Source organism: Bartonella taylorii (assembly GCF_023920105.1).
Lineage (GTDB): Bacteria > Pseudomonadota > Alphaproteobacteria > Rhizobiales > Rhizobiaceae > Bartonella > Bartonella taylorii.
This window is the reverse complement of sequence record NZ_CP083693.1, coordinates 784,043-1,245,415: the sequence shown is the minus strand read 5'-3', so window position 1 is coordinate 1,245,415 and position 461,373 is coordinate 784,043. Positions and strand designations below refer to the sequence as shown.

Sequence of the window (461,373 nt, the reverse complement as noted above, 5' to 3'; positions counted from 1 at the left end):
TTTGCATAAAATCATCGTCTGTTTGTATTTTATTGCTCATAGGATCTCCAAATGTCAGTGAGTATGAATGAGAAACTCTTTAACTTACTTTGTCATTAAGGAATAAAGCGCTGTTTTTCTCTTATTTCAAAAAGCCAATGCTGTTATATACTATGTATGGTTCCTTAATCATTTTTGTTTTTAGCGTAGAATACAATGCACTATATTAAATAAAATATTTATTTTATCTGGTATTTTGGTTTCTTTGTAGACATATAAAGAGAGAAAAAATCATTCTTTAGAAGAGACTGGTGAAGCTGTGAGGGATATTGAAAAACATATTAGTTGATATTTTGAAAACACAAAAATTGAAAAGAGGGCAATATGCGTGATCCGTACACGATTCTGGGTGTGGCACGTACCGCGAAACCACAAGAGATTAAGTCGGCATTCAGAAGATTAGCGAAGAAATATCATCCAGACCACAATATGGATGATGCAAAGGCTAAAGAAAAGTTTTCTGAAATTAATCAAGCCTATGAAATTATAGGTGATAAAGACAAAAAAGCACAATTTGACCGTGGTGAAATTGATATGGAGGGAAAACCACTTTACCAAGCCTATGGCACTGGTGAAAACTTTAGAAATAGTCATAATCCCTTTTCAGGAGGAGCGAAAGGTTTTGATTTTGGTTCTTCAGGTGGTGCAGGTTTTGATGCGGGTGATATTTTTCGCGATCTATTTGGAAGAGGAGGAGGTTTTTCGAATTCTGCTCAATATAGTAGACCTCAACAAGGGGCGCATGTTCGTGCCAATCTTTCCGTCACATTGGAGCAGATGGTTGGTGCAGAAAAGGTGGAAGCTGTTTTTCCTAATGGGAAAAAGTTAAAAATTAAACTTCCAGATTATGTTGAAGATGGTCAAATTATTCGCTTAAAAGGCCAAGGAGAAGAGGTGGCTTATGGACAAGCAGGAGATGCGTTGGTAACTATACATATTCAAAAACATCCTCGTTTACGGGTTGAAGGAAGGGCACTCCATCTTGACTTACCAGTTCCCCTTACACATGCTGTTTTGGGAGCAAAAGAAGAAGTTGAGACTTTGGAAGGGCGCGTGGTTTTAACTATTCCAGCTTGGTCAAGCTCTGATCGTGTTTTACGGTTGAAAGGAAAAGGACTTCGTTTAAAAAACGGCAAAAGAGATGATCTTTATGTGCATGTTCGTGTTATGTTGCCGGAAGGTGGAGATGCAGCATTAGAACAGTTTCTGCAGATGCGACAAGGTTAATTTTTGAATTATATACAAGCATAGTTTTTTTTGATTTTAAACCAATTGCTTGAAGAAAAAGTTGACCTATGCCATAGGCAGATAAATAATATTAATTTTAAGTAACAATGGGACAGTGCTGATGGCTAAGGGTAATGGTTTATTGTACGGTAAGCGTGGTTTAATTTTAGGATTGGCCAATAATCGCTCAATCGCTTGGGGAATAGCTAAAGCGGCGAGTGCAGCAGGAGCAGAGCTTGCTTTTACCTATCAGGGAGAAGCAATGAGGAAACGTGTTGAGCCTTTGGCTGAGGAAGTAAAAGGATTAGTTTGCGGGCATTGTGATGTCTCTGATAGTGCATCTATTGATGCGGTCTTTAAAGTAATAGAGAGGAAATGGGGCAAACTCGATTTTTTAGTTCATGCTATTGGTTTTTCTGATAAAGATGAATTAAGTGGTCGTTATATTGATATTAGCGAATCGAATTTTATGATGACCATGAATATTTCCGTTTATTCCTTAACAGCTTTGGTGAAGCGTGCAGAGAAATTAATGTCGGACGGTGGTTCAATTTTAACACTGAGCTATTATGGTGCAGAAAAAGTTGTTCCTAATTATAATGTAATGGGAGTAGCAAAAGCAGCTCTTGAAGCGAGCGTAAAATATCTAGCAGTGGATTTAGGTCCTCAGCATATTCGTGTTAATGCTCTATCTGCTGGACCAATCAAAACGTTAGCTGCTTCGGGCATTGGTGATTTTCGTTATATCTTGAAATGGAATGAATATAATGCTCCTTTACGTCGTACGGTGACAATTGAAGAGGTAGGTGATTCTGCGCTTTACTTTCTTTCAGATTTGTCTCGTTCTGTTACGGGTGAAGTGCATCATGTGGATTCAGGTTATAATATCATAGGTATGAAAGCTGTCGATGCACCAGACATTTCTGTCGTTAAAGAATAAAGTTTGGTTTATAAAACCTTCTTTGACAACGGTGATTTAACTGAATTTAAACGGCCATGATGTTCTTTAAAAAAGGCTGTAGTTGCTTATATTTGACGGAGAAGCGGATCATTTTTTATGTCGCATAATACATTTGGTCATTTGTTTCGTGTAACGACATGGGGTGAAAGTCATGGCGCTGCTCTTGGATGTGTTATCGATGGTTGTCCTCCGGGAATTACTTTTACTCTTTCAGAAATTCAAGTCTATCTTGATAAACGTAGACCAGGACAATCCCAATATACAACGCAGCGGCGAGAACTGGACCAAGTAGAAGTACTGTCAGGGATTATTGTTCAAGACGATGGGATGACATTGGTGACAACGGGTACGCCAATTTCTCTCTTGATTCGAAATACAGATCAGCGTTCTAAGGATTATGGCTCAATTGCCCATCAGTACCGTCCTGGTCATGCAGATTATACTTACGATATTAAATATGGTATCCGTGATTTTCGGGGTGGTGGACGGGCTTCAGCGCGTGAGACGGCAGCACGTGTTGCGGCAGGTGCTGTTGCTCGTAAAATTGTTCCTGGTTTGATAATACGGGGAGCAGTGGTAGCAATTGGTCCTCATAATATTAATCGCGATCGTTGGGATTGGTTAGAAGTTGATAACAATCCTTTTTTTACACCTGATGCAGAAATAGTGCATGTTTTTAGTGATTATATCGATAAATTACGGAAAGCTGGTTCATCTGTTGGTGCTCTTATTGAGATTATTGCAGAAAATGTTCCAGCGGGGTTAGGGGCACCTATTTACGCAAAGCTTGACCAAGATATTGCATCATTACTCATGTCAATTAATGCGGTGAAGGGTGTTGAAATAGGGGATGGTTTTGCAGTAGCTCGCCTGAGAGGAGAAGAAAATGCAGATGAAATGCGTATGGAAAGTGATGGGAAACCACTTTTTTTATCTAATCATGCTGGCGGCATTTTAGGTGGAATATCGACTGGACAGCCAATTGTTGTACGTTTTGCTGTGAAGCCTACGTCATCAATTTTAACGCCTCGTTGTTCAATTGATATTGATGGTAATAATGTAGATGTTATAACGAAAGGGCGTCATGATCCGTGTGTGGGGATTCGTGCTGTTCCTGTTGGGGAAGCGATGGTTGCTTGTGCGATTGCTGATCATTATTTAAGGCATCGTGGTCAGGTTGGTTGTGGTTGAAAGGAACGTAATGACGTATGATCAGAAAAAAATTGTTTCTGCCATTAGGGCTTTTGAACGCGGTGAAATTGTTGTGGTTACAGATGATTATGGCCGCGAAAACGAAGGTGATTTAACAGTTGCAGCTGTTCATTGTACAGAAGAAAAGATGGCATTTATCATTCGTCACACAACGGGGATTGTTTGTGCACCTATGCCAAAAGAAGAAGCACAACGGTTTAATCTTGCACCTATGGTACCAGATAATAATTCAGCGCACCGCACCCAATTTACTGTTACTGTTGATTTTAAACATGGAATAACGACAGGTATTTCAGCACACGATCGCGCATTAGCGGTCCGTAATCTTGCGAACTCAAATGCTGGTGCGAGCGATTTTATTCGTCCAGGACATATTTTTCCTTTGATTGCGCATGAAGGAGGGGTCCTTATGCGTTCAGGCCACACGGAGGCCGCGGTTGATTTATGTAAATTAGCTAGTTTGCCACAAGTTGGCGTGATCGGTGAATTGGTTAATGACGATGGCAGTGTTAAACATGGAGATGAGGTTACAAAATTTGCGCAAGATCACAAATTGCATATGATTACGGTTGCTGATCTTATTGCCTACCGCCAACGTAAAGAGATGTTGATTAGGCATGTTGGAGAAATGCCTATTGAAACATTGGCAGGGACAGCTGTTCTTCAAAGTTATCAACTTCCTTGGGAGAATGTTCAGCATATTGCAATCGTTTTTGGTGATATTCGTGATGGTGAAGATATTCCTGTGCGTTTGCATCGCGAAAACATTATAAACGATGTTTTTGGTCAATCTTCAGAGATTGCAGTTATCATGCGGCGTATGGTGAAAGAAGAGAAACGTGGTGTGTTTGTTTATTTGCGTGAAGGATCCATTGGTGTGCAATCAGTTATTGACAGTCAGGCAATGGCAATGAGAGGTTTAGAGGACCATGTGCAGGCGATTGAACGCGAAGAAGAATGGCGCCAAATTGGTTTAGGAGCGCAAATTCTAAAACATTTAGGGATTAGTTCCGTTATTGTTTATGCTTCTAAAGAACGTCATTATGTTGGTTTAGAGGGTTTTGGAATTCGCATATCCAGAACAGATATCTTATGAGGTTTATATGAAAAAAGAGATACAAAAGGGAGATGTTACTGCATTAAGTTTTGAGGAAGCACTCAAGCAGCTTGAGGTTATAGTTGAGAATTTGGAACGTGGGGATGTTCCTTTAGAACAATCAATTGATATTTATGAGCGTGGTGAAGCTCTTAAAAAACATTGTGAGAAACTCTTGAAAGTGGCTGAGGCAAAAGTTGAGAAGATTCAGCTTTCAGATAAAGGTATTCCGGAAGGTGTAGAGCCTCTAGATTCTGAATGAGATTCAGTAATTTTTCTGTATTTGTTGGGTTATAAGGGGGAAAACTTCATTTACAAAGAACAGGTTTTAGGAGTTTCTTTTTTATGAAATGGGTTAGAAACGGGAAAATCTGTAGATAATTTCAAACAGATAAAGTATTTCAGTAAAAATAGAACACACTATGAATAAAGTAAGGAAAGGTGTGTAACTTCATCTCGCTCTCTTGATAAAATAGATATAAGGAGTTTCTTTTGTCTAGGCCATTAACGCCATTGCTTGACTATATTTGTGTACCACAAGATTTGCGGGCATTACCTGAGTCTGATTTGGTACAATTAGCTAATGAGTTGCGGGCAGAAACAATTAATGCGGTTTCCGTAACAGGTGGTCATCTTGGTGCAGGGCTCGGTGTTATTGAGCTCACTGTTGCGTTGCATTATGTCTTTAATACACCTGAGGATAGGATTATTTGGGATGTTGGTCATCAAGCCTATCCCCATAAGATTTTGACGGGGCGTAGAGATAAAATTCGCACATTGCGTCAAGAGGGTGGATTATCAGGTTTTACGAAGCGTTCAGAAAGTGTGTATGATCCATTTGGGGCTGGTCATTCTTCTACTTCTATTTCAGCTGGCCTTGGGATGTCGGTGGCAAGTGCTTTGAAGGTGGAGACAAGACGGAATATTATTTCTGTAATTGGTGATGGTGCTATGTCTGCTGGTATGGCTTATGAAGCTATGAATAATGCTGGTGCTTTGGATGCACGCTTAATTGTTATCCTTAATGATAATGATATGTCTATTGCGCCTCCTACGGGTGCTATGAGTGCTCATCTTGCACGGTTGGTTTCTCGTCCCGCTTACCGTAGTTTGCGTGAACGGGTAAAAGTGCTCAGCAAAAAATTGCCAAAGTTTTTTGGGGAGAAGGCGCGCCGTTCAGAGGAGTTTGCCCGTGGTTTTTTGGTCGGAGGAACTTTATTTGATGAACTTGGCTTTTACTATGTTGGACCAATAGATGGTCATAATTTAGAGCATCTGTTGCCTGTTTTGAAAAATGTTCGTGAATATCCTTATGGTCCTGTTTTGGTGCATGTAGTAACTCATAAGGGTAAGGGTTATGCACCTGCGGAAGCATCATCGGATAAATATCATGGTGTTAATAGTTTTGATGTTGTTACAGGCAAACAGATCAATACACAAAGTAATTCTCTTTCCTATACCAAGGTGTTTTCTAAGGCTTTAATAGAGGAAGCCAGTCATGATGATAAGATTATAGGTATAACGGCGGCAATGCCTACTGGAACGGGCCTTGATGCTTTTGCTGAAAAATTTCCTGAAAGAATGTTTGATGTTGGTATTGCTGAGCAGCATGCCGTAACTTTTGCTGCTGGCATTGCTTGCGAAGGATATAAGCCTTTTGTCGCGATTTATTCTACTTTTTTACAGCGTGCTTATGATCAGATTATCCACGATGTATCGATTCAAAAATTACCGGTGCGTTTTGCGATTGATCGAGCAGGTTTTGTAGGGGCAGACGGTGCGACACATGCTGGCAGTTTTGATATTGTTTTTTTGTCCACTCTTCCTGAATTTGTTGTTATGGCGCCTTCTGATGAAGTTGAATTGATGCATATGGTACGTACTGCTGCAGCTTATGATCAGGGGCCACTTTCTTTTCGTTATCCGCGTGGTGAAGGTGTTGGCATCGATTTACCTGAGCGTGGTGAGTTATTAGAGATTGGAAAAGGGCGTATTTTGCGTGAAGGAAGCAGGATAGCTTTGGTTTGTTTTGGAACGCGGATGTCGGAAGTGTTGATGGCTGCTGGTATGTTGGAAGAAGAAGGGTTGTCTACGACGGTTGCAGATGCGCGGTTTGCAAAACCTTTGGATAAGGATTTGATGCGTCGTTTGGCACGTGAACATGAAGTATTAGTGACAATTGAAGAAGGCGCAATGGGTGGATTTGGAGCGCACTTATTGCAGTTTTTGGCACAAGAAGGGCTCTTAGAGCATGGTTTGAAAGTTCGTACATTAAAACTTCCTGACGAATATTTAAATCATGGTTCACCAGAGAAAGTTCTTTCACGTATAGGACTTGATGCTGTTGGTATTATCAACACGGTTTTTACTGCTTTGGGACGCAAAATTCGGACAGTGCAGAAAAGTCGAGTATGAGATGTCTGTCAGAAAAAGGCTTGATGTTCTCTTAGTTGAAAAAAACTTTTTTACGACGCGCTCACGAGCACGTGATGCTATCATGCGCCAAACAGTTAGGGTTAATGGCGAAATAATTATTAAAGCTGGGCAAATTATTTCTAACGATGCAGAAATTGTAGTTTGCGATCCGGCACAGAACTATGTCTCGCGTGCAGCGTTAAAATTGATCAGTGCACTTGATGCATTTCCGATTGTCACCGATAAAGTGACTGCCATTGATATTGGTGCATCAACAGGTGGTTTTACGCAAGTTCTTTTAGAACGTGGAGTGATTCATATTATTGCTGTTGATGTTGGTCATAATCAATTCGATGTGCGTTTATCAGGCAATAGTGCTATAACCTTACTAGAAGGTTTGAATGTGAGAGATTTGAAACAAGAACATTTAGGCAGCCGAGAAATTAATCTCATAGTATCGGATGTTAGTTTTATTTCTCTCAAGCTTGCATTACCTCCTGTTTTATCTTTGGCCAAAAAGGGAGCACAAGCTGTTTTATTGGTAAAACCTCAATTTGAGGTTGGCCGCAAGCATCTTGGTAAGGGGGGAGTATTAAAAGATCCATCAATGGCTAAACAAACTGCTGAAGAACTTTTTAATTGGCTGAATATGCAAAGTGGATGGAGTGCAAAAGGTTTGCTGCCCTCACCCATTGCGGGTGGTAATGGTAATCTAGAATATTTATTATTCGGGGAAAAAAAGAGTGAATGACAATGTCATAATAGACCATATTGGAACGAACGGTCATGGTGTTTTCAATACACCTCATGGGTTTGTTTATGTTCCTTTTACTTTACCAAGAGAATTTGCTGAAATCGCTGTTCATGGAAAATACGCTACACTCATAGCATTAAAGGAAAAATCACCAGAACGCATTGATGCCCTTTGTCCGCATTTTGGGGAATGTGGAGGATGTGCACTTCAGCATTGGCGTACCGATGTTTATAGCGTATGGAAACGACAGTTAGTTGTTGATGCGCTCAAAGAATATGGGCTTGATGTTGCCATTTCACCTTTAATCGAGTGTAAACCCTATAGTCGCCGGCGAATTACTTTAACAGCATCTATGACACTACAAGGTCAGAGAGTCGGTTTTAATCGTCATTTTTCTCATGATATTGTGGCTCTTAAAGAATGTCCAGTGAGTCGTCCAGAGCTCATATCTAAGCTGGGTGATGTGAGGATGCTATGTGCTTTTCTAAGCAATCATGTAAAACGGTTTCACATCACGATAACACACGTTGAAAATGGGTTTGATGTTGCGTTAAGTGGTTGTGTTATACGCCATGAGTCTGTTCGCCAGAAAATGGTGCGTGCAGCCCTTTTGTCTGGGATTACGCGTTTGTCTGTCGAAGGGGAAGTTTTGGTTGAACAAGAAAAACCATTGATTTACTTTGGAGATGTGTGTGTTGAATTTCCGGCTGGCGGGTTTCTTCAAGCAACTTTGGAAGCAGAAAATACTATAAGCAATATTATTTTGACTCATTTTAAAAAAGCAAAGAATGTTGCCGATTTGTTTTCAGGGATTGGAACCTTCGCATTGCGTATGGCTAAGAAAATGAATGTTCATGCGGTGGAAAATGATGAAGTAGCGTTGGCAAATTTAGATTCAGCAGCACGTTTTGCGACTGGTTTAAAAACAGTAACCTGTGAAAAACGCGATCTTTTTCGCTGCCCACTTTCTGTGAACGAACTTGAGTGTTTTGAGAGTGTTGTTTTTGATCCTCCACGCGCTGGAGCAGAAGAGCAAGCACGTGAATTGGCTAAGGCAACAATACCACGTGTTATAGCTATTTCGTGCAATCCTATTACATTTGCTCGTGATTTATCTCTTCTTGTTGATGGTGGTTATACAGTAGAACAAATCATACCGATTGATCAATTTTTATGGTCACCACATGTTGAAATTGTTGCTGTTTTGAGCAAGCGCAAAGTAAAGAGAGGTTGGAAGCTTTAGTCTAAATTGAAAAGCTTTTCTGAATTTCTTTGAGAAATTTTAAAATCAAGTTCATTTGGTATATTTTATGAAAAAGCTGTTCCTCCAATTGTCATATTATTGATTCGCAAGTGAGGCTGTCCAACGCCAACAGGAACGTTTTGTCCGGCTTTTCCGCACATACCGATACCATTATCAAGTTTGCTATCATTCCCAATCATTGTAATACGTTTCATAGCATCCGGCCCATTTCCGATGAGTGTCGCACCTTTGATTGGGGCTACAATTTTGCCATTTTCCACTCTGTAAGCTTCAGTACATTCAAAGACGAATTTTCCAGAGGTGATATCAACTTGTCCACCACCAAATGAAACAGCATAGATACCACTTTTGAGTGAGGATAGAATTTCTTCAGGTGTTTTGTCCCCCCCTAACATGATCGTATTCGTCATTCTTGGCATTGGTGCATATGCATAGGATTCACGCCGTCCGTTTCCGGTTGGATTAACCCCCATAAGTCGAGCATTGAGTCTGTCTTGCATGTAACCAACAAGCTTTCCATCTTCAATAAGGACATTATATCCTGAAGGGGTGCCTTCATCGTCGATTGTGAGTGAACCACGGCACTGGGGAATTGTACCATCATCAACAACTGTAACACCTTTTGCGGCAATTTGTTGGCCCAAAAGTCCGGCAAAAGCAGAAGTTTTTTTGCGGTTAAAATCCCCTTCCAAACCATGGCCTACTGCTTCATGAAGCATAACACCAGGCCATCCATTGGCTAAAACAACATCAAATGTCCCTGCTGGCGCTGCTTCTGCTTCTAAGTTTATGAGAGCCATACGCAAGGCTTCATCAGCAGCCATTTTCCAATTTTCTTCATGAATGAATTGGTCAAATGCTTGCCGCCCACCACATCCATAGAAGCCATTTTCACGCCGATTACCCTCAGCAGCAACCACAGATATAGAAAGTCGTACAAGAGGACGAATATCACGAACCAGATGCTCATCTGCACGTAAAACTTCTATATGCTGTAGTGAACCAGAAAGAGAAACTGTAACTTGATGTAATTTATTATTTTTTGCCCGTAAATAGGCATCAATTTTTTGCAAAAGTGTACTTTTTTCCTCAAATGATGGAGCATCAAGCGGGCTATGTGGTTGATAAAGTCTTTTGTTTGTTTTTTGAGGTGCTGCGTTATAAGGACCTGCATGATTATTATAAGTAACAGCTTTTGCTGCGTCACTAGCACGTTTGAGTGCAGCAGCTGATAATTCACTAGAGTGTGCATATCCAGTAGCTTCTCCAGCAACAACACGCAGACCAAACCCCATGTCCTGATGAAATGAGCCGTTTTTAAGCTGTCCATTATCAAATAAAAGCGTTTCGCTTTCTGTATATTCTAGGTAAAGTTCACCATCATCAGCGTGATGAAGCGTTTCTTTTACAAGTGATTGCACCTTAGACGAGGCAATATCAAAATGGTCAATCAGCGATTTCATAGTGGTTACCTTATTTTATGAGAACTTGGAAAATCCCCATTTGTCTTGTTTAAGAAGCTGTGAAATGTGCTATAAGATTTTAATCATTTAATGTACGTAAATTCTATTATGTTGGTAAAGTTGCATAGGCATCACTAAGACCATTGAGATCAACGAGGCCTCCAACTGCTTGCTCGGGAGTTGTAAAAATAAAGTAAGTTGCCATTTTACCTTTAAAAAAGAGTTGTAGTATGTCTTCCTTAAGGACAGCTTCAGCAACACAATTATCGCCAAGACAACGGCGATATTCTACTCTTCCCATATTTTTATCATCAATTTTAAGGCCAACACCAGGGCGCAATTCAACGCGAATTGGAACAAAAACACGCATCAAAGCTCCTTGATTTTTAGGGAGTTTATAAAACGTAACACGGAGAGTAATGTCATGGCGATTTTGTGTATGTACATTTTGTACAACTTCACATTGCATATTAGGTGTACCTGGAGGCAGAGAACAAACTTTTGTCCATGCACCGTAGTTTTGTGGAGCAGGGACATTTTGCTCATGAGATGTTTGTGCAAGTGCATGATTGTTAGAAGCACTATAGAGTGTGTAAATAACAACACAAACAAAGAAAGTTTTTTTTAGCAATTTATAAAGTATCACAGAAAGCCCTAACAACATCAACACTGCATTATTATGCGTAGCTCTACATAAAAAACAAATTCTCAAGCCGAGATTATAACACAAAACCATTATCTACCCAAACATATTAATCCATATGCACGAAATAAAAAAGTAGAAAAAATATCATAGAAAAAAGGCTATTAGCCTTGCTTTATGATGTTTGGTATGATTATTTTTATGGTACGTTTATAAATCTAATAAATAATGTACATCGAAAAAATGTATTTTTGTTGCAAATATTTCCATCTGTTTTTAGGGGATACGTATAAGAAAGATATCCTATATGTTCTCAAAACACTATGATATTAATTAATCATTCCCATATGCCAGACAATATTTGTTTGTGGATGATAGAAATGGAAAAGGTTTTTGAGTGGAATGTCTGTTTTAAGAGAATTATCGGCGGCAAATGATAAATCAACTCCACCAAAATCCAGCATTGGTGATTATATCACGTTATTAAAACCACGGGTTATGTCACTTGTTGTATTTACAGCTTTGGTTGGACTTGTGATGTCACCTGTTTCTATGAATCCATTTTATGGTTTTTTAGCAATATTGTGTATTGCTATAGGTGGTGGTGGTGCAGGAGCACTTAATATGTGGTATGATGCTGACATTGATGCAGTGATGGAACGTACCAAACATCGCCCCATTCCTACTGGCAAAATCAGCCCTAGGAAGGCATTTATTTTTGGCATGATTCTTTCTGTACTTTCTGTATTAATTATGGGGAGCTTCATTAATTGGTTTTCAGCAATTTTTCTTGCATTTACAATCTTTTTTTATGTCGTTATCTATACAATTTGGTTAAAGCGTAGAACGCCACAAAATATTGTTATTGGCGGTGCATCTGGGGCTTTCCCACCAATGATTGGATGGGCTGCGGCAACGGGGACAGTGAGTATTGAGAGCTTTTTGTTATTTTTAATCATTTTTATGTGGACTCCTCCGCATTTTTGGTCTCTTTCTTTGTTTTCTTCTCTTGATTATGACGCAGCGGGCATTCCTATGATGCCTAATGTACGGGGCGAAACTTCAGCAAAAAAACAGATTTTATTTTATACTGTGCTTATGGCAATATGTGCAGCAGGACCTTATATTACCGGTTTTGGAGGAATTTTTTATGGTATTTTTTCGACAGTTTTGGGCATTATCTTTATACATTTTTCTTATCGTTTGTGGAAAGCTGATACGCGTGACACAACTATTTTGATGGCGAAAAAAACATTTTTCTTTTCGTTATTTTATTTGGCTGCTCTCTTTGGAGTTCTTTTGATTGAATCCCTTGTATGGTGTTTTATTATCCGCTAGTACAGTGAAATGAAAATGCAAACTTAAAAGAGACGTTTTTCTATAGGAAAATGCTCTAGGAATACACTATATGGTGTACTATTATGGAAGAGGGTGATATTGCCAATTCTTTCTTTTTATACTGTTTATGTAGTGTATAAAGATAGTCTTTTTTGAACATATGATCAAAGTGAAAGATATTAAGGATGATTTATGACTATACTTCCTCCTTTAACAATGCGTCTTTGCGGTCCGCGTGGATTTTGTGCGGGGGTTGATCGTGCTATTCAGATTGTCCTTCTTGCATTAAAAAAATATGGTGCTCCAGTCTATGTTCGTCATGAAATTGTGCACAACCGCTATGTGGTTGAAGGGTTGCAGCAACATGGTGCTGTTTTTGTTGAAGAGCTTGATGAGATTCCAGAAAAACACCGCTGTCAACCTGTTGTATTTTCTGCCCACGGTGTACCGAAGTCTGTACCAGAAGAAGCGCGCTGCTATAATTTGTTTTATCTTGATGCAACATGTCCGTTGGTCTCTAAAGTTCATAAACAAGCGATACGGCATCAACGTCATGGACGTCATGTTATATTGATTGGTCATTCTGGTCATCCTGAGGTGATAGGAACAATGGGACAGCTTGAAAAAGGAGCTGTGACATTAATTGAAACGATTGAAGATGCTTTACATTATCAACCAAATGATCCAGATAAATTAGGATTTGTTACACAAACGACACTTTCTGTTGAAGATACAGCAGAGGTTCTCGATGTGCTACAACGGCGTTTTCCTATGTTAGAAGCTCCAGCTGCTGAATCAATTTGCTATGCTACCACGAACAGGCAAGATGCTGTTAAGGCAGCAGCGTTGGGAAGTGATTTGTTTTTGATTGTTGGAGCGCCGAATTCCTCTAATTCGCGACGTTTGGTGGAAGTTGCTGAAAGGTTTGGTGCGCAACGGGCTGTTTTAGTTCAGCGTGCTGATGAAATTGATTTTAATCGTCTGGGAGCTCTTTCCGTTGTAAGTCTGTCAGCAGGGGCTTCTGCTCCCGAAATTATTATTGATGAAATCATCTCAGCTTTTCGCGAGCGTTATGATGTTACAATAGAATTGGCTGAAACAGTGGTAGAAACGGAAACATTTTTGGTGAGTCGCGAATTACGTGACGTTACTTTGACACCTCAAGATATGGCTTTCGTTAATGGTCGAGTTAAGACGCTGAAAAATGAAAATCAGAATACACGCATGCCTATAACGAAAGCAAAATAATGGCCGTTTATACAAATATTCATCCAAATGATTTGAAGGTATTTTTGAAACGTTATTCGATAGGTTCGCTTTTGTCTTATCAAGGCATAGAAGAGGGAATAGAAAATTCTAATTTCATACTGTATACAACAGAAGGGAAGTTTGTTCTAACACTTTATGAAAAACGTATTTCAAAAGATGATTTGCCCTTTTTTTGTAGCTTGATGCAGCATTTAAGCCAGCGTGGAATTCCTTGTCCTCAACCAGTAGTACAAAGTGATGGGACAACGATTGGTGAACTAGCAGGACGCCCTGCTGCTATTATTACGTTTCTGGAAGGGATGTGGATTCGTCAGCCCAATATATGCCACTGTGGCGAAGTGGGAACGAGTTTAGCGCAGTTGCATTTAGCAGGACGGGATTTTACACTCAGCCGTAAAAATACCCTTTCTATTATGGACTGGAAGTTATTGTGGAAACATTGCCAAATGAGCAAAGATGCGTTGTTAAAAGAGTTTAGGCAAAGAATTAATATGGAATTGGTTTTTTTACAAGAAAATTGGCCGTCAAATTTGCCAACAGGCATTATTCATGCTGATTTATTTAATGATAACGTGTTTTTTTTGAATCATCGTCTTTCTGGTATTATAGACTTTTATTTTGCTTGTAATGATTTCTTAGCTTATGATTTAGCTATCTGCTTGAATGCTTGGTGTTTTGAACAAGATTATTCCTATAGTCTCGCCAAAGCACGTAAGTTATTGGAAAATTATCAAAAAATAAGGCCATTGCTCCCCTTAGAATTAAAGGCAATTATTTTATTAGCGCGTGGTGCGTCTTTACGTTTTCTTCTCACGCGCCTTTATGATTGGTTTAATACACCGCCGGATAGTTTTGTGGTTAAGAAAGATCCACGCGAATATTGGCACAAGCTTTGTTTTTTCAGTAATATAGATTCACTTAGTGAATTGGGTTTTTGAATTTTATGTTAAATCAACAAAAAGTCGTTGAAATTTATACAGATGGTGCATGCTCTGGTAATCCTGGAGTTGGAGGATGGGGAGCAGTTTTACGCTGGAATGGTCATGAACGTGAACTTTATGGTGGACAAGAGCACACGACTAACAATCAAATGGAATTAATAGCAGCGATTCATGCATTGAAGGCGCTTAAAGAACCCTGTTCTGTCGATCTTTATACGGACTCTGTGTATGTCCGCAATGGTATCTCTATGTGGCTTGAAGTTTGGAAGAAAAATCATTGGCGTACGGCGTCAAATAGTCCTGTGAAAAATATGGAGTTATGGCAAGCTCTTGAAGATGCTTGTTCTCATCATACTATCAGATGGCATTGGGTAAAAGGGCATGCGGGACATCCAGATAATGAGCGTGCAGACGCACTTGCTCGGAAAGCAATTACCAAGTATCGCGAAAATGGATACTTTCCAGCATAGTCCTTTTGGGATATTTTGCTTTTATCACGGAGTATCAAGAGAGTTTTATTGTGTATGGAGTATGAATGTTCCACTTAAGGCATAATTTTTAAAGGCAACTGTATAAAAAACTTTTTGATTTGTTTCCTTTGGTATAAAGTAGATGGGAGCACTGAAGAGTGTATATTCTGTATTTTCACGCACTTTTTTTGCTGGTCCAATTTGCATTTCTCCTCCATCTAAAAAGAGAGAAGAAGGTATGATTTTGTTGTTATTTTGTATTTTGATAAAGAGAGTGTTTATCTCTTTTTTAGCGCTTATTTGAAATTCAGGATGCGTTGTACGAGGTAAGGCATCTTGAGCCTTCTTTAACAGGGATAAAGGAAGGTGTTTGTTTTTTTGAACGGATAGAGAAAAATCAAAGTTAACAGTAAACGGAAGACAGATTTTATTACATAATCCAAGAGTTAAAGTGCCACTTAAATTTTTGCTTGAACCGGAAATATTAAAAGGCAATACTACTTTATCTTTATAGCCTAATGACCAGTCATTTTCTGTTTCATAAAGCTGTGGTGTGGGATAAAAGATTTCATAAGAGACTTGTTGGTTGAAGTTAAAAAATGGTGCAAAACCTGAATTCCCTGGATTGCGCCAGTATGTTTTCCATCCTGGTTTAAGAAGAATTTCAATAATGCCGTCTCTTCTTCCAGAAAAAGAGGGTTCGGTAATAGCTAGTCTGATACAACCACCATCTGATTCATACCAAGATGTTGGAAAAAGATATGCGTTTTGTTTCGTTTGAGCACTAACAGGGATGTTAATAAATTCTAAAAATATGAATGTTAAGCTTAAAGTAACTAAAAGTTTTTTATAAAAGAAAGTCGCGTTATTTTGTAAGTTTATAAGTATTTGAATTTTTTTCATTAGAGCTTTATTTTCCTTTTGTACGAACTGAGTTAAATTTTATTATGTAAATTGTGGAGAATAACAGATTGATGAAGCAGTGTAATGGCTTTTTGGGTGGACAGTTGCTCATAGCAATGCCAGGAATGAATGACAAACGCTTTATTCGTTCTGTTATTTATGTTTGCGCGCATTCTGATGCTGGTGCTATGGGGATTATTCTCAATCAGTTGCACCATATTGATTTTCCGGAGCTTTTGCTTCATCTTGGAGTCATAAACAGTGGACAAAAAAAAGGTCTTTCTGAACCAATAAAAAAATTTCCAGTACGCTATGGTGGACCTGTTGATCCTTCACGTGGTTTTGTACTGCATTCGGACGATTATGCTTGTAAAGAAACTGTTTCTATTGCAGATAAGATCTGTTTTACTGCAACGATTGATATATTAAAAGCGATCAGTTGTGAGCAAGGTCCACAACATGCATTGATAGCATTAGGTTATGCTGGATGGAAAGCCGGACAGCTCGAGGCAGAAATTTATACGAATGGTTGGCTGATTAGCTCCACATCGCCTAGTTTTCTTTTTGAAAGTAATTTAAATCGCAAATACGATGAAAGTTTGATCCGCATGGGGATCAACCCGACCTATCTCGTTTCTGAAATGGGGCACGCGTAGAGTGTCATTTTCCGAGTTTTTGATTTTATACAATGCCCTATACATTATGCTTTGATTGTATAAGGGAAATGATTTTGAACGAGAGTGATTAATTCTTCAATGGCAATTGGCTTAGTAACAAATGTGCTTTGAACATATTTACAGCCTTCTTGGCGTAAAAAGAGTGCTTCTTTTTCATTTTCAACACCTTCTGCGATAATTTGCAAATTAAGATCAGTTGCCATATTAATTATGGATTTGAGAACAAGCTTTTTCTTGCGAGAGTCTATTGAGATAAGTGAACGATCCAATTTAACCATGTCGAATGGATAACGTACGAGATAAGTAAGTGATGAATAACCTGTTCCAAAATTATCTAAAGCAAGATTCATTCCAAGAGCTTTAATTTGTTCAAGAAAGTGCGCTGATTGTTCAGGGTTTTTTCTTAAGACAAACTCGGATATTTCTATCATCAAGCTCCCTTTGTTGAGTGGGTAGCGAAGCAGGGCAGAGCGCAATTGACTGATAAAGCGAGAATGAACCATTTCTGTGCTTGGTAAATTAATTGAAATAAAGAAAGATTGTTTGGAAAATTTTTCTTGTACATTTGTAAGATCAATAACAGCATTATCGATGATAAATTCTGCCAAATCCATAACGATTTTTTCATTTTCTACGATCTTGATAAAGTCAGAGACATTTAAATTTCCATAACTTGGATGATGCCATTCTACAATTGTTTCAAAACCAATAATATGCCCATCTGATAAATTAAGGATAGGATGATAGAGAATTTTTATTTCATTACGCTTTATGGCAGCATGAATGTCTTTCCCCATAGTGTTATGCTCAATGCCTAACGTACGAAAATTTGGGCGAAAAGGTTCAATATGATTGCCACCCATTTGTTTTGCACGGATCATCGCCAGTTCGCTATCATTTAAAATATCTTTAGCGGTCGATCTACTTTCACTCCATGTAACCAGTCCAATTGAAGTTGAAAGTGTTATTTTTTTTTCTGTAAGTGAAATAGGTGCTGAGATTGTTTTGTGCAGGTGATCTGCAAATGCTGCAATTTTTTGTGGTTCAGTCTCACTGAGTAAAATGATTGCAAAACGGTCTGCGGAAAGACGTGATAAGGTATCTTGAAAGTTAATAAGACGGCTCAAACGGCGTGCAATGATAAGTAGTACAGTATCACCAACAGCTATGCCTAATTTACGATTAATTTGACGGAAATTATCAAAGTCAATCATAAAGACAGTTGGTTTAATTTTGATATTTGCTTTAGCCAAAGAGGTATAATTTTGCAGCCTATCAAAGAAGATTTGTTGGTTAGGAAGGCCCGTTAAGCTGTCGTGAATTGCATCATACAATAAGCGTTCTTCGGATTTTTTATGGTTGGTAATATTTACAATGGTTCCAATGACACGGGTAATTTTTCCATCTTTTTGCATAGCTGGGCGTGCGCGAAGGGAAAACCAATGATAATAACCACCACCAGAAGAGAGTCGAAAAATTTGATCGATACGTCCTTTTTTCTTTTTAAGAATGATGTCCAATATGGCTTGAAAGCGTTCACGATCCTCATAGTGCAAGGCTGAAATCCAGTTGCTCATAGGTCCATTGAGTTTGTGGGTTTCAGTACCAAAGAGGGTTGCCATGTTTGGGTGTACAACAATTCGGTCACGTTCAACATTCCAGTCCCAAATAATATTTCCAGCTCCCTTTGCTGCAAGTACTTGTTGTTCAAGATCAGAAAATATTCCTTCATGGAAAGCGTCATTGGAAAAAGTTTGTTGCATGACAGTAAAGCTTATAAGAAGAACAATGAGCACTAATCCTCCTGCTAATGCTGGTTGGATAATATCATTGTTTAAATACCCTGCTATGCAGGCATAAGCTCCAACACACCAAAAGCTAATGAGCAACCATGTTGGTATAAGCATGATTGCGCGGTCATAGCTTCGGAGTGAAAAATAGCTGATTAAAATTATACCAAGCACAGCGGTGAGGCCAAATGACATACGAGCGATACCAGCGGCTCTGGTCGGGTCATAAATAGCAAATGCTCCCAAACCACAAAAAGCGATGGTCCAGACAATTGCACCATAACTGAAGTGATAGTGCCAACGGTTAAGGCATAGATAAGTAAAAAGGAAAATGAAGAGGGTAGCGGCAAGTGCTACTTCTGTACTGGCACGCCAGATCGGTTGCGTTGTTAACGTCACTGCAAAGAATTTATTTAAAAAGTTAAAGTCGATGCCAATATAAAAGAGTACTGCCCAAGCGATAGCGGCTGTTGCAGGAAAGAGACCTGTTCCACGGACGACGAAGAGAACAGTTAATAAGAGTGCTAAAAGACCTGATATACCAAGCAGAATACCATGATAAAGCGTATAAGAATTGATTGCATCCTTATAGGCTTCAGGTTGCCATAAATAAATTTGTGGTAGATTTGCAGAGTTAAGTTCAGCTACAAACGTAACGACAGCGCCAGGGTTAAGTGTAATACGAAAAATATCAGAGTTCGCACTGGCTTGGCGATCGAGAGAAAAACCTTCGCTTGGAGTTATGGATTGAATTCGCGCTGATCCGAGGTCTGGCCAAAGAAAGCCTGAATGAGCTATGCGATAATGGGGTGCAACGATAAGACGATCGATTTGTTCATCTGTTGGGTTTGCAAGAGAAAATACTGCCCAGTTTCCGGAAAACTTTTCACTTTTTGCTTGCACTTCAATGCGCCATACAATGCCATCTGGTCCTGGTGCTGTACTTGTTTGAAAGATAGAGCTGTTTGTATGATGAATTTCAATCGCTTTTGAGAGGTCAAGAGCAGCATCTTGAGAAGAAATTTTAACGGGCTCAATTGCCTGTGCTGACGTAGGGTGGACAAAAGAACTAATGACTACAATGAAAATGATGTCAATGATTTTACGCAAACTCTTCACAATGTCCCACTCTCAATATTTTATGATGTTTAATTTTAACTTAGATTTTCTAGAAAAAACGTCTACCTTTTATAATTTTACCTGCATAACAAGCAGTTATTATTTTCTTTTGAAAAGTTGTACGATTTTATACAAAAATAAAGAAACATCTATTTGCCTCAATAAAGTTTGAAGCTGATAGAGTTTTATATTTTCGTAGGGCAAAATTAAACCATGAGTTTTTAGATTTCATAGATATACCTTCGCTTGCAAAACACTTTATCACATGAAGTCAAAATAGGGTAGTTTTGTACGCCTCTTTGATGAATATTTCCCAAACTTATTTAGTAAGAGAAACTTTTGCAGTAAATTTTATCATAAAATCTGTGCATGGTATTAAGTCACTGCTTTTAAAAACAATTTTCTATATCTCCAATATATATGAAAGCATTTGGAAAAAACTCTATTAAATCTTACTTGATTTTGTATGAAAGAATTGATGTTAAATCATCAAAATTCATGAGGGGGCCAACAGGTCCAACAGCGGCCAATGTTGGAGTAGAATTTATAAAAAGACGATGCGCTAAATCAGTTAATCTTGCAGGAGTAATGAGATCTAAGCGTTCAATTGTTTCAGATATTGGAATTGGTCGACCGTAAAGAAGCATTTGGCGGGCAATGAGATGTGCTTGACTAGATGGGTTTTCTTGTGACATTGTAAGGTTGGCGCGATATTGTGCTTGTGCGCGTTGAAGTTCATTGGCATGAATATTTTTGCTTGTCTTAGAAAGCTCATCAAGAATCACGGGAAGCAGTTCTTTTAGCCCCTCTTGTCCAGTAGCGGCATGAACTCCAAAAAGTCCGGTATCTGAAAAGCCCCAATGAAAAGCATAAATAGAATAGCATAATCCACGCTTTTCTCTTACTGCTTGAAAGAGACGCGATGACATGCCTCCGCCAAGAATAATGGAAAGAATCTGGGTAGCATAAAAATCTCGTGCATGATAAGCACGCCCTTCAAACCCGAGAACAACTTGTGTGTCCATGAGATCGCGATATTCGCGAAAATCGCCGCCGACATAATTTGCAAGGTTGGTGAGAGGCGCTGTTGAGTGAGGGCGAAAAGTGCTAAGACGGCTTTCGACCTCTTGCAGAAAATTTTCATGCTGTACAGCTCCTGCTGCAACCACGATCATACGGTCTGCACTGTATTGTTGATGCATAAAATTATGAAGGTCAGCAGATGTAAATGATTGGATTGTTTTTTGGGTACCTAAAATGGAGCGACCAAGGGATTGGTGACGAAATGCTGTTTCAGTAAAGTGATCAAAAACAATATCATCAGGAACATCCTGAGCGGCACAGATTTCCTGAAAAACCACTTGTTTTTCTCGTTCTAATTCATTGTCATCAAATTTTGAATGCATCAAAATATCGGCTAGAATGTCAATAGCAAGCGGGATATCGCTTTTGAGAACGCGCGCAAAATAGGCAGTTGTTTCAGTGCTGGTCGTGGCATTGATTTCACCGCCAACATCTTCAATATCGCTTGCAATTTGAAAGGCTGTACGGTTTTCTGTTCCTTTAAAGGCCATATGTTCAAGAAGATGGGCTATACCATGTTGTGTGAAGGTTTCATTACGTGAGCCAACTTTTACCCATATTCCAAGTGCTACACTGTCAATTTGTTGCATTGTGTGTGTGGCGATAGTCAAACCATTACTAAGGCGACTGATATCTACACGCATGTGTTTACGACTCCATTAAACAAGCCAATTGCCTCGTTATCAGGGCAATTGGAATATTCTTGATGTGAATTAATGCAACTAACTTCAATAAGATGCACGTGATTTTAAAGAAATATAATCTTTTACTATTTTTTCATCATTAGCAATACTTATAAAGCGTTCTTCGCGTTCCATTAAATCATTGAGACAAGATGGACATGGGGCATTAATCCCACAGGCATTTTTGATGGCATCAGGAAATTTAGCAGGATGAGCGGTGGCAAGGACGATCATTGGAATATATGGTTGCTTGTTTTCGCGCGCTACTTTAAGCGCAACAGCTGTATGTGGATCAACAAGATAGCCGTTTTCTTTATAAACACGGTCAATCATTTGCGCCGTTTCAGCCACGTTACTTTTCCCAGCAGAAAACAGAGAACGAATATTTTTGAGCTGCTTTTCACTAAGATTAAAACATCCTGATTTTTTCAAGTTTTCCATCGCATTGCGAATCCATACAGGATCACGTTCGCCACTTTCAAACAGTAGGCGTTCAAAATTAGAAGAAACTTGAATATCCATCGAAGGTGATGTTGTATGGGTGATCGGTCGTGTTTCATAAGTACCGCTGGTTAATGTGCGTGGGAGGATATCATTATCATTTGTTGCAATAACCAATTGGGCAAGGGGTAATCCCATACGGGCAGCAACATAACCTGCAAAAATATCACCAAAATTTCCAGTAGGAACAGTAAATGAGACAGCTCTATCAGGAGCACCTAAGGAAAGAGCAGATGAAAAATAATAAACAATTTGGGCCATGATACGTGCCCAGTTTATAGAATTAACTCCCGAAAGCGCTTTTTTTTGTCGAAAATTATGATCGTTAAACATTGCTTTGACGAGTGCTTGGCAATCATCAAAATTTCCTTCAATGGCTATAGCATGAACATTTGTGCTGTGGTTGGTAGTCATTTGTCGCTGCTGAACGGGTGATACGCGCCCTTTAGGAAACAAAATAAAAATGTCTGAGTGTTCTCTTCCAGCGAAAGCTTGTATTGCAGCTCCCCCAGTATCTCCTGATGTGGCAGCAATAATTGTTGCGCGTCTATTTTTTTTAGTGAGAACGTAATCCATCAGTCTAGAAAGAAACTGCATTGCGACATCTTTGAATGCCAAAGTAGGACCATGAAAAAGTTCAAGAATAAATTCATCTGTTCCAGTTTGCAATAATGGACAGGTTACTGGATGACGAAAGGTGGCATAAGATTCGGCAATCATATTTTCAAAAGATTTATATTCGATTTCGTTATTCATAAAGGGCCAAAGAATGGTTTTAGCAATTGTAGTATAGGATTGTCCGCGGAGCGCTCGTAATGCATTGGGTGATAATTGAGGAAATTTTTCTGGAAGATAAAGGCCACCATCACTAGCTAGCCCAGTCATGATCGTTTCAGTAAAGCCTAGAGCAGGGGCTTCACCTCTTGTGCTGATATATTTCATGAATCTTTACTTTCATTTATTTTCAGTGAACTAATGGAATTTTATATTTCATGTTTTTAACAATATTAAAATTATTAAATGAATAAAAGTTTGTTTGCTTATGCTTATAAATAATGGAGTGTCAATGACATTGGTACTTTAGACGTTTTGATACAGCACTTTGAATATTCAAGAACTTTTTCATCTGAAAAATTTAACTCTGTTATTCGTTAGTTTATTTTATAATTTGTGTTGCTTTCTGAATATTTGGATTAATGTACAGGATGGTATGGCTTGAAGACTTTTTTATAGAAACTTAATTTGTTAGTATCTATCTTTTGCTTTTAACTTTGCATAGCCAAAAATGCATATTACAATTAGGCTCTGCAAAATAACATATTATGAACATGTTGGAGGATTTACGAGGTAATTTCATGGTATTTTGTGCGTAAACTGTGTATTTTAAGAGGTCTTCATTCAGTTTAACTTATCTGTTTTCACGCTAAGAGGTATTATATTTATTCTATGCCGTATTCTTAGTAATGAACAAATCTTCCACAAAAAGCACAAAAAAATCCTACCCCAATTATTTGAGGCAGGTTACAATATAAACATGGCTTTTTTAATAAAAGAAAAAACAATCGGATAACTTTAAATTATTTAGAAATTATCTGGTTTTTTAGTTTTACTTTTTTGTTTTACCTATTCCTATACCGATTATTGCGCTGAATATAGCCATAACAAACCCAGTAAAGAAACCGAAAACCATGGATCCTATTGTGGTAAAAGTTCCTAGTCTAATGGGTTCAAATACGTGCTCAATTCTTGCTTCAATGGTATTTTCATTTCCCATTCCATAATTTAAACTCGGAATAGAAAGAGCAGCCATACGGATTGCTTCTTTTTTTCCTTGTTCTATTACAAAAAGGGAAACATCTTTTTGTTGTGGGGTGTTTGTCAAATGATTTGCATTAACATTCACAACTTGTGAAAGAAAAAAAGCAATCGCTATAAAAATACTTAACACATAATTTTTAAGTACTTTGTTCATAATTTCACCTCAAATACTTTCTAATTTCAGCGTAGATAATCTAACGCATAGATGGAGCCAGTGAACACATTAAAAGAGATGTGCAAGTGTCCGTGGTTCTTACTGGTTGTGATGAGGGTTATTGTTTTTGTTCAATAATGAACAGATAATGTGGCTACGCTTGAGAAATATTTTAAAGAGTTCCATCTTTATCAGCTCACAAATGTTTAGGTGAGGATTTGATGAGTGCTGTTATACAATTTATTACCCACCCTATGACCATACCTACTATAGCTGTTCCGTACCCAGATAACATCGCAACACCGAAAGTCCCTAGTGTGATAGGTTCAAGTACCTTCTCAATCTTTCCTTCAATGGTAGCTTTGTTTTCTACTCCATAATTTAAATCTGGAACATAGAGAGTAGCCATACTGATTACCTTTTTTCTTCCCTGCTTTTCTAAGGAAATAGAAATATTCTCTTTTTGAGAGTTATTTCTCAAATGATTTGCATTAACATTCACAATTTGTGAAAGAAAAAAAACGATCATTATAAAAATATTTAATACGTATTTTTTAGACATTTTTGTCATAATTTTACCTCAGATACTTTAGTGTATAAATAAACATAAGGGATAGAGCGTGTTGCCTATATTTACTATTTAAGGCAACAAAAATTCGCTCTGTTATGTACTCCAATAATGATTTTTTTTAACACATAATGAATCTATCTTTATGATTTAATAGTGAACAGCTTCATTTGAACATTAACACTATGTCTTTTATCCATCCTATGATTGAACTTATGAAACTTACTGCATATCCAGCAATCATTATCCCCATTCCTACCGTGAGGGGTTCGACCACCTTTTCAACTTTTCCTTCAAAGGTAGTTTTATTTCCCACTTCATAATTTAAGCTTGGAATATAGAGAGTAGCCATACTGATTGCTTTTTGTTTCGCTGCAAACACAGAGGAAGCCTCTTGTTGAGAGCTGTTTTTCAAGTAATTTGCATTAACATTCGCAACTTGCGAAAGAGAAAAAGCGGTTGCTATAAGAATACTTAACACATAATTTTTAAACACCTTTACCATAATTTTACCTCAAGTACTTTCTGTTATTAACATTGATATATTGACATACTTACAAAGAGGATAAGTTCACTTAAAAATATCAAGTTCAACTATCATTTGTCTTTCAAAGAAAAATATAAATCATTATGTATTTTCTTGTCAACAAGAAAAATACTATTTGTTGTAATATGATGCATAATATAGTTATATTATGTATTTCATATTCTGAAAAAAATATTTTAAAAATTTATAAAATAAGAAAATTGTTGTGATAATATGATGATTTTGTAAGAAATAATTATTTTTTTGTCGTTTAATACATATTTTAAAATGCTTTGTTTACATATCACATATAAGTATGTTGTATATTATTTTGAAGATAATTTATATTTAAATAATAATATGAACGCGTAATTAGAAAATTTTAATTATAGAGAGAATAATAAAAATAGTTCAGTTTATCTATGTTAAAGGAATTAAATATATTATATAGAAGAGATCGAATTACATTACATTTTTTTGAAATATGTTCAGATATAAGTTTTGATTTAAAACTTTAAAGAGAGTAAATTTAGTGAATTCTTGAGTTAGCTCTCAATGTGCATGTAATAAACAGCCTAAAAGTTTTGATTTTCGATTCATTAATGAATTCTCTGTATATATCAATACCAAGTTTATTGATAGAATATTATTTGTGACAAGAGTTGCTATGACTTATATCTAGAGAGCACGGTTTAAGAGTTATCCGTTATGACGTTTATCTACGTTGTTATAAACACATGAATGGATGTATATGTCTATGATTATAATAATTTAATTCTATATTATAGAGACAAAACAAATTGATACTTTTCTCACAAGAAGTAGAGCTTAAATTGTATAAGAATAAAGTAGTTTACTGATTATAAAAATGGTAGAGGCGCATACGAGCTATTTGTTATATACAGCCAATGCAGTTATGTATTAGTTCTTATAAGCACATTGTAATTGAGAGAAGAATAGCTTGGCAACAATATTACTTGAGAGAATTTATGAGCTTATATATGTTCAAGGAACTTTTTTATGATACGTCTTGCCATACTGCCATTGCTTCTAAGACTTCTCCTAAATAAGCATGTTTGGCGATAGTCGTGTCGGCACCAGCATCTGCAAGCGCATTAGAGTGGCCAAGGTAACTATGCGATCCTCCAGTAAAACCAATGGTGCGCATGCCCGCTGCTATTGCAGCATGTACGCCATGAAGTGAATCTTCTATGACAATAGTATTTTGGGGCTTGGCATGTAATTGTTGTGCAGCAAAAAGAAAAACATCAGGAGCAGGTTTAGTTTTTTTCGTTCCAACTTCAGGTGCAGAAAATATTTTATCTTCAAAAAGATCATAGAGATCAACGGCAGTGAGCATTTCTTTTATATCTATGCTTTTTGCATTAGAGCAGATACAGTAAGGGTAGCGAGATTTAACATTTTCTATAGCTTCTCTTATCCCATCGATAGCACGTAATTCAGTTTTTATTTGTGTCCGAAAAATATTTGACATTTGACCGATAAGATGAGCAGAAATTGGCTTTCCTGTTTCTTGTTCAACTTGTTTAAGAATATCGTAAAAGATAAGTCCTGCATAACGCTTACTTAATTCTTCAGGTGTTATTTCATATCCTATTTGTTTCAGTAATTGAGATCCAATTTTTGCTGCGAGATATTCAGAGTCTACCAGTACTCCATCACAATCAAAAATAATGAGATCTATCTGAGGCATGAGATATTCCTTTACATAATTATTTATAGCTTGAAAACTTTCATGAAAATGCCATTGAAACGATTTTATTTCATAAAAATACGCTTTGAAAGTGATTCTTATCCGTTTGACGAAATAAAAGATATGGGGACAGTGTGTTGAAGGGAAGAAAAATAAGGATTTGTCAGTGTGAAATTCTCTTATTTTTCTTGAAAAAATAAAAATGAATATCAATTTTGTAGGAATTTAACGATACGTTTACTCTATTTTGTAAATATAGATCAATAATGCGGGCCTATAAGCCATTCTGATTGATTATAGGATAAATTCAGTTCACGTTGTTGGGTTTTTCATGACAGTTATTCAGCTTCAAAAAGATTTCGTTCGTACTCCTTCACAGACTCTATGGCGCAATAAAATTTTCAAAGGGGATTGTGTTGCAGTACTAGAAAAACTTCCAAAACATTCAGTTGATATGATTTTTGCCGACCCTCCTTATAATTTGCAATTGGATGGTGCTTTATATCGTCCAGACCATTCGCTTGTTGATGCGGTTGATGATGAGTGGGATCAGTTTGAGAGTTTTGCTGCTTATGACGCTTTTACACGTGCATGGTTGCTTGCTTGTCGTCGTGTGTTGAAACCAAATGGGACGCTTTGGGTTATCGGATCCTATCATAATATTTTTCGGGTTGGTACGGCATTACAAGATTTAGGTTTTTGGATGCTTAATGATATCATTTGGCGCAAAAATAATCCCATGCCTAATTTTAGAGGACGTCGCTTTCAAAATGCACACGAGACACTTATTTGGGCTGTTCGAGATCAAAAGGATAAAAAGTATACGTTTAATTATGACGCCTTAAAAGCTGCGAATGAAGATTTACAAATGCGTTCAGATTGGCTTTTCCCTCTCTGTACCGGTGCTGAACGTTTAAAAGATGAGGCAGGGCGTAAATTACATCCAACACAAAAACCACAGGCGTTATTAGCACGTATTATTATGGCTTCTAGTAAGCCAGGTGATGTCATTCTTGACCCATTTTTTGGTTCAGGAACGACAGGTGCTGTTGCCAAACTTTTGGGGCGTGATTTTGTGGGTATTGAACGCGAACAAGATTACATAGATGCAGCTTGTGAGAGGATTGCTGCGGTTAAACCTTTAGACAAACCAGAATTGGCAATTTTGGATAGAAAAAAAGCAGAACCGCGTGTAGCATTCAATAGCTTACTTGAAGCCGGTTTGCTTTATCCTGGAGAAGTTCTTTATGATAGGAAGAAGCAAGTATCTGCTATTGTAAGAGCTGATGGTACGATCATGCATGGTGGTGAAGCTGGTTCTATTCATGCAATGGGAAGGAAGGCTCAAGATTCACAAAGCTGTAATGGTTGGACTTTTTGGTATTATGAGGAAAACGGACGGTTGAAGCCCATAGATAATTTAAGAATGATAATACGTTCACAGATGTTAAAAACTGGTGTTCTATGAAGTAGCAAGTTGGCATCATCACTATATTTACCAGCTCCCAATATTGTTCTTGTATTTAAACGTTTCATAAGAAGAATATTGTCTCTTTTCTTGAATGTCTTTATCCACATACCAATTCTGCTTGTTATGTGTAAGCGAACGTTTTTTATGGCTCATCATAAGAGGTTTTCATTCAATCAACAAAACAATAAATTATCATTATAAATCAATGTATTTTATAAAAATGAAACATTGCATATTGAATTTAAAAATTCGTTTCTCCGGTGAAGAGAATTATTTTAATTTAAAGGAATTTGGAATTGCTACGGAAATGGCTTTTTTCATAACAGTAGGAAGTGCTTCCTCGGCAAGATACTGAATGTCGCACCACCAGCCATTTTCATGATTCATTTCGTAAACACTATTAGTGTAGTAAACGTCGAGTTTCAGAGAAAAGTGAGTAAAAATATGCGTAATTTGTCCTTTGAATTGCCAATTGGCTCTAAATGGCGCATTTTGGAGTCCGTTTTCGTTGTCTATCCCAATATTGTTAGGAATTTGAGTCATTCCACCTAGAAGTTTTTTACCCTGTCGTTTTTCTAAATAAATTTGTCTATTTTCATTTAGGATAACAAAAGCAACACCAGTTTTTGAAGGGCGTTCTTTTTTAGGAGCTTTGACTGGAAAGGACTCTGTCATTTGCATTTTTGCTGCTCTGCACAGGCTTTGCAAAGGGCAGAGGTAACAAGATGGTTTACGTGGTGTACAAATGGTTGCTCCGAGATCCATCATTGCTTGAGCAAAGTCACCAGGGCGTTTTAAAGCAGTAATTTTTTGTGTTTTTTCCTTAATTTCAGTTTTTGCTTTTGGCAATATTGAAGCGATAGCAAATAAGCGGGCGACCACGCGTTCCACATTACTATCAACAACCGCTACAGGGTGGTTAAAAGCAATTGCAGCAATGGCTGCTGCAGTGTAGTCTCCAATACCCGAGAGAGTTCGCAATGCTTTTACGGATTGGGGGAATTGCCCTCCATAATTGTCGATAAGCTGCTTAGCACAATTCTTAAGATTACGTGCACGTGAATAATAGCCAAGACCAGCCCAAGCTTTCATGATATCATCTTGTGAAGCTGTCGCTAAAGAGGAGAGATCAGGCCAAAGTTTTAAAAATTTTTGAAAATAAGGCTTTACAGCTTCGACAGTTGTTTGTTGAAGCATGATTTCAGAAAGCCAAACCCGATAAGGATCAGGGCGGATGCCTTGTGCTTGTTCTTCAGGAGTAATCCGCCATGGTAAACGTCGATGTTTCTGATCGTACCAAGAAAGGAGGTGCGAAGAGATTTCATGCATAGTTGTTTTCAACCATAAAGAGATGTAAAATGCAAAAGAAAAAAGCATTTATTTTGCAACTTATGGTTTGTCCTTGGCCATTTATTATAGGACTTCTGGTTAGATGAATATGGGAATTTAGCGGTATTTGATTAGTTTTTAGAGAAATAGCACTTAGATGAAAGAGAAAATTATTATAGATTTAGTAAATGATTTTATGATGATTTAGAAAAATGAGCAAGCAATTTCAAGAACGTCATTTTTATACTCTTTCTGAGACGGTGTTCAAAGTGCTTGATCCGGTTTTACGCAAGCGGACAGGGATTAATATTGCACTTATAGAACATTGGTCACAGATTGTAGGCTGTGATATCAGTGAACATACAATGCCGTTAAAAATTGTTTGGAAACATCGTGTGCATCAAGAAGAAATTTTCCAACCTGCAACACTTGTTGTGGCGTGTGAAGGAGGAGCTGTCTTAAAATTGATGCATGAAAAAGATGAATTGCTCCATAGAATTAATGTTTTTTTTGGATATGTTGCTATTGATCGTATAAAGATTGAGCAAAGCTTTGTATCTACTCTAATAAATCACTTACCGATAAAGCTAGGTCCAAATGAAAAAGACAAAAAACGTATAGAAAAAATGCTTGAGGAAGTTGAAAATGAAAATTTACGTCAATCACTTTATAAACTTGGTTGTTGCATTTTCGCAGAAAAAAATAAATAAATAGCAAGGTATTTTATATATTTTCCTTTAAGTATATGAGAAAGCGTTGGATTCTTATTCGTTTAATAACAACAGAAAAGTATTATTTATGGTAAAGTGTCGTTCTTTTTTGTCTTTCGGGATGATTTTTCTCTTTATAACAGCTGTACACATCAGTGCAACTATCGCTTTAGCTAATGGAGTTAAATCAGTTTCAACTGTTGATATGGCTGAACTTCTTCAATCAGGTAAGGTTAAGGATAGGTTTGAGGGAGAAGAAAATGCACCAGTAACAATTGTTGAGTATGCTTCATTGACATGTGTTCATTGTGCACATTTTTATAATGATGTACTTCCTCAAATTCGTAAAAAATATATCAAAACAGGAAAAGTAAAACTTATTTTCCGAGAGTATGCTTTTGATCCTCGGGCAACAGCAGGTTTTATGTTGGCACGCTGTGCATCAGAAGATCGCTATTTTCCTTTGATAGAAGTTTTATTTCAGAAACAGCAAGAGTGGGCTTGGGTGCAAGATGCTGTAACACCATTGAAGAAAATTAGCTTAATGGCGGGTTTTACGGATGAAAGTTTTAAGGCATGTCTAAAAAATCAGATCATTTTAGATGAAGTAAATGCATCTTTTGAACGTGGTAAAGAGCTTGGTGTTACAGCGACACCTACTTTCTTTATCAATGGTAATAAGTATGAAGGTGCTATGACGGCAGAATCTTTCTTTTCGGTGATTGATAGTTTCCTTAAAAACTAATTTTTTTTACAGAAAACGGGATTTGATATTTATGGTTATTTCCTTTTTAGAGGGTTAGTTTTGTGCATTTATGAAGCAATATTTTCTTTGGTTTAGCTAATTTGAATCGAAACATTGCTTTTGATGATGAGCTTAGATCAAATGGCGTTTTGGTGCTGATATGAGAGGACTTGTGCAATGGTAAAATGGGTTTATAGTTTTGGCGATGGCAGTGCGGAGGGAAATGCAAGCAAGCGCAATCTTCTTGGTGGCAAAGGGGCAAATTTGGCGGAAATGAGCAATCTTGGTTTGCCTGTACCTCCTGGATTTACCCTTACAACGGAAGTTTGTAATTTTTATTATGCACATGATAAATCATATCCAGAAGAATTACGAGAAGTTATTAAGCAAGCACTTAAGCGCGTTGGTGAACAAACAGGGCGTGAATTTGGTAATGAAAAAAGGCCCCTTTTACTCTCTGTTCGCTCAGGAGCTAGGGCTTCTATGCCAGGGATGATGGATACAGTACTTAACCTTGGTATGAATGATGAGACTGTAAAAGCAATAGCTCTACAAGCTAATAATGAACGTTTTGCTTATGACAGTTATCGCCGTTTTATCCAAATGTATTCTAATGTTGTTTTGGGATTGGACCATTCGTATTTTGAAGAGATTCTTGATGAGTCAAAAGCACGCCATGGCTATGCCTTCGATACAGAAATGACAGCGGATAATTGGAAAGATGTTATTATTTCTTATAAAGCATATGTTGAAGAAAAGTTAGGGAAGTCTTTTCCGCAAGATCCTGAACAACAGTTGTGGGGAGCGATTGGAGCAGTTTTTTCCAGTTGGATGACAGCCCGTGCAATTACTTATCGGCGTTTACATAATATTCCTGAAAGTTGGGGAACGGCAGTTAATGTGCAAGCGATGGTTTTTGGTAATATGGGTGAAGATTCAGCAACGGGTGTTGCTTTTACACGAAATCCATCGACAGGGCAAAAAGAGCTTTACGGTGAGTTTTTAGTGAATGCGCAGGGTGAAGATGTTGTAGCAGGCATTCGGACCCCCCAAAATATCACTGAAAATGCACGTGTTATTGCGGGTTCAAATAAGCCATCTTTAGAAGAGATTATGCCAGAAGCTTTTTTAAAATTGTGTCAGATTGCGCAAAAGCTTGAACAGCATTATCGAGATATGCAAGACCTCGAGTTTACGATTGAAAAAGGTAAATTGTGGATGTTGCAAACTCGTTCAGGAAAACGAACGGCTCGTGCGGCTTTAAAAATGGCAATTGAAATGGTTGAGGAGGGCTTGATAAGCCGTGAAGAAGCGGTGATGCGGATTGATGCAAAATCGCTTGACCAACTTTTACATCCAACACTTGATCCCAAAGCAACACGTTTTGTTGTTGCACGTGGTTTACCTGCTTCTCCAGGGGCGGCAACAGGTGAAATTGTTTTTACTTCGGAAGAGGCAGAAAGTGCATCAACAGAAGGTCGCAAAGTTATTTTGGTACGCGTAGAAACAAGTCCCGAAGATATCCATGGTATGCATGCTGCAGAAGGAATTTTAACAACGCGCGGTGGTATGACAAGTCATGCTGCTGTTGTGGCGCGTGGCATGGGAAAACCGTGTATTTCTGGTGCAGGTAGTGTGCAGATTGATTATAAAACAAACACAATGATTGCTTCAGCGCAGAGCTTTAAAAAGGGCGATGTCATTACGATTGATGGTGGAAGTGGAGAAATTTTCAAAGGGAAGGTTGCAATGTTACAACCTGAGCTTTGTGGAGATTTTGCAAAATTAATGGAGTGGGCTGATGGGATGCGGCGGATAAAAGTTCGAGCCAATGCTGAAACACCATCTGATGCGCGTATGGGACGTTCCTTTGGGGCTGAAGGGATTGGACTTTGCCGTACGGAACATATGTTTTTTTCTGGTGAACGTATTGTTGCCATGCGTGAAATGATTCTAAGTAATGATGAAAGTGGTCGTCGTAAAGCACTGGATAAACTTTTGCCAATGCAGCGCTCAGATTTTGCTGAATTGTTTGATATTATGCGTGGTTTGCCTGTTACTATTCGCTTACTAGATCCACCCCTCCATGAATTTTTGCCAAAAACGGATACGGAAATTCTTGATGTTGCAACGGCTATGGGAGTTTCTACTGAAGTGCTTGCTGAACGCGCACAGCAGTTGCACGAATTTAACCCTATGCTTGGATTACGAGGATGCCGTTTGGCTATTACTTATCCCGAAATTGCGGAAATGCAGGCGCGGGCCATTTTTGAAGCAGCAGCAGACGCTGCTCAAAAATCTGGATCTCCTGTTATGCTTGAAATTATGGTGCCGCTTGTTGCGCTAAAATCTGAACTTGATTTTGTAAAAGCTCGTATTGATCAGGTAGCTGATGAAGTAATAAAGAAAAAGGGAAGCGATATTCAGTACATGGTTGGGACTATGATTGAGCTTCCAAGGGCAGCTCTTCGAGCAGATGAAATTGCAGAAACTGCTGAATTTTTTTCATTTGGAACAAACGATCTAACGCAAACAACTTTTGGAATTTCACGTGATGATGCTGCTCCTTTTTTGGCAACATATTTTCAAAAAGGACTTTTAGAACAAGATCCTTTCGTATCCATTGACCGCAATGGAGTAGGGGAGCTTATTTCTATTGCCGCACAGCGTGGTCGTTCACAGCGTAGAAACATTAAACTGGGAATTTGTGGTGAACACGGAGGTGATCCTGCGTCTATTGCTTTATGTGAAGAAAATGATCTAGATTATGTTTCATGTTCTCCGTTTCGGGTTCCAATTGCGCGTTTAGCAGCAGCACAGTCAGCCATTGCAAAAAAGACATAAAGATTTCGAGTTTTTTACTGTGTGGCAGCAATTGTTGTATTTAGGTAGTTCATAAGAAGTGAGTGTATTTATTCTTTTCTTAAATATTTTTTATCCACAAGCTACTCTCTCTTGTAACATGCAAGCGAAGTTCCTTTATAAAAGAGTTTGAAATGAGGAAGTATTTCTGTATTCGGAATTTTCATTCAAGCTGTAAAAACGCTTAATTATTATAAACCAATATATTGTTTGAAGTGCGTAGAATAAATTGTATGTACTCTTCATTTCCTTCACTAAAATTAAAATTTCCAAGACACACTTTTAGTTGTATGTGTGGGAGAGAGAAAAGCCTGCCTTTGATGTATTTATGAAAAAAACATAAGGTAGAAGAGGATATTGTTGCTATGTTTTCAGTGTTTGCTTTATAAGGTGGATGCTTTCCTTCAATTCAACAAACCAACTTCACGCATTTTCATCAAAATTATGTGATCAATCTTACCTGTTATGGGAAGATCAAACATTTTCTGAAACTGTTTTAAGGCTTCGGTTGTTTTTTGATCTTCTTTACCTGTAACAAGAACTTCCTTGTTACCAAAAATACGTAAAGCTTTTTGTACTTGTATAATATCTGTAACAGGAGGCTCTAAAACAGCTTCTTTTGAGCGTGGCATATCGCTTGTTTTTGTTGTCTCATTTTCTATTTCCATTTCGTTTTGCTTAATTAATACTGCAATTTCATCTGTCGTGGAGTTGGGTAAAGCATTGTTTTGCATTCTGTGAACAGCTTGCTGTTTCCATAGTGCTATGGCTCGACGCATTTTAGGTCCTTCTACCCCATCTAAAGGACCATCATAAAGTCCTAGTTTTGCCAACTTTTTTTGCATTTCTAATGTGTTTTCTGACAGAGCGGGTGAAGATGAATTTTTGCTTAGAGGGTTTGAAAAAGGTACAGAAGCAACGCGAGAAACTGCGCGAAATTTTGCTTCTTTTTTGGACAAAGTAGAATTTTGCTCTATATGCGGAGTGAATGTGAACTTCATTTTAGTAAAAACATTTTGTTGCATTTTCATTTGCGAAAATAAGGCATTAAATGCGACAAATCCAAAGCTAATAGTAAAGAGAAGAGCTCCAATGAAAAAAAAGGCATTTTTACGTGTATAGAAATAAAATGTTTTTGCAATCCAAAAAAGAAAATGACCACTTATGAGAATAAGTGTTATAATAATACTACTATAGTGTTTACGCTGTTTTATGGTTTTTGTTCTGCGTGTCTTTCGTTTTTTTATCATTATTTTTATTTTTTATTTCCAATTACAGTTATTTCTACATAGAAACGAAAATAAATTACTCTCACTTCCAACAACAAGAGGGAGGTGCATCTATTATTATTGTTCTCTCCTCCCAAACTGTCAAAATGAATGATCTCATTACATAAATGTATAAGCTGATAAATCAATAATAACCTTCATCCAATTTTTTCAGTTTTATATTTTACAGCATTTTTAAGAGCTTTCATCTATGCGATAGCATTTTTACGCTTGTAAGTCACATTATCACATATACCATCATCTAAATTGAAAGTGCTACGTCATTTTCTTATTTTTCTTGCGTATATATTTGGTAGTATTTGAAATAAAGTTGTAACACATTTGCTTATCATGCTGTAGAGTTAATAGCGGTGTGTATTTCTTCCAAATATCTCACATGTACACGGAATCACATTCCCATACAATGGTGTGATGAGCATAATTACCTCTCAATATCATATATGTTCTCATATAAATTCACTCTACTAATATTCAATAAATACCAATGAAAGTGATTTTTAAAATATCTGCAGGAAAATAGGCTATCTGCTTAATCCTTATAATTTTTTATATCTATCCTTTTTTATGAAACAGAAAATTGCAATGTCTGTTGTACAGTATCGTAACTCTCACGCAATACTATGGTTATTACGCATAATTTTTTCTGTCGCATTACATTTGCTTCCATCATATGTAGTGAAAGTGCAAGCTTACATATTTGTAACGCCCGCATTTTTTATTGTACAATTAATTTTGACGTTAATTTTTTAACGAAAAGATAATGCATCTCGTTTTTGTACAGCTGCATCACCTAATTATTATAACATAATGAACGGTATAAATTTGATAAACAAATACTCAGTTTTATAAAATACGCATTTTATAAATTTTTTATAAAGAAGAAGAGTATAAATTGCTGTTTTGTTTCATTTACAACTGCGGTACATTGGCTGCCCATGATACGTTTTTTGATTAAATTATTCTTATTTTTGTTTTTTGTTTTTGTCATCATTTCATTTTTTGTAGCAAAACCGAGCAATCATCATCCCTCTACCCAAACAAATAGTGAGGCAACAACGAGTGATGTGATTATTGCTTTTAAGGAAGCTTTAAATGATTTAGGAGCATTCTGTGACCGTAATATAGAAGTTTGCAAAGTTGGAAAATCCTTTTTAAGTTCACTTGGAGAACGCGCACGTTATGGTGCAAGAGCAGCTTACGAATATTTGGGACGAATATTGGAAAACAAGAATATGGCAGCTCCTCCAGATGTTACTCCCAATGTAGGGACACAGGATTCCACACAAAAACAGAAACATACCACATTACCTTAAAATAACAATTTTTTAACGTTTGCCATTGGTATTATGCTAAGAAGCACAAGAGCTTATCTTTCAACCAATAGTATTCAACATAATCATCAAAACAGGACTGAGATTATGGCAGAAACAATCAATGATATTATAGAAAACTTTTCTCTTTTGGATAATTGGGAAGACCGTTATCGTTATGTGATTGAACTTGGCCACGAATTACCGCCTTTTCCCGAAAGTGCTCGAAATGATGCTAACAAAGTGCCTGGATGTGTTAGCCAAGTATGGCTTTTATCTTCACGTAATAATGCAGAAAATCCAACGTTAACATTTCAAGGTGATTCTGATGCCCATATTGTGCGTGGGCTTATCTATATTCTTCTTGCCTTCTATTCAGGAAAAAAAGCTTCTGAAATTCGCAATGCGGATGCCGAAGGACTCTTTAAAATACTTGGTTTAAACGAAAATCTCACGCCACAACGATCAAATGGTCTTAAATCAATGATTGAACGAATTCGTAGCGAGAGTTATGTATAAAATTAACCCCACGTAGCAAAAGCCATAGAAAACTTCCATAGAAATATGTCTGATAAAAAGCATTTTTATATATCACAGACGCCCACTTTTTCAAAAACATGATTACTTGGTTTTCTTCCGTTTGCTTTTGCGCCCAAGTCCCATTTCCTTTGCCAAAGCTGAGCGTGCTTTTGCATAATTAGGTGCCACCATAGGATAAGAACTGTCCAGTTGCCACTTTTCACGATATTCTTCAGGCAACATTCCATAATGGGTCATGAGATGACGTTTTAAAGATTTAAACTTTTTCCCATCTTCAAGGCAGATAAGATAATCAGGAAAGATTGAGCGTTTTGGGTTAACGGCTGGCCTTTGCTTCTCAACTTCGACTTCTGTTAATTCTACATTCCCCGCTTTACGAAAAGCGGCATGGACATCAGCAATCAAACTTGGCACTTCAGTCGGTCGGATAGAATTATTACTCACGTAGGCAGCAACAATATCAGCAACCAATGTAATAACTAAATTGCTTTCAGTCTCTAAGACTGGACGATGTTCCATTCTAGTTTCCTTTAATTTAAAATCGAGTAATTTAAAATCGAGATACGGCACACATACTCATGATACAAAGATCTCATGCACATAGGTTTCATATTGTACAAAAATCTTTTTTGTCAATTCAATTATTCTATAAAATTGCCAAAACACAAAAAAATCAAATAAATACCTCTTTTTTGTCATAATATATATTAAGAAGAAATAGTTTCTTACCTATTAGAATATATTTTTGTTCTATAAAATATCGTGCATGGAATAAAATATATCATAAATATAAAAAATGATATAGCACAAAGTTATTTATTTTTTTAGCGTACATAGAAATAAAAATATTAAATATAACACTATAATATATAAATTAAGATTTTTATTTTATATATTTATGAATTAATTTTCATCTTTCTGAATTTAAAATTTGTCCTCATGAAAGAGATTTCTTGAATATAAAAAGTAGTTTAAACAATTTTTTTAAACTAGAAAAATACGGTAAATAAATTAAAAATCACTTATCTATATGATCATGATAAGGTAATTTTTTTCTTCTAGCCAGTAATATCAATATTCTAAATATATTCCTAAAATAAATTTTATTGTGTATATATAGAATTCAGTTTTATTGTTTTAAAAAGTCTAATTCCACTACTAAATAGCCTTATTTTCTTAGCCTGTCACTCTTATAAAAGTAGCATTATGCTTATAGAAGATGATACCTATGATATGTGATAAACAGAAGTACATAGTATCATTGTAGAAACTATCACAGCTACATTTTTGCAAAGGAGCGGGATCTATAGATTTATGCACTTGCATAAATGATATGATTCTAACATATAAACGAAACCATTAACATTTTTCATATAGGATCGTGTATGACTTGCTCTTCTGTAATTCCGCCTAAAGCATCCAAAATCATTCATAAAGAAATGTATCACGGTATTTGTCGTGATGATCCTTATCATTGGCTACGTGCATCTAATTGGCAAGAGGTTTTTAAGAATCCTAACTGTCTTAACGAAAATATTAGACATCATCTCGAAAAGGAAAATGCTTATCAGGCTGATCAAATGGCTGATACAAAGCCATTACAAGATTTGCTTTTTGCCGAAATGAAAAGCCGCATCCAAGAGAATGATAGTTCCGTTCCTATAAAGCATGGCTCTTTTGCTTACGGTTTCTCTTATGTTACCGGAGGTCAACAACCACATTATTTTCGTACACTAAGGAATGGCGGAGAAAAAAACATTTACCTTAATGGTGATGCTTTGGCTGAAGGCAAAGAATATTTCAATTTTGGTTCAGTTCAAGAATCTCCTGATCATACACATGTTGTATGGACCTACGATGACAAAGGATCAGAATTCTACAAAGCTAAAATTCGTAATTTGGAAACATTATCTGACTGTGTAGATACAATTACCGATACGTCCGGACAGATTGTGTGGGATGCTAATTCTGAAGGTTTTTTCTATACTAAGATGGATGAGAACCACCGGCCTTCTGAGCTTTATTATCACCGATTAAACACCGATCAATCGCAAGATAAGCTTATTTTTCGTGAAGATAATCCAGGATTTTTTTTACACGTAAGTGGTTCTAAGCTTAATGATGTGGTTTATATTAATATTCATGATCATGAAACGTCAGAGATTTGGTTGATCCCTGCTGAAGCGCCTCTCAGTGTCCCCCAATGTATACGAAAGCGACAAAAAGGTATTGAGTATTCACTTACAGAAGGTGGTGATGTTTTTTATATTCTGACCAATCTAGATAACGCAAAAGATTTCAAGATTATGGTAGCGCCTTACACATCTCCACAATCAGAAAACTGGTCTGAACTTGTGTCGCATCAGCTTGGACGTTTGATATTATCCCATGATGCATATCAAGATTTTCTTATCTGGCTCGAACGTTTTGAGGGGCTTCCTCGTATAAAAGTAATGGAGCGTACCACTAAACAGATTCATTCCATTGCTTTTACAGAAGATGCTTATTCTTTAGGTCTACAAGGTGCTGCAGAATATAATAGCCAAACCATTCGTTTTTCCTATTCATCTATGACAACCCCTGATCAAGTGTTTGACTATGAGATGAAAAGTCGCAAACGAGTGCTTTTAAAAACGCAAATAATTCCTTCTGGGCATAATAAAGATGAGTATGTAACACGACGTATTACAGCAAGTGCAGACGATGGCGAAAAAATCCCTATTTCGCTTTTTTATCACAAAACTACTGTTCTTGATGGTAGTGCACCTTGTTTGCTTTACGGTTATGGCGCTTATGGAATCTCCATTCCAGCCAGTTTCAATAGCAATGCACTTTCTTTGGTTAACAGAGGTTTTATTTATGCCATTGCCCATATTCGTGGGGGAAAAGAAAAGGGAGTTGAATGGTATGAGAAAGGAAAACACCTCTTTAAATACAATACATTTACAGATTTTATTGCTTGTGGGCGCTACCTTGTAAACAATAAATTCACGTCCCATGACCGACTCATTGCTCATGGTGGTTCAGCAGGAGGGATGTTGATGGGAGCTATTGCCAATATAGCTCCACAGGATTTTTCTGGAATCGTAGCAAATGTGCCTTTTGTGGATGTTTTAACTACCATGTTAGATGCTTCACTGCCATTAACGCCTCCAGAATGGCCGGAATGGGGGAACCCTCTTGAATCAGAAGAAGATTATAATCTTATCGCATCTTATTCGCCCTATGATAACGTCAAAGCTCAAAAATATCCCCCTATGCTTGTGATCGCAGGATTAACAGATCCTCGTGTAACTTACTGGGAGCCTGCGAAATGGGTGGCAAAATTACGAGACCTAAAGACAGACGATAATGCGATTTTATTGCGCATTAATATGGGCTCAGGTCATGCCGGCGCGGCTGGACGTTTTTCAAAGCTAGAAGAAGTTGCATATATCTATGCATATATCCTAAAAATAGTGGGAAAAAACTGCTGTTAATTTAAACATCTTTTCTTCTTTTTGAAAGGCTCTATAACTCATGAGATCATAGAGCCTTTAATACGGTATAAAAAGCTACCCAGACAGTTTAAAATCCACAATCTTCATAAAGTTTCAAAACATAGTCCCAATTAATTAAATGATCTACGAAAGATTCGAGATATTTGGGGCGTGCATTACGATAATCGATGTAATAGGAATGCTCCCACACATCAACACCGAGAATAGGATGAGCATCGTGAACTAAAGGATTTTCACCATTAGGCGTTTTCATAATTTTAAGCTTGCCATCTTTAACAGCAACCCATGCCCATCCAGAGCCAAATTGGGTACTGGCAGCAGCAATAAAGTCAGCGCGGAATTTATCATAACCACCTAGATCAGCTTCAATAGCTTTTGCTAATTTTTCAGGTAGTCTTTGACCACCACCGCCTTTTTTCATCCAAAGCCAAAAATGGTTATGATTGTAGTATTGTGCTGCGTTATTAAACAAACCAATATTGGTTCCAAAACTTTTTTTTACAATAGTTTCAAGGCTTTCATTTTCTAAGCCTAAATCTTTCACAAAATTATTGGTATTGGTAAGATAAGCGAGGTGATGCTTATCATGATGATATTCAAGTGTTTCACGTGACATATAAGGTGAAAGGGCATCATAATCATAAGGCAACGGGGCCAATTCAAAAGCCATTTAAAAATCTCCTCGATTCTAATTGTTAAGCTCACTCCACAAACCTAATTTGCCATTTACAGCATATAAAAGCAAATGCTGAATACCTATTTGTATTAAATAAATTTTTATGATTATCTCTTCGTGAAGGTGCTTTTGGGGGATGTATGCGCTTAAGCAATTAAAATATCATTAGGTTATATAACTACTGCTTTTGAAGAATTTTCTACATATGTAGACTAACAAAAAATACGATTATCTTTTTTAAAGAATGAAAAGTAAATTTAAACAGTTGTGAGCCTTTGTTTTTATTACCTAAAATATTTCTTTAAATATCTCACAAAATGCTTTCAATTTTTGCTAAGTCTTTTCTGGCTTATTCAGATGAGTGTTCCCTAGTTTTTATCACAGTATTTGCAACGAAATGCTAGCAGTTATCTTTTGCAGATACTATGGATTTTTGCCCTGACTTTAAAAGCATTTTATAAATCAAATTACAACTGTAAGTTTGCACATATTGATCAAAATGGGATTTTCCATGATAGGCTAATTATATTCATTACGCATTATTGGTCTAATCTATATGTAGGGGAAGATGACTTGTTTTTAAACTGAAGAATGAAAAATCATCAACACATAAATTTCTTTTGTTCTCCTGTTTCATGTAAAGAGTTTCGAGTTTGAATGAATCAGAAAAAATGCAACCCATGATAATCTATTAAATCTATTGATACAGTACAAAATTTGCATTTTTTCTACCATGAAATGAATGAATAAAATAACCAAATACGAATAATGCGAAATAACTGATAGTTAAATTTGTTTGTGTTCGCGTTATAAATTTGCGTTATAAACAAGTACAAGTTTCCGTTACAAATTTTGCATCAGCGCAGTATTAATAAGACTTCAAAACTTTATGATAAAAAAGTAAAAGCTTTGATTTTCAGATATTGCGCACATTCACAGGAATCGCTATAAGGTGCAGAAGTGGCTGTGAGCATATTTTTCTTTTGGGGTATAGCCAAGCGGTAAGGCACCGGTTTTTGGTACCGGCATTCCCTGGTTCGAATCCAGGTACCCCAGCCAATGTTTAATCAAATCATAGGTTGTATAAAAGTTCGGGAATTTTAAAACTTGAAAATCTTGAATCTTTTGGTCTATTCATTTGTTGTTTCCTATTCTGAGCTTTGTATAGTTTTTTGATTGATTCTATCATTAGCTGCTTTTTACTAGCTGAGCTAAACAACGTGACAGAAATTATAAGCACAACATAGAATAAAGGTTTTCCGCGTGTTGTAAGGAGAGAATACGGTCGATAATTATCTAAAAATAAATAGCTTTCCTAGTCCGTGCGCACAAAACAATAGCAATAAGGAGACTAAGTTTAGTGATATAATAAATCTCTCTCTTTATAGTTCTATGAACTAAGAGAGAACCCCAGTTTTTTGGGTGAGTGATTTATTTGATATTTATCTAAAGCGCGTGATAGTCACCGATGCGTATCATAATGGTTCTATTTTTATAAATAGAAATAATAAATGGGTAGTTCAAGCTCATCGAGAGATTCACACGGTCATTCACATCCATCAAGTTGGTTTCACTCTGACAGTTGTGATGTGGATGGTTATGCTTATGACGTGGCTGCAAATGGTATTAAAGGTGCAGTAGTAGGAGGGCTACTTGGTATCCCTAAAGGGCTATCTGGCATTGGCCATGGAATGGCAATAGGTGCTGCACAGCAAGGTGGTAACGCCTTGATCAATAAGATAGAAATAATGCTTTCACTGGTAAAGTGAAAGAATGCTGAATATCTCTGAGGCCAGTGATATTGTAACATAATTTAAAAGCATTTCACGACTGATTTTGGAGATATCTATTATTTCTGATAAATAGATATCTGGGGGATTTTTGTTATGGATATTATTCATAAACTTATAAAATTATTTCTTCCACTAATTATGGGTATTTGGGTAGGTATGTTGTGCTATAGATTTAACAGTTATAGTTGGAAGCATGCTGCAAAAGAGGCATTGCCAATAGGAATTATATTATTTATAGTAATAAATGCTGTTGATTATATTATTAAATATATTGTTTTATAGAAAGTAATAATAATTATATTCTATTTTTGATTTTTTTATGGATAGTTTTATTCAATAATTATTGACAACAATCATGTTAGGATTTTTAGTTGTTTTTACTTATATGTTCAAAGTTAAGGTAATTATTAGAAAAAAATTAAATAAAGAAATGAAATTGATTATATTTTTTATATTATATTATTAGTTTTTTAAATTAATATATTATTTTTTAGAAACATATTAACTTCTCCGATACGTGTGAACAATTCTTTCACTTGCCAAGTACGTAAAACGGGTAAGGAGAGGCTTAATACATGTGTATAAATGCGACATCCAAATTCTAAGAGTAAGATGATTGGCTAAATAAGCTCCTAAATATCCTGATAGAGTGCTAAGAGCAATGCTAAACAGCATGATAGCAATCATAAGGACAACAATAGCATAAAGGCTTTCCGCGTGCTGGGAGGGTAAGATGCGGTCAATAATTGCCTGAAAAATAAAAGGATTGACCAAGCCAAGTAAGCGCAAAACAATGGCGACAAAACAAAGTTCGATGACATAATGAATATATTTCTTGGTGGTTTGAGTAAACCAAGAGAAGGATACTAGCTTTTCGGGTGAATTGCTCATTTGAATTTATAATTTTGTTTAAGAAAAAGAGCGATTAATGTCGCATATTTAAACAGTATTGTAAATAGTATTATTACTAAATAAAAAATACATTTTTTATTAATACAATGTAAACATAATGTATTTATATTTTATAAATAATTTTATCACTATTTTAAAATTATGTTTGACATTTGTCTAAAACGCATGATAGCCACTTAAAACGTATCATGTTGATACGTTATTTTAAATAAAATAAGGAGAATTTTTATGTTTGGTTGGCTTAGTGGTTGGTCTAATACTGGTTTGTCTCATAGTTCGTCTAATGCTTGGTCTGATATTTCATCAATTAATTTTTCAAGTAGTGGATCACAGCCTGGGTGTACTGTCGGCGATTATCTCTCTACAGCAAATTCATACGGAGGGGTGGGAAGAGATATAGGAACAACTGATGGAGTATTTGTAGGCGGTATAGTTGGAGGTCTTACATCAGGCGGATGGGGTATAATTCCAGGTGCAGGAGTCGGTGTAGGTCTTGGCTATGGGGCAGGAGTAGGTGTAGGTTTAAATGCTCAGTATAACGCGTGCTATTATTAATTTATAAAGTATTTAGAAATATATCTCTGAGTTTATAATAATTTTATAGACATGTTTTTTATTAACTTATCTATATATCTTGATAAAATGGCTTTTAGTTATATACTAACTCTATATTTTAATTTGGAAATTTTATACGTTATGGGTGTTTTTCATATTATTAATGAATTAATTGAATTATTTACGTCGATATCTATTTTAATAATATTTATATCTTTATTTGAATTATATTACAAACATAAAAATTGTCTTAAAAAAGATATTAGAAAAAGTTCAATTATAAGAATAGGTTTATTTTTTGTATTTTTCTTTTTATTATTTTCTTTAGTTAATTTTTATATAACTTAATATATTTAAGTTGGAGTTTGTTATGATTGACATTATATTTAATATTAAAAATGCGTTACTTGCAACAAATATTTTTTTAATTTTAAGTATATTTTTTTCTAAATTACAATTTCCTACTTGGAAAAAGTCTATTAAATTAGGATTAATTACAATTATTATATACTTTATAATATATTTTGGACTTTATTATTTCATAAACTAATATTATATAAAATATCTATGTATTTTATAAGTGGTTATCTTGCTTACGTACAAATATAATCTTATATAAATGAAATTAACTTTATATAATTATATTATTTATAATGATTTATATTTTTTTATTAACTATTTTGGTGGTTGTTATTAATGTGGATGAATTTTATTAGCTTTGTTGTAAATATGTTATTTTCAATAATAAGTGTAATTACAATTATATATTATTTATTGTTACTAAATAAATATAAAAATTATAATACAAAAGAATACAAAAAAAATATATTATTGTTAGTGATAGGTTTAATTTTTGCAATTGTTTTTATAATAATTTTTATGAATATATACTATAAATTTAATTTATTTAATAACATATTAAATGTATAAAATAAATCATAATATTAGTTTTATATCTTATTAATAAATAATAAAAACTTATTTTTTATTATTGAGATATATTTGTTGTAATAATTTCATAGTTATTATTTTTATATACTATTTATCTTTAAAAAATGTTTACTGATTACAGTGAGACAGTGTCTTTAATATCAAGCATTATCATCAAGAGTTCTGTTTTTTATTTCCTATTTTTGAATCTTTTTAATTATTTCAAGAATGGGTTGTTTTGAGATTATTGTCTTTTGTATAAGAATTGTCAGTCTATAGTTTTTGAAAAGTGATTCTCTTCTTATGGATCATATTTATTGAAAAATAAGCAATTTTTATGAAATAAAGTGCCTTATCTCTCTTGATTTTTATCCATCATCTTGTGGGAGAGGAAGTGAAGCGATTTCTGTATCAAGGACATCCATAAAATCGATAATAAAAGCAGCATTAGTACCCAAATCTCTTGGCATATAACGTGAAGCAGAACGCATATCAACAAAGGTTGTATCTCCTTCATTGGTTAAACGTATCATAATGTCCGAAATGAAACCAAGATAAAAAGTTTTGGCTATCGTTTCAATATAAATCTAATTTTCTTCACCTTTAAACTCTCGTTGAGCCACAACAGGCCAACCGTAGGCTGCTAAAACATTGAGGACGGATTTACGAATACGATCAGGTGAACCATCATAACGACGTCCTGACATTTCCGGCCACACAGATATTTGTAATGCTTCATGTCTCATATTTCAACAGTATTGTAAATAGAATTATTATTTAATTAAATTATACATTATGTACACGAATAATATATACATAATGTATTTATGATTTTATAATTATTTTTAAAAATATGTTTTACATTAATCTAAAACGTGTGATAACCACTTAAAACGTATCATATAGATACATTATTTTAAGAAATAATGAGAAATTAAAGGAGAATAAAATGGGTAGTTCAAGCTCATCGAGAGATTCACACAGTAGCTCACATTCAACTACAGCGTGTGGTATTAAAGATTATTATCATGCCGCGATGAAAGATAAGACTGAGGTAGGACTCCTCGGAGGAGCTGTGGGAGCTGTGTATGGAGGAGTACGGGGTTCGCGAGGTGGTCCATGGGGTGCGGCTGTAGGCGCTGTAGCGGGTGGATTTACAGGTTATAAATTTGGCAGCAATGCAGGGCTTATTATAGGACCTATAAGCAAGTTTCAGGATTGTGGTGGTCGCGTTCACATTTTTTGATTTGTAGATAATTCTTAATAATATATTTTAAAATCAATTTTTTAGACATATATTTATAAATATATGTCTAATTTTATTTATTTTATAGATATATATCATTATAATATTTTATGTAAAAAATTTCATTTCGGATGTTTATTATGTATATTGGTAATAATGTTATTTCACTATTAATTGATAATGTTTTTGATATTTTATTTTCAATATTTATTTTTATATTTTCATTTTCATTAATTTATAGATGCAGTGGTGACAGTTGGAAAAATAGTATAAAGGAAGCGATTAAGACATTTTGGTGGTTATTTTTGTTATTTTTGGCGTTTTGTTTTATTTATGTTGCTTTTAAATATATTAGATATTAGTATTTATATTTAAATTATGTTTTATAAAAAATGATTTTCATTTAAGTAAGTTACTATTATTTGTAACTATATATAATTTTTGTTTTATTATTATGAATTTTCTTTATGAAATTGCAATAATCATTTATTGTAAAACACAGATGAATTTATGTGTATTTTATTGTTTCGAATATTTAATGATTTAAGTTTAAAATAATCTGTAAAACTTTATCATCGATAATAAGTGTGTTTTTATTGTTGATTTTTTCTGTAAATATATTACCTTATATTATATTTTATGATAATATATGTCACGCGCTAAAAAGAAGCCATAAGTTACTTTTAGGGGGGCAAAGAACTTGTCAGTATGCTTAAGCTGTTGAGAGGCAGTAACTGATTTGTTCGTTTTTGCGTGTCTCAAAATTTATTTTTGAGATAAGCTGATTTACTAATATAACTTACTATACTTCTAGCTTCTATTCATCATCTTGAGAAAGAGGGAGAGAAGCGATTTCTGTATCAAGTGCATCCATAAAATCGATAATAAAAGCAGCATTGGTACCCAAATCTCTCGGCATATACCGCGAAGCAGAACGCATATCAACAAAAGTTGTATCCCCTTCATCGGTTAAACGTATCATGATGTCCGAAATAAAGCCTAGGTAAAAAGTTTTTGCCATTGTTTCAATATAAAGCGCATCTTCTTCGCCTTTAAACTCTCGTTGAGCCACAACAGGCCAATCATAGGCTGCTAAAACATTGAGAACGGATTTACGAATACGATCAGGTGAACCATCATAACGACGTCCTGACATTTCCGGCCACACAGATATTTGTAATGCTGCTTGTTCAGTTAAAACACTTTTAAGCGGCAAAGCATCACTGGGGCGTGTCGTGCGAAAAAAGGCTGGGGGTCTTCGTGTATCAGTAGAAACATCATGAAGAGCCGGTAAGGTAAACCAAAGTCCAAAAAATAACACCAATGGTGTAGCTGTTATTAATGAATAAATGATTCCTTTTAAAGCTTTCATTCCCCCCAGAGCACCATACTCCCATAAACTGTAAAATGCTTTGAGTGCAAGAAAAAGAGAAACAGCAACACAGCAGGCAGAAATTACAATTAAAATGATGAAATCAACGACATTAATCACAGAAAAGCGCTGTAAAAGGATTGAAAATAACAAAATAAAGAACGCTAATCCGCCAAAACGAGGGGACCATACCGCTGCTCTTGAAATTAACCGCACATATTTTTTTTGCATGAAGTTTTCTTTCCCTCAATTGTAAACCCTAAGCAAATTTTTTCCTAGGTTTCATATCTTAAAAGCTTCTGGTCATACAACAAAAGTAAAGCACTTGTTTTTGAGGTCAAGGATGCGTGATGTTCATCAAGTTGCCAGCAATTATTTTAACGCATTCATTAAGGGCAATAATCATTCTTTCTATAGCTTATCATGGTGTCGGTCCAATTTTATGAGAATAATTTGTCGTCACATAACAATAAGCTTAGAGGGCAAGCTGTAAGGTTTCTACAAGTTTGTTTGTACAGAGTTTTCAGCTATCTCTATTATGTTTTGGTCAAAGGCATGTTATTCCTATCGAATAAGCTATGATTATTTGCAACAGAGGTCGTATTCTCTTCATATTTATAATCAATATATCGTTCTTTAGGTATTTGTGTGCAAGATTTATATTTCAATGGAAGACGATTGTGGGGATCATGGAATGGTTTTTGGGCCCCAATAAAAAATTCAGTTGTTTGAAAGTTAGAATGAAAATTCCATTTTAATTCTGATGTTCGACTAATTGAGATTAAAAATAACCATTTTGCGTATATTTTGTTTACTCTTATAGAAAAAAGCATTTGTCTATTGTTCTTTTATCCATTGAATATGTGACAGGTGGCAGATGAAAGGAAGGATTCACCTTCTTTTTTTTCAAGTGCAGAAGGAGCAAAGGTACGTAAAACGACAAAACCTTTATTTACATTTTTAGCGATGAAAACTGAATTGGCATTGTCTTTGGGTTTTGGCTTTTTAAGTTCTATTATTTGTAACGGTTTGCCAATGATAAGATCTAGCTTAGCATCAGGGGATGTTCGGTCATTAAGGCTGTAGAAAATCATTCCGTCGTATGTGTAGGCTGCTAGTGTCCAAAATTGTATTGTCTTTAAAGTTTTTAAATGAACAGGGCCATTTTCGAGATCAAATCTGCAGACTTTAAGAAGAAAGAGCGGATCAGCGGACTGTTGAATAGGATTACGAGCATCCAAGTCAATGAATTGATAAGGAGCTCCCGATTTTTTAAGCTCTATCCATATATTATCTCGTATCCAATAGGGGATCAGAAATAAAATGCAAATATGAACAATAACAGCACCAATGCTTGCAAGAAGCGCGGCATGAATAAATCTAGTCACAGCTTTTTTGTCCTGATGGGATTTGTTCTACAGAGGGCATTGTAAGCTTTTGTAATGCCGTTGCGGAGATGATTGAGGTATCGTATAAAGTAAGAATAAGTCCAAATTCTTTTTGACTAACCGTTGCAAGCCAATTTCCAGTTTGTGGTGTTGGTGCGATGTTGATACGCAAAGAGCCATCACTTTCATAGGTAACATTGTTGGTATAGAGTTCGAAAGGTATTTCTTTAGATGAAGTGTACGGTTTGAGTGATCTGTCAGCTGTATAAAGTGTAAAGAGGCGGGTTTCAGGGATGTGACCTTTGAGCAAATAATGGCAATGGGGGCGTAGCGGATGTCCGTGGTTGTCTTTCCACAGTTGGAAAGTAAGCCCTTCTGTATATCCGAGTGAAATGTCACCTCGTTTGGCAGTGCGCGCACGGGTATAGGGATCAGTGTTGGTTGTTCCTACTTCTGGGTAAGCACTCCATTCGCCAATTGTAAAACGTCCGAAATTATTGAAGGAATTGAGCATATAATTGACGCTAAACGTTCCACACAAAATGGAAAAAGTAGAAATGAAAAAAAGCACAGCAATATTAACAAACATTGTAGAATATTTCGAATTCAATTCGTTAAAGCTCCAAGTGTTTCCAGTTTCAAAGAGATTGCAGATGGCTTTTTCAGATCTTTGTTAATCAGTCGCACAATATTCAATGTTGCAGGGGAGAGTGTATAAGATATTTTAGGTGAAAACTCAGAAACATTGCGGGAATCGGGGAGTGGCTGATAAGGGAGAAGCGAATCTTTGACACCATAGAGTTGTTTGAGCATGATATTTTGGTGTGCATAGAGCATGATGCTATGCCATATCATGGCAGGAACACCACCACCAAAAGCGCGATTCATCGGTGAAAAATTATCATTACCCATCCATACAGCCCCAGTATAATTACCAGTAAAGCCAACAAACCACGCATCGCGATAGGATTGTGATGTTCCAGTTTTTCCAGCAACAAGGGTCATGGGGAGAGCAGCACGTTTACCGGATCCTCGTGTTGTGACACCAACCATCATTTGGTTCATATAAGCTGCTGATTGTCCACTGAGGACTCGATGTGGTTTATTACCATTATGTTCGAAGTCCCACACTACATGTCCATCTGTTGTCTTGATTTGTGTGAAACCATGGTGATTTCCGGCTATGCCACCATTAGCAAAAACATTAAAACCAATTGCTTGATCCATTGGCGTCATATTGGATGTGCCTAGAACCATAGTTTTGTGTGATAAAATATGTGCATGAATTCCCATACTTTTGATCAGATCTATGATAGGTTGGGTATCGCGGTTAAGATATTGATAGGTAAGATAGACAGGCACTGTATTGATAGAAAAAGCTAAAGCGGTTGCTAAATCGATTTTACCAAGATAACGACCCGAGTTATTTTTGGGTGACCAACCTCCCCAATTTATAGGAGCATCTGAGACTATTGTAGAGGGAGACAAACCATGTTCCATTGCGGCTGCGTAAACATAAGGCTTAAATGAAGAACCAGGTTGCCGACCGCCTTGTGTTGCTCTGTTAAATTGACTTTTACTATAATCAAGTCCTCCAACAATTGCACAGATAGCTCCGTTATTATCAAGTATTACGGTGGCTGCTTGTGTTACGCGATATTGTTGACCATACTGGTGTAAATGATAGGCGATTGCTTCTTCTGCTGCTTTTTGAATATCCGGATCGAGAGTAGTTTGAACGATTAAAGTATGGCTTGGAAGTTGGTCATCCATTTTTTTGACTTCGTCGAATGCCCAGTCAAGAAAATAATCAGGTTGAGTATTATTTATTTTTGTAAGTGCTCTGGCAGGATGACGATGGGCATTGATAATTTGGCTCTCAGTCATGAAACCGCTATTAACAAGATTAGCAAGTACTACATTGGCACGTGTTTGAGCAGCAAAAAGGTGGCTATGAGGAGCATATTTAGTTGGGGCCTTGAAGAGACCTGCTAACATAGCGGATTCGCTAAGAGATATATTGCGTATATTTTTCCCAAAATAAAATTTGGCTGCTGCTGCAATACCAAAATTGTTTCCTCCCATATATGCACGGTCAAGATAAAGTTGCAAAATCTGCTTTTTGCTGAAGTTTGCTTCTAACCAAAGGGCGAGATAGGCTTCTTTGATTTTGCGTGTTATGGTTCTTTCATTTGTTAAGAATAAATTTTTAGCCAGTTGTTGTGTAAGGGTTGAGCCACCTTGAACTACACTTTTAGCCTGCATATTTTGTGAGATTGCTCGGGTGAGACCTTGCAAATCAATACCCCAGTGATCAAAAAAACGGCGATCCTCTGTCGCAAGAACCGCTTTAATAACAGAATTGGGCATTTCTTCAACGGGGACGGATACAGCCGGTAATGCACCACGGTGACCGATAGGATTTCCATAGCGATCTAGAAAAAGAATAGAAAAATTCTTAAGAGAATACCAATCTTTTTTGGTTAATTCGAAAATGGAAATACCAAAAATCGTAAAAAGAGTAAAACCAATCAATCCTAATGTCAGTGCTTCATTGAGAATTTCTACTATAAAGCGTTTCCATCCTCGGAGATGAAAATATTGTGATATGATTTGTGTTTTATTCCAGAAGGAACTATGAGCAGAACTGATGCGATAAAGTGCTGTATCAAACAATGCATCCAATTCAATAAGTGCAGGACTGTGGAATGGCTTATTGTATTGTGCTTTCTTTTTTTTAAAAAAGTCAAACATTTAAAGAGAGCCTATAACAAAGTAATGCAACAAAAAAGCTATAATGATTATATGGAGTAGCAGTAATTTTTTGCTATAGTGCAAACAGAAAAAGAGGTTACTTATTTTAGGATTACGGTAAATTAGTTATAATATATTGCGTATTCAGCTTTGATATTTTTTTAATTCTCTATCTCAATTATTTTTATAATCTTTGAAAATATTTTATTTTAAAATTACTAAATTTGAGAATAGTATCTACCTATTATTCTCTTACAAGGGAGGTTATGTTATTCTCGATGGATAACTTTTGAATAAACGAAAGAAATCACTATTCATTTTACATTCAAGAGTAGATTATGAAAATATATGTAGTGGAAAAATTTTGCTTTTTTGTGATGGTAGCAGTTCTTCTGGGGGGGAATTCTGTTTTTGCTGCTGGTTGTACTGAAGTGGGTAGGAATGTTGCTACCCAAGAGAAGGGAGTATTGGTACGTTCAAAGCCGGTTATTCAGGATGGAAAAGATATGTGTATGGTTGTGGTTATTGTGCCCGCCCGTGATGGTGAAAAGCTGCGTCGTGTTGAGGTTTTCGTCTCCGCCGATTAGTGTTTGGCAGATGTTGTGATGCGTATTTTAATTGTCGAAGATGATCGGAATCTCAACCATCAATTAGCAGAAGCTGTAAGGAGGGCGGGGATATGTTTCAGATAGTGCTTTCGATGGTGAAGAGGCTTATTTTTTAGGAAGTACAGAGTCTTATGATGCTGTAATTCTCGATATCAGTCTACCGCGTAGAGATGGAATTTGTGTTGTTGAAAAATGGCGCCAAGAAGGATATCTCATGCCTGTTTTAATGCTAACAGCACGAGATCGCTGGTCTGATAAGGTGCTTGGCATTGATGCAGGTGCTGACGATTATGTTGTTAAGCCATTTCATATGGAGGAAGTGATGGCACGGTTGCGGGCGTTAATTCGTCGAGCTACTGGGCATGCGACAAGCACATTATGCTTTGGTCAGGTTTTATTAGATACCAAAACTTCTCGTGTTTTTGTTGATAGTCAGTTGATTAAATTAACATCCTATGAATTTAGACTTCTTTCGTATCTCATGCATCATTGTGATAGAGTGATTTCAAGGACGGAGCTTATCGAGCACCTTTATGATCAAGATTTTGACAAGGATTCAAACACGGTTGAAGTTTTTGTGGGGCGGTTACGTAAAAAGCTTGGAGTGGATTTGATTGAGACTGTTCGAGGAATGGGCTATTGCGTGAGAACACTAGGTGATTAATGAATGTTTTAAAAAATAATACTCGTCTTAGGAGGCTATTTTTTTTCGTTAGTAGATCTCTCAGTTTACGCGTTATGATATTATCAACATTATGGATCATTATTTCGCTTTCATCGATTTCTGCAGTTAGTATTTTATTTTATAGGCGCTCAAGTGAACAAAGCTTAGAGCGTGTGCTTTATGCTCAGCTTTATAGTCTCATTGCAACAGTGACGGTTTCACCAGAAGGGAATTTGAGAGGAAGTGTTGGGATTGATGATATTCGTTATTCCGATCCAACAACAGGATGGTATTGGGAAGTCGTTGCTATATCACATAATCTAAAAGGGAGATTGACATCTCCATCATTAGGAACAGGCAGCATATTTGCACCGAGCGATATCGATATACCTTTTGACAACAAATTTTTTCGGTCTTATCGGATAAAGGGGAACAAAAATCAGAAGTTACAAGTCATTGAGAGTGATGTTGTTCTTGATAATCAGAATCACATTGCGCGTTTTCGTCTCGTTGGGAATATCGATGGGGCACATGCACAAGTATGGGAATTTGAGCGGACTTTGCAGGTTTTCCTTTGGAGTTTTGGTATAGGCAGTGTTCTTATCAATATTGCTATTATTTTCTTTAGCTTTCAACCTTTGAAACTTATTCGACGTGCATTGAATGATATCCGCGAGGGTAGAGTTTATCATGTGAGTACGGATTTAGTAAGCGAAGTTATGCCACTAGCACGAGAGATGAATGCTCTCATCAAGAATAATCAGCGTATTATTGAACGGTTTCGCACACAGGTTGGTAATCTTGCTCATTCATTGAAGACGCCTTTATCAGTGATTATGAATGAGGTTGATAAGATGTATGGAGAACAAGCCATTTTATTGAGAGAGCAAACTAAAATAATGCAGGCTCAAATAAATCATTATCTCCAGCGTGCACGGATTGCAGCACAATGCGATAGTATCGTTTATCATACATCTGTTCGCAGAGTGGTAGATCGTTTAGTGCGGGTTATGGAAAAGCTTACCCCTGAAAAAAAGTTTCAATTTGTCATGGAGGTTGATGATATTGTTTTTTCTGGTGAGAGAGAAGATTTAGAGGAAATTGTAGGGAATTTGATTGAAAATGCTGCTCAGTGGTCTAGCACAAAAGTTCTTATCTCCTGTCGTTTAGAAAAAAATATTGAAGAAACAGAATGCTTTAGCATTCTCGTAGAAGATGATGGATCTGGTTTAACAGAAGATAAAATTGATGAAGCGTTAAAAGAGGACGGCGATTTGATGAAAGCAAGCCTGGGACAGGTTTAGGGTTAGCGATTGTTTCAGATATGGTCAATGAATATGGTGGAAGTCTTTTTTTATCGCGTTCTGACTTGGGTGGGTTATGTGCAAAAGTTTTATTACCAAGCAGGAGGTAAATATCTTTTCTCTAGAGCATTTGTAAGCAGGCAGTAGTATTTTTGTGAATAAGAGGGGAAGGAGAGGATAAATTGATTATACTTTTTGATTTTCCTATTGGTACAACAATGATATGCTATTACTAGTTTCGAAAGTACTCTTGCTTATCTTTTGGGTGTGTATTCTTTTTATTTCGCTACATAACTATGGGGCTGGGAAAAAGCGAAGAGTTCAAGCCATTGATAGTTATAGAAGTCGTATGTATTCGGTTATATCTTACAGGGCTTCCATGCATCATAAAAATAGATATACTTTTAAAGCGTTGAGTATTTTGTTTGTTCTTTTTATGACATGGAACATTTACGCTCTGACAGGTAATCCAGAAGTTAAAAGTTATTTTTTTAGCGAGTTAATGGATAAGAATCCAAAGACACTCAGTAAGCGTGAACAGCTCGTTCGTTTACAAGTACTTTTTTTTCGTGCACCTCATGATGGAAAGCTAGCAGATGCATTAGCCGTAGGATACCTCGAGGAAGGTCGTTTTCAGGATGCAGTGAACATTTATTTAGATGCGCTTCGCTTGAATGGAGAATCAGCTCCAAGACTTGTTGGATATGGGTTGGCATTAGTTGGTTATGAGGGCGGAATGATTACGCAAGAAGCACAAAATGTTTTTCAAAAAGCAGCCGATTTAGCGCCAAATGATTTTTATCCTCGTTTATTACTAGCTGAAGCGCTTCATCAGGCTGGGAAGTCTTTGCAAGCAGTGCAGTTTTTACAAAATTTTCTTGATACAATGCCTAAGGATTTCACAGGGCGATCACGTATTGAAGCCATGATAGTTCAATTACGTGATTTATCTAATTAGAATATTCAGGAAGTGATTATCGACAGTTTAAGACTATAAAACCAGAGAGTATATTCGAGAGAAGTGAAGATATTGGATAAAAGTTGCACCCGTAGGTAAGATGTGCCAAGCTCTTTTAAAAGATAAGCCATATGAATTAATGTTTATATAACGTGTTTATAAAAAGAGTTTTCGTAGAGTGCCTATGAACAATCAATCTTTAAAAAGTTTTCCTTCACTAAAAGCCATTTTAAAGCAGCGAAAAAGAAAGCGATTGCTTATAGTCTTATTGTATTGTTTGATTGTGGCAATTGCGACAAGCCTTCTCATATATGCAATGCGTAATACGGTAAGTTTTTTTCGAATGCCCTCTGAAATTACAAGAGAAGATATTTTAACGGGACGCCCTTTGCGCTTAGGAGGTTTTGTTGAAAAGGGAACTGTTGAATATTTTGGAGAGATGGGCATTGTTTTTTTTGTAACGGATAACACAGAACATGAAAAAGTGATTTTCAATGGTGTCTTACCGGATCTTTTTCGTGAAGGACAGGGTGTTATCGTAGAAGGATATTTTGATAAACAGGGTGTTTTTAAAGGTACGCGTATTTTGGCGAAACATGATGAGACTTATATGTCTAAAGAAACAGCTGATCGCTTGAATAAACATCACAGTGTGGAGAAATAATTCAATTGTGTTTGTTGAACTGGGTCATATTTTTTTATCTGCAGCATTTGCAGTGAGTTTATTAGGAGCTTTCTTGCCTGCTTTGGGTTTTTTGTGGAGAGAGCGTTCGTTAATGCAAACAGCTGTTCCCCTGACATATATTACTTTTACATTATTGTTCTTATCTTTTTTGATTATTATTCATGCTCATATTGTATCTGATTTTTCTGTTTTGAATGTTGTTGAGAATTCTCATTCAGAAAAACCAATGCTGTATAAAATTACCGGTGTTTGGGGAAATCACGAAGGATCTATGTTATTATGGGTTGTAAGCCTTGTTTTTTTTAGTACATTGATGGCGTTCTTTAGCCAACATTTGCCAGAACAGTTTAAGGCACTAATTTTAATATGCCAAAGTTGGATTACAAGCACTTTTCTTTTATTTATTCTTTTTATGTCTAACCCATTTTTACGTGTTCACCCACCAGCATTGCAGGGAAAAGATCTCAATCCTCTTTTACAAGATATCGCGTTAGCAATTCATCCACCTCTTCTTTATTTAGGCTATGTTGGTTTTTCACTTTGTTTTTCTTTTGCAGTAGCTGCATTGATTATAGGGCATGTCGATAGGCTTTGGGCGCGTTGGGTTCGTCCTTGGCTTCTACTTTCTTGGTGTTTTTTGACATTGGGTATTATGGTTGGGTCTTATTGGGCTTATTATGAGCTAGGATGGGGCGGTTATTGGTTTTGGGATCCAGTTGAAAACGTTTCGTTTATGCCCTGGCTTTCAGGAACAGCTTTTTTGCATTCTGCTCTTGTTCTTGAAAAGCGGGAGACATTAAAAAGTTGGACTTTATTTTTAGCTCTTCTTACTTTTTCCCTTTCTCTTATGGGAACTTTTCTTGTCCGTTCCGGTCTTTTAACGTCTGTTCATAGTTTTGCTGTTGATCCAGAACGTGGGCGAGCAATTCTTGCACTTTTATTCTTTTTTACGGGAGGGGCACTGCTTCTTTTTGCTTTGCGTGTTCCTGTTTTAAAAACAGGAAAATTCTTTCAGCCAATTTCGCGTGAAGGTTTTATTGTTTTAAATAATTTGTTACTTACAACAATTATAGCAACAGTATTGATTGGTACGCTCTATCCTTATTTTGTTGACGCATTAACAGGGCAAAGAATTTCTGTTGGTGCAGCTTTTTTTAACCTCACCTGTGGGCCTTTAATGGTGTTATTGTTATTATTGGCTCCATTTGGATCAATGATGGCGTGGAAACGTGGTGATTTTCATGCAGTTTTTGAACGGCTATGGCTTGTTTTTGCATTAGTTTGCGCAGTTTGTTTTATAACATTTTATGCGAAATCTTTGCGTGATATTTTTGCTGCTCTAGGGATTGGACTTTCAGCTTTTGTTTTCTTAGGCAGTTTAGCTGATCTTTGGGGAAAGAGTGGACATCGCAAGCTATCTTTGTTGATACGGGTTAAGAGACTTATTGGATTACCATGGTCCGTTTTTGGTGCGGCAATGGCGCACATGGGGTTAGGCGTTACATTGTTTGGTATTATCTGTGTTGCGTCTTTTGGGCAAGAGCGTATTCTAACCATGCACATAGGAGATAAGGTGGCGATAGCAGGTAAAACCCTTCATTTTGATGAAGTGCGCAATGGCGCTGGTCCGAATTATTCTGCAATAGAGTTTAATTTTACAATATATGAAAATGAAGATGCTGTGCGCAATGTAACCGCATCAAAGCGATTTTATTCTAGTCAAAATATATCAACAACGGAAGTTGGTATTCAGCGTCATGGCTTATCCCAGTTATATATTGTACCGGGACGTATAGATGATCGAGGACTTGTTTTGCATATATGGTGGAAGCCTTACATAATGTGTGTTTGGTTAGGAGCATTAATGATGGCAATGGGTGGTTGTCTTTCACTTTTTTATTGGTTCCACATTGGGACGCACAAACAGGGTGATTCTTGCTTGAAATTTTCTGGAAAGATTTTGAGATGAAAAATGTATTGCTTTGGATTTTGCTTTTTTTAATCGTTATTTTTCCTTTGCGGTTAGTGATAGCAGTGGAGCCGGATGAAATTTTAAACGATCGAGCTCTTGAATTGCGTGCAAGAGATATTTCATCACATTTGCGCTGTCCGGTTTGCCAAAATCAATCAATTGATGATTCAGATACTTCCCTAGCGCGTGATTTACGGATTTTGATTCGGGAGCGATTAAAAATGGGTTATACCAATCAGCAAGTCATTGATTTTCTTGTTGAGCGATATGGTGAGTTTATTCTTTTGAAACCGCCATTTAATAAAACAACTTGGTTTTTATGGTTGTCGCCTTTGATAATTATCATCATTGGTGCAAGCGCTATATTTTTTCGGATAAAACGATGTAAACATAAGAAAAAATGATTATATTTCAATCTGTCATACAGCTTTATTGATAATTATGTGTTGTTGTGACCTTAAACCTTACAAAACTTTAACAATTTAGACAGAAAACGGTAAGGTCTACTATTTTATAAGAGATCGAAATTGGAATAAAAATATGATTAAATTAGGAGCATATACCAAATGATTAAAAAAACTTTCTTTAAAACATTAGCCGCAGTGAGTTTTTCTGCGATGTTAGAAAGTGCACTGTTTTTTAGTGGATGTGGATCGAGCTTATGGACGACAGCGGTTCATGCAAATTCTGTATTTACTTCGTTAATACAACAGCAGGGATTTGCAGATATTGTTTCTCAAGTGAAACCTGCAGTTGTTGCAGTGCAAGTTAAGAGCAATAAAAAGAAAGAAGAGTGGTTCTTTAACAATTTTTTTAATGGTCCAGGTATTGACCAATTACCAGATCAACATCCCTTGAAAAGGTTTTTTAAAGAGTTTTATGATTTGGACAAGCCTAAAAATAAGTTTCCATCGCGTTCACATAAACTCCGCCCTATAGCTTTTGGATCAGGTTTTTTTATTTCGTCTGATGGCTATATTGTAACTAATGATCACGTAATTTCTGACGGTACAAGTTATTCTGTTGTTCTTGATGATGGTACAGAGTTGAATGCAAAACTCATTGGGACAGATCCGCGCACCGACCTTGCAGTACTAAAAGTAAATGACAAAAGAAAATTTTCGTATGTTGATTTTGGTGATGATTCAAAGCTTCGCATTGGTGATTGGGTTGTTGCTATCGGTAATCCATTTGGTCTTGGCGGAACTGTGACAGCAGGTATTGTTTCGGCACGGGGACGTGATATTGGCGCTGGTGTTTATGATGATTTTATTCAGATTGATGCTGCTGTTAATAGGGGGAACTCAGGTGGTCCAACTTTTGATCTGAATGGCAAGGTTGTTGGAGTTAATACGGCAATTTTTTCTCCTTCTGGAGGGAATGTTGGGATTGCTTTTGCGATTCCGGCAGCGACAGCAAAACAGGTTGTGCAACAACTTATAGAAAAAGGTTCAGTCCAGCGTGGTTGGCTTGGGGTTCAGATTCAGCCTGTAACGAAGGAGATTTCTGATTCAATAGGTTTGAAAGAGTCCAAAGGTGCTTTGGTTACTGATCCATTAAAAGGGCCAGCAGCAAAGGCTGGTATCAAGGCAGGTGATGTCATTATCTCAGTGAATAGTGAAAAGATTGCTGATGCTCGTGAATTGGCGAAGCGTATTGCAAATATTAGACCGGGAGAAACAGTAACTTTGGGTGTTTTGAGATCTGGTAAGGAAAGTAGTATCAAGGTTAAGCTTGATGCAATGCCTGAAGGTGAAGGTAAGAAAGAGGGTTCAAAATATTCAAATGAACGCAGTAATTCATCGGATGAAACGTTGGAAGATTATGGTTTGATTGTAGCGCCTTCTGATGATGGTTTAGGATTGGTCGTAACGGATGTAGATTCAGATTCAGATGCTGCGGATAAAGGAATAAAACCTGGGGATGTGATTGTGACAGTGAATAATCAGCCTGTTAAAAAAGCTTCTGATATTACTGATACAATCAAAAATGCGCAAAAGTTAGGACGACCCGCCATACTCTTACAAGTGCGAACAAATGGTCAAAATCGCTTTATTCCCCTTCCAATTTTCAAAAAATAACACTTTGTTGATGTAGGACAGAAATTTTGTAGATTTCTGTTCTACAAAGCAATTTGATAAAATAATGGAGATGCGTTGTATGAAGATACTCGTTATCGAAGATGATCGTGAGACGGGGCGTTATCTCGAAAAAGCTTTTTGGGAAGCAGGACATTCAGTTGATGTTGCGTATGATGGGGATACTGGATATGCCTTAGCTGAAACAGAGAATTATGATGTGATGGTTGTTGATCGAATGCTTTTGCATCGTGATGGGCTTTCTATTATTACTGAATTACGCGCTAAAGGCAATGAAACACCAGTTCTCATTCTTTCGGCTTTAGGGCAAGTAAATGATCGTGTAACGGGTTTGCGTGCAGGGGGTGATGATTATTTGACAAAGCCTTATGCTTTTTCTGAGCTTCTTGCTCGTGTTGAAGTGCTACAACGTCGGAAAAATCCTAAAGAGGCAGAAACAGTTTATTGCGTGGGCAATCTTGAGCTTGATCGGTTAGCACATACGGTAAAACGGGGTGATAGAAATATTGTATTACAACCACGAGAGTTTCGTTTACTTGAATATTTAATGCGATATGCTGGTCAGGTTGTTACACGCACAATGCTTTTGGAAAATGTTTGGGATTACCATTTTGATCCACAAACAAATGTCATTGATGTTCATATATCCCGTTTAAGAGCAAAAATTGAAAAAGATTTTGATATCCCACTGCTCCATACAGTGCGTGGAGCTGGATATATGCTGAAAGCGTCAGATAACAAAATATGAATCGTTTGATCAATATAATGCGCACAACTGCGCTAAGGCTTTCAGCACTTTATATTTTATTATTTGGGTTAGTTGCAACAGGACTCTCTATTTATATGACGGCATTTTCTGCTTCGTTGTTAACAGAGCAAACGGAACAGGCTTTAAATGAAGAATTAAAGTATATAGAAAATGCTTATCATTATGGTGGGCTGCCTTTATTAATGCGTACTATTGATTATCGTTCACGACAACCGGGAGCTTTTCTATATCTGGTTACTGACCCTATGGGGCGCGTTTTAGCAGGTAATGTTGCGCGTATTGAGTTAGGTCTTTTGAATCATAGTGGCTTTATTGCAAATTCTTTTTTGTATTCACGTTTTGGAGAACATGGCAAAACAAGTGAACATCGCGCTTTGGCAATAGTTGTTGATTTGCCTAATGCTATGAAGATTCTTATAGGTCGGGATTTGGATGAACCAGAACGTTTTGCAGCGCTTATTCGTAAAGCAGTCATGATTGCTCTTGCGACAATGGTTGGAGGTGCTTTACTCATATGGTTTTTTGTTGGTAGGCGAGCATTGCAAAGGATTGATCATGTTACAGCGGCATCAAAACGCTTGATGAATGGTGATTTCAGTGGCCGTTTGCCTGTTTCTGGGGTAGGTGATGAGTTTGATCGATTGTCTGCTAATCTTAATGTTATGTTAGACCGCATTGAAGAATTAAATATTGGTTTGCGTCAAGTATCGGATAATATTGCTCATGATCTTAAGACACCGCTGACACGTCTTAGAAATCGCGCTGAAGAAGCGCTTTCAGGGCAAAAGACAAAGCTTGAATATCGCCAAGTACTTGATGCTGTCATTGCTGAATCAGATCAACTTATTCGTACTTTTAATGCGATTTTAATGATTTCACGCATTGAAGCCAGCAGTGCAATTGAGCATCTTGAGATTATGAATATGAAATTGATCCTTGAAGATGCTGTTGAACTTTATGAGCCTTTTGCTGAAGAGTCGGGTGTTCTTTTGCGGTTAGGGGATACATTTGATAAAGAGCTTAAATTGAATCGTGAGCTTGTTGCGCAATCAATTTTTAATCTTATAGATAATGCCATTAAATACGCGTCTAAGGATGGAAGAAAGGCGAAGGTTTGCTTATCGATGGAATATCGTGGTGAACATGTGTTGGTTGTTGTGAGTGATAATGGTCCAGGAATTGCAGCGGATAAACGTGAAAAAGTAACAGAACGTTTTTTTCGCCTTGAAGAAAGTCGTACACAGCCGGGTTTTGGTATTGGTTTAAGTATAGCAAAAGCTGTTATGAAACTTCATGGAGGTGAGTTGTTACTCGAAGATGCAAATCCAGGGTTTAGGGCTGTTTTATTATTTCCTTAAAAAATGTTTTTGTTTCATTGTTTGAATACCTGTGACTATTTTTCCTTAGATTATAACGCAATAGAAAAAAGATGAAATACTTTTCTAGAGAGTATAGATGAAAAATGCTTTTTTAAAAACACAGCTTCTCTCTTTATGTTCGCTTGATGAGAGAGGTTTTCAATGGCTGAAAGAGCTTGCAGAACAAGCGAGAAAAGAAAATTTAGAATCGCTTGTTTCCTTTATTTCTGACAGGGGAAAGCAGATTGAATTTATAAGCGCGGTTATGACCTTATCTCCTTTTTTGCGTGAGGTTTTGATCGCCAATCCATCGTATCTTACTCCCTTATTGAATGTTGATATAGAAACAAGGTTGAGCGAAATTATAGCTGATATTGCAGCCATTGATAAGAATGAATCTATACATGAAACTTCATTGATGGTTGCTTTAAGGAAAAAAAAACGCGAAGCACATGTTCTCATTGCTTTAGCTGATTTAAGTGGTGTTTTTACTTATGAAATTTCATGCGCTTGGATGACACGTTTGGGAGAAGTTGCATTAGGTGTTGCTCTACGTTTTCTTTTAAGAGAGGCTCACGATCATGGTAAGATAAATTTGTCGAATCGTGATGATCCAGAAAAAGATTGTGGTTTAATCATTTTAGGGATGGGAAAATTGGGGGCAGGAGAACTTAATTATTCTTCTGATATTGATCTTATTGTTTTCATTGATGAAATGTCACCTCATATTGGTAAACTTTCTGAGAGTATCGATGTATTCTCCAAAATGGTACGCAGATTGATCCGTATCATTCAAGAACGTACTGCGGAAGGATATGTTTTTCGTCTTGATTTTCGGCTTCGACCAGATCCAAGTTCAACCCCTTTGGCTTTACCAGTAAGAACTGCGTTGCGTTATTACGAGGGGCGAGGACAAAATTGGGAGCGGGCTGCTATGATTAAAGCACGTCCAGTCGCTGGCGATAAAAGGGCAGGATTTAACTTTCTCAAAGAGCTTTTTCCTTATGTGTGGCGGAAATATTTAGATTATGCTGCTATTGCTGATATCCATTCGATCAAGCGTCAAATCCATGCGTATAAAAATTATGGTCAAATTGCTGCTTATGGCCATAATGTAAAATTGGGGCGTGGGGGTATTCGTGAGATTGAGTTTTTTGTCCAGACACAACAGCTCATTGCTGGTGGGCGTTTTCCTCAATTACGCGGACGTCAGACAGTTGCAATGTTAACAGAACTTCAAAGGCTTGGTTGGATTAGTGAGAAAACGAGAGATAGCCTTGTGAAAAGTTATGTTTTTTTGCGAAATGTAGAACACCGTATTCAGATGCTTGCAGATGAACAAACGCATCTTCTCCCAAATGATGTTTCTCAATTCACAAGTGTTGCATATTTGATGGGCTATCAAGAGAAGAGCAGCTTTATCCGTGATTTATTAAAAACGCTTCGGGTTGTTGAAAAGCATTATGCGGCGTTGTTTGAGAACGAGCAAGAACTTGGTTTAGAAATTGGCAATTTAGTTTTTACGGGGGAAGAGGATGATCCGGAGACATTAATAACGTTAAATCGCCTAGGTTTTGAAAGAGCGAGTGATATTTGTCGTATTATGCGTACACTCCATTGTGGGCGTTATAAAGCTACTCAATCTGCTGAAGCGCGTGAAAGATTAACGGAATTAACCCCAGCGCTTTTAAAAGCTTTTGGTGCGACAAAACGGGCTGATGAAGCAATGTTGTGTTTTGATAGTTTTCTACAGGGTTTGCCTTCAGGAATTCAGCTTTTTAGTCTTTTGCAGTCGAATCCCTCTCTTTTGGAGATGTTAGTGCTTATTATGGGAGCCGCTCCACGTCTTGCGGAAATTATTACACGTAAACCACATGTTTTTGATGGAATGTTAGATCCAACCATTTTTTCAGAATTGCCGACAAAAACGTATCTAGAAAAACGGCTTGAATGTTTTCTTGAAGGTGTTCTTTCTTATGAAGAAATTCTTGACAACTTAAGGATTTTTGCTGATGAGCAACGTTTTTTGATTGGTATTAGAATTTTAAATGGTGCCATTACAGGAGAGAGAGCAGGTTTTGCGTTTACTGCGCTTGCTGATCTTATGATCGCAAAAACGTTTTCTGCTGTTCGAAAGGAATTTTCGCGTCTTCATGGTAATGTTAAAGGAGGGCGTGTTGGTATACTGGGGATGGGTAAGCTTGGAAGTCGTGAATTAACTGCTGGTTCAGATGTGGACCTTATTTTACTTTATGAACATGATGAGGATACGGAAATATCTGATGGAGAAAAGCCTCTCTATATCCCTCAGTATTATACCCGTTTGACACAGCGCTTGGTCGCAGCTTTATCTACTCTCACAAGCCAAGGAGTTCTTTATACTGTTGATTTAAGATTGCGTCCGTTAGGCAATAAGGGGCCTGTTGCTGTTTCTTTTCAATTTTTTAAGAAATATTATCGCAAGGAAGCATGGATATGGGAACATCTTGCTTTGACTCGGGCACGAGGTATTGCGGGGGATCATGATTTTTTACAAAAGTTAGAAAATGAAGTTTGTGCAATTATTTCTTTTTCTCGTAATAAGAAGGATGTAGCAAAAGCAGTATGCGAAATGCGTACTTTGATTGAAAAAGAAAAACCGCCAGAGAATCGATGGGATTTGAAAACAATGCCTGGTGGTATCATGGATCTGGAGTTTATTGCTCAATTTGCTCTTATTACGCATGTGATTGCATTTCAAATTGGAGCGACTACAGTAGATACTTTGTCTCTGTTACCAAACAGTTTTCTTAATCAGACGTTTATTTCTGATTTACGCTATGCCTATGGCCTTTATACGAATTTGAGTCAAATTATACGACTTTGCTTGAATGCTTCTTTCGATCCTAATGATATGCCACTTGGATTAAGCGATCTTTTGTTAAATAGTGTTGGAGAACCTGATTTACTTCGTGTTGAAAAATTAATCGAGGAAACTGGGCAATCGGTATATTCAATTTTTACACAATTAATAAAATATTGAATATATTTTATAATATTTAAATAAATTAATATAGTTTTTATCTAAAATACATAAAATAATATTTACTAATTAAATAATAAATATAATTATTATTTTTATTAAGGTGTTTAAAAAGAATTTTTATTGATAAATCCTTAATTTTACATATTCTTATTAATGATTATTGTTTGTCATCTTCTTTTTCATTAATGCAATGCGTATTACAACAACATTGCTCATTTATAGAGATAAGCATGTTAAATGAGACACTTTCATGCGTTAAGCGATATTACACAGTTTTTTATAAAAAAACAATAGCGTTTTTATTATATAAGTTGAGGAAAAATCTTACAGAAGTTGTAAGCTATGTATTGTTTTTATTATACCGACAAGGACGTAAGCAAATTTAACAAAGTAAGATAATAATCTTTATTGACGACGTTAACAAATCTCATTTTCTTTTTAAGAATTTATATTACGACTACGTGTATAACATTTGGTAATAATAAGACATATGATTTTAATTAAATATTATAAGAATGATATTTAAGAAAATGTTATATAAATTTTAAATATTAAGATAAATTTTTTAAATGTTTATTCCGTTTTTTCAAGAGATAGGTTATTTTTTCATAAATGTATCATTTTTACTACAGATTTTTTGAAAAAAATATGAAACTATTCACATATTGTTTTGTCAATAGCTTTTAGGGGAGCAATTATGACTACAAAATATTTAATCACAACATCTATTTTTTCTTTAACTTTAGTTTCTGCAGTACAAGCAGCGGATGTTACTATACCAGAACAGCCAGTACCTGTTATTACATCTCCTGCTTTTTCTTGGACAGGGTTTTATTTGGGAGGCCAAATTGGTAGTTTTTCCGGTAAAACTACTTTAAGTTATTTAAAAGATAAGGATACAGGGAAATGGACTCCGATTGACAAGGGACTTTTGCCTAAACTTTCCGGTTTCATAGGTGGTATTTATGCTGGCTCCAATATTGATATCGATAATGGCTTTATTATAGGTGTTGATACGGATATGATTTGGTCTGATAAAAAGGATACGAAAGATATCGAACCACCGAAGGAAAAGAAAAGCAGAATAGCGTCAGAAGATTCAGAGGAAGAGACGAGTAGATCAATAGCTCGAGAGGATCCAGCGGCAGCAGTTAAGGAAAGTGTGCAACATGTTTTAAAGCAAAAATGGTCTGGTGCTACGCGGGTGCGAGTTGGTTTTGCTATTGATCGTGTGATGCCTTATATTTCTGGAGGGATTGCTTATACGCAGCTTCAAAATACTTTTAAGCTCAAGGTAGCTGATACAACAAGTAGGGCAATTGATTTTTCTGATTTTTTGCATGATGAAAAAAAGACGATGGTTGGCTATACCTTTGGAGGTGGTGTTGATTTTGCAATGGCTGATAATGTCATTGTGCGTGCAGAATATCGTTATTCAGATTTTGGTAAAAAGAAATTTGCACATGAAATGCTTGAAATGGGTTACAAGACGAATGATTTCCGTGTTGGTGTAGCGTACAAATTCTAATTTGTTGAAAGATAAACATTAAAAAGCCCCATTTTCGAATGGGGCTTTTATTTTTTTGTTATTATAAAATATTTTATTTAGATAACAAAACAAAGAGCACAAATATAGATAGTTCTTAGATAATAAGATCACTTTTGCAATATGCTTCAACAAATATGATAGCATTTAAATAAATTATATAAATAGTCTTATGACGTGATTAACAGGAAAAAAGTAATATAGTTATCAAAGAGATGATATAATAAGAGAAAGAATTATTATATAATTCTATATTAAAATAAAAAATATTAAATGCACATTAATAACAATAATTAATTATTTCATAATTTTATATATTTTGTATGATTGTAAAATATAATATATTTGCTTGTTTTAACTATTATTAAGAATAAAAATCAGCTACTTTTGATTCAAAATTCGTAGAGCAACATTGGGAAATGGGAAAATACAATGATGGCGCTGTTTTGTTATTCCACGAAAGTAAGGGATAGTTGTATAAGTAAATCTTATATGTAGCATTATAGGTGATGCTAGGGAAGGAATTGGGAGAAAGATGAAAGGATTTCTTTCACACATGCTGTTGCATAAGGAGAGACTGATTGGCGGGATAGCGTACGAAACTTATGAGAAAACAATGCTATAGGACGCAAAATATACCAGTTATTGATTGAAAAGATGTCACAGCTTTCTATAAAGCACTTAGCGGAACAACAATATACTTTTGGCTTTATGTTTGCTTATTCTTATAGATATTTGCATACGTTTCTTGCAAACATATTCATGAAGATCGGATTGTGAGGGATGTATTGACTACTCTAATAGAAGGTATGAAAAGAAGGTATTATAGCATAATACTTTTTTTGAGTGAATTTAAATGAAAATTCTGGAGCACATGCAGCTTTGCTATCTAGCAATGATCTTCTTTTTTCTATCTATAATTGTTCTCTCATTTTAGCGGATGGCATGGAATAATATCAAAACATATTAACTTCTATTTAGTATAAAGGCTGATAAAGTGGGTAAAGTGCTCAATCGTTTCATTCTCTGTTTCAGATAAAATTAAGTCTCTTAAACTTAATTTCTCTATGGCTTTTATAAAAAAGAGCAGTTGAAAGCATTAAGTATAATATCAGCAAACCAGTAAGATGTGGCCTATAGAAAGGCATTCTAGGAATTTTTCATTCTTTCAGAAAATCTTTTCTGTTCTCTATATAAAGTGGATTGATATTTCTTCTCAAGAGATAAACAATTGTTAGAGCCTTAGGTAAAAGTGTTTACTGCATGTATTCTAGTATGCTAAAATTTTATAGTTTAAAGATTATCATCATTTGGCTTCATATAGTTATGAGAATTCAGACATAAAGGATAGTTTAGCTTCTCTTTATTTCATTTGTGGTATTCATAATCTTTAAAAAATATAACAAAGTCAAAATGCTGAACATTCCCCAAAAGAAAATATTTTGTCTGCAAAACGTTTCAATAGGAGGGCTTTTGGTGGCCAAATCTCATAAAGGGATTTGTGATATAATGTTGGGAGATACTACAGAACAATTATTACAAGAATTCACGGTATGCTTTGATGATGCACAACAAGTGGATGATGACAACATATTTAAGAAAGAAGTTGCACATATTGTCACAATGATAGAAAATCCCGAGTTGGTAAAACGACATGATTTTCCCTTAGATATAAAAGGCACGATCTTTCAGCAGAAAGTATGGACAGCATTATGTGAAGTGCCATGTGGTGAAACAATTTCATATGAGGCGTTAGCGAAACGTATTAGTATGCCAAATGCTTTTCGTGCGGTTGCTAATGCATGTGCACGTAATAAATTGGCATTAATCATTCCTTGCCATCGTGTGGTACGCAAGAATGGTTTTATCTCTGGATATCGTTGGGGTTTTAGGTGGAAACAGATTTTGCTACAACGGGAACAAGGGAAAAAAATTAAAAACGAATTTAACTCTGCTTGATAGGCATTGTAATGGTTACAGTTGTACCTTTCATTTCTTTAGAGATAATTTCAAGTTTTCCTTTGTGTAGTTCTAGCAAGGAGCGTGAAATGGCTAACCCAAGACCTGAGCCAGCATGGGTTTTCGTGAGTTGATTTTCAACTTGTTCAAAAGGTTGTCCGAGTTTTTTGATGGCTGATTGGGGAATGCCAACTCCTGTATCTTTAATTTTACAAACAAGGTTATTTTTTTTCTTAAAAGCGCAAACATTAATACTGCCGCCAGAAGGTGTAAATTTAACAGCATTAGAGATGAGATTAAGGAAAATCTGTTTCATGGCACGGATATCAACTTCTGCATGGAGTTCTGGAGCAATATTTGTTGTAACAGAAATATTTTTTTCGTGAGCCTGTGGTGTGAGTGTGCGTGCCGCTTCACTGATAATGGGTTCAAGATCGGTATTTTTACAATCAAGGGTAAATTTTCCAGCTTCGATTTTGGACATATCAAGGATATCATTGATAAGTGTTAGAAGATGGGTTCCTGAATTGTAAATATCATGCATATATTCTTTGTAGCGTTGCGATCCAAGAGGGCCAAAGGTCGATTGCAACATGATATCTGAAAAGCCGAGAATGGCGTTAAGTGGGGTGCGCAATTCATGGGACATATTGGCTAAAAATTCTGATTTAGCTTTGTTAGCACTTTCAGCGCGCTCTTTTTCTGCCTTGAGACTTTTATTAAGTTTTTCAACTTCTGTGGCACGTTGTTGAGCATTTCCTCGAGCACGTTTGAGTTCTTGAATGAAAGAAAAGAGACGTCTTTCACTGTCTTCAAATTTTTCTTGTTGTTGTTTAAGTTCAGAAATATCTGTACCAATGCAAACAAGTCCTCCATCTTGGGTACGTCGTTCATTAATTTTGAGCCAACATCCATCTGCAGTTTGGCGAATACTGGTTAAGTTACCAGAACCATCATCTTTGAGGGGATATTCACTGATTGCAGGGCGGGATATTGCTTCAACGGTTGCACGCTGGATTCCTGATTGTAGAACCTGTTTAGGAATAGCTGCATATTCGCAAAACTTGCTGTTTGACATAACTAAACGCCCTTCTGAATCCCATAAAACAAAAGATTCTGAAATATTTTCAATCGCATCACGGATACGAAGGTCCGCTTGCGCTGTTTCTTCTGCGAGTTGACGCTGTTCACTAATATCGAAGGCAATACCAACCAAATGAGGTTCTTCTTCATCTGTAATTTCAGCACGAATGCGCATCCATACATGATGACCATCAGCATGACGCATGGGGACATTAATATCGATATGCTTTTTTTTACCACTCATTAATTCCTGAGCAAGATCGAAAAAATTAGCATCGTTTGGGTTAATAATAGCGGTAATTTGAGAAATTGAGAGCAGCGCGTCTTGGGGGACATAACCGAGCATTTCATACATTGCTCGTGACCAGTAAACACGTCCGCTTGCCATATTCCAATCCCACAGTCCACAGCGTCCACGCATCATTGCCATATCAATACGGTTTTGAATTTTTTCTGAAATCAAATCTGTATTGCGTGCTCGTACAATTTGATTGTAATAAGCATAGAGGAGAGTTAAAACAACACTGGAAGTTCCTATAAACAGGACCATATTTAACAAGAAAAATTTGCGCCATCCCATGTAGGTATGTTGTATTTTTTCGCTGATGAAGACACCATATTGTCCATTTTCTGTTTGGTGAAATGAAGCGAGAGCTGGTTCATCTCTCCCTATTGTGATTTGCATTGTACCGGCGTGTTGTCCAAGAGACTGTAAAGCAATGCTCTCAGGGGTAAAATCTTGTAAGGGTTTTCCTAAAATTATCTCTGAACTTGATGAAGCTAAGACATTGCCTTTTTGATCTACTATGGCGATAACAGTGTTGGTATTGATAAGACCTTTATTGCGAAAATTGGCAAGGATATTTTGCAGATGTTGATGAGAAAAAACAGAAGCTTTTTTTTGCTGAGTGGCGGCAAGTAAGTCACGATCAATGATATTGCTGACATGAGAAGCTAAGAGAGTTATGGTAGAACGTGTACTTTTATCAATTGTATGGCGCCAATCATAGATTGATGTGAAGCGAATTACTGCAAGCACAACAAGAAATATACTAATAATAAATGGAAGCGAACGCCGCAGCCAAGGCTCAATAAAGAGAAATTTTTGATAGACTGAACTAGAAAACAGATTGATATACACTGTTCGCACTTTGTGATTTTGTGCGCTCGGTTTTGCAGCGGCGTGCATTTCTGATGGCGCATTATATGCGTCCAATTTAGCCATTTTAAGTTCCTCTAATTATGGAATAATATGACTGAAAAACTGCTTGGGTATTCATAATAAAACTCCATGGCTGCAATGAATCAAAACAGGAGTCTTCTGTCCAGTCTTTTTTTTAGAAAAAGTAATTTTACTGCTTCTACGCACGGAGTATGGAAATGAAAAGAAAAACTGACATTATCCATAAACAGGCTAAATTACCTGTTTATGGTGTTATTGTTACTGAAAAACTACTTTATGTTATTTCATCAATGAGAGTATAATGTATTGATTATAAATATTTTTTCTTTTAAGCGAGTATGCGAGTGATGATATCTGCTACATCGCTTGACAATTGAGGAGCTACTGCAATTGTTTTTAATGCAGCTTCAAGTTTTTGTTGTCGAATAGGCTCTAATTGTCGCCAAGAACGCATTATTGTGAGTAATCGCGAAGCAAGCTGTGGATTTTTTTTGTCAATTTCCAAAATAATTTGGCAAAGAAAGTGATAAGCTGCACCATCAACTCTATTAAAACCCGTTAGGTTATTAGAAGCAAAAACACCAATTAGGGCTCGTACACGATTGGGATTATCTTGTGAAAAGAGCGGATGCTGCATGAGTTTTTGAATATGGGCAAGTGTTGATGCTCCCGCAACCATTGCTTGAATGGAAAACCATTTATCCATAACCAAAGGATCATGCCGATATCGGTTTTCAAAATCATTTAAGGCATTTTGTGCCTGCTCACTTTTGTTAAAATGCCGCACTAAAATGGTTATACTGGCCATGCGGTCAGTCATATTATCAGCTGTTACATATTGCGTGACAGCACGATTTGGTTGCGCTTCAGCAATGGAAAGATAATCTAGGATAATATTCCGTAATGCTCGTTTTCCAGCTTGCGTAGTGTTTGGTGAATAGGGCTCATTAGTTTCCATTTGCATATAAACTTTTGTGAAGAGCTCTTGATGTGTATGCGCGAGTGAAGCTAAAAACTGATTACGCACAGAGTGGATACGATTTGGATCAACATTTTTACCGATTTTATGGGCAAGTTCAATTTCGCTAGGTAAATTTAAACAAAATGCGCGAAACTCTGGTTCAAGACTTTCATCTTTAAGGATGTTTTCAATCAATTTTAGCAAAGAAGAAGGCATACTCTCTTTTGCTTGTGTTTTATCGTGAATAGCTTGAATTAGAGCTTGCATCATTAAATGATTAAACGACTGCCAACGGTTGAGTTGATTGCTATCATTTTGTGCAAGAAATATAAGCTCGTTTTCATTAAACGGAGTTTGTAAATTGATAGGTGCAGAGAAGTCTCTAAGCAGAGATAAAACAGGTTTTTCACTTAGTCCCTTTAATGTGAACGTTTGGCTTTCTTTAGACAGAAGCATAACATCTGATTGAATATCCGCATCAGTCTCATAGGTAAGAGATTCTCCATTTTGTCCTAAGAGACCAAAAACGATAGGGATAAGCATAGGTTTTTTTATTTTTTGTTGCGGTGTTGCCGGAATATGTTGTTTTGCATGAATTGTTAAAATACCATTGTTATAATGGTGGTCGATTTCCACATGAGGCGTTCCTGCTTGTTCATACCACAGCATGAATTGTGAAAAGTCTCTACCCGAGACTTCAGCAAAACAGGTGACAAAATCTTCGATTGTGCAAGCTTGCCCATCATGACGTTGAAAATAGAGATCCATTCCTTTACGAAAAAGAGTAGAACCTAAAATAGTATGCATCATGCGAACAACTTCAGCGCCTTTCTCATAAACGGTTGTGGTGTAAAAGTTGTTGATTTCACTATATTGACGAGGCCGTACAGGATGAGCAAGTGGACCAGAATCTTCAGTAAATTGCATAGCTTTTAATGTTTTTATATTTTCAATTCTCTGTAGAGTACGTACATTTTGATCTGAGGAAAATTCTTGATCTCGGTAAACTGTTAGTCCTTCTTTTAAACAAAGTTGAAACCAATCACGGCAAGTAATACGATTACCGGTCCAATTATGGAAATATTCATGAGCAATGATACGTTCGACATTTCTATAATCATGATCGGTTGCTGTTTCAGGATCTGCAAGAACATATTTATCATTAAAGATATTAAGCCCTTTGTTTTCCATTGCACCCATGTTAAAGTCAGAAACAGCAACAATATTGAAAACATCAAGGTCATATTCGCGTCCAAAACATTGCTCATCCCAACGCATGGAGCGTTTGAGGGCATCCATTGCATAGGTTGCACGTTTGGTTTTTCCTTTTTCCACATAGATACCAAGTTTGATACGTCGACCAGATACAGTAGTAAAATGGTCTTCTAACTTATCAAGATCACCACCAACTAAAGCAAAGAGATAAGATGGTTTGGGATATGGATCTTCCCAAAGAGCAAAATGACGATTATTTTCAAGAGTTCCTGTTTCCACGAGATTACCATTGGAAAGTAAGATAGGGATTGTTTGAGAATCCGCTTCGATTTTGACCGTATAGGTAGAAAGAATATCTGGGCGGTCGTAAAAATAAGTAATACGACGAAAACCTTCTGCTTCGCATTGTGTGCAATAAACACCATTTGAAAGATAAAGTCCCATGAGTTGGCGGTTGCTTTCAGGGTTTAGTTCCGTGACCAATTGCAATGTAAAAGGAGTCGCTGGTGGAGTTGTAATTTCTAAACGTGAAGGCGTGCTTTTATAAGCGTTTGCAGACAATGCCTCACCATTAATAGCAACAGAAATGAGTGTAAGATCATCACCAGAAAGCACAAGAGGCCTTCTTTCTTTCGTATTTTGACGCGCTTCAATTAATAATATTGCCGTAACAAGGGTTTTTGTTGGTTTCAAACAGAAGTGAAGTTGTGTTTGGGGGATAGCATAAGGGGTTGGTTGGTAGTCTTCCAGACGATAAATGGGCACTGCTGATTGTTGCATAATTTTTTCCTGATTGTATTTTAAAAGTTACGGAATTGAAAAAGTGTTTATGTTTTAAGATAAGGGGTAAGATTAAGGAGTCACAAAAGGCTATCTAAGCGTTTTTTTACTTCTAAGAAGTCTATCCATGTAAGCTTTTTTTGACTGGGCGTTCGGAGAAGATAAGCAGGGTGAAAGGTTGGCATAACAGGTATTTTTATGTTGTCTTCACCTTCATAGGTGAGCCATTTCCCCCGAGACCGGATAATTCCATTTTGAGCCCCTGTAAGGAACTGTGTAGCAACTCCTCCTAGTGCTATAAGAATACGAGGTTTAGCTAAATGAATTTGTCGTTCAATGAAAGGGCGGCATAATGCGACTTCTCTTGGTGTCGGTGTACGATTTCCTGGTGGGCGCCAAGGAATAGTATTGGTTATGTAAACATTGTTTCTTGTCAAGCCAATTGATGCGAGGATTTTGTTCAATAATCTTCCGGCTTTTCCTACAAATGGAATCCCTTGTATATCTTCCTCTCGTCCTGGTGCTTCTCCTATGAGCATAAGCGGGCTTCCCGCTGTTCCATCTGAAAAACAGGTATTTTTTGCTGTCAATTTTAATGAACAGCCATTAAACGCGAGGAGAGCAGATTTTAATTCATCAAGTGTATTCACACTTTTTGCACTCTCTATAGCTGAAGGCTCACCTTGTATAATGTTAGGGGTAGGCAGTGGATTATTGGGTGACTTTATGGTTGGTGATATCTGTTGATTATGAGAAATGTTTATTGTTTGTATTGATTTTTTCTCTAAGGAGGCAGATTGATTAAAGTGATCAACAGGTGAATCTGTTAGAACAGCATCCACACCACTTTCTTTATAAAAGTTCAAGAGTTCTTCATATGAGATTGAGCAAGTTGTTTGATTTAACATTTTACTTTTTCTGGTGATCTATCTCCTAGGAATAGAGCAGACAACATTATCCTTCAAGCTTTATGATGTGTTTTTTAGTAATTTATGTGTGAAAAAACGATAAGCCTTTTTATCTTAACAAAAAACATTGAGAAGTATTCGCAGTTATACGCATTTTTCAATACGTTACCTTATCCATTAATATGATATACAGAATCATTCTACAATAAAAATTTTTTTATCAAATGCAAGTTGTATAATATGACAATTATATTATAGATTTATAATATTATATTTATACATATGCATTCATTTTGAGAAAAAATAAACATATAAACTGAAAAATAGAGCCAGAATAGTTAATCAGATTATGACATAATATTAAGATTCTAATAACCTTTTCGGTTGTGATTTAACAGTAATGTGTGAATATATGCTTTTGCATTTTTTATGGCTTGAGGCATAGATTCATTTAATGCCAAATTGGCTGCAATAGCGCTTGAAAGGATGCAACCTGTTCCACGCATTGTTCCCGTTAAGCGGGGAGTAGAAATATTTATGATTTCAGTTTTATCAATGAAGCTATCCGTTGCAAGGGGACCGTTTGCATGACCGCCTTTTATCAAGATAGAGCGTGGACCAAATGACAGCAGTTTTCTTGCTTGCTGTATTGCTTGCTTATGATGAGATGCCAATGGATTTTGACTGAGAAGAGCAAGTTCTTCTCTATTGGGTGTTAAAAGGTCAACGTGAGGGAGAAGTTTATTGATCATAATTTTTGTGATTTTTTCTGTTGTTAGTTTTCCTCCTGATGAGGCGACAAGTACAGGATCAAGAATAACTGGAATATGAGGATAGTCTTCTAATACATTACAGATTGCTGTTATAATTGCTTGGGTCCCTGTCATACCGATTTTTATTGCGCTTATTGGATTGGCTTCTAAGGCACTGCGCATTTGCGCGGCGATGAATTTTTCATGCATTGGAACAATTTCAGCAACGTGATTATCATCTTGTACGTTAACGCAGGTGATAGCTAAATTTGCTTTTATTTGAAAATGTGCTGTTGTTTCTATATCACGGACAATACCAGCACCTCCTGTTGGATCAGTTCCCGCAACAATAAGAATAGAGGGTGTCAACGCCATGCTTCTGTTACCTTTAACCACTGCTGGACACGCTGTTCAGGTTTTTTATGGAGGATGATATCGGTTACAACAGCAGTACTATTGGCTCCTGCTTTTAAAACATCAATAGCGCGTTCTGGTGTTAAGCCACCAATGCCCACTAAAGGTAAAGTACCAATCCGTTTTCTCCAGGGTTTGATTTTTTCTAGTCCTTGAGGTTTCCATTTCATTTTTTTTAAGATTGTTGGATAAATAGGACCAAGTGCAACATAGGCAGAATTAACAGAAAGTGCGATATCTAATTCCTGTTCATCATGTGTGCTAAGACCAAATCTTATACCATTTTTACGAATTGCAGGAAGATCAGCATTGCTTAAGTCTTCTTGCCCAAGATGAATAAAATTGCATTTTTCATCAATTGCTACTTCCCAATGATCATTAATGATTAATTGCACTCCCAATTTATCGCATATATTTTTTGCATGCTTAATATGTTGACGGATTATTTTTAAATTTTTATTTTTCATACGCAGTTGTACAAGTTTGACTCCAAAAGGAATCAAACGCTCAACCCAATCAGCATTATCAACAATGAGGTAGAATGGGTCCAGTTTCATGAAAATAAACCGTATTGTACATAAAAACATAACAAATTCAGTATGTTATGTGCAGTTATTTTATATGAATCCACTTAAGAATCCATCCTTTTATACGTGATTCATTTGACCATTTTTTATATAAGATTGCCATGTATGAATAGACCATAAAAAGCAAATCATGATGTAAATATTATAACGCATGTGTGTATTCAAATGAAATGAAAAGCAGCTATCATTCATAACAGTTCATAAATTTTATGATACGTTTTTATCACTCAAAAATCGCATTGTTTTAAAGTTCAGTCGTTTGAAATTATCGATAACATATGTTTAAAGATCATACCTTGTTTAAAGATTGGTTTGTTAATCGCATGATAAAAACAAAATTAATGGTTCCCAAAATTGGGGAGCGCAAAATCTAAAGATGTTATAGTATCCTAAGAGGGTAGTCGTTTGAAACTGTTATAAGCTTATAGGTTTAATTTATAAGATTGCATAAAAGGATTTAAAGACAAAATCGTTTTTAAAAACGCTTTCTAAAAATTTAGAAGATGATAGGCAGCCATTATACAGGACATTATCATCATAACAGATATGAAAATCACAATGTTATGTCATAAAATTTGAAATACTTTTTATGACATATGCAAGCAAGTGAGCGAAAAACGTTTTAAAAGTTGTCGTTTAAAAATACGAAGCCAAATAGGGTCGATCCAAATTTGGATTGAGAGATTTTAGTCACCCAAAATTTGGGGCACCTATTGAGACAAAGATAAGCAAGCAAAATTCAAAACCGTTGTATCTCAATACATGGGGTTTTGCTAAATTTTTAGACAAAAGAGACAATGTTTTAAGAATGTTTTATTCTAAAGTTAGCGAGCGCGAGTTTGAGCTGGTTGATTTTAACGAGCCCAAAAATGGACCGGCTAATTTATAAAGAAGCTACGTTTGAGTGCAAAGAGAAAAGGCATTTATGAGAACCTTTCTGAATGAACGTTTAAACGTTTGAAACTGATGTTTATAACAGTTTTTAAAGCTTTGCGTTTGATAAAAGCGTTTGTTTATTTATCTTATGAAAAGCTGTTTTAAAAAACCAACGCTCGTAAATGTAAAAACGGATTTTGTTACAAACTATTCACTTAATACATATTTCTTTTGATTGGATTGATAAATCTATAAAGCGTTTATAGTTTCTCTTATTCAAATGAATGCTATCAAGATCATACCTATCATTTACGTTCCTTTTGATAAGTTTTCATATCTCTCATAGAGCGCTTGCAATATGATATGTTTTGTATACAGGCATTACCATTTATTGGTAAACTCATATTTATGATTCATTCGTTATATCTTCATTCATAAGCCGCGTCACGTAAATGGCACGGCTTTCTTTTTTCTCTCTTTTATGATGCGTTTATATCCATAAGAAAAGCGCCCCCACGCTTGTTTTTTTACTCTTCTGTATCAACAATCTTGACAACATTATCGCTTTCATAAACCTCACAATTTTTGGGTACCACCCTTAGCTTACTTTGTCTGTTTAATTTTGCCTTGCCATAAGCTTTACCCCAGACCTTTGCATAATATGAGATCTTTGCATTGCCATAAACAGAACCATAAACCTCAGCATTGCCCCCCACGCTAGCATTGCCATAAACCTTGCCATAAATTTTTGCACGGCTATTAACAACAGCATAATTATAAATCTTAGCATGGCTGTAAACACAGACAGAGCCCGAAACCTGAGCATGCCCATAACCCCTTGCATAATTATAAATCCACGCATTATGAGAAAGGAGAGCATTGTCATAAATATGTGCTTCTGTATAAATACGGGCGCTCCCTCCCACATGGGCATTGCCATAAACATAACCAGCCACATGGGCAATTCCATAGACACAAGCATTGTCATAAATTTTTGCATATTGAGAGATAAAAGCCTTGCCATAAATCTCAGCATTGCCATAGACATGACCACAGATTTGAGAGTTATGACGTATTTTTGCATTGTCACAAATACGGGCATGCCCATAAACCCATGCATCATCATAAACCCAGCAATTGCCCTCATGAGAGAGATTGGCTTCCTTTTCAATAAAGCCGCCTAGATCGCCAGCTTTGACATCATCAAAATCTTTTAGAGCTTTAATGCGATAAAGGTTTGTAATCTGTTTAGTCATCCGATCTTTAATTTGTTTGCTTTCATTTGTTATAATGTATTTTTTGCACATAAGAACACCTTCACAATCTAATGTGATAAAGATTTGCTAAAATTTGGAATGGGAATATTTGGTTGAAAAGGGGGCGCCCCCGCACCACCCGTGCGTTCAATTATGCTGCTTTATTTTTGGTGAGACATAGACAATCTCTAATTCACCATAAGGGGAGAGCCGTTCAATATAGGTTTTAATCTCAGTAGACCCACCAACATTTTCACGAATAACAGCAATGCCATGGATATGAGCATTTTCACAAACATGCACGTTATTTGCTATACGGGCGTTTTCATAAACCCTAGCATTGTCATATACATAGGCATTATCATAAATAATAGCCTTGCCATAAACATGAGCATTGCCATAGACACGGGAATTATCAGAAATAACAGCATTGTCATAAACCCGCGCATGACCATAGATATGACCACAAGTGATAGCATTGTCAAAAACCCTTGCATTTTCATAAACCCGACCATTTTTAAACACAAGAGCTTCATTATACACCCAGCAATTGCCCTCATGAGAGAGGTTATCTTCCTTTTCTATAAAGCCACCAAGGTCACCAGCCTTAACATCAGCAAAGTCTTTTAATGCTTTAATACGGTAAAGAACATATTCACCAAATACACGTGTCTCTTTTGTGAGTGCAAACTTCTTTTGCATAGCACAATTCCTTTATAAGAGATTAAATTTTTGCATGAAAGAATTTGAAAGGAGGGCGCCCCCGCACCACCCGTGCGTTCAATTACGCAGCGTCACTTTCATATTGGCTGTCATTATCATCGTCATAATAGCCCTCACAATCAGCATAATATTCATGACGATAATAATCATCTTCGCTACCAAACTCAGGATATGCATCATCACAGATATCTTCATTAGCGGTTAGAGAGACATTGCTGTGAATATAAGAATTGCCAGAGATAAGAGCATCACAAATAACGGCATCATCAAAAACACGCGATTCATCACAAATATAAGCAGAGCCACTTATTTTTGCATTGCCTCCGACATGGGCATCATCACAAATGACAGCATTATCAGAAATATGAGCATGATCAGTTACCCGGGCGTTATCATAAATTTGTGCATTTCCTTCAATTACAACGGCGTTGCTAGCATGTGCATTGCCCGACAGCTTCGCATTGTCTTTTAATGTCATGCCTTCAAAAATAGCATTTCCATAAATTTGAGCATTGCCATAGACGTCGACAAAAAAGCTTTTTACTTTAGCATTTCCAAAGACGCGTGCATTTTCAAAGACCCGCGCTTTATTATAAACCCAGCAATTACCCTCATGAGAGAGGTTGTTTTCATTTTCAATATACCCCCCTAAATCGCCTTTTTTGACATCATCAAAATCTCTTAAAGCACGAATGCGAGTTAAGAAATGACCATCTATATATTCACAGTCATCAATAAATTCGTATTTTTTAAATACGTTGTGTATTGATATTGTCGTATGATTATCAATTGCTTCTTTTATATTTATGTGCTTTTAAAGCTATATTATGGGCTTTATAAAATGATTGCGTTATTTTTTGAATCTATACATTTATAATATTTAAAAACGCTCTTATTATGCGTATTTTTATATTTATAACCTATCAGTTTTTTTTACTAAATGAATTTTAAGATTTCTGTTAATTTCTTTTATAACGCATTTGCAACTTAACAGCCTTTTATAGCTATTGTCTTTATAACCAAAGCTTTCATTTTCATAAGAGAAATGATAAAGATGATAATGTGATTTATTTGTTATAAAACATCTAAAGAGAGATTGATAATTATAGAGATTATTGAACTCTCTTTAAACAGAGCTTTCGAAAAGTATACATCTATCATTTTAGATTACGATATAGTCTTTTAAAAGCAATCCAAAGTAGAGTGTTTAAAAGTGCAAGTTTCTTCTTTTTAGAATAACGCATATAAACACTCCTTTTAAGATTGTATGTAAGTAATTTAACAAGAGAGGTATAGATTATGGTTATAAGACTCTATACCCCTTGTGAGTTTAGCAAGCCTATAATGTGAGCATGCTTTATAAGTTTATTCAGTTTCTCTAATTTCTAATTTTGGTAAATTCTTAACAATCTTCATTGTTTCTAAACTTATGGTAATAACTCTTTGAAATAACTCTAATGGATAAGCAGGGTTGCCAATGGTTTCAACAGCATAGTGATTGGCATCATTCACAATGCCGCTCTTTTTATCTGTCTTTACACATTGACGTTCCATAACCCATTCAAGAGCAGGCTTGCCATTAATGATATACTCATAAGCTTCAAGAGGAATGTTTGTTATTGTGATATTGCTATTATAAAAAACAATAGATTTATCTTTTATCTTATTTTTGCTAAAGAATTGCATTTCAGTCACGTAATAAAATTCCTCAGGATTAGAAATATCAGTCTGTTTTGGATTGCCTTTTTTAAAAGTGACTGGATAAGGCTCTACATCTTCATAGTTTACATGCAAATGACCCAATTTACGCCCTGCTGTAACAAATATCCAAAAATCTTCAGCGCTTTTTACACAAGGGATATGAGGCAATTCTTTAGAGAGGTTATCAGCATAACGAGCGCGATAATCTTCTGAATGTAAAAGACCATAAACGTAATAGAATAAATCATCTTTAGTGATAATCTCATTAGGATAAGCCGTTTTAAAATGTGCTAGCCCTTCATTCGTAATGGCATCACGCCTCTGTAAACCAGATGTTGTGTTTTCTTCTGTAGAAATTAAAAATAAATGAGATTGTTTCTCACTTTTATTTTTTGAAACCGGAGTGTCTTCATAAATATACCTTGGAAAACATTGACTAGTATCCATTGCATGAAAATCAGGTACTGTCTTAATCATGATGACAGAAAAATCTTTCGTTGCTCCTATGCCGGTAACTTGTATCACTCTATTTTCAACCGCTTCTCCTATCGGAAATATGCGCGGCATTTGATAAACTCTCTCATTGAAAGTACGATTATAATAAAGCCATTGTTGTGTAAAAGGACGATACAGACTTTGTGTAAGGCATGTATCTTCAAGTTCAAAAACTTTTCCTTTTACTAGTTCTTGCTTAACATTATGACTCCAACTGATTTTACTTCCATCAGAATTTACAAAATTGTTTATAGCATTTTTACGTATCCTGCGATCAACATGTCCATAAGCATCATTAAAACGTTCTACTTCACTATTATAGAAAGTAATCATATTGTGCATGTTTTTTGTGAGAGATACGCGGCTTGAATTATAGGTCCAAGCATCACGACTTGTTACTATACCACAAGAAAACGTTTCAAAGAGCTTTTTATTATGCCCCTTTTTATCACCTAAGGTTAGGAATGTTTCAAAATTGTTAGCACGTTGACCAAGCCAATCACCATGTCTGTCTGGTGTAATTATTTGCCAACTGTTTTCACGTGTAATACCGTTAATACTACCAAAATCCTTAATTGTCTTAAGCTTTTTTTCTCTTGTGCAGTAATCTTCCACAGCATGGAAATATATTTTCCCACGCTGTTGAGATTCTGGATTTTTTACAAGAATAGAGATAGCTATAGGCGCTCGAGATCCCTCACCAAAAATTCCACCACTTTCTTTCTTACGTTGTTCTCCAGAAGTCCGAGCATCCCCCCGCAAATGGAAAATATAAAGGCTATTAAATTCTTCAACGAGGCATTTTCGTAAGCCAGCCATAGCATTTGCATCTACAAAGCTTGCATTTGTGACAAAACCAATAACACCACAATCTTTTATACGGTCGCTTGCCCAACGAATAGCACGAATATAACTATCATACAGATTTCGTAGAAGACTTGCATTTGACCGAGCAGCATAAGTTTCACGAATACGGTCATTCAATATGGGATAGGGAGTGTTCTTTGCATTATCATTTTCACTTTTTTGCCCAGTTGAATAAGGAGGATTGCCAAAGATAATTTTGATATTTAGATTTTTCTGATGTTCTAAATATTCACTGTTTTCTTTAAATAACTCTTGCAACAAATCTTTCCTTTCAAGCATTTGGAATGTATCGGTTAAACCAATATGCTTGAAAGGAATATACTTTCCTTTCACCAAACTATGATAAGTCGATTCAATGTTGATCGCTGCTATGTAATAGGCAAGTAAGACAATCTCATTGGCATGGATATCATGACGGAACTTATATTCCATATCCTCTGGTTTTATGAGCTTTGATTGTAAAAGCCTTGTGATAAAGGTACCCGTTCCAGTAAAAGGATCAAGAATAGAGACACCACGTGACCCCAAGCTTTTTCCAAATTCATTGCGCAACACATCATCAACAGAATGAATGATAAAATCGACAACCTCTATGGGCGTATAAACAATCCCAAGCCTATCCGTTGTTTTCTTAAATGCCTTGGCAAAAAAATCTTCGTAAAGCTTGATAATAAGATTCTGTCTTGCCTGCGGTTCGGTAATGCCAGAGGCACGGAACTTTACGCTGTCATAAAACTCTTGTAATTCTTTGGATTCTTCCTCAATATTTGTTTTATCTAGTTCTCTTAAGATCTTTTCCATCGCTTGAGAGATAGCATTGTTTTGTACAAATTCATTGCCTTCAAACAAAGCTTCAAACACAGGACGCGTCACAAGATGTTGCGCTAACATCTCAATCGCTTCTTCTTGCTTTATCTCACTGTTTAAGTTGTTTTTTAATTCCTTATAAAACGCATCAAAGGCATGATAAGCTTCGCTTGTCTGATCAGAAAGCATAGTTTGAAGGCGTGTGATATGGTTTTGTGCAATCTCAGCAACATTGTTCGCCCAAATGCCCCAATAATCACTCATGGTAGATTTTTTAACAATCAGTGTTTTGAGAGCATTGGGAAACTCAACAAAAAAGGGTAATCTTCCTGTTACGCTATGACTATGTTGCGGTTCATGAGCTTGTGTCCCAATTTGAAGTCCGGATTGTTCCGATTTTTCGTGTAGCGGGATTTCGTCAATAACCGTGGTGACATTTTCTAATTCGGTCTTTTTAGAAACTGTAACAATGTCGATGATAGAGCTCACGTCTTGTCCTAAGACCATCTGGTTAAGGGTTTTGCTAAAATTCTCATCATGAGAATGTAAAGCATGCAAAACTTGCCAAACAACACGGTATCTCTTATTGTTTCGTAAAGCTTTTTTGGCTTCTAAGTGTGAAGGAATGATAATGGGTAAAATAATATAGCCCGTTTTCTTATTTGGAGCACGACGCATCACACGCCCCACCGCCTGGATTACATCCACTTGGCTATTGCGCGGGTGTAAAAACATGATTGCATCAAGAGCAGGAACATCAATCCCTTCTGAAAGACATCGAACATTGCTTAAGATCCGACAAACATTGTTCCCAGCATCTTGTTTCAACCAATCCAGTTCTTCATTGCGTTTTTTGACACTTTGTGTTCCGTCAATATGTCTTACTTCACAGTTCAGAAAGGGAACTGTTTGAAGAAAATCATTGATATGAGATTTGATAATTCTATTGAAGAGCTTTGTGATATATTGAGAGGTGTTGATGTCTTTGCAAAAAGCTAAAGCACTACGCATAGGCTCTGTATCATCATCGACAGCAGCTTCTTTATCTATTTTGGTCAGGGCTCTATAACAGCCAATAATTTTTGCCGCATCATCTAAATCAATTTCACGGTTTTCATTGGCAATAATCTCCTGTATGGCTGGTGTGATATAGGTTTCATCAATCCCCAAAACCACAATCTTGTAAGGGGTTAAAAGTTCATTATCGACAGCTTCTGCGAAGGTATAATGATGGAGTTGTTTGCCATAAAGCGTTTCATCATCCATAGAAGCTAGAACGGCATTGATCTCATCCGCACGCCTTTTAGCAGTGTCACTAAAAATCTTTGGCGTTGCTGTCATATACAGACGTTTTTTGCCTCGAATAATGCTGTTATCGTGAACCTTGATAAATTCAGATTCATTGTCGTCAGTTCCCAATGAAGCACCAGTGGTTCTATGCGCTTCATCACAGATGATCAGATCAAATTCAGGTAAACCATGGTCTTTTTGTGCATCCGAAATCACTTGAATGGAATGATAGGTTGAAAAGACCACCGTCATTGCCTCTGCGAGGTTTTCACAAGCTTCTTTGGCAAGTGCTTTCGCATCTGTTGTAGCAGGGAGCACAAGATCTGATGTTTCCATACCAACAATATCATCTTGGTTTTTACGACGCTTGCCTACTTTTGTATCCGAACACACAGCAAAAGAACGCAAGGGGACTTGTGCATCTGCTGTCCATTCTCGTATCGTTTGCGAGACTAAAGCAAGAGAAGGCACCAGAAACAAAACACGCTTGCCTTTTCCAGCTATGGTTTCTGCTATCTTAAGACTGGTGAAAGTCTTGCCCGTACCACATGCCATAATAAGCTTGCCACGGTCTGCTTCTTTTAAACCTTCACAGACTTTTCTCAAGAGCTTCTTTCTGATGAGGACGAGGCTCTTTTGTCGATTTCAGAACAACTTCTTTTTTCGTTGCAAATATTTGCCAATCTATACGACTGTTTTCCATATGACGAAGGTCAATGCGATAAACGGGTATCGCTTGTCCTTTGATCATAGCATTCACATTGTCACTTAATTCCACTTCCGTGGTATCGACAAGAAGGCGATATTTAAAGATGTCTTTTCCAGAGGCAGCGATAAAGCTATCAATATCTTTTTTACTGATCTGATGGTCTGCTTTATAAAACTTACATTGAATAGCCACATACCCCTCTTGATGACGAAGCTTTGCCACCAGATCAATGCCGATATCATTTTTATTCCAACCTTCACGCTCTTTAGCCCATTCAAAATAGCTTTCAACTTTTTCATATCGTCCATAATGGAGAGGGTCATGCATAAGATAAGCCTTCACAAGGTTTTCAAACAATGTTCCCAATTCACGGGGTGATGTTGCTCGTTGACGATAATATTCTAAGAGAGAGCGTAAAGTGACATGTTTATTATCAGAATGATGAGGGTGAAGTATATTATAACAGGGCTCCGTTTTCGTATGAGAGGGTTAATTCTTATCAAAAGAATCAAAACGAAGCTTATTAAATCCATTTTGAACGAATTGAGAAAAAATGCAGAAAAATGCTAAAAAAGCGGATAATTTTTTTCAAAAGAGTTTTTAAAGGCTGTTTATCCACAGCCCATGAGAGAGATCAGATCAGCAAAATAGTGGAATTTGCTGTTTATTTTATGGAAAAAAGACAAATGTAGCATGTGCTTTAAAATATCAGAATGAGTATTTTGAAGCATTTTGTTACTTTCTAAAATATAATTTTGTTTGTTAAAAGAACTGACAAAAGTGACAAAACTCTTTTTCTGAAGCAATTCAGATCATTTTCTTTGGAGAAAAGTTCCCTAATGCTCTGTAAAAGAGTTTTTTGTGGTTGTTTTGAAAGGTTCTCAAAAGAGATTTCTTTATTGTTTGCTAGCATGATTTTTTACCAAAGGATGAGATTGGTAGGACGATGTATCGTTTATTTAGCATGTCATGTTGAGTAGCTTAGAGAGGTTGAAGAGCGAGTTTATGGTCTTTTATTGATAAGGATATTGAGGCGTTAGGCATTGACTTTCCAAACAATTTTGGTTACAACTTTAATGGTGTAAATATGGGGGGAGAGATCTTCACACAATTACAATCAAGTTATTTTTGGGTGCCATTTGTCTTTGGTTACAGGGGTATGCGCTTTTGCTAAAAGCGTCATAGGGCCGTGGGTTTTGAGTGGTATTGTTAGAGATTTATGAAGCATTTTTAAATAATGCTTTTTGAATGATGCAAAGTGGGGGGCAATCTGTATTGTTTTCTGTATTTTTACGCCGAAGTTCTCTTTTAAGAATTTTTCTAGCCATTTTAGTGTTGTTTGGCATGTTTTCTGGCGTCACTGTTTATGCGCGTTCTTCGGCATTTTTATATCCACAAATACCAACAGATAATTTTGCCCGTGAGCACACTGAGCAGCAAAGATTAAAAAGGATTGAGCATTTACGCGCTTTAACGCCCAAAGGAATGGACACTTCTCCTGAAAGGGATCAAGGGGCGCATCTTGGTGGTGGATATTGCTTCAACATTGACCATATTACTGTTGATGGGGTTTATCATATCAACAAGCGGACTATAGCAAAAGTTACGGATGCTTATGTTGGGAGATGTATAGGTCTTTCTGAGATACAGATATTAATAAAACAATTAACCAAAGTTTATTTGGATCAAGGTTATGTGACGGCGCGTTTTTATATTCCAGACCAAGATATCAAAAGCAATAAAGAACTGAAGTTAGTTGTTGTTGAGGGGAAGCTTTCAGATATTTACTATAATGGTTCTCCAGCATCTCGTTATAATCAGATTGTGTGGAGTGCTTTTCCAGGGCTTAAAGGTCATGTTCTTAACATGCGCGATATTGAACAGGGGCTTGATCAGATCAACCGTTTGAGTTCAGCGCATGCAAAAAGCGAACTACTCCCAGGCGGTGAAGATGGAAGTACCATTGTTAATATTAGCAATCATCCTGATAAGGCATTTAGTGTTACGCTTACGCATGACAATATGGGGCAAGCCTCCACGGGTTATGCGCGTTATAGTACGGGTTTAAAGGTAGAAAATATTTTAGGGCTCAATGATTTATGGGACTTTGGCTATCAACGCAGTGGACGAGATTATTGGGGTGGGAGTAAGCAAGAAGGGCATAGCAATAATATTTCAGCGAGTGTGAGTATTCCTTACGGTTATTGGACATTTTCGTTAAATGGCTATCTTTATGATTATCAGAGCATTATTAAGGGCAACTTTACAGATATAGAAACGACAGGCAATTCCAGTGAATTGCATGCCAGCACCAGCCGGGTTCTCCATCGCGATAGTGTTTCACTTACCACGCTGAATTTGGGTCTTTCCTATAAAAAGACCAACAATTATCTTCTAGGCAATAAGATTGAGGTTGGCAGTCGTCAATATAGCGTTGCCAATTTTGGGATTTCGCATTCCCGTCAGATGCTGGGTGGAACATGGACCTTTGATGTCAGTTATTTGCAAGGTCTTCCCTTGTTTCATTCTGTCAAGAAGCACGATCCAGGAGCAGGGGATGCGGAGCCGCAATTTGCTAAATTTACCGGTACGATTAGTGCCATGACGCCTTTTAAGGTAGGGCGCTTGGACTTTATACTGAGCAATCTTTTGAGTGGGCAATATTCTCCGCATAATTTATTGGGTGCTGAGCAGATTTCGTTGGGGGGCGCTTCTAATGTGCGTGGAACGCGCGAGAGTTTGCTTTTTGGCAATAACGGTTTTTTTATTCGTAATGATTTGTCTTTGCGCACACTACCGTGGAGCAACAACGCTTCTCTGAAAAAAGTTTTGGGTGAATTGCGTCCCTTTATTGGTTTGGACTATGGGCGTGTTTTTTCGCAGCCCCTGTATGGATTTACGCATGAACAGCTTGCCGGTTGGACAGCAGGGTTCAAGCTTGCGGGGGGGATGGTTTCCCTTGATGCAAGCTATTCCAGTGTTTTGTGGAGCACAGTTAAGCACAAGAACCCTGGAACATTTTTAATGACATTAACAATGAATCTTTAAGCATATTATTGGGGAATACAAGCATGAGATATGAGCAGAGAGCAAAAAGAGCAACATGGTTTGAAGTTTTAGTCTCCAGTACGATGCTCAAAAAGGTTTTGCTAGGTGGGATTGGTTTACCTTTTCTTTTACAACCAGCAACACTACAGGCACAAATTGCTGTTGACCCTAACGCAAGTGTCGCTCATCGCCCAGATATTGTGGCAGCACCCAATGGGGTTCCCTCGATTGATATTGTTACACCCAATGGCAAGGGCTTATCACATAATAAATATTACGATTTCAATATTGGCAATCCAGGTGTCATTTTAAACAATCACGCGCAAGAAGTAGGACAATCGCAGTTGGGTGGCATTATGCCGGGCAATCCGCATTTGCGCTACTCTGGTTCGGCGAAAGTAATTTTAAATGAAGTCACCAGCAGCAAGCGCAGTGCGCTTCATGGTCCAGCGGAGGTTTTTGGGCATCAAGCCGATGTGATTATAGCCAATCCCAATGGGATAAGTTGTGATGGTTGTGGCTTTATCAATACGCCCCATGCGACCTTAACCACGGGTGTACCAGAAATTGATGGGAGTGGTTTTCTGAAAGGGTTTGAGGTTCAAGGTGGGGATATCACCTTTGGACCCCAGGGTGCGAATTTTTTCTCAAGCCAAGGGGCTGTTGATATTGTCGATATTGTCTCACGCACAGTGCATTTTGAAGGAGCTGTTGCGGGGAGGACAATTGGAGTGACAGCAGGGACCGGTCACTTTGATTATGCTTCTGGGCAGATGAAGGAGTTGACCGATATTACCGGCAAGCCGGAATATGCGATAGACGGTTCTGCGTTAGGGGCTCTACAAGCGGACAGAATAAAACTTGTGGCAACGGAAAAAGGTGTTGGGGTTCGCATGCGCCATGATATGGCAGCCAATGCGGGGCAGTTGCATCTTTCTGCTGATGGAAAAATCTCGTTGAAGGATGTTTTTGGTCATGATGGTGTTGTTCTTCAATCAAAAAGCGATACCCTTCATGCAAAGCACATTACGTCGAAAAAGCATGTTGAGATTGCAGCAAAAAAAGGTGTCACGTTAGAGACAGTTGGCGCGGATGGTCATTTGAGCGTAGATGCGCAGGATGGGCTTTTAACGATTAGCGGAAAAGCCACCTCTGGGAGCAATCTGGAGCTTTCTTCGCGCCATGCTCTGCAAGTTTCAGGGCTTGGCGCTGGCGCTGATGTGACCCTTGAATCTGGTGGCGCACTGAATATTGGTGGTACGGTTTTAGCGGGGGGCAATTTAAGGGCGCATGCCGGTGGTGATATACAAGCCTATTTTTTAGCTGGTGGGGTTGATATGGCAGCAACACAAGCTGCTGGTAGCCTTGTTTTGGGCAGCCATGGGGATGTTGATCTCCAAAGTGGAGGCGGGATCATTAATGCCGCAAATATTTATGGAGCAGGGAATGTCACACTTGTTGCATATCATGGGCTTTCTGTTTCTCAAACGATCCTATCGCATCACAATGTTGCCATTCATGTTGAACCTCATGCCGGCATTCATTTTGGGCAAGTTTTAGCCCATGGCAGAGCAGATATTCATGGTGGGGCGGTTGATTTTTCTACCATGATGACAGGTGATGATGCGGTTTTAAAGGTGGGAAGCCTTGATGCAGGCACATTGATGACAGGTTTAGATTTTGTTCACTCTCAGGTGAGCCCTTCGAACCCTACAGGTGATCTTGTTTTTCATGATAAAGGTTCTCTTTCTATTACAGCACAAAGGGGCGTAAAGGTTGGACATATTATCAGTGGTGGCAATATTGACCTTTTTGCTGGCAACGACATTTATTATGATCAGATCATAGGCTATGGCACAGCCACATTGACATCGGTATCAGGAGGGATCAGTGTTGAGAATGTGCTGTCTGCTAAGGGGGATGTGAGATTGACAGCCAACACTCTCGATTTGAGCAATAATCGTTCTCATATTTATACGCCGCAAACGCTATATTTAACTGCGGATCATATTTATGTTTCGGGCAGTACGCTGATTTATGGCGGTTTAGATTTTCAAAGCACCAATGTTCTTGATATTCACCATGCACGGCTACAAGCCGTTACCGATGAAGGCGGGACAGGAGATATTCTCTTTGTTGCTCCAGGCGTTATGGTGGATGAGGCCACATCGGTTTTAGCGGCACGAGATTTTGTCATCAAAACAGGGGAGCTTAAAAATAGCGGTCAATTGGCAGCAGGGCATAATTTAGCCTTTAGCGTGAGGGGTGATGCGAGGAACAGCAAAACGGGTTTAATTTATGTGAAGGGCAATGGTGCTTTACAAGTTGATGGGGCTTTGCGCAATGATTTTGGCGCCATTGTTGCAGAGGGTGATTTATCTTTCACCAATGCAGAAGGTACTGGAAAAAGCCTTTCCCTTGTCAATAAAGCGGGCTTTATTCAAGTTGGTGGAAACTTAAATATCCAAACCAACAGTCTGAAAAACGAAGCCGATAGCACACCCGTTATCACGGAAAAAACGGAAGAAGTCGCCATCGCATTCGAAAAACCAGAGGGTTTTGATTCAATTAAAAATGCGATTTTGTATCATACAACAAGTATAGCAAATGAGTTGGGGATGGAACTATGGGGCGTTTCCTATAAGGAAGCTGAATGTTCAGGAAACACATGTAATCTTCACATTAAAAATTCTTTGGCCAACAAAGAGGCAACTTATGGTAAGATAACTTTAGAAGATGGGATAGTATACAAGGCGTTTACTTGGAAGGAAGAGAATAAAAGTTGGCTTTTTTTTCAAGGGTACCGATGGAATAATTTATCTCACATGATACAGAAAACTGTCACGCAAGAATTTTCGCCTACTCGTCAAGGAATGATACAGTCTCACGGCAATCTCATCATTAACGCTGATACCATTGACAACCATTATAGCTCTATAGAAGCAGGGGGAAATGCCGATATCCACGCCAATGTGCTGACCAATTTGGGGGCAACAGCTTATAAAAATACCTATATGGGTTGTCAGGCTAATACGGATGCTTATTGTTATGCTTATAACGCTGATGGAAGCCGAAATGTTGCTTTAGATATAATAAATAATGATGGTTTTCGCCAAACTGGTTCAAAAGTTCTTGATAGCGTTTCTGGTCTTGTCCAAGCGGGTGGCACGTTGAATTTGGTGGTCGATCAACTCAATAACACGGCAGCGAAAGGTTCCATTACAGGAGATGCGCATTTTGAAGCAAAAACCGTTGAAGGTAATCCACTGGAGGACTTAAGTGGTTTAACTGGGGCTGGTGCTCTCTTTACACCAAAAGTAGATCTCAATAATGCAGGAGAACTTTCTGATGGGCTTCCTTTACCAAAGCCCCAATCGGGTGGGGTTGGGGGCACGCTGCCCAAGCAGAATTTTATTTATGAAACGCGGGCAGAATTCCTTGATGTTGGCAAGTTTTATGGTTCAGCCTATTTTTTGAATAGAATTGGTTACAATCCTGACAGAGAGATTTTTTTCTTAGGGGATGCTTATTTTGAAAAGCAACTGATTGAAAAACAAATGCGTGATCTTGTGGGGCAAGGTTTGGGCAAGGGCTCTTTCATTCCTGGAAGTGATGCCATTGAACAAGTCAAAAACTTGCTGGATGTGGGGGCAGATTATGCAAAAACACACAATTTGACTTTTGGTGAGCCTTTAAGTGAAGAACAACTTGCTTCTCTAGAAGCTCCGATGGTGATTTATGTACGCCAACAGGTCAAGGGCATGGATGTTTATGCGCCGGTGCTTTACATCCCCGAAAAGGAGAGAGCCTCCTTTGTTTCTGCTGGTGCCTTGATCATGGGGGATGATGTCAATATCACCAGCCAAAATACCAGCAATTCCACAATAACCAATTCAGGGCGGATTGCGGCAAACCACCAATTGCATGTGCATGGTGGGGATATCCTCAGTCAAGGAGGGCATTTTGCGGCGGGTGGTGATGCTTTTTTAGTTGCACAGAAGAATATTCGTTTAGATGCAGGGCGCACAACGGTTGACGGCGTGGAGACCGTATTAAACACCGATGCGCTTTCTGCTGGTGGCAATGCGAGCGTGATTGCCAAACAAGATCTCACAGCTTCAGGGGTGAGGATCACCACGAAGGGTGATCTTGCCATGGCCACAGAGCAGGGCAATTTAACAATAGGTTCAGCGCAAACACATTACCACAGCGAACAGGGTGATGCCACCATGCATCATAAATCGGAAGTCAATTCTGGGGGCTCAACGACACTTGCTTCTGGAAAGGATCTCAATGTTCTAGGCTCTGATGTTCAAACAAAGGATAAACTTCTCTTACAAGCTGAGGGCAATGTTTCGATTGATGCCACGCGCAACAGCATGGACAATCATACGCAGGATGGGCAAACCTCCCATGTCACCTTACACAATGGCTCTCATTTAAGTTCTGGAAAAGATACCACGGTCCTATCCGGTCAAGATATCCATATTGCTGCTTCTGATATAGATGCGAAGGGCAATGTTGCTCTTGGCGCACAAAGGGAGATAACAATAGGGGTGAGAAACGATGAAAGAGATTATCATTTTCAGGGCAGCGACTTTAGTATTGACAGGCAAGAGTCTATTTCTCTGGGCTCTTCGATAAAATCAGGGGGTGATACCACGGTTGTTGCGGGGCAGGATGGAAAGGCGCATGACCTTAGCATCACGGGCAGTTCTATTGCTGCTGAGGGCAAGGTGGGGTTGAAAGCCAGCAACGATATTCTCATCAACAATGCAGAGGATAGCTCACACCGTGAGATATCTAGCTACACAGATGGCGGTTTTTTTGGGGGAAGCTCATCCTATCATGAAACTTTTGGAGCTACCCAAGTGGTAGGTTCAAGTATAGCAGGAGAAAAAGGTGTTGCTCTTGAATCTGGAAACAATACGCAGATTGTAGCGTCGATGCTCACAGCAGGCAAGCCAGGGGAAATAACCGATCAGGCAAAAGCGGATATTACCATTCACTCTGGGGGAAAGATTACTATCAAAGGTATTCAAGAACACTACGACCAGCAAGAACAATCCTCAGAAAGTAGTTTTTTGCATGAGGAATCCTCCAATAGCTCTCAATCGCATAGCACAACGGTCTCCTCTATCCTTGGGGCAACGGGCAACATTATCACGCAATCAGACAAAGAGACTACAATCACAGCTTCTCATATGTTTGCAAATGAAGGTATTCATGTGACGGGAGAAAATGTGACGATTGATGGCATGACAGATCATCATAAGAGCCATTCAGAAACCCATGAAACAGGTTTTGGTGTGGGTTCAGGCAAGGGCTTTGTATCGGTATACGGAAGTGAGTCAAAGACAGAAAATGAAGAAAGTTTTGAACATCAAGGCTCTTCTCTCAATGGGAAAAATATCACCATCACCGCCACCAAAAAAGATGTGAACGTGGTGGGCTCTGATTTTACTGCGCAAGAAAATATTCATGTTTCGGCAGTCCATGATATCAATGTTTCACCTGGTCACAATCGTCATAGCGCAAGCTCAAAGGAAGAACGCACAGGTTTTGGGTTTCAGTTTGAAAAGAACCCTAGCGGTGCTTCCGTGGGTGTTGGAATTGCAAGCGCTAAAGATACGGGCGATCAATGGGAAAATACCAATACGCCATCTCATTTCAAGGCGGGCAAAGATGTGCAGATCAATGGTGGCAATGATGTGAATTTACAAGAAACCATTGTTTCGGCGGATCGTGATGTCAACATTGATGCTGGCAATAATATCACCCTATCAGAAAGCTATGATACCTCTAACGCAAAAGAAAAGCATGAAAAGTCCTTTGCTGGTGTGACAGGATCTGTCAATGTGGGCATTCTTGGTGCCGTACAAGATGTAAGGGATGCAGCCAAACGTTTTGGTCATGGGGATACAAAACACAAAATCGGCAATGGTCTTATTGCTGGTCTAAAAGGCTATGATCTCTATAGCAAAGGCAAAGGTCTTTACAATGGGATGAAGGATGGAAAACTTAAACAATCGGTTCGTGATATTGCTGATGTTTCTGCTAGCGTAACCGTGGGCTTTAAGACAGAGAAGGAGGAGGCATCTGTTCAGACATCTACTGCGGTAACAGATAGCATAGAAGGAGGGCGTTCTATTAATATCCATGCCCATGAAGGCAGCATCCATAGTATTGGCGCTGATATTATCGCTGGTACCAATCCAGTCTATGCAAATGATGAGCAGAGCGGGAATATCACCTTGGATGCAAGACAACATATCCTCTTTGAAAGTGCGCAAAACACGCAAAGCACACAAAACAGAAGTGAAAGCGCTTCAATGAATATTGGGTATAGTTATGGTACTGGTGGTACAGGGTGGATGGGTAACGCCTCTTTTGGTAAAGGCAAGGGCTCCAGTGAGGAGGTTCAGCAAAAGAACAGCCATATTATAGGCACCGGCACTGTTCATAGCACAAGTGGAGGCAACACCACACTGGAAGGTGCAGTGCTTTCTGGAAACCGTGTAGAGATGGATGTTGGTGGTGATTTTACTGTTATAAGCCGCAGTGATACGGGACACAGTTCCAGCAAGCAAAACTCTCTTTCTATTGGGTTTAATGGTGGAAAAAAGAATGATGCAGCTACAACCAATATATCCTTGAACAAGGATAAATCCTCTAGTGATTATCATAGTGTTGTGGAACAATCAGGCATCAAAGCGGGTGATGGCGGTTTTAAAATCAACGTTAAAGATAAAACGACCCTAACTGGAGGTATTATTGAAAGCACCGCGCCGGCAGATAAAAACAGCCTGACCACAGGAAGCATTAGCACCAGTGATATAAGCAACAGTGCGCATGCGCAAGCCAGCAGCGATGGGATCAGCATTTCTGCGGGTGGTCCGATGTATCAGGGCAAATATGGTGTTGGGAAAAACATTGCTAAAAATGTCTTAGATCATTCAAAAGCTAAAGATTCAGAGGAAGGATACACCAAATCTGCTATTAGCGATGGCACCATCGTCATTACTGATGAAGCAGGGCAGAAGGCATTGACAGGGCAAGATGTTGAGCAAGCCATAGCCTCCCTTAATCGTGATACTGCCACCGCCCATAAGGGTGTACAACAACTCGATGTAGGCAAGCTGGAACAAATCGTCCATGAAAACCGTGAAATGGTAACGCAACTCTTAGAAGAAGGGTTTAAATACAGCGATGATTCCTATAAAACCATGTTTATCAAAGAGCACCCCATCGCCGTTGTCGACCGTGATGAAAAGGGTAATATAATCTATGAAATAGATGCAAATGGAGAGCCTATAGAAGACGCTCGTGGACAACCTATCCCTAAGTTTCATTATTTAACGGATGAAGAAAAGCAGCATTTGCAAGCCGGCTCTGATGGCAAGGTGCATGTGTCCCTCAATGGCATTTTTACCCCACCCTATGAGGCTGCTGTTTATGCAGAGCAACATGCGAAGGATAAAAATGTACCGCTTTATTTTGTTGTGTTCCCAGAAGCGGATTCTGCTATTTCAGAACTTTTGGTCGCGGGCTATCAGAAGTTTATGGAAAATAACTTTTGGGGTTTGACCAATTCCACACAAGAAGCAAAAGATCTAACGTCTCGCTATGGTAACACAGGATTGCATTTTGATGCCCATAGTCGAGGCAGTTTGACAGGCTTTAATATGATGAATTCTTTCAAACAAGAAGGTGTAAATGATGTAGCAGGCAATACAACGATCAGTTTCTTTGGACCAGCGGCTAATGTTTTGGCTGCATCCGGTCTGTTAGGTTATGTGAGTGGTGGCAAACAAACCACTATTGGCTTTGATGGGAATAGATATGACTTTGTGAGCCGATGGATTGGCGGTAATGGCTATACCTACGAGACAATACCTGCTGGTAGTAACTGGTGGACAGAATGGTGGAGAGTGATCATGAATCCCGTAAGCTCCCATACCTGTCTTGGAGATGCGAGTTATAAATGTAGATATAATTATGGCACATCTCATCTAGAACAAAAACCTTGAATTAGATTATGGAGTAAAAAATGAAACAAACCTTAAAATTATTAAGTGCGATAACTTTATTGAGTATAGCTGGGTGCCAGTTTAATAAAACTCCCACATCTTCTATAGGGGCATGGGAAAAGCCAGGAGCAGATTTTACGGAGATAGGAAAAGCATTGTTAGAATGTGGAATGCCAGCTCCTTATGATGTATTTCCAGAAAGTAGAAAGCTCAGTAATAATGCAATAGCAACAATTCATGCTTGCATGGTTCAATCAGGATTCCGCTATGAAGAAAGGGGGGGGGGATGGTGTGTAAATCATAAAGCCGAAAACTTGCCCATTTGTCGTCCAGGCGCTGTCATTCCGCAACGAAGTGTCAAGAAGCGCTTAAACAGCCCGTTTTGTAAAAAATATAAAAATAGTCGCAAATGCCAGCCTTAAGTCTTGCTGTTTGTGATGATCAACAATCCGCCATCCTTGCCTTCGCTTGGAATGGCGGGATTGTTTCCTCAATCCACCATCTCAATTTAGTTCTAACCTGTCTTGAACACAGTATGAACAGAAAATATCAACAAGCTTCCGAGCTTTTTTATTGTAAATAAATCCATTGAAAGAGGGAAAAATGAAGAAAATCTTAAAACTATTGAGTTGCATGACTCTGTTAAGTATCACTGGATGTGTTAACCAACCTCCTCCATCAACTTTAGCATTATGGGAAAAACCAGGTGTCGATAAAGCGATGATCCAACAATCCTTATCAAAATGTGGTTGGAAACCAGTCTATGCTTCTTCTAGTGATATGAATTCGTATGCAAATGAATTTGCCTCAGTTTATGAGTGCATGAAAAAAGCAGGTTTCCGGTATAAATTGCAAGATTCAAAAGGGCTCTATTTTGTACAACCTCTGAAAAGTGACTCGTTTTTAGCTAATTTGATGCTAGCTGGATATCAGCAATTTATGGACAATGACACCTTTGGTGTGACCAACAAAACGAAACAGGAACGCGCTTTACTAACGCATTTTGAGGATGAAAGAAAACGTCAGCAAAAGCAAAAAGCTTTACAAAAGCGATCACCAAAGCGTCCTCCCCATCGTTAAAAAGGTTGTTGGATAAAATCACGAATGAAGTAGAGGATCAAAGCCATCTCCTTCTTTATCCACGCGGGTGGCAGTTTAAATCTGTTGGTCGATCAACTCCACAACACGGCAGGTGAAGGTTCAATACATTAGGAGGGTTGGGGGGCTCTACCAAGGATGCTCTTGCCAATATGGCTGGTGCTTCTGGCAGTGTAACCGTGGGCTTTAAGACTGAGAAAGCGGAGGCATCTGCTCAGACATCTACTGCTGTAACCAATAGCATAGAAGCAGGGCGCGCTGTCAACATGCAAGCCCACAAAGGCAGCATCCATGGTGTTGGAGCCGATATTATCGCTGGTAGCAATCCTGTCTATGCACTGGGCAATGATGCGCAGAGCGGGAATATCACCTTGGAAGCGGGTAAAGATATCACCTTTGAAAGTGCGCAAAATGTGCAAAGCACACAAAACAGTAGTGAAAGTACTTCAATGAGTGTTGGCACCGGTTATGGCACGGGTAGCGCAGGGGCAACGGGCAATGCCGCTTTTAGTCAAGGAGAAGGCTCGAGCGAGGCGGTTCAACAAAAGAACGCCCATATTATTGGTACCAATACGGTTCATACCACAAGTGGAGGCAATACCGCACTGGAAGGTGCCGTGGTTTCTGGAGAGCGTGTAGAAATGGAAGTAGGGGGTGCTCTCACCATTACCAGCCGCAGTGATACGGGACAAACTTCCAGCAAGCAGAAATCGGTTTCTGTTGGCTTTGGTGCTGGACAAACGGGTGGTGGAGGCTCTATGAGCGCCTCTTTCCAAAAGGATCAATCCTCTAGCGATTATCACAGTGTTGTGGAACAATCAGGCATCAAAGCGGGTGATGGTGGTTTTAAGATCAACGTTAAAGACAAAACAACGTTAACCGGAGGCATCATTGCCAGCACCGCGCCGGCAGAAAAAAACAGCCTGACCACAGGAAGGATTGCCACCAGTGACATCACCAACAGTGCCCATGCGCAAGCCAGCAGCCATGGGTTTAGCCTTTCTGGAAATGACACGATAAAAAACATTGCCAAAAATGCTTTAAATCACGGAAAGGCACATGATGGAGCGGAAGGGGAAACCAAATCCGCCATCAGTGATGGCAGCATTATTTTGACAGGTGGATCTAACCAGAGGGCAATGGTCCAAGATGCTGGACAAATCATTGATGCACTCAACCGCAACACCGCAGCAGCCCACCAAGCCGTTGCACCGGTGGATGCCACATCGCTTGAGGGAGCAGTGCATAATCGCTTAGATATGATCAATGATTTATCGGATGAAGGATTTGATTATCGGGATAAAGTGAACGAAATCACATATCTCAAAGAGCATCCTGAGGGTGAGGTTGTGCATGATGAAAATGGCAATGTGGTCTATGCAACAAATGAAAATGGACAATATATCAAAGACAGCTATGATAGAAAAATCCCTCTGTATCGTTATTTAACACCTGAGGAAGAAAAGCATTTACAAGTTGGTTCTGATGGCAACAGGCGTATGTTCTACAATGGTATTTTTACTTCACCAGATGAGGCAGCCCGTTATGCGGTCCAGTTGGCGGATAATGAGCATGAACCCCTTTATTTTACAGCTTTTCCAAAAGCTGATTCATGGGAAGTAGAGCTCGGGGTAGCTTTTTATCAGAAGTTTCTAGAAGGCAACTTTGGGGGGCTGAGTAATTCGACAAAGAAGTTTCAGGATTTTATGTATCTCTATGGCAATACAGGGGCGATTGTTGATGCGCATAGCCGTGGTAGTTTGACAGTGGGCAATGGAATGCGTGACTTTGCAAAGCATGGCATCCACGGTATAGGGTATAAAACAGATATCTATTTTTTTGGACCGGCGGATAACGCTATATCGGTAGCGAATGCGCTATATTATGTGAGTGATGGTAAAAAAAATCATATTTACTTACAAAACCATATATTCGATCCCATTGGTACAGGAATTGGTCACAATCTGCCTACTTTTTATAAGGTACCTTTGAAGTTCCCCTATGTATTATTTCCAGCAGCAATTCCAATGAGAGAGCAAGGGAGAGCACTATTGGGCTCTTACCCTAGTACCCATAATTGTTATGGAAACGCGGAGCCAGCATGTAAATATGCTTATGGAACACCTCATACTGCAACAATTTATTCACCTTATGCAATTTTAGATTATTTAGGTTATTTATGGAGAAAAAAATGAAACAAATATTGAAATTGTTAAGTGGATTAATTCTGTTAAGTGTAGCTGGGTGTGACATTGACAAATTGGGGCCATCATATAGAGCAATGTGGGAGAAGCCAGGAGCAGATTCTACTGAAGTAGGAAAAGCATTGTTAGAATGTGGCATGCCAACCCCTTACAGTGAGGATTCAGAAAATAGAGAGGTAAGCAATAATGGATGGGCAACAATTCATGCTTGTATGATCCAAGCAGGATTTCATTATAAAGATCAAAGAGGAGGGGGGTGGTGTTATACTTATAAAGAAGAAAACCTGCCCATTTGTCGTCCAGGCGCTGTCATTCCACAACGAAGTGTTGAGAAGCGCTTAAATAGCCCGTTTTGTAAACAGCATCCAGAACAATATGAATGCTATCCTTAAGCCTTGTTGTTTGTGATGGTCAACAATCTCCCATCCTTGCTTTCGCTTGGAATGGCGGGATTGTTTCCTCACGCACATTATTTAACGGATGAAGAAAAGCATTTACATGCAGGTTCTGATGGCAACAGGCGTATGTTCTATAATGGTATTTTTACCTCACCAGATGACGCAGCCCGTTATGCGGTTCAGTTGGCGGATAATGAGCATGAGCCATTTTATTTTACAGCTTTTCCAAAAGCTGATTCATGGGAAGTAGAGCTCGGGGTAGCTTTTTATCAGAAGTTTCTAGAAGGCAACTTTGGGGGGCTGAGTAATTCGACAAAGAAGTTTCAGGATTTTATGTATCGTTATGGCAATACAGGAGCGATTGTTGATGCGCATAGCCGTGGTAGTCTGACCGTGGGCAATGGATTGCGTGACTTTGAAAAGCATGGCATCCACGGTATAGGGTATAAAACAGATATCTATTTTTTTGGACCGGCGGATAACGCTGCATCTATGGCAAATACGGTATATTTCGTAAGCGATGGCAAAAAAGATCATATTTATTTACAAAACCATCTACTTGACCCCGTTGGTATAAGCATTGGTCACAATCTGCCTACTTTTTATAAGGTACCCTTGAAGTTCCCCTATGTATTATTTCCACCAGCAATTCCAATAATAGAACAAGGGAGAGCGCTATTGGGCTATGATCCTAGCACCCATAATTGCTATGGAGATGCGAGTGATGCGTGTAAACATGCTTATGGAACACCTCATACTGCAACAATTTATTCATCTGATGCAATTTTAGATTATTTAGGTTTAGGTTATTTAAGGAAGAAAAAATGAATACACTGTTTAAATTATTGAGTGGGATAGTTCTATTAAGTATCACTGGATGTGACATATCAAAAATTGACAGCACTCCTACAGAGTACGTGAATATGTGGGAGAAGGCAGGAGCAGATTCTACTGAGGTAGGAAAAGCCCTATTAGAATGTGGAATGCCGAGTCTTATTGACCTTGAGTCAGAAAATAGAGAGAGAAGCAACAATGCAAGAGCAACAACTTATGCCTGTATGATCCAAGCAGGATTCCACTATAAAGATCAGAGAGGGGGGGGTGGTGTTATACTTATAAAGAGGAAAACCTCCCCATTTGTCAGCCTGGTGCGGTCATTCCTCAACGAAGTGTTGAGAAGCGTTTAAACAGCCCGTTTTGTAAAAGAAGTCCAGTACAACCTGAATGCAAACCTTAATCCTTGCTGCTGGTGATGGAAACAATCCCCTTTTTGCTTTCGCTTGGAATGGCGGAATTGTTTCCTCAATCACATTATTTAACGCCTGAAGAAGAAAAGCATTTACACGCAGGTTCTGATGGCAACAGGCGTATGTTCTATAATGGTATTTTTACCACACCAGATGAGGCAGCCCGTTATGCAGTACAGTTGGCGGATAATGAGCATGAGCCATTTTATTTTACAGCTTTTCCAAAAGCTGATTCATGGGAAGTAGAGCTCGGGGTAGCTTTTTATCAGAAGTTTCTAGAAGGCAACTTTGGGGGGCTGAGTAATTCGACAAAGAAGTTTCAGGATTTTATGTATCGTTATGGCAATACAGGGGCGATTGTTGATGCGCATAGCCGTGGTAGTTTGACATTGGGTAATGGAATGCGTGACTTTGAAAAGCATGGCATCCACGGTATAGGGTACAAAACAAAAATTGATACCTTTGGACCGGCTTTTAATATTCAAATTATGGCAAATACGTTAGATTATGTAAGTGATGGCCACCAAACCCATATTGGCTTGGAAAATCACGCAGATGACTTTGTAGGTACAAAGATTGGCAAAAATCCTTATACTTTTGAACAGATCCCCCCTGGTAGTGGTCCTTGGAAAGAAGCAGGGAAAATAATATGGAGTTATCCTAGCCCTCATGCTTGTTATGGTAATGCGAGTTCAATATGCCAACATGATTATGGTTTACCTCACCGTATACAAATTGATTCAAATAAATCAGGGAGGAAAAAATGAAACAAATCTTGAAATTATTAAGTGGAATAGTTTTGTTCATTATAGCTGGATGTAGTATCGACAAACCTCTTCCAGGGTATATATATATGTGGGAGAAACCAGGAGCAGATTTTACTGAGGTAGGAAAAGCATTGTTAGAATGTGGAATGCCAACGCCTGATGATATTTTTCCAGAAAATAAAAAGCTGAGTATTAATGCACGAGCATCAATTCATGCTTGCATGATTCAATCAGGTTTTCACTATAAAAATGAAGTGAAAGGGGGGGGATGGTGTTACACTTTTAAAGAGGAAAATCTTCCCATTTGTCAGCCTGGTGCTATTATTCCGCAACGAAGTGTCGAAAAGCGCTTAAACAGCCCGTTTTGTAAAAGGTATAAAAACGCGGATGAATGCCAGCCTTAAGTTTTTCTATTGGTGATGATCAACAATCCCCCTCCTTGCCTTCGCTTGGAATGGTGGGATTGTTTCCTCAATTGCATTATTTAACACCTGAAGAAGAAAAGCATTTACAAGCAGGTTCTGATGGCAACAGGCGTATGTTCTATAATGGTATTTTTAACACACCAGATGACGCAGCCCGTTATGCGGTTCAGTTAGTTGATAATGAGCATGAGCCATTTTATTTTACAGCTTTTCCAAAAGCTGATTCATGGGAAGTAGAGCTCGGGGTAGCTTTTTATCAGGATTTTCTGGAAGGTAATTTTGGGGGGTGAGTAATTCGACAAAGAAGTTTCAGGATTTTATGTATCGTTATGGCAATACAGGGGCGATTGTTGATGCGCATAGCCGTGGTAGTTTGACATTGGGTAATGGAATGCGTGACTTTGCAAAGCATGGCATCCACGGTATAGGGTACAAAACAAAAATTGATACCTTTGGACCGGCTTTTAATATTCAAATTATGGCAAATACGTTAGATTATGTAAGTGATGGCAAAAAAGATCATATTTACTTACAAAACCATCTACTTGACCCCGTTGGTATGAGAATTGGTCACAATCTGCCTACTTTTTATAAGGTACCCTTGAAGCTTCCCTATGTATTATTTCCACCAGCAATTCCAATAATAGAACAAGGGAGAGCGCTATTGGGCTATGATCCTAGCACCCATAATTGCTATGGTAATGCAGGTGATGCATGTACAGGACGCTATGGAACACCTCATACTGCAACAATTTATTCATCTGATGCAGTTTCCTTAATGGTATTTTTACGACACCAGATGATGCAGCGAGTTATGCAGTTCAGTTGGCTGATAATAAGAAGGATCCGCACTATCTTTTGGTGTTCCCACATAGCGATTCGATCTTGGTAGAGGGGTTCATTGCAGGGTATCAGTATGTTCTAGAAGGTAAGTTGGGTGTTCTGACCAATTCGACGAAGAAGTACCAGAATCTGTTGTATAGCCTTGGCAATATAGGATTGCATACTGATGCGCATAGCCGCGGCAGTATGACAGCGGGCAATGGATCGTATAATTTAGCTAAGCATGGTGTTCACGGTATAGCAAAGGAAACAACGATTAATTTCTTTGGACCGGCTTTTAACGCTCAAGACATGGCAGATACGTTATATATCTTAAGTGATGGAAAGCAGGATTATGTCAATTTGGAAAATCATAAATATGACTTTGTGGGTACAAAGATTGGCAAAAATCCTTATACTTTTGAACAGATCCCTCTTGGTAGTGGTCCTTGGAAAGAAGCAGGGAAAATAGCATTTAGTTATCCCAGTGTCCATGCTTGTTATGGTACTGCGAGTCCAATATGTCGACAGGCTTATGGATCATCTAATCGTGTACGAATTTATTCAACTTATTTAGGTTTAGATTATTTAGGGAGGAAAAAATGAAACAAATCTTAAAATTATTAAGTGGTCTCATTCTGTTAAATATCGCTGGATGTAACATTGATAAGCCTTCTCCAGGGGCTCTGAGTATGTGGGAGAAACCTGGTGCAGATTTTACTGAGATAGGAAAAGCATTGTTAGAATGTGGCATGCCGACGCCTTACGATGTTTTTCCAGAAAACCAACAGCAGAGCATTAATGCAAAAGCAACAGTTGATGCTTGCATGGTTCAAGCAGGTTTCCACTATAAAGATAATGGAAAAGGGGGAGGATGGTGTTATACTTTTAAAGAGAAAAATCTCCCCATTTGTCGTCCTGGCGCTGTGATCCCACAGCGAAGTGTCAAGAAGCGCTTGAACAGCCCTTTTTGTAAAAAATATAAAAATAGTCGCAAATGCCAGCCTTAAGTTTTGCTGTTTGTGATGATCAACAATCCGCCCTCCTTGCCTTCGCTTGGAATGGCGGGATTGTTTCCTCAATCCACTATCTCAATATTGTTCACCACTGTTTTAAACAGCGGTGACAGAAAATATCACCAGGCTTACGAGCCTTCTTATTGTAAATAAATCCATTGAAAGAGGGGAAAAATGAAACAAACCTTAAAACTGAAAAAAATCTTAAAACTATTGAGCTGCATGGCTCTGTTAAGTATCGCTGGATGTCAGTTAGGCAATCCTCCCCCATCGACTTTGGCTTTATGGGAAAAGCCGGGAACAGATCGGGCTGTAATTGAACAATCACTTTTAAAATGTGGTTGGAAACCGGTTTATGCTTCTTCTAGTGATATGAATTCGTATGCAAGTGAATTTGCTTCAGTTTATGAATGCATGAAAAAAGCAGGCTTCCGGTATAAATTGCAGGATTCAAGGGGGATTTATTTTACACAACCTCCGAAAGGTGACTCGTTCCTAACCGATCTCATGATAGCTGGATATCAGCAATTTATGGATAATGACACTTTTGGTCTCAGCAATACGAGCAAGAAGGAACGGGCCATGATAGCGCATTTTGAGAATAAAAGAAAACGTCAGCAAACAAAAAAAGCTTTACAAAAGCGATCATTAGCGTCACGTACATCCTCAAAAAAGTAATCGGATGAAAAACATTAACGGAAAAAGAGCGCGCGTGGCTCCTTCAATCCCAATAAAGTGAGTTCGATTAGAGTCCAGATTGGCAATGATACCATTGTCACGAGAACTGATTTTGGTGAGATATTTTTGTTTGACTCTTCTGAACTTCAAGATGATGAATACTCCACTTTATCTTGAATTCTTTTTCAGTTTGGTACTTTTTTCTTTCCTAGAAGCTAGACATTTTCCTGTAACAGCATAAACTTAGTAAATCTGTTTTTGTAGATTGTGTTACAGTTATTAGCTGTATTTTGAATCACTCTTTATAAAGTTAGCAAGCGTAAATTATGACTTCCTATTTTTTATTCTCGCTTTATATAAAACACAAAACAGATCATATGTATGATTGTTTGCTAGATAACAAATAAATTATTCTTATTTATTTTACACTTATTGTATTTTAATTTATAGCTTATTTTCAGCATGTATTTTTTCTGAGAAAAGGAAGTTTGAAGAAGAATGATGATTAGAGAATCTAAAAATCACTTATATTTGTGTGTTTTTACAGCAGTTATTTCCCCTTTTTTATCCAATATAGATGTAGAGGCTCGTTCTTTTTCGTCCGTATCGTTTTCATGTAGTGAAGGAAAATTACCTTACAGGTGTAATGATGGTGCAAAACATACAATTACTGATAAAGTATATCAGAGCGTTAACTCTTCTGACGAAAAGAGTGAGAGTGAAAATAGTTTTACAACGTCTGCTATTATCGTAGCACAAGAGCCAAATACAGTTATCCAAGCAATGCGTGTAAAAATTAATGGTATTGATAGTGTAAAAGATACTTATGGTATAGTTGCTTCGCAAGGAGGAAAAGTTGTTTTAAGCGCTTCAACTTTGAAGAATGTGTCAATAGGTTTTAGAGCTGATAGTGGAATGATAGAGGTGAATCGTGGATCAATCGAAGCTAATCAGATGGGTGTTTATGCAGAGAAGCAAGGAGCATCTGTTATTTTAACGGATGCAAAAATTAAAGTGCATGGTCAGGGCGTTGGCCAAAAGGGCGCTCTTTTCAGTGGTTTTGATGCAAACATTAAGATGACTGGTGGGCTGATTGATGTAATAAATGCGGCTGCGCTTTATGTGGGAAAAAGGGGCAGTGCAATTTTAGACAGTGTTAGCATTACTTCAAAAAGTCAAAAAACAATGGATAAAGAAGATGAAGTTGCTCATGCGGTTTTAAATATAAACCAGCACAGCTCTACTTATTTAAAAAATAGCAATGTTCTTGCTCGTGATGTTAGCGGTCTATGGATCGGATTAGATACTAATGCACAATCAAGTGTGGGCCAAGAAGGGAATATTTTAGTTTCGCGAGTTAATATCGAAGATTCAAAAATTATAGTGACAGGTAGCAAGTATGGTATGCACTTTGATATGGACAAAGGAGATAATAGCTACCAACAAGGAATTGTCTTTTTGAAAAAGGCGACTTTTGAAGTTCCAGATGGTACAGCTATTCATAGTCATAAAAGTAGTGGGTATATCGGAGTAACAGAAGGAACAAGGATCTCTGGTGATTTATTGTTAACAGCTGAAAAGGGAGCTTCTATGGCGGTGTTGGCTGATTCTTCTTCACTTATAGGAGGCACGCGGGTTGCTGATGATTCTGTTGCTGAACTTTATTTGACAGGAGGGTCAAAATGGATTTTAACAAAAAGAAAAGAGATAAATTCGCAAGTTTTAAATCGTATGGTTTCATCCATTTCTTTTTTAAAACTTTCTGACAGTGTTATTGCTTTCGAAACCCCAACGTTTCAAGAGTATCAGACACTTCATATTGGAAAGGGAGGAGAAGAGGTTTTTAATGCGCAGGGTAGTGCACATCTTTATCTCAACACGCATCTCAATGGTGATGGCTCGCTTGACGACCAAAAGACTGACCGGCTTTTGATTCATGGTAATGTTTCTGGCAAAACTACAGTCCATGTGCAATTTGTTGTAGGAAATCAGGGAGAAGTAGTAGGCAATGGAAATGCTAAAAGTATCTCACTTATTCAAGTTTCTGGAAAAGCGGCAGAAGATTCTTTTCAATTAAGTAGTACTTATATTGCATTGGAAGGCTTGCCTTACCAATATTATCTCCATCCATATGGTCCAGATTCTTCTCTTGGAAATACGCGTACGGCTCAAAGATTAGTGAAGGGCGATGGAGATTTTTGGGACTTTCGCCTCGAGAGTAAATATGTTCAGCCTGCTTTTGATGCACCTGTTGTGCTAAGGGTGAGGGATGTTGTTCCGCAAGTTCCGTCTTATCTTATTTTGCCAAATGTTTTGTTTCATGCTGGATTGATGGATATTGGCAGTCAAAACAGGCAATTGGAAACTATGCGATCTGTTGGTAGATCGTTAAAAACCGATGGCTCTTCCACTTTATTTGTTTCCAGTTATGGCGGAAGCTATCGTTATGTTTCAGATCTTTCTGCACTTGAATATGGTTATGGAGGCAATTTTGATTATAATGCCATAGAGGCAGGCGTTTTGTTGAAAACAATTGAGGGTGCATACAGTACAACGTCCTTTAGAATCATGGGGACTTATGGGAAAGTTTCTTTGCGTCCTCGGGATGTTAATCAAAGCCAAAAAAGTACATTTCATAAATGGTCAGTTACAGCGTATGGTAGCGTGGAGAATAACACTGGTTTTTATGTAAATGGCCTTTTATCCTATGGTTTGTTTAAAGGTGATATTTTTACCTTTGCACGGGGGAAGACGGCGACATTAAAAGGAAATCCCTTAAATGTTTCGTTCTCTTCTGGTAAAAGGTTTATGACAGGGTATGAAGGTATTATGTTTGATCCACAAGTTCAGTTTATTTATCAGAATCTTCAGTTTCATAAGGCGCATGATCTTGATGGATTTGATATTGAGATGAAAAAAATTGATCAATGGTTGATGCGTGTTGGAGGGCGTTTAACTAAAACGTTTACAACATTTGAAAAGGATCGCTTCATTTCCTTTTATGGCCAGCTTCATATTGCTAATCATTTTGGGGGAAAACAATTTGTGCGTTTTAAAGATTCTTTCCAGTTAGGTTCTTTTGGTTCTTCTTTAGAAGCTGGTTTGGGTATCAATTCACAACTGTCTTCAAAAATTACACTTCACAGTAATCTAATTTATCAGCATAAACTTACTAAGGCTGGTTTTTCTGGAGTTCGTTTTTCTGGTGGATTGAACTATCGTTTTTAAATTTAATTCAGAAAAAAACTAAATCTAAGCAAGTCTATTATTACTGCGGCAAAGATCAAAGGGGAGAAGTTATTATTATCTCAAAAGCTCTTTTTAGGTTAATTATTTTTAAAAATTTTTGCACCTGTATTAATTTTTATATTATAAGAGGTTATTTAATGTTTGTTACTTTTTTACAAAAAAATCATGTGTATGTATAATAGATAAATTATGCAATTATAGAAAGTATTTTAAATACAAGTAAAAAACAAATATATGATTGTGTATATCTATACACAAAGTGATAAAAATTACCATTATATCTATAATAAAAATTATATGAATTATAATAAGAATGATAGATTAAATGATAACCTCTTTTTTAAGATATTCCTTATAAAATTTTGTATAAAAGGATAAATTATCATAAAATTTTACTGAATATATTTTTAAGTTATAGAATACTAAGTAATATTTTTATTTTATATTTAAAGTTTTTCTGATATTTTTTAAGTATAAAAATAATATTATGAAATATATTTTTATATAAATCGCTTCTCATTAGCTAAACAATGGTAGCAAGTAAGGAAATAGGCTTTATACTGAGTAGATTCTATTTTTATAGTTAGGAAGGTTGGGAATAAGAACCTCAAAGATTTTGCTTAAACTCTTAACAACGAAAAAACTATCGTATTTTTCTGTTATCAAACTGATTTAATTAGGCAATAAGAGGTAGAATGATAAGTGTGTTAGAAAATAATAAAAATAAGGCTTTGGAGGGCATAATCGGTTTTTGTGATTGAGCATCAATATTAATATTAGATCTGGATAAGCTAAAAAATATCTACCTGTAGAGTAGTGAGGTAACTCTAAACAGCAAGGTTCATTTTTACTATAGCTATTTCCCAATAATCAATAGAGTTTTTTCTTCATAAGGGCATGTGGGAGAGGGAGTCCTTAAATCATTTATGTTTGCTTGGTTTATAAAAGCTATTTGGATGGATTCTTTACTCTATAAGAACGCCAGCGAGCAATTTTCCGCATCCCACCGTCTTCATTACGTCGGACAGCATAACAATACTGCTGATCTGGAAATACATGCCGTTGCATATCGCGCACGAGAGTAACAGCATGGCCATATGGTGCCACACAATCAATGAACCATATATACTCTCCATCCTGCCAATCGGCACCGGGTAAAAGTTCTCCCTTTTCAAGCATAGATTGATGATTTTTCTCATCTAAAAAAGCCCAAGTAATAAAAGCACAAAATTCTCCATTCTCATTTTTATAAAGTTTGTATTGTCCAGTTCGTAAGGCGGGTCCTAAATTAAATTCGATATCCCAAATCCGCCAACGGCGGTGTAAGGGGGATTGAAGCATTAAAACCACCATAGCTCCCAAGGCTGTAAGAGGGGCTATGAGCGATGGTGAAGGATTTTCATTTACACACATTATCTTTCCTTTAAAGATTGTTCTAAAATTTTGGTGATAGGTTCAAAGAAATAGGAAATGAGACGCCGTTTTGCTGTAATAACATCGGCTGTCACTGTCATACCCGGGATAAATTTAAGTTGTTTGCCATTCAAATTGATATGATCTTGGTCGATTTTGATCAAAACGGCATAGGCACCATTAATTTCTTTATCATAGCGCGCTGTAGCACCTACATTAACGACTGTACCGTAGATAACACCGAAACGTTCAGGCGGAAAAGCAGAAAATTTGATGTAAGCATGTTGGCCTTTTTCTAAAAAACCAATATCTCGGTTATCAAAAAACGCTTCAACAATGAGGCCACCTGCGCCAGGGACAATACGCATTAAAGTTTTACCAGCTTCTACAAAGCCGCCCAAAGTGTGGATACTTAAATCATCAATACGACCATCAACGGGAGCGTAAAGTGATAAGTGATCGAGGCGGTATTGAGTACTATCAAGCTTTGCTTTTAACCCTTGAAGTGTTAATTCTGTTTCACGCGAAAGTTGTCGATAGCGGGCGATTTCATCGGAAATGAGACTTTGCCGTTGTTGGCGGAGGGTGTCTATTTCGGCGTTATTTTCTTCTAAGCGCCTTTGATTGGTTAAAATCTCATGCTCCACATTTTTAAGGTCATGTAACCGCTCTAAATAAAGAGCTTGGCTAATAACTTTTGTTTCCATCAGGCTTTTTGCAGCTTTTAGTTTTCCTTGACTTAATTGAAGATCATCTTCTAACTTATCTAATTGAGCATGTTGTGTAGCACCACTGCGCATGACCCGATCAGCTTGGGCTTTCAGCGCTCTTAATTTATCTTGTAGAGATTGAAGAGTAGCGCTAATGAGTTTTCCCCCTTCTATTTTTGCAGTCTTGTTATTGGAGGGAGGGATTTGCAAATAGGCAAGCCCTTTAGTTACAAAATCTTTATCCAAAGGGTTGCTTTCACTCAAAGCTGTTAAAATAGCTGCGGCAATTTGTGCCTGAAGGGTTTGCTGCGCGATATCTGCTTGAACACGTGCACGCTCATTTAGGGCTTCGCGCTGATCCAATTGGATAAGAAGATCGCCTTGGTGAACAAATTGCCCTTCTTTTACGAGGATTTTTTCAATACGACCTGTATTTTGTGCTTGCACCAATTGAACGTAAGCGGTGGGAATAACCGATCCTTGTCCTCGTGCAACAATTTCTGTTTTTGCAACAAAGCTTCCGATTACAATAAAGAGGAATAGAGCAATCAAAACAGCGACCACCATATGAAGCGTTGGCGATAAGGGGCGTAAGCGAGGTGTCTTATTCGCCATTTTTTGCCTCCAAATCAGTGAAATTTAATACGGTTGCATTCTGAGGAAAAAGGTCATGTTTGTGGGTAATGACGAGAACGATGCACTTTTGCGAAAGTTGATATAAATGCTCAACAATCTGTGCGCTAGCAGCTTCATCTAACGCGGAAGTTGGTTCATCTAAGATGAGGAGGCTTGGGTTTATCAAGAAAAAACAAGCTAATGCCAAGCGTTGACGTTGACCACCTGATAAAAAGCCACCTTGCTCGCCCACTTGGGTATCCAGCCCTTGAGGCAATTGAGCGATGAGATCATGACAAGCGCTAGCATAGAGTGCAGCGTCGATTTCATTCTTGGTAGCATCGGGTTTGGCAAGATGCATATTTTCAAGAATGGTTCCAGAAAAAAGGCATGGGCTTTGGGGGAAATATGCGATTGTTTTGCGTACGCTACGGACATCAAAATTCTGTAAACATTGGTCATTAATCAATATCTGCCCGCTTGTTGGGGGATAGAGACCACAAAGGAGCTTTGCTAAGGTTGATTTTCCACACCCTGAAGGACCAAGCAACATAATGGGTTTTCCAGGTTGTAAACAAATATCAAGATGGTTGATAATTGGTTTTTCTCCATAAGAAAAACACATATCTTTGGTTTCAAGATGGGGCGTTGTGGTGAGTTGAAGAGACGGCTTCTCCTTTTCCCATTCTGATGGGGAGTTAAGGATATCGCCTAAACGAAGGCGGGAGATTTTTAAATGCTGCCATTCTTCCCATAAAGAGGCAAGGCTTAAGATAGGACCAGAAACATTGCCTGCGAGGAGATGAAAGGCAATAAGTTGTCCTAGTGTAATTTGGTTTTGAAGAACTGCCTGAGCACCAAAAAAGATAATAAAAATAGTGAAAAGATCGCCAAAAATATGGCTCATAGCTCCATTTAAAAGATGCAATTTACTGGTTGTGAGGCTTTGATCCAAACTACGGGTTAAAGTTTCTTGCATGCGTAGCGTATGGGCTGGCTCCTTTACATGCGCTTTGATGGCTTCAAGATTAGTAAAACTTTCAATGAGGCGCGATTGATGGGCTGCCTGCAGGGTGAAAGCGCGGCGTAATTGGTGGCGCAAAAAGGGGCCTACTAATGCCAAAGAACCCATTTGTAAGGGTAAGATGATAAGAACGATGAAGGTAAGCTGTGGACTGATGGAAAAGAGCGCTGCGAGATAAATGATGGCAAAAAGAACATTCAGGACAGTTGTTGCAATGGTTCCCGTTAAAAAACCGCGAATCGTATCAACCTCTCCGATACGTGTGAACAATTCCCCCACTTGCCAAGTGCGTAAAACAGGTAAGGAGAGGCTTAACACGTGGGTATAAATGCGACGCCCAAACTCTAAAGTAAGCCGATTGGCTAAATAAGCTCCTAAATATCCCGATAGAGCACTCAGAGCTGTGCTAAACAGCATGATAGCAATCATAAGGACAACAATAGCGTAAAGGCTTTCAGCGCGCTGGAAGGGTAAGATGCGGTCAATAATTGCCTGAAAAATAAAAGGATTAACCAAGCCAAGCAAACGCAAGACAGTAGCAACAAGGCTGAGTTCAATGACGTAATAAATATATTTCTTTGTGGTTTCAGTGAACCAAGAGAAGGATACTAATTTTTCAGGTGAATTATTCATTTGATTTTATTATTTTGTTAAGAAAAAACTATGCTTCATGTCTCATATTTCAACAGTATTGTAAATAGAATTATTATTTAATTAAATTATACATTATGTACACGAATAATATATACATAATGTATTTATGATTTTATAATTATTTTTAAAAATATGTTTGACATTTGGCTAAAGCGCATGATAACCACTTAAAACGTATCATGTTGATACGTTATTAATAATTAATTAAGGAGGATTTATATGTTTGATTTGAATTCGATTTATAATTTACAGTGTCCAAAATTTGCTGGAGAAACACCAAAAATATTTCCAGATCGTTGTCCTATTCCGGTTACTCCGGGCTTTCCTGGCGACAAGATCAGACCTACTATTCCTCTTAGTGCTTGTCCTAGCAATCCTACACCTCCACCAGGCTTTCCTGGTGACCGTGTCCTCCCTGGGTGCTGTTTTGCCAAGCTTGCTGGGTAGAAGGTTTTTTGCTTCGTAGAAGTTTTCAAATGAAGAGTAGAGTTATTTATCTTAATTATAGATAATTTCTAGAAAGATGTCCCTGAATTCATTAATTTGTAAATATATTTAAAATATACTAAATATATATGAAACTTAATTCAGGGATATCTATTATTTATAAGGTTATAAAATTATTTCTTCCAGAGATTATAGCTATTTTTGTATGTATTTTTTTACTTAGAGTTAAAAGTTGTAACTGGAAATATTCTGTAAAATAATCTCTTTTAATGGTAATTATGGTATCTATAATAAATGCTTTTAATTATGTTGTTAAACATATTGGTTTGTAGAAAATAATAATTATATTTTTAATATACACTAATTGTATTTATTAAATAAATTATAGTATTGTTATAAAAGATAAGTTCATTTGATTTTTCTAGTTGCTCTAATATTTCATCAATAAATTTCTCAAGCAGTGGTTCACAGGCTGGGTGTACTGTTGGAGATTATCTCTCTACAATACATTCATCGGGATTAGTGGGATATCATGTAGGACAGAATCTTGGAGGAGTTACAGGAGCTGCAATAGGAGGAATATCAACAGGCGGAACGGGTGTGCTGCCGAGAGCAGCGGCTGGTGTAGGAATCAGTGGGGGCGGCCTTGGCTACGGAATAGGAGGGGTTATAGGGTTAGGATCTCAGTATAACGCGTGCTATCATTAGCTTATAAATATTTATTAATACATTTCTAACTCTGTGATAATTTTGTAGACATGTTTTAATGAATTTGTCTACATTTATTGATAAAATATCTTTTAGTAATACATTAATTTTTAATATTTTCTTTATTTAATTTTTATATAATTAACATATTTTATCTTATTGAGTATTTTATATAATAATTAATTATATAAATATAACAAATATAAGTTTATATTGATGAAATAAATTTAATTTATATATATTAAAATTATTAATTATTATGGTAGTTTTTATTAATGTGGATGAATTTTATTAGTTTTATTATAAATATGTTATTTTCAATAATAATTATAATTGTATTTTATTTATATTTATAATTTAAATCTAAAGATTATAGTAAAAAAATATATTAATGATAATAAGTTCGTTTTTTGTAATTTTTTTATAGCATTTTATATTTTTGAATTTTATAAGTTTAATTTATTTAATAATATTTTATCTTATTTTAAAATAAAATAATTTGTTTTTATTTGATATACTTAATATTATATAAAATATTTATTAAAATTATTATTTTTGTAGTTTCTGCTGAAAAATAAAAGAGAAAGATAAAGCTTAACATCCTCTCTTTCAATAAACAAAGATGATACTTTAATTTGCCGTTATAAAATAAGTCTATAGCTATAGAAATATTATTGATTATCGGTGATAAAAAATAATACGATTGATGATATAGAAATTAAAAACATTAATTTTTTGTATGCAGTTCATATTTTCTTACAAGAGCTTTTTTAGAAAATTATAACGGAAGAAAAATGAGTTCTGAAAAGATGTTGAGAATTTATAGTTGATTCTCCACTTTTCAGTGTCCTTTACTGCTGTTGCATTTAACAGTGCATTTCTATAATCTCAGCGTCTGAGATAACTAAATATCACAATATTAAACGCTCTAATTTAATATATAAAACTATGACTTTTCTTACTGCAAAACAATCTATATATATCAAAGCTATTTATAGTTTTCCTATGCGATATACGTATGTGAGCTAATTTTCGTAACTGATATCTTTTCTACAATGAAAAGACGTACCGGCTGATTTAGACATTCATAAACTTTGTATAGCAATTCCAAAAATATGTAACACTACAATTTTACGGTGTTTATGGATTCTATTCTTATAAAATGCAGAAGCATAAAGATAAGCATTACAAATGGTTGCGAAGAATTACTTTTATAGGGAGCTATTTAATTTCTTTACGGTTTACAATTTTTTTTATCATTTTATCTTAAATAAGAGGATGTGTATTAATTTCTATTTCTCTATTTGATTTATCTCTAAAAGAGTGGAGTTATAATGATGTCAAAAAAAGTTATGATCGTGGAAGATAACGAACTGAATATGAAGTTATTCCGTGATCTTGTAGAGGCGAGTGGCTATGAAACTGTTGAAACGCGTAATGGTTTGATGGCATTAGATTTGGCTCGTTCATCAATGCCTTCTCTTATCCTTGTGGATATTCAGTTGCCAGAGGTGTCAGGGATTGATGTCATTAAACAATTAAAAGAGGATGAAGAACTTAAATCTATCCCCGTTGTTGCCGTAACAGCCTTTGCTATGAAAGGGGATGAAGAGCGAATTCGTGCAAGTGGATGTGAAGAATATATGTCAAAACCTATTTCCGTTCCTCATTTTATTACAATGGTAAAGCACTTTTTAGACTGAAACCTTGTTAAATTATAGTAGAAAAAGCGAATGAGCAGCTGCTACTATTCGCGAAAAAAGCCCCATCGAAAACGGGGCTCTATATGTCGCGCGAAAATTGAAATTAGCGCTTTGAAAATTGGAAAGAACGACGCGCTTTTGCTTTACCGTATTTTTTACGTTCAACAACGCGACTATCACGGGTGAGAAATCCACCTTTTTTCAAAATCGTGCGAAGTTCTGGCTCATAATAGGTTAAAGCTTTGGAAATACCATGGCGTACTGCACCAGCTTGTCCGGAAAGACCGCCGCCTGCAACGGTTGCAACAATATCAAACTGAGTATCTCTGTTCGTTGCAACAATTGGCTGACGAAGAATCATTCTAAGAACAGGACGAGCAAAATATTTGTCGAATTCCTTATTGTTAATAATGATTTTTCCAGAGCCTGGTTTGATCCATACGCGAGCAACAGCATCTTTACGTTTTCCTGTTGCATAGGCACGTCCTTGTGAATCAATCTTTTGCAAGTGGATAGGAGTGACATTTTCATGAGTTTCTGCAATATTTGTTACTGCACCAAGCTCAGAAAGAGAATTAATTTCAGCCATAATTAAGCAATCCTTTTGTTTTTGCGGTTTAGAGCACCAACGTCAAGAGCTTCAGGCTGTTGTGCCACATGCGGGTGTTGGCTTCCAGCATAAACACGCAGATTCTTCAATTGGCGACGGCCAAGTGGTCCACGAGGAATCATACGTTCTACAGCCTTTTCAATAACGCGTTCAGGAAAACGTCCTTCAAGAATCTGACGCGCTGTACGTTCTTTGATTCCACCAATATAGCCGGTATGCCAATAATATTTTTTATCTGTATATTTTTTACCGGTAAGAGATATTTTATCTGCATTGATCACAATAACATTGTCACCATCATCGACATGTGGAGTAAATGTAGCTTTATGTTTGCCACGTAAGCGATTAGCAACGAATGTGGCAAGACGACCTAAAACAAGGTTTTCTGCGTCAATAATAACCCATTTTTTCACCACTTCAGTTGGCTTTTGTGAAAAAGTTGCCATAGAAGTATCCTTTAATTAAATCCCTTTAAAACTTAAGGGCATTTTTATTGCTTTGCGTTGAAGATTGATATCATAGCGAAATATTTAACGCGTACTACTTGCTCTGATATAATGTCTTTTGGTTTACGTCAAGAGAAAATAAAAACTTATAAAACAGTACTTTATGATTGAGGTACTATAATACTACGCATTGAGAGGTATTGATGCACTTTTTAAATGAGAATAGACGCTGAGAAAGAAAGTTTTATCTTTAAGTCCTGATTGTATTTTATTCACCTTCATTATAAAATAAGTAATAATGCAGCGGTCTCTTTATTTTCTCAATGTCAAATCTTCTGCTTGTGGTCAGGCTTGGTTAGATGCTCTTGATATTCAAGGGGCCAATAACGCTCGTGCGATTTCTCAAAAATTTGGTCTTCCAGATCAGTTGGCGCGGGTTCTTTCAGCAAGAGATGTTGATGAATCTGAAGCTGTTGCTTTTATCAATCCAACGTTGCGCACGTTAATGCCTGATCCAGAAAGTTTTAACGATATGCAATGTGCAGCAGAGCGTATTGTTAAAGCTATTTTGAATCAAGAGAAGGTTGCAGTTTTTGGTGACTATGACGTTGATGGTGCTTGTTCATCAGCACTGGTAGCGCGCTTTTTCCGTTATTTTGGTATGGAAGTAAAAATTTATATTCCTGATCGTATCGTTGAAGGATATGGCCCAAATGAACAAGCAATGAGAATGCTCGTGCAAGAAGGTGCCCATTTAATTATTACCGTTGATTGTGGTGCAAATAGTCCAGATGCAGTAAAAGCAGCAAGGCTTGCAGGCGCTGATGTTGTAATTTTAGATCATCATCAAATGTCAGAGGTTCATCAAGAAGCTATTGCTCTTGTCAATCCTAATCGTCCTGATGATTTTTCTGGACAGGGGCATTTATGCGCTGCTGGCGTCGTCTTTGTTACATTAGCATGGGTTCATCATTTATTGCGGAAGAAAAAATTTAAAGGAAAGCTTCCTGACCTTCTAAGTATGCTCGATCTTGTTGCGTTGGCGACTATATGTGATGTCGTTCCATTACAAGGTGTTAATCGTGCTTTTGTAGTTAAAGGGCTTCAAGTTGCTCGTTCCATGCATAATCTTGGGATAGCAGCTTTAACAAAGGTTGCGCGTATAGGTGAGCCGCTTAATAGCTTTCATTTAGGTTTTTTATTAGGTCCTAGAATTAATGCAGGAGGTCGTATTGGAGATCAGGCTTTGGGAGCGCGTTTGCTCAGCTGTAATAATAAAGATGAGGCTGAGAGAATAGCAGAACAATTGAATCAGCTTAATCAAGAACGTCAAGAAATGGAGGGCATTCAATTAGAGCAAGCAGAAACTTATATTGCTTCTCTTTATCAAGAGAGTGAAACACCACGGTCACTTGTCATTGCTCATCAAGAATGGCATCCGGGAATTATTGGTATTCTCGCATCTCGCTTAAAAGAGCGTTTTTTTTGTCCTGTTTTTGCAATTGCTTTGAAAGAAGATGGAAGTGGTGTGGGATCGGGACGCTCAATGAGCGGTATAGATTTAGGGGCACTTGTTCGTGAAGCTGTCACATTAAATTTATTAGAAAAGGGAGGGGGGCATAGTATGGCAGCAGGGATCACAATCCAATCGACAAAAATTGAAACTTTTAGAGAATGGCTAGAAGAAAAAGTCTCTTTAATGGTTTCGCAGTTGCGTGCTAAAAAGTCTCTCAATATAGATGGTTGTCTTTCTGCCTCTGGTGCTAATAAAGAGCTTTTTGAGATGATCGAAAAAGCAGGTCCATTTGGTTCAGGAAATAATACACCTGTTTTTGTTCTTCCTTCTCATCGGCTCGTTCATCTAAGTGAGGTTGGAAAAGGACATCTTCGCATTGTTATTTCTAATATTGAAGGAAAAAAACTGCAAGGAATAGCTTTTCGTGCTGTAGGAACAGCGCTTGGTGATTTTCTTTTTGAAAATATTGGCGAAATAATCCATTTGGCTGGTAATCTTAGCTTGAATTATTGGAATGGAACGATTAATCCACAACTGCGTGTGATTGACGCAGCAGCGGTAGTTTAAGAGAGAGTTTTTTTGAAAATTAGATGTCTAGATGAGAAGCAAAAGTAGAATTTTCTTGTATAAAACGAAACCGCGCTTCTGGTTTTGTTCCCATGAGACTCTCTACTGTATTTTTAGTTTCTTGCATTTCCATTGTATCAATAGAAATACGTAGCAGTGTACGTTTTTGAGGATGCATAGTCGTTTCTTTAAGCTGTTCAGCGCGCATTTCACCAAGTCCTTTGAAACGACCAATTTCGATTTTAGCTTTTCCAGTAAATTCGGTCTTTAGTAATTCATCCTTATGGGTATCATCACGTGCATAAGCGACTTTTCCTCCTTGTGATATTCTGTAAAGAGGAGGCACTGCAAGGTACAAATGTCCTTGACGAATAAGATCGGGCATCTCTTGAAAAAAGAAAGTAATGAGAAGAGAGGCAATATGAGCACCATCAACATCCGCATCGGTCATAATGATAATACGTTCATATCTGAGATCTTTTTCGCGATACTTAGTGCGCGTTCCACATCCAAGAGCAAGTATAAGATCGCCAATTGTTTGGCTTGAGTTCATTTTCTCGTGTGCGGCACTGGCTACATTTAGGATTTTTCCACGAAGAGGTAAAATTGCTTGATTTGCTCTGTCTCGCGCTTGTTTAGCGGAACCACCAGCAGAATCACCTTCAACAATGAATAATTCAGCTCCAGCGGCAGAGTTTTGGCTGCAATCTGCAAGTTTACCGGGAAGACGTAATTTCCGTACAGCAGTTTTCCGACTTATTTCTCTGTCTTGACGCCGTCTAACACGTTCTTCAGCACGTTCAACAACCCAATCGAGAAGTTTTGTGGATTCTTGTGGAGAATTTGTCAGCCAATGATCGAAAGGATCACGTATAGCATTCTCAACGATACGTTGTGCTTCGATGGTTGCTAATCGATCTTTGGTTTGTCCAACAAATTCAGGATTTCTGATGAAGACTGAAAGTATTGCAGCCGTTGAAATCATAACATCATCGGATGTAATGATAGAAGCACGTTTGTTGCCTATTAATTCAGCGTAAGATTTCAATCCGCGCAAAAGAGCTTGGCGCAATCCCATTTCGTGTGTTCCCCCTTCTCCTGTGGGGATAGTATTGCAGTAAGATTGCACGCAGGCATCGCCACCATGCCAAGCGATAGCCCATTCAACGGAGCCATGGCCATTACATTGTTTTGTTTTGCCAGAAAAAATTTCCGACGTTACTCGATATTCATCTTTCAGAGATGAGAGTAAATAGTCTTTAAGGCCATCAGGGAAGTGAAAAACAGCTTTTTCAGGAATATTTTTTGTTTGTTCGAGTATGATAGGGTCGCAATTCCAGCGAATTTTTACGCCGCCAAAAAGATAAGCCTTGGAGCGTGCCATCTTATAAATTTTTTCTGGATCAAAAGCTGCTTTTTCACCAAAAATTTTACTATCAGGATGAAAACGAACGCGTGTGCCACGACGATTATAAACATCACCCAAATCTTCCAATTCAGATTGAGGAATACCGCGTGAAAAGCGTTGTCGATAAAGTTTTCGTTCTCGTGCTACTTCGACTTCCATATCATCGCAAAGAGCATTAACAACAGAAATTCCTACTCCATGAAGCCCTCCAGCAGTTTGATAAGCTTTTCCATCAAATTTTCCACCTGAATGGAGTTGTGTCATAATGACTTCAAGAGTAGATTTATCAGGCATTTGAGGATGGTTTTCGACAGGAATGCCACGTCCATTATCTGTAACCGTTAAATAGCCGTTTCTATCTAGCGATACATCAATTAAATCTGCATAACCAGCGACAGCTTCATCCATGGCGTTATCAATAATTTCGGCAAATAAATGATGAAGTGCTTTACTATCTGTTCCACCAATATACATTCCAGGACGTAAGCGCACAGGCTCTAAACCCTCAAGCACTCGAATAGAGAGGGCATTATAGCTATCTTCTTGCGTATCTTTCGTATTTTTTTTCGAAGCCATTGCTTCTGACTTCATAGGGAATTGTAAATTTTTTCCTTTTGTATTTACCCGAGACTGTGCATTATTTAAAATACTAAAAAGATCTTTGCTGTTATCGCTCATAGCGTTTGATTATCCACCTCACAAAATAAAATTTTCATGAAAATAAATTTATGCCTGTTTTTTATTTAAAAATCAATGCACTTAGGAAACATCAATTGTTGGACCAAAAATTTGTTCAAATTCTTTTTTGAGAACAATATCAATATCATGCATTTTTACAGGGAAACCTAAATCAAAAAAGCTGGTTACACCGTAATTTGTGATTCCACAGGGAACAATCCCTGAATAATGCGCTAAATTCGGATTAACATTGATAGAAACGCCATGAAAGCTTACCCATTTGCGTATACGAATGCCAATAGCCGCGATTTTATTTTCGGGAGAGAAGTCGCTTTGTGTAGAAAAGCAATTGGGACATTTAACCCAAACACCAACGCGATCTTCGCGACGTTCACCTTTAATATTAAATTTCGCAAGCATTTGTATGATCCATTCTTCTAAGGCACTAATAAAAGCACGGATGTCTTGTTTTCGGCGTTTAAGATCAAGCATAATATAAGCAATACGTTGACCTGGACCATGATATGTAAATTCACCACCGCGGTCTGCTTCATAAACAGGAAACAAATGAGGTGCTAAAAGATCTTTTTTGTTTGCACTTGTACCAGCTGTATAAAGGGAAGGATGCTCAAGAAGCCAAACTTGTTCATGCTCATTTTTTGCAAGAATGTTTTCTACACGCTCTTGCATATAACGCATTGCTTCAGGATATTCGACCAAGTTATTACTTATTTTCCATTCAACTGGTGGATTCCCGAGGACTGTTTTAAACTGATGTGGTAAATGATTACGATCAGTATGTTTTAATTCAAATGTCATGAGCAATATTTATATTGGTATTCGAGTTCGCATTACAAACAGTAAAAGAGTTACAGGGTAAGATATGAAATTGTTTATTAAAATTAAGATAACACAATAATGAATTTTATTTTAAGAAAATTCGCTATACTTAAAAATATGTACTCCTTTTACCACCTTCCTGTTGCGCCGCCACCACCTGATGATCCACCACCACCTCTAAATCCTCTGCCTCCTGAATGGCTACCATAGATTCTACCAGTGCGTCTGCCCGCAGCATTTAAATTTAAAAACCAAGGTGTGAAGATTATACCCATCCAGAGATATTTTTGTGGACCTACTTTTTTACCAAAAATCATTGCAAAAATGGGTAAACCAACCATTATAAAAAGGATTAAAAACATAATTGTATTGATTATCATTTCTTCTTGTTCGGCTTGTTTACGTTTTTCTTCAATAGCCCTAGCTCTTTCCTTGATTCGAAAAGAAAAATCAGAATCATTTTCTGTAATAACTTTTATAATTGCATGAACGGCTTCGACAATTCCTTTTTGATAATTTCCTTCACGGAAATTGGGAAGAACGAAGTTATTAATGATGACTGAGGACATAGCGTCTGTTAGCTCTCCTTCCAAACCATAACCCACTTCAATACGTACTTCGCGTTCATTTGGTGCAATGACGAGTAACACACCATTATTGATCTGTTTTTGACCTAATCTCCATGTACGAAAAAGAGAATTGCTATATGCCTCTATACTGTTTCCTGAAAGGGTGGGGAGAGTTACAATAACAATTTGATCTCCTGTTTGCTCTTCGAGTACAGCCAGTTTTTCTGTTAAGTTCTTTTTTGTTGCATTATCAAGCAAATGAGCTACATCGTTGATATAGCCAGTTAAGGGAGGAAACTTAGTCTGCGAGTAAGCAACACTTCCCAATGCAATGACCAAATATAGAGCGCTCAAAAAAGCCCATAAGCATGGAAAAACACTACGTTGCATAGAATGTCGAAACGGTTTCATTAATTAAAATTGACTTTCGGTGTTTGTTGGCTATTGGTATCGATAGTAAAAGTTGGCATAGGCTTAGCATCACGAAACCATAATTTTGCCCAAATCATGGTTGGCATTGTTTTAAGAGCTGTATTGTAGGCACGCACGGTTTCGATATAATCACGGCGCGCGACAGAAATACGGTTTTCAGTTCCTTCTAATTGTGATTGAAGAGCAAGAAAGTTCTGATTTGCTTTAAGATCAGGATAGTTTTCGACAACAGCCATAAGACGTGAAAGTGCGCTTGATAAATTTGCTTGATTGTTGAGATATTTTTTCATTATTTCTGGGTCATTCAACATATCTGCGTTGATATTTACTTGCGTTGCTTTAGCACGTGCTTCAATAACATTCGTAAAAACAGCTTGTTCATGGGCAGCATAGGCTTTGACAGTTTCCACGAGATTAGGAATGAGATCTGCACGACGTTGATATTGGTTTAGCACTTCACTCCATGCGGCATGTGCTTTTTCTTCATTTGTTGGGATCGTATTAAATCCGCAGCCAGTTAAAAATGGTATTAAAAATATCAAGAAAATAGCGCTTGAAAATTGCCTTAATATTTTAACCATAGGGTAAGAAAATATTATTGAAGCAGTTCGTACATTTAACATAAAGATATCTCCACAAATATTTTATATATTATATAGGATGTATCTTTTCTATAAAAAGTATTTTAAATTTTATAAACAGACATTTTATGATAAAATTCATATCGGCGTGAGTTTTTATATTGTTTATTGTAATTAATAATTTAAATATAAAAAATAATATTATTAAATAAAAAATTATATTTTATAATATTTAATATTAATTGTTATTGTATATTATTTGCAATAGATTAGCTTTTTTGCCTTTTTATTTAGAAACCTCTTATTCTTGTGCGATAACAATTAGAGAAAATTTTTTGGATGAGCTTAGAGGCTCTGGAAATAAAAATTCGGAAATTTTGCTTTAAAAATATAAATTAAGAACAATGTTTTAAAAGGCAAATATTAGGTGCTTTCTTCGAAAAGCTACGTATTAATTAAATCTATATGATTTAGATCAAGAAACGGCAGAACTGTTACGAAAAGAAGCAGAAGCTTGTCGCAATAGTTTTACAATTCCATTATATCGTGAAATTGTTGGTATATTTGTTAGAATATTTACCTAGTTTTTCAAAAGATGACTTAGCAGCATTTAAAGAATTACTAGAAAAAATTTGCAGACAAAGGATGTGTTTTATAAGGGAGAATGCCGGAAGATCTTATTCCCCTAAATTATTTGCTCATCCATCTATCTAAAAAATACAACAAAAACAAACTGTTATTTATAGAAAAAGACATTGTATAGTGTGAGGTTACCAAATGCTTGTGTTACGTTTTATTATCTGATAGCTTTCTTTTTTAGAAAATGACTTTGCTGCGTGTGAGTTTCAATTTTTGAGTGGGCTCTTAACTCTTAAACGAGGGCAGATTTCTATCCGTTATATCGTTTAGTTGAATCTCTAGAGTTTTCCGTTGAAAAAAGAGTTGCTATGGTGTGCTTTTAGTGTCTATTTTTATGGTTGCAAAGCAGTGATGGATGTTAAAATTTGGCAGAGTTTATAGTCAGTTATGTCTTTTGGGGGAAGTGTGGTGGATTTTATTGTTACCAATGAAAGGATGCGTTTTATCATTCATCTTTTTATTTCGGTTGACTCGTTTAATATTGTAGACAAAAGAGGTTTCCTTTTACGTTTAACTTTCAAAAGATCGAACGTTTTTTTATGAGGTGTAGAGTTCTTGTTTAGATATTTTCTTGGGTTTTGCTGCCTATTCAACTCAGTTTTGATTTTGATATTGTGATAAGGAGTAAATGTGCATTTTAGAGCTGAGTGTTTGATATGATTATCTCTAAGGCAGTTTAAAGAAATGGAATGGTAAAATTATGAAACCCTGTGCAATAATTTCCCGAAAGGCTTGTAATTTTTGTGATTGGTTTGAGAATAAGATGTAGCTTATTGGGATAGACAAAGGAATATTGTAATGCGTATATGATACTGGCTGGTGGAAGTTGTGTTGTGTACTTTCTGTGGTTTGATTGAGATTAAGCTGGTAAATTCAGAAGTGAATGACCTTGGTGGTTAAGACGTACTCTTCAGTCTTTGTTATTGTAACTTTACAGTATCATTTCACATTAACTAATTAATACAATAACATTTAAAAGGAAAATTCCATGAACTTAAAAAAAATACTAAAAGGCAGCAGTTCTATTTTTTCTGCTTTTATTACACTGGGGATGTTCGTGCAACAAATTTCAGCAAAAACACCTACAGATACTCTCGTGATGGCTTGGAATATTGATGCAATCAATACATTTGATCCCGCAAAACTCAATGACGTTTATGCAGCTGAAATTGTTCTCAATGTTTGTGATAACTTGGTTAGTACGGCTTCAGATGACCCAGCAAAAATTGTTCCTTCTTTGGCAACGCATTGGGATGTTGCAGGCGATGATCAGAGTACGGTGATTACTTTTCATTTGCGCGATGGTTTGAAGTTTAATGATGGTCGACCTGCTAACGCTAATGATCTGGTTTGGAGCATGAAACGGATTGTGAAGTTGAAGATGGCCAATGCAGCAATATTTAATGAATATGGAATTACAGAACAAAATGTTGATTCTGCTTTTCAAACGCCGGATGAGAAAACGGTGGTGATGAAATTTGATAAGCCTTATCCAGTAGAACTTATTCTTAACAATATTGTTGCAAGTCGTGCTACTGCCTTGCTGGATCGTGAAACAATTATGAAACATGAAAAAGATGGTGATATGGGAAACCAATATTTAGCTAGTCATGCTGCCTGTGTTGGTCCTTATCAGTTAAGTAGCTGGCGCCCTGGAGAAGCTATTTTGTTGCGTGCAAGTCCTAACTATTGGGGAGAAGCACCTAAATTGAAGAAGATTTTAATTCGCCATGTAGCAGAGCCAGGAACGCAACGCTTACTATTGCAAAAGCACGATATTGATGTTGCGCGTAATTTGACACCTGAGGATCTGGCAGATCTCCAAGCAAAAACGGATATTAAGGTTGAAAAAGTGTTGGAGCCATCCATGATGTATTGGGGGTTTAATACGACAAATCCTATTTTTGCCAATGAGAAAGTGCGTTTGGCGATGCGCTATCTTATTGATTATGAAGGTCTTGGAAAGACCCTTCTCAAAGGTGTTGGTATCCCACGTGCAAGCTTTATTCCACTTGGTAATCTTGGCGCTTTGGATGAAAAAGAAGGGCAGCCCTTTAAGCTTGATCTTCAAAAAGCCAAGCAGCTTTTAACGGAAGCAGGATATTCGAAAGGTTTTGAGGTAAATTTTTTGGTAGGGAGCTCTCCTTATACGTTGTCAATAGCACAGTCTCTCCAAAATAATGCAGCAAAGGTGGGAGTGCATCTTAAAATTGAACGTTTGGCTGGTACGCAGTTATTTTCAAAACTTTATGCACGTGCTTTTGATACAATTTTTGTTGGATGGAATAATGATTCTGCTGATCCTCATACAATGGCTTCACGCCTTATTTATAACCCAGATAATCGGTTTGAGGTTAAAAATACAGCCTATCCGAGTTGGCAACATGGTTTTTTAGACACAGAGATGAATAAAAAGGTTGATGAAGCATTGTTTCAAAAAGATCCACAGAAACGAGTAGAAATATATGCTGACTTGCAGCGTGAACTTATGCAAAAAGGACCTTATGCCTTTATCTTTCAGAAATATAGTGTTGTCGCTATGACACCCGATATTAAAAAATGGGTTTGGAATAGCGCGCCACGTATTTTTTATAGTGCAATTGAAAAATAAGCGCGTATTAAGTATTGTAAATACAAAAAGATCGCGATGCAAATGATGAGAAATATTTCCCCCGCAGAGATTCTTTGCTAAAGTTTTTTAAAGCATAAAATTGCGGGGGCCTTTTGTACAATATTGTGATGAAGGTCAGTATAGGGGAAGTGATGTTGATAAGTATGAAAAGTCACATTTCTGGAGATCTTTGTTCATCTTGGTACAGAGAGTATGTATCCTGATTATAGGTTGATGGTTGGGAGTCTGTTTTAGGAATGTTTGACAAGCGCAGTTAACGTCTTACGCTATGTAGCTCAAGAGATGAAAGAAAGGCATTAGAAACACTTTGTGTGAGAAAGATGAAATGAAATGCAAAAGGAAGGGGTAAAATGAGAAAAAAAAGAATGTTAAAAATTTTTTGTATTTTGTTAAGCACAATTGGTTTCTTAAATGGATCTCTACCATCAGCATTCAGTGCTTCATCTAAAGATACATTGGTGATAGCATGGAATATTGATTCAATTAGCAGTTTTGATCCTGCTCAATCGGTTGAGGTGGTAACGAGTGAATTATTGACGAATATTTGCAGTGCGTTAGTACAGTATGATAAGCACGATCCTACAAAAGTTCGTCCTGCTATGGCCAAATCTTGGGATGTTTTAGATAACGGAAAAAGAATTGTTTTTCATCTTCGTGATGATTTAAAGTTTGATGATGGAAGGAAGGCGACAGCGCAGGATCTTGTATGGTCAATGCGACGGATTATTAAATTAGGATTGAGCTATGCTCAATCTTTGATGGACTATGGATTTACCAAAGACAATATTGAAACAAATATTAAAGCTCTTGATGATAAAACTTTACAACTGAAATTAGATAAACCTTATCCTATCCAGCTTATATTGACTGTTATTGGGCAGTCCTATGCTTCTGCTTTGCTTGATCGGCAAACAATTGAAGTAGAAAGTATTAACGGAGATATGGGTAATAAATATTTAGCTACGCATTCGGCTTGTGTTGGACCTTATAAATTGGTACATTGGTCTCCAGGAGAGAAAGTTATCTTACAGGCGACCCAACATTATTGGGGAGATATACCTAAAATTAGGCAGATTGTCGTGCAGCATGTTGCTGATTCAGCGAGTCAAAGACTTCTTTTGGAAAAAGGTGACGTGGATATAGCGCGTGATCTCTCTTCAGAAGATATTTTGGATATTGAAAAACAGGGGGGGCCAGTTAAAATTAGCCGCGTTTTGCGACCACAGATTATTTATTTGTCGTTGAATAATAAGAAAGAAATTTTTGCTAATGAAAAAGTAAGATTGGCGATGCGCTATCTTATTGATTATGAAGGTCTTGGAAAAACTGTTTTAAAGGGTATTGCGATTCCACGTGCGACTTATATGTCATTAGGTGTTCCGGGCGCTTTGGATGAAAAAGAGGGATTGCCATTTAAGTTAGATTTTAAAAAGGCAAAACAGTTGTTAAATGAGGCCGGTTACCCTAATGGTTTTAAGGCTAATCTTTTAGTTGGTAGCCTTAGTTACATGTCATCTGTTGCGCAATCTATTCAATCCAATGCGCGTAAAATTGGTGTTGAACTCACAATTGAAAAAATGGCACAAAATCAGTTATTGAGCCGTGTGCGTGGTGGAAATTACGATACTGCTATTATGGGGTGGGGGAGTGCTGATCCTGATGGACATCCCGCTTCATTAAATCACGTTTTTAATCCTGATCCAACCTTTACAAAAAAGCACAATATGTATTTGGCTTGGCGTGCTGGATATTATGATGAAAATATCAATAAAATGGTAACGGATGCTTTGTTTGAGCAAGATCAAAAGAAGCGTATTTTACAATATCGTGCTTTACAACATTATGTGCTTGAACATGGTCCTATGGTTTATTTATTTCAGACATATTATACTGTTGGTATGGGACCTGCAGTGAAAAAGTGGGTTTGGAACAGTTTTAGGCTTTACTACAATGATGCAGAAAAATAGAAACGGGCTTTGTATGAAGAAAGATTGTCGAGCATTCTTGATTAGGGTTTGCTTGATATTTTATAAAAAGGTGTGAGCTTTATGTTTAGTAGCTATGGAGGGGGATATTATAATGGTTTTGCCATTTTCGGAATCTGAAAGAGCTGTATCACAGAAGCAGAAAAAAATGTTTGTATGGGATTTTTTTTTCAAGGGACTGAAGTTACTTATTTCAGTTTTTGTGACGTTGCTTGGTTTGGTCACCATCACTTTTTTTATTGGTCATCTTCTTCCTTTAGACCCCGTTCTTGCTATTCTTGGTGATAATATCAGTCAGGAAGCTTATGATGTAATGTTTTATAAGTTGGGTCTTGATAAGCCATTGACTGTTCAGTATTGGAATTATCTTCGTAATATATTTTTGTTTGACTTTGGAGATGCCTTAACCTCGGGGCGCCCTGTTTTAACAGATATTATGCGCGTATTTCCTGCAACATTAGAGCTCGCCACAGTTGCTATTGTTATTGGTACGAGTCTTGGTATTCCTTTTGGTGTTTTTGCAGCAATGTATCGCGATTCATTTATTGATTACTTTGTGCGTACTTTTACACTCCTGAGTTATTCTACTCCGACTTTTTGGCTTGGGTTAATGGCGCTATTAATATTTTACGCCAAGCTTGGCTGGATTGGAGGTCCAGGACGGATTGATTTTATTTATGAATATTCTTTTGAGCCCAAAACAGGTTTTTTTCTTTGGGACACTGCTAGACAAGGACAGTGGGATGCTTTTTCTAATGCCTTTAGTCATATTATTATGCCTGCTTTAATATTAGCTTTCGGTGCTATGGCCTATATTAGTCGTATGACTCGTGCGTTTATGATTGAACAGCTCAATCAAGAATATATCATTACTGCGCGTGTGAAAGGGTTATCTTGGATTCGAACGGTGTGGGGGCATGCTTTTCGCAATGCTGCTGTTCAGATTATTACTGTTGTCGCGCTTTCTTACGCTTTTTTGTTAGAAGGTGCTGTGTTAACGGAGACAGTTTTTGCTTGGCCTGGATTTGGACATTATTTGACGAATGCTCTTTTAGCAGGAGATATGAATGCAGTGGTCGGATGTACTATGCTTGTAGGGTTTCTCTTTGTCGCCATTAATTTATTTTCTGATTTGCTTTATCGAATCTTTGATCCAAGGACACGCTGAATATGACAATACTTAATCATCATAAATCGCAATCGTCATTTTCTTTAGGGCGTTGGTTAAATGAGTCTGTTCCACGGTCAATAGTTCAAGCAAATGTGCAAAAGATTTATCATGCATTGATTAAATTTTTTCATAATTTTTCGGCTTTAATTGGTCTGATTATTATTTGTATTATTGTTATATGTGCATTTTTTGCTCCTTGGATTGCTACGCATGATTTTCTTAGCAATGATCTTGTTCACCGATTGCAGCCACCATCTATGTTGCATTATTTTGGAACGGATGAATTGGGGCGTGATATCTTTAGTCGCATCGTTTTTGGTGCGCGTATTACTCTTTATATTGTTTTTCTTACTACAATTATTGTGGGGCCAATAGGGTTGATCGTTGGGACTGTCTCTGGCTATATAGGGGGATGGGTTGATACCGTTCTCATGCGCATTGTCGATATTTTTCTCGCTTTTCCAAGTTTGATTTTAGCTCTTGCTTTTTCAGCCGCCTTGGGACCAGGTATTGAAAATGCATCTATTGCAATTTCAATTGCAGCATGGCCATCAATAGCGCGTTTAGCGCGTGCTGAAACTTTGACGATACGTTCATCTGATTATGTCTCTGCAGTTCGCTTACAGGGTGCCTCTACTTGGCGGATTATTTTGTTTCATATTGCACCGATGTGTATTCCTTCAGTGATTGTAAGGTTAACGTTAGATATGTCTGGAATTATTTTGACAGCTGCTGGTCTTGGTTTTTTGGGATTGGGGGCTCAACTCCCAAGTCCAGAATGGGGTGCAATGCTTTCGTCTGGCCGTGAATTTTTGATGACAAATTGGTGGTTGGCGACGATACCAGGTTGCGCGATATTGTTAGCAAGCCTTGCCTTCAATCTTTTAGGTGATGGGCTTCGTGATGTATTGGATCCACGCAATGGCTAAAAAATTATTAGAGATAGAAGATTTACGTATTTCTTTTCCTACAAGACGTGGCATTTCAGAAGTTGTGCGTGGTGTTAGCTTTTCCGTAGGAAAAGAAAAAATCGGAATTGTTGGAGAATCTGGGTCCGGAAAATCAATGACTGGGCGCGCGATACTCAAGTTGAGTCCAAAATCAGCAATTGTCAAAGCTAAAAAAATGCGCTTTGATGATGTCAATTTATTGAGTGCGCGTGAATCTCAGATGCGGGCTATCCGAGGTAAGCGTATTTCAATGATTTTACAGGATCCTAAATATTCACTTAATCCACTAATACGGATTGGGGATCAGATTATGGAAGCTTATCGTATTCATTACCGTGTTTCAAAAGCTGATGCGCGAGAAAAGACGATTTCTATGTTAGAATCTGTTCATATTCGTGATCCAGAACATGTGATGCGATTATTCCCTCATGAAATATCGGGGGGGATGGGGCAGCGGGTTATGATTGCTATGATGCTCATTCCCAAACCTGATTTAATTATTGCGGATGAGCCAACCTCTGCGCTTGATATTACAGTAAGGCGTCAGGTTTTATCAGTGTTGGATGAGCTAGTGACTGAATCTGGAATGGGACTGATTTTTATTAGTCATGATTTGAATATGATTGCTGATTTTTGTGATCGTGTTTTGGTTATGTATGCAGGCCGCGTGTTAGAAGAATTGCCTGCGTGTAATTTGTCTCGGGCTTGTCATCCTTATACTAAAGCTCTGCTAGCGAGTTTGCCACGGCTTGATAAACCTGTTAATGTTTTGGCTGTTCCTGAACGTGACCCTGATTGGTTGCACAATCCTACGATTGTTAATGGTGTTGAAGGAGTTACCCCATGACCAATTGTGAGAATATTATTGATGTTTCTCATTTATATGTGACCTTTGGACATAGGCATAAGGCAGTGACGGTTGTTAAAAATGTCAACTTTCATATTAAGCGTGGTGAAGCTTATGGTTTGATTGGTGAATCAGGGTGTGGAAAATCAACCATTTTGAATGCATTGGTTGGGCTTATTCCAGACTATAATGGGCGGTTCATTTTTGATGGAGAGGAAGTAGCAAAAAAAAGAAATAAGAATTTTCTGCGCCGTATTCAAATGGTTTTTCAAGATCCTTATGCTTCGCTTCATCCAAGAAAAATGGTTCATACGGTTCTTTCTGAATCTCTCAAAATCCATGGTATGGATAATCCAAAAGAGCGGGTGCGTGATGCTTTAAATTCAGTTGGTTTAGATTCTTCCTTTCTTTATCGTTATCCGCATGAGTTGTCTGGAGGACAACGTCAGCGTATTGCTCTTGCACGTGCTTTGATTATTGAGCCAGAGGTTTTACTGCTTGATGAGCCGACATCTGCATTGGATGTGTCGGTACAGGCTGAAATTTTAAACTTGTTGAAATCGTTACGAGAGGAAAAAAAACTCACTTATTTGATGGTATCCCACGATCTTGCTGTTGTTGCACACATCTGTGAACGTGTTGGAATTATGCATAAAGGGATTATTCTTGAAGAGCTTAGCAATAACGATTTGCGCAATTTACACGCGCACAATGACTATACAAAGATGTTTTTTGAAGCCAGTATTGATCCAATTGCTTATAAAGAAGCACGAGTAGGATAGGTTTTACAGAAAAAAGTGGAAGTTTTTTCTGTTTTAAGTCTTTGCAGATATTCGATATCGTCTTTACAATATAGATTTTTTGTAGTCCCGAGTTTTTTCGCTATAAATTTGCGTAGAGAATTTTATCCTATATATTTTTATTCTGTGAGGCGTACTGGATTATGAGATATACAGATGACTTATAGAGTAAATTAATTATCTGATATCGTTATACTATTTTTTGATTATAATTTTATATTCAGCAGTTTTTGTTGTGGAGTTTTGAGATTTAAATTTATAAAAAATAACAAGATAATAAAATAATGCTGTATTTACAGCATAGTTTTATTTTTATGGCTTATTTATCGAGAAATGCTAAGTTCTATTCTTTGAAAAAGAAGAATCTGTTGTGAGAATTTTTCAATCATACATGATAATTTCAAAATATTTTGCTTGTGCTTAAAAGAGAGAAAAACAGATTTTATAAATAGAAAAGACAGCACATTTGGCTGCCTTTTTTTGTTAAGAAAAATGGAATAAAATACATTTGTTTTTACAGTCTTGTATTTTAAAACTGATAGCGTATTCCGCCTGAAAAATTCGCTCCGGATATACCAGTTTTTTGAAGCTTTTGTTGATAATTGACATCGCCATAAAGTGAGATGTTTTGAGATAATTGTGCATTGATGCCAAGTCCGCCTTCAATAGCAGTTCCCATAGTGTCAAGTTGATAATTTTTATCAATATGTATCGCTTTATCATCGCCAAAAGTTTTGATCGCATTTACTTTTCCATAGAAGGAAATGAAACGACCCTTTTGGGTGGTGACAACGGTTTTTGTCAAATGCCCTCCAACACGGATTAAGTATTGATGAGGATTATTCATATCAACTTTAAAACCATCAGCATCTGAAAGAGTATCGAATGTCAAATGTTGGTAGGCAAGTTGTATTTGGGGTTCGAAGGTTAAAGATTCCATTCCAGTTGCAAATTGTTTGCCAACGGTTGTGGAGATACTCAACATCTTCGCATTTTTGAATTCTGCAGTTTTGCCAATGATGGCATTGGTGATATCTCCTTTTATTATTCCATAGGATAAAAGTGTATCGATGTAGAACCCATTGTCATGCTGTATGCTGCCATAGGCTGTGAGTGACCATTTATCCAGCGTGCTTTTCCCAGCATCTTGCATATCTTTTGGGGTGAAAGATATTTGCCCATAGGTTCCTACAAGACCAAGATGTGTCGTGATATTTTTCCCTTTCAATGCAGGTAATGCAATGCCCCCTTGGAGAGCAGCATAGCGTATATCAGCACCGCTATAACCATATTTACGAGGACTGCTCTCAGAGGATAGAGTTCCTGTATTTCCATAGGTGTATAAGAAGAATCCGGTTTTTTTCTCCTTGTTTTTTCCCAAGGCATATGTTCTCATACTGGATAAAAGCGCATTTTGTTTAACCATATCAGTCAATCCAGTATAGAATAGGGCATTTGGCATGACAAAATAGTTGGCTACTTGTGGGAGAACTGCTTTCACTTTTGAATCGGGATCCAGAAATGCATTTTGCAAGCGAAAATCCCAAAAATTATCACTACTTCCCAACAAATTTTGGTTCGCATTAGCTAGGCCATAGTTTGCTTTTGGTCCATAGGCAGTAAGTATATATTTATAAGGCAAACCTTTTATTGCGATATAGCTATTCTCTAGTTTGAAAGAGTTTTCATTCGCTTCTCCAGAAACTTGAATCAGCGAAATACCGCGTGTATTTAAAGGATCAGAATCGTCTGCTGTTACAGCCTCTTTTTCTAAACGGTTTTGAAAATAAACTGTTGTGGTGCCTGAGACATCACCATGAATGAGGAGGCGATCGGTCTTTTGGTTGCCTATTGTAATGCCATCACTCCATTCAGTGTTTAAATAAATTTTTGCATTCTCTGTTGCATTGTAGACAGCTGTGGTATCTGGTTTGCCAGATCCTATATGCAATGTTTGATAATGACCTTCCATTGGTGAATCAAAAGTGATAGAACTATTGTTGAGATTAAGTACAGAAACTTCAGAAAGTGATCTTTTGCTAATATCAAGAAGATTGCCCGCATTGTCTTTTTCTTGTGTACTGATTTTTAAAAGCCACTTTGTGCCGTTGATCAGACTAAGAGATGTTTGATCGACTTTGTCGGATTCATTAACTAAAATCCTTGCACCGCCTTCTAGGGTAGAGTTATCTGCGGTTACGTAAGATATCCCAGGGGACTTTGTATCAACCGCGGTTATTAATAAAAGATCAGCAAAAACTTTTGAATTTTTTAGTATAATCTTTGATTGATCACCTTGCATTTTTAGCCCATCACTACTAGCGTTCACAACAACATCTGTCAGATTAATCTGTCCATTTGATTTTGCATGGACCGCTGGTTTCGAACCAGTTGTGGTTAGAGTTCCTCTCACCATTGTGATTTTTGCTTCCTGATCGTCTGCCAGTAGCCCATCACTACTAGCGTTCACAACAACATCTTTCAGATTAATCTGTCCATTTGATTTTGCATGGACCGCTAATTTCGAACCAGTTGTGGTTAGAGTTCCTCCCACCATTGTGATTTTTGCTTCCTGATCGTCTGCCAGTAGTCCATCACTACTAGCGTTCACAACAACATCTTTCAGATTAATCTGTCCATTTGATTTTGCATGAACCGCTAATTTCGAACCAGTTGTGGTTAGGGTTCCTCCCGTCATCGTGATTTTTGCTTCTTGGTCATCTACTAGTAGTCCATTGCCTTCAGCATTTACAACAACATCTATAAGATCAATTTGTCCACTAGATTTTGCATAGGCTGCTGATTGTGAGCCAGTTGTGGACAGAGTTCCTCCTGTCATCGTAATTTTCGATTTTTGTTTTTCTGCTTGTATCCCATTTTGAGTAGAGAGAACTGTAACACCATCTTTTAAAATAATATTACTACCGTTTCCAGCATATATTCCAAGGTTCTTTCCTTGGAATAAACCAGCCGATACTGTTATTTGAGAACCATTATCCGCATATAGACCTTTTTGTACGTTCTCAACGTTTATGTTTTTTAAAGTGACAGCACTTGCATCGGTCATTATCCCATTTTCTTTGGCATTAATTTTTACATCTTTTAGCTCGTTGTCTTCTCCCATACTGTCGGCAAAGGAAATGCCACTTTTAAAAGACTTTACGGAGCCACCAGTCATATTTAATATAGATCCATCTTTTATTTGGCCACCCAGTCCGTTTGTTACCTCAATGCTTACATTGTTTAATTCAACGGTACTTTGATTATCAACTTTTATGCCAGCGATTTCGCGATCACTGTTTTGTCCTGCGTCAATGGTGCCGTTAGTTATTCTAATCTTACTATTATCCTTTATATCAAGACCAATCGTTACACGTTGAATGTTTGTATCTTCCAAATAAATTTGGCTGCTAGGACCAATTGCTTCTACACCCGTTCCACGTACTGCAGTATGATCAATCATTACTGGGTTACCATTCTCATCTATTATTTGTTCGCCATTAGCAGCTATAGAAGGTGTTTGCCAATGAGTCAGAGGGCCAATAACCTTTAAACTTTTACCATGGATTATACCGGTGCTTGTTGCCTTAATTTTTTCATAAGTTGCGCCCGTGGTACCTGTTATATCTTCTCCAGCGTTAGCTAAAAGTTCAGCAGCATACGCGCTAAAAGGGACACTAGAGAGCATCATAATTGTAGCAATTGTACACGATAAAGGGTATTTTTTATACATAATATATTATTTCTCCTGATAACTCCCACAAGTCTCCCGCTATAAGAAGGATAATAAATGGATGCTTATTTTTAAATACAAATATATTATTTCTATTTCTATGTAAAGCATAATAATAACAATGTATAAAATACATAATGTTTTTATAATACAAATTTATTACTAAAATATTTTTATAATTTTACTTATATATTCTATGTAAGATATTATTATAAACTATAAAATTTATCAATTTAATATTATTAATTCATATCATTATGTTATAAAATATTTTATTAATATTAAATATCATTTAGTACAATCTTAATTAGCTTATGATAAAAAAGAAAAGAATGTGAAAGATACTAAAAATAGTTTAGATTTTGCCATTTCAAAATTAATAAAAGGATAAGATTTTTTAAGAAATTCTTATAAAAAATCAAAAAGTTTTAGGAATGTTTATAAAGGTTTTTTTGAGAGCTCCTTTAAAACCCTTTGAAAAAATAAATTGGTACAAAATTTAGTGTCAAGCCACAGTATTTATGCTGCGAAAGCAGCTGTCGCCTTTGATATGATGGGTGATCAGATTGGTAAACGCTTTGCCAAATTACGCAATGTCTTTAAACTCAATCAAGCAGGCATTTCTGATGGCTTTTAACATTGCTCTGCGTGTGTTGCGCTTTGCCTTTGCTGGGACACGCCTTGGCTTGCTACAGTTGATAGGCTCTTTGATCAAACTTGTTGGTGTGAGCGGTAAGCTTAAAACAAGCTGGCGAGGCTTAGCAGCTTCAGGGCGTTCCTTGAAACTATTGATGGCAGGGCTTGGGGCAAGTTCACTCAAACTTTTGCGACCAATGACTTTATTGGTGGCTGCGTTTCGGGGGATCGCGGTTTCAGGTGCGGCATTGGTGAGTACTTTTGGTTTGGTAGGGACAGCGATAGAAGTGGCTGGGGCGGCTATTTCTTCTGTGGTTGGTGCTGTTTTTACCCCGATAGGGGCTCTGATTGCTGCTGTTGTGGCTGTGATCGTGGCTGCTGGTTTTACTGTGTGGAAATATTGGGATCGTTTCTCTTCTTTTGTCAAAGGCTTTGCACGGGGAATAGCACACGCTCTTGGGCGTGCCTTTGAAGCCGTCATGCGCTTTTTTGGTGCTGATACCACCACCATTACGCGTTGGAAAAATATAATCGCCGCTGCTTTTGATTTCTCTGAACATTGGCAAAAGTTCAAACATGGGCTTGGCGCTGTTTCTCAAGGGTTTGGCAATGTGTGGGAGGGTTTTAAGCAAAGTCTCTCCAACTTTTGGGGCTGGTTAGGAAGCTTTTTTGCCCGCGAAACGCTCTCTGATGATGCCAAAGCCGGTATGGAACAAGCGGGAGAAGACTTGGCCAATTGGATTGTTGATGGCTTTATGGCACCCATCACAAAGTTGAGTGATTTTTTTAAATCTTTACCAAGCCGCATCAGAGAATGGATTGGCAGCGTTGATTTATCAGATCTGTTTCATTTGCCAAGTTGGCTTGGGGGCAAAACAGCCATTCAACCGATTGCACAATTTGCGGGGGCGGGGCATGCAAATCCATCGGGTAGAGAGCACAGAGAGAAAGACCGCTCCACCACCACGCACAATCAAAATGTCACAGTGCAAGTCAATGGCGCTCGTGATCCTGTTGCCACCGGTCGTGCGGTTGCTCACGCCATTCAACGCGCACGTGCCAATGCTCTGCATGGAGGAACAGAATGAGGGGAGGGAGCCTATGAGAGATCCTTTGATGATGTTAGGTCCGCATCAATTTTATGTGGACTGGCTGAATTTCCAATCCTTTGAAGAAGAGTTTTCTGCCTCATGGGTTTGTATGGAGCGTTTTGGTAAGGCACCCAGTTTGCAATTTACCGGCTATGGCAATGATGCAAAAACTATTCATGGCGTGTTGTTTCCAGAAGAATTTGGTGATCGTATAGCCATTGACGCTATCACTCAAACCATTCGAAGGGCAAAGCCGGTTCAGATGCTTCGTTGGATCAATGATACGACCTATAGTGTCCTTCTCCATGGCCCCGTGGTGATCACCAGTGTCAATAAAGACCACGACTATATCAGCCGCTCTGGTCAATCACAACGCATCCGCTATTCCATTAATCTTTTGCCCTTTTTTGGTGGCGGAAAACCACAAGGACAATACCAAGTGGGACAAACTCAAGTGAGACAAACTCCATGAAGATACCAGCAAAGCATGTTGTTGTAGAGTTAGAGGATATGAGTCTCGATCTCATCTGCTTTCACCATGCCATGGCTGTGTTAGGGGACCGCATCCAAGTTGGGGCACTAAAAGGCTATTTAGAAGCCACCTTGGAAGCTAATCCAGAGATTGCCAAATATGGTGTGTTTTTACCGCGAGGCTTAACGGTTATTCTGCCTGAATTTGTTCTTGTTAATCCCCAAAGCATGGTGAAGCGGCTATGGGATTAATGCGCGCACACCCTTTTATTGTGGTCAAGGTGGGAGACAAACCTGTTCATGAGGTTTTTTACCAACGTCTTTTAACCGCAACCATTACGGACCATGCCGGTAATGAAGCCGATACATTTGAAGCAGAGTTTGATGATAGTGGCAATGATTTAGAGGTTCCACAAACGGGTAACGCTCTGCAGGTGATCTTTGGCTATGAGAACAGCATCAGTGCTTTTATGGGGCGTTTTGTTGTGGAGTCGGTTGTAAGTTCAGGTAGCCGTGATGGAGAGATTTTGCGCCTTTGTGGCAAAAGCGCCTCGATGCGTAAAGAGCTTAAAGAACAGGTGAGTGAGCATTTTGATCACAAAACTGTTGGGGAGATTGTTGAGACACTCGCCAAACGCCATGGCTATCAAGCAAAGGTAAGTCCCCAGTTTAGCAAACAACCTTTGCCTTATGTGATTCGTACAGATCAATCAGCTGTTGATTTTTTAACCCGCCTTGCTGACCGCATGCAGGCACGTTTTTTGATCAAAGACAATAAGTTTTTATTTTTAAGCGGTGACAATTTACCAGCACTCGACATCCATAAGCACGACTGTTCTAACTGGGAATTCACATTAGAGCCACGTACGCAATATGGCACCATTGAAGCTTTTTATTTTGATCGCTCACAAGGGCAGCAATGCCAAGTCAAACATCAGACAGGGTTTAGCGGTCCCGTGCGCCGTCTGCGGACTTGTTACACTTGTAAAGAAGAAGCACAAGCTGCTGCTGCTGCCGAGTCGGATAGGTTGTGTCGTGCTGTGGGCAGTGGTTCTTTGACCCTTGCGGGGCGACCAGAAATCATGGCGGATCAACCTCTTTTATTGCAAGGGTTTCGAGGCGAAATCAATGGTCCATGGAAAGCTTCCACTGTCACCCACTGCTATGAGAAACAAAGCGGATACACCACAGAAATTACACTCGAAGCTCCAAACAAGGGAAAAGAAAACAGCGAAGAATAGAGGCTGGGCTGGTTGCCCAGCCAACGGGGATAGTTTTGCGAACACACCCGTCCGATGCAACATAACTTAACATCGCAGCCACTTCTTATCACTTAAAGCAATGAGAAGATGGCTAATATAGATGAAAGAGTGTTAAAAAATTATGGATACACTTTGTAAAGAAACATTAAAATCTGTTGATCCTACGGAACCAGCTGCTGCTTATGTTGGTGGCAAAGTCAAGTTGGCGAAGACCATTATCAAAATCATTGAAGGCATTCCCCATCGCACTTATGCTGAGCCTTTGACACGCACGCGCTCTTGGCTCTCAAATGCCATATTTGCAGGGACATCATCATAGGGGTGATGTTCCCAGAAATGATAAGCAACGCGCTTACCACTGGCATTAAATTCAATTCCCATACGAATGTAATTGCCTTCAATCTCAGCAGGTCCATTGTAAGCCAAATCCAGCATTTCGGTTGGATAAATTTGCAACTGAAGTGGCACACCAGAGCGCCCGTAGAGGTCGACATAGTGTAGTCTTACAAAGCATTCGCCGGTTAAAAAGACCTCTCGGGCAATCGTTGCTTGCAGACCATAAAAATTGGCATCTTCATCATAGTCCGCTTCATCAACCCATTGCCACCATAAGTCTAAAAGCTTTTTCTTTTCTTCTTGAAAACCTTCAATACGAGGATAAGGTTTAATCCCATCACTTACAGCCGCAGAGACCCATTCTTCTGTTGCAGAACCATAAAGAGATTCATTGTCATAAAGCCATCTTGAACGGGCGACAATGGTGTCACCGCATTCCTCAATGGCTTTATTAATATGTTTTTTTGCGGGGTCAAAACCACCCATACGGCGGCTTTTGCTTGCCGCTTCAAAATGGGGATTGTGTTGACGAGAAATTGTAAAAAAGCCCGTGAGTTTATTGATAAAGCCAGCCATTAATAGCCTCGTGATATATTAAAATAGAAAACGCGTGAACGCTTGCGTCCTTCAAGATCCGCTATTTGTGTGTTCAGCATCTCAAGCGCTCTGCGAAGTTCCTCAACAGAACGATTGCTTACTTGCTTATCGCCATGGCGCACCGATTGCGCTCCCGAATAAAGAGCCTCTTCAATTTGCTCACGCCGCCTTTTTAAACTTTCAAGTCTCGAAAATTTGCTGTTAATTGGTTCTAAAGTTTCATCCACAAATTACCTCCAATCCCCTTGCATATAAGGATTCATCATTGTTCTGAATTGCTTCTTTTGAGGCTGTGCTATCTGAGATCTTCTTGGAGCAGGAGAGGGGGCATGTCTTGGTGTTGGCTGCTCTAAAGAGCCCTCAATTTTAAGTTTTTCCAAACGCTCTTCTAAGATATCGACTTCTCGATTAAGGTTTATTCCTGCCGAAATCAGACCTTGTAAAGCAGCATAAGCATAAACCCTACAGTCCAAGGCTTCATTTCTTGCTTTTTCGCTTTTTTGCCATTCAATGCGCTTGAAGCCTTTAAAATATTTGATGACTTTTCTTTCAGCGGTCAGCTGGTCAAAATATTCTCGATCAAGGTTTTTGTGAAAGTGTGTTGCACCAGCACCCGATGCTTCAGGACCGGATTTTTTAAACCGTGCCGTGATAATATCTTTTGCTGCGTCAACACCAACAATATAGAGATTAATCTGCCCCTTATTGTTTCTGCTTGGGCGGCGTGGCCATACCGCACGCCATCCCGCTTGTCCCTTAATCCCCCAGATACGTCGTCCCTCACGCGGGCGCACGTAATTATAAACCGCTTGTGTGTGTCCACCACCGGTATCAATACAAGCCGCCGTTATCCTAATACCATCTTTATAGCCTGGATGCGGCCAGCGTCTTGTAAGATATTCATCCAATTGGTCCCATACTTCAAAAGAAGAGGGGTCGCCAGGAATGATGTGATAATCAATATGCCAGCTTTCTTCACTGCGTCCCCATCCCACAACTTCCAGTTCTAAGCGGTCATTTTGCACATCAATACCCGCTGTCAACAATACGGCTTGTTCTGGTGCAAGGGGATAATCTTCACGTTTTGCATAGAGGCTATCAGGGTCAACAACTTCGCCGGTTCTATCCTCCCATGGCTCTCCAAGCACTGTGTTGATAAAAGGCTGCAAAAGTGCCGGATCATCCTTGGCATCTAAAAACTCTCTTGCGCATTCCCCCCAAGTAAGCCAAGGTGAATAGAGTGCCGAAATATGGTAAGAACGCAAATTCGGTCTGCTTGACTCACTGGTTGGTAGCCAACATGCTCCTCTTTCTTCACACATGAGATCTGTTTTTCTGTGCTCAGCATGTTCATGACCACAATGCGCACAAACAAAAACAGCTTTTTCAGGGGCGCCTTTTGGCCACTTGATTTGTGACCAAACAATGGGCTGTAGAACACCACACGCATCACAAGGGACATTGTAATATCGCTGGTCTCCTAGCACGAAATCTTTGGCGATACGGCTTGTGTCACGGTGTGTTGGCGTGGACAATTTAAAAATCTTTCTCTGCACAAAGGTTGAGGTCCGCTTTTCCGCTATCATCACCGGATCACCTTCGTTATCCACACTGAGAGGATAGGCATCAACCTCATCCAAAATCAGATAACGAATAGGCATGGAACGCAAACCGGCAGCACTGTTGGCTCCTGTAAGCATCAATGCCCCACCATCAAACTCTTTCGAAAACATTGTATTGCCGCTGTCGCGTGCCCGTGCTGGGGCAATGCGTTCGCTTAAAGCAGGGCTTGCCATAATCATTGGGTCAAGACGCGTCTTTGACAATTTCTTCGCTGTCTCAACCGTTGGCATCACATAAAGGGCAGGTCCCGGACTGTAATGAATAGCATAACCGCAGAAGTTCAATCCTGCTTCAGACATGCCGATCTGCGCCCCTTTCATGACAATTGTTGTTTCAATTGGCACGTAAGAGGAAAGGTTATCCATGATTTCGCGCAAATAAGGGGTACGCTTTGTTCTCCAAAGCCCAGGCTCAGCACTTGCTACAGTACTAAGGTATCGATTTTTATCCGCCCATTGCGAAACCGTGTACGGTGGGTCTGGTTGTCGTGCGTCATTGGCATTGGCGAAAAATTCTTCGACTGCATTGTCATCCATTATTCGTTTCTTGCAAGTGCTCTAACTCTGGAGAATGAGGGTCATGAAAAGGCACTGGAATATTAACCGCCTCAAGCAAAGCTGTTCTCATGTAATAATCAATAGCACCAATAAGGCTGGCTGCATCACATCCAACTTGTGCAGCAATGCTCGCACCAAAACGATGCGGAAAATTCAACATAGCATCACGGTGCGCTCTTCCAAACTCACGTGCCGCCTTTTTCATTTCTTCTCGATCAACAGTGGTTTCGCGCAATCGTTCAAGGGCAATCTTTTCGCTTTCAAGCGCAACTTGCATTCGCTCCAGTTTTATCTTGTATTCATTGGCTCCATCTGTGGAGGCTTGTTTGATCTTTGTCCGCACCTTTCCATCAGGCGCTAAAAGTGAGGCAGGGCGTTTTGTTGGATTCTCATTCCAGATAGCTGTTGCAAGCGCTTCATTGACAGACCCATCTTCAAAAAGAGCCGCATCAAATTTACCTGTCTTTATCCGAGAAACAACCGCATTAGGTGAAACACTCATCTTTTTTGCAAACGCACGAACCGATAGACCCTCACGATGTTTCTTGGTCATTGCCATCTCTTTTACTAAATATTTTTCAACATTCATCCTTTTCTTTAGATTGGTATCATGCTATGATACATAAAAGAGTGAATGAAGGTGATTTGGTGATTGAATCTTTTGCGGATAAGCGTTGTAAAGATCTTTTAGAAGGTAATTCGCCTAAAGGTTTTCCAACAACTCTAGTACGTATAGCCCAAAGAAAATTGTTTATGCTCGATAAAGCGGTTGACCTTAAGGATTTACGCAGTCCTCCAGGAAATCATTTAGAAGCATTGAAAGGAGAGCGTAAAGGTCAATATTCTATTCGTATTAATGACCAGTTTCGTATTTGTTTTGAATGGCGCTCTAATGGCGCCTATGAAGTTGAAATCGTAGATTATCATTGATCTGTAGGAGGTCGAGATGAAAAATTATATTGCTATTCATCCCGGAGAAATTTTAAGAGAGGAATATTTAAAAGAATATGCTCTCTCTGCTTATGCCCTTGCAAAAGCATTAAATGTTCCACGCACGAGAATAGAACGTATTGTTGCTGAAAATAGTCCAGTGACTCCCGATACTGCTCTCAGATTAGCCTATTTTTTTGATACTACTGCTGAATTTTGGCTCAACATGCAAGCTGCTTATGACGTTAGTATATTACAAACTGAAAAAGCAGACGAATTTGCCAAAATCAATAAATTTGAATGTAGGGTTTAATGATCTTTCCACTCATGAAGTTTTAAGACGTAACAGATAATTGACGATCCGGTATAATCGGGTGTATATTCCGGTATGCAAACGGATACGCTCCAAGTCACACGAGAATTATTGGTTTTCAAAAAAAACTTTAAAATAAGATGTGGCTACACAAAAGAAGATTTGGAAGCCGTGGTTCTCCATCATTGACAGATGAAGAACTTGCACGTCTAAAGCCAGCTAAAGATGTTTTACCACCCTCCTTCTTTAAATATGTAACAAAAGAACGTCGTAAACGTGGGTGAAAGTCTTAAAAAAGAAAGCGGTTGCTAAACAAAACTACCTTTCCACTCTAAAAAATAATGCTTTACAGTTGAAATTGTACTTCAATTGCATTACATTGAAATACAGTTACAAGAGGAGAGATCGTTATGGCTGCTAGTCGTATGGTTCAGGCGCGTGTACCAGAAGAAATTCAAAATATCGCTAATCAAGTTATTCAAGCTTCAGGTTTATCAGTAAGTGATGTTGTGAGAGTGTTGATGACGCGTATTGCACAAGATAAAGCTATTCCGTCCTTCTTGTTTCAACCTAATGCGGAAACTATAGCGGCTTTTGCAGAACTAGAGGAAGGTAACTTAAAAAAGTTTCATTCCGTAGACGAATTATTTGATGATCTCTATGCGGACGATTGAACGTACCAGTATCTTCAAACGTGATTTCAAGCGTGAAATGAAAGGACGGTATAGGCATCTTTTAGATACTGATTTGCGCCAAATCATTGCAGCATTAGCAAATGACCAGCCTTTAGAAGCTCGATATCATGACCATGCATTGACTGGGAATTGGAGCAATTATCGAGATTGCCATATTCGACCTGACTTAGTATTGATTTATCGCTTGATTGGTCAAGATCGATTGATTTTAGTGCGCCTGGGCTCCCATTCAAAACTTGATCTTTAAACCACCTCCCCATTTTGAGAACGGGGAGGGAAGATGTGTTTTTAAATTAAGCAACTTTTACGACAGATCTTTCTAAGACTTGTTTTGCTTCTTTAATTAAAGCTTTATAATGTTTGCTCTCTTCTACCAACGTAAAGGCTTTAACAAGATGCATATGGAGTGGACCATAAATGTAAACAGCCTTTTTAGTTGGAGACAACTTATCCCAATCTTTTGGGAAAGCAAAACGTATATCATCACAATAATCAACAGATTGGCTTTTTAGTTTCTTTTCACATTCAATAAAATAACGGAATGAGTCAAAGCCTTTAATGTGCGGAAGACTGATTATTTCGGTAATCAATCCGCTGTTGGTTTAAGGTGTTTTTGAGGTACCCGATTCGAAGATACCTATTACTATAGAATTGTCAAATAATAAAAATTACTTCTTGCTAAGAAAACGTTTCATATACTGTACAGTGTACATATTGAAATCATTATTTATCAATTAGTTAAGTGTACAATGTACAGTCAATTTGAAAATTCTGTCGCTAGCGATAGTTCGCGCTAGCCTGCCCCGCAACAGACCCAACCCGCCGGGAAGTACCTTTTTCATTGATTTCATTGTATTTTTTCTAAAAAAAACCAAAGTGCAAGTGATAATTTGCTTTAAAAATTACAATTAAAGTGAGTAGTGTGTTGACATAGCTTAAGAACATTATTTAGCTTTCTTATTGGCGGCATATTCTTGACGAGCAAGTTGGTACTGTATGTTGGCAATTAATCGTTCATTGGCTTTTTTTATAATAGCACTTGCAATTTCTGGCTTGGACATCACTCTAGCAATTGAGGGTCCTTCTTGTTTTGCAATAGGGAATTGATCTCCATCCGCTCTTTGAAAGACATTACCATTCAGCTTTTTTAATTCAACACGCTTTGGAAAACTCCCACCTTTGATAAAAGCATGAGGTAAGATTTCTTTTTTTCCAAACATTTTGTAAGTTACACTGCGTTTTGTTTCTTTTGCTTGAAAAAATTTAAGAGGTATCGGTGTTCCAGAACCAATGATATCTGTCTCGAGAAACGTTGCTGTAGCCTTTTCTTTAATATAAACGCCTTTTTTGACACGCTTTGATTGGGCTGATGTAACATCGGCAATTTGTTTTTCTGCAAAGCGTTCGACTTGTTTTGCTGCGGTGTTTACAGCATTACGCAAAGCCCAATTAAGGCGTGGTGCTTGAAGACTGGTGAAGGTATCCTTCACCTGTTGAAGATACCATTTTTGGTGGATGATTAACTTCAACTTCTAAGCCTTTTTTGGGGTAGGTGTTGATGGCTTAGAAACTTTAGATGCTTTGGGCTGTTCGAGTGAAATTTCTTCTATTGCTGATTCAGATGATGTTTGTACGACTTCTTGTTCTATCTGCTTAATTTGTTTAACTGCCTTTTCAGGTTTTGCTGTTGTTTTAACGTCAACAAAAGGTTTTGCAGCATTAGCGCGCTTGAGACGTGCGTAGACCTGATTAGAAATTTCAACAAATGGATTATTGGGTGTTGATGGTTCAAAGCGAACAGTGCTTTTATTGTCGCCAACCACACACATTGGTTTAGTGATGACAGCTTTCATCATTGCTCCTTTCGAGTCATAAATTAGTCAATTAATGATTTTTGTTATTTGAAAAATAGATTAGCCGGAATTACCCAGAAAACAGGGCTTTCAAGTCACGTTTCAAGTTCACATTTTACTGAATTTTAGGAGATATTTTTGAATTTTTGACGCAATAAGACTAATGCAGTGGTGTCATTAAATACGATTTTTCACATACTGTCAACAAAAAATCAATATATTGTGTTTTTTATTTTAAAATAGAATATATAGAATTTTCTAAAACATTTTAGATTTTATAAATTATTGAGAAATTATTTATAGGAGGGAAAGGCAATGACAGGTTCAGAATTATTAGATGCCATGTATATGGTATCAATGATAGTTATATCCCTCTTAATTATAGCGTTTTGTTTACCTGCCGCCTTTTGATTTTCATTAATAGTTTGCGGGTCATATGCAATTACACGCTTTTGTAAAAAAAATCTAGAGTGAGAAATTTCTCCAAATCGATGAGCTAAATATTAAGCTCATGACGCGCTGCTGTTGCCAAAAAAGCAGATCTCGTTAAGCCTCTTTCTTGTGCACAATCATCAATTGCACGTAAGAGCCCTCTTTCAATGGATATATTCGTACGTACCACTTCTGCATCATTTTCAATAAAGGGGACTTGTATTAAAAAAGCTCCTTCTGACAAAGCTGTTTTGACAGATTCCCGTTGTATGACTTCTTCAAATTTTGAAGGAATAGGCACTATATCTATATCTTCACAATAAAGTTGAAGTGCTTCTGTTGCATTTGCGATTAAATTTTCTTCCTCATCAGCAGCAGAAAAAAGCCCCTCAAAATCAGGAAACTGAACACCAAAAGCAGAATATTCATCTTTATGAACAAGAGCAAAAAATCTTTTCATTCTTCTTCTCCTTTTTTTAACCAGCCTGCTTGTTGTGCGATAGAACGTGCTGTCCCAATCGGAAGATTTTTTTTAGGGTGTGGAACAATAACAACCTTACCATCTTTTTTTAATTTATGATGAGAACCTTTTACTTTGACAAGTTCAAAGCCATCACGCTTTAATTTTGCAATGATTTTTCGGCTATCTTGTTCCATTACCCAAACTCATAATGTGTAAATATATACACATTTTAATGATTTTTCATCTGATGTCAATTCTTTTTTAACGGCTAAAATGCTTATAAAGCACATTAAGAGCAATACGCAATGAAAGCACAAGATGTGGTAGTGATTGATCTTCTATAACAAGATACTGTAATGCGGCATGAAGGTTATATTGACGGTGTAAACACTGCGCTTCTTGAACAACACCTTTTACAGCTACAAGATGTTCTGTTGCTATCTGTACCCATTTCTCTCTTGCTCCGTTATCAGAAGTTTTAGGCATTTCATCATAAATAGCACTAGGCAAGGCTTTTGCACATAGATAATTGTTTCTCACTTCAAGATATTTTTGTGCAGCATCATATTGGTCTCGATTGAGTTCGCCTTGCAAATAAAGTCGCCCGATATAGGTACCGGAAAGCGGATTTTTAGCGTCTTCTATGGTTAGACCAAAGCGCTTAGCGCGCATTTCAATTGCCAATTTATCCATGGGGTCATGCGGTGTTTTTGCTCGTGAGATGCGTCCATTTGGTTCTCTCACACATCCGTTAATCCGTGGACGACCACGTTTTGCACGTTTTTTTCTTTTTGTCATATTTTATCAATCAGAATGGTATGCGATCATTAAGAGATATGCTATGATCAGCAGCCCCTGAAGCGATAGCATAACTTTGAGAAGTAATGAGTGAAGGGGTAGGGGGTGCAGATTGCTCTTTCTTAGCATCAAGCAAATACAATTCACCTTTGAATTGTGGTAAGACAATCTCTGTTGCAAGATGTTCACCACCGTTTTTATCTTTCCATTTACGTGTCTGTAATTTGCCCTCTACATAAACCTTTGAACCTTTGTTGAGATACAGCATCATATTATACATAAAAAACTAATAAAGTCAATATGTTGAGTGCAATTATTTTATATGAATCCACTTAAGAATCCATACTTTTATGTATGATTCATTTGACCATTTTTTACATAAGATTGCCATGTATGAATAGAGCATAAAAAGCTAATCATGATGTAAATATTATAACGCATGTGTGTATTCAAATGAAATGAAAAGCAGCTATCATTCATAACAGTTCATAAATTTTATGATACGTTTTTATCACTTAAAAATCGCATTGTTTTAAAATTTAGTTGTTTGGAATTTTCAATAACATACGTTTAAAGATCACATCTTGTTTTAAAGATTGGTTTGTTAATAGCATAAGGAACAAATTAACATTCGCCAAAATTGGCGAGCGCAAAATAGAGAGCTGTCATAACAGCATCATCATAACACCGAACCTTTTAAAGATTGCATAAAAAGATTTAAAGATAAGATCAATTTTATAACCGCGGTATTTTTTTACCAAGGTACGAAATAGCAGGTATGAAATCAAAAGCCTTTTAATGACATAATGCAAGAAAGAAAAAAACGTTTTAAAAGTTATAGTTTAAAAATACGAAGCCAAATAGGGTTGATCCAAATTTGGATTGAGAGATTTTAGTCACCCCAAATTTGGAAGCACCTATTGAGACAAGATAAGCAAGCAAAGTTCAAAATCATTGTAACATCATAAAGGCATGGGATTTTACTCAATTTTGGAGTCAAAAGCGATATTGTTTAAAGAATGAATGCCTCTATTTAAAGGATAACGCCCCCAAAATTGGGGTGGTTGATTTTAACGAGCCCAAAAATGGACCGGCTAATTTATAAAGAAGCTACGTTTGAGTGCAAAGAGAAAAGGCATTTATGAGAACCTTTCTGAATGAACGTTTAAACGTTTGAAACTGATGTTTATAACAGTTTTTAAAGCTTTGCGTTTGATAAAAGCGTTTGTTTATTTATCTTATGAAAAGCTGTTTTAAAAAACCAACGCTCGTAAATGTAAAAACGGATTTTGTTACAAACTATTCACTTAATACATATTTCTTTTGATTGGATTGATAAATCTATAAAGCGTTTATAGTTTCTCTTATTCAAATGAATGCTATCAAGATCATACCTATCATTTACGTTCCTTTTGATAAGTTTTCATATCTCTCATAGAGCGCTTGCAATATGATATGTTTTGTATACAGGCATTACCATTTATTGGTAAACTCATATTTATGATTCATTCGTTATATCTTCATTCATAAGCCGCGTCACGTAAATGGTACGGCTTTCTTTTTCTCTCTTTTATGATGCGCTTATAGCCATAAGAAAAGCGCCCCCACGCTTGTTTTTTTACTCTTCTGTATCAACAATCTTGACAACATTATCGCTTTCATAAACCTCACAATTTTTGGGTACCACCCTTAGCTTACTTTGTCTGTTTAATTTTGCCTTGCCATAAGCTTTACCCCAGACCTTTGCATAATATGAGATCTTTGCATTGCCATAAACAGAACCATAAACCTCAGCATTGCCCCCCACGCTAGCATTGCCATAAACCTTGCCATAAATTTTTGCACGGCTATTAACAACAGCATAATTATAAATCTTAGCATGGCTGTAAACACAGACAGAGCCCGAAACCTGAGCATGCCCATAACCCCTTGCATAATTATAAATCCACGCATTATGAGAAAGGAGAGCATTGTCATAAATATGTGCTTCTGTATAAATACGGGCGCTCCCTCCCACATGGGCATTGCCATAAACATAACCAGCCACATGGGCAATTCCATAGACACAAGCATTGTCATAAATTTTTGCATATTGAGAGATAAAAGCCTTGCCATAAATCTCAGCATTGCCATAGACATGACCACAGATTTGAGAGTTATGACGTATTTTTGCATTGTCACAAATACGGGCATGCCCATAAACCCATGCATCATCATAAACCCAGCAATTGCCCTCATGAGAGAGATTGGCTTCCTTTTCAATAAAGCCGCCTAGATCGCCAGCTTTGACATCATCAAAATCTTTTAGAGCTTTAATGCGATAAAGGTTTGTAATCTGTTTAGTCATCCGATCTTTAATTTGTTTGCTTTCATTTGTTATAATGTATTTTTTGCACATAAGAACACCTTCACAATCTAATGTGATAAAGATTTGCTAAAATTTGGAATGGGAATATTTGGTTGAAAAGGGGGCGCCCCCGCACCACCCATGCGTTCAATTATGCTGCTTTATTTTTGGTGAGACATAGACAATCTCTAATTCACCATAAGGGGAGAGCCGTTCAATATAGGTTTTAATCTCAGTAGACCCACCAACATTTTCACGAATAACAGCAATGCCATGGATATGAGCATTTTCACAAACATGCACGTTATTTGCTATACGGGCGTTTTCATAAACCCTAGCATTGTCATATACATAGGCATTATCATAAATAATAGCCTTGCCATAAACATGAGCATTGCCATAGACACGGGAATTATCAGAAATAACAGCATTGTCATAAACCCGCGCATGACCATAGATATGACCACAAGTGATAGCATTGTCAAAAACCCTTGCATTTTCATAAACCCGACCATTTTTAAACACAAGAGCTTCATTATACACCCAGCAATTGCCCTCATGAGAGAGGTTATCTTCCTTTTCTATAAAGCCACCAAGGTCACCAGCCTTAACATCAGCAAAGTCTTTTAATGCTTTAATACGGTAAAGAACATATTCACCAAATACACGTGTCTCTTTTGTGAGTGCAAACTTCTTTTGCATAGCACAATTCCTTTATAAGAGATTAAATTTTTGCATGAAAGAATTTGAAAGGAGGGCGCCCCCGCACCACCCGTGCGTTCAATTACGCAGCGTCACTTTCATATTGGCTGTCATTATCATCGTCATAATAGCCCTCACAATCAGCATAATATTCATGACGATAATAATCATCTTCGCTACCAAACTCAGGATATGCATCATCACAGATATCTTCATTAGCGGTTAGAGAGACATTGCTGTGAATATAAGAATTGCCAGAGATAAGAGCATCACAAATAACGGCATCATCAAAAACACGCGATTCATCACAAATATAAGCAGAGCCACTTATTTTTGCATTGCCTCCGACATGGGCATCATCACAAATGACAGCATTATCAGAAATATGAGCATGATCAGTTACCCGGGCGTTATCATAAATTTGTGCATTTCCTTCAATTACAACGGCGTTGCTAGCATGTGCATTGCCCGACAGCTTCGCATTGTCTTTTAATGTCATGCCTTCAAAAATAGCATTTCCATAAATTTGAGCATTGCCATAGACGTCGACAAAAAAGCTTTTTACTTTAGCATTTCCAAAGACGCGTGCATTTTCAAAGACCCGCGCTTTATTATAAACCCAGCAATTACCCTCATGAGAGAGGTTGTTTTCATTTTCAATATACCCCCCTAAATCGCCTTTTTTGACATCATCAAAATCTCTTAAAGCACGAATGCGAGTTAAGAAATGACCATCTATATATTCACAGTCATCAATAAATTCGTATTTTTTAAATACGTTGTGTATTGATATTGTCGTATGATTATCAATTGCTTCTTTTATATTTATGTGCTTTTAAAGCTATATTATGGGCTTTATAAAATGATTGCGTTATTTTTTGAATCTATACATTTATAATATTTAGAAACGCTCTTATTATGCGTATTTTTATATTTATAACCTATCAGTTTTTTTTACTAAATGAATTTTAAATTTTTTGTGAATTTTGTTTATAAGGGTCTCTAATGTAAACAACCTTAATAGCACCGCGCTCTTATAACCAATGCCTTCATTTGCATTTTTGCTTTCTCTATAGCTGTTATGTTCTTTATAGTCATGGCATCATTTTTCATTTTCATAAGGGAAATGATAAAGATGATAATGTGATTTATTTGTTATAAAACATCTAAAGAGAGATTGATAATTATAGAGATTATTGAACTCTCTTTAAACAGAGCTTTCGAAAAGTATACATCTATCATTTTAGATTACGATATAGTCTTTTAAAAGCAATCCAAAGTAGAGTGTTTAAAAGTGCAAAGCCTTATCTTTTAGAATAACACATGATAAACACTCCTTTTAAGATTGTATGTAAGCAACTTAATAAGAGAGGTATAGACTAATCGCTATAATCTATACCCCTTGTGAGTTTATCATACCCATTATGTTAGCATACTTTATAAGTCATTCAGTTTCTCTTATTTCTAATTTTGGTAAGCTCTTAACGATTTTCATTTTTTCTAAACTTACGGGAATAACCCTTTGAAACAATTCTAAAGGGTAAGCAGGGTTGCCAACGGTTTCAACAGCATAGTGATTGGTATCATTCACAATGCCACTCTTTTTATAGGTCTTAACACTAAGCAGTTTTAAAATGTGCTAGCACCACATCAGTCATGTTATCACAAACTTTTTTTGCTTATTTTAGTAAATAAGTTATTGTTATGCTATTTTTTATCATGTCATAATAAGTGGTAGTTTTTGTTGTCTCTAATATGTAACAGTTCCAATAAATTAGATATATTCTGTGAATAAAAGGCTTTACTTGAACCTCAAAATTATATTACGTATAGCACCTTAAAATTAAGAAACATATAGAGTGGATGATTGTCGTTTAACAGTATCATTGTAAAATTTTCAAAAGCGGGGGGAATGATATGGTTCGCACCGACAATGAAGCGGATGTATATACTATAGTTTATGCTTTTCTCTTAGATTTTAGCAGCATTATTCTCATCAAAAAGTTAAAAAATTGTTACGCGATTAGCGATTTTTTCTGTGACGCTGATGATATGGTTCATTTTGTTGCTCACTTTGAGGGGGCATAATGAATGCGCTGTTTTTTATTTTTTGTGTATGCCGCGGCTTTTTTGTGTCTTTTTTCGTTGCCGAGTTTTGCACAAAGCATTCGTGATCAAGCGATTGATCAATCCGAGAGGATACAACGTCAACAAACACAAGAACAGCATTTTCAACAATTACATCGTAGGAGAGAAACGCGTAGGATATCTTTACCCGATGATGGCTCTAGAGCTTCTGATGGTGTTTCAACAGAGAAAACCTGTTTACCGATCAAAAGCATTGAACTTGTTGGTGCTCAGTTGATTTCTCACACCGATCTTCATGAAGCCATTTCTCTTTGGGAAGGGCGGTGTTTGGGTATTGCCGAAATCAACCAAGTGCTTAAAGCGGTGACCAAGCTTTATATGAAGCGCGGTTATATTGCGGTGCGGGCTTATTTGCCCGAGCAAGATTTAAGTGGCGGTCATCTCAAGATTGTTGTTGTTGAAGGTGTGATGGAAGCGATTACCTTCGATGGGCATAAAGTTGAGAGGAGACTTCAAGGAGAAATCATTACGGCATTTCCAGATCTGATTGGGAAGCCAACCAATTTGCGCCAGATAGAGCAAGGGCTTGATCAAATCAATAGGCTTTTTTCTCGCCAAGCCACCATTAACCTTGGTGCTGGAGGCAATTCTGGTGGTTCCATTCTTGATATTCACATTGAAAAACAGAAACCTTGGCTCATCACGCTTTCCAGCGATAATCTTGGTGCTAAAGCAACAGGAATTTATCAAACGCGCTTAAGCCTTTCTTTTGATGATTTGTTAAGGGGCAATGATCAATGGTCGTTTAGTTATCAGCGCTCCATGGATGGTGGTCCGTATCATTTTTCGGGCAAGCGTCCCAATAGTGATACGATAACAGGTTCATTTTCCATTCCCTATGGTTATTGGACAGCGGGTTTGGATGGGGTTTGGAGCCAATATCATTCGACCATTAAGGGGATATTTTCCGATATTATGACTGCGGGTAAGTCTTTATCGCTGACGCCGTGGATTTCACGGGTTATCGACCGCGATCAAGAGGGCAAGACGTGGCTTACAGGGCGGTTGACATGGAAATATTCTGATAATTTTATTATGGGCAGTAGGGTTGATGTTTCCAGCCGCAAATTGGCTATTGCGGTTTTTGAGCTTGATCATTCGCGCAAGTGGCAGGGAGGAGAATTAAGCGCTCATATAGGGTTTCATAAGGGATTAGCAATTCTTGGCGCTTACGATGATAAAGAGCAAGAAACTTCAACAAAAAATGAGAATGCAACAAAAAACGCGCCGAAAGGGCAATTTTCCAAATTGTCTTTTTCCCTAAGCTATATGCGTCCCTTTTCGCTTCACCAGTATAATTTCCGCTATAACACTTTGTTCTCCGGACAATTGTCGCCTGATACTTTGTTTAGTTCAGAGCAAATGTCGCTTGGTGGTAGTTCATCTGTTCGTGGAGTGCGTGAGGCGGTTTATTACAGCAATAATGGAGTGCTTTGGCGCAATGAATTGTCGCTGTTATTGCCAGCTTTTTCTTCGAGAATGGGGCGTAAATTTATGAGCCAATTTGCACCTTATGTGGCGCTTGATTTAGGGAGAGCTGCCAATAATGCAGACAAAAACAGTTTTGGTGGCAGTCTTGTTGGAGCAAGTGTGGGTTTCCATGCAAGCGGAGAGATTTTGGATATGGATCTGTCTTATTCGAATATTTTGAGCCAATTAACAGCGAAAGAGCAGGGGAATTCTGCTGGAATATTTCAAATACGAACTTTGTTGAGGTTTTAAAGTAAAGAGGCGGTTAGATGATCGCTTAGCTGTTTACACCCCGTTTGGGGTTATTTTTTACAAAAAGAGAGAAGATTTATAAGGAGCGGAAGATGCGGGGATTAAAAGATCAAAAGCATAAATTGGGATATGGATGTGCGCTAGGGCAACGCGCTCTTGGTATTTTGCAACAAGGGGCGCACAAGGGGCTTTCACTGGTTTTAAGCTTTTGCTTGGCTTTTCAGCCTCTGTTAGTGCAAGCGCAAGCAATGGGGGCACAAAGCCCTGTTGTACAAGAGAACCAAGGAATTAAAGCGGCAGAGGGGGTTGGCTCTGCTTACCACCCCACGGTGGGAGCCGCCAGCAATGGTGTGCCTTTGATTGATATTGCACGTCCCAATGGGCAGGGACTTTCTCATAATAAATATGACAGTTTCAATGTTGATGCCCATGGCGTGATTTTAAATAATTCCACCAAGGAGGTTTCGCCTTCACAGCTTGGTGGTTTGGTGATTGGCAATAGCAATTTGCGGGGTGTTGGGTCGGCAAAGGTTATTCTCAATGAAGTGGTGAGCACCAATCGCTCGCGTCTTGAAGGGATGAGTGAGGTTCATGGGCAAGCGGCTGATGTTATTGTTGCCAATCCCAATGGAATTACTTGTAACGGTTGCGGCTTTATCAATACACCGCGGGTAACCTTATCGAGCGGACAGCCAATTATTGGAGCCGATGGGGTTTTAAGCGGTTTTCGCGTTGAAGGTGGCAACATCACCATTGGATCTCGTGGCGCTGATGGAAGCTCAGTGGATATTTTTGATCTTGTTTCGCGCAAGATCAGTGTAGAGGGTCCCATACAGGTCAAAGGAGAGTTGGCTGTTGTCGCGGGGCATAATCATTTTGATTATCACAAACGAGAAGCAACATCACTAGGCTCTGATGGTAAAGAGCCAGAATTGGCGATTGATTCCAGCGAGTTTGGCGGAATGTATGCGGGTCAGATCCGCGTTCTGGCCAACGATAAAGGTGCTGGTGTTAAAATGAATGGGAACATGGTTGCCAATGCAGGCGCCATGAGATTGACAAGTGATGGTAAGCTGGTGCTTGCCAAAGCACGTGCCAAAGGAGCTTTGAAGGCTCACTCCCATCACGACAGTGTGCATGTGCAAGATCTTCTTTTTTCAGAAGAAGCGGTTGAACTGAAGGCTTTGAACAATGTTGAGCTTGCAGAGCATGCACGCGTTGCGGCAGGTGATGTTGTGACAGTGCACGCCAATAGGATTAAACTTGAGCGTGATGCGCTGTTGGCGAGTGGTATAGGCAGCGATGGCACACAGAGTGCTACGGGTTCTTTGCACTTACAGGCAACGAAGCTTGAGGCGGGGAATGGGCGAATAGCAGCGAGCAATCTTTTAGAGATCCAAGCAGCAGAAATTGACTTAAGTCGTGTGCAAGACAATGATCAGGCTGGGGTCTCTTCCCTTGGCGATCTGACGATTAAAACCAATCAAATTAGCGCTTTAAACAATCATATTGGAGCCAAGGGGAATGTTCTTGTGAAAGCCGATGATGCCCTCACCATAGGGGCTGGTCACTATAGTGCCGGCGGCTCTCTTTTGGTGGAAGCAGCACAGCTTAGATCAGGCGCTCATTTAGTTGCAGAACAAAAAGTAGACCTTTATGCGCGTAGCGGTGATCTTGTTCAAGAAGGCATTGTTTTGTCCAATGGGGAGGTAACGCTGGATGCCCATGGTGCCCTCAATCACAAGGGTGATATTATCGGTGTGCAGAAGGTTGCCGTGACAGCGGGTGGCATGGTTACAACCAGCACGAACAGTACGCTTTTAGGTCATGATGTGGGCTTGAGCGCGGGTGGGCTAACCCAAGCGGGGACTATAGAAGCACAAGGTGGAACTTTAAGCTTTCAAGTGCGTGATGGGGTCGCAAATAACGGCATGATGCGTGGTGAGAACATCAATGCGCATGCCGGTGCCCTTACAAACCATGGCACGCTTATTGCAATTCATGATTTGCATCTGATGCTGAACGCACAAGAGGGAGTAAATAGTCAACAAGCTTCCTCCCAACAAGCTTTTCTTGAGAATGCGTCTGATGCTCTGCTTCAGAGTGGTGGCGTTTTTGTTGTGATCGCAGGGCAATTACACAATGCGGGTGCACTTGGTTCTAGTGGTGAGAGCGTTGCGCTTAATGTGGCAGGGGATATGAGCAATAGCGGGCTGATTTATGCCAAGAAATCTGCGGCATTGTCCCTAGATGGTGCTCTTACCAACAAGCATGGCAAGATCATTGCCGAAGACAGTTTGACTATAGGCGGACTTGAGCAAGAACGTGCTGGGCGTGTGGTCAATGAAGCGGGTGTTCTCAGTGTTGTTACGGGCGAAATGAAGCTTGTGGCTGCGTCTTTAAGCAATAAGGGCGATGGGGCAGCAAATTTAGGCCGACAGGAGAGCAAATCCAATGAAGAGGCAGCATACATCTTAGCACGTGGTGGTTTGCGCATTGATGTTGGTGCTTTTGAAAATATTGACAGTCTCATCTCCACGCAAGGAGCAGTTAGTGTTGTTGCGGATGATATCACGCAGACAGGGCGCATAGAGGTTGAGAGTGGTGACCTTTACCTCAAAAGTCATGGTGATTTCACCAATAGTGGTGCGATAGAAAGCAATGGCGCAATCACTGTGCATGCACAAAAAAATCTCAACCAAATAGGACGTATTGTTTCAAAAGCGCGGGTGGAGCTTTCTAGTGATGGTACATTGATGATGGGCACACCAAGTGAGGTTGCTGCCTATGATGTGGCTCTTACAGCGGATACCCTCACCCAAGCGGGACTTGTTGAGGCACAAGGTGGGGCGCTTACTCTCAACAGTAAAGGTGTTTTAAGCAATTACGGCATTATGGTGGGGAGTGTTGTTGATGCGAAGCTTGGTTCTTTAGCAAACACCGGTCAGCTTTTATCCAATGGCGCTTTCACACTTGTGGCAGCAAAGCATGATCCCTCATTGGAGCAAGTCGCTCTGGTTTTAAATGGTGAAGGCGGCGTTCTCAAAAGTGGTGGCGCTTTTGTTTTAACCGCCGATGTTTTGGACAATACCGGCAGTATTGGTTCAAGTGGTGATGGGGTTGCACTCAATGTGAGCGGTGATCTGAGCAATAGCGGGCTGATTTACGCTAAGAAATCCGCAACGCTTTCCTTGAATGGCTCTTTGCTCAATAAGTTTGGCGATGTCATTGCCGAAGACAATTTAACTATTCGTGGGCTTAGTGGAGAGCGGGCTGGTCATGTCATCAACAGTTCGGGTCTTTTAGAAGCCGTATCCGGTGATATGACCTTCGATGTCTCAGCGCTTACCAACATGCGTGAAGGTGGGGTTGAGGTTAGCGATAAAGTGGTTGGCCATAGTTATGTGCGAGGAACATGGGAAAAAACTGAAGTTAGACACCATCAGATAAAGAAAGATGTCGACACAACGATCATTCGTCAGCAGCCTCATTTTACCAATAATGCTGCCCAGATTTTGGCAGGGCGTCATCTGACAATTAATGCCGGCGATATTCGCAATAGCTATAGCTTAATTGCTGCTAATGGCAACATTGTGATGCATGGCGATACACTGCTCAATGAGGGGCGCGATTTAACCGAAACAACTAAGGTTGTAACTGAAACGCATCGCAGGGAGAAGAAATGCAGGCCGTGGAATATAGGGTGTCATGGAGGAGGCATAAAAGATGAGGGACATTATACTGATATCCAAACAGCCACGCGCACTTATGATGCAGTTTATGGCACGATTGAAGCTGGTGGCACGCTTGATGCCAAAATTACGGGATATATTGATAATCATGCGGTGCGTGAAGGGGTTGAGCAAGTTGGCTTAAGTTCTGGCGATAAAGGCTTGGCTGGGGTTAAAAATAATGACTTTGACGGCTCAAAACCGCTGATCAGCAATGAACGCTTAGACGGTATTATCAATGGTTTAACAGGGCACAAAGGGCTTTTTGCACCGAGCATCCAAACACCAGCAACAGAAACCATACAAGTACCAACACAAGATGGGCTTAGCTCTGTTAAGACAGAGCTTGCTGGCAGCCAATCACCGGATGTGCCGTTTTTAGTTGAGACGCGTCCAGATTTTGTCAATCCAAGCAAATTTTTAGGTTCTGACTACTTCCTCAAAAGGGTTGGCAATTATAAGCCCGAGCAAGTGTTTAAAAGGTTGGGGGATGCCTATTATGAATATCGTCTGGTGCGTGAGCAAATTTTTGAACTCACAGGCAATCGCACTCTTCTTGATGTTGAAGATCCCAATGCTCAAATGCAAAGGCTTTATGACAATGCTGTAGAGCAGCAAGGCCCCTTGGGGTTAGAGCTAGGAGTGCCATTAACGCCTCAGCAGATTGCTGGGATCAAAAAGGACATGATCTGGCTTGAAACCCACCTTGTGGATGGAAAAGAGGTCTTGGTGCCGCGCGTTTATTTGGCATCAGGGGGTCACAAACCCACCAAGGCAGTCTCGCCAGTGCTCATTTAAAAGGCCATGGCATCACTTTAGCAGCAGAACGTCTGACCAATAGCGGTGCGGTCTTTAGTGATAATGCACTCCATATAAAAACCACGAAGACTTTGTTCAATGATGGTGGGTTTTTGCTTGGCAGCGGTGCTGTTGATCTGAGCAGTGATGGTCTTTTAGCCAATTCTTCTGGTGTTATTCATGGTGATGTGATCACCATGACGGGTAATACGATTATCAATAGCACCGCTAAAATCCGTGACAAGAATGCAAATGGTTTTGTTGATAGAGCTGGGCAGAAGGCGCAAATCCTTTCTGATCATGCTTTGAGCATTCAATCCCTTGGAGATCTTGGTGCAGAAGGAGGGGCATTCACCAGTGGCGGTCCGATGACGATGATTATCGGTGGCACAGGCATGATTGGCGCATTGGCGTTGGAGAGCGAACATAAGGAGACATTGGAAAAAGGGCATTATGATGCTCAAAGCCGTGATCATCGTTTGAGTGAAGTCAACAGTGGTGAGAATCTTACCATTGTTACGAACGGTGCTCTCATCGTGAATGGGGCTAAGGTTAAAGCTAAGGGCGATGCGGACTTTACCAGTGGTAACTCTCTCACCATGACTTCGGTGCAAAACTTTAGCAGCTATGACTTAGACCTTAGGGGCAAAGAAGGTGACAAATCGAAGCAAAAAAATAAATTCCGTCAACAATCCACACAAATCACCACAGACAAAACCACGGTGGAAACAGGTGGCAAGTTCTCTGCGCATGCGAAGGATGGGGATCTCACGCTTGGTGCAGTAGGCTTGAAAAGTGATGGTGAGATACATCTTGCGGCAGATAAGGGGAAGATCCAGTTTCTTAGCAACAAGGATCAAGATTTTAAGGACACTTATCAGCGTAACGAAAACCTTGTGTGGTGGAGTGAGAGCGACAAAGGGTATTTGAAAGAGACCATCAAGCATGTGACCATAGAAGCCGGCGGTGGCATGAAGATTGATGCGGGCAATGGCATTGTTGTTGAATATGAGAAAACCGGTGATTTAGACAAATCTCTTGAGCAATTGTCACACTCTCCAGGATTGTCATGGATTAAACAACTGCGTGATGATCCAGAATTATCCAAGCAAGTTGATTGGCAAGCCGTTCAAGCTGAATTTAAAGACTGGAATTATAAAGCCCAAGGTCTGACAGAAGCTGGTGCGGCACTTGTGGCATTGGCTGTCACGGCGGTTACGGGCGGAGCAGCCTCGGGTGCAGCCAGTGCCATTACCGGTGCATTGGGGCTTGGCTCGAGCACTGCCATGAATGCGGCGATACAGGCAGGTGTGCAAGCGCTGATCAATAAAAGCGCCATAGCTCTTGTCAATAATCGCGGTGATATTGCCGCAGCATTGCATGAGCTTGGTTCTTCCAAGAATGTTCTCAGCATTGTCTCTTCGATGTTAACGGCGGGCTTAACCAGCCAAGTAACGGAAATGGCCGGTGTTGGACAGTCTTTACCTAAAACGGCTCCTTTTGTCGATCGCATTACCCGTGAAGCAGAAAAGAACCTGATCAAAGCAGCCATTGGCACGAGCGTTCAAACGGCTCTTGAGGGTGGCTCTTTTGACAAGAACTTTTTTAACAATCTGCGTACAGCTTTGTCTGATACGGCTGGCAAGACGTTGGCGGAAGAAATCGGTACTGCCAAGGCTGAGGGCAAAATAGACACGGTCACGCAGATCGTTGCCCATGCAGGACTTGGCTGCCTAAAAGGCGCTGTTGCGAGTGGCGCTTGCACTGCCGGTGCTGTGGGGGGTGCTGTAGGCGAAGCCACAGCTATGCTCCAGTTTAAACTGTGGATGCAAGGCATTATACGCGAGGAAGTGGGAGATCTCAACGGTCGCACCCCCACTGCGGAAGAACAAGCTCGCATCACTGCCAAGATTGATGCGCAGTTTGCTGACTTTAGAGAGCACACCATTGATATCGCACGGGCTGCCGGGGGCGTTGCCGCTGCCCTTGCTGGTGGTGATGTTAATGCTGGTGCCGATGCTGCAGGTAATGCCGCAGCAAATAACTTTTTGGGTAGTGCACAACGCGCTCAGATGGAGAAAGAGCTAAAAGAGTGTCCTGATGATCAGTGTCGCAGAGATGTTAATGAAAAATGGTATGAGATTAGTGAAGAGCAAGATAGGATTTTTGGGATAGGTCTTGCGAAGGGTGTGGTTTCTGGTGTCGAAAAAGCAATAGAAAACGGAATATATGCGACAGCTCATGACATTAAAGAATTAGGACTGGCAATAGGAAACAGTTCAGTTGATGAGATCTATCAAAATGCTCTTAAAGGCGGTTGGACAGCAATGTCTTGGGCCGTGAGTGGACATGTAATTAATGATGTCTGGGGAGGTGCTGGTAAACTCTGGGAAGGAGCTGGTCAATTCTGGGGAGGTGTTACGGATTCCTTTGTAGGGTATATAGATCACGTAAAAGAAAACATGGACAAAGGAGGGGAGGATGGAGCACTCAGAGCGGGTTTTGAAGCCGGCCAGCCGGTAGGTGAAGCAGTAGGAAACGCGGCTTATATTGTGGCTTCTATAGTGGCTACTGACGGTGTTGCTGCAATAGCCAAGGGAGGCGTAAAGCTTGCGGGCACGCTTTTAGAAAAAGATCTCATCAAATTCGCTGCTAAAGCTGAAACAACAGCTGTTAAGACAGGAGAAGAAATCGCTCAATCAATTGGAAAGATGAGTGATGAAATTGTTGTAACTCAATATTTGGGTCAGGAAAGAAAATTCTGGTCAGCGGATCCCATTGAGGTTGAGTTTGAAATAACGAACAAGGGAGAAAAAATTACTCAGACAAACAAAGTCTATCAAAGAGAAGATCTGTTTGATCCTAACCAGATTGTTTCTTGGAGACAAGGAGGGAAAAAAGTATGGGGTACCAATATTGAGAGGATGAAAAAAGGAAAAGCACCTCTAGGCTTCGATAATAAACCTGTTGAATTGCATCATATGCTGCAAACACATGATGGCCCCATAGCAGAAGTTACTAATAAGTTTCATAATGAACATCATTCTGTTATTCATATTAATCCTAATACAATGGGATCGGGTATTGATAGAGACATTTTTGATAGGTGGAGACCCAAATATTGGAAGGAACGGGCTAAAATTATAGAAGAAAAGATGAAGCTAAAAAACAAGGAGAATAAACTATGAAAATTTATACTTTAGCTGATGTTGCACAATTAGTTGATAAATATCAGGATGTTATCGATTTTGGCACTGCAGAGGATGCGCCTGATGATATATGGATAAAGAAAGCTGAGGAAAGTCTCGGCTTACAGTTCACAACTTCTTATAAAGATTTTTTGAAAAATTATGGAGGAGGAGAAATTGGTTGTGAAGAAATATTTAGCATTTATGGGGATTATGTAGGTATTCCTGCTGGTGATATTGTTTATTATCACTTAACAGATATAAAAAATGGTTTAGCAAAACCAGAACAGCTTGTTGTGAGTAGAACTGATTTTGGTGAAACCTTTTACTTTGATTATACTCAGTTTCGAGATGGAGAGTGTCCGCTCTATCTTAAGTTTCCACCTAGCGATCCCCAGTATTACGCAAGTAACTTTTATGAATTTCTCTGTAAAAGAATTAAAGAGCACGCAGGGGAAGATTTATGAAAACTTACACTTTATCTGATGTTGCACAATTAGTTAATAAATATAGCGATCGTATCAATTTTGGTACTGCAGACAATGCTGTTAATGATGTGTTAATTGAAAAGGCTGAGAAAATTCTCGAACTGCAATTCACATCTTCTTACAAGAGTTTTTTGAAAAATTATGGAGGAGGAGAAATTGGTTGTGAGGAAATATTTAGCATTTATGGTGTGGATTTTGAAACTGTTTATGGTGGTGATATTGTTTACAACCGTTTAACAGAGATAAAAAATGGTTTAGCAAAACCAGAACAGCTTGTTGTGAGTAGAACAGATTTTGGTGAAACATTTTACTTTGATTATACGCAGTTTCAGGATGGTGAATGTCCAATCTATGTCCGGCTTCCATCTGAAGATTGCGAATATTACGCAAGTAATTTTTATGAATTCCTTTGTAAAAGAATTAAAGTACACGTGGGAGAAGAGATACCTGAAGGTGACCAACCTATTGAAAAGACTGAAAAAGCTCCCATTCCGCAACCTATCCCTTTTTACAAGAGTTTTTGGAAAAAACTATGGAAGAGGTGAAATTGATAGTAAGGAAAGTAACAACCTCTCCATACTTACAAAAATAAGGATCTCACGCTTGGTGCAGTAGGCTTGAAAAGTGGTGGCGAGATACATCTTGCGGCAGATAAGGGGAAGATCCAGTTTCTTAGCAACAAGGATCAAGATTTTAAGGACACTTATCAGCGTAACGAAAACCTTGTGTGGTGGAGTGAGAGCGACAAAGGGTATTTGAAAGAGACCATCAAGCATGTGACCATAGAAGCCGGCGGTGGCATGAAGCTTGATGCGGGCAATGGCTTTCCCACCAAGGCAGTCTCGCCAGTGCTCATTTAAAAGGCCATGGCATCACTTTAGCAGCAGAACGTTTGACCAATAGCGGTGCGGTCTTTAGTGATAATGCACTCCATATAAAAACCACGAAGACTTTGTTCAATGATGGTGGGTTTTTGCTTGGCAGCGGTGCTGTTGATCTGAGCAGTGATGGTCTTTTAGCCAATTCTTCTGGTGTTATTCATGGTGATGTGATCACCATGACGGGTAATACGATTATCAATAGCACCGCTAAAATCCGTGACAAGAATGCAAATGGTTTTGTTGATAGAGCTGGGCAGAAGGCGCAAATCCTTTCTGATCATGCTTTGAGCATTCAATCCCTTGGAGATCTTGGTGCAGAAGGAGGGGAATTCACCAGTGGCGGTCCGATGACGATGATTATCGGTGGCACAGGCATGATTGGCGCATTGGCGTTGGAGAGCGAACATAAGGAGACATTGGAAAAAGGGCATTATGATGCTCAAAGCCGTGATCATCGTTTGAGTGAAGTAAACAGTGGTGAGAATCTTACCATTGTTACGAATGGTGCTCTTATCGTGAATGGGGCTAAGGTTAAAGCCAAGGGCGATGCGGACTTTACCAGTGGTGACTCCCTCACCATGACTTCGGTGCAAAACTTTAGCAGCTATGACTTAGACCTTAGGGGCAAAGAAGGTGACAAATCGAAGCAAAAAAATAAATTCCGTCAACAATCCACACAAATCACCACAGACAAAACCACGGTGGAAACAGGTGGCAAGTTCTCTGCGCATGCGAAGGATGGGGATCTCACGCTTGGTGCAGTAGGCTTGAAAAGTGATGGTGAGATACATCTTGCGGCAGATAAGGGGAAGATCCAGTTTCTCACCAACAAGGATCAAGATTTTAAGGATGTTTATCAGCGTAACGAAAACCTTGTGTGGTGGAGTGAGAGCGACAAAGGGTATTTGAAAGAGACCATCAAGCATGTGACGATAGAAGCCGGCGGTGGCATGAAGCTTGATGCGGGCAATGGCATTGTTGTTGAATATGAGAAAACCGGTGATTTAGACAAATCTCTTGAACAATTGTCACACTCTCCAGGATTGTCATGGATTAAGCAACTGCGTGATAATCCAGAATTATCCAAGCAAGTTGATTGGCAAGCCGTTCAAGCTGAATTTAAAGACTGGAATTATAAAGCCCAAGGTCTGACAGAAGCTGGTGCGGCACTTGTGGCATTGGCTGTCACGGCGGTTACGGGCGGAGCAGCCTCGGGTGCTGCCAGTGCCATTACCGGTGCATTGGGGCTTGGCTCGAGCACTGCCATGAATGCGGCGATACAGGCAGGTGTGCAAGCGCTGATCAATAAAAGCGCCATAGCTCTTGTCAATAATCGCGGTGATATTGCCGCAGCATTGCATGAGCTTGGTTCTTTCAAGAATGTTCTCAGCATTGTCTCTTCGATGTTAACGGCGGGCTTAACCAGCCAAGTAACGGAAATGGCCGGTGTTGGACAATCTTTGCCTAAAACGGCTCCTTTTGTCGATCGCATTACCCGTGAAGCAGAAAAGAACCTGATCAAAGCAGCCATTGGCACGAGCGTTCAAACGGCTCTTGAGGGTGGCTCTTTTGACAAGAACTTTTTTAACAATCTGCGTACAGCTTTGTCTGATACGGTTGGCAAGACGTTGGCGGAAGAAATCGGTACTGCCAAGGCTGAGGGTAAAATAGATACGGTCACGCAGATCGTTGCCCATGCAGGACTTGGCTGCCTAAAAGGCGCTGTTGCGAGTGGCGCTTGCACTGCCGGTGCTGTGGGGGGTGCTGTAGGCGAAGCCACAGCTATGCTCCAGTTTAAACTGTGGATGCAAGGCATTATACGCGAGGAAGTGGGAGATCTCAACGGTCGCACCCCAACGGCGGAAGAACAAGCCCGCATCACTGCCAAGATTGATGCGCAGTTTGCTGACTTTAGAGAGCACACCATTGATATCGCACGGGCTGCTGGGGGTGTTGCCGCTGCCCTTGCTGGTGGTGATGTTAATGCCGGTGCCGATGCCGCAGGTAATGCCGCAGAGAATAACTACCTCAGCAGTGCGCAACAAGCTCAGATGAATAAAGAATTAAAGGAGTGTCCTGACCTTTTATGTGAAGCAGAAGTGTCTGCGAAGTGGTCTGTGATTAGTGGTGGGCAAAATATAAGCTTTGCGGCAGGTTTGGTAGCTGGTGTGCCTGCTGAATTATACGATACGGTTGATGGCTTTATGCAAATGGCCAGCCATCCCATAGATACTTTGAAAGCGCTCAAAGATTTTGTCACCAGTGGTAAGGTTTTTGCTACCCTTGGGCAATCCTATGTAGAGCGTATTGATCACTTGATGGCGGAATATGAGCGAGCGGGAGCTAGTGGATCCTTTAATGCTGGTGTTGAAGTCGGAAAATTATTGACTGAAGTAGCAGCGCTGTTTGTTGGAGGCGCTGGATTAGCCAAGGAAGGTGTAAAGCTTGGCGAAAAGGCTCTGATCCAGTTCATTGCGAGGAGAGATTTTGCCCAATTCGCTTCCAAGAAAAATCTTCTAGAACTTGCTGTTCAAGGAGATCCTGCCAAATTTGCCGCTAGAAAAGAACTGACCAACCTTGCTTCTGGAGAAAAAAAGCTTTGGTTAAACAAGAAACCCATTAAATTTACCGATAGCAAATTTGGTCAGACAAACAAAGTTTATCGGAGAGACGATTTGTTTGATCCTAACCAAATTGTTAGTTGGAAAGTAAACAAAAAAGACGTGTGGGGCACCAATATTGAGAGAATGAAAACAGGAAGAGCACCTATGGGTTTTGATGGCAGGCCTGTTGAGTTGCATCACCTAAAGCAAACGCCTGATGGACCCATAGCAGAAATGAGCCATGAATTTCATAAAAAATATACTTCCGTGATTCATGCTAATCCAAAAACACATCAATCGCTTATAGAGAGAAAAAAGTTTGAGAAGCAGAGAGAGGAATATTGGAAAGAATACGGCAATGGGCATGGAGAAGAAAAAAACAGTAACTTAGGAGGAATAATCGATATGAAATGGGGTATCATAGGTCTAAATTTTGACAGATGGGGACAGGAGCATGTGCAGTAATGCTCTACGGTTGATGAAAAGAGAAAAAACAGAAACTTATAGAATAATTTATGGAGAATAATTGATGAAAGCTTATACCTTAGATGATGTTGCTCAATTAATTAATAAAGTGAATAAATATGATGATGATATTATCAATTTTGGTAGTGAAGATGATGAAGAGAATGAAACAGATGATCTACAGATTGAAAAGGCGGAGAAAGCTTTGGGTTTGCAATTCACATCCTCTTACAAAGTTTTTTTAAAAAAATATGGAGGAGGAGAAATTGGTGGCGAAGAAATTTTTAGCATTTATGGAAATTGTGGGGAAGGTGTTCCTGTTGGTGATATTGTTTACCGAAACTTACTCGATAGAAAAGATGGTTTTGCGACACCAGAACAGCTTATCGTTTGTGATGCTGATTTTGATGAAACCTTTTACTTTGATTATACGCAGTTTCGGGATGGTGAATGCCCACTCTATGTCCGGCTTGCATTGGGTGATTGCGAATATTACGCAAGTAATTTTTATGAATTCCTTTGCAAAAGAATTAAAGTACACGTAGGAGAAGAGATACCTGAAGGTAACCAACCTATTGAAAAGACTGAAAAAGCTCCCATTCCGCAACCTATCCCTTTTTACAAGAGTTTTTGGCAAAAACTATGGAAGAGGGGCAATTGATAGTGAGGAAATATGGAGCGTTTATAACGCAAGTTTTGAGGATCATCTATGAAAACCTATACCTTAGATGATGTTGCACAATTAGTTGATAAATATCAGGATGTTATCGATTTTGGCACTGCAGAGGATGCGCCTGATGATATATGGATAAAGAAAGCTGAGGAAAGTCTCGGCTTACAGTTCACAACTTCTTATAAAGATTTTTTGAAAAATTATGGAGGAGGAGAAATTGGTTGTGAGGAAATATTTAGCATTTATGGTGTGGATTTTGAAACTGTTTATGGTGGTGATATTGTTTACAACCGTTTAACAGAGATAAAAAATGGTTTAGCAAAACCAGAACAGCTTGTTGTGAGTAGAACAGATTTTGGTGAAACATTTTACTTTGATTATACTCAGTTTAAGGATGGTGAATGTCCACTCTATTTTGAGGTAATATCTGGAGATCCCCTTTATTATGCAAGTAACTTTTATGAATTCCTTTGTAAAAAAATTAAGGATCATGCAGGTGAAGATTCATGAAAACTTACAATTTATCGGATGTTGCACAATTAGTTGATAAGTATAGCGATAGTGTCAATTTTGGTACTGCAGACAATGCTGTTAATGATGTGTTAATTGAAAAGGCTGAGAAAATTCTCGAACTGCAATTCACATCTTCTTACAAGAGTTTTTTGAAAAATTACGGAAGAGGAGAAATTTGTGGTGAGGAAGTATTTAGCGTTTATAATACAAATTTTGAGATTGCACGTAGTGATGATATTGTTTACCGTAACTTGAACGATATAAAAAATGGTTTAGCAAAACCACAGCAGCTTGTCGTCAGTAAAAATGATTTTGGTGAGATACTTTACTTTGATTATACGCAGTTTCGGGATGGTGAGTGCCCACTCTATATCAGAATTCCATCTGGAGATTCCGAGTATTACGCAGGTAATTTTTATGAATTCCTTTGCAAAAGAATTAAAGAAAGCGCGGGAGAAGAGATACTTGATGGTGATCAACCGATTGAAAAAACTGAAAAAGCTCCCATTCCGCAACCTATCCCTTTTTACAAGAGTTTTTGGAAAAAACTATGGAGGAGGTGAATTGATAGTGAGGAAAGTAACAACCTCTCCATACTTAGAAAAATAAGGATCTCACGCTTGGTGCAGTAGGCTTGAAAAGTGATGGTGAGATACATCTTGCGGCAGATAAGGGGAAGATCCAGTTTCTCACCAACAAGGATCAAGATTTTAAGGACACTTATCAGCGTAACGAAAACCTTGTGTGGTGGAGTGAGAGCGACAAAGGGTATTTGAAAGAGACCATCAAGCATGTGACCATAGAAGCCGGCGGTGGTATGAAGCTTGATGCGGGCAATGGCTTTCCCACCAAGGCAGTCTCGCCAGTGCTCATTTAAAAGGCCATGGCATCACTTTAGCAGCAGAACGTCTGACCAATAGCGGTGCGGTCTTTAGTGATAATGCACTCCATATAAAAACCACGAAGACTTTGTTCAATGATGGTGGGTTTTTGCTTGGCAGCGGTGCTGCTGATCTGAGCAGTGATGGTCTTTTAGCCAATTCTTCTGGTGTTATTCATGGTGATGTGATCACCATGACGGGTAATACGATTATCAATAGCACCGCTAAAATCCGTGACAAGAATGCAAATGGTTTTGTTGATAGAGCTGGGCAGAAGGCGCAAATCCTTTCTGATCATGCTTTGAGCATTCAATCCCTTGGAGATCTTGGTGCAGAAGGAGGGGCATTCACCAGTGGCGGTCCGATGACGATGATTATCGGTGGCACAGGCATGATTGGCGCATTGGCGCTGGAGAGCGAACATAAGGAGACATTGGAAAAAGGGCATTATGATGCTCAAAGCCGTGATCATCGTTTGAGTGAAGTAAACAGTGGTGAGAATCTTACCATTGTTACAAACGGTGCTCTCATCGTGAATGGGGCTAAGGTTAAAGCTAAGGGCGATGCGGACTTTACCAGTGGTAACTCTCTCACCATGACTTCGGTGCAAAACTTTAGCAGCTATGACTTAGACCTTAGGGGCAAAGAAGGTGACAAATCGAAGCAAAAAAATAAATTCCGTCAACAATCCACACAAATCACCACAGACAAAACCACGGTGGAAACAGGTGGCAAGTTCTCTGCGCATGCGAAGGATGGGGATCTCACGCTTGGTGCAGTAGGCTTGAAAAGTGATGGTGAGATACATCTTGCGGCAGATAAGGGGAAGATCCAGTTTCTTAGCAACAAGGATCAAGATTTTAAGGACACTTATCAGCGTAACGAAAACCTTGTGTGGTGGAGTGAGAGCGACAAAGGGTATTTGAAAGAGACCATCAAGCATGTGACCATAGAAGCCGGCGGTGGCATGAAGATTGATGCGGGCAATGGCATTGTTGTTGAATATGAGAAAACCGGTGATTTAGACAAATCTCTTGAGCAATTGTCACACTCTCCAGGATTGTCATGGATTAAACAACTGCGTGATGATCCAGAATTATCCAAGCAAGTTGATTGGCAAGCCGTTCAAGCTGAATTTAAAGACTGGAATTATAAAGCCCAAGGTCTGACAGAAGCTGGTGCGGCACTTGTGGCATTGGCTGTCACGGCGGTTACGGGCGGAGCAGCCTCGGGTGCAGCCAGTGCCATTACCGGTGCATTGGGGCTTGGCTCGAGCACTGCCATGAATGCGGCGATACAGGCAGGTGTGCAAGCGCTGATCAATAAAAGCGCCATAGCTCTTGTCAATAATCGCGGTGATATTGCCGCAGCATTGCATGAGCTTGGTTCTTCCAAGAATGTTCTCAGCATTGTCTCTTCGATGTTAACGGCGGGCTTAACCAGCCAAGTAACGGAAATGGCCGGTGTTGGACAGTCTTTACCTAAAACGGCTCCTTTTGTCGATCGCATTACCCGTGAAGCAGAAAAGAACCTGATCAAAGCAGCCATTGGCACGAGCGTTCAAACGGCTCTTGAGGGCGGCTCTTTTGACAAGAACTTTTTTAACAATCTGCGCATTGCCATGTCTGATACGGCTGGCAAGACGTTGGCGGAAGAAATCGGTACTGCCAAGGCTGAGGGTAAAATAGACACGGTCACGCAGATCGTTGCCCATGCAGGACTTGGCTGCCTAAAAGGCGCTGTTGCGAGTGGTGCTTGCACTGCCGGTGCTGTGGGGGGTGCTGTGGGCGAAGCCACAGCTATGCTCCAGTTTAAACTGTGGATGCAAGGCATTATACGCGAGGAAGTGGGAGATCTCAACGGTCGCACCCCAACGGCGGAAGAACAAGCCCGCATCACTGCCAAGATTGATGCGCAGTTTGCTGACTTTAGAGAGCACACCATTGATATCGCACGGGCTGCTGGGGGTGTTGCCGCTGCCCTTGCTGGTGGTGATGTTAATGCCGGTGCCGATGCCGCAGGTAATGCCGCAGAGAATAACTACCTCAGCAGTGCGCAACAAGCTCAGATGAATAAAGAATTAAAGGAGTGTCCTGACCTTTTATGTGAAGCAGAAGTGTCTGCGAAGTGGTCTGTGATTAGTGGTGGGCAAAATATAAGCTTTGCGGCAGGTTTGGTAGCTGGTGTACCGGCTGAATTATACGATACGGTTGATGGTTTTATGCAAATGGCCAGCCATCCCATAGATACTTTGAAAGCGCTCAAAGATTTTGTCACCAGTGGTAAGGTTTTTGCTACCCTTGGGCAATCTTATGTAGAGCGTATTGATCACTTGATGGCGGAATATGAGCGAGCGGGCGCTAGTGGATCCTTTAATGCTGGTGTTGAAGTCGGAAAATTATTGACTGAAGTCGCAGCGCTGTTTGTTGGAGGCGCTGGATTAGCCAAGGAAGGTGTAAAGCTTGGCGAAAAGGCTCTGATCCAGTTCATTGCGAGGAGAGATTTTGCCCAATTCGCTTCCAAGAAAAATCTTCTAGAACTTGCTGTTCAAGGAGATCCTGCCAAACTTGCCGCTAGAAAAGAACTGACCAACTTTGCTTCTGGAGAAAAAAAGCTTTGGTTAAACAAAAAACCCATTAAATTTACCGATAGCAAATTTGGTCAGACAAACAAAGTTTATCAGAGAGACGACCTATTTGATCCTAATAAAAGGGTTAACTGGATGGAAAACAAAAAAGAAGTGTGGGGCACCAATATTGAGAGAATGAAAACAGGAAGAGCACCTATGGGTTTTGATGGCAGGCCTGTTGAGTTGCATCACCTAAAGCAAACGCATGAGGGGCCCATAGCAGAAATTGGTAGTAAAGATCATAATAAATATACTTCTGTGATTCATGCTAATCCAAAAACACATCAATCGCTTATAGATAGAAAAAAGTTTGAGAAGTGGAGAGAGGAATATTGGAAGGAACGTGCTCAAGGCTATAGAGAAGAGGTAAACAGTAACTTAGGAGGAATAATCGATATGAAATGGGGTATCATGGGTATAGATTTTCAGAGATGGGGACAGGAGTATGGGCAGTAATGATCTACGGTTAATTGAAAAGAGAAAAAACAGAGATTTATAGAATAATTTATGGAGAATAATTGATGAAAGCTTATACCTTAGCTGATGTTGCAGTATTAATTGATAAAGTGAATAAATATGATGATGATATTATCAATTTTGGTACTGAAAAAAATGCGGTTGATGATCTTGTGATTGAAAAGGCAGAGAAAGCTTTGGATTTGAAATTCACATCGTCTTATAAAGTTTTTTTAAAAAAATATGTAGGAGGGGAAATTGGTGGTGAAGAAATTTATAGCCTTTATGGAGATTGTGGGGAAGGTATTCCTGCTGGTGATATTGTTTTCCAAAATTTAAATGATAGAAAACGTGGTTTTGTGACGCCAGAACAGCTTCTCGTTTGTGATGCTGATTTTGATGAAACCTTTTACTTTGATTATACGCAGTTTCGGGATGGTGAATGCCCACTCTATGTCCGGCTTGCATTGGGTGATTGCGAATATTACGCAAGTAATTTTTATGAATTCCTTTGCAAAAGAATTAAAGTACACGTAGGAGAAGAGATACCTGAAGGTAACCAACCTATTGAAAAGACTGAAAAAGCTCCCATTCCACAACCTATCCCTTTTTACAAGAGTTTTTGGAAAAAACTATGGAAGAGGTGAAATTTATAGGGAAAATATGGAGCGTTTATAACGCAAGTTTTGAGGATCATCTATGAAAACCTATACCTTAGCTGATGTTGCAGTATTAATTGATAAAGTGAATAAATATGATGATGATATTATTAATTTGGGTAGTGAAGATGATGAAGAGAATGAAACAGATGATTTACAGATTGAAAAGGCGGAGAAGGCTTTGGGTTTGCAATTCACATCCTCTTACAAAGTTTTTTTAAAAAAATATGGAGGAGGAGAAATTGGTGGTGATGAAGTCTTTAGCATTATTGGAAAAAACGATCATTAACAATTTCCGCCTTTGGGCCAATGATGAGAATCTGACCGGTCAACATGTTATTGCCATTACCCGCTCTTTGACCAGCTTTCTTGATGATATGATTGCCCGTGGTGCCCTCTCTGCCGGACAATTTGGAGCAGAACTAGCGCTTTATTATCACTGGTCTCCTTCAGAGATAAACCAGATGGATTGGCTGGATGTGATTGCCTATCGAGAAGAACTCGCACGCCTGAAAAACCTAGAATATGAAAGCCATCAGTTAGGATAAGAGACGATCATGGATGTTTCCCTTGTTGTGCGTTTTGTTAATCATCTGCAAGAGGGGATAGTTTCTGCCAAGCGTGATCTTGCAGCCTTTAGTTCAGATGTTGCGCATTTCCAAAACAAGACAAGGAAGCACTTTAAAAATTGGTTTGACCCTGAGCATCTTGAGGATGCGACAAAGAATGCGGAAAATGCTTTCAACCATGCGCGTGGACGCATGGTGGGTGCCATTGCGCAAACAGCAACCTTAATTGCACCCCTCTATAAAGCCATGCAATTCGACCAATCCATGAAAGGCTTGGAAAAGGTTCTCGATGCCCCCCTTGATCGCTTAAAGGAATTGCGCCGCTTTGCTTTGGAAACCTCCACCAAGATTCCGCTAGCGGCGCGTGAAGTTTTGGAACTGATGACCAGTGCCAGCCAAGCTGGGATTGGCGAACAAGATCTAGAAGCTTTTAGCATTTACGCTGCCAAAGCAGCTGTCGCTTTTGATATGACGGGGGATCAGATTGGGGAGCGTTTTGCCAAATTGCGCAATGTCTTTAAGCTTAATCAAGCAGGCATTGAAGATTTAGGTGATGCCATCAATCATCTCTCTAACCACATGGCGGCAAAAGCAAGCGAAGTGTCTGATTTTACCAATCGCGCCACCGGTGCAGCAACCATGTTTAAACTCACCGCACGGGAAACCGCGGCTTTTGGTACGGCAATGATTTCTGCTGGTATTGTGCCTGAGAGTGCAGCGCGTGGTTTCAATGCGATGAGTGCCCGCATACAGGCGGGGGGCAAGCATATTGAAGATGCTTTTGCCAATATCGGGCTTTCCCGCGAAAAATTTATGCAAGATCTGGACAAAGATGCCACTGGTACTTTGGTGCGCTTTTTTGATGTTTTAGCGAAATCAGAACAGGGCATGCGCTCGCTGATTGCCATCGCTGGTCGTGATTTTACCGGTGATTTTGCCAAATTGGTTGGCAATCCAGAATTGTTAGGGCAAGCTTTAAAATATGTTGAAGACCCAAAAGTCTTTAAAGGCTCGGTAGAGCAAGAAGCAGACAAACAAGCAACGGGCGCTATACGGCAATTTGAACTTTTGCAAAACCGTATCGTGGCTTTGGGAATTACCATTGGTGAAGTGCTTCTGCCCCCTGTCAACAGTTTGATGGAAAGTGTTGGCAATTTTACCAATGTTCTTATGGCATGGGCCAATGCGCATCCAGCTTTAACAAGCGCTATCATCAAAACCATTGCCGCTCTGATGGCTTTTAACATTGCTCTGCGTGTGTTGCGCTTTGCCTTTGCTGGGACACGCCTTGGCTTGCTACAGTTGATAGGCTCTTTGATCAAACTTGTTGGTGTGAGCGGTAAGCTTAAAACAAGCTGGCGAGGCTTAGCAGCTTCAGGGCGTTCCTTGAAACTATTGATGGCAGGGCTTGGGGCAAGTTCACTCAAACTTTTGCGACCAATGACTTTATTGGTGGCTGCGTTTCGGGGGATCGCGGTTTCAGGTGCGGCATTGGTGAGTACTTTTGGTTTGGTAGGGACAGCGATAGAAGTGGCTGGGGCGGCTATTTCTTCTGTGGTTGGTGCTGTTTTTACCCCGATAGGGGCTCTGATTGCTGCTGTTGTGGCTGTGATCGTGGCTGCTGGTTTTACTGTGTGGAAATATTGGGATCGTTTCTCTTCTTTTGTCAAAGGCTTTGCACGGGGAATAGCACACGCTCTTGGGCGTGCCTTTGAAGCCGTCATGCGCTTTTTTGGTGCTGATACCACCACCATTACGCGTTGGAAAAATATAATCGCCGCTGCTTTTGATTTCTCTGAACATTGGCAAAAGTTCAAACATGGGCTTGGCGCTGTTTCTCAAGGGTTTGGCAATGTGTGGGAGGGTTTTAAGCAAAGTCTCTCCAACTTTTGGGGCTGGTTAGGAAGCTTTTTTGCCCGCGAAACGCTCTCTGAGGATGCCAAAGCGGGTATGGAACAAGCGGGAGAAGACTTGGCCAATTGGATTGTTGATGGCTTTATGGCACCCATCACAAAGTTGAGTGATTTTTTTAAATCTTTACCAAGCCGCATCAGAGAATGGATTGGTAGCGTTGATTTATCCGATCTCTTCCATTTGCCAAGTTGGCTTGGCGGTAAAACAGCCATTCAACCGATTGCACAATTTGCGGGGGTTGGTCATGCCAATCACTCTTCTGGAGAGCACAGAGAGAAAGACCGCTCCACCACCACGCACAATCAAAATGTCACAGTGCAAGTCAATGGCGCCCGTGATCCTGTTGCCACCGGTCGTGCGGTTGCTCACGCCATTCAACGCGCACGTGCCAATGCTCTGCATGGAGGAACAGAATGAGGGGAGGGAGCCTATGAGAGATCCTTTGATGATGTTAGGTCCGCATCAATTTTATGTGGACTGGCTGAATTTCCAATCCTTTGAGGAAGAGTTTTCCGCTTCATGGGTTTGCCTAGAGCGTTTTGGTAAGGCACCCAGTTTGCAATTTACTGGCTATGGCAATGATCCCAAAACCATTCATGGTGTGTTGTTTCCAGAAGAATTTGGTGATCGTATAGCCATTGACGCTATCAGCAGCACCATTCGCAGAGCCAAACCTGTCCAGATGCTTCGTTGGATCAATGATACGACCTATAGTGTCCTTCTCCATGGACCCGTGGTGATCACCAGTGTCAATAAAGACCACGACTATATCAGTCGCTCTGGTCAATCACAACGCATCCGCTATTCCATTAATCTTTTGCCCTTTTTTGGTGGCGGAAAACCGCAAGGACAATACCAAGTGGGACAAACTCAAGTGAGACAAACTCCATGAAGATACCAGCAAAGCATGTTGTTGTAGAGTTAGAGGATATGAGTCTCGATCTCATCTGCTTTCACTATGCCATGGCTGTGTTAGGGGACCGCATCCAAGTTGGGGCACTAAAAGGCTATTTAGAAGCTACACTGAAAGCCAATCCAGAGATTGCAAAATATGGTGTGCTTTTACCACGGGGTTTAAAGGTTACTTTGCCTGAATTTGTTCTTAACAATCCCAGAAGCATGGTGAAGCGGCTATGGGATTAATGCGCACATACCCTTTTATTGTGGTCAAGGTGGGGGATAAACCTGTTCATGAGGTTTTTTACCAACGTCTTTTAACCGCAACCATCACCGATCATGCCGGGAATGAAGCCGATATATTTGAAGCAGAGTTTGATGATAGTGGCAATGATTTAGAGGTTCCGCAAACGGGCAACGCGCTGCAGGTGATCTTTGGCTATGAGAACAGCATCAGTGCTTTTATGGGGCGTTTTGTTGTCGAATCGGTTGTAAGTTCAGGTAGCAGTGATGGAGAGATCTTGCGGCTTTGTGGCAAAAGTGCCTCGATGCGTAAAGAGCTCAAAGAACAGGCGAGTGAGCATTTTGATCACAAAACTGTTGGGGAGATTGTTGAAACCTTAGCCAAACGCCATGGCTATCAAGCAAAGATCAGTCCCCAGTTCACTCAACAAACTTTGCCTTATGTGATTCGCACAGATCAATCAGCTGTTGATTTTTTAACCCGCCTTGCTGACCGCATGCAGGCACGTTTTTTGATCAAAGACAATAAGTTTTTATTTTTAAGCGGTGACAATTTACCAGCACTCGACATCCATAAGCACGACTGTTCTAACTGGGAATTCACATTAGAGCCACGCACGCAATATGGCACCATTGAAGCTGCTTATTTTGATCGCTCACAAGGGCAGCAATGCCAAGTCAAGCATCAGACAGGGTTTAGCGGTCCCGTGCGGCGTCTGCGGACTTGTTACACCAGCAAGGAAGAGGCGCTAGCAGCGGCGGCCTCAGAATCAGACCGACTTTGTCGTGCTGTGGGCAGTGGTTCTTTGACCCTTGCGGGGCGACCAGAAATCATGGCCGACCAACCTCTTTTATTGCAAGGGTTTCGTGGGCAAATCAATGGTCCATGGAAAGCTTCCACTGTCACCCACTGCTATGAGAAACAAAGCGGATACACCACAAAAATTACACTCGAAGCTCCAAACAAGGGAAAAGAAAGCAATGAGAACATTAAACATGCTAAAAACAGAGAATCCAAGAGATAATTTTGCTTCTTCTTTTCGTCAACTTCCTCATAATATTGAAGCTGAACAGGCATTACTTGGAGCAATCCTGATTAATAATGATGCACTCGATCGCGTTTCAGACTTTCTCAAAGCAGAACATTTTTTTGAAAGGCTACATCAAAAGATCTTTGAGATTGTCTTACAAATTATTCAAAAAGGGCGTCTTGCAAACCCCATTACAATCAAGCCCTATATCCAAATGGAAGAAAAAGTTGGAGATATTACTGCATACCAGTATGTTGTTCGTTTAGCCACAGAGGCAGTTACTATTATTAACGCTGAAGATTATGGACGCGTCATTTACGATCTTTTTATCCGCCGGTCTTTGATTAATCTTGGCAATGAAGTTGCCAATACAGCTTTTGATGCGCCTTTAGAACTTACACCTTCCCAACAAATTGAAACGATTGAAAATCAGTTATTTGAGCTCGCCGAAAAAGGGAAATATGGGGGTGGGTTTGAAAACTTTGATACAGCCATTGCAAAAGCACTTAACATGGCAAGCGCTGCAAAAAAGCGTTCTTCAAAGCTCTCAGGGATCGCTACCCATATCAAAACTCTTGATGAGAAAATGGGGGGGTTACAGCCATCTGATTTGGTTATCATAGCGGGGCGCCCTGGGATGGGGAAAACCTCTCTGGCGACCAATATTGCTTTTAATATTGCCAATGCTTGTAAGCGTCATGATAACAGCCAAGAAAATGAAGGGGGCATAGTAGGATTCTTCTCACTTGAAATGTCATCTGAACAGCTTGCAACCCGTATTATCTCAGAACAAATAAAGGTTTCTTCTTCTGATATGCGTCGTGGTAATATCTCAGAAGAGCAATTTACCAACATCATTTACGCAATGCGTTCCTTACAAACAATCCCTCTTTATATTGATCAAACGGGGGGTGTATCCCTTGCACAATTGTCCGCTCGTGCAAGGCGTCTCAAACGACAACATGGTCTAGATGTCTTGATTATTGATTATATCCAACTCATGACAAGCGGTTCAAAGCGTTCATTAGAAAATCGCGTTCAAGAAATTACAGCTATTACCACCGGATTAAAAGCACTTGCAAAAGAACTCAATATTCCCATCATTGCTCTCTCTCAACTTTCACGTCAAGTTGAAAATAGAACAGATAAACGTCCACAACTCTCCGATTTACGTGAATCTGGTTCAATCGAGCAAGATGCCGACATTGTTCTGTTCGTTTATCGTGAGGAATATTATCTCAAAAATGAAGAACCCAAAGAAGGCACTGCTGAGTATAGCAAATGGCAAGAGGCAATGGAGCAAGCCAAGGGCAAAGCCGAGGTTATTATAGCAAAACAACGCCATGGTCCGACAGGAATCGTCCCACTGGCATTTCAATCGGATTTTACACGCTTTAGTGATTTGGAAAAATAGGAGCAGAAAAATGCGTTAAAGGGAGCTTTAAATGGCCTTTGAAAGGTCTTTGAAGACCCTTTGAGAACCCCTTAAAAATCCTTTGAAAAAAATAAATTGGTACAAAACCTAGTGGCAAAATATACAAAACCCGCCGACAAGCTACAACATACATACATACAACAAGCTACAACGACAAAAGTGCTGTGGCGGAGGGGGTGGGATTCGAACCCACGGTACAGTCTCCTGCACGCCGGTTTTCAAGACCGGTGCCTTAAACCGCTCGGCCACCCCTCCAAACTGAGTATGCTTTCTTACAAAGTTCTTGCAAAAGGTCAATCATTTAAATGTGTTTCTAAGCGTTTTTAATAAAATTATTTGAAAGCAATCAAAAATAATTCCTAATTCATCGTTTATTCGAGAATTCTTCTTAAATCAGCAATTTCATTTTAGGATGGCTAATTCTTTTTCAAACGGCAATGAAAAACAACTGCTTCATGAAATAATCAATGCCATCAAGGTATGAAGATAAGTCTCCATGTATGAAATTGTAGCATTCAATCTTGACTTTCCAAACAATTTTGGTTACAACTTTAATGGTGTAAATATGGGGGGAGAGATCTTCACACAATTACAATCAAGTTATTTTTGGGTGCCATTTGTCTTTGGTTACAGGGGTATGCGCTTTTGCTAAAAGCGTCATAGGGCCGTGGGTTTTGAGTGGTATTGTTAGAGATTTATGAAGCATTTTTAAATAATGCTTTTTGAATGATGCAAAGTGGGGGGCAATCTGTATTGTTTTCTGTATTTTTACGCCGAAGTTCTCTTTTAAGAATTTTTCTAGCCATTTTAGTGTTGTTTGGCATGTTTTCTGGCGTCACTGTTTATGCGCGTTCTTCGGCATTTTTATATCCACAAATACCAACAGATAATTTTGCCCGTGAGCACACTGAGCAGCAAAGATTAAAAAGGATTGAGCATTTACGCGCTTTAACGCCCAAAGGAATGGACACTTCTCCTGAAAGGGATCAAGGGGCGCATCTTGGTGGTGGATATTGCTTCAACATTGACCATATTACTGTTGATGGGGTTTATCATATCAACAAGCGGACTATAGCAAAAGTTACGGATGCTTATGTTGGGAGATGTATAGGTCTTTCTGAGATACAGATATTAATAAAACAATTAACCAAAGTTTATTTGGATCAAGGTTATGTGACGGCGCGTTTTTATATTCCAGACCAAGATATCAAAAGCAATAAAGAACTGAAGTTAGTTGTTGTTGAGGGGAAGCTTTCAGATATTTACTATAATGGTTCTCCAGCATCTCGTTATAATCAGATTGTGTGGAGTGCTTTTCCAGGGCTTAAAGGTCATGTTCTTAACATGCGCGATATTGAACAGGGGCTTGATCAGATCAACCGTTTGAGTTCAGCGCATGCAAAAAGCGAACTACTCCCAGGCGGTGAAGATGGAAGTACCATTGTTAATATTAGCAATCATCCTGATAAGGCATTTAGTGTTACGCTTACGCATGACAATATGGGGCAAGCCTCCACGGGTTATGCGCGTTATAGTACGGGTTTAAAGGTAGAAAATATTTTAGGGCTCAATGATTTATGGGACTTTGGCTATCAACGCAGTGGACGAGATTATTGGGGTGGGAGTAAGCAAGAAGGGCATAGCAATAATATTTCAGCGAGTGTGAGTATTCCTTACGGTTATTGGACATTTTCGTTAAATGGCTATCTTTATGATTATCAGAGCATTATTAAGGGCAACTTTACAGATATAGAAACGACAGGCAATTCCAGTGAATTGCATGCCAGCACCAGCCGGGTTCTCCATCGCGATAGTGTTTCACTTACCACGCTGAATTTGGGTCTTTCCTATAAAAAGACCAACAATTATCTTCTAGGCAATAAGATTGAGGTTGGCAGTCGTCAATATAGCGTTGCCAATTTTGGGATTTCGCATTCCCGTCAGATGCTGGGTGGAACATGGACCTTTGATGTCAGTTATTTGCAAGGTCTTCCCTTGTTTCATTCTGTCAAGAAGCACGATCCAGGAGCAGGGGATGCGGAGCCGCAATTTGCTAAATTTACCGGTACGATTAGTGCCATGACGCCTTTTAAGGTAGGGCGCTTGGACTTTATACTGAGCAATCTTTTGAGTGGGCAATATTCTCCGCATAATTTATTGGGTGCTGAGCAGATTTCGTTGGGGGGCGCTTCTAATGTGCGTGGAACGCGCGAGAGTTTGCTTTTTGGCAATAACGGTTTTTTTATTCGTAATGATTTGTCTTTGCGCACACTACCGTGGAGCAACAACGCTTCTCTGAAAAAAGTTTTGGGTGAATTGCGTCCCTTTATTGGTTTGGACTATGGGCGTGTTTTTTCGCAGCCCCTGTATGGATTTACGCATGAACAGCTTGCCGGTTGGACAGCAGGGTTCAAGCTTGCGGGGGGGATGGTTTCCCTTGATGCAAGCTATTCCAGTGTTTTGTGGAGCACAGTTAAGCACAAGAACCCTGGAACATTTTTAATGACATTAACAATGAATCTTTAAGCATATTATTGGGGAATACAAGCATGAGATATGAGCAGAGAGCAAAAAGAGCAACATGGTTTGAAGTTTTAGTCTCCAGTACGATGCTCAAAAAGGTTTTGCTAGGTGGGATTGGTTTACCTTTTCTTTTACAACCAGCAACACTACAGGCACAAATTGCTGTTGACCCTAACGCAAGTGTCGCTCATCGCCCAGATATTGTGGCAGCACCCAATGGGGTTCCCTCGATTGATATTGTTACACCCAATGGCAAGGGCTTATCACATAATAAATATTACGATTTCAATATTGGCAATCCAGGTGTCATTTTAAACAATCACGCGCAAGAAGTAGGACAATCGCAGTTGGGTGGCATTATGCCGGGCAATCCGCATTTGCGCTACTCTGGTTCGGCGAAAGTAATTTTAAATGAAGTCACCAGCAGCAAGCGCAGTGCGCTTCATGGTCCAGCGGAGGTTTTTGGGCATCAAGCCGATGTGATTATAGCCAATCCCAATGGGATAAGTTGTGATGGTTGTGGCTTTATCAATACGCCCCATGCGACCTTAACCACGGGTGTACCAGAAATTGATGGGAGTGGTTTTCTGAAAGGGTTTGAGGTTCAAGGTGGGGATATCACCTTTGGACCCCAGGGTGCGAATTTTTTCTCAAGCCAAGGGGCTGTTGATATTGTCGATATTGTCTCACGCACAGTGCATTTTGAAGGAGCTGTTGCGGGGAGGACAATTGGAGTGACAGCAGGGACCGGTCACTTTGATTATGCTTCTGGGCAGATGAAGGAGTTGACCGATATTACCGGCAAGCCGGAATATGCGATAGACGGTTCTGCGTTAGGGGCTCTACAAGCGGACAGAATAAAACTTGTGGCAACGGAAAAAGGTGTTGGGGTTCGCATGCGCCATGATATGGCAGCCAATGCGGGGCAGTTGCATCTTTCTGCTGATGGAAAAATCTCGTTGAAGGATGTTTTTGGTCATGATGGTGTTGTTCTTCAATCAAAAAGCGATACCCTTCATGCAAAGCACATTACGTCGAAAAAGCATGTTGAGATTGCAGCAAAAAAAGGTGTCACGTTAGAGACAGTTGGCGCGGATGGTCATTTGAGCGTAGATGCGCAGGATGGGCTTTTAACGATTAGCGGAAAAGCCACCTCTGGGAGCAATCTGGAGCTTTCTTCGCGCCATGCTCTGCAAGTTTCAGGGCTTGGCGCTGGCGCTGATGTGACCCTTGAATCTGGTGGCGCACTGAATATTGGTGGTACGGTTTTAGCGGGGGGCAATTTAAGGGCGCATGCCGGTGGTGATATACAAGCCTATTTTTTAGCTGGTGGGGTTGATATGGCAGCAACACAAGCTGCTGGTAGCCTTGTTTTGGGCAGCCATGGGGATGTTGATCTCCAAAGTGGAGGCGGGATCATTAATGCCGCAAATATTTATGGAGCAGGGAATGTCACACTTGTTGCATATCATGGGCTTTCTGTTTCTCAAACGATCCTATCGCATCACAATGTTGCCATTCATGTTGAACCTCATGCCGGCATTCATTTTGGGCAAGTTTTAGCCCATGGCAGAGCAGATATTCATGGTGGGGCGGTTGATTTTTCTACCATGATGACAGGTGATGATGCGGTTTTAAAGGTGGGAAGCCTTGATGCAGGCACATTGATGACAGGTTTAGATTTTGTTCACTCTCAGGTGAGCCCTTCGAACCCTACAGGTGATCTTGTTTTTCATGATAAAGGTTCTCTTTCTATTACAGCACAAAGGGGCGTAAAGGTTGGACATATTATCAGTGGTGGCAATATTGACCTTTTTGCTGGCAACGACATTTATTATGATCAGATCATAGGCTATGGCACAGCCACATTGACATCGGTATCAGGAGGGATCAGTGTTGAGAATGTGCTGTCTGCTAAGGGGGATGTGAGATTGACAGCCAACACTCTCGATTTGAGCAATAATCGTTCTCATATTTATACGCCGCAAACGCTATATTTAACTGCGGATCATATTTATGTTTCGGGCAGTACGCTGATTTATGGCGGTTTAGATTTTCAAAGCACCAATGTTCTTGATATTCACCATGCACGGCTACAAGCCGTTACCGATGAAGGCGGGACAGGAGATATTCTCTTTGTTGCTCCAGGCGTTATGGTGGATGAGGCCACATCGGTTTTAGCGGCACGAGATTTTGTCATCAAAACAGGGGAGCTTAAAAATAGCGGTCAATTGGCAGCAGGGCATAATTTAGCCTTTAGCGTGAGGGGTGATGCGAGGAACAGCAAAACGGGTTTAATTTATGTGAAGGGCAATGGTGCTTTACAAGTTGATGGGGCTTTGCGCAATGATTTTGGCGCCATTGTTGCAGAGGGTGATTTATCTTTCACCAATGCAGAAGGTACTGGAAAAAGCCTTTCCCTTGTCAATAAAGCGGGCTTTATTCAAGTTGGTGGAAACTTAAATATCCAAACCAACAGTCTGAAAAACGAAGCCGATAGCACACCCGTTATCACGGAAAAAACGGAAGAAGTCGCCATCGCATTCGAAAAACCAGAGGGTTTTGATTCAATTAAAAATGCGATTTTGTATCATACAACAAGTATAGCAAATGAGTTGGGGATGGAACTATGGGGCGTTTCCTATAAGGAAGCTGAATGTTCAGGAAACACATGTAATCTTCACATTAAAAATTCTTTGGCCAACAAAGAGGCAACTTATGGTAAGATAACTTTAGAAGATGGGATAGTATACAAGGCGTTTACTTGGAAGGAAGAGAATAAAAGTTGGCTTTTTTTTCAAGGGTACCGATGGAATAATTTATCTCACATGATACAGAAAACTGTCACGCAAGAATTTTCGCCTACTCGTCAAGGAATGATACAGTCTCACGGCAATCTCATCATTAACGCTGATACCATTGACAACCATTATAGCTCTATAGAAGCAGGGGGAAATGCCGATATCCACGCCAATGTGCTGACCAATTTGGGGGCAACAGCTTATAAAAATACCTATATGGGTTGTCAGGCTAATACGGATGCTTATTGTTATGCTTATAACGCTGATGGAAGCCGAAATGTTGCTTTAGATATAATAAATAATGATGGTTTTCGCCAAACTGGTTCAAAAGTTCTTGATAGCGTTTCTGGTCTTGTCCAAGCGGGTGGCACGTTGAATTTGGTGGTCGATCAACTCAATAACACGGCAGCGAAAGGTTCCATTACAGGAGATGCGCATTTTGAAGCAAAAACCGTTGAAGGTAATCCACTGGAGGACTTAAGTGGTTTAACTGGGGCTGGTGCTCTCTTTACACCAAAAGTAGATCTCAATAATGCAGGAGAACTTTCTGATGGGCTTCCTTTACCAAAGCCCCAATCGGGTGGGGTTGGGGGCACGCTGCCCAAGCAGAATTTTATTTATGAAACGCGGGCAGAATTCCTTGATGTTGGCAAGTTTTATGGTTCAGCCTATTTTTTGAATAGAATTGGTTACAATCCTGACAGAGAGATTTTTTTCTTAGGGGATGCTTATTTTGAAAAGCAACTGATTGAAAAACAAATGCGTGATCTTGTGGGGCAAGGTTTGGGCAAGGGCTCTTTCATTCCTGGAAGTGATGCCATTGAACAAGTCAAAAACTTGCTGGATGTGGGGGCAGATTATGCAAAAACACACAATTTGACTTTTGGTGAGCCTTTAAGTGAAGAACAACTTGCTTCTCTAGAAGCTCCGATGGTGATTTATGTACGCCAACAGGTCAAGGGCATGGATGTTTATGCGCCGGTGCTTTACATCCCCGAAAAGGAGAGAGCCTCCTTTGTTTCTGCTGGTGCCTTGATCATGGGGGATGATGTCAATATCACCAGCCAAAATACCAGCAATTCCACAATAACCAATTCAGGGCGGATTGCGGCAAACCACCAATTGCATGTGCATGGTGGGGATATCCTCAGTCAAGGAGGGCATTTTGCGGCGGGTGGTGATGCTTTTTTAGTTGCACAGAAGAATATTCGTTTAGATGCAGGGCGCACAACGGTTGACGGCGTGGAGACCGTATTAAACACCGATGCGCTTTCTGCTGGTGGCAATGCGAGCGTGATTGCCAAACAAGATCTCACAGCTTCAGGGGTGAGGATCACCACGAAGGGTGATCTTGCCATGGCCACAGAGCAGGGCAATTTAACAATAGGTTCAGCGCAAACACATTACCACAGCGAACAGGGTGATGCCACCATGCATCATAAATCGGAAGTCAATTCTGGGGGCTCAACGACACTTGCTTCTGGAAAGGATCTCAATGTTCTAGGCTCTGATGTTCAAACAAAGGATAAACTTCTCTTACAAGCTGAGGGCAATGTTTCGATTGATGCCACGCGCAACAGCATGGACAATCATACGCAGGATGGGCAAACCTCCCATGTCACCTTACACAATGGCTCTCATTTAAGTTCTGGAAAAGATACCACGGTCCTATCCGGTCAAGATATCCATATTGCTGCTTCTGATATAGATGCGAAGGGCAATGTTGCTCTTGGCGCACAAAGGGAGATAACAATAGGGGTGAGAAACGATGAAAGAGATTATCATTTTCAGGGCAGCGACTTTAGTATTGACAGGCAAGAGTCTATTTCTCTGGGCTCTTCGATAAAATCAGGGGGTGATACCACGGTTGTTGCGGGGCAGGATGGAAAGGCGCATGACCTTAGCATCACGGGCAGTTCTATTGCTGCTGAGGGCAAGGTGGGGTTGAAAGCCAGCAACGATATTCTCATCAACAATGCAGAGGATAGCTCACACCGTGAGATATCTAGCTACACAGATGGCGGTTTTTTTGGGGGAAGCTCATCCTATCATGAAACTTTTGGAGCTACCCAAGTGGTAGGTTCAAGTATAGCAGGAGAAAAAGGTGTTGCTCTTGAATCTGGAAACAATACGCAGATTGTAGCGTCGATGCTCACAGCAGGCAAGCCAGGGGAAATAACCGATCAGGCAAAAGCGGATATTACCATTCACTCTGGGGGAAAGATTACTATCAAAGGTATTCAAGAACACTACGACCAGCAAGAACAATCCTCAGAAAGTAGTTTTTTGCATGAGGAATCCTCCAATAGCTCTCAATCGCATAGCACAACGGTCTCCTCTATCCTTGGGGCAACGGGCAACATTATCACGCAATCAGACAAAGAGACTACAATCACAGCTTCTCATATGTTTGCAAATGAAGGTATTCATGTGACGGGAGAAAATGTGACGATTGATGGCATGACAGATCATCATAAGAGCCATTCAGAAACCCATGAAACAGGTTTTGGTGTGGGTTCAGGCAAGGGCTTTGTATCGGTATACGGAAGTGAGTCAAAGACAGAAAATGAAGAAAGTTTTGAACATCAAGGCTCTTCTCTCAATGGGAAAAATATCACCATCACCGCCACCAAAAAAGATGTGAACGTGGTGGGCTCTGATTTTACTGCGCAAGAAAATATTCATGTTTCGGCAGTCCATGATATCAATGTTTCACCTGGTCACAATCGTCATAGCGCAAGCTCAAAGGAAGAACGCACAGGTTTTGGGTTTCAGTTTGAAAAGAACCCTAGCGGTGCTTCCGTGGGTGTTGGAATTGCAAGCGCTAAAGATACGGGCGATCAATGGGAAAATACCAATACGCCATCTCATTTCAAGGCGGGCAAAGATGTGCAGATCAATGGTGGCAATGATGTGAATTTACAAGAAACCATTGTTTCGGCGGATCGTGATGTCAACATTGATGCTGGCAATAATATCACCCTATCAGAAAGCTATGATACCTCTAACGCAAAAGAAAAGCATGAAAAGTCCTTTGCTGGTGTGACAGGATCTGTCAATGTGGGCATTCTTGGTGCCGTACAAGATGTAAGGGATGCAGCCAAACGTTTTGGTCATGGGGATACAAAACACAAAATCGGCAATGGTCTTATTGCTGGTCTAAAAGGCTATGATCTCTATAGCAAAGGCAAAGGTCTTTACAATGGGATGAAGGATGGAAAACTTAAACAATCGGTTCGTGATATTGCTGATGTTTCTGCTAGCGTAACCGTGGGCTTTAAGACAGAGAAGGAGGAGGCATCTGTTCAGACATCTACTGCGGTAACAGATAGCATAGAAGGAGGGCGTTCTATTAATATCCATGCCCATGAAGGCAGCATCCATAGTATTGGCGCTGATATTATCGCTGGTACCAATCCAGTCTATGCAAATGATGAGCAGAGCGGGAATATCACCTTGGATGCAAGACAACATATCCTCTTTGAAAGTGCGCAAAACACGCAAAGCACACAAAACAGAAGTGAAAGCGCTTCAATGAATATTGGGTATAGTTATGGTACTGGTGGTACAGGGTGGATGGGTAACGCCTCTTTTGGTAAAGGCAAGGGCTCCAGTGAGGAGGTTCAGCAAAAGAACAGCCATATTATAGGCACCGGCACTGTTCATAGCACAAGTGGAGGCAACACCACACTGGAAGGTGCAGTGCTTTCTGGAAACCGTGTAGAGATGGATGTTGGTGGTGATTTTACTGTTATAAGCCGCAGTGATACGGGACACAGTTCCAGCAAGCAAAACTCTCTTTCTATTGGGTTTAATGGTGGAAAAAAGAATGATGCAGCTACAACCAATATATCCTTGAACAAGGATAAATCCTCTAGTGATTATCATAGTGTTGTGGAACAATCAGGCATCAAAGCGGGTGATGGCGGTTTTAAAATCAACGTTAAAGATAAAACGACCCTAACTGGAGGTATTATTGAAAGCACCGCGCCGGCAGATAAAAACAGCCTGACCACAGGAAGCATTAGCACCAGTGATATAAGCAACAGTGCGCATGCGCAAGCCAGCAGCGATGGGATCAGCATTTCTGCGGGTGGTCCGATGTATCAGGGCAAATATGGTGTTGGGAAAAACATTGCTAAAAATGTCTTAGATCATTCAAAAGCTAAAGATTCAGAGGAAGGATACACCAAATCTGCTATTAGCGATGGCACCATCGTCATTACTGATGAAGCAGGGCAGAAGGCATTGACAGGGCAAGATGTTGAGCAAGCCATAGCCTCCCTTAATCGTGATACTGCCACCGCCCATAAGGGTGTACAACAACTCGATGTAGGCAAGCTGGAACAAATCGTCCATGAAAACCGTGAAATGGTAACGCAACTCTTAGAAGAAGGGTTTAAATACAGCGATGATTCCTATAAAACCATGTTTATCAAAGAGCACCCCATCGCCGTTGTCGACCGTGATGAAAAGGGCAATATAATCTATGAAACTGATGCAAATGGACAATATATCAAAGACGCTCGTGGACAATCAATACCTCACGCACATTATTTAACGGATGAAGAAAAGGAACATTTACAAGAAGGTGCTGATGGCAAGGTGCATGTGTTCCTCAATGGCATTTTTACTCCACCATATGAGGCCGCTGTTTATGCGGTTCAACATGCGAAGGATAAAAATGTACCGCTTTATTTTGTTGTGTTCCCAGAAGCGGATTCTGCTATTTCAGAACTTTTGGTCGCGGGCTATCAGAAGTTTATGGAAAATAACTTTTGGGGTTTGACCAATTCCACACAAGAAGCAAAAGATCTAACGTCTCGCTATGGTAACACAGGATTGCATTTTGATGCCCATAGTCGAGGCAGTTTGACAGGCTTTAATATGATGAATTCTTTCAAACAAGAAGGTGTAAATGATGTAGCAGGCAATACAACGATCAGTTTCTTTGGACCAGCGGCTAATGTTTTGGCTGCATCCGGTCTGTTAGGTTATGTGAGTGGTGGCAAACAAACCACTATTGGCTTTGATGGGAATAGATACGACTTTGTAAGCAGAATTATTGGCGGCAATGGCTATACTTACGAGACAATACCTGCTGGCAGTAACGTTTTGACAGAATGGTGGAGAGTGATCATGAATCCCATAAGTTCCCATACCTGTCTTGGAGATGCGGGTCCAAAATGCCAAAAGTTTTATGGCACATCTCATCGTGAACAATTTCCTTTAAGTAAATCACGGAGTAAAAAATGAAACAAACTCTAAAATTATTAAGCACTGTAACTTTGTTAATTATAACTGGATGTAATATCGATAAACCTCCTCCAGGAGAGGTGGCTACGTGGGAGAAAAATGGTGTTACTGATTTTACTGAGGTAGGAAAAGCCTTGTTAGAATGTGGAATGCCGAGCCTTATTGATGCCGATCCAGAAAACAGAAAACTCAGCTACAATGCATGGGCAACTATTGATGCCTGTATGGTTCAATCAGGTTTTCGTGATAAAGTGGGGGGAGGGACTTGGTGCGAGAATCATAAAGCGGAAAACCTTCCCATTTGTCGTCCAGGCGCTGTTGTTCCACAGCGCAGTGTCAAGAAGCGCTTAAACAGCCCTTTTTGTAAAAAGCATCCAGAACAATATGAATGCTATCCTTAAGTCTTGCTTGTAATGATCAACAATCCCTCATCCTTGCTTTTGCTTGGAATGGCGGGATTGTTTCCTCAATCACATTATTTAACGGCTGAAGAAGAAAAGCATTTACAAGAAGGTGCTGATGGCAAGGTGCATGTGTTCCTCAATGGCATTTTTACTCCACCATATGAGGCCGCTGTTTATGCGGTTCAACATGCGAAGGATAAAAATGTACCGCTTTATTTTGTTGTGTTCCCAGAAGCGGATTCTGCTATTTCAGAACTTTTGGTCGCGGGCTATCAGAAGTTTATGGAAAATAACTTTTGGGGTTTGACCAATTCCACACAAGAAGCAAAAGATCTAACGTCTCGCTATGGTAACACAGGATTGCATTTTGATGCCCATAGTCGAGGCAGTTTGACAGGCTTTAATATGATGAATTCTTTCAAACAAGAAGGTGTAAATGATGTAGCTGGCAATACAACGATCAGTTTCCATGGACCAGCGGCTAATGTTTTGGCGGCATCCGGTCTGTTAGGTTATGTGAGTGGTGGCAAACAAACCACTATTGGCTTTGATGGGCATAGATATGACTTTGTAAGCCGATGGATTGGCGGTAATGGCTATACTTATGAGACAATACCTGCTGGTAGTAACTGGTGGAAAGAATGGTGGAATATGTTCTCAAATCCTTATAATCCCCATACTTGCCTTGGAGATGCGGGTCCAAAATGTCGAGATATATATGGACTTTCCCATCGAGTACAATTCCCTTTAAGGAGGAAAAAATGAAACAAATCTTTAAATTATTGAGTTGCATAGCTTTATTAGTTATAACGGGATGCCAATTTAATAAACCTCCTGCAGGATACTTCACGGTGTGGGAGAAATCAGGAGCAGATCGGCTTGAGGTAAAAAAAGCACTTTTAGAATGTGGAATGCCAGCACCTTATGATGTATTTCCAGAAAACAGAAATTTAAGCAACAATGCATGGGCAACCATAGAAGCTTGTATGATTCAAGCTGGTTTTCATGATAAATATGATAGGGGGGGGGCTGGTGTGGAAATCATAAAGCCGAAAACTTGCCCATTTGTCGTCCAGGCGCTGTTGTTCCACAGCGCAGTGTCAAGAAGCGCTTAAACAGCCCGTTTTGTAAAAAGCATCCAGAACAATATGAATGCTATCCTTAAGTCTTGCTGTTTATGATGACCAACAATCCGCCATCCTTGCCTTTGCTTGGAATGGCGCGATTGTTTCCTCACTTTCATTATTTAACGGATGAAGAAAAGCAGCATTTACAAGAGGGTGCTGATGGCAAGGTGCATGTGTCCCTCAATGGCATTTTTACCCCACCCTATGAGGCTGCTGTTTATGCAGAGCAACATGCGGAGAATAAAAATGTACCGCTTTATTTTGTTGTGTTTCCAGAAGCGGATTCTGCTATCTCAGAACTTCTAGTCGCGGGCTATCAGAAGTTTATGGAAAATAACTTTTGGGGTTTGACCAATTCCACACAAGAAGCAAAAGATATAATGTCTCGCTATGGTAACACAGGATTGCATTTTGATGCCCATAGTCGTGGCAGTTTGACAGGCTTTAATATGATGAATTCTTTCAAACAAGAAGGTGTAAATGATGTAGCTGGCAATACAACGATCAGTTTCCATGGACCAGCGGCTAATGTTTTGGCGGCATCCGGTCTGTTAGGTTATGTGAGTGGTGGCAAACAAACCACTATTGGCTTTGATGGGCATAGATATGACTTTGTAAGCCGATGGATTGGCGGCAATGGCTATACTTATGAGACAATACCTGCTGGTAGTAACGTTTTGACAGAATGGTGGAGAGTGATCATGAATCCCATAAGTTCCCATACCTGTCTTGGAGATGCGAGTGATATATGCAAAAAGCGCTATGGTTTATCTCATCGTGAACAAAAACCTTTAAGGAGGAAAAAATGAACATATTGTTTAAATTACTGAGTATAATAGTTTTATTAAGTATAGTGGGATGTCAGTTTAATAAAACTCCTTCATCATCTTTGGCGATGTGGGAGAAGCCAGGAGCAGATTTTACTGAGATAGGAAAAGCACTGTTAGAATGTGGCATGCCAACCCCTTATGATAAGGATCCAGAAAATAGAAAGTTAAGTTTAAATAAAAAGGCGTTCATTGATTCTTGTATGGTTCAATCAGGATTCCGCTATAAAGATACAGAGGCAGGAACGTGGTGTGAGAATTTTCAAGGAAAGAATCTTCCGGCTTGTCGTCCAGGCGCTGTTGTTCCACAGCGCAGTGTCAAGAAGCGCTTAAACAGCCCGTTTTGTAAAAAATATAAAAATAGTCGCAAATGCCAGCCTTAAGTCTTGCTGTTTGTGATGATCAACAATCCGCCATCCTTGCCTTCGCTTGGAATGGCGGGATTGTTTCCTCAATCCACCATCTCAATTTAGTTCTAACCTGTCTTGAACACAGTATGAACAGAAAATATCAACAAGCTTCCGAGCTTTTTTATTGTAAATAAATCCATTGAAAGAGGGAAAAATGAAGAAAATCTTAAAACTATTGAGTTGCATGACTCTGTTAAGTATCACTGGATGTGTTAACCAACCTCCTCCATCAACTTTAGCATTATGGGAAAAACCAGGTGTCGATAAAGCGATGATCCAACAATCCTTATCAAAATGTGGTTGGAAACCAGTCTATGCTTCTTCTAGTGATATGAATTCGTATGCAAATGAATTTGCCTCAGTTTATGAGTGCATGAAAAAAGCAGGTTTCCGGTATAAATTGCAAGATTCAAAAGGGCTCTATTTTGTACAACCTCTGAAAAGTGACTCGTTTTTAGCTAATTTGATGCTAGCTGGATATCAGCAATTTATGGACAATGACACCTTTGGTGTGACCAACAAAACGAAACAGGAACGCGCTTTACTAACGCATTTTGAGGATGAAAGAAAACGTCAGCAAAAGCAAAAAGCTTTACAAAAGCGATCACCAAAGCGTCCTCCCCATCGTTAAAAAGGTTGTTGGATAAAATCACGAATGAAGTAGAGGATCAAAGCCATCTCCTTCTTTATCCACGCGGGTGGCAGTTTAAATCTGTTGGTCGATCAACTCCACAACACGGCAGGTGAAGGTTCAATACATTAGGAGGGTTGGGGGGCTCTACCAAGGATGCTCTTGCCAATATGGCTGGTGCATCTGGCAGTGTAACCGTGGGCTTTAAGACTGAGAAAGCGGAGGCATCTGCTCAGACATCTACTGCTGTAACCAATAGCATAGAAGCAGGGCGCGCTGTCAACATGCAAGCCCACAAAGGCAGCATCCATGGTGTTGGAGCCGATATTATCGCTGGTAGCAATCCTGTCTATGCACTGGGCAATGATGCGCAGAGCGGGAATATCACCTTGGAAGCGGGTAAAGATATCACCTTTGAAAGTGCGCAAAATGTGCAAAGCACACAAAACAGTAGTGAAAGTACTTCAATGAGTGTTGGCACCGGTTATGGCACGGGTAGCGCAGGGGCAACGGGCAATGCCGCTTTTAGTCAAGGAGAAGGCTCGAGCGAGGCGGTTCAACAAAAGAACGCCCATATTATTGGTACCAATACGGTTCATACCACAAGTGGAGGCAATACCGCACTGGAAGGTGCCGTGGTTTCTGGAGAGCGTGTAGAAATGGAAGTAGGGGGTGCTCTCACCATTACCAGCCGCAGTGATACGGGACAAACTTCCAGCAAGCAGAAATCGGTTTCTGTTGGCTTTGGTGCTGGACAAACGGGTGGTGGAGGCTCTATGAGCGCCTCTTTCCAAAAGGATCAATCCTCTAGCGATTATCACAGTGTTGTGGAACAATCAGGCATCAAAGCGGGTGATGGTGGTTTTAAGATCAACGTTAAAGACAAAACAACGTTAACCGGAGGCATCATTGCCAGCACCGCGCCGGCAGAAAAAAACAGCCTGACCACAGGAAGGATTGCCACCAGTGACATCACCAACAGTGCCCATGCGCAAGCCAGCAGCCATGGGTTTAGCCTTTCTGGAAATGACACGATAAAAAACATTGCTAAAAATGCTTTAAATCACGGAAAGGCACATGATGGAGCGGAAGGGGAAACCAAATCCGCCATCAGTGATGGCAGCATCATTCTGACAGGTGGATCTAACCAGAGGGCAATGGTCCAAGATGCTGGACAAATCATTGATGCCCTCAACCGCAACACCGCTACAGCCCACCAAGCCGTTGCACCGGTGGACGCCACATCGCTTGAGGGGGTAGTGCATAATCGCTTAGATATGATCAATAAATTATCGGATGAAGGATTTGATTATCGGGATAAAGTGAACGAAATCGCATATCTCAAAGAGCATCCTGAGGGTGAGGTTGTGCATGATGAAAATGGCAATGTGGTCTATGCAACAAATGAAAATGGACAATATATCAAAGATAGCTATGGGAGAAAAATCCCTCTGTATCGCTATTTAACACCAGAGGAAGAAAAGCATTTACAAGCAGGTTCTGATGGCAATAGGCGTATGTTCTACAATGGTATTTTAAATACACCAGATGAGGCAGCCCGTAATGCGGTTCAGTTGGCTGATAATAAGAAGGATCCGCACTATCTTTTGGTGTTCCCACATAGCGATTCGATCTTGGTAGAGGGGTTTATTGCAGGGTATCAGTATGTTCTAGAAGGTGATTTTGGTGGTCTGACAAATTCGACGAAGAAGTACAAGAATCTGTTGTATCTCTATGGCAATAAAGGATTGCATACTGATGCGCATAGCCGCGGCAGTATGACAGCGGGCAATGGATCGTATAATTTAGCTAAGCATGGTGTTCACGGTATAGCAAAGGAAACAACGATTAATTTCTTTGGACCGGCTTTTAACGCTCAAGACATGGCAGATACGTTATATATCTTAAGTGATGGAAAGCAGGATTATGTCAATTTGGAAAATCATAAATATGACTTTGTGGGTACAAAGATTGGCAAAAATCCTTATACTTTTGAACAGATCCCTCTTGGTAGTGGTCCTTGGAAAGAAGCAGGGAAAATAGCATTTAGTTATCCCAGTGTCCATGCTTGTTATGGTCATCCAAGTGATGCTTGTACAAAGTTCTATGGTTTGCCTAATCGTACGCCAATTTATTCAAAATATTCAGGGAGAAAAAAATGAAACAAATCTTGAAATTATTAAGTGGTCTCATTCTGTTAAATATCGCTGGATGTAACATTGATAAGCCTTCTCCAGGGGCTCTGAGTATGTGGGAGAAACCTGGTGCAGATTTTACTGAGATAGGAAAAGCATTGTTAGAATGTGGCATGCCAACCCCTTATGATGTTGATCCAGAAAGCGAAAATATAAGCATTAATGCAAAAGCAACAATTCATGCTTGTATGATCCAAGCAGGATTCCACTATAAAGGGAGAGGTAACTGGTGTTATACTTTTAAAGAGGAAAACCTTCCCATATGTCGTCCAGGCGCTGTCATCCCGAGGCCCAGTGTCAAGAAGCGCCTGAATAGCCCTTTTTGTAAAAAATATAAAAATGCACCTGAATGCCAGCCTTAAGTCTTGCTTGTGATGGTCAACAATCCCCACACTCACGTTTTTACATGCCTGTGCGGGATTGTTTCCTCAATCACATTATTTAATGACTGAAGAAGAAAAGCATTTACAAGCAGGCTCTGATGGCAACAGGCGTATGTTCTACAATGGTATTTTTACCTCACCCGATGAAGCAGCCCGTTATGCGGTCCAGTTGGCGGATAATGAGCATGAACCCCTTTATTTTACACACTTTCCAAAAGCTGATTCATGGGAAGTAGAGCTCGGGGTAGCTTTTTATCAGAAGTTTCTAGAAGGCAACTTTGGGGGGCTGAGTAATTCGACAAAGAAGTTTCAGGATTTTATGTATCGTTATGGCAATACAGGGGCGATTGTTGATGCGCATAGCCGTGGTAGTTTGACAGTGGGCAATGGAATGCGTGACTTTGCAAAGCATGGCATCCACGGTATAGGGTATAAAACAGATATCTATTTTTTTGGACCGGCTGATAACGCTGTATCGGTGGCGAATGCAATATATTTCGTAAGCGATGGCAAAAAAGATCATATTTATTTACAAAACCATCTACTTGACCCTATTGGTATGAGAATTGGTCACAATCTGCCTACTTTTTATAAGGTACCCTTGAAGCTTCCCTATGTATTATTTCCACCAGCAATTCCAATGAGAGAGGTAGGGGGAGCGCTATTGGGTTCTTACCCTAGTACCCATAATTGCTATGGTAATGCAAGTAAAGAATGTATTGGGCGCTATGGAACACCTCATACTGCAACAATTTATTCATCTGATGCAATTTTAGATTATTTAGGTTATTCAAGGAAGAAAAAATGAAACAAATCTTGAACTTATTAAGTGGAATACTTCTGTTAAGTATAATTGGGTGTAATTTTTTTAAGCCTGCCCCAGGAGAGGTATATATGTGGGAGAAACCAGGAGCAGACTTTACTGAGGTAGCAAAAGCATTGTTAGAATGTGGCATGCCAACTCCTTATGATGTCGATCCAGAAAATAGAAATCTCAGCTTAAATCAAATGGCTTCCATTGATGCTTGTATGATCCAAGCAGGATTCCGTGACAAAGATAAATGGGGAGGAACTTGGTGTGAGAATTATAAAGCTGAAAACCTTCCAATTTGTCGTCCAGGCGCTGTCATTCCTCAACGAAATGTTCAGAAGCGCTTAAATAGCCCATTTTGTAAAAGGTATAAAAATGCGGATGAATGCCAGCCTTAAATCTTGCCGTTTGTAATGACCAACAATCCGCCATCCTTGCCTTTGCTTGAAATGGCGGGATTGTTCCCTCAATCCACTATCTCAATATTATTCACCATTGTTTTAAACAGCGGTGAAAGAAAATATCAACAGGCTTACGGGCCTTCTTATCGTAAATAAATCCATTGAAAGAGGGGAAGAATGAAGAAAATCTTAAAACTATTGAGTGGTATAACGCTCTTAAGTATAGCTGGATGTCAGTATAAAGCTGAGATTCCTTTATCAGCTTGGGAATTATGGGATAAGCCTGGTGCAGATACAATTGATATAGGTAAAGCGCTGTTAGAATGTGGCATGCCAACACCTTATTATCATGATGAATACAACAGAAAGTTAGACGGCAATGCGAACGCATTAATTGAAGCTTGCATGGTTCAAGCAGGTTTTAGATATAAATCCAGATATTTGAGTTCGTGTGAGTTTTTTGATGCTCGTTTTCCGATTTGTCATTCAGGTGCTGTCATTCCTCAAAGAAGTGTTAAGAAACGCTTGAACAGCCCCCATTGTAAAAGAAATAGAAACAAGCCTGAATGTCTACCGTAGTTTTTTGATGTTGGTATGATTAAGAGTAATCCTTAGTTCTCTTTATCTTTTGCATAAGTGTGCGGGCCGATTGTATCTACACTCAACATGTTTCAAATTGGTATGGACAGAGGAATATAAAACATCAACAAGCTTATAAGCAATCTTATCGTAAAAAATCATTGAAGGAGAGGAAAAATGAAAACAACTTTAAAGTTATTGAGTGGATTGGCTTTGCTTATTATAGCTGGATGTTTTCCAGGTCCTTACTAGGCTGTGGATGTATTAGAGAAGCTAGGAGAAGATAAGATTGAGATTAAAAAAGCACTATTAGAATGTGGAATGCTGAATCCTCATGATGATTATATGATGGATTATAGAGAGTTAAGCATAAATGCGAATACATCTATTTATGCATGCCTAACCCAAGCAGGTTTTCATAGTAAATTAGGATGGGAGTGGAGAGATCGGTGTAGAAATTATAATGCCGAAGATCTTCCGATTTGTGTGCCAGGTGCTGTCATCCCTCAGCGCAGTGTGAAGAAGCGTTTAAATAGCGCTTATTGTCAAAAATATAAAAATGCACTTGAATGCCAGCCTTAAGTTTTGCTGTTTGTGATGATCAACAATCCGCCCTCCTTGCCTTTGCTTGGAATGGTGGGATTGTTTCCTCAATTCACCATCTCAATATTGTTCACCATTGTTTTAAACAGTCGTGACAGAAAATATCAGCAGGTTTGCAAGTCTTCTTATCGTAAATAAATCCATTGAAAAAGGGGAAAAATGAAACAAATTTTAAAACTATTGAGCTGTATAACTCTGTTAAGTATCGCTGGATGTGACTCAAAGCCTCCTTCAAGATACTTTGTTATATGGCAAAAGCCAGATGCAGATTCTACTGAAGTAGCAAAAGCATTGTTAGAGTGTGGTAAGCCAACTCCTTATAATGCCGATCCAGAAAATAGTAGATTAGGTTTCGGTGAATGGGCAATAATTCATACTTGTATGCTTCAATCTGGCTTCCACTATAGAAGTGAAAATGGGAAGTGGTGTGAAAATTGTCAAGATGATAGGATTCCGGTGTATCCTCTTAGTGGTGCTGTCATGCCTCAACGAAGTGTTGAGAGACGCTTAAATAGCCCTTATTGTAAAAAATATAAAAATGCGGATGAATGCCAGCCGTAAGTCTTGTTTGTGATGATCAACAATCCGCCCTCCTTGTCTTCGTTTGGAATGGCGGGATTGTTTTCTCAATCCAACATCTCAATATTGTATGTAAAGCAATATGGCGTAGAATGTACTTAGTAATCCTATAACCAGGTTGCGATACAGGACGGATTTTGTTATCTCTAGGTTGATGAGCTTGAGAAAGCCTTGTTCGTCTTTACGTAACAAGGTTTTCTTTTTATGCCGCGTCGTTATAACGTTGCTGTTTCGCTTGCTCGATGACATTGATAAGATCCGATTGTAACCAACGCGATAAAAAACCAAATTTTAAAGGTTTTGGGAGAGATCCATTGGTCACATGACGGCGGAATGTCGAAACACTCATATGAAGCAGTTTTGCACTTTCACGGTCTGTCAAAAGAACATCATTTTCTGTCATACTAAAATCCTTTCATAATAAAAAACGGGAACAAATCATAACTATTTATTAACCATATTTTACATCATATGAAAGGTATTTAGTCTATAAAAAACAGTGTTTTATTATAGTTTTTCTGATGTGATAATTTATGAATCTTATTGAGATGATATGAGAGAACAGAGAGCTAAAGTTATCCACAGATCATGGGGTTATGCACCCCATCTGTTAAGATTGACCAGTGACATATGCCGCCCATTTATCCATATAGATACGACGCTGTTCTAGATAATCAGTACGACGATAGGCACGCTCTACTTTACCGCCTACTGTATGACTGAGAATAGTTTCAGCGACCTCATAGGGGGCATCAGTTGTTTCAGCAAGCCAATCGCGTAAACTAGAACAAAATCCATGGGGGCAGGCTTTAAGACCAGCGCGTTGCATATATTGTGACATACAGCGTGCAGCGAGGGGACCGCGACCGGTTGCAGAAAAGAAGAAATCATTGCGAGAGAGCAAGCGGGCTTGTTTTAAGATTTCTAATGCCTCTGTTGATAAGGGCACGCGAAACTCTGTTGTAGCATCGCGTTTCCCTTTCATATTCTCAGCAGGAATAGTCCATATATCGCCATCGACTTGATCTTTATGAATATGACGCAAAGGATATGTGCGAACGCCTGTCAAAATAAGCAAACGTAATGCCAGATATGTTATGGTTGTTGTTTTACAAAGCGTTTGATAAAAGGCTGGGACATCTTTCCAATCCATAGCTGGTCTATTCGTGATCTTATGGCGTTGTTTGCCTAATAAAGCTTGTGCTTTTTCTGTTGCCTGTAAATCAACATCCAAACCTAAGGCAGCCGCATGTTTAAGACAAAGATTAAGACGCATCAATGCTGTTCGAGCAGTTTTAGCTTTTGTATGCCAAATAGGGGCAAGGGTATTGCGTATCTCTGTTTGGGTAATCTCTGAAATGGGAATACAGCCTAATTTGGGGAGAACATAAAGTTGTAAAGGTAGAAACCAGTTCCCAGCCTTACCATCTCCTTTTAATTCAGCTTTACGACTTTCAAAAGCATCTAAGGCAATGTCTTTTAGATAATGGAGGTTACTTATTGCCTCACGCTTTTGTTTTTCACGTTCTTTAATGGGATCGCGACCATCATGTAAAACAGAACGCCATTGGTTTGCCAATTCACGGGCTTTTTTTAAAGAGACGTTTCTCAACGCTCCTAATCCCATTTCGCGACGGCGACCATGAATGGTTTAACGATAAAGCCATTGAGCACCACCATCTTTACGCTTATGGAGAAGCAAGCCGGCACCATCATTATATTTGCCAACTCCCAATGTTGCGACAGCCCTTGCATTAAGACGATTCATAAGAGGCATTTTTACTCCTTTCTTTCCTCATTTTTACCCACACACCAGCCCCGCTTTTGACGTGCAAGCAAATGATTTTGATTGATTCAATATAAACAGGTTTGAAATGAGAGAATCTTACGATATTCGGGACTCTTACTCAACATACAAAAAAGTTAATTATCATTATAAATCAATGCGTTGTCATGAAAAGACTGCTTTTCCAATAACTGGCGTTGAGGGGACAGCTATATCACGCGCTTCGAGAAGTCCTGCTTTATATCCTATACGCCCTGCTTGAACAGCTTTAGAAAACGCTTCAGCCATTAAGACAGGATCAGCTGATTTGGCAACTGCGGTGTTAAGAAGCACTGCATCATAACCAAGTTCCATAGCAACGGCAGCATGTGATGGGCGCCCAATGCCGGCATCAATAACAAGAGTAACATCAGGAAGGTAAGCGCGAATAGAACGCAATCCATCGGTATTATGAGGGCCTTTGGCAGATCCAATAGGAGCACACCAAGGCATTATGACTTGGCATCCAACGTCTAAGAGCTTTTCAGCAACAATGAGATCATCCGTTGTATAGGCAAAAATTTTGAAACCTTCACTGTTTAAAATTTGTGCTGCCTCGATTAAGGAAAAAACATTTGGCTGTAAGGTATCAGGATTCCCAATAATTTCGAGTTTAATCCAAGACGTTTTAAAGAGATCTCGTGCAAGTTTTGCAGTTGTAACAGCTTCTTTAACAGTGTAACAACCAGCAGTATTGGGAAGCACTGTTATATCCAATTCTGTAAGAAATTGCCAAAATTGTCCACCTTGTTTTCCACCTGCGGTTTCTCGACGCAACGCAACTGTTACAATTTCTGTATTAGATGTATGAATAGCATCACGAAGGATTGCCGGTGAAGGATATTGAGCCGTACCTAACATAAGACGAGAAGAGAATTTACGTCCATAAAGATTCAGCATAGTTTTAGCCTCCTTGCATTGGGCTTAAAATTTCAATTTTATCTCCTTCATGCAAGACAAATTGGCTTCGTGCATTTACAGGAATAACTTCTGAATTAACAGCGGTTGCGAGCCAATTTCCTTCATAACCCAATTCTTTAAGCAAGAGATTGAGAGTGATAACTTCTGTTTGGATTCTTTCACCATTAACAAATATTTGCATACTTTACTCCAATGCCAATTTCATTGCTTGCTTTGCCATTTCTGGAGATAAAAGAAAACCATGTCTATAAAATCCATTAATAAAAATATGATTACCATGTTTGTACACGGAAGGAAAGTTATCAGGATAGCATGGTCGTATGCCAACCCCAGATTCAATAATTTCTGCTTCGGCAAAAGCGGGATGCAAAGTATAAGCCGCATTGAGCAATTCCATCATTGATCTCACCGATATGGCACCATCAAAATCACTCTCAATCATTGTTGCACCAATCATAAAAATATTATCTTGACGAGGGACAACATAGAGTGGAAATCGTGGATGGAGGAGACGAATTGGACGAGAAATTTTAATATCTGTGCTGCGTACGAGAAGCATTTCACCGCGTACACCTCGTATATTTTTGTCTTTTCCTAAACGTGCTATTCCAGTTGCATCAATGACAATATCAAAATTTGTTTCAGATGTTTCTACATCGACAAAAGATGCTCCGCTTTTTATAAGGTTTTCTTTTAAAGCAATAAGTGCTTTGCGTGGATCAAGATGTGCTTCATTTTCATAAAAGAGTGCACAATTAAAACGTTCCGCAAGATCCGGTTCAAGATGAGCGATCTTTGCAGTATTTATTATTTTGTGATTATGTGTACGCACTGCAAATCGTTCAAGTTCTACCTTATCCCGTGTCGGCGCAACAACTAAAGTACCTTTTCGTATAACAAAATTGGGAAGTGTTTTGAGCCACCATTGTATGGCGTGTATGCCGAGATCTTCAACAATCTGTTCCGAATTTTCTCTTTCACAGTAAGGTGCGAGCATTCCTCCAGCATACCAACTAGCACTTCCTATAGGTGAATGAGAGGGAGCCGATAGAGTAACAGAAACACCCTTTTGCTGTAACATACAGGCAACGGTTAATCCCCCTACTCCTGCACCTTTGATAAGAATATTCTTCAACTATTGACACTCTTTTTTTGAACAGAAATAGCATCTACATAAAGGTCACCATTTTTTTGATATTTCTCGGCCATAGCAACCATGCCTTCTCCTTTTGTTTTTATTGTTGCTGCTGCCTCACGAATATCATGAGAAATACGCATAGAACAGAATTTTGGTCCACACATGGAACAAAAATGCACCAATTTATGAGCTTCTTTAGGCATTGTTTCATCATGAAAGGCACAGGCTGTTTCTGGATCAAGAGAAAGATTGAATTGATCATGCCATCTAAAGTCAAATCGTGCACGTGAAAGGGCATTATCGCGCAATTGCGCTCTGGGTAAACCTTTGGCAAGATCAGCAGCATGGGCAGCAATTTTATAAGTGATTACACCAGTTTTTACGTCATTTTTATCGGGGAGTCCTAAGTGTTCTTTGGGCGTTACATAACACAACATGGCGGTTCCAAACCATCCAATCATAGCGGCACCAATTGCGGATGTAATATGGTCATAACCAGGTGCAATGTCAGTGGTGAGAGGTCCCAACGTATAAAAAGGCGCTTCATGACAGAGATCTGATTGTTGCTCCATATTTTCTTTAATTTTGTGCATTGGGACATGCCCAGGTCCTTCAATCATAACCTGTACATCTTTTCCCCAAGCAATTTTTGTTAATTTCCCCAAAGTTTTAAGCTCTGCAAATTGGGCCTCATCATTGGCATCGGCAATAGAGCCAGGGCGCAATCCATCCCCCAAGGAAAGGGAGATGTCATAGGTGCGTGCAATATCACAAATTTCATCAAAATGTTCATAGAGAAAACTTTCTTTGTGATGATGCAGACACCATTTTGCCATAATAGAACCACCTCGGGAGACGATACCTGTTACGCGATCAATGGTGAGAGGGATAAAAGGTAATCTTAATCCCGCATGAATGGTAAAATAATCAACACCTTGTTCAGCTTGTTCAATAAGGGTGTCTCGGAAAATATCCCATGTTAAATTTTCAGCAATACCTTGTACTTTTTCGAGTGCTTGATAAAGAGGAACAGTTCCGATGGGAACTGGTGAATTTCGAATAATCCACTCACGAATATTGTGAATATTTCGCCCTGTTGAGAGATCCATAACTGTATCTGCTCCCCAACGAATGGCCCAAACCATTTTGTCGACTTCTTCTGCCATAGATGAAGTAACTGCTGAATTGCCAATATTGGCATTAATTTTAACACGAAAATTGCGTCCAATAATCATTGGCTCACATTCTGGATGGTTGATATTTTGGGGGATAATAGCACGTCCGCAGGCAATTTCATTACGAACAAACTCGGCAGTATAAATTTCCGGTATTGATCTATCAAATGGCACATCTGATTGAGTAGTCTGCTGTTCTTTTATCGCTAGTCCTTCATTTTCTCGTATAGCCACGTATTCCATTTCAGCGGTAATAATACCTGCACGTGCATAAGCCATCTGTGTAATTGCTTTGCCTTTTTTTGCTCGCAAAACAGGCTGTTTTTGTTCAAAGGTTGGTATAGGGGTTTGACTATAAGCTAATCCATTATCTTCAGGTTTGATTGGTCGTGCAGGATAAGTTTCAGTATCATTCCGCTTAGAAAGCCAAGGCAAGCTAATTGCTGGCAAGCCTTTTGTAATATCAATGATCATATCTTTATCTGTGTAGGGGCCAGAAGTATCGTAGACGTTTAAAGGTTTTTCACCACTGCCATCAGTCAGTGAAATTTCACGCAATGGTACGCGCACATCAGAGAAGAGGAGGCTCTGTTTATAAATTTTGCGTGAGGCGGGGAAGGGGCTACAACTGATTGATGGAATATTTTTCTGCATATAAACTTTTTCCTTATAAACACATAGTTAAAAAACAGGCTGCAATATTCATGGAGAAACATTCAAATTATCAATCACGTATGCTTGTATTAAGAGGTGTATATAATATTGCTTTTATACCAAGATGCGCCAGATAAAGATCAAGAAACTTCATTGAAAAAAATTAATGCAATATTCCTCATAGTATCTGCATTGTCCCCCACTTAAAAATTTTTTATTTGCAGGGATATGGTTGGCTTAAATGCTTTTATTGTCAATCACAAAGATATATCTTTAACGGTTTTTATATGTTTTTTATAAATAAAATCATGTGATATGAAGTAATTAACTATAATACTAAAAATTTTTATAAATAAACAATAAGATCAAAAATTTATTGTTAAGGAGAGAGTGGATAGTTTATATATTTTTTAAGATTTTTTCTTCTTATCTTTCATTGATGTCTTAAAATAGTTGGGAAAGCAAGAGAAGCCAACGGATGTATTTCACATGTAAAAATACTATGTGAGCCTATTTATCGGTTGGCAATAGAGAAATGCGCGCCAAGCGCTTTGGTGTGATTTTACAAGAGGCAAAAATTCTCTTGCTAGTGCTTAATATAGAGCAACTTTATTATCAAGGTCAGCTTTCTCAAGAGCAATATGGCGCTGTGCAACAATATCTATAAATCAGTATCTTGCTATTAGGATAATAGGGAGTGTGCCCGTCACGCTTTTGGTAAATGACGACCAGATATAGAATAAGGTTGTATCAAAGCTTATATCGATTCCTAGAGGCAAGGCAGTGGGTACGTGTGGCTTTGGAGGAAAGAGTAATTAAAAACAAGATTTTATACTTTGGTAGAAACTTTAAAAAGCCATAAATTAGGTATTGGAGGGATATAGGAGCATAAGTTTCAGAATTTTCGCGCCGAAAGTTCCTTGGAGGAGATTAAATGGGCCATTGAAAGCTATGACTTTGTAAAGAATTATTATTAGGTTGAGAGATTATCTATTTGGTGAATGCTTACTCTAGTATTGTGATGAGGAGGGTGAATACTAATAATTGCAAGATGTTGTTCAGAAGAGTTTATTGTTCTTGCAAAAGAATTTTATATATAATAAAATCTATAGAGAGGTAGTTGCGTTAAGTGTGGGAGGGCAGTAGGTGATTACAGCCCATTGGTTTTCAAAGATCAGTGATGCGTATTTTATAGAAGGCGGGGGCACATGTTTGCATTTTTCAATTCACGTAAAGAAATCGGATACATCCTTCAGATTTTATGAAGATACGTGATGTGTATTTTATGTTTTAAAAGGTATTTGGGTGCAAATAAAAATATGATGCACCGTGCAAAAAATCCGAAACAAACTTTTGAATTTTTTTAATACAGATAGCAGTCAAAAAAATCATAGCTTATTTAAAATGAAGATGAAGCAAAACAAACTATGAAAGTTATGCAACCACAGGCTAAGAGACAGAGGTTATTTGTTCAAAGTATAGAGATGAAACATAAGAGAGATAGTATAGAGTATTTCTGACTGGAAAGTTTGAACATATTGAAAACACCAGAAAATGGAGCAAGTCTCATTAAAAGTCAAAATACGTTAGTAGTTTCCTATGAGTCTTATAAGTTATTATATTCGATGATGATTATATAAAATCCATAACAAGGGATTTTATGAACAATATTTGTAAACTTTGCAATAAGATAAAAAACATTGAAAATATAATCGCATAACTACAAACGAAGCAACAATAAGTGAGTAATGTTAGGTAAAGTGATTACATTGCAAGGAGAGGCATTGAGACTGATATTATAAATCAAAGTGCAGTGGATTTAATTTATTTAATTGGAGGGAGTAAAAAAATAAAATAAATCAACACGGGTGGTGGAGCAGTACGTAATGTATCAACGAATGGTTGTGGGAGAGTTGCGTTCTGGTGCATAGAAGGGAAATTTCTAGAAGAGTTATTAGAGAATAAGGGGGGATTATAATGTCTGATATTTACGATTGGTCACTAAAGGCCGATGAAAATGCTCATTCAGATAGTATCATTAATTGGGCAGAAGGTCAGCCACCTAGTTCTGTCAATGATAGTGCGCGGGCGATGATGCAGCGTGTGCGTGAATATCTTGCAGATAGTGGTGGCTCTATTAGCTCAAATTTTATGGTAAACGCAGAAGATAAAACAACATTGATCACGTTGAAAACAGCTTCACCTATAGCGAAATATAAAAATGATGTCATCATACGTTTTAAGTCTCGCGGTGTGAACATTGGCACGACGACGATAACAGTTAATAACTTAGGGGAAAAGCCACTCTATAAAACAACCAGTGCAGGTGTTATCCCATTAGAAGGGGGAGAGCTACAAACAAATGGCATCTATGAAATAGTATATAATGGCAATGTTTCAATGGTAGATCATGATGGTTGGTATCTATTAAATCCTACACCTCTTCCACCACCAAAGATAGAAACCTTTCCCTCAGGGTTTATTGCTACATTTGCTATGCAAGAAGTGCCAAACGGTTGGCTTTTATGCGATGGTGCTACCTATAAACGCAAAGATTATCCGCAATTATTCAATGCAATAGGTGATAAATGGGGAAAAGATAGTGATACAACTTTTAAAGTTCCTGATTTTAGAGGAATGTTTTTACGCGGGTTTGATGATGGTCGCGGTCTGGACGCAGATAGACTGTTTGCAGATGAGCAGCAGGATAGCATTAAATCACATACGCATATTTGCACCATTGAAGAGGCAGGTGAGCATACGCACAATTTTCAGTATGCTGGAGTTGGGTGGAGTGCCAATGATATTGGCAGAAGGAATCCTTCTTATCACTATGAAACGACGACAGGGACAACACAAACCGCTGGTGCGCACACGCACAAAGTAACTCTTTCTTCAACGGGTGAGGTAGAAACGCGACCTGTTAATACAACTGTTGTCTATGCCATAAAATCATAAGGCTATTGGCTAATAAATAATCTATTCGTCATTGATGATTTTGTTAACGCGGAGTAAGTTCGCGTTACTTTTATGCCAATAATAAAAGGGTTCATGTGCATTAATAAGATACTTGAGAGTGTTTAAAAACGCTCTTTTTTGGGTGATCTTAAAGCAATTTCAAATACTTGTAGGGCTAAGAGTATAACTTATTACAAAAAAATAAGTTGTAAATGAGAAAACATTGCTGTATCAGGCGCGCTCATTCAATATAAAATTTGATAAATTATTATTATAAATTACTATATTATCTATTTACAATAACAGATAAAATATGCGTCTTTATAGGCAAATAAACGCCATAAAGTCATAAATAAATCTGCGATGTCTTGAAAAGAGATACTAAATTTCTATCAAGTATTTAGCAAAACAATGGCAATAATATATCTGACTTTACGCCTTCTTATTATTACAAAAGCATTTACGTGCATTTTTTACGTCATTTTTATAAAGATTAGAGTGATAGGAAGAGAGGAGTAATTCCTATTTATATTATGAAAAGAAAATGTAGCAGCACAACAAAGTCTCAAAGGTTTTTATTAAGTAAAACCTTGAAGGCTTTGAAACACGCACGCTTTCTTTTCTGAAGTGTTTTTGGGGACGTATGTTCCTCTTCAAAGGGTAACATACTACAAGACAGAAAAGAATTCATTTAAAGACAAAATAACTCTTGAACGTATCTGTGTATTTTATTTTGCCATGCCCTTAACTCTTTGATTTAGGCAAACGGATTTTCAGAAAAGTATGTTATTTCATAGGTAGGATGCCGTTTGAGGCAGTATAAACGGAATATCTGCTTTAGGCAATTCAGAAACAATTAAAGCACAGTGATAAACTTCGCGGAGATTTTGCGTTGTCAGAACAGTAGAGGCACTTCCTTCGCAATAAATCTCTCCCTGCTTTAGCAATATCATCTTATCTGCATAATGTGCGGCAAGATTGAGATCATGAAGAACAGCAAGAACGCCACCACCACAACGGGCAAAGTTTTTAGCAATATCCATAACAACCAGCTGATGTTGTATATCGAGGCTTGCAATAGGTTCATCTAATATCATCCAACGAGAAACTCCATTATAAACGGGCTCCCATATTTGGCAAAGGACACGAGCAAGTTGTACTCTAGCTTGTTCCCCTCCTGATAATTGATGATAATATCGGTTGCCATAGTCAGCAAGGTCAACGCATTCTAAAGCTTTTTGAGTAAGATTTTGTAATTCGGTTTTTGTGATGGCGAATTGGTTTACAGAAAGACCAAGTTCTACAACTTCATGGACTAAGAATGGAAATACTAGCATTGTTGATTGTGGTAACACTGCGCGCATTTTTGCCATTTCATAAGTTTTTGTTTGGCTAACATCATAACCATTCAAGGTGATTTTTCCACTGTAGGGAAGCTCTCCACTCAGTGCTTTGACGAAAGTACTTTTTCCAGATCCATTGGGACCGATAATAATGGTAAGATCACCACTTTTTGCTTGAAGGGCAATATGATTAAGAATCTGTTTGTTTCCGCGTTGAACGCAAATATTGGTTGCTTCAATCATGAAAAATTTGTTCCTCGTTTGCAGATAAGGATCCACAGGAAAAAAGGTGCCCCAAAAAGCGCTGTAACGATTCCAATTGGTAATTCTGCAGGGGCAACAATTAAGCGTGCAAAGGTATCAGCAAAAATAAGTAATGCTGCCCCTAAAAGAGCAGAACAGGGAATAAGATAACGGTGATCGGGACCAATCAGCTGACGCAAAATATGTGGAACAACAATACCGATAAAACCAATACCACCACTGACAGCAACTGCGCTACCACACATAAGCGCAACAAGAAGAATAGCAATGTTTTTAATATTCTGAATATGGAAACCAATATGGCCAGCAACGGCTTCTCCAAGAGCAAGAGCATTAAGCGCTCGTGATAAAAGGGGCGAAAACAGAAGACCAACACAGATAAAAGGGAGAACTAGCCAAACTTTCAACCACGTGGCACCTGCAAGAGAGCCAAGACTCCAAAAAGTAATATCACGAAGTTGTTGATCATTTGCGATAAAGATGAGTGTTCCCACAACAGCACTGCTTAAAGCACCAAGAGCAATACCTGCAAGAAGCATTGTTGCAATAGAAGTAAAATTATGACGCGTTGCTATTGTATAAAGAATAATTGTTGAAAGAAGTCCACCCAAAAAGGCACCTATGATAACGTTATAAGGTTCTAGCAAATGTGCCAATGAAGCAGGAAAGGCAATACCGACAACAATTGCTAAAACAGCGCCAAGACCTGCACCTGCTGATACGCCTACAATCCCAGGATCTGCGAGAGGATTACGGAAAAGCCCCTGCATGAGTACACCAGAGACAGCTAAAGCTGATCCAATTAGTAACCCCAAGATAACACGGGGAAGCCTAATATCGATAAGCACGAGATAATCACGCGTTTTGCTACTTACTGAAAAGTCTTGCGTAAGCGTTACATAAAGAAAATCAAAGAAAGAAACGTTTGAAGCACCATTCAAAATCCCAGCAAAAATGCTGAAGATGAGGAATATGATGAGACCCAATAATACAATCTTTCTCAAATTCACACGGTCTATTTTTTTACTTTCTTTTGTTTTAGGTGCATACATTATGGATGTACTATCTATCATTTCTATCAGCTCTTACCATTTTTGTTTGCACCATAAAGTATATTAATGAGTTCTCTCGATGCATCTGCAGTGCGTGGACCAAATCCTAAAAAATACATAGCATCCATCTGTTTAATGGCATGATTTTTTGCTGCATTTGTTGCTTGAACTGCTGGTATAGCTAAAATCTTTTCAAGGGAAGTGGATCTCTTACCATGCTTCACAAGCAAAATAACATCAGGGTTTGATTTTAATAATGCTTCGCTATTCAGTAGCTTATACCCTTTGTAATCGGTGATGGCATTGATACCACCGGAAAGTTTTATCATGCCATCTGCAGCTGTGTCTGTTCCAGATGCCATAACGCGCCCATTTTGTACAGAAAAAACAAAAAGAACACGCTTTGGTTTTGTCACTTTTGCTAGAAGTGCATCATTATCCACAAAGTCACGGCTTATTTTTTTAATTAATTCAGCGGCTTGTGCTTCACGATGAATGGCTTTACCAACAAGACGAATCTTCTCTATAACATTCTCGCGGGAGTAATTCTCTGGTATGATCACTAGAGGGATAGATGTTTTTTTAAGAATATCAATTGTGGAAGGAGGGCCGCTTCCTTCAACGAGCAATATGCCTTCTGGAGCAAGTGATAAAACACCTTCAGGTGAAAGAGCACGCATATACCCAAGCACAGGAAGTTTAAGTGCATCTTGTGGATAAACGCTTGTACTATCACGGGCGACAAGTTGATCTTGAGCTCCCAATGCATAAACGATTTCTGTAAGAGAACCACCAATAGAGACAATACGCGCATTTTCAGAAAAGTGTGTTGTAGGTTCAGCAATTACTGGTTGAGAAAAGGGAGAAAGAGAAGGCAATATAAAAATAAGAAAAAAGCTCGATAGTCTACGCAAAAAAAGTGTAAGCATGTCGGATTTACCTTTCTAGGCAATTTCTGTTTCTCTATATGAGGGCAAACTATTCAATAAAGAGCGCCAATCCTCACGTTCTTCTTGACCTTCCTTTCGCATACCAAAGAACTGGACAATCATCTCGCCATTCTTATCGAAAACTTCAAGTGAACTGACATAACCATCACTCGTAGGTTTGCGAACGTGCCATACTTTATCTACTCCAGAAAGTAACAAATGCATATCGAATTTGTGATCAAGAACATTAAGCCATGGTCCCATTTGCTTAATGTTTGTTACTTGTCCACTGAAAATTTGGATACACCCTCTATTCCCAATAAAGCACATAATAGGTATTTCTTGCTGTGCGACTTGATTAAGCATTATTTCAATAGCTTCTACTCCTAATTCATTGGCAAATTCACTACCTGCATATTTTACAGCATCATGTCGGTTAATTTTAAATTCAGAAATAATTTCATGAAGTTGATGCACATCAGTCATTTTCCGCCAACGATTTTGGAACTGTTCAATATTCAACTCTGTAGTATTATTATATTGAGTTGTGGTGGAAGTGGAAAGGATATCAAGAACAGATGATTGGTCTTCATGAAGCAACTTTTCAACAAGTTCACTCCATTTTTCCATATTTGTAGCATCTTTAGAATAGATTTTTAAAATAGCAACGCCATATTGATCAAAAAATTGCAGACTTTTTGTAGGCTTTCCAAGAACGATTACATCATATTCAAAACCAAATTTCCATTGTTCTGAAAAGATACGCAAATCAATTTCACCAAGTGTAATCGGGACATGCGGGTTTTGAACAATTTTTTCAAAACATCCTGTTATTTCGTGAACAGCATATTCATTGCGTGTCAGCGCCATAACTGTTCCAAGTTGAGGAGCATTTTCTAGGAGAGTGGCAATATCAGTTTGTAGTCTTTTTGCTTTTCCGATTGTACAATAGGCAGCAACAAGTTCTGCTTCAGATATACCAATAGAGACTGCAAAATCACGGTTCCGCATCTCTTTTTTTTCTTCACGCAAACGAATAATCATCTCGGCTGTATATGACATGGGCTTTCCTTATGTTACTTTAGAGAGTTAACTTTCAAAACTTTAAACTACAAGGCAATGGGTTGATTATTTTCAGAGAATAACTCAACCCTTTACCAAATAAGCCCCTATTATCAACAGCAGAACAAGCAAAAACCGATAAATTAGGAAAAATTGCAGTCTTTTTTCAAGTCTTTATGATTTAAAGAACACTAAGAATAGAAATACAATAATTTATCCTTTTACCGATACAATGTTATATTGGTCTAATGTTTAACAGAAGTGACTAAAACTTTTGCACGAACGATACCTTAAAGTTACGACCAGGTTGGCTATAATAATCATTTGGTTTTGCACTTTCACCTGAAGGAAGATCAGATGCATTCCAATGTTTTGTATTGAATAAATTATAAACACCAGCTCTTACAATAGGTCCTTTTTCACCAAGTGGCTTCCACCACCCTGACATATCAATAACGTTATATCCTGGAACTTTTGGGGAGTCAGATTTATTTGCAACTTTATCACGTTTCGCAGATGAAGTAAGTACGATATTTGCACCCCAGAATTCTCTTGCATATCCTAATCCAATAACCGTTTTTAAGGGTGAAATTGAGTCGAGATATTCATTTTTATCAAGATCTTTTCCTTGCGAATAGACAAGGGCAAAATTGCTACGCAATCCACTATTAAAAGCCAAATGTACTCTTGCTTCTATGCCAGAAATACGTACACTCCAACGATTCATGTAATGCAAACGCTTAAACGGGAATTCTTCTGATGGTCCTTTATCTATGGTATCTATGAATTTTTTATATTGATTGACAAAGGCACTGAGTAAACCACCGAAGCTTTTATCTCCATATCTTACGCCAATATCGTATCCATTGCTCGTTTCTGCTTTAAGATCAGGGTTTCCTTTTGAGTAATAAGCAGATGGCTTGATATAAGAGGCGTAGAGTTCTGAAACGCGTGGTGCACGAAAAGCTTGCGCCCATTGAGCATAAAGCGTCACTTGATTGCGAATATCCCACTCCACACGTAATTTAGGAGAGAAATGTGAACCATGTCTTTCTGGAGGAAATCTGTCAGAAATCAATGCTTTCTCATAAGGGGAAGTTTTTTGAGGGACATGTTTATACCAATCGTAACGAATTCCAGGTGTTACACGGAAACGATTATGAGCAAAGCCAATTTCATTTTCAAAAGCTAAACCAAAACTGTAGCTATTTGTATCCGGTGAGTCTGATCGATTAGCAGGCACAAAGAGGCATCCCCGTGCATTTTCTGCCAAATGACAATTATCTTTACCTAGTAAATAATGATGAAATTGAGATGATAAAAGATTAGTAGCAAGCCTTAACGTATGGCTTACAGTACCAATACTCACTTTTTTGAGAGCGTGAGCATTTAAACCATAATTGGTACCACGCACAAGATTATCTCTCAAAAAATCTCCTTTTGGTGCTCTAATACGAAATCCTTTTGTAATATCAGTATTTGATTGTTTTAGCCAATAAAGTTGTCCATGAAACGCATCAAAAAGTGCATCTCCGTTGCCGTTATAATCATAAGAAAGAGAAAGACGTTCACGGCGTTTATTGTCCTGTTCATAAACGGAACCTGGGGAGTATCTTGTGTCCATTCTTAATAAATGCGTATTTTTGCTATAATCAAAGCGCTCTGCTGTAAAACCAAAACGGTGGTTGCCATTAAGATATTGATGAACTTTAAAAAGCAAATTATTTTGGTCGAAATGAGCGGGATTTTTACGTGTACGTTCATCATGATATCCCCCTATGTTTCCCATATTTTTTCGCTCATTACCTTCCTTGAGGGATCCTTGAAAGAGAAAAAATGTTTGTTGAGCACGCACAGCAAAAGCTTGATCTATGCGCCAACTATTATTCACAGAATGATAACCACCTTTTATAAGACTACCCCAACTCTTTTCTTCAGTGATAAGGTCTTCAGGATTAAGAGTCCGCAAAGCGACAACTCCTCCTAGTGCACCAGACCCATAAAGGCTAGAGTCCGATCCTTGAATAATATCAAATGTGGAAAGAGCACCAAAGTCAAACGTTGTATTTCCACTGTTGCCACGAAATATATCATTAAGCCATGGAAGAACAATGCCATCCATTGTTGTAAGAACACGGTCTGCACTTAAGCCACGAATCGCAAAACTCTTCTTCTCCGAATTATAAGCTGCGGACGGATCAAGACGACTAATTTCATGGACATCACTGATTTGTTTCTCTTCAATATCCTTAGCGATTTTACGATTGGTCAGAATTGTTACTGAATCTGAAGCATCCTCTACTTTTTTTTCTTTAATAACAATTGGTTTGAGCTCAGTAACAGCTTCTCTCTCATTGTTTTGCGCAAAAACAAATGAAGGTATACAGACCGACAACGCACTTAAAATCACACAGCTTTTATGGATATTCTCTCGTCTTATTCGCATAACACATTATAACCTTTTCTTAAACATCCCCTCTCTAGCTCGAAACTTGACACATAAAAATGCTTGACTCACTGAATCGCAAATCAGCCAGCCCAAAAAAGTGATTTGACTTCAGCATAAAACCACAGAGGAACCATATTAAACATGACAAAATCAGTCAAGAAAAAAGTTGCAATTTCAAAATAGCCTGTTTTAATGAAATTGAACACCAATATTAAGCCTAGAATAGCGGCGGAAGAAACTATGAATTTTGCAAGTATAAGGCGATTATTAATTCTTTGGGTTGGTGCGTTTATTTGCGCTTTCTTTTTGCATATAGCATTAGGAGCACAGTTTTATTTTCATACTACTGGTGTAAGTAATGACATACGCTCACCAACGATTATGCTAACTTTTGTGCAAGAGACTGTATATTCGGATGCTGATACAGATTTGCCGGATATTGATACAGACCTATCGAATGTTAGCACCGAGGCAGAAGTGTTGCAGCCTGATCTTATAGAGCAGGAGTCAGAGATATTAGAACCAGTAGATAAGGTTCAGCCGGAAGAGCTAAAGCATACTATGGAAAAAGATGATTTTACGGTTCTCAAATCTTTGGAAAAAACTTTTCCTCAAAAGGTAGAGCATAAAACCCCCGATAAAAAATCGATACTGATGTCAAAGGCTATGGTAAAGCAGCCCCCTGTAAAGGCGGTACGTTCGTCTACCAATAGTCAGGGCGGCGATACAGCAGCTCTCGAGGATGCGTTATTAGTAGAATGGTTGGCAAAGGTACAGGCACAATTAGAAACGCAAAAAAAATATGTTGTAGAACAGCGTATTAGTCGTGCAAAAGGAACGGTGAAATTAGAATTTAGGGTACATAAGCAGGGAAATATTTTTTCTAGCCGTGTTGTGGTCTCTGCTGGTGATCCGGAACTTGACCGATTGGCTATGACGGCACTTCACCGTGTTGGTTCGTTTCCTCCTCCTCCTCCAGCAAAGGTGAACAAAATTATCAGAGTATCATTAGTATTTAGCTGATTTTTACGTTTTTTTGGTTAATTTTTATACACCTTATGCTTATAATTGCTACGATGTTACGATTTATGAGTTGAGAAATGAGAGTGAACTACTTTGGGGTAGATTTAGGTTATATTACTTCCATTAACCGGAAAGAAGATCGGCTTTTATGTCTGCTTTTCCAGTAAGTCTTACTTTATAAACCCCATAATTTTCCATAACACGCATCACGTAATTACGTGTCTCTGTATAAGGGATGCGTTCAATCCAGTCGATGACTTGATCAAGAGATTGTCCACGAGGATCACCATAGCGTTTTATCCATTCATTGACACGACGGGGACCTGCATTGTAACCAATAAGAGTAAATATATAGGATCCGTTAAAACGTTCTAATTGTTCTCTTAGAAAATAAGCCCCTAATGTAGCATTATAACTGGCATCACTTCTAAGTTTTTTAGGTGACCATGTGATTGAATATTTTTTTGCAAGTGTTTTTGCTGTCGTAGGCAATAATTGGAGAATGCCTTGTGCGCCTGCTTTTGATATAGCTGTTGGATTAAATTCACTTTCTTGCCGAGCAATGGCATAGACAAGCGCTTGTCCTGCGGAAGAAACATGGGCAGAGGGTGGTATAGCCCCTATAGGATGGGAAAGGGCACCAACATTTTTACCTTGAAAAACAGCAGTTTTTCCAATTTTAAGGCTGGTATAATAGTCACCATTTTTTTCTGCCATAACAGCCAGAAGGGCTAATTCGCCAGGGCTTTCTATTTTTTCTCCCAGTTCTCTATAAAAAAATTTAGCAAAATCAACATAGCCGGCTGATTCAAGGCGTTGAATCGCTTTAATAGCCTCTCGTGCGTTAAAACGTTGTCGCTCAGCGGTTGTTGGTTTTGGAAAGAAGACTTTAAATTTTTTTTTGTTAAGCCGTGAAGCTGCTAATTGACCATAATAAGTTGCACCAAAATGGGCTGCACGATGAAAATAATTTTGGGCATTTTTATGTTCATTTAAAGCTTCTGCTGCTCGCCCCATCCAATAATATCCACGAGATGCAGAAAGAGGAGCAGAAGATAATTGAGGAATACGCGAAAAATGCTGCATTGCCAATTGAGGATCATGAAGAAACCGTAGCGCATACCATCCTGCATGAAATTCAGCATCGACTGCTAATAAAGATGTCATACCTGTGTGCGTGGCAACAAGTTGATAGGCAATTTTTGGCTCGTTTAAATCGAGCATTTCGCGCGAAAGAGCGCGTCGCTCTTTCCACAATGCATGAGGGTTCATAAGTTTTAATGCATCTCTTGATGTTTTCATCATAAGTGTTGCAGCTGCATTATATTGTCCAGTTCGTCGAAGATAGCGAATTCGGGAAAATTGTAAAAGAGGATCTTTTTGCCATGGTCGCTCAACAGCTTGTAATTTTTGCATAGCTCTAGGATCATTTTTTTCAACGGCAACAAAAGCATTAAAAAGAGATTGAGCATGCGCCAATTTTGCAACCCGTTCAGCTGAATCGAAGTGATGTGTATAAAGCATAAATTGCATGCGTTTCAGATGATCAATAGGTTTTAAAATAGCACTTGCACTTTTCAGAATAAGCTCTTCTTCTTTTGCATTGAGCTTTTCTTTATGCCACCACGGTGCAATGATTTGTCGAGCACGAACAGTTTGTCTAGTTGCGATAAGAGCTTTAGCGAAGTGAGCCATACCTTGTGCTGTGAGAGGGGGATGATGAGAAAATTTTTGGAGGATCACATGTATGGAATTGGTTTCATTGATAAAAGCACGTTCAGCATTACGTTGCATAGTCGTTATGCCTGGCCACCCTTTTAGTTCATTGATTGCATTGAATATTTCAGAGCTTGGTATATTTGCTTGGCTTGATATACCGATTGCCCATGTCAAAATATGGCGGTCAAGGCTATTTTTTACCATTGAATTACGAAGACTGATTGTTTTTGCAATATTGTTGTTTGAAAGTGCATCTAGCCCAGCTTTAAGTTGTTTAAGTGTAGAGTTATTACTGGATGGAGGAGGAGTGTGGGGTGTCGTGTGAAGCTGTTTAAGAGGTTTTTGAGCTTCTTTTTTTATGGCAAAGGAGGTAGGGCGAACCAAAGGGATTGGTGCTGTCCCATGCAAAAGGGGCGATTGTGCCCATGCACTTGAAAATAAAATTGTTGTTGCCAGTATAAGTGCAGTAAAGGTTTGTACAAAAAAGGAGACAGGAAATGCATGCATAGAGAAAAAGACCTTAAAACCTTTCTTTTGGAAACACCCAAGAATTTTTAAAACAGAAGCGTGAAAAACGGGTTAATGTAGGCTGATGATTTAAAGAAATGTGTCGGAATTGAAGGAGAGACATGTTAAATCTTTTGAGAGCTATTGTGAAATACATCTTGCTTCAATGATAGAGCAAGATTATGCTTTATCATTGGTAATTTATAGAGGCCGTTAAAAAAATAAAGAGAACATTACAGGGAGTTTATCATGCTCAAGGGAGCTGTGACTGCGCTTATCACACCATTTGATGATGAGGGCGCTATTGATGAGAAAGTATTTTGCAATTTTATTGAGTGGCAGATTGCACAAGGTATTAACGGTGTAAGCCCTGTTGGGACGACGGGTGAATCACCAACTTTAAGTCATGAAGAACATAAGAGGGTTATAGAATTGTGTGTTGAGCAGGTTGCTAAGCGTGTTCCTGTTGTTGCTGGAGCAGGATCAAATAGCACAAGTGAAGCTGTAGAGCTTGCGCAACATGCACAAAAGGCAGGCGCAGATGCAGTCTTGGTTGTCACTCCCTATTATAACAAACCCAATCAGTCCGGTTTATACTCGCATTTTTCTTCTATTGCGAAAGCTATTTCTATACCTATTATAATTTATAATATTCCCGGTCGTTCTATTATCGATATGGCTGTGGAAACGATGAGAGACCTTTGTCACGATTTTAAAAACATCATTGGTATTAAGGATGCGACGAGCAAAATTGAGCGTGTCAGTGAACAACGTGAAAAGTGTGGAAAAGATTTTGTACAGCTTTCCGGTGATGATTGCACAGCATTAGGTTTTAATGCACATGGAGGTGTAGGATGTATTTCGGTTTCATCCAATGTTGCCCCAAAACTCTGTGCAGAACTGCATTCGGCTTGTTTACATGGTGATTATAAAAAAGCCCTAGAATTAAATGATCGTTTGATGCCTCTCAATCGTGCAGTATTTATTGAACCAAGCCCTGCAGGTATTAAATATGCTGCTGCAAAATTAGGACTTTGTAACGATATTGTTCGTTCACCGATTGTCCCATTAGCGGATACCACAAAGAAGATTATTGATGCTGCTCTGTGCCATGCTGGTCTGCTTAAAAAATAAAATGATATAGTGAGCCATGAACAAAAAAAAGAACGCGCCAGTACGGAAAATAATTGCTGATAATCGTAAAGCCCGTTTTAATTATGAAATTCTTGATAATCTTGAGGCTGGTCTGGTTCTCCAGGGAGCAGAAGTAAAGTCTTTGCGTTCTAATCATGCGAATATCGCTGAGAGTTATGCTAGCTTTGAAAATGGAGAATTATGGTTAGTCAATAGCTATATTCCTGAATATACGCAAGCCAATCGTTTTAATCATGAGCCGCGTCGTTTGCGTAAGTTATTAATTTCAAAACGTGAAATGGCACGTTTTTTTAATGCGACTTCCCGTGAAGGAATGACACTTGTTCCTCTCAAACTTTATTTTAATGAAAAAGGGCGTGCTAAGTTGGAAATTGCTCTAGCACGTGGGAAAAAGCTTCATGATAAGCGTGAAACGGAAAAGAAACGTGATTGGGGACGTGAAAAAGCACGACTTTTAAAAAAATATGGCTGACAGGATACGTTTATATATCTTTTTATAATATTTCTTAGAAGATTTTAACATTGATCTAGATATGTTTTTGCTGCTTCGAAAATCTGATGGAACATAGCATCTGTTAAACGGCCAGTGTTGGTATTATAGCGTGAACAGTGATAGCTTGAAAAGATGCGTAATCTTCCAATGTTATTTATTTCTCCATGTCCGAAAGGATGGGCTAGAATTTTTGCATTGAGGGCGCGTAGTGTTGAATGATGTGCAATAGTGCCGAGGGTGATAACAGCTTTAAGTTTGGGAAGATTTGTTAAAAGAGGAGAAAAGAAATATCGGCAAGTATTAATTTCTGCACTAGTGGGTTTATTTTCTGGCGGAACACAACGAACTGAGTTAACAATTGCTGTATCAATCAGTTCAAGATTATCATCTGCTTTTTCTCCAAAAGTACCTTGTGCAAAACCAAACTTTTTTAAAGTCGAATACAGCAAGTGTCCAGCATAATCACCAGTAAACGGACGTCCAGTTCGATTTGCTCCGCGTAATCCAGGAGCAAGACCGACAATGAGAAGGCGGGTTGTAGTAGCGCCTTTATAGGGAAAAAACGGGCGCACTGGTGCGTTATGCCAAGTCGGTTCTTTTATACGCCAATCAGCGATGAATTTGTGTAAACGGGGGCATAAATTGCAATTTTGCGGTGGTTCCGGGCAAAGCGATGTTAATGGACTATTCATGGTAGTAGGCATTAGTTATTATTATAAAAAAATCCTTTTGAGCTGTTTATGGGGTATACAACAGATTATGTTTTTGTAAACAACTTCATGGTTAAACAGATGTGCTGTTTCATAATACCGTTAAGTATTTTTGCAAAGAGAGATGAATTTGCAAGTGCTTTATTTGATGCTCAAGATGTCAAATTAATACAGTGTCTAGTGAGTGTAAATCTCTTACTTTTAACTGATATGTTGTCATAAATGGTGCGCATGAGATTATTCTAAAGATTTCTCATAAATTTGAATGATGAATAATTTTAAAGCTTGAAGTTTCTAGGAAGATTTATTTTGTTAGGTGAGTGTACTTTATTCGTTTGGATCCTGTGCCTTGCAATCTTTCATGTTAGAGTGGCATTGATAACTGCTTTGAATAGGTTCTGTGCTTTTTAAAAGCTTCCAAGATTTTTTTAATAAACTCTTTGAGCAAAAAATATTAAAGTGTGTGTTGTTTTTCTTGTGTTTTATTTTGATTATTGTATATAATCCATTCCTACCATGAAATTTATTAATCTTTAAGAAAGAGGCATGGATGGCCCGCGTAACAGTAGAAGATTGTATTGATAAAGTCGATAATCGCTTTGAATTGGTGCTTTTAGCAGGGCATCGAGCGCGTCAGATTTCCCAAGGTGCGCAGATGACGGTTGATCGTGATAATGATAAGAATCCGGTCGTTGCTTTGCGTGAAATAGCAGAAGAGACGTTGTCACCTGCTGATTTGAAAGAAGACCTTATTCATTCGTTGCAGAAACACGTGGAAGTGGATGAGCCAGAAATGGCGAGTGGACTGATTTCTCATGTCAGTGAAGCTGAAGGTGTTTTTAGCACATCGTCGGAAGAAGAGAGTAGTTCATTCGATCATATGTCGGAAGAGGATCTTTTAGCAGGTATTGAAGGTTTGGTTGTTCCAGAGAAAAGTGACGATTATTGATTGTTTTAAGGAATAAATATACGATGTCATGCGGTAGCGTTTATTTTCTTGTCTTTTATTGAAGAGATATTCATGTTCAATAAGGGTTAGGTTGTGAAGATGTAAAGGATATGCTTGTATGATGCGTCAGTGTGAGCTTGTTGGACGTGTTCAGCGTTACAAGTCTGACGTAGATGAGGCTCTGTTGAATAGAGCCTACGATTACGCAATGCGAAAGCATGGTCATCAAAAGCGTGCTTCAGGTGATCTTTATTTTTCTCATCCTTTAGAAGTAGCCGCTATTTTGACAGATATGCGGTTAGATGAAGCGACCATTGCTGTTGCTCTTTTGCATGATACAATTGAAGATACAAGCGCTACACGAGCAGAAATTGATCAACTTTTCGGATCTGAAATTGGTAAGTTGGTTGAAGGGCTCACAAAACTTAATAAGCTTGATCTCGTATCGAAGAAGGCAGTACAGGCAGAGAATCTGCGTAAACTTCTTATCGCTATTTCTGATGATGTTCGTGTTCTTTTAGTCAAACTTGCTGATCGTCTTCATAACATGCGTACCCTTGGTGTTATGCGTGATGATAAGCGTAGGCGAATTGCTGAGGAGACAATGGATATTTATGCGCCACTTGCGGGCCGCATGGGTATGCAGGATATGCGTGAGGAGTTAGAAGATCTCTCTTTCCTTTATTTAAACCCAGAAGGTTATCGAACAATTACCAATCGACTTTCTGAATTATCAAAGCGTAATCTTGATTTGCTTTCTAGGATTGAAAATGAATTGACAAAACTTTTTTTAGAGAATGGCATTAAAGCAGATGTTAAAAGCCGTCAGAAAAAGTCTTATTCAGTTTTTCGTAAAATGGAAAGTAAGGCGTTATCTTTTGAACAATTGTCCGATATTTTTGGATTTCGCGTCATTGTTGAAACAGTCAATGATTGTTATCGTGCTCTTGGTGTTATCCATACGACGTGGCCGATGGTACCTGGTCGTTTTAAAGATTATATTTCTATACCAAAGCAGAATGATTATCGTTCCATTCATACAACGATTGTAGGGCCTTCAAGGCAACGTGTTGAGCTGCAGATTAGAACTGCTGTGATGGATGAAATTGCTGAATATGGTGTTGCTGCACATTCCATTTATAAAGATCACGGTTCCAATTATTCGTCTTCGAAATTATCAAACGAAACTAATGCCTATGCATGGTTACGTCAAACAATTCAATCTTTGTCAGATGGAGATAACCCGGAAGAGTTTTTAGAACATACAAAGCTTGAGCTTTTTCAAGATCAAGTTTTTTGTTTTACTCCGAAAGGTCGACTGATTGCCTTTCCAAAAGGTGCTACCCCCATTGATTTTGCTTACGCAGTTCATACCGATATTGGTGATTCTTGTGTGGGGGTAAAAATCAATGGTCGTATTATGCCTTTAATAACAAAATTAAAAAATGGTGATGAAGTTGATATTATACGCTCACAAGCTCAAATTCCACCAGCAGCGTGGGAATTTCTTGTTGTAACAGGCAAAGCGCGCTCAGCCATTCGTCGAGCAACCCGCGCAGCGGTACGTAAGCAATATTCAGGTTTGGGATATCGTATACTCGAGCGTGCGTTTGAATATATGGGAAAACAATTTTCCAAAGATATTCTTAAGCAAGTTTTGCCACGTTTGGCACGCAAAGATGTGGAAGACGTATTGGCTGCTGTTGGGCGTGGTGAATTGCCTTCTGCTGATGTGATAAAAGCGGTTTATCCTGATTATCAAGATCACCGTGTGGTACAAAAGTCGTCTTTTAAGCCTGGGGAAGAAGGTTGGTTTAATATTGAAAATGCTCAAGGTATGATTTTTAAAGTTCCAGAAAATGAAAAGAATGTGACGGCAGAAAAGCATCAATCCAAAGCTTTACCTATTCGAGGAACCCGTGGAGATATTCCTGTACGATTTTCTCCTGAAGGGGCAGTACCGGGAGATCGAATTGTTGGCATTATGCAACCAGGCGCGGGAATTGTTATTTATCCGATACAATCCTCGGCTTTAATGGCTTATGATGATCAGCCAGAACGATGGATTGATGTACGCTGGGATATTGATGCTCAAATGAATGAGCGTTTCCCTGCTCGGATTAATATTTTAGCTGTTAACAGTCCGGGCTCATTGGCAGAAATTACGCAAGTGATTTCTGCCAATGATGCCAATATACAAAATTTATCCTTTATCCGTACAGCACCAGATTTCACGGAAATTATGATTGATTTGGAAGTTTGGGATTTAAAACATTTGAATCGTATTTTTTCTCAGTTAAAAGAGGCAGGTTCGGTTAGTGCAGTACGGCGGGTTCACGGATAAAAAAGAGAGATTTTGCGATGAATACAAAAGATGTGATTGATATTTTTAAACAAGCAGATGCTATTCTGGAAGGGCATTTCATTTTAACATCAGGCCGTCATAGTGCAACTTACATGCAGAAGGCAAAAGTATTCATGCATGCTGACTTGACAGAGAAGTTATGTCGTGGGTTAGCTGAAAAAATCAAAAAATCTGTCGAGGGAAAAATTGATTACGTGGTTGGTCCCGCAATTGGTGGCCTTATTCCTTCGTATGAAACTTCACGTCATCTTGGTATTCCTTCTCTGTGGGTAGAACGTGTAAATGGTGTGTTTGAGTTGCGTCGTTTTGAAATCAATAAGGGTGCACGAGTTGTGATTGTTGAAGATATTGTGACAACAGGTCTTTCCATTCGTGAGACAGTTGAGGCTCTGGTTGCAACAGGAGCAGATGTGGTGGCGAGTGCGTGTATTCTTGATCGTTCTGGGGGTAAGGCTGATGTCGGAGTTCCGTTGATTGCACTTGCTGAATACGAGATAGCATCTTATGCTGGTGATGCGCTCCCTGCTGAACTCGCTATGCTTCCAGCAATCAAGCCAGGAAGTCGAAATATTTAATTGTCTCTCTATTTTTTTTGTGCAAAAGCTTGGAGAAATTTATTTGAAACATACAGATTATTTTATTGTCATAAAATATATATTGGGAATTATATGCTTTTTCGTCGTCGAGAACCAGTAGATTTTGTAAAGCGTATTCGACTTTGGTTGTGGCCACGTCGTTCATTTTCTCGCTCATTTTGCTATATACGTAAGCGTATTTTGCGTATATCCGCTACGCCGCATAAAGTTGCGTTGGGGTTTGCTATCGGTATTTTTTTAGCTTGTTCACCTCTCTTTGGAATGCATATCATTTTGGCAATATTTTTTTCTTGGATTTTGCGCGGAAACTTTGCGGCAGCGATCATCGGGACGGTTTTTTCTAATCCACTCACATTTTTGTTAATTGTTATGGCAGATTATAAGGTAGGCTATTTCTTTTTATCGATTTTTAGTAATGTAAATGAGATTTCTCTTTCTCAAATTCGCTTTCTGTTTAACGGTTTAACACTGTCGAATGTATCTCTGCTTTTTGAGGACGCATGGAACTCAATCATGAGACCTATGATTTTAGGTGGTATCCTTTTGGGTTTTACTCTTGGTAGCTTATCTTATATAAGTGTTTACCGAGCAATCGCCCGTTTTCAACAAAAGCGATATCAAAAAATTGTAAAAAAAAAGCGTTTGTGACAAGGAAATTTGGGTGATATTTTATGATCGTTGGTCTTGGAAATGATCTGATTGATATAAGACGCATTGAAAGAATGTTGTTTCGTTATGGTGACCGTTTTGTTCAACGTATTTTTACTGACATTGAACAGACCAAATCTGAAAATCTCCAAAAAAGATCTTCTTCTTATGCCAAAAGATTTGCTGCCAAAGAAGCATGTGCTAAGGCTTTGGGAACAGGAATCGCTTGTGGTGTGAGTTGGAAAGACATGGGGGTGGTCAATTTATCATCCGGCAAACCAATTATGAAATTAACAGATCGTGCGCAAATACAATTACAAAAGTTATTGCCTCCTCGTTACGAGGCTGTCATTCATCTTAGTATAACGGACGATTTTCCTTGGGCGCAGGCATTTATTATTATCGAAGCGCTTCCGCGTGGATAGATATAAATCTTGTAGGAGATTGTACTTTTGTTATTTAAACATTATGATAAAAAATGAGTTATATCTGTTATGGGAAGGGTATCTGTAATGATGCGGAAAGAAGAAATGCGTAAAAAAGAAGAAAAAGGCGGAGTTCTTGAATTTATTTTGGTATTAATACAGGCGCTGTTTTTAGCAGCTGTTATTCGTACACTTTTTTTTCAGCCTTTCAGTATTCCTTCCGGTTCAATGCGTCCTACTTTGCTTGTGGGGGATTATCTGTTTGTTTCTAAATATGCATATGGGTATTCTCGTTTTTCGATACCTTTTTCTCTCCCTATTTTTTCGGGGCGCATTTGGGCATCTCAGCCTCAGCGTGGAGATGTTGTGGTTTTTCGTTTACCGAGTAATCCAGATATTGATTATATAAAACGTGTTGTTGGACTACCAGGCGATCGTATACAAGTTCGTCAGAGTGTTCTTTATATTAATGACGAGGCTGTTTCACGTCACTTTATGGGGAAAGTTGATAATTCTGATATAACAGAGGTGAATTACCCTGTTGACGTTTATCGTGAGACAATGCCAAATGGTGTTAGCTACAATACACTTGATTTAGCTTTTATTCCACAAGTGGATGACACGAAAGTTTTCGAAGTGCCACAAGGGCATTATTTTATGATGGGTGATAACCGTGATAATTCAGATGATAGTCGTTTAGATGTGGGCTATGTTCCAGAAGAGAATCTTATTGGTCGAGCAAGTGTGATTTTTTTCTCTATTAGTAATGGTTCAAGTGCTTGGCAGATTTGGCGCTGGCCATTTGATATACGTTGGAGTCGTTTGTTTTCTTTTATCAATACCGTTCATGATTTGCCGCTTGTCAAGCAAGGAATCAATGATGAAGCGTCGTCCAATGATTAATCAGCTTGAAAAGCTGACGGGGCATCATTTTAGAGATGAAGAGAGATTAAAAAAAGCATTAACACATTCTAGTGTACAAGATTCGGAGCAGGGGAATTATGAACGGCTGGAATTTCTAGGTGATCGAGTTCTAGGACTTTTGATTGCAGAAATGCTCTATCAATTTTTTCCACAGGCAAGTGAGGGGGAATTATCGGTACGTTTAAATGGTCTAGTCAATGCACAGACATGTGCCGATATTGCGCAAGAAATGGGTTTGCCTGATATGATCCATGTTGGTTTTGAGATGAGAAACTTCGAGGGGCGTCGCCTCACGAATATGTACGCTGATGTGGTTGAAGCTTTGATTGCTGTAATGTATCTTGATGGAGGATTAGAGAGTGTTCGTCCTTTTATTCAAAGATATTGGCAAAGTCGGGCAAAGCAGATGGACGCTGGTCGACGTGATGCCAAGACCGAGTTGCAAGAATGGGCGCATATACAGGGCGGTGTACAACCGCATTATCGGGTTATAAAGCGTTCTGGTCCAGATCATAATCCTGTTTTTATGGTAGAGGTGAATATTTTGGGTTTTGCACCGGAGATTGGGCAAGGAAATTCTAAGCGATGTGCTGAAAGAATGGCGGCTGAAAAAATTTTACGGCGAGAGGGGATATGGGAAACAATAGGAAAAAATAATCATGAATGACCTTGCAAAAACGCGTTCTGGTTTTGTTGTGCTTATTGGAATGCCTAATGCCGGTAAGTCGACATTGGTTAATCAGTTAGTTGGAACGAAGGTTTCAATTGTAACGCATAAGGTCCAAACGACGCGAACTTTGATTCGTGGTATTGTTGTTCATGATAATGCACAAATTGTGTTGATTGACACTCCAGGTGTTTTTCGTCCCCACAAGCGCTTAGAACGTGCTATGGTGTCTGCCGCTTGGGGAGGCGCTAAGAGTGCTGATATCCTTTTAGTTTTGATTGATGTTCAAGGTGGTCTTTCGGATGAAGTTTGTACAATGTTAGATATTGTAAAAAATCTTAAACAAGATAAGATTCTTGTTCTTAATAAGATTGATACAGTTGTTAAATCATCCCTTTTAGCGTTAACCATTCAAATTAATGAGCGCGTGAAATTTGTGCAAACATTTATGATTTCGGCTTTAAACGGGTCTGGTTGCAAGGATTTGCTTCATGCATTGAGTGCAATGATGCAGGAGGGACCTTGGTATTATCCGGAAGACCAAATTTCAGATATGCCCATGCGTCATCTTGCTGCTGAAATCACGCGTGAAAAGCTTTTTCTCCGTCTCCATGATGAACTTCCTTATACTTCAACAGTCGAAACAGAAAGCTGGGAAGAGTATTCAGATGGTTCAGTTAAAATTAATCAAGTTATTTATGTAGAGCGTGAGAGTCAGAAAAAAATTGTTTTAGGAGCAAAAGGCGATACAATTAAAGCGATTGGACAGGCAGCACGCAAAGAATTAATGGAAATTATGGATCAGAAAGTTCATCTTTTTCTCTTTGTGAAAGTGTGTGATAATTGGGACACCGATCCAGAGCGTTATCGCGAAATGAGACTGGATTTTTAAAAACAAAATGAAATGGAAAGAACAAGCCATTATCCTTGGTACGCGCCAGTATGGTGAAACAAGTGTTATTCTTGAGATTATGACGCGTCAGCGTGGCCGTTATATGGGAGTGGTAAAAGGGGGGCGTTCTCGTCGTATGGCGGCTCTTCTTCAACCTGGGAATTTTGTTGAGGCTGAGTGGTGGGCACGTTTAGATGAACATTTGGGGCTTTTTCGGCTTGAAGCACTTAACTTACATGCTGCACGATTAATTCTCTTACCAGAGGCACTTTATGCTTTGCAGTTGATAGCTTTTCATTTGCGTCTTCTTCCTGAGCGTGATCCGCATCCTATTTTATACGATATTTTACATCTCTTTATGCAGAATTTTGATGAGCGGTCTGTAAACGCAGAGTTGCTTGTACGTTTTGAAATGCGGCTGCTCGAAGAACTTGGCTTTGGTCTTGATTTGTCTCATTGTGCTGCAACGGGCAGTACAGAGAGACTTTGTTATGTATCACCAAAATCGGGACGAGCTGTATGTGAGGAGGCGGGGCGCCCTTGGAAAGAGAAGCTTCTCATTTTACCACAGTTTCTTGTGCAAAGAACGACACGTCCTGTAGATTTTAATGACATAATAAATGGTTTCATTCTAACGGGTTTTTTTTTAATGCGTCATGTCTGGGAACCGCGGGATATAAAGCAACCACCGATGCGCATGAATTTGATACAATTATTTGAACGCCAATTTTGTATGCAAGCATCAATTTGTTAATCTGATAAATAGTCAATAGAATATGAAGATGCGAATCTTAAAAACAATTTCTGAAGTACGTCAATATATCGCAGCAGAACGGTGTTTAGGACTTTCGATTGGTTTTGTTCCAACGATGGGGGCACTGCATGAAGGTCACCTAGCATTAGTGCAGCAAGCACGAGCAACGTGTGATAGAGTGCTGGTTTCTATTTTTGTCAATCCAAAACAATTTGGTCCCAACGAGGGTTTTGATAAATATCCAAGAGATTTGGTGGGCGATTGTGCTTTGTTGAAAAAAGCGGGTGTTGAATATGTTTTTGCACCTTCTGTAGAAGAAATGTGGCCACTGGGAAATGACACAATTGTGGAGGTGGGAAAGTTATCACGTATTTTGATAGGGAGATTACGTCCAAGGCATTTTTGTGGCGTGACCAGCGTTGTTGCTAAGCTTTTTAATATTGTTCAGCCAGATAAGGCTTTTTTTGGGGAAAAGGATTTTCAACAAATTTTGATTATTCGGCGTATGGTTGAAGACTTAGCTTTTCCTATTGAAATTGTAGGGGTGCCTATTTTACGTGAAGCAGATGGTCTCGCCTGTTCTTCACGTAATCAGCTTTTAACATTAGAAGATCGCAAAGCTGCAAAAATTATTCCTAAAAGTGGTAAAGCTGCTGAAAAACTTTATCGCCAAGGTGAACGCTCGGTTGATAAATTATGCAAAATTGTTCGTGATATTTTACAGCAAGAATCGCGCGCCATCATTGAATCAGTGGATTTACGAGATATGGAAACCTTATGCGAGGTCAAAGGGAGATTAAAAAAACCTGCTGTTTTACTCCTCACTGTCCGCTTTGGTACAGTGAGGCTTATTGATCAATACATATTGCAAGAGAAGCATGAAAATGAGTGTACATAATAAAACTATGAAGCGTATCACTTCTTCTGAAATACGATCAAGAAAAGGGCAGCAACCGATTGTTTCTTTAACAGCTTATCAGGCTTATACTGCGCGAATTGCTGACCCATATTGCGATTTACTTTTGGTTGGTGATAGCGTTGGCATGGTTGTGTATGGGTTTGAGACAACACTTCCTGTTAATTTAGACATGATGATTTTGCACGGACAGGCGGTTATGCGTGGGTCTCAAAAAGCCCTTGTAGTTGTTGATATGCCTTTTGGTTCTTATGAAGAAAATCCAGAACAAGCTTTTTCTAATGCGTCGCGTGTTCTTGCAGAAACAGGGTGTGGTGCAGTGAAGCTTGAAGGCGGTGTTTATATAGCAGAAACAATTGATTTTTTGTGTAAACGTGGCATTCCAGTTATGGGGCATATCGGACTGACGCCACAGGCGGTAAATCGTTTTGGCGGTTTCAAGACGCAAGGACGCAAGGAGAGTGATTGGCAAAGGATTGAATCCGACGGGATGGCGATCGAAGAAGCTGGTGCTTTTGCTGTAGTTGTAGAAGGGGTTGTCGAACCTTTAGCGGTGAAGCTGACAGAAAAACTTTCTATCCCGACCATTGGTATTGGTGCGTCTAATCAGTGCGATGGACAGGTATTAGTTATGGAAGATATGTTGGGCTACGGTGCTTATGTGCCAAAATTTGTGCGTCGTTATGGTGCTCTTGAACAAGCAATGGAGTCCGCAATCAAGAATTATGCAGAGGATGTCACATCGCGTGCTTTTCCAGCTGATAAGGAAGTTTATAAACTAAAATAAAATCCACTTTAATATGAAAAATTTGACAAGAGAACGTTTGTTATCGAGCTCTGATAATGATTGTATTTTCTTTCATATATCTCTTGTTTGTATTCAATTTGAGCTATAATTTTTAATATATCATTTCGTTTATATAATTATTGATTCATAAAAGCATAAAGTTTTCGAAGTTTTCATTGATAGTATATCGCAAAAACTTGAACTTAATAATATGTGCTTTTTGTTGGTTTTAAGCTACAAGTTATTATAGAGGCAGAAATTGTAGACTATCAAATTTCTATAGGATAGTGGATGAAAAAAGGGGATCATTCTTTTTAATAATTGTATTCAAGTAAGCGTTAAGGGAAAAAGGCGAAAACCTAATATAAGCATTTTTCTCAACTAAAATGATAAAGGATGAATGATACAAGAAGAATATTAGTATGCTCTCTGGGTATCAAGATTACTAAAACGGATTAAAAAGGTGTTTTCAATTTGTTGTGTAGAGTATGGTTGCAAATTGAGATCATCGGGTAAAATGTTATTTGGAGAGCCAAAATAGCGAAGGGCTTCTTCTGTATTAAATCCAGCAAGCGTGATAGCTTCGTAGAATGCAGCAATGCGGTCAGCTTGTTTGATTTTTTTTAAGAGCTTTTGAGAAGGATTAACGGGGAGGGAAAAGCGCATGTGGATAGCATCTTGTATACGTTTTTCGATGAGCTCATATTGTTTTCCTATAACAGCTTTAAAGGGCGAAATCATATCACCTATGACATATTCTGGTGCATCATGAAGGAGAGCACACAGGCACTCATCGCTACGTGATTGGGGAAAAAGTTTCTGAAATATTTGTTCTACCAAAAGTGAATGCTGTGCAACAGAATAGGCATGTTCTCCTTGTGTTTGGCCGTTCCAACGTGCAACGCGGGCAAGTCCATGGGCAATATCTTCGATTTCAACATCAAAAGGAGAAGGGTTTAGCAAATCGAGACGCCGGCCAGAAAGCATTCTTTGCCAAGCGCGTGCTTCTCCATTTTTTGATAATTCAGCTTTAGCCATTAGTGAGTTTCCACAGTGCTTTCAGGGAAGGTAAAATTCATATTTTCAGCAATGCTTACTGTGACGGGAGAATTTTCTACTGTAAATGGGATATTGTTATTCATAGCATCTTTGACATGATCTATGCGCATTAAAACTAAGGCTTCGTTTGCAGCACACGTTCTTAGATAACCAAGTATTTTCCCCCCTGCTTCAACGCTGGAGCCTTGGGTTAATTCATGCTGGCTTTTTACGACTAAAACACGGCGACGTGCCGCGCGACGGTGATGCATTCTTGAAACAACTTCTTGCCCGATATAGCAACCTTTATTAAATGCTAGCCCACTTATTTGATCGTAATTAATATCATGGGGAAAGACTTTACCTATTTCGTAATCTTGACCGCTTTCTGCGATTGCATAACGAATACGCAATCGATCCCAATTATCATTATATTCTGGAGCAAAAAAAGGTATTTTTCCATAGGATCGTATTATTTTTTCTTTTTGTGGAAATCGCTTATCAATAAAACTTGAATCAAAATTTAAAGTATTTGATTCATTATTCCAGAAAACTGTAACAAGTTCTTGTAATGGTTGTGTAATTTCTATTTTTGTATGCAGCTTATAGAGGAGCAGACGCTTGTAGAGGATATCAGCTAAAGATGCAACGGTATCAATCAGATAACCATCATCTCTTTTACCGATAAGAAAATCAGCAATAACCTTTCCTTGTGGAGATAAGAGAGCTCCAGGGAAAATTTCTTTTGGGCCGATTTTTGTTACATCTGTTGTGATAAGAACTTGAAGAAAATGTGTTGCTTCTTCACCGGTAACTTTAATAATTCTACGGTTTTTAAAGAGAATGGCATTTTGTTTTTCAATCATGGTTCTTGCCTTTCTGCCTAAAGTTACATAATCGATAAAGAAAGGATATGTGAGGAGTACGGCTATGTTTAAAACATTTGATACAATTTTTAAAGGTGCAACAGTGGTAAATCATGATGGAAGGAGTAAGCGTGATATTGGTATTACAAATGGCCGTATTGCTGAAATTGGGGATCTTACATGTGCATCTGCTGGTGAAGTGATTGATTGTACAGGGCTTCACATTTTACCAGGGATTATCGATAGTCAAGTTCATTTTCGTGAGCCAGGCAATGAACATAAGGAGGATTTGGAAAGTGGTTCGTATTCCGCTGTTTTAGGGGGCGTTACAGCAGTATTTGAAATGCCTAATACCAATCCATTAACCACATCGGAAGAAGCTTTGTCTGATAAAGTAAAACGCGGATTTCATCGGATGCATTGTGATTTTGCCTTTTGGGTTGGAGGAACACGTGAAAATGTACATGAATTGGCCGAATTAGAAAGACTTCCTGGAGCTGCGGGAATTAAAGTCTTTATGGGGTCTTCTACAGGTGCTCTTCTGGTGGATGATGATGAAAGTGTGCGTCTTATTTTGAAGAATATTCATCGTCGTGCAGCTTTTCATTCTGAAGATGAGGTAAGGCTCAGAGAACGTAAAATGTTGTGTATCGAAGGAGATGCATCATCGCACCCAGTTTGGCGTGACGAAGTCGCAGCATTAAAATGTACACAGCGCTTGGTGAAAATCGCCCATGAAACGAAGGCACGCATTCATGTGTTACATCTCTCTACTGCGGAAGAAATCGATTTTCTAAAAAAACATAAAGATGTTGCAACCATTGAAGTTACACAGCATCATTTGACTTTAACTGCTGATGATTATTTGCAGTTTGGCACATTGATTCAAATGAATCCACCTATTCGTGAAAGCCGCCACCGTGAGTCTCTTTGGTACGGTGTTCAGCAAGGTATTGTTGATGTATTAGGTTCTGATCACGCTCCTCATACGCTTGAAGAAAAGCTTAAAACTTATCCTGCGTCACCTTCAGGGATGACAGGTGTGCAGACAACAACGGCAATTATGCTAACACATGTAAATGTAGGAAAGCTTTCTCTTGAACGTTTTGTTGATCTCACTTCGCATGGCCCTAGCCGCATTTTTGGTATAAGCTGTAAAGGGCGCCTTGCTGTTGGATATGATGCTGATTTGACCATTGTTGATCTGAAGCGGGAAGAAACTATTACGAATGCATTAATTGGTTCGCGTGTAGGTTGGACACCTTATGATGGTAAAAAAGTTAAAGGATGGCCTGTTGGTACTATTATTCGTGGTATGCGTGTTATGTGGGAAGGTGAAATTATTACACCTTCGCAAGGTGAGCCTATTAAATTTATAGAAACTCTGGCGTGACAAGATTAAGGTTTGTACGGCTTTGTGGAATGATTTTGTGCATAAATAAAGGCTCTCTAACAATTTTGTGAAGACAAGGCATTTTGAAAGCCTAAGAGCTTTTGTAGGGGTTAATTATTAAGATGTATAAGAAGGTTTTCGGACAAGGCTCTACCCTCTTTAACATATCTTTGATTTGCTTCAATTGCTGACTGTGTACAATGATGATAATTTTCTGAGAAGGCGCGATATGCTTCATTAAACGCTTCGTAAAAATAAGCGCGTCTTTGTGGAATTGGTTGTTCTGCTTCGATCAGTGCGGTCATATAGTCATACCATTGGTTTGTTGGAGTCTTACAAAGATTATGTAAATAGTGCAGCGACCCCAAAATTTCTGCCAGTCGTAGCAATTTTGTTTCATAGGGTGGTGATTGTTGTGCAAAAGTTGGTGTTAAAGATAGAAAAAACGTTAAAAAAGTGATTTTTATCAATATATTACGCATTATTTTACTTTTCCTTTTTAATAAAACTTTGTAGATCACAATCGTGGATAAAATGGCTTTGTTGTAAAGGATATGTTAAAAGACAGGACGAAAATGGTTTGTGTATTATTACCAATGGTGGGTGTGTTATAAAATTTAGGGCATGAAAGAGAGTAAGGAAGCCTTCGTGAGGTTATGAAAAATTCTGATAAATCTTTATGTGGTTAAAGATTTTAGATTTTTTTATATGTAATTCCTTTTTCGTATGAGCTTACGTTATATAGCGCATTGCAAATTTTCTCTTGAGACAGTTTTCTCATCAAGAAAAGATATGGTCTTTATCGATAGAATGCTCTTATCCAATCAAATAAATTGGATTTTTTTTGCGAAAGATGATGGATACAGCTTAGATAAAGGGGAGGCGAGGTTATGAGAATTTTACATAAGAGACATGAAAGTTTTAGCATAACCACATAATGTAATGATCTTGAGTAAGATTCACCATAAAGAACGGCGAGTAATATCACTAACGGAGTATAATTTATGAGAGAGTTGCGATTTTATAATACGCTTACACGTAAAAAAGAAAATTTTACACCGATAGATGTGACTAAGGTACGCCTTTATGTTTGTGGTCCAACGGTTTATGATTATGCGCATATAGGAAATGCACGTCCCGTGATCGTTTTTGATATTTTATTTCGCTTATTGCGTCATGTTTATGGCAATGATCATGTTATATATGCGCGTAATATTACAGACGTGGATGATAAAATTAATGCACGAGCAGCTTGTGAATATCCAGAGCTAGCACTTAACGAAGCTATTCGCCAATTGACGGAACGTACATATTTTCAATTTCAACAAGATACACTAGCACTTGGTTGTTTGCTGCCCACCAGTCAACCGCGTGCAACTGATCATTTAGAAGAAATGCGCTCTTTGATTGAAAGGTTGCTTGAAAAAGGGCACGCTTATAAAGCGGAAAATCATATATTATTTTCTGTGAGTAGCATAAAAAAACATCCCCTTTATGGATCATTTGCAAAACGTTCTTTAAATGAAATGAGAGCCGGTGCGCGTGTTGATGTCGCTGCTTATAAAAGGGAGGAGATGGATTTTGTTTTATGGAAGCCCTCTGAGGATGGGGAACCAGGTTGGGTATCGCCGGCAGGAATTCCTGTCTTAGGTCGTCCGGGATGGCATATCGAATGTTCTGCGATGTCGATGGCAACGCTGTTAGCACCCTATGGCGGTGGATTGTTCTGTGATGATCCAACAGCGAATATTTTTGATATCCATGGTGGTGGTATCGATTTGATTTTTCCTCACCATGAAAATGAGATTGCACAAAGTTGTTCAGCTTTTGGAACTGAGCGGATGGCTAATCTTTGGATGCATAATGGATTTTTGCAAGTTGAAGGTAAAAAGATGTCTAAAAGCCTTGGCAATTTCATAACCATTCGTTCTGTTTTAGAGAGCGATTTTGTTGAGACTAGTAGTATTTTAACAGATGAAATGAAGAAAAATTGGGCTGGTTTGTCTGCACGTTTTTCAATGTTACAAACGCATTATCGTGAACCGTTAAATTGGACAGCTCAGCGTTTGGCGCAGTCTAGTAGCGAACTGTATCGTTGGTATCAATTGCTTCGCTATGAAAGAGAAAGAATAGAAAAAAGAGAATCGATTGATGAATCTTTGCTAAACGTACTAAGTGATGATCTTAATACTCCGAGTGCATTTACTCTTTTGCGAAAATTTTATAAAGCAGGAAATGCTATAGCGCTCGCAAATGGGATGAATTTATTTGGGCTCTTGCGGCAAGAATGGATTAGCGATCTAGAATGCCCACTGTTTATAAAAAAAACTTCTCTTGATGAAAAATTTATTGATCAGCGCATTGCCGAAAGGTTGCAGCTTATCCATAATAAAGAGTGGGCAGCTGCGGATACAATTCGTGATGAGCTTGCAGCCGAGGGGGTTTCACTCAAAGATAGCAAGGATTCACAAACTGGTGAACGTATAACCGTGTGGGAAATAAAACGCTTATAATTCCCGTATTCTAGCAGCTTTCATAACAAGGGAGAAAGTTTGATGGAATTTTTATATTATTACGGGTATGTCACATTTAAATTGATTGTAGGTCTTATCGCCTTCCTCTTGATTTTAAGAACAACGGGACGCGGAAACCTCAGTCAAATGACACCGGTTGATTTGATAAGCAATTTTGTGATGGGGAGTATCATTGGAGGGGTTGTTTATAATCCGAACATTAGTACTGTTCAATTGTTGATTGTTTTATGTATTTGGCAAGCTTTGGTTACATCTCTTAATTTTTTTGCACGCTATTCAGTTTTTTTTCGTCGTCTTGTTGCAGGACGGAATGTCACATTAGTTTTAGATAGTGTATTTCAAATGGATAAGATTAAGAGTTTGGGTATCAGCGTAAATGACTTGATTACGATGTTGCGAATTAAAGGTTGTAGTTTACATGAAGCAGCTTTTGTTCATTTAGAAACCAGTGGTGATTGTTCCGTTGTTAAAAAGGATGAGGGAAAAAAGTCTATCATTTTAGTAGAAAATGGCGAAATTATTGACGATGGACTTAAAGAGATTGGTAAATCAAAGACATGGCTTCAAGCAGAATTGAAAAAAAAGCGTGTAAAAGTTGAGAATTTATTTGCAGCAGAATGGTATGAGCATACAGACGAAAATAATAAATCTTATGATGGATTATTTCTTGTTCCTTTTTCAAAAACAGTCTAACCTCAAAGGTTAAAACGTATAGTTTGCCGGAGGCATATACAAAGAGATGATATGACCTGTAAACAGCAACAGGGTAGTTATCGTCTGTTGAGTGAATAATAGATAAGGACTTTATGGAACAGAGTGAAATGATAAAAACTGTGTCATCAGGTACAGGTCAAACTCTACGTACACTTTATAATTTATGGCCTTATATGTGGCCGGTGGATCGGCGCGATCTAAAAATGCGTGTATTATGGGCGATATTTTATCTTGTTTTGGCCAAGCTCGTTCTCATATGTGTGCCATATTTCTTTAAATACGCTACGGATGCACTTGATGCGAGCTTTAAGCTGCCTGTATGGTTTCCATCCAGTTGGGTTATTCCTATTATGCTGGTTTTAGCATATAATGTCACGCGTATTATTCAGGCTGGATTAAACCAGTTACGTGATTCTCTTTTTGCAACCGTTGGTCAACATGCTATTCGCCAATTAGCCTATAAGACTTTTGTGCATATTCATGGATTGTCTTTGCGATTTCATCTAGAAAGGCGAACAGGTGGACTTTCTCGTGTGATTGAGCGTGGTACGAAGGGAATTGAAGCTATCGTTAGATTTTCAATTCTGAACACAGTACCAACGGTTTTAGAATTTGTTTTGACAGCATTTGTATTTTACATAAGCTATGGATGGAACTATTTGTTCATAGTTGTAATAATGGTTGGCTTGTATATTTGGTTTACAATCAAGGCAAGTGATTGGCGCATTCGAATTCGGGAAAAAATGAATATGGCAGATACTGAGGCCAATACGCATGCTGTTGATTCTCTTTTGAACTTTGAAACTGTCAAATATTTTTGCAATGAAACTCTAGAAGCACGTCGATTTGATTCTTCTATGGCAAATTATGAAAAAGCGGCAACAAAAATTTGGACATCGTTAAGTTGGCTTAACTTTGGTCAGGCTCTTATTTTTGGTATTGGAATGACTGTTCTGATGTTGATGTCAGCTTATGAAATTTTTCATAAGACTCAAACTTTAGGAGATTTCGTTTTTATTAATGCGCTTTTAATACAGCTTTCTATTCCGCTGAATTTTATTGGCTCAATTTATCGTGACGTTCGACAAGGGTTAACTGATATTGAAGCTATGTTTGATCTTTTAGATGTGCAGCAGGAAATCGTTGATAAATCGGATGCCAAGCCATTGATAGTGCGTGATGGTAGTATTCGGTTTAACCAAGTAAAGTTTTCCTATGATCCGACTCGTCAGATTCTCAAAGATATTGATTTTGAGATCCCTGGAGGCAAAACCGTTGCGATTGTCGGTCCATCCGGTGCTGGTAAATCGACGATTTCTCGATTACTTTTTCGTTTTTATGATGTGGATGCGGGTTCTATCACAATCGACGGACAAGATATTCGTGATGTAACGCAAAAAAGTTTGCGTGAAGCTATCGGCATGGTACCGCAGGATACGGTATTATTTAATGATACTATTGCATATAATATTTTCTACGGGCGTCCAAGTGCTACAGAGGAAGAGATGCGCAAAGCTGCTGAAATGGCACAGATATCAAAATTTATTGAGATGCTTCCAGAAGGTTTTCAATCTATGGTAGGTGAGCGTGGGCTAAAACTATCAGGTGGTGAAAAACAACGTGTGGCTATTGCACGGACACTGTTAAAAGCTCCTCCACTTCTTATTCTGGATGAAGCAACAGCGGCTCTTGATACGACAACGGAACAAGAAATTCAACAAGCATTGGATATTATAAGCCGTGGGCGGACAACATTGATAATTGCGCATCGTCTTTCTACTGTTATAAATGCGGATGAAATTTTGGTTCTAAAAAATGGCCGTATTATTGAAAATGGGACGCATGCGGAGCTTTTACGTAAGAAAGGTTTATATGCTTCAATGTGGAATAAGCAGCTTGAAGCATCGCAAGCTGAAGAAAAATTACGTAAAATGCGTGAAGAGGATGAGACAGGCGTTGTTAATCGTAAAAAATAAGCTGCGCAAAATGTAACTTATATCTTTATATGGAGCGATTGATTAAGTACAAAAAAGATAAAGAGGAACAAAGAGATTTATTACTTGTTTAAATACTGTGAATGGGAAATTATATGAGTATTCTACAATCTATCCATAATAGTTTTGTGCCAATTCATAAAGAGGGTTATCCTTTTATTGTGGCGTTTTTTATTATTTCGCTCATTTTGGGTTGGGTATGGAGTCCATTGTTTTGGTGTGGCCTTGTTCTTACTGTGTGGTGTATATACTTCTTCCGTGATCCAGAGCGTGTGATCCCTTTGAATCCCAATTGGGTTATGTCTCCTGCTGATGGGCGTATCTCATTCGTTGAGCCATGTGTTCCACCTGAAGAATTAGGATTGGGTAGCAAAGAAATGATCCGTATTTCCGTATTTATGGATATTTTCTCGTGCCATATTAATCGTATTCCCATAAGTGGTACAGTAGAATCTATAGTTTATCGTCCAGGTCAGTTTAGAAATGCTGAGCTTGATAAAGCTAGCCAGTTTAACGAGCGTAATGGGCTGGTGATTGACAGCAAACACGGTAAAATTGGTATGGTACAGATAGCTGGGATGGTTGCTCGCAGGATTGTTTGTTGGTCGAAAGAAAATGATTCCGTTAATACCGGAGAACGATTTGGGTTGATCCGTTTTGGTTCTCGCCTTGATATTTATATACCTACTGAAGTAAAATTGCGTGTTGCGGTTGGCCAGACAGCAATTGCTGGAGAAACAGTTTTAGCTTCTTTTGATGATAAGAGTGCTACAACTGATTTCAGATTTGATTAGGACAGAAAATGAAATTTTTTTCACTATTTTCTTCATTTAATCCTGAGGGACAGCATGATGATATTGCAAATCGGTGGCGTTCACCTACACCCATGCGATATGTCATTCCTAATATTATCACTGTTTTGGCGATTTGCGCAGGGATGAGCAGTATTCGTTTGGCTTTTGAGCATCGCTATGAGGCTGCTATTTTAATGGTGCTTTTAGCAGCAGTCCTAGATGGTGCTGATGGTCGTATTGCTCGCTTGATGGATGGGAGTTCATCTTTTGGGGCGCAGATGGATTCTCTTGCTGATGTGGTTAATTTTGGTGTTGCTCCAGCGCTTATTGTTTACTCCTTTATTTTGACTCAAGCTCACCAGGTAGGTTGGGTAGCAGCACTTGTCTATTGTGTTGCTTGTTGTTTGCGATTAGCACGTTTTAATGTGATGTTGGATAACGCGGATATACCAAAATGGCAGGAAAATTATTTTATTGGCGTTCCTGCACCAGCAGGGGCGTTATTACTTTTATTGCCTATGTATTTAGGAGCTCTTGGTTTGATGCCGAGTTGGAGCTGGGCATTATTTTTTAGCCTTTATACTGTTATTATTGCTTTTCTATTGGTTAGTCGTTTACCGGTATGGAATGCAAAAACAATTGATCAAAGTTTGAGGCGCGATATCGTTGTACCGTGCATATTGGGCATTGTTATTTACGTAGGTTTTCTTGCAACTTACACATGGCACACTTTATTGATTACAGCTGTTAGCTATATGATTTTTCTCCCCTGTAGTTTTGTAGCTTATAATAAACGGGCTGCTTTGGAAGAAAAAAAGACCAGTGTTAAAACGATCAAAGAATCATAAAGCTTTATATTTTATTTTTGAAAAAGATAACAGAAGATATGCAAGAGCTTTTTTCTGATTCATCATAAAAGGGTTTGATATAAAAAAATTACTGTATTCGGAGTTTTTATTCAAATCACAAAATGATAAATTGTTATTATAAATCAATAGGTTAACTTAATAAGGTACATGATAATCCATAAACCGATTTTTACGGACATTAAATAGTCTTCCTGTCTCTTTTAAATCAGGCGATGATAAATGGACTATCTTTGTTGCAACGTCTTGTGGTGAAGGGAGAGTTTGAGGATCTTCACCAGGCATGGCTTGTGCACGCATGGCAGTACGTGTTGCGCCGGGATCAACACAATTAATTTTTATAGGGGTTTGCTTTAGTTCTTCTGCCCAACAACGAGCAATAATTTCTAAAGCAGCTTTAGAGGCTGCATAAGGTCCCCAGAAAGCGCGTGCAACATGAGCAACGCTTGAAGATAGTAGAATCGCTCGTCCAGCATTAGATTTACGCAATAAAGGTTCCATGGCTTTCATTAAGCGCCATTGGCTAATGAGATTTATTTGAAAAACATCTTCAAATACCATATTTTCGATATGTGCTATTGGTGAGAGCGTTCCAAGAATTCCTGCACTTGCGACCATAATATCGAGTTTTTTCCAGCGCTTAGAAATAGAAACGCTAAGAGTATCAATGTTTTCCATATGATGTAAGTCGAGTGGGATAAGTGTTGCACAAGCACCTTTTTCTCGGATTTTATTATCAAGTTCAGTGAGTCCACTCGCTGTGCGTGCTAGGGCAATAATGTGAGCACCACGTGTTGCGAGTTCTAATGCTAAATGGTAGCCAATACCTCTTGAAGCACCGGTAACAAGTGCAACACGACCAGAGAGACTAAAATCAAATTTTATCATCATTAATCTCTTGTTTTAAGGACAGATGATTGATGAATTTTGGGGATACTTTCTTGATCAACCAGATGTGTAGGGTATTGTCCAGTAAAATAATGGTCAGTAAATTGTGGATCAGCATTATTTCGTTTTTCTCCTGCTACAGCAAGATACAGACCATCCGTTGAAAGAAATTCTAATGAATCAGCTCCGACAAAATTGCACATGGATTTTAAATCTGGGTATTGATTAGCCAATAGACTTTCAACTTTAGGTGTATCAATGCCATAAAAATCGGGATAGAAAATCATAGGGCTAGAAATGCGCATATGAACTTCTTTTGCTCCTGCATCACGGAGCATTCGCACAATTTTGAGGGACGTTGTTCCACGGACAATAGAGTCATCAACCAGAATAACACGTTTTCCTTTTATGACAGAACGATTTGCAGAGTGCTTTAATTTTACTCCAAAAGCACGAATTTGTTGTGTTGGTTCAATAAAAGTGCGGCCAACATAGTGATTACGAATAATACCAAGCTCAAAGGGAATTCCAATTTTTTGTGCATAGCCAATTGCAGCAGGTGTTCCGCCATCAGGAACGGGAACTACAACATCACCTTCACAAGGAGCTTCTTGCGCCAAATAGATTCCCATATTTTTACGGACCGTGTAAACACTACGCCCTCCAACAATTGAATCAGGACGTGCAAAATAGACATATTCAAAAAGGCACAGTCTTTCAGGTTTTTCATTCTCTGGTTCTATAATTTTTTTAGTAATTTCCCCATTTTTTTGTATTTCACATATGATAATTTCGCCATTTTTAACATCGCGGACATATTTTGCTCCAATAATATCAAGTGCACAGGTTTCGGAACAAAAGATTGGTTTACCATCAAGCTCACCCATCACGAGAGGTCGAATTCCTGTTGGATCTCGCGCTGCAATGAGCTTAGTGCGTGTGAGCGCCAACATGGCATATCCACCTTCCACTTGCCGAATAGCATCGACAAAACGATCAGATGACGATTCATAAGGTGAACGGGCAATAAGATGAAGAAAAACTTCTGAATCTGATGTCGATTGACAGATGGCACCCGAGGCAATGAGTTTGCGGCGTAGTGTAAGACCATTGGTGAGATTGCCATTATGGGCAATAGCAATACCTCCAACTTTTAATTCAGCAAAAAGAGGCTGAACGTTGCGTAATGCTATTTCTCCAGTTGTTGAATAACGGGTGTGTCCGATAGCACGATTTCCCGGTAAACGGGCAAGTGTTGCAGGGTTTGTATAGTGATCACCAACAAGACCTAGATGTTTTTCTTGATGAAACATTTTGTTGTGGTAAGAAACAATACCAGCTGCTTCTTGCCCACGATGCTGAAGTGCATGGAGTCCGAGAGCTGTTAACGTTGCCGCATCTTCATGACCAAGAATACCAAAAACTCCACATTCCTCATGTAGGGTATCGTCATCCAATGAAAAATCCTGACAGGAAATGTCGCTTTTTATCATTATATTCTTTCAGTTGTGATATGAAGAATGATTATATCATACTTCCCATATTATTTGAAACTTTTTGTCCATGACAAACTCTTCCCCATTTTGCCAAATCACCTCTTCATGAGGGTATTTATTTTTGTATATTAGTATCGTCTCCTTTAAAAATTTTTTCTGCCTTTTCGAGAACAATATCGAGATCTTTGGGGAGTATTTCCCAAACTTTTTGTCCTAATGAATCTAAGATGGGTTTTGTTGTTGCATTTTTTAACCAATGAGCTTGGTTCTCAGGTTTAATAAGCGCATTAATAAGGAGCATACCGATAACCATGATAAATAAACCGCGGAGTGCTCCAAAAACAAAACCGATAGTACGGTCTAGGATGCCAATTCGACTATCAATAATAAAATCAGAGATCTTCATTGTAATGATTGAAGTAATAATGAGAACAATAATAAAAATCATAACCAATGTTGTAATCAACGCAATCATTTTATTAGAGAGATATTGCTCAAAGAAGGGCAAGACAGGTTTGAATAAAAACAGTGTAGCAACAGCTGCGATCGCCCAAGAAGCCAACGAAAGCACTTCGCGTGAAAACCCTCGGAGCATAGCGAGAAAAGCGGAGAACAGGATGACAGCTACGACAATTCCATCAAGGACTGTTATGATCATTTGTTTGTTCCTTATACATAAAGTTGTGTTCTTTTAAGTTATATACAAATGCATTTCTGGTTATGCTATTTTCTGTTCTTATAGCAGGGATTTTATATTTTGTAGAGTTTTTTCTATATTATCATGTGTGTGGTGCAGACCATCTTTTACCTGCGGTAATAGCGGCAACCAGCTCAGGAAGGTCGGAGACTGTTTTTCGTTGAAAATTTAGTGATTTCACCATTTTTGTCGTTGTAGTAGGTTGAACAGCTCCTTGAAAGCCAAGTTTTTTTGCTTCATTGATGCGCTGTGTTGAATGAGCAACAGCGCGGATAGCTCCTGAAAGGCTGATTTCACCAAAATAGACACAATTCGTTGGGAGAGGAATATTTGCGAGAGAGGATACCAAGGCTGCTGCAACAGCTAAATCAGCTGCTGGCTCTGATATGCGATATCCACCTGCAACGTTAAGATAGACATCGTGTTGTCCAAAGCGAACGCCGCAATGGGCCTCTAGAACAGCAAGAATCATTGAAAGGCGATTTCCATCCCATCCTACAACAGCACGTCGTGGTGTTCCAAGTGAAGAGGGAGCAACAAGTGCTTGAATTTCTACTAGTATCGGGCGTGTCCCTTCCATTCCTGCAAAAACAGCAGCTCCTGGAGCTTTTTCATTTCGTTCACCCAAAAACAGTTCAGATGGATTGATGACCTCCCGTAATCCTTTATCGGACATTTCAAAAACACCAATTTCATCCGTTGGCCCGAAGCGGTTTTTTACAGTTCTAAGGATTCGATAATGATGTCCACCTTCACCTTCAAAATAAAGAACAGCATCAACCATATGTTCGACAACCCGTGGACCAGCAATCTGTCCATCTTTTGTCACATGGCCTACAAGAACAACAGCTGTTCCTGTTTTTTTGGCAAAGCGAATCATTGCTTGAGCACCAATGCGCACTTGTGTGACGGTACCAGGTGCTGAATCAGCAGCATCTGACCATAGGGTTTGAATAGAATCGATGATAACCATATCAAGTTTTTTATGTTCGCTTAAAGTTGCAAGGATATCTTCAACATTAGTTTCAGCGGCGAGTTTAACTTCTGTATTGGCTGCTCCAAGCCTTTGTGCACGGAGGCAGATTTGTGCGATAGCTTCTTCACCTGAAACATAGATGACGTGATGTCCTTTTCGCGATAAGGCCGCTGCTGTTTGGGTCAGCAATGTTGATTTTCCAATACCTGGGTCGCCACCAACAAGTAATGCTGATCCACGCACAAAGCCTCCTCCGGTGACACGATCAAGTTCAGCAATGCCAGAATGGATACGGGGAGCATCTTCAAGATCTCCAGAAAGAGATGTAAGGGCAACTATACGTCCCTTACGAACATTTTGCATAGGACCAGTACCGATGCCACCATTCGCATTTTCTTCGATAAGGGAATTCCATTCGCCACAAGAACTACATTTCCCAGCCCAACGTGAATAAATGGTTCCACAATTTTGGCAGATAAATTGAATACGGTTGCGTGCCATAGTGGTTTAACCAATTTGTTCTGGAAGATAATTACTGTCTGCCAAATCGCTGAAACGTGTGAAATCAGACTGAAAGGCAAGGTGAATGGTTCCTGTTGGTCCATGGCGTTGTTTTGCGATAATAACGTCAGCTTTCCCAAAAGCTTTGTCCATTGCATCCTGCCATTTCACATATTCATCAGGGCGACCAAAATTAGGTAAATCATTTTTGAGATAATATTCTTCACGATAGACAAAAAGCACAATATCGGCATTCTGCTCAATTGAACCAGATTCCCGCAAATCTAAGAGTTTTGGGCGTTTATCTGTTCGATTTTCAATTTGGTGTGAAAGCTGTGAAAGAGCAATAATGGGAATATTCAATTCTTTAGCTAGTGCTTTAAGACCTATGGTAATTTCTTGAGTATGGTTCTCAAATGAACGCCTTGAATTGCTTGTCATTAACTGGATGTAGTCAATAATCAAGACATCCAAACCATGTTGCCGCTTGAGACGCCGCGCACGTGCTGCCAGTTGCGCGATTGATATTCCCCCAGTTTGATCAATATGAAGTGGTGCTTTTTGTAGATGATTTATTGCACGGATTATTTTTGAAAATTGTTCTTCTGAAATATTACCACGTCGAATATCAGAAGAAGAGACTTCTGTTTGTTCGGAAATAATACGAGTTGCAAGCTGTTCTGATGACATTTCCAGCGAAAAAAAACCGACAATACCTCCCTCATTTTTTTGCGATGGATTCTTTGTTTTTGCATCATGATTGTAAGCATTAGCAATATTAAAGGCAATATTGGTAGCAAGTGCGGTTTTTCCCATACCAGAGCATCCAGCGAGGATAATTAAGTCAGATTTTTGTAATCCTCCCATTTTTTCATCAAGTGTTTTAATATGGGTAGCTATTCCCGATAATTGAGAGGGATGCTTTCTAGCAGCACTTGCCATGCCGAAAACTCTTTTGAGAGCTTCATTTAAACTTTCAAATCCACTTTCATCTTTTTCTTTTTTATCTAGTGTAGTCATTCATTTATCTCTTTTTTTTGGTGTAAATGTGTATTGGGTTCCCGGAGTTTTTTTGTATCAAGAATCATTTATATTTTGTAGGATTTTCTCTTAACTCAGAAGGATTAGAAACTATTTTTTTAGTTTTGCAATTTTATCGTTTGAGTTATAATAGCAGGGTAGATAATGCCGTGAAAGCTATATTTTGGGCTGCTTTTTTATCAATTGGCCGAAAAAATTTTCACGGTATCTTAAGATACGGTGTTTCCAGTTTAACCTCTGTATTTTTAGTATCAAACCTTTGTGCACAAAGGCAGATTTGTGTAACGGCTTCTTCATCTGAAACATAAATGAGATTATGCCCTTTTCGCGACAAGGTGGCTGCTGTTTGTGTCAGCAATGTTGATTTTCCAATACCTGGGTCGTCACCAACAAGTAATACTGATCCACGCACAAAAGCCTCCTTCAGTAACACGATCAAGTTCCGTAATTCCAGAATGGATACGGGGAGCCTCTTCAAGATCTCCAGAAAGAGATGTAAGGGCAACTATACGTCCCTTACGAACATTTTGCATAGGACAAGTACCGATTCCGCCATTCGTCACAGGAACTACATTTCCCAGCCCAACGTGAATAAATGGTTCCACAATTTTGGCAGGTAAATTGAATACGGTTGCGTGCCATGGGATTTAACCAATTTGTTCTGGGAGATAATTACTGTCTGCCAAATCGCTGAAACGTGTGAAATCAGACTGAAAGGCAAGATGAATGGTTCCTGTTGGTCCATGGCGTTGTTTCGCGATAATAACGTCAGCTTTTCCCGTAACTTTATCCATTGCATCCTGCCATGTTATATGTTCAGGGACACCCTCTTTAGGTTGTTCATTTTTGAGATAATATTCTTCACGATAGACAAAAAGTACGATGTCGGCATCTTGTTCAATTGAGCCAGATTCTCGTAAATCTGAAAGTTGTGGTCTTTTGTCTGTTCGATTTTCGACTTGGCGTGAAAGCTGTGAAAGCGCAATAATAGGAATATTCAATTCTTTAGCTAATGCTTTTAACCCTGTGGTAATTTCCGTAATTTCTTGAACACGATTTTCTGATGAACGCTTTGAATTGCTTGTCATTAACTGGATATAGTCAACAATTAAGACATCCAAACCATGTTGCCGTTTGAGACGACGTGCACGGGCAGCCAGTTGCGTGATTGATATACCACCTGTTTGATCGATATAAAGCGGCGCTTTTTGTAGACGATTTATTGCACGGATTATTTTTGAAAATTGTTCTTCTGAAATATTACCACGTCGAATATCAGAAGAAGAGACTTCTGTTTGTTCTGAAATAATACGGGTTGCGAGCTGTTCTGATGACATTTCCAGCGAGAAGAATCCAACAATGCCTCCTTCATTTTCTTGTATTTTAGCATCACGATTGCAAGCATTAGCAATATTGAAGGCAATATTGGTAGCAAGTGCGGTTTTTCCCATACCTGGGCGTCCAGCAAGAATAATTAAGTCAGATTTTTGTAATCCTCCCATTTTTTCATCAAGTGTTTTAATATGGGTAGCTATTCCTGATAACTGTGAGGAACGCTTTTTGGCAGCACTTGCCATGTCAACAGCTTTTTTGATAGCCTCATTGAAATTTTCAAATCCCCCTCCATACTTTCCCTTTTCTGCTAATTCAAACAAATTTTGTTCAATAATTTCAATTTGTTGAGATGGCGTAAGCTCTATAGGAGCATTAAAGGCTGTATTGACAACTTGTGTTCCAAGATTAATCAAAGAGCGTCGGATAAAGAGATCATATATGACCCGTCCGTAGTCTTCAGAATTAATGATTGTCACCGCTTCTGTGGCTAAACGCACAACGTAATTGTATACGGTGATATCTCCAATCTTTTCTTCGGCTGGAATGAAGGATTTAATAGTACGAGGTTCTGCAAGCCTTCCGTTTTTGATAATGTAAGACAAAACGTCATAGATTTTTTGATGCAAAGGTTCAAAAAAATGTTCTGGTTTTAGAAAATCTGAGACACGATCAAGTGCGTCATTGTTAATGAGGATTGCTCCAAGCAACGCTTGTTCAGCCTCAATATTATGCGGAAGTTGTTGAAATGAAGGAGGATCTTCTTTTTGTGAAGAGCTGAAATTGACAACGCTTTTTTCTTCCATAACGTTTTTTTCCACTAAGATTTTGCGTTTGGCTATCTAAATGATAAATAGAGTCCTGTACACTAGAATTACAAATCTTCATTTTAAATTAAAATCATACTTTCAAATTTTTTTAAAATTCTGCTCTTCAATTGCTTACTCACAATATATGTATCATTTGTATGTAAATATTCCTTTATCTTTTGTAACTTAAAAATTTTAGAGAGTGTTGAGTAAATTTTCAAAATTATATTTAAGTATTCTCAAAGTGTTAGGGTGTATTCCTAATATTTTAACATTACATGGTCTTAATATTATCAGAGCATGGAAGATGACTTTTTTCTTTCTGATTGGAATTATTTCATATGATGTAGGGACATAAAAAATTGTTATCCATATTAAGCTTATCTTTTTAGTGCCGAATCTTAAATTTTTTGCTTCTTTTTTGGTCAAATAACGTATGAGAGCGTTTTTCAGTGCTTCATTGATGGCTTTTAGACTACTATATAATGCACCAAAGACTGCCTCTTCCATAGAAATTCATTGTTTAGAGTGAATTATAAAACCCTCAGCTTTTAAAGCTGAGGGTTTTATAACACGCTAGTATATCAAACGGTAGAAAAATAAAAGATACAATACAGATAGGGCAAAGAGCAATTAACCTTCTTCTTTCACACTATCTACATCGTTGTCATTCATTTCTTCTGCCAACGGCTCTTCTTGATCTTCTGTTAAGGGTTTCTCCTGAATATCAAACATTTTTTCAGAAGAAGTTAGAGTTTCACCTTCTGCTTGGCGTTGTGCTTCATTGGCTGAACGCGCAACGTTAATGATTACAGAAACTTGAACTTCAGGGTGTAGGGTAAGAGTAATAGTATGCAGACCAATAGTTTTTATTGGATGGTTAAGTTCAACCTGATTCCTTCCAATAGAAAATCCTTCAACAGTTATAATTTCAGAAATATCACGTGTTGAGACAGATCCGTAAAGTTGCCCTGTTTCACCAGCTGAACGGATGGCAATAAATGATTTATTATCGAGTTTTTCAGCAATTTTTTGTGCTTCACTTTTGCGTTCAAGGTTACGTGCTTCAAGTTGAGTGCGTTGTATTTCAAAATGTTTTTTATTAGCTTCATTTGCCCGTAAAGCTTTACCTTGAGGCAAGAGAAAGTTACGTGCATAACCATCTTTAACCGAGACAATATCACCCATCTGACCAAGACGAGGAATACGCTCAAGTAGAATAATATCCATAGTTTTTCCTTTCGAACAAATAAATTTAGTGAAGTTTTTTGCGTGATTGAAAGTTGTATTGAACAGTTGCCCAAATACCCATCAAAAGCATCATGAAAGAAATAGGTGGAGCAAAAACAACAGTTAAAATAGCAATATAAACAAGAGAGAGTATAATAATCCGGCCGTTAATTCCTTTTGTGATATCATGGAGATATGCTAACCCACTGATTGATATGATGACAGTATATGCAGTGCTAAAAACACGAGTACTCAGATTAACGGTAGCACTAAATTCAGCCATTGATACTATACAAACAACAATGAAAATAACAATTCCAGAAATTGGAAGGCGGAGAGTTTTGCTCCAATCATCACGAGGCCTTTTTAACCACTTCATATGTTGTGCTGTTATCATCGAAAAATAAAGATTACCAATGAGAAAAATTAAACTATAAATCGTCAGAGCAATAGCCGTCAAAGTTGCTGCATGTGTCATTAGAAACTCACTAAAAGTGTGTATATCAGCTTCCTTTACAGACTGCGATTGTTGCATAGCTTGTGCTATGTTTGCGGTAATTTTTTTTGCGATGAGGGGTGTGGATGGACGGCTTTGGACATAAAGCCCAATGAAGGTTGCTATAAGAGCAATAAAGTTAGTTAAATGAAAAATAACCGATGATAATGGATACCATATCAGGGCATTTTCCTTTTGCGCTGGTCGTGCAAGCCCAAGGAGCCAAGAAGCATAAACAGCAGGAAGGAAAAATAATAGCATAAAGCTGAGAGCAACGTAGCTATTAGTGGTTATAACAAGAACAGCAGTAGCACTTATTAAGGCAACGAGACTGGCTAAGGTACCTTGACCGAACGCAACAATGAAAATTGGGAATGAAAGAAAGCACCCAAGAAGAAGAGAAAAATAGGGAGCGATATTCGCGACACTGATAATTGCCATTCCTATCACAACAGCAAACAGTCCCGCCAAAATGCCGGTCATTATTTTATAAACACGAAAGTTTTTCATTTATCGCTGTCCTGCCTTCTGCAGTTAGGGGCATTATAACGCCCCAACTTTTGGTATTTTATATAGCCCCGTATAGTCCGTAATCAGCTATGTTGTTGAACCACACAAGAAAAGCAGCTGGAGAGATTCTACAGCTACATAGTATAAACTAATAGCTTACCTTATAACGTATGGAAGTAAACCTAGAAAACGGGCACGTTTGATAGCATTAGCCAATTCACGCTGTTTTTTCTGACTGACGGCCGTAATGCGTGAAGGAACAATTTTTCCACGTTCTGAAATATAACGTTGCAATAATTTGACATCTTTATAATCAATTTTAGGCGCATTAGTACCTGAAAATGGGCATGTTTTGCGACGACGATGAAAGGGACGACGTGCTGCATTTTGATTAATATCAGTCATCATTCTACTCCTTCTATGGCATCTTCGCGTTGACGGCGCGAGGAGCGAGGGCGTTCTCCATCTTGACCAATGTGGTCATTACGATCAAGGCGTGAGAACATAGCAGACTTCTCTTGTTCGTGTTTTTCTACGCGAATGGTTAGGTAACGCAAAATATCTTCATTGATACGCATTTGACGTTCAACTTCAGCAATCGCTGCGGCTGGTGCATCGATATTAACCAGTACATAATAAGCTTTACGATTTTTGCGAATACGATATGCAAGGGAACGAAGTCCCCAATTTTCTATACGCCCAACTTTACCACCGTACGCTTCAATGACACCTTTGTAGACATTTACAAGTTCATCAATTTGCTGCGGCGCAATATCCTGTCGGGCAAGGAACATATGTTCATAAAGAGCCATTGTTTTGCCTTTCTTCAATTAAACTTTACCGGTTTTAGCGCAAAGCCTCTGCGACTTGTCTTTTTTGGAAATCCAAAGAAGAAAGGACGCGTTTACAATTTGAGACATCCGAGAGCGGAGACACAGGAGGTCGGAAACATTGCGTCTCCTACTGGTTACTTTCCAGTCCTCCGTTCAACCTCCAGCTAAAGTACCGATAACGAACGTTTGACATTTACAGCTTATCTTTAAAAATAGCAAGTTTATGCGTATAAAAAATTGATTTATTGAATCTTGATATATTTTTGTACGGTTCACACTTTTACAACAGAGACAAAGCTGTAAGGCTACAAGCATGAAGGAGAGAAGAATGAATTTTTTAAACCGAGTTGATGTTGTACTTTTTCAAATGCTTGCTGGCAATCATCAATCATGGTCGGTTTTAGTTGCATTTAGTATTTTTTGTGCAAAGTTTTTGATTTATGTTATCCCTCTACATCTTTGTGTGTTGTGGTTTTACGATGGAAATATGGAACAGCGGCGCGTAGCACTAAGCATTTGCGTGAGTATTTGTGTGTCTCTTTTTGTAGGTTATCTTATTTCTCTTATTTATTTTCATCCACGCCCATTTGTTACGGGTTTGACGATACCCCTGATTAAGCACCATGCAACAGCTTCTTTTCCTAGCAATCATGCTGTGACTATTGCATCTTATATGGCGAATCTTTATTTTTACCGATACAAAATTGCTTCTAAGTTTGCAGCGGTGTTGTTATGTTTAATCTGTTGGGGGCGCATCTTTGTTGGTGTACATTATCCTTTTGATGTTTTAGCTGGTACAATTTTAGGAAGTATCATAAGTTGGGGTGTTATTCAGTTTATGGCACCGTATTTTCCTAAGTTTTTATATCAAATACCACCATTAAAATATAAATTTAAGAGAGATATTTATTCCAAATAAGGTACTTTATCTTGATTTGTGCTTATGAATAAGATCAAAAGAGAATAATTTAATTGCACAATTTAGGAGTCGATTGATGGTGGCAGCTTTTACTTTTCCAGGGCAGGGGAGTCAGCTTGTTGGTATGGGCAAAATACTTACAGAGCAATTTGTTGCAGCACGGATGGTTTTTGAAGAAGTCGATGATGCCCTAGGAGAGAAATTATCAGATATCATTTTTGAAGGACCAGAAGATGTTTTGACGTTAACAGCAAATGCACAACCAGCATTAATGGCTGTATCTATGGCTGTTATTCGTGTTATGGAACAATTGGGGCTTAATATAAAAGAAAAGATAAAATTTGTTGCAGGTCATTCTTTAGGTGAATATTCAGCTCTTTGTGTTGCTGGTACATTTAGTCTGACTGATACAGCAAAACTTTTGCGCATACGTGGAAATGCTATGCAGGCTGCTGTCGCTGTTGGTGAGGGTTCTATGGCAGCACTTATTGGTTTATGTGAGCAAGATGTGGAAGAAATTTGTAAAACCGTTTCTGAAAAAGGATTATGCCAGATTGCTAATGATAATGGGGGAGGACAAATTGTTATTTCAGGGGAGACAAAGGCGGTCGAGACAGCGGTAAAGATTGCGTCAGAAAAAGGTGCTAAACGTGCACTTCTTCTTCCTGTTTCTGCACCTTTCCATTCAAGCTTAATGCAACCTGCTGCTGATGCCATGAAGAAAGCACTTTTGTCTGTTAACAAAATTGCCCCTCTAGTTCCTCTCATTGCTAATGTTTCTGTTGCGCCAGAGAGCGATCCAGAGCGTATTGTTATGCTTCTTGTTCAACAAGTCACAGGGAGAGTGCGATGGCGTGAAACAATAGAGTGGATTGGTGCTAATGGGGTTGATACGCTTTTTGAAGTTGGTTCTGGAAAAGTATTAACAGGCTTAGCGCGTCGTATTAATAAAGACATAAAGGGATTAACAATTGGGACAGCTGAAGAAATAGAAGCGGCACTACAGGTGCTTGGCGTTTAATCTGTAAGGAGTCTAAAAAATGTTCAAATTAACAGGTCGTAAAGCTTTGGTGACGGGAGCATCCGGAGGAATTGGTGAGGCAATTGCGCGATGTTTCCATGCGCAAGGAGCAATTGTTGGGCTCCATGGAACACGTGAAGACAAGCTTAAAAAAGTGGCTACAGATCTGGGGAAAAATGTTTTTGTGTTTCCTGCTAATCTTTCTGAGCGTAAATCTATTAAGCAGTTAGCTGAAGCAGCAGAAAAGGAAATGGATGGTGTTGATATTTTAGTTAACAATGCCGGAATCACCCGTGATGGTCTTTTTGTACGTATGCAAGATCAAGACTGGGATGATGTTTTAGCGGTTAATCTAACAGCTGCTTCTACTTTAACACGTGAATTAACACATTCTATGATGCGACGTCGTTATGGAAGGGTTATTAATATAACATCTATTGTTGGAGTTGTTGGAAACCCTGGGCAAACCAACTATTGTGCTGCAAAAGCTGGTTTGATAGGCTTTTCTAAAGCATTGGCGCAAGAAATTGCTTCACGAAATATTACTGTTAATTGTATTGCTCCAGGATTCATTAAATCTGCAATGACCGACAAACTTAACGAAAAACAAAAAGAGACCATTATGGCTGCGATTCCTATGAAGCGTATGGGGATGGGACAAGAAATAGCTTTTGCTGCTGTTTATTTAGCGAGTGATGAAGCGGCATATATGACGGGACAAACACTACACGTCAATGGTGGGATGGCAATGATCTAAGTATTTGCTTTATTCCACATTGATTTATAAGTCGTATTATTTTAGATAGTAATGAATGAAATGGAAAGATACATCTATTTTTTTAACATGGTGAGTTAATCAATTTATGTCGGAATGTCAGGTTGTTTTATTTTGTAGGGGATATCCACAGGATGTTTTAAATCGCTGCTAAAATCTTTAGAGTAATGCATCTATTGCTTGATTAGATGAGCCGATATAGCTAACCAAATTATAGGAAATATATAAATTTAAGGATTTCAACATGAGTGATACAGTAGAGCGCGTTAAGAAAATTATCGTGGAGCATCTTGGTGTTAATGCAGATAAGGTAGTGGAAAATGCAAGCTTTATCGATGATCTAGGAGCAGATAGCCTTGATACGGTTGAGCTCGTTATGGCTTTTGAAGAAGAATTTGGTGTAGAAATCCCAGATGAGGCTGCTGAAACAATTTTCACAGTTGGTGATGCCGTAAAGTTTATCGATAAAGCTTCTGCGTGATGACCGAAATGCAAAGGCAAAAGCGTAAAATGCTTTTGCCTATATTCTTTGGGGCTGTTTTGAAAAGTGAGCTTTGAGGGGTGAATCTCAATTCAAGGTTAGAAGTTATGAGACGTGTTGTTGTTACTGGTTTAGGATTGGTATCTCCATTAGCTGGTGATGTCGAGTATAGTTGGAAACGACTTCTTGAAGGGAAAAGTGGTGTTCGACGCATTACTGAATTTGATGTGTCCGATTTGCCATGTCAGATTGGTGCTCGTATCCCCTTGGGAGATGGAACAAATGGTACATATAATGCTGATTTGCATATGGACCCCAAGGAACAGCGTAAGGTGGATGCATTTATTGTTTATGCAATGGCTGCTGCTGACCAAGCGCTTTCAGATGCTGAGTGGTTTCCTCAAAATGATGAAGATCAGATTTGTACAGGTGTATTAATTGGTTCGGGGATTGGTGGCATTGAAGGCATTGTTGAGGCCGGTTATACGCTTCGTGATAAAGGTCCACGGCGTGTGTCTCCCTTTTTTATTCCAGGACGTTTGATTAATCTTTCTTCTGGCTATGTGTCTATTAAGTATGGTTTGCGCGGTCCTAATCATTCGGTTGTAACGGCTTGTTCGACAGGAGCGCATGCAATTGGTGATGCAGCGCGTTTAATTGCATTAGGTGATGCAGATGTAATGGTGGCGGGCGGCACTGAATCGCCTATAAATCGAATATCTCTTGCTGGGTTTTCTGCTTGTAGAGCTCTTTCTACTTGTCGTAATGATGAGCCTGAACGAGCATCACGTCCTTATGATGCTGATCGTGATGGCTTTGTGATTGGGGAGGGAGCTGCGATTGTTGTTTTAGAAGAGCTTGAACATGCAAAAAAACGGGGTGCTCGTATTTATGCTGAGATTATTGGCTATGGTTTATCTGGTGACGCTTATCACATTACAGCTCCTTCAGAGAGTGGTGAAGGTGCGCAGCGCAGTATGATGGCAGCTCTTAAGCGTGCACAAGTGAATGTAAGTGAACTTGATTACATTAATGCTCATGGAACATCAACGATGGCTGATGTCATCGAGCTATCTGCTGTTGAACGTGTTTTAGGGCATTATGCACCACATGTGTCCATGTCGTCAACGAAGTCATCTGTGGGCCATTTACTTGGTGCAGCCGGTGCGGCTGAGGCTATTTTTTGTATTTTAGCTATACGAGATAATATAGCTCCAGCAACACTTAATCTCGACAATCCATCTATTGAAACAAAAATTGACCTTGTTCCACATAAACCGCGTGAACGAAAGATTGATATAATCCTTTCCAATTCTTTTGGGTTTGGTGGGACAAATGCATCTTTGGTGATGCGACGTTTTAGGGGATAATAAAGAGGTTTATTTGTTTCTTTTGCTTCTGAGTTTCCTTCTTTAATTATAGGGTTTGAGTGAGAAATTATAGTATGCTACCTAGAAATTGTTGAGGTTGACAGTTGTGTCCGATGTGAAAAATAAAAGAGCACTAAAGGACGTAGATGGTTTCTCTTTGAATCATTTAGCAGATAATGATGGTATGTTAGCACATAAAAAACGAAAGAAGTCATCTATAGTACGTAATCCATTAGTTGTTCTAGGCCATTTTTTTCTAATGATGGTTGTTGTTGTTATTTTGGCTATCAGTATTCCTCTTTATATTGGAAAAAGTATTTTTGAAGGAAAGGGGATGGTAGAGGAGGAGAAAGTCGTTTTTATCTATCCTGGTACAGGAATTCGTGAAATTGCTTCGCTGCTTGAAAAGCGTGGTCTTATTCGATCATCTGACATTTTTGTTTATGGGGTTGGTTACCATCAAAAAACAACACACCTTAAGGCTGGTGAATATTTAATTCCAGCACATGCTTCGATGCGGGATATTATGGATATCCTTGAGAAAGGAAAATCTATTGAATATACGTTTACAGTGCCAGAAGGTTTGACCGTTCAACAAGTTTTTGATCGATTAGCTGCTAATGAAATTTTGATTGGAGATCTTCCAAAAGTTTTACCTCCAGAGGGCAGTTTGATGACGGATACTGTTCGTTTTATTCGGGGAACAACGCGTGAGGAAATTATAAATAGACTGCGCGAAGGACAGACCAAATTAATCCAAGCTATATGGGCTACACGTTCACCTGATTTACCAATCAAATCCATTGATGAATTTGTTATATTGGCATCTATTGTGGAGAAAGAAACAGGAATTGCAGCAGAGAGACCAAAGGTTGCCGCTGTATTTTATAACCGTCTTGCAAAACATATGCGTCTTCAATCTGATCCAACGGTAATTTATGGTCTCTTTGGTGGAAAAGGAATGCCATCCGGTCGTGCAATTTACCGTTCAGATCTTGAAAAAGAAACACCATATAATACGTATAAAATTAATGGTTTGCCACCAACAGCCATTGCGAATCCAGGTCGGGATTCTTTGCAAGCGGTAGCGCATTCACCAAGTAGTGACGTGCTCTATTTTGTAGCGGATGGTTCAGGAGGGCATGTTTTTTCTAGAACTTTGGAGGAACATAATGCAAATGTTCGCAAATGGCGTGCATTAAAAGCGACACATTAATTTTTGGGACTATAAAAAACATATTACTGAAGTTTTGAAGAAAAGTTAAAAAAGTAGAACAGTATGATGACATTTTTTAAGGATGAATTGACTGCTAAAAAAAGAGATAAACGTCGCGGTTTTTTATTTATTCTCTCTTCACCTTCAGGCGCTGGTAAATCAACTCTTTCTCGCTTACTTTTGAAAGATGGACAATTAGAGCTCTCCATTAGCGTGACAACACGGCAAAGACGTCCTAGTGAAGTGAATGGTCTTCATTATCATTTTATTTCAAAGAAAGAGTTTGAACGTAAGCGTGATGGTGATGAATTTATTGAATGGGCAGAAGTTCATGGAAATTATTACGGCACTTTACGTGAAAGTGTTGAAAACGCGTTAAGTGCTGGACGAGATATGTTATTTGATATTGATTACCAAGGTACAAAACAGCTTCAAAAAAAGATGCTAGGAGATACTGTATCTGTTTTTATTCTTCCACCATCAATGAAAGAGCTTGTTTCACGTTTGCATCGTCGAGCAGAAGATAGTCAAGATATCATTGATCTGCGACTGGAGAATGCACGGACGGAAATGCAGCATTGGCGTTCTTACGATTATGTCGTTATTAATAAGGATTTAAATCAGTCTTTGTCGCTTATTAAATCGATTTATTTAGCTGAAACAGTAAAACGTGAGCGGTGCTCCTTTCTTGAATCTTTCATTGACGGGCTTATTGCTGAAAAGATTGATTAATATTCTTATTGTTTTGAAAAGGAATAGTGAGCAAAAAGTTATGCTGTTTAAATCACCAAATTAGCTAAAGCTACAAATTCGGCAATTGAAAGTGTTTCAGCGCGGCGTGTTCCATCGATTCCAGCTTTTTCTAAAAGCATTTCATCTCCAAGTGTTTTGAGATTTTGACGAAGCATTTTTCGTCTTTGTCCAAAAGCGGTTTTTGTGACAAAGCTTAATTTTTGTGCGGAGCAGGTAAGAGGTTGTGTTCGCGGAATGATATGAACAACGGAAGAAGTTATTTTGGGTGCTGGTATAAAGGCTTGAGGAGGTACATCAAAAGCAATTTTAGCAGTGGTACGCCATCCGGTTAAGACACTAAGACGTCCATAGTGGGCTGATTGAGGTTTTGCGGTAATGCGGTTGGCAACTTCACGTTGAAACATCAATGTCATTGATTCATAAAAAGGAGGCCATGGTTCAGCCAACAACCAATTTAATAAAAGTTGTGTTCCAATATTATAGGGAAGATTTGCAATAATGCGTGGTTTTTCTGGATATGTTTCAAAGAGTTTTGAAAAATCTTGCTTTAGTGCGTCATTACAAATAAGTTTTAGTTTTTGAGGATAGTGCTGCTCTATCTCTAAAAGAGCCGGTATACAACGTTCATCACGCTCTATCGCTGTAACAATGGCACCTTTTGCAAGCAAGGCACGTGTCAGCCCCCCAGGACCTGGACCAACTTCAATAACAGGTTTTCCTTCTATATTTCCTGCTTGATGAGCAATTTTAGATGTTAAATTAAGATCAAAAAGAAAATTTTGGCCCAAAGACTTATGAGCTTGTAATCGATATTTATTAATTACTTCACGCAGAGGAGGAAGAGCATCTATTGGCATGATATCAAACTATTTTTTGCAAGTTGACTTGCAAGTTTAAGAGCAGAAATAAAGCTTTCAGGAGAGGCTATTCCTTTATCAGCAATATCAAAAGCAGTTCCGTGATCTGGTGAAGTACGAATAAAAGGGAGTCCTAAAGTGATATTGACAGTGGTGTCAAAGTCCAATGTCTTAACAGGAATAAGGGCTTGGTCGTGATACATGCAAAGAGCAACATCATATGCCTGTCTTGCTTTTTCATGGAACATTGTATCGGCAGGCAGTGGACCTACAATATTGAATCCTTTATTTTTAAGGTATTCAACAGCAGGAAGGATAATTTCAATATCTTCTTTACCCATTGCCCCTTCTTCTCCAGCATGAGGATTAAGGCCAGCAATAGCGAGACGAGGAGAAGTTATTTTAAATCGCGTTTTTAAGTCGTTTTCAGTAATTAATGCCGTTTGAATAATTAAATCGCGAGTGACATGTGAGGGGACTTCATTGAATGGAATATGAACAGTAATGGGAACTGTTTTTAATCGAGGTCCAGATAACATCATAACCGGATGATAGCATTTATCGAAGATTGTGTAGGCCAAATCAGCTAAGAATTCTGTATGACCTGGAAATTTAAACCCAGCGTCGTAAAGGCTTTTTTTTGCAATAGGGCAAGTAACGAGTGCGCACGCATGTCTATCTCGAATCAACTGAACGCTGCGTTTAATCGCTTCAATTATTCCAGCAGCATTATCAGGTGAAGGCGAGCCTAGTTGATCGCTTTGTCGGTTTTTTAATGGTATTATAGGGAGAGCAGTTTGAAAGTTTTTTACAGGATCATTTATTAAAACAGATTCTACTTCAACATCTATATGTAAAAAACGAGCGCGCGAACGAATAACGTCTGGATCAGCAAAAAGAGCAAAAGGTGGAACTTGACGTGTAACACGCAAACTCCACGCTTTTAATACTATTTCAGGACCAATGCCGGCAGGATCACCACCACTAACAATAAGTGCAGCCATTATGAGTTTTGAATACGCGCTACCCGCCGTAATTCTTCCAAATATTTCTCGCTTAATTTTTCAAGTTTTTGTGGGCTTTTTTGCTTATTATCTTGAATAGAAAATATGAGTCTGGCAACATAATCATCAGAAACTCTTTTTATTTTACAAACAGCAAGCGCCTCAATTCCATCAGATGTTTCTTGCAATTGGGTCATTTTTCCTACAGGTGTTGCAAGGATAGCTTGTTCCCACGCACTAGGAAGCTGGGGTTCGAGAAACTTTCCCAAGTTGCGGACAGTAACATCTAAAATACCACTTGCCTGTTTTCTGGTGTTAGCACATCCTCGGAAATGTGCACGAAAATTGTTTGCTTCTCTCTGACGTTTTTCAAAGATTTCTGAACGGCGGTGTGCAGGAATAACAAAAATAATTCGTTGTAGTGTATATTCATTGGTTGAAGGTTTCACACCACCATTTTTTAATATTCTGCGTACAGCTTCTTGTTCAGTAATCATACCCGCTTCAGATTGATAGCGTGCATTAACAAGACGGCCCCATCCTATTTGACCACGAATATAATCTTTAAAGTGTTGTACTGTGATATCATTTTGAATCAGAATCTGGTTGAGCTGATCAATGCTCATATTATTTTGCGTTGCAAAATTCTCAAAAGCACTCTCGACTTCATTATTGCTCACCTCAATATTACGGCGCTTTATTTCGATGTTTTTAAGTACTTCATTAATAAGCTCATTTTTAGCTTGCGCAATAAGATTACCTTGCTTCTGTTGTAATCTGAGAAAAGCAGCCCGTCTTTGTATATCATAATTTGTGATAGGATTGCCATTGACTGTGACAGCAATGACAGTCTGCGCGAAGACTGAAGGAATTAAAAATTCACTTACCATCAGGTTGCTTACACTCAAAGGTGCAATGCAAAATAAAGCAAAAATACCTTTTTTAAATTTTTTCATATAAGTAGGCCTTCGCATTGTTCATTAATTCTAATTCATTGCTTAAAATATACGTTTTTTTTCTTAAAAACAACGATAAGTTAAACCGGTTATACATTCTCTTTATAAATTTGAATTTATCTTTTTCCGATATCTGCAATTGTACGCAATGAAAGAGAGAAATTAAAGTTTTGCAAAGGTGTTTTTTTTCCTGGATTAGTTACCTGCTGATAACCGAAAGTTAGACCGAAACATTCATCTGTATAACTTAGGCTGATTCCCCGCTTTACGAATGTACCGGATACCAAATCATAACCAGCATTACTGCTAAGAGACCAATAGTTAGCCAGTTTAAGATCAGTTTGAAAAGAAATCTCTTGGCGCTTTTGTGGATATTCATAATCTGGTTGATTTGCGATATAGGCATATTGTACAGCCGCCCCAAAATTTTGCCATTTCTTTGATGCTTCAATTTCATTGCGGTGGATTTTTCCTGTTTTTTTATCAAAACGTCCACGAGCTTCTAGAGAAAAACCGTTCTTATGGTTTGCACCAAACATTGCAACATAGTCTGAACGTTTTTCTTCGAGGCTAGAATAAATACCTACATTAACAAAGTCCTTTTCTGCAAAAGAATTTTTTCCTGCAAGATGAAAGGATTGTCCAACAAGACCATAAAGAGACCAATTATTGTTGAAATTTCCAGAATATCTGAGACCTATATTAGCTCTTGTTCCACCTTCTACGCGGTCATAACCAGAGAATTTATTACGTTGAAAGAGAGTTGTTGCGTCAAATACGAAGCTTTGCGCGTCTTCATTAGGGACTTGTCCGATATATCGTTCATTATTACGGATAAAAATTTGTGTTGTTGGTTCTATAATATGTGTAGAGTTGTTCAATGTAATGAGAAAGGGATACCGTAATTCCAAACCTGCCGTTGCTATGCCACGGAGTGCTGAGCCACGAAGTGTTGATGAGGAATCGTTCATTATAGGAGCAGCATGGTTTTCGTTGCTATTTGTTGTAATAACATCAGCACGTAGAGAGAGAATAGGGGTTAATATGAGGCCTTCACGTGTGTTGAAGCGCTTTTTCCATTCGAGCTCGTTTGTTAAACGAAAACTATTTCCAGCTATACCAGAAAGCCTAGTAGTATTAAGAGGATGGTTATTCCAGTCGTTAGAATTGAAGTCAGTATGACGACGATAAATTGATTGCATATTGCTATGGAAGGTAAGTATTCCAGTATAAACTGGCTCATCTGGTGTGAAAGAATAATCAATGCGGGGGAGAACCCACGCTTGCCGAGAGTGGCGTTCATAATGGGAGTCGTTCAATATTAAATCTTGAACTTTGAAATGGTAAAAACGCATATCAAAGTGGTTTCTCCCTGCAAGGCCATTCAAATAAACCTGAGAAAGCTGTATAGGATTGCTATAGTTTTCAAGTTTATAGGCACGACTAAAATGCCGATCAGACTGTGCGAGAATATCCCATCCATAAGTCCAACGTGAATTAATACGAAAGTCCCCTTTTGTTGCTAGCATATAACGGTTTTTATGCTGTGCATCAATCGTATCATTGTCAAAGTTGTGCGGTTTCATTTGGTATATATGAGCGAAGCGAATGTTGTAATTGCCCGTTTTAAAACGTTGACGCCACTCACCCTCGGTTAAGAGCCCTTGTTGGGTATAAAGCGTAGAAGAAAGTGTAAAATCATAATGAGGAGCGAGATTCCAGAAATAAGAATTTTTTATGCCCAAGCCAAGATAATCGGAATAAAAAAGACGAGGTGCAAGGAGACCGCTAACACGTTTCACAGTTGGATCATGGAGCTCAAAATTCGGAAATTGTATAATAGGCACACCAAAAACTTCAAAACGGCTGTTTTCAAAGCGAATTTTTTTGGTGGTGTTATTCCATATAATTTTCCTCGCTCTAATTTTCCATAGAACTTCTCTATCTGGTTTATAAAAGCAAGGTTCACAGGCTGTATATGTAGCATTGTTAAAGACTGTTACTCCGCTGTTACTGCGTGTAGCACTTGTAGCTGCAAAATGGATATTGTTAGCGGTATCAATGCGTAAGGCATTTACGAATCCCTCGCCGAAGTCTTTGGTCATATCAATTTGATTGGAATAAATTTTATTACCATCTTTTTGAACAACTTCAACATTGCCTTGTGCTATGATTCGTCCTGTTTTTTGATTATAAGTGACTTTTTTAGCGAGGACTTTGTTGCCATCATATTCGATTTGAACATTGCCTTGTGCAGAAACAGTGTTTTCATCACGATTGTAGATGAGTTCATCTGCAGAGAGTAAGAGAGGGCTTACCGGATTCTGGATATGATTTTGAGTAATAGAAGTAAGGCTTTTAGCGTGTGCAGAACACGATAAAGACACACCTAAAAAAAGGCTCATGACACTTCTAAAGGCAAGTACACTTAATTTTGTTAAAATCACTCTCTTACTTATTAATGCTTTCACTTAGCCATCCTCTTTGTGAAGTAAAAAAGAGATTCCCAAAAATAATGCAATAACAACGGGTGTCCAAGCTGCAATAATTGGTGGAATATACCCAGTATTACCAAAAGCCTGAACGAGTACGGAAATAACATAAAGCATGAAGCCAGCTAGTACGCCACCAAGAATCAATGTTCCAGATTGTCCAAAGCGTGTAAAGTTTAAAGATACAGTTGCTGCAATGAGAGTCATTGCTACAAGCAATGCAGGTAATGCAATCAAAGATTGTAAATACATATCAAAACTATTAGCAGAGTAGCCAAATGAACGTGCGATTATAATTTTTTTTGGTAGTTGGTAAAATGGGATAGTCGCTGGATTTACTAAACGTTCAGTTAAAAATTCAGATTTTAGATTGGTTTTTATTTGAAACGTAGTAAATTTTTCAGGAGGATGTCCTATTTTATAAATTATCCCATTCTTTAATAGCCAAGCACCGTTTGTTAGTGTTGCTTTTTTGGTGTTAATCCAATTTTTAACTGTTGCGTTATCGTTGTATTGTACAAAAGTTGCATCGACAAGAGAAAGTCCTTGATCCGTGATAGATTTGGCACCAATAGTCGTTCTACCTGAATTTGTACGTTGTGTGAACCATGGGATACGCGTGTGATGAAGAGGTGTTAGTACATTACTACTACGCCACTCAGTCATCATTTTTTCTGCTTGAGAAAATCCCCATGCGGCAAGTGGGTTAATGAGAAAAATTGAAAATAATCCAAAAAGAAAAGCTCCCAAACAGGCAGGCATAAGAAATTGCCATGCAGAAACACCAATTGAACGAGTCACAACAAGCTCAAGTTTTCGATTAAGCGATATCAACATTACCATTGCAGAAAAGAGTGCAATAAAGGGGATGAGTTGTTGCATTATAAAAGGGATGCGTAAAACAGAAACGAGAAATGCATCTTTTGCCGTATAACTGGGAAGGTGAGATAGCCGACCAGAGTTTTCTGTAAAATCAATTAAAAGGGCAAGAATAAAAATGCCTACAAAAAAATAACAAGTTGTTTTAAAATAACGTATAAAAAAATATCGTCCAAGCGTCCACCCAATCATGAGACCTCATCCGAGGGATATTGAGATTTTCGATGTTCAAATTTGTTTACCAATTTTTGAAAAGCTACTTGAATAATCTCGTTAAGTTTTATGGGGATACCAATTTTATGATTTGTTAAGAGCATGAAAAAAGTAAATACACTTATTCCTATAGGTGTAATATAAAGAAGAGGAATGTATGCAAGATCGCTCTTTGCTTTTTCGGCGAAAAAATATCCTATCCAATATACTAGCAAGGAAAAGGCAATTGCGGAAAAGTTCGCAGAATAACGTACTTGCCGATATGAGCGCGCATCTCCTGCTGCCGCTAATGCAATCAATGAAAAAATAATTGGATAAAGCCACTCTGTAAACCTACGGTGCAATTCAGCTCTATATTGGAGTGGTTTTCGCTGATAGTAAGGATCCTTAGGATCAGGATTTAGTAAATAAGAAAGAGGCTGATCTTTTGGATAAAGGGAGGGCGCTTTATCGTTAGGAATGAATTCCCCTAGGTTAAAAGTATATGAGCTAAATTGAACGATCGAAACACTATCATTTTGATGATTAATTCTTTCTATTTCACCGTTATGAAGGACTAAGAAGTTGCCGCTGTTATTGCTTACAATTGAGGCGTCTGTTGCATAATAAAAAAGATCAGTCTTAGGATCGCGCTGGTCAGCAATGAAAAGACGCTCAAGTGTCCCATTTGGATTCCGTTCACCAATTTCTATGTAAAGGTTATTGGCAAGTTTTTGGAAGCTGCCTTCACTAATGAAAAGATTAATAAGATCAAAATGAGCACTTGCTAGCATTTGTCGCATATTAAGACGTGCTTGAGGAACAACAAAATTGGCTATAGAAAAGGAGACACATGATGCAATAATAGAGATAAGAAGAATGGGTTTCCAAACAGTACTTTTTGGAAAACCAGAGGCACTGATGATCGCAAGCTCGGAATCTTGATTCATTGAGGAAAGGGTACTTGTAATTGCAATTACTAATGCAAATGGAATGACAAGAAAAATTACAGAAGGAACCAATGAAAGTGAAAAGTGCAAGACCGTGAAGAGCGTTTGTTTACTTGTTGTGAGAAAGTTTATCCGAGCAAGAATTTGCACCGTCCAACTGATACTGATTGCTGCAGTCATAACAGCACTGAACAAGATAAGAACGCGCTTCAGGATGTATAGCTCAATAATACGCATAGATTGGGTAACATCCTCAGTCTTTAATGAAGAGAGCAGATTCTCTACACTACTTTGGGTTAGAAAATATAACCAAAATTTAAAAATTACCTTTATATATATTGCACATCTTTACCAAATAAAGAACAATAAGGCAGTTAGCAAACTTCAGCTTATTCTGCCATACATTATATTCCATTTTCAATTGTAGTCTATAGAGAAGCTAGAACACGAACTAAAATGAACCTTTTTACGAGGCTTTAAAATGATAATTTACCTTTTTTCTTTTTCTATCTTTAATACCCATGAAAAAAAAGATAATACATACTAATTAGAAAAAGAGGAATCGTTATATTTTCAACTCTTTCCTTTTACTGAAGGCATAGAAGTTTCTCCAAAAAGGTGTTGGCTTTTTTATAATAGAGTGATGAGGGTTAAGAAGATGGATATTCTTTTCTATCATTTGACGCAGTCAACGCTAGAAGATATTTTGCCAACGCTTGTGGAGCGTGCACTGGATCGTTTTGGTAGGGTAACAATACAATGTGTGAGTAAAGAACAATGTGATGCTATAGATACGCGTTTATGGGTTTATGCTGATGAAGCATTTATTGGACATGGAACTGAGTATGATCAGCATCCAAATTTACAGCCTGTATTTCTTACTACAGGACAAGAAAATCCGAATGATTCAAAAATACGCTTTCTCATAGAGGGAGCAGTATGTTTAGATATTAATGCTTATCAACGGCTTGTAGTGATATTTGATGGTCGAAATGATGAGCAGTTGAATCTTGTTCGTGCACAGTGGAAAAAATATAAAATAGAAAATCATGATTTAGCTTATTGGCAGCAGACTGAGGATCGCTGTTGGGAAAAACAAGTTTAATGCGTGTAGCATCTACTATTTTGATTTGTATAGGATTGATAGGAATGATGAATCCAGCATTCTTTATTGCAGAAGGATCAGGAGGAGGTCGTTGGGTTTTTATTGTGATTTTTATTTTGGGAGCACGAAAGATGTGGACTACAATCAAAAAAATTAAATGGCATAATGATGATCATTGAGCGGATTTTGCTTGTTTTGTGGGCTGTGATGTTAGCTTTTTTTTGCGTTTCGTGGTTGGGGACAACGCATATTTTATCAGAAATGTTTTCAGTTACGTATATTGGCACTATCGCAGATATTTTGTTCTTTTTTCTGAGTGCGCTGTTTGCTGGAATACTATGGTGGAGCGTACCTAAAACAATGTCTTTAAAAATGAAACTGGCGGCATTTTTACCGCCAGCACTCGTCTTATTATTTTTTATTGTGTACTAGTTTGATATCTCATCATCCGTAAATCCAATAAAGCAAATCAGTGAAATAAAAGAGGAAAGGAGAAGATAATAGCCAACATAAGCAATACCGAAGTTTTGCACCAAATATTCTGCAGTATAGGGTGCAAGAGATGCGCCTATGATACCGGCTAAATTAAAGGTTATAGATGCGCCAGTGTATCGAACTTCTGTCGGAAATGGTGAAGCAAGAACGGCACCAAGAGGACTATATATCATTCCCATGATCGATAAGCCAATAATGGACATTACAAAGAGTCCTACAATTCCAGAATCTAGGAGATAAGGAATTGCAAAAGAATAAATACCAATGATTATCGTTACCAAAATCATCAAAGTTCTACGCCGAATGCGATCAGCGATCTTTCCGGTTAGGACAGTAAAAATGCCGCAGAAAACTGCACCGATCAATTCTACTTCAAGGGCTTGATTAAATGACAATCCCATATGGTTTGTTGCATAACTTAGCAAATAGGCAGACACCAAATAAAATAAGACAAATGTTGCTATGCCGGAAAAAGTGCCCAAAAATAAGATTCGTGAATGTTTGAAGAAAACGTCTATGATAGGCACTTTGACGCGCTCTTCACGTTCAAGAGTTTTTTTGAATTCGACGGTTTCACTGATCGAAATACGCACCCATAATCCTACAATTGTGAGAAAAGCTGAACCAATGAATGGAACACGCCATCCCCATGCGAAAAGTTCGTCATGATCAAATACAGCCCACATTCCTAAATAAGCTGCAATAGATAGGAATAACCCCAGTGGAACTCCTAATTGTGGAAACATTGCATACCAACCACGTTTCTCTGGTGGAGCATTTTCTGTTGCGAGTAAAACAGCTCCTCCCCATTCTCCTCCTAATCCAATTCCTTGACCAATACGGCACATGGTTAAAAGGAATGGCGCCAATAAACCGGCTGTTTCATAAGTAGGAAGGATGCCAATGACAACTGTTGAAATACCCATCATCAGAAGAGATGCTATCAGTGTTATTTTCCGTCCAATCTTATCGCCAAGATGTCCAAAAATGACTGATCCAAAAGGCCGCGCAAAAAAGGCTGCACCAAAAATGAGAAAAGATTGCAGAATAGCAAGCTGATCATTTTGTGTTGGAAAAAATAAATGAGGAAATATAAGGGCTGCAGCAGTTCCAAAAACATAAAAATCAAAGAATTCAATTGTTGTACCAATAAGGCTTGCAAACAAAATTCGACGAGGCGAATTTTTGGGGTTTAAGCCTTGTTTTTCTAAGCTTATAGACATACATGTCCCTTTCAATATATGACAAACCAAATTATGAAACTAAATTCTTAATAGTTATAGAAATTTCAAATCAGTGTCGAGTCGATATTAGTGTGTCTCTACTGTTTTGGAACGATGATTGCACTGTAAGATGTAACAGAATTGAATACAATAAAGTCATCGTTTTAAATGTCATAGAAAATAGAAATATGTTTCTATTTTCTATGTACGATGTAATTCATTAATCTTGTATTACTGTTTCCTTTAAAACATGGCACTATTTTAATCTATTTAGAAAGCAGCTGATTTTTAAGATCAGTATTTAGTATCTCAAGGATATTCGAAAGATTTTTTTATGGATGTAATTAGAACACTTTTTAAGCGTATAGATAATTATTTTCACTATTTGATTGTGCATAGGTTTTAACACACACGATAATATTTAATGAATCAGATTTTAGTGCACTGAATGCCTTGTATACGATGATTTATCATTTTGAAAAACATAAAATTGAGCAGGTGTGATGTGTTGTTTTTATGTATGCACTCTTTCCAAATACGAGGAATTTTTCATTTGAAGTTATGGAGTGTGGAGAATGCAACACAAATTGAGGATAAGTTTTTGTGCATTAATGGCTAGTAGTTTTCTTGTAAATATTGCAAATGCTGAGGAAGTAACTGTACTAGGAGAAAAATCATTAACATCAGTGAGTGTAAATGAGCAGCTAGGAGAAATGGGCAAGAATCTCGACAGTGAGAATCTTATAATTAAAGGCGGTACAGTTGAAACTGTTAGGAACGGAAAGGTTTCAAAAGGCACTCTTATTGGTAAATATGGGTTACAAAGTGTTGAGTATGGAGGACAAACAGAGGAGGTTAAAGTTCGTGGTGGTGAACAAATTGTTTTAGGAGATGGGAGCTATGCTTACAATTCTGAAATTCATGGTGAAGGTGAAACATCAGGGCAACAGAATGTGTATGATGATGGAGCGGCTTTTTTCACAGATGTTATGAGTGGAGGAGAACAAAATCTTAGTACATGGTTTGGAGAGGTAGGAGGATTAGCAGTAGATACGAGGGTTTTTGCTGGGGGGCTACAGAGCGTTTTTGCCGGGGGTAAAGCAAACACCGTTACTTTGGAGGATGGGGCTCTTCAAAGAGTCTATGCTGGTGGGCGTGTGGAAACTTTGACGATCAATAGTGGAGCTAATTCGTTGATTTACTCCGGTGCTATATTGCAAGGAGAAGTAAAGGTTAATGGTTCTGGACGGCTTCGTCTTTATGCTGGAGATAAGGGGCAGCAAACGAAAGCAGAAGAAATTATTTTAAATGGAAAAGAGGCCAAATTATACTCTATCGCCACTGAAGTTGATGGGTCAAGTTCTCTGATTCAAAAGTTAAGTGGTGAAGGGAGTGTTATTTTCACTTCTACTGTTTCTAATTCTACAGAGTCTAGCCCATATTATTCTCTGCTTTATATTGATGACCTTTCGGGGAATATACATTTCAATTTGCGTGCTAATTTTGCAGAGAACTACGGTGATTATCTTTTAGTAGAGAAAGGAGTGGGCAACCATACAATAAGTGTTGTGGATTCTGGTGCTGAAATTTTAAACTCTTTTTTCCATCCATTGGATTTAATTACTGATAAAAGAGGAAAAGCTCATTTTTCTTTAAAAAATCATTCCGGTGAAAAGGCTGAAGCTGTTGATGGTGGAGCCTATATGTATGATTTGAAACAGAAAAATAGCGAAAATGGAGGAGGAAAAATTTGGTATTTAGCTGCTGCTGAGAAGGTCTCTACTGCTGTAATCACTTCACCGAATACGGCGTTACCTATACCTAGATCTTTTGGAAAAGAAGAAGATATGACAGTTTTGCAAGATCCTATAGTCAGTTCTTATACAAATGATTTCGGTATTGGTGAGGATATATTCATTTTGCAAAGTTCCGTACTCAGTGATGATAATGTAGTTTATATTTCTGACGTTGGAGAGGTTGGTGTTCACAAATGGTCTATTAACAATATGGTTGAGGGATCTGGAACGCTTTATATTGAGGCAGGTGGTTTCAGTAAGAATACTACAATTGCAAATGGTGGTTCTGAAGTTGTTGCAGAACAAGGAGTTTCAAAATCTACGATCATTTATGAAGGCGGACAACAGAGGGTGGAGGGGGGCGGAACAGCAATGGAGACGGAAATCTATGGTGGTAATCAACTTGTTTTCGGAGAGGGCGATGTGAACGATGGGGTTGTGAGTAGTACTGCTTATAACACCACAATTTATGGTCAGGGTGAGACACTGGGGCAACAGAGTGTGTATGATGATGGGGTAGTTTCAGAAACAAAAATTATGAGAGGAGGGGTACAAAATCTTGCTAAATGGTTTGCAGACGATGAGGGTTTTGCATTAAAGAGCGGTGGTTTAGCGATGAATACTGAAGTTTTTGAGGGTGGGATGCAGCGTGTTTTAACAGGAGGTGAGGCAGACATTGTCACTTTATACGCTGGTGCTATTCAAGTAGTTGATGCTGGTGGATACGTGAAAAATTTGACGATTAATAGTGGAGCTAATTCATGGGTCTTTTCTGGTGCTATATTAGGAGAAAAAATAACAGTTAATGATTTGGGACAGCTCCATCTTTATGCCGGAGATTATAAACTTCGAACTACAGTAGAAGACATCAACTTAATTGGAGAAGAGTCTAAATTATATTCTATTGCCGGCATTTCTGACGGCAGGAGCTCTTACATTCAAAATTTGAGTGGTGTGGGAAAAGTTATTTTTACCTCTGCCGAGCCTAGTTTACACTACTCTCAACTTTATATTGACAATCTTTCGGGTAGTATGCATTTCAATTTTAATGTAAGCCTTGCAGAAGGAAAAGGTGATACCCTCTTCATTCAGAATGGTGGTGGTTTTCACACAATAAGCGTTGTAGATTCTGGTATTGAAATTGTCGATCCTTCCTCAAAAGATCTTAATTTAATTGTTGATCAAAGCGGAAAAGCACATTTTACTCTAAAAAAATTTTCTGGTGCGAAGATTAGTGCTGTTGATGGTGGAACATATACGTATGGTTTGAAACAAAAAGACGGTGAGGATGGAAGCAAAAAAATTTGGTATTTGTCTGCAGTATACATTGATAGTTTTCCGCGTAGGGGCAGATCTCGCCGAAACTTAGAGCACAATCAAGCAGTTTCTGTTCTTTCAACTATTCCAATTCAGGAAGATTTGGTTAATAAGTCATTATGTTCGAATAGTAGTTGTCTGAGTAACCACCATCTTCCTAATGAGAAACAACAGTCTGTTGTTTCTACAGATAATCAATCTTTAGCTGATCAAATGATTTTACGCCCCAGTGATCAGGATCAAGCTTTTACACAATTGAGGCAGGAACCTTCAGTTTCTCACTTTTTGACCACTCCCTCTACGGATGCGGTGTTATCTATGTCTGTAGTCCCTCAGCTTGTTTTTCACAATGAGTTGCAAACTGTACGTGCGGGAAGAGGAATTCTAGATAGAAATAAGAAAAATGCCGCTCTATGGACATATGCGATCAAGAGCAAAGAAAACATTGCAACGGGTCATACAGATTTTAAGCTTGAGCAGACGGGTGTAGTTCTAGGTATAACTGGTTTAAGCGAGCTAACAAATGGAGAGTTTTATATTGGTGGTTTTGGTAGTTATGATCAAGCACGTGTAGCGCATGCACGAGGTGGGATTAGTGGCATAACCACTTATAGCATTGGAGCTTATGCTACTTATTTTGACCATAGCGGGTGGTATGTAGACAGTATCTTGAAATACAATCGTTACCAAAATGGTCTGAAGGCTGTTTCAACGAACGGTTTAGATATTGAAGGAAATTATACTCAATGGGCAGTGGGGAGCTCCTTTGAAGCTGGTTATCGTATTAAGACGTCAAAGAGCAGTTGGCTACAACCTTATGCACAATTCACGTGGATGCAAGTTGAAGGTAAAGAAATCAAACTTTCCAACAAAATGACAGGTGATATCCGCCCATCGACTTCATTGCGTAGTGAGGTTGGATTATCTTTAGGATATGAATTTGGATTAGGCATAGATACTTCATCACTAATTTACATTACGGCAGCATGGTTGCGAGAGAATAAGGATAACAATCGTACAACGATTAATAAACTACATAAATTTACTACAGACTTATCAGGGAATGCAGGTAAGTTAGGAGTTGGTTTGAGCAGTTTAGTCAGTGATAAATTAAAGCTTTATGCGGAAGCACATTATGTCAAAGGGCGTAAGGTGAAGCAGTCACTCCAAGGTATTTTGGGTGTACGCTATAGCTTTTGATCGTATCTTTGTTCTCTGATCAGTTTTAAATTGTATATTTTTTACAAACTAGATATTTGATGATCAGAGAACAATTTTTGAGAAAATACAAAGGCACTTTTTATAACACGTTACATGCCTTATAGTGCGGGCTGTTTCTTATATCTTACTTTCTTGCTCTCTTGTATAAACAATTTTTGGATGAGGGTTAAAAAATAATTTAGGCACTACTTTTTACTCTAGATAAAATAGAGAATTCAGTGAAATTTGAATAGCAATTTTTATAATATTAATAGATTGTTAAGGATATTTCTTAAAATTTTAGGTTGAAAATAAATTATGCAGAGCTAATTACCTTTGATGTCTACCCAGACGTGAAGGGGGGGAGGATATAGTTATGCAATATAAATGGAAATTAAGCTGTTGTGCACTCATAATCAGCAGCTATTTTGTGCAAACTGCAGTTGCAGGTGAGAGCGGGACTCAGCTTTTTTATCAGCCTTCGGACTATAGCGTAAATGAGAACACACTCCATAGTCAGTATAATGATGGTTTGATAACAGGGAAATACACAAAGATTAGAGTATCTAAAGGTAATATTATTGTAAAGGCGCACGGTGAATCAGGCTTTTTTGAAAAGCTTAGTGCTGTCACTGTGGATAAAAATACTGAAATATCGCTTAGCAAAGTGCAAGGACTTAATGAAAATAATGCTATCAATATTGAACAGAGTGCGAAAGAAAGAAATTTTGCAGTACGTAAAAAGCCTGAACTCATCTTTGTTAAGGATGGAGCAATTCTGGAAAATTTTGTACTCGTGAATGATGCTAAAGCCTATATTTCCAATGATGGTGAGGTGGATAGTCCAGGGCGGTCTGTCAATAACACGGTTAGGGATGGTGCAGAGATGTATGTTTATGGAGGAGGTCTTAGTGAAAATAGCAAAATTGAACATGGTGGAACTGAAAGTATTCAGGCTTTAAATGGAAAACAAGGATTTTCAAAAAATGCTGTTGTTAAGGAAGGCGGACAACAAAGTGTTGGGAATGGAGGAAAAGTAGAAGGAACTGAAATTTATGGTGGTGAACAGCTTGTTTTCGGGGAAGGTGATGTTGGAGGACAGATTAAAGGGAGTAGTGCTTCTAATACTGTAATTTATGGACGAGGCGAAATACTGGGGCAACAAAAGGTATATGATGGGGGAATAACTTGGAATACGAAAGTTATGCAAGGAGGTATACAAGAGATTGCCAAAAAATCTCAAAGCGCAAAAAATGGTGGTTCTGCGTTTGATTCACAAATCTTTGGTGGCGGCAAACAGCGTGTCTTAGAAGGAGGGAAGGCTATTGGTGTCTCTTTAAATGAGACTGCTGTTCAGGAAATATATGGTGATGGATTTGTAAAAAATCTAACAATGAATGATGAAGCAAAATCATGGGTTCATGCTGGTGCAACATTAGAGGGTAAGACACTGGTAAATCATTCTGGACAGCTTCATCTTTATGCCGGAAATGATCAACATCATACTAAAGTAGAAGATGTTATTTTAAATGGACAAGATACAAAACTATATTCTATCACTGATGAGTTTGATGGAAAAAGCTCTCTCATTCAGAAATTAAGTGGTGAGGGGAGTGTTATTTTTGCTTTTACTGGTTCTGATCCATATTACTCTCAGCTTCATATTAATGATCTTTCGGGAAGTTTACACTTTGAGTTCAATACCACTATTGCACATAACCGTGGTGATTATCTCTTCATTGAGAAGAGCAAAGGTAGTCACACAATAAGTGTTGCTGATTCTGGTGTAGAAATCACCGATCCTTCTTCAAATAAGCGTGATTTAATTACGGATCAAAGCGGTGGGGCTCATTTTACTCTGGTAGGTATCGCTGGTGAAGAAATTAATGCTATCGATGGTGGAACCTATATGTATGGTTTGAAACAGAGAAAGGACGAGAATGGAAAAATTTGGTTTTTATCTGCCGATCGCATCGATGATCCTGTACCTCCAGATCCAGTAAACCCGTTGGTTCCTGGTGGGGAAACAACAACTCCTTCAGTTGATGCAGTGCTCTCCATAGCAGTAGCTTCTGGACTTATTTTTAATAATGAGCTGGATATTGTACGTACTGGGAGAGGGATTATGGACCAACACAGAAAAGATACAGATCTATGGGCTTATGCAATTAAAAGCAGAGAACGTATTGCTACAGGCCATACACGTTTTAAGCTTGAGCAGACAGGTATAGTATTGGGTGCTGATCAGTTGAACGAGTTAACACATGGAGATTTGTATATTGGTGGTTTTGGTAGTTATGATCAAGTACGCATTGCTCATATACGAGGCGGTGATAGCGACATAAGCAGTTATAGCGTTGGAACGTATGCGACTTACTTTGATAATCGTGGGTGGTATATGGACGGGATTTTGAAATATAACTATTACCGAGATAATCTGAAAGCTATTTCAACGAACGGTTTAGCCATTCAAGGCAATTATAATCAGTGGGCGATAGGTGGGGCATTTGAGATTGGCTGTCGTTTTGAGCCGGCGCAAAGTACTTGGATGCAGCCTTATGTTAAGTTAACAGGTTTGCAAGCTCAAGGTAGAAAAATCAAGCTTTCTAATGGAATGACAGGTGATATAAGCCCATTAACTTCGTTCCGTAGTGAAGTTGGATTAACTGCAGGGCATGAATTTATTTTTGGTGCAGAAACTTCATTAACGGCTTACATTACAGCAGCTTGGTTACGCGAGAATGTAAATAATAATCATACGACAATTAATAACCAGTATAAGTTTATCACAGACTTGTCTGGAAATGCCGGTAAATTAGGAATTGGTTTGAACAGTTTTGTCAACGAGAAACTAACGCTTTATGCGGAAGCACACTATCTGAAAGGGCATAAAATCAAGCAGTCACTTCAAGGTATTTTAGGATTACGTTATAGTTTCTAAATATGCATTTTACGCGCTGTTTAATCTTAGAAATCTCATTATCTTCGTAAGCTAAACATTCAATACCTATGCACTCTCAGGAGCATATAGACATTGAGAGTGATTTTAGGCTTTGTTAAAGGTGCTGTTTTTTTTCATTTATTATTGAAGTCCTACAAATTGTGCCCTGAACATAAGGGCATAATTTGCATTTTATGAAGTTATACAATTTATAATTGTATAACTAAAATTGCACACTAAAAAAGTGTATTTAGACATAAATAAAACACATTATGATACAATCTAAAATAGACTACCAACATATTTGCGGGATATTTGTCTAATAATTGAGAATGGAGTGTGGATGATGCAGCATAAATGCAAACTAGGTTTTTCAGTATTGATAGTCAGTAGTTGTCTTGTGCAAATTGTCAATGCAGATGAGAAGAGGAATGAGGAACTAACGAATGTGACGAGTGTGACGAGTGGGGGGAAGGTACCAAAAGGTTCAGCACTGACTCACAATTCTTTTAGCAATAACATTACGATCGAAGATGGTGGTGTCGAGATTGTTGAGAGTGGTGGAAGTTCTATAGGTGTCACTGTTAAAAAAGGAGGGATGCAAATAGTTACGCGCGGAGGAATTGCGACAGACGCCAAAGTCCTTGGTGGTAAGCAGTTTATTTATGAAGAAAAAGGTCTTGATCTTACGAGCGTGGAGAGAAAAAGCAGCGCATATAATACCATAGTTTCTGGTGAAGATGGAGTAATAGGGCAACAAAATGTGTATGATGGGGCATGGGTTTGGAATACGAAAGTTAAAGGAAGAGGAGAACAAAATCTTTATATGGGGCATAGAAAAGAGGGGGGACGTTCAATGAATACTGAGGTCTCTGGGAATGGTAGGCAGCATGTTTTAATGGGAGGAGAGTCTTATGGTACTACCTTGCAGGATAGTGCTGTTCAAGTTGTATATCCTGGTGGATTTCTGGATGGTCTAACAATTAATGGCACAGCCGGCTCGTGGTTACATGTTGGTGTACAAGAAGTAGTTGGAGAAGTAAGGGTTAATGATAGTGGAAAACTTTATTTATTTGCTGGGGATGTTACTGATCATATCACTAAAGAGAAACTTTCTATAGAGGGAAGAAGTGATGAGATATTCTTTTTGGTTGGTGATCGGAATAACAAGGAAAAACCTCAAATTAAAATTGAAGATTTAGGGGGGCAGGATGGGACTGTTATTTTTACTTCTATACCATATGATCCACAACATATTTCACTTCATGTTGAGAGACTTTCAGGAAGTTTGCATTTTCGATTCAATCTTAGTGCTACGGGGGATGCGAGTGATTACTTGTCGATCACTGAAGGCTCAGGTAATCACAAAATAAGCGTTACAGATTCTGGTGCTGAAATTACAGGTCTTTTTTCACAAAAAAATAGTTTGATTACTGAGATTCCGTTAATTACCGATAGAGGCCAAAATGAGGGAGCTAATTTTACTCTGGAAGATCGTACTGGCAAGGAAATTGCAACTGTCGATGGTGGAACATATCAGTATCAATTGCTGAAGAGAGATAGATGTGCTAGTTCTAGTGGTAATTTTACGAATTGGTATTTAGGTAGAGTCTCTGAGAATTCAGAACCTTCTAATACTGAAACACAGTGTGTAAACAAGAAAACGAAGATTCCTCTTGCATTATCTGCTGGTAATGGTACATGGCCTCAGCAAGGCGCTTCTTCTGGAAGAAAAAATACTAATTCTCGTAAACATACTAAAAAACAGCCAGCTAAACCACGGCCTCCCCGTCATTTAAGGGAAGCAAAGAATGTTTCTAGTGTTTCAGTATCTTCAACTCAAGGAAATCAAGTTATTGAAGTATCAGGTTCAGCAAGACCTCATCATCTTTCTGATACAAAACAACAGACTGCTATTTCAGAAGCTTCTCAATCTTTAGCTGATCAAATGATTTTACGCCCTAGTGATCAGGATCAACCTTTTACACAATTGGGGCAGGAGCCTTCAGTTTCTCACTTTTTGACCACTCCCTCTACGGATGCGGTGTTATCTATGTCTGTAGTCCCTCAGCTTGTTTTTCACAATGAGTTGCAAACTGTACGTGCGGGAAGAGGAATTCTAGATAGAAATAAGAAAAATGCCGCTCTATGGACATATGCGATCAAGAGCAAAGAAAACATTGCAACGGGTCATACAGATTTTAAGCTTGAGCAGACGGGTGTAGTTCTAGGTATAACTGGTTTAAGCGAGCTAACAAATGGAGAGTTTTATATTGGTGGTTTTGGTAGTTATGATCAAGCACGTGTAGCGCATGCACGAGGTGGGATTAGTGGCATAACCACTTATAGCATTGGAGCTTATGCTACTTATTTTGATCATAGTGGGTGGTATGTAGACAGTATCTTGAAATACAATCGTTACCAGAATGGTCTGAAGGCTGTTTCAACGAACGGTTTAGATATTGAAGGAAATTATACTCAATGGGCAGTGGGGAGCTCCTTTGAAGCTGGTTATCGTATTAAGACGTCAAAGAGCAGTTGGCTACAACCTTATGCACAATTCACGTGGATGCAAGTTGAAGGTAAAGAAATCAAACTTTCCAACAAAATGACAGGTGATATCCGCCCATCGATTTCATTGCGTAGTGAGGTTGGATTATCTTTAGGATATGAATTTGGATTGGGCATAGATACTTCATCACTAGCTTACATTACGGCAGCATGGTTGCGAGAGAATAAGGATAACAATCGTACAACGATTAATAAACTACATAAATTTACTACAGACTTATCAGGGAATGTAGGTAAGTTAGGAGTTGGTTTGAGCAGTTTAGTCAGTGATAAATTAAAGCTTTATGCGGAAGCACATTATGTCAAAGGGCGTAAGGTGAAGCAGTCACTCCAAGGTATTTTGGGTGTACGCTATAGCTTTTGATCGTATCTTTGTTCTCTGATCAGTTTTAAATGTAAAGTTGTTTTGCACGTAGTCATTGGATATCTAGGCAACGTTCTTTGAGAGAAGACTGCTTTTTATAGAGTCTATATGCTTTGCTGCGTGCTATATTTTTTTCTTTCTCTGTGATGAGAAATCTTTAAAAGAGTGGCTTTTCGGGCTGTGCAAATAGATCTAGCTTTGGTGAAATGGTATGGTTCTGAGGGTATGGGGTACCATTGCTATTTCTATTTTTTATTAAAATTTATTTTATGATTAATTACACATTTTTGAAAATTGGTGCAGATTTTTCTATAGTCACTTGGCAAAAGGCTTCTAGCTCGCTATAGAACGGCCAGATAATATTATGAATGCAATAAAGGTGGTAAATGGCTGTAGAACGTACTTTTTCGATGATTAAACCGGATGCAACGCGTCGTAATTTGACAGGAGCAATTACAAAAATGCTTGAAGAAGCGGGGCTGCGTGTTGTTGCGTCTAAACGTGTGTGGATGAGTCGGCGTGAAGCTGAAAGATTTTATGCAGTTCATAGGGAACGCCCATTTTTTAGCGAATTGGTTGATTTTATGTCTTCTGGTCCAACAATTGTACAGGTTTTAGAAGGCGAAAATGCAATAGCTAAAAACCGTGAAGTGATGGGCGCTACGAATCCTATGGATGCACAGGAAGGGACAATCCGTAAAGTCCATGCGTTGTCGATTGGTGAAAATTCTGTCCATGGTTCAGATAGCGCTGAAACTGCAAAAATAGAAATTTCTTTTTGGTTTTCTGAAATGGAAATTGTTGGTTAATAAAAGTATGTATAAATAAAGGGAATCCCAAAATATTCTGTTTCGGGATTCTTCTTATGAGGTCATGGATTTCTTTGAAAGTGCATGTGGAGTTCAGCGTTTTTCATGTAATGACATGTTTTAAGCCTGCACGGAAATAATCCCATCCTGTCCACAATGTAAGGAGAGCGGCAATCCACAGCATGGTGATGCCAAATTCCACTGTGTAAGGGAAAACTTTATTACCAGCCGGTCCCGCTAAGAGAAAAACGATCGCTATCATTTGTACAAAAGTTTTCCATTTTGCAAAACGAGAAACAGGAACACTGACTTTTAATTCAGCTAAGTATTCACGTAATCCCGATACAAGAATTTCCCGACAAAGAATGATAATAGCTGCCCATAATGTCCAGCCAGCAATGGTACTGTCTGCGGCAAGCAAGAGCAAACAGGCAGATACGAGAAGCTTATCTGCAATGGGATCTAACATGCGACCAATATTAGATGTTTGTTCCCAAATACGAGCAAGGTAACCATCAAGAAAGTCAGTAATAGATGCAACAACAAAAATAGAAACGGCGATCCAACGTGCAATATCGCTTGATTGTAGTCGTCCTTCTAAAAAAAAGCATGCAACAACCATTGGCACCGCAATGATCCGTGCATAAGTAAGAATATTTGGAAAAGAAAAAGTATGATTTTTCATAGAGTCATTTTCAATTCTTTGTAAAATATGATTTATTTCATAAACGTAACAAGGCAAAGCTTATGAAACAAGCTTATTTTTTATTAAAATGATTATGAATTTTTTGTGCAATCATAATAGAAATGCCTGTGACTTTTGTTAAATCTTCGAGTGAAGCCCCAGCGACAGCTTTTGCACTTCCAAAATGATGAAGCAATGCACGCTTTCTTGTTGGACCGATATTTTCTATTTCATCAAGCGGATTTTTAAACACTGATTTTTTTCGTTTTGCTCTATGTGTTCCAATTGCAAAGCGGTGCGCTTCATCGCGTAGACGTTGCAAAAAATAAAGGATAGGATCACGTGGAGGGAGTGTAAAGGGTGTTTTACCCTTTATAAAAAACCGTTCACGTCCCGCGTTACGGTCAGCGCCTTTAGCTATCCCAATAACCGTGATAAAATCGTCTAATTTTAATTCAGATAATATTGTATGCACACTGTTTATTTGTCCTTCTCCACCATCGACTAATATAAGATCAGGCCAAAGAGGACAAAAATCATCGTTTTGATCTTTTATGTTATTACGTCTATTAGGCAGATCATGCTCCTTGATAAGACGTGAAAATCTTCGTTTAATGACTTCTTTCATCATAGCAAAATCGTCACCAGGTGTGATATCGGTCGAGCGGATGTTGAATTTACGATATTGATTTTTAATAAATCCCGTTTGGCCTGCAACAATCATCGCACCTACTGCATTTGTCCCCATAATATGAGAATTGTCATAGACTTCTATACGACATGGGGTACGAGGAAGCTGGAATATTTCAGCAAGCCCCTGAAGTAATTTTGTATGTGTAGCTGTTTCAGCAAGCTTGCGTCCAAGTGCTTCATGAGCATTAATATGTGCATGGTTAACAAGGGTTTTGCGTTCACCTTGTTTGGGTAAAGAGAGAAGTACTTTACGATTTGCTTTTAGACTAAACGCTTCCGCAAGAAGCGCTTTTTCTTCAATTGATTCAGATAAAAGGATAAGTTTTGGAAGAGGCTTATCATCATAGAATTGGGAGAGGAAACTTGCTAAAATTTCACCACTAGAAAAGGATGGATCTGCTTTAGGGAAATAGGCTCTGTTTCCCCAATTTTGTCCCATGCGAAAAAAGAACACTTGAATGCAGGTTACTCCACCCCGTTGTGCAACTGCAAATACATCTGCTTCTTTTATCGTTTGAGGATTAATACCTTGATGGCTTTGTATGTGAGAGAGGGCCGATAAGCGATCACGATAGGTTGCTGCTTGTTCAAAATCGAGGTTTTCTGCGGCTTTATGCATAGCTTGAACCATATCATTTTTAACGTATTGACTTTTTCCAGAAAGAAAAGCTTTTGCTCCTCTAACAAGCTCTCTGTAATCATTGTCATTGACTTCATGTGTACAGGGAGCAGAACAGCGCTTAATTTGATAAAGCAAACAGGGGCGTGTACGGTTTTCAAAAACTGCATCGGTACAGGTGCGTAATAAAAAAACGCGTTGTAAAACATTAATTGTTTGTGTAACTGCACCTGAGGAGGCGAAAGGTCCAAAATAATCAGCTTTTCGTGTTCGGGCACCTCGGTGTTTATAAAGTGCAGGTGCTCGATGATCATCAGTAATAACGATATAAGGAAAGCTTTTATCATCACGCAGTAATACATTAAAACGTGGATGCAATCTTTTGATGAGATTGGCTTCTAAAAGTAGTGCTTCTGTTTCTGTGTGAGTAACGACAAATTCCATATGGTATGTAGCACGAATCATACGAGCAATACGGTTGTTGTGTCCTTGTTCGCGAGCGTAGCTTGAAACACGTTTTTTAAGATTACGTGCTTTGCCAACATAGAGAATATCACCATTCTCATCAACCATACGATAAACCCCAGGTTTATGCGGAAGATGTTTGACAAACTCTTGTATGAGTCTGGTAGCTTTGAATTGCTTTTTATCATTTTCTTGATTAGCATTATCCCATGTAATATGAGAGAGAAAGGAAAGCTTTCCTCGTTCATTTTGAGGATAAGCTGTATTTTTTTTCAGAATCATTCAGTTTATCCAAGAATGTTTTATGCTTTTCATATGCAATGTTCTATCCGTCAAATACTATTATTTATGTGCTTATAGTTATTTTTCTATAAATAACGCATTATGACATAAGCTCATTCAATTTTAGAGTTATTACTTTTCATAAAAACTTAAAGGCGATCTCTGACAATCGTTTACGAGTTAGCTAACTTTTATCTATTGAGAATGATAAATTTGTGATGATGGAAGACTCCAAAAATAGGTTTTGTTAAAAAGCAAATCTGTGCTGCTGATTATGATGTGCATTCAGGGGTGATATGGTAAAATCAAAGAAATCGATAGCTTGATTTTACAATATTTTTGAGCAGCTTAATGCTTTTGATTTTTACGAAAAATATTTTGATTAAAAGTGGATATAAAGAGAAAGTATCTAACATAATGGATGTTCTTTCTGGAGCCATTTATTAATCACCCTTGCATTTTTGTCTTGTCCAAGACGGTTTATAAGAAAGGAGCTAAGTTTTTTCATTTCTTCTTCCAGAAGATAGGGGGGATTGATAAGAATCATACCACTTCCATTCATTGTAGGTGGTATTGAACTTTTTCGAATACGCATTTCGAGTTGTAGAATTTTGGGAATTCCTGTTTGATAAAGTGCCTGAAGAAAATTCTCAATGTCTTTGTCATATTTAACAGGATACCATAAAGCATAAACTCCTCTAGGGAAACGACGATACGCTTTGATCAGTCCTTCAATAAGGCGGGAAAATTCACCAGGTTTTTCAAAGGGAGGGTCAACGAGAATAAATCCACGTTTTTCCTTTGGTGGCAAATGCGCATTTAAAGAAAGCCAACCATCCAAATGCAGAACTTTTGTTTGATAATCACCGGCAAAATTTTTTGCTAAAATGTGATAGTCTTCATCGTGTAATTCAATTGCTGTTAGTCGATCTTGTTTACGCAATAATTTACGAATAAGAACAGGAGAGCCAGGATAGAATACGATTTCTTTTTTCTCCTCGTTGAGAGCATCAATAATATCATACCATGGACAAAGGAGTGCTTTTAAATTTTCTGGGATAGGAGCTGAAAAAAGCCGTTGGACGCCTTCGCGCCACTCTTCCGTTTTATGTGCTTCTAAAGAAGAGAGATCATAAATGCCGATTCCAGCATGTGTATCTATAACGCGAAAAGCTTTTTCTTTGCGTTTAAGGTATTCTACAATGCGGGTGACAATAATGTGTTTAAAAACATCAGCAAAATTGCCAGCATGATAAATATGCCGATAATTCATGCCGAAGATCTAGCACATGTATGATTGTTTACCAAGTCTCTTTTTTAACATAAAATGACGGTTTTATGTTAAAAAAGTTTTATTGTAGCTTTTAAGAAAGCTAACATATTTAAATTTAGAGAGACAGATCGGTGCAAAACGCTAACATGGTATTGTGGAAAAATTTTTGACAAGCGCATTTAAGTGATGTGATGATCTTAGGTATTGGTGAAAGAGTAAGTTTTGTTTTTATGCACTAAATGATTAGGTTGTTGTGTATGATATCGCAATACAGATGAAGCTTCTTTTAAGAAAAGAATTTTCAAGCCTTTTGAATTTTTTTTTGAAGAGGTTTGCTATTTTTGATTTATCTGCGCCTATTATAATAGGCTAAGCATAAGAAGAGAAAGACTAAAAAGTTATTTTACAATAAAAAATGTGCGATTGTCTTTGACTTGAGAAGAAAATATACAGGTAAGATATGGCTATATTTTATAATTTCTTCAAAGTGAGCATGAACAAATGAAATCAAATTTAAAAGCAGTAAGAGGGAGTGATGGGTAATATTTTTTCACCAACGCATTTAATTGTCATTTTATTGATTGTCCTTGTTCTTTTCGGGTGTGGTAAGGTTTCTGAATTAATGGGTGATGTTGCTAAAGGGATTAAAGCTTTCAAGAAGAATATAAAGGAAGAAGAGGACAGTGTTGAGGATAAGCTTGAAATGGTTGATTGTTCCAAAACAATTGATGTTAAGCCTCAACAGATTGAGCCATTATCAGCCAAGCGTGCAGCAACGCGTAGAAAAGCTTCTTCCTCTTTTAAAGGTGGTAAGGCATCTGTGGCTAAAAAACAGCGTGCAAAGTAAAAAAGATGCGATCATAATTGTGCATTATTCTTTTAAATAAGAAAGTTGAGTATAAACAATGTTTGGGATTGATGGGCCAGAGTTTCTCGTGATCTTACTTGTTCTCATCATTGTAGTTGGGCCGAAAGATTTACCTAAAATGCTAAGGACAATAGCAAAGGCAATGGCTTATATGCGTTCAACAGCGAATGAATTTCGTTACCAGTTTGATGATGCAATGAGACAAGTTGAACTCGATGATTTGAAAAAGCCACTATCGGATATCAGTGATCTTAATCTAAGCAAGGAGGTAACAGAGACTTTTAATCCTATTCATGATGCAGTAGGGGATATCCGCGATAATTTTGATATAAAGGTAACGCACCGTAAATCAGACAAAAAAGAAACTTTGAGACGTGATCAGCACAAAGCCAATGAAGATTTAACGGTATTTGTTGATTCTCATAGTTCGAGAAGTATTACTGTAACTTCTAAAGATAAAGAAAATGTGTCATGAATGTTAAGCAAGATGAAGTTGAGGTCAATACGGCACCACTTTTAGAACATTTAATAGAACTCCGTCAGCGAATTATTGCTGTTCTAATCGTATTTTTTATAGCTTTTATGATGTGTTTTCTTGTCAAAGATTATATCTTGAACTTTTTGATATGGCCTTATCAGTGGGCAATGAAAATATCAGGTGGTAATCCTGAGAGTATTCGTTTGCAATCAACACAAGTATGGGAAACTTTTTTAACGAAGATGAAACTTGCTGCTTTTGGAGCAGCTATTTTGTCGTTTCCTTATACAGCTTTTCAGTTTTATAGCTTTATTGCACCAGGACTTTATAAAAATGAGCGTATAGCTTTTTTACCATTTCTCATTGGTGGTCCAATTTTATTTTGTATTGGAGGGGCATTTGTTTATGTCCTTTTGGCTCCACTAATGCTTTGGTTTAACCTTTCTCAGCAATTTCTTCCGGACATACATTTAAGAATAGAGTTTATAGTTCGTATCTCTGATTATTTGAGCTTTATGACATCATTTATCCTGATTTTTGGTTTGATTTTTCAATTACCTCTTGTGACCGGTCTTTTAACGAGAGTTGGACTTTTAACTTCTCATGGTTTGGTATCTAAACGAAAGTGGGCTATTCTTCTCTCTTTTATAATTGCGGCGATAGTAACTCCTTCGGATTTTTTTACTATGTTTGCAGTAGCCTTACCAACGATAGCTCTTTACGAGATCTCAATTTTAATTGCTTATTGTATAGAAAAGAGAAAAAAATCCTTTTAAGAGAAGTTTATGTCTTGTGTGATAGGAAACGAATAGAAACGATGCAAATGAGGAATTTTGATGCTTGATATTAAGTGGATTCGTGAACACCCTGAGAAATTAGATGCAGCTTTAGAAAAGAGAGGTATTGAGCCCCAATCGGAAAGATTAATAAAACTTGATCTTGCACGTCGGTCGCATGTTGCTAAAGTACAATTGGCACAGGAGCGTCGCAATGCGGTTTCAAAAGAAATAGGGCGGGCTTTAGCAGCATGTGATCAGAAAATGGCTGAAAACCTTAGAGCTGAAGTTGAAGAAATTAAAGCTTTTCTTTCTTCTGCTACAGTAGAAGAAAAGCGATTAACGGAGAATTTTGAGAAGGCTCTTTCTTCACTCCCGAATGTCCCATTGGACGATGTTCCAAAAGGTAAAGATGAAAGTGATAATGTTGTTATTCGGCATTTTGGTACACCTCCGACATTTGATTTTACACCAAAGGAACATTTTGATCTTGGTCAAAATCTCAAGCAGATGGATTTTGAGCGAGCAAGTCGTTTATCAGGGGCACGCTTTACAGTACTTTCAGGAGCATTGGCACGGCTTGAGCGTGCATTGGGCCAATTTATGCTTGATGTGCATGTTAACGAGCATGGTTATACAGAGGTTTCGGTGCCTCTTCTTGTTCGTGATGAGATTGTTTACGGAGCTGCTCAGTTGCCAAAATTTGCTGAAGATCTTTTTCAGACGACGGATGGTCGGTGGCTTATTTCTACAGCAGAAGTTCCGTTAACCAACTTGGTAAATAATGAAATTCTTGAGATATCAGATTTACCACTGCGATTTTCTTCTTTGAGCCCCTGTTTTCGTTCAGAGGCAGGATCGGCAGGTCGTGACACTCGTGGTATGTTGCGTCAACACCAGTTTTGGAAGGTAGAAATGGTATCGATTACTACCAAAGAGCAATCTTTAATGGAATTGGAACGTATGACAGAGTGTGCAGAAGATGTGTTGAAACGTCTTGGTTTGCCTTTTCGTACAGTAGTTCTTTCTACGGGGGATATGGGATTTGCTGCACGTAAAACTTATGACATTGAGGTTTGGCTTCCAGGACAAGGATGCTATCGTGAAATTTCCAGTTGTTCAGTTTGTGGAGATTTTCAAGGGCGGCGCATGAATGCTCGATATCGTAAAGAAGATGATAAAACATTGGAATTCATCCATAGTCTTAATGGTTCTGGTACGGCTATTGGACGTTGTCTTATCGCTATTCTTGAGAATTATCAGCAGGCTGATGGATCAATTATTGTTCCAGATGTTTTACAACCCTATATGAGGGGGATGCGTTGTATTGCTGCTTAATTTTATCAAAGGAGAACTGAATATGCGTTCATTTCTGAAAAATAATGGCATTCAAATGCAAGGTTTTGTCATTTTAAAAGAAATGATTTGTGTTTACGATAAGAATACTACTCCATTGGAGATCGAATGATACTATGGAGCAAAAGGGTATTTTACGATTTCGTGAGGAATTGGCTGGCCTTGTGCTAAAAATGCGTAGCAAAGGAATTGATGATGTTCGCTTTTTTGCGGCATTTGAAAAAATTCCGCGTCAACAGTTTGTTGCTGCTCCTTGGTTCAACAGTGCTTATGATAATAAAGTTATTCCCATTGACTGTGGTGAATATATTGAACGTTTGGAAGAGCAGCTTTTGATTCTTTTTGCGTTATCGTTAAAAAAAAAGCATCGTGTTTTAGAAATTGGTACAGGATCTGGTTTTTGTACTGCCCTTATGGCGTGTCTGAGTGGTCGTGTGACAACAGTTGATCGTTATAAAACGCTTGTTGATTTAGCACGGCAAAAATTTCAAACTTTGGGACTTGAAAATATTATTGTGCGGCAAGTTGATGGAAGTCGTATTGTTACAGGTCTGGGGATATTTGATCGTATTCTTATTTGGCCCTCACGTTTTGATGAACCAAAAGAATTTTTAGAACTTTTAGCTGAAAATGGGATGCTTATTCAAGCTATAGGACCTGATGAAGGGGTACAAACGGTGAGGCGCTATACAAAAATTGGCAGTCAATTTGAGTGCTTAGAAATGTTTCAAGTGCGCTATCAACCCTTTATTAAAGGTATTGCGGAGATACTTTAATTTTTTAAATCTAAAGTACTATGCAAACTAGATAAATCCATTTTGAGCTTATTGTAAATATTTTTATGAATAAAATATCTAAATTTAACTCTTAGGTAATATTAAAAAGCTCTAATAGAGTGAGTTGAGTATTGACGAGTGAGCAAAGCTATGTGTTTAAAAGTTTTGGGTAATATTTTCCGGCAGAATTTTCAGAGAATAGCTTTTTTAGCGATGATAATGATTTTTACGGGGTGTAGTTCTGGTACGCAGCGTTTCGCTAATATGTTCTCTAATCGTGCCGTATCTACTCGGTCAAATGTATCCACGACTGCGCTTGCAGATCAGCGAATGCTATCGTACGGTGGTATGATACAAAGTACGGAATTGCCACCTGTGGAGACAAGTGGTGATTCATGGTCCGATGATAATGCTCCGTATAATTCTTCACAACAGGGTGAGATGTCTTCTTCTGATCGTCGAATTATGGGGACACCACCACGAAATCTCGGAACGCTTTCGCGTTCACAAATGGATAACTCTCCTATTTTTAGGCGAAACTCTTATATTGTCCAGAGTGGGGATACATTGTTAAGCATTGCGCGGCAAATAGGGGTTAGTGTTGAGGCATTAAAATTAGCAAATGGTATAAAAAGTAATTCCATCTATATCGGGCAGCTCCTTATGGTCCCAAATAGGCCTACACTAGCAACTTCGAGCACTCACAATGATAATTTAGCGGTGGCATCAACAACAGAATCTTCATTCCAGTCTCAAGTTACGTCTTCCGTAAAACACAAGAAGCCTCTTCCTGTATATAAAGCTCCTGTAACAACTCTTCCTTCTGCCAAGATGAATAGTTCAAGTGTTGAGAAAAATTCTTCTAAGCAGCTAATGCAACCAAGTAACGAAACTGGTTTGTCAGAGACGATTACGAGTACTAATAATATTGTTACTCCGCAAACCACAGGAATTTCTAAGATGCGTTGGCCGGTACGAGGGCGTTTATTAAGCCAGTTTGGTGAGAAAAAAGGAACGGCAACTAATCGAGGAATAGACATTTCTGTACCAGAAGGTTCATCGGTAAAGGCAGCGGAAAATGGTGTTGTTATCTATGCGAGTGATGGATTAAAAGAGCTCGGCAATGTTGTTATGATTCGACATGAAGACAATATTATTACTATTTATGGATGTAACAGTAAGCTGATTGTTGACAAAGGACAAAAGGTACGACGTGGAGATGAGATTGCTAAGTCTGGTGTTTCAGGAAATGTCAAAACTCCACGTGTTTATTTCGAGGTGCGTAAGAATTCATTACCTGTCAATCCTATCAAGTATCTAGAAAACTAACTCATAATGACTTTATCTTGAAAATCTATAGAGTAGATGGCTTCAAAGAAAACAAACAAATTTCTTAAATCAAGAGTATTTCGATGGAAAAAGTATAAGGCTAAGGAGAACAGTTGGATGGGATCATTGGCAGGGAGGAAAATTATTTTGTATCATTTATTTCTCCGATTAGTGAGAATGTCTATATTTAATGATATAAAAATAAATCTGTTCTTAAGAAGTTTTTGTCCGTTGCCTTCTATCTCTTAAAGATTTATTACCTTCCTATAAGGCTGTAATTACATTATGTAGTTATCGCTTTGTATGATAGATCCTCTAAAAAGCTTTTTTCTGAGCCCAAATTTTATTTTAGTTAAAGTGAGAAATACCTGAAGTTTAATCTATAGGAGATAAAAATGTTGATTACTAACGCTTATGCTCAAGTTGCAGGCGGTGTTTCCAATGGGACCTCACTTGTAAATTTTATTCCGTTCCTTTTAATTTTCGCAATTATGTATTTTTTTATAATTCGTCCACAGCGTGCGCAAATGAAAAAACGTCAAGAAATGCTTAATGCTGTGCGTCGTGGTGATACAGTTATAACCGGCGGTGGTATTATCGGCAAGATTACGAAAGTTTACAATGAGAGTGGTGAGTTAGAGGTTGAAATTAGTGATGGTATACATATTCGCGTTATTCGCTCAACACTAGCTGATGTTCGTGTTAAAGGCGAACCGGTTGTGGAAAAAAAATCAAAATTTAATGTTAAAACAAAAACACTGCAAAAATCTAAAACTACAGCGAAAGAAAATGTGAGTGCATTTAAAGAGAAAAAGGCTGTATCAAAGGAAAATGAATCTTAGAATATAATTGCAGTTTGTTATGTTTTTTTACGACAAGTTTTTATAAAAAGAGCTGTCTTTTGTATAAAAGACATTTCATTTGCGGAGTATTGCTGCAAATTCTCTTATCCTGTGAATAAGGTCATTGTTTTTGGTATAACAGAGATTTTGTGTTTTTAAGCAAATAGGTTAAGATAGATCTTTCTTTTAGAGATGATCTGTTTCAATAAATGTAGCATTTAGTTACGATTTATTGCGAACTTTTCATATATTTATTGTATTACCAAGGTGTATTTCTCATAAAAGATTTTGCATCAATATTGTGCTATATGGATTATGATTAAGATATCAACGTTTACTATAAACCCTTTTCTGACTTTTAAGGGGAGAAGAAAACGCAATTGAGTTTTCAAAAATAAGGGATGCTTACTTATGTTCCATGCAATTCAAATCCGTGAAGCACATTTTCCAGGGCGTGCACCTATTGATGCTTATGGAAATGGTGGATTTCGTTTTGCTGATATGTCTCATAGAGGTTCTATTATCTGTGTGCCATCAGGTATTTATGGTATTGATATGGTAGGACCTATTCCCACGCAAGGGGATATATCTCGTGTTTTAGAAGAATCATCTTATATTGACGTTTTGTTAATAGGTACTGGTATTGAATTATTGCGATTACCTGAAGAATTACGGGTGCTTTTATGGGAAAAGCGTATTTCATCAGATACAATGAGTACGGGAGCAGCAGTACGTACATTTAATGTTTTGTTAGCTGAGGATCGTGCAGTTGCGGCGTTATTATTTGCGGTGGAATAATGGATTATTTAATACAGTGAATGCCTCAGTTAAATACAAGAAAATTATTATATTTATTGATTTTATAGAATTTTTTATTCCTACCTCTCATTTTTGGGGGAGCTTTTTTGTCGGTTCAAGAGCGAAACTTTTATAATTAGCATATTTTGTACAAAGAGATAGTATTCTATCATCTGTCCAGTCAAAAAGGATTTTAAGTTGTGACATTACTATGTCTGATTTTGCTGAGCATGTTATTGCTGATTGTTTAAATTTCTGCGCTGATTTTTTTTATCTGCTTGAGTACAAGTATTATAAAACAGGCGCAAAAACTTGTTTTGGTTAGTTTTTTGCAGTTTTTCTACAAATGAATGTTTCAAGCTCGATAAGATTAATTTTAATGATTCTTAGTTTAGGTAAAATAGGAAGAAAGGCATCTGTTTGAAATTTATTTTTTTCTATTTAGATAAATCATATCATTTTTTCTATTTTTTCAGCGATTCATACTGCATCGCCCTCATCTTTAAACCTGTATACAGAAATACTTCAATTTAGATATGCTCATGCGTTCCATGATGCTATTTGTAATAATATTTCTCAATGTCTTTCTCTATCCAAACAGCCATTCCGTTTTTTTTTTGAACAGATTGCACTTGAATTGTTTTGAGCACACAGACTCGACGTATCAAATGCCCAACTCCTTAAACAGCGTATTAGTGTTTTTCAAATGTTTTACCTTTGCCTCTTTCTAGTTTTTTATAGTTTTGCAGGTGATGCTATGAGATATTCTGACATCGAAAGGCAAATAGCTTTTCTCGGTTGCATGTAAAAGCGAATGAAATTTTATGCATTTGACTCGTTTATGCTTCAAGGTAATTATTATCTGCTCTTTCATTTTAGTAGAAGCGTAGATGCAAACGACAGGTCTTTGTAATAATTTCCCTGTTTATTAACTTTCATTCTAAAATGGCTATATTGTAGCTCGAAGTTAACTTTTTAGAAATAAAAATACTTTGGCTGTTTGGTGCTGCTAAAAAATACCTAGAAAAGAAGTTTTAATTCGTAATACAGTGTAGAGGTACCTTTGAAAGTTTTATTCTTTTAGCTGTACTTGATCATCTATCATTTTTAAATATGAATAAAAATAGAATGTTAATTACTAAAAAAGGAAGTTAATAGGTGTCATAAAATGATAGATTTTCTTCCTTATTGTCTTGGTATTTTACGTGCCACAGATCGTGATCGCTATATATCGGTTTTATTTGCACCTAAAAAAAAGCGTAGAGCATTAGCTGCTCTTTATGCTTTTAATGTAGAAGTTTCTCGTATTCGTGAAAGTGTACATAATCCGCTTATCGGTGAGATACGATTACGCTGGTGGTATGACTCTATCGCTAATGGTGAAATGCAAAAGAATAAAAATAATCCGATTCTGAGTGATTTGTTTACAGCAATGACGCTTTTTAATTTGCCTAAAACAGCTTTTTTACGTTACTGCGATGCACAGATTTTAGATCTTTACCACAATCCAATAGCAACTCTTCATGATCTCGAATTCTATTGTAACGAGACAGCGAGTATAATTTTACAGCTTTCTTGTCAGATATTAGATCCTGATGCGGCACAAGATTTTACAAATGTTTATGAATATGCAGGGATTGCTCAAGGATTAAGTGGTATATTGCGCCTTTTATCATGCATGCAGTCACGATATCAATATTATTTACCTGATGATATGCTAAAGGCTGTAGGAGTGGATAGGGAGGATTTGGAAGCTAATCGTGTCAGTGATAAACAAAAGTGCTACATTGTTGAAGCTATGGTAGCGTTATCGCGAGATCGTTATATCAAATTTTACGAGTATTCTAGTGGTTTGCCTAAAATGCTTAAACCAGCATTTCTTCCATTGGCCATTATACCAGCATCTCTTCAAAAAGCGGTACAGTTGGGAGCCGCAGTTTTTCAAGAAAGTGCAACTTTACCATTGATTCATCGCTGTTGGGTGATAACAAGGGCAGCAATAAGTGGTAATTTTCCAAAGATATTATAAGGATAAAAGAATATTATCCAAGAACAGGAAAATCAGTAAATGTGTTGACGGTAACTGCGATATTATGATCCAAATCCTTTTTTATCATTCTGGAGACACTGCTAACATGTTGATAAGGATGATTTTAGAACAGTTAGGAATTGGACTCATGAGGTTGAAGATATCGTATGTTGTTTTCATGAGTTGTTCATTTTGTTTAGCGCTGTATATCGGTATATGGTTTAGAAAATGAAAAACCTAAGATCAAATTTATGCAATACATCGGCTGTTTTTTTGTCATATTGGGTTTATAACATTCAGCATGTAAATGTATGAATGTATGGATGGGGCACATTTTTGGTGATGCATGATTTCTGTTTTATGAAAGAAATCACTTTTTTATCCTACAGAAAATTTCTAACTGTAGGAAAACCATGAAACTATAATTGATGATTTTTTATCATGACAACATCTACAGTCTCAGCTTGAATAGATAATATTTTTGTACACTGAAAAAACTATACTTTAAATTGTATCTACTACTTTTTTGCGGACTTGCAAATTTGCAAAAAACCTTATTATTTTTACAGACGTTACTCATTCTGATACTAACGAAAAAGAAAATTACTTTTCTTCCTCAGTTATAGGAGAAGCTCTGATTGCGATTTTATTACCTAAATACTACAAATTATTTACAACATTTTTACTGGAGAGTGTTGAAGATTTGGTTATAATACGTGCTATTAATTTCCAAAGGGTCTTCTTTATTAGCAATTTGTAGCATTTCTAGTTTTAGATCCTCTCTCATTATCATATCTATATTGGTACGGATATCAGATGAAAGAGTATGAGCGGTAATGTCTTGAGGAATGGTTACGGTCTTTATTTGATAAATGATACGGTTTTTTGCTACTGGACCTTTTACTATGCCATAATGACCTTTAGGTCCAGAAAATAACGCTTTAACACCTTCAGCTCCAAGAATTTCCGATGAGTCTTGGCGCCGTAGGGCTTGTGTTGTTTGTTTTATGACACCAAGTGTCTTGGCAAGAGAAACGAGAGTCTTCCCTTCGGTGAGTTGTTTGAGGGCATCTTTGGCCTTTTCATCAAGAAGGCGTTGGACTTCTTCACTTTTCCATTGGGAAAGCGCGTCTCGCTTGGCTTCTTCAAATGTTTTATCGCGGGCAGGGATAATTTTATCTACTCTATACCAGAGATATCCACCTTTTTGAAGGGGGAGAGGATCAAGATCGATACCTTCATTTGATTGATAGATGGCGTTCAATAAAATATCTTTCTGGGGTAAATCCGTAAGTATTACGCCTTCAATCGTCTTTCCTGTTTTATCAATAGTGATTGTGCGCATAGGCAATTTGTATTGCTCAGCAAGCTCTTTAAGAGAAGCTCCCTCAAAACGTGCATTTTCAATTGCTGTATAATTGTTACGCATATCATCTACAGCACGATTTTGGGCGAGTGTTTGGCGAATATTTTCTTCTACCTTTTCAAAGGGAATAGAGACTGAAGGTTCAATATGTGTTACACGAATGATGACAGGACCTTGTAAGTCATTGATGACAGCGCTAATTTGCCCTTGTTTGAGTTCAAAAATTTCAGATGCTAGGTGACTAGAAAGGTCATTCTCTGTAAAAGGCCCTTTTTTTACGTCATTGAGAGTTTTGTTTTCAGCTTTAACGAGCTCATCAAAACTCAATCCATCGGCTATTTTTTTTGCCGCATTATCGGCAGCTTCGCGTGTAGGGAATCGTAATTCTTCAATCGTACGTTTTTCAGGAGTCCTAAAATGCGAAGTATTTTGTGTATAAAAGGCTTTCACTTCATCTGCTGAAATATCTTTGAGTTTTACAATCTCAGCCGATGTCATAGTTAATAAAGAAACAGTACGGTATTCTGGGGTACGAAATTCATTTCTATGCGTTTCAAACCATTTTTGCAATGTTTCTTGATCGGGGTCAGAAATTGTTTTCTTTTCTTTGAGATCAATAACGAGATAATCGGCAATACGGCTTTCACCTTGATAAAGAGCGAGCGCTTTATAAAAGAGATTTGGTGCCTTTATTCCAGATAGCGAAGCTGAAATGAGTTGATTACGCTTTTCTTTTTTGGTGTAATAATCAAGGAAATTACTTTCGCTGATATGTAAATTCTGAAGATAGTTACGAAATAAATTCTTATCAAAGACGCCATTTATTTGAAACATATTATCAGCACCAAGAATACGAGCCATCGTATCTTTTGAAAGACTAATTTTCAGTTTACGCACCTGTTCATCAAACAGTACATCTTTTTGCAACTGAGTGAAAACAAAAGCGGGAATTTTATATTGCTGTATTTCATCTGGTGTAAACATTCGTCCAAGATGAGATGCGAGTGCTAAACGTGCGCTTTGATCAGCAAGTGCGAGACGATAATCATCGACAGTTATTGTGGATTTTCCCGAAGTAAGAAGGTCTCTTTCACTCTTTGTATGTAATTGTGGGATTCCCCATAAAAGGATGAAGCATACGAGCAAAATAGCAAGGAAAATCCTAGCAACCCAAGATTTTGTAGCGTTTCTTAAGATGTCAAGCATCGTTCAATTCCATATTTTGGCATAAATTATTTATCAAAGCAGTAACGGAATGTGCAATAAAGATACAAAAGATGCAAGCTTAAAGACTTGCTTTCATTTTATAATTTGATACCTAAAGATAAACAATGTGTTGTGATAGCTCTTGAGGTGAAGATATGTCTCCAAATATTCGGCCTTTTATTGCTGGAAATTGGAAAATGAATGGAACTGGTGAATCGCTTGGAGAATTGCGTGCCATTGCTGCGGGTGTTAGCTCTGATTTAGGACGTTTGTTTGAAGCGCTTATTTGTGTTCCAACAACACTTTTATCGCGTGCTTCTGATACTTTAGGTGGTGAAAATCTTCTCTTAGGGGGGCAAAATTGTCATTTTGATGATCATGGCCCTTATACCGGAGATGTTTCAGCTTTTATGCTTAAAGAAGCAGGAGCAAGTCATGTCATTATTGGGCATTCGGAACGTCGCACAGTTTATCAGGAGAGTGATGCAATTGTTTGCGCTAAAGTGCAAGCGGCGTGGCGAGCAGGTCTTGTTGCTCTTGTTTGTATTGGCGAAACATTAGAGGAGCGCAAAAATAATAAAGTGTTGGATGTACTTACGCGACAGCTTAAGGAATCTTTGCCAAGTGATGCAACAGCAGAGAATGTTATTATCGCTTATGAGCCTGTATGGGCTATAGGCACAGGAAATACGGCTACTTCAGCAGATGTTGCAGAAGTGCATAATTTTATTCGTGATGAGATGCGCTCTCGTTTTGGTGACGAAGGGGATAAAATGCGTTTACTTTATGGTGGATCAGTTAAACCATCCAATGCATTTGAGCTTTTGGGGACTACGCATGTTAATGGTGCTCTGATAGGTGGAGCAAGCTTAAAAGCGATTGATTTTTTAACTATTTGCGATGTTTATCGTAAATTATAATAGAGGAATCTTGGTTACCTCTTGGATTATGTGTTATTTATGTGTAAATAGCCATGAAGAGTTATTTGAAGAGCAGGGTTTATGCAAACAGTACTTATTGTTATCCATTTTTTGGTTGTTATTACTTTGGTTGGCGTTATACTAATTCAGCCTTCGGAAGGTGGTGGGCTTGGTGTGAGTAGTGGTTCTGGATTGATGAGGACGCGTGGGACCAAAAATCCCTTAACACGTTTGACTGCTATTTTAGCATGTTGTTTTTTTGCTGTGTCCATTGGGCTTACTGTGGTGGGGAGTATATCAAATTCCAGTTCTGATATTCTCAAACGTATTCCGGTTAATTCAGAACAGAACTCCACAAGTAAAGGGGCTTCAGAAGCAGTCCCATCATCAGGTGGAGAGTCTCAACCTTCTATTCTTGAACAGCTAGGAGATACTTCGGTTTTGCCTCAGGAGCAAAAACAGCCTACAGGTCCTGAAGTTGAAAATCCAGTTCCACCGGTCCATGAAAATCCAATTCTGGATGACAGTATAAAATAGTTTTTTAAGAAAGTATAGATTTTAAAAAAGGTGATTATTTCACCTTTTTTATTTTATAGAAGAAAAATTGTTTCTTTTTGCATTTTTTACTGGAAAAATCATGATAAACTGCTTATCAACATAAGCCCATGGCACGTTATGTTTTTATTACTGGTGGTGTGGTTTCTTCCCTTGGAAAAGGTATTGCTGCAGCGGCGTTAGCTGCATTATTGCAGGCTCGTGGGTACCGTGTACGGCTTCGCAAGCTTGATCCTTATTTGAATGTTGATCCAGGTACCATGTCACCTTATCAACATGGGGAAGTGTTTGTAACTGACGATGGTGCAGAAACCGATCTTGATCTTGGTCATTATGAGCGTTTTACCGGCCGTTCTGCAAATAGCCAAGATAATATCACAACAGGGCGTATTTATCGCAATATCATTGAACGAGAACGACGTGGTGATTATTTGGGGGCAACGGTTCAGGTTATTCCTCATGTTACCGATGAAATTAAGAGATTCATTACTACGGAAAACGAAGAATTTGACTTTGTTTTGTGTGAAATAGGTGGAACGGTTGGTGATATTGAAGCAATGCCGTTTCTAGAAGCGATTCGTCAGCTCCAAAATGAATTGCCGAGGCAAAGTGTTGTTTATGTACATCTTACATTAATGCCTTATATCTCTTCGGCTGGTGAGTTAAAAACCAAACCAACACAACATTCGGTCAAAGAATTACAATCAATTGGTATTGCCCCTGATATTTTATTGGTACGTGCAGATCGTCCTATTCCAGAAACAGAACGGAGTAAATTATCACTTTTTTGTAATGTTCGCCCAAATGCAGTTATTCAGGCATTGGATATGCCAACGATTTATGATGTTCCCATAGCATATCATAAAGAGGGGTTAGATTCAGAAGTTCTTTCCGCTTTTGGAATAAATCCGACACCTAAACCTAAAATGGATCGTTGGGAAGATATTACACATCGGATTCACCATCCTGAAGGGGAAGTAACAGTTGCTGTTGTTGGGAAATATACGGGATTGAAGGATGCTTATAAATCTCTTACTGAAGCGATTGCGCATGGTGGTTTAGCCAATAAAGTAAAAGTTAATATTGAATGGATTGAAGCGGAACTTCTTGAAAAAGAAGAATCTGCGTCCTATTTGCAAAAAGTTCATGGAATTTTGGTTCCTGGTGCGTTTGGAGCACGTGGTGCAGAAGGTAAAATTCAAGCGATTCAATTTGCGCGGGAACTTAAAGTTCCGTTTTTAGGTATTTGCTTTGGAATGCAATTGGCTTGCATAGAAGCTGCGCGCAATATTGCACAGATTGAAAATGCTTCATCAAGTGAATTTTGCGAAACAAAAAATCCAATTGTGGGTTTGATGACAGAATGGCTCAAAGGGGATGTTCTTGAGAAACGTACAAAATGTGGAAATCTTGGTGGATCAATGCGCCTTGGTGCTTTTGCAGCTGAATTAAAGGTAGGCAGCCATATTGCCCAAATTTATGGGAGGACAAGGATTTGTGAACGACATCGTCATCGTTATGAAGTAAATATTGATTATAAAGACAAGCTAGAACAGTGTGGTTTGATTTTTTCTGGTATGTCTCCAGATGGTATTTTGCCAGAAACAATAGAATATGTAGATCATCCATGGTTCATAGGTGTTCAATATCATCCAGAATTAAAGTCACGTCCATTTGATCCACACCCGCTTTTTTCTTCTTTTATTAAAGCCACTGTGGAACAGAGCCGATTAGTTTAATGCATAAATTGGATTATTTGCTTTTTGAGGGATATAATGTTTAAATCAAATGCCATTGTGAAAGTTGGGAATGTTATCTTTTCAAATAGAGCCTCTCTTTCATTGATTGCGGGACCGTGCCAGATGGAAAGCCGAGATCATGCTTTTGAAATGGCTGGACGGATTAAAACAATTACAGATCAAATTGGTATTGGGTTTGTTTATAAATCTAGTTACGATAAAGCCAACAGAACATCCATAAGTGCGGCACGTGGCATTGGTCTTGAAAAAGCAATGGCTATTTTTTCTGATTTGAAGAAGGAATTTAATTGTCCGGTATTGACTGATGTTCATACAGAAGAGCAATGCACACTTGTTGCGTCAACGGTAGATATTTTGCAAATACCCGCTTTTTTATGTCGTCAAACAGATCTTTTGACAGCAGCAGCCAAAACGGGCCGTGTTATCAATATTAAAAAAGGACAGTTTCTGGCACCATGGGATATGGAAAATGTTTTAAGAAAGGTTACGCAAAGTGGTAATCTGAATGTTATGCTTTGTGAGCGAGGCACGTCATTTGGTTATAATCGACTTATTTCTGATATGCGTTCATTGCCTATTTTACGTTCATTTGGTGCTCCTGTTATTTTTGATGCAACACATTCTGTTCAAGAGCCAGGAGGGCAAGGGAATTCATCTGGTGGACAGCGTCAATTTGTTGAAGTTTTGGCGCGTGCAGCTGTTTCTGTTGGAGTGGCAGGTGTGTTTTTAGAAACGCATCAAGACCCAGATAATGCGCCTTCTGATGGGCCTAATATGGTTAAAATTGATCATTTGCAAAGGCTTCTTGAGACTTTAATGAAATTTGATTATTTATCAAAAAAGATGAATTGAATAGAGAAGATATTCCATCATTATGGCGTTTAAAATGAATAGAGGCTTTTGTTGGATAAGGAAACGCGCATGACTATAATTGTCGATATCATCGGACGTGAAGTGCTCGATAGCCGAGGTAACCCAACGGTAGAAGTTGATGTTCATTTGGAAAATGGAGTTTTAGGTCGTGCTCTTGTTCCCTCAGGGGCATCGACGGGAGTACATGAAGCTATCGAGCTTCGGGACGGTGGCATGCGCTATCAAGGAAAAGGCGTTGAAAAAGCGATTGCTGCAGTAAATGGCGAAATTCTTAAAGAACTTGGTGGGCGAGATGCAAGAAATCAAATGGCCATTGATCAAGCAATGATCGCCTTGGATGGAACACCAAACAAAGGGCGTCTTGGTGCCAATGCACTTCTCGGTGTTTCATTGGCCGTTGCAAAAGCGGCTGCAGAATCATTAAATTTGCCTTTATATCGTTATATTGGCGGTACACAAGCGCATGTTCTTCCCACGCCTATGATGAATATTATTAATGGTGGTGTCCATGCTGATAATCCAATTGATTTTCAAGAATTTATGATTATTCCTGTAGGGGCATCAACGGTGAAAGAAGCAATCCGCTATGGTGCTGAAATTTTTCATACGTTAAAAAAACGTTTAAAAGATGCAGGTTATAATACCAATGTTGGTGATGAAGGTGGTTTTGCACCCCAATTTAAAAGTGCTGAGCAAGCAATTGATTTTATTATGGAATCTATAATAACCTGTGGATATAAACCAGGTGAACAAATTGCACTTGGTTTAGATTGTGCTTCGACAGAGTTTTATAAAAATGGTTCGTATTTCTATAAAGGTGAGGGCAAATGTCGTGATGCTCAAGAACAGGTAGATTATTTGGCAAAACTTGTTGAAACTTATCCCATTATTACGATTGAAGATGGGATGGCTGAAGATGATTGGGAAGGCTGGAAGTTACTTACTGATTCGATTGGTAAAAAATGTCAGCTTGTTGGTGATGATTTGTTTGTAACAAATTCAGCGCGCTTGCGTGATGGTATCAAAATGGGTGCTGCTAATTCTATCCTTATTAAAGTTAACCAGATTGGAACGTTAAGTGAAACGCTTGATGCTGTAGAAACAGCGCATAAAGCAGGTTATCGTGCTATTATATCTCATCGTTCAGGAGAAACGGAAGATTCTTTCATTGCTGATCTTGCTGTTGCAACAAATTGTGGGCAAATTAAAACGGGTTCGCTTGCACGTTCGGATAGATTGGCAAAGTATAATCAGCTCATTCGCATTGAAGAAATCCTAGGGAATCAGGCATGTTATGCTGGTAATTGGCATCGTTGAGTCATGAGCATAAGATTTTAGATTGTGATTTCATTGAGATTATAAAATTTAACTGTAAGATATGTATACAACAATTTTATAGGTGTTAAAGATGAGAGGTATAATTATTAGTCAAGAGCAGGGAACGTATCTCATTTCCGGTGATGATGGTAAGCGTTATCAGTTTTCGACTTGGGATTGGTTAGGAAAAAATCCACCGAGGGTGGGTGATGCTGTTGATTTTATGTGCGCAGAGGATACCGTCAGTTCTGTTTTTCCATTGTTCCAGCAAAGTTCAGAAAATTTTAAATTAATGCTTGCACTTATTTGTTGGTTCACCGGTGTATTTGGTGTTCACCGTTTTATGGTTGGTAAAGTTAGAACCGGTGCTTTAATGCTTATTCTATCTTTAACACTTGCTGGGTTAGTAATTACAGGGATTTGGGCAATTGTTGACTTTATAGTTATTGTCTCTGGGAGGTTTACTGACAAAGATGGGAGGAAAATTATACATTAGTAGAAGTTATATTATTGTAATATAAAGTATAAAGAGTAGATAATACTGTTTACTTTATTGTGGTAAAGTTATTTAAGTGTATGATACTGAATTGTTTTGCTATATGTATTTTATAATGTACATTAATAAAAATTATGCATAATTTATTAAAAGTAGTGAAAAAGACTGTACTATTTTATACGGTCAAAATAAACTTGTAAAGTAATCAAGATATATTTTATATTGCCGCTTATAGCGGAGGAGAATTTTAAGCTACTTTAATTATCACATTTATCACGGTGGGTACAAGTTGTATTCACGCAGTAAAGTTTATCAACATATTATCAAGCTAGAAGAAATTTATTTATAAATAACACATAAGTAACAATTTTAGAGCTGGTAAAGATGAGAGGTAAAATTTTGGTCAGGATCAAGAGAGTTATCTTGTTGTGGGTGATAATGGTAAGTGCTATCAATTCGCGACTTGGGATTAGTTAGGAAAAAGCCGCCGAGGGTTGGTGATGCTGTTGATTTTGTTGTGAAGGTGATTCCATTAAATCGGTTGTTCCTCTCTTGCTGGAAAAACCGTCAGAACAATCACAAGTGATAGGAGCTATTGTTTGTTAGTTTGTTGAGGATCCATCGCTTTATGGTTGGTAAAATTAGAACGGGTATTTTAATACTTATTTTGTTTTTATCAATTATTAGATTGGCTGTGACTTTGATTTGGCAGGTTATTGATCTTATATTTATTTTAACAGGAAAATTTACTGACCAAAATGGGCATGGAGTTACAAATTAGTGAATACAGAGGGTTATGATATAACAGAAGCTAATATGGCATAGTCTTGTTATATAAGAGGTATTTTAGTGTATAGCTCTACAAATCATTTTCCTGTAGGTCATTTGGTAATGAGGTATTAATAAAATTATGCATAGTTTGGCTAATTATTAAGAGGATTATGCTATAAAGACTGTGCTATTTTATGTGGACAAAGCAGAAACGCCGATCAATCAAAGTGCGCTTTGTACTACCACTTATGACGGTGGGAGTTTTGAGCTATTTCAGTTATCACATTTATCATGGTGAATACGGGTTATATTCACGCAGTGAAGTTAATCAACATATTGTTGAATTAGAAGAGGAACTTCATAAAGTAGAATCTAAACGGATATACATGGAAAAGCGTATTTCTCTTTTGCGCAATGGGCACATTGAAAAAGATATGTTGGATGAGTATATCCGGAAAAATTTAAACTTTTCCAAGCCAAATGAATTGACAATCCTAACTCCTTGTAAATGATATAATTTCAAAAAATATTTTGAAACAATTACCTATGGTAGTGTTTGAGCTGATTGATAATGCTTGTAACTTTTGTTCGTAAAGGTTATTCCTAAATAATCATAAAAGGGAGTTTAATATGGCAGAAAGGTCTAAAAAAGGTTCTGCGTCGGTGGTGTGCACTGCATTATCAAACACCACAAAGAGAGCACCAATAGCGCGTTTTACAAAAGAAGAAGAAATTGATGCCTATCGTGAGATGCTTTTAATTCGTCGTTTTGAAGAAAAAGCAGGGCAACTTTATGGTATGGGGCTTATTGGTGGTTTTTGTCATCTCTACATTGGGCAGGAAGCTGTTGTTATTGGAACGCTGAAGGCGGCTAAAGAAGGCGATCAAGTTATTACGTCTTATCGTGATCATGGGCATATGCTGGCGGTTGGTATGAGTCCGCGTGGTGTCATGGCAGAACTCACGGGGCGTCAAGGTGGCTTTTCTAAGGGGAAGGGGGGCTCGATGCATATGTTTTCTAAAGAAAAGAATTTTTATGGTGGACATGGTATTGTTGGCGCGCAGGTTCCAATTGGCTCCGGTTTGGCATTTTCGAATCAGTACCTTGGTAAAGATAATGTGACATTGGTGTATTTTGGTGATGGTGCTGCTAATCAGGGGCAGGTTTACGAAAGTTTTAATATGGCTTCACTTTGGAAACTTCCTGTTGTTTATATTATTGAAAATAATCAGTATGCTATGGGAACATCAGTTGTGCGTGCATCGGCAGAGACGGATTTTTCTCGTCGTGGTCTTTCTTTTGAAATTCCAGGCATTGTTGTTGACGGTATGGACGTTCGAGCAGTAAAAGGAGCTGCTGATGAAGCAATTTCTTGGGCGCGTTCGGGCAAAGGGCCGATTATTCTTGATATGCAGACCTATCGCTATCGTGGTCATTCCATGTCTGATCCAGCAAAATATCGCTCAAAAGAAGAGGTTCAGAAAATAAAAGAGGATCACGATCCGATTGATCAGGTGAAGAATCGCATTCTTGAACAAGGTTTTGCGAGCGAAGACGATTTAAAGTCTATTGATAAAGAAGTGCGTGCGGTTGTTGCGGATGCGGCGGATTTTGCGCAAAGTGATCAAGAGCCAGATGCTTCTGAGCTCTATACTGATGTTTTAGTTTGATGCGAGGGAAGCAAGTATGTCTATTGATATTTTGATGCCGGCGCTTTCACCAACGATGGAAGAAGGTAAATTATCTAAATGGCTAAAGAAAGAAGGCGATAAAATTAGCTCTGGTGATGCAATTGCCGAAATTGAAACGGATAAAGCAATAATGGAAGTAGAGGCTGTAGATGAAGGAACTCTTGGCAAAATTTATGTGCTTGAAGGTTCTGAAGGTGTGAAGGTTAATACCGTTATTGCGGTATTGTTGGAGGAAGATGAAAGTGTTGAGGATATTTCACAGACTACTAATTCTTTGAATATACCTCAAAAAACTGAAGCTGTATCTTCCTCTCTTTCTTCGTTAATACCAGCTCCTCCTAGCTTTGATACCACTCCTGATTTTGATATTCCAGCTGGGACACAAACAGTTACAATGACAGTACGTGAAGCGCTTAATCAGGCTATGGTTGAAGAGATGCGGCGTGATGAGATGGTTTTTCTGTTGGGAGAAGAAGTAGCGCAATATCAAGGTGCTTATAAAGTTAGCCAAGGTTTATTGGAAGAATTTGGTGCACGCAGAGTTATCGATACACCAATCACAGAACATGGTTTTGCAGGATTAGCTGTTGGTGCTGCCTTTGGAGGGTTGCGTCCCATTGTTGAGTTCATGACGTTTAATTTTGCTATGCAGGCAATTGATCAAATTATCAACTCAGCAGCAAAAACGCGTTATATGTCTGGTGGACAAATGACCGCTCCTATGGTTTTTCGTGGTCCCAATGGTGCGGCTGCGCGTGTAGGCGCTCAACATTCTCAGTGCTATGCCGCATGGTATAGTCATGTGCCAGGTCTTAAAGTTGTTATGCCTTATAGTGCTGCAGATGCAAAAGGTTTGCTAAAAGCTGCTATTCGTGATGATAATCCTGTTATTTTTCTTGAAAATGAGATTTTGTATGGTCATCAATTTGACGTTCCTCAAATAGATGATTTTGTTTTACCTATCGGTCGGGCACGTATTCATAAATCTGGGCAAGATGTTACGATTGTTGCGTGTGGAATTGGGATGCATTATGCAGTTCAAGCGTTGCAAGAAATTGAAAAACTAGGTATTGATGTAGAATTAATTGATCTACGGACAATTCGTCCGATGGATCTTCCAACAATTCTTTCTTCAGTTAAAAAGACAGGTCGTTTGGTAACAATTGAAGAGGGGTATCCTCAGTCATCCGTTGGCACTGAAATAGCAACGCGTGTTATGCAGCAGGCTTTTGACTATCTTGATGCGCCAGTTGCTACAATTTCTGGCAAGGATGTTCCCATGCCTTATGCTGCCAATCTTGAAAAATTGGCTTTGCCCAACATTGCTGAAATTGTCGAAGCCGTTAAGTCTGTGACTTATAAAGCATAACGGAGGAAAGCACTATGCCCATTAAAATTACAATGCCCGCGCTTTCTCCAACGATGGAAGAAGGGACTTTATCAAAATGGAATGTTAAAGCAGGAGATAAGGTTTCCTCTGGTGATGTTATTGCTGAAATTGAGACAGATAAAGCAACAATGGAAATAGAGGCTGTTGATGAGGGAAAGGTTGCTAAGATCGTTGTTCCTGCTGGAACGCAAGGCGTTAAAGTGAATAGTTTAATTGCTGTTTTAGCAGAAGAAGGTGAAGATTTGGCCGAGGCTGCAAAGGTTACAGAAGAAATCTCTGCCTCTTTTGCAATCAAAGAATTAAAAGATGCAAAACAGGAAGATTTAAAGACAGCACAGGTGTCTCCTGTATCGCTGAATCAGCAGTTAGTAAAAAAAGATAAAAAAGACATACGCCTATTTGCTTCTCCCTTAGCGCGGCGATTAGCGGCTCATGCGGGCCTTGATTTATCACTTGTTACTGGGAGCGGTCCTCATGGGCGTATTATCAAGTGTGATGTAGAAAAAGCTGTAGATAGTGGTATTTTAAGGACTTCTGGCTCATCACAAATTGATCAGCCGATAGTGGCAGCTGCTTCTGATAAACAGATATTGCAACTTTTCAAAGAAGATGAATACACATTCATACCCCATAATAATATGCGTAAAACAATCGCTAAACGTTTGGTGGAATCAAAGCAAAAAATACCACATTTCTATGTGACTCTAGATTGCGAACTCGATGCGTTATTGGAGTTGCGTACGCAATTGAATGCTGCGGCACCGATGGTTAAGACGCAAGAAGGGGCTACGCCTGTTTACAAACTTTCCGTTAACGACATGATTATTAAAGCGGTAGCGCTTTCTTTGAAGGCAGTTCCTGATGCAAATGTATCTTGGCTTGAAGATGGAATACTTCATCACAAACATTGTGATGTTGGGGTAGCTGTATCTGTTGCAAATGGATTAATTACACCAATTGTTCGTCATGCAGAAGGAAAATCTTTATCGATTATTTCTCATGAGATGAAGGATTTTGCAAAGCGTGCACGTGAGCGCAAGTTAAAAATGGAAGAATATCAGGGGGGAACAACAGCTGTATCAAATATGGGGATGTATGGTGTGAAAAGTTTTTCTGCTATTCTTAATCCGCCGCATGCGACGATTTTTGCGATTGGAGCAGGTGAACAGCGGGCTGTTGTTAAAAATGGTGCATTGGTGGTTGCAACGGTCATGTCGGTTACGATTTCTGCTGATCATCGTGCTGTTGATGGTGCGTTAGCAGCAGAGCTTGCGCGGACTTTTAAGAAGATGATTGAAAATCCATTAGCAATGTTAATTTGAGCTGTTTAAAAGTGCTTCACATAAATTGTGTGTGGGTATGATATGTTAATATGGTAGAGGCTAGATTGAGAGAGTTTGAATGGCGATATTGCTGCCTCTTCTGATCTGATAAAGGCATATATGGTGAGTTTGAAATGAAAGACACGAGATTCTGTCAAGTTGCTTTTTAGTCTTAATCTCAGAGAGTGTGTATCCGTTTTGTATATATCCATGGAGGAATTACTGTGGCGAATCTTTATGATGTAATTGTGATTGGATCGGGTCCTGGAGGATATGTAACCGCAATTCGTGCGGCGCAATGTGGCTTCAAGACTGCGATTGTTGAACGTGAACATCTTGGTGGGATTTGCTTAAATTGGGGGTGTATTCCAACAAAGGCACTTTTGCGTTCGGCGGAAATAAAGCATTTTGCTGAACATGCAAAAGATTATGGACTGAAGCTTAACGGGTCAATTGAAACAAATATCAAAGATGTTGTAGCACGTTCACGCGGGGTTTCAGCGCGTTTAAATGCTGGTGTTGGTTTTTTGATGAAAAAAAACAAAATCGACATTATTTGGGGTGAAGCAAAGCTTACCAAGAAGGCAAAAGGGAGTCACCCTACGGAAATTGTAGTTTCTTCATCGTCTAAACCGATTATGCAACCGCAAAATCCAGTACCTAAAGGTACATTAGGGGAAGGAACTTATCAAGCAAAGCACATTATTATTGCAACGGGTGCACGTCCTCGTTCTCTTCTTGGTATTGAGCCAGATGGAAAACTTATTTGGACTTATTTTGAAGCTATGATCCCACAGTCAATGCCGAAATCGCTTTTGGTAATGGGGTCTGGAGCAATTGGCATTGAATTTGCCTCTTTTTATCATGATATGGGAGCAAAAGTAACTGTTGTTGAAATGATGCCTCATATTATGCCTGCTGAGGATGTTGAAATTTCAACATTTGCTCGTAAACAGTTAGAGAAAAAAGGTATACAAATTCTCACGCAAGCGAAAGTAATGAAGGTTGAAAAAGCTTATGATTCTGTTATTGCGCATATTGATGTTAAGAGTAAGACAAAAACAATTACAGCTGATCGGTTGATTTCAGCTGTTGGGGTTCAGGGTAATATTGAGAATCTAGGATTAGAAGCATTGGGTATAAAAACTGAACGCGGGTGTATTGTAACCGATGAATGGAGTTGGACAGGGGTAGAGGGTATTTATGCTATCGGTGATGTGGCTGGTCCTCCTATGTTGGCACATAAAGCAGAAGAAGAAGGCGTGATATGCATTGAACATCTTGCGGGTTTGGAGAATATTCATCCGCTTGATAAGAGAAAAATTCCAGGATGTACATATTGTACACCACAAGTTGCCTCTGTAGGGCTTTCAGAAACAGCAGCAAAAGAAGCTGGCTATGATATACGTGTTGGTCGTTATTCTTTTGCAGCGAATGGTAAGGCAATTGCTTTAGGGGAAGATCAGGGATTGGTTAAAACTATTTTTGATAAAAAAACGGGGCAGCTGCTTGGTGCCCATATGGTAGGAGCAGAAGTAACAGAACTAATTCAAGGTTTTGTTGTTGCTATGAATCTTGAAACAACCGAAGAAGAATTGATGCATACCGTTTTTCCACATCCAACATTATCAGAAATGATGAAAGAGAGTGTATTGGATGCTTATGGTCAGGTTTTAAATGCTTGATAGTTGGATTGCTTGAAAATCTTGTTTTTATGTGATTTGCATTCCATATTTAAAAGGCAGAGGTCTTAAATGGTTACGGTGGTTGATAGAGTTACAAATAGGCGTCTGCGTCATCCTGAAAAGGCGCATCGTCCGGATACAAGCATTCAAAAAAAACCGGATTGGATTCGCGTAAAAGCGCCAACATCACAGATATATAAAGAAACGCATAGTATTGTACGCACTCATAAATTAGTAACCGTATGTGAAGAAGCGGGATGCCCAAATGTTGGCGAGTGTTGGAGTCAGCGGCATGCTAGTTTTATGATTTTGGGTGAAATATGTACACGGGCATGTGCTTTTTGCAATGTTGCAACAGGTATTCCACTTGAAGTTGATGATAATGAGCCAGAACGTGTGGCGGATGCCGTTGCACAGATGGAATTAAAACATGTCGTGATTACATCTGTTGATCGTGATGATCTTGCTGATGGTGGTGCTGAGCATTTTGCAAAAGTTATTTATGCTATTCGTAAAAAGGCTCCCAAGACAACAATTGAAGTTCTTACACCTGATTTTCGCCATAAAGATGGAGCTTTAGAAATTGTTGTTGCTGCTAAGCCTGATGTTTTTAATCATAATTTAGAAACAGTTCCATCTAAATATTTAAAGGTTCGTCCAGGGGCGCGTTATTTTCATTCAATCCGGTTATTACAACGCGTTAAAGAACTTGATCCAACAATTTTTACAAAATCGGGGATTATGGTTGGCCTTGGGGAAGAACGAAATGAAATACTTCAATTGATGGATGATTTGCGCTCTGCTGATGTTGATTTTATGACAATTGGGCAATATTTACAGCCTACGCGAAAGCATCATCCGGTTATTCGTTTTGTATCTCCTGAAGAATTTGTATCTTTTGCCAAGATTGGTAAAGTAAAAGGTTTTTTACATATGGCTTCCAACCCTCTGACGCGTTCATCTCATCATGCAGGCGATGATTTCGCAATTTTGCAAAAAGCGCGTGATGAAAAATTTGCTTTGCAGAGATAGTTATGCCATCTTTTATAACACATCGGCAGATTGCCCATAGTGCCAGTGAAATGTTTGATCTTGTTGCAGATATTGAGCGTTATCCTGAATTTTTACCAATGTGTGAGGCGTTAGTAGTCCGTTCTCGTAAGGAATATGAGGAAAAGACATTGCTTCTTGCTGACATGATAGTTGGCTACAAGGTTATCCGAGAAACTTTCACGACCCAAGTACTTCTCCAGCCGAAGAAAAATCTGATAGAGGTTAAATATATTGATGGCCCATTCAGATATCTTGAAAATCGTTGGATCTTTCATGATATTGAGAATACCAATGCATGTAATGTAGAGTTTTTTATTGATTATGAGTTTAAAAGCAAAATGCTTGGATTGGTGATGGGATCAATGTTTGATATTGCTTTCCGTAAATTCACCGATGCTTTTGAAATGCGTGCGCATCGAATTTACGGTTCTCCGAGAACATAATTTATTCAGTTGATTTTGTTGCATAATCAGTATTGCATGTTATGGACTGTGATTGTGATGAGGTAAAATCTAGAAATTGGACTGTGGAGAATATCATTGGAGAGATTCCAAGATCATTTTTAAAGCATTTTCAACGGTTGCATAGCGTATAGTGTTGCGATCAAGATCTCCGAAATGCATTTCCGTATGCAGAGTTTTATGATTCTTGTAAGCAACTGCGAAATGTACAAGCCCTACAGGTTTATTAAGACATGCTCCCCCCGGTCCTGCAATTCCTGTTACAGAGACAGCAATTCCAGCTTGTGAGTATTTTAATCCACCCTCAGCCATTGCAAGCGCAACTTCCTTTGAAACGGCACCGTATTTTTCTATAAGTTCAGCGCATACACCAACAAGGTGTGTTTTCGATTCATTTGAATAAACGACAAATCCACAATCAAATACATCTGATGACCCTGCAATATGTGTAAGATTTGCAGCAATGAGCCCTCCTGTACAAGATTCAACAGTGGTTAAAAGCAAACCTTTTTGGCGACATGCTGTAAGGACTTCACGTGCTTGTTTTTCACAAAAATATGTCATTTAGGAATTTCTCCTAGATAAAGGACGCTCGCTGTTGCAAAAGCCGCGATGCCTTCACCACGACCAATAAATCCGAGCTTTTCATTTGTTGTTGCTTTGATGGAGATTCGATCGGGTGAAATTGTGAGTATATTCATAAGATTTTCTCTCATTTTATGACGATAGGGGCCGATTTTAGGTTCTTCGGCGATCAGCGTGATATCAACATTGGCAATACGACCGCGTGCTTGTTTAACAATATCAAGAGCGTGACGAAGAAAAATTTCTGATGATGCATTTTTCCATTGGGGATCAGAGGGGGGGAAATGTGTACCGATATCTCCTGCACCTCGCGTAGCGAGAAGAGCATCTGTTAGTGCATGAAGCGCGACATCCGCGTCGGAGTGTCCATTCAATTTTTTATGAAAAGGAATTTCTATGCCACATAATATAAGGGAAGTTCCTTTCTCGAAAGAATGAACATCATAACCATTGCCGGTACGGATATCAGGAAATATTTGCATTTTTTTTTGAAGATATAGATGTGCGGTATCAAAATCTTCGTGCCATGTAATTTTTATGTTATTAGGGTCTCCAAGGATGCTACGCATAGGAATTCCAAACCATTCCGCAATTGCAGAATCATCAGTAAATTCTTTTTTACAAGCTTGCATTGCTTTTTCATGGGCAGCTAAGATGCGTTCAAAAGGAAAACACTGTGGAGTTTGTGCACTATAAAGGTTAGTGCGTGGAATTGTTTCTAAAACATGGTATGCGCTATTTATGCGTTTGAGAGTATCAGAAATTGCGAGAACGGGAAGAACGCCTTCTTGATGATTGACAGTTGTGTGGATTTGATCGAGGAGCTGGTTTTCGATAAAGGGGCGTGCACCATCATGAATATGCACATATTGTGGTTTGAACTTTTTAAGTGCATGAAGCCCACATAAGGTAGATATTTGACGTGTATTACCTCCTTCAACGATGATAAGGTGCTCTTTAAAATCAACGATAGCTTGCTCACAGATTTGGCGGTCTTCTGGATGAATAACGAGGACAATCGTTGTGATGGCTGGATGCTGCAAAAAACAACGCACAGTATGACAAATAACCGGCTTTTGCCCTAGAAGCTGGTACTGTTTTGGAATTTTGTGTGGAGATTTTACCCTTTCACCGCGTCCGGCGGCTAATATTATTGCTGCAATAGAAATGCTTAATCTCCCTTTTATATTATCTTAGTTTATTGTTTTATGATCATCAATTTTAAATTGATTTTGAAAGGTTGATCGTTGAAGATCAGCAAGGGATATCACTGATAATACATCAAAAAAAGCATTTAAAGCTTTTTGAAGTGCGGTACTTAAACCACAAAAATCTATTAGTGGGCAATTAGATTCTGCAGTATCGAAACATTCTGCCATGGAAAAGTTATCTTCTGTTACTTTTACAACATCAGCTACCGAAATCTCTGCTGCGGGTTTAGCTAATTTAACGCCACCATTACGCCCGCGTACTGTTTGTATAAAACCTGCTTCAACAAGTGGTTGAAGGATTTTAAATAAAAAAAGTTCGGAAACGGCATATGCTTTGGCAATTTCTGGGATACGACTAAGAGATCCCTGATTATCTGCACAGTACATGAGCATCCGGAGCGCATAATTTGTCTGTTTGGTTAACCGCATCTCAACTCCTCTGTAAATATTACTGAACGCGCTTTATTTTAAAGATATTTTGCAAAATGTAGAAGTTCTTTCTCTCTTTGCTCATTTGGTTATATTTTAAATGTGGTATTGGTATTGTCAATTTTTGTTACAAAAGGTTATATGGGGTAATGAGATAAGGTAATGTAAGCTAATCATGAATACAACATCTGTGACGAATCTCCAAGATACAGATCAACATATCTCTAATGATGAGTTGTATCGCTTAAGTAAGGTGTATATCTTTTTAGGTATCACAATTATTGTGTTGGCTTTGCTCACAGCATCTGTTTCATTTATCATTCTTATTGGATTAACTCCTATTATTCCCAGTAGGGCTGTAACTCTTGTTCTTATAGGAATTAACAGTATCTGGGTTTTAGGGCTCGTGATTATTGTTTTTTATGAGATGGTCCCCATCATTCGTGCGTGGCGCTCAAGACGCGCAGGTTCTCGTCTTCATGTGCGTCTTATTTCGTTATTTGCACTTGTTGCAACAATGCCGGCTGTTGCAGTTGCTCTTGTATCGGGACCTGCACTGAATTTAGGACTTGATCGATGGTTTGACACGACAACACGACAAATTGTAGGTTCTTCTATCAATTTAGCGAATGCTTATGCGGATGAAATGCTTCAAAATATGAAAAATTTATCCTATGCTATGGCATTTGCACTTGATAATAAAAAGCTTTTAGAGCGCAATCCAGCTGAATATAGGATGCAATTGACCCGTCATGCTATAGGGCGCAATCTGCGTGGTGCATTTTTGTTAAGTTCTAGCGGAAATGTTTTTATATCGAGTGATATTGGTGATGAGGATAAACTACCGATTCCCCCTACCAACCTTATCGAGCGTGCAACCAGCGCAAGGCCTTTTTCTTTTCAACCGGGGATTCATGATTATTTTGGCATTATTTTAAAATTTACGAATATCCCAAACACATTTTTGTATTTGGTGCGTGATGTCGATAAAGAAGTTTTATCTGCTTTGCGTTTGACAGAAGTCAATACAGATCGTTATCGTGACTTAAATGAAAATCGTCTGCTGACGCAAATCGCATTTGGTATGCTTTATTTGTGCCTTTTTTTTAGTTTGTTCTTATCAGCTATTTGGGCTGGTATTGCTGTTGCTGATCGTTTGGTGCGTCCTATTCGTCTTCTCATTAGTGCTGCTGATGATGTAGCTTCAGGAAATATGGAAGTTTTTGTACCAGTACGCGCGAGGGATGGAGATATTGGGCAGTTATCAAAAACTTTTAATTACATGGTCAGTGAATTAAAAAGTCGACGCAATGAGCTGATTGCAGTTCGTGATCAAATTGATGAGAGACGGCGTTTTTCTGAAGCTGTTTTGTCTGGAGTAACAGCGGGTGTGGCTGGCATTGATAATAATGGTGATATTACAATTATCAATAGGTCTATTGAAGCGATGTTTGATATTCGCTCTGAACTAGTTATTGGGCACAGTCTTTTATCGTTAAGTGCTGAAATTTGGAAAGTTTTTCAGTTTGCACGTTCGTTAGGTCGTAAAAATCATCGTGAGCAAGTAACTTTAAGTGTTGCAGGACAAGAACGCGTTTGTAATCTGCAAATTACGATGGAAGAAGATGACGGACAGGGGCAATCTTGGGTTCTAACGATTGATGATATTACAGACCTTGTTGCAGCACAACGTACATCGGCATGGGCAGATATTGCGCGCCGTATTGCACATGAAATCAAAAATCCACTTACGCCTATTCAGTTATCAGCTGAACGTATTCGTAAACGTTACAACAAAGTTATTACGCAGGATAGAGAGGTCTTTGAGCGATGTATTGATACGATTATTCGACAGGTGGGAGATATCGGGCGTATGGTTGATGAGTTTTCTTCTTTTGCGCGTATGCCTAAACCGCAGATGAATGTTTTGGATATACGCGGATTACTGCGTGAAGCATGCTTCTTGATAGAAGTGACGCGACATGATATTCATTTTGAGCAAGATTTAGGAAGTGTTCCACTTGTGGGTGCATTTGATAATCGTCTTATTGTGCAAGCTTTTTGCAATGTTATCAAAAATGCGAGCGAATCTATAGACGCGGTCATACGAGAGGAAAGTGTCTATGGGCATATTCTTGTACGTTCTTATCGTCAAGAAGGATATGTGGTTGTGGATGTTATTGATAATGGGAAAGGACTTCCTAAAGAGCAAAGGCAAAAATTATTAGAGCCTTATATAACAACGCGGGAAAAGGGAACAGGGCTCGGATTAGCTATTGTACGCAAAGTTATTGAAGATCATGGTGGTTCCATGGAGTTGCATGATGCGCCGAAGAGTTTTTATGAAGGTCGTGGTGCAATGATCCGTTTGATATTTCCAGCGGATGAGGCTAAGCAGGAGAATATTACACAAGCCACAAGTGGTAAGATAGGGGAATAGAATGGTATCAGATATCTTAATTGTTGATGATGAAGCAGATATTCGTGATCTTGTTGCTGGTATTTTGAATGATGAAGGTTATGAAACGCGTGTTGCCTGTAACTCTGATGAAGCTTTAGCACAAATTAATGAGCGTATTCCAAAGCTTATCTTTTTAGATATTTGGTTACAAGGAAGTCGTCTCGATGGTTTAGCGCTGCTTGATGAAATCAAAACGCGATACCCTGCTCTTCCGGTGGTCATGATCTCTGGTCATGGTAATATTGAGACGGCTGTTTCTGCGATAAAACGAGGGGCATATGATTTCATTGAAAAACCTTTTAAAACTGATCGGCTTGTATTGGTTGCGGAACGGACTCTTGAAAACTCAAATTTAAAACGTGAGCTTTTAGAGTTACGAAAACGCTCGAGTGAGACATTAGAACTGCTCGGAACATCAACAGTTATAAAACATTTGCGCCAAATCATAGAAAAAGTGGCACCAACCAATAGCCGTGTTATGATTACAGGTCCTTCTGGGGCGGGAAAAGAAATGGTTGCACGTGCTATTCACGCGCTTTCAACGCGTTCAAATGGGCCATTTGTTACAATAAATGCTGCAACGATTACTCCGGAAAGAATGGAGATAGAATTGTTTGGCAACGAAATGGAAGGAGGCGAGCGCAAGATCGGCGCATTAGAGGAAGCCCATGGTGGAATATTATATCTTGATGAAATTGCTGATATGCCACGTGAGACTCAAGGTAAGATTCTTCGGGTGTTGACGGGGCAAACATTTGAGAGGGTGGGCGGCACAAAACGTGTCAAGGTGGATGTTCGTATCATTTCTTCAACGGCGCAAAATCTTGAAAATCTCATTTCTGACGGGCGTTTTAGGGAGGATCTTTTCCACCGTCTTTCGGTTGTTCCCATTACTGTTCCACCACTTTCAGCGCGTCGTGAAGATATTCCGGAACTTGTGCATCATTTTGTAAAAACAATATCGCAGCAGGTTGGTATTAAGCCGCGTGAAATTAGTGATGATGTTATATCTATTTTACAAACACACGCTTGGCCGGGTAATGTACGGCAATTACGCAATAATATTGAACGTCTTCTCATTCTTGTGCGTGATGGGGATGGACCAATAACAGCAGAATTTCTCCCTAGTGAAGTGAGCGATTCTTTGCCACGTATTCAAATGGATGCAGATGAGAATATAATGGATTTACCGTTGCGTGAAGCACGGGAATTGTTTGAAAAGAGGTATTTGGTGGCGCAGATTGGTCGTTTGGGTGGAAATATATCGCGTACAGCTGAATTTATAGGTATGGAGCGTTCAGCCTTACACCGTAAGCTGAAAGCGCTTGGAGTTTCTTAAGATTATGCGTGTTATTATTTGCGGAGCAGGACAGGTTGGTTATGGAATAGCAGAGCGTCTTGCTACTGAAAATCATGATGTTACTGTTATTGATATTGAAACGAGATTGATTGAAAAAATTCGCGACACGTTGGATGTGAGAAGTTTTGTAGGTCACGGTTCACGTCCTGAAGTTCTTTTGGCTGCTGATGCAGACAAAGCTGATATGTTGATTGCAGTAACTTTATTTGATGAAGTCAATATGGTGGCTTGCCAAGTGGCGCACTCATTATTTAATGTTCCAACAAAAATAGCGCGTATTCGTTCACAATCTTATTTAGAACCACGTTATAAAACGCTTTTTGCTAGAGAGAATATTCCCATTGATGTGGTTATTTCGCCAGAAGTTGAAGTTGGGGAAATGGTTCTGCGTCGTATTGCTTTACCTGGTGCAATAGATGTTCTTTATTTTTGTAATGATGATATCGTTGCGTTAGCCTTGGAGTGTATGGAAGATTGTCCAGTTATTAATACACCTTTGCGTCAATTAACAGAGCTTTTTCCAGACCTTCGTACGACGGTTATCGCTATTAAGCGTGGTTCAGAATTATTGGTTGCGCACTCAGAGACGCAATTACGCGTTGGTGATGTAACCTATCTTGTTGCTGCTCGTGATCAGATGCGCCGTGCAGTTGGGCTTTTTGGTCATAAAGAACAAGATACCCATCGCATGATTATTGCAGGGGGTGGTCACATTGGTCTTTATGTTGCTCAAGCTATTGAAAAGCGCCACCATAAATTAAGATTGAAGATTATAGAATCGCAGAGAGAGAGAGCGCTAACGATTGCTGACCAACTCGAAAAAACGACTGTTTTATATGGTAATGTATTAGATCCAGTGATTCTTCAGGATGCTGGAATTGATCAGGCCGATTTAATGATTACATTGACCAATCAAGATCAGGTCAATCTCTTAAGTGCTATTATTGCTAAAAGATTGGGATGCAAAGCCAATATGGTATTGATCAATAATGTTGCGTATCAAGAGTTTAGCCGTGCAGTTGGTGTGGATGCATATCTTAATCCACATAGTGTTACGATATCGAGAATTTTGCAACAAATGCGTCGTGGTCGTATTCGTGCTGTTCACTCAGTTTTTAATGGACGAGCAGAAATTATTGAGGCTGAAGTTATGCAAACGTCTTCATTGGTTGGTAAGTCATTGTCAGAGCTTAATTTATCAGATGGTTTGAGAATTGGTGCAATCTACCGCAACAAGACAATAATACAGCTTTCAGCAGATACGCGTATTTTGTCTGGTGATCGGATAGTAATTTTTGCTCTTTCTGAATGTGTGCGTGATGTCGAGCAGCTATTTCGTGTAAGTTTAGAATATTTTTGATATATGCCTATGGATATTTGTACTTTTGCGTATAGTGGACAATTGACTGGTTGACAGACTTTGTTTATCCTCAATGGTTAGAACTGGGCAACGCGTTAAGCTTTTCAGTTATGATAAAAAATAGAAAGTCTACCTGTTGGTGTTGAATTGTGTGACGCCGAATCAATTCGGACACGTTCAGCAATTTATCGCCTTGATCCTAATTTTTTTGATGATAAACTAGGATGTACAATTGTTCAGTTTTTAGATTTTTTTCGTGTTATGTTGATGAAATATCAGCAAGGTGTTTGATTAGATGCAGATGTTTGCTTGGTTAAACAACTTCATCTAGATGCGGATAAGGTTTGGCTTGCAAAAGGAAATGCTATAAGGGTAGGTGTTTCTGCCACTTTATTTTCCGTCTGATAACCCTACTATAAAAGTGTTTGAAGATTTTTGGCCGGCACAGAAATGGTTCTTGATTGGCTTGGGTTTAAACGTCGTGTTTGGAAGTCATTCTGGTTAAAGAGGAAAAAATGCCGATTCTACTGGGAAGTCTTGGAGTTACGATATTTGGTAATGATGGTATTTCGCGATTAGCTAAACGATATGTTTTTTTCATGAAGCAAAAGTATAGGAAACTGTTTATTATTGTATAGGGCGAAAAACTGAATACATTTTTGATTCAGCTTTTGGTATTGATCCACTTGCAGATCCACGTTTGATAGGGTTTCATATTCACAGAAAAACAAAAACCACTCAAAAATCTCAGGAAGGAAGATTTTATCATTGGGCAGTATCTCGCATTTCTAATGCGCATGATTTTTTCAGGTAGAGTTATTATTGCTATTTTAACCATTGGGATTTTAATTTTTCCTAAAGAACATTGATTGTAGCTTGCGTAAGAGAGTATTGTTAGCCTATGGAGAAAAGCATTGAATGCGTGAAGAGCGATTGTTATATGAACGGAAAGTAAAAACATGAGTGATCTAATGAAAACAGCATTAAGCCTTGTGCCTATGGTTATTGAACAAACTAATCGCGGTGAGCGGGCCTATGATATTTTTTCTCGTCTTTTAAAAGAGCGGATTATTTTTATTAATGGTCCGGTTGAAGATGGTATGGCAATGCTTGTTTGTGCACAATTGCTTTTCTTGGAAGCGGAAAATCCTAAGAAAGAGATTAGTCTTTATATTAATTCACCTGGTGGTGTTGTGACATCCGGTATGGCAATTTATGATACTATGCAGTTTATTCGCCCTCCTGTTTCTACACTTTGCATGGGGCAAGCTGCGTCTATGGGGTCATTACTTTTAACGGCTGGAGCGAAAGGTCACCGTTTTACATTGCCGAATGCACGTATCATGGTACATCAACCATCTGGTGGTTTTCAAGGTCAGGCTTCAGATATTGAACGGCATGCACAAGATATTATAAAGATGAAACAGCGTTTAAATGAAATTTATGTTCAGCATACAGGTCAGGACTATGAGGTCATTGAGAGAACTCTTGATCGCGATCATTTTATGACCGCGGAAGAGGCCAAGCAATTTGGTTTAGTTGATGATGTTATACAATATCGTGCAGAAACTGAAAAAGATTAAGAGTTTTTATAGAAAAAAGAGCTACTTTAAAAAGAGAGAGTTTTGTAAGAGTATCACGAAAATAGCGGGAAAACACCTAAAGAGTATTATGACACGCGGTTTTTTTTATATGTCTTTTAGTTTTCGTTATGAAAAACTTCCTTCGAAAAGACAAAGTATTTATATAGCGTGGTGAAAGGAAAGAGAAATGAGCAAAATTGGCAATAGTGGGAGCGAATCAAAAAATACTCTCTATTGCTCGTTCTGCGGCAAAAGTCAGCATGAGGTGCGTAAGCTCATCGCGGGGCCTACCGTATTCATTTGTGATGAATGCGTAGAGCTTTGCATGGATATTATTCGTGAAGAAAATAAATCTTCTGGGATTAAGGCGCGTGATGGTGTTCCTACTCCACAGGAAATTATAACAGTTCTTGATGACTACGTTATTGGTCAGCAACATGCAAAGCGTGTTCTTTCTGTTGCTGTCCATAATCATTATAAGCGACTTGCGCATCAGTCTAAGAGCAATGATATTGAGTTAGCAAAATCGAATATTCTTCTTGTTGGACCAACAGGGTGCGGTAAAACTTATCTCGCGCAAACATTGGCGCGTATTATCGATGTACCTTTTACGATGGCTGATGCAACCACTTTGACTGAGGCAGGATATGTGGGTGAAGATGTTGAAAATATTATTCTAAAGCTTCTTCAAGCTGCTGACTATAATGTTGAACGTGCACAGCGTGGTATTGTTTATATTGATGAGGTTGATAAAATTTCTCGTAAAGCTGACAATCCTTCTATTACAAGAGATGTTTCAGGAGAAGGTGTGCAGCAGGCATTGTTAAAAATTATGGAAGGAACAATTGCCTCTGTTCCTCCTCAAGGAGGGCGTAAACATCCGCAACAAGAGTTTCTTCAGGTTGATACAACAAATATTTTATTTATTTGTGGAGGTGCTTTTGCAGGTTTGGAACGGATTATTTCGGGACGTGGTGAAAAAACCTCTATTGGTTTTTCTGCTACCGTTAAAGCACCTGACGAGCGTTGTGTTGGTGAAATTTTTCGTGATTTAGAGCCTGAAGATCTTATAAAGTTTGGTTTGATACCAGAGTTTATTGGCCGTCTTCCTATTGTAGCTACCTTAGAGGATTTAGATGTTAACGCCCTTGTTCAAATTTTATCACAACCCAAAAATGCGTTGGTGAAACAATATCAGCGTCTTTTTGAGATGGAAAATGTTGAGTTAGCATTTCATGAAGATGCATTACGTGTTATTGCTAAGAAGGCGATTGAGCGTAAAACCGGTGCACGTGGTTTACGTTCTATTATGGAGAAGATACTTCTTGAAACAATGTTTGAGCTTCCTGCTCTTGAAGGCGTTCAAAAAGTGGTCATTTCGAGTGACGTTGTTGATGAGAAAGCGCGTCCTCTTTACATTTACTCAGAACGTGCAGAAGATAAAGAAAATGTATCGGCATGACGTTGAGGTGGTAATAAATCTCATTTGAGGATGGACATTTCTGGATATTATAGTCATGATTCTTGATTTATACGTTCGCAGTTACCACTTCATGTATTTGGAGCGCCGAGGTTTTTTCTAAGGGTGGGTTTGTGTAGTGGATAGATCATAGGCTCGAGAAAGGAAAGTTATGCAATATATTGGTGAAAAAACAGATGAAGTAAGAGAGGGATTTTATGCTGTTTTACCTCTTCGTGATATTGTTGTCTTCCCGCATATGATTGTTCCACTTTTTGTGGGCCGCGAGAAATCAATTCGTGCTCTTGAAGAAACGATGGCGGTTGATAAACAGATACTGTTGGTTACGCAAAAAAATGCTTCTGATGATGATCCAAAATCAGAGGATATTTATGATATAGGTACGCTTGCTAATATTCTTCAACTTTTAAAACTTCCTGATGGGACTGTAAAAGTTTTGGTTGAAGGCACAGCGCGTGCAAAAATGAGCCAATTTATGGCGAATGAAGATTATCATCAGGCTTGTGCAACTGTTACAGAAGAGCCTAGAGAAAATGATGTTGAGATTGAAGCTCTTTCAAGGTCAGTGATTGCTTATTTTGAAAATTATGTAAAACTTAATAAAAAAATTTCTCCTGAAGTTGTTAATGCTATTAGTCAGATTGATAATCCTTCTAAGCTTGCTGATACTATTGCTTCCCATTTGATGATTAAACTTTCAGAAAAGCAAGAAGTATTGGAGCTATTACCTGTACGTAAGCGTCTTGAACGTGTTCTTTCTTTCATGGAAGGAGAAATTTCTGTTTTACAGGTTGAAAAGCGTATTCGTTCGCATGTTAAACGGCAGATGGAAAAAAACCAAAGGGAATATTATCTCAATGAGCAGATGAAGGCCATTCAGAAAGAGTTGGGAGCGGGTGATGATAGCCGTGATGAGCTCTCTGAATTAGAAGAACGCATCAAGAAGACAAAACTTTCGAAGGAAGCGCATGAAAAGGCTGGGGCAGAATTGAGAAAATTACGGAGTATGTCCCCCATGTCTGCTGAAGCGACAGTTGTACGTAACTATCTTGATTGGTTGTTAGCAATGCCTTGGGGCAAAAAATCGAAGATTAAAAACAATTTAGATTTTGCTGAAAAAATCATGAATAATGAGCATTTTGGTCTTGAAAAAGTTAAGGAACGAATTGTTGAATATTTAGCAGTACAAAGTCGAGCATCAAAGATAAAAGGTCCGATTATTTGTTTGCTGGGCCCTCCTGGTGTAGGAAAAACATCACTAGCCCGCTCTATTGCGAAAGCGACGGGGCGTGAATATGTTCGTATCTCATTAGGAGGTGTGCGGGATGAAGCAGAAATTCGTGGACACCGCCGAACATATATTGGTTCTATGCCCGGAAAAATTATTCAGTCTATGAAAAAATCTAAAAAATCTAATCCGCTTTTCTTGCTTGATGAAATTGACAAAATGGGGCAAGATTTCCGTGGAGATCCTTCGTCAGCTTTATTAGAGGTGCTTGATCCTGAACAAAATGGTACATTTATTGATCACTATTTGGAAGTCGAATATGATCTTTCTGATGTAATGTTTATTACCACTGCCAATACGCTTAATATTCCAGGGCCGTTAATGGATAGAATGGAAATTATTCGTATTGCTGGCTATACTGAATCTGAGAAAATGGAGATTGTTAAACAGCATCTTTTACCAAAAGCATTAAAAGACCACTGTTTGTCTAAAAAAGAGTTCAACGTTTCTGATGGTGCTATAAAATCTATTATTCAATTCTACACACGTGAAGCGGGGGTTCGTAATCTTGAGCGTGAATTAATGAAGATTGCCCGTAAATCGGTTACAAAAATTCTTAAAACACATCAAAAATCTGTAAAGATTACAGAAGATAATATTAATGATTTCTTGGGTGTTAAGCGTTACCACTACAATCAGATTGAAGGAGAAAATCAAATTGGTGTTGTTACTGGGCTTGCGTGGACAGAAGTTGGTGGAGAGCTATTGACTATTGAAGGGGTTATGATGTCAGGCAAAGGAAAGATGACTGTAACTGGAAATTTGCGCGATATTATGAAGGAATCAATTTCAGCAGCAGCTTCTTATGTACGGTTTCGTGCTGTTGATTTTGGTATTGAGCCTCCTCTGTTTGATAAACGTGATATCCATGTTCATGTTCCAGAGGGTGCTACACCAAAAGATGGACCATCAGCTGGGATTGCAATGGTGACGGCAATTGTTTCAGTGCTAACAGGGATAGCGGTACATAAAGATATTGCAATGACGGGCGAAATTACTTTACGTGGACGTGTTTTACCGATTGGTGGATTGAAAGAAAAACTACTGGCTGCTCTTCGAGGAGGTATAAAAAAAGTACTTATTCCTGAAGAAAATGCAAAAGATTTGATTGATATTCCCGATGACGTCAAAAATAATATGGAAATTGTTCCAGTAAATCACGTGAGTGAAGTTCTTAAGCATGCTTTAGTTCGTTTCCCTGAACCTATTGAATGGATAGAGCCATCTACCGTACCTGTATCCATCAGGACAGAGAATGATAGTGAAGGAATACAGATTGCGCACTGATTCATTATCTCATTTGTAATTGCATTTTCAAAGAAACAGGAAGCGTTTTCATGGTTGTTTTTTTGCTTATTTAAAAAAAAAGTAAAAAATTCCGTGAATAACTGTGATTATTGCTAAAAAAACAATGTTTTGAATAAAAATAAGGCTTCTGTTTGCTGTACTTTTCAATAAACTGAGCGACAACACGATTAAGTGTGTTATCCGGTAATATAGGGAAAGGAAATGTTCTATGAATAAAAGTGAATTGGTTAGTTCCGTTGCTGAAAAGGCAGGTGTTTCGAAAGCGCAAGCTGGTTCTGTTGTTGATGCTTTTATCGCTTCTGTAACAGAGGCTTTAGCTTCAGGAGGAGATGTTCGTCTTCCAGGTTTTGGTTCTTTTGAAGTCTCTCATCGTGCTGCTACAAAGGGGCGTAATCCTTCAACCGGCGCTGAAATAAATATTCCAGCGCGTTCTGTACCAAAATTTTCTGCAGGTAAAACTCTTAAAGAAGCTGTTAATAAAAAATAATTTTTTCCGCATTTAAAAAACCCGGTTTATTTATAAGCGGGTTTTTTCAAAAATATTGTGTGCGTGCTTTCAACGTAAAATTTTTTGCAAGTGTTTGCTTCAAATCATGTGTTTTTTTCAAATAGTTTATGCGCTTTTGAGGATGTTTTTGGGAAGTGCGTGAGATAATGTGTGCATAAAATATGCTTATTTTTATTTCATAAAAACGTTTGGATACAAGGAGTGATGTAGGGGAGACTACCTTTAACTTTTTTCAAGTTGAGGGAGGTGGTGTTTTTGTATAGCAGAAGATCTCTCTATAGCAGTGATCGGGTGTCTGTATTATGTGGGCATGTGGTATATTTTTTATTTTATCTTTCTTACTCGTGTGTCTTGATTAATTTTTTGATGATTGAAGCATATTTGGGATCTGTTCTTATAACCATTATTTTGTAGTAAAATGCAAACTTTACACTGTAATAATAAATGATGGGCTGTATATTGGTATTTATTGGTTCAGATAATCAGCATGATTAACAAGTCTTAAAGTCATCTTGTCGAGTCATAATAAAATTTATTTAGTGGATTGGAAGGATAAGTAGATCTTTCGTGGAAATTAGAAACGACAATTGATCTAAGAGCCATTTTGCTTTCCATCTTTTAGCCACCGAATACAATCATCTAAGGCTCTGGCAGTTATAGCTTGTTTTTTTGCGATTTTTTTTTCTTTGCTTGGCAAGCGTTTTCCTGAGTGCTTAAGAGAAGCAATAGGTGGAAAAAGTCCAAAATTGATATTCATTGGTTGAAAGGATTTTCTTTCCGTTTCTTCTATTACGATGTGTCCGCCTGTAATATGGTTTAAAAGAGCTCCCAATGCTGTTGTTGGAGGTGGTAGGTAAGGGCACTTATCGTTATACTCAGCGGCAGCAAAACGTCCAGCAAGAAGTCCTATCGCGGATGATTCTACATAACCTTCACATCCCGTAATTTGTCCCGCAAAACGCAATTGGGGTTTTTGTTTCAAACGAAGGGTTTGATCAAGAATAACTGGTGAGTTGAGGTAAGTATTGCGGTGAAGTCCACCAAGGCGTGCGAATTCTGCTTTTTCAAGTCCGGGGATCATTCTAAAAATACGAACTTGTTCTCCATATTTCAGCTTTGTTTGAAACCCAACCATATTATAAAGAGTCCCAAGTTTATTGTCTTGGCGTAATTGAACGACGGCATATGGTTTAACTGTGGGATTATGGGTGTTGGTTAATCCCATGGGTTTCATAGGACCATGTCTGAGGGTTTCAAGTCCGCGTTCAGCCATAATTTCGATTGGTAAGCATCCATCAAAATAGGGTGTTTTTTCAAAGTCACGGAATTCTATTTTTTCTGCATTTGTTAATGCTTGAACGAATGCTTCGTACTGTTCTTTATCAAGGGGACAATTAAGGTAATCCTTTCCTGTCCCCTCAGGCCCAATTTTATCATAACGAGACTGATACCAACAAATGTCAAAATCGATACTATCGGTATGGACAATAGGCGCGATAGCATCAAAAAAAGAAAGAGATTCTGTCCCAGTTATTGCTTGTATTGCTTGAGCAAGTGCTGGTGATGTAAGGGGGCCAGTTGCAATGATAATATGATGCCAATTCTCAGGAAATTCTCGAATTTCCTCACGTTCTATTGTTATAAGAGGGTGATTTTCAAGCGCTGTTGTAATAGTTTTTGAAAACTCATCGCGGTCAACAGCAAGAGCGCTGCCTGCTGGTACTTTATTAGTATCAGCAGCCTTCATAATCAGCGATTTTGCTAGTCGCATTTCGGTATGTAAAAGTCCTACGGCATTTGTTGAAGAATCATCGGAACGGAATGAATTTGAACAGACCAGTTCTGCAAGCATATCTGTTTTATGGGCATCAGATTTTGTTTGGGGCCGCATTTCATGTAAAATAACGGGGATCCCTGATTGCGCAATTTGCCAGCTTGCTTCACTGCCTGCAAGACCGCCACCGATGATATGGATTGGAGTATTGAATGTATTTAACATAATCTTCTTTTAGCGGAAGCTGCTCTGTATGAAAAGGATAGATTTTGTTTTGCGATTTATTAAGAATAATGTGTATTTGGGATATTTTTAATATATTTGTTTGCTTTTTTTCTTTAATTAATGCTATAGAAACGCCGCTTATGTAAGGTTATTGGCTTATAAGTTTGAGCGGATGTGGCGAAATTGGTAGACGCACCAGATTTAGGTTCTGGCGGGAGACCATGGGGGTTCGAGTCCCTCCATCCGCACCAAAGGGATTTCTTGAGCACTATAGATATTTATGTGCCTAGAGTTCCGCTTTATGGTGATTTAACACTCAAGTGTTAGAATGTAGTTATTATCAGAGTGGGATTATCCCTCTCCTCAGGAAAATGAAGGTTATTTATGCAGGTTACCGAGACGCTTAATGAAGGACTGAAGCGCGAAATTAAGATCGTGGTTCCGGCGAGAGATTTAGAGAAAAAATTGAATGAACGGTTGGATGATACCAAGGGTAAGATCAAGCTTAATGGTTTTCGTCCTGGCAAGGTGCCTGCTGGATATCTAAGAAAAATGTACGGCAAGTCTTTCATGGCAGAAATTCTCAATGAGATTATCAGTGATGTACCCCATTCTATTTTAGCTGACCGTAATGAACGTTCAGCGATGCAGCCGAAAATTGATATAAATGAAGATGAACAAATTCTGGATGGCAAAACCGATTTCGTTTTTAGTTTAAAGTATGAAGTTTTGCCAAAATTTGAAATTAAAGACTTTGAACATATTGAAATTACTCGTGAAATTGCAAATATTCCTGAACAAGAGATTGATGATCAAGTAAAGCGCGTCCTTTCTTCCACGCGGAATTATTCACTAAAAGATGATCTTTCTGAAGAAGGGGATCGTATTACAATAGATTATCTTGGTAAACTTGAGGGAGAGCCATTTGAGGGTGGGACAGAGAATGATGCGCAACTGATTCTCGGATCAAAGCAATTTATTCCTGGTTTTGAGGAGCAATTGGTTGGCGTGAAAGCAGGTGATACGAAAACAATTTCTGTTAAATTTCCTGATAATTATAATGCAGTACATTTGGCCGGTCGGGATGCAGAATTTGATATCACTGTTAAGGCTATCTTTAAACCGGATGAACTAAAGATTGATGATGAAGCAGCACAGAAAGTTGGTTTAGAATCTCTAGATCGCTTACGTGAAGTTGTTCGTGGGCAGATTGAAAATCAATATGGCTCAATGACACGTCAAAAAATTAAGCGTCAAATTCTTGATGCTTTAGATGCTGATTACGATTTCGAGATTCCTGAAGGACTTTTAGAAATTGAATTTAACAATATATGGGCTCAGGTTAATGACGATTTAAAAAAGGCTGGTCGCAGTTTTGAAGATGAAGGCGTTACAGAGGAGCAGGCACGGGAGGAATATCGTGTGCTTGCACAGCGTCGTGTTCGTCTTGGTTTGGTGCTTTCTGAAATTGGAATGAAGGTTGGTGTTAAAGTAAGTGAGGATGAGCTAAAAGCAGCAGTTTTTGATCAGGTGCGTCAGTATCCTGGACAAGAAAAAGAAATTATGGATTTTTTCCGTAAGACTCCAGAAGCTGTTGCAAATCTACGCGCCCCAATTTTTGAAGAGAAAGTCATTGATCATTTGCTAGCACGGATAAAAATCACAGATAAAGAAGTTACGGTTGAAGAGCTGATGAAGGAATATGACGAAACAGATTTAACAGAAAAAACGTCAGAGAAGAAAAAATCTGCTGAAAAAAAAGCCGTAGAAAAAGTTCCATCTAAGAAAAAGGCACCTAAAAAAGGTTAATATTTACCCTAAAAAGACAAGCCCAATGAAGTTGTGGCTTTTTTATAAGATTTCTATTCTAGGCTTGCACTGAGAGTGGTTTTAGATTAGCCATCAGGTGTATTTAGAAAACATTGATAGTGGATTGGCAATGGACATCGTTGATACGCGTACTCCTGATTCTAAACGTTTCATTTCTGGAATTACAGGTGATTGGGAAGTCATCATTGGTATGGAGGTTCATGCGCAAATCATATCAAATTCAAAACTTTTTTCAGGTGCGTCAACAAAATTTGGTGCTGAGCCGAACAATCATGTATCGCTTATTGATGCAGCGATGCCTGGTATGTTGCCTGTTCTTAATCGAGAATGTGTTTGTCAAGCAGTTCGAACTGGTCTGGGACTAAAGGCTCATATTAATCTGAGATCTGTTTTTGATCGTAAGAATTATTTCTATCCAGATTTACCGCAGGGATATCAAATTTCTCAATTTCATTATCCGATTGTAGGAGAGGGGAGGATTATCGTGTCTGTTGGTCCAGATTCGAATGGTCAGTTTGAGGACATTGAAGTTAGGATTGAAAGGTTGCATCTTGAGCAGGATGCAGGGAAATCGTTGCATGATCAGCATCAAACAATGTCTTTTGTGGATCTTAATCGCTCTGGTGTCGCGCTTATGGAAATTGTTTCTAAGCCAGATATGCGTTCATCAGATGAAGCCAAAGCCTATATGACAAAATTGCGTACAATTGTTCGTTATTTAGGGACTTGCGATGGAAATATGGATGAAGGTTCTATGCGTGCGGATGTTAACGTATCAGTTCGTCGCCCTGGTGAAAGTTTTGGAACGCGCTGTGAAATCAAAAATGTTAATTCTATTCGTTTTATTGGCCAAGCGATTGAATATGAGGCGCGTCGTCAAATTGCGATTTTAGAAGATGGTGGTGTCATAGATCAGGAAACTCGTCTTTTTGATGCTTCTAAAGGTGAAACGCGGTCTATGCGTTCAAAGGAAGAAGCGCATGATTATCGTTATTTTCCTGATCCTGATCTTTTGCCGTTGGAATTGGATCAAGCGTTTGTGGACGCTTTAGCCGCTGAATTACCTGAATTGCCTGATGATATAAAAGCACGTTTTATCAAGGAGATGGGATTGACAGCATACGATGCTTCTATCCTTGTGACAGAAAGAGCCATTGCTGACTATTTTGAAAAAGTAGCACGTGGGCGTGATGGAAAAACAGTTGCCAATTGGGTGATTAATGATCTTTTAGGCGCTTTAAATAAAGACAATCGTGAGATTGAAGACACGCCTGTATCACCAGATCAATTAGGAGAAATTATTGATCTTATCAAAGAAGAGACTATTTCTGGAAAAATCGCTAAGGATCTCTTTGAAATTATTTGGAATGAAGGTGGGAATCCACGTCAGATTGTAGAAGAGCGCAATATGAAGCAGGTAACAGATACAAAGGCTATAGAGAAAGCTGTTGATGAAATCGTTGCCAATAATTCTGATAAAGTTGCGCAGGCAAAACAAAAACCTGCTTTAGCTGGTTGGTTTGTTGGACAAGTTATGAAAACAACAGGCGGAAAGGCAAATCCTCAAACTGTTAATGAGTTGGTTAAGATGAAACTTGGCATAGATTGAGTTTTATGGAGTAGAGGGAGATCCATAAATATGATACTCTTGTCGTTAAGGAATACAAATGGGCTATTAAATGAAATCGTGAGTGATTTTAGCAGTAAAATTTTATTTTAATAATTTCAACTATTATAACAAGTTTATTCCAAGGGTTAACTTCCTAAGGATACTAAAGAAATGGACTAAAAGGTGGCTATTTTTTTTAAGCAAATCTTTACATGGTGGAATGGTAATACCATAAACACGCGCTTTTTTACGTGGCGTAAAGGTAAACGTATGGGGGAAGATCAGTTTGGGAATGTTTATTATGAAGGGGGCACTCATAAGGATGGTTATCCACGCCGTTGGGTCATTTATAAAGATTATTCTGAAGCCTCTACTATTCCACCAGGTTGGCATGGTTGGATTCATCATCGCTGTGATATCCCTCCAACGCAGGAGGATTATCGCCCATATAAATGGGAAAAGCCTCATGTTGCAAATATGACTGGGACAAGTGAAGCTTATCGCCCAAAGGGAGCAATTACTTACAGCGGCAAGCGCTCTTGTGTGCATGAAGATTATGATGCATGGTCACCTACAAAATAAAATATTTTGATGCGTACATGTATTTTTTCTCATTTGCACTATTTTATAAATAGAATTTTTTAAATGCGATTGATTTGATGTAATGAGAACTTTTTTATTGTTAAGATTAAGGTGTTTTTTTTGTGTTTGTTTCATGGAAGTTGTAGTGGTCTTGCTCTCAGTTTGTGCAGTGCAGGCTGAACGCATTAGCAATGGAATTGCTATTTTTTCAGGTCTTGACAAAATTACTGGTCGGACTACGCGTTTTGAAGTTCCTCTAGGTGAAGTTTATCGATATGGTGCTTTGCAGGTAACGCCGCGCGCGTGTTATACGAGCTCCAAGAATGAACCAACCCGTACGACTGGTTTTATTGAAGTTAATGAGATCATGTTAGATACAAAGGTACGGCGTATTTTTACAGGGTGGATGTTTGCAGATAGTCCTGGTTTGAATGCTGTAGAGCACCCTATCTATGATGTGTGGTTAAAAGACTGCAAACAGAATTCTCAGAATCTGCCCCTTCAATGATATTTTGTATAGAATGATGTTTTTGAACCAACTCATTGTTTTTATTTATTTTATAATTTTACTTTAAGTCGCTCAATGCAGCTCTTAAAACGAGAGTGGTGAGGTGCTGAAAGTGAATGCTTATTGGTATTTTGACTTGTGTATTTAAGGAGAAGATTATTTGTTTTGCATTTATAATACTTTTTACAAAAGTATTCTCTATCAAATAGCTAAACTATAAAAACATCACTCGTCGACAGAAAAATACAAATGAATTTATGGAGTTTTGTTTCCATAGTGATCAATTCTTTTCTTTTTGATTGAGTAGCGTGTTAAGCAAATTAATAATCAAAACTATGTTCTCTACAATAGAAATTTCAATTTAGATTTAGTATAATGCGGCAATTTTATGAATGATGTTCTGAATGTTCATTTTTTCAAAATATTTTGTACAAGATACAAATGTTTTCATATAGAGATAAAGCAGTAGTAACCGAATAAACGTCAAGTTTAAAGCTTCTTTATTATCCAAACCGCGATATATTTTTTGTACAAAGCACTGTAAATTCTACAGAAAGTGTGAGATTTTATACAATGAAAGATGGCAAAGACCAATATAATAATGGATCTTTTTTTCCAGAAAAACCTAAAGAACCATTATTGAATGTTCCATTTATTATAGTTGTTTTTATAGCACTTTGTTTTTGTATTTATTTTGTTTCTCAATATCTTTTTTCTCATCAATTCTATATTGAAAGTCTTGATTTATTTGCATTTACACCAGTGTTATTTAAGACTGAACCTTTAGTATTTTGTTATACGATTATTAGTTATTCCTTTATGCATAGCAGTTTTAAACATGTTGCGATTAACATGGCTTGGCTTTTGGTTTTTGGGTCTCCTTTGGTAAGACATATTGGTGGTTTTCGTTTTTTAATTTTTTGGGTATTAACAGCTATTATAGCTGTGTTGACTTATTTTGTATTTCACCAAGAGAGTGCAATATCACTTGTCGGTGCGTCGGGCGCAGTGTCTGGAATGATGGGCGCTATTGCACGTTATGATTTTCTGTGGAGCTATTTGGAGGCTACTACGCAGAATGAAAGATTTTTAAGCCCTTTGTTGTCTATTAAAAAAGCGCTGAGTTCAAGGAGTGTACTTATTTACCTGAGTATATGGCTGAGTGTTGATTTTATCATAGGTATTTCATCTTTTCTCTTTGAGGGGGATGGTGTTTCAATAGCATGGGAGGCTCATATTGGTGGTTTCTTTTCAGGCTTTTTGTTGATTGGTTTTTTTGATATTTCGCGAAAAAAATTACAAACTACGATCTAAGATATTTATGCGTCGCATAAAGTGCTATTGTAGCTGCGTTTGAAACATTTAATGATTTAATATTTCCAGGCACATCAAGGCGTGTTAATGCGCAAACGGTTTCACGTGTTTTTTTACGTAAGCCTTTCCCTTCTGCTCCTAAAATAAGGGCAATTTTCCTCCCTGTTAATGCTATTTCTAGAGGGTATTCACCTTCTGAATCGAGTCCAAAGCTGATAAAGCCTGCTTTATGAAGTTCGTGGAGTGTTTCGGCGAGGTTTCGTACAGTGATATAATTAATCATTTCCAATGCTCCGGAAGCGGCTTTAGCAAGAACACCGCTTTCTTGTGGAGAGTGGCGACATGTGGTGATGAGCGCTCCAGCTTTAAATGCAACTGCAGAGCGCATAATAGCGCCAACATTATGTGGATCGGTAATTTGATCCATTACAATGACAAGATCAGTATTAGTAAGTTCAGACAATTGGCATGATTGGAGGGGGATAGTTTCCACAACAACACCTTGATGCACTGCATCACTTCCAACCAGCGCATCAAGTTGTTTTGGTGAGCACAATGTAATAGCACAAGGTAAATCTGATTCGGGTATATTTAATCGTTTTAAGGCATTGGATGTAACATAGAGACCGCTAAAAATTCTTTTTGGATTTTTTAAAGCAGCATGAACTGCATGGATACCATAAAGATGGATTGTTCTCTGTTGTAATGGTAAAGTTGCTTTTTTCAGGCATGAGGCAGAACGAGAAGAAAAGCTTTTTGTATCGCGATATCTGCGACGTAAACGAGCATAATGAGAATTTTGCGATATTTTTTCTTTCATAATTTCTTTATAGCTTGTTAATAACAGAAATGGATAGAAAAAAGCTGTGATTTAAAATTATTAGCAGGAAATTTGTACAGAATCGTGTTTATTCTGTTGACAGATACGACAGTAATCGGCATAACCGCCTCGCAGCCAGTTTGATTGAATAGGTAGTCAAGATTTGGTTGTAGTGATGCCTTATCGCGCAACTTTGCCGATGTAATGGAGGGGTGCCCGAGTGGTTAAAGGGGGCGGACTGTAAATCCGTTGCGTATGCTACGTTGGTTCGAATCCAACCCCCTCCACCATTCATCGAAGGAGAGTTAGTCGTGGTATGCGGGTATAGCTCAATGGTAGAGCAGCAGCCTTCCAAGCTGAATATGCGGGTTCGATTCCCGCTACCCGCTCCAAATAGTTTTTGGTGCCAAACAGTTGTTAGTGATTGGGTGAGTGAGTATGATGGAAGAATATTTCCATCATTAAAGTGGGCGGGTTTTACCGTCTTTAAAGAGTTGTAATGGTCAGGCTGATGTAGTGGTCCGGTTTGATCAAGTTCTACAGTCCTGTTTCTAGGGCTGATAAAACAAGAGAACAAAACAAGAGATTGATGGCGATGGCAAAGAGCAAATTTGAACGTACGAAGCCGCATGTTAACATTGGTACGATTGGTCACGTTGATCATGGGAAGACCTCATTAACAGCAGCGATTACGAAATATTTTGGTGAATTTAAAGCGTATGACCAAATTGATGCGGCACCAGAAGAGCGTGCACGTGGAATTACCATTTCTACAGCGCATGTTGAATATGAAACAGAGAAACGGCACTATGCGCATGTTGATTGCCCTGGTCACGCGGACTATGTGAAAAACATGATCACGGGAGCAGCGCAGATGGATGGAGCGATTTTGGTTGTTTCAGCTGCTGATGGTCCGATGCCTCAAACACGTGAACATATTTTGCTAGCACGTCAGGTTGGTGTCCCAGCAATTGTTGTTTTTCTCAATAAGGTTGATCAGGTTGATGATGCTGAACTTTTGGAGCTTGTTGAGCTTGAAGTGCGTGAGCTTTTATCAAAATATGATTTCCCAGGAGATGATATACCAATCGTTAAAGGTTCGGCACTGGCCGCACTTGAAGATAAAGATAAAAGCATTGGTGAAGATGCGGTTCGTCTTCTGATGAGTGAAGTTGATAATTATATACCAACGCCTGAGCGTCCAGTTGATCAGCCATTTTTGATGCCGATTGAAGATGTTTTTTCGATTTCAGGACGTGGGACAGTTGTTACTGGTCGTGTTGAGCGCGGTGTCATTAAAGTTGGTGAGGAAATCGAGATTATAGGTATTCGTCCGACATCTAAGACGACGGTTACAGGTGTTGAAATGTTCCGCAAGCTTTTGGATCAGGGGCAAGCTGGTGACAATATTGGTGCGTTGCTTCGTGGGGTTGATCGAGAAGGAATTGAACGTGGACAAGTTTTGGCGAAGCCTGGTTCAGTTACACCTCATACACGCTTTAAGGCAGAGGCTTATATTTTAACGAAAGATGAAGGTGGTCGTCATACTCCATTTTTCACGAATTATCGTCCTCAATTTTACTTCCGTACAACGGATGTGACGGGGATTGTTACGCTTCCAGAAGGAACAGAGATGGTTATGCCTGGTGATAATGTTGCGATGGATGTTTCTTTGATTGTTCCAATTGCCATGGAAGAGAAACTTCGTTTTGCTATTCGTGAGGGCGGTCGTACTGTTGGTGCAGGAATCGTTTCTAAGATCATTGAATAAATAATGGTTGTTGAGGGTTGTTAAAAATATTTTAATTTTGAGAGTTAGGGGTATAGCTCAGTTGGTAGAGCGGCGGTCTCCAAAACCGCAGGTCGCGGGTTCAAGTCCTGCTGCCCCTGCCAAGGGGGATGAGATTTTAGCTGTGAGGAGGTAGATTTTAACTGCCTTCTTTGCTTTTTTTTGTATAGGGCTTGTTTTTTTGTGTGTGAATCGGTATTGAGTAGAGAATGAGGAAGCTGCATAAGGCTGAAGATTGGCTTTTTGCATTTTTGTCATATTTATTTGTTGTATAAATCACAATAGGATTAGAAAGTGTATAGTGTGACTGATGGCATCTAAAACCAATCCAATTACCTTTTTAAAGCAGGTTTATGCAGAAACGGTTAAGGTGAAGTGGCCTACGCGTCGTGAGACAGTAATTTCTACCGTTATGGTGTTATTGGTGACTGCATTGGCTTCAGCTTTCTTTTTTATTGTGGATCAGGTTATGCATTTTGGTGTTTGGCGGGGTATTGATCTTCTAAAGTATCTTTTTAGTTGATAGTGCAAGGAAGTGTGACTGTGGCTGCTCGTTGGTATATTGTTCAAGCATATTCGAATTTTGAGAAGAAGGTGGCGGAAGCTATTGACAAGGAGGCAAAGCAAAAGGGGCTTGATCATCTATTTGAAAAGATCTTTGTTCCCACAGAGCGTGTTGTAGAGGTTCGTCGTGGGCGTAAGGTTGATGCTGAGCGAAAGTTTTTTCCTGGTTATGTTCTTGTTCGTGCTGAGTTGACAGATGAGGTTTATCATCTCATTAAGAACACTCCTAAAGTGACCGGTTTTTTGGGATCGGATTCGCGTCCTGTTCCCATTTCCGATGGGGAGGTTGAGCAAATTCTTAAACAAGTTCAGGAGGGAGTTGATTCTCCAAAATCTTCCGTATTATTTGAGGTTGGAGAGCAAGTTCGTGTTGCTGATGGGCCTTTTGTTTCATTTAATGGTATTGTTCAAGAAGTTGAAGAAGAGCGTTCTCGTCTTAAGGTTGAGGTATTAATTTTTGGGCGTCCTACGCCTGTTGATTTGGAGTTTGGTCAGGTTGAAAAACTCTGATTAGACTTAGAGTGGTTTTAGTCACTTTAAGTAATTGGTGGGAGGTGATTTATGGCTTTTGTCGGCTTTATGATCCGAACCACTCGACTGCAACGGGTAGCGGGCAAGGTGAGTTGCCAGCTTACTTAGTGAAATTGAAGGCAGATTATTATGGCAAAAAAAAGTATAGGTCAGCTTAAGTTGCAGGTTCCTGCGGGAGCTGCTACTCCATCTCCACCGATTGGTCCTGCTCTTGGGCAGCGCGGTATTAATATTATGGAATTCTGTAAGGCATTTAATGCAGCTACGCAAGAAATGGAAAAGGGGGCGCCAATCCCAGTAGTTATTACTTATTATCAAGATAAGTCTTTCACTTTTTCTTTAAAGACGCCTCCTGTATCATTTTTCTTGAAGAAGGAAGCGAATTTAAAATCTGGTTCGAAAGAGCCTGGTAAGGTTTCTGTAGGGAGTATATCCCGTGATAAGGTTCGTTCAATTGCACAAGCAAAAATGAAGGATCTTAACGCAAATGATATTGAGGCGGCAATGCGCATGGTTGAAGGTTCTGCTCGCTCTATGGGCTTGGAAGTGGTGGGCTAATGTTATGGGAAAAGTAGCAAAGAGAGTGAAAAATATCCGTAAAGATGTTAATTTTAATGAACTTTACGATTTAAAAGATGCGGTTTTGATGGTCAAAGAGCGTGCGATTGCTAAGTTTGATGAAACAATTGAGATTTCAATGAACTTAGGTGTTGATCCTCGTCATGCAGATCAAATGGTTCGAGGTGTTGCTCATTTACCTAATGGGACTGGGCGAAATGTCCGCGTTGCTGTTTTCGCGCGTGGGGACAAAGCTGATGAAGCTAAAGCTGCTGGTGCTGATATTGTAGGAGCTGAGGATTTATTTGAAAGTGTTAATGGTGGAACGATTGATTTTGATCGTTGTATTGCGACGCCAGATATGATGCCACTTGTTGGTCGTCTTGGTAAGATTCTTGGTCCACGAAGTTTGATGCCAAATCCAAAAGTTGGTACTGTAACAGTTGATGTTTCTAGTGCTGTCAAAGCTTCTAAAGGTGGAGCTGTTGAATTTCGTGTTGAAAAAGCTGGTATTGTGCATGCCGGTATTGGCAAGGCTTCTTTTGGGGTTGAGAAGATAGTGGAAAATATTAAAGCTTTTGCTAGTGCTGTTATGAAAGCCAAGCCGCAAGGTGCGAAAGGTGAGTATATTAAGCGTGTTGCAGTTTCTTCGACTATGGGGATTGGAGTTAAGGTGGATCCTGCGACCGTTCGTTCGGAGTAAGCCTGAGAAGATTTATAATTTTGTTTTGGGGTATGTGAATATCAAGATTGCATTTACAGTGTCGATTTTTATCGGCGTTGGATTATCTAAGCTTTATTAAGCTTGGGTTATACCGGAAGAAATTCCGGAATATCCTGTCCGAGATTGTGGGTGATACTATAAGAGTATCTTAATCGAAAAAAACCTGCATGAGACTGGGGTAAAAACTGAGAGTTAAAAAAACTTAAAGGGTTTGAGCCAAGGTTGCCTTTGAGCGCTCTGCGTGAAAAAGGGGACAGGATCCTCATCGGTAGCATAAGGTATTTTATGTTGTCAAAGGTAACCAACAGGTTTGTTTTAAGCAAATCTGTTAAATGGAGAGAGACAGTGAATAGAGCGGAGAAACGCGAATTTGTTACATGGCTTAACGAGGCTTTTCGAAAGTCTGGTTCTGTTGTTGTTGCACATTATTCCGGTCTGACAGTTTCACAGATGAACGATCTTCGTTCGAAAATGGGTGAAGCTGGTGGAGCCGTTAAAGTCGCCAAAAACCGTCTTGCTAAAATCGCTCTTCAGGGCACGGAATCTGAATCGATAGTGGATTTGTTTACCGGACAAACACTTATTGCTTATTCAGAAGATCCAATTACAGCACCGAAAGTTGCTGTTGATTTTGCGAAAAGCAATGACAAATTTGTCATCCTTGGCGGTTCAATGGGTGCAACAAGTTTGAGTGTAGATGCTGTGAAGTCATTGGCTTCATTGCCTTCACTGAATGAGTTGCGGGCAAAACTCGTGGGTATGGTTTCTACTCCTGCGACCCGTATCGCACAGATTGTTAATGCACCTGCTGGTCAGGTTGCACGTGTCATTGGAGCATATGCTCAGGAGGATAAGGCGGCTTAAGGCTGTTTTGTATTCACGTTTATGGAAGAGCTTTGTTGCTTTTCTGTTTTTTTGAATAAGTTAAATAATGGTTCAAATCTTTTAATTGAAGGAATTTAAAAATGGCTGATCTAGCGAAGATCGTAGAAGACCTTTCTAACCTCACCCTTTTGGAAGCCGCTGAGCTTTCTAAGTTGCTTGAAGAAAAATGGGGAGTTTCGGCTGCTGCTCCTGTAGCTGTAGCTGCTGTCGCTGGTGCTGCTGCTCCAGCTGCTGAAGAAAAAACAGAATTTGATGTTATTCTTGTTGAAGGTGGTGCGCAAAAAATTAATGTCATTAAGGAAGTTCGTGCTCTTACTGGGCTTGGTCTTAAAGAAGCTAAAGATCTGGTTGAAGGGGCGCCTAAACCTATTAAAGAGGGAGCTTCTAAAGACGAAGCAGAAAAAATTAAGTCTCAACTTGAAGCTGCTGGTGCTAAAGTTGAACTTAAGTAAATTTTATTTTATCGGCGGACATTTATGTTCGCCGATTTTCTGTCTCCTGAAAAGGAGGGAGAGGATCAATGAAAACCTTTTCCAAACAGTCCAGTAACTGTAATGGGTATGGGGTTTGTTCTTAGTCCCCTCATCGTAGAGCCAAGTGAATAGGTGGTTTGAGTTTGTGGGGCAAATTGATGGTGCTCATTATTGGGTATCAAGTGAACTGGTCTGCATGTGCAGGTTAATGACATAAAGCTTTCAAGGTTTAGTCTACCTTGGAGAGTAAAGATCAAGGAGCGACGATGGCTCAGACCCTAGCGATGATGTCTCAATTCAATGGTCGTAAGCGCGTACGCAAATTTTTTGGTAAGATTCCTGAAGTAGCAGAGATGCCGAATCTTATTGAGGTTCAAAAAGCGTCATACGATCAGTTTCTCATGGTTGAGGAACCGAAAGGTGGACGACCAGATGAAGGTTTGCAGGCTGTTTTTAAATCGGTATTTCCTATTTCGGATTTTTCCGGTACAGCTATGCTCGAGTTTGTTGGTTATGAATTTGATTTACCAAAATTTGATGTTGAAGAATGCCGTCAGCGTGATTTGACTTATGCTGCACCATTAAAGGTGATATTACGTTTAATTGTTTTTGATGTTGATGAGGATACTGGCTCAAAGGATATCAAAGACATTAAAGAGCAGGGCGTTTATATGGGCGACATGCCTTTAATGACGACGAATGGTACCTTTATCATTAATGGTACGGAGCGTGTTATTGTTTCACAGATGCATCGTTCTCCTGGTGTCTTTTTTGATCATGATAAAGGAAAGTCGCATTCATCGGGAAAGTTTCTTTTTGCTGCTCGTGTTATTCCTTACCGTGGCTCTTGGCTCGATATTGAGTTTGATGCTAAGGACATCATTTATGCCCGTATTGATCGGCGACGCAAGATTCCTGTTACGAGTCTTTTGATGGCATTAGGTATGGATGCATCAGATATTTTATCGACGTTTTATAATAAAGTTACTTATGAGCGAGATGGGGATGGATGGCGTATTCCTTATTCTGTTGATCGCTTTAAAGGGATGAAGCTCGTTTCTGACCTTATAGATGCAGACAGTGGTGAAGTTGTTGCTGAGGCTGGTAAAAAGATAACGGTTCGTATTGCAAAGTCTTTGGCAGAAAAAGGTCTCAAGGCGGTTAAGGTCAGTGAAGATGATCTGTTGGGATGTTATTTAGCGGAAGATATAGTTAATTACCAGACAGGTGAGATTTACCTTGAAGCTGGTGATGAAATTGACGAAAAAATATTAAAGATTTTATTTGACGTTAATGCGGATCAAATTAATATCCTTGATATTGACCACATGAATATTGGGGCATATATCCGCAACACTTTAAAAGCAGATAAAAATGAAAGTCGGCAAGATGCATTGTTTGATATTTATCGTGTAATGCGTCCGGGGGAGCCACCAACAATGGATACAGCAGAAGCTATGTTCCATTCGTTATTTTTTGATCCAGAACGCTATGATCTTTCAGCTGTTGGGCGTGTTAAGATGAATTTACGCATGGATCTTGATTGTCCGGATACGGTTCGCGTTTTGCGTCAAGAAGATATTCTTGCTGTTGTTAAGATGTTAGTTGAGCTGCGTGATGGTCGTGGTGAAATTGATGATATTGATAATCTTGGTAATCGTCGTGTTCGTTCAGTTGGGGAACTGATGGAAAATCAGTATCGCATTGGTTTACTTCGTATGGAGCGTGCGATAAAAGAGCGTATGTCATCGGTTGAAATTGACACAGTTATGCCACAGGATTTGATAAACGCAAAGCCTGCTGCTGCGGCGGTTCGTGAATTTTTTGGATCTTCGCAATTGTCGCAATTTATGGATCAAACCAATCCATTATCAGAGATTACCCATAAGCGCCGTCTTTCTGCTCTTGGTCCGGGTGGTTTGACTCGTGAACGTGCGGGTTTTGAAGTTCGTGACGTACATCCTACCCATTATGGTCGTATTTGTCCGATTGAAACGCCGGAAGGTCCTAATATTGGTCTGATTAATTCCTTAGCAACCTTTGCGCGGGTTAACAAGTACGGTTTTATTGAAAGTCCATATCGCAGAATTATTGATGGTAAAGTGACAACAGAAGTTATTTATCTGTCTGCTATGGAGGAATCAAAGCATTATGTAGCTCAAGCCAATTCTTCACTGGATTCTGAAGGGCGCTTTACAGAAGAATTTGTTGTTTGTCGTCATGCGGGTGAAGTTTTGATGGCGCCGCGCGATCATGTGGATTTGATGGATGTCTCACCAAAACAGTTGGTTTCGGTAGCTGCAGCTCTTATTCCATTTTTGGAAAATGATGATGCGAATCGTGCATTGATGGGATCGAACATGCAGCGTCAGGCCGTTCCGCTTGTACGCGCTGAAGCGCCATTTGTTGGTACAGGAATGGAATCAATTGTTGCCCGCGATTCAGGTGCAGCGGTTAGTGCAAAGCGTGGTGGTATTGTTGATCAAGTGGATGCAACCCGTATTGTTATCCGTGCAACAGAAGATTTAGATCCTTCAAAGTCTGGTGTTGATATTTACCGTTTACAGAAGTTTCAGCGTTCTAATCAGTCTACTTGTATTAATCAGCGTCCTCTTGTGCATGTCGGGGATCGAATAGAGAAGGGTGATATTATTGCAGATGGTCCGTCTACGGATCTTGGTGATTTAGCGCTTGGCCGGAATGTTCTTGTAGCTTTTATGCCTTGGAATGGGTACAATTACGAAGATTCCATTTTGTTATCCGAGCGCATTGTTGCCGATGATGTTTTTACTTCGATTCATATTGAGGAATTTGAAGTTGCAGCACGTGATACAAAACTTGGACCTGAAGAAATTACGCGAGATATTCCTAACGTTGCAGAAGAAGCGTTAAGGAATCTTGATGAGGCTGGTATTATCTATATTGGTGCTGAAGTTCAACCTGGTGATATTTTGGTCGGAAAGATTACACCAAAAGGTGAAAGTCCCATGACGCCGGAAGAGAAGCTTCTACGTGCAATTTTTGGGGAAAAGGCTTCAGATGTTCGTGATACTTCTATGCGAATGCCTCCTGGAACTTTTGGGACTGTTGTTGAGGTTCGTGTTTTTAATCGTCACGGTGTGGAAAAAGATGAACGTGCGATGGCAATTGAACGTGAGGAAATTGAGCGTTTAGCTAAAGATCGTGATGATGAACAATCGATTCTTGATCGCAACGTTTATGCGCGTCTTGCCGATATGTTAACAGGTAAAGTTGCTATAGAAGGTCCGAAAGGCTTTTCGAACAGCAAGAAGCTTGACAATGCGATAATGGGTCATTATCCGCGCTCACAATGGTGGCAATTTGCTGTTGAAGATGAGAAGCTTCAGAGTGAAATTGAGGCTTTGCGCAAGCAATATGATGAATCAAAAGAAGCATTACAACGTCGCTTTATGGATAAAGTTGAGAAAGTCCAAAGAGGTGATGAAATGCCTCCTGGTGTCATGAAGATGGTAAAGGTTTTTGTTGCTGTGAAACGCAAAATCCAACCAGGCGATAAAATGGCGGGACGTCATGGTAATAAAGGGGTTGTATCACGTATTCTTCCAGTAGAGGATATGCCATTTCTTGAAGATGGAACCCATGCTGATATCGTATTGAATCCGCTTGGTGTGCCTAGTCGTATGAATGTTGGACAAATTCTTGAGACACATCTTGGTTGGGCATGTGCTGGTATGGGCAAGAAAATTGGCGATTTGGTAGAATTATATCAAGAGACGGGGGACATACTTCCTTTGCGTCAGCGCATTGAGAATCTTATGCCTGATAATAATCATAATGAACCAGTACGTCAGTATGATAATGAAAGTCTTTACAAATTGGCACTGCAGATGAGGAAAGGTGTTTCAATTGCAACGCCTGTTTTTGATGGAGCGCATGAATCTGATATCAACATGATGTTGGAAGATGCAGACTTAGATAGCTCGGGACAGGTTACGCTTTATGATGGTCGTACTGGAGAGCCTTTTGATCGTCCAGTAACCGTGGGCTATATTTACATGTTGAAATTGCATCACCTTGTTGATGATAAGATTCATGCACGTTCGATTGGACCATATTCGCTTGTGACCCAGCAGCCATTAGGTGGTAAGGCACAATTTGGTGGTCAGCGTTTTGGTGAAATGGAGGTTTGGGCACTTGAAGCTTATGGTGCTGCATACACTTTACAAGAGATGCTGACAGTGAAATCGGATGATGTGGCTGGTCGAACAAAAGTCTACGAGGCAATCGTGCGCGGTGATGATACATTTGAGGCAGGTATACCAGAAAGCTTTAATGTTTTGGTAAAAGAAATGCGTTCACTAGCTCTTAATGTGGAGCTTGATGATGCACGCGAGCTTATTGCACAACGTGGGTTATCTGATACAGCAGAACAATAATTCAAGGAGCGCGCATTGAAAAGAGTGTGCTCTTATTGTCTTGAAAGGCTAAATAAAGAAACTTCTATTAAGATAGCGCAGACGGTTTAAAAAGTAGAAATAGATTTTAAATTAAGATCTGTGATAAAGTTAAAGAGATATTACAATAGGTTCTAAGAATCTTTGAAGGAGAACGGCATGAACCACGAGGTCATGAATCTTTTCAATCCTCAAGCGCCAGCGCAGACATTTGACTCTATTCGTATTTCCATTGCGAGTCCTGAGAAGATTTTGTCTTGGTCATACGGTGAGATCAAGAAGCCTGAGACTATTAATTATCGGACTTTTAAGCCAGAACGGGATGGTCTTTTTTGTGCACGTATATTTGGCCCTATTAAGGACTATGAATGTTTATGCGGTAAATATAAACGCATGAAATATAAGGGTATTATCTGTGAAAAATGTGGTGTAGAGGTTACTCTTTCGCGCGTACGTCGTGAGCGTATGGGGCATATTGAGCTTGCGGCGCCCGTTGCGCATATTTGGTTTCTTAAATCGTTACCAGGTCGCATTTCCACACTTTTAGATTTAACTTTAAAAGATATTGAGCGGGTTCTTTATTTTGAGAATTACATTGTAACGGAACCAGGATTGACATCTCTTAAGCTTCATCAGCTTCTTTCGGAAGAAGAATATATGCTTGCTATTGATGAATTTGGAGAAGATCAATTTACAGCCATGATCGGTGCTGAGGCTATTTACGAGCTTCTAGCTAGCATGGAGTTGGAGAAAATTGCGAATGATTTGCGCATCGAATTAGCTGAAACGACTTCAGAATTAAAACAGAAAAAACTAATTAAACGGCTTAAAATCGTCGAAAATTTCCTTGAATCTGGCAATAAACCAGAATGGATGATTATGAAGACGATTCCAGTTATTCCACCAGATTTACGCCCATTGGTTCCACTCGATGGTGGGCGTTTTGCAACATCGGATCTAAACGATCTTTATCGACGTGTTATAAATCGTAATAACCGCTTGAAACGGCTGATTGAATTGCGTGCTCCTGGAATTATTGTGCGCAATGAGAAACGTATGGTGCAGGAAGCTGTTGATGCATTATTTGATAATGGTCGGCGTGGGCGTGTAATTACTGGAGCAAATAAGCGTCCGCTCAAATCTCTTTCAGATATGCTAAAAGGCAAACAAGGACGTTTCCGTCAAAACTTACTTGGAAAGCGTGTTGATTACTCTGGGCGTTCTGTTATTGTGACAGGTCCTGAGTTAAAATTGCATCAATGTGGTCTTCCCAAAAAAATGGCTCTTGAATTATTTAAACCATTTATTTATGCACGGCTTGATGCGAAGGGGTATTCGTCAACTGTAAAACAGGCAAAGAAGCTCGTTGAAAAAGAGCATCCAGAAGTTTGGGATATCTTGGATGAAGTTATCCGTGAACATCCTGTTTTGCTTAATCGTGCGCCGACATTGCACCGTTTGGGAATTCAGGCTTTTGAGCCTATACTGATTGAAGGCAAAGCCATACAGCTTCATCCATTGGTGTGTACTGCTTTTAATGCGGATTTTGATGGTGATCAAATGGCTGTTCACGTTCCACTTTCTCTTGAAGCACAGCTTGAAGCTCGTGTTTTGATGATGTCGACTAATAATATTCTTCATCCAGCCAATGGTGCGCCAATTATTGTTCCATCACAAGATATGGTTCTTGGTCTTTACTATCTTTCAATTGTTTCTGAAAAAGAGCCGGGTGAAGGAATGGCTTTTTCCGATATAGGTGAACTCCACCACGCCTTGGAAAATAAGGTTATAACTCTTCATACGAAGATAAAAGGCCGTGTTAAAAATATGGGTAACAATGGGAACTGTGTTACTAAACTTTATGATACAACACCAGGTCGTTTGATTATCGGGGAACTTTTGCCGAAAAATCCAAATATCTCATTTGATATTGTCAATCAAGAAATGACAAAAAAGAATATTTCTAAAATGATTGATCAGGTTTATCGGCATTGTGGGCAAAAAGAGACAGTTATTTTCTGTGATCGTATTATGCAACTTGGTTTTTCATATGCTTGTCGTGCAGGAATTTCGTTCGGCAAGGACGATATGGTTATCCCCGATAGTAAATCGCGTTTTGTTACAGAAACCGAAGCTTTGGCTAAAGAATATGAACAGCAATATAATGATGGTCTGATTACGCAAGGTGAAAAATATAACAAGGTCGTAGATGCTTGGGGTAAATGTACGGATCGCGTTGCGGATGAAATGATGAAACGTATTCAGGCTGTTGAATTTGATCCCAAAACGGGTCGTCAACGACCAATGAACTCGATCTACATGATGTCGCATTCTGGTGCACGCGGTTCTGCTAACCAGATGAAGCAGTTGGCTGGTATGCGTGGATTAATGGCAAAGCCATCGGGTGAAATTATTGAAACGCCAATTATTTCAAACTTTAAGGAAGGGCTAACCGTTAACGAGTACTTCAACTCAACCCATGGAGCACGTAAAGGTCTTGCTGATACTGCGCTAAAAACAGCCAACTCTGGTTATCTAACACGGCGTCTTGTTGACGTTGCGCAGGATGCTATTATTTCAGCAGTTGATTGCGGTACTGCAAAGGGGCTTACTATGCAGCCAATTGTTGATGCAGGGCAAATAGTTGCATCTCTTGGGCAGAGAATTCTTGGTCGTACAGCGCTTGTTGATATTTTGCATCCAATTTCTGGGGAAGTTATCCTTGAAGGTGGTGCGATGATTGAAGAGGCTGATGTTGCTAAGATTGAAGAAGCTGGAATTCAGTCTGTTCAAATCCGTTCTGCCTTGACATGTGAAACGCGCCTTGGTGTTTGTGCTAAATGCTATGGTCGTGATTTGGCACGTGGAACACCGGTTAATCAAGGTGAGGCAGTTGGAGTTATTGCCGCTCAGTCCATTGGTGAACCAGGGACACAGCTTACTATGCGTACTTTCCACTTAGGAGGAACGGCACAGGTTGTTGATTCATCTCATTTAGAAGCATCTTATGAAGGTATAGTGGAGATTCGTAATCGCAATGTGGTTCGCAATTCTGAAGGTCATTTGGTGGTTATGGGGCGTAATGTGGCTATTCTTATCAAAGATGAGTCTGGAAAAGAACGCGTAGTGCATCGTGTTAGCTATGGTGCGCATATTTTTGTTGATGATGGTGATGTAGTTAAATGTGGTCAACGTATAGCAGAATGGGATCCCTATACACGTCCAGTTTTAACTGAAGTTGAGGGCTATGTAGGCTTTGAAGATATGATAGATGGTTTATCAGTTACTGAGACAGCTGATGAATCTACAGGAATTACGAAGCGGTTGGTGATTGATTGGCGTGCTAATCCGCGTGGAGCTGATTTAAAACCAGCTATTATCATCCACGCAGATAAAAAAGGTGAAACTATTGCCAAATTGTATAAGGGAGGTGAAGCCCGTTACATGATGTCAGTGGAAACCATTCTTTCTGTTGAGCCTGGTTCTCATGTTAAGGCCGGCGATGTTATTGCGCGCTTGCCAATGGAGAGTGCTAAGACAAAAGATATTACAGGTGGACTACCACGTGTGGCTGAGCTTTTTGAAGCACGGCGTCCGAAGGATCACGCTATCATTGCTGAAGTCAGTGGTACAATTCGATTTGGTCGTGGTTATAAGAATAAGCGTCGTATTATTATCGAACCAAATGATGAGACTCTTGAAGCGGTAGAGTATTTGATTCCAAAGGGTAAGTTATTTCACTTCCAAGAAGGCGACCAGATTGAAAAAGGAGATTATATCCTTGATGGTAATCCGGCTCCTCATGATATCTTGGCGATTAAGGGTGTTGAAGCTTTAGCATCTTACCTTGTTAATGAAATTCAAGAAGTTTATCGTTTGCAGGGTGTTCTCATTAATGACAAGCACATCGAAGTGATTGTTCGCCAAATGTTGCAAAAAGTTGAAATTACTGAATCTGGAGATTCTGGTTATATTCCAGGTGATAATGTTGATCGTATCGAACTTGATGAAATCAATGATAATTTGATTGCAGAAGGAAAGAGACCTGCATCTGGTACTCCTATTCTTCTTGGGATTACAAAAGCATCTCTTCAAACGCCATCATTTATTTCGGCGGCATCATTTCAGGAAACAACAAGGGTTCTTACCGAGGCAGCAGTTTCTGGTAAAATTGATACTTTGCAAGGACTTAAGGAAAATGTTATTGTCGGTCGTCTTATTCCTGCGGGTACAGGTGGTACTATTGCTCAAATCCGCCGGATTGCTGCAGTTCGTGATGATTTGATTGTAGATGAGCGACGCAAGTCTAGCAATAACGAGATGGCTAAGGCTATGTTGATAAATATGACAACTGAAGCAGTTGCTGAATAATTTGGATGCATGCTAAAAAAGTAGTATAAGAGCGCCCGAAGGTAGAATTCGGGCGCTTTTTAGTTCTTAAAATGCAGAAGTTGCATGTTTTTCTGAAAAATATGCCTATAAAGGGTAAGACGATTTCCGTTTCGAGCATCCTTGGTAGTTTATTGTGTTTGCTTATAATGATATTCATCTTTTCGGCCACTTCGTTTATAGAGCTTTTTATGTCTGCGTCAGATAAAAAGTTTATTTCCAAAATATTCAAAGTAAAAAAGTGCATAGAATAATAGTCCGTCGTGTGTTGAGGGGAAAGGGTATATTATCTGAAAACAAGGGAACCACTTGTTTTGAATATTTTCAGAATTTCTTGGGATTGATATCTTCTATAAAGAATGCTTGTATGACGAGTAAACTTTGTATTTCTTTATTTAAATTTTCAGGAAAGAAGAGGATAAAATGCTAACTAAAATTTTATAAAAATAGACATATTTCTGATAACAGTGTGATCTATGAAAACAGAATGATAAAATGTACGGATATTATTCAATTGGTGAGTTGACACGCGAATTTTCAATAACTGCTCGGACTTTGCGTTATTATGAAGAAGAAGGTCTTCTTGTACCCTTTCGGCGTGGGGGCATGCGGCTTTATACGCAAACGGATCGTCATAAATTAAAACAAATATTACGTGCGAAAAGAGTTAAATTTTCTTTGTCTGAAATATCTGATATGTTGACTATGATTGGAAAGCCACCTGATGATGAGAAAAAGCTTAAAGAACTAATTGCAGGGATTAATAAAAAACGGGCAGATTTAAAGCAGATGCAACGTGATATTGATGATCTTTTACATGATTTAGAACGCATTGAGGAAACTTTTTTTGAAAGTTTAGCCGAATTGGGAGTAAATCGTTGATTTTAAAGTTTATTGCATTCATTTTTGATCGTTTCTTTTCCTTTAAAAGAGATCAGCTGTATTGTTCTCTGCTGGCAGTCATTAATAGAGCATTAAATGTGTAAGCTATTCGGGAGGAATAGGTTGAATGAAAAGGATTGCGAAGGTGTTTCAATAGCTTGGCTTTAAGTGAGCAAACAACGATGTTTAAATTCACTGTTCAAAAGAGAAAGTAAAAACAATGACAGAGGGTTCTCCTATTGATATTTTCCAATCTATTCTGTCACGTAAGTCGATTCGAGCTTTTACTAATCAGGAAGTTTCACAGGAAACGATCAAAGAAATTTTAAAATTTGCATCACGTGCACCATCTGGAACAAATCTCCAACCGTGGCAAGTAATTGTTCTTACAGGGAATGTATTGCAGCAAGTAGGACAAGAACTTTCACAACTTGTACTTTCTGGTGTAAAAGGAGAGCGTGAAGTTCATTATTATCCACGTCAATGGCGTGAACCTTATCTTTCAAGGCGCCGAAAAATTGGTTTGGATCTTTATAAGAGCCTTGGAATTCAAAAAGATGAGCAGGAAAAAATGCTTCAACAGAGAGCGCGGAATTTTTCATTTTTTGGTGCACCTGTCGGACTTTTGTTTACAATGGATCACGATATGGAAATGGGAAGCTGGCTTGATTTGGGCATGTTTATGCAGACCATTATGTTAGCAGCACGTGGGTTTGGATTAGATACGTGCCCTCAAGCTGCTTTTGCTGATTATCATAAACAAATTCGTACACTTTTATCTGTGCCTTTTGATCGGCACATTATCTGTGGTATGGCACTTGGCTATCGCGATATGAATGCTCCAGAAAATAATTTTGAGACTGAACGCGAAGCAATTGAGAACTTTGTACGTTTTGTTTAATTATATCCATGGAATATTTTATATTATTGAGTATAAAATTTTAGAGCTTGAGACATTATGAAAAGTATTTCAGGGAGAGTTTTTCATTTTTATTGAATTTTAATATTGCATATTAACACTTATTTTACTACGCTAACACATCAAGACAGTGAGAGGAGATCATTGTCAGTTTTAAAGGTCGGTTATGGAAAGCGCTATAGAAAGAAAGTGTTGGTTGGTAGCAAGACGAGCAACCTTCGTGTTTATTGCTGTCATTTTTTTAGCTTATCTCACAATTTGATTTTAAATGAGACAAGTGTGATAAAAGATTGTATACTCAAGCCACCGTATGTAGTTTTAAGGTGATTGAGTGTTTTTGTCTGTTTTTGAACTTTTTAAAATTGGTATTGGTCCTTCTAGCTCACACACAATGGGGCCGATGACGGCAGCTAATATGTTTTTGCAGGAAATTCTTATACGAGATTTTTCTCAGTCTTCTAGTGCTGAGGTTTCTCGTATACGTGTTTATCTTTATGGTTCATTGGCTTTCACAGGAATTGGTCATGCTACGGATAGAGCTATTATATTAGGGCTTTTGGGAGAAAAAGCTTCTACGGTTGATCTTGATTCTATGGGATTCTTGTTAGAAAAGGTTACACGTGAAAAAAAAGTGCAACCAAAAGGCCATCCCGCTTACCAGTTTGATTTGCAAGATGATCTTATTTTTGAACGAAAGAGAGTCCTACCTGGGCATGCTAATGGGCTTGCGTTTGAAGGGATTGATGCTGATGGAAATGTTCTTTTGCGACAGATTTATTATTCTATCGGCGGTGGTTTTGTTGTGACTGAGGATGAATTAAGCCATATGAATGGTAATATACAACAAGAAACACTTGATGAAGTGCCATATCCCTTTGATTCGGCACGTAAAATGTTATCAATGGCAGAAAAGTCAGGACTTTCAATTGCTGAAATGAAGCGTCTAAATGAAGAGACGAAGATGGAGCGCTCTGCTCTTGATACAGGGCTCGATGAAATTTTTTCAGCTATGACAAATTGTATTGATAGAGGTCTTTCAAAAGAAGGTGAGTTGCCAGGTGGATTGCATGTTCCAAGACGTGCTAAAAAGCTGCATGATAAGCTTTTGGAAAATCGAAGGAGAAATCGCAATCATCCACTTTGGGCAAATGATTGGCTTTCTGTATATGCTATAGCAGTAAATGAGGAAAATGCTGCTGGTGGTCGTGTTGTTACAGCACCTACGAATGGAGCTGCTGGTGTTGTACCTGCAGTTTTGCGCTATTATCTTCAATTTAATGATGGTTCAGATCGAGAGGGGATACATAATTTTTTGCTGACAGCTGCAGCCATTGGTGGTGTCATTAAACACAATGCATCTATTTCTGGTGCAGAAGTTGGTTGTCAGGGTGAAGTTGGGACGGCATCTTCAATGGCAGCAGCAGGATTGACGGCGGCATTAGGTGGTACACCCGCTCAAATTGAAAATGCTGCTGAGATTGCGCTTGAGCATCATTTGGGAATGACGTGTGATCCCGTTGCAGGCCTTGTGCAGGTTCCTTGTATTGAGCGCAATGCGATGGGGGCTGTTAAGGCGGTGACAGCTTCTTCTCTTGCGTTGCATGGTAATGGGGATCATTTTGTTTCTCTTGATGCTTGTATAGAAACAATGCGTCAGACAGGACATGATATGAGTGAACGCTATAAAGAAACAAGCAAAGCCGGACTCGCAGTTAATGCAATATCTTGCTGATGTGTGCAACGGTATTTAATCTGATAAATTCTTTACACGTTGTTTATCGTTTATGAAGGTACAAGCAGGTGCCTTCATTATATTTGTTAGCTGCCAATATTACCAACTGTTCTTGTACTAAAATGCCTCATAAAGAGGTATGTTTAGTCTTTTCTTAATAAACAATTTTTATTGATTCATTTTAAGACGGATTAAGAATGAGAGAATATTTCTGTATTTTAGGCTCTCATTCAAGTGGTAAAACGATAAACTATATTTATTACGATGTATTGAATAAGAGTTAAAGAAATTGATATTGAAGTATAAATCATAATTTTCCATATCATATCAAACCATTTGATATCAGAATATATTCCCGTTTCATTCACTGTGAGTAAAAAACAGCAGAATCCATTCAATAGTAGTGCAAAAGATGGCTTGGTATGGATGCAACAAATTGTGTGAGTGCAAAAGTAGTAATGACTACGTGAACGTTGGTAAATATAACTGTGGTATTGGCCTTTGAGTGTATAAACATGAGTATAGAGAGGGAAGTGGTTGTTTGTTATTATAGCAATTCTTGAGTGGTGGTGATAAGTGGAGCTGCAGAACTGTAAAGAGTTGTATTTTAAAGTTGTTTTGTATTTTGAAAAGAACACGAGTTTAAAAAAACGATTTAGGTAATTTTGTAACGTTTATGTTGCTTGGAAGGGCTTATATGTTATTGAAAAGTTTCTTTCATTGAGTTGTTGTGATAGTGGCTAACCAATTTAAAAAGCTTGCATTCAATGGGATTCACTTCTTTCTTATGAAAAAATATAAAGGATAATTTGGGGTATAAAATCCAAAAGTAAGTAAGCATTTACTATTTTCTGAGCACTTTAAGGAGTGGTTTTATGGAAGATCTAATCTGAAAATTGGACAGAAATTTACAAGCGCAATTTTTATATATTGAAGAAAGAAGTACGTCTTTTAAAGGATTTTAAAGATTGTAAGCAAGAAAATACCTTATTAACAAAATAATTCTTACGAAAATTACCTATAGAATTAGACATTGGTTGCACCTAGGTGGATTTTAATAGGTACATTACCGGTTTGGCTGGCAACGCGTAAATGAATGCGTACAGGAGGCATTGTAAGACGACGATTTCGCGTTGTTTGGCAAATGAGAAGGTTGACAAGAGATTGTGTGTCTAATGTAGCTGGGGTATATTTTAAACCAGCAAGTTTTGTCGCAGCATCGTGAAGAGAGCGCAACGAGAGGAAAAATGATTGCTTCAATAATTTTTCTTTTTCAGGGGGTGAAGCAAGAGCATTATGTGTCATGATACTATCCTTAACGCAAAATTCAAAAACTTTTAGTAAACTACAGTATAGCAGTTAAAATTTGCTTTCTTTAACGTAGAACAGGCATCGAATGCAGCTTTTTTTGATTGAAAGCCTGTAAACCGCGCACGGTAATAACGACGTCCATTTTTTTCAAACAGTTGCATATGTGAAGATGCGTTCTTTAATGCAGAATAAGCTGTGTTTTTTGCTTTTAAAAGCAGAGTTTTTGCTTGTTCTTTATTGGGTAGAGAACCAATTTGGATGGCCCATCCAGCGCCTGTGGACAAAGAGGCCGTAACAATTTGATGAGTATCAATAGGTATTGCTTTTTGAGGGTTAGGAATTGGTATAATTGCTTGGTTTACAGCGGCTATTGCCATATTGGAATTTCTCGGTTGTTCTACAAACGCTGTTAACATAGTAGAAATTTCATCATCAAAATTGGTTGGTTCAGTTTTTAAAATCGGTATAGGGGTCCTTGCGCCAGTGGGTAAGTTATAGTGTAAAGAAGCCATAAAATCTCCATCGCTTTTCATCCGGCTTGCTTTTGGCAAATACTGGTTTAATAAGCTAGCCATATGCTCATCACGTGCGGTAGACGATTTGCCTCCCATAACGACAGCAACGATAGAGCGTCCCTCAAGACGCATGGAAGTTGCTAAATTAGAACCTGACATTTGTGTATAGCCTGTTTTAATTCCATCAACGCCCTTCATTATTTTGATAAGTTTATTGTGGCTGTTAATTGTATGTCCACGGAAAGTAAAACTTTTTATTTTGAACAAGTTATATTGTTTTGGAAAATGTTTGCGTAGAGCTAATGATAAAGTGGCCATATCACGTGCCGTAGAATAATTGCGCGTATCGGGGAGTCCTGAAGCATTTGCGAAATTCGTATGTATCATGCCAAGTTTGCGGGCTTTAGCTGTCATCATTCGAGCAAATTTCTTTTCATTTCCGCCGAGATATTCTGCAATAGCAGTAGCAACATCATTTGCTGATTTTGTAATGAGCGCTTTAGCCGCTGCTTCTGCAGAAATTGTTTGGCCTGCTTTAAATCCGATTTTTGTTGGTGGACGCGTTGATGCATAATGTGAGATGGGGATTGGTGTATTTGGTGTCACACGACGCATATGCATTGCCTCAAAGAGTATGTACAGCGTCATCATTTTTGTTAAAGAAGCAGGATAACGTTTCAGCGTTGCATTGGCTTGAAATAAAGTTTTTCCTGTATTTGCATCTATAACTATAGCAGCATACTTATCAGGATAGGCACCTTGAGGAGTAGCTGATGCCCAAGAGTAAGAAAAAACTAAAACAACAAAAGCAATTGCTATCTTTTTGTAGCAACATACAATTTTTTTGCAGTTAATATACACTTGCACTATCCTATTTCACCATTTACTCTGAAACTCTTCTGTAAAGCTCCCTATCTTTTGCAGCTTGTTAATGCAATTTAGACGAATGATATTACTAATTTGTTTACAGAAATTATTTTGTGAGGGTTCATATTTGGCTTAAATCTAATCGTAGTAGGAAGTTTTCTTCTTTACACAAAGAGGCATTGCAATAGTTATGAAATAACTTAAGGTTAATAAAAAACATGCTACACAGGAAACGATAATGGTACAGAAGCTAATAATAAATCCCATAGCGCATATTATGCACAATGAAAAGGGCAACAATTGGGATGAAAGCAGGCATGATGCTGTTATAATGCCCAAAATTAGCTTAAAACTTCAAAAGCCTAAGCTATATCGTATTCTTTTACTCAATGATGATTACACACCTATGGATTTTGTTGTTTTTGTTTTGAAAAAATTTTTTAAAAAAAGTTTCGAAGAAGCAACGCATATCATGTTAAATGTTCATCAGAATGGGGTAGGAGAGTGCGGAATTTATAGTTATGAAGTCGCTGAAATGAAAGTAGTACAAGTTAGAGAGTACGCACGTCAAAATGAACATCCATTACAATGTGTAATGGAATGGAAGTGAGGGGCTATGCCATCTTTTACACCTAGTCTTGAAGAGGTTTTGCACCGCGCATTAACAATTGCTGCTCAAGCGCGGCATGAATATGCTACATTAGAGCATCTTCTGCTTGCTTTGCTAGATGATGCTGATGCAAATTCGGTTATTCAGGCTTGTCAGGTAAATGTGGAAGAATTGCGAGAGCGCTTAACCAACTATATTCAGTCAGAATTGGATGTACAGATTAGAGCTGATGAGGATACAAAACCAACAACATTTTTTCAGCGTGTTATCCAGCGTGCGGTGATTCATGCTCAATCAGCTGGAAAAGACGAAGTATCAGGAGCGAACGTCCTCGTTGCAATTTTTTCTGAACGCGAAAGTTATGCGGCATATTTCCTTCAAGAGATGGGAATGACACGTTATGATGCTGTGCGTTTCATTTCACATGGTATTACGCGGGATGAGGGACTATCCATGTTACTTGATGGGCTTGAAGAGCAATTGGATCAGCAGATTTCAGACAATGGTGAAAAGGTAACGAGTGCACTTACGAGTTATTGTGTTGATCTCAATTGTAAAGCACGCAATGGAAAAATTGATTTATTAATTGGTCGTGAAATGGAAATTTCACGCATGATTCAGGTTTTATGCCGAAGGTCAAAAAACAATCCGCTTTTGGTTGGTGATCCTGGAGTTGGAAAAACTGCTATAATTGAAGGATTAGCAAAACGCATTGTTGATGGGCAAGTGCCTGAAGTTTTATCAAATGCAACGATATTTTCCCTTGATATGGGAGGGCTTATTGCTGGTACACGCTATCGTGGTGATTTTGAAGAACGGTTAAAGCAAGTTATGAAGGAATTTGAACAGTATCCAGATGCTGTTTTATTTATTGATGAAATTCATACCTTGATTGGAGCAGGGGTTACATTGGGGGGGAATATGGATGCGGCAAATCTTTTAAAACCTGCATTATCTTCCGGAACTATTCGATGTATTGGTTCTACGACTTACAGAGAATATCGCAAAATTTTTGAACAAGATCGCGCTTTGGAACGTCGTTTTCAGAAAATTGATGTGAATGAGCCTTCTGTTGCTGATGCAATTAAGATTTTGCAAGGTTTAAAGCCTTATTTTGAAAAATTTCATCAGATCCAATATACTGATGAGGCGGTAAGAGCGTCCGTAGAATTATCCTCACGTTATATGATTGATCGACGATTACCTGATAAAGCAATTGATGTTATTGATGAAAGTGGTGCAGCGCAAAAGCTCTTGCCAAAAAAGCAACGCAAAAAGAGTATAGGTGTTAAAGAAATTGAAGCGACTATTGCTACTATGGCGAGGATTCCACCAAAAACAATTTCTGGTGATGACCAAAAGATTCTTAGCAAGCTTGAAAGAGAACTCAAGCATGTCGTTTATGGGCAAGATCAGGCAATTTCAGCTTTAGTGTCATCAATTAAGTTGGCGCGAGCAGGATTGCGCGAATTAGAAAAACCAATAGGAAGTTATTTATTTTCAGGACCAACAGGTGTAGGAAAAACTGAAGTTGCAAAACAACTTGCATCTTCTTTAGGTGTTGAATTGTTACGTTTTGATATGTCAGAATATATGGAACGACATACAGTGGCGCGTTTAATCGGGGCACCTCCAGGTTACATAGGGTTTAATCAAGGCGGCCTCCTGACAGATGCAGTTGATCAGCATCCTCATGCAGTCTTATTGCTGGATGAGATTGAAAAAGCGCATCCAGAGTTATTTAATCTTTTATTGCAGGTGATGGATTACGGTAAATTAACAGATCATAATGGCAAAAAAATTGATTTCCGCAATATCATTTTAATTATGACGACCAATGCCGGTGCTTCAGATATGGCAAAGTCAGCTATCGGATTTGGCAAAGTGCTTCGCGAGGGTGATGATATTGAAGCAATTAATCGGCTCTTTACACCAGAATTTCGTAACCGGTTAGATGCAATCATTCCATTTGCACCTTTATCCCAGTTAATCATCAATCAGATCATACAAAAATTTGTTTTTCAACTTGAAGCGCAATTAGCTGATAGGGGAATTTGTTTTGAATTAACTCCTCCTGCAATGGTTTGGCTCGCCAATAAAGGATATGATTCTCAGATGGGAGCACGCCCATTGAGTCGTGTTATACAAGAATATATCAAGAAGCCATTAGCTGACGAAATTTTATTTGGAAAGTTGCGCAATGGTGGCACGGTTCGCGTATTGACACAACAATCAAATGGGGAAAAACAGAGGTTACAATTAAAAATTTTACCTACCGATATGTCTATTGATTCAAAAAATAGCAAAACAAAACATTTGACAAAAAAACGTGTGAAGAGAAAAAGCTCAATAACTTAAGGGTATTTTAGAGAGCAGCACGGATTTTTTTTGCATTTTCTTCAAGTATTTCTGTAGGCGTTATAACATCATTATGGGAGCAAAGCTCTACTCCTTCCATACGTGGTATAATATGGAAATGGAGATGATAAACGGTTTGTTGACTAGCTGCTTCATTAAATTGCATAACTGTTATACCATCTGCTTGAAAGGCTTTTTTGACGGCAATGGCGATTTTTTGAACAGCTCTAATAACAGGAAACAATGTTTCAATATCCGCATCCAGTAGGTTTCTTGAGCCTTTTCTAGGTATAACCAGCGTATGTCCTGGTGCTTGTGGCATGATATCCATGAATGCAATAACATCATCATCTTCATAGACGCGAACAGAGGGAATTTCATCGCGAATCAATTTAGCAAAAATGTTATTATTATCATAAGTTTGTTTCATAAAAATATTCCTTTTAAACATTGTAATTCAGAATTTTAAAAAACTAAAGCATGTGAAGGCTAATAGGGAGCTAGAATTAAAGAGAGATTTCGTATTCGGTTGTCACTTTATATAGACGTGTTGCTATTGATGAGGGTTTAGATTTCTATGATGGCTTCCACTTCTACTGGAACATTCATTGGAAGAGAGGCAACACCAACAGCAGAACGAGCATGTTTCCCAGTCTCACCAAGGATATTGACGAGTAAATTAGAAGCTCCATTGGCGACAAGAGGGATATCGGTAAAATGAGGGTCTACGGCAACAAAAACAGTGATTTTTACTACACGTTTTATTCTGTTTAAATCACCCAGAGCTGCCTTGATTTGTGCGAGCATGTTGAGTGCACAGGTTTCTGCTGATTTCTTTGCTTGTTCAGCGCTAACAGTTGCACCAACTTTGCCAGTTGCTATTGGCTTTCCATCAAAAAGAGGGAGTTGTCCAGAAATAAAGAGTTGGTTGCCGCTTTGTGAGACTGTTACGTAATTGGCAATGGGTTGCGTTGCTTCAGGAAGGGTGATTCCAAATTTTTTTAGATTCCTTTCAATCGTGTTGGTCATAATTTAAACTCCATAGCTGTTCTATAATAGATCAATTGCATAAACTATTTTTTGATTTAAGGAAATGTGTGGTTAATTGAGGGGTGGTCCTTTTTTGCCTTATTGTATGATGTTATGCAACGGGGATAGAATTGGAAGTTGGGAATGATCAGATCGTTATTTATAATAATTTTATATGTTGCTTTTTTATGTAGTGCGAAAGCAGAAGAGTCCATTTTTATTGCACCTCATCGGGCAATTTATGATTTTCAGCTCGATAGTGTTTCTCATGACATGACAATTTCCGGGATGTCAGGGCGAATGGTCTACGAATTGACGGGTTCGGAATGTCAGGGCTATACCACACGTTTTCGTTTTATCAGCCGTATTCATCTTGAAGATATGCCGGAGCGTTTAACGGATCAACAGACGACGAGTTATGAAACAGGTGATAGCCGTACATTTCATTTTAGTGTTACAGATCAAGTTGGACAAGAGGTTGCACATCGTTCTGAAGGTGTAGCTGAGCGTATTCAAGATGGGATTATAGTTAAACTGAAAAAGCCAAAGGAAAAAGAATACAAGCTTGCAATGGCTGAGTTTCCGATTATGCAACTGAAGAATATCATCCGCCATGCAAAAGCAGGTTATCATTTCTACCACGTTACTGTATTTGATGGAACAGATAAAGCCGACAAAGTCAAAAAAGAAAGTGTGATCATTGGAGAAAAGAAGCTTCCTTTCTCTGATTCTGAAACGAAAAAAATGGGAAAATTGGATGAAGAGGAATATTGGCCCGTTACGATTTCTTATTTTGATGATGTAGAAAAAAAAGATGGTTTGCCAGTTTATCGTACCAGTTTTCTGTTATATGAAAGCGGTGTTATGCGTGATCTCCATATAGAGTATGGAACTTTTTCAGTGCGTGCAAAATTGAGTAGTCTTGAATTTCTCGAAGTTGGAAAAGATCTTAATCAATGTAAACATTAAGTGATTGCAGAAAATAACTTGAAAAAGAATCAAATATTAGTATGTTCACGATATTCCACACGCGGAGTTTGGGTGTTTGCTAGGAAAATCTAGCAAACGTCCGCCGGTAGTAGGTTTACCTACTTTTTCCGCGGAGGTTAAACCGGAAAGGATAAATTATGGCACTACCAGACTTTACTATGCATCAGCTTTTAGAAGCAGGTGTACATTTTGGTCACCAGACTCATCGCTGGAATCCCAAAATGACTCCCTATATTTATGGTCAGCGTAATAATATTCATATTATTGATTTGGCTCAGACTGTTCCTCTTTTGCACCAAGCGCTTAAACTTGTTTCAGATACAGTTGCACAGGGTGGTCGCGTTCTCTTTGTTGGTACGAAGCGACAGGCATCTGACATTATTGCTGATGCAGCGAATCGTTCGGCACAATATTATGTTAATGCGCGTTGGCTTGGCGGGATGCTTACAAACTGGAAAACGATTTCTCATTCAATACATCGCTTACGTAAGCTGGATAAAATCCTCGCTGCTGAAGCACAAGGTTTTACTAAAAAAGAACGTTTAAACCTTGAGCGTGATCGCGAAAAACTTAATCGTGCGCTCGGTGGCATTAAGGATATGGGATCTGTTCCAGATCTTATATTTATTATTGATACAAATAAAGAGAATATTGCTATCCAAGAAGCGAAACGTTTGGGTATTCCGGTTATTGCTATTATTGATACAAACTGCGATCCTGATAACGTGACACATCCGATTCCAGGTAATGATGATGCATCACGTGCAATTTCTCTTTATTGTGATCTTTTTGCTCGTGCAGCTCTTGATGGTATTGCTCGCCAACAAGGAGCAATGGGTGTGGATTTAGGGGCTCAAGTTGATGCGCCGGTGGAACCCGTTTTGGAAAATGCGGTTCTAGTTTCTGAGTAATATTAAGAAAGTGCCTATTAGGCTATTTAATTTTCTAAAGAAGAGGTTATAGGCGTGCATAAGTTTTTTCTTTTTGCACGCTTTCACTGTTACAGGATAAAGAGGCAAATATGAGTATTACTGCTGCACAAGTAAAAGAACTTCGGGAATTATCAGGTGCTGGTATGATGGATTGTAAGGCAGCACTGGCAGAAACCAATGGGGATATGGAGGCTGCTGTTGATTGGCTTCGTAAAAAAGGGATAGCCAAAGCAGATAAAAAAGCCGGTCGTACGGCGGCTGAGGGATTAATCGGAATTGCATCAAAGGGTTCAAGTGCAGTTTTGGTTGAAATTAATTCGGAAACAGATTTTGTAGCACGCAATGATGTATTTCAAGACATTGTACGTAATGTAGCAACAGCTGCTTTGGGTACGCAAGGGTGTGTTGATGCTGTTTCAACGTCTCTCTACCCTAATTCTGAAAAGACTGTAGCGGCTACAATTAAAGATGCCATTGGTACCATTGGTGAGAATATGGCATTTCGGCGTTCTGCTAAACTTTCTGTTGAGAATGGTGTAGTTGCTAGTTATATACACAATAGTGTGGCTGACAATCTTGGTAAACTTGGTGTTTTGGTTGCTATTGAAACGACAGGGAATAAGGAGGCAGCAGCTGCTTTTGGTCGGCAGGTTGCAATGCATATTGCTGCAACTAATCCGTTAGCACTGACAGATGAAGATGTTGATGCCAGCGCTGTTGAACGTGAAAAGGCAATTTTTTCAGATCAGGCCCGTCAGTCTGGCAAGCCTGAAAATATCATTGAAAAAATGGTGGAAGGGCGTATGCGTAAGTTTTTCGAAGAGGTTGTTTTGCTTTCTCAGGCTTTTGTTATGAATCCTGATGTAACTGTTGAAGCGGCTTTAAAGGATGCTGAAAAATCCATTGGTGCGCCGGCAAAAATCACAGGTTTTATTCGTTTTGCGCTAGGAGAAGGTGTTGAGAAAGAAAATTCTGATTTTGCTGCAGAGGTTGCAGCGGCTGCAAAAGGGTAGCTATTTGTAGATTATTGTCAGAGATTTAGAATCACACCATTGATTTATACAATCGCTGATAGGAGAAAGTGTGATTATTGAAAGGGTGTCACGTGATAAAGTGGTGTCCTTGGTGTGTCAAAAGCAAAAAGTAAATGTGCTTTTTGGGAGATTATCAATGACATTAGCGCTACAGTATAAACGTATTCTTTTAAAGGTTTCTGGTGAGGCCCTTATGGGAGGGCAAAGCTTTGGAATTGATGTTTCCGTTGCAGATCGTATTGCTGCTGATATTGCTGAAGCGCGGGCGATGGGGGTAGAAGTTGCTATTGTTATAGGCGGGGGAAATATTTTTCGTGGAGTTGCTGTTGCTTCGCATGGTGGAGATCGTGTGACAGGTGATCACATGGGAATGCTTGCAACTGCTATTAATTCTTTGGCGTTGCGAACATCGTTGACAAAATTAGGGGTTGAAACGGTAGTATTATCTGCGATTGCTATGCCACAAATTTGTGAGAGCTTCTCACAGCGTAAAGCAATAGGTTATATGAACCAAGGAAAAGTCGTTATTTTTGCTGGGGGTACGGGTAATCCTTTTTTTACCACTGACTCTGCCGCTACTTTACGTGCAGCAGAAATTGGTGCAGATGTTCTTCTGAAGGGAACGCAGGTCGATGGTATTTATTCTGCAGATCCAAAGATAGACCCTACAGCTAAGCGTTTTGACCAGTTAACACATGTGGAGATTTTGCAATGGGGGTTGTCCGTTATGGATACAACAGCGGTTACTTTAGCACGTGAGAACAATGTACCAATTATTGTATATTCCATTCATGAAAAAGGTGGTTTAGCAAAGGTATTAAATGGCACGGGACGGTTTACAATAGTATCAGAAAAAGGATAAGCTTCAAGGTGTAATTGAAGGAGACAGAGATATGAGTATTACATCGATTATGGATGATCTGAAACGTCGCATGGATGGTGCTATTTCCGCTTTTAAACATGAATTAGGTGGTTTGCGGACAGGGCGCGCCTCAACCAGTTTATTAGAACCGTTAACAGTTGAGGCTTATGGTTCTGTTGTACATATAAATCAGGTTGCAAATATTTCTGTTCCTGAACCACGGATGCTTTCAGTTTCAGTGTGGGATAAAACGATGGTAGGAGCTGTAGAGCGTGCTATTCGCGACTCTGGTCTTGGATTGAATCCTATCACAGATGGTATGAATTTACGTATTCCTTTACCCGAATTAAATGAAGAGCGCCGTAAAGAACTTGTAAAGATTGCACATCAATATGCAGAACAAGCGCGTATTGCTACCCGCCATGTTCGCCGAGATGGCATGGATAATTTAAAAAAATTAGAAAAAGAAGGTGAAATTGGTCAAGATGAAGCACATGGCTTATCTGAGAAAATTCAAAAACTCACGGATGAGACTATTGCTGATATTGATAAGATTTTGGCTGTGAAAGAATCTGAGATTATGCACGTTTAAGGCGATTTTGATTCTAGTAAAAGAATATCATATAACATTTTTATGGGAAAAAGATGGAGGTTATGTGTGCTATTGATAATAGCATATGAGGTAGGGGGGAGATGCGTTTTTTGCAATTCTATACTGTAAAAATAATATTGATTTGAAGTGGTGGACATTTTTTAGATTGTCTTTATCTACGCTTTGGATGAAGCTTCCTGTTGGAGTAAGTTATTTAACAGGATAGTGGAGGTTTTTTGTTAAGTTGCATGATAAAAATATTTTCATTATTGGGGATCATTCAAATATTCCATGGTAGATGTTTGGGGAGAAATATGGCTTGAAGGATAATGCTTTAGTTTTGCTCTCACTTTCCATTATGAAAGATGTAGTGGGATGGGACAGACGGTCGTTGTTTTACCAATTTATTTCTAGATGACTGATATTTTAGTAGAACATTACTTTTATACGAAGCAAATATCAGATCTCGATTTCATAATTTACATAGGTCGTGAATAGCAGCTTTCTCGCTTTTAAGGTTGATAGAATATTTGGAAATATATTTTAGGATTAACCTTGATACGTAGACTTTTAGCTATTTTTTCTGATTATTGATTTCACAAGCGCTATCTTGGTATACTGGATAACTTATGATAAATTCTAAAAAAGTTTGCAAAGGTATGGATATAAAAATACTGCGTAGGAAATTTCTTTGTTTGCGTTAATTCTTGAGCTTATATTTTCTATTTATATTGTTTGGATATTATTTTGTCTAATCTTGTTTATCGTATTCTGACAGCTTTTGTTTTTGGCATTATTGCTTTATGTTTAACATGGTTTGGAGGAACTGTCTTTTTTTTGTTTGTATGGGTTATTGGCGGTTTTATTCTTTATGAATGGATTAGTATCACTAAAGAGAAGTGGCGTGTTTCACAAAAAATATTAGCGAGTATTTTTTATTTGGTGTTTGGCTTTTTTTTGGTATCAGATATACCTGCTTCACTGGTTTTTTGTGTTTTGGTAATTTTGGCAGCAGTATTAGCTATTGGTCCTATGCAAAAGAGCGGTTGGGTTTTTTTTGGTTTTTTATATACATCTGTTCCAGTCGTGGCTTTATCCTTTTTACGCGGGCATGAAACCTTAGGGTTCAGAGTTGTTATCTTCTTATTTGCTATAGTGTGGGGAACAGATATTGCTGGATATTTTAGTGGACGCGTGTTTGGTGGTCCTAAATTAGCACCAAAATTTTCTCCTAATAAAACATGGTCGGGGGCGATTGGTGGTACATTTGTTGGAGTTTCTGGTGGTTTATTGGTTGCGTTTCAATTTTTTGATATAAATTTAACCAGTTCTTTTATGTTATTCCTTGCTCTTATTTTATCAATTTTCTCACAATTGAGTGATTTGGGGCAATCGTGGCTAAAAAGGCATTTTTCTGTTAAAGATTCTAGTTCTTTATTGCCAGGACACGGTGGATTTATGGATCGTATGGATGGATTGGTAGGAGCTGCTTTTCTTCTCTATTTAATTGGTTCATTTATGTCTGATATGGATACACCTTTTAATCTTTTTCGCATGGTTTGATCGGGAGAAGATATCTTGGATTTTTTGAATTATATAATCGCTGTAGGCGACTTGCTTTTGAGAAGTTTGAGTGTTCTTTTCGTCGTTATGATTATCATTTTTGTGCACGAAGCTGGGCATTATCTCATTGGGCGGTGGTGTGGTATTAAAGCGTCGGTTTTTTCGCTTGGGTTCGGGCCACAAATATTCGGTTACACAGATAAGCATGGTACCCAGTGGCGTTTAGCGCTTATTCCTTTGGGAGGGTATGTAAAGTTTATTGGGGATGAAGGAGAAGCAGGTGTACTATCATCCCAATCATTTCCAATAGTTGACGGCTCATTTACTAATGCGCATGCTTGGAAAAAAGCAGCAACGGTTTTCGCTGGTCCCTCATTCAATGTCCTTTTTACCGTTGTTATTTTAACATTTTTTTTCTTTGTTTATGGTCGTGTAGCTATTGAACCTGTTGTTGGTTCTTTGGTAAAAGACTCTCCTGCTATTCAGTCTGGTTTAGCATTGGGTGATCGTTTCGTTGAAATGGATGGTCGACCGGTTGAAAGTTTTGAAGACTTGATGAACTATGTGACTTTTCATGGGAGAAATCCTATAGAATTTAAAATGGAGCGCATGGGCCGAATATTTACGACGGTGATTACACCAAAAGTGATTGAACGAGATGACGGATTTGGTAATAGAATTCAAAGTGGCATGATAGGTGTCAGTGTTCCTGTCGATCCAAATAATTCTGCACGTTTAGATCCAGCTTATGTAAAACATATTCGCTATGGTTTTGGCGGAGCTGTAAGAAAAGCGTCAGAACGCGCTACATTTATTATCACCCAGACAATTCTTTTTATAAGTCGTTTAATAGGAGGGAAAGAAGATTATTGCCGGCTAAGTGGACCTTCTAAAACCGTTAAAATTGCTTGGAAAGTGAGTGAAACAGGTTTTATATCCTTGTTGAATTTTGCAGCTTTTCTTTCCATAAGTATTGGGCTTATTAATCTTTTCCCGATTCCGCCGCTTGACGGTGGGCATTTATTATTTCACGTTATTGAGGCTCTTACTAGGAGGCCAATATCGGCTAAAATTCAAGAAATTGTTTTTCGCTTAGGCTTTTTCATTGTTTTCCTCTTTATCATTTTCGCGTTCTTTAATGATTATTTTTGTTGGTTTAGCTAATTAAATTATAGAAAACACTTTATAAATTGGGTAATAGTAGAAAGAATGGATTAAAGGTCGTTTACCATGTCCACAAAATGTTGTGGCGTTGTGTGCTATAATGAGTAATTAAGGAATGGAAAGTCTCGCTATAAAAGAGTTGTTATGGCAGTTAGCTTTTGAGGCATCGTGTCCAAGAAATAAGATAAGGTAAAAAAAGCCAATGACTACAAATTCGAAGTTTTTAAATGTAGCATCTGTGTTAGTGTTAGGTATGGGAGTAGTTGCTCCAACAACAGCTTTTATGTCAATTGCGATGCTTGGAGAAGTGCAAGCGTCTGTGGTCCATTCTATTGAGGTTCGTGGAAATAAGTTTGTAAGTGCTCAGGTGGTGCGCGACAATATAGGTATTAAAGCTGGACAGAGTTTTTCCAGTGGGGATGTCGATGCTGCGGTGAAGCGTCTTTTCGGATTAGGCTTATTTTATGACGTTAAAATAAATCAGGTTAGCAATAAGTTAGTTGTGTTCGTCAAAGAATATGAGGTAGTCAATCAGGTATTGTTTCAGGGAAATAAATCTTTTAAGGATCCTGATCTTAAACGGTTCATTTCTTTAAAACCAAATGAGCCTTTCAATTCTGCGAAGCTTTCAGCAGATATTAATACGATTCGTGAAGCTTATAAAACAGTTGGTCGTAATAATGTCGCTGTTACCGTTCAGACTATTAACTTAGGAAAAGGACGCGTAAATGTGGTATTCAATGTTGTTGAAGGCCGGAAGACAAAGATTAATGATATCATTTTTAAGGGGAATCATGCTTTTGGAAGCCGCCGTCTGCGTGATGTGATTTCAACAAAGCCTTCAGGAATATTTTCATTGTTGTTGGGCGGGGATGTTTATAGTGAAGAGCGTTTGGCTGCTGATGAAGAAGCTCTACGTCGCTTTTATTATAATCGTGGTTATGCAGATTTTCGTGTTGTTTCCTCTAAAGCAACTTTTGATGAAGCGAGTAATACATATAAAATTTATTTTGTTCTTGATGAAGGTGTGCGCTATAAAATTAGTGATATTCAAGTTGAAAGCGATATTGATGGGATTGATGTTCAATCTTTAAAAGGGATTCTTAAAACTCGATCAGGTGACATTTACAACGCAGAAAGTATCGAACAGTCTGTTGCAATTATCAATAATAGAATTGCTGATTCGGGATATGCTTTTGCTAAAATTGAGCCACGAGGAAATCGCGATTTGGCGAATCATACAATTTCAATTTTGTATAACATTGAACAAGGTCCGCGAGCTTATATTCAGCGCATTGAAATACGCGGCAATGAAAAGACTCGTGATTATGTTATTCGTCGTGAGCTTGATTTAAATGAGGGGGATGCTTACAATCAAACCTTAGTGCAGAGGGCAAAGCGTCGTTTAGAAAGTTTAGGCTTTTTCAAAGCCGTTAATATTTCAATGGCTCCCACAGATCAGTCTGATCAGGTTACTTTAGTTATAGATGTCGTTGAATCTTCGACAGGAGATCTTTCTTTGTCTGGAGGATATACAACGGGTGGTACAAGCCCTGGTATGTCGCTTGAGGTATCTGTTACCGAACGTAATCTTGGAGGGCGTGGTCAGTATGTTCGTTTGGGACTGGGTGCTGGGCAAGAAAAATCCCGTAATTACAATTTGTCGTTTGTTGATCCTTATTTTTTAGGTTATCGTTTATCTGCGGGTGTTGATATTTTCCGTAGTACTTACCGTGCTGATAAAGCATATGATGTCCGACAGACAGGTGGATCACTTCGGTTTGCGATGCCTATTAATGATCAATTATCTGCTAATTTAGCTTATTCTTATGTACAGGAAGAATATGATTTTGGTAAAGAATATGATTTAAGTAAAGAGGCTGACATAAGAGAATTATATGGGAAGTATTCTGGCGCAATTGTTCAAGCAGCAAAGCACAGCCCTTGGAAGCGTTCATCCATTAGTTATGGTTTGACCTATAATACTATCGATGATATGAAAAACCCACATGATGGGTGGTATGTGCGTGTTCTGCAGGAGTATGCAGGACTTGGCGGGAGTGCAAAGTTCTTGAAGACAACTGGTAAAGCGATGTTATACAAGACGCTTTCTGAACAGATGGATTTTGTTGGTTTATTTTCCTTTGGAGGAGGATATATCCACGAAATAGGCCGAGACGGTGTTCGTATCTTCGATATGTTTAAAGCAAATTCTGATATGATCCGAGGGTTTAAATACAACGGAATAGGTCCGCTCCAAGTTTCTAATAAAGGTGAAGCTTATTTCTTAGGGGGAACAACTTATATGAATGCGACCGCTGAAGTACAGTTTCCTATACCTGTTGTGCCTGAGGGATTAGGGTTGCGCGGTGCTTTATTTGCGGATATTGCAACGCTTTATGGCAATAATTATAAACCCGTTTTTCAGGGTGAGGCACCGGTTGTAAATACCAAAAGCGCATGGCGTTCGTCTGCAGGTGTGAGTTTGATGTGGGATTCGCCATTTGGACCGCTGCGTTTTGATTATGCTTGGCCAATAAAAAAGCAGCTAGGTGATCGTGTGCAGAAATTGAACTTTGGTATTTCTACGAAGTTCTGATTTGAATTTTCTTTAGAAGGAAAAGCTTTGAGGACAATGGGTTAAGCTGGGAGAGAAAGTGTTTTGATGGCGGATACATTTTTTTTTACGCCGTCCCGGCGATTGACGGTTGCTAATGTTGCAGAGTTGACAGGTGCAAAGCTTCTTAATCCAGAGTTTTCTAACACAGTTATAAATACTCTTTCTTCGCTTGAGGGTGCTGTGGAAGGTTCTCTTGTGTTTGTGGAGCATCGAAAATTTTCTGATGCTCTCTTAGGAAGTTCTGCTGTTGCTGTTTTTTGTACGAATGAAATCGTTTTTAAAGTTCCTGAATCTATGGCAATTTTGGTGACATCTACACCGCAGCGTGATTTTGCCCAAATTGGTCGCATCTTATTTCCTGATTCTGTCAAGCCAATGCCTTGGTTTGGAAAGAGAGAAATTTCACCGCATGCGCATATTCATCCAAGTGCTAAGTTTGCACATGATGTATGTATAGAAGCGGGAGCTGTTATTGGGCGAAATGTTGAGATTGGTGCAGGGACTCTTATTTCATCTACGGCTGTTATTGGAGAAAATTGTCGTATTGGGCGTGACTGCTATATTGCCCCCAAGGTAACAGTTCAGTATTCTTTAATAGGTGATAGAGTTCAGCTTTATCCTGGTGTTTGCATTGGGCAAGATGGTTTTGGTTATGTTGGTAGTGTTTCTGGAATTGAAAAAATTCCACAGCTTGGCCGTGTTATCATCGAAGATGGTGTGGAAATTGGTGCAAATACAACTATTGATCGTGGGACATTTGAGGACACTATTATTGGTGAAGGGAGTAAGATTGATAATCTGGTACAGATTGCCCACAATGTGAAGATTGGTCGCTATTGTCTTATTGCTGCTCAATGTGGAATTGCTGGAAGTACATCCATAGGTGATATGTCTCAACTAGGCGGGAGCGTCGGGGTAGCGGATCATATCGTAATAGGTAAATGTGTTCAGATTGCTGCTGGTAGTGGTGTTATGAATGATATTCCGGATGGAGAAAAATGGGGAGGAAGTCCGGCACGACCATTCAAGCAGTGGTTTCGTGAAGTAGCGGCGTTGCGTAGTATTGGCAAAGTTAAAAAGGAGAAACGCTAATATGATCAACCCCGGAGAAATTAAAAATTTAGAATCTGTAGATATTGAAAAATTGCTGTCAATATTACCACATCGTTATCCATTTTTATTGATTGATCGTATAGTTGAAATTGATGGTGAGCAAGAAGCTATTGGTATTAAGAATATAACGATTAATGAGCCACATTTTACGGGGCATTTTCCCGTGAATCCGGTTATGCCTGGGGTTTTGATTTTAGAGGCTATGGCGCAAACAGCGGGAGCAATTTCACTTTTAAAATTAGGGAATAAGCAAACAAATTTGGTTTATCTTATGACTGTTGATAATGCGAAATTTCGTAAACCGGTTGTGCCTGGCGATCAACTAAAGATTCATGTTCAGCTTTTAAAAAAGAGATCTGGTATGAGGCGTTTTTCGTGTATTGCAAAAGTAGAAGATATTCGTGTCGCTGAAGCGGAAATTGCTGCGATGATTATTGAAAAAGAGTAAACGATATTAATGGGAATTTAAAAATGTCCGGTACAAAAATTCATCCAACTGCTCTTGTGGAGAAGGGAGCGCAGCTTGGTGAGAATGTACGAGTTGGACCGTTTTGTCATATTAGTGCAGATGCTATTATTGGTGATGAATGCAGTTTGATGAGTCATGTTGTGATAATGGGGAAGACAACGTTAGGAGCTAATAGTAAAGTATTTTCACATGCAGTTTTGGGGGCAGAACCGCAAAATAATAAACATAGAGGAGGTCATACAACGCTTTCTATTGGTAAAAATTGTACGATTCGTGAAGGCGTAACGATGCATAGAGGCTCTGACTCAAGTGTAGGAATGACGATTGTTGGTGATAATTGTCAATTTTTTTGTTATGCTCATGTCGCCCACGATTGCCATGTAGGTAATCATGTGACTTTTGCGAATAATGCGATGATTGCGGGGCATGTTACTGTTGGTGATTGTGCTATTATTGGCGGTGGATCCGCTGTTCACCAATTTGTTCGTATTGGGCATTATGCATTTATTGGTGGTGTATCTGCATTGGTTGGCGATCTAATTCCTTACGGAACAGCTGTTGGTGTGCAGGCAAAACTTGCTGGATTAAATATTATTGGGATGAAACGTGCCGGTCTTGACCGTAAGGATATTCATGCACTACGTCATGCCGTTGCCATGCTTTTTGATCATAGCAAACCGTTTAAAGAGCGTGTCAACGATGTTGCTTCTTTCTATTCCGCTTCTCAGTCTGTTATTGATGTAGTTAATTTTATCAAAGAAGAAGGAAAACGTTTTTATTGTACACCTAAATTTGAAGGTGATAGAGTAAAACAAAATAAGGACTAAAAATGCCTGTTTCTGGTGCCAGAAGTATTCTTTCCGGCCGTACTGCTATCATAGCAGGAAATGGTGTTCTCCCTATCGCTGTTGCTCAAGAACTTGAGAAAAATGGACAAAATCCTTTTCTTGTACTTTTGCGTGATGAGGCAGATGCTATGCTTTATGGCTATGAGCATTGCGAGTTATCAATTGTAGAATTAGCGCGACTTGTTAAAGTCTTAAAGGAAGCTGGAATTTGTAATATTGTTTTGGCAGGTGGTGTAAAAAAACGGCCATTTCTTACGCAATTGCAACTCGATTGGACAACATTTTTAGCCCTCCCTAAGTTAATCTGGGCTTTGAGGGGGGGAGATGATGCGTTATTAAAAGCTTTTATACGGGTTATTGAAGCGCACGGATTTTGTGTACTTGGTGCTCACGAGATAGTACCAGATCTTTTAGCCCCGATAAAATTTAATTTAACATTACGGCGAGCGACGCAAAAAGAGAAAAAAGATATTTTTTTAGCAGCAGAAGCAGCAAAGCTTTTAGGTCGATTAGATATAGGGCAAGCAGCTGTGGCTATTAATGGGAGGGTAATTGCTCTTGAGGGAGCAGAGGGAACTGATAATATGCTACGGCGGGTTTGCGAAATGCGAGAAAGAGGGCAAATTCCGCCTAAAGGTGGTGTTCTTGTTAAATGTGCAAAACCACAACAAGATCATCGCGTTGATTTGCCATCAATTGGACCTACGACAATAATGAATGTTGCAAAGAGTGGATTGTTTGGCATTGCAGTGGAAGCAAATAAAAGTCTGATATTATCAGTGCAAACAACAGTAGAAAAAGCCAACAAATATTCCCTGTTTATAGAAACATTTGAAAAGTTTGATCATGAATGATTGTATTTTAAAAATTGCTGTTGTTGCAGGCGAGGAATCTGGTGATTTTCTTGGAGCTGATTTGATTTCTTGTTTATCAGAACAGACAGGATGCAATATCCATTTGATTGGTGTTGGTGGAAGGCATTTAAAGGAGTTAGGTTTAAAAAGCCTCTTTGATTCTCAAGAGATTGCTTTAATAGGTTTAGGTACAGTGTTAAAGAAACTGCCATCACTGCTGATGCATATTTACAATTTGTCTAAATTTATCGCACAAGAACAACCCGATTGTTTAATTATTATTGATAGTCCTGATTTTACCCATCGTGTTGCAAAAAAGGTGCGTGCTTTAGCGCCTTCAATTCCTATCATTAAATACATTGCACCAACTGTTTGGGCATGGCGGCCGAAGCGCGCTAAAACTATGCGTAAATTTGTTGACCATGTTTTAGCAGCTTTTCCCTTTGAAGAAAAAATTATGCAAGATTTGAGTGGTCCTCCAACTACTTATGTTGGGCATCGTCTTTTAACTTATCCTCTGCTCTTGACTGTCCAGGCAGAAAAAAAGAGCCAATCAGAAAAAAAACATTTGCACAGTCAGCAAACATTATCGCCCACGTTAGTTATTCTGCCCGGATCGCGTAATTTAGAGATTCGCTCTTTAATGCCTATTTTTCGAGAAGTAGTAGAAATTCTTGCACAACGTATCCCTCATTTACGTATTATTTTGCCAACTTTACCACATTTGGTGGATAAAATCCGTGATTTTTTACAGGGTTGGAAAAGCAAAGTAGAAATTGTTGTTGGTGAAGATGCAAAATGGCGTGCTTTTGCACAAGCAGATGTTGCGCTTGCGGCCCATGGAACGGTTTCGCTTGAATTAGCCTTAGCTAAAATTCCTATGGTCCTTTGTTATAAACTTGATTACTTTTCTAAATTATTTATTTTCCCAAAAATAATGTTATGGAGCGCTGCTCTTCCCAATATTATTTCTGATAAGCCTTTTGTGCCAGAATATTTTAATGAGTTTTTGCGCCCTGGAATGTTAGCGAGGCAGATAGAACAACTTTTGTATAATCCTTTAGTGCGACAGATACAACTTGATGCTTTTGAGTTGGTAGAACAAAAAATGAAAACTGAACTACCATCGGGGGTTGTTGGTGCGCAAACGATTATCACTCTTCTAAAAAGCAGGGCTAAAAAATAAAACAACGTTGATGATTAATGTTTAATTTTAGCAAGAAAATCGCAAGCACGTTGGCTTTTAGGATTGGTGAAAAATTCTTTAGATGCTGTATCTTCAATAATCTTTCCATTTTCTAGAAAGAGTATTCTTTCTGAAACTTCACGTGCAAAACCCATTTCATGGGTAACGCAAAGCATTGTTATGCCTGTATCAGCCAATTGAACCATAACTTCTAAAACTTCTCCAACGCTTTCTGGATCAAGAGCTGACGTAGGCTCATCAAAAAGCATCACTTCAGGTTCCATACAAAGTGCACGAGCGATTGCAACACGTTGCTGTTGTCCACCAGAGAGTTGTAAAGGGTATTTGTTACAGTGTTTTTCAATTCCGACATCTGTAAGATAACGAATTGCTCGTTCTTTTGCTTGTTGTTTAGAAAGCCCTTGAACTGTTATAGGTGCTAAAATGCAATTCTGCATAACGCTCATATGAGGAAACAAATTAAAGTTTTGAAAAACCATTCCTATTTTACGGAGAACATTTTTTTGTTGGTGTAAAGGGGCAGCATGAATATCAATATCATGAACACAAATGGAACCTTTTTGTGCTTTTTCTAATTGATTAATACAACGAATCAAAGTTGATTTTCCTGATCCGGAAGGGCCACAGATAACAATGCGTTCGCCAGCTTTAACATCAAAGTTAATATCATAGAGAACCTGAAAATCTCCATACCATTTATTTAAATTTCGAATAGAAATCACAGAGTTTTGAGCAATATGGACAGATTGATTATTTTCCAAATTCATTTTGTTTTATTCTTTCATTGATAAATAAACTGATTAATTTAACATTTTTATTTGGTAAAGATTTTTGCGATCATTTTATTTACCGTAAATATCGGGTTAGACGATATTCGATAAAAATAATAAACCGGTGAATAAACTCAACGATCAGAAGATAAATAAGAGCAGCCCAAACATAAACTTGAAAATCGAATGTGCGTGAATAAGTGAGTTTGGCAATCCCCATTAAATCATAAATAGTGATGAGTGAGGCAATAGCGCTGGATTTAATCATTAAAATAAACTCATTTCCTAGAGGGCGTAATGCTACAACCATTGCTTGGGGAAGAATAATTTTAAAAAATGTTACGGAACTGCTCAACCCTAATGCTTTTGATGCTTCACGTTGTCCAGTTGTGACAGAGAGAAAACTTCCTTTAAAGATTTCAGATTGATAGGCAGCAGAATTGAGTGCAAAAATGAAAAGGCAACAATACCATGCGTTTTGAAAGAACCACCACAGTCCAACTTGTTGCCAGAAGTTGTTTATTGAACCAAGGCCGTAGTAAAAAAGAAAAAGTTGGGCCAATAAAGGAGATCCACGAAAAAAAAAGACATAAATCTCTGCCAAATATCGTAAAAACTTATTATTTGATAAACGTGCAAACGCGATAAGCATACCAAGAAAAAAGCCAATGGAGCAAGCAATAGAAACAAGCTCAACAGTAACAATAAAGCCCTCAATAAATTTAGGCCCATAACGGTTTAAAAGAGAAGGATTAAAAAGGAAATAAAGCCACTCAGGAATCATGAACTCAACACCTTTCGATATCCTGCTTGAGTGTATATTTCCAGATAGCGCAAGACTGCAGAAAAGAACGCTGAAAATAACAAATAGAGTAAGCATGCCACAAGATAAAAAAGCATAGGTTTATCTGTGGCTGCGACTGCTAAGTTTGTTTGTCGCATAAGATCAACAAGTGAAATGGTTGATACCAAGGATGTATCCTTAAGTAAGGTGAGCCAATTATTAGAAAGTCCTGGCAAAGCATTTCGAATGAGCTGAGGAAATACAATACGAAAAAATGTAGTTGAGCGTGAAAGTCCTAGAGCTTTAGCCGCTTCATACTGACCCTTATCAAAAATGTTGAATGCTCCAAGCCAAACTTCACATGAAAAAGCTGCAAAAACCATACTGAGTGCAAGAACACCAGCAACAAAAGCATTGATACTGAACATCATTTCAATATTAAAATAATTTAGAACAATTTGAATAATATTTTGCAAGCCGTAGTAAACTAAAAATAAGGTTAAAAGCTCTGGTAGCCCACGGAAGATCGATGAAAAAAGGATCGCTATAGCTTTAGCTATCTTAATATTAGACCGAATCATCACAGCACCCAGAAGACCTAAAGGAAGTCCCAAGAGCCCACAACACAAAGCTAATGATAATGTCATCCCAGCACTAGAAAGTATAACCATACCCCATCCACCATTGCTCAATGATAGCAATGCTAAATTATCAATCATTATTGCATTCCTCACAAAGAGTTAGATAATGTTTTTTAGAAATAATCAGTCTGTTTAATTTTAGTTTGTATTGGTATTTAATAAATATCGAATGTAAAATATTTTTTCATAATTTTTTCATAAGTTCCATCCAAACGGATCTCTTTTATCGCTTTATTAAATTTATCTTTAAGCTCATTATTATTTTGACGTAGTGCGATTGCAATAGGAAAATTTGTTTCTTCCAAAATTCCTAAAAGTTGGCAACACTCTTTTCCTTCATTGTTGAGCCAGTTTAATGCTTGCAGTTTATCAATGATAACCACATCAAGTCGACGACTTAAAAGATCGCGATTTACTTCTATTGTTGTCGGGTAGAGTTTAATGTTTGCTCCTTCAGAAGCATAATGATCTTCCGCGTATGCAGCTTGTGTTGTATTTGATTGCACACCAAGATTTTTACTTTTAAAAGCTTCAGCCGAGATCTCTTTAATTTCTGAATCTTTTGTAACAATTACAGCGAGTGCTGTGTTATAATAAGGATCTGTGAAGTCAATTTTTTGTAAGCGCTCTTGTGTAGGAGCAAGGGAAGCAATGATCGCATCGTATTTTTTTGCAAGAAGACCGGGAATCATTCCCTCTAAATCTTGAGTAGTGATAGTACACTCGACGTTCATTTTTTTACAAAGTGCATAAGATATATCAATATCAAAACCTTTGAGCTCATTATTTGAGTCAATATAACTAAATGGAGGGTAGGTACCTTCACTCGCAATTTTTAGCGTTTTTGCATCAGTTAATTGGGTAAAAAATGTTGCGCTTATTATAAGAGTGACTGCTAATAATTTCATTATGTTCTCCTATTGAATAAGCTAGAAAATATGATGCGCATATGTGATGTTGTCATATATTGTATAATCTGGAAGCTCTTTTGAGAGCAATATAAAAATTCACTGGTGTCTCATGTTGTTATCATTATGATGGAGATCATGATCAAAAAATATTTTAGCTTTGAAAAAAAGACTATTCAATTTAAATATAAAAATGCGAATTTTCTCGTAAGAAATGACAAAAATGCTAGATTTTCAATTATTCCCATTGAAAAGAGTTAAATAACATTTTTTAGAAATAATCAGTCTGTTTAATTTTAGTTTGTATTGGTATTTAATAAATATCGAATGTAAAATATTTTTTCATAATTTTTTCATAAGTTCCATCCAAGCGGATTTCTCGTATCGCTTCATTAAACTTATCTTTAAGTTCATTGTTATTTTGACGCAGTGCAATTGCAATAGGAAAATTTGTTTCTTCCAAAATCCCTAGAAGTTGACAGCAATCTTTTCCTTCATTGTTGAGCCAGTCTAATGCCTTTAGTTTATCAAAGATAACTAGATCAAGTCGACGACTTAAAAGATCACGATTCACTTCTATTGTTGTCGGATAGAGTTTAATGTTTACCCCTTCAGGAGCATAATGATCTTCCGCGTATGCAGCTTGTGTTGTATTGGATTGCACACCAAGATTTTTACCTTTAAAGGCTTTAGCCGAGATCTCTTTAATTTCTGAATCTTTGGTAACAATTACAGCGAGTGCTGTGTTATAATAAGGATCTGTGAAGTCAATTTTTTGTAAGCGCTCTTGTGTAGGAGCAAGGGACGAAATGATCGCATCGTATTTTTTTGCAAGAAGACCGGGAATCATTCCCTCAAAGTCTTGAGTGATGAGAGTACATTCGACATTCATTTTTTTACAAAGTGCATAAGATATATCAATATCAAAACCTTTGAGTTCATTATTTGAGTCAATATAACTAAAAGGGGGATAGGAAGCATCACTTGCAATTTTCAGCGTTTGGGCATTGGTAAATTGGGAGAAAAATGTTGCGCTTATTATAAGAGTGACTGCTAATAATTTCATTATGTTCTCCTCTTGAATAAGCTAGAAAATATGAGACCGTCACGTATTTTATAATCTGTAAGCTCTTCTGGAGCAATGCAAAAATTTATGAGTATTCATTTTGCTTAGGAAAGTTTTAAGAGGGTATTTCATTCTTTTCCTCACCTGCTGAAGAGAAGAAGTATTTGGTGTATAGTTATAAAAAGCATTTTGTAATTACTCTTTGGTAATGCTTTTTTAGGGACAGAGAGAAAAGTTCTTAACATCGCTGAGTTTAGTATGTGATAGGGCTTCTGGTAGAGAGACGATGGGGAATAAATCTAATTGGGTGGAATGCGGCTCAAAAGTTAATTTTTTATCTCTTTTTGGCAAAGTATTTTTCTGATCTAAGAAAGAGCGTTTTGGATTCTATTGATTTATTGAGAAAAAGCCATCAAAAAACGTTTTTTACAGCTTTTATGATAGTATTATATCTGTAGAAAGATTTCCAAAATCGAGGTACGATATTCTTGAAATTGTACTCTTGATTACTCACAATAAAGCTTCAATTCATTGAAGCTTTATTGATTGATTGTTTCCTTTTCTTTAATTTGTACGTTTATCTATAGGAACATATTCACGCATGGCATAGCCTGTATAGAGTTGACGAGGCCGACCAATCTTTTGGGCGGGATCCTCAATCATTTCTTTCCATTGTGCAACCCAACCGACACTGCGCGCTAATGCAAAAAGAACAGTAAACATTTCGGTTGGGAATCCTAAGGCTTTTAATGTAATGCCAGAATAGAAATCGACATTTGGATAAAGCTTTTTCTCAACAAAATACTCATCATTCAGGGCGATTTTTTCAAGTTCTATAGCTATATCAAGCAGTGGATCATCTTGGATGTTAAGTTCTTTTAAAACTTCATGGCAGGTTTTTTGCATGATTTTTGCACGTGGATCATAATTTTTATAGACTCTGTGACCAAATCCCATAAGGCGGAAAGGATCATTTTTATCTTTTGCACGTGCAATGAATTCAGGGATTCTCTCAACGGAACCTATTTCTTGTAGCATCTTTAAGCATGCTTCATTAGCTCCACCATGCGCTGGTCCCCAAAGGCACGCAACACCTGCTGCGATACATGCAAACGGATTAGCACCTGATGATCCAGCAAGGCGTACAGTGGATGTAGAAGCATTTTGTTCATGATCTGCATGCAGGATAAAGATTCGATCCATTGCCCGAGTAAGAACAGGATTGACTTTGTATTCTTCACAAGGAACGCAAAAGCACATACGGAGAAAATTTGCAGCGTAACTAAGATCATTGCGTGGATAAACAAAGGCTTGCCCTATACTATATTTATAAGCCATCGCAGCAAGAGTTGGAACCTTTGAGATGAGGCGAACAGAAGCAATCATTCTTTGTTGTGGGTCTGTAATATCAATAGAGTCGTGATAGAATGCAGACATAGCTCCAAGGCATGCAACCATAACGGCCATAGGATGTGAGTCACGACGAAATCCATGAAAAAATCGCGCAAATTGCTCATGTACCATCGTATGCTGCATAATACAACGGTCAAAGTCATGTTTTTCTTGTTTTGTTGGGAGTTCACCGTAAAGTAAAAGGTAGCAACTTTCGAGAAAATCTCCTTTTTCAGCCAGTTGGTCGATAGGATAACCACGATAAAGCAATATCCCTTTATTACCATCAATGTAAGTGATTTTTGATTCACAAGAAGCAGTTGAGGTAAAGCCAGGATCATAAGTAAAAGTGTCTGTTTCTTTATAAAGAGAAGCAATTTCAATGACATCAGGTCCACTTGTGCCTCTACGCACGGGAAATTCTATTTTTTTATCTTTCACTGTAATGTATGCTTTATTTTCAGACATTAGATATTCCTTTCAGATCCTTCACTCCTAAAAATCAAGATGCCGCTTCATCAGATAGGGAGACATATGATCGAAGTTTCTCCTACCTATATTGAAGGGTAGATTTACCCTAAAAGTTGACACATGCAATCTAAAAATATTTTTTATTTGCAATTTTACCAACTCAAATATGTAATTTCACGATCTAAGAGAAAAGATAGCTTTCAGTTTGTGCGGAAATATTTTTAGGTGACACCTATTGAGCTGATAAATTATAGGCATATTGTTAATATGTCTTTGTTATAAGTTGGTCATTGATGCGGTTAAGAGCTTCATCCTGTCCTAATAAAACGAGGAGATCAAAAACTCCCAGTGATGTTGCACGGCCTGTGAGAGCTGCGCGAAGAGGTTGGGCAACAGCCCCAAATTTGAGATTTTGTCTTTCTGTATAATATCGAAGAGTTTCATCCAAACTTTTTACATCCCAATGGGAGCATGTTTTCAGAGCAAGATAAATACCTTCTAAGATGGCTAGCCCATTTTTGTCTAAGAGTGTTTGCGCTTTTTCATCGAGAAGTAAAGGCCGTTGCGTAAAAATGAAGGAAGCATTGTCAATGAGTTCACACAATGTTTTTGAACGCTCTTTCAAATTTGGTATAGCTTTTAGAAATTGAGCGCGTTGTTGTTCACTAAGTGTTTCAATTATTTGTAATCCACCTTCAATTTCTGGTAAAATATTAAGAGCGGCATCAAAAAGGTCCTGATCATTGCTCATGCGCATATAGTGTCCATTAATGGCATCGAGCTTTTTGAGATCAAAGCGCGCTGCACCCTTATTAATATCATCGATATCAAACCAAGAAATCATGTCTTCGATTGACATGATTTCGTCATCACCATGACTCCAACCTAGGCGGACAAGATAATTGCGCAAAGCAGCAGGAAGGTATCCCATTGTTCGATAAGCATCGACACCTAGTGCGCCATGCCGTTTTGATAATTTTGCGCCATTTTCACCATGGATAAGTGGAATATGTGCCATAACAGGAATATTCCATCCCATTGCATTAAAAATGATTGTTTGGCGAGCTGCATTTGTGAGATGATCATCACCACGTATGATATGTGTTATCCCCATATCATGATCATCAACGACGACGGCATGCATATAGGTGGGCGAACCATCGGAACGCAAAATAATAAAGTCATCGAGATCTTTATTGGGAAAGCAAACATCACCTTGAACGCGGTCGTGCACAATTGTTTCCCCATGTTGGGGTGCTTTGATGCGAATAACAGGTTTAATATCTTTGGGAGCTTCAGAAATATCACGATCTCGCCAACGTCCATCATAACGCGGTGGTCGACCTTCTACGCGGGCATTTTCACGCATTTCAGCCAATTCTTCAGGAGAAGCATAACAATAATAAGCTTTTCCATCTTTTACTAACTGTTCAGCTACTTGTCGATGACGTTCTACCCGTTTGAATTGTGAAATAGGAGCACCGTCGTAGCTAAGTCCCATCCAGTGTAAACTATCCATAATGGCTTTTACAGCTGCTTCTGTTGAACGCTCTCGATCTGTATCTTCAATCCGTAGAAGCATTTTCCCACCAGTATGTTTTGCATAAAGCCAATTAAAGAGGGCCGTACGGGCACCTCCAATATGAAGGAAGCCTGTTGGTGAGGGAGCAAAACGGGTAATAACGGGCACGGATATCTTCCTTTAAATTAAGATGTTACTTATGAAATTTTATGGAAGTGGTATGTTAGCATAGATGATAAGGTGTGCAAGAGCCGCATTATAAGTAAAGTGGGGATTTGCGGATGTTTAATCAAAATAAAGTTAAGGATGCTTTATCCATAAGTGGTGTGATAGAAAGAAAAAAATCAAGTCTGATAGGGCGGGATGCTTTTTCTACGCATTATGATACAAATAACAACAATTGTACCGGGAAAAAGCTATTTTTATTTACACTTTTAAAAGAAGCAATAACTTTTTTCTGGAAATGGTTGGTAGATTGCATAAACAAAGAAATCTCTTTTGGAATTCTTTTTTCATTGATTTTAATCTTTTTTTCCATAGGCATCATTTATTATTTTAGTGTGGAGAGAGAGCCAAGTTGGGGACAATTTGGTGTGTTGGTTAGCATCTTTCTTGGAATACTCCATATTTCACGTTTTTATCGGAAAGTATGGATTACCGCGGGATTTCTGTTTTGTATTGTATTGGGTGCTTTGGCCGCAAAAATAGAAACGTGGCGTGTATCTACAACAATGTTGAGTAGAGACATTGTCACCACATTAACAGGAAGGATTGTTTCTATTGATTCAAGGCAAAAAGGGGGATTTCGTTTAGTTCTAGATGTTTTGAGTACACAAAAGCCAATATTACACCATACTCCTCATCGTATTCGTTTGTCAGCAAGGTATTTACCCTATGGATTAGCAATTGGTGATGGCCTATATGGGAAAGTCAAGATTCGTGCGTTATCTGGGCCGGTACGTCCAGGAGGCTACGATTTTAGTTTCCATAATTATTTTAAAGGAATTGGTGCTCAGGGAGTTTATTTAGGAAAACCAATAAAAATATCAGTTTTACAGTCGGATAAAATATTAAGTATAGTCCAACAGAAAATTGAAAATTTACGGACGAACATGACACAGAGAATCCGTATGGCAATTGACCAAGAAAAAGGGAGTGTTGCGGCTGCTCTTATAACGGGACAGCGGGGTGGTATTTCAAATGATACAAATGAAGCATTGCGTAAGGTTGGATTAGCGCACATTTTATCAATATCAGGTTTGCATATGGCTCTGTTGAGTGGCATAGTTCTTGTGTGTATTCGCAGTTTTTTAGCACTTTTCCCAGTTTTTTCATCCTATTATTCTGCTAAAAAATTCGCTGCCATTGCGGCATTAATGATGACAGCTTTTTATTTGATACTCTCTGGTGCCGCTGTATCAGCAAAGAGAAGTTTTGTGATGATTGCTGTTATGTTGATTGCCGTATTGTGTAATCGTTCTGCTGTAACAATACGTAATTTTGCTATTGCAGGTCTGATAACCCTTGCTGTTACGCCGCATGAAATATTAGGTCCCAGCTTTCAAATGTCTTTTTCTGCAACGGCAGCTTTGATTGCGTCTTTTGATTGGTGGAGCGGGGGCTCACTTTTTCGTAAAAGGAAAACAACACCATCTTACGTTGGAGGTGGAATGATTCGTTTTGTACTCTTAACGATACTTTCAACATGTGCATCTTCATTTGTGGCGGGCGCTGCCAGTGGAATTTATGCTGCTTATCATTTTTCCAATATTGCAACTCTTAGCATTATCAGTAATGCGTTAGCTCTGCCAATAGTATCAATGCTCATTATACCTTTTGGATTAATCGCAGTCCTTGCAATGTTTTGGGGGCTTGAATGGTTACCGCTTCAAATTATGGGTTTTGGTGTTGATCTTGTGATAAAAATTGCTCACGCTATAAAAGCCATTTCTCCTGAGTTGAATCCTGGATTTATGCCGTTATCTGCGTTGGTTTTATTGAGTATAGGTTTGGTTGGGCTAATTTTTTTTAAAACATCCATCAGGTACTTTTTTTGTCTTTTTATCTTAGCTGGTATTTATGTTTGCTTAGTGCATTCACCTATACAACTCATTATAGCCGATAATATGAGACTCGTGGGGGTTGTTAATGAAAAGAAATTATATATTGATCGTTACTATATTTCTAAATTCACGACTTCCATATTGGAAAAATCATTTCGTGTGAATGAGATGATAAAACCAACGAAATATGGTCCTTCGTTTCATGAGCAGTTCGTTTGTGATAATCATGTTTGTGCGTCCTTATTAGAAAATGGATTAAGAGTGGTTGTCTTGCATGGAGAAATAGATCAATGCATAGAGGCAGATATCATGATTAAGACATTTGTAATGAGTAATCAAACATGCAACAAGAAGACAAAAATAATATTTACTCCCCAACAATTGTTATCACGAGGGAGTGTTATGATGACCAAAAGTGGTGATATTATTTGGTCTTCTATGGGGTTTTATAGACCTTGGAATATACACAGGCAACATTCACAAGAACTGTATAACTTATCGTATTCTCGATCCTTCTTCATGATAGAGCAACAACAAAACAGGAAATTATAGGCACATTTTTCCGATACAGATATCCCAATGGTTTATAGTTTTTCAAAACAGACGATTTGTTGATATCCTGAACAATTTATAATTTTGTAGAGGCCTTTTATGGGTGCACCTCATTGATAGTGAAAGAGAAGCTAAAAATGCTTATTTGATATGGAAAATGTCAATGAGTTTTATAAAAAGATAAAATTGTTAATTATTCTATTTTATTATTATCATATATTCTTATAATCATTAACACTTCTTCAATTAAAAAGGTAACGAATGAATTTATGGCAGATTGAGGCAGAGGCAATAGATTAATTTTTGTTATCAATTTGTAATCGATAACACTGATTGGTAAAAGGTGAAGTAATTCATGAATGTTCAGCAGTTAAAAAAAATGGCGGCTGTTAAAGCGCTTGAATTTGTTGAAGATGGTATGCGGCTTGGTATAGGAACTGGTTCGACAGTAAATGAATTTATTCGCCTTCTAGGTGGGCGTGTTGGAGATGGTCTTCGTGTGACTGGTGTTTCTACTTCATTATATTCTGAGCAACTCTGTCGTAAATTTGGGGTGCCTATCAGTACTTTAGAACAGATACCTGAACTAGATCTTGATATCGATGGGGCTGATGAAATTGGTCCAGAAATGACTCTTATTAAAGGGGGAGGGGGCGCGCTGTTACATGAAAAAATTGTAGCATCGGCTTCTCGTGCAATGCTTATTATTGCTGATGAAACAAAGATGGTAAAAAGGCTTGGTGCTTTTGCATTGCCGATTGAAGTTAATCCGTTTGGTATGCATACTACACGCAGAGCTATCAAAAAAGTAGCCGATGATTTAGGTCTTTCTGGAGAAATTGCATTACGCATGAATGGAGAAACTCCTTTTGAAACAGATGGTGGACATTTCATTTTTGATGCATCTTGGGGGTGTATTTTGCAGCCAAAACTATTATCGGATGCACTCCTTGCTATTCCTGGTGTTGTTGAGCATGGTCTTTTTTTGGGATTGGCTTCGCGTGCAATTATAGCGATGGCTGATGGACAAATAAAAGTTTTAGAACCGTTTAATTTTAGAGAAGACAATTTACATGAGGATATGCTAGCACAATAAAAAAGGGTATTGAAGGTTTTGGATAAAATAACGAATTTGGATTATAATTAGTCATCGGGGTAATCATTAAATGAAAACAATATTTTCTTTTCAGCGTTTTGTAGCGTATTGTGGTGTAGCTGCCGTTTTGGTAGTCAATATTGGGATGGCTTGTGCTCAAGGCGTGAGCGAACAGCATTTAAATTCGGCAAGAAAGGCTATCGGCGCTATTCGTGCAACTGATCAATTTGATAGCTTTTTACCGAATGCGGCACATGATTTTAAAAATGAATTGATCAGCGATGATCCCAATTTGGCAACTTCTATTTCTGATATTGTTGATAAACAGGCGCTTGCTTTGGCTAAACGGCGCTCTGATTTAGAAAAAGAGATTGCTCATGTATATGCAAAATATTTTACTCAAGAAGAACTTGATGCAATCACGGCATTCTATAGTTCTGATACCGGTAAAAAGTTTTTGACAGAAGTTCCAAATATTGCGCGTGATGCTTACTCTACATTTGATACGTGGCGTTCTGCTCTTATGCAGGATCTTATAAAAAATGTGAAAAAAGAGATGTCTGAAACGCTTCATTTAAATAACTCTGCTACGCCTATGAAATCGGGATCTTCAGAAAATCACAAATAGTTTGATTGATATCATTATAAGAGTGTGGGATTTTTTAATTTATTATAAAAGTCGGCGGTGACCCCGCCGTTTTTAATAGAAACAGGTCTTTTTAGGATTATTGCTTTATAAAAATGCTGCTTGAAAATAAAATTGAAAACAAAAAGGTTTTCATTTGATAATAAACGATCATAGCTTATTATTGTAGATGTATGAGAAGGAATAGTTCGTGGGTTCTTTTGATTTTGATTTATTCGTTATTGGAAGCGGTTCTGGTGGGGTTCGTGCAGCACGCCTTGCTGGAGGGCTTGGTAAGCGTGTCGCTATAGCAGAGGAATATCGTATAGGAGGTACTTGTGTTATTCGCGGTTGTGTTCCTAAGAAATTGTATGTTTATGCCTCACAATATGCAAAAGAGTTCCGTAAAAGCGTTGGTTTTGGTTGGAAATATGCTGAACCAATTTTTAGCTGGGAAAAATTAGTTGCAGCTAAAAATAAAGAAATATCAAGATTAGAAGGACTTTATCGCCAAGGACTGCAAAATAATAATGTTCATATTTATGAAAATCGTGCTGTCTTTGTGGATGATCATACATTAGAGCTTCCTGTAACAGGTGAACGGATAACTGCGGAAAAAATTTTAATCGCAACGGGTGCAAAAATTGCGTCAAACGCTACAATAAAGGGCAATGATTTGTGCCTTACTTCCAATGAAATTTTTGACCTTGAAAAACTCCCAAAATCAATAGTAATTGTTGGTGGCGGGTATATTGGTGTTGAATTCGCTAATATTTTTCATGAATTAGGTGTGAAAACAACGCTCCTCCATCGTGGTGATTTAATTCTTCGTAACTTTGACTATGATTTGCGACAGCTGCTTAATGATGCAATGGTTGAAAAAGGGATTTCTATTATTTATGGAGAGACAGTTTCCAAAGTGCAAGCTACAGGAAATTGTTATAATCTTGTTTTATCTAGTGGGCAAATGATCAGTACTGATCAAGTTATGTTAGCTACGGGGCGCGTACCAAATACAATGGGTTTAGGACTTGAGCGGGCAGGCGTTAAAGTGAATGAGTTTGGTGCAGTTGTTGTTGATGAAAGAATGACAACAAGTGTCCCCCACATTTGGGCTGTGGGTGATGTAACGGGTCATATTCAATTGACGCCTGTTGCGATTCATGATGCAATATGTTTTGTTAAGACTGCATTTGAGAATATACCCACTACACCTGATTATGATTTAATTACGACGGCGGTTTTTTCACAGCCTGAGATTGGAACGGTAGGTCTTTCAGAAGAAGATGCGTTACATCGTTATAAGCGTCTTGAAATTTATCGTACGGTTTTTCGTTCTATGCGCAATGTTCTTTCCGAGAGCTCGGAAAAAATGTTTATGAAGCTTATTGTTGATGGTGAAAGTCGTATTGTTGTGGGTGCTCATATTTTAGGGGAGAACGCTGGTGAGATAGCGCAGCTAATTGGCATATCTCTCAAGGGGAAGCTGACGAAAGATGTCTTTGATGAAACTATGGCAGTACATCCAACTATGGCAGAGGAATTGGTGACGATGTATAAACCAAGTTACATCTATGAAAATGGAAAGAAAGTAGAAGATTAAACAGCACATATTGTGGTAAGTGAGCGAGTTTTAGTACGATAAGCTATGATTTTAAGCTCTGGAGAGAGTGCAATGATAAAAGAATGGGCGCCTGACTCTTGGAGAGAAAGAGCAATTAAACAAGTTCCGATTTATCCGGATAAATCTGTGTTAGCGGATGTTGAACGAAAGCTACGTAGTTATCCTCCTTTGGTTTTTGCAGGTGAAGCACGTGATTTGCAAAATAAATTAGCAGCTGTTGCACAAGGTCAGGCTTTTTTATTACAAGGTGGAGATTGTGCAGAAAGCTTTGCAGAACATGAAGCTGATAATATTCGCGATTTTTTTCGCGTATTTTTGCAAATGGCGATTGTTTTAACTTTTGGCAGTTCTAAACCCGTTGTTAAAATCGGTCGCATCGCAGGACAGTTTGCAAAGCCACGCTCTTCCGATATGGAAAGCAAAGGAGGAGTTGAGCTTCCTTCTTATCGGGGGGATATTATTAATGGTATTGAATTTAGCACGGATTCTCGTATTCCTGATCCACAACGAATGTCTATGGCTTATCGCCAATCTGCAGCAACACTGAATCTATTGCGTGCTTTTTCACAAGGGGGATATGCAGATTTAGAAAATGTTCATGCATGGATGTTGAGTTTTGTTTCTAACAGCCCGCAGGGAGAGCGTTATGAGTTGTTGGCAGAGCGTATTTCGGAAGCGATTGATTTTATGCGTTCCATAGGGATTACGTCCAAAACAAATTCTTCATTACGTGAAACATCTTTTTATACCAGTCATGAAGCGCTTTTGCTTGGCTATGAAGAGGCTTTGACACGGATTGATTCGACTTCTGGAGATTGGTATGCAACGTCTGGTCATATGTTATGGATTGGTGATCGTACACGTCAGATTGATCATGCGCATGTTGAATATTGCCGCGGTATCAAAAATCCACTTGGGTTAAAGTGTGGTCCTTCCATTGAGCCCGATGAGCTTTTGAGATTGATTGATATTTTAAACCCTGAAAACGAAGCGGGGCGATTGACGCTCATTACGCGTTTTGGTTATGATAAGGTTGAGAATTATCTTCCTAAATTGATCCAAGCAGTTGAGCGCGAGAAGCGTAAAGTTACATGGTCGTGTGATCCAATGCATGGCAATACGGTTACTGTAAATGGTTATAAAACGCGCCCCTTTGATTATGTACTAAAGGAGGTAGAGAGATTTTTTTCAGTACATTATGGAGAGGGAACTTATCCAGGGGGCATTCATATTGAAATGACTGGTCGTGATGTAACAGAATGTACAGGTGGGGCACATGCTATTTCTGTAGAAGATTTGTCTAATCGTTATCATACCCAGTGTGACCCGCGATTAAATGCAGATCAAGCGTTAGAACTAGCTTTTCTTGTTGCAGAACTTCTTAAGAAAAATCGTAATACTGATTCATTGGCTCTTGCTGCAAATGGTTAGATAAAAAACTCCATCATATTCCATTTTAGGTGTTTATGGGAGAAGAGCTTTTTGAAAAAGAAGTGTTTTCAATAATTAAAATAAAGTTGTGGTTGTCAACCTGTTGAAATGATATAAAGACTTATGAAAAATGATTTTCGGGTAGCAGTTGCCCAATTAAATCCTGTCGTCGGTGATATTGAAGGAAATTATTCTCTTGCTGTTATGGCGCATCAAACGGCTAAAGAAGAAGGTGCTGATCTTGTTTTATTCACTGAGCTTTTTATAAGTGCTTATCCGCCGGAAGATCTTGTTTTAAAGCCTGCTTTTATAAAAACATGTGAAGATACTGTTAAGGAATTAGCAAAGATAACAGTAGGGGGGCCAGGAATTGTAATGGGTCTTCCTCTCAGGCGTAATGATAACATTTACAATGGTGTTATGATTCTTGATGAAGGACAAATGGTTGCTGAAAGCTTCAAGTTTGATTTACCTAATTATGCTGAATTTGACGAAAAACGACTATTTTCCCCCGGTTCATACCCTGAGCCAATTGTCTATCACGGGATAGAACTAGGAATAGTGATTTGTGAAGATATTTGGAATGATTCTTCTTTGTGTGCAAAGCTTGGCTATAAAGGAGCTGAGATCATTCTCGTTCTTAATGGTTCTCCTTATTATCGTAATAAAACATTAAAGCGTATAGAAGTTGTTCATGCGCAAGTGCTTCAATCTGGCATACCGATTATTTATGCTAATCCTGTTGGGGGGCAGGATGAGCTCGTTTTTGACGGGGGATCTTTTGCACTAAATGGGCAAGGAAAAATGGTGTTTCAAATGAAACATTTTGAAAGCCATATTGCTTTAAGTCATTGGCAGAGAAAAACGACAGGATGGCAATGTATTTCTGGCCCGAATGAAAATCTTCTTAATGGATTAGCTGCTGATTATCAAGCCTGTGTTTTGGGTTTGAGAGATTACGTCAATAAAAACCGTTTTAAGGATGTTATTCTTGGTCTTTCAGGAGGAATTGATTCAGCTCTTTGTACGGCAATAGCAGTGGATGCTCTTGGAGCTGAGAGGGTTCGCACCATAATGATGCCCTATCATTATACGTCACAAGAGTCATTGAAAGATGCTAAAGAGTGTGCACGTTTTTTAGGATGTCACTATGAAGTAATACCAATTGTACAACCTGTTGAGGCTTTTTTGAGGACAATGGCACCTATTTTTTTAGGGTTGCCATCTGATGTGACAGAAGAAAATCTTCAAAGTCGTATACGCGGTACTATCTTGATGGCCCTTTCAAATAAATTTGGCTCAATGGTGGTAACAACAGGTAATAAGTCGGAAATGGCTGTGGGATATGCAACACTCTATGGTGATATGAACGGAGGGTTTAATCCTATTAAAGACATTTATAAAACGCAGGTCTATGCATTAGCGAAGTGGCGTAATAACAATCACTTGCAAAATTTGTTGGGGCCAGAAGGGATTGTAATTCCACCCAATATTATAGAAAAAGCACCTTCTGCGGAGCTTCGGGAAAATCAAAAAGATGAAGACACTCTTCCGCCTTATCCTGTTTTAGATGATATCTTGCAATTTCTTGTAGAAAATGACATGAGTATCTGTGATATTGTTAAACGTGGATATTTACGCGAAACAGTTGAGAAAATAGAACATCTTCTTTATGGTGCCGAATACAAAAGACGACAATCTGCTCCCGGCGTAAAAATCAGTTATAAAAACTTCGGACGTGATCGTCGTTATCCCATTGTAAATCGGTTTCGTGATAAAATTTGAGCATTATTTTATGATAAAAGTCCGTTTTGCACCCTCTCCAACAGGTTATATTCATATTGGCAATACCCGTAGTGCCCTGTTCAACTGGCTTTATGCGCAAGCGCATAAGGGAGCTTTTATTTTGCGTTACGATGATACAGATGTTGAACGCTCTAAACAGGAATATATTGATGCTATTGCAGTTGATCTTGAATGGCTTGGTATTCAACCAGATGAGATTTATTATCAATCTAAACGGTTTAGTCGATATGATGAAGTTGCGGAAACTCTAAAACAACGTGGTCTTCTTTATCCCTGTTATGAGACCGCGGAAGAATTAGATCGGCGCCGTAAAATCCAACTTTCTCGCAAATTACCCCCTATTTATGATCGCGCTGCATTGAAATTAACACCAGAAAATAAAAAAGCATTTGAATTGCAAGGTCGGAAACCTCATTGGCGTTTTCTTCTCCCTAATTTTGCAAATGATCCTTTGCAAACAAGGAGAACAGAAATTTGCTGGAATGATGCGGTAAAAGGAAAACAGGCGATTGATTTAGCCTCTCTTTCAGATCCTGTTTTAATTCGTGAAGATGGAAGCTACCTTTATACATTGCCTTCCGTCGTTGATGATATAGATATGGCCATTACTCATATCATTCGTGGGGACGATCACATTACAAATACAGGCGCTCAGATTGCTCTTTTTAAAGCACTCAATGCAGAATTGCCAGTTTTTGGCCATATTAATTTATTGTCTACGGTTTTAGGAAAAGGGTTTTCAAAACGTAACAATGATCTTTCTATTCGCTCTCTACGGGCGGAAGGGTTTGAATCTATTGCTGTTCAATGCCTCGCTGTTTTGATTGGGACATCACAAAATGTGCATCCATATCCCAATCAAGTAGCACTTTTAGAGCATTTTAATCTGCAAGATACGTCAAAATCAGTTGCAAAATTTGATACTACTGATCTTTTTGCTTTAAATCGTCATCTTGTGCATGAGTTAACCTATGCGGAAGTTAAAACACGACTTAAAAGTCTTTCTATTGATGGCGATAAGGCGGAGTGTTTTTGGAATGCGATGAGAGGCAATATTGACAAAGTAAATGATGCTGTCTTTTGGTGGAAAATGATTCATGACGAACCAAAGAACTTTGATACAGTGGCGCTTGAAGATCGTGCATTCGTGTGTCAATCACTCAATTTCTTGCCTGAAGGCGCATTGAATGATGAAAGTTGGAAAGTTTGGACAACGGCATTAAAAGAAAAAACAGGTCGTAGCGGAAAAGCTTTGTTTATGCCATTACGTCAGGCGCTTACTGGAATGGATCATGGACCTGAAATGGGAAAGCTTTTGCAGCTCTTAGGACGTGAGAAAGTAGTAGAAAGATTGACACTTCAAGGAGAGTAAGTTACCAGTTTAAGTGCGGGTTTTTATGAGCATAAATGCTGGGATATCATCCCCAAATCCAAGAGGAGACAAATCCTTATTTTTTCGAGGGTTATACTGCTCAGATGGTTTTACTTTATTATTTGTGGCTTGAACGCAATCTACTTTATCATTTTTTAAGGATTTTTGAGTTTGAACAACGCACTCTTTTTGAGTAATCTTCTTTGATGGTTTTGGAGATCTTTTCTTTAAAACAATGTGGTCTTCTTGATCATCAGTCGTTAAAGTAGAGAGATCTCCATTGAGCCATTCAATTTTTTCGTTGCTCATTTCTTCAATGGCGTTGATATATTTTTGGTCATCTTTTGTGACGATCGTAAAAGCTTTTCCACTACGATTTGCACGTCCTGTACGACCAATTCGATGAATATAGTCTTCAGCATGTGTAGGAACATCATAGTTAAAAACATGGCTGACAGCTGGGATATCGAGTCCACGGGCAGCAACATCAGAAGCAACAAGAAGTGTGAGTTTATTATTTTTAAAATCGGCTAATGTATTTGTGCGCGAATATTGGTCCATATCTCCATGAAGGGCGCCTACACTAAAATGATGTCTGACGAGAGACCTAAAAAGTTCAGAGATATCCCTCTTTCGATTGCAAAAAATAATAGCATTTTTAAGCTCATTGCCTTCATTGTGGATAAGTTCTCGCAAAACAGCTCTTTTATCCCAGGCCTTATTTCCAGATTTGACGAGTCTCTGTGTAATTGTAGTGGCTGTTGAAGATGCTTTTGTAACTTCAACAGATACAGGAGAATGTAAAAACTGTTTTGTTAGTTTGGTAATTTCTGGCGCCATTGTTGCAGAAAAGAACAAAGTTTGACGCGTAAAGGGGGTTAGTTTACAGATACGTTCAATATCAGGAATAAAACCCATATCCAGCATGCGATCAGCTTCATCAATAACAAGAATTTCAACACCCATTAGGAGCAATTTACCGCGTTCAAAATGATCAAGAAGGCGGCCTGGTGTTGCTATAAGAACATCAGCTCCTCGTTCAAGTTTACGATCTTGGTGATCAAAAGAAACACCACCAATTAAAAGTGCAACATTTAGGCGATGATTTATTCCGTATTTATCGAAATTTTCTTCAACTTGAGCCGCAAGTTCCCGTGTTGGTTCTAATATAAGAGTACGGGGCATACGCGCTCTCGCGCGGCCTTTTTCAAGTAGTGTGAGCATAGGCAAAACGAAAGAAGCTGTTTTCCCCGTTCCTGTTTGAGCGATTCCTAGAACGTCTTTTCTTTGAAGTACGTGGGGAATCGTCCCACTCTGAATAGGCGTTGGAACTGTATATCCCGCTGATTTTACCGCTTTAATAACCTTTGCGGAAAGACCTAAATCATCGAAACTATTTAAAGGTGGCATCATTTTTATCAATTGCTCTGCGATTTTAATCTCGCTATCCAAACTATTTGTGAGATTAAGTATTCTACACTATTTTAGAGGGTTAAGGCGCTTTCATAAAAAAGTCAACTATAACAGCCATATACGTATAGAAAGCATAATACAATAATTAATAGCGAAATTGTTCTGATAAAATACGCTCGTCCCACGAATGATTAGAGTCAAAAAGGATTGAGGCTGTTACTTCTGTTGCTGTTGAAATAATAACTGAATGGACAGATTTGACCTCAACATTATCGGCTGCAGCATTTACGGGACGTTTGTCAGGTTCAAGCATATCCAAGCGTACTGTTGCCGTATTAGGAAGTAATGCTCCATGCCAGCGCCGAGGACGGAAAGGACTAACGGGAGTGAGTGCCATCAGTGGGGCCATGAGGGGCAAAATAGGTCCTTGTGCTGATAAATTATAAGCCGTAGATCCTGCTGGTGTGGCAACAAGAATACCATCGCAACTTAATTGTTCCATGCGTACGTTGTCATCAATACTAATACGAATTTTAGCTGCTTGATAAGATTGACGAAAGAGGGAGACTTCATTGATAGCTAGTGCTTCAATAGTTCCTTGACATTCAGCTTCTGCAATCATGCGTAGGGGATGAATTTCTTTTTTATGTGCGGCAGCAATACGGCTTGGCAATTTTTGTTCATGGAATTCATTCATAAGGAATCCTACAGAGCCTTGATTCATGCCGTAAATAGGTTTTCCGGTGTTCATAACATCCCGGACTGTTTGTAACATTGTTCCATCGCCACCGATTGCAACAACAACGTCAGCTTCTTCTAGAGAAGAATGACCGTAAACGGAAATTAATTTATGAGTAGCTTTTATGGCTTCTTTAGTTTCAGCGGAAATGAAATGAAAGCGGTTTGGTAATGTGGTCATTAAGAATTATCCTGATATTTGCAACTTAGTTTTCTAGCGTATTTTTGAAAAATTTTGAAGCTGTCTATAAAGAACCGTTTTGGTAAGGAAATGGATTATGCACGAAAAGTAATCTGTGTAAGTTATGTATCATAGCAAGATGGGACGAAAAGATTGTATAGTGACATAAACCATAAACGAGTATTTTTTTTTAAGAATGATAATTCATCATTGAAGCTGAGAGTGTGATCAGTTAAAAGATCACTGTTCAGTTTTAAGCACCCGTAGCTCAGCTGGATAGAGCGCTGCCCTCCGAAGGCAGAGGTCACAGATTCGAATTCTGTCGGGTGCACCAAACTTTTCAGTTCTTTCTCGTATTATTGTTATGGTAGTATTGCTTAGAAAAGACAAAGCTATTTTTATTAAGTTATTGGGGGTGCTGGTTAAGTTATATACAGAATAAGCAAATGATTTTAGAAGAATAAAGTTTCTTGTTGTTTATAGAGTCCTTTTTTTGAGTACTTTGAATATTGAGGTAAAGAGAACAGTGCGCTATGGAAGAATTGATTATGTAAAGCCATTTTTTCTTTTTACTTCATTAATGGATTAAAATCTAAGAACTGCATTTCGAATGTCTTAACTTCTTTCTGTAAACAGAGTGAAGACGTTTTTTATTATCCGCTTAAGAAAATGTTTTATGAAAATTATTCGTAAAGCAGTATCAATCTATATTTTTGCGACTCCATGACATAGTTGATAATAGAAACATTATGCTAAGCACTTCTCTTTAACCATGCAAGACATTAAAACCGCTTGTTAGTACCTATAACAGATGACTTTGTTTACAAGGTGATCACATTCAAGAACAATATGATGCTATGCAACAGTATTACAGGTAAGAAATAACTAATTTGTATGCAAAAGGCTTGCCAAGTTCTATTATGAAGGTGTTTTATAAATACGGTTTCAAACAGTTTTGAGCAGTGAATTTAAAAAATAACCGTTGACTGTAAAGCCATGCAAGAAGCAGTAAAGAACATAGAGTTCTTATAGACAGTTAATGCTCTCTCAAAAATTTTCTACGTATTTAAGCACCAGATTTTGCTATAATGAAAGGTTTTTTAGATACTGCTAAGTAAGAAAATCGTATCGTATTGCATGAGCTTTGAAATATCAAATTTTGGAGGACTAATTCGCAACGTCACGTTATATCTCCAAAACTAACTATTGTCCTATTTTATAAGTATTATAGTAATATTCATATATTTTATGTAAAGCTTATCGTATTTATTTAGATTATATACCCTAGTGCATTACAATAACGTTAAAACATAAAAAAGATACGATGCTTCAATACGTATTATGGGTGATTGTTTTATTATATTAATATATATCAATGATTATTTATTTTAACTTATATTTAACTATAATTAAAGTAATATTTATATTATGTATAAATACAGTAATTTTTTTATATTTATATTTTAATAATATAAATTTAATATATTTTTTATTATATTGAGGGGAAATGATACAGAAAATACACAAAAGACTCCTTAAGCAACAAAAAGCGGATCTCACTTCAAGCTGTGAAGGAATGTGTAAGCTTATAAAGTGACGCTAAAAAAGGCAAATGATCATTATAAATTAAAGAATAAGAAAAGTTTATTTATTTGATTTTAAGCCTTCTAGAGAGCAGCCATACCTTTTCTGTTTTATAGAAAGGTTCAATAGTGCTAAGTATTATACTTTAAATAAACAAGAAAGAAAATTATGACTATTATAATAAAACCGGGTGAGGTAACGCTTAATGAACTTGAAGCTATTTATTTCCATGGTGAGGTGAGTAAACTTCACAGTAACACGCATTTAGCTATCAAAAAAGGAGCAGAGCGTATTGCTGAAATTGCTGCTGGAAGTGAGCCAGTTTATGGCATCAATACTGGTTTTGGTAAATTGGCTTCGATTAAAATTGGGACAAACGATGTAGCTATTTTACAAAGAAATCTTATTTTATCACATTGTTGTGGTGTGGGAGAACCTTTAACGGAAAATGTTGTGCGTTTGATGATGACCTTAAAGCTTCTTTCTTTAGGGCGAGGGGCTTCTGGTGTTCGTTTAGAGTTGATATATTTGCTAGAAAATATGCTTGCAAAAGGCGTTATTCCTGTCATCCCTGAAAAGGGATCTGTTGGTGCATCAGGTGATCTTGCGCCGCTTGCTCATATGGCTGCTGTTATGATGGGAGAGGGAGAAGCATTCTTTCAAAACATTCGCATGAGTGGAGCAGCAGCTTTAGAGAAAGCAGGATTGTCCCCTATTATTTTAGAAGCAAAAGAAGGACTAGCCCTTATCAATGGCACTCAAACATCGACAGCACTTGCTCTTGCTGGTCTTTTTCATAGTCATCGAGCATTGTGTGGTGGACTTCTTGCAGGGGCATTGACAACAGATGCCATTATGGGGTCAACAGCACCGTTTCATCCTGACATCCATATTTTACGGGGCCATTATGGGCAGATTTCTGTATCACAAACATTAAAAAAGCTTTTAGAGGATTCAGAAATTCGGGCTGCACATTTACGTGGTGATAATCGTGTACAGGATCCTTACTGTATACGTTGCCAACCACAGGTCATTGGAGCATGTTTTGATATTCTTATCGCAGCAGCAAAAACACTCATTATTGAAGCGAATGCAGTTACAGATAATCCATTGATTTTAAGGAATGGGGAGGTTGTGTCAGGTGGAAATTTTCATGCTGAACCTGTAGCATTTGCTGCTGATCAGATTGCACTTGCTTTATGTGAAATAGGCTCTATTTCTCAAAGACGTATTGCTCTTATGGTCGATCCAGCAGTTTCTTATGGACTTCCAGCTTTTCTAGCGCAAAATGCGGGTCTTAATTCAGGCTTTATGATTGCTGAAGTAACTGCAGCTGCTTTAATGGCTGAAAATAAACAAATGGCACATCCTGCTTCTGTTGATTCAACACCAACTTCTGCAAATCAGGAAGATCACGTTTCAATGGCTTGTCATGGCGCTCGCCGATTATTAGCAATGAGTGAAAACCTTTTTAATATTATCGGCATTGAAACACTTATTGCAGCACAAGGAATTGAATACCGTGCGCCTTTAAAAACAAGCTCCTTCTTACAGTCTGTTATGGAGCATTTGCGTAAAAATGTTGATACTCTTAAAGGGGATCGCTATATGGCTCCAGATCTTCATAAAGGATATATTCTTGTGCGTGAAGGATATTTATTATCCGTTATACCGGAAACAATTTTCCCTCAACTAGAACTTAGATAATATTTATTTTGAATTCAATGTGGAAGGAGGGACAGTTAATTCTTGAACTTATTTCTACAAAATTGAGGAAAGTAATGATATAATTAAATAAATATGTACTCATTTATTTGCTGATATCTATAGGGTGTTTGGGTCCAATTATCTTCTTAATATTATGTTTCATGATGATCCGATTATCAACCAAGCTTATGAAAATGAATATTGGGAGAACTACTTTGGGGAATTTTTAGACTGCCATTTTGGGACTATCTTCCGTAAATTTATAAATTATAGATCATATTCTTATATAATTTTACCATTTATAAAAAATGGCTTATATGTGTCGTATTCAGTGAAATTAAGAGTTTTGTTGTATGTTTCTTTTGTTTTTACGATGTTTTATGATATTTCAGAGTTACTTTTTGTATTTTGAATCGAAAGCAAAGAGGAAAACATGTTTAAAAATCATACATTGTATATTTTAATGACAGTTATTTTTTGTTTTTCACAAATTGTCGAGGTTCATGCAAATCTTTGGAGAACTAGATCTCAAGAAGGTATTTTCATTGCCATGGCTGCCCAAGAGAAAGATACCATTGTTCAGGCGACAAAGATATTTGTCATTGGTAGCTTAGGGCAAAATGCTAGAGAAAGTGGCAGGTCTATTATCGGAAAAAAAGTTGATAAGATTATTTTTACCGCAATAGTTCTTTTTTTGGGAAGACTTGCGTTTAAGGCGGTTGGAGTTCTTAAGAGATGGGCTGGGGCTGCACTTTCTCAAGCTTTTGAAGATTGGCGAGCTTCACTTTATCACTGATTAAGCTATTAAATTGATATTAAAAAGTTAGTTCATGCGCTATCGTGTATAATTTGTGATTGTTGTGAGCTAAAAAAGTAAGAGAGAGTTTGTTTAAAGAAATAATAAAAACTTTAACGCACTCGTTCTCAAATATAGCGGTACAGATTTCTAAGCTTCTATTTCAATAAAATGAAAAGAAAGCATGGGATTAATATTGCATTAAATCCTCTATTTTTGCAGACAAATAGAAGATATAAAAATGAATCACATAACAATTATAAAAAAATTATTACCACTTAATTTTAATAAAATGATATAAAATGGTAGTCCATAAAAATAGCTAAATAATTTGTAATAGAAATATTTTTTATTGCCTAAGGTGGAGTGTTTGTCGCGCCATTGTGCACCGCCTTTTTTTAAATATATTTGGGAGAGAAACATGAGGCTTTATTTATCATAGAGTTGGTGTTGTGGTTATAGATTTTATTAACATTTCAGTTAAGAAAGAAAAAAATGGTAACAAATGAACTGAAACGAGGTATGAGTAAGCGCCAAGTTATTTTTTTAGCCCTTGGCTCTGCTATTGGAACAGGTCTTTTTTACGGCTCTGCACAAGCTATTAAGCTTGCTGGTCCAAGTGTTTTGATTGCTTACTGTATTGCTGGTTTAGCTATTTTTATGGTTATGCGAGCTCTCGGTGAAATGATAATTCATAATCCGCTGTCCGGTTCTTTTGCGCGTTATGCTGCAAATTATATATCACCGTTAGCTGGTTTTTTAACGGGATGGACATATGTATTTGAGATGATTCTTGTTGGTTTAGCTGATATCACAGCTTTTGCGACTTATATGGGGTTTTGGTATCCTGATGTTGCACCTTGGATATGGGCACTCAGCATTACACTGATCATTACAGGGATTAATTTAGCAGCAGTAGAGGTATATGGTGAACTGGAGTTCTTGCTATCTTCCATTAAAATTATTGCTATCATTGCGATGATCGTTTTAGGGATAGCAATAATTTTATGTGGTTGGAATACAAGTACAAATTCTTCCACCGTTAGTATTCGAAACTTGTGGGAAAATGGTGGTATTTTTCCCAATGGATGGTTTGGTTTTTTAGCTTGTTTTAGTGTTGTTGTTTTTGCTTTTGGTGGCATAGAAATCATAGGGATGGCAGTGATGGAAGTACAAAATCCTCTTCAAACCATCTCAAAGGCAATTAATTCTACTCCGTTTCGTATTTTACTATTTTATATCATGACGTTAGCTATTTTAATGTCACTTTATCCTTGGCATGAAATTGGCCTTATGGACAGTCCTTTTGTTTCAATTTTTGAAAACCTTGGAATTTCATCCGCAGCAAATATTCTGAATATTGTTGTTGTTACTGCGGCTATCTCAGCGATGAACAGTGGAATGTATGGTGCTTGTCGCATGATACATGGGTTATCGCAGGAAGGTTATGCTTTAAAAAAGTTTCAGTATTTATCAAAAAACGGTATACCAATTCTTGTTATTTTACTGATCTTTATCATATTTCTTCTTGGAGTTGTTCTTAATTATTTTTACCATGAAGGGCTTTTTTTTCTCATTGCAGCAATGGCAACATTTGCAACGGTTTTCGTTTGGATGATGATTCTGCTTTCGCAAATTTTTATGCGGCTAAAAATGTCTAGAGAAGTACAGTGTGGTTTAAAATTTCCAATTCCATTTTGGCCCATAGGACCAATTTTTTCTATTTTGTTTATGATTTTTATTTTTATTTTATTGTGGTTTTTCGATGATACGCGGCCAGTTTTGATTATAGGTATTAGTTGGATTGTTTTGCTTGTTATTTGTTTCTATGCACTTAAATTTTATAATTTGAAGAAAAAGAAAAACACACTAGGATACAAATAAGGGTTAATTCAAGAGCAATACTGATGAGTTCAGGAGAAAAAGCATTTGATAATTGTTTTCCAGAAATTAGGGGCAATTGTCTAACCATCATGCTATTTTTGTTCTATGTAAACCCCATTTCCATTATCGAAAACGCTTATAGAACAAACTAGTTGATTATTCCACAAATCTGCATTGCCATAAAGTTGGAATAAAATATCAATTTTTGTTGCATGAGCTTGTATAGAGTTAACGATAGATTCTTAAGAACTGTAACGATATTCGTTTTTGGAGAAAGATCGCGAATGATAGCATTAAGATTGACAAGCATGAGTACACTAATACATTCCTAATTTATATATCTCATTGTAATATTTAAATTTTATGATGATATTAACGCACTATTTTTGATAAAAATTAATAATTTCTCACCATAATAGATATAGTATATGCTTGATAACCGTTTTTGTATAGAGGTAGTGGACAATATCTCCACACGTTAAAAATAATGACTAACTAAAATCTAAAAATTTTTGTTAGAATCACAATGTATATTTATTCTTCTAACAGGATTTTAGATGTTAACACTATTTAGTAAAACCTTATGCAAACTTCGCATTGATCATTCTGAACGTTTTTTAGATATGGCTGAAAATTAGACATATCTATACCATTTTTATCTTCTGTAGAGATTGGCAAAAAACTTGTGCCAGTTGGTATGGAAGAAAAGATCATTGAATTCTATTTTTTAGATGAAGAGACTGCTTCTCTCTTGAGAAGAGGGCAGGTATTTTTCGTAAGAATTTTATAATAAATCCTTTTGATTCATTTAAGCATGAAATTGATGGAACGTTTATTAGAAATTTGCATAGTCTTTTAAAACAGGATTTAGCAAAACTTAAAAAATTAATAGAGAAACTTGGAGAAAAGAGACAAGTTTTGTAGAGAAATGTAAAAAACCCTATTCCCTCACTTTTATTTGTGCATTTCTCACTTCAAAAAAGATACGTGGAATAAAAAACTTAATAGATACACAAAGCTAAATGGTGGGCGATGAGAGACTCGAACTCCCGACATCCTCGGTGTAAACGAGGCGCTCTACCAGCTGAGCTAATCGCCCAATGCAATGATCAGCAATTGAGTAGGCCTTCTTTAAGGAAAAATTTTTACAAACGCAAGAATAAAGATAGTGTTTGATGATTTTTTTAAAAAAATGCATAAGCCTGCTTGACATAAACGAATGAACCGCTTACACGACCGCTTATACCAATAATGAATTGGTTCGAAAGAAGTGCGCGGGTGTAGCTCAGTTGGTTAGAGTGCTGGCCTGTCACGCCGGAGGTCGCGGGTTCGAGCCCCGTCACTCGCGCCATTTCGCAACTCCTTCATGAGACTTCTATTTTGAACGAAGATATCTTATGGTTAAGCTATATAGCCGTTGGAGTGTTAGCTTTTAAAATGTTTCAATTAGAATTTAGATTCTCCCGCTTTTTATGTAGTTTTTTATAAGAAGAGGGCTTGCGTCTTTATTTGCTCTGCGTTACCTATGCCGATAAGAAAAGCATCGCTCGATATGCCCTTCAAGCAGTACGAGCGGAATTAACAGAGTGGTTATTGTAATTACTTATTTGATTTAACAATGCGGAGTGGTTAGGTTAATTCAGATCATTTCGTTAAGGTGGAAGAGGATTATGACTCATTTATTGAGCTCTTATTTACCGGTTTTGATCTTTATTATTGTTTCAGCAGTTATTGCTGGAGTTCTTTTAATTATGCCTTACATCGTGGCTTATCGCTCTCCTGATCCTGAAAAATTATCGGCTTATGAATGTGGGTTTAATTCGTTTGATGATGCGCGCATGAAGTTTGATATTCGTTTTTATTTAGTATCGATTTTGTTTATTATTTTTGACCTTGAGGTTGCTTTTCTTTTTCCTTGGGCAGTTTCATTTGGCTCAATGGGTATGTTCGGCTTTTGGTCGATGATTATGTTTTTAGCGCTTTTGACAATTGGGTTTATATATGAATGGAAAAAAGGAGCTCTTGAATGGGATTAATATCTAACAATTCAACGATTACTGCTCCAAACTCGAAAGGGGTTATTAATCCAAATACAGGTGAGTTGATAGGTTCTGACGATAAATTCTTCCGTGATATTAATGCTCAATTATCGGATAAAGGCTTTTTAGTTACCTCGGCAGATGCTTTGATTACTTGGGCGCGTACTGGTTCTTTGATGTGGATGAGTTTTGGTTTGGCTTGTTGTGCTATCGAAATGATGCAGTGCTCAATGCCTCATTATGATAATGAGCGTTTTGGATATGCGCCACGCGCTTCACCCCGCCAATCAGATGTGATGGTGGTAGCGGGTACTTTAACAAATAAGATGGCACCTGCTTTAAGGAAAGTGTATGATCAAATGCCAGAGCCGCGTTATGTGATTTCTATGGGATCATGTGCGAATGGTGGGGGGTATTATCATTATTCTTATTCAGTTGTTCGTGGGTGTGACCGTATTGTGCCTGTGGATATTTATGTTCCAGGGTGTCCTCCTACGGCAGAAGCATTGCTATATGGTATATTATTGTTGCAGAAAAAAATCCGTCGTACTGGTTCTATAGAGCGATAGGGGGCTTTATGTATGATGAATGAATCATTAGTTGAACTTGCTAACTATTTGAAAAACAAGTTAGGGGATAAGCTTGAAGAGACTATTCTTGCATTTGGTGAATTAACTCTTATATCGCGTCTTGATGCGATTACGGATGTTTTAATGTTTGTTCGTGATGATTCTCGCTGTCAGTTTATTAATATTACAGACATTAGTGGTGTTGATTATCCTTCTCGTGATAAACGCTTTGATGTTTCTTACCAGTTATTATCTCCTCGCGAGAATTTACGTTTACGTGTGAAGGTTCGTACGGATGAAAATACTCCCGTTGCTTCTGTTTGCTCGATTTATCCTGGAGCAGAGTGGTATGAACGTGAGACGTACGATATGTATGGAATTTTATTTTCAGGTCATCCCGATTTAAGACGGATTTTAACCGACTATGGATTTGAAGGGCATCCTTTGCGCAAAGATTTCCCTGTGACAGGATTTGTTGAATGTCGCTATGATAATGAAGCAAAAAAGGTGATTTATGAACCAGTTGTTTTGCGTCAAGAGATGCGCAGTTTTGATTTTCTTTCTCCTTGGGAAGGAGGAGAATATGTGTTGCCGTGTGATGAAAAAGTAGATGTCAAAAAATAATATTGGAGCTCATAAGGTTTCATGTGAGAGTAATGTAATTTTAAAATAATTAATTATTTCTAGTATGATAAGAGTTTTTCTTAACATTCGATATGAAGTTTTTTTGAAAAATCGAAAAATAAGGGGTTGGTTGTGGCTGAGGTCAATGTTCGAAACTTTAATATCAACTTTGGACCGCAGCATCCTGCTGCGCATGGGGTTTTGCGCATGGTTTTGGAATTGGATGGTGAAGTTGTTGAACGTGTAGATCCGCATATTGGATTATTGCATCGCGGTACCGAAAAATTAATGGAAACAAAAACTTACCTTCAAGCTGTTCCTTATCTAGATCGTTTAGATTATGTTGCTCCTATGAATCAGGAGCATGCTTTTGTGCTTGCTATTGAAAAATTATTAGGTGTTGAGGTTCCCAAGCGAGGGCAGTTAATACGTGTTTTGTTTTCTGAAATTGGGCGTATACTTAATCATTTGCTTAATGTAACAACGCAGGCAATGGATGTTGGTGCTTTGACTCCACCACTTTGGGGATTCGAGCAACGTGAAAGATTGATGATTTTTTATGAGCGTGCATGTGGTGCACGCCTTCATGCAAATTATTTTCGTCCTGGTGGTGTGCATCAAGACTTACCAGAATCTTTAATTGAGGATATTGGTAATTTTATTGATCCGTTTCTTATTGCTCTTAGTAAACTGGATGCACTCGTGACGCCAAATCGAATTTTTAAGCAGCGTAACGTGGATATTGGCGTAGTGAGTATTGATGAAGCTTGGGCACGTGGTTTTTCTGGGGTTATGATTCGCGGAGCCGGCGTACCATGGGATTTGCGTAAAAGTCAACCTTATGAATGTTATGATGAAATGGATTTTGATATTCCTGTAGGTAAAAATAGTGATTGTTATGATCGTTATTTGATTCGTATGGAAGAAATGCGCCAATCAGCGAAAATTATGCGCCAATGTGTGAATCGCTTACTGAGTACTGAAAAAAATGGACCAGTTTCGAGTTTAGATCGCAAAATTGTGCCACCAAAGCGATGCGAAATGAAAAGTTCTATGGAAGCGCTTATTCATCATTTTAAACTTTATACAGAAGGTTTTCATACTCCTCCTGGTGAAGTATATGTTGCTGTGGAAGCTCCGAAGGGTGAGTTTGGGGTTTACCTTATTTCTGACGGGACTAATAAACCTTATCGTGTCAAGTTGCGTGCTCCTGGCTTTGCACATCTTCAAGCCATGAATTTTTTAACACGAGGTCATATGCTGGCAGATGCTACAGCTATTTTGGGATCGATTGATATTGTTTTTGGGGAGGTTGATCGCTAATGTCCGTGCGCCGTCTTGCAGATGATATTTACCAACCCGCTGAGTTTTCTTTCACAAAAGAAAATCAGATATGGGTCAAAAATACCATAGAAAAGTATCCTGTAGGGCGTGAGCAGTCTGCTGTAATTCCATTATTAATGCGTGCTCAAGAGCAAGATGGTTGGGTGACACGCGCCGCGATTGAACATATTGCTCAGATTCTTTCTATGGCTTATATTCGTGTTCTAGAGGTTGCGACTTTTTACACTCAGTTTCAGCTTCAACCAGTTGGAACAAGAGCACATATTCAGGTTTGTGGTACAACTCCTTGTATGTTACGTGGTTCTGGTGAGTTGATTAAAGTTTGCCAGAAAAAAATTCATCATGAGCCTTTTGTTACTAATCGAGATGGAACGTTATCGTGGGAAGAAGTGGAATGCCTTGGTGCTTGTGTGAATGCTCCAATGGTTATGATTTTTAAAGATACTTATGAAGATCTTACAGCTGAGCGTCTTGAAGAGATTATTGATGCATTTGAAGCAGGTAAGGGATCTGAGATAGAAGTTGGTCCGCAAAGTAGTCGTAAATCATCGGAACCGATTAGTGGTTTAACTTCTCTTATTGATACGGATGAAGAAAAAAAGAAATCACTCAAATTTCCGAAGAATAAAAAGAGTGATGAGAAAATAGGAGCGTAATAAATATTTTTCTTGAGAGGTTATTTATTATTATATCCATTAAAGCAACATCTGATTAAAATAAAAACTTTCGAGAAGTTGTTTAAGAATTGCGTTTGAGGAAATGCTAACAATGTTATGGGCTATAGAAAAGAAGGTGGGGTATGCTGGCAGATAAAGATCGCATTTTCACCAATATTTATGGTTTAAAAGATAAATCATTAAAAGCTGCAATGTCGCGTGGGCATTGGGATGATACTAAGGGAATTATCGAAAAAGGCCGTGACTGGATCATTGATGAAATGAAGGCATCTGGTTTGCGTGGTCGTGGTGGCGCTGGTTTTCCTACCGGAATGAAGTGGTCTTTTATGCCTAAAGAGAGTGATGGTCGTCCCCATTATTTGGTTGTAAATGCAGATGAATCAGAACCTGGAACATGTAAAGACCGTGATATTTTACGACATGATCCTCATACTTTAATTGAAGGGTGTGCACTTGCTACTTTTGCGATGGGAGCAAATGTCGCTTTTATTTATATTCGTGGTGAATATATTCGTGAGCGTGAGGCGCTTCAAGCTGCTGTCGATGAATGTTATGATGCGGGCTTACTTGGCAAAAAAACAAAATATGGGCATGCCTGCGATATTATTATTCATCATGGTGCAGGTGCTTATATTTGTGGCGAAGAAACGGCTCTTCTTGAAAGTCTTGAAGGAAAAAAGGGACAACCTCGACTTAAGCCGCCATTTCCTGCAAATATGGGAATTTATGGCTGTCCAACAACAGTAAATAATGTAGAATCCATAGCTGTTGTTCCAACGATTTTGCGTCGGGGCGCTTCGTGGTTTTCTTCAATTGGACGTGCAAATAATGTTGGAACGAAATTGTTCATGGTTTCTGGGCATGTTGATGCACCTTGTACATTTGAAGAGGCTCTTGGTGTTTCATTCCGTGAATTAATTGAAAAACATACAGGCGGTATTCGTGGCGGATGGAATAATCTTTTAGCAGTTATTCCAGGAGGTGCTTCTTGTCCAGTCGTTCGTGGTGAGGATATGATTGATGCGATCATGGATTTTGATGGGATGCGAGATGTCGGATCTTCTTTTGGTACAGGTGGTGTGATTGTTATGGATAAATCGACCGATATTATCAAGGCAATTTGGCGTATAGCGGCTTTTTTTAAGCATGAAAGTTGTGGGCAGTGTACACCGTGTCGTGAGGGTACGGGTTGGATGATGCGTCTTTTGGGACGTATGGTTGAAGGAAGAGCACAAAAACGAGAGATTGATCTTTTATTTGAAGTATCTCAACAGGTTGAAGGACATACTATTTGCGCACTCGGTGATGCAGCCGCATGGCCTATACAGGGATTGATACGTAATTTTCGTCCAGAAATCGAGCGTAGGATTGATGATTATACGCGAAATATAGTTCAAAGAAAAAATATTGCTTTGGAAGCAGTTTGGTAGAGAATTTTGTTTTTAAAGCAACAGAATGCAAGTTTTAAGTGGATTATCTGCAGGCTGGATGAGTGATGGTAAATATCAAAGTTGATGGTAAAGAGATTGAAGTTCCTGATTACTATACGTTGCTTCAGGCAGCTGAGGCTGCGGGTGCTGAAGTGCCGCGTTTCTGTTTTCATGAATCTTTATCAATTGCTGGAAATTGTCGCATGTGTTTGGTTGAGGTCAAGGGAGGACCTCCAAAACCCCAGGCTTCTTGTGCTATGGGAGTCCGTGATTTACGGTTAGGACCTAATGGTGAAGCGCCAGAAATTTTTACCAACACAGAGATGGTGAAAAAAGCACGTGAAGGTGTAATGGAATTTCTCCTCATCAATCATCCTTTGGACTGTCCTGTGTGTGATCAAGGGGGGGAATGTGATCTTCAAGATCAAGCAATGCTTTATGGGCGTGATTGTTCTCGTTATACAGAAAATAAGCGTGCTGTAGAAGATAAATATATTGGGCCACTTGTAAAGACTGTAATGACACGGTGCATTCATTGCACACGTTGTGTTCGTTTTACAACAGAAGTAGCAGGTATTTCTGAGCTTGGGTTGATAGGTCGTGGTGAAGATGCTGAAATTACCACATATCTTGAAAAAGCAATGACGTCTGAGTTACAAGGGAATGTTATTGATCTTTGTCCAGTAGGGGCTTTAACTTCAAAACCTTATGCATTTCATGCACGTCCTTGGGAATTGGTTAAAACGGAATCGATTGATGTAATGGATGCACTTGGTAGTGCGATCCGCATTGATAGCCGTGGTCGTGAAGTTATGCGGATTATGCCGCGTACAAATGAAGATATAAATGAGGAGTGGATTTCTGATAAAACGCGTTTTATTTGGGATGGATTACGCACTCAGCGGCTTGATAAGCCATATGTGCGCAAAGATGGAAAGTTTCAACCTGTAAGTTGGACGGAAGCTTTTGCAACAATTAAAATGATGGTTTCCAAAACCTTGCCAGAAAAAATCGGGGCAGTTGCAGGAGATCTTGCATCCGTTGAGGAAATGTATGCACTTAAAACATTGCTGCTTTCATTGGGGTCAAAGATTTTTGATTGTCGTCAAAGAGGAATGGCCTTATCCTCTGAATTAGGGCGTTCGAGTTACATTTTTAATCCAACAATTGTAGGCATTGAGCAAGCTGATGCATTGCTTATCGTGGGGTCTAATCCGCGTCATGAGGCCGCTGTTTTAAATGCACGTATTTTAAAGCGCCAACGAAAGGGACAGTTTCCCATTGCATTAATTGGAGAAAGGGTCGATTTACGTTATCCATACTCTTATCTTGGAGATGGTACTGATGCATTGAGTGCTCTTATTCGTGGAGAGGATGGGTTTTTAAATGTGTTAAAAGAGGCAAAAAGGCCACTTATTCTTATTGGAGAGGGAGCTCTTTCAGGTAAAGAAGGTTTATCTGTTTTAAAAAATCTTGCAAAATTAGCTGATAATATTGGAGCTCTTAACGAAGAATGGAATGGGTTTGGTGTTCTTCACAATGCGGCGTCGGCTGTTGGAGGATTGGACATTGGTTTTATTTCTGAATTGGGGGTTGCAAATATTATTAAAACCTGTGAAGTTTTATTTTTACTTGGTGCGGATGAAATAGAACTAGCCAATACAAAAGCTTTTACAATCTATATTGGGAGTCATGGTGATAATGGTGCACATGCTGCTGATGTTATTTTACCAGCATCAGCTTACACTGAAAAATCAGGACTTTATGTAAATACAGAAGGACGTGTTCAAATGACAAATCGGGCTGGGTTTGCCCCTGGTGAAGCAAAAGAAGATTGGGCTATTTTACGTGCTTTATCGGATGTTTTAGGAAGAAAGCTTCCTTTTGATTCGCTTTCTCAATTAAGACAGAGTTTGTTTAATGATTATCCACATCTTTGTTCCATTGATGATATAGAGCCTTCTGGTATAAGCAATCTTAAAGCGCTTGGTTCACAAATGATTGCACTAGAGAGGCAAGCATTTACTTCTATGGTTAAAGACTTTTATTTGACAAATCCGATAGCGCGTGCTTCTGCGGTTATGGCTGAATGTTCATCTCTTGCCAAGAACCATATTACGCAAGCCGTAGAGTAAGGGCAAAGGAATAATGATGTATGATTTCTTTATGACTTGGTTATTGCCATTGCTCATTATAGTTGGAAAAACACTTCTCCTTTTAATTGTTCTTTTGGTCTTAGTTGCGTATCTTCTTTATGCAGACAGAAAAATTTGGGCGGCTGTACAATTGCGTCGTGGACCAAACGTTGTTGGTCCATGGGGTTTATTACAGTCTTTTGCGGATTTAATTAAATTTGTTGTTAAGGAGCCTATTATACCTGCTGGTGCTAATAAGAGTGTTTTTCTTTTGGCACCTTTTGTTTCTGCTACGCTTGCTTTATCAACTTGGGCTGTTATTCCAGTTAATGAAGGCTGGGAAGTTGCAAAAATTAATGTTGGTTTGCTTTATATTTTAGCCATCTCATCTCTTGAAGTTTATGGCGTTATTATGGGAGGGTGGGCATCAAATTCAAAATATCCTTTCTTAGGAGCTCTTCGTTCGGCAGCGCAGATGGTTTCTTATGAGGTTTCCATAGGATTTGTACTTGTAACGGTCATTTTGATAAGTGGTTCATTGGATCTCACAACGATTGTTCATAAACAAAGTCATGGATTTGGGACGACTCTTGGTCTTCCTTTTAGCAGTTTTCTTGATTGGAATTGGCTCGTTCTTTTTCCAATGTTTATTATATTTTTTATTTCCGCACTCGCAGAAACAAATCGCCCTCCCTTTGATTTGGTGGAAGCAGAATCTGAGCTTGTTGCTGGTCATATGGTGGAGTATTCTTCAACGCCTTATATGCTCTTTTTTCTTGGGGAGTATGTTGCTATTGTTTTAATGTGCGCATTAACAACCATATTATTTTTAGGGGGGTGGTTACCTCCTTTGGATGTTTGGTGGCTTAATTGGGTTCCTGGTGTCATTTGGTTTGTTCTAAAAGTTTGCTTTGTATTTTTTTGGTTTGCTATGGTCAAAGCATTTGTTCCACGTTATCGCTATGATCAGCTCATGCGCCTTGGTTGGAAGGTGTTTCTTCCTCTTTCATTGGCGATGGTCGTGATAACTGCTAGTTTTTTAAAATATATTGGTTTTGCTTAAGAGGAGGTTTTACTGTGTCAGGTTTTATTCAAGCAGCAAAATCGCTCCTTCTTTTGGAATTTGTGAGTGCTTTTTTCTTAGCGATGCGTCAGTTTTTCTCACCAAAACCTACGATTAACTATCCTTATGAGAAGGGCTTTGTTTCTCAGCGGTTCCGTGGGGAACATGCTCTACGTCGTTATCCGAATGGTGAAGAGCGGTGTATTGCTTGTAAATTATGTGAAGCGATTTGCCCTGCGCAAGCTATTACAATTGAAGCAGGGCCGCGGCGCAATGATGGTACACGTAGAACTGTTCGTTATGATATAGATATGGTTAAGTGTATTTATTGCGGTTTTTGTCAAGAAGCCTGTCCAGTTGAAGCTATTGTAGAAGGTCCAAATTTTGAGTTTGCAACAGAAACGCGTGAAGAACTTTATTATGATAAAGAGAAGCTTTTAATGAATGGAGATCGCTGGGAGCGAGAAATTGCTCGAAATATATTGATGGATGCACCTTATCGTTAAGTGTATCATTGAGTGAGGTGTCGGATAATATTTCCGATAAATTGTAATCTGGTATGAAATTTTATACCAATTGTTTGGTTAATTGAGGAGAAGCCTATGCTAACGGATCTAGCGGCGGCATTTTTCTATTTATTTGCTTTTATTATGCTTGCGAGTGGTTTTATTGTTATTACAGCGCGCAATCCTGTGCATTCAGTTTTGTTTTTAATATTAGCATTTTTTAATGCTGCGGCTTTATTTTTGCTTGCAGGAGCAGAGTTTTTGGGGCTTATTCTGCTTGTTGTTTATGTTGGTGCTGTGGCAGTCTTGTTTTTATTTGTAGTTATGATGCTTGATGTTGATTTTGCTGAGTTAAAAAGTGGTGCACTTCGGTACGCTCCTATTGGAGCTCTTGTTGGTGGTATTGTTGCTGTAGAATTGATTGTTGTTTTTGTGAGTAACCGTTTTTCTCCAGTTGTTAGAACACATATTACACAACCTATGCCGGACTTACTGCAACGAACAAATACACAGGCATTGGGAGATGTTCTTTATACGGATTATGTTTTTTATTTTCAGATTGCTGGGATAATTTTGTTGACTGCAATGATTGGCGCGATTGTTTTAACACTCCGTCATAAGTCAGGTGTCAAGCGACAATCTATAGCAGTGCAGGTTTCTCGAACAGTAGAAAATGCAATTGAAATTAAGCAAGTTGAATCAGGCAAGGGCGTTTAAGGGGGGTGCTATGCACATTGATATCACACATTATCTCATTGTTTCTGCTTTGATGTTTACAATCGGTATTGCTGGAATTTTTCTCAACAGAAAGAATGTGATTATTATCTTGATGTCCATTGAGCTTATATTGCTTTCAGTGAATCTCAATTTTGTTGCATTTTCAGCATTTCTTCATGATCTTGTTGGTCAAATATTCGCTTTGTTTATCTTAACGGTAGCAGCTGCTGAAGCCGCAATTGGTCTAGCAATTCTTGTCGTTTTTTTCCGCAATCGTGGTTCTATTGCTGTTGAAGATGTTAATGTAATGAAAGGCTAACCAGTGATGTATTATACGATTGTCTTTCTTCCACTTTTGGGCTTTTTAATTGCTTCTATAGGTGGGAAAACTATAGGAGATCGTGCGAATGAATTAATAACATGTAGTTTTATGGTAGTTGTTGCCATATTCTCGTGGGTAGCATTTTTTAATATTGCTCTTGGTCATGCTCCAGTAGTTGATATATTAGTATTACATTGGCTCACTGTCGGTGGTTTAACTTTTGATTGGGCTTTACATATTGATACATTAACAGCTGTTATGCTTATTGTTGTAAATAGTGTTTCAGCATTAGTGCATATTTATTCAGTTGGTTATATGCATCATGATCCATCAAGGTCTCGGTTTTTTTCTTATCTTTCCTTATTTACATTTATGATGCTTATGTTGGTGACATCCAATAACTTGATTCAGATGTTTTTTGGATGGGAAGGTGTGGGTCTTGCTTCTTATTTACTCATTGGCTTTTGGTTTCAGCGAGATTCTGCTAATAAGGCTGCAATGAAAGCTTTTGTGGTTAATCGTGTTGGAGATTTTGGTTTTCTCTTAGGAATCTTTAGTATTTTTGTTTTATTCCAATCGGTTGATTTTGCTTCTATTTTTTTAAAAGCTGCAGACAATAGCTTTGTACAAAATATGACATTTTTAGGTTGGAAGTTTGATAGACAGACGGCAATTACTATTACATGTCTTTTATTGTTTATTGGTGCGATGGGAAAATCAGCACAATTTCTTTTACATACATGGCTCCCTGATGCAATGGAGGGGCCAACGCCTGTATCGGCACTGATTCATGCTGCAACAATGGTGACAGCTGGTGTTTTTATGGTTGCGCGTATGTCTCCAATTTTTGAACTTTCTTCGACTGCTTTGACAGTAATTATTATTGTTGGAGCAACGACTGCGTTTTTTGCAGCAACTGTGGGGTTAGTGCAGAATGATATTAAGCGTGTTATAGCTTATTCTACATGTTCACAACTTGGTTATATGTTTGTTGCATTAGGTGTTGGCGCTTATGGAGCAGCTGTTTTTCACCTTTTTACGCATGCTTTTTTTAAAGCCTTATTGTTTCTTGGCGCTGGCTCTGTAATTCATGCAGTATCTGATGAACAAGATATGCGAAAAATGGGTGGATTACGTAAGCATATAAAGGTAACTTATTGGATGATGATGATAGGAACCATTGCATTGACAGGTGTTGGGATTCCAGGAACACTTTTCGGGACTGCTGGTTTTTTCTCCAAGGATGCGATTATAGAATCCGCTTTTGCATCACATAATATTGCTTCAGGATATGCTTTCTGTCTTCTTGTTTTTGCTGCTTTATTAACAAGTTTTTACTCATGGCGGCTTATATTCATGACATTTTATGGTAAACCACGAGCCACTGTTGACGTTATGCATCATGTTCATGAATCGCCTCCAGTTATGTTGATTCCACTCTTTATTTTATCTGTTGGCGCAATGTTTGCTGGTATTGTTTTTCAACCTTACTTTTTTGGTGATTTTTATGACGCTTTTTGGAAGGGAGCGTTATTTACAAGCAGCCACAATCACATTCTTCATGATGCCCACCATGTGTTTAATTGGGTAAAATGGTCGCCATTTATAGCAATGGTTCTTGGATTTATGTTAGCCTATTTATTCTATATTTCTTTTCCTTCTCTTCCCAAAAAGTTGGCTGGAGTTATGCCAAGAGTGTATCATTTTCTTTACCAAAAATGGTATTTTGATCAATTATATCATTTTTTGTTTGTTCGTTCTGCTTTCAAAATTAGTTTCTTTTTTTGGAAGGTGGGTGATGGTAAAATTATTGATGGTCTAGGTCCAAATGGTATTGCAGCGCGTGTTGTTGATATTACAAATAGAGTTGTTCGGATGCAGACAGGCTATCTTTATCACTATGCATTTGCAATGCTTATAGGCGTTGCATTGCTGATCACATGGATGATGATCGGGGGCGTAAACTGATGATTGATTGGCCTATTCTTTCTACGGTTACATTTCTACCGCTTATTGGTGTGCTTCTGATTTTATTTATCAAAGACGATAGCGAAGTAGCACGGCATAATATACGCAATGTAGCATTTTTTACGACCGTATTTGTTTTTATTATTTCCTTAATTATTTGGGCAGGATTTGATAATACAAATCCTAGTTTTCAAATGGTTGAGAAATTTAATTGGTTAGGTAGTGGTATTCACTACCATATGGGCATTGATGGTATTTCTGTTCTTTTTGTGGTTCTTTCAGCTTTTCTTTTGCCTTTCTGTGTTTTAGCAAGTTGGGAAAATATTAAAGATAGATTAAAAGCTTATATGATTGCGTTTCTTCTTCTTGAGGTTGCTGTTATTGGAGTCTTTTGTGCTCTTGATGCGATGCTATTTTATGTTTTTTTTGAAGGCAGCCTTATTCCAATGTTTATTATTATAGGTGTTTGGGGTGGAGCACGTCGTGTTTATGCAAGTATAAAATTTTTCCTATACACTTTACTTGGTTCAGTTCTTATGCTGGTTGCTCTTATGGCTATGTACTGGAAAGTTGGAACACTTGATATACCGACTTTACTAAATTATCAGTTTCCCGCGCATATGCAAATGTGGTTATGGCTTGCTTTTTTTGCTTCTTTTGCGGTTAAAATGCCGATGTGGCCGGTTCACACATGGCTTCCTGATGCTCATGTGGAAGCACCGACAGCCGGTTCGGTTATTTTGGCTGGTGTCTTACTCAAATTAGGCGGTTATGGTTTTCTTCGTTTTTCTTTACCAATGTTTCCTATTGCCTCAGCTGATTTTGCACCTTTAGTTTTCACATTATCGCTTATCGCTATTATTTATACATCACTGATTGCACTTGTACAAAATGACATAAAAAAACTTATTGCGTATTCCTCAATAGCACATATGGGATACGTGACGATGGGTATTTTTGCTGCAAATGAACAAGGTATCCAAGGTGCTATTTACCAGATGCTATCGCATGGAATTGTTTCAGCAGCTTTATTTCTTTGTGTTGGGATTATTTATGATCGTTTACATACACGTGAAATTTCAGCTTTTGGCGGTTTAGTAAATAACATGCCCAAATATGCTGTTGTTTTTTTGATCTTCACTATGGCCAATGTAGGCTTACCTGGAAGTTCAGGATTTTTGGGTGAATTTTTAACTTTAGTAGGTGTTTTTCAAGTGAATAAATTGGTTGTCGTTTTTGCTACAACTGGCGTTATTTTATCGGCTGCTTATGCGCTTTATCTTTATCGACGTGTAGTTTTTGGTTCCTTGGACAAAGAAAATTTAAAAGTACTTATTGATCTTTCTTCAAGAGAAAAATTCATCCTGTATCCGATGGTTATTCTTACAATATTTTTTGGTATCTATCCAACGCCTATTCTTAAAGCGACGGCGTTTTCTGTAGAAGCCCTCATCAATAAACTGCATTAGATAAGGGAAGAATGCACATGCAAACCGAAATAATAGCCCAATTAGTATTAATTCTTCCAGAGATTTTAATAGCATTGGGAGGAATAGTATTACTTTTGATTGGTGTTTATTCCAATGCACGTTCCTCTTTAACTGTGATTGGTTTGGCCATTGCTCTTCTTGTAGCAGCTATTGTTATTATCGTTGTTTTTCCGAAAAGTGGTGTATTTCAAACCAATGCGCTCATTATAGATTCTTTCGGCCGTTATATGAAAATTTTAACGCTTATTGGTGCACTCTTTGCTCTTATTATGTCTGTTGGTTTTACTTGTGCGCAAAAGCTTGATATATTTGAATTTCCAGTGCTCGTTCTTTTAGCAACCCTTGGCATGATGCTGATGATTTCAGCTGGTAATATGTTATCTCTTTATATGGGATTAGAACTACAATCCTTAGCTTTATACGTTTTAGCTGCAATCAATCGTGATAATATCAAATCTTCTGAAGCAGGTATAAAGTATTTTGTTTTAGGGGCGTTGTCTTCAGGATTACTGCTTTATGGCATTTCTTTGCTTTATGGTTTTACCGGTCAAATTGGTTTTCGCGAAATCGCTATTGCTTTAAAAGGTGAAAATTTACAATTGGGGGTTATTTTTGGAATTGTTTTTATTTTAGCGGGTTTGGCTTTCAAAATTTCTGCAGTTCCATTTCATATGTGGACACCTGATGTTTATGAAGGAGCGCCAACACCTATTACAGCATTTTTTGCGGGTGCTCCTAAAGTTGCTGCGATGGCACTCATTATTCGTGTTATTGTTGCGACCTTTATTCCACTAGGTAGTACTGATGGTTCTATGCCTGCATGGCAGCAAATTTTGGTGTTCATGGCGATTGCATCGATGATACTTGGTGCATTCGCTGCAATTGGCCAGAGCAATATTAAGCGTTTAATGGCTTATTCGTCAATCAGTCATATGGGATATGCACTTGTTGGTTTAGCTGCTGGAGATATTCTTGGAATAAAAAGTGTTATTCTTTATATGACTATTTATCTTGGCATGACGCTTGGTTCATTTGCTTTTATTCTTGGAATGCGGTCTAGTGTTGGAAATATTGAAAATATTTATGATCTTTCAGGGTTAATAAAGACTAATCCGTTTATGGCTATTGTGATGACAATACAACTTTTTTCTTTAGCGAGTATCCCACCCATGGCTGGTTTTTTTGGGAAATGGTATACATTTTCGGCTGCTGTTCATGCTGGACTTACTCCACTTGCTATCATTGGGATGATAGCGTCTGTTATTGGGGCTTTTTACTATTTGAGAGTTATTAAAATTATGTGGTTTGATGACGCAAAAGCGCATTTTGTTGTTTTATCGAAAGAGCTTCAATTTTGTCTTGGCCTTTCTGCATTATTCATTTTGTTTTATATGCTTTTTGGAGTTTTATTCACTGAATTAGCAGAAAAAGCCGCCGCCGCATTGTTTTAATGAATATGGTTTATATCTTATCAGATTTTGCACAAAAGCAAGGATACACTGTTGAATCTTACGGAAGTGTTGCTTCAACAAATCTCATTGCACAAGAAAAAGCACAAGCTGGTCATCAAGGCTATTTATGGATTGTTGCGCAGGAGCAAACACAAGGAAGAGCAAGAAGAGCTAGGGTATGGCATAGTCCGAAAGGAAATCTTTATTCTAGTCTTTTGTTAATTGATGGTATTGTTCACCAAACTTCTGCTCAGCTTGGTTTTGTTGCCGGAGTAAGTGTGGTAGAGGCGGTAAAACAATTTGTAAAAGATGAAAAGCAAACAGACAGTATTGTTCGTTTAAAATGGCCAAATGATATTTTGCTAGGAGGAGCGAAAAGCTCTGGAGTTTTGCTTGAAATTTTTAAATTGACACCACAACAGTACGCATTGGTTATTGGTATTGGAATAAATGTAAAATATCATCATAAAGATGCGCCGTATCCTACTTCAAGTTTAAAAAATATTGGTTTAAATGTTGAATCAGAACAGTTATTTACGGTTTTGACGGAGTGTTTTTCTAAAAATCACCTTCTTTGGAAACAACCAAGAGGATACGATATAATCCGCGAAAAATGGCTTTCATATTCTGTTCATCTTGGACAGCATGTCAAAATAGTTAATGGTGAAAAAATCATCGAAGGTTTTTTTGATGGTATTGATAGTAATTTCAACTGCATTGTAAAACAAAAAAATGGTCAGCAAGCTATCATAAGTGCTGGGGATGTTCATTTTGGTTTGGCTGCTTCTGCTAATGCAGGTCGTTATTAATTTATAAAATCTTATTTTATCATCAGGGTATCTTAATGCTTTAGGAGATGTTTATGGTTATTGCCAACGAAAATGAATTTGTTTTTTTACCTTTAGGAGGAGTAGGTGAAATAGGGATGAATCTGGCTGCTTATGGATTTGGTCCAAAAAATCTTCGTGAATGGTTACTTGTTGATATGGGGGTTAGTTTTGCTGGTCCTGAATTACCGGGAGCAGATCTTATTTTGCCTGATATTCGTTTTCTAGAAAGTGAAAAACATAATATATCGGGTCTTATTTTGACACATGCTCATGAAGATCATTATGGTGCTGTCCTTGATTTATTACCAAAGCTTAAAGTTCCGCTTTACTGTACTTCTTTTACGGCGGGATTATTGGAGAGTAAAAGACAATCAGATTTTCAATCTCATAAAATTTCACTCAATATTTTTCAAGTTGGTGATTGCTTTCAGGTTGGTTCCTTTTCAATTGAGGCTATAGCCGTTAATCATTCGATTCCAGAATCTGTATCTTTGGCACTTACAACATCTTTAGGCACTGTGATTCATACTGGTGATTGGAAAATAGACCATACACCTTCGCTTGGTCCTGTAACAGATGAAAAACGGTTTCGTGCTTTAGGGAATCAAGGTGTTTTAGCCTTACTTTGTGATTCCACAAATGCATGTCGGGATGGTATATCACCATCAGAACAGCAAGTTCAGAGAAGCCTTTCTGAAATTATTTCGAAAGCTGAAGGGCGTGTTGCTCTTGCAACTTTTGCCTCTAATATTGGTCGGATACGTTCAATTGCTCTTGCTGCTGAATCTGTTGGTCGCCAAGTTCTTGTTATTGGGCGCTCTCTTAAGCGAAGTATTATGGTTGCGGAAGAGCTTGGTTATATGAAAGGCTTAGTACCATTTATTACGGAAGATGATTATGTGCATATTCCGCGGAAAAATATTGTTTTGGTTGTGACGGGGAGTCAAGGTGAACCGTGTGCGGCCCTAGCTAAACTATCGCGAAATGAAATGGGAAAGATTATGCTTTCTGCTGGTGATACCGTTATTTATTCATCACGAAGTATACCAGGAAATGAAAAAGCTATTCTTGAAATACAAAATCGTTTCATAGATCTGGGAATTAAAACGATCACAAATGAAGATACACTTGTTCATGTTTCTGGTCATCCTCGTCGTTCAGAACTTTTACAGATGTATGATTGGATAAAACCAAAGATACTTGTTCCTGTGCATGGTGAGGCAATGCATCTTACTGCTCACGCGGCTTTAGCACGTCAAGCAGGTATTAAAATTGTTAGGGATATTAGAAATGGTAGTATACTACGTCTTGCTCCAGAGCCTGTAGAAGTCATTGATCAAGTTCCTGTTGGCCGCATCTATAAAGATGGTTGTCTTATTGGGAATGAAGATGAATTAGGAATTCGCGAACGTCGCAAACTAAGTTATGCTGGTTACGTTGCCGTTTCCCTCCATATGAACAGCAAAGATGAGTTATTAGATGATATTGGTTTAATCACATTCGGATTACCTGAAAAGAATGGAAAAGAGAAAAGTTTGAGAGATATTCTTTTAGATATTGTAGAAAATACACTTTATAATATTCCTCGTAGTAAACGAAAAAATAATGAACTTATTCGGGAAGCAACGCGGCGTGCAGTGAGAGCAGCTGTTAATGAAATTTGGCGAAAAAAACCTATCTGTACAGTTTTTTTACATCGGTCAAAATAAAGCATTTTAATATTAGGTTATTTTCTTCTTAATGAAAGGAAGAGACAATAAATTGTCAGATCATTTTATCGCTAAAAATAAGCCCAATAAGGAATAGAGCACATAAATTTTTCAACAATATGATCGTTATGTTTGCAAGCATTCAGAATGTAGTTATAGATGAGCATATATTATATTTAAATTGTTTCAATATGATGGGTCTGATTAGGAGTTAATTATTTCAATGCGTCTTTCTCAATATTTCCTTCCACTTTTAAAAGAGAATCCTAAGGAAGCAGAGATTGTTTCTCATCGATTGATGTTGCGTGCAGGTATGATTCGCCAACAAACATCAGGAATTTATTCTTGGCTTCCCTTAGGCAAAAAAGTGCTTGATAAAGTTTGTAAAATTATTCGTGAGGAACAAGAACGAGCTGGTGCTATAGAAATATTAATGCCTACAATTCAATCTGCAGAGCTTTGGCGTGAAAGTAATCGTTATGATGATTATGGTTTGGAAATGCTCCGTATTAAAGATCGTCAAAAGCGTGATTTGCTTTATGGTCCGACAAATGAAGAGATGGTAACAGATATTTTCCGTTCTTATGTCCATTCTTACAAAGATCTTCCACTCAATTTGTACCATATTCAATGGAAGTTTCGTGATGAAATCCGTCCACGTTTTGGTGTGATGCGTTCACGAGAGTTTTTAATGAAAGATGCCTATTCGTTTGATCTTGATTATGAAGGTTCTCAAACATCTTATAATCGTATGTTTATTGCTTATTTACGTACTTTTTCTCGTCTTGGCTTAAAAGCAATTCCTATGCGTGCTGATACAGGGCCAATTGGCGGTGAACTCAGCCATGAATTTATTATTTTGGCTGAAACGGGAGAGAGCGCTATATTTTGTGATAAACAATTTCTTGAACTTACTGTTCCACACAGTTCGATCGATTTTAATGATAAAACTGTTTTAGCTAATATTGTTAAACAGTGGACATCTTTTTATGCAGCAACAGAGGAAATCCATAATGAAGAAGAGTGGGCTAAAGTTCCTGATAAAAATCGTCTTTCAGCGCGTGGTATTGAAGTAGGGCATATTTTCCACTTTGGCACGAAATATTCTGCTCCAATGAGAGCGAAAGTTATGGGCCAAGATGGAAAAGAACATGTTGTCTCTATGGGATCTTATGGCATTGGACCTTCGCGCCTTGTTGCAGCAGCTATTGAAGCTTCTCATGATGAAAATGGTATTATTTGGCCAAGTTCTATGGCACCGTTTGATTTTGGTATCATCAATATGAAACCAGATGATGAGAAATGTACGCATGCGTGTGAAACTCTCTATCAGGGATTAAGACATGCTGGTTTTGACCCATTATTAGATGATAGAAATGAGCGTCCAGGAACCAAATTTGCAATAATGGATTTAATTGGTTTACCAACACAAATAATTGTTGGACCTAAAAGCATTGCACAAAATGAAGTTGAAATGAAAGATCGCAAAACGGGTATTAAAAAATCTCTAACGATTGAAGATGTACTCAAACAGTTTTCCGTGATTTGATAGGCAATATTATGAAGAGGTTGAGAAATAAATGGTTTTCATCTTATGAGTGGATGATTGCTTTTCGTTATATGATTCCCAATAAAAAACATGTCGTTGCATCTGTTATTTCAATTATTTCTCTCATTGGAATTATGTTAGGGGTGTTTGCTCTTGTTGTTGTTATGGCGGTGATGAATGGTTTTCGTACAGAGCTTCTCAATCGTATTCTTGGCATGAATGGACACCTTATTGTTCAGTCAGTTCATTCTGGTTTTTTCGATTATAAGACACTTATTTCTTCTTTAGAATCTGTGAATGGTATAAAATTTGCTTTACCTGTTATTGAAGGTCAAGCGCTTGTTCAGGGTGAACTTGAAGGAGGGTCTGGTGCATTAGTTCGTGGTATGCGCAAACAAGATTTAGAAAAGCTTAAAGCAGTATCCCAAAATATTAGGTTAGGTTCGCTTGCTCAATTTGATAAAGAGGAAGGTGTTGCAATTGGAAGTGGTTTAGCATCAAAATTAGGCCTTACCGTTGGGAGTGATCTTCGTATTATTACACCAGATGGTGATGAGACACCTTTTGGAGTTACGCCACGTGTTAAGGCTTATAAAGTGACTGCTATTTTTGAAGTAGGCATGTCTGAATATGATTCAATATTCGTTTTTATGCCTCTCCATGAAGCGCAAATGTTTTTTAATTTGGGAGATCAGGTTAAGTCTTTAGAATTATTTCTAAATAATCCTGATGCTGTTGAGAAAATAAAACCAGTTGTGGAGAAAGTTGTTGAACAACAGATCTATTTAATTGATTGGCGTGAACGCAATCAGGCTTTTTTTTCAGCTTTACAGATTGAACGGAATGTTATGTTCTTTATTCTTTCTCTTATTATTCTTGTTGCTGCTTTAAATATTATTTCAGGGTTAATTATGCTGGTAAAAGATAAAAGCCATGATATTGCAATTTTACGTACGATGGGCGCACAACAAAGTGCAATTCTTCGTATATTTATCGTCACTGGTATGATGATTGGATTTATTGGAACAATATTGGGGTTAATTTTTGGTGTCATAGCGACCGCGAATATTAATCATATTCAAGATTTTGTATCTTGGTTATTTAATGTTGATGTTTTTAATCCTCAACTTTATTTTTTAACAAAATTGCCTGCGCAAATTGAGTGGGGACAAACAGCTATGGTTGCTGTAATGGCTTTATTTTTGTCATTTCTTGCAGCACTTGTGCCGGCATGGCGGGCTGCTAAACTGGATCCTGTACAAGCTTTAAGGTATGAATAATGACGGCTGTTTTAGAGCTTGTAGAGATTGAGAGACATTTTTTTGAAAGTAATAAACCTCTCATTATTTTAGATAAAGCGAATTTTATCCTTAATCGTGGGGAACTTGTAGCACTTGTAGCACCATCTGGTGCTGGGAAATCTACACTTCTTCATATCGCTGGATTATTAGAAAAACCAACGGCTGGTGATGTGATGTTACGGGGAATTTCTTGTGCAAAGCGCTCTGATAATGAACGAACAGCTATAAGACGAAATGATATCGGTTTTGTCTATCAATTTCATCACCTGCTTCCAGAATTTACAGCTTTAGAAAATGTTATGATCCCGCAAATGATAGCAGGATTTAAAAAATCTATAGCAGAAGATCGTGCACTTAAATTGCTTACATATCTGCGTGTTTCTCATCGTGCTAATCATCGCCCATCAGAATTATCGGGTGGCGAACAACAACGTGTTGCTATTGCACGTGCAGTCGCAAATGGTCCTTCAATTCTTTTGGCTGATGAGCCTACAGGAAATCTTGATCCTGTAACTTCAGCTTATGTATTTCAAGCCTTATCTGCGCTTGTTCGTCAATCTGGCCTTTCTGCTCTTATTGCAACACATAATTACGCTTTGGCTAAACAAATGCATCGTCGAATTACGCTTAAAGAAAAAAAGATTATTGAACTTCCCTAGACTAAGGTGCAAAATTTATTTTATAAATTAAAAACTGGATTTATATCACTTTTTACTTAATTCAAGGAGACTTTTATGACAGTTTTTGTCGTTGACGAAAATCAACTGGACGTGCGTCGTCGCCGATTGGTTTTTCGTGCATGGCACCGCGGTATTCGTGAAATGGATTTAATTTTTGGACGCTACGTAGATTCCCATATTGCTGGGATGAATGCTAAAACGATTTCTGAACTTGAGTATATTATGTCTTTTGATGATCGCGATTTATTCGCATGGGTTACGGGAGAAATTTCACCACCTTCTGAAGTTGATAGTCCACTTTTTCGTGACGTTGTAAACTACCATGTTTACATAAATTTAAATTGATCTCTATGCCTATATTTAAAAAAATTGTCATTCCCAAAAACGTTTCTGCTCATATAACTTTTGATGGAATTACTGATGGATTTGAAGCCTTTGCACTTGCCAAATTGAGTTCAGAAATTGCACAAGATAAACCACTTATCTATGTTGTCCGTGATGGAACAAAAATTGTTCATTTACAGCAAGTTTTAAATTTTATTGAGCCAAATTTGCCTGTACTTCAATTTCCTGCGTGGGATTGTTTACCCTATGACAGAGTATCTCCTGGGATTACTGTTATGGCACGTCGGTTCTCAGCTTTGGCACATATAGCAAATTTACGTAAGAAGCCACGTGCTGCAATTATACTAACAACAGCAAATGCAATTATTCAAAAACTACCTCCTCATGAAATGATTGAAAATCAAATGATTCATGTACGTGTTGGTCAGCGTGCGAACATGGGGTATTTAATTCAATTTTTAGAATCCAATGGTTTTGAACGCGTTACGGTTGTACGTGATGTTGGTGAATTTGCTGTGAGAGGAGGAATTCTTGATATTTTTTCTCCTATTGATATTGAACCTTTACGGCTTGATTTTTTTGGTGACACTTTGGAAACCATCCGCGTATTTGAAACAGCAACACAAAGAACAACAAATAAAAGAACTGAATTTTTTTTACACTCGATGAGTGAAGTTGTTCTTACACCTGAGCGTGTGAGCCGATTTAAAAGCAATTATATTCGTACATTTGGTGTGTCACAAAAAAATAACATGCTTTATGAAGCTCTTTCTCAAGGGCGACGTTTTGCCGGTATGGAACATTGGTTACCATTTTTTTACGAAAAACTTGACACTTTTTTTGACCATTGCGGTAATTTACCTATTGTCTTTGAACATCTCATAGAAGAAGTGCTTATTGAACGCTATCGCCTTATTGAAGATTATTATAATGCACGCAAAGAGCTTGAAACTGATAAAAAGAATCCTGCTTCTTACCATCCAATAGAACCTAATCTTCTCTATTTAACACCAGAGCGTGTTTTAGAGCGCGCGCAACAATCCGGACAGCGTGTTGATTTTACACCTTTTGATGTTCCACAAACTTTTGGACAAACTGTTTTTCACGCAAATATTAAACTAGGATATGACTTTGTAAAGGAGCGTAATGCGCAAGAAAAAAATGTTTTTTCAAGTGTGGTTCATCATATTGCTTCATTACGTGCTGCTGGCAAGAAGGTTCTCTTAGCTTGTTGGAGTGAAGGATCAATGAATCGTTTGTTGCAGGTTTTCGATGAGCATGGATTGAAAAAAATAGAAATTGTCAAATCATTACAAACTGTAAAAGCGACACCCCGAGATCATATAACTGCGGCGGTTATAATGATTGAGCATGGTTTTGAGACTGAAGATTTTGTTATTATAGCAGAGCAGGATATCCTTGGCGATCGGTTAATAAGATCACCACGGCGGCGTAAACACAATACAAATTTTATCTCTGAAATTTCTGCTTTAAATTCTGGTGATATTGTTGTGCATATTGACCATGGTATCGGACAATTTGTTGGTCTTAAAACCATCACGACCACTGGAATTTTACGAGATTGTCTTGAAATTAAGTATGCTGAAGGTGATAGACTTTTTTTACCTGTTGAAAATATTGAACTTCTTTCACGTTACGGATCAGAGGGAACAGATGTAACGTTAGATAAATTAGGTGGTGTTGCTTGGCAAGCACGTAAAACACGACTAAAAAAACATTTATTGGAAATGGCAGGCCAGCTGATCCGTATAGCTGCAGAGCGGGCTACGCGGTCTACACCTGCTTTGGTTCCACCAATTGGACCATTTGATGAGTTCGTTGCATGCTTTCCTTATGAAGAGACGGAAGATCAAATGGATGCAATTGATGCGGTTTTAGAAGATTTGGCATCAGGAAGACCAATGGATCGCTTAATATGTGGTGATGTTGGTTTTGGAAAAACAGAAGTTGCTATTCGAAGTGCTTTTGTTGCAGCATTAAATGGATATCAGGTTGCTGTTGTTGTGCCGACAACTTTGCTTTCACGGCAACATTACAAAACTTTTATTTCACGCTTTCAAGGATTACCTGTTAAAATTGGCCATGCTTCAAGACTTGTGAAGACTAAAGAACTTGCACAAGTGAAAAAGGGTATTGCAGATGGTACGATTGATATTGTCATTGGAACGCATGCATTATTAAGTAATGCAGTTAATTTTTCACGATTAGGACTTCTTATTATTGATGAGGAGCAGCATTTTGGCGTAAAACACAAAGAGCGGTTAAAAAAGCTTAAAAGTGATATTCATGTTCTCACTCTTTCAGCGACTCCCATACCTCGAACTTTAGGGTTAGCATTATCAGGAGTACGCGAACTTTCATTGATAACGACCCCACCCATTGATAGAATGGCGGTACGTACTTTTATTTCACCATTTGATTCACTCGTTATACGCGAAACATTGCTTCGAGAATATTATCGTGGTGGACAAAGCTTTTATGTTTGTCCTCGTATTTCTGATCTTACTTCTGTGGAAGAATACCTCAAAACACATGTCCCAGAACTCAAATTTATTGTAGCGCATGGGCAAATGCCAGCCGGACAACTTGATGATATTATGAATGCATTTTATGACGGGCAATATGATGTTCTTCTGTCAACTACCATTATTGAATCAGGTCTTGATATTCCAACAGCCAATACATTAATCGTACATCGTGCTGAGATGTTTGGTCTTGCAGCTCTCTACCAATTGCGTGGTAGGGTAGGGCGTTCAAAACAACGTGCTTACGCACTCTTTACCTTTCCTTCTGGTAAAGTTTTAACAACTGCTGCTGATCGTCGTCTTAAAGTTTTACAATCTCTTGATACCTTGGGGGCTGGTTTTCAATTAGCAAGTCACGATATGGATATTCGCGGTTCAGGTAATTTCTTGGGTGAGGAGCAATCTGGGCATATCAAAGAAGTTGGATTTGAGCTCTATCAAAAAATGCTTGAAGAAGCCATTGCTGAGTTAAAAGATGGCGAGCAAAATGAAGATAGGCAATGGTCACCTCAAATTTCACTTGGTACAACAGTGATGATACCAGAAAGTTTTGTACCTGATTTACCGTTACGTATGGGGCTTTATCGTCGTTTAACAGAACTTGATAATTTAGAACAAATTGATGAATTTGCAGCAGAGTTAATTGATCGCTTTGGTTCTTTACCCCTTGAAGTTCAACATCTTCTTAAAGTCTTTTACATAAAAACATTGTGTCGAAAAGCGCATGTAGAAAAATTGGATACTGGACCAAAGGGTGTTGTTATACAGTTTCGCAATAATTATTTTGTAAATAGTGTTGCTCTTGTTCAGTGGGTTGGAAAGCAAGGTTCGATGGCAAAAATTCGACCGGATCAAAGTATCGTTCTTATTCGTGATTGGACAACGGTGGACGAAAGACTTACTGGAGCAGCGACTGTTATGACACAACTCGTAGAAATGGCAGAACAACATTCTGCTTAGAATTTTTTATTGGTTCAATACTATAGCTTGTTCTCCCTAAGGTAATTGAAGCATAATTTCAAAATGAAAAGGCAAACCATTGGAGGCAACAATTTTAGTAAAGCCTATTTCTTTCAGGAGTTTTCCTAAGCTTTTGAGGGGTTGATCGAGCTATTCCAATAACTTTCTGTTCTGGTATAAATATTATTAAAAAGGTGATGCTTGATCCATTCAAAATAGAAAAGTATTGATAAAACTTGCCTTACTCTCTTATCTTTAAAAACAACGCGACGCATATTAAAAAATAACCCCCATGAGTTCAAGTCTGGCGAAGGTTTCCTTTGAAAAACTTTCTTTAATAATATACCTGTCAGGAACGGCTGGGAAATTATAGGAATGTTGCAAACGATTTAGATTTGTTTCAATAAAAACATCAATCATGCTTCTTTTAAAAGCTTTAAAGCGTGCCATATCGTTAAGAAAATATTTAATTTTTATTAAAGGGAAGATTTTACTTCCAGTAATGAAGATTGCGCTTATAGATAATTTGTTTACATAATCCAACATGCTTAATTATGATATAGGGATCACTTCGTGGGATTTTATTTAATTCGTTTTTTTCAAAATCATCAACATTCATAGGCATGCTTTTGTAATATAGGCTTTACGGCTGCAAAAAGATGCAGAAATCTGCACTCTCCCTTGAGTATGGAAGGTGTATCAATACCATGTTCTCGGACTTTCTTTACAGATTCTATACGTTTCATATAGCGATCAAATGGAGGTCTTTCTTTTTAAGGAGTTTTATTGTGCATCAAACATTTTCAACTATTATCAGCTTTCCATTTGAAAAGAGCACTTTTGGATTAAGAAAAAAGCTTATTTCAGTACGCTCATTGTGTAATTCAACTTTCTTGCCAAGAAGCTATAAAATTCATCACAAGAGCGTACCATCATTTTTTTGTAATAAGACTAGAAAATTGTCCATCAGAGAACAGTCTTTTTATAGTTGTTCTAAAACTGCGAATGACAAATCGCTTCAATCCATCAAATATTTTGACAACACCATAAGTAATTTTACCTTTTCAATTTGTATCAAAAGTCGTATAAAGCAAACATTTAAATTTATCCGATAATTTGGAATCTCTATGCATTGCAATACCTTATATCAGCGATTTATCGCTTTTAAAAATTATAATAGAAAAATTTAAATTAATGAGAAATATAGAATAACATAAAAGTTTACTTTAATTATATTGCAATATTAATTAATTTATGCAATCTTAACCTATTATATTGACTAAGATACTTATGAGTAAATTTCATAAAAAAACCAATGACATGAAAAGGGGAATACTATATATGAGTGCATAAGAGCTTAAGTGGCTATTTCTAGCCTTTTTCTCCAGATTTGACTTTTCTCTTTATATTGAAGTAAAAAGCATAAAAGAGGGTGTCATTTCATTGGTTTAATTTAATACACTTGATTGAAATTATATTTAATATTCCTAATGTTGGGGTTATTGTAAAAGCGCGTTGAAAGGATTAACTTAATCATGCCGCATAAAAATGTTTGTTCCATTATTTCAGTATTAGCTGGAGCTGCTGCCCTTTTTCTTACAATCAATACTTCTGCGGGTGCGCAAACTTTATCTCAAGGTTGGTATAAAGTTTGCAGTAAGCAGCATGATGTTGATGTTTGTAATACAATGAACACTGTCGTATCAAATACCGGACAGCCTTTGACGGCTTTTAATCTCGTTGAAATAAAAGGAAAACAAAATGAAAAACGTATAGGCATTCAAGTGCCTACAGGCCGTTTTTTACCAGAAGGTGTTCATATCCAAATAGGGGATAATTTCTCTAAAAAAATTCCTTATATTATTTGTAATGGGCCAAGTTGCATTGCCAATGATGTTTTAGATGATAAACTCATTGCTGCTATGAAAGGTGGTTCGAAAATGGTTGTAACCACAATTAATTTCCGCGGCTCAGCTAATCCTATTGAATTTTCTCTTAATGGATTTACGGCGGCATACACAGGTCCTGGTATGGAGGAAAAAGATTTTCAACAAGAACAAATAAAGTTGCAACAAGCCATTCAATCAAAGCAAAAAGAGATTGAAGAACGTATGCGGGCTGAGCAAGAAAAAGCTAAACAAAATTAATAAGTACGTAACATAAAAAGGCATTTATTATGTTTACTTATTTAAACCGCCACAAATAATTTGTGGCGGTTTTTTATTGACTTTTGGAAAGAGTTTTGCGTTTCCACCAACCAATACGCTTAGTTTTTTGAGCATCATCAGGTGTTGATGATATAACAACGGGATGATCAACTTTCTCCTCAATTTTAGAGGGAATTGGCTCAATAGATTCCTTACTTACAGTTTTTTTCTCTGATGTTTCATTTATTGGAGTTGATTCTTTAGAGAGTGATTTTTTACGTGTTGATTTTTTACCATCTGCAGGAGCTTTTTCTACCTTCTCACGAGTAGGTTCAGACACTTTTTTTGTTTTAACTTTACGGACCGAGCTAGCTGTAAATTTTTCTTCAAGAGGTTCTGGTATCGCTATACTCTGATCGTTCTCAGGAGAGATCTGTTTTTGCGTAGTTTTTGAAGAACGTGCTTTGCGTTTTTTAGGTTTTGTATCCGCATCAACTTTTACAGCTTCACTTTGTTGTACAACTAGATATTGTATATCATTTTTTACTTCTTCAAATTGAACAGATTCAGCAGCTGGAATACGGCGCTTACGATGCTCTGTTTTAATTTCTTCCAAGGACTGCTTAGCAAAATCTCCCACTGGTTCTGCGTAAGGAATACGAGCTTGATAAAAGCTATTATCTTGATTACGGCGACCACCACGACGTCCCCGACGACGGAAGCGACGACGAGACTCATCATTTAACATATTGTCTTTTTTATGAGCGGTAGAGAGAGAATTATCATTCTCACCTTGACGATCCTTACGCTGCCGTTTCTGGTTTTTCTCAACGGGGATTTTATCTTCGATAGATTTACTATCTATCAAAATTGCATCATCTTCTTTATTATCATCTTCAAAGAGCAATAGAGGCTGAGAAACCGCCTCTGCTATTGTACCCTTAGAAATAATGAAATGTTGTGTTCCAATGCTATCATCTGCTTCAATACTAATATTAAGTTTAAAGCGCGCCTCTAGATTAACAAGAATATTGCGTTTATAGTTTAACACATAAAGCGCTGTTGTTACGGGTGTGCGTACAGTAATGTTGTGTTGCGGATTATGAAGAAGATACTCTTCAATTGAGCGCATGACATGTAAAGCAATTGATGATTCAGAACGTACGCTTCCTGTTCCAGCGCAATGCGGACAGGGTTGTGTCGTACTTTCTAAAACCGATATGCGAATACGTTGACGACTCATTTCCAAAAGGCCAAAGTGTGAAATATGACCAACTTGAATACGTGCACGATCACTTTTTAAACAATCCTTCAATTTTTTTTCAACCAGTTTCACATTACGCTCTTCAAGCATGTCAATGAAATCAATCACAATCAAACCAGCAAGATCACGCAATCGTAACTGACGCGCTATTTCTTCTGCGGCTTCAAGATTGGTTTGTAATGCTGTTTTTTCGACAGAAAGTTCTTTAGTCGAGCGTCCAGAGTTTACATCAATAGCAACAAGCGCTTCTGTTTGATTAATAACAAGATAACCACCAGATTTTAAAGAAACTTGCGGGTGCAACATTTTATCAAGTTGAATTTCAATATTATTGCGTGCAAAAATAGGAATAGGATCGCGATAAGGCTGTACGACTTTTGCATGACTTGGCATGAGCATACGCATGAAGTCTTTTGCTTCACGATATCCTTGATCACCAGAAACAAGAATTTCATTGATATTCTTATCATAAAGATCTCTTATAGAGCGCTTTATGAGATTGCTTTCTTCATGAACAAGACATGGTGCTGTGGATTTGAGTGTTAAATTGCGAACAGTATCCCATAGACGCGTGAGATATTCATAATCGCGTTTAATTTCAGCTTTTGTTCTATTGGCGCCAGCGGTTCTTAAGATAACTCCCATACCCTTGGGAACTGCTAATTCTTTTACAATTTCTTTAAGACGTTTACGATCTTGTACATTCGTGATTTTTCGTGAAATACCACCACCACGTGCTGTGTTGGGCATTAAAACAGAATAACGACCTGCTAGGGATAAATATGTTGTGAGTGCAGCACCTTTATTGCCCCGCTCTTCCTTGATAACTTGCACCAACAAAATTTGACGCCGTTTAATTACTTCTTGAATTTTATACTGACGTCCTTGTTTTCGCTGATAGGTGGGGAGTTCTTCACGGACATCCTCGGCACCTACCATTTCGATATCATCATGAGAAATATTTGCATCAAATGTTTCTTCTACATCATCAACCGTTATTGCCTCGGATGTCATGTCATTTTCAATATCCGCTGCCATGACATTGCTATGCTCATCTTTTTTTGTTTTTCTGGAGCGTTTTTTATTTTTGTTGGTTTCTTCAGTAAAACTATCTACATAATTTTCTCCTACAGCGGCTTTTTCTTCTTCTTCAAGAAGAGCGAGACGATCAGCAATAGGAATTTGATAATAATCGGGATGAATTTCAGAAAATGTCAAAAACCCGTGGCGGTTGCCACCATATTCGACAAAAGCTGCTTGGAGTGATGGCTCTACACGCGTAATACGTGCTAGATAAATATTCCCCTTGAGCTGTTTTTTATGTTCTGATTCAAAATCAAGTTCTTCAATTTTGTTGCCGTGAACAACAACAACACGTGTTTCCTCTGGATGGGAGGCATCTATAAGCATTTTGTTTGACATAAGTTATAATCCTGAAGGCGACATGCGCGACTTTATTCAGACAAACAATAATGTTACTATCCGAAAACGTAAGAGGCTGTCTGCCATAAAAGGGAGGTACCAGCAAAACAGAACGGGAAACTACGTGCAGATGCATGATTGCACTTACAGCATTTTTTATCATCATCTCCATCTGTTTTGTATGACTCATAATTTTTGCAAGTCTCCGGTAAAACAATCTTTAAAATAGTTCGGATATCCGAACCAGCGAATCTTAAATAACGCAATCCTAGCTTTTGTGACATAAAAAATTTCATCCACAAAAAGCCTAAATATGTAACATGCAATAAACCTTCTAAAGATAACTTAATATGGACTACAGATAATTTAAATGGTTACTATAGACTAGGAAGCGTAAATGTTCTTTTATGTTGATATCATGATTTTGGCAAGTAACAATATAAATACCGATCATTATAATCTCTTTATTGCCGTAATTTCGTTTTTTGGGGTATTATTTGGGTATTAAAAGTGGAAAAATTCAATTGAAAAACATAAATTTTATGCATTTTTTTACACGGTTAAGATAAGTTGGTGCTAATATAGAATATAGAGTATTTTGCTTATGATAAGAGGGTTTTCTACCAAAAAGCCAAAAATAGCTTGTTGGGATATTATGTTGTACATCTCATATTATTTATTATTTTTTTTTATATTCCTAACAAATATCCAAGCTGCAGATTCCTTGAAACTTGTCGATTTTCGAACTATTGGTGATAGTTCACACACGCGTATTATTGCGATTTTGAATGCTGAACCAAATGTTCGTTTGCAGATTTTGGATAAACCTGCGCGTTTAGTTATTAATTTACCTACAGTTGATTTTTCAGCGCAAAGTACATCTTTAAAGAAACAGAGTAGATTATCAAGCATGTTATTAGATGTGCGTTACGGTTTCTCTGATATACGAACTTCACGCATTATTTTAACGAGCAAAATTGCTTTTATTGTTGAAAAAAGTACAATACAAAAATTAGAAAATGGTTTATGGCAATTGCTGATTGATATCAGTAAAAGTACTCAAGAAAAATTTGATAATATATTAAAAAAACAGCAAAAAGCCAATTTAGATACAAAAACACAACTCATGCAAAATCGTAATTTTCGTGTTATTCTTGATCCTGGTCATGGTGGAATTGACGGTGGTGCACGAGGCATTACTGGCATTTTAGAAAAAGATATAACACTAGCCTTTGCACGTGTTTTGCGAGATGAATTAAAAAAAGATTCTCATATCACCGTTTCTTTAACACGAGACTCTAATGTCTTTTTAAGATTAAGTGAGAGAGTTAAAAAAGCGCAAGAATTTGGTGCTGATCTTCTTATATCCATTCATGCAGATACCATTAATGTACATTCTCTTCGTGGAGCTACCGTGTATACCATATCAGACAAAGCGTCTGATGCGATTGCAAAATCTTTAGCTGAAAGTGAAAATAGAGTTGATCTGCTTGATGGTTTTCCTGCAGATGAATCGCTTGAAGTTACAGATATTTTAATTGATCTTACCCGACGTGAAACACATGCATTTTCGGTGAATTTTGCTAATAGTGTTATCTCAAATTTATCAAAGAGTAATATCAATCTGATAAACAATCCTCATCGGTATGCTGACTTTCAAGTTTTAAGGGCTTCAGATATACCCTCTGTCTTGATAGAAATAGGGTATTTATCAAATAAAGAGGATGAGAAACTATTAAACAATCCCCAATGGAGAAAACAAATGGCTGCGTCTATTGCTCATTCTATTCGTCAATTTGCTGAGTATAGGCAGAAAATTATGCAGCCTCTTTAAATTTGTGAGAAAATAGAGTATCAATACGAACTTCTAGGTAAAAATAGAAAACAGTTTTTTCTTTATCTCGGGCTAATGGTAGTATCCGCTTAGTTCTGGTGAGATAACGTGTTTTTTCTTTGATAAATTCTGAAGAAAGCGATAACCGTTTCGATGATGATTTTTTTTAGATATCTTCTTAGTTTTGTTATTATTCTTGGGTTTTTGGAAACAATGAAACAGGGGGCAATAGCAAAGGAGCAGGAAAATACGCTTCCTGATTATGAAATTCTTTCGCTCTATGAACCGCCTGTAATGACTCGCGTCCATGCTGCTGATGGTAGGCTTATGGCAGAGTTTGCAACAAAACATCGTCTCTATTTACCAATTCAGTCAATACCAAAGATTCTTAAAGAGGCTTTTATTTCTGCTGAAGACAAAAATTTTTATCATCATTTCGGTTTAGATCCCGAAGGGCTTTCTAGAGCTTTAATCAATAATATCCGAAACATTGGTTCTGGAAAACGCCCAGAAGGGGCGTCAACCATTACACAACAAGTCGCTAAAAACTTCCTTTTAAATTCAGAAACAACATTAGAGCGTAAATTAAAAGAAGCTATTCTGGCGATGCGTATTGAAAAGACCTATTCAAAAGATCATATTCTTGAGCTTTATCTCAACGAAATTTATCTCGGTCGTGGCACTTATGGTATCGCAGCAGCTTCTTTGACTTATTTCAATAAATCTGTCAATGAACTTACTTTAGAACAGTGTGCTTATTTGGCTTCTCTTCCAAAAGGTCCGGCGAATTATGATCCATTTAAAAATACAAAACGTGCTATTAGTCGGCGCAATTGGGTTATAGATCGCATGATTGCAAATGGATATATAACGCGTGAACAAGGTGAAAAAGCTAAAGCGAATCCCTTAGGAGCAACGATGCGTGGTAGTGATAGTTATGTTTTTGCTGCTGAATATTTTACTGAAGAAGTGCGTCGCCGTTTAATGTATCGTTATGGAGCTAAAACACTTTACGAAGGTGGTCTTTCAATTCGTACAACGCTTGATCCACATTTGCAATTTCTTGCGCGGAGAGCTTTACACAATAGGTTAATTAAATTTGATCATTTACAAGGTTGGAGGGGAGCTTATGATCATATTGATAAGAAAGATGATTGGGGTGTAGAACTTGCAAATATCACAGGGCTAAGTGATGTTCCTGAATGGCGTTTAGCCGTTGTTCTCTCTACTAATGCCAATAAAGTAGAGATTGGTTTACAGCCAGAGCGTGAAGCCTCAGGTTTATTATCAAAAAAACGGGAAACTGCTATTTTATCTGAAGCCGATTCAAAATGGGCATTAAATGTTATAAAAGAAAATGGCTCTCGAAGAGTTGCTCAGTATCTATCTCATGTCCTGCAAGTTGGAGATGTAATTTTTGTTGAAAAAGTATCCAACACAAACAACATTTATCGTTTACAACAAATTCCAAAGGTCGAAGGTGCAGTTGTTGTTATGGAACCTCATACAGGGCGTGTTCTTGCAATGGTAGGAGGATTTTCTTTTGCTGCATCTGAATTTAATCGTGCAACACAAGCTTATCGTCAGCCTGGTTCTGCTTTCAAACCTTTTGTGTATGCAGCGGCACTCGATAATGGATATACACCAGCATCAGTTGTTTTAGATGGTCCCATCGAAATTCGCCAATATAATGGTGAAGTTTGGCAACCTAAAAATTATGGTGGTACATTTGCAGGACCTTCAACGCTGCGTTATGGCATTGAATATTCCCGTAATCTTATGACAATACGACTTGCCTATGATATGGGAATGCCTCTTGTAGCTGAATATGCAGAGCGTTTTGGTATTGTAGATAAATTGCAGCCTTATCTACCCATGGCCTTAGGAGCTGCTGAAACAACAGTTTTACGTATGGTTACAGCCTATTCAGTTATTGCCAATGGGGGGCGCTCTATTAAGCCTTCTCTGATAGATAGAATTCAAGATCGTTATGGGAAAACGATTTATCGTCATGATGATCGTATCTGTGAAAATTGTCATGCTCAGTCATGGGATAATCAAAGTGAGCCTACATTGCTTGATGAGCGAGATCAAGTTCTTGACCCTATGACAGCTTATCAGATTACATCAATGATGGAAGGAGTTGTCCAGCGCGGTACAGCTGCACGTTTACGTTACCTCAATCGACATATTGCCGCTAAAACAGGAACTACCAATGATTCTAAAGATGTATGGTTTATGGGTTTTACTCCTGATCTTGTCGTTGGTATTTTTGTTGGTTACGATCAACCAGCACCGTTAGGATACAACGGAACAGGAAGTTCATTGGCAGCACCTATTTTTGGTGAATTTATGGCAGAAGCTCTGAAAGGAAAACCAGATGTACCATTTAAGATGCCAGAGGGTATGATTTTAATGCCTATTAATCGTAAGACAGGCATGCTCGCGGAAAGGGGAGATCATGATGTCATTATAGAAGCATTTAAGCCAGGGACTGGACCTGCTGATATATACCAGGTAATTGGTAGTACGGATTCTTTTCAAGAAGGTGTACCTTCAGGAACAACTTCTCCACAGGTCAACAAGGCTCTTGAAAGTGGTACGGGTGGGTTGTATTAATCGATAAAAGAATCCCTTGACATAAGTGGCGGAGGCAAATGTTTTTATCTGTTTTTTCGTAAGTAGCTACGGTAAATAGATTGATGAAACCATGTTGTTCATTTTTACAATCTATAAGTATGTATAAAATGCCTAAAAAGGATAAACTAAAAAGATCGTTTAAAAATAAAAACTATAGTGTTAAGTTATGCGAGCAGAAATAGAAACATTAGTCGATGAAATCCAAAAAGCAATTAAGTTGCTAAGGGGGCATCTTTGACTGGGATCAGTCGCTAAAACGTCTCGAATATCTCAATCAAAAAGCAGAAGATCCAACACTTTGGGATAATGCACAACAAGCGCAAGATATGATGCGTGAACGTCAACATCTTGATGATTCAATCAATGGCATTCGTTCATTTACAAAAACACTCGAAGAGTGCATTGAGTTAATCGCGATGGGTGAAGAGGAAAGTGATATCGAAATTATCACTGATGCAGAAAATTCAATACGTAATCTTAAGAGTGAGATAGATAAGAGACAAATTGATGTGCTTCTTTCCGGAGAAGTCGATCCGAATGATACTTATCTGGAAGTTCATGCTGGTGCAGGAGGCACGGAAAGCCAAGATTGGGCTTCTATGTTATTACGCATGTATACGCGCTGGGCTGAACAGCATAAAATGAAGGTTGAGATATTAGAAATTCACGATGGAGAAGAAGCAGGAATAAAATCAGCGACTATTCTTGTAAAAGGGCATAACGCTTATGGTATGTTGAAAACAGAATCAGGTGTTCATCGTTTGGTACGTATTTCGCCATTTGATTCGAATGCAAAGCGCCATACCTCTTTTGCAAGCATTTGGGTTTATCCAGTCATTGATGATAATATTGAAGTTGATGTTTCAGAAGCAGATGTTCGTATTGATACATATCGTGCATCAGGAGCTGGAGGGCAGCATGTCAATACGACAGATTCCGCAGTGCGCATTACGCATATAAAAACAGGTATTGTTGTACAATGTCAAACGGAGCGTTCTCAACATAAAAATCGGGCAACTGCGTGGTCGATGTTGCGGGCAAGACTTTATGAAGAAGAACTCAAAAAGAGAGAAGAAGAAACAAATGCTGTTGAAGCTTCTAAAACAGAAATCGGGTGGGGACATCAAATTAGATCTTATGTTCTTCAACCCTATCAGCTTGTCAAAGATTTACGCACAGGTGTTGAAAATACTGATCCACAATCTGTACTTAATGGAAATTTAGATGCATTTATAGAAGCAACACTTGCTCAACGCCTTTATGGAAAAGGCCAAGAAATTGAAGATACTGATTAATCAGATACAATCTTTTTTAAGATCTTATAAGTTCATCACTTTGTGTATTAAATTCAATCCATATACCCAAATTCATTAAAGCCTATGGGAGGGTGGTTCTTACGCCTTATAGCCGCTCGAATAACAAAACTTATAAATCATTACGATGTAAAAGCGCAGCAGCAGCTAACACCTCTTCGGCATGTCTAGGTACGCTAACTTTACGCCATTCTTCTGCTATTTTTCCAGTTGTATCAATCAGAAAAGTGCTTCGTTCAACACCCATATATTTGCGCCCATACATGCTTTTTTCAACCCAAACACCGTAAGCCTCAAGTGTCGTTTTTTCTTCATCGGAAACAAGGATGATATCAAGCGCGTGTTTTGTTTTGAATTTATCATGTTTTCGAATACTATCTGGAGATATTCCAATAATAACAACTCCGATTTCATCAAATTTTTTTTTCAATCTGGTAAAATCAATCGCTTCACTCGTGCACCCACTAGTATCGTCCTTCGGATAAAAATATAAAACAACGATTTTTCCTTGAAGATCAGAAAGACATAATTTCCCTCCACCATCGCGTGGTAAATCAAAATTAGGAGCAGAGGAGCCTTTCATCAATCTTGTCATTTTTTGTCTTTCTTTTTTTCGTAAGCATTGCGTATAAAAATACGGAGAAGAAGTCACTCTTCAACTTTATATCATAAAGGTTGAATTGAGAAAAGAAAGTTCGTGTGAAAAGTCATAAGCATCAAGATATTATCACGTAACAAAAGAACATAAAAATTAGAGAAAGAAGACAAAGAATTATACTGGTTTCAGTATCACGTGTTTTTTCTTACCGAAGGAAAGTTTAATCATTCCTGATATGTTGACATCTTCTTCAAAAACAAGATGTGTTTCATCTTCAATGATTTTATCATTGATACGCACACTTCCGCCTTGAACATGTCGGCGCGCTTCACTGTTAGATTTGGCTAATCCTGCTTGTACTAAAAGAGTTAGTAAGCCAACACCTGTTTTTAATTTTGCTGTATTAATATCAACAGTTGGAAGATTTTCCCCGTGTGCTTTTTCTTCAAAAGTTTTACGAGCGGTTTCTGCTGCTGCTTCTGCAAGATTACGTCCATGCAACATTGCTGTAATTTCTGTTGCAAGAATTTTCTTTGCTTCGTTAATTTCAGTCCCTTGCAATGTAGAAAGCTTAAGAATCTCATCCATTGGCAATGTGGTATAAAGCTTTAAAAATCGTATAACATCAGCATCTTCTGTGTTGCGCCAATATTGCCAAAATTGATAAGGCGAAAGCATGTCTGCATTAAGCCATACGGCACCATTCAATGACTTACCCATTTTTGCACCGGAAGAAGTTGTCAGCAATGGTGAAGTTAATGCATATAATTGCATTGTTCCTAACCTATGTCCTAACTCAATTCCGTTGATAATATTGCCCCATTGATCAGAGCCACCCATTTGCATACGAAGACCATAGCGCTTATAAAGTTCAACAAAATCATAAGCTTGTAGGATCATATAATTAAACTCTAAGAATGACAAAGAATGTTCACGTTCAAGTCTCAGCTTGACAGAATCAAACGACAACATACGGTTGACTGAAAAATGTTTTCCTACATCACGCAAAAATTCTAAGTAGTTCAAATTGCATAACCATTCAGCATTATTGACAATGCATGCATCGTTATTTTTATCACCAAAGGTTAAATAGTGAGCAAATACCTTTTTAATACTAGCGATGTTTGAAGCAATATCATCTTGTGTCAGAAGTTGTCGCGTTTCATCTTTGAAAGAAGGATCGCCGATCAACCCTGTTCCTCCACCCATCAAAGCAATGGGGCGATGTCCGGTTTTTTGTAACCAATAAAGCATCATAATTTGAAGAAGACTTCCGGCATGTAGACTTGATGCTGTAGGATCAAATCCAATATAAGCGCTTACAACTTCTTTTGAAAAAAGATCATCTAAGCCTTTTTCATCCGAAATTTGGTGAATAAAGCCACGTTCGCTCATAATGTGTAAAAAATCAGATTTAAAGGCAAGCACGAATTTTATTTCCTGACTAATATTGCATTCGTTTATATAATGGGTCGTTAGTGCACTCTCTCTACCATAAATAATGAGTATCTCACAAGAGACAGGAAATATTGGCAATGAAAGATTACTATTTTGCTTGTATATTTTAGGGAAACATTCTTCTCATTGAGAGAGAAGGTACTGTTTTTCTTCTTAAATGCATGTGGGGATATAAAAGCTAGAAAACAGTGTAAAAAACAAGAAGGCACCTTCTTATCAGAAAGGCTTTTTTCATTTTTTATAAATTTCTAGCGCTTTTAAGTAAGTGAAAGTATTTCAGGGGGAGGAGTGAGGAATTCACCTATAATATGATTGTCTAAATATTGTGCGCATCGTTCAATAAGCTCTTGATTGCGCCCGCTAAAAAAGTGATTAGCACCTTCTAGTATTTCTTGTGTAATGGTAATACCTTTTTGTGTTTTTAATTTATCTACAAGCGTTTGTACATCTTTTGGGGGAGCAACTTTATCGATATCGCCGTGAATAATAAGCCCAGAGGAAGGGCAAGGGGCAAGAAATGAAAAATCGTAAACATTAGGTTGAGGAGCAACAGATATAAAGCCCTCTATTTCCGGTCGGCGCATTAAAAGCTGCATACCAATCCAAGCACCAAATGAATATCCTGCCACCCAGCAATTTTTAGAATCAGGGTGCTGTGTTTGCACCCAATCGAGTGCAGCCGCAGCATCTGAAAGTTCTCCTATTCCATAATCAAATTCGCCTTGGCTACGACCAATACCACGAAAGTTAAAACGTAATGTCGTAAAGCCACGTTGTTGGAACATGTAAAAGAGATCATAAACAATTTTGTTGTTCATTGTTCCACCAAATTGGGGATGAGGATGTAAAATAATCGCAATTGGTGCATTTCTTTGTTGTGAAGGTTGATAACGTCCTTCCAGCCGACCTGCAGGACCATTAAAAATAATTTCTGGCATTAAATGCTCCTTAAATGCTATAAAGGCTCTTATTGACCTTAGTCGACTTTTACCATAGAATCTCTTAGTTAATCACTAAATATTCTTTTTTAAGTGCATTTTTCAAGAAAATTGCACTATTTTTTTAATCAATGCATAAGATGAATGATTGTTATGTAAAATGGTTGTAAGACGCCGATATTTTGATCATAATGCGACAACACCGCTCAAGAAAACTGCACGGGTGGCATTACTGGAAGCCTTAGAGATCTTTGGTAATCCGTCATCTGTTCATGCAGAAGGACGTGCTGCTAAAGCTTTATTACAAAAAGCGCGTCGACAAATCGCTAAAAATCTCCACACACATCCAGATCATGTTGTATTTACATCTGGTGCGAGTGAAGCAGCGATGACTTTATTAACACCTTTTTATAACATGGGGAGCTCTAAAGTTCAATTTTCTCATCTTTACATTGGCGCTACTGAACATCCATCTGTTGCAGAAGGGGGACGTTTTTCTAAAGAATGCATCAGCACGGTTGCTGTTGATCAAGATGGTCTCATTCAACAAGATAAATTAACCTCTCTCTTACGGGTTCACGATAAAACAAAAGGCCTACCTCTTGTTGCTATTCAAGCTGCAAATGGTGAAACTGGTGTTATTCAACAAGTAAAAGAAATAGCTACTATTGTTCGGGATTCTGGAGGCATTCTTATTGTTGACTTGACACAATATGTAGACAAAAGTTTTGTTGATATTAATCAGATGGGAGGGGATTTTTTTATACTATCTGCGCATAAAATTGGCGGACCTAAAGGAGTAGGTGCTTTTGTTTCATGTGGGAACCTTTTGATGCCACATCCTCTTATTGTGGGAGGAGGGCAAGAAAAAGGTTTACGTGGAGGAACAGAAGCATTACCGCTTATTGCTGCTTTTGGAGCAGCGATGGCTGATTGTTTCACCCAAGAAGAGATAAAGCAGCTAATGTGTTTACGTAATAAATTAGAAGATGGAATACAGAAAATGCGTAGTGATGTTGAAATTTTTGGCAAAAGAGTTCAGCGTTTGCCAAACACAACTTATTTCACTGTGTGCAATATAAAAGCTGAAACTCTGCAAATTGGTTTTGATTTGGCTGGGTTTTCTGTATCTGCTGGTTCTGCTTGTTCTTCGGGAAAAGTAAAACAAAGCAAAGTTTTGGAAGCAATGGGGCATCATGTACCAAATGGAGCAATTCGCATTTCAATAGGACGGTGCACAACGTCTAAAGATATTGATGATTTTCTATTGTTTTTTTCTCAAATTATCAGTAATAGATAAAGAGTATAATTTATCATTTGATACTTAATAAATTAGAATTATTTTGAAAATAAGCTTGATTGAGATTTTCCCACTTTGCATATAGCCTAGAGAATGAATTGCTCACTTTAATCTTGTGAAAAAACAAGACTTTTAGTCACCGGTTCTTGATGCCAAAAAATGGAGAAAGTTTATGCCGGCAGTACAAGAAACAATACGCCAAGTACGTGAAATAGATGTTGATCAATATAAATATGGTTTTGAAACCAATATTGAAACAGATAAAGCTCCCAAAGGTTTAGATGAAAATATTATCAGATTTATTTCTGCTAAAAAAGGTGAACCTGAATGGATGTTGACATGGCGTTTACAAGCTTTTCACCGTTGGTTGACAATGCAAGAGCCCGATTGGGCACGTATTGAATATCCCAAAATTGATTTTCAAGAGCTTTATTATTACGCCGCTCCTAAAAATCATACAGGACCAAAATCTTTAGATGAAGTAGATCCAGAATTGTTGGCAACCTATGAAAAACTGGGCATTCCTCTCAAGGAGCAAGAAATTTTGGCAGGAGTAAGAAAACAATCTGATCCCTCTACTTTTGATGATAGTATTTATACATCAGGACAAGTAGCTGTTGATGCGGTCTTTGACTCTGTTTCTGTTGTGACAACATTTAAAAAAGAGTTGGCACGTTCTGGCGTTATTTTTTGCTCTATTTCAGAAGCAATTATAGAACATCCTGATCTTATTAAGGAATATTTAGGAGCAGTTGTACCAGCGGGTGATAATTATTATGCTGCCTTAAATGCAGCTGTTTTTACAGATGGTTCATTTGTTTATATCCCAAAAGGGGTTCACTGCCCCATGGAACTTTCAACCTATTTTAGGATTAATGAGCGTAACACGGGCCAGTTTGAAAGAACACTGATTATTGCCGATGACGATTCTTACGTTTCTTATCTTGAGGGTTGCACAGCACCTCAACGTGATGAAAACCAACTTCACGCTGCTGTTGTTGAACTTATTGCGCTAAAAAATGCAGAAATCAAATACTCCACAGTACAAAATTGGTATCCTGGTGACAAAGAAGGTAAGGGCGGTATTTATAATTTTGTGACGAAGCGAGGAGATTGTCGAGGAGATAATTCTAAGATTTCATGGACACAAGTTGAAACTGGTTCTGCAATTACTTGGAAATATCCATCTTGTTTATTGCGTGGTGATAATTCACGTGGGGAGTTTTATTCCATTGCCGTTGCAAATGGTTATCAACAGATTGATTCTGGTACCAAAATGATTCATTTGGGAAAAAATACATCAAGTCGTATTGTTTCTAAAGGTATTTCCGCTGGTTTTTCAAATAACACATATCGAGGGCAAGTTACAGCACATCGAAAAGCGCAGAATGCGCGTAATTTTACGCAATGTGATAGTTTATTAATTGGTAATGATTGTGGTGCCCATACAGTGCCTTATATTGAAGCAAAAAATGCGACAGCACAATTTGAACATGAAGCGACGACATCAAAAATTTCTGATGATCAGCTTTTTTATGTTATGCAGCGGGGAATTCCTGAGGAAGAAGCAATAGCGTTAATTGTGAATGGTTTTGTGAAAGAAGTTATTCAAAAACTTCCAATGGAATTTGCTGTTGAAGCACAAAAACTCATTGGTATCAGCCTCGAAGGTAGCGTTGGGTAATTGTTTAAGAGCGTACTTAACGTAAAACAGCCAAAACAGGATTTAATTATGTTAGAGATAAAAAATTTACGTGCCCGGATTGTTGGGACCGATACAGAAGTTATTCGCGGTTTAAATTTGACGATTCAAGATGGTGAAGTTGCTGCGATCATGGGACAAAATGGAGCTGGAAAATCGACTTTGTCTTATTTGCTTGCTGGTCGTGATGATTATGAAGTGATAGAAGGTGATATTTTTTATAATGGACAATCCATTTTAGATATGGATCCAGCAGAACGTGCGGCATATGGTATTTTTCTTGCATTTCAATATCCAATGGAAATACCTGGAGTAGCAACGATGGAGTTTTTAAAAGTTGCGATGAATTCTCAACGCAAGGTGCGTGGTGATGAAGAGCTTAAAATTCCTGAATTTATAAAATATGTTAAAGAGATTTCTTCAAAACTTGAAATAGATATGAACATGCTAAAGCGTCCATTAAATGTAGGTTTTTCAGGTGGAGAAAAAAAAAGAGCTGAAATTCTACAAATGGCGCTTCTTGAACCTAAACTTTGTGTTTTAGACGAAACAGATTCTGGTCTAGATATTGATGCGTTAAAAATTGTTGCAGATGGTGTTAATAAACTTCGGGATTCGAAGCGTTCATTCTTGGTTATTACTCATTATCAACGCCTGCTTAATTATATTATCCCTGATACGGTACATGTTCTTTATAAAGGACGCATTATTAAAAGCGGCGATAAATCGTTAGCACTTTATTTAGAACAAAATGGATATGCTGATATTATCCATGAAGCGGCTTGAGGTCATTGAATATGAGCGTGAACGCACAGCAAGAATTGTTAGAGGTTGAAAAAGATATACTCAATAATTTCAACCAATTTATAAGCAATTTACCCGGCGATAGGGCGGTGCGGGCAGTCCGTAAGAAAGCTATTGAATTGTTTCAAAATACTCAGCTTCCTTCACGTAAAATCGAAAGTTGGCACTATACGAATCTTCGCACGTTATTGAAATCTGTTAGTAATTTTTCAGAAGTAAATGATGGGAAATTTGTTGATCCCTTATTTCCAGAAGGAATTGTTTTTTCTATTAAGAACGGAAAAACATCTACAGCGTCAAACATGAAAAGTATTACAGTAGAACGTCTTGCAGATGCATTAAAAGAAAATTCTGTAAAGATAGATCAAATTATTTCTAATGAAGATTTTATTGGACAATTAAATACAGCTTTTGTTACGGATGGTTGGCTTTTTCACATTCCTGAAAATACGAAGTTAACTGTTCCCATCGAATTACAAAATATTCAAATGGGTGGGCAATCCCATATTTTTTCAGACATAAAAATTGATAAAAACAGTCAAGCTGTGTTTGTTGAACATCAGATTGGCAATGATAAAGATACCTTTGTCAGTTCGATATTTTCTTTAGACATTGCGGCTTATAGTGATATTACATGGATAATTATTCGAAATCGTGGTTTCAGTTCTACACAGTTTGGGAGATTTCGTGCGGTTCTTGGCCAAGGAGCTAAATTATCGCTTTATGTGATTAATATAGGTAGTCAACTTAATCGACACGAAATTGATATTGAATTACAGGGAGAAGAGGCTGATTTTCAATTACGAGCAATAAATTTGCTATCTGGGCAAACGCATAGCGATCTTACAATGAACGTTCGTCATGTTGAAGAAAAATCAACCTCAACCGAAATTATACGCAATGTGGTTACGGATAAAGCAGTTGGTGTTTTTCAAGGAATAATACGCGTTGCTCAAAAAGCGCAAAAAACAGATGCGCGCATGGCTTGTAATAGTCTTATTCTTTCAGAAGATGCAGAATTTAATGCAAAACCTGAATTAGAAATTTTTGCTGATGATGTGGCATGTGGTCATGGTGCGACAGTTGCCAACATTAATCATGATCATCTCTTTTATCTCATGGCGCGCGGTATTCCTTTTAAAGCAGCTTGTGCACTTTTAATTAAAGGATTTGTCTTCGAGCTTATTGAAGACATTAAGCAGGATAATATTCAAACTATTTTGGAAAATATTATTAGTACGTGGTTAGAAAAAAATGTTTAAGGTACAAAATGGGAAATAACGTACAAACATTAAATTATGATGTAGAAGCAATTCGGCATGATTTTCCTCTTTTGCACCATAGTGTTTATGGTAAGCGATTGGCTTATCTTGATAGTGGTGCATCTGCTCAAAAGCCGCAAGCTGTGCTTGATGCGATGAATAATTTCTATCAATCTCGTTATGCAAATGTGCATCGAGGAATACATTTTTTATCGAATGCGGCAACACAATCTTATGAAAATGCGCGCGAAACAGTTCGTGCTTTTTTAAATGCTCAAACCGTGAAAGAAATTGTTTTTACGAAAAGTGCGACAGAAGCTATTAACACCGTTGCTTATGGTTGGGGGATGTCAAAATTAAATAAAGGTGATGAAATTGTTCTCACTATTATGGAACATCATTCCAATATTATTCCTTGGCATTTTATTCGTGAACAAAAAGGTGTTAAACTTGTGTTTGTACCAGTGGATGAGAATGGTATCTTACATATTGAAGATTTTACAAAGGCTTTAACTGATAGAACGAAGCTTGTTGCTATTACGCATATGTCCAATATATTGGGAACTATTACTCCTGTTAAAGAAATTGTTAAGATAGCACACCAAAATGGTATTCCTGTTCTTGTTGATGGTTCTCAGGCTGCTGTACATTTAACAGTTGATGTGCAAAACCTTGATTGTGACTGGTACGTCTTTACGGGACATAAGCTTTATGGTCCTACAGGTATTGGCGTTCTTTATGGTAAAGAATATAGGCTAGAGGAAATGCATCCTTTTCAAGGGGGAGGGGAAATGATTGAGGATGTAACTATTGATAAGGTTTTTTATAATGCTCCCCCCTATCGCTTTGAAGCGGGCACTCCTCCCATAGCTGAAGCCATTGGATTAGCTGCTGCTATTGATTATATACAGAAAAAAGATAGAAATGCTATTCATGCACATGAAACAGCACTTTTATCCTATGCACATGAAAGACTTGAAACGGTTAAATCATTGTGTATTTACGGCCGTTCTCCTCATAAAGGCACTATTATATCTTTTGAAATAAAAGGCATTCATGCGCATGATATCGCTATGTTTATTGATAGGCAGGGTGTTGCTATACGTGCAGGAACGCATTGTGCACAACCTTTATTACAACATTTTGGTTTAATATCTGCTTGTCGTGCATCATTAGCCATGTATAGTAATCATGAAGACATTGACCAGTTAGTCGAAGCATTAGAAAAAGCAAGGACATTTTTTAATGGCTAAATCAATTGAAGAGCATCATTCTACAGAATCTGTTGAAACTGTAAGGGAAAATAAAAAATCTTACATATCAATAATTCCGGCAGATGAAATTGATCGTATGACCAATGATATTATTGCTGCTCTTAAAACAGTTTATGATCCGGAAATTCCTGCTGATATTTATGAGCTAGGATTGATTTATCGTATTGATATTGAAGATGATCGTTCAGTAAAAATTGAAATGACACTCACAGCACCAGGATGTCCCGTTGCAGGTGAAATGCCAGGCTGGGTAGAAAATGCTGTAAGCGCAGTTGAAGGTGTTTCGCATGTTGAAGTCACCATGACTTTTGATCCGCCTTGGACACCTGACTGTATGTCAGAAGAAGCACAAGTTGCTGTAGGATGGTACTAAAGTACTATTCACAAATACGTTATTTATTTTTCATAAGTATTTTTATTTTAGAACGATTATATGCGTTATAATAAACAAAAATTAGAACTCACTTGGATTGGAAAAGAAAGACGTCCAAAACTGGAGCCTCGTATTTTATTGGAAGATCCTGAAAAATCTTATCATGCATCACATCAAGTGTCTGATCAGGATATTTTTGATAATAAACTCATTTTTGGTGACAATTTACTCGCACTCAAAGCGCTTGAACGAGAGTATACAGGCAAAGTAAAATGTGTCTATATCGACCCACCTTATAATACGGGCAATGTTTTTGAGCATTATGAAGATGGTTTAGAACATTCCATATGGCTAAGTCTTATGAGGGATAGGTTAGAGCTGTTACATCATTTACTTGCAGAAGATGGGAGTATCTGGATTAATCTTGATGATAGTGAGTCACATTACGCTAAAGTAATGTGCGATGAAATTTTTGGACGCAAAAATTTCGTTGCAAATGTTATATGGCAAAAAAAACATACACGCTCCAATGATAGCCGATGGCTTAGTGACAACCATGATCATATATTAATTTTTACTAAAAATAAAGATTCTTGGACAAGAAATCTTCTTCCACGCGCTGATAATAATAGCAAAAGTTATACTAATCCCGATAATGATCCCCGTGGGGTTTGGGCATCAGGTCCATGTCATGTTAAAACTCCAAATCTAAAAGATATATATGAAATTATCACGCCATCTGGTCGTAAAGTAATGCCTCCAGCAGGGACGAGCTGGCGTTTTAGTAAGAAAAAAATGAAAGAGCTAATTACAGATAATAGAATTTATTTTGGACAAGACGGTAATAATATACCACGCTATAAACGTTTTAGAACAGAAGTACAAGATGGTTTAGTGCCCATTACGGTTTGGCTAAAAGAAGAAGTAGGACACAATCAAGATGCAAAAAAAGAAGTTAAGCAATTTAACCCTGAGAATGTTTTTTCAACGCCTAAGCCGGAACGGTTGGTAGAACGAATTTTAACTATTTCTACCAATCCTGGTGATCTTGTCTTAGATTCCTTTGCCGGTTCTGGCACTACCGGTGCGGTTGCACATAAAATGGGGCGCAAGTGGATTATGGTTGAACTTGGGGAACATTGCCATACCCACATTATCCCTCGTTTAAAACAAGTAATCGATGGTACTGATCAAGGTGGTATTTCTAAAAATATAAATTGGCAAGGTGGTGGTGGGTTCCGCTATTACCGTCTTGCACCTTCTCTGTTGCAACAAGATCCATGGGGACAATGGATTATTAGTCGCGAATATAATGCTGCCATGCTTTCAGAAGCTATGTGCAAACATATGGGATTTACCTATGCACCTGATGAAAACCATTATTGGATGCAAGGTTATTCAACTGAAACGGATTATATTTATGTAACAACAAATGCAATGACGCATGAACAACTACGTGTTATCAGTGAAGAGGTAGGATCTCAGCGTACTTTGCTTATTTGTTGCTCAGCCTTTGATACGAAGTCAGAATCTTTTGAGAATCTAACACTTACCAAAATACCCCGCGCTGTATTAGAAAAGTGTGAGTGGGGGAGGGATGATTACAGTTTAAATGTAGCGAATCTTGAGCCAATGGCTGTAGTAAAAGAATCCCCAAAAGATAAAGATACCGCGCAAGCAGAATTAGATTTATTTGGATAAAGAGTAAAAAGCGGAGTTTTTCATGAACGCTATTGCAAAAAGGATTTCTGCTCGCTTATCGTTGCGCTATCCTCAACATGAAGCCTTAAATATTTTGGTGCGAATTTTAGATAATATCAAACTTTCTAAAAATGCTGATTTAGTTGCGGATCTGGAAGTGATCAAAAATCTCTATCCTTCTGTACAAGATTTTGAACGCGATTTTCCTTCTTTTTGTTTTGCCTTAGCTACGGGAGTCGGAAAAACACGACTGATGGGTGCTTTTATCAGTTATCTTTATTTAACAGGTCACAGTCGCCATTTTTTTATCTTGGCACCAAATTTGACTATTTATGAAAAATTAAAACAGGATTTTAATCCTCAAAGTCCGAAATATGTATTTAGTGGAATGAGTGAATTTGTTGCAAACAGACCGGTAATTGTTACGGGTGAAGATTATGAAAGTGGTAAAGGAGTCTGCTCTGATGCACAGCAATTTTATGGGCAACAGCGTTTGTTTGAGGATAGGAATACTGCTTTCATCAATATTTTTAATATTTCCAAAATTAACACAACAGATAATAAAAAAGGAGCTATAAAATCCAGTATCCCGCGAATTAAACGCTTGCAAGAAACTATTGGAGAAAGTTATTTCGATTATCTCGCAAATCTTCCTGATTTAGTTTTGTTGATGGATGAAGCGCACCGTTATCGTGCATCTGCGGGCGTTTCGGCCATTAATGAGTTAAAACCTGTTTTAGGCATAGAACTTACAGCGACACCGAAAACAATAGGTACAAAACCAGTAGATTTTAAAAACGTCATTTACGGCTATTCACTTGCAGAGGCTATGAGAGATGGGTTCGTGAAAGAGCCAGCTGTTGCTACACGTAAAGACTTTCAACCGAAAAACTATACGCCCGAACAATTAGAGTATATTAAACTACAAGATGCAATTCATACGCACGAAAAAGTAAAAGCAGATTTAGTTATCTATGCTAGCGATTATAAAAAGAAACTCGTTAAGCCTTTTGTTTTAGTTGTAGCTCAAGATACAGAGCATGCGCAAGAACTACGTAACTTACTAGAGTCAGATGATTTTTTTGCAGGTGCCTATAAGGGAAAGGTTATAGAAATTCATTCAAAACAGTCGAATACAGAAGAAGATAAAAACATTCAAAAACTCATTGCGATTGAGGATCCAAATGAGTCAACGGAAATTGTTATTCATGTTAATAAATTGAAGGAGGGATGGGATGTAACCAATCTTTATACCATCGTGCCGTTGCGTGCATCTGCTTCAGAAATTTTAACTGAGCAAACAATAGGTCGTGGATTGCGTTTGCCTTATGGTCGTAAAACTGGCATAGAAGCTATTGACCGTTTAACAATCATTGCACATGACCGTTTCCAAGATATTATTGATCGTGCCAATGATCCAAACTCAATTATTAAAAAGCATATTGAGATTGGAATGGGGGGTGATATATCATTTGAAAAATCAGATATACTGACAGTACCAAGTCGTGCAGAAATAGAATCTACAAATGCGATGGTAACACGTCATTCCAATATAAACGGAGTATCTGATTTACAAGATGTCATGTTACATAATACGGCCCAATCTATATTCACTCCCGAAGAGAAAAAAATTTCTGATATTGCGTGGAATGTTATTAAAGGATATGAAAATTTACCGAGTTCTCTATCATTTTGCTTCACTGACATACAAGAAAAAATCAGTAACGAAGTTATAACAACCATGCGCGCATCAAAGGATGCTCTTATTTCTGATACCACAAAGGTAGAGGCTGAGGCGTTGGTACCAAAGGTGGTTGCAGACCTAACAAAAAATTTAGCAGAGTTTATAATAGATATTCCTAATATTGTGCTTATTCCCTCTGGTGACGTTACTTATGGCTTTTCTGATTTTGATTTGGAAAATCTAGAAAGTTTAAATTTGCAACCTGTGAGTAAAGAGATTTTAATTAGAGAATTACGCACACATAAAAGCATTTTTCTTACCTCTGAAAATGAGTATCTCAAAGAGCCTCATCTTGAAAATTATATCATTCGTGGTTTAATTGATAATGACTTTATAGATTATGACAACCATACACCATTATTACGAAAATTGGCAGGCCAGTTGGTGCAGCATTTCCAATCTTATTTACCAAATGATGATGCCGTTGAGAATGTTTTGATTCACTACCAGCATCAACTTACTGCTTTTATAGTTGCTCAATTAAAGTCACATCAGTGGGAAACACAGCGGGATTATGAGGTTAGAGTTACAAGAGGGTTTACAACCTTACTGCCTATTCACTACACTCTACCACAAGGCTCATCTCCCGTTGATTTTCGTTGTATTCCTTCTATTAAAAGCGACATTAGAACGCTTGTATTCGGGGGCTTTACAAAATGCTGTTATCCTTTGCAAAAATTTGATTCCGTAGAGGGGGAATTACGGTTTGCCCAAATATTAGAAGATGATATACAAGTATTGAAATGGATGAAACCTGCTCGAGGTTTTTTAAAAATAGAATACGATAAAGGATCAAGCTATGAACCGGACTTTGTTGTAGAAACGAAGGATGCAAAATATCTTTGTGAGCCCAAAAAAGCTTCCGAAATACAAAATTCTATTGTTTTGAAAAAAAGAAACGCAGCAGTTCAATGGTGTTGTCATGCGGCCAATTATGCTATTACTCATGGTGGAAAGCCATGGCATTATGTTCTTATTCCACATGATGCTATTAAGGTAAATAGTAGTTTTGAAGGTTTGTGTGCAGAATTTACCATTTCAAGCGATAGATTAGAGTAAATAATTTTTTTAATTTATGGATGCTAAGATAATATAATTCTTTAATTTTGTTTTATATTTTATCTTTTCAATTTAAATTATTGAAAAATAAAAGAAAAAATAATTCAGTTTATTTCATATAAATATATAATAAACTATTATTGTTCTTTCCCTTGTAAAATCTGTATACAATGGAATAAATGTAAGTAGAGGATAAAATGGATAGTTTTACGTATGACTCTGGATTTAATAAACACTACTTTTAGTTTTTTAAAACAAAACCCGACAAAAAAATTTACAGCCCGAGAAATTGCTCAATGGGTATTCGAAAATTATCCGGAAGCCTGTCATAAAAAGCAAAAGCGTTCAAACGCAACAATCAAGCTTCTTAATAGCGATATGGCTCTTATTCAGCAAATTGTTGCTGAAATAGGAGCTTTACGTCCACAATTGCAAAAACATCATCCCGAAATCAAAACCACTGAAGGGCGTCCACGGCAGTATTATTTCATGCAATCAACAGATAGAGCTGAAATTGATGAAATAGAGAGCATTACGACTTCTAAGATAAATGATTCTGTTAAAGAACATGATCTTTATCCATTATTATCTAAATTTTTATGGTCAGAGCTTGAAGTTTATAGCAAGCGTATTGATGAGAAACGTTCTCGTAATAAGAATGGTGCTGGTGGAAACAAATGGCTGTATCCAGACCTTGTCGGAATGCAAGATTTAAGTTGCGAATGGCATCGCGAAATCAAAGACTGTGCTTTGCAATATTTTGATAAAAAGACAAAACTTTGGTCTTTTGAAGTAAAAATTTTCATCAATCGCTCAAATTTACGACAAGCATTTTTCCAAACAGTTAGCAATTCTTCATGGGCTAATTTTAGTTATCTAGTTGCCAGTGAGATTTCAGGCATTGATACGTTAAAAGAACTTAGAACGCTTTCAAGTTTACATGGAATTGGATTTATAAGACTTGATAAGGAAAACTTTTCCGAGAGCCAAATTATGCTTCCTGCAAAAGAGCGTAATGAAATCGATTGGGATACCGCTAATAGATTATTAGAGGAAAACAAAGATTTCTTTCAATATATTAAACTCATTCGTCAATTCTATCAAACTGGTGAGATTCGCCAATCTGACTGGGGGCATTCCCCATAAGAATCATACTTCAAGGTTTCTATCATTCTCAAAATTTTTAATTCATCTCTGGTCGCTTTTCGCCCACTATTCGCCCACTATTAGCGTAAAAGTTGCTAATTATATTTTGAAAAGTGCTCATTCACATCTCTTGAAAGTAGAAGTTTTACTAACTTTTTTACATATTAGAAATATAAATAAGCCTTTTTATCTTTTTATCTTTTACAAAAATATCAATAGACTTTAAAAACTTCCGATAGGCTTACTCTTCAATAATACCACATGCTAAACGAGCACCACCTCCGCCAAGTGGTAATGGTTTATCGGATTGATTGTCTCCTCCTAAATGAATCATTAAAGAATGCCCTTTAATCTCTGAGAGTTTTTTAATTCGTGGAGCGAGAACACTCATCGTTGAGTGCCCTTTATCATCAACATAAAGCGCCGGTAAATCACCAAAGTGGCCATTAACGTTATAAGGTCCAAGATGTTTGTTAGTATGCTCTGGATCATAATGTCCACCCGCAGCACCACCAATTACACCATCTTTCGTATCACATGAAGGATTTATATGCACATGAAAACCGTGTAAACCTTCTGGCAAGGTGGATAAATTGGGCACAAAAATCAAACCATGTATGTTTTCTTCAATTTCAATTGTGCCAATAGGCTTTTTTGTGTTTTTGTTTTCTAGCTTATAAATCGCAACTTTCATAGATTTTGCTAATACAATGGTATTGTAATTTAGAAACGCTAAGGAAAACAGTATGGGTAAAACAGTCTTATTCATACAAAACATTTTTATTTTAATAACCTTCAATAATTTTATACAGAAACAATGACATATTAAACATTATTTTTCGCTTTCGTCAACTTTTATAAAGAACATTTTGGAGAAAAGTGTGATTAAAAAAAGGCTTTATCAGCTCAAAATAGCTCTCTTTATTCACCTCTAGCACACCCAGAATAATCTGCCTTATCTCACGAATAATGCATTCTATAGATCAATAGTTATATCGCATATATCTTTCTTTAAAGAGATGCTTTTAAAAAAGCAGATTTTTTAAAGGTGTTGTGAGAAAAATTAAATAAGGAGCTCGGATAATTTAGCCAGTAATTCATCCATAATATGACGAAGATTTTATAAAAGTCAGAATATATAACTTAATTGATTATATTTATTTTAGCAAAATATTTCTATTCAAAGCAAAATTAAATAATGCAAATTTTCTACTCATTATGAAATTTATAAGAAAAATAACTATCGTGATGTATATAAATCTCCCATAAAAATACAAAATGTACCAACCAAAACACCCATTATTGAACCTATAATTGCACCAATTATCGTTCCGGTGAAAAGTGCTATACCTATACCTCTTGTGATAATTGGACCAAATCCTGGCAGGGAAATATAACCATAAGCTGCAAGGGCTGCCGCGATTACTCCTGATACACTACCATTTAAACTACCAATAAAAGCGAGTTCTTTAATAGAATGACAGATTTTTTTAAAAAAAGTTTTTTTACAGTTATTAGAAGCAAAATTGCTATAAGCTTTAAAATCAATCATATTTTTTTCTTTCATTTTGTATGCTCACTGTTCCAGAATAATCAACTGATACGAAAAAATAACACTTTTTAAATTCTACTAAAGCGCGCCAAATACCTTTATCATCTAAACGCAATCGTTTAATATTTGTGAAACCATTTTGCATGAGACAGTTTTTAATTTGCGAAGCATTAAATGAATTTTGTCCTGGTTTAGTGATATCTTTGGTGAAGCTATACGTAGAAGCTTGACAATAAGGGGCATAAAAAACTTTACTTATTGAAGCCGTGACGAAAAACGAGAGACATATAATTATCATTAAAAAAATACTTGATTTTAAAATTTTACTTAATCTCATTTTGTCACCATCTCTCGAAACGATACTTTCTTAACCTTTGTATTGCTAACGAGTTCCAAAAACTATTTTATTTTCAATATTATACTTAATAACGCAATTTTTTGAAAATTATGTTAGTTAATTAAAATTGTTTTTTCTTTATTATTTTATAAAAAAGTGACGTGAGTACCTTTTTTAATAATCTTTAGACGTATCTTTAATTATTCTGAAATACAATTTTACAGTACTCATATCATAACTGATATAAAAAGAGACTTATAACGATAAATTTCACGCATATTATTGTCTAAATTCAAGGAGATATGAGTTTCTTATTTAAATTTTATTTTTTCCATATCATATCAATGTTGTTTAGGCGATTTTGTTGGGAGTGTTTGCATAATTTCTTTGAATCCGTAACTAGGATACATTCCCTTTCGCATAAATAAATTACGTAACGGTGAGCAATTACGTAATAATCCAAGCCCAACGCTTCGCATGATATGAACAGGCAGCATATTAGAAAGGAGAGCAAAGTTGAGCATATGAACAGCCCCACTCCGGATCAATATATCAGATTTGCGATATTTGTTATAATATGCAACAATTGTTTCAGAGTTAGAACCAGATATTTGATTGGGTAAAATATCAACCAAAGTTTGAACATCACGAAACCCTAAATTTAATCCTTGTGCCCCAATAGGAGGGAAGACATGGGCTGCTTCACCCACTAAAATCGTTCGGTTTGCAGCAAAACGATGTGAAATAAGTCCTGAAAGCGGCCATGCTTGAATTGGTGTTTCTAGTGTTAGCTTTCCAAGCATTGACTGCATCTGTTCTTCGATAATTTTTGCAACTACTTTTGAATCTATATTCAATAATTCTTCAGCACGAGGAGGATTAACAACCCATACAAGACTGGATCTATGTCCTGTTAGAGGAACCTGTGTAAATGGACCATTTTCTGTATGAAATTCAGTTGACGTATTTTGATGAGAAAAGTCATGAGAAAAATTAAGAACGAGAGCTATTTGCGAATAATCCCACTGTTTGACACCTATTCCAGCTGCTGCTCGTGTTAGAGAATGACGTCCATCAGCAGCAATAACAAGCGAAGTTTGAATAACACTGCCATCTGCAAGAGTAACAGATATATGGCTCTTTTGGTGATGAAAAGATTTTGCCGAAGAAACAAATCTTGTAATATTGGGCGTATGCGTAACAGAACGGACTAAAGCATTGTTTAACTCTATATTAGGGATATTATAACCGAAAGCTTCCTCACCAATTTCAGCAGAAGAAAAATTCACAGTAGGAGCACGTACAATCCTAGAGGTTATATCTATGATTCTAATAAAAGACAAAGCTGCTGCATGATTTTTAATAATATTCCAAATATTGAGGTTTTGAAGGACACGTATTGCTGGCATCATAAGAGCGGTTGTCCGTAACTCATTTGCGCGAGAAGGTGGACCAATAAGACAAACAGAGTAACCCCTATCTGCAAGACTAAGCGCCGCTAACATGCCGACTGGACCTGCACCAATGATAGCAATATCCTTACACTCATTTTTTTCAAATGTCACAACTAGTTAAGCCTTTTTCCATTTACCAAATATTTTAACATCTCTAAATGAACAACCCCTTTTTATTATATAAAGCCATTCTATTATATTATGTAATAAATAATGTAGTGTAAAAAAATAACCTTTTTATGATGAATCATACTATAAGATAAATGGCGTGTCGGTAGATGAACAAAAAATTTAGAAACGAGGATAAGAAAACTTTGAAACGTAAGCTAACAAAAAAAATCAAAACAAATACTGATCTATTGCGCCATAAAAAAGTAACGATGCCACAAGCAAAAGCCTTTTCTGTCCATTTACTCACAGCCTCTGGTTCATTTTTAGCATTTCTTTCTCTTATATCTGCGTCTCAAAAAGAATGGACTGCTATGTTTTGTTGGCTTGGGCTTGCACTTCTCGTTGATGGTATCGACGGGCCAATTGCGCGCAAACTTGATGTTAAATACATACTTCCAACATGGTCTGGAGAACTCTTAGATAATATCATTGATTATGTAACTTATGTTTTAATTCCAGCTTTTGCGCTTTATCAAAGTGGTTTGATAGGTTCAGGATTGTCATTTTTATTGAGTGCTATTATTGTCATTTCATCAGCTATTTATTATGCAGATACCGGAATGAAAACCAAAGAAAACTTTTTTAAAGGGTTTCCTGTAGTTTGGAATATGATGGTTTTCACGCTTTTTGTAGTAAATCCAGGAGAGTGGATTACTTTTACCATTATTGTCTTATCAGCAGTTATATCTTTTTTACCAATTTATTTCATCCATCCAGTAAGAGTCATCCGTTTACGGTGGCTTAATTTTCCAATTTTTCTCTTATGGTGTTCTTTTGGTGTTGTTGCCTTCTTTTATCAGCTTAATGCTCCATATTGGGTTAAGATAGGGATCTCAGTAACAGGTATTTATATGTATTGTATTGGTGCTGCCATGCAACTATTTCCCCAATTTGGAGCAAAAAAGCATAATGAAACAATAAGATAATAGATATTTAAAGACGGGGATAAAATGCAAATTGATTTTGGAGCAGGTGATGATATCTCTTTTACAAAAGAGGGATACGCTGGTATTATAAAGCTCACACGCCCTTCAGCATTAAACGCTCTTAATCAACGAATGGTTTTTGCTTTAAAGAAAGCTCTTAGTACATGGGAAACGGATGAAAATGTTTCTTGCGTCTTAGTTGAAGGGGAAGGGCGCGCTTTTTGTGCTGGTGGAGATGTTGTAGAAATCTACCGTATGAGAAACAAACCCTCTTCTTACCAATATTTCAGTGATGAATATAGCTTAAATGCTTATATTAAACGGTTTCCAAAACCTTACATTTCTTTCTTGAACGGTATTTGGATGGGAGGAGGGGTAGGTATTTCTATATACGGTTCACACCGAATTGTTACAGAAAATACACTCTTTGCTATGCCAGAAGGTGCTATTGGATTTTTTCCAGATATTGGTGCGAGTTTTTTCTTACCATCTCTTTCCGATCACTTTGGCATTTATCTTGCACTGACCGGCGCATGCATAAAATGGGGAGATTGTTTAAACTTAGGGCTAGCAACACATGCTGTTCCTGAAGTTGAATTAGAATGCATTAAAAGAGCTATTATTAAGCAAGGAAATCCTAAATTAGCATTAAAAGAGCGATCGATAACAAGAAAAAATGAAACAAGCCATGAAATACGTTGTGTTATCAACGATTGTTTTAGTGCCAATACGTTAGAGGAATGTATTGAATTGCTTCATAAAAAAAGCAGTGTAAATGGCATCTTATTTGCTAAAAAATGTTATGATATTTTGCAATCACGTTCTCCGACAAGTTTAAAAATTATCTGGAGACAAATGAAACAAAATTCTTTTCAAACTTTGGAAGATTGTATGAAAATTGAAAATCGTATTGCACATCATATGATTACTTCACATGATTTTTATGAAGGAGTGCGTGCAATGTTAATTGATAAAGATAAAACACCTAAATGGCAACCAGACAAACTTTCAAATGTAACGGATGAAATGATAGATGCCTATTTCCAACCTGTTGAAAAAGAATTACTATTTTGAAAAATAATCCTAAAAAAAAGATTTCAAAAATCAATTTAGTTTATAATTGTTATTTGCGATTTTTAGCATTCATTTGCTTAAGTTTAAGTGCTTTTTATTGGATACGTCTTGTTGGTGTATTTCCAGGAGTTTTATGGCGTTTTGATCTTATGCCGTGGCAGTGGCAGTTTTTATCAATCACATTGGCTATTGTTTATCCTATAGCATTAATTGGACTTTGGATGTATTCACCATGGGGAATCGTTTTATGGTGCATTGCAGTATTTACTGAAACACTAGCGATTTATTATTCCAATTCTCTCTATCAACTATTTATACCACTATTTCATGGAATATTATTCTTAGCTTTTATAATACTACAAATTACAATGATCTTTTTAAAAAGGAATTATACAAAAGATTCTTAGAATAAATGCGTTTAAGTTTTCGGGCCAGAATAACTGGCCCGATTTTCAATCTAAAGGTCGTAAAGTTTTCTTAAATAAAAGGTACCCACCACAAATCCCAAGGGCTGGTAGCTTTTGAACAAAATATCCATAGTAATGTTGAGATTGTTCCCCAGAGTGCCATTGCCATTAATATATCCTTTCTATTTATAAAAGTTCCATAATATATATTATGCGACAAATAATGATGTAGAGTAAAAAATAGAGGGGTTTGTTCAAAACAGAGCGCACCCTAATTTAGACACATTAATCGTATTTATATCGCATATTCCACTTTTTAAACAAAATTATGTCAAAAATTTGTCAATTAAACAGTATATATATATTTAAGAAATTTGGCTTTAAGTAATATTACTTAAAGCCAAAAAGAGTAAATAATAAAATATAAATATAAAAAAACTATTGTGATAATTTACAACGTTTCATATGTGCTAAATCACTCAAAACAGTATTACGGTTATTTAAAGCCGAAATTTCATTGCTTTCACTTGACTTTACATCCAGAAAAAACAAGGCAGGAACAAATACAACACTTGCTGCAGTTAAGGCTACATTTTTATTTCTTGCTCTAGAACGTTCTGCTATTGTAGCGTCAATCTGGCGTTTATTAGCCCAAAACTCCCGTTGAATATCGGCGCAACTCATTGCTCCATCGTGTAATGTTGTAACTGAAATATTTTTTTCTAAACGCCCCCCACATGCTGATAAAGAGACCGTTAAAACCACAACACATATTGCCCGCTTAAAACACTTATACATAAAACCTCACTTTTGACATAAAAACGTCACAACTAAGCCAAAATTGGTGCAAAATAAAGACTAGAACTTTAAAGAATATTTTAGTTAACAGGAAATATTGTTTTTTTAGATTTGTACATCTGTTTCAAAAACAAGTCCTTGATGTGCAGGCTCAACATATGGTGGGACATAATTTACAACTTTATTGTAATCAAGTGATCTATCCATATGTGTGAGTATAGCTTTTTGAGGTTTTAAATATTTTATCCATTGTAATGCTTGATCAACAGAAAGATGACTTGGGTGAGATTCAAATTGCAGAGCCTCAATAATTAAAACATCCAAATTCATTAATTTTGATAACGTTTTTTCAGGAAATTTACTAACATCTGTACAGTAAGCAACATTACCAATACGAAAACCTAAAGAGTGAATATTACCGTGAAATTGTAAATGTGTATTGATAGTTATTGCTCCTCCCTGCCCTTGAATTATAAATTGGCTATCTTCATTGATAGTATGCGCTTTTAAAATGGGTTGATAAGATGAACCTTTTGCCTTTTGAAAACAATATCCGAATGCATTTTTCAAATGCTCTAGTGTAAACGCATCTGCATAAATATCTATTAAACATTTTTGAGCAAGTGCATAACTGCGTAAATCATCAATACCATGAATATGATCTGCGTGAGAATGCGTATAAAGGGCGGCATTAAGATGATTTACGCGGGCATCGATCATTTGTGATCGAAAATCTGGACCAGTATCTATAACGACGGTTGTTTTTTTCCCTGATGCATGAATGCGTTCGACTAATAAAGAACTTCTGTAGCGTTTATTTTTAGGATTATTAGGATCACAAGCTCCCCAATCACCATTAGGGCGTGGAACTCCTGGAGAGGAACCACAGCCTAATATTGTAAATCGATACCGATCAAACATGGCTTTTGACTCATTTCATTTTACTAAATAAATGAAAAGCATTGCGTGTTGTTATCTGAGCTATTTCCTCAATACTTAAACCAATTGTTTCAGCCAAAGTAGCAGCTGTATAACGTACAAAAGATGGTTCATTTCTTTTACCTCGATGAGGTACTGGTGCTAAAAATGGTGCATCCGTTTCCACCAATAAATGCTCATGAGGTACAATTTTTGCTATTTCACGGATTTCAAACGCATTTTTAAAAGTAAGAATACCTGAAAAGGAAATATAACCACCAAGTTCAATACCAGCATGAGCAAGTTGCATCCCAGACGAATAACAGTGAAGTACAAATGGAAAAGCCCCTTCTTTTATCTGTTCGCGTAATATTTGCTCCATATCTCCATCTGCATTGCGTGAATGTATAACAAGAGGTAGCTGCGTTTCTCTAGAAGCGATAATATGTTCGTGGAAAATTTTTTTTTGCTCTTTTGGTGAAGAATAATCATAATGATAATCGAGCCCCACTTCCCCAAACGCAACAATCTTGGGATGCTTAGAAAGATTGATAAGACTTTCAGCTGTAATATTTTGTTCTTCATGGGCATTATTGGGATGGGTACCAATGGAACAAAATACTTGATTATAGGCTTGTGTAATTGCTAAAAGCTTATCCAACTTACGAACATGTGTTGAAATCGTTATCATACGTTTAACATTAGCATCTAAAGCCCGTTGGATGACATCATTAAAATCTTGCGCAAAATCCTCAAAATCAAGATGACAGTGTGTATCAATCAACATGATGAATATCGTCTTTCTTCAAGATATAACGGGGAAAGATTGGCTCTGGTGTCGGAAGATCAAGACCTTCTTGAATTTTTGAATGGTTTATATGATGCAATAACCTATCGTCTTTAGCAATAGCGAGGCTGTCAAGAAGCTTGTCTGCTGATTGTGGGATGAAAGGCAACAGCATAATTCCTATTCGTCGCAAGATTTCTACAGTTATATAAAGAACTGTAGAAAATCTTTCTGGATTATTTTTCCGTAAACTCCAAGGTTGTTCGTTGGCAAAATAGCGATTTGCATCTGCTACAACTGAAAAAATAGCTGAAAGTGCTAAATGCACCCCATGACAAGACATAGCTTGGCGTATAGTCTCAAGTGCTTGAAGAGATTGTTTTAAAAGCTGTTCATCTTGATCTAAGAATGCAGCTGGTATAGGAATTTTTGCATCGCAATTTTTGGCAATCATAGACAAAGAGCGCTGCGCTAAATTACCAAGATCATTCGCAAGATCGGCATTAATGCGATTCACAAAACTATCATGGCTATAACTGCCATCTTGTCCGAATGGTACTTCACGAAGAAGAAAATAACGGAGTTGATCAAGACCATAGTGATTGACCATTTCAAAAGGATCAATGACGTTTCCAATGGACTTTGACATTTTTGTACCACGATTGAGTAAAAAACCATGAGCAAAAATATGCTTAGGCAATTCAATTCCAGCAGACATTAAAAATGCTGGCCAATAAACTGCATGAAAACGAATAATATCTTTACCAATGATATGAGTGTTTGCAGGCCAAAAATTACGTTTTTTTGAACTCTCATCGAAAAAGCCAATTGCTGACAAATAATTTGTCAGTGCATCAACCCAAACGTACATTACGTGTTTTGGATTACTTGGAACAGTAACACCCCAATTAAAATTTGTTCGTGAAATAGAAATATCTTTTAAACCTGATTTGATAAAACTTATAACTTCATTACGTCGTTCGAGTGGTGCAATAAAATCAAAATGTTTTTCATAATATTCAAGAAGGGCTTTTTCATAACGGGAAAGTCTAAAAAAATAACTCTCTTCTTCGTTCCATTCAACCGGAGAGCCTAATTCCTTTTCACGACGGATGTTATCTTCTCCAACCTCTGTATCCTTCTCTTCATAATACGCTTCCTGACGAACCGAATACCAGCCCGTATAACGGCCAAGATAAATATCGCCATTCGCTTCCATTTTTTTCCAGATTTCTTGACAAGCTTGATAATGGCGATCTTCTGTTGTACGAATAAAATCATCGTTAGAACAATTTAATACTACAAGCATTTTTTGAAACACAGCGCTATTACGATCCGCAAGTTGCTTAGGAGTCATTCCCAATGATTCTGCTGTCTGTTGCATCTTTAAACCGTGTTCATCCGTACCAGAGAGAAAAAATACATCTTTGCCATCTAATCGTTGAAAACGAGCCAAAGCATCACTTGCAATTGCACTATAGGCATGTCCAATATGTGGAGTACCATTAGGATAAAAGATTGGAGTTGTTATATAATATATATCACGCATGTCATACTCGTTGTAAAACGCAATCAAAGATTACAAATGGCATAACGTCTGTTAATCATATTGTCACGCAAAAACCTCACTCTCGCGAATGATCCTATGGACTTTAAAAAGCAGACTTATAATAAATTGCTTCTTATCAAGATTAAACGATTGTATTTCTCTTATTTTTTGATGAATCTCTTGCCATACTTGCGCACAGTTTTTTGAGAGCAACAACTCTCCTCTTTCAACGAGCATGATAGCTCTTTCTTGAATTTTATCAAGAATTTCATCGCTAAACTGTTGAAATTGAATATCTGAAGAAAGCGAAGAAAGTGTTTGAGCAAAAGTGTGTACGATAGCGGGATTGCAAACAGATTGCTTAAAGAGAGTATCAATGGTTTGAACAATTTCAAATCCACCGTGAAAAATAAGTAAGGCAGCTTTTCGAGGATTTCCTTTAGATTTTTGAATAATCATTTCAATAGCTTCTTCATCATTTAAATCGTGATTGGAAAAAACATGTGTAATGACTTGTTTCATCTCATCATTATGCAATGGTCGTAAAGAGATCTGTTGGCATCGTGAGCGAATTGTTGGAAGTAGTCTTCCTAAAGAATGTGTAATAATAATGAATAAAGTTTTTGCAGGAGGTTCCTCGAGCGTTTTAAGAATTGCATTAGCCGCACTTCTATTCATATCATCGGCAGAATCAATGATAATGATACGCCACCCATTATCTTGCGATGTCTGGTTTAAAAAATGCATAACATCGCGGATGTCATCAATGAGTATACCTGTTTTGAACTTTTGGTTTCTTAAATCAAAGCGACGTGAAATGTGCAAAAGACCAGGATGACTGCCCTGCATAATTTGGCGCCACGTAATAGAATTAGACTCTGGTTGCAGGAAATCACTCTTTTGAGAGCTTAAAATATTCCAAGCAAGATGAAACGCTAATGTAGCCTTTCCAATTCCATGTTCTCCTTCAAATAATAATGCATGGTGTAAACGTCTTTCCTTATGCATTTGTGCCAAAAAATGACGAGCAGCCTCATGGCCAAAGATCATACTATTCTGTGAAGGTAGCAAAACTGTATCAATATTATCATATTGGCGTAAAGAGTTTACGACATTCATATAAAATGCTCCATCATTGCTTGGTCACAAATATTTCTTATTTGGTCTGCAACAACGCGCATTGTATCTGTTGCATCAATCACACGAAACCTATGAGGTTCCTGTTCTGCCAATCGAAGAAAAGCTTTGCGTCTTTGTTCTTGAATTTCTAAATTATCCTTTTCAAAATAATCAATCATTTCTTCTTTGTTTATATAACTTACGTTTTTCAAGAACCTTCGAGCATTCGCACGTTCCATAGCATATTCTGCCGATATATCTAATAAAAATGTCAAATGAGGCATGATTCCATTGAGTGCAACACGTTCTAAAACGGAAAGAATGGAAGAGCTTACTTTATCATTAAGCCCTTGATAAACACGTGTAGAATCAATAAAGCGATCACATAAAACGACTTTTCCTTCTTGCAAAGAAGGCGCGATAACCTCAGTAACATGATCGATACGTGCGGCTGTAAATAAAGCAGCTTCAATTAAAGACCCATATTGTTGCGCCTGACCTGACAATAGAATATGGCGTATTATTTCTGCACCTAGTGTTCCTCCTGGTTCTCGTGTCATAACAACTTTATAGCCCTTGTCCATAAGATGGTCAGCAAGGAAAGAAATTTGTATTGTTTTTCCTACTCCGTCCCCCCCCTCAAATGTGATAAAATAACCTGACACGTGTAAACCTTAATCCTTATGAAGCATGTACTATAAATATTTTCGTAACCATCCAATTGTTATTTCATAGAATGCATCTTTTACTTTTATAAAGAAACTTCCCTCCTTAACATTGATTCCAGCAAAAACTGGCTTTTCAAGAAGAAGCTTTTTATCTTCTAAAATTTGAATAACACCAATTGGTTGTCCTAAAGCAATAGGAGCTTTCAATGGACCACGATATTTAATTTTTGCTTTAACATTTATTTTTTTTTCATTCAAAAGCATAAAACTTACTGGCTTTTTAACAATAAGTGGAACAGAATGGTGCATTCCACCATAAACAGAAGCATAGCCAACGGTTTCTCCTTCTGTAAAAACCGTTTTAAGATTAAAAGCTGTCATTCCCCATTGAAGAATGCATTCTACTTCTTTTGTATATCCTTTACCATCTTGCAAACCATTTACTGCTAAAAAAAGGCGCCGATGATTTTTATAAACGGAAGAAACCATTGAAAAACCTTCTTTTTTACTATAGCCAAAACCAAATCCTTCTATACCAATTTCCTTAGAAATAAGAGGATTTTTGTTACGTTGAAAAATTTTATTCCAAGTAAAGGAAGGTTCACGATAAAGGGTATAATAAGAGGGATATTCATGAACAATATGACGTGCTAGTACAATCATATCACGCAATGTTACAAACTGCCCCTCTTCAGGAAGCCCTGTCGCATTAACAAAATGGCTATGTGATAATCCGAGTATTTTAGCCCTCTGATTCATCAGTTTTGCGAAATTAGCCTCACTTCCCGATATTCCCTCAGCAAGAATAATAGCAGCATCATTTGCATTGACAATAATTAAACCATGCAAAAGATCAGAAACACTAATTTCTGTCTTTACTTTTGCAAACATAGTGGTCGTACCGGAAGGTGCTCCACCTTTTCGCCAAGCATTCTCACTTACCTTGAACTTTTGTGTATGACTTAACAAGCCTTCTTTTAATTG

The 461,373-nt window shown here is 38.3% G+C and carries 363 protein-coding genes, 9 tRNA genes and 20 pseudogenes (2 of these 392 only partly in view); 263 read left to right on the top strand and 129 right to left on the bottom strand.

Annotated features, from left to right (window positions below; all coding sequences use genetic code 11):
- Positions 1-40, bottom strand: partial view of a pyridoxamine 5'-phosphate oxidase gene (pdxH, locus tag LBE40_RS05470; protein WP_004860796.1) — the beginning only. Its footprint begins 584 nt before the window's first position; the window shows 40 of its 624 coding nt (coding positions 1-40); the start codon lies at positions 38-40; the stop codon falls past the left edge of the window.
- 323 nt (positions 41-363) lie between these two features.
- Here pdxH and LBE40_RS05465 point away from each other — a divergent pair, with 323 nt between their 5' ends.
- The 8 genes from LBE40_RS05465 to LBE40_RS05430 all read left to right on the top strand — a co-directional run bounded on the left by LBE40_RS05465 (position 364) and on the right by LBE40_RS05430 (position 8,947).
- Positions 364-1,266, top strand: coding sequence for a DnaJ C-terminal domain-containing protein (locus tag LBE40_RS05465; protein ID WP_004860799.1), 903 nt, complete (start codon positions 364-366; stop codon positions 1,264-1,266).
- A 121-nt stretch (positions 1,267-1,387) separates the two neighbouring features.
- A complete protein-coding gene (gene fabI, locus LBE40_RS05460) occupies positions 1,388-2,206 on the top strand; it encodes an enoyl-ACP reductase FabI (RefSeq protein ID WP_004860803.1) in 819 nt (272 codons plus the stop codon).
- Between the two features lie 117 nt (positions 2,207-2,323).
- A complete protein-coding gene (gene aroC / locus LBE40_RS05455) occupies positions 2,324-3,418 on the top strand; it encodes a chorismate synthase (RefSeq protein WP_004860807.1) in 1,095 nt (364 codons plus the stop codon).
- Between the two features lie 10 nt (positions 3,419-3,428).
- Positions 3,429-4,535: a 3,4-dihydroxy-2-butanone-4-phosphate synthase gene (ribB, locus tag LBE40_RS05450; protein WP_004860811.1), complete on the top strand. Its 1,107-nt coding sequence runs from the start codon at positions 3,429-3,431 to the stop codon at positions 4,533-4,535.
- A gap of 7 nt (positions 4,536-4,542) precedes the next feature.
- Entirely contained in the window at positions 4,543-4,797 is a 255-nt protein-coding gene (locus LBE40_RS05445) for an exodeoxyribonuclease VII small subunit (protein ID WP_004860815.1), read from the top strand.
- Positions 4,798-5,027: 230 nt separating this feature from the next.
- Positions 5,028-6,950: a 1-deoxy-D-xylulose-5-phosphate synthase gene (gene dxs / locus LBE40_RS05440; protein WP_004860818.1), complete on the top strand. Its 1,923-nt coding sequence runs from the start codon at positions 5,028-5,030 to the stop codon at positions 6,948-6,950.
- 1 nt (position 6,951) lies between these two features.
- The gene (locus LBE40_RS05435; protein WP_004860821.1) at positions 6,952-7,701 is read left to right on the top strand and encodes a TlyA family RNA methyltransferase; all 750 of its coding nucleotides are present in this window, start codon (positions 6,952-6,954) and stop codon (positions 7,699-7,701) included.
- Positions 7,694-8,947 carry a class I SAM-dependent RNA methyltransferase gene (locus LBE40_RS05430; RefSeq protein ID WP_004860824.1) on the top strand — a complete coding sequence of 418 codons (1,254 nt, stop codon included), beginning with the start codon at positions 7,694-7,696 and terminating at the stop codon, positions 8,945-8,947. The genes LBE40_RS05435 and LBE40_RS05430 overlap by 8 nt, the downstream gene beginning before the upstream one ends.
- A 65-nt stretch (positions 8,948-9,012) precedes the next feature.
- Here the strand turns inward: LBE40_RS05430 and tldD are convergent, their stop codons facing one another.
- Together tldD and LBE40_RS05420 are read right to left on the bottom strand one after the other, a co-directional pair.
- On the bottom strand, positions 9,013-10,431 hold the full coding sequence (gene tldD / locus LBE40_RS05425) for a metalloprotease TldD (protein WP_004860827.1): 1,419 nt from the start codon (positions 10,429-10,431) through the stop codon (positions 9,013-9,015).
- Between the two features lie 106 nt (positions 10,432-10,537).
- Positions 10,538-11,095, bottom strand: coding sequence for an invasion associated locus B family protein (locus tag LBE40_RS05420; RefSeq protein WP_040297085.1), 558 nt, complete (start codon positions 11,093-11,095; stop codon positions 10,538-10,540).
- 381 nt (positions 11,096-11,476) lie between these two features.
- Between LBE40_RS05420 and cyoE the strand changes: the two genes are divergently transcribed.
- From cyoE to rnhA, 4 genes are all read left to right on the top strand, one after another.
- Positions 11,477-12,412 carry a heme o synthase gene (gene cyoE / locus LBE40_RS05415; RefSeq protein ID WP_004860833.1) on the top strand — a complete coding sequence of 312 codons (936 nt, stop codon included), beginning with the start codon at positions 11,477-11,479 and terminating at the stop codon, positions 12,410-12,412.
- Positions 12,413-12,604: 192 nt separating this feature from the next.
- Entirely contained in the window at positions 12,605-13,660 is a 1,056-nt protein-coding gene (gene ispH / locus LBE40_RS05410) for a 4-hydroxy-3-methylbut-2-enyl diphosphate reductase (RefSeq protein ID WP_004860835.1), read from the top strand.
- Positions 13,660-14,619: a homoserine kinase gene (locus tag LBE40_RS05405; protein ID WP_004860838.1), complete on the top strand. Its 960-nt coding sequence runs from the start codon at positions 13,660-13,662 to the stop codon at positions 14,617-14,619. Before ispH ends, LBE40_RS05405 begins: the two co-directional genes overlap by 1 nt.
- Before the next feature lie 5 nt (positions 14,620-14,624).
- A complete protein-coding gene (gene rnhA, locus LBE40_RS05400) occupies positions 14,625-15,092 on the top strand; it encodes a ribonuclease HI (protein ID WP_004860840.1) in 468 nt (155 codons plus the stop codon).
- Between the two features lie 45 nt (positions 15,093-15,137).
- On the opposite strand, the gene LBE40_RS05395 is transcribed toward rnhA, so the two are convergent.
- The gene (locus LBE40_RS05395; protein ID WP_004860842.1) at positions 15,138-15,995 is read right to left on the bottom strand and encodes a protein-disulfide reductase DsbD domain-containing protein; all 858 of its coding nucleotides are present in this window, start codon (positions 15,993-15,995) and stop codon (positions 15,138-15,140) included.
- Between the two features lie 71 nt (positions 15,996-16,066).
- Here LBE40_RS05395 and LBE40_RS05390 point away from each other — a divergent pair, with 71 nt between their 5' ends.
- On the top strand, positions 16,067-16,651 hold the full coding sequence (locus LBE40_RS05390; RefSeq protein ID WP_004860844.1) for a YqgE/AlgH family protein: 585 nt from the start codon (positions 16,067-16,069) through the stop codon (positions 16,649-16,651).
- Between the two features lie 44 nt (positions 16,652-16,695).
- Here the strand turns inward: LBE40_RS05390 and LBE40_RS05385 are convergent, their stop codons facing one another.
- The 7 genes from LBE40_RS05385 to LBE40_RS05355 all read right to left on the bottom strand — a co-directional run bounded on the left by LBE40_RS05385 (position 16,696) and on the right by LBE40_RS05355 (position 26,628).
- Entirely contained in the window at positions 16,696-19,581 is a 2,886-nt protein-coding gene (locus LBE40_RS05385) for an EAL domain-containing protein (RefSeq protein WP_004860847.1), read from the bottom strand.
- A 452-nt stretch (positions 19,582-20,033) separates the two neighbouring features.
- Positions 20,034-21,308 carry a M16 family metallopeptidase gene (locus LBE40_RS05380; protein WP_004860850.1) on the bottom strand — a complete coding sequence of 425 codons (1,275 nt, stop codon included), beginning with the start codon at positions 21,306-21,308 and terminating at the stop codon, positions 20,034-20,036.
- A gap of 84 nt (positions 21,309-21,392) precedes the next feature.
- Entirely contained in the window at positions 21,393-22,790 is a 1,398-nt protein-coding gene (gene thrC / locus LBE40_RS05375; protein WP_004860853.1) for a threonine synthase, read from the bottom strand.
- 664 nt (positions 22,791-23,454) lie between these two features.
- On the bottom strand, positions 23,455-23,820 hold the full coding sequence (locus LBE40_RS05370; protein WP_004860856.1) for a hypothetical protein: 366 nt from the start codon (positions 23,818-23,820) through the stop codon (positions 23,455-23,457).
- A gap of 196 nt (positions 23,821-24,016) precedes the next feature.
- A complete protein-coding gene (locus tag LBE40_RS05365; RefSeq protein ID WP_004860859.1) occupies positions 24,017-24,391 on the bottom strand; it encodes a hypothetical protein in 375 nt (124 codons plus the stop codon).
- A 163-nt stretch (positions 24,392-24,554) separates the two neighbouring features.
- On the bottom strand, positions 24,555-24,893 hold the full coding sequence (locus LBE40_RS05360; protein WP_004860861.1) for a hypothetical protein: 339 nt from the start codon (positions 24,891-24,893) through the stop codon (positions 24,555-24,557).
- A gap of 1,039 nt (positions 24,894-25,932) precedes the next feature.
- Entirely contained in the window at positions 25,933-26,628 is a 696-nt protein-coding gene (locus LBE40_RS05355; protein WP_004860864.1) for an HAD family hydrolase, read from the bottom strand.
- Positions 26,629-26,959: 331 nt separating this feature from the next.
- Here LBE40_RS05355 and LBE40_RS05350 point away from each other — a divergent pair, with 331 nt between their 5' ends.
- On the top strand, positions 26,960-28,096 hold the full coding sequence (locus LBE40_RS05350; RefSeq protein ID WP_004860867.1) for a site-specific DNA-methyltransferase: 1,137 nt from the start codon (positions 26,960-26,962) through the stop codon (positions 28,094-28,096).
- Positions 28,097-28,369: 273 nt separating this feature from the next.
- Here the strand turns inward: LBE40_RS05350 and mutY are convergent, their stop codons facing one another.
- Complete coding sequence (mutY, locus tag LBE40_RS05345; RefSeq protein WP_252615169.1) at positions 28,370-29,476, bottom strand: A/G-specific adenine glycosylase; 1,107 nt, start codon at positions 29,474-29,476, stop codon at positions 28,370-28,372.
- A 164-nt stretch (positions 29,477-29,640) separates the two neighbouring features.
- On the opposite strand from mutY, the gene LBE40_RS05340 reads away from it, so the two are divergent.
- From LBE40_RS05340 to ppdK, 3 genes are all read left to right on the top strand, one after another.
- A complete protein-coding gene (locus LBE40_RS05340; RefSeq protein WP_004860872.1) occupies positions 29,641-30,138 on the top strand; it encodes a DUF721 domain-containing protein in 498 nt (165 codons plus the stop codon).
- Positions 30,139-30,226: 88 nt separating this feature from the next.
- Positions 30,227-30,883, top strand: a complete 657-nt coding sequence (locus LBE40_RS05335) for a DsbA family protein (protein ID WP_004860875.1) — start codon at positions 30,227-30,229, stop codon at positions 30,881-30,883.
- A gap of 177 nt (positions 30,884-31,060) precedes the next feature.
- Positions 31,061-33,727, top strand: coding sequence for a pyruvate, phosphate dikinase (ppdK, locus tag LBE40_RS05330; protein WP_004860878.1), 2,667 nt, complete (start codon positions 31,061-31,063; stop codon positions 33,725-33,727).
- A 422-nt stretch (positions 33,728-34,149) separates the two neighbouring features.
- Here ppdK and LBE40_RS05325 read toward each other — a convergent pair whose 3' ends face one another.
- The gene (locus tag LBE40_RS05325) at positions 34,150-34,995 is read right to left on the bottom strand and encodes a peptidoglycan-binding domain-containing protein (protein WP_004860881.1); all 846 of its coding nucleotides are present in this window, start codon (positions 34,993-34,995) and stop codon (positions 34,150-34,152) included.
- A gap of 974 nt (positions 34,996-35,969) precedes the next feature.
- Between LBE40_RS05325 and LBE40_RS05320 the strand changes: the two genes are divergently transcribed.
- Positions 35,970-36,347: a DUF5330 domain-containing protein gene (locus LBE40_RS05320; RefSeq protein ID WP_004860885.1), complete on the top strand. Its 378-nt coding sequence runs from the start codon at positions 35,970-35,972 to the stop codon at positions 36,345-36,347.
- A gap of 105 nt (positions 36,348-36,452) precedes the next feature.
- Positions 36,453-36,863, top strand: coding sequence for a SufE family protein (locus LBE40_RS05315; RefSeq protein ID WP_004860888.1), 411 nt, complete (start codon positions 36,453-36,455; stop codon positions 36,861-36,863).
- Between the two features lie 102 nt (positions 36,864-36,965).
- Here the strand turns inward: LBE40_RS05315 and LBE40_RS05310 are convergent, their stop codons facing one another.
- On the bottom strand, positions 36,966-37,403 hold the full coding sequence (locus LBE40_RS05310) for a Ros/MucR family transcriptional regulator (protein ID WP_004860891.1): 438 nt from the start codon (positions 37,401-37,403) through the stop codon (positions 36,966-36,968).
- An 866-nt stretch (positions 37,404-38,269) separates the two neighbouring features.
- Here LBE40_RS05310 and LBE40_RS05305 point away from each other — a divergent pair.
- On the top strand, positions 38,270-40,363 hold the full coding sequence (locus tag LBE40_RS05305; protein ID WP_004860894.1) for a S9 family peptidase: 2,094 nt from the start codon (positions 38,270-38,272) through the stop codon (positions 40,361-40,363).
- Positions 40,364-40,451: 88 nt separating this feature from the next.
- Here the strand turns inward: LBE40_RS05305 and LBE40_RS05300 are convergent, their stop codons facing one another.
- Positions 40,452-41,054, bottom strand: coding sequence for a superoxide dismutase (locus tag LBE40_RS05300; protein ID WP_004860898.1), 603 nt, complete (start codon positions 41,052-41,054; stop codon positions 40,452-40,454).
- A gap of 990 nt (positions 41,055-42,044) precedes the next feature.
- Here LBE40_RS05300 and LBE40_RS05295 point away from each other — a divergent pair.
- Both LBE40_RS05295 and LBE40_RS05290 read left to right on the top strand, forming a co-directional pair.
- Positions 42,045-42,119 (top strand) — tRNA-Gln (locus LBE40_RS05295).
- Between the two features lie 452 nt (positions 42,120-42,571).
- Positions 42,572-42,829 (top strand): hypothetical protein, encoded by a 258-nt coding sequence (locus tag LBE40_RS05290; protein ID WP_004860901.1) that lies wholly within the window; start codon positions 42,572-42,574, stop codon positions 42,827-42,829.
- A gap of 525 nt (positions 42,830-43,354) precedes the next feature.
- Here LBE40_RS05290 and LBE40_RS05285 read toward each other — a convergent pair.
- Positions 43,355-43,744 (bottom strand): 6TM ABC transporter family protein, encoded by a 390-nt coding sequence (locus LBE40_RS05285; RefSeq protein WP_252615168.1) that lies wholly within the window; start codon positions 43,742-43,744, stop codon positions 43,355-43,357.
- A 249-nt stretch (positions 43,745-43,993) separates the two neighbouring features.
- Between LBE40_RS05285 and LBE40_RS05280 the strand changes: the two genes are divergently transcribed.
- The gene (locus tag LBE40_RS05280; RefSeq protein WP_004860913.1) at positions 43,994-44,320 is read left to right on the top strand and encodes a hypothetical protein; all 327 of its coding nucleotides are present in this window, start codon (positions 43,994-43,996) and stop codon (positions 44,318-44,320) included.
- A 1,298-nt stretch (positions 44,321-45,618) separates the two neighbouring features.
- Here LBE40_RS05280 and LBE40_RS05275 read toward each other — a convergent pair.
- Positions 45,619-45,984 (bottom strand): annotated as a pseudogene (locus LBE40_RS05275) (DUF1499 domain-containing protein); the annotation flags it as partial.
- Positions 45,985-46,199: 215 nt separating this feature from the next.
- On the opposite strand from LBE40_RS05275, the gene LBE40_RS05270 reads away from it, so the two are divergent.
- Positions 46,200-46,496 carry a hypothetical protein gene (locus tag LBE40_RS05270; protein WP_208432630.1) on the top strand — a complete coding sequence of 99 codons (297 nt, stop codon included), beginning with the start codon at positions 46,200-46,202 and terminating at the stop codon, positions 46,494-46,496.
- Between the two features lie 817 nt (positions 46,497-47,313).
- On the opposite strand, the gene LBE40_RS05265 is transcribed toward LBE40_RS05270, so the two are convergent.
- The 4 genes from LBE40_RS05265 to LBE40_RS05250 form a co-directional block, all read right to left on the bottom strand.
- Positions 47,314-48,099, bottom strand: a complete 786-nt coding sequence (locus LBE40_RS05265) for a DUF1499 domain-containing protein (protein WP_004860918.1) — start codon at positions 48,097-48,099, stop codon at positions 47,314-47,316.
- A 617-nt stretch (positions 48,100-48,716) separates the two neighbouring features.
- Positions 48,717-49,256: a DUF1254 domain-containing protein gene (locus LBE40_RS05260; RefSeq protein ID WP_004860921.1), complete on the bottom strand. Its 540-nt coding sequence runs from the start codon at positions 49,254-49,256 to the stop codon at positions 48,717-48,719.
- Positions 49,249-49,845 carry a DUF1214 domain-containing protein gene (locus tag LBE40_RS05255; protein ID WP_004860927.1) on the bottom strand — a complete coding sequence of 199 codons (597 nt, stop codon included), beginning with the start codon at positions 49,843-49,845 and terminating at the stop codon, positions 49,249-49,251. The genes LBE40_RS05260 and LBE40_RS05255 overlap by 8 nt, the downstream gene beginning before the upstream one ends.
- 17 nt (positions 49,846-49,862) lie before the next feature.
- Entirely contained in the window at positions 49,863-52,010 is a 2,148-nt protein-coding gene (locus LBE40_RS05250) for a transglycosylase domain-containing protein (RefSeq protein WP_004860930.1), read from the bottom strand.
- A 338-nt stretch (positions 52,011-52,348) separates the two neighbouring features.
- Between LBE40_RS05250 and LBE40_RS05245 the strand changes: the two genes are divergently transcribed.
- The 13 genes and pseudogenes from LBE40_RS05245 to LBE40_RS05185 all read left to right on the top strand — a co-directional run bounded on the left by LBE40_RS05245 (position 52,349) and on the right by LBE40_RS05185 (position 68,957).
- Positions 52,349-52,597: a hypothetical protein gene (locus LBE40_RS05245; protein WP_004860931.1), complete on the top strand. Its 249-nt coding sequence runs from the start codon at positions 52,349-52,351 to the stop codon at positions 52,595-52,597.
- Positions 52,598-52,615: 18 nt separating this feature from the next.
- Positions 52,616-53,282, top strand: a pseudogene (locus LBE40_RS05240) (response regulator transcription factor).
- Positions 53,282-54,696: pseudogene (locus tag LBE40_RS05235) on the top strand (ATP-binding protein). Before LBE40_RS05240 ends, LBE40_RS05235 begins: the two co-directional pseudogenes overlap by 1 nt.
- A gap of 113 nt (positions 54,697-54,809) precedes the next feature.
- Positions 54,810-55,544 carry a tetratricopeptide repeat protein gene (locus LBE40_RS05230; RefSeq protein WP_040297092.1) on the top strand — a complete coding sequence of 245 codons (735 nt, stop codon included), beginning with the start codon at positions 54,810-54,812 and terminating at the stop codon, positions 55,542-55,544.
- A gap of 184 nt (positions 55,545-55,728) precedes the next feature.
- Positions 55,729-56,208 (top strand): cytochrome c maturation protein CcmE, encoded by a 480-nt coding sequence (gene ccmE, locus LBE40_RS05225; protein WP_004860942.1) that lies wholly within the window; start codon positions 55,729-55,731, stop codon positions 56,206-56,208.
- A gap of 7 nt (positions 56,209-56,215) precedes the next feature.
- A complete protein-coding gene (locus tag LBE40_RS05220; RefSeq protein WP_004860945.1) occupies positions 56,216-58,198 on the top strand; it encodes a heme lyase CcmF/NrfE family subunit in 1,983 nt (660 codons plus the stop codon).
- The gene (locus LBE40_RS05215; protein WP_004860948.1) at positions 58,195-58,605 is read left to right on the top strand and encodes a cytochrome c-type biogenesis protein; all 411 of its coding nucleotides are present in this window, start codon (positions 58,195-58,197) and stop codon (positions 58,603-58,605) included. The genes LBE40_RS05220 and LBE40_RS05215 overlap by 4 nt, the downstream gene beginning before the upstream one ends.
- 162 nt (positions 58,606-58,767) lie before the next feature.
- A complete protein-coding gene (locus tag LBE40_RS05210) occupies positions 58,768-60,282 on the top strand; it encodes a Do family serine endopeptidase (RefSeq protein WP_004860951.1) in 1,515 nt (504 codons plus the stop codon).
- Positions 60,283-60,361: 79 nt separating this feature from the next.
- Positions 60,362-61,048, top strand: a complete 687-nt coding sequence (locus tag LBE40_RS05205; RefSeq protein WP_004860954.1) for a response regulator transcription factor — start codon at positions 60,362-60,364, stop codon at positions 61,046-61,048.
- Positions 61,045-62,427: a sensor histidine kinase gene (locus LBE40_RS05200; protein WP_004860956.1), complete on the top strand. Its 1,383-nt coding sequence runs from the start codon at positions 61,045-61,047 to the stop codon at positions 62,425-62,427. Before LBE40_RS05205 ends, LBE40_RS05200 begins: the two co-directional genes overlap by 4 nt.
- 97 nt (positions 62,428-62,524) lie before the next feature.
- Positions 62,525-65,449 carry a bifunctional [glutamine synthetase] adenylyltransferase/[glutamine synthetase]-adenylyl-L-tyrosine phosphorylase gene (locus LBE40_RS05195; RefSeq protein ID WP_004860959.1) on the top strand — a complete coding sequence of 975 codons (2,925 nt, stop codon included), beginning with the start codon at positions 62,525-62,527 and terminating at the stop codon, positions 65,447-65,449.
- Between the two features lie 700 nt (positions 65,450-66,149).
- Positions 66,150-66,980, top strand: a complete 831-nt coding sequence (locus LBE40_RS05190) for an outer membrane protein (protein ID WP_004860961.1) — start codon at positions 66,150-66,152, stop codon at positions 66,978-66,980.
- Positions 66,981-68,411: 1,431 nt separating this feature from the next.
- The gene (locus tag LBE40_RS05185) at positions 68,412-68,957 is read left to right on the top strand and encodes a methylated-DNA--[protein]-cysteine S-methyltransferase (RefSeq protein ID WP_040297095.1); all 546 of its coding nucleotides are present in this window, start codon (positions 68,412-68,414) and stop codon (positions 68,955-68,957) included.
- Here LBE40_RS05185 and LBE40_RS05180 read toward each other — a convergent pair.
- From LBE40_RS05180 to LBE40_RS08475, 10 genes are all read right to left on the bottom strand, one after another.
- On the bottom strand, positions 68,944-71,265 hold the full coding sequence (locus tag LBE40_RS05180; RefSeq protein WP_004860968.1) for an ATP-binding protein: 2,322 nt from the start codon (positions 71,263-71,265) through the stop codon (positions 68,944-68,946). The genes LBE40_RS05185 and LBE40_RS05180 overlap by 14 nt on opposite strands.
- A 286-nt stretch (positions 71,266-71,551) precedes the next feature.
- Positions 71,552-74,179, bottom strand: coding sequence for an aminopeptidase N (gene pepN, locus LBE40_RS05175; RefSeq protein ID WP_004860975.1), 2,628 nt, complete (start codon positions 74,177-74,179; stop codon positions 71,552-71,554).
- Between the two features lie 80 nt (positions 74,180-74,259).
- Positions 74,260-75,087, bottom strand: coding sequence for a uracil-DNA glycosylase (locus tag LBE40_RS05170; protein WP_004860979.1), 828 nt, complete (start codon positions 75,085-75,087; stop codon positions 74,260-74,262).
- Between the two features lie 368 nt (positions 75,088-75,455).
- Positions 75,456-76,214, bottom strand: coding sequence for a hydroxymethylpyrimidine/phosphomethylpyrimidine kinase (locus LBE40_RS05165; protein ID WP_004860985.1), 759 nt, complete (start codon positions 76,212-76,214; stop codon positions 75,456-75,458).
- Entirely contained in the window at positions 76,205-76,810 is a 606-nt protein-coding gene (locus LBE40_RS05160) for a thiamine phosphate synthase (RefSeq protein ID WP_004860988.1), read from the bottom strand. Before LBE40_RS05160 ends, LBE40_RS05165 begins: the two co-directional genes overlap by 10 nt.
- A 1,433-nt stretch (positions 76,811-78,243) precedes the next feature.
- Complete coding sequence (locus LBE40_RS05155) at positions 78,244-79,023, bottom strand: LbetaH domain-containing protein (RefSeq protein ID WP_252615158.1); 780 nt, start codon at positions 79,021-79,023, stop codon at positions 78,244-78,246.
- Positions 79,024-79,119: 96 nt separating this feature from the next.
- Complete coding sequence (locus LBE40_RS05150) at positions 79,120-79,674, bottom strand: hypothetical protein (protein ID WP_004861464.1); 555 nt, start codon at positions 79,672-79,674, stop codon at positions 79,120-79,122.
- 82 nt (positions 79,675-79,756) lie between these two features.
- Entirely contained in the window at positions 79,757-80,503 is a 747-nt protein-coding gene (locus LBE40_RS05145; protein ID WP_040297161.1) for an LbetaH domain-containing protein, read from the bottom strand.
- Between the two features lie 557 nt (positions 80,504-81,060).
- The gene (locus LBE40_RS05140; RefSeq protein WP_420868167.1) at positions 81,061-85,461 is read right to left on the bottom strand and encodes a type ISP restriction/modification enzyme; all 4,401 of its coding nucleotides are present in this window, start codon (positions 85,459-85,461) and stop codon (positions 81,061-81,063) included.
- Positions 85,445-85,921, bottom strand: a complete 477-nt coding sequence (locus LBE40_RS08475; protein ID WP_420868166.1) for a restriction endonuclease — start codon at positions 85,919-85,921, stop codon at positions 85,445-85,447. Before LBE40_RS08475 ends, LBE40_RS05140 begins: the two co-directional genes overlap by 17 nt.
- Positions 85,922-86,815: 894 nt before the next feature.
- Here LBE40_RS08475 and LBE40_RS05135 point away from each other — a divergent pair.
- The 18 genes and pseudogenes from LBE40_RS05135 (at position 86,816) to LBE40_RS05055 (ending at position 108,525) form a co-directional block, all read left to right on the top strand.
- On the top strand, positions 86,816-88,612 hold the full coding sequence (locus LBE40_RS05135) for a ShlB/FhaC/HecB family hemolysin secretion/activation protein (RefSeq protein WP_004860408.1): 1,797 nt from the start codon (positions 86,816-86,818) through the stop codon (positions 88,610-88,612).
- Positions 88,613-88,635: 23 nt separating this feature from the next.
- Positions 88,636-96,642, top strand: a complete 8,007-nt coding sequence (locus LBE40_RS05130; protein ID WP_252615167.1) for a hemagglutinin repeat-containing protein — start codon at positions 88,636-88,638, stop codon at positions 96,640-96,642.
- Between the two features lie 20 nt (positions 96,643-96,662).
- Positions 96,663-97,064, top strand: coding sequence for a hypothetical protein (locus LBE40_RS05125; RefSeq protein WP_252615166.1), 402 nt, complete (start codon positions 96,663-96,665; stop codon positions 97,062-97,064).
- The gene (locus LBE40_RS05120) at positions 97,052-97,225 is read left to right on the top strand and encodes a hypothetical protein (RefSeq protein ID WP_252615144.1); all 174 of its coding nucleotides are present in this window, start codon (positions 97,052-97,054) and stop codon (positions 97,223-97,225) included. The genes LBE40_RS05125 and LBE40_RS05120 overlap by 13 nt, the downstream gene beginning before the upstream one ends.
- Positions 97,226-97,245: 20 nt before the next feature.
- Entirely contained in the window at positions 97,246-97,722 is a 477-nt protein-coding gene (locus LBE40_RS05115) for a hypothetical protein (RefSeq protein WP_004860394.1), read from the top strand.
- Between the two features lie 137 nt (positions 97,723-97,859).
- Complete coding sequence (locus LBE40_RS05110; RefSeq protein WP_252615165.1) at positions 97,860-99,935, top strand: hemagglutinin repeat-containing protein; 2,076 nt, start codon at positions 97,860-97,862, stop codon at positions 99,933-99,935.
- Complete coding sequence (locus LBE40_RS05105; protein ID WP_004860483.1) at positions 99,932-100,336, top strand: hypothetical protein; 405 nt, start codon at positions 99,932-99,934, stop codon at positions 100,334-100,336. Before LBE40_RS05110 ends, LBE40_RS05105 begins: the two co-directional genes overlap by 4 nt.
- Before the next feature lie 15 nt (positions 100,337-100,351).
- The gene (locus tag LBE40_RS05100) at positions 100,352-101,170 is read left to right on the top strand and encodes a hypothetical protein (protein WP_252615237.1); all 819 of its coding nucleotides are present in this window, start codon (positions 100,352-100,354) and stop codon (positions 101,168-101,170) included.
- Positions 101,167-101,579, top strand: a pseudogene (locus LBE40_RS05095) (hypothetical protein). The gene LBE40_RS05100 and the pseudogene LBE40_RS05095 overlap by 4 nt, the downstream one beginning before the upstream one ends.
- A 15-nt stretch (positions 101,580-101,594) precedes the next feature.
- Positions 101,595-102,356, top strand: coding sequence for a hypothetical protein (locus LBE40_RS05090; protein WP_252615164.1), 762 nt, complete (start codon positions 101,595-101,597; stop codon positions 102,354-102,356).
- Positions 102,353-102,760 carry a hypothetical protein gene (locus LBE40_RS05085; RefSeq protein ID WP_252615163.1) on the top strand — a complete coding sequence of 136 codons (408 nt, stop codon included), beginning with the start codon at positions 102,353-102,355 and terminating at the stop codon, positions 102,758-102,760. The genes LBE40_RS05090 and LBE40_RS05085 overlap by 4 nt, the downstream gene beginning before the upstream one ends.
- Positions 102,748-103,071: a hypothetical protein gene (locus LBE40_RS05080; protein ID WP_004860478.1), complete on the top strand. Its 324-nt coding sequence runs from the start codon at positions 102,748-102,750 to the stop codon at positions 103,069-103,071. Before LBE40_RS05085 ends, LBE40_RS05080 begins: the two co-directional genes overlap by 13 nt.
- Positions 103,068-103,673, top strand: coding sequence for a hypothetical protein (locus LBE40_RS05075; RefSeq protein ID WP_196792898.1), 606 nt, complete (start codon positions 103,068-103,070; stop codon positions 103,671-103,673). Before LBE40_RS05080 ends, LBE40_RS05075 begins: the two co-directional genes overlap by 4 nt.
- A complete protein-coding gene (locus LBE40_RS05070; RefSeq protein WP_245256412.1) occupies positions 103,667-104,209 on the top strand; it encodes a hypothetical protein in 543 nt (180 codons plus the stop codon). The genes LBE40_RS05075 and LBE40_RS05070 overlap by 7 nt, the downstream gene beginning before the upstream one ends.
- Positions 104,206-104,613, top strand: a complete 408-nt coding sequence (locus LBE40_RS05065; protein WP_004860473.1) for a hypothetical protein — start codon at positions 104,206-104,208, stop codon at positions 104,611-104,613. The genes LBE40_RS05070 and LBE40_RS05065 overlap by 4 nt, the downstream gene beginning before the upstream one ends.
- Entirely contained in the window at positions 104,601-104,729 is a 129-nt protein-coding gene (locus tag LBE40_RS08385) for a hypothetical protein (protein WP_276577403.1), read from the top strand. The genes LBE40_RS05065 and LBE40_RS08385 overlap by 13 nt, the downstream gene beginning before the upstream one ends.
- 82 nt (positions 104,730-104,811) lie before the next feature.
- Positions 104,812-105,297, top strand: coding sequence for a YajG family lipoprotein (locus LBE40_RS05060; RefSeq protein WP_040297051.1), 486 nt, complete (start codon positions 104,812-104,814; stop codon positions 105,295-105,297).
- A 501-nt stretch (positions 105,298-105,798) separates the two neighbouring features.
- Positions 105,799-108,525 carry an autotransporter outer membrane beta-barrel domain-containing protein gene (locus LBE40_RS05055; protein ID WP_004860469.1) on the top strand — a complete coding sequence of 909 codons (2,727 nt, stop codon included), beginning with the start codon at positions 105,799-105,801 and terminating at the stop codon, positions 108,523-108,525.
- Positions 108,526-109,494: 969 nt separating this feature from the next.
- On the opposite strand, the gene LBE40_RS05050 is transcribed toward LBE40_RS05055, so the two are convergent.
- Genes LBE40_RS05050 through LBE40_RS05040 form a run of 3 tightly spaced genes read right to left on the bottom strand, consistent with a single transcriptional unit; the run spans position 109,495 to position 112,941 of the window.
- Positions 109,495-109,959 (bottom strand): toxin-activating lysine-acyltransferase, encoded by a 465-nt coding sequence (locus LBE40_RS05050; RefSeq protein WP_004860467.1) that lies wholly within the window; start codon positions 109,957-109,959, stop codon positions 109,495-109,497.
- Positions 109,959-111,284, bottom strand: coding sequence for an HlyD family type I secretion periplasmic adaptor subunit (locus LBE40_RS05045; protein ID WP_004860466.1), 1,326 nt, complete (start codon positions 111,282-111,284; stop codon positions 109,959-109,961). The genes LBE40_RS05050 and LBE40_RS05045 overlap by 1 nt, the downstream gene beginning before the upstream one ends.
- Positions 111,274-112,941: a peptidase domain-containing ABC transporter gene (locus LBE40_RS05040; protein WP_004860464.1), complete on the bottom strand. Its 1,668-nt coding sequence runs from the start codon at positions 112,939-112,941 to the stop codon at positions 111,274-111,276. Before LBE40_RS05040 ends, LBE40_RS05045 begins: the two co-directional genes overlap by 11 nt.
- Before the next feature lie 240 nt (positions 112,942-113,181).
- Here LBE40_RS05040 and LBE40_RS05035 point away from each other — a divergent pair, with 240 nt between their 5' ends.
- From LBE40_RS05035 to LBE40_RS05025, 3 genes are all read left to right on the top strand, one after another.
- Complete coding sequence (locus LBE40_RS05035) at positions 113,182-113,409, top strand: hypothetical protein (RefSeq protein WP_004860462.1); 228 nt, start codon at positions 113,182-113,184, stop codon at positions 113,407-113,409.
- Positions 113,410-113,931: 522 nt separating this feature from the next.
- Positions 113,932-114,117, top strand: coding sequence for a hypothetical protein (locus LBE40_RS05030; protein ID WP_004860460.1), 186 nt, complete (start codon positions 113,932-113,934; stop codon positions 114,115-114,117).
- Between the two features lie 1,337 nt (positions 114,118-115,454).
- Entirely contained in the window at positions 115,455-115,820 is a 366-nt protein-coding gene (locus LBE40_RS05025) for a response regulator (RefSeq protein ID WP_006589570.1), read from the top strand.
- A gap of 103 nt (positions 115,821-115,923) precedes the next feature.
- Here the strand turns inward: LBE40_RS05025 and rpsI are convergent, their stop codons facing one another.
- The gene (gene rpsI / locus LBE40_RS05020; RefSeq protein ID WP_004860456.1) at positions 115,924-116,409 is read right to left on the bottom strand and encodes a 30S ribosomal protein S9; all 486 of its coding nucleotides are present in this window, start codon (positions 116,407-116,409) and stop codon (positions 115,924-115,926) included.
- Between the two features lie 2 nt (positions 116,410-116,411).
- Positions 116,412-116,876 carry a 50S ribosomal protein L13 gene (gene rplM, locus LBE40_RS05015; RefSeq protein WP_004860454.1) on the bottom strand — a complete coding sequence of 155 codons (465 nt, stop codon included), beginning with the start codon at positions 116,874-116,876 and terminating at the stop codon, positions 116,412-116,414.
- Positions 116,877-117,174: 298 nt separating this feature from the next.
- Here rplM and recJ point away from each other — a divergent pair, with 298 nt between their 5' ends.
- Positions 117,175-118,959, top strand: a complete 1,785-nt coding sequence (gene recJ, locus LBE40_RS05010; protein WP_004860453.1) for a single-stranded-DNA-specific exonuclease RecJ — start codon at positions 117,175-117,177, stop codon at positions 118,957-118,959.
- A gap of 19 nt (positions 118,960-118,978) precedes the next feature.
- On the opposite strand, the gene parE is transcribed toward recJ, so the two are convergent.
- From parE to LBE40_RS04990, 4 genes are all read right to left on the bottom strand, one after another.
- Entirely contained in the window at positions 118,979-121,045 is a 2,067-nt protein-coding gene (gene parE / locus LBE40_RS05005) for a DNA topoisomerase IV subunit B (RefSeq protein ID WP_004860450.1), read from the bottom strand.
- Between the two features lie 81 nt (positions 121,046-121,126).
- Complete coding sequence (gene lipB / locus LBE40_RS05000; protein ID WP_004860449.1) at positions 121,127-121,864, bottom strand: lipoyl(octanoyl) transferase LipB; 738 nt, start codon at positions 121,862-121,864, stop codon at positions 121,127-121,129.
- A gap of 149 nt (positions 121,865-122,013) precedes the next feature.
- The gene (locus LBE40_RS04995) at positions 122,014-122,865 is read right to left on the bottom strand and encodes a TPM domain-containing protein (RefSeq protein WP_004860447.1); all 852 of its coding nucleotides are present in this window, start codon (positions 122,863-122,865) and stop codon (positions 122,014-122,016) included.
- On the bottom strand, positions 122,865-123,509 hold the full coding sequence (locus LBE40_RS04990) for a LemA family protein (protein WP_004860446.1): 645 nt from the start codon (positions 123,507-123,509) through the stop codon (positions 122,865-122,867). The genes LBE40_RS04995 and LBE40_RS04990 overlap by 1 nt, the downstream gene beginning before the upstream one ends.
- A gap of 1,585 nt (positions 123,510-125,094) precedes the next feature.
- Here LBE40_RS04990 and LBE40_RS04985 point away from each other — a divergent pair.
- From LBE40_RS04985 to LBE40_RS04960, 6 genes and pseudogenes are all read left to right on the top strand, one after another.
- Positions 125,095-126,717, top strand: a complete 1,623-nt coding sequence (locus LBE40_RS04985) for an ABC transporter substrate-binding protein (protein ID WP_004860445.1) — start codon at positions 125,095-125,097, stop codon at positions 126,715-126,717.
- Between the two features lie 371 nt (positions 126,718-127,088).
- Positions 127,089-128,705, top strand: a complete 1,617-nt coding sequence (locus LBE40_RS04980) for an ABC transporter substrate-binding protein (protein ID WP_004860443.1) — start codon at positions 127,089-127,091, stop codon at positions 128,703-128,705.
- Positions 128,706-128,817: 112 nt separating this feature from the next.
- Complete coding sequence (locus tag LBE40_RS04975; RefSeq protein WP_004860441.1) at positions 128,818-129,891, top strand: ABC transporter permease; 1,074 nt, start codon at positions 128,818-128,820, stop codon at positions 129,889-129,891.
- A 2-nt stretch (positions 129,892-129,893) separates the two neighbouring features.
- On the top strand, positions 129,894-130,823 hold the full coding sequence (locus tag LBE40_RS04970; RefSeq protein WP_004860439.1) for an ABC transporter permease: 930 nt from the start codon (positions 129,894-129,896) through the stop codon (positions 130,821-130,823).
- A gap of 79 nt (positions 130,824-130,902) precedes the next feature.
- A pseudogene (locus tag LBE40_RS04965) lies at positions 130,903-131,691 on the top strand (ABC transporter ATP-binding protein); the annotation flags it as partial.
- On the top strand, positions 131,688-132,473 hold the full coding sequence (locus tag LBE40_RS04960; protein WP_004860435.1) for an ABC transporter ATP-binding protein: 786 nt from the start codon (positions 131,688-131,690) through the stop codon (positions 132,471-132,473). The pseudogene LBE40_RS04965 and the gene LBE40_RS04960, both read left to right, overlap by 4 nt.
- Before the next feature lie 547 nt (positions 132,474-133,020).
- Here the strand turns inward: LBE40_RS04960 and LBE40_RS04955 are convergent.
- The gene (locus tag LBE40_RS04955; protein ID WP_004860433.1) at positions 133,021-136,224 is read right to left on the bottom strand and encodes an autotransporter outer membrane beta-barrel domain-containing protein; all 3,204 of its coding nucleotides are present in this window, start codon (positions 136,222-136,224) and stop codon (positions 133,021-133,023) included.
- 502 nt (positions 136,225-136,726) lie between these two features.
- Between LBE40_RS04955 and LBE40_RS08380 the strand changes: the two genes are divergently transcribed.
- The 5 genes and pseudogenes from LBE40_RS08380 to LBE40_RS04935 all read left to right on the top strand — a co-directional run bounded on the left by LBE40_RS08380 (position 136,727) and on the right by LBE40_RS04935 (position 139,663).
- Positions 136,727-136,861: a hypothetical protein gene (locus LBE40_RS08380; RefSeq protein WP_276577402.1), complete on the top strand. Its 135-nt coding sequence runs from the start codon at positions 136,727-136,729 to the stop codon at positions 136,859-136,861.
- Positions 136,842-137,948, top strand: a pseudogene (locus LBE40_RS04950) (phage tail tape measure protein); the annotation flags it as partial. The gene LBE40_RS08380 and the pseudogene LBE40_RS04950, both read left to right, overlap by 20 nt.
- Before the next feature lie 13 nt (positions 137,949-137,961).
- On the top strand, positions 137,962-138,423 hold the full coding sequence (locus LBE40_RS04945) for a phage tail protein (protein WP_252615161.1): 462 nt from the start codon (positions 137,962-137,964) through the stop codon (positions 138,421-138,423).
- Entirely contained in the window at positions 138,420-138,674 is a 255-nt protein-coding gene (locus LBE40_RS04940) for a tail protein X (protein ID WP_155814738.1), read from the top strand. Before LBE40_RS04945 ends, LBE40_RS04940 begins: the two co-directional genes overlap by 4 nt.
- Positions 138,674-139,663 (top strand): phage late control D family protein, encoded by a 990-nt coding sequence (locus tag LBE40_RS04935; protein ID WP_252615236.1) that lies wholly within the window; start codon positions 138,674-138,676, stop codon positions 139,661-139,663. Before LBE40_RS04940 ends, LBE40_RS04935 begins: the two co-directional genes overlap by 1 nt.
- Positions 139,664-139,948: 285 nt before the next feature.
- Here LBE40_RS04935 and LBE40_RS04930 read toward each other — a convergent pair.
- The 4 genes and pseudogenes from LBE40_RS04930 to LBE40_RS04915 all read right to left on the bottom strand — a co-directional run.
- Positions 139,949-140,596 (bottom strand): annotated as a pseudogene (locus tag LBE40_RS04930) (phage portal protein); the annotation flags it as partial.
- Complete coding sequence (locus LBE40_RS04925; RefSeq protein ID WP_004858786.1) at positions 140,596-140,844, bottom strand: phage head-tail joining protein; 249 nt, start codon at positions 140,842-140,844, stop codon at positions 140,596-140,598. The gene LBE40_RS04925 and the pseudogene LBE40_RS04930, both read right to left, overlap by 1 nt.
- A 3-nt stretch (positions 140,845-140,847) precedes the next feature.
- On the bottom strand, positions 140,848-142,776 hold the full coding sequence (locus LBE40_RS04920; protein WP_004858784.1) for a phage terminase large subunit family protein: 1,929 nt from the start codon (positions 142,774-142,776) through the stop codon (positions 140,848-140,850).
- The gene (locus tag LBE40_RS04915; protein ID WP_004861509.1) at positions 142,769-143,350 is read right to left on the bottom strand and encodes a hypothetical protein; all 582 of its coding nucleotides are present in this window, start codon (positions 143,348-143,350) and stop codon (positions 142,769-142,771) included. The genes LBE40_RS04920 and LBE40_RS04915 overlap by 8 nt, the downstream gene beginning before the upstream one ends.
- A 62-nt stretch (positions 143,351-143,412) precedes the next feature.
- On the opposite strand from LBE40_RS04915, the gene LBE40_RS04910 reads away from it, so the two are divergent.
- The 5 genes from LBE40_RS04910 to LBE40_RS04890 all read left to right on the top strand — a co-directional run bounded on the left by LBE40_RS04910 (position 143,413) and on the right by LBE40_RS04890 (position 144,982).
- Positions 143,413-143,727, top strand: coding sequence for a type II toxin-antitoxin system RelE/ParE family toxin (locus LBE40_RS04910; RefSeq protein WP_004861506.1), 315 nt, complete (start codon positions 143,413-143,415; stop codon positions 143,725-143,727).
- 16 nt (positions 143,728-143,743) lie between these two features.
- Positions 143,744-144,040, top strand: coding sequence for a HigA family addiction module antitoxin (locus tag LBE40_RS04905; RefSeq protein WP_004861504.1), 297 nt, complete (start codon positions 143,744-143,746; stop codon positions 144,038-144,040).
- Positions 144,041-144,180: 140 nt separating this feature from the next.
- Positions 144,181-144,324: a hypothetical protein gene (locus LBE40_RS04900; protein ID WP_252615241.1), complete on the top strand. Its 144-nt coding sequence runs from the start codon at positions 144,181-144,183 to the stop codon at positions 144,322-144,324.
- A gap of 126 nt (positions 144,325-144,450) precedes the next feature.
- Positions 144,451-144,714 (top strand): type II toxin-antitoxin system RelB/DinJ family antitoxin, encoded by a 264-nt coding sequence (locus tag LBE40_RS04895; RefSeq protein ID WP_004861501.1) that lies wholly within the window; start codon positions 144,451-144,453, stop codon positions 144,712-144,714.
- On the top strand, positions 144,701-144,982 hold the full coding sequence (locus LBE40_RS04890; RefSeq protein WP_004861497.1) for a type II toxin-antitoxin system YafQ family toxin: 282 nt from the start codon (positions 144,701-144,703) through the stop codon (positions 144,980-144,982). The genes LBE40_RS04895 and LBE40_RS04890 overlap by 14 nt, the downstream gene beginning before the upstream one ends.
- 46 nt (positions 144,983-145,028) lie before the next feature.
- On the opposite strand, the gene LBE40_RS04885 is transcribed toward LBE40_RS04890, so the two are convergent.
- The 11 genes and pseudogenes from LBE40_RS04885 to LBE40_RS04835 all read right to left on the bottom strand — a co-directional run bounded on the left by LBE40_RS04885 (position 145,029) and on the right by LBE40_RS04835 (position 152,921).
- Positions 145,029-145,325, bottom strand: coding sequence for a hypothetical protein (locus LBE40_RS04885; protein WP_245256423.1), 297 nt, complete (start codon positions 145,323-145,325; stop codon positions 145,029-145,031).
- 354 nt (positions 145,326-145,679) lie between these two features.
- A complete protein-coding gene (locus LBE40_RS04880) occupies positions 145,680-146,264 on the bottom strand; it encodes a hypothetical protein (RefSeq protein ID WP_252615160.1) in 585 nt (194 codons plus the stop codon).
- A 3-nt stretch (positions 146,265-146,267) separates the two neighbouring features.
- A complete protein-coding gene (locus tag LBE40_RS04875) occupies positions 146,268-146,588 on the bottom strand; it encodes a hypothetical protein (protein WP_004861484.1) in 321 nt (106 codons plus the stop codon).
- Between the two features lie 496 nt (positions 146,589-147,084).
- Positions 147,085-147,480: a type II toxin-antitoxin system HicB family antitoxin gene (locus tag LBE40_RS04870; RefSeq protein ID WP_004861478.1), complete on the bottom strand. Its 396-nt coding sequence runs from the start codon at positions 147,478-147,480 to the stop codon at positions 147,085-147,087.
- The gene (locus LBE40_RS04865) at positions 147,477-147,677 is read right to left on the bottom strand and encodes a type II toxin-antitoxin system HicA family toxin (RefSeq protein ID WP_004861476.1); all 201 of its coding nucleotides are present in this window, start codon (positions 147,675-147,677) and stop codon (positions 147,477-147,479) included. Before LBE40_RS04865 ends, LBE40_RS04870 begins: the two co-directional genes overlap by 4 nt.
- 67 nt (positions 147,678-147,744) lie before the next feature.
- Positions 147,745-148,281, bottom strand: coding sequence for a hypothetical protein (locus LBE40_RS04860; RefSeq protein WP_252615159.1), 537 nt, complete (start codon positions 148,279-148,281; stop codon positions 147,745-147,747).
- A gap of 10 nt (positions 148,282-148,291) precedes the next feature.
- Positions 148,292-148,543: pseudogene (locus LBE40_RS04855) on the bottom strand (single-stranded DNA-binding protein); the annotation flags it as partial.
- Between the two features lie 1,356 nt (positions 148,544-149,899).
- Positions 149,900-150,679 (bottom strand): LbetaH domain-containing protein, encoded by a 780-nt coding sequence (locus LBE40_RS04850; RefSeq protein WP_252615158.1) that lies wholly within the window; start codon positions 150,677-150,679, stop codon positions 149,900-149,902.
- 96 nt (positions 150,680-150,775) lie between these two features.
- The gene (locus tag LBE40_RS04845; protein ID WP_004861464.1) at positions 150,776-151,330 is read right to left on the bottom strand and encodes a hypothetical protein; all 555 of its coding nucleotides are present in this window, start codon (positions 151,328-151,330) and stop codon (positions 150,776-150,778) included.
- Positions 151,331-151,412: 82 nt separating this feature from the next.
- Positions 151,413-152,159 carry an LbetaH domain-containing protein gene (locus tag LBE40_RS04840; RefSeq protein ID WP_040297161.1) on the bottom strand — a complete coding sequence of 249 codons (747 nt, stop codon included), beginning with the start codon at positions 152,157-152,159 and terminating at the stop codon, positions 151,413-151,415.
- A 615-nt stretch (positions 152,160-152,774) separates the two neighbouring features.
- Positions 152,775-152,921, bottom strand: a complete 147-nt coding sequence (locus LBE40_RS04835; RefSeq protein ID WP_004861452.1) for a hypothetical protein — start codon at positions 152,919-152,921, stop codon at positions 152,775-152,777.
- Positions 152,922-153,247: 326 nt separating this feature from the next.
- Here LBE40_RS04835 and LBE40_RS04830 point away from each other — a divergent pair, with 326 nt between their 5' ends.
- The 20 genes and pseudogenes from LBE40_RS04830 (at position 153,248) to LBE40_RS04735 (ending at position 179,233) form a co-directional block, all read left to right on the top strand.
- Positions 153,248-153,418 (top strand): hypothetical protein, encoded by a 171-nt coding sequence (locus tag LBE40_RS04830; protein WP_004861449.1) that lies wholly within the window; start codon positions 153,248-153,250, stop codon positions 153,416-153,418.
- A 3-nt stretch (positions 153,419-153,421) separates the two neighbouring features.
- Positions 153,422-155,200: a ShlB/FhaC/HecB family hemolysin secretion/activation protein gene (locus tag LBE40_RS04825; RefSeq protein ID WP_004861447.1), complete on the top strand. Its 1,779-nt coding sequence runs from the start codon at positions 153,422-153,424 to the stop codon at positions 155,198-155,200.
- Positions 155,201-155,292: 92 nt separating this feature from the next.
- Positions 155,293-162,917: pseudogene (locus LBE40_RS04820) on the top strand (two-partner secretion domain-containing protein).
- On the top strand, positions 162,914-163,384 hold the full coding sequence (locus LBE40_RS04815) for an SMI1/KNR4 family protein (protein WP_252615157.1): 471 nt from the start codon (positions 162,914-162,916) through the stop codon (positions 163,382-163,384). The pseudogene LBE40_RS04820 and the gene LBE40_RS04815 overlap by 4 nt, the downstream one beginning before the upstream one ends.
- Complete coding sequence (locus tag LBE40_RS04810) at positions 163,381-163,950, top strand: SMI1/KNR4 family protein (RefSeq protein ID WP_252615156.1); 570 nt, start codon at positions 163,381-163,383, stop codon at positions 163,948-163,950. The genes LBE40_RS04815 and LBE40_RS04810 overlap by 4 nt, the downstream gene beginning before the upstream one ends.
- A gap of 72 nt (positions 163,951-164,022) precedes the next feature.
- Positions 164,023-164,265, top strand: a complete 243-nt coding sequence (locus tag LBE40_RS04805; RefSeq protein WP_252615155.1) for a hypothetical protein — start codon at positions 164,023-164,025, stop codon at positions 164,263-164,265.
- Positions 164,232-167,354, top strand: a pseudogene (locus LBE40_RS04800) (DUF637 domain-containing protein); the annotation flags it as partial. The gene LBE40_RS04805 and the pseudogene LBE40_RS04800, both read left to right, overlap by 34 nt.
- 64 nt (positions 167,355-167,418) lie before the next feature.
- Positions 167,419-168,015, top strand: a complete 597-nt coding sequence (locus LBE40_RS04795) for an SMI1/KNR4 family protein (protein WP_208434769.1) — start codon at positions 167,419-167,421, stop codon at positions 168,013-168,015.
- 48 nt (positions 168,016-168,063) lie between these two features.
- Positions 168,064-168,537: an SMI1/KNR4 family protein gene (locus LBE40_RS04790; protein WP_252615154.1), complete on the top strand. Its 474-nt coding sequence runs from the start codon at positions 168,064-168,066 to the stop codon at positions 168,535-168,537.
- Positions 168,534-169,103, top strand: a complete 570-nt coding sequence (locus tag LBE40_RS04785; protein ID WP_252615153.1) for an SMI1/KNR4 family protein — start codon at positions 168,534-168,536, stop codon at positions 169,101-169,103. The genes LBE40_RS04790 and LBE40_RS04785 overlap by 4 nt, the downstream gene beginning before the upstream one ends.
- 71 nt (positions 169,104-169,174) lie before the next feature.
- Positions 169,175-169,417 (top strand): hypothetical protein, encoded by a 243-nt coding sequence (locus LBE40_RS04780; protein WP_252615152.1) that lies wholly within the window; start codon positions 169,175-169,177, stop codon positions 169,415-169,417.
- 113 nt (positions 169,418-169,530) lie between these two features.
- The gene (locus tag LBE40_RS04775; protein ID WP_252615151.1) at positions 169,531-172,506 is read left to right on the top strand and encodes a DUF637 domain-containing protein; all 2,976 of its coding nucleotides are present in this window, start codon (positions 169,531-169,533) and stop codon (positions 172,504-172,506) included.
- 65 nt (positions 172,507-172,571) lie between these two features.
- The gene (locus LBE40_RS04770; protein WP_252615150.1) at positions 172,572-173,153 is read left to right on the top strand and encodes an SMI1/KNR4 family protein; all 582 of its coding nucleotides are present in this window, start codon (positions 172,572-172,574) and stop codon (positions 173,151-173,153) included.
- A gap of 52 nt (positions 173,154-173,205) precedes the next feature.
- A pseudogene (locus tag LBE40_RS04765) lies at positions 173,206-173,439 on the top strand (SMI1/KNR4 family protein); the annotation flags it as partial.
- Positions 173,429-173,573: pseudogene (locus LBE40_RS08470) on the top strand (phage tail protein); the annotation flags it as partial. The pseudogenes LBE40_RS04765 and LBE40_RS08470, both read left to right, overlap by 11 nt.
- A 149-nt stretch (positions 173,574-173,722) precedes the next feature.
- Complete coding sequence (locus LBE40_RS04755) at positions 173,723-176,065, top strand: phage tail tape measure protein (protein ID WP_252615149.1); 2,343 nt, start codon at positions 173,723-173,725, stop codon at positions 176,063-176,065.
- A gap of 13 nt (positions 176,066-176,078) precedes the next feature.
- Positions 176,079-176,540, top strand: coding sequence for a phage tail protein (locus tag LBE40_RS04750; RefSeq protein WP_004860418.1), 462 nt, complete (start codon positions 176,079-176,081; stop codon positions 176,538-176,540).
- On the top strand, positions 176,537-176,791 hold the full coding sequence (locus LBE40_RS04745; protein WP_004860417.1) for a tail protein X: 255 nt from the start codon (positions 176,537-176,539) through the stop codon (positions 176,789-176,791). The genes LBE40_RS04750 and LBE40_RS04745 overlap by 4 nt, the downstream gene beginning before the upstream one ends.
- Positions 176,791-177,813, top strand: coding sequence for a phage late control D family protein (locus LBE40_RS04740; RefSeq protein WP_252615235.1), 1,023 nt, complete (start codon positions 176,791-176,793; stop codon positions 177,811-177,813). The genes LBE40_RS04745 and LBE40_RS04740 overlap by 1 nt, the downstream gene beginning before the upstream one ends.
- On the top strand, positions 177,770-179,233 hold the full coding sequence (locus LBE40_RS04735) for a replicative DNA helicase (RefSeq protein ID WP_040297027.1): 1,464 nt from the start codon (positions 177,770-177,772) through the stop codon (positions 179,231-179,233). Before LBE40_RS04740 ends, LBE40_RS04735 begins: the two co-directional genes overlap by 44 nt.
- Before the next feature lie 186 nt (positions 179,234-179,419).
- On the opposite strand, the gene LBE40_RS04730 is transcribed toward LBE40_RS04735, so the two are convergent.
- Positions 179,420-179,509 (bottom strand) — tRNA-Ser (locus LBE40_RS04730).
- Positions 179,510-179,983: 474 nt separating this feature from the next.
- Here LBE40_RS04730 and LBE40_RS04725 point away from each other — a divergent pair.
- The 17 genes and pseudogenes from LBE40_RS04725 to LBE40_RS04650 all read left to right on the top strand — a co-directional run bounded on the left by LBE40_RS04725 (position 179,984) and on the right by LBE40_RS04650 (position 198,766).
- Positions 179,984-181,780 (top strand): ShlB/FhaC/HecB family hemolysin secretion/activation protein, encoded by a 1,797-nt coding sequence (locus LBE40_RS04725; RefSeq protein ID WP_004860408.1) that lies wholly within the window; start codon positions 179,984-179,986, stop codon positions 181,778-181,780.
- A gap of 23 nt (positions 181,781-181,803) precedes the next feature.
- Entirely contained in the window at positions 181,804-189,834 is an 8,031-nt protein-coding gene (locus LBE40_RS04720) for a hemagglutinin repeat-containing protein (protein WP_252615148.1), read from the top strand.
- Positions 189,831-190,235, top strand: coding sequence for a hypothetical protein (locus LBE40_RS04715; RefSeq protein WP_004860401.1), 405 nt, complete (start codon positions 189,831-189,833; stop codon positions 190,233-190,235). Before LBE40_RS04720 ends, LBE40_RS04715 begins: the two co-directional genes overlap by 4 nt.
- A gap of 12 nt (positions 190,236-190,247) precedes the next feature.
- Positions 190,248-191,003, top strand: coding sequence for a filamentous hemagglutinin (locus tag LBE40_RS04710; RefSeq protein ID WP_252615147.1), 756 nt, complete (start codon positions 190,248-190,250; stop codon positions 191,001-191,003).
- A pseudogene (locus LBE40_RS04705) lies at positions 191,000-191,403 on the top strand (hypothetical protein). The gene LBE40_RS04710 and the pseudogene LBE40_RS04705 overlap by 4 nt, the downstream one beginning before the upstream one ends.
- Positions 191,404-191,415: 12 nt before the next feature.
- Complete coding sequence (locus LBE40_RS04700) at positions 191,416-192,174, top strand: filamentous hemagglutinin (RefSeq protein ID WP_252615146.1); 759 nt, start codon at positions 191,416-191,418, stop codon at positions 192,172-192,174.
- Entirely contained in the window at positions 192,171-192,575 is a 405-nt protein-coding gene (locus tag LBE40_RS04695; protein WP_252615145.1) for a hypothetical protein, read from the top strand. Before LBE40_RS04700 ends, LBE40_RS04695 begins: the two co-directional genes overlap by 4 nt.
- Positions 192,563-192,736 (top strand): hypothetical protein, encoded by a 174-nt coding sequence (locus LBE40_RS04690; RefSeq protein WP_252615144.1) that lies wholly within the window; start codon positions 192,563-192,565, stop codon positions 192,734-192,736. The genes LBE40_RS04695 and LBE40_RS04690 overlap by 13 nt, the downstream gene beginning before the upstream one ends.
- Before the next feature lie 20 nt (positions 192,737-192,756).
- A complete protein-coding gene (locus LBE40_RS04685; protein ID WP_004860394.1) occupies positions 192,757-193,233 on the top strand; it encodes a hypothetical protein in 477 nt (158 codons plus the stop codon).
- A 137-nt stretch (positions 193,234-193,370) separates the two neighbouring features.
- Entirely contained in the window at positions 193,371-195,395 is a 2,025-nt protein-coding gene (locus tag LBE40_RS04680) for a hemagglutinin repeat-containing protein (protein ID WP_051016697.1), read from the top strand.
- The gene (locus LBE40_RS04675) at positions 195,392-195,790 is read left to right on the top strand and encodes a hypothetical protein (RefSeq protein WP_004860390.1); all 399 of its coding nucleotides are present in this window, start codon (positions 195,392-195,394) and stop codon (positions 195,788-195,790) included. Before LBE40_RS04680 ends, LBE40_RS04675 begins: the two co-directional genes overlap by 4 nt.
- 82 nt (positions 195,791-195,872) lie before the next feature.
- Entirely contained in the window at positions 195,873-196,619 is a 747-nt protein-coding gene (locus LBE40_RS04670; RefSeq protein WP_252615143.1) for a hypothetical protein, read from the top strand.
- Positions 196,616-197,020 carry a hypothetical protein gene (locus LBE40_RS04665; protein WP_004860384.1) on the top strand — a complete coding sequence of 135 codons (405 nt, stop codon included), beginning with the start codon at positions 196,616-196,618 and terminating at the stop codon, positions 197,018-197,020. Before LBE40_RS04670 ends, LBE40_RS04665 begins: the two co-directional genes overlap by 4 nt.
- A gap of 180 nt (positions 197,021-197,200) precedes the next feature.
- On the top strand, positions 197,201-197,602 hold the full coding sequence (locus tag LBE40_RS04660) for a hypothetical protein (protein WP_004860382.1): 402 nt from the start codon (positions 197,201-197,203) through the stop codon (positions 197,600-197,602).
- 177 nt (positions 197,603-197,779) lie between these two features.
- Positions 197,780-198,184: pseudogene (locus LBE40_RS04655) on the top strand (hypothetical protein).
- Complete coding sequence (locus LBE40_RS08375) at positions 198,172-198,300, top strand: hypothetical protein (protein WP_276577401.1); 129 nt, start codon at positions 198,172-198,174, stop codon at positions 198,298-198,300. The pseudogene LBE40_RS04655 and the gene LBE40_RS08375 overlap by 13 nt, the downstream one beginning before the upstream one ends.
- Before the next feature lie 64 nt (positions 198,301-198,364).
- Complete coding sequence (locus LBE40_RS04650) at positions 198,365-198,766, top strand: hypothetical protein (protein WP_004860379.1); 402 nt, start codon at positions 198,365-198,367, stop codon at positions 198,764-198,766.
- Positions 198,767-198,986: 220 nt separating this feature from the next.
- Here the strand turns inward: LBE40_RS04650 and LBE40_RS04645 are convergent, their stop codons facing one another.
- The 6 genes and pseudogenes from LBE40_RS04645 to thiC all read right to left on the bottom strand — a co-directional run bounded on the left by LBE40_RS04645 (position 198,987) and on the right by thiC (position 204,497).
- The gene (locus LBE40_RS04645) at positions 198,987-199,187 is read right to left on the bottom strand and encodes a helix-turn-helix transcriptional regulator (RefSeq protein ID WP_004860377.1); all 201 of its coding nucleotides are present in this window, start codon (positions 199,185-199,187) and stop codon (positions 198,987-198,989) included.
- A gap of 207 nt (positions 199,188-199,394) precedes the next feature.
- A pseudogene (locus LBE40_RS04640) lies at positions 199,395-200,561 on the bottom strand (tyrosine-type recombinase/integrase).
- A 174-nt stretch (positions 200,562-200,735) separates the two neighbouring features.
- On the bottom strand, positions 200,736-201,509 hold the full coding sequence (locus tag LBE40_RS04635; RefSeq protein ID WP_004860372.1) for a thiazole synthase: 774 nt from the start codon (positions 201,507-201,509) through the stop codon (positions 200,736-200,738).
- A 4-nt stretch (positions 201,510-201,513) separates the two neighbouring features.
- A complete protein-coding gene (gene thiS, locus LBE40_RS04630) occupies positions 201,514-201,711 on the bottom strand; it encodes a sulfur carrier protein ThiS (protein ID WP_004860371.1) in 198 nt (65 codons plus the stop codon).
- Positions 201,712-201,714: 3 nt separating this feature from the next.
- Positions 201,715-202,665 carry an FAD-dependent oxidoreductase gene (locus LBE40_RS04625; protein WP_004860369.1) on the bottom strand — a complete coding sequence of 317 codons (951 nt, stop codon included), beginning with the start codon at positions 202,663-202,665 and terminating at the stop codon, positions 201,715-201,717.
- The gene (thiC, locus tag LBE40_RS04620; protein ID WP_004860367.1) at positions 202,662-204,497 is read right to left on the bottom strand and encodes a phosphomethylpyrimidine synthase ThiC; all 1,836 of its coding nucleotides are present in this window, start codon (positions 204,495-204,497) and stop codon (positions 202,662-202,664) included. The genes LBE40_RS04625 and thiC overlap by 4 nt, the downstream gene beginning before the upstream one ends.
- 1,977 nt (positions 204,498-206,474) lie before the next feature.
- Here thiC and LBE40_RS04615 point away from each other — a divergent pair.
- The gene (locus tag LBE40_RS04615) at positions 206,475-207,455 is read left to right on the top strand and encodes a tail fiber protein (RefSeq protein ID WP_004860365.1); all 981 of its coding nucleotides are present in this window, start codon (positions 206,475-206,477) and stop codon (positions 207,453-207,455) included.
- Positions 207,456-208,246: 791 nt separating this feature from the next.
- Here LBE40_RS04615 and LBE40_RS04610 read toward each other — a convergent pair.
- From LBE40_RS04610 to LBE40_RS04590, 5 genes are all read right to left on the bottom strand, one after another.
- Positions 208,247-209,041, bottom strand: coding sequence for a heme ABC transporter ATP-binding protein (locus LBE40_RS04610; RefSeq protein WP_004860364.1), 795 nt, complete (start codon positions 209,039-209,041; stop codon positions 208,247-208,249).
- Positions 209,038-210,135 (bottom strand): FecCD family ABC transporter permease, encoded by a 1,098-nt coding sequence (locus LBE40_RS04605; RefSeq protein WP_004860363.1) that lies wholly within the window; start codon positions 210,133-210,135, stop codon positions 209,038-209,040. The genes LBE40_RS04610 and LBE40_RS04605 overlap by 4 nt, the downstream gene beginning before the upstream one ends.
- 5 nt (positions 210,136-210,140) lie before the next feature.
- Positions 210,141-211,043, bottom strand: coding sequence for a heme/hemin ABC transporter substrate-binding protein (locus LBE40_RS04600; protein ID WP_004860361.1), 903 nt, complete (start codon positions 211,041-211,043; stop codon positions 210,141-210,143).
- Between the two features lie 15 nt (positions 211,044-211,058).
- Positions 211,059-212,105: a hemin-degrading factor gene (locus LBE40_RS04595; RefSeq protein WP_004860359.1), complete on the bottom strand. Its 1,047-nt coding sequence runs from the start codon at positions 212,103-212,105 to the stop codon at positions 211,059-211,061.
- Between the two features lie 265 nt (positions 212,106-212,370).
- Positions 212,371-214,551, bottom strand: a complete 2,181-nt coding sequence (locus tag LBE40_RS04590; protein WP_004860357.1) for a TonB-dependent hemoglobin/transferrin/lactoferrin family receptor — start codon at positions 214,549-214,551, stop codon at positions 212,371-212,373.
- A 243-nt stretch (positions 214,552-214,794) separates the two neighbouring features.
- Here LBE40_RS04590 and LBE40_RS04585 point away from each other — a divergent pair, with 243 nt between their 5' ends.
- Positions 214,795-215,577 carry an energy transducer TonB family protein gene (locus tag LBE40_RS04585; RefSeq protein ID WP_004860356.1) on the top strand — a complete coding sequence of 261 codons (783 nt, stop codon included), beginning with the start codon at positions 214,795-214,797 and terminating at the stop codon, positions 215,575-215,577.
- A 123-nt stretch (positions 215,578-215,700) separates the two neighbouring features.
- Here LBE40_RS04585 and LBE40_RS04580 read toward each other — a convergent pair whose 3' ends face one another.
- Positions 215,701-217,803 carry a lytic transglycosylase domain-containing protein gene (locus tag LBE40_RS04580; protein ID WP_004860354.1) on the bottom strand — a complete coding sequence of 701 codons (2,103 nt, stop codon included), beginning with the start codon at positions 217,801-217,803 and terminating at the stop codon, positions 215,701-215,703.
- Positions 217,804-218,052: 249 nt separating this feature from the next.
- Between LBE40_RS04580 and dapA the strand changes: the two genes are divergently transcribed.
- Both dapA and smpB read left to right on the top strand, forming a co-directional pair.
- Positions 218,053-218,937: a 4-hydroxy-tetrahydrodipicolinate synthase gene (dapA, locus tag LBE40_RS04575; RefSeq protein ID WP_004860353.1), complete on the top strand. Its 885-nt coding sequence runs from the start codon at positions 218,053-218,055 to the stop codon at positions 218,935-218,937.
- A gap of 16 nt (positions 218,938-218,953) precedes the next feature.
- Positions 218,954-219,430: an SsrA-binding protein SmpB gene (smpB, locus tag LBE40_RS04570; protein WP_004860352.1), complete on the top strand. Its 477-nt coding sequence runs from the start codon at positions 218,954-218,956 to the stop codon at positions 219,428-219,430.
- A gap of 44 nt (positions 219,431-219,474) precedes the next feature.
- On the opposite strand, the gene LBE40_RS04565 is transcribed toward smpB, so the two are convergent.
- The gene (locus LBE40_RS04565; RefSeq protein ID WP_004860350.1) at positions 219,475-220,143 is read right to left on the bottom strand and encodes a uracil-DNA glycosylase; all 669 of its coding nucleotides are present in this window, start codon (positions 220,141-220,143) and stop codon (positions 219,475-219,477) included.
- A 568-nt stretch (positions 220,144-220,711) separates the two neighbouring features.
- Between LBE40_RS04565 and rpoZ the strand changes: the two genes are divergently transcribed.
- The 11 genes from rpoZ (at position 220,712) to panB (ending at position 230,084) form a co-directional block, all read left to right on the top strand.
- A complete protein-coding gene (rpoZ, locus tag LBE40_RS04560) occupies positions 220,712-221,110 on the top strand; it encodes a DNA-directed RNA polymerase subunit omega (protein WP_004860346.1) in 399 nt (132 codons plus the stop codon).
- 118 nt (positions 221,111-221,228) lie between these two features.
- The gene (locus tag LBE40_RS04555) at positions 221,229-223,454 is read left to right on the top strand and encodes a RelA/SpoT family protein (RefSeq protein WP_004860344.1); all 2,226 of its coding nucleotides are present in this window, start codon (positions 221,229-221,231) and stop codon (positions 223,452-223,454) included.
- 17 nt (positions 223,455-223,471) lie between these two features.
- Positions 223,472-224,050: an orotate phosphoribosyltransferase gene (gene pyrE, locus LBE40_RS04550; RefSeq protein WP_004860343.1), complete on the top strand. Its 579-nt coding sequence runs from the start codon at positions 223,472-223,474 to the stop codon at positions 224,048-224,050.
- Positions 224,051-224,143: 93 nt separating this feature from the next.
- Entirely contained in the window at positions 224,144-224,719 is a 576-nt protein-coding gene (locus LBE40_RS04545) for a DUF2062 domain-containing protein (protein WP_004860341.1), read from the top strand.
- Positions 224,720-224,742: 23 nt separating this feature from the next.
- Entirely contained in the window at positions 224,743-225,144 is a 402-nt protein-coding gene (acpS, locus tag LBE40_RS04540; protein WP_004860339.1) for a holo-ACP synthase, read from the top strand.
- Between the two features lie 87 nt (positions 225,145-225,231).
- A complete protein-coding gene (lepB, locus tag LBE40_RS04535; protein WP_040297018.1) occupies positions 225,232-226,047 on the top strand; it encodes a signal peptidase I in 816 nt (271 codons plus the stop codon).
- The gene (rnc, locus tag LBE40_RS04530; protein WP_004860335.1) at positions 226,025-226,735 is read left to right on the top strand and encodes a ribonuclease III; all 711 of its coding nucleotides are present in this window, start codon (positions 226,025-226,027) and stop codon (positions 226,733-226,735) included. Before lepB ends, rnc begins: the two co-directional genes overlap by 23 nt.
- Positions 226,728-227,627: a GTPase Era gene (era, locus tag LBE40_RS04525; RefSeq protein WP_004860333.1), complete on the top strand. Its 900-nt coding sequence runs from the start codon at positions 226,728-226,730 to the stop codon at positions 227,625-227,627. The genes rnc and era overlap by 8 nt, the downstream gene beginning before the upstream one ends.
- 7 nt (positions 227,628-227,634) lie before the next feature.
- A complete protein-coding gene (recO, locus tag LBE40_RS04520) occupies positions 227,635-228,381 on the top strand; it encodes a DNA repair protein RecO (RefSeq protein ID WP_004860332.1) in 747 nt (248 codons plus the stop codon).
- 22 nt (positions 228,382-228,403) lie between these two features.
- Positions 228,404-229,279 (top strand): pantoate--beta-alanine ligase, encoded by an 876-nt coding sequence (gene panC / locus LBE40_RS04515; RefSeq protein ID WP_004860330.1) that lies wholly within the window; start codon positions 228,404-228,406, stop codon positions 229,277-229,279.
- Positions 229,266-230,084 carry a 3-methyl-2-oxobutanoate hydroxymethyltransferase gene (gene panB, locus LBE40_RS04510; protein ID WP_004860328.1) on the top strand — a complete coding sequence of 273 codons (819 nt, stop codon included), beginning with the start codon at positions 229,266-229,268 and terminating at the stop codon, positions 230,082-230,084. The genes panC and panB overlap by 14 nt, the downstream gene beginning before the upstream one ends.
- 417 nt (positions 230,085-230,501) lie before the next feature.
- On the opposite strand, the gene LBE40_RS04505 is transcribed toward panB, so the two are convergent.
- Positions 230,502-231,122: a YfbR-like 5'-deoxynucleotidase gene (locus LBE40_RS04505; RefSeq protein WP_004860326.1), complete on the bottom strand. Its 621-nt coding sequence runs from the start codon at positions 231,120-231,122 to the stop codon at positions 230,502-230,504.
- Positions 231,122-231,988: a CAF17-like 4Fe-4S cluster assembly/insertion protein YgfZ gene (gene ygfZ / locus LBE40_RS04500; protein WP_004860323.1), complete on the bottom strand. Its 867-nt coding sequence runs from the start codon at positions 231,986-231,988 to the stop codon at positions 231,122-231,124. The genes LBE40_RS04505 and ygfZ overlap by 1 nt, the downstream gene beginning before the upstream one ends.
- A 64-nt stretch (positions 231,989-232,052) precedes the next feature.
- Here ygfZ and LBE40_RS04495 point away from each other — a divergent pair, with 64 nt between their 5' ends.
- Positions 232,053-233,381, top strand: coding sequence for a dihydroorotase (locus tag LBE40_RS04495; protein WP_004860322.1), 1,329 nt, complete (start codon positions 232,053-232,055; stop codon positions 233,379-233,381).
- Positions 233,382-233,491: 110 nt separating this feature from the next.
- Here LBE40_RS04495 and LBE40_RS04490 read toward each other — a convergent pair whose 3' ends face one another.
- Positions 233,492-233,863: a TIGR02301 family protein gene (locus LBE40_RS04490; RefSeq protein ID WP_004860321.1), complete on the bottom strand. Its 372-nt coding sequence runs from the start codon at positions 233,861-233,863 to the stop codon at positions 233,492-233,494.
- A gap of 522 nt (positions 233,864-234,385) precedes the next feature.
- On the opposite strand from LBE40_RS04490, the gene cysS reads away from it, so the two are divergent.
- From cysS to pssA, 5 genes are all read left to right on the top strand, one after another.
- A complete protein-coding gene (gene cysS, locus LBE40_RS04485) occupies positions 234,386-235,894 on the top strand; it encodes a cysteine--tRNA ligase (protein WP_004860319.1) in 1,509 nt (502 codons plus the stop codon).
- A 42-nt stretch (positions 235,895-235,936) separates the two neighbouring features.
- On the top strand, positions 235,937-236,608 hold the full coding sequence (locus LBE40_RS04480; RefSeq protein WP_004860318.1) for a DUF421 domain-containing protein: 672 nt from the start codon (positions 235,937-235,939) through the stop codon (positions 236,606-236,608).
- Between the two features lie 113 nt (positions 236,609-236,721).
- Positions 236,722-238,605: an ABCB family ABC transporter ATP-binding protein/permease gene (locus tag LBE40_RS04475; protein ID WP_004860316.1), complete on the top strand. Its 1,884-nt coding sequence runs from the start codon at positions 236,722-236,724 to the stop codon at positions 238,603-238,605.
- Positions 238,606-238,718: 113 nt separating this feature from the next.
- Positions 238,719-239,417, top strand: a complete 699-nt coding sequence (locus LBE40_RS04470; protein ID WP_004860315.1) for a phosphatidylserine decarboxylase — start codon at positions 238,719-238,721, stop codon at positions 239,415-239,417.
- Between the two features lie 8 nt (positions 239,418-239,425).
- Complete coding sequence (gene pssA / locus LBE40_RS04465; protein WP_004860312.1) at positions 239,426-240,265, top strand: CDP-diacylglycerol--serine O-phosphatidyltransferase; 840 nt, start codon at positions 239,426-239,428, stop codon at positions 240,263-240,265.
- A 156-nt stretch (positions 240,266-240,421) separates the two neighbouring features.
- Here pssA and LBE40_RS04460 read toward each other — a convergent pair whose 3' ends face one another.
- The 11 genes and pseudogenes from LBE40_RS04460 to rpsF all read right to left on the bottom strand — a co-directional run bounded on the left by LBE40_RS04460 (position 240,422) and on the right by rpsF (position 251,071).
- Positions 240,422-241,171 carry an SDR family NAD(P)-dependent oxidoreductase gene (locus LBE40_RS04460; protein WP_004860310.1) on the bottom strand — a complete coding sequence of 250 codons (750 nt, stop codon included), beginning with the start codon at positions 241,169-241,171 and terminating at the stop codon, positions 240,422-240,424.
- Between the two features lie 2 nt (positions 241,172-241,173).
- Positions 241,174-242,664 carry an amidophosphoribosyltransferase gene (purF, locus tag LBE40_RS04455; RefSeq protein WP_004860308.1) on the bottom strand — a complete coding sequence of 497 codons (1,491 nt, stop codon included), beginning with the start codon at positions 242,662-242,664 and terminating at the stop codon, positions 241,174-241,176.
- A gap of 36 nt (positions 242,665-242,700) precedes the next feature.
- Positions 242,701-243,325 (bottom strand): annotated as a pseudogene (locus tag LBE40_RS04450) (CvpA family protein).
- A 121-nt stretch (positions 243,326-243,446) separates the two neighbouring features.
- Positions 243,447-244,841 carry a DNA repair protein RadA gene (radA, locus tag LBE40_RS04445; RefSeq protein ID WP_004860303.1) on the bottom strand — a complete coding sequence of 465 codons (1,395 nt, stop codon included), beginning with the start codon at positions 244,839-244,841 and terminating at the stop codon, positions 243,447-243,449.
- Positions 244,842-244,847: 6 nt separating this feature from the next.
- Positions 244,848-245,837: pseudogene (locus tag LBE40_RS04440) on the bottom strand (DnaB-like helicase C-terminal domain-containing protein); the annotation flags it as partial.
- 271 nt (positions 245,838-246,108) lie between these two features.
- Positions 246,109-246,524 (bottom strand): annotated as a pseudogene (locus LBE40_RS04435) (ATPase domain-containing protein); the annotation flags it as partial.
- A gap of 5 nt (positions 246,525-246,529) precedes the next feature.
- Positions 246,530-248,020, bottom strand: coding sequence for a replicative DNA helicase (locus tag LBE40_RS04430; RefSeq protein ID WP_004860295.1), 1,491 nt, complete (start codon positions 248,018-248,020; stop codon positions 246,530-246,532).
- Positions 248,021-248,656: 636 nt separating this feature from the next.
- On the bottom strand, positions 248,657-249,253 hold the full coding sequence (gene rplI / locus LBE40_RS04425) for a 50S ribosomal protein L9 (protein ID WP_004860293.1): 597 nt from the start codon (positions 249,251-249,253) through the stop codon (positions 248,657-248,659).
- Positions 249,254-249,278: 25 nt separating this feature from the next.
- Positions 249,279-250,259 (bottom strand): hypothetical protein, encoded by a 981-nt coding sequence (locus LBE40_RS04420; RefSeq protein WP_004860291.1) that lies wholly within the window; start codon positions 250,257-250,259, stop codon positions 249,279-249,281.
- A 156-nt stretch (positions 250,260-250,415) separates the two neighbouring features.
- The gene (gene rpsR / locus LBE40_RS04415) at positions 250,416-250,664 is read right to left on the bottom strand and encodes a 30S ribosomal protein S18 (RefSeq protein ID WP_004860290.1); all 249 of its coding nucleotides are present in this window, start codon (positions 250,662-250,664) and stop codon (positions 250,416-250,418) included.
- Positions 250,664-251,071 (bottom strand): 30S ribosomal protein S6, encoded by a 408-nt coding sequence (rpsF, locus tag LBE40_RS04410; RefSeq protein WP_004860288.1) that lies wholly within the window; start codon positions 251,069-251,071, stop codon positions 250,664-250,666. Before rpsF ends, rpsR begins: the two co-directional genes overlap by 1 nt.
- A gap of 349 nt (positions 251,072-251,420) precedes the next feature.
- Here rpsF and LBE40_RS04405 point away from each other — a divergent pair, with 349 nt between their 5' ends.
- From LBE40_RS04405 to gmk, 7 genes are all read left to right on the top strand, one after another.
- Positions 251,421-252,011 carry an undecaprenyl-diphosphatase gene (locus tag LBE40_RS04405; protein WP_004860287.1) on the top strand — a complete coding sequence of 197 codons (591 nt, stop codon included), beginning with the start codon at positions 251,421-251,423 and terminating at the stop codon, positions 252,009-252,011.
- Positions 252,012-252,087: 76 nt separating this feature from the next.
- Positions 252,088-253,032 carry an ACP S-malonyltransferase gene (fabD, locus tag LBE40_RS04400; protein WP_004860285.1) on the top strand — a complete coding sequence of 315 codons (945 nt, stop codon included), beginning with the start codon at positions 252,088-252,090 and terminating at the stop codon, positions 253,030-253,032.
- A gap of 19 nt (positions 253,033-253,051) precedes the next feature.
- Positions 253,052-253,789, top strand: coding sequence for a 3-oxoacyl-[acyl-carrier-protein] reductase (gene fabG / locus LBE40_RS04395; protein ID WP_004860283.1), 738 nt, complete (start codon positions 253,052-253,054; stop codon positions 253,787-253,789).
- A 262-nt stretch (positions 253,790-254,051) separates the two neighbouring features.
- Entirely contained in the window at positions 254,052-254,288 is a 237-nt protein-coding gene (locus tag LBE40_RS04390) for an acyl carrier protein (RefSeq protein ID WP_004860281.1), read from the top strand.
- Positions 254,289-254,395: 107 nt separating this feature from the next.
- Positions 254,396-255,658 (top strand): beta-ketoacyl-ACP synthase II, encoded by a 1,263-nt coding sequence (gene fabF / locus LBE40_RS04385; protein ID WP_004860276.1) that lies wholly within the window; start codon positions 254,396-254,398, stop codon positions 255,656-255,658.
- Between the two features lie 106 nt (positions 255,659-255,764).
- Entirely contained in the window at positions 255,765-256,874 is a 1,110-nt protein-coding gene (gene mltG / locus LBE40_RS04380) for an endolytic transglycosylase MltG (protein ID WP_004860274.1), read from the top strand.
- Between the two features lie 66 nt (positions 256,875-256,940).
- Positions 256,941-257,606 (top strand): guanylate kinase, encoded by a 666-nt coding sequence (gene gmk / locus LBE40_RS04375; protein WP_040297041.1) that lies wholly within the window; start codon positions 256,941-256,943, stop codon positions 257,604-257,606.
- Positions 257,607-257,653: 47 nt separating this feature from the next.
- On the opposite strand, the gene rsmA is transcribed toward gmk, so the two are convergent.
- The 6 genes from rsmA to lptF all read right to left on the bottom strand — a co-directional run bounded on the left by rsmA (position 257,654) and on the right by lptF (position 265,194).
- Complete coding sequence (rsmA, locus tag LBE40_RS04370) at positions 257,654-258,484, bottom strand: 16S rRNA (adenine(1518)-N(6)/adenine(1519)-N(6))-dimethyltransferase RsmA (protein WP_004860271.1); 831 nt, start codon at positions 258,482-258,484, stop codon at positions 257,654-257,656.
- The gene (gene pdxA, locus LBE40_RS04365) at positions 258,475-259,488 is read right to left on the bottom strand and encodes a 4-hydroxythreonine-4-phosphate dehydrogenase PdxA (RefSeq protein WP_004860269.1); all 1,014 of its coding nucleotides are present in this window, start codon (positions 259,486-259,488) and stop codon (positions 258,475-258,477) included. Before pdxA ends, rsmA begins: the two co-directional genes overlap by 10 nt.
- Positions 259,488-260,444, bottom strand: coding sequence for a SurA N-terminal domain-containing protein (locus tag LBE40_RS04360; protein WP_004860268.1), 957 nt, complete (start codon positions 260,442-260,444; stop codon positions 259,488-259,490). Before LBE40_RS04360 ends, pdxA begins: the two co-directional genes overlap by 1 nt.
- A gap of 116 nt (positions 260,445-260,560) precedes the next feature.
- On the bottom strand, positions 260,561-262,915 hold the full coding sequence (locus tag LBE40_RS04355; protein ID WP_004860266.1) for an LPS-assembly protein LptD: 2,355 nt from the start codon (positions 262,913-262,915) through the stop codon (positions 260,561-260,563).
- Positions 262,916-264,007, bottom strand: a complete 1,092-nt coding sequence (gene lptG / locus LBE40_RS04350; protein WP_004860264.1) for an LPS export ABC transporter permease LptG — start codon at positions 264,005-264,007, stop codon at positions 262,916-262,918.
- Complete coding sequence (gene lptF, locus LBE40_RS04345) at positions 264,004-265,194, bottom strand: LPS export ABC transporter permease LptF (RefSeq protein WP_004860261.1); 1,191 nt, start codon at positions 265,192-265,194, stop codon at positions 264,004-264,006. Before lptF ends, lptG begins: the two co-directional genes overlap by 4 nt.
- Before the next feature lie 421 nt (positions 265,195-265,615).
- Between lptF and LBE40_RS04340 the strand changes: the two genes are divergently transcribed.
- Genes LBE40_RS04340 through LBE40_RS04330 form a run of 3 tightly spaced genes read left to right on the top strand, consistent with a single transcriptional unit; the run spans position 265,616 to position 266,494 of the window.
- Positions 265,616-266,062 carry a DNA polymerase III subunit chi gene (locus LBE40_RS04340; RefSeq protein WP_004860260.1) on the top strand — a complete coding sequence of 149 codons (447 nt, stop codon included), beginning with the start codon at positions 265,616-265,618 and terminating at the stop codon, positions 266,060-266,062.
- Positions 266,062-266,241, top strand: coding sequence for a hypothetical protein (locus LBE40_RS04335; protein ID WP_040297011.1), 180 nt, complete (start codon positions 266,062-266,064; stop codon positions 266,239-266,241). The genes LBE40_RS04340 and LBE40_RS04335 overlap by 1 nt, the downstream gene beginning before the upstream one ends.
- Complete coding sequence (locus LBE40_RS04330) at positions 266,231-266,494, top strand: hypothetical protein (RefSeq protein WP_040297040.1); 264 nt, start codon at positions 266,231-266,233, stop codon at positions 266,492-266,494. Before LBE40_RS04335 ends, LBE40_RS04330 begins: the two co-directional genes overlap by 11 nt.
- Here LBE40_RS04330 and LBE40_RS04325 read toward each other — a convergent pair.
- Positions 266,491-267,780, bottom strand: a complete 1,290-nt coding sequence (locus LBE40_RS04325; protein ID WP_004860253.1) for an MFS transporter — start codon at positions 267,778-267,780, stop codon at positions 266,491-266,493. The two genes, LBE40_RS04330 and LBE40_RS04325, sit on opposite strands and share 4 nt — an antisense overlap.
- Positions 267,781-268,355: 575 nt before the next feature.
- On the opposite strand from LBE40_RS04325, the gene bafA (LBE40_RS04320) reads away from it, so the two are divergent.
- The 4 genes from bafA (LBE40_RS04320) to ndk all read left to right on the top strand — a co-directional run bounded on the left by bafA (LBE40_RS04320) (position 268,356) and on the right by ndk (position 278,778).
- The gene (bafA, locus tag LBE40_RS04320) at positions 268,356-272,093 is read left to right on the top strand and encodes a BafA family autotransporter (protein ID WP_252615142.1); all 3,738 of its coding nucleotides are present in this window, start codon (positions 268,356-268,358) and stop codon (positions 272,091-272,093) included.
- A 376-nt stretch (positions 272,094-272,469) separates the two neighbouring features.
- Positions 272,470-275,034: a BafA family autotransporter gene (gene bafA / locus LBE40_RS04315; RefSeq protein WP_004861631.1), complete on the top strand. Its 2,565-nt coding sequence runs from the start codon at positions 272,470-272,472 to the stop codon at positions 275,032-275,034.
- 346 nt (positions 275,035-275,380) lie between these two features.
- Complete coding sequence (gene bafA, locus LBE40_RS04310) at positions 275,381-277,969, top strand: BafA family autotransporter (protein WP_252615234.1); 2,589 nt, start codon at positions 275,381-275,383, stop codon at positions 277,967-277,969.
- A 386-nt stretch (positions 277,970-278,355) separates the two neighbouring features.
- Positions 278,356-278,778 carry a nucleoside-diphosphate kinase gene (gene ndk, locus LBE40_RS04305; protein WP_004860248.1) on the top strand — a complete coding sequence of 141 codons (423 nt, stop codon included), beginning with the start codon at positions 278,356-278,358 and terminating at the stop codon, positions 278,776-278,778.
- A gap of 103 nt (positions 278,779-278,881) precedes the next feature.
- Here the strand turns inward: ndk and pgsA are convergent, their stop codons facing one another.
- The 3 genes from pgsA to LBE40_RS04290 form a co-directional block, all read right to left on the bottom strand.
- Positions 278,882-279,463: a CDP-diacylglycerol--glycerol-3-phosphate 3-phosphatidyltransferase gene (pgsA, locus tag LBE40_RS04300; RefSeq protein WP_004860246.1), complete on the bottom strand. Its 582-nt coding sequence runs from the start codon at positions 279,461-279,463 to the stop codon at positions 278,882-278,884.
- Between the two features lie 73 nt (positions 279,464-279,536).
- Positions 279,537-281,522, bottom strand: a complete 1,986-nt coding sequence (uvrC, locus tag LBE40_RS04295; protein ID WP_004860244.1) for an excinuclease ABC subunit UvrC — start codon at positions 281,520-281,522, stop codon at positions 279,537-279,539.
- A gap of 409 nt (positions 281,523-281,931) precedes the next feature.
- The gene (locus LBE40_RS04290; RefSeq protein WP_004860241.1) at positions 281,932-282,795 is read right to left on the bottom strand and encodes a 23S rRNA (adenine(2030)-N(6))-methyltransferase RlmJ; all 864 of its coding nucleotides are present in this window, start codon (positions 282,793-282,795) and stop codon (positions 281,932-281,934) included.
- Between the two features lie 535 nt (positions 282,796-283,330).
- On the opposite strand from LBE40_RS04290, the gene tatA reads away from it, so the two are divergent.
- The 9 genes from tatA to LBE40_RS04245 all read left to right on the top strand — a co-directional run bounded on the left by tatA (position 283,331) and on the right by LBE40_RS04245 (position 292,047).
- Positions 283,331-283,642 carry a twin-arginine translocase TatA/TatE family subunit gene (tatA, locus tag LBE40_RS04285; RefSeq protein WP_252615231.1) on the top strand — a complete coding sequence of 104 codons (312 nt, stop codon included), beginning with the start codon at positions 283,331-283,333 and terminating at the stop codon, positions 283,640-283,642.
- Between the two features lie 58 nt (positions 283,643-283,700).
- A complete protein-coding gene (gene tatB / locus LBE40_RS04280; RefSeq protein WP_004860237.1) occupies positions 283,701-284,138 on the top strand; it encodes a Sec-independent protein translocase protein TatB in 438 nt (145 codons plus the stop codon).
- Positions 284,135-284,917 (top strand): twin-arginine translocase subunit TatC, encoded by a 783-nt coding sequence (gene tatC, locus LBE40_RS04275; RefSeq protein WP_004860235.1) that lies wholly within the window; start codon positions 284,135-284,137, stop codon positions 284,915-284,917. The genes tatB and tatC overlap by 4 nt, the downstream gene beginning before the upstream one ends.
- A gap of 60 nt (positions 284,918-284,977) precedes the next feature.
- On the top strand, positions 284,978-286,255 hold the full coding sequence (serS, locus tag LBE40_RS04270; protein ID WP_004860233.1) for a serine--tRNA ligase: 1,278 nt from the start codon (positions 284,978-284,980) through the stop codon (positions 286,253-286,255).
- Positions 286,256-286,389: 134 nt separating this feature from the next.
- Positions 286,390-287,049, top strand: coding sequence for a protein-L-isoaspartate(D-aspartate) O-methyltransferase (locus LBE40_RS04265; protein ID WP_004860229.1), 660 nt, complete (start codon positions 286,390-286,392; stop codon positions 287,047-287,049).
- Between the two features lie 150 nt (positions 287,050-287,199).
- Entirely contained in the window at positions 287,200-288,378 is a 1,179-nt protein-coding gene (locus LBE40_RS04260) for a M23 family metallopeptidase (RefSeq protein ID WP_004860228.1), read from the top strand.
- A 395-nt stretch (positions 288,379-288,773) separates the two neighbouring features.
- Positions 288,774-289,220 (top strand): preprotein translocase subunit YajC, encoded by a 447-nt coding sequence (gene yajC / locus LBE40_RS04255; protein ID WP_004860226.1) that lies wholly within the window; start codon positions 288,774-288,776, stop codon positions 289,218-289,220.
- Positions 289,221-289,631: 411 nt separating this feature from the next.
- Positions 289,632-290,018 (top strand): Mth938-like domain-containing protein, encoded by a 387-nt coding sequence (locus LBE40_RS04250; RefSeq protein ID WP_004860224.1) that lies wholly within the window; start codon positions 289,632-289,634, stop codon positions 290,016-290,018.
- Positions 290,019-291,186: 1,168 nt separating this feature from the next.
- A complete protein-coding gene (locus LBE40_RS04245; RefSeq protein ID WP_004860222.1) occupies positions 291,187-292,047 on the top strand; it encodes a phytoene/squalene synthase family protein in 861 nt (286 codons plus the stop codon).
- Between the two features lie 682 nt (positions 292,048-292,729).
- Here LBE40_RS04245 and LBE40_RS04240 read toward each other — a convergent pair.
- Positions 292,730-294,619, bottom strand: coding sequence for a peptidyl-prolyl cis-trans isomerase (locus tag LBE40_RS04240; protein WP_208432817.1), 1,890 nt, complete (start codon positions 294,617-294,619; stop codon positions 292,730-292,732).
- Between the two features lie 155 nt (positions 294,620-294,774).
- Here LBE40_RS04240 and tpiA point away from each other — a divergent pair, with 155 nt between their 5' ends.
- The 13 genes from tpiA to LBE40_RS04165 all read left to right on the top strand — a co-directional run bounded on the left by tpiA (position 294,775) and on the right by LBE40_RS04165 (position 308,896).
- Positions 294,775-295,539 (top strand): triose-phosphate isomerase, encoded by a 765-nt coding sequence (gene tpiA / locus LBE40_RS04235; RefSeq protein ID WP_004860219.1) that lies wholly within the window; start codon positions 294,775-294,777, stop codon positions 295,537-295,539.
- An 81-nt stretch (positions 295,540-295,620) separates the two neighbouring features.
- On the top strand, positions 295,621-296,076 hold the full coding sequence (gene secG, locus LBE40_RS04230; protein ID WP_004860216.1) for a preprotein translocase subunit SecG: 456 nt from the start codon (positions 295,621-295,623) through the stop codon (positions 296,074-296,076).
- Between the two features lie 128 nt (positions 296,077-296,204).
- A complete protein-coding gene (locus tag LBE40_RS04225; RefSeq protein WP_004860214.1) occupies positions 296,205-297,833 on the top strand; it encodes a CTP synthase in 1,629 nt (542 codons plus the stop codon).
- Between the two features lie 36 nt (positions 297,834-297,869).
- A complete protein-coding gene (kdsA, locus tag LBE40_RS04220) occupies positions 297,870-298,706 on the top strand; it encodes a 3-deoxy-8-phosphooctulonate synthase (RefSeq protein ID WP_004860211.1) in 837 nt (278 codons plus the stop codon).
- A 69-nt stretch (positions 298,707-298,775) separates the two neighbouring features.
- The gene (eno, locus tag LBE40_RS04215; RefSeq protein ID WP_004860209.1) at positions 298,776-300,044 is read left to right on the top strand and encodes a phosphopyruvate hydratase; all 1,269 of its coding nucleotides are present in this window, start codon (positions 298,776-298,778) and stop codon (positions 300,042-300,044) included.
- A gap of 91 nt (positions 300,045-300,135) precedes the next feature.
- Complete coding sequence (locus LBE40_RS04210) at positions 300,136-300,540, top strand: NINE protein (protein ID WP_004860206.1); 405 nt, start codon at positions 300,136-300,138, stop codon at positions 300,538-300,540.
- Between the two features lie 965 nt (positions 300,541-301,505).
- Positions 301,506-301,823: an FtsB family cell division protein gene (locus LBE40_RS04195; protein ID WP_004860203.1), complete on the top strand. Its 318-nt coding sequence runs from the start codon at positions 301,506-301,508 to the stop codon at positions 301,821-301,823.
- Between the two features lie 118 nt (positions 301,824-301,941).
- Complete coding sequence (gene pdhA / locus LBE40_RS04190) at positions 301,942-302,982, top strand: pyruvate dehydrogenase (acetyl-transferring) E1 component subunit alpha (RefSeq protein WP_004860201.1); 1,041 nt, start codon at positions 301,942-301,944, stop codon at positions 302,980-302,982.
- A 16-nt stretch (positions 302,983-302,998) separates the two neighbouring features.
- Positions 302,999-304,372: a pyruvate dehydrogenase complex E1 component subunit beta gene (locus LBE40_RS04185; protein WP_004860200.1), complete on the top strand. Its 1,374-nt coding sequence runs from the start codon at positions 302,999-303,001 to the stop codon at positions 304,370-304,372.
- 14 nt (positions 304,373-304,386) lie between these two features.
- Entirely contained in the window at positions 304,387-305,715 is a 1,329-nt protein-coding gene (locus LBE40_RS04180; RefSeq protein ID WP_004860198.1) for a pyruvate dehydrogenase complex dihydrolipoamide acetyltransferase, read from the top strand.
- Positions 305,716-305,939: 224 nt separating this feature from the next.
- Entirely contained in the window at positions 305,940-307,400 is a 1,461-nt protein-coding gene (lpdA, locus tag LBE40_RS04175; protein WP_004860197.1) for a dihydrolipoyl dehydrogenase, read from the top strand.
- Positions 307,401-307,469: 69 nt separating this feature from the next.
- Complete coding sequence (gene lipA, locus LBE40_RS04170; RefSeq protein ID WP_004860194.1) at positions 307,470-308,432, top strand: lipoyl synthase; 963 nt, start codon at positions 307,470-307,472, stop codon at positions 308,430-308,432.
- A 2-nt stretch (positions 308,433-308,434) separates the two neighbouring features.
- Entirely contained in the window at positions 308,435-308,896 is a 462-nt protein-coding gene (locus tag LBE40_RS04165) for a type II toxin-antitoxin system RatA family toxin (protein ID WP_004860192.1), read from the top strand.
- A 93-nt stretch (positions 308,897-308,989) separates the two neighbouring features.
- On the opposite strand, the gene LBE40_RS04160 is transcribed toward LBE40_RS04165, so the two are convergent.
- Genes LBE40_RS04160 through rirA form a run of 3 tightly spaced genes read right to left on the bottom strand, consistent with a single transcriptional unit; the run spans position 308,990 to position 311,139 of the window.
- Entirely contained in the window at positions 308,990-309,478 is a 489-nt protein-coding gene (locus LBE40_RS04160) for a CinA family protein (protein ID WP_004860190.1), read from the bottom strand.
- Complete coding sequence (locus LBE40_RS04155; protein WP_196792899.1) at positions 309,475-310,668, bottom strand: bifunctional 2-C-methyl-D-erythritol 4-phosphate cytidylyltransferase/2-C-methyl-D-erythritol 2,4-cyclodiphosphate synthase; 1,194 nt, start codon at positions 310,666-310,668, stop codon at positions 309,475-309,477. The genes LBE40_RS04160 and LBE40_RS04155 overlap by 4 nt, the downstream gene beginning before the upstream one ends.
- 24 nt (positions 310,669-310,692) lie before the next feature.
- Positions 310,693-311,139, bottom strand: coding sequence for an iron-responsive transcriptional regulator RirA (gene rirA, locus LBE40_RS04150; protein ID WP_004860185.1), 447 nt, complete (start codon positions 311,137-311,139; stop codon positions 310,693-310,695).
- Between the two features lie 175 nt (positions 311,140-311,314).
- Here rirA and LBE40_RS04145 point away from each other — a divergent pair, with 175 nt between their 5' ends.
- The 8 genes and pseudogenes from LBE40_RS04145 to LBE40_RS04110 all read left to right on the top strand — a co-directional run bounded on the left by LBE40_RS04145 (position 311,315) and on the right by LBE40_RS04110 (position 322,466).
- Positions 311,315-313,579, top strand: a complete 2,265-nt coding sequence (locus LBE40_RS04145; RefSeq protein ID WP_004860183.1) for a sensor histidine kinase NtrY-like — start codon at positions 311,315-311,317, stop codon at positions 313,577-313,579.
- Position 313,580: 1 nt separating this feature from the next.
- On the top strand, positions 313,581-314,939 hold the full coding sequence (gene ntrX, locus LBE40_RS04140; RefSeq protein ID WP_004860182.1) for a nitrogen assimilation response regulator NtrX: 1,359 nt from the start codon (positions 313,581-313,583) through the stop codon (positions 314,937-314,939).
- Positions 314,940-314,943: 4 nt separating this feature from the next.
- Positions 314,944-316,320 (top strand): Trk system potassium transporter TrkA, encoded by a 1,377-nt coding sequence (gene trkA, locus LBE40_RS04135; RefSeq protein WP_004860180.1) that lies wholly within the window; start codon positions 314,944-314,946, stop codon positions 316,318-316,320.
- 9 nt (positions 316,321-316,329) lie between these two features.
- Positions 316,330-317,134 (top strand): annotated as a pseudogene (locus tag LBE40_RS08435) (hypothetical protein).
- Positions 317,135-317,279: 145 nt separating this feature from the next.
- On the top strand, positions 317,280-317,903 hold the full coding sequence (gene clpP / locus LBE40_RS04125) for an ATP-dependent Clp endopeptidase proteolytic subunit ClpP (protein WP_004860179.1): 624 nt from the start codon (positions 317,280-317,282) through the stop codon (positions 317,901-317,903).
- Between the two features lie 187 nt (positions 317,904-318,090).
- Positions 318,091-319,365, top strand: a complete 1,275-nt coding sequence (clpX, locus tag LBE40_RS04120) for an ATP-dependent Clp protease ATP-binding subunit ClpX (RefSeq protein WP_004860176.1) — start codon at positions 318,091-318,093, stop codon at positions 319,363-319,365.
- A 169-nt stretch (positions 319,366-319,534) separates the two neighbouring features.
- Positions 319,535-321,958, top strand: a complete 2,424-nt coding sequence (gene lon / locus LBE40_RS04115; RefSeq protein WP_004860174.1) for an endopeptidase La — start codon at positions 319,535-319,537, stop codon at positions 321,956-321,958.
- A gap of 229 nt (positions 321,959-322,187) precedes the next feature.
- Complete coding sequence (locus tag LBE40_RS04110) at positions 322,188-322,466, top strand: HU family DNA-binding protein (RefSeq protein WP_004860173.1); 279 nt, start codon at positions 322,188-322,190, stop codon at positions 322,464-322,466.
- A gap of 613 nt (positions 322,467-323,079) precedes the next feature.
- Here the strand turns inward: LBE40_RS04110 and trmFO are convergent.
- On the bottom strand, positions 323,080-324,486 hold the full coding sequence (trmFO, locus tag LBE40_RS04105; RefSeq protein WP_004860171.1) for a methylenetetrahydrofolate--tRNA-(uracil(54)-C(5))-methyltransferase (FADH(2)-oxidizing) TrmFO: 1,407 nt from the start codon (positions 324,484-324,486) through the stop codon (positions 323,080-323,082).
- A 168-nt stretch (positions 324,487-324,654) separates the two neighbouring features.
- On the opposite strand from trmFO, the gene LBE40_RS04100 reads away from it, so the two are divergent.
- The 6 genes from LBE40_RS04100 to LBE40_RS04075 all read left to right on the top strand — a co-directional run bounded on the left by LBE40_RS04100 (position 324,655) and on the right by LBE40_RS04075 (position 330,329).
- Positions 324,655-324,737, top strand: a tRNA-Leu gene (locus LBE40_RS04100).
- Positions 324,738-324,870: 133 nt separating this feature from the next.
- A complete protein-coding gene (tig, locus tag LBE40_RS04095) occupies positions 324,871-326,295 on the top strand; it encodes a trigger factor (RefSeq protein WP_004860170.1) in 1,425 nt (474 codons plus the stop codon).
- A gap of 130 nt (positions 326,296-326,425) precedes the next feature.
- Positions 326,426-327,925, top strand: coding sequence for an Asp-tRNA(Asn)/Glu-tRNA(Gln) amidotransferase subunit GatB (gene gatB, locus LBE40_RS04090; RefSeq protein ID WP_004860168.1), 1,500 nt, complete (start codon positions 326,426-326,428; stop codon positions 327,923-327,925).
- A gap of 183 nt (positions 327,926-328,108) precedes the next feature.
- The gene (locus LBE40_RS04085; protein WP_004860166.1) at positions 328,109-328,507 is read left to right on the top strand and encodes an NADH:ubiquinone oxidoreductase subunit NDUFA12; all 399 of its coding nucleotides are present in this window, start codon (positions 328,109-328,111) and stop codon (positions 328,505-328,507) included.
- An 82-nt stretch (positions 328,508-328,589) separates the two neighbouring features.
- A complete protein-coding gene (locus LBE40_RS04080) occupies positions 328,590-329,015 on the top strand; it encodes a DUF2155 domain-containing protein (RefSeq protein ID WP_040297010.1) in 426 nt (141 codons plus the stop codon).
- A 573-nt stretch (positions 329,016-329,588) separates the two neighbouring features.
- A complete protein-coding gene (locus LBE40_RS04075; protein ID WP_004860164.1) occupies positions 329,589-330,329 on the top strand; it encodes a rhomboid family intramembrane serine protease in 741 nt (246 codons plus the stop codon).
- Here the strand turns inward: LBE40_RS04075 and LBE40_RS04070 are convergent.
- On the bottom strand, positions 330,319-331,149 hold the full coding sequence (locus LBE40_RS04070) for a TrmH family RNA methyltransferase (protein WP_004860162.1): 831 nt from the start codon (positions 331,147-331,149) through the stop codon (positions 330,319-330,321). The two genes, LBE40_RS04075 and LBE40_RS04070, sit on opposite strands and share 11 nt — an antisense overlap.
- A 206-nt stretch (positions 331,150-331,355) precedes the next feature.
- On the opposite strand from LBE40_RS04070, the gene LBE40_RS04065 reads away from it, so the two are divergent.
- From LBE40_RS04065 to LBE40_RS03995, 15 genes are all read left to right on the top strand, one after another.
- Positions 331,356-331,439 (top strand) — tRNA-Tyr (locus tag LBE40_RS04065).
- Between the two features lie 28 nt (positions 331,440-331,467).
- Positions 331,468-331,541 (top strand) — tRNA-Gly (locus LBE40_RS04060).
- Between the two features lie 203 nt (positions 331,542-331,744).
- Complete coding sequence (tuf, locus tag LBE40_RS04055; RefSeq protein WP_078691533.1) at positions 331,745-332,920, top strand: elongation factor Tu; 1,176 nt, start codon at positions 331,745-331,747, stop codon at positions 332,918-332,920.
- A 46-nt stretch (positions 332,921-332,966) separates the two neighbouring features.
- Positions 332,967-333,042: transfer RNA gene (locus tag LBE40_RS04050), tRNA-Trp, on the top strand.
- 206 nt (positions 333,043-333,248) lie between these two features.
- Positions 333,249-333,461 carry a preprotein translocase subunit SecE gene (gene secE / locus LBE40_RS04045; RefSeq protein WP_004860158.1) on the top strand — a complete coding sequence of 71 codons (213 nt, stop codon included), beginning with the start codon at positions 333,249-333,251 and terminating at the stop codon, positions 333,459-333,461.
- Positions 333,462-333,481: 20 nt separating this feature from the next.
- Positions 333,482-334,012 (top strand): transcription termination/antitermination protein NusG, encoded by a 531-nt coding sequence (gene nusG, locus LBE40_RS04040; RefSeq protein WP_004860156.1) that lies wholly within the window; start codon positions 333,482-333,484, stop codon positions 334,010-334,012.
- A 150-nt stretch (positions 334,013-334,162) separates the two neighbouring features.
- Positions 334,163-334,591: a 50S ribosomal protein L11 gene (gene rplK / locus LBE40_RS04035; protein ID WP_004860154.1), complete on the top strand. Its 429-nt coding sequence runs from the start codon at positions 334,163-334,165 to the stop codon at positions 334,589-334,591.
- A 4-nt stretch (positions 334,592-334,595) separates the two neighbouring features.
- Entirely contained in the window at positions 334,596-335,294 is a 699-nt protein-coding gene (gene rplA / locus LBE40_RS04030; protein ID WP_004860152.1) for a 50S ribosomal protein L1, read from the top strand.
- Between the two features lie 366 nt (positions 335,295-335,660).
- Positions 335,661-336,179, top strand: a complete 519-nt coding sequence (gene rplJ, locus LBE40_RS04025; RefSeq protein WP_040297009.1) for a 50S ribosomal protein L10 — start codon at positions 335,661-335,663, stop codon at positions 336,177-336,179.
- A 101-nt stretch (positions 336,180-336,280) separates the two neighbouring features.
- A complete protein-coding gene (gene rplL, locus LBE40_RS04020) occupies positions 336,281-336,652 on the top strand; it encodes a 50S ribosomal protein L7/L12 (protein WP_004860149.1) in 372 nt (123 codons plus the stop codon).
- A 287-nt stretch (positions 336,653-336,939) separates the two neighbouring features.
- Positions 336,940-341,091, top strand: coding sequence for a DNA-directed RNA polymerase subunit beta (rpoB, locus tag LBE40_RS04015; protein ID WP_004860148.1), 4,152 nt, complete (start codon positions 336,940-336,942; stop codon positions 341,089-341,091).
- Between the two features lie 177 nt (positions 341,092-341,268).
- Entirely contained in the window at positions 341,269-345,480 is a 4,212-nt protein-coding gene (gene rpoC, locus LBE40_RS04010; protein WP_004860146.1) for a DNA-directed RNA polymerase subunit beta', read from the top strand.
- 513 nt (positions 345,481-345,993) lie between these two features.
- Positions 345,994-346,380, top strand: coding sequence for a MerR family transcriptional regulator (locus LBE40_RS04005; RefSeq protein ID WP_004860143.1), 387 nt, complete (start codon positions 345,994-345,996; stop codon positions 346,378-346,380).
- Positions 346,381-346,600: 220 nt separating this feature from the next.
- The gene (locus tag LBE40_RS04000) at positions 346,601-347,281 is read left to right on the top strand and encodes a nitroreductase (RefSeq protein WP_004860142.1); all 681 of its coding nucleotides are present in this window, start codon (positions 346,601-346,603) and stop codon (positions 347,279-347,281) included.
- Between the two features lie 349 nt (positions 347,282-347,630).
- Complete coding sequence (locus LBE40_RS03995; protein ID WP_004860140.1) at positions 347,631-349,031, top strand: L-serine ammonia-lyase; 1,401 nt, start codon at positions 347,631-347,633, stop codon at positions 349,029-349,031.
- Positions 349,032-350,057: 1,026 nt separating this feature from the next.
- On the opposite strand, the gene LBE40_RS03990 is transcribed toward LBE40_RS03995, so the two are convergent.
- Positions 350,058-350,336: a hypothetical protein gene (locus LBE40_RS03990; protein WP_004860138.1), complete on the bottom strand. Its 279-nt coding sequence runs from the start codon at positions 350,334-350,336 to the stop codon at positions 350,058-350,060.
- Positions 350,337-350,368: 32 nt separating this feature from the next.
- The gene (locus LBE40_RS03985; protein ID WP_004860136.1) at positions 350,369-351,718 is read right to left on the bottom strand and encodes a D-alanyl-D-alanine carboxypeptidase; all 1,350 of its coding nucleotides are present in this window, start codon (positions 351,716-351,718) and stop codon (positions 350,369-350,371) included.
- A 244-nt stretch (positions 351,719-351,962) separates the two neighbouring features.
- On the opposite strand from LBE40_RS03985, the gene clpS reads away from it, so the two are divergent.
- Positions 351,963-352,334 carry an ATP-dependent Clp protease adapter ClpS gene (clpS, locus tag LBE40_RS03980; RefSeq protein WP_004860134.1) on the top strand — a complete coding sequence of 124 codons (372 nt, stop codon included), beginning with the start codon at positions 351,963-351,965 and terminating at the stop codon, positions 352,332-352,334.
- 6 nt (positions 352,335-352,340) lie between these two features.
- Entirely contained in the window at positions 352,341-354,692 is a 2,352-nt protein-coding gene (gene clpA, locus LBE40_RS03975) for an ATP-dependent Clp protease ATP-binding subunit ClpA (protein WP_004860133.1), read from the top strand.
- 7 nt (positions 354,693-354,699) lie between these two features.
- Here clpA and LBE40_RS03970 read toward each other — a convergent pair whose 3' ends face one another.
- Both LBE40_RS03970 and LBE40_RS03965 read right to left on the bottom strand, forming a co-directional pair.
- The gene (locus LBE40_RS03970; RefSeq protein WP_004860130.1) at positions 354,700-355,122 is read right to left on the bottom strand and encodes an HIT family protein; all 423 of its coding nucleotides are present in this window, start codon (positions 355,120-355,122) and stop codon (positions 354,700-354,702) included.
- A gap of 137 nt (positions 355,123-355,259) precedes the next feature.
- Positions 355,260-355,721: a RidA family protein gene (locus tag LBE40_RS03965; RefSeq protein ID WP_004860129.1), complete on the bottom strand. Its 462-nt coding sequence runs from the start codon at positions 355,719-355,721 to the stop codon at positions 355,260-355,262.
- A 144-nt stretch (positions 355,722-355,865) separates the two neighbouring features.
- On the opposite strand from LBE40_RS03965, the gene LBE40_RS03960 reads away from it, so the two are divergent.
- The 13 genes from LBE40_RS03960 (at position 355,866) to lpxB (ending at position 369,948) form a co-directional block, all read left to right on the top strand.
- The gene (locus LBE40_RS03960; protein ID WP_004860127.1) at positions 355,866-356,690 is read left to right on the top strand and encodes a cell envelope integrity EipB family protein; all 825 of its coding nucleotides are present in this window, start codon (positions 355,866-355,868) and stop codon (positions 356,688-356,690) included.
- 158 nt (positions 356,691-356,848) lie between these two features.
- Positions 356,849-357,622: a 30S ribosomal protein S2 gene (gene rpsB, locus LBE40_RS03955; protein ID WP_004860125.1), complete on the top strand. Its 774-nt coding sequence runs from the start codon at positions 356,849-356,851 to the stop codon at positions 357,620-357,622.
- 110 nt (positions 357,623-357,732) lie between these two features.
- A complete protein-coding gene (tsf, locus tag LBE40_RS03950; protein WP_004860123.1) occupies positions 357,733-358,656 on the top strand; it encodes a translation elongation factor Ts in 924 nt (307 codons plus the stop codon).
- 157 nt (positions 358,657-358,813) lie between these two features.
- Positions 358,814-359,539 carry a UMP kinase gene (pyrH, locus tag LBE40_RS03945; RefSeq protein ID WP_040297038.1) on the top strand — a complete coding sequence of 242 codons (726 nt, stop codon included), beginning with the start codon at positions 358,814-358,816 and terminating at the stop codon, positions 359,537-359,539.
- 31 nt (positions 359,540-359,570) lie between these two features.
- Entirely contained in the window at positions 359,571-360,131 is a 561-nt protein-coding gene (gene frr / locus LBE40_RS03940; RefSeq protein WP_004860119.1) for a ribosome recycling factor, read from the top strand.
- 747 nt (positions 360,132-360,878) lie between these two features.
- Positions 360,879-361,694 (top strand): phosphatidate cytidylyltransferase, encoded by an 816-nt coding sequence (locus LBE40_RS03935; protein WP_004860117.1) that lies wholly within the window; start codon positions 360,879-360,881, stop codon positions 361,692-361,694.
- Positions 361,695-361,709: 15 nt separating this feature from the next.
- Positions 361,710-362,858 carry an RIP metalloprotease RseP gene (rseP, locus tag LBE40_RS03930; protein ID WP_004860116.1) on the top strand — a complete coding sequence of 383 codons (1,149 nt, stop codon included), beginning with the start codon at positions 361,710-361,712 and terminating at the stop codon, positions 362,856-362,858.
- 202 nt (positions 362,859-363,060) lie between these two features.
- A complete protein-coding gene (bamA, locus tag LBE40_RS03925; protein WP_004860114.1) occupies positions 363,061-365,457 on the top strand; it encodes an outer membrane protein assembly factor BamA in 2,397 nt (798 codons plus the stop codon).
- A 66-nt stretch (positions 365,458-365,523) separates the two neighbouring features.
- Positions 365,524-366,570 carry a UDP-3-O-(3-hydroxymyristoyl)glucosamine N-acyltransferase gene (gene lpxD, locus LBE40_RS03920; RefSeq protein WP_004860112.1) on the top strand — a complete coding sequence of 349 codons (1,047 nt, stop codon included), beginning with the start codon at positions 365,524-365,526 and terminating at the stop codon, positions 366,568-366,570.
- Between the two features lies 1 nt (position 366,571).
- On the top strand, positions 366,572-367,039 hold the full coding sequence (gene fabZ, locus LBE40_RS03915; RefSeq protein ID WP_004860111.1) for a 3-hydroxyacyl-ACP dehydratase FabZ: 468 nt from the start codon (positions 366,572-366,574) through the stop codon (positions 367,037-367,039).
- 23 nt (positions 367,040-367,062) lie between these two features.
- A complete protein-coding gene (lpxA, locus tag LBE40_RS03910; protein ID WP_004860109.1) occupies positions 367,063-367,887 on the top strand; it encodes an acyl-ACP--UDP-N-acetylglucosamine O-acyltransferase in 825 nt (274 codons plus the stop codon).
- 2 nt (positions 367,888-367,889) lie between these two features.
- Positions 367,890-368,762 (top strand): LpxI family protein, encoded by an 873-nt coding sequence (locus LBE40_RS03905; RefSeq protein ID WP_004860108.1) that lies wholly within the window; start codon positions 367,890-367,892, stop codon positions 368,760-368,762.
- Entirely contained in the window at positions 368,755-369,948 is a 1,194-nt protein-coding gene (gene lpxB, locus LBE40_RS03900) for a lipid-A-disaccharide synthase (RefSeq protein ID WP_004860105.1), read from the top strand. The genes LBE40_RS03905 and lpxB overlap by 8 nt, the downstream gene beginning before the upstream one ends.
- A gap of 14 nt (positions 369,949-369,962) precedes the next feature.
- On the opposite strand, the gene LBE40_RS03895 is transcribed toward lpxB, so the two are convergent.
- From LBE40_RS03895 to gltX (LBE40_RS03865), 7 genes are all read right to left on the bottom strand, one after another.
- Complete coding sequence (locus LBE40_RS03895; protein WP_004860103.1) at positions 369,963-370,736, bottom strand: amino acid ABC transporter ATP-binding protein; 774 nt, start codon at positions 370,734-370,736, stop codon at positions 369,963-369,965.
- 79 nt (positions 370,737-370,815) lie between these two features.
- Positions 370,816-371,523, bottom strand: coding sequence for an ABC transporter permease (locus tag LBE40_RS03890; protein WP_004860101.1), 708 nt, complete (start codon positions 371,521-371,523; stop codon positions 370,816-370,818).
- Positions 371,520-372,242 (bottom strand): ABC transporter permease, encoded by a 723-nt coding sequence (locus LBE40_RS03885; protein WP_004860099.1) that lies wholly within the window; start codon positions 372,240-372,242, stop codon positions 371,520-371,522. The genes LBE40_RS03890 and LBE40_RS03885 overlap by 4 nt, the downstream gene beginning before the upstream one ends.
- 77 nt (positions 372,243-372,319) lie before the next feature.
- Complete coding sequence (locus tag LBE40_RS03880) at positions 372,320-373,072, bottom strand: transporter substrate-binding domain-containing protein (RefSeq protein WP_004860097.1); 753 nt, start codon at positions 373,070-373,072, stop codon at positions 372,320-372,322.
- A gap of 313 nt (positions 373,073-373,385) precedes the next feature.
- Positions 373,386-374,138 (bottom strand): transporter substrate-binding domain-containing protein, encoded by a 753-nt coding sequence (locus LBE40_RS03875; RefSeq protein ID WP_004860095.1) that lies wholly within the window; start codon positions 374,136-374,138, stop codon positions 373,386-373,388.
- A 564-nt stretch (positions 374,139-374,702) separates the two neighbouring features.
- Positions 374,703-375,998, bottom strand: coding sequence for a citrate synthase (gene gltA, locus LBE40_RS03870; RefSeq protein ID WP_004860093.1), 1,296 nt, complete (start codon positions 375,996-375,998; stop codon positions 374,703-374,705).
- Positions 375,999-376,263: 265 nt separating this feature from the next.
- Complete coding sequence (gltX, locus tag LBE40_RS03865) at positions 376,264-377,691, bottom strand: glutamate--tRNA ligase (protein ID WP_004860092.1); 1,428 nt, start codon at positions 377,689-377,691, stop codon at positions 376,264-376,266.
- Positions 377,692-377,804: 113 nt separating this feature from the next.
- Here gltX (LBE40_RS03865) and LBE40_RS03860 point away from each other — a divergent pair, with 113 nt between their 5' ends.
- From LBE40_RS03860 to gltX (LBE40_RS03830), 7 genes are all read left to right on the top strand, one after another.
- Entirely contained in the window at positions 377,805-380,138 is a 2,334-nt protein-coding gene (locus tag LBE40_RS03860; RefSeq protein WP_004860090.1) for a ComEC/Rec2 family competence protein, read from the top strand.
- 355 nt (positions 380,139-380,493) lie between these two features.
- The gene (gene rpiA / locus LBE40_RS03855; RefSeq protein ID WP_004860087.1) at positions 380,494-381,234 is read left to right on the top strand and encodes a ribose-5-phosphate isomerase RpiA; all 741 of its coding nucleotides are present in this window, start codon (positions 380,494-380,496) and stop codon (positions 381,232-381,234) included.
- 70 nt (positions 381,235-381,304) lie between these two features.
- Positions 381,305-381,862 carry a DUF2059 domain-containing protein gene (locus LBE40_RS03850; protein ID WP_004860085.1) on the top strand — a complete coding sequence of 186 codons (558 nt, stop codon included), beginning with the start codon at positions 381,305-381,307 and terminating at the stop codon, positions 381,860-381,862.
- A gap of 208 nt (positions 381,863-382,070) precedes the next feature.
- Positions 382,071-383,462 carry a glutathione-disulfide reductase gene (gor, locus tag LBE40_RS03845; RefSeq protein WP_004860084.1) on the top strand — a complete coding sequence of 464 codons (1,392 nt, stop codon included), beginning with the start codon at positions 382,071-382,073 and terminating at the stop codon, positions 383,460-383,462.
- Between the two features lie 72 nt (positions 383,463-383,534).
- Positions 383,535-384,914: a class II 3-deoxy-7-phosphoheptulonate synthase gene (locus LBE40_RS03840; RefSeq protein ID WP_004860082.1), complete on the top strand. Its 1,380-nt coding sequence runs from the start codon at positions 383,535-383,537 to the stop codon at positions 384,912-384,914.
- Between the two features lie 123 nt (positions 384,915-385,037).
- Positions 385,038-386,699, top strand: coding sequence for an NAD+ synthase (locus LBE40_RS03835; RefSeq protein ID WP_004860080.1), 1,662 nt, complete (start codon positions 385,038-385,040; stop codon positions 386,697-386,699).
- Between the two features lie 10 nt (positions 386,700-386,709).
- Entirely contained in the window at positions 386,710-388,092 is a 1,383-nt protein-coding gene (gene gltX, locus LBE40_RS03830) for a glutamate--tRNA ligase (protein ID WP_004860078.1), read from the top strand.
- A 9-nt stretch (positions 388,093-388,101) separates the two neighbouring features.
- On the opposite strand, the gene LBE40_RS03825 is transcribed toward gltX (LBE40_RS03830), so the two are convergent.
- Together LBE40_RS03825 and LBE40_RS03820 are read right to left on the bottom strand one after the other, a co-directional pair.
- Entirely contained in the window at positions 388,102-389,505 is a 1,404-nt protein-coding gene (locus tag LBE40_RS03825) for a DEAD/DEAH box helicase (RefSeq protein ID WP_004860076.1), read from the bottom strand.
- Between the two features lie 145 nt (positions 389,506-389,650).
- On the bottom strand, positions 389,651-390,424 hold the full coding sequence (locus LBE40_RS03820; RefSeq protein ID WP_004860075.1) for an NAD kinase: 774 nt from the start codon (positions 390,422-390,424) through the stop codon (positions 389,651-389,653).
- Between the two features lie 257 nt (positions 390,425-390,681).
- On the opposite strand from LBE40_RS03820, the gene LBE40_RS03815 reads away from it, so the two are divergent.
- The 5 genes and pseudogenes from LBE40_RS03815 (at position 390,682) to LBE40_RS03795 (ending at position 397,319) form a co-directional block, all read left to right on the top strand.
- Positions 390,682-390,758 (top strand) — tRNA-Arg (locus LBE40_RS03815).
- Positions 390,759-392,176: 1,418 nt separating this feature from the next.
- Positions 392,177-393,715, top strand: a complete 1,539-nt coding sequence (gene hutH, locus LBE40_RS03810; RefSeq protein ID WP_004860073.1) for a histidine ammonia-lyase — start codon at positions 392,177-392,179, stop codon at positions 393,713-393,715.
- A gap of 433 nt (positions 393,716-394,148) precedes the next feature.
- Entirely contained in the window at positions 394,149-394,511 is a 363-nt protein-coding gene (locus tag LBE40_RS03805) for a hypothetical protein (RefSeq protein ID WP_004860071.1), read from the top strand.
- Between the two features lie 495 nt (positions 394,512-395,006).
- Positions 395,007-396,395 (top strand): amino acid permease, encoded by a 1,389-nt coding sequence (locus LBE40_RS03800; RefSeq protein ID WP_004860068.1) that lies wholly within the window; start codon positions 395,007-395,009, stop codon positions 396,393-396,395.
- Between the two features lie 557 nt (positions 396,396-396,952).
- Positions 396,953-397,319: pseudogene (locus tag LBE40_RS03795) on the top strand (XRE family transcriptional regulator).
- A 99-nt stretch (positions 397,320-397,418) separates the two neighbouring features.
- Here the strand turns inward: LBE40_RS03795 and LBE40_RS03790 are convergent.
- Positions 397,419-397,494 (bottom strand) — tRNA-Val (locus tag LBE40_RS03790).
- Between the two features lie 175 nt (positions 397,495-397,669).
- On the opposite strand from LBE40_RS03790, the gene LBE40_RS03785 reads away from it, so the two are divergent.
- The 23 genes from LBE40_RS03785 to LBE40_RS03675 all read left to right on the top strand — a co-directional run bounded on the left by LBE40_RS03785 (position 397,670) and on the right by LBE40_RS03675 (position 424,797).
- Positions 397,670-397,746: transfer RNA gene (locus LBE40_RS03785), tRNA-Asp, on the top strand.
- Between the two features lie 319 nt (positions 397,747-398,065).
- Positions 398,066-398,431, top strand: coding sequence for an NADH-quinone oxidoreductase subunit A (locus tag LBE40_RS03780; protein WP_004860066.1), 366 nt, complete (start codon positions 398,066-398,068; stop codon positions 398,429-398,431).
- Complete coding sequence (locus tag LBE40_RS03775; RefSeq protein WP_004860064.1) at positions 398,422-399,003, top strand: NuoB/complex I 20 kDa subunit family protein; 582 nt, start codon at positions 398,422-398,424, stop codon at positions 399,001-399,003. Before LBE40_RS03780 ends, LBE40_RS03775 begins: the two co-directional genes overlap by 10 nt.
- A gap of 15 nt (positions 399,004-399,018) precedes the next feature.
- A complete protein-coding gene (locus LBE40_RS03770) occupies positions 399,019-399,627 on the top strand; it encodes an NADH-quinone oxidoreductase subunit C (RefSeq protein WP_040297037.1) in 609 nt (202 codons plus the stop codon).
- A 132-nt stretch (positions 399,628-399,759) separates the two neighbouring features.
- A complete protein-coding gene (locus tag LBE40_RS03765; RefSeq protein WP_004860060.1) occupies positions 399,760-400,950 on the top strand; it encodes an NADH-quinone oxidoreductase subunit D in 1,191 nt (396 codons plus the stop codon).
- Positions 400,950-401,627, top strand: a complete 678-nt coding sequence (nuoE, locus tag LBE40_RS03760) for an NADH-quinone oxidoreductase subunit NuoE (protein WP_004860058.1) — start codon at positions 400,950-400,952, stop codon at positions 401,625-401,627. Before LBE40_RS03765 ends, nuoE begins: the two co-directional genes overlap by 1 nt.
- A 143-nt stretch (positions 401,628-401,770) precedes the next feature.
- Positions 401,771-403,078: an NADH-quinone oxidoreductase subunit NuoF gene (gene nuoF / locus LBE40_RS03755; RefSeq protein ID WP_004860055.1), complete on the top strand. Its 1,308-nt coding sequence runs from the start codon at positions 401,771-401,773 to the stop codon at positions 403,076-403,078.
- 65 nt (positions 403,079-403,143) lie between these two features.
- A complete protein-coding gene (gene nuoG, locus LBE40_RS03750) occupies positions 403,144-405,213 on the top strand; it encodes an NADH-quinone oxidoreductase subunit NuoG (RefSeq protein WP_004860054.1) in 2,070 nt (689 codons plus the stop codon).
- Positions 405,214-405,229: 16 nt separating this feature from the next.
- Positions 405,230-406,276: an NADH-quinone oxidoreductase subunit NuoH gene (nuoH, locus tag LBE40_RS03745; RefSeq protein WP_004860051.1), complete on the top strand. Its 1,047-nt coding sequence runs from the start codon at positions 405,230-405,232 to the stop codon at positions 406,274-406,276.
- 14 nt (positions 406,277-406,290) lie between these two features.
- Positions 406,291-406,782, top strand: a complete 492-nt coding sequence (nuoI, locus tag LBE40_RS03740; RefSeq protein ID WP_004860049.1) for an NADH-quinone oxidoreductase subunit NuoI — start codon at positions 406,291-406,293, stop codon at positions 406,780-406,782.
- Positions 406,783-406,878: 96 nt separating this feature from the next.
- Complete coding sequence (locus tag LBE40_RS03735; RefSeq protein WP_004860045.1) at positions 406,879-407,499, top strand: NADH-quinone oxidoreductase subunit J; 621 nt, start codon at positions 406,879-406,881, stop codon at positions 407,497-407,499.
- A gap of 10 nt (positions 407,500-407,509) precedes the next feature.
- Positions 407,510-407,818: an NADH-quinone oxidoreductase subunit NuoK gene (nuoK, locus tag LBE40_RS03730; protein WP_004860043.1), complete on the top strand. Its 309-nt coding sequence runs from the start codon at positions 407,510-407,512 to the stop codon at positions 407,816-407,818.
- A 6-nt stretch (positions 407,819-407,824) separates the two neighbouring features.
- Complete coding sequence (gene nuoL / locus LBE40_RS03725) at positions 407,825-409,789, top strand: NADH-quinone oxidoreductase subunit L (RefSeq protein ID WP_004860041.1); 1,965 nt, start codon at positions 407,825-407,827, stop codon at positions 409,787-409,789.
- Positions 409,789-411,258, top strand: coding sequence for an NADH-quinone oxidoreductase subunit M (locus LBE40_RS03720; protein WP_040297002.1), 1,470 nt, complete (start codon positions 409,789-409,791; stop codon positions 411,256-411,258). The genes nuoL and LBE40_RS03720 overlap by 1 nt, the downstream gene beginning before the upstream one ends.
- 17 nt (positions 411,259-411,275) lie before the next feature.
- Positions 411,276-412,730 (top strand): NADH-quinone oxidoreductase subunit NuoN, encoded by a 1,455-nt coding sequence (gene nuoN / locus LBE40_RS03715; RefSeq protein WP_004860036.1) that lies wholly within the window; start codon positions 411,276-411,278, stop codon positions 412,728-412,730.
- The gene (locus tag LBE40_RS03710; protein ID WP_004860034.1) at positions 412,730-413,539 is read left to right on the top strand and encodes a biotin--[acetyl-CoA-carboxylase] ligase; all 810 of its coding nucleotides are present in this window, start codon (positions 412,730-412,732) and stop codon (positions 413,537-413,539) included. Before nuoN ends, LBE40_RS03710 begins: the two co-directional genes overlap by 1 nt.
- A 53-nt stretch (positions 413,540-413,592) precedes the next feature.
- Positions 413,593-415,269, top strand: a complete 1,677-nt coding sequence (locus LBE40_RS03705) for a ribonuclease J (RefSeq protein ID WP_004860032.1) — start codon at positions 413,593-413,595, stop codon at positions 415,267-415,269.
- 223 nt (positions 415,270-415,492) lie between these two features.
- Positions 415,493-416,818, top strand: a complete 1,326-nt coding sequence (gene proS, locus LBE40_RS03700; protein WP_004860031.1) for a proline--tRNA ligase — start codon at positions 415,493-415,495, stop codon at positions 416,816-416,818.
- Between the two features lie 11 nt (positions 416,819-416,829).
- Entirely contained in the window at positions 416,830-418,098 is a 1,269-nt protein-coding gene (locus LBE40_RS03695) for a lipoprotein-releasing ABC transporter permease subunit (RefSeq protein WP_004860030.1), read from the top strand.
- Entirely contained in the window at positions 418,098-418,778 is a 681-nt protein-coding gene (locus LBE40_RS03690; protein WP_004860028.1) for an ABC transporter ATP-binding protein, read from the top strand. The genes LBE40_RS03695 and LBE40_RS03690 overlap by 1 nt, the downstream gene beginning before the upstream one ends.
- Before the next feature lie 75 nt (positions 418,779-418,853).
- A complete protein-coding gene (locus LBE40_RS03685; RefSeq protein ID WP_004860026.1) occupies positions 418,854-419,144 on the top strand; it encodes an FAD assembly factor SdhE in 291 nt (96 codons plus the stop codon).
- 5 nt (positions 419,145-419,149) lie between these two features.
- Positions 419,150-422,650, top strand: coding sequence for a transcription-repair coupling factor (mfd, locus tag LBE40_RS03680; RefSeq protein ID WP_252615230.1), 3,501 nt, complete (start codon positions 419,150-419,152; stop codon positions 422,648-422,650).
- Between the two features lie 1,535 nt (positions 422,651-424,185).
- A complete protein-coding gene (locus LBE40_RS03675; protein WP_004860020.1) occupies positions 424,186-424,797 on the top strand; it encodes an invasion associated locus B family protein in 612 nt (203 codons plus the stop codon).
- A gap of 73 nt (positions 424,798-424,870) precedes the next feature.
- Here the strand turns inward: LBE40_RS03675 and LBE40_RS03670 are convergent, their stop codons facing one another.
- Positions 424,871-427,483, bottom strand: coding sequence for an Rne/Rng family ribonuclease (locus tag LBE40_RS03670; RefSeq protein ID WP_004860018.1), 2,613 nt, complete (start codon positions 427,481-427,483; stop codon positions 424,871-424,873).
- A gap of 604 nt (positions 427,484-428,087) precedes the next feature.
- On the opposite strand from LBE40_RS03670, the gene LBE40_RS03665 reads away from it, so the two are divergent.
- The 3 genes from LBE40_RS03665 (at position 428,088) to prfB (ending at position 433,252) form a co-directional block, all read left to right on the top strand.
- Positions 428,088-429,317 carry an N-acetylmuramoyl-L-alanine amidase gene (locus LBE40_RS03665; RefSeq protein WP_004860012.1) on the top strand — a complete coding sequence of 410 codons (1,230 nt, stop codon included), beginning with the start codon at positions 428,088-428,090 and terminating at the stop codon, positions 429,315-429,317.
- Between the two features lie 213 nt (positions 429,318-429,530).
- Positions 429,531-431,936 (top strand): penicillin-binding protein 1A, encoded by a 2,406-nt coding sequence (locus LBE40_RS03660; RefSeq protein WP_338070537.1) that lies wholly within the window; start codon positions 429,531-429,533, stop codon positions 431,934-431,936.
- Between the two features lie 187 nt (positions 431,937-432,123).
- A protein-coding gene (gene prfB / locus LBE40_RS03655) for a peptide chain release factor 2 (RefSeq protein WP_143244888.1) occupies positions 432,124-433,252 on the top strand; the annotation gives its coding sequence in 2 pieces (ribosomal slippage) (positions 432,124-432,192 and positions 432,194-433,252; 1,128 coding nt in all).
- A gap of 130 nt (positions 433,253-433,382) precedes the next feature.
- Here prfB and LBE40_RS03650 read toward each other — a convergent pair.
- From LBE40_RS03650 to LBE40_RS03640, 3 genes are all read right to left on the bottom strand, one after another.
- Positions 433,383-433,865, bottom strand: a complete 483-nt coding sequence (locus tag LBE40_RS03650; RefSeq protein ID WP_040296999.1) for a peroxiredoxin — start codon at positions 433,863-433,865, stop codon at positions 433,383-433,385.
- Positions 433,866-434,042: 177 nt separating this feature from the next.
- Positions 434,043-435,296: a tyrosine--tRNA ligase gene (tyrS, locus tag LBE40_RS03645; RefSeq protein WP_004860004.1), complete on the bottom strand. Its 1,254-nt coding sequence runs from the start codon at positions 435,294-435,296 to the stop codon at positions 434,043-434,045.
- A 287-nt stretch (positions 435,297-435,583) separates the two neighbouring features.
- Entirely contained in the window at positions 435,584-436,264 is a 681-nt protein-coding gene (locus LBE40_RS03640) for an alpha/beta hydrolase (RefSeq protein ID WP_004860002.1), read from the bottom strand.
- Positions 436,265-436,424: 160 nt separating this feature from the next.
- On the opposite strand from LBE40_RS03640, the gene LBE40_RS03635 reads away from it, so the two are divergent.
- The 9 genes from LBE40_RS03635 (at position 436,425) to LBE40_RS03595 (ending at position 448,629) form a co-directional block, all read left to right on the top strand.
- Positions 436,425-437,564, top strand: coding sequence for a cysteine desulfurase family protein (locus LBE40_RS03635; protein ID WP_004860000.1), 1,140 nt, complete (start codon positions 436,425-436,427; stop codon positions 437,562-437,564).
- Positions 437,565-437,736: 172 nt separating this feature from the next.
- A complete protein-coding gene (gene sufB, locus LBE40_RS03630) occupies positions 437,737-439,248 on the top strand; it encodes a Fe-S cluster assembly protein SufB (protein ID WP_004859998.1) in 1,512 nt (503 codons plus the stop codon).
- Between the two features lie 48 nt (positions 439,249-439,296).
- Positions 439,297-440,052, top strand: coding sequence for a Fe-S cluster assembly ATPase SufC (sufC, locus tag LBE40_RS03625; protein WP_004859995.1), 756 nt, complete (start codon positions 439,297-439,299; stop codon positions 440,050-440,052).
- A gap of 11 nt (positions 440,053-440,063) precedes the next feature.
- Positions 440,064-441,332, top strand: a complete 1,269-nt coding sequence (sufD, locus tag LBE40_RS03620; RefSeq protein ID WP_004859993.1) for a Fe-S cluster assembly protein SufD — start codon at positions 440,064-440,066, stop codon at positions 441,330-441,332.
- An 8-nt stretch (positions 441,333-441,340) separates the two neighbouring features.
- Positions 441,341-442,585, top strand: a complete 1,245-nt coding sequence (locus LBE40_RS03615; RefSeq protein ID WP_004859992.1) for an aminotransferase class V-fold PLP-dependent enzyme — start codon at positions 441,341-441,343, stop codon at positions 442,583-442,585.
- Positions 442,578-442,979 (top strand): SUF system Fe-S cluster assembly protein, encoded by a 402-nt coding sequence (locus LBE40_RS03610; RefSeq protein ID WP_004859990.1) that lies wholly within the window; start codon positions 442,578-442,580, stop codon positions 442,977-442,979. The genes LBE40_RS03615 and LBE40_RS03610 overlap by 8 nt, the downstream gene beginning before the upstream one ends.
- A gap of 60 nt (positions 442,980-443,039) precedes the next feature.
- Positions 443,040-444,680: a site-specific DNA-methyltransferase gene (locus tag LBE40_RS03605; RefSeq protein ID WP_004859989.1), complete on the top strand. Its 1,641-nt coding sequence runs from the start codon at positions 443,040-443,042 to the stop codon at positions 444,678-444,680.
- Positions 444,681-444,702: 22 nt separating this feature from the next.
- Entirely contained in the window at positions 444,703-447,483 is a 2,781-nt protein-coding gene (locus tag LBE40_RS03600; protein ID WP_004859986.1) for a DEAD/DEAH box helicase, read from the top strand.
- 213 nt (positions 447,484-447,696) lie between these two features.
- On the top strand, positions 447,697-448,629 hold the full coding sequence (locus LBE40_RS03595) for a COG2958 family protein (RefSeq protein WP_004859985.1): 933 nt from the start codon (positions 447,697-447,699) through the stop codon (positions 448,627-448,629).
- A 241-nt stretch (positions 448,630-448,870) separates the two neighbouring features.
- On the opposite strand, the gene sodC is transcribed toward LBE40_RS03595, so the two are convergent.
- The 4 genes from sodC to LBE40_RS03575 all read right to left on the bottom strand — a co-directional run bounded on the left by sodC (position 448,871) and on the right by LBE40_RS03575 (position 452,083).
- Positions 448,871-449,407 carry a superoxide dismutase family protein gene (gene sodC / locus LBE40_RS03590; protein ID WP_004859983.1) on the bottom strand — a complete coding sequence of 179 codons (537 nt, stop codon included), beginning with the start codon at positions 449,405-449,407 and terminating at the stop codon, positions 448,871-448,873.
- Between the two features lie 462 nt (positions 449,408-449,869).
- The gene (locus LBE40_RS03585; RefSeq protein ID WP_004859981.1) at positions 449,870-450,196 is read right to left on the bottom strand and encodes a hypothetical protein; all 327 of its coding nucleotides are present in this window, start codon (positions 450,194-450,196) and stop codon (positions 449,870-449,872) included.
- A complete protein-coding gene (locus tag LBE40_RS03580) occupies positions 450,174-450,518 on the bottom strand; it encodes a hypothetical protein (protein WP_004859980.1) in 345 nt (114 codons plus the stop codon). Before LBE40_RS03580 ends, LBE40_RS03585 begins: the two co-directional genes overlap by 23 nt.
- A gap of 341 nt (positions 450,519-450,859) precedes the next feature.
- Complete coding sequence (locus LBE40_RS03575) at positions 450,860-452,083, bottom strand: UbiH/UbiF family hydroxylase (RefSeq protein ID WP_004859978.1); 1,224 nt, start codon at positions 452,081-452,083, stop codon at positions 450,860-450,862.
- 167 nt (positions 452,084-452,250) lie between these two features.
- On the opposite strand from LBE40_RS03575, the gene pcsA reads away from it, so the two are divergent.
- The 3 genes from pcsA to LBE40_RS03560 are packed head-to-tail and all read left to right on the top strand — an operon-like array spanning position 452,251 to position 454,550.
- Positions 452,251-453,069, top strand: coding sequence for a phosphatidylcholine synthase (gene pcsA, locus LBE40_RS03570; RefSeq protein WP_004859976.1), 819 nt, complete (start codon positions 452,251-452,253; stop codon positions 453,067-453,069).
- A gap of 24 nt (positions 453,070-453,093) precedes the next feature.
- A complete protein-coding gene (locus LBE40_RS03565; RefSeq protein ID WP_004859974.1) occupies positions 453,094-454,143 on the top strand; it encodes an enoyl-CoA hydratase/isomerase family protein in 1,050 nt (349 codons plus the stop codon).
- On the top strand, positions 454,140-454,550 hold the full coding sequence (locus LBE40_RS03560) for a DUF6163 family protein (protein WP_004859973.1): 411 nt from the start codon (positions 454,140-454,142) through the stop codon (positions 454,548-454,550). Before LBE40_RS03565 ends, LBE40_RS03560 begins: the two co-directional genes overlap by 4 nt.
- A 438-nt stretch (positions 454,551-454,988) precedes the next feature.
- Here LBE40_RS03560 and LBE40_RS03555 read toward each other — a convergent pair whose 3' ends face one another.
- From LBE40_RS03555 to LBE40_RS03525, 7 genes are all read right to left on the bottom strand, one after another.
- Positions 454,989-455,348 carry a hypothetical protein gene (locus LBE40_RS03555; protein WP_004859970.1) on the bottom strand — a complete coding sequence of 120 codons (360 nt, stop codon included), beginning with the start codon at positions 455,346-455,348 and terminating at the stop codon, positions 454,989-454,991.
- A 105-nt stretch (positions 455,349-455,453) separates the two neighbouring features.
- Entirely contained in the window at positions 455,454-456,269 is an 816-nt protein-coding gene (locus LBE40_RS03550; protein ID WP_004859968.1) for an MBL fold metallo-hydrolase, read from the bottom strand.
- 10 nt (positions 456,270-456,279) lie between these two features.
- A complete protein-coding gene (locus LBE40_RS03545) occupies positions 456,280-457,053 on the bottom strand; it encodes a TatD family hydrolase (protein ID WP_004859965.1) in 774 nt (257 codons plus the stop codon).
- On the bottom strand, positions 457,043-458,602 hold the full coding sequence (gene metG, locus LBE40_RS03540) for a methionine--tRNA ligase (protein ID WP_004859964.1): 1,560 nt from the start codon (positions 458,600-458,602) through the stop codon (positions 457,043-457,045). Before metG ends, LBE40_RS03545 begins: the two co-directional genes overlap by 11 nt.
- 63 nt (positions 458,603-458,665) lie before the next feature.
- Complete coding sequence (locus LBE40_RS03535; RefSeq protein WP_004859961.1) at positions 458,666-459,721, bottom strand: DNA polymerase III subunit delta'; 1,056 nt, start codon at positions 459,719-459,721, stop codon at positions 458,666-458,668.
- Positions 459,718-460,386 carry a dTMP kinase gene (tmk, locus tag LBE40_RS03530; RefSeq protein ID WP_004859960.1) on the bottom strand — a complete coding sequence of 223 codons (669 nt, stop codon included), beginning with the start codon at positions 460,384-460,386 and terminating at the stop codon, positions 459,718-459,720. Before tmk ends, LBE40_RS03535 begins: the two co-directional genes overlap by 4 nt.
- Positions 460,387-460,416: 30 nt before the next feature.
- A protein-coding gene (locus tag LBE40_RS03525) for a D-alanyl-D-alanine carboxypeptidase family protein (RefSeq protein WP_004859958.1) crosses the window boundary here: on the bottom strand, positions 460,417-461,373 show its 3' portion. The gene runs 207 nt beyond the window's last position; only the last 957 of its 1,164 coding nucleotides appear in the window; its start codon lies beyond the right edge, outside the window; the stop codon is at positions 460,417-460,419.

Bases quoted from the DNA above. Each gene is read 5' to 3' on its own strand.
- LBE40_RS05465 (WP_004860799.1), top strand. From the start codon at position 364: ATGCGTGATCCGTACACGATTCTGGGTGTGGCACGTACCGCGAAACCA.
- fabI (WP_004860803.1), top strand. From the start codon at position 1,388: ATGGCTAAGGGTAATGGTTTATTGTACGGTAAGCGTGGTTTAATTTTA.
- aroC (WP_004860807.1), top strand. From the start codon at position 2,324: ATGTCGCATAATACATTTGGTCATTTGTTTCGTGTAACGACATGGGGT.
- ribB (WP_004860811.1), top strand. From the start codon at position 3,429: ATGACGTATGATCAGAAAAAAATTGTTTCTGCCATTAGGGCTTTTGAA.
- LBE40_RS05445 (WP_004860815.1), top strand. From the start codon at position 4,543: ATGAAAAAAGAGATACAAAAGGGAGATGTTACTGCATTAAGTTTTGAG.
- LBE40_RS05435 (WP_004860821.1), top strand. From the start codon at position 6,952: ATGTCTGTCAGAAAAAGGCTTGATGTTCTCTTAGTTGAAAAAAACTTT.
- tldD (WP_004860827.1), bottom strand. From the start codon at position 10,431: ATGAAATCGCTGATTGACCATTTTGATATTGCCTCGTCTAAGGTGCAA.
- LBE40_RS05420 (WP_040297085.1), bottom strand. From the start codon at position 11,095: ATGTTGTTAGGGCTTTCTGTGATACTTTATAAATTGCTAAAAAAAACT.
- cyoE (WP_004860833.1), top strand. From the start codon at position 11,477: ATGTCTGTTTTAAGAGAATTATCGGCGGCAAATGATAAATCAACTCCA.
- ispH (WP_004860835.1), top strand. From the start codon at position 12,605: ATGACTATACTTCCTCCTTTAACAATGCGTCTTTGCGGTCCGCGTGGA.
- LBE40_RS05405 (WP_004860838.1), top strand. From the start codon at position 13,660: ATGGCCGTTTATACAAATATTCATCCAAATGATTTGAAGGTATTTTTG.
- rnhA (WP_004860840.1), top strand. From the start codon at position 14,625: ATGTTAAATCAACAAAAAGTCGTTGAAATTTATACAGATGGTGCATGC.
- LBE40_RS05395 (WP_004860842.1), bottom strand. From the start codon at position 15,995: ATGAAAAAAATTCAAATACTTATAAACTTACAAAATAACGCGACTTTC.
- LBE40_RS05390 (WP_004860844.1), top strand. From the start codon at position 16,067: ATGAAGCAGTGTAATGGCTTTTTGGGTGGACAGTTGCTCATAGCAATG.
- LBE40_RS05380 (WP_004860850.1), bottom strand. From the start codon at position 21,308: ATGCGTGTAGATATCAGTCGCCTTAGTAATGGTTTGACTATCGCCACA.
- thrC (WP_004860853.1), bottom strand. From the start codon at position 22,790: ATGAAATATATCAGCACAAGAGGTGAAGCCCCTGCTCTAGGCTTTACT.
- LBE40_RS05370 (WP_004860856.1), bottom strand. From the start codon at position 23,820: ATGAACAAAGTACTTAAAAATTATGTGTTAAGTATTTTTATAGCGATT.
- LBE40_RS05365 (WP_004860859.1), bottom strand. From the start codon at position 24,391: ATGACAAAAATGTCTAAAAAATACGTATTAAATATTTTTATAATGATC.
- LBE40_RS05360 (WP_004860861.1), bottom strand. From the start codon at position 24,893: ATGGTAAAGGTGTTTAAAAATTATGTGTTAAGTATTCTTATAGCAACC.
- LBE40_RS05355 (WP_004860864.1), bottom strand. From the start codon at position 26,628: ATGCCTCAGATAGATCTCATTATTTTTGATTGTGATGGAGTACTGGTA.
- LBE40_RS05350 (WP_004860867.1), top strand. From the start codon at position 26,960: ATGACAGTTATTCAGCTTCAAAAAGATTTCGTTCGTACTCCTTCACAG.
- mutY (WP_252615169.1), bottom strand. From the start codon at position 29,476: ATGCTTTTTTCTTTTGCATTTTACATCTCTTTATGGTTGAAAACAACT.
- LBE40_RS05340 (WP_004860872.1), top strand. From the start codon at position 29,641: ATGAGCAAGCAATTTCAAGAACGTCATTTTTATACTCTTTCTGAGACG.
- LBE40_RS05335 (WP_004860875.1), top strand. From the start codon at position 30,227: ATGGTAAAGTGTCGTTCTTTTTTGTCTTTCGGGATGATTTTTCTCTTT.
- ppdK (WP_004860878.1), top strand. From the start codon at position 31,061: ATGGTAAAATGGGTTTATAGTTTTGGCGATGGCAGTGCGGAGGGAAAT.
- LBE40_RS05325 (WP_004860881.1), bottom strand. From the start codon at position 34,995: ATGATAAAAAAACGAAAGACACGCAGAACAAAAACCATAAAACAGCGT.
- LBE40_RS05320 (WP_004860885.1), top strand. From the start codon at position 35,970: ATGATACGTTTTTTGATTAAATTATTCTTATTTTTGTTTTTTGTTTTT.
- LBE40_RS05315 (WP_004860888.1), top strand. From the start codon at position 36,453: ATGGCAGAAACAATCAATGATATTATAGAAAACTTTTCTCTTTTGGAT.
- LBE40_RS05310 (WP_004860891.1), bottom strand. From the start codon at position 37,403: ATGGAACATCGTCCAGTCTTAGAGACTGAAAGCAATTTAGTTATTACA.
- LBE40_RS05305 (WP_004860894.1), top strand. From the start codon at position 38,270: ATGACTTGCTCTTCTGTAATTCCGCCTAAAGCATCCAAAATCATTCAT.
- LBE40_RS05300 (WP_004860898.1), bottom strand. From the start codon at position 41,054: ATGGCTTTTGAATTGGCCCCGTTGCCTTATGATTATGATGCCCTTTCA.
- LBE40_RS05290 (WP_004860901.1), top strand. From the start codon at position 42,572: ATGGGTAGTTCAAGCTCATCGAGAGATTCACACGGTCATTCACATCCA.
- LBE40_RS05285 (WP_252615168.1), bottom strand. From the start codon at position 43,744: ATGAGCAATTCACCCGAAAAGCTAGTATCCTTCTCTTGGTTTACTCAA.
- LBE40_RS05280 (WP_004860913.1), top strand. From the start codon at position 43,994: ATGTTTGGTTGGCTTAGTGGTTGGTCTAATACTGGTTTGTCTCATAGT.
- LBE40_RS05270 (WP_208432630.1), top strand. From the start codon at position 46,200: ATGGGTAGTTCAAGCTCATCGAGAGATTCACACAGTAGCTCACATTCA.
- LBE40_RS05265 (WP_004860918.1), bottom strand. From the start codon at position 48,099: ATGCAAAAAAAATATGTGCGGTTAATTTCAAGAGCAGCGGTATGGTCC.
- LBE40_RS05255 (WP_004860927.1), bottom strand. From the start codon at position 49,845: ATGTTTGTTAATATTGCTGTGCTTTTTTTCATTTCTACTTTTTCCATT.
- LBE40_RS05250 (WP_004860930.1), bottom strand. From the start codon at position 52,010: ATGTTTGACTTTTTTAAAAAAAAGAAAGCACAATACAATAAGCCATTC.
- LBE40_RS05245 (WP_004860931.1), top strand. From the start codon at position 52,349: ATGAAAATATATGTAGTGGAAAAATTTTGCTTTTTTGTGATGGTAGCA.
- LBE40_RS05230 (WP_040297092.1), top strand. From the start codon at position 54,810: ATGCTATTACTAGTTTCGAAAGTACTCTTGCTTATCTTTTGGGTGTGT.
- ccmE (WP_004860942.1), top strand. From the start codon at position 55,729: ATGAACAATCAATCTTTAAAAAGTTTTCCTTCACTAAAAGCCATTTTA.
- LBE40_RS05215 (WP_004860948.1), top strand. From the start codon at position 58,195: ATGAAAAATGTATTGCTTTGGATTTTGCTTTTTTTAATCGTTATTTTT.
- LBE40_RS05210 (WP_004860951.1), top strand. From the start codon at position 58,768: ATGATTAAAAAAACTTTCTTTAAAACATTAGCCGCAGTGAGTTTTTCT.
- LBE40_RS05205 (WP_004860954.1), top strand. From the start codon at position 60,362: ATGAAGATACTCGTTATCGAAGATGATCGTGAGACGGGGCGTTATCTC.
- LBE40_RS05200 (WP_004860956.1), top strand. From the start codon at position 61,045: ATGAATCGTTTGATCAATATAATGCGCACAACTGCGCTAAGGCTTTCA.
- LBE40_RS05195 (WP_004860959.1), top strand. From the start codon at position 62,525: ATGAAAAATGCTTTTTTAAAAACACAGCTTCTCTCTTTATGTTCGCTT.
- LBE40_RS05190 (WP_004860961.1), top strand. From the start codon at position 66,150: ATGACTACAAAATATTTAATCACAACATCTATTTTTTCTTTAACTTTA.
- LBE40_RS05185 (WP_040297095.1), top strand. From the start codon at position 68,412: ATGCTGAACATTCCCCAAAAGAAAATATTTTGTCTGCAAAACGTTTCA.
- LBE40_RS05180 (WP_004860968.1), bottom strand. From the start codon at position 71,265: ATGGCTAAATTGGACGCATATAATGCGCCATCAGAAATGCACGCCGCT.
- pepN (WP_004860975.1), bottom strand. From the start codon at position 74,179: ATGCAACAATCAGCAGTGCCCATTTATCGTCTGGAAGACTACCAACCA.
- LBE40_RS05170 (WP_004860979.1), bottom strand. From the start codon at position 75,087: ATGTTAAATCAAACAACTTGCTCAATCTCATATGAAGAACTCTTGAAC.
- LBE40_RS05165 (WP_004860985.1), bottom strand. From the start codon at position 76,214: ATGGCGTTGACACCCTCTATTCTTATTGTTGCGGGAACTGATCCAACA.
- LBE40_RS05160 (WP_004860988.1), bottom strand. From the start codon at position 76,810: ATGAAACTGGACCCATTCTACCTCATTGTTGATAATGCTGATTGGGTT.
- LBE40_RS05155 (WP_252615158.1), bottom strand. From the start codon at position 79,023: ATGTGCAAAAAATACATTATAACAAATGAAAGCAAACAAATTAAAGAT.
- LBE40_RS05150 (WP_004861464.1), bottom strand. From the start codon at position 79,674: ATGCAAAAGAAGTTTGCACTCACAAAAGAGACACGTGTATTTGGTGAA.
- LBE40_RS05135 (WP_004860408.1), top strand. From the start codon at position 86,816: ATGCAAAGTGGGGGGCAATCTGTATTGTTTTCTGTATTTTTACGCCGA.
- LBE40_RS05130 (WP_252615167.1), top strand. From the start codon at position 88,636: ATGAGATATGAGCAGAGAGCAAAAAGAGCAACATGGTTTGAAGTTTTA.
- LBE40_RS05125 (WP_252615166.1), top strand. From the start codon at position 96,663: ATGAAACAAACCTTAAAATTATTAAGTGCGATAACTTTATTGAGTATA.
- LBE40_RS05120 (WP_252615144.1), top strand. From the start codon at position 97,052: ATGCCAGCCTTAAGTCTTGCTGTTTGTGATGATCAACAATCCGCCATC.
- LBE40_RS05115 (WP_004860394.1), top strand. From the start codon at position 97,246: ATGAAGAAAATCTTAAAACTATTGAGTTGCATGACTCTGTTAAGTATC.
- LBE40_RS05105 (WP_004860483.1), top strand. From the start codon at position 99,932: ATGAAACAAATATTGAAATTGTTAAGTGGATTAATTCTGTTAAGTGTA.
- LBE40_RS05100 (WP_252615237.1), top strand. From the start codon at position 100,352: ATGGTCAACAATCTCCCATCCTTGCTTTCGCTTGGAATGGCGGGATTG.
- LBE40_RS05090 (WP_252615164.1), top strand. From the start codon at position 101,595: ATGGAAACAATCCCCTTTTTGCTTTCGCTTGGAATGGCGGAATTGTTT.
- LBE40_RS05085 (WP_252615163.1), top strand. From the start codon at position 102,353: ATGAAACAAATCTTGAAATTATTAAGTGGAATAGTTTTGTTCATTATA.
- LBE40_RS05080 (WP_004860478.1), top strand. From the start codon at position 102,748: ATGCCAGCCTTAAGTTTTTCTATTGGTGATGATCAACAATCCCCCTCC.
- LBE40_RS05065 (WP_004860473.1), top strand. From the start codon at position 104,206: ATGAAACAAATCTTAAAATTATTAAGTGGTCTCATTCTGTTAAATATC.
- LBE40_RS08385 (WP_276577403.1), top strand. From the start codon at position 104,601: ATGCCAGCCTTAAGTTTTGCTGTTTGTGATGATCAACAATCCGCCCTC.
- LBE40_RS05055 (WP_004860469.1), top strand. From the start codon at position 105,799: ATGATTAGAGAATCTAAAAATCACTTATATTTGTGTGTTTTTACAGCA.
- LBE40_RS05050 (WP_004860467.1), bottom strand. From the start codon at position 109,959: ATGTGTGTAAATGAAAATCCTTCACCATCGCTCATAGCCCCTCTTACA.
- LBE40_RS05045 (WP_004860466.1), bottom strand. From the start codon at position 111,284: ATGGCGAATAAGACACCTCGCTTACGCCCCTTATCGCCAACGCTTCAT.
- LBE40_RS05040 (WP_004860464.1), bottom strand. From the start codon at position 112,941: ATGAATAATTCACCTGAAAAATTAGTATCCTTCTCTTGGTTCACTGAA.
- LBE40_RS05035 (WP_004860462.1), top strand. From the start codon at position 113,182: ATGTTTGATTTGAATTCGATTTATAATTTACAGTGTCCAAAATTTGCT.
- LBE40_RS05025 (WP_006589570.1), top strand. From the start codon at position 115,455: ATGTCAAAAAAAGTTATGATCGTGGAAGATAACGAACTGAATATGAAG.
- rpsI (WP_004860456.1), bottom strand. From the start codon at position 116,409: ATGGCTGAAATTAATTCTCTTTCTGAGCTTGGTGCAGTAACAAATATT.
- rplM (WP_004860454.1), bottom strand. From the start codon at position 116,876: ATGGCAACTTTTTCACAAAAGCCAACTGAAGTGGTGAAAAAATGGGTT.
- recJ (WP_004860453.1), top strand. From the start codon at position 117,175: ATGCAGCGGTCTCTTTATTTTCTCAATGTCAAATCTTCTGCTTGTGGT.
- parE (WP_004860450.1), bottom strand. From the start codon at position 121,045: ATGAGCGATAACAGCAAAGATCTTTTTAGTATTTTAAATAATGCACAG.
- lipB (WP_004860449.1), bottom strand. From the start codon at position 121,864: ATGACATTTGAATTAAAACATACTGATCGTAATCATTTACCACATCAG.
- LBE40_RS04995 (WP_004860447.1), bottom strand. From the start codon at position 122,865: ATGAAACCGTTTCGACATTCTATGCAACGTAGTGTTTTTCCATGCTTA.
- LBE40_RS04990 (WP_004860446.1), bottom strand. From the start codon at position 123,509: ATGTTAAATGTACGAACTGCTTCAATAATATTTTCTTACCCTATGGTT.
- LBE40_RS04985 (WP_004860445.1), top strand. From the start codon at position 125,095: ATGAACTTAAAAAAAATACTAAAAGGCAGCAGTTCTATTTTTTCTGCT.
- LBE40_RS04980 (WP_004860443.1), top strand. From the start codon at position 127,089: ATGAGAAAAAAAAGAATGTTAAAAATTTTTTGTATTTTGTTAAGCACA.
- LBE40_RS04975 (WP_004860441.1), top strand. From the start codon at position 128,818: ATGGTTTTGCCATTTTCGGAATCTGAAAGAGCTGTATCACAGAAGCAG.
- LBE40_RS04970 (WP_004860439.1), top strand. From the start codon at position 129,894: ATGACAATACTTAATCATCATAAATCGCAATCGTCATTTTCTTTAGGG.
- LBE40_RS04960 (WP_004860435.1), top strand. From the start codon at position 131,688: ATGACCAATTGTGAGAATATTATTGATGTTTCTCATTTATATGTGACC.
- LBE40_RS04955 (WP_004860433.1), bottom strand. From the start codon at position 136,224: ATGTATAAAAAATACCCTTTATCGTGTACAATTGCTACAATTATGATG.
- LBE40_RS04945 (WP_252615161.1), top strand. From the start codon at position 137,962: ATGAGAGATCCTTTGATGATGTTAGGTCCGCATCAATTTTATGTGGAC.
- LBE40_RS04940 (WP_155814738.1), top strand. From the start codon at position 138,420: ATGAAGATACCAGCAAAGCATGTTGTTGTAGAGTTAGAGGATATGAGT.
- LBE40_RS04935 (WP_252615236.1), top strand. From the start codon at position 138,674: ATGCGCGCACACCCTTTTATTGTGGTCAAGGTGGGAGACAAACCTGTT.
- LBE40_RS04920 (WP_004858784.1), bottom strand. From the start codon at position 142,776: ATGGATGACAATGCAGTCGAAGAATTTTTCGCCAATGCCAATGACGCA.
- LBE40_RS04915 (WP_004861509.1), bottom strand. From the start codon at position 143,350: ATGACCAAGAAACATCGTGAGGGTCTATCGGTTCGTGCGTTTGCAAAA.
- LBE40_RS04910 (WP_004861506.1), top strand. From the start codon at position 143,413: ATGATACATAAAAGAGTGAATGAAGGTGATTTGGTGATTGAATCTTTT.
- LBE40_RS04905 (WP_004861504.1), top strand. From the start codon at position 143,744: ATGAAAAATTATATTGCTATTCATCCCGGAGAAATTTTAAGAGAGGAA.
- LBE40_RS04900 (WP_252615241.1), top strand. From the start codon at position 144,181: ATGTGGCTACACAAAAGAAGATTTGGAAGCCGTGGTTCTCCATCATTG.
- LBE40_RS04895 (WP_004861501.1), top strand. From the start codon at position 144,451: ATGGCTGCTAGTCGTATGGTTCAGGCGCGTGTACCAGAAGAAATTCAA.
- LBE40_RS04890 (WP_004861497.1), top strand. From the start codon at position 144,701: ATGCGGACGATTGAACGTACCAGTATCTTCAAACGTGATTTCAAGCGT.
- LBE40_RS04875 (WP_004861484.1), bottom strand. From the start codon at position 146,588: ATGAAAGCTGTCATCACTAAACCAATGTGTGTGGTTGGCGACAATAAA.
- LBE40_RS04870 (WP_004861478.1), bottom strand. From the start codon at position 147,480: ATGAAAAGATTTTTTGCTCTTGTTCATAAAGATGAATATTCTGCTTTT.
- LBE40_RS04865 (WP_004861476.1), bottom strand. From the start codon at position 147,677: ATGGAACAAGATAGCCGAAAAATCATTGCAAAATTAAAGCGTGATGGC.
- LBE40_RS04860 (WP_252615159.1), bottom strand. From the start codon at position 148,281: ATGACAAAAAGAAAAAAACGTGCAAAACGTGGTCGTCCACGGATTAAC.
- LBE40_RS04850 (WP_252615158.1), bottom strand. From the start codon at position 150,679: ATGTGCAAAAAATACATTATAACAAATGAAAGCAAACAAATTAAAGAT.
- LBE40_RS04845 (WP_004861464.1), bottom strand. From the start codon at position 151,330: ATGCAAAAGAAGTTTGCACTCACAAAAGAGACACGTGTATTTGGTGAA.
- LBE40_RS04830 (WP_004861449.1), top strand. From the start codon at position 153,248: ATGGTTCGCACCGACAATGAAGCGGATGTATATACTATAGTTTATGCT.
- LBE40_RS04825 (WP_004861447.1), top strand. From the start codon at position 153,422: ATGCGCTGTTTTTTATTTTTTGTGTATGCCGCGGCTTTTTTGTGTCTT.
- LBE40_RS04815 (WP_252615157.1), top strand. From the start codon at position 162,914: ATGAAAATTTATACTTTAGCTGATGTTGCACAATTAGTTGATAAATAT.
- LBE40_RS04810 (WP_252615156.1), top strand. From the start codon at position 163,381: ATGAAAACTTACACTTTATCTGATGTTGCACAATTAGTTAATAAATAT.
- LBE40_RS04795 (WP_208434769.1), top strand. From the start codon at position 167,419: ATGAAAGCTTATACCTTAGATGATGTTGCTCAATTAATTAATAAAGTG.
- LBE40_RS04790 (WP_252615154.1), top strand. From the start codon at position 168,064: ATGAAAACCTATACCTTAGATGATGTTGCACAATTAGTTGATAAATAT.
- LBE40_RS04785 (WP_252615153.1), top strand. From the start codon at position 168,534: ATGAAAACTTACAATTTATCGGATGTTGCACAATTAGTTGATAAGTAT.
- LBE40_RS04770 (WP_252615150.1), top strand. From the start codon at position 172,572: ATGAAAGCTTATACCTTAGCTGATGTTGCAGTATTAATTGATAAAGTG.
- LBE40_RS04755 (WP_252615149.1), top strand. From the start codon at position 173,723: ATGGATGTTTCCCTTGTTGTGCGTTTTGTTAATCATCTGCAAGAGGGG.
- LBE40_RS04750 (WP_004860418.1), top strand. From the start codon at position 176,079: ATGAGAGATCCTTTGATGATGTTAGGTCCGCATCAATTTTATGTGGAC.
- LBE40_RS04745 (WP_004860417.1), top strand. From the start codon at position 176,537: ATGAAGATACCAGCAAAGCATGTTGTTGTAGAGTTAGAGGATATGAGT.
- LBE40_RS04740 (WP_252615235.1), top strand. From the start codon at position 176,791: ATGCGCACATACCCTTTTATTGTGGTCAAGGTGGGGGATAAACCTGTT.
- LBE40_RS04735 (WP_040297027.1), top strand. From the start codon at position 177,770: ATGAGAACATTAAACATGCTAAAAACAGAGAATCCAAGAGATAATTTT.
- LBE40_RS04725 (WP_004860408.1), top strand. From the start codon at position 179,984: ATGCAAAGTGGGGGGCAATCTGTATTGTTTTCTGTATTTTTACGCCGA.
- LBE40_RS04720 (WP_252615148.1), top strand. From the start codon at position 181,804: ATGAGATATGAGCAGAGAGCAAAAAGAGCAACATGGTTTGAAGTTTTA.
- LBE40_RS04715 (WP_004860401.1), top strand. From the start codon at position 189,831: ATGAAACAAACTCTAAAATTATTAAGCACTGTAACTTTGTTAATTATA.
- LBE40_RS04710 (WP_252615147.1), top strand. From the start codon at position 190,248: ATGATCAACAATCCCTCATCCTTGCTTTTGCTTGGAATGGCGGGATTG.
- LBE40_RS04700 (WP_252615146.1), top strand. From the start codon at position 191,416: ATGATGACCAACAATCCGCCATCCTTGCCTTTGCTTGGAATGGCGCGA.
- LBE40_RS04695 (WP_252615145.1), top strand. From the start codon at position 192,171: ATGAACATATTGTTTAAATTACTGAGTATAATAGTTTTATTAAGTATA.
- LBE40_RS04690 (WP_252615144.1), top strand. From the start codon at position 192,563: ATGCCAGCCTTAAGTCTTGCTGTTTGTGATGATCAACAATCCGCCATC.
- LBE40_RS04685 (WP_004860394.1), top strand. From the start codon at position 192,757: ATGAAGAAAATCTTAAAACTATTGAGTTGCATGACTCTGTTAAGTATC.
- LBE40_RS04675 (WP_004860390.1), top strand. From the start codon at position 195,392: ATGAAACAAATCTTGAAATTATTAAGTGGTCTCATTCTGTTAAATATC.
- LBE40_RS04670 (WP_252615143.1), top strand. From the start codon at position 195,873: ATGACTGAAGAAGAAAAGCATTTACAAGCAGGCTCTGATGGCAACAGG.
- LBE40_RS04665 (WP_004860384.1), top strand. From the start codon at position 196,616: ATGAAACAAATCTTGAACTTATTAAGTGGAATACTTCTGTTAAGTATA.
- LBE40_RS04660 (WP_004860382.1), top strand. From the start codon at position 197,201: ATGAAGAAAATCTTAAAACTATTGAGTGGTATAACGCTCTTAAGTATA.
- LBE40_RS08375 (WP_276577401.1), top strand. From the start codon at position 198,172: ATGCCAGCCTTAAGTTTTGCTGTTTGTGATGATCAACAATCCGCCCTC.
- LBE40_RS04650 (WP_004860379.1), top strand. From the start codon at position 198,365: ATGAAACAAATTTTAAAACTATTGAGCTGTATAACTCTGTTAAGTATC.
- LBE40_RS04645 (WP_004860377.1), bottom strand. From the start codon at position 199,187: ATGACAGAAAATGATGTTCTTTTGACAGACCGTGAAAGTGCAAAACTG.
- LBE40_RS04635 (WP_004860372.1), bottom strand. From the start codon at position 201,509: ATGCTGAATCTTTATGGACGTAAATTCTCTTCTCGTCTTATGTTAGGT.
- thiS (WP_004860371.1), bottom strand. From the start codon at position 201,711: ATGCAAATATTTGTTAATGGTGAAAGAATCCAAACAGAAGTTATCACT.
- thiC (WP_004860367.1), bottom strand. From the start codon at position 204,497: ATGCAGAAAAATATTCCATCAATCAGTTGTAGCCCCTTCCCCGCCTCA.
- LBE40_RS04615 (WP_004860365.1), top strand. From the start codon at position 206,475: ATGTCTGATATTTACGATTGGTCACTAAAGGCCGATGAAAATGCTCAT.
- LBE40_RS04610 (WP_004860364.1), bottom strand. From the start codon at position 209,041: ATGATTGAAGCAACCAATATTTGCGTTCAACGCGGAAACAAACAGATT.
- LBE40_RS04605 (WP_004860363.1), bottom strand. From the start codon at position 210,135: ATGATAGATAGTACATCCATAATGTATGCACCTAAAACAAAAGAAAGT.
- LBE40_RS04600 (WP_004860361.1), bottom strand. From the start codon at position 211,043: ATGCTTACACTTTTTTTGCGTAGACTATCGAGCTTTTTTCTTATTTTT.
- LBE40_RS04595 (WP_004860359.1), bottom strand. From the start codon at position 212,105: ATGTCATATACAGCCGAGATGATTATTCGTTTGCGTGAAGAAAAAAAA.
- LBE40_RS04590 (WP_004860357.1), bottom strand. From the start codon at position 214,551: ATGCGAATAAGACGAGAGAATATCCATAAAAGCTGTGTGATTTTAAGT.
- LBE40_RS04585 (WP_004860356.1), top strand. From the start codon at position 214,795: ATGAATTTTGCAAGTATAAGGCGATTATTAATTCTTTGGGTTGGTGCG.
- LBE40_RS04580 (WP_004860354.1), bottom strand. From the start codon at position 217,803: ATGCATGCATTTCCTGTCTCCTTTTTTGTACAAACCTTTACTGCACTT.
- dapA (WP_004860353.1), top strand. From the start codon at position 218,053: ATGCTCAAGGGAGCTGTGACTGCGCTTATCACACCATTTGATGATGAG.
- smpB (WP_004860352.1), top strand. From the start codon at position 218,954: ATGAACAAAAAAAAGAACGCGCCAGTACGGAAAATAATTGCTGATAAT.
- LBE40_RS04565 (WP_004860350.1), bottom strand. From the start codon at position 220,143: ATGAATAGTCCATTAACATCGCTTTGCCCGGAACCACCGCAAAATTGC.
- rpoZ (WP_004860346.1), top strand. From the start codon at position 220,712: ATGGCCCGCGTAACAGTAGAAGATTGTATTGATAAAGTCGATAATCGC.
- LBE40_RS04555 (WP_004860344.1), top strand. From the start codon at position 221,229: ATGATGCGTCAGTGTGAGCTTGTTGGACGTGTTCAGCGTTACAAGTCT.
- pyrE (WP_004860343.1), top strand. From the start codon at position 223,472: ATGAATACAAAAGATGTGATTGATATTTTTAAACAAGCAGATGCTATT.
- LBE40_RS04545 (WP_004860341.1), top strand. From the start codon at position 224,144: ATGCTTTTTCGTCGTCGAGAACCAGTAGATTTTGTAAAGCGTATTCGA.
- acpS (WP_004860339.1), top strand. From the start codon at position 224,743: ATGATCGTTGGTCTTGGAAATGATCTGATTGATATAAGACGCATTGAA.
- lepB (WP_040297018.1), top strand. From the start codon at position 225,232: ATGATGCGGAAAGAAGAAATGCGTAAAAAAGAAGAAAAAGGCGGAGTT.
- rnc (WP_004860335.1), top strand. From the start codon at position 226,025: ATGAAGCGTCGTCCAATGATTAATCAGCTTGAAAAGCTGACGGGGCAT.
- era (WP_004860333.1), top strand. From the start codon at position 226,728: ATGAATGACCTTGCAAAAACGCGTTCTGGTTTTGTTGTGCTTATTGGA.
- recO (WP_004860332.1), top strand. From the start codon at position 227,635: ATGAAATGGAAAGAACAAGCCATTATCCTTGGTACGCGCCAGTATGGT.
- panC (WP_004860330.1), top strand. From the start codon at position 228,404: ATGAAGATGCGAATCTTAAAAACAATTTCTGAAGTACGTCAATATATC.
- panB (WP_004860328.1), top strand. From the start codon at position 229,266: ATGAGTGTACATAATAAAACTATGAAGCGTATCACTTCTTCTGAAATA.
- LBE40_RS04505 (WP_004860326.1), bottom strand. From the start codon at position 231,122: ATGGCTAAAGCTGAATTATCAAAAAATGGAGAAGCACGCGCTTGGCAA.
- ygfZ (WP_004860323.1), bottom strand. From the start codon at position 231,988: ATGATTGAAAAACAAAATGCCATTCTCTTTAAAAACCGTAGAATTATT.
- LBE40_RS04495 (WP_004860322.1), top strand. From the start codon at position 232,053: ATGTTTAAAACATTTGATACAATTTTTAAAGGTGCAACAGTGGTAAAT.
- LBE40_RS04490 (WP_004860321.1), bottom strand. From the start codon at position 233,863: ATGCGTAATATATTGATAAAAATCACTTTTTTAACGTTTTTTCTATCT.
- cysS (WP_004860319.1), top strand. From the start codon at position 234,386: ATGAGAGAGTTGCGATTTTATAATACGCTTACACGTAAAAAAGAAAAT.
- LBE40_RS04480 (WP_004860318.1), top strand. From the start codon at position 235,937: ATGGAATTTTTATATTATTACGGGTATGTCACATTTAAATTGATTGTA.
- LBE40_RS04475 (WP_004860316.1), top strand. From the start codon at position 236,722: ATGGAACAGAGTGAAATGATAAAAACTGTGTCATCAGGTACAGGTCAA.
- LBE40_RS04470 (WP_004860315.1), top strand. From the start codon at position 238,719: ATGAGTATTCTACAATCTATCCATAATAGTTTTGTGCCAATTCATAAA.
- pssA (WP_004860312.1), top strand. From the start codon at position 239,426: ATGAAATTTTTTTCACTATTTTCTTCATTTAATCCTGAGGGACAGCAT.
- LBE40_RS04460 (WP_004860310.1), bottom strand. From the start codon at position 241,171: ATGATAAAATTTGATTTTAGTCTCTCTGGTCGTGTTGCACTTGTTACC.
- purF (WP_004860308.1), bottom strand. From the start codon at position 242,664: ATGATAAAAAGCGACATTTCCTGTCAGGATTTTTCATTGGATGACGAT.
- radA (WP_004860303.1), bottom strand. From the start codon at position 244,841: ATGGCACGCAACCGTATTCAATTTATCTGCCAAAATTGTGGAACCATT.
- LBE40_RS04430 (WP_004860295.1), bottom strand. From the start codon at position 248,020: ATGGAAGAAAAAAGCGTTGTCAATTTCAGCTCTTCACAAAAAGAAGAT.
- rplI (WP_004860293.1), bottom strand. From the start codon at position 249,253: ATGGATATTATTCTACTTGAGCGTATTCCTCGTCTTGGTCAGATGGGT.
- LBE40_RS04420 (WP_004860291.1), bottom strand. From the start codon at position 250,259: ATGAAAAACTTTCGTGTTTATAAAATAATGACCGGCATTTTGGCGGGA.
- rpsR (WP_004860290.1), bottom strand. From the start codon at position 250,664: ATGACTGATATTAATCAAAATGCAGCACGTCGTCCCTTTCATCGTCGT.
- rpsF (WP_004860288.1), bottom strand. From the start codon at position 251,071: ATGGCTCTTTATGAACATATGTTCCTTGCCCGACAGGATATTGCGCCG.
- LBE40_RS04405 (WP_004860287.1), top strand. From the start codon at position 251,421: ATGAATTTTTTAAACCGAGTTGATGTTGTACTTTTTCAAATGCTTGCT.
- fabD (WP_004860285.1), top strand. From the start codon at position 252,088: ATGGTGGCAGCTTTTACTTTTCCAGGGCAGGGGAGTCAGCTTGTTGGT.
- fabG (WP_004860283.1), top strand. From the start codon at position 253,052: ATGTTCAAATTAACAGGTCGTAAAGCTTTGGTGACGGGAGCATCCGGA.
- LBE40_RS04390 (WP_004860281.1), top strand. From the start codon at position 254,052: ATGAGTGATACAGTAGAGCGCGTTAAGAAAATTATCGTGGAGCATCTT.
- fabF (WP_004860276.1), top strand. From the start codon at position 254,396: ATGAGACGTGTTGTTGTTACTGGTTTAGGATTGGTATCTCCATTAGCT.
- gmk (WP_040297041.1), top strand. From the start codon at position 256,941: ATGACATTTTTTAAGGATGAATTGACTGCTAAAAAAAGAGATAAACGT.
- rsmA (WP_004860271.1), bottom strand. From the start codon at position 258,484: ATGCCAATAGATGCTCTTCCTCCTCTGCGTGAAGTAATTAATAAATAT.
- pdxA (WP_004860269.1), bottom strand. From the start codon at position 259,488: ATGGCTGCACTTATTGTTAGTGGTGGTGATCCTGCCGGCATTGGTCCT.
- LBE40_RS04360 (WP_004860268.1), bottom strand. From the start codon at position 260,444: ATGAAAAAATTTAAAAAAGGTATTTTTGCTTTATTTTGCATTGCACCT.
- lptG (WP_004860264.1), bottom strand. From the start codon at position 264,007: ATGATTGGGTGGACGCTTGGACGATATTTTTTTATACGTTATTTTAAA.
- lptF (WP_004860261.1), bottom strand. From the start codon at position 265,194: ATGCGTATTATTGAGCTATACATCCTGAAGCGCGTTCTTATCTTGTTC.
- LBE40_RS04340 (WP_004860260.1), top strand. From the start codon at position 265,616: ATGGATATTCTTTTCTATCATTTGACGCAGTCAACGCTAGAAGATATT.
- LBE40_RS04335 (WP_040297011.1), top strand. From the start codon at position 266,062: ATGCGTGTAGCATCTACTATTTTGATTTGTATAGGATTGATAGGAATG.
- LBE40_RS04330 (WP_040297040.1), top strand. From the start codon at position 266,231: ATGATCATTGAGCGGATTTTGCTTGTTTTGTGGGCTGTGATGTTAGCT.
- LBE40_RS04325 (WP_004860253.1), bottom strand. From the start codon at position 267,780: ATGTCTATAAGCTTAGAAAAACAAGGCTTAAACCCCAAAAATTCGCCT.
- bafA (WP_252615142.1), top strand. From the start codon at position 268,356: ATGCAACACAAATTGAGGATAAGTTTTTGTGCATTAATGGCTAGTAGT.
- bafA (WP_004861631.1), top strand. From the start codon at position 272,470: ATGCAATATAAATGGAAATTAAGCTGTTGTGCACTCATAATCAGCAGC.
- bafA (WP_252615234.1), top strand. From the start codon at position 275,381: ATGCAGCATAAATGCAAACTAGGTTTTTCAGTATTGATAGTCAGTAGT.
- ndk (WP_004860248.1), top strand. From the start codon at position 278,356: ATGGCTGTAGAACGTACTTTTTCGATGATTAAACCGGATGCAACGCGT.
- pgsA (WP_004860246.1), bottom strand. From the start codon at position 279,463: ATGAAAAATCATACTTTTTCTTTTCCAAATATTCTTACTTATGCACGG.
- uvrC (WP_004860244.1), bottom strand. From the start codon at position 281,522: ATGATTCTGAAAAAAAATACAGCTTATCCTCAAAATGAACGAGGAAAG.
- LBE40_RS04290 (WP_004860241.1), bottom strand. From the start codon at position 282,795: ATGAATTATCGGCATATTTATCATGCTGGCAATTTTGCTGATGTTTTT.
- tatA (WP_252615231.1), top strand. From the start codon at position 283,331: ATGGGTAATATTTTTTCACCAACGCATTTAATTGTCATTTTATTGATT.
- tatB (WP_004860237.1), top strand. From the start codon at position 283,701: ATGTTTGGGATTGATGGGCCAGAGTTTCTCGTGATCTTACTTGTTCTC.
- tatC (WP_004860235.1), top strand. From the start codon at position 284,135: ATGAATGTTAAGCAAGATGAAGTTGAGGTCAATACGGCACCACTTTTA.
- serS (WP_004860233.1), top strand. From the start codon at position 284,978: ATGCTTGATATTAAGTGGATTCGTGAACACCCTGAGAAATTAGATGCA.
- LBE40_RS04265 (WP_004860229.1), top strand. From the start codon at position 286,390: ATGGAGCAAAAGGGTATTTTACGATTTCGTGAGGAATTGGCTGGCCTT.
- LBE40_RS04260 (WP_004860228.1), top strand. From the start codon at position 287,200: ATGTGTTTAAAAGTTTTGGGTAATATTTTCCGGCAGAATTTTCAGAGA.
- yajC (WP_004860226.1), top strand. From the start codon at position 288,774: ATGTTGATTACTAACGCTTATGCTCAAGTTGCAGGCGGTGTTTCCAAT.
- LBE40_RS04250 (WP_004860224.1), top strand. From the start codon at position 289,632: ATGTTCCATGCAATTCAAATCCGTGAAGCACATTTTCCAGGGCGTGCA.
- LBE40_RS04245 (WP_004860222.1), top strand. From the start codon at position 291,187: ATGATAGATTTTCTTCCTTATTGTCTTGGTATTTTACGTGCCACAGAT.
- LBE40_RS04240 (WP_208432817.1), bottom strand. From the start codon at position 294,619: ATGCTTGACATCTTAAGAAACGCTACAAAATCTTGGGTTGCTAGGATT.
- tpiA (WP_004860219.1), top strand. From the start codon at position 294,775: ATGTCTCCAAATATTCGGCCTTTTATTGCTGGAAATTGGAAAATGAAT.
- secG (WP_004860216.1), top strand. From the start codon at position 295,621: ATGCAAACAGTACTTATTGTTATCCATTTTTTGGTTGTTATTACTTTG.
- LBE40_RS04225 (WP_004860214.1), top strand. From the start codon at position 296,205: ATGGCACGTTATGTTTTTATTACTGGTGGTGTGGTTTCTTCCCTTGGA.
- kdsA (WP_004860211.1), top strand. From the start codon at position 297,870: ATGTTTAAATCAAATGCCATTGTGAAAGTTGGGAATGTTATCTTTTCA.
- eno (WP_004860209.1), top strand. From the start codon at position 298,776: ATGACTATAATTGTCGATATCATCGGACGTGAAGTGCTCGATAGCCGA.
- LBE40_RS04210 (WP_004860206.1), top strand. From the start codon at position 300,136: ATGAGAGGTATAATTATTAGTCAAGAGCAGGGAACGTATCTCATTTCC.
- LBE40_RS04195 (WP_004860203.1), top strand. From the start codon at position 301,506: ATGTGGACAAAGCAGAAACGCCGATCAATCAAAGTGCGCTTTGTACTA.
- pdhA (WP_004860201.1), top strand. From the start codon at position 301,942: ATGGCAGAAAGGTCTAAAAAAGGTTCTGCGTCGGTGGTGTGCACTGCA.
- LBE40_RS04185 (WP_004860200.1), top strand. From the start codon at position 302,999: ATGTCTATTGATATTTTGATGCCGGCGCTTTCACCAACGATGGAAGAA.
- LBE40_RS04180 (WP_004860198.1), top strand. From the start codon at position 304,387: ATGCCCATTAAAATTACAATGCCCGCGCTTTCTCCAACGATGGAAGAA.
- lipA (WP_004860194.1), top strand. From the start codon at position 307,470: ATGGTTACGGTGGTTGATAGAGTTACAAATAGGCGTCTGCGTCATCCT.
- LBE40_RS04165 (WP_004860192.1), top strand. From the start codon at position 308,435: ATGCCATCTTTTATAACACATCGGCAGATTGCCCATAGTGCCAGTGAA.
- LBE40_RS04160 (WP_004860190.1), bottom strand. From the start codon at position 309,478: ATGACATATTTTTGTGAAAAACAAGCACGTGAAGTCCTTACAGCATGT.
- rirA (WP_004860185.1), bottom strand. From the start codon at position 311,139: ATGCGGTTAACCAAACAGACAAATTATGCGCTCCGGATGCTCATGTAC.
- LBE40_RS04145 (WP_004860183.1), top strand. From the start codon at position 311,315: ATGAATACAACATCTGTGACGAATCTCCAAGATACAGATCAACATATC.
- ntrX (WP_004860182.1), top strand. From the start codon at position 313,581: ATGGTATCAGATATCTTAATTGTTGATGATGAAGCAGATATTCGTGAT.
- trkA (WP_004860180.1), top strand. From the start codon at position 314,944: ATGCGTGTTATTATTTGCGGAGCAGGACAGGTTGGTTATGGAATAGCA.
- clpP (WP_004860179.1), top strand. From the start codon at position 317,280: ATGAGTGATCTAATGAAAACAGCATTAAGCCTTGTGCCTATGGTTATT.
- clpX (WP_004860176.1), top strand. From the start codon at position 318,091: ATGAGCAAAATTGGCAATAGTGGGAGCGAATCAAAAAATACTCTCTAT.
- lon (WP_004860174.1), top strand. From the start codon at position 319,535: ATGCAATATATTGGTGAAAAAACAGATGAAGTAAGAGAGGGATTTTAT.
- LBE40_RS04110 (WP_004860173.1), top strand. From the start codon at position 322,188: ATGAATAAAAGTGAATTGGTTAGTTCCGTTGCTGAAAAGGCAGGTGTT.
- trmFO (WP_004860171.1), bottom strand. From the start codon at position 324,486: ATGTTAAATACATTCAATACTCCAATCCATATCATCGGTGGCGGTCTT.
- tig (WP_004860170.1), top strand. From the start codon at position 324,871: ATGCAGGTTACCGAGACGCTTAATGAAGGACTGAAGCGCGAAATTAAG.
- gatB (WP_004860168.1), top strand. From the start codon at position 326,426: ATGGACATCGTTGATACGCGTACTCCTGATTCTAAACGTTTCATTTCT.
- LBE40_RS04080 (WP_040297010.1), top strand. From the start codon at position 328,590: ATGAGAACTTTTTTATTGTTAAGATTAAGGTGTTTTTTTTGTGTTTGT.
- LBE40_RS04075 (WP_004860164.1), top strand. From the start codon at position 329,589: ATGAAAGATGGCAAAGACCAATATAATAATGGATCTTTTTTTCCAGAA.
- LBE40_RS04070 (WP_004860162.1), bottom strand. From the start codon at position 331,149: ATGAAAGAAAAAATATCGCAAAATTCTCATTATGCTCGTTTACGTCGC.
- tuf (WP_078691533.1), top strand. From the start codon at position 331,745: ATGGCAAAGAGCAAATTTGAACGTACGAAGCCGCATGTTAACATTGGT.
- secE (WP_004860158.1), top strand. From the start codon at position 333,249: ATGGCATCTAAAACCAATCCAATTACCTTTTTAAAGCAGGTTTATGCA.
- rplK (WP_004860154.1), top strand. From the start codon at position 334,163: ATGGCAAAAAAAAGTATAGGTCAGCTTAAGTTGCAGGTTCCTGCGGGA.
- rplA (WP_004860152.1), top strand. From the start codon at position 334,596: ATGGGAAAAGTAGCAAAGAGAGTGAAAAATATCCGTAAAGATGTTAAT.
- rplL (WP_004860149.1), top strand. From the start codon at position 336,281: ATGGCTGATCTAGCGAAGATCGTAGAAGACCTTTCTAACCTCACCCTT.
- rpoB (WP_004860148.1), top strand. From the start codon at position 336,940: ATGGCTCAGACCCTAGCGATGATGTCTCAATTCAATGGTCGTAAGCGC.
- rpoC (WP_004860146.1), top strand. From the start codon at position 341,269: ATGAACCACGAGGTCATGAATCTTTTCAATCCTCAAGCGCCAGCGCAG.
- LBE40_RS04005 (WP_004860143.1), top strand. From the start codon at position 345,994: ATGTACGGATATTATTCAATTGGTGAGTTGACACGCGAATTTTCAATA.
- LBE40_RS04000 (WP_004860142.1), top strand. From the start codon at position 346,601: ATGACAGAGGGTTCTCCTATTGATATTTTCCAATCTATTCTGTCACGT.
- LBE40_RS03990 (WP_004860138.1), bottom strand. From the start codon at position 350,336: ATGACACATAATGCTCTTGCTTCACCCCCTGAAAAAGAAAAATTATTG.
- clpS (WP_004860134.1), top strand. From the start codon at position 351,963: ATGGTACAGAAGCTAATAATAAATCCCATAGCGCATATTATGCACAAT.
- clpA (WP_004860133.1), top strand. From the start codon at position 352,341: ATGCCATCTTTTACACCTAGTCTTGAAGAGGTTTTGCACCGCGCATTA.
- LBE40_RS03970 (WP_004860130.1), bottom strand. From the start codon at position 355,122: ATGAAACAAACTTATGATAATAATAACATTTTTGCTAAATTGATTCGC.
- LBE40_RS03965 (WP_004860129.1), bottom strand. From the start codon at position 355,721: ATGACCAACACGATTGAAAGGAATCTAAAAAAATTTGGAATCACCCTT.
- LBE40_RS03960 (WP_004860127.1), top strand. From the start codon at position 355,866: ATGATCAGATCGTTATTTATAATAATTTTATATGTTGCTTTTTTATGT.
- rpsB (WP_004860125.1), top strand. From the start codon at position 356,849: ATGGCACTACCAGACTTTACTATGCATCAGCTTTTAGAAGCAGGTGTA.
- tsf (WP_004860123.1), top strand. From the start codon at position 357,733: ATGAGTATTACTGCTGCACAAGTAAAAGAACTTCGGGAATTATCAGGT.
- pyrH (WP_040297038.1), top strand. From the start codon at position 358,814: ATGACATTAGCGCTACAGTATAAACGTATTCTTTTAAAGGTTTCTGGT.
- frr (WP_004860119.1), top strand. From the start codon at position 359,571: ATGAGTATTACATCGATTATGGATGATCTGAAACGTCGCATGGATGGT.
- bamA (WP_004860114.1), top strand. From the start codon at position 363,061: ATGACTACAAATTCGAAGTTTTTAAATGTAGCATCTGTGTTAGTGTTA.
- lpxD (WP_004860112.1), top strand. From the start codon at position 365,524: ATGGCGGATACATTTTTTTTTACGCCGTCCCGGCGATTGACGGTTGCT.
- fabZ (WP_004860111.1), top strand. From the start codon at position 366,572: ATGATCAACCCCGGAGAAATTAAAAATTTAGAATCTGTAGATATTGAA.
- lpxA (WP_004860109.1), top strand. From the start codon at position 367,063: ATGTCCGGTACAAAAATTCATCCAACTGCTCTTGTGGAGAAGGGAGCG.
- LBE40_RS03905 (WP_004860108.1), top strand. From the start codon at position 367,890: ATGCCTGTTTCTGGTGCCAGAAGTATTCTTTCCGGCCGTACTGCTATC.
- lpxB (WP_004860105.1), top strand. From the start codon at position 368,755: ATGAATGATTGTATTTTAAAAATTGCTGTTGTTGCAGGCGAGGAATCT.
- LBE40_RS03895 (WP_004860103.1), bottom strand. From the start codon at position 370,736: ATGAATTTGGAAAATAATCAATCTGTCCATATTGCTCAAAACTCTGTG.
- LBE40_RS03890 (WP_004860101.1), bottom strand. From the start codon at position 371,523: ATGATTCCTGAGTGGCTTTATTTCCTTTTTAATCCTTCTCTTTTAAAC.
- LBE40_RS03885 (WP_004860099.1), bottom strand. From the start codon at position 372,242: ATGATTGATAATTTAGCATTGCTATCATTGAGCAATGGTGGATGGGGT.
- LBE40_RS03880 (WP_004860097.1), bottom strand. From the start codon at position 373,072: ATGAAATTATTAGCAGTCACTCTTATAATAAGCGCAACATTTTTTACC.
- LBE40_RS03875 (WP_004860095.1), bottom strand. From the start codon at position 374,138: ATGAAATTATTAGCAGTCACTCTTATAATAAGCGCAACATTTTTCTCC.
- gltA (WP_004860093.1), bottom strand. From the start codon at position 375,998: ATGTCTGAAAATAAAGCATACATTACAGTGAAAGATAAAAAAATAGAA.
- LBE40_RS03860 (WP_004860090.1), top strand. From the start codon at position 377,805: ATGTTTAATCAAAATAAAGTTAAGGATGCTTTATCCATAAGTGGTGTG.
- rpiA (WP_004860087.1), top strand. From the start codon at position 380,494: ATGAATGTTCAGCAGTTAAAAAAAATGGCGGCTGTTAAAGCGCTTGAA.
- LBE40_RS03850 (WP_004860085.1), top strand. From the start codon at position 381,305: ATGAAAACAATATTTTCTTTTCAGCGTTTTGTAGCGTATTGTGGTGTA.
- LBE40_RS03840 (WP_004860082.1), top strand. From the start codon at position 383,535: ATGATAAAAGAATGGGCGCCTGACTCTTGGAGAGAAAGAGCAATTAAA.
- LBE40_RS03835 (WP_004860080.1), top strand. From the start codon at position 385,038: ATGAAAAATGATTTTCGGGTAGCAGTTGCCCAATTAAATCCTGTCGTC.
- gltX (WP_004860078.1), top strand. From the start codon at position 386,710: ATGATAAAAGTCCGTTTTGCACCCTCTCCAACAGGTTATATTCATATT.
- LBE40_RS03825 (WP_004860076.1), bottom strand. From the start codon at position 389,505: ATGATGCCACCTTTAAATAGTTTCGATGATTTAGGTCTTTCCGCAAAG.
- LBE40_RS03820 (WP_004860075.1), bottom strand. From the start codon at position 390,424: ATGACCACATTACCAAACCGCTTTCATTTCATTTCCGCTGAAACTAAA.
- hutH (WP_004860073.1), top strand. From the start codon at position 392,177: ATGACTATTATAATAAAACCGGGTGAGGTAACGCTTAATGAACTTGAA.
- LBE40_RS03805 (WP_004860071.1), top strand. From the start codon at position 394,149: ATGTTTAAAAATCATACATTGTATATTTTAATGACAGTTATTTTTTGT.
- LBE40_RS03800 (WP_004860068.1), top strand. From the start codon at position 395,007: ATGGTAACAAATGAACTGAAACGAGGTATGAGTAAGCGCCAAGTTATT.
- LBE40_RS03780 (WP_004860066.1), top strand. From the start codon at position 398,066: ATGACTCATTTATTGAGCTCTTATTTACCGGTTTTGATCTTTATTATT.
- LBE40_RS03775 (WP_004860064.1), top strand. From the start codon at position 398,422: ATGGGATTAATATCTAACAATTCAACGATTACTGCTCCAAACTCGAAA.
- LBE40_RS03770 (WP_040297037.1), top strand. From the start codon at position 399,019: ATGAATGAATCATTAGTTGAACTTGCTAACTATTTGAAAAACAAGTTA.
- nuoE (WP_004860058.1), top strand. From the start codon at position 400,950: ATGTCCGTGCGCCGTCTTGCAGATGATATTTACCAACCCGCTGAGTTT.
- nuoF (WP_004860055.1), top strand. From the start codon at position 401,771: ATGCTGGCAGATAAAGATCGCATTTTCACCAATATTTATGGTTTAAAA.
- nuoG (WP_004860054.1), top strand. From the start codon at position 403,144: ATGGTAAATATCAAAGTTGATGGTAAAGAGATTGAAGTTCCTGATTAC.
- nuoH (WP_004860051.1), top strand. From the start codon at position 405,230: ATGTATGATTTCTTTATGACTTGGTTATTGCCATTGCTCATTATAGTT.
- LBE40_RS03735 (WP_004860045.1), top strand. From the start codon at position 406,879: ATGCTAACGGATCTAGCGGCGGCATTTTTCTATTTATTTGCTTTTATT.
- nuoK (WP_004860043.1), top strand. From the start codon at position 407,510: ATGCACATTGATATCACACATTATCTCATTGTTTCTGCTTTGATGTTT.
- nuoL (WP_004860041.1), top strand. From the start codon at position 407,825: ATGTATTATACGATTGTCTTTCTTCCACTTTTGGGCTTTTTAATTGCT.
- LBE40_RS03720 (WP_040297002.1), top strand. From the start codon at position 409,789: ATGATTGATTGGCCTATTCTTTCTACGGTTACATTTCTACCGCTTATT.
- nuoN (WP_004860036.1), top strand. From the start codon at position 411,276: ATGCAAACCGAAATAATAGCCCAATTAGTATTAATTCTTCCAGAGATT.
- LBE40_RS03710 (WP_004860034.1), top strand. From the start codon at position 412,730: ATGAATATGGTTTATATCTTATCAGATTTTGCACAAAAGCAAGGATAC.
- LBE40_RS03705 (WP_004860032.1), top strand. From the start codon at position 413,593: ATGGTTATTGCCAACGAAAATGAATTTGTTTTTTTACCTTTAGGAGGA.
- proS (WP_004860031.1), top strand. From the start codon at position 415,493: ATGCGTCTTTCTCAATATTTCCTTCCACTTTTAAAAGAGAATCCTAAG.
- LBE40_RS03695 (WP_004860030.1), top strand. From the start codon at position 416,830: ATGAAGAGGTTGAGAAATAAATGGTTTTCATCTTATGAGTGGATGATT.
- LBE40_RS03690 (WP_004860028.1), top strand. From the start codon at position 418,098: ATGACGGCTGTTTTAGAGCTTGTAGAGATTGAGAGACATTTTTTTGAA.
- LBE40_RS03685 (WP_004860026.1), top strand. From the start codon at position 418,854: ATGACAGTTTTTGTCGTTGACGAAAATCAACTGGACGTGCGTCGTCGC.
- mfd (WP_252615230.1), top strand. From the start codon at position 419,150: ATGCCTATATTTAAAAAAATTGTCATTCCCAAAAACGTTTCTGCTCAT.
- LBE40_RS03675 (WP_004860020.1), top strand. From the start codon at position 424,186: ATGCCGCATAAAAATGTTTGTTCCATTATTTCAGTATTAGCTGGAGCT.
- LBE40_RS03670 (WP_004860018.1), bottom strand. From the start codon at position 427,483: ATGTCAAACAAAATGCTTATAGATGCCTCCCATCCAGAGGAAACACGT.
- LBE40_RS03665 (WP_004860012.1), top strand. From the start codon at position 428,088: ATGATAAGAGGGTTTTCTACCAAAAAGCCAAAAATAGCTTGTTGGGAT.
- LBE40_RS03660 (WP_338070537.1), top strand. From the start codon at position 429,531: ATGAAACAGGGGGCAATAGCAAAGGAGCAGGAAAATACGCTTCCTGAT.
- LBE40_RS03650 (WP_040296999.1), bottom strand. From the start codon at position 433,865: ATGACAAGATTGATGAAAGGCTCCTCTGCTCCTAATTTTGATTTACCA.
- LBE40_RS03640 (WP_004860002.1), bottom strand. From the start codon at position 436,264: ATGCCAGAAATTATTTTTAATGGTCCTGCAGGTCGGCTGGAAGGACGT.
- LBE40_RS03635 (WP_004860000.1), top strand. From the start codon at position 436,425: ATGGTTGTAAGACGCCGATATTTTGATCATAATGCGACAACACCGCTC.
- sufB (WP_004859998.1), top strand. From the start codon at position 437,737: ATGCCGGCAGTACAAGAAACAATACGCCAAGTACGTGAAATAGATGTT.
- sufC (WP_004859995.1), top strand. From the start codon at position 439,297: ATGTTAGAGATAAAAAATTTACGTGCCCGGATTGTTGGGACCGATACA.
- sufD (WP_004859993.1), top strand. From the start codon at position 440,064: ATGAGCGTGAACGCACAGCAAGAATTGTTAGAGGTTGAAAAAGATATA.
- LBE40_RS03615 (WP_004859992.1), top strand. From the start codon at position 441,341: ATGGGAAATAACGTACAAACATTAAATTATGATGTAGAAGCAATTCGG.
- LBE40_RS03610 (WP_004859990.1), top strand. From the start codon at position 442,578: ATGGCTAAATCAATTGAAGAGCATCATTCTACAGAATCTGTTGAAACT.
- LBE40_RS03605 (WP_004859989.1), top strand. From the start codon at position 443,040: ATGCGTTATAATAAACAAAAATTAGAACTCACTTGGATTGGAAAAGAA.
- LBE40_RS03600 (WP_004859986.1), top strand. From the start codon at position 444,703: ATGAACGCTATTGCAAAAAGGATTTCTGCTCGCTTATCGTTGCGCTAT.
- LBE40_RS03595 (WP_004859985.1), top strand. From the start codon at position 447,697: ATGACTCTGGATTTAATAAACACTACTTTTAGTTTTTTAAAACAAAAC.
- sodC (WP_004859983.1), bottom strand. From the start codon at position 449,407: ATGTTTTGTATGAATAAGACTGTTTTACCCATACTGTTTTCCTTAGCG.
- LBE40_RS03585 (WP_004859981.1), bottom strand. From the start codon at position 450,196: ATGAAAGAAAAAAATATGATTGATTTTAAAGCTTATAGCAATTTTGCT.
- LBE40_RS03580 (WP_004859980.1), bottom strand. From the start codon at position 450,518: ATGAGATTAAGTAAAATTTTAAAATCAAGTATTTTTTTAATGATAATT.
- pcsA (WP_004859976.1), top strand. From the start codon at position 452,251: ATGAACAAAAAATTTAGAAACGAGGATAAGAAAACTTTGAAACGTAAG.
- LBE40_RS03565 (WP_004859974.1), top strand. From the start codon at position 453,094: ATGCAAATTGATTTTGGAGCAGGTGATGATATCTCTTTTACAAAAGAG.
- LBE40_RS03555 (WP_004859970.1), bottom strand. From the start codon at position 455,348: ATGTATAAGTGTTTTAAGCGGGCAATATGTGTTGTGGTTTTAACGGTC.
- LBE40_RS03550 (WP_004859968.1), bottom strand. From the start codon at position 456,269: ATGTTTGATCGGTATCGATTTACAATATTAGGCTGTGGTTCCTCTCCA.
- LBE40_RS03545 (WP_004859965.1), bottom strand. From the start codon at position 457,053: ATGTTGATTGATACACACTGTCATCTTGATTTTGAGGATTTTGCGCAA.
- metG (WP_004859964.1), bottom strand. From the start codon at position 458,602: ATGCGTGATATATATTATATAACAACTCCAATCTTTTATCCTAATGGT.
- LBE40_RS03535 (WP_004859961.1), bottom strand. From the start codon at position 459,721: ATGAATGTCGTAAACTCTTTACGCCAATATGATAATATTGATACAGTT.